At 41.8% G+C, this 461,373-nt stretch carries 391 protein-coding genes, 1 tRNA gene and 1 riboswitch (2 of these 393 running past the window's edge); of the genes, 190 read left to right on the plus strand and 202 right to left on the minus strand.

The annotated features are described in order from the left end of the window. Positions 1-866, plus strand: the 3' portion of a protein-coding gene (locus E0F88_RS09275) for an endonuclease/exonuclease/phosphatase family protein (protein ID WP_131957956.1). It extends 313 nt beyond the left edge of the window; 866 of the gene's 1,179 nt are visible here — the last part of the coding sequence; its start codon lies off the left edge, out of view; it ends in the stop codon at positions 864-866. A gap of 197 nt (positions 867-1,063) precedes the next feature. Here E0F88_RS09275 and E0F88_RS09280 read toward each other — a convergent pair whose 3' ends face one another. The 7 genes from E0F88_RS09280 to tsaE all read right to left on the minus strand — a co-directional run bounded on the left by E0F88_RS09280 (position 1,064) and on the right by tsaE (position 9,718). Then, entirely contained in the window at positions 1,064-4,036 is a 2,973-nt protein-coding gene (locus tag E0F88_RS09280; protein WP_131957957.1) for a glycosyltransferase family 117 protein, read from the minus strand. Positions 4,037-4,383: 347 nt separating this feature from the next. Beyond that, positions 4,384-5,715, minus strand: coding sequence for an ABC transporter permease (locus E0F88_RS09285; protein WP_131957958.1), 1,332 nt, complete (start codon positions 5,713-5,715; stop codon positions 4,384-4,386). A gap of 64 nt (positions 5,716-5,779) precedes the next feature. Continuing rightward, positions 5,780-6,694, minus strand: coding sequence for an ABC transporter ATP-binding protein (locus tag E0F88_RS09290; protein ID WP_131957959.1), 915 nt, complete (start codon positions 6,692-6,694; stop codon positions 5,780-5,782). A gap of 203 nt (positions 6,695-6,897) precedes the next feature. After that, positions 6,898-7,335, minus strand: coding sequence for a hypothetical protein (locus E0F88_RS09295; protein ID WP_131957960.1), 438 nt, complete (start codon positions 7,333-7,335; stop codon positions 6,898-6,900). Positions 7,336-7,440: 105 nt separating this feature from the next. Beyond that, complete coding sequence (locus E0F88_RS09300; RefSeq protein ID WP_131957961.1) at positions 7,441-7,845, minus strand: hypothetical protein; 405 nt, start codon at positions 7,843-7,845, stop codon at positions 7,441-7,443. A gap of 147 nt (positions 7,846-7,992) precedes the next feature. Continuing rightward, positions 7,993-9,219 (minus strand): alanine dehydrogenase, encoded by a 1,227-nt coding sequence (locus E0F88_RS09305; protein WP_229213715.1) that lies wholly within the window; start codon positions 9,217-9,219, stop codon positions 7,993-7,995. A gap of 52 nt (positions 9,220-9,271) precedes the next feature. Beyond that, positions 9,272-9,718 carry a tRNA (adenosine(37)-N6)-threonylcarbamoyltransferase complex ATPase subunit type 1 TsaE gene (gene tsaE, locus E0F88_RS09310; RefSeq protein ID WP_131957962.1) on the minus strand — a complete coding sequence of 149 codons (447 nt, stop codon included), beginning with the start codon at positions 9,716-9,718 and terminating at the stop codon, positions 9,272-9,274. A 202-nt stretch (positions 9,719-9,920) separates the two neighbouring features. On the opposite strand from tsaE, the gene E0F88_RS09315 reads away from it, so the two are divergent. The 5 genes from E0F88_RS09315 to E0F88_RS09335 all read left to right on the plus strand — a co-directional run bounded on the left by E0F88_RS09315 (position 9,921) and on the right by E0F88_RS09335 (position 16,605). Continuing rightward, complete coding sequence (locus tag E0F88_RS09315; RefSeq protein WP_131957963.1) at positions 9,921-10,277, plus strand: iron chaperone; 357 nt, start codon at positions 9,921-9,923, stop codon at positions 10,275-10,277. A gap of 77 nt (positions 10,278-10,354) precedes the next feature. Beyond that, complete coding sequence (locus E0F88_RS09320; RefSeq protein ID WP_131957964.1) at positions 10,355-12,292, plus strand: heparinase II/III domain-containing protein; 1,938 nt, start codon at positions 10,355-10,357, stop codon at positions 12,290-12,292. A 53-nt stretch (positions 12,293-12,345) separates the two neighbouring features. Then, positions 12,346-13,299, plus strand: coding sequence for a sugar phosphate isomerase/epimerase family protein (locus tag E0F88_RS09325; protein ID WP_131957965.1), 954 nt, complete (start codon positions 12,346-12,348; stop codon positions 13,297-13,299). A 10-nt stretch (positions 13,300-13,309) separates the two neighbouring features. After that, a complete protein-coding gene (locus E0F88_RS09330; protein ID WP_131957966.1) occupies positions 13,310-15,409 on the plus strand; it encodes an outer membrane protein assembly factor BamB family protein in 2,100 nt (699 codons plus the stop codon). A gap of 158 nt (positions 15,410-15,567) precedes the next feature. Further along, entirely contained in the window at positions 15,568-16,605 is a 1,038-nt protein-coding gene (locus tag E0F88_RS09335) for a Gfo/Idh/MocA family oxidoreductase (RefSeq protein ID WP_131957967.1), read from the plus strand. A gap of 130 nt (positions 16,606-16,735) precedes the next feature. Here E0F88_RS09335 and E0F88_RS09340 read toward each other — a convergent pair whose 3' ends face one another. Beyond that, positions 16,736-17,104: a T9SS type A sorting domain-containing protein gene (locus E0F88_RS09340; RefSeq protein ID WP_131957968.1), complete on the minus strand. Its 369-nt coding sequence runs from the start codon at positions 17,102-17,104 to the stop codon at positions 16,736-16,738. Positions 17,105-17,682: 578 nt separating this feature from the next. Between E0F88_RS09340 and E0F88_RS09345 the strand changes: the two genes are divergently transcribed. From E0F88_RS09345 to E0F88_RS09375, 7 genes are all read left to right on the plus strand, one after another. Further along, positions 17,683-18,231: an RNA polymerase sigma factor gene (locus tag E0F88_RS09345; protein ID WP_131957969.1), complete on the plus strand. Its 549-nt coding sequence runs from the start codon at positions 17,683-17,685 to the stop codon at positions 18,229-18,231. 10 nt (positions 18,232-18,241) lie between these two features. Next, positions 18,242-18,631 carry a hypothetical protein gene (locus E0F88_RS09350; protein ID WP_131957970.1) on the plus strand — a complete coding sequence of 130 codons (390 nt, stop codon included), beginning with the start codon at positions 18,242-18,244 and terminating at the stop codon, positions 18,629-18,631. Positions 18,632-18,822: 191 nt separating this feature from the next. Continuing rightward, complete coding sequence (locus E0F88_RS09355) at positions 18,823-19,446, plus strand: RNA polymerase sigma factor (RefSeq protein WP_131957971.1); 624 nt, start codon at positions 18,823-18,825, stop codon at positions 19,444-19,446. A gap of 65 nt (positions 19,447-19,511) precedes the next feature. Beyond that, a complete protein-coding gene (locus E0F88_RS09360) occupies positions 19,512-20,597 on the plus strand; it encodes a FecR family protein (RefSeq protein WP_131957972.1) in 1,086 nt (361 codons plus the stop codon). Between the two features lie 254 nt (positions 20,598-20,851). Further along, positions 20,852-24,382, plus strand: coding sequence for a TonB-dependent receptor (locus tag E0F88_RS09365; protein WP_229213716.1), 3,531 nt, complete (start codon positions 20,852-20,854; stop codon positions 24,380-24,382). Between the two features lie 25 nt (positions 24,383-24,407). Beyond that, positions 24,408-26,186, plus strand: coding sequence for a RagB/SusD family nutrient uptake outer membrane protein (locus tag E0F88_RS09370; RefSeq protein ID WP_131957974.1), 1,779 nt, complete (start codon positions 24,408-24,410; stop codon positions 26,184-26,186). Positions 26,187-26,253: 67 nt separating this feature from the next. After that, positions 26,254-27,762 (plus strand): FG-GAP repeat domain-containing protein, encoded by a 1,509-nt coding sequence (locus E0F88_RS09375; RefSeq protein ID WP_131957975.1) that lies wholly within the window; start codon positions 26,254-26,256, stop codon positions 27,760-27,762. 13 nt (positions 27,763-27,775) lie between these two features. Here the strand turns inward: E0F88_RS09375 and E0F88_RS09380 are convergent, their stop codons facing one another. Continuing rightward, positions 27,776-28,933, minus strand: coding sequence for a carboxypeptidase-like regulatory domain-containing protein (locus E0F88_RS09380; RefSeq protein ID WP_229213717.1), 1,158 nt, complete (start codon positions 28,931-28,933; stop codon positions 27,776-27,778). Between the two features lie 182 nt (positions 28,934-29,115). Between E0F88_RS09380 and E0F88_RS09385 the strand changes: the two genes are divergently transcribed. Together E0F88_RS09385 and E0F88_RS09390 are read left to right on the plus strand one after the other, a co-directional pair. Continuing rightward, a complete protein-coding gene (locus tag E0F88_RS09385) occupies positions 29,116-30,684 on the plus strand; it encodes a DUF1800 domain-containing protein (RefSeq protein ID WP_131957976.1) in 1,569 nt (522 codons plus the stop codon). A gap of 63 nt (positions 30,685-30,747) precedes the next feature. Continuing rightward, the gene (locus tag E0F88_RS09390) at positions 30,748-32,325 is read left to right on the plus strand and encodes a DUF1501 domain-containing protein (RefSeq protein ID WP_131957977.1); all 1,578 of its coding nucleotides are present in this window, start codon (positions 30,748-30,750) and stop codon (positions 32,323-32,325) included. Between the two features lie 31 nt (positions 32,326-32,356). Here E0F88_RS09390 and E0F88_RS09395 read toward each other — a convergent pair whose 3' ends face one another. From E0F88_RS09395 to E0F88_RS09405, 3 genes are read right to left on the minus strand one after another with little or no spacing between them, the layout of a single operon-like run. Then, positions 32,357-32,842, minus strand: a complete 486-nt coding sequence (locus E0F88_RS09395) for a hypothetical protein (RefSeq protein ID WP_131957978.1) — start codon at positions 32,840-32,842, stop codon at positions 32,357-32,359. Between the two features lie 34 nt (positions 32,843-32,876). Then, positions 32,877-34,316 carry a SusD/RagB family nutrient-binding outer membrane lipoprotein gene (locus tag E0F88_RS09400; protein ID WP_131957979.1) on the minus strand — a complete coding sequence of 480 codons (1,440 nt, stop codon included), beginning with the start codon at positions 34,314-34,316 and terminating at the stop codon, positions 32,877-32,879. 37 nt (positions 34,317-34,353) lie between these two features. Continuing rightward, positions 34,354-37,473: a SusC/RagA family TonB-linked outer membrane protein gene (locus tag E0F88_RS09405; protein ID WP_131957980.1), complete on the minus strand. Its 3,120-nt coding sequence runs from the start codon at positions 37,471-37,473 to the stop codon at positions 34,354-34,356. A 327-nt stretch (positions 37,474-37,800) separates the two neighbouring features. Here E0F88_RS09405 and E0F88_RS09410 point away from each other — a divergent pair, with 327 nt between their 5' ends. Together E0F88_RS09410 and E0F88_RS09415 are read left to right on the plus strand one after the other, a co-directional pair. After that, positions 37,801-38,169 carry a BlaI/MecI/CopY family transcriptional regulator gene (locus tag E0F88_RS09410; protein ID WP_131957981.1) on the plus strand — a complete coding sequence of 123 codons (369 nt, stop codon included), beginning with the start codon at positions 37,801-37,803 and terminating at the stop codon, positions 38,167-38,169. Between the two features lie 32 nt (positions 38,170-38,201). After that, entirely contained in the window at positions 38,202-39,947 is a 1,746-nt protein-coding gene (locus E0F88_RS09415) for a M56 family metallopeptidase (RefSeq protein ID WP_131957982.1), read from the plus strand. 51 nt (positions 39,948-39,998) lie between these two features. On the opposite strand, the gene E0F88_RS09420 is transcribed toward E0F88_RS09415, so the two are convergent. From E0F88_RS09420 to E0F88_RS09445, 6 genes are all read right to left on the minus strand, one after another. Then, positions 39,999-41,762, minus strand: coding sequence for a phospho-sugar mutase (locus E0F88_RS09420; RefSeq protein ID WP_131957983.1), 1,764 nt, complete (start codon positions 41,760-41,762; stop codon positions 39,999-40,001). A 153-nt stretch (positions 41,763-41,915) separates the two neighbouring features. Further along, positions 41,916-44,606 (minus strand): MGH1-like glycoside hydrolase domain-containing protein, encoded by a 2,691-nt coding sequence (locus E0F88_RS09425; protein ID WP_131957984.1) that lies wholly within the window; start codon positions 44,604-44,606, stop codon positions 41,916-41,918. A gap of 163 nt (positions 44,607-44,769) precedes the next feature. Next, positions 44,770-46,506: a D-alanine--D-alanine ligase family protein gene (locus E0F88_RS09430; RefSeq protein ID WP_131958421.1), complete on the minus strand. Its 1,737-nt coding sequence runs from the start codon at positions 46,504-46,506 to the stop codon at positions 44,770-44,772. A gap of 102 nt (positions 46,507-46,608) precedes the next feature. Beyond that, on the minus strand, positions 46,609-46,866 hold the full coding sequence (locus E0F88_RS09435) for a NifU family protein (protein WP_131957985.1): 258 nt from the start codon (positions 46,864-46,866) through the stop codon (positions 46,609-46,611). Positions 46,867-46,931: 65 nt separating this feature from the next. Continuing rightward, the gene (locus E0F88_RS09440) at positions 46,932-48,038 is read right to left on the minus strand and encodes an Mrp/NBP35 family ATP-binding protein (RefSeq protein ID WP_131958422.1); all 1,107 of its coding nucleotides are present in this window, start codon (positions 48,036-48,038) and stop codon (positions 46,932-46,934) included. A gap of 110 nt (positions 48,039-48,148) precedes the next feature. After that, positions 48,149-49,153, minus strand: a complete 1,005-nt coding sequence (locus E0F88_RS09445; RefSeq protein WP_131957986.1) for a GSCFA domain-containing protein — start codon at positions 49,151-49,153, stop codon at positions 48,149-48,151. A gap of 124 nt (positions 49,154-49,277) precedes the next feature. Here E0F88_RS09445 and E0F88_RS09450 point away from each other — a divergent pair, with 124 nt between their 5' ends. From E0F88_RS09450 to E0F88_RS09460, 4 genes are read left to right on the plus strand one after another with little or no spacing between them, the layout of a single operon-like run. Beyond that, complete coding sequence (locus E0F88_RS09450; RefSeq protein ID WP_131957987.1) at positions 49,278-49,715, plus strand: DUF6934 family protein; 438 nt, start codon at positions 49,278-49,280, stop codon at positions 49,713-49,715. Continuing rightward, complete coding sequence (locus tag E0F88_RS33645) at positions 49,712-49,855, plus strand: hypothetical protein (protein ID WP_165940025.1); 144 nt, start codon at positions 49,712-49,714, stop codon at positions 49,853-49,855. The genes E0F88_RS09450 and E0F88_RS33645 overlap by 4 nt, the downstream gene beginning before the upstream one ends. 1 nt (position 49,856) lies before the next feature. Next, on the plus strand, positions 49,857-50,705 hold the full coding sequence (locus tag E0F88_RS09455) for a glycoside hydrolase family 16 protein (protein ID WP_131957988.1): 849 nt from the start codon (positions 49,857-49,859) through the stop codon (positions 50,703-50,705). 36 nt (positions 50,706-50,741) lie between these two features. Further along, positions 50,742-52,499, plus strand: coding sequence for a DNA polymerase III subunit gamma/tau (locus tag E0F88_RS09460; RefSeq protein ID WP_131957989.1), 1,758 nt, complete (start codon positions 50,742-50,744; stop codon positions 52,497-52,499). On the opposite strand, the gene coaE is transcribed toward E0F88_RS09460, so the two are convergent. The 6 genes from coaE to nusB form a co-directional block, all read right to left on the minus strand. Beyond that, positions 52,496-53,119, minus strand: coding sequence for a dephospho-CoA kinase (gene coaE, locus E0F88_RS09465; protein ID WP_131957990.1), 624 nt, complete (start codon positions 53,117-53,119; stop codon positions 52,496-52,498). The two genes, E0F88_RS09460 and coaE, sit on opposite strands and share 4 nt — an antisense overlap. A gap of 4 nt (positions 53,120-53,123) precedes the next feature. After that, positions 53,124-53,816, minus strand: coding sequence for a YbbR-like domain-containing protein (locus E0F88_RS09470; protein ID WP_229213718.1), 693 nt, complete (start codon positions 53,814-53,816; stop codon positions 53,124-53,126). 80 nt (positions 53,817-53,896) lie between these two features. Beyond that, complete coding sequence (gene yajC / locus E0F88_RS09475; protein ID WP_131957991.1) at positions 53,897-54,199, minus strand: preprotein translocase subunit YajC; 303 nt, start codon at positions 54,197-54,199, stop codon at positions 53,897-53,899. 50 nt (positions 54,200-54,249) lie between these two features. Further along, positions 54,250-54,693: a DUF1573 domain-containing protein gene (locus E0F88_RS09480; protein ID WP_131957992.1), complete on the minus strand. Its 444-nt coding sequence runs from the start codon at positions 54,691-54,693 to the stop codon at positions 54,250-54,252. Positions 54,694-54,704: 11 nt separating this feature from the next. Beyond that, entirely contained in the window at positions 54,705-55,007 is a 303-nt protein-coding gene (locus E0F88_RS09485) for a YtxH domain-containing protein (protein ID WP_131957993.1), read from the minus strand. 165 nt (positions 55,008-55,172) lie between these two features. Further along, a complete protein-coding gene (gene nusB / locus E0F88_RS09490) occupies positions 55,173-56,339 on the minus strand; it encodes a transcription antitermination factor NusB (protein WP_131957994.1) in 1,167 nt (388 codons plus the stop codon). Positions 56,340-56,807: 468 nt separating this feature from the next. On the opposite strand from nusB, the gene E0F88_RS09495 reads away from it, so the two are divergent. After that, positions 56,808-58,589 (plus strand): ABC transporter ATP-binding protein, encoded by a 1,782-nt coding sequence (locus tag E0F88_RS09495; protein ID WP_131957995.1) that lies wholly within the window; start codon positions 56,808-56,810, stop codon positions 58,587-58,589. On the opposite strand, the gene E0F88_RS09500 is transcribed toward E0F88_RS09495, so the two are convergent. After that, entirely contained in the window at positions 58,590-59,351 is a 762-nt protein-coding gene (locus E0F88_RS09500; RefSeq protein WP_131957996.1) for a S24 family peptidase, read from the minus strand. A 134-nt stretch (positions 59,352-59,485) separates the two neighbouring features. Between E0F88_RS09500 and dinB the strand changes: the two genes are divergently transcribed. The 4 genes from dinB to E0F88_RS09520 all read left to right on the plus strand — a co-directional run bounded on the left by dinB (position 59,486) and on the right by E0F88_RS09520 (position 67,523). Beyond that, on the plus strand, positions 59,486-60,715 hold the full coding sequence (dinB, locus tag E0F88_RS09505) for a DNA polymerase IV (RefSeq protein WP_131957997.1): 1,230 nt from the start codon (positions 59,486-59,488) through the stop codon (positions 60,713-60,715). Positions 60,716-60,736: 21 nt separating this feature from the next. Continuing rightward, positions 60,737-63,700, plus strand: coding sequence for a DNA polymerase III subunit alpha (locus E0F88_RS09510; protein ID WP_131957998.1), 2,964 nt, complete (start codon positions 60,737-60,739; stop codon positions 63,698-63,700). A gap of 114 nt (positions 63,701-63,814) precedes the next feature. Beyond that, on the plus strand, positions 63,815-64,537 hold the full coding sequence (locus E0F88_RS09515) for a lipocalin family protein (RefSeq protein ID WP_131957999.1): 723 nt from the start codon (positions 63,815-63,817) through the stop codon (positions 64,535-64,537). Between the two features lie 184 nt (positions 64,538-64,721). Continuing rightward, positions 64,722-67,523 (plus strand): M16 family metallopeptidase, encoded by a 2,802-nt coding sequence (locus E0F88_RS09520; protein ID WP_131958000.1) that lies wholly within the window; start codon positions 64,722-64,724, stop codon positions 67,521-67,523. Between the two features lie 188 nt (positions 67,524-67,711). Here E0F88_RS09520 and tnpA read toward each other — a convergent pair whose 3' ends face one another. The 9 genes from tnpA to E0F88_RS09565 all read right to left on the minus strand — a co-directional run bounded on the left by tnpA (position 67,712) and on the right by E0F88_RS09565 (position 75,325). Continuing rightward, the gene (gene tnpA, locus E0F88_RS09525) at positions 67,712-68,149 is read right to left on the minus strand and encodes an IS200/IS605 family transposase (RefSeq protein WP_131958001.1); all 438 of its coding nucleotides are present in this window, start codon (positions 68,147-68,149) and stop codon (positions 67,712-67,714) included. Between the two features lie 440 nt (positions 68,150-68,589). Then, positions 68,590-68,832: a DUF3820 family protein gene (locus E0F88_RS09530; RefSeq protein WP_131958002.1), complete on the minus strand. Its 243-nt coding sequence runs from the start codon at positions 68,830-68,832 to the stop codon at positions 68,590-68,592. A 36-nt stretch (positions 68,833-68,868) separates the two neighbouring features. Beyond that, entirely contained in the window at positions 68,869-70,332 is a 1,464-nt protein-coding gene (locus tag E0F88_RS09535) for a nicotinate phosphoribosyltransferase (protein WP_131958003.1), read from the minus strand. A gap of 95 nt (positions 70,333-70,427) precedes the next feature. Then, positions 70,428-72,689: a peptidase domain-containing ABC transporter gene (locus E0F88_RS09540; RefSeq protein WP_131958004.1), complete on the minus strand. Its 2,262-nt coding sequence runs from the start codon at positions 72,687-72,689 to the stop codon at positions 70,428-70,430. Between the two features lie 5 nt (positions 72,690-72,694). Continuing rightward, on the minus strand, positions 72,695-73,906 hold the full coding sequence (locus E0F88_RS09545; protein ID WP_131958005.1) for an HlyD family secretion protein: 1,212 nt from the start codon (positions 73,904-73,906) through the stop codon (positions 72,695-72,697). Between the two features lie 228 nt (positions 73,907-74,134). Next, complete coding sequence (locus tag E0F88_RS09550; protein ID WP_131958006.1) at positions 74,135-74,350, minus strand: hypothetical protein; 216 nt, start codon at positions 74,348-74,350, stop codon at positions 74,135-74,137. 144 nt (positions 74,351-74,494) lie between these two features. Then, entirely contained in the window at positions 74,495-74,713 is a 219-nt protein-coding gene (locus E0F88_RS09555; protein WP_131958007.1) for a hypothetical protein, read from the minus strand. A gap of 87 nt (positions 74,714-74,800) precedes the next feature. Then, on the minus strand, positions 74,801-75,019 hold the full coding sequence (locus tag E0F88_RS09560) for a hypothetical protein (RefSeq protein ID WP_131958008.1): 219 nt from the start codon (positions 75,017-75,019) through the stop codon (positions 74,801-74,803). 87 nt (positions 75,020-75,106) lie between these two features. After that, entirely contained in the window at positions 75,107-75,325 is a 219-nt protein-coding gene (locus tag E0F88_RS09565) for a hypothetical protein (protein WP_131958009.1), read from the minus strand. 689 nt (positions 75,326-76,014) lie between these two features. On the opposite strand from E0F88_RS09565, the gene E0F88_RS09570 reads away from it, so the two are divergent. The 5 genes from E0F88_RS09570 (at position 76,015) to E0F88_RS09590 (ending at position 87,097) form a co-directional block, all read left to right on the plus strand. After that, a complete protein-coding gene (locus E0F88_RS09570) occupies positions 76,015-76,284 on the plus strand; it encodes a helix-turn-helix domain-containing protein (protein ID WP_131958010.1) in 270 nt (89 codons plus the stop codon). 272 nt (positions 76,285-76,556) lie between these two features. Further along, positions 76,557-80,645 (plus strand): hybrid sensor histidine kinase/response regulator transcription factor, encoded by a 4,089-nt coding sequence (locus E0F88_RS09575; protein ID WP_165940026.1) that lies wholly within the window; start codon positions 76,557-76,559, stop codon positions 80,643-80,645. Between the two features lie 219 nt (positions 80,646-80,864). Beyond that, complete coding sequence (locus E0F88_RS09580) at positions 80,865-84,053, plus strand: SusC/RagA family TonB-linked outer membrane protein (protein ID WP_131958012.1); 3,189 nt, start codon at positions 80,865-80,867, stop codon at positions 84,051-84,053. Positions 84,054-84,066: 13 nt separating this feature from the next. Next, positions 84,067-85,668 carry a SusD/RagB family nutrient-binding outer membrane lipoprotein gene (locus tag E0F88_RS09585; protein WP_131958013.1) on the plus strand — a complete coding sequence of 534 codons (1,602 nt, stop codon included), beginning with the start codon at positions 84,067-84,069 and terminating at the stop codon, positions 85,666-85,668. 76 nt (positions 85,669-85,744) lie between these two features. Then, the gene (locus E0F88_RS09590; RefSeq protein ID WP_131958014.1) at positions 85,745-87,097 is read left to right on the plus strand and encodes an aryl-sulfate sulfotransferase; all 1,353 of its coding nucleotides are present in this window, start codon (positions 85,745-85,747) and stop codon (positions 87,095-87,097) included. Positions 87,098-87,169: 72 nt separating this feature from the next. Here E0F88_RS09590 and E0F88_RS09595 read toward each other — a convergent pair whose 3' ends face one another. Beyond that, positions 87,170-88,669: a SusD/RagB family nutrient-binding outer membrane lipoprotein gene (locus E0F88_RS09595; protein WP_181956083.1), complete on the minus strand. Its 1,500-nt coding sequence runs from the start codon at positions 88,667-88,669 to the stop codon at positions 87,170-87,172. 27 nt (positions 88,670-88,696) lie between these two features. Beyond that, positions 88,697-91,915 (minus strand): SusC/RagA family TonB-linked outer membrane protein, encoded by a 3,219-nt coding sequence (locus E0F88_RS09600; RefSeq protein WP_229213719.1) that lies wholly within the window; start codon positions 91,913-91,915, stop codon positions 88,697-88,699. 378 nt (positions 91,916-92,293) lie between these two features. Between E0F88_RS09600 and E0F88_RS09605 the strand changes: the two genes are divergently transcribed. Then, complete coding sequence (locus tag E0F88_RS09605) at positions 92,294-94,741, plus strand: TonB-dependent receptor (RefSeq protein ID WP_131958017.1); 2,448 nt, start codon at positions 92,294-92,296, stop codon at positions 94,739-94,741. Positions 94,742-95,122: 381 nt separating this feature from the next. Next, positions 95,123-97,576, plus strand: a complete 2,454-nt coding sequence (locus E0F88_RS09610) for a TonB-dependent receptor (RefSeq protein ID WP_131958018.1) — start codon at positions 95,123-95,125, stop codon at positions 97,574-97,576. A 97-nt stretch (positions 97,577-97,673) separates the two neighbouring features. On the opposite strand, the gene E0F88_RS33650 is transcribed toward E0F88_RS09610, so the two are convergent. From E0F88_RS33650 to E0F88_RS09665, 12 genes are all read right to left on the minus strand, one after another. After that, a complete protein-coding gene (locus tag E0F88_RS33650; RefSeq protein ID WP_165940027.1) occupies positions 97,674-97,844 on the minus strand; it encodes a hypothetical protein in 171 nt (56 codons plus the stop codon). Between the two features lie 139 nt (positions 97,845-97,983). Next, complete coding sequence (locus E0F88_RS09615; protein WP_131958019.1) at positions 97,984-98,433, minus strand: hypothetical protein; 450 nt, start codon at positions 98,431-98,433, stop codon at positions 97,984-97,986. Positions 98,434-98,540: 107 nt separating this feature from the next. Continuing rightward, positions 98,541-99,953, minus strand: a complete 1,413-nt coding sequence (locus E0F88_RS09620) for an enolase C-terminal domain-like protein (protein ID WP_131958020.1) — start codon at positions 99,951-99,953, stop codon at positions 98,541-98,543. Between the two features lie 108 nt (positions 99,954-100,061). Further along, complete coding sequence (gene cobC, locus E0F88_RS09625; protein WP_131958021.1) at positions 100,062-100,583, minus strand: alpha-ribazole phosphatase; 522 nt, start codon at positions 100,581-100,583, stop codon at positions 100,062-100,064. Continuing rightward, on the minus strand, positions 100,568-101,359 hold the full coding sequence (locus E0F88_RS09630; protein WP_131958022.1) for an adenosylcobinamide-GDP ribazoletransferase: 792 nt from the start codon (positions 101,357-101,359) through the stop codon (positions 100,568-100,570). Before E0F88_RS09630 ends, cobC begins: the two co-directional genes overlap by 16 nt. After that, a complete protein-coding gene (cobT, locus tag E0F88_RS09635) occupies positions 101,356-102,378 on the minus strand; it encodes a nicotinate-nucleotide--dimethylbenzimidazole phosphoribosyltransferase (protein ID WP_131958023.1) in 1,023 nt (340 codons plus the stop codon). The genes E0F88_RS09630 and cobT overlap by 4 nt, the downstream gene beginning before the upstream one ends. 12 nt (positions 102,379-102,390) lie before the next feature. Next, positions 102,391-102,903 carry a bifunctional adenosylcobinamide kinase/adenosylcobinamide-phosphate guanylyltransferase gene (locus E0F88_RS09640; protein WP_131958024.1) on the minus strand — a complete coding sequence of 171 codons (513 nt, stop codon included), beginning with the start codon at positions 102,901-102,903 and terminating at the stop codon, positions 102,391-102,393. Next, positions 102,900-103,484 carry a cob(I)yrinic acid a,c-diamide adenosyltransferase gene (locus E0F88_RS09645; RefSeq protein ID WP_131958025.1) on the minus strand — a complete coding sequence of 195 codons (585 nt, stop codon included), beginning with the start codon at positions 103,482-103,484 and terminating at the stop codon, positions 102,900-102,902. Before E0F88_RS09645 ends, E0F88_RS09640 begins: the two co-directional genes overlap by 4 nt. A gap of 20 nt (positions 103,485-103,504) precedes the next feature. Then, entirely contained in the window at positions 103,505-104,737 is a 1,233-nt protein-coding gene (locus E0F88_RS09650; RefSeq protein WP_131958026.1) for an ABC transporter substrate-binding protein, read from the minus strand. Between the two features lie 28 nt (positions 104,738-104,765). Further along, a riboswitch (cobalamin riboswitch) is annotated at positions 104,766-104,947 on the minus strand. Positions 104,948-105,041: 94 nt separating this feature from the next. Continuing rightward, positions 105,042-106,361, minus strand: a complete 1,320-nt coding sequence (locus E0F88_RS09655; RefSeq protein WP_131958027.1) for an amidohydrolase — start codon at positions 106,359-106,361, stop codon at positions 105,042-105,044. Positions 106,362-106,542: 181 nt separating this feature from the next. Next, on the minus strand, positions 106,543-107,988 hold the full coding sequence (locus tag E0F88_RS09660; protein ID WP_131958028.1) for a RagB/SusD family nutrient uptake outer membrane protein: 1,446 nt from the start codon (positions 107,986-107,988) through the stop codon (positions 106,543-106,545). A 21-nt stretch (positions 107,989-108,009) separates the two neighbouring features. Next, complete coding sequence (locus E0F88_RS09665) at positions 108,010-111,159, minus strand: SusC/RagA family TonB-linked outer membrane protein (protein WP_131958029.1); 3,150 nt, start codon at positions 111,157-111,159, stop codon at positions 108,010-108,012. A 1,356-nt stretch (positions 111,160-112,515) separates the two neighbouring features. Here E0F88_RS09665 and E0F88_RS09670 point away from each other — a divergent pair. The 7 genes from E0F88_RS09670 (at position 112,516) to E0F88_RS09700 (ending at position 125,357) form a co-directional block, all read left to right on the plus strand. Beyond that, positions 112,516-115,647: a SusC/RagA family TonB-linked outer membrane protein gene (locus E0F88_RS09670; protein WP_131958030.1), complete on the plus strand. Its 3,132-nt coding sequence runs from the start codon at positions 112,516-112,518 to the stop codon at positions 115,645-115,647. An 8-nt stretch (positions 115,648-115,655) separates the two neighbouring features. After that, on the plus strand, positions 115,656-117,239 hold the full coding sequence (locus E0F88_RS09675; protein ID WP_131958031.1) for a SusD/RagB family nutrient-binding outer membrane lipoprotein: 1,584 nt from the start codon (positions 115,656-115,658) through the stop codon (positions 117,237-117,239). A gap of 12 nt (positions 117,240-117,251) precedes the next feature. Continuing rightward, positions 117,252-118,223 (plus strand): DUF1735 domain-containing protein, encoded by a 972-nt coding sequence (locus tag E0F88_RS09680; RefSeq protein ID WP_131958032.1) that lies wholly within the window; start codon positions 117,252-117,254, stop codon positions 118,221-118,223. 297 nt (positions 118,224-118,520) lie between these two features. Beyond that, the gene (locus E0F88_RS09685) at positions 118,521-121,613 is read left to right on the plus strand and encodes a SusC/RagA family TonB-linked outer membrane protein (RefSeq protein WP_131958033.1); all 3,093 of its coding nucleotides are present in this window, start codon (positions 118,521-118,523) and stop codon (positions 121,611-121,613) included. 11 nt (positions 121,614-121,624) lie between these two features. Further along, positions 121,625-123,061 carry a SusD/RagB family nutrient-binding outer membrane lipoprotein gene (locus tag E0F88_RS09690; RefSeq protein ID WP_131958034.1) on the plus strand — a complete coding sequence of 479 codons (1,437 nt, stop codon included), beginning with the start codon at positions 121,625-121,627 and terminating at the stop codon, positions 123,059-123,061. A gap of 130 nt (positions 123,062-123,191) precedes the next feature. Then, a complete protein-coding gene (locus E0F88_RS09695; protein WP_131958035.1) occupies positions 123,192-124,436 on the plus strand; it encodes a pyridoxal phosphate-dependent aminotransferase in 1,245 nt (414 codons plus the stop codon). A gap of 138 nt (positions 124,437-124,574) precedes the next feature. Then, complete coding sequence (locus E0F88_RS09700) at positions 124,575-125,357, plus strand: queuosine precursor transporter (RefSeq protein ID WP_131958036.1); 783 nt, start codon at positions 124,575-124,577, stop codon at positions 125,355-125,357. Positions 125,358-125,395: 38 nt separating this feature from the next. On the opposite strand, the gene E0F88_RS09705 is transcribed toward E0F88_RS09700, so the two are convergent. Further along, positions 125,396-126,166: an RNA methyltransferase gene (locus E0F88_RS09705; RefSeq protein ID WP_131958037.1), complete on the minus strand. Its 771-nt coding sequence runs from the start codon at positions 126,164-126,166 to the stop codon at positions 125,396-125,398. Here E0F88_RS09705 and tamL point away from each other — a divergent pair. The 7 genes from tamL to E0F88_RS09740 all read left to right on the plus strand — a co-directional run bounded on the left by tamL (position 126,166) and on the right by E0F88_RS09740 (position 134,121). After that, on the plus strand, positions 126,166-128,625 hold the full coding sequence (tamL, locus tag E0F88_RS09710; protein WP_445447116.1) for a translocation and assembly module lipoprotein TamL: 2,460 nt from the start codon (positions 126,166-126,168) through the stop codon (positions 128,623-128,625). The two genes, E0F88_RS09705 and tamL, sit on opposite strands and share 1 nt — an antisense overlap. 236 nt (positions 128,626-128,861) lie before the next feature. Beyond that, positions 128,862-130,355, plus strand: coding sequence for a tRNA (N6-isopentenyl adenosine(37)-C2)-methylthiotransferase MiaB (gene miaB / locus E0F88_RS09715; protein ID WP_131958039.1), 1,494 nt, complete (start codon positions 128,862-128,864; stop codon positions 130,353-130,355). Between the two features lie 71 nt (positions 130,356-130,426). Further along, a complete protein-coding gene (locus tag E0F88_RS09720; protein WP_131958040.1) occupies positions 130,427-131,719 on the plus strand; it encodes a sigma-54 interaction domain-containing protein in 1,293 nt (430 codons plus the stop codon). A gap of 20 nt (positions 131,720-131,739) precedes the next feature. Further along, positions 131,740-132,297 carry an LptE family protein gene (locus tag E0F88_RS09725; RefSeq protein ID WP_131958041.1) on the plus strand — a complete coding sequence of 186 codons (558 nt, stop codon included), beginning with the start codon at positions 131,740-131,742 and terminating at the stop codon, positions 132,295-132,297. Positions 132,298-132,353: 56 nt separating this feature from the next. Beyond that, positions 132,354-133,010 (plus strand): DUF8458 domain-containing protein, encoded by a 657-nt coding sequence (locus E0F88_RS09730; protein WP_131958042.1) that lies wholly within the window; start codon positions 132,354-132,356, stop codon positions 133,008-133,010. 59 nt (positions 133,011-133,069) lie between these two features. Further along, complete coding sequence (secG, locus tag E0F88_RS09735) at positions 133,070-133,447, plus strand: preprotein translocase subunit SecG (protein ID WP_131958043.1); 378 nt, start codon at positions 133,070-133,072, stop codon at positions 133,445-133,447. 92 nt (positions 133,448-133,539) lie between these two features. Further along, on the plus strand, positions 133,540-134,121 hold the full coding sequence (locus E0F88_RS09740; protein WP_131958044.1) for an LOG family protein: 582 nt from the start codon (positions 133,540-133,542) through the stop codon (positions 134,119-134,121). A 79-nt stretch (positions 134,122-134,200) separates the two neighbouring features. Here the strand turns inward: E0F88_RS09740 and E0F88_RS09745 are convergent, their stop codons facing one another. Further along, on the minus strand, positions 134,201-134,908 hold the full coding sequence (locus tag E0F88_RS09745) for a hypothetical protein (protein WP_131958045.1): 708 nt from the start codon (positions 134,906-134,908) through the stop codon (positions 134,201-134,203). A gap of 233 nt (positions 134,909-135,141) precedes the next feature. Here E0F88_RS09745 and E0F88_RS09750 point away from each other — a divergent pair, with 233 nt between their 5' ends. The 3 genes from E0F88_RS09750 to E0F88_RS09760 all read left to right on the plus strand — a co-directional run bounded on the left by E0F88_RS09750 (position 135,142) and on the right by E0F88_RS09760 (position 137,868). After that, complete coding sequence (locus E0F88_RS09750) at positions 135,142-135,438, plus strand: co-chaperone GroES (RefSeq protein WP_026628287.1); 297 nt, start codon at positions 135,142-135,144, stop codon at positions 135,436-135,438. A 57-nt stretch (positions 135,439-135,495) separates the two neighbouring features. Further along, complete coding sequence (gene groL / locus E0F88_RS09755) at positions 135,496-137,127, plus strand: chaperonin GroEL (protein WP_131958046.1); 1,632 nt, start codon at positions 135,496-135,498, stop codon at positions 137,125-137,127. Between the two features lie 252 nt (positions 137,128-137,379). After that, a complete protein-coding gene (locus tag E0F88_RS09760) occupies positions 137,380-137,868 on the plus strand; it encodes a hypothetical protein (protein ID WP_131958047.1) in 489 nt (162 codons plus the stop codon). Positions 137,869-138,027: 159 nt separating this feature from the next. On the opposite strand, the gene E0F88_RS09765 is transcribed toward E0F88_RS09760, so the two are convergent. Continuing rightward, the gene (locus E0F88_RS09765) at positions 138,028-138,690 is read right to left on the minus strand and encodes an ABC transporter ATP-binding protein (RefSeq protein WP_131958048.1); all 663 of its coding nucleotides are present in this window, start codon (positions 138,688-138,690) and stop codon (positions 138,028-138,030) included. A gap of 88 nt (positions 138,691-138,778) precedes the next feature. Here E0F88_RS09765 and sucC point away from each other — a divergent pair, with 88 nt between their 5' ends. After that, positions 138,779-140,002 (plus strand): ADP-forming succinate--CoA ligase subunit beta, encoded by a 1,224-nt coding sequence (gene sucC, locus E0F88_RS09770; protein WP_131958049.1) that lies wholly within the window; start codon positions 138,779-138,781, stop codon positions 140,000-140,002. 286 nt (positions 140,003-140,288) lie between these two features. Here sucC and E0F88_RS09775 read toward each other — a convergent pair whose 3' ends face one another. The 3 genes from E0F88_RS09775 to E0F88_RS09785 form a co-directional block, all read right to left on the minus strand. Further along, on the minus strand, positions 140,289-141,620 hold the full coding sequence (locus E0F88_RS09775) for a GntP family permease (RefSeq protein WP_131958050.1): 1,332 nt from the start codon (positions 141,618-141,620) through the stop codon (positions 140,289-140,291). A gap of 39 nt (positions 141,621-141,659) precedes the next feature. Beyond that, positions 141,660-142,808: an alpha/beta hydrolase family protein gene (locus tag E0F88_RS09780; RefSeq protein WP_131958051.1), complete on the minus strand. Its 1,149-nt coding sequence runs from the start codon at positions 142,806-142,808 to the stop codon at positions 141,660-141,662. Between the two features lie 91 nt (positions 142,809-142,899). Then, positions 142,900-143,775 carry a diacylglycerol/lipid kinase family protein gene (locus E0F88_RS09785; protein ID WP_131958052.1) on the minus strand — a complete coding sequence of 292 codons (876 nt, stop codon included), beginning with the start codon at positions 143,773-143,775 and terminating at the stop codon, positions 142,900-142,902. Positions 143,776-143,814: 39 nt separating this feature from the next. On the opposite strand from E0F88_RS09785, the gene E0F88_RS09790 reads away from it, so the two are divergent. From E0F88_RS09790 to E0F88_RS09820, 7 genes are all read left to right on the plus strand, one after another. Beyond that, a complete protein-coding gene (locus tag E0F88_RS09790) occupies positions 143,815-144,813 on the plus strand; it encodes an App1 family protein phosphatidate phosphatase (protein ID WP_131958053.1) in 999 nt (332 codons plus the stop codon). Between the two features lie 34 nt (positions 144,814-144,847). Continuing rightward, positions 144,848-146,008: a trans-sulfuration enzyme family protein gene (locus E0F88_RS09795; RefSeq protein WP_131958054.1), complete on the plus strand. Its 1,161-nt coding sequence runs from the start codon at positions 144,848-144,850 to the stop codon at positions 146,006-146,008. A 113-nt stretch (positions 146,009-146,121) separates the two neighbouring features. Next, positions 146,122-146,808: a response regulator transcription factor gene (locus E0F88_RS09800; protein WP_131958055.1), complete on the plus strand. Its 687-nt coding sequence runs from the start codon at positions 146,122-146,124 to the stop codon at positions 146,806-146,808. A gap of 71 nt (positions 146,809-146,879) precedes the next feature. Next, positions 146,880-148,247, plus strand: a complete 1,368-nt coding sequence (locus E0F88_RS09805) for a sensor histidine kinase (protein ID WP_131958056.1) — start codon at positions 146,880-146,882, stop codon at positions 148,245-148,247. A gap of 80 nt (positions 148,248-148,327) precedes the next feature. Continuing rightward, complete coding sequence (locus tag E0F88_RS09810) at positions 148,328-149,575, plus strand: TolC family protein (protein ID WP_131958057.1); 1,248 nt, start codon at positions 148,328-148,330, stop codon at positions 149,573-149,575. Positions 149,576-149,625: 50 nt separating this feature from the next. After that, positions 149,626-150,714, plus strand: a complete 1,089-nt coding sequence (locus E0F88_RS09815; protein ID WP_131958058.1) for an efflux RND transporter periplasmic adaptor subunit — start codon at positions 149,626-149,628, stop codon at positions 150,712-150,714. 80 nt (positions 150,715-150,794) lie between these two features. Beyond that, positions 150,795-153,896: an efflux RND transporter permease subunit gene (locus E0F88_RS09820; protein ID WP_131958059.1), complete on the plus strand. Its 3,102-nt coding sequence runs from the start codon at positions 150,795-150,797 to the stop codon at positions 153,894-153,896. A 52-nt stretch (positions 153,897-153,948) separates the two neighbouring features. Here the strand turns inward: E0F88_RS09820 and E0F88_RS09825 are convergent, their stop codons facing one another. From E0F88_RS09825 to rpoN, 6 genes are all read right to left on the minus strand, one after another. After that, positions 153,949-154,836: a hypothetical protein gene (locus tag E0F88_RS09825; RefSeq protein ID WP_131958060.1), complete on the minus strand. Its 888-nt coding sequence runs from the start codon at positions 154,834-154,836 to the stop codon at positions 153,949-153,951. Positions 154,837-154,910: 74 nt separating this feature from the next. Beyond that, entirely contained in the window at positions 154,911-155,720 is an 810-nt protein-coding gene (locus E0F88_RS09830) for a tetratricopeptide repeat protein (protein ID WP_131958061.1), read from the minus strand. After that, a complete protein-coding gene (locus E0F88_RS09835; protein WP_131958062.1) occupies positions 155,692-156,177 on the minus strand; it encodes a hypothetical protein in 486 nt (161 codons plus the stop codon). Before E0F88_RS09835 ends, E0F88_RS09830 begins: the two co-directional genes overlap by 29 nt. Positions 156,178-156,314: 137 nt before the next feature. Continuing rightward, entirely contained in the window at positions 156,315-157,742 is a 1,428-nt protein-coding gene (locus tag E0F88_RS09840) for a hybrid sensor histidine kinase/response regulator (protein WP_131958063.1), read from the minus strand. Between the two features lie 51 nt (positions 157,743-157,793). Next, complete coding sequence (locus E0F88_RS09845) at positions 157,794-159,254, minus strand: sigma-54-dependent transcriptional regulator (RefSeq protein WP_131958064.1); 1,461 nt, start codon at positions 159,252-159,254, stop codon at positions 157,794-157,796. 24 nt (positions 159,255-159,278) lie between these two features. Continuing rightward, positions 159,279-160,727, minus strand: a complete 1,449-nt coding sequence (gene rpoN / locus E0F88_RS09850; protein ID WP_131958065.1) for an RNA polymerase factor sigma-54 — start codon at positions 160,725-160,727, stop codon at positions 159,279-159,281. A 270-nt stretch (positions 160,728-160,997) separates the two neighbouring features. Here rpoN and E0F88_RS09855 point away from each other — a divergent pair, with 270 nt between their 5' ends. Both E0F88_RS09855 and E0F88_RS09860 read left to right on the plus strand, forming a co-directional pair. Continuing rightward, entirely contained in the window at positions 160,998-162,425 is a 1,428-nt protein-coding gene (locus tag E0F88_RS09855; RefSeq protein WP_131958066.1) for an ATP-binding protein, read from the plus strand. Next, entirely contained in the window at positions 162,422-162,883 is a 462-nt protein-coding gene (locus E0F88_RS09860; RefSeq protein ID WP_220466262.1) for a response regulator, read from the plus strand. The genes E0F88_RS09855 and E0F88_RS09860 overlap by 4 nt, the downstream gene beginning before the upstream one ends. A 2-nt stretch (positions 162,884-162,885) precedes the next feature. Here the strand turns inward: E0F88_RS09860 and E0F88_RS09865 are convergent, their stop codons facing one another. Together E0F88_RS09865 and E0F88_RS09870 are read right to left on the minus strand one after the other, a co-directional pair. Continuing rightward, positions 162,886-163,209, minus strand: a complete 324-nt coding sequence (locus tag E0F88_RS09865; RefSeq protein WP_131958067.1) for a hypothetical protein — start codon at positions 163,207-163,209, stop codon at positions 162,886-162,888. Between the two features lie 47 nt (positions 163,210-163,256). After that, positions 163,257-163,544 carry a YtxH domain-containing protein gene (locus E0F88_RS09870; RefSeq protein ID WP_131958068.1) on the minus strand — a complete coding sequence of 96 codons (288 nt, stop codon included), beginning with the start codon at positions 163,542-163,544 and terminating at the stop codon, positions 163,257-163,259. Positions 163,545-163,911: 367 nt separating this feature from the next. Here E0F88_RS09870 and E0F88_RS09875 point away from each other — a divergent pair, with 367 nt between their 5' ends. Continuing rightward, entirely contained in the window at positions 163,912-164,286 is a 375-nt protein-coding gene (locus E0F88_RS09875; RefSeq protein WP_131958069.1) for a response regulator, read from the plus strand. 88 nt (positions 164,287-164,374) lie between these two features. Here the strand turns inward: E0F88_RS09875 and E0F88_RS09880 are convergent, their stop codons facing one another. The 3 genes from E0F88_RS09880 to pgmB all read right to left on the minus strand — a co-directional run bounded on the left by E0F88_RS09880 (position 164,375) and on the right by pgmB (position 169,813). After that, the gene (locus tag E0F88_RS09880) at positions 164,375-166,612 is read right to left on the minus strand and encodes a tetratricopeptide repeat protein (RefSeq protein ID WP_229213720.1); all 2,238 of its coding nucleotides are present in this window, start codon (positions 166,610-166,612) and stop codon (positions 164,375-164,377) included. 151 nt (positions 166,613-166,763) lie between these two features. After that, positions 166,764-169,079 (minus strand): glycoside hydrolase family 65 protein, encoded by a 2,316-nt coding sequence (locus E0F88_RS09885; protein ID WP_131958071.1) that lies wholly within the window; start codon positions 169,077-169,079, stop codon positions 166,764-166,766. Positions 169,080-169,144: 65 nt separating this feature from the next. Further along, positions 169,145-169,813: a beta-phosphoglucomutase gene (gene pgmB, locus E0F88_RS09890; RefSeq protein ID WP_131958072.1), complete on the minus strand. Its 669-nt coding sequence runs from the start codon at positions 169,811-169,813 to the stop codon at positions 169,145-169,147. Positions 169,814-170,016: 203 nt separating this feature from the next. Here pgmB and E0F88_RS09895 point away from each other — a divergent pair, with 203 nt between their 5' ends. The 4 genes from E0F88_RS09895 (at position 170,017) to E0F88_RS09910 (ending at position 175,854) form a co-directional block, all read left to right on the plus strand. Further along, complete coding sequence (locus E0F88_RS09895) at positions 170,017-171,762, plus strand: alpha-amylase family protein (RefSeq protein ID WP_131958073.1); 1,746 nt, start codon at positions 170,017-170,019, stop codon at positions 171,760-171,762. A gap of 92 nt (positions 171,763-171,854) precedes the next feature. After that, positions 171,855-173,846: a transporter-like protein gene (locus E0F88_RS09900; protein WP_131958074.1), complete on the plus strand. Its 1,992-nt coding sequence runs from the start codon at positions 171,855-171,857 to the stop codon at positions 173,844-173,846. A 1-nt stretch (position 173,847) separates the two neighbouring features. Continuing rightward, positions 173,848-174,777, plus strand: a complete 930-nt coding sequence (locus tag E0F88_RS09905; RefSeq protein ID WP_229213721.1) for an N-acetylmuramoyl-L-alanine amidase-like domain-containing protein — start codon at positions 173,848-173,850, stop codon at positions 174,775-174,777. Between the two features lie 3 nt (positions 174,778-174,780). Continuing rightward, on the plus strand, positions 174,781-175,854 hold the full coding sequence (locus tag E0F88_RS09910; RefSeq protein ID WP_131958075.1) for a mechanosensitive ion channel family protein: 1,074 nt from the start codon (positions 174,781-174,783) through the stop codon (positions 175,852-175,854). Between the two features lie 225 nt (positions 175,855-176,079). Here E0F88_RS09910 and E0F88_RS09915 read toward each other — a convergent pair whose 3' ends face one another. From E0F88_RS09915 to E0F88_RS09930, 4 genes are all read right to left on the minus strand, one after another. Then, positions 176,080-177,696: a SulP family inorganic anion transporter gene (locus tag E0F88_RS09915; protein ID WP_131958076.1), complete on the minus strand. Its 1,617-nt coding sequence runs from the start codon at positions 177,694-177,696 to the stop codon at positions 176,080-176,082. A 161-nt stretch (positions 177,697-177,857) separates the two neighbouring features. Continuing rightward, a complete protein-coding gene (locus E0F88_RS09920; RefSeq protein ID WP_131958077.1) occupies positions 177,858-179,228 on the minus strand; it encodes a sensor histidine kinase in 1,371 nt (456 codons plus the stop codon). Next, the gene (locus E0F88_RS09925; RefSeq protein ID WP_131958078.1) at positions 179,225-179,902 is read right to left on the minus strand and encodes a response regulator; all 678 of its coding nucleotides are present in this window, start codon (positions 179,900-179,902) and stop codon (positions 179,225-179,227) included. Before E0F88_RS09925 ends, E0F88_RS09920 begins: the two co-directional genes overlap by 4 nt. Positions 179,903-180,070: 168 nt before the next feature. Then, the gene (locus E0F88_RS09930) at positions 180,071-180,628 is read right to left on the minus strand and encodes a DinB family protein (RefSeq protein ID WP_131958079.1); all 558 of its coding nucleotides are present in this window, start codon (positions 180,626-180,628) and stop codon (positions 180,071-180,073) included. Between the two features lie 373 nt (positions 180,629-181,001). On the opposite strand from E0F88_RS09930, the gene E0F88_RS09935 reads away from it, so the two are divergent. Next, positions 181,002-181,607, plus strand: a complete 606-nt coding sequence (locus E0F88_RS09935; RefSeq protein WP_131958080.1) for a DUF4136 domain-containing protein — start codon at positions 181,002-181,004, stop codon at positions 181,605-181,607. Between the two features lies 1 nt (position 181,608). Next, positions 181,609-182,268 carry a hypothetical protein gene (locus E0F88_RS09940; RefSeq protein WP_131958081.1) on the plus strand — a complete coding sequence of 220 codons (660 nt, stop codon included), beginning with the start codon at positions 181,609-181,611 and terminating at the stop codon, positions 182,266-182,268. A 103-nt stretch (positions 182,269-182,371) separates the two neighbouring features. On the opposite strand, the gene pheA is transcribed toward E0F88_RS09940, so the two are convergent. Both pheA and E0F88_RS09950 read right to left on the minus strand, forming a co-directional pair. Further along, positions 182,372-183,445, minus strand: a complete 1,074-nt coding sequence (pheA, locus tag E0F88_RS09945; protein WP_131958082.1) for a prephenate dehydratase — start codon at positions 183,443-183,445, stop codon at positions 182,372-182,374. A 44-nt stretch (positions 183,446-183,489) separates the two neighbouring features. Then, positions 183,490-185,364 carry a DNA topoisomerase IV subunit B gene (locus E0F88_RS09950; RefSeq protein WP_131958083.1) on the minus strand — a complete coding sequence of 625 codons (1,875 nt, stop codon included), beginning with the start codon at positions 185,362-185,364 and terminating at the stop codon, positions 183,490-183,492. A gap of 271 nt (positions 185,365-185,635) precedes the next feature. On the opposite strand from E0F88_RS09950, the gene E0F88_RS09955 reads away from it, so the two are divergent. From E0F88_RS09955 to nagA, 18 genes are all read left to right on the plus strand, one after another. Beyond that, complete coding sequence (locus E0F88_RS09955; protein ID WP_131958084.1) at positions 185,636-188,173, plus strand: SLBB domain-containing protein; 2,538 nt, start codon at positions 185,636-185,638, stop codon at positions 188,171-188,173. A 6-nt stretch (positions 188,174-188,179) separates the two neighbouring features. Next, entirely contained in the window at positions 188,180-189,247 is a 1,068-nt protein-coding gene (locus E0F88_RS09960) for a hypothetical protein (protein ID WP_131958085.1), read from the plus strand. Positions 189,248-189,250: 3 nt separating this feature from the next. Next, complete coding sequence (locus E0F88_RS09965) at positions 189,251-190,084, plus strand: ABC transporter permease (RefSeq protein ID WP_131958086.1); 834 nt, start codon at positions 189,251-189,253, stop codon at positions 190,082-190,084. Between the two features lie 17 nt (positions 190,085-190,101). Next, positions 190,102-191,361, plus strand: coding sequence for an ABC transporter ATP-binding protein (locus E0F88_RS09970; protein WP_131958087.1), 1,260 nt, complete (start codon positions 190,102-190,104; stop codon positions 191,359-191,361). After that, positions 191,354-192,436 (plus strand): DegT/DnrJ/EryC1/StrS family aminotransferase, encoded by a 1,083-nt coding sequence (locus E0F88_RS09975; RefSeq protein WP_131958088.1) that lies wholly within the window; start codon positions 191,354-191,356, stop codon positions 192,434-192,436. Before E0F88_RS09970 ends, E0F88_RS09975 begins: the two co-directional genes overlap by 8 nt. A 4-nt stretch (positions 192,437-192,440) precedes the next feature. Beyond that, the gene (locus E0F88_RS09980) at positions 192,441-194,489 is read left to right on the plus strand and encodes an ArnT family glycosyltransferase (protein WP_131958089.1); all 2,049 of its coding nucleotides are present in this window, start codon (positions 192,441-192,443) and stop codon (positions 194,487-194,489) included. An 82-nt stretch (positions 194,490-194,571) separates the two neighbouring features. Continuing rightward, positions 194,572-195,270, plus strand: coding sequence for a WbqC family protein (locus tag E0F88_RS09985; RefSeq protein ID WP_131958090.1), 699 nt, complete (start codon positions 194,572-194,574; stop codon positions 195,268-195,270). A gap of 2 nt (positions 195,271-195,272) precedes the next feature. Then, positions 195,273-195,932 (plus strand): acetyltransferase, encoded by a 660-nt coding sequence (locus E0F88_RS09990; RefSeq protein WP_131958091.1) that lies wholly within the window; start codon positions 195,273-195,275, stop codon positions 195,930-195,932. A gap of 58 nt (positions 195,933-195,990) precedes the next feature. Continuing rightward, on the plus strand, positions 195,991-197,214 hold the full coding sequence (locus E0F88_RS09995) for a glycosyltransferase family 4 protein (protein WP_131958092.1): 1,224 nt from the start codon (positions 195,991-195,993) through the stop codon (positions 197,212-197,214). Further along, on the plus strand, positions 197,211-198,194 hold the full coding sequence (locus E0F88_RS10000; RefSeq protein WP_131958093.1) for a glycosyl transferase: 984 nt from the start codon (positions 197,211-197,213) through the stop codon (positions 198,192-198,194). Before E0F88_RS09995 ends, E0F88_RS10000 begins: the two co-directional genes overlap by 4 nt. Then, positions 198,194-198,967 (plus strand): DUF5672 family protein, encoded by a 774-nt coding sequence (locus tag E0F88_RS10005; RefSeq protein ID WP_131958094.1) that lies wholly within the window; start codon positions 198,194-198,196, stop codon positions 198,965-198,967. The genes E0F88_RS10000 and E0F88_RS10005 overlap by 1 nt, the downstream gene beginning before the upstream one ends. Before the next feature lie 3 nt (positions 198,968-198,970). After that, positions 198,971-199,921 carry a hypothetical protein gene (locus tag E0F88_RS10010; protein ID WP_131958095.1) on the plus strand — a complete coding sequence of 317 codons (951 nt, stop codon included), beginning with the start codon at positions 198,971-198,973 and terminating at the stop codon, positions 199,919-199,921. 21 nt (positions 199,922-199,942) lie between these two features. Further along, a complete protein-coding gene (locus E0F88_RS10015) occupies positions 199,943-200,821 on the plus strand; it encodes a glycosyltransferase family 2 protein (RefSeq protein ID WP_131958096.1) in 879 nt (292 codons plus the stop codon). Beyond that, complete coding sequence (locus E0F88_RS10020; RefSeq protein WP_131958097.1) at positions 200,818-202,149, plus strand: hypothetical protein; 1,332 nt, start codon at positions 200,818-200,820, stop codon at positions 202,147-202,149. Before E0F88_RS10015 ends, E0F88_RS10020 begins: the two co-directional genes overlap by 4 nt. A 70-nt stretch (positions 202,150-202,219) precedes the next feature. After that, complete coding sequence (locus E0F88_RS10025; RefSeq protein ID WP_131958098.1) at positions 202,220-203,266, plus strand: acyltransferase family protein; 1,047 nt, start codon at positions 202,220-202,222, stop codon at positions 203,264-203,266. 117 nt (positions 203,267-203,383) lie between these two features. After that, positions 203,384-203,680 carry a thioredoxin gene (gene trxA, locus E0F88_RS10030; protein ID WP_131958099.1) on the plus strand — a complete coding sequence of 99 codons (297 nt, stop codon included), beginning with the start codon at positions 203,384-203,386 and terminating at the stop codon, positions 203,678-203,680. 24 nt (positions 203,681-203,704) lie between these two features. After that, positions 203,705-204,268, plus strand: a complete 564-nt coding sequence (locus tag E0F88_RS10035) for a pentapeptide repeat-containing protein (RefSeq protein ID WP_131958100.1) — start codon at positions 203,705-203,707, stop codon at positions 204,266-204,268. A 51-nt stretch (positions 204,269-204,319) separates the two neighbouring features. Next, entirely contained in the window at positions 204,320-205,426 is a 1,107-nt protein-coding gene (nagA, locus tag E0F88_RS10040) for an N-acetylglucosamine-6-phosphate deacetylase (protein ID WP_131958101.1), read from the plus strand. 65 nt (positions 205,427-205,491) lie between these two features. Here the strand turns inward: nagA and E0F88_RS10045 are convergent, their stop codons facing one another. Continuing rightward, positions 205,492-207,690: a B12-binding domain-containing radical SAM protein gene (locus E0F88_RS10045; RefSeq protein ID WP_131958102.1), complete on the minus strand. Its 2,199-nt coding sequence runs from the start codon at positions 207,688-207,690 to the stop codon at positions 205,492-205,494. A 186-nt stretch (positions 207,691-207,876) separates the two neighbouring features. Between E0F88_RS10045 and E0F88_RS10050 the strand changes: the two genes are divergently transcribed. Further along, a complete protein-coding gene (locus E0F88_RS10050) occupies positions 207,877-209,283 on the plus strand; it encodes a purple acid phosphatase family protein (RefSeq protein ID WP_131958103.1) in 1,407 nt (468 codons plus the stop codon). Positions 209,284-209,286: 3 nt separating this feature from the next. Here E0F88_RS10050 and E0F88_RS10055 read toward each other — a convergent pair whose 3' ends face one another. Both E0F88_RS10055 and E0F88_RS10060 read right to left on the minus strand, forming a co-directional pair. Beyond that, a complete protein-coding gene (locus E0F88_RS10055; protein ID WP_131958104.1) occupies positions 209,287-210,045 on the minus strand; it encodes a ThuA domain-containing protein in 759 nt (252 codons plus the stop codon). A 98-nt stretch (positions 210,046-210,143) separates the two neighbouring features. Continuing rightward, complete coding sequence (locus E0F88_RS10060) at positions 210,144-212,015, minus strand: CocE/NonD family hydrolase (protein ID WP_310589723.1); 1,872 nt, start codon at positions 212,013-212,015, stop codon at positions 210,144-210,146. Positions 212,016-212,166: 151 nt separating this feature from the next. Here E0F88_RS10060 and E0F88_RS34740 point away from each other — a divergent pair, with 151 nt between their 5' ends. Further along, positions 212,167-212,334: a type II toxin-antitoxin system HicA family toxin gene (locus E0F88_RS34740; RefSeq protein ID WP_131958105.1), complete on the plus strand. Its 168-nt coding sequence runs from the start codon at positions 212,167-212,169 to the stop codon at positions 212,332-212,334. 30 nt (positions 212,335-212,364) lie between these two features. Beyond that, positions 212,365-212,763, plus strand: coding sequence for a type II toxin-antitoxin system HicB family antitoxin (locus E0F88_RS10070; RefSeq protein WP_131958106.1), 399 nt, complete (start codon positions 212,365-212,367; stop codon positions 212,761-212,763). A gap of 394 nt (positions 212,764-213,157) precedes the next feature. Here E0F88_RS10070 and E0F88_RS10075 read toward each other — a convergent pair whose 3' ends face one another. From E0F88_RS10075 to E0F88_RS10080, 3 genes are all read right to left on the minus strand, one after another. Then, positions 213,158-213,430 (minus strand): hypothetical protein, encoded by a 273-nt coding sequence (locus E0F88_RS10075; protein ID WP_131958107.1) that lies wholly within the window; start codon positions 213,428-213,430, stop codon positions 213,158-213,160. Positions 213,431-213,445: 15 nt separating this feature from the next. Next, positions 213,446-213,601 (minus strand): hypothetical protein, encoded by a 156-nt coding sequence (locus E0F88_RS33655; protein WP_165940028.1) that lies wholly within the window; start codon positions 213,599-213,601, stop codon positions 213,446-213,448. Between the two features lie 342 nt (positions 213,602-213,943). Then, positions 213,944-214,018: transfer RNA gene (locus E0F88_RS10080), tRNA-Glu, on the minus strand. A 256-nt stretch (positions 214,019-214,274) separates the two neighbouring features. On the opposite strand from E0F88_RS10080, the gene E0F88_RS10085 reads away from it, so the two are divergent. Then, positions 214,275-216,764: a M14 family metallopeptidase gene (locus E0F88_RS10085; protein ID WP_131958108.1), complete on the plus strand. Its 2,490-nt coding sequence runs from the start codon at positions 214,275-214,277 to the stop codon at positions 216,762-216,764. A gap of 24 nt (positions 216,765-216,788) precedes the next feature. On the opposite strand, the gene aroQ is transcribed toward E0F88_RS10085, so the two are convergent. Then, positions 216,789-217,205: a type II 3-dehydroquinate dehydratase gene (gene aroQ / locus E0F88_RS10090; RefSeq protein ID WP_131958109.1), complete on the minus strand. Its 417-nt coding sequence runs from the start codon at positions 217,203-217,205 to the stop codon at positions 216,789-216,791. 140 nt (positions 217,206-217,345) lie between these two features. Here aroQ and xerD point away from each other — a divergent pair, with 140 nt between their 5' ends. After that, entirely contained in the window at positions 217,346-218,242 is an 897-nt protein-coding gene (xerD, locus tag E0F88_RS10095) for a site-specific tyrosine recombinase XerD (protein WP_131958110.1), read from the plus strand. Positions 218,243-218,245: 3 nt separating this feature from the next. Here xerD and E0F88_RS10100 read toward each other — a convergent pair whose 3' ends face one another. Continuing rightward, positions 218,246-218,449: a hypothetical protein gene (locus tag E0F88_RS10100; protein WP_131958111.1), complete on the minus strand. Its 204-nt coding sequence runs from the start codon at positions 218,447-218,449 to the stop codon at positions 218,246-218,248. A 4-nt stretch (positions 218,450-218,453) separates the two neighbouring features. After that, complete coding sequence (locus tag E0F88_RS10105; protein WP_131958112.1) at positions 218,454-218,960, minus strand: SixA phosphatase family protein; 507 nt, start codon at positions 218,958-218,960, stop codon at positions 218,454-218,456. 195 nt (positions 218,961-219,155) lie between these two features. Between E0F88_RS10105 and sppA the strand changes: the two genes are divergently transcribed. Continuing rightward, complete coding sequence (gene sppA / locus E0F88_RS10110) at positions 219,156-220,922, plus strand: signal peptide peptidase SppA (RefSeq protein WP_131958113.1); 1,767 nt, start codon at positions 219,156-219,158, stop codon at positions 220,920-220,922. A gap of 175 nt (positions 220,923-221,097) precedes the next feature. Here the strand turns inward: sppA and E0F88_RS10115 are convergent, their stop codons facing one another. Next, the gene (locus tag E0F88_RS10115) at positions 221,098-222,018 is read right to left on the minus strand and encodes a YihY/virulence factor BrkB family protein (protein WP_131958114.1); all 921 of its coding nucleotides are present in this window, start codon (positions 222,016-222,018) and stop codon (positions 221,098-221,100) included. A gap of 202 nt (positions 222,019-222,220) precedes the next feature. Next, positions 222,221-223,459 carry a NupC/NupG family nucleoside CNT transporter gene (locus E0F88_RS10120; protein WP_131958115.1) on the minus strand — a complete coding sequence of 413 codons (1,239 nt, stop codon included), beginning with the start codon at positions 223,457-223,459 and terminating at the stop codon, positions 222,221-222,223. A 204-nt stretch (positions 223,460-223,663) separates the two neighbouring features. Between E0F88_RS10120 and E0F88_RS33660 the strand changes: the two genes are divergently transcribed. Then, positions 223,664-223,816, plus strand: coding sequence for a hypothetical protein (locus E0F88_RS33660; protein ID WP_165940029.1), 153 nt, complete (start codon positions 223,664-223,666; stop codon positions 223,814-223,816). 128 nt (positions 223,817-223,944) lie between these two features. Here the strand turns inward: E0F88_RS33660 and E0F88_RS10125 are convergent, their stop codons facing one another. Together E0F88_RS10125 and metH are read right to left on the minus strand one after the other, a co-directional pair. Further along, complete coding sequence (locus tag E0F88_RS10125; RefSeq protein WP_131958116.1) at positions 223,945-224,484, minus strand: nuclear transport factor 2 family protein; 540 nt, start codon at positions 224,482-224,484, stop codon at positions 223,945-223,947. Positions 224,485-224,695: 211 nt separating this feature from the next. Beyond that, positions 224,696-228,520 carry a methionine synthase gene (metH, locus tag E0F88_RS10130; RefSeq protein ID WP_131958117.1) on the minus strand — a complete coding sequence of 1,275 codons (3,825 nt, stop codon included), beginning with the start codon at positions 228,518-228,520 and terminating at the stop codon, positions 224,696-224,698. 197 nt (positions 228,521-228,717) lie between these two features. Between metH and E0F88_RS10135 the strand changes: the two genes are divergently transcribed. Continuing rightward, positions 228,718-229,173, plus strand: a complete 456-nt coding sequence (locus E0F88_RS10135; protein ID WP_131958118.1) for an Lrp/AsnC family transcriptional regulator — start codon at positions 228,718-228,720, stop codon at positions 229,171-229,173. Positions 229,174-229,280: 107 nt separating this feature from the next. Here E0F88_RS10135 and E0F88_RS10140 read toward each other — a convergent pair whose 3' ends face one another. Beyond that, a complete protein-coding gene (locus E0F88_RS10140) occupies positions 229,281-229,898 on the minus strand; it encodes a PepSY-like domain-containing protein (RefSeq protein ID WP_131958119.1) in 618 nt (205 codons plus the stop codon). A 187-nt stretch (positions 229,899-230,085) separates the two neighbouring features. Here E0F88_RS10140 and E0F88_RS10145 point away from each other — a divergent pair, with 187 nt between their 5' ends. The 3 genes from E0F88_RS10145 to E0F88_RS10155 all read left to right on the plus strand — a co-directional run bounded on the left by E0F88_RS10145 (position 230,086) and on the right by E0F88_RS10155 (position 233,264). Then, entirely contained in the window at positions 230,086-230,700 is a 615-nt protein-coding gene (locus E0F88_RS10145; protein WP_131958120.1) for an RNA polymerase sigma factor, read from the plus strand. Next, positions 230,690-232,288: a hypothetical protein gene (locus E0F88_RS10150; RefSeq protein ID WP_131958121.1), complete on the plus strand. Its 1,599-nt coding sequence runs from the start codon at positions 230,690-230,692 to the stop codon at positions 232,286-232,288. The genes E0F88_RS10145 and E0F88_RS10150 overlap by 11 nt, the downstream gene beginning before the upstream one ends. A gap of 91 nt (positions 232,289-232,379) precedes the next feature. Next, positions 232,380-233,264, plus strand: a complete 885-nt coding sequence (locus E0F88_RS10155; RefSeq protein ID WP_131958122.1) for a Ppx/GppA phosphatase family protein — start codon at positions 232,380-232,382, stop codon at positions 233,262-233,264. Positions 233,265-233,294: 30 nt separating this feature from the next. On the opposite strand, the gene E0F88_RS10160 is transcribed toward E0F88_RS10155, so the two are convergent. The 7 genes from E0F88_RS10160 to E0F88_RS33670 all read right to left on the minus strand — a co-directional run bounded on the left by E0F88_RS10160 (position 233,295) and on the right by E0F88_RS33670 (position 239,118). Further along, a complete protein-coding gene (locus tag E0F88_RS10160) occupies positions 233,295-233,657 on the minus strand; it encodes an SxtJ family membrane protein (RefSeq protein ID WP_131958123.1) in 363 nt (120 codons plus the stop codon). An 84-nt stretch (positions 233,658-233,741) separates the two neighbouring features. Next, complete coding sequence (locus E0F88_RS33665; RefSeq protein WP_165940030.1) at positions 233,742-233,891, minus strand: DUF5989 family protein; 150 nt, start codon at positions 233,889-233,891, stop codon at positions 233,742-233,744. 60 nt (positions 233,892-233,951) lie between these two features. Further along, positions 233,952-235,064: an SGNH/GDSL hydrolase family protein gene (locus tag E0F88_RS10165; protein WP_131958124.1), complete on the minus strand. Its 1,113-nt coding sequence runs from the start codon at positions 235,062-235,064 to the stop codon at positions 233,952-233,954. 33 nt (positions 235,065-235,097) lie between these two features. Further along, entirely contained in the window at positions 235,098-236,960 is a 1,863-nt protein-coding gene (locus E0F88_RS10170; RefSeq protein ID WP_131958125.1) for a carbamoyltransferase family protein, read from the minus strand. 230 nt (positions 236,961-237,190) lie between these two features. After that, complete coding sequence (locus E0F88_RS10175; protein WP_131958126.1) at positions 237,191-237,586, minus strand: acyl-CoA thioesterase; 396 nt, start codon at positions 237,584-237,586, stop codon at positions 237,191-237,193. A gap of 320 nt (positions 237,587-237,906) precedes the next feature. After that, complete coding sequence (locus tag E0F88_RS10180; protein WP_131958127.1) at positions 237,907-238,761, minus strand: SDR family oxidoreductase; 855 nt, start codon at positions 238,759-238,761, stop codon at positions 237,907-237,909. Positions 238,762-238,947: 186 nt separating this feature from the next. Then, positions 238,948-239,118, minus strand: a complete 171-nt coding sequence (locus E0F88_RS33670) for a hypothetical protein (RefSeq protein ID WP_165940031.1) — start codon at positions 239,116-239,118, stop codon at positions 238,948-238,950. A gap of 168 nt (positions 239,119-239,286) precedes the next feature. Here E0F88_RS33670 and fumC point away from each other — a divergent pair, with 168 nt between their 5' ends. The 4 genes from fumC (at position 239,287) to E0F88_RS10200 (ending at position 244,606) form a co-directional block, all read left to right on the plus strand. Beyond that, complete coding sequence (gene fumC / locus E0F88_RS10185; RefSeq protein WP_131958128.1) at positions 239,287-240,687, plus strand: class II fumarate hydratase; 1,401 nt, start codon at positions 239,287-239,289, stop codon at positions 240,685-240,687. 87 nt (positions 240,688-240,774) lie between these two features. Further along, positions 240,775-243,141, plus strand: coding sequence for a glycoside hydrolase family 95 protein (locus tag E0F88_RS10190; RefSeq protein WP_131958129.1), 2,367 nt, complete (start codon positions 240,775-240,777; stop codon positions 243,139-243,141). 89 nt (positions 243,142-243,230) lie between these two features. Further along, positions 243,231-243,746, plus strand: a complete 516-nt coding sequence (locus E0F88_RS10195) for a HEAT-like fold family protein (protein ID WP_131958130.1) — start codon at positions 243,231-243,233, stop codon at positions 243,744-243,746. Positions 243,747-243,814: 68 nt separating this feature from the next. Next, a complete protein-coding gene (locus tag E0F88_RS10200) occupies positions 243,815-244,606 on the plus strand; it encodes an META domain-containing protein (protein ID WP_131958131.1) in 792 nt (263 codons plus the stop codon). A 138-nt stretch (positions 244,607-244,744) separates the two neighbouring features. Here E0F88_RS10200 and E0F88_RS10205 read toward each other — a convergent pair whose 3' ends face one another. Further along, positions 244,745-245,683 (minus strand): glycerophosphodiester phosphodiesterase family protein, encoded by a 939-nt coding sequence (locus E0F88_RS10205; RefSeq protein WP_220466264.1) that lies wholly within the window; start codon positions 245,681-245,683, stop codon positions 244,745-244,747. Between the two features lie 135 nt (positions 245,684-245,818). Between E0F88_RS10205 and E0F88_RS10210 the strand changes: the two genes are divergently transcribed. The 12 genes from E0F88_RS10210 (at position 245,819) to E0F88_RS10265 (ending at position 257,984) form a co-directional block, all read left to right on the plus strand. Further along, positions 245,819-247,195 carry a sensor histidine kinase gene (locus E0F88_RS10210; RefSeq protein ID WP_131958132.1) on the plus strand — a complete coding sequence of 459 codons (1,377 nt, stop codon included), beginning with the start codon at positions 245,819-245,821 and terminating at the stop codon, positions 247,193-247,195. Positions 247,196-247,264: 69 nt separating this feature from the next. Further along, entirely contained in the window at positions 247,265-248,206 is a 942-nt protein-coding gene (locus E0F88_RS10215; protein WP_131958133.1) for a D-2-hydroxyacid dehydrogenase, read from the plus strand. An 89-nt stretch (positions 248,207-248,295) separates the two neighbouring features. After that, positions 248,296-249,477, plus strand: coding sequence for a galactokinase (locus tag E0F88_RS10220; RefSeq protein ID WP_131958134.1), 1,182 nt, complete (start codon positions 248,296-248,298; stop codon positions 249,475-249,477). Between the two features lie 84 nt (positions 249,478-249,561). After that, positions 249,562-250,704 carry an aldose epimerase family protein gene (locus E0F88_RS10225; RefSeq protein ID WP_131958135.1) on the plus strand — a complete coding sequence of 381 codons (1,143 nt, stop codon included), beginning with the start codon at positions 249,562-249,564 and terminating at the stop codon, positions 250,702-250,704. Between the two features lie 114 nt (positions 250,705-250,818). After that, a complete protein-coding gene (locus E0F88_RS10230) occupies positions 250,819-251,442 on the plus strand; it encodes a hypothetical protein (protein WP_131958136.1) in 624 nt (207 codons plus the stop codon). 191 nt (positions 251,443-251,633) lie between these two features. Further along, positions 251,634-252,251: a PspC domain-containing protein gene (locus E0F88_RS10235; RefSeq protein WP_131958137.1), complete on the plus strand. Its 618-nt coding sequence runs from the start codon at positions 251,634-251,636 to the stop codon at positions 252,249-252,251. Positions 252,252-252,294: 43 nt separating this feature from the next. Next, positions 252,295-252,477 carry a LiaI-LiaF-like domain-containing protein gene (locus E0F88_RS10240; RefSeq protein WP_131958138.1) on the plus strand — a complete coding sequence of 61 codons (183 nt, stop codon included), beginning with the start codon at positions 252,295-252,297 and terminating at the stop codon, positions 252,475-252,477. A 3-nt stretch (positions 252,478-252,480) separates the two neighbouring features. Beyond that, complete coding sequence (locus E0F88_RS10245; RefSeq protein ID WP_131958139.1) at positions 252,481-253,515, plus strand: toast rack family protein; 1,035 nt, start codon at positions 252,481-252,483, stop codon at positions 253,513-253,515. A gap of 69 nt (positions 253,516-253,584) precedes the next feature. After that, positions 253,585-254,313, plus strand: coding sequence for a M15 family metallopeptidase (locus E0F88_RS10250; RefSeq protein ID WP_229213722.1), 729 nt, complete (start codon positions 253,585-253,587; stop codon positions 254,311-254,313). 182 nt (positions 254,314-254,495) lie between these two features. Further along, complete coding sequence (locus E0F88_RS10255; RefSeq protein WP_229213723.1) at positions 254,496-255,089, plus strand: RNA polymerase sigma-70 factor; 594 nt, start codon at positions 254,496-254,498, stop codon at positions 255,087-255,089. 2 nt (positions 255,090-255,091) lie between these two features. Continuing rightward, a complete protein-coding gene (locus E0F88_RS10260; RefSeq protein WP_131958140.1) occupies positions 255,092-256,111 on the plus strand; it encodes a FecR family protein in 1,020 nt (339 codons plus the stop codon). Positions 256,112-256,181: 70 nt separating this feature from the next. Further along, positions 256,182-257,984, plus strand: a complete 1,803-nt coding sequence (locus E0F88_RS10265) for an STN and carboxypeptidase regulatory-like domain-containing protein (RefSeq protein ID WP_229213724.1) — start codon at positions 256,182-256,184, stop codon at positions 257,982-257,984. A gap of 90 nt (positions 257,985-258,074) precedes the next feature. Here the strand turns inward: E0F88_RS10265 and nadE are convergent, their stop codons facing one another. Then, entirely contained in the window at positions 258,075-260,135 is a 2,061-nt protein-coding gene (gene nadE / locus E0F88_RS10270) for an NAD(+) synthase (protein ID WP_131958141.1), read from the minus strand. 249 nt (positions 260,136-260,384) lie between these two features. On the opposite strand from nadE, the gene E0F88_RS10275 reads away from it, so the two are divergent. Further along, the gene (locus E0F88_RS10275) at positions 260,385-261,620 is read left to right on the plus strand and encodes an ABC transporter permease (protein ID WP_131958142.1); all 1,236 of its coding nucleotides are present in this window, start codon (positions 260,385-260,387) and stop codon (positions 261,618-261,620) included. Here the strand turns inward: E0F88_RS10275 and E0F88_RS10280 are convergent, their stop codons facing one another. The 6 genes from E0F88_RS10280 to E0F88_RS10305 all read right to left on the minus strand — a co-directional run bounded on the left by E0F88_RS10280 (position 261,621) and on the right by E0F88_RS10305 (position 266,144). Continuing rightward, positions 261,621-262,088 carry an RES family NAD+ phosphorylase gene (locus tag E0F88_RS10280; protein ID WP_131958143.1) on the minus strand — a complete coding sequence of 156 codons (468 nt, stop codon included), beginning with the start codon at positions 262,086-262,088 and terminating at the stop codon, positions 261,621-261,623. It abuts the gene before it with no gap. After that, complete coding sequence (locus E0F88_RS10285) at positions 262,085-262,516, minus strand: Xre family toxin-antitoxin system antitoxin (RefSeq protein ID WP_131958144.1); 432 nt, start codon at positions 262,514-262,516, stop codon at positions 262,085-262,087. Before E0F88_RS10285 ends, E0F88_RS10280 begins: the two co-directional genes overlap by 4 nt. A gap of 53 nt (positions 262,517-262,569) precedes the next feature. After that, positions 262,570-263,733: a methionine aminotransferase gene (locus tag E0F88_RS10290; protein WP_131958145.1), complete on the minus strand. Its 1,164-nt coding sequence runs from the start codon at positions 263,731-263,733 to the stop codon at positions 262,570-262,572. A 115-nt stretch (positions 263,734-263,848) separates the two neighbouring features. Next, positions 263,849-264,466: a peroxiredoxin family protein gene (locus E0F88_RS10295; protein ID WP_131958146.1), complete on the minus strand. Its 618-nt coding sequence runs from the start codon at positions 264,464-264,466 to the stop codon at positions 263,849-263,851. 121 nt (positions 264,467-264,587) lie between these two features. After that, a complete protein-coding gene (locus E0F88_RS10300) occupies positions 264,588-265,079 on the minus strand; it encodes an NUDIX hydrolase (protein WP_131958147.1) in 492 nt (163 codons plus the stop codon). A gap of 30 nt (positions 265,080-265,109) precedes the next feature. Then, positions 265,110-266,144, minus strand: a complete 1,035-nt coding sequence (locus tag E0F88_RS10305) for a LacI family DNA-binding transcriptional regulator (protein WP_131958148.1) — start codon at positions 266,142-266,144, stop codon at positions 265,110-265,112. A 279-nt stretch (positions 266,145-266,423) separates the two neighbouring features. Between E0F88_RS10305 and kduD the strand changes: the two genes are divergently transcribed. The 9 genes from kduD (at position 266,424) to E0F88_RS10350 (ending at position 277,735) form a co-directional block, all read left to right on the plus strand. Next, positions 266,424-267,191 carry a 2-dehydro-3-deoxy-D-gluconate 5-dehydrogenase KduD gene (gene kduD / locus E0F88_RS10310; protein ID WP_131958149.1) on the plus strand — a complete coding sequence of 256 codons (768 nt, stop codon included), beginning with the start codon at positions 266,424-266,426 and terminating at the stop codon, positions 267,189-267,191. Positions 267,192-267,249: 58 nt separating this feature from the next. After that, positions 267,250-268,080: a 5-dehydro-4-deoxy-D-glucuronate isomerase gene (gene kduI / locus E0F88_RS10315; RefSeq protein ID WP_131958150.1), complete on the plus strand. Its 831-nt coding sequence runs from the start codon at positions 267,250-267,252 to the stop codon at positions 268,078-268,080. A gap of 333 nt (positions 268,081-268,413) precedes the next feature. Beyond that, positions 268,414-270,750, plus strand: coding sequence for a glycosyl hydrolase family 28 protein (locus E0F88_RS10320; protein ID WP_131958151.1), 2,337 nt, complete (start codon positions 268,414-268,416; stop codon positions 270,748-270,750). Between the two features lie 105 nt (positions 270,751-270,855). Continuing rightward, complete coding sequence (locus tag E0F88_RS10325) at positions 270,856-271,197, plus strand: cupin domain-containing protein (RefSeq protein ID WP_131958152.1); 342 nt, start codon at positions 270,856-270,858, stop codon at positions 271,195-271,197. A gap of 99 nt (positions 271,198-271,296) precedes the next feature. Continuing rightward, positions 271,297-273,234, plus strand: a complete 1,938-nt coding sequence (locus E0F88_RS10330) for a glycoside hydrolase family 88 protein (RefSeq protein ID WP_165940032.1) — start codon at positions 271,297-271,299, stop codon at positions 273,232-273,234. A 6-nt stretch (positions 273,235-273,240) separates the two neighbouring features. Then, a complete protein-coding gene (pelA, locus tag E0F88_RS10335; protein WP_131958153.1) occupies positions 273,241-274,308 on the plus strand; it encodes a pectate lyase in 1,068 nt (355 codons plus the stop codon). Between the two features lie 40 nt (positions 274,309-274,348). Then, positions 274,349-275,911, plus strand: a complete 1,563-nt coding sequence (locus tag E0F88_RS10340) for a tagaturonate reductase (protein ID WP_131958154.1) — start codon at positions 274,349-274,351, stop codon at positions 275,909-275,911. Between the two features lie 43 nt (positions 275,912-275,954). Continuing rightward, entirely contained in the window at positions 275,955-277,223 is a 1,269-nt protein-coding gene (locus tag E0F88_RS10345; protein WP_229213725.1) for an MFS transporter, read from the plus strand. A 77-nt stretch (positions 277,224-277,300) separates the two neighbouring features. Next, positions 277,301-277,735, plus strand: coding sequence for a nuclear transport factor 2 family protein (locus E0F88_RS10350; RefSeq protein ID WP_131958156.1), 435 nt, complete (start codon positions 277,301-277,303; stop codon positions 277,733-277,735). Positions 277,736-277,822: 87 nt separating this feature from the next. On the opposite strand, the gene E0F88_RS10355 is transcribed toward E0F88_RS10350, so the two are convergent. The 3 genes from E0F88_RS10355 to E0F88_RS10365 form a co-directional block, all read right to left on the minus strand. Then, complete coding sequence (locus E0F88_RS10355) at positions 277,823-278,371, minus strand: hypothetical protein (protein ID WP_131958157.1); 549 nt, start codon at positions 278,369-278,371, stop codon at positions 277,823-277,825. A 178-nt stretch (positions 278,372-278,549) separates the two neighbouring features. Then, a complete protein-coding gene (locus tag E0F88_RS10360) occupies positions 278,550-279,764 on the minus strand; it encodes an ATP-grasp domain-containing protein (protein ID WP_131958158.1) in 1,215 nt (404 codons plus the stop codon). A gap of 146 nt (positions 279,765-279,910) precedes the next feature. Beyond that, positions 279,911-281,314, minus strand: a complete 1,404-nt coding sequence (locus tag E0F88_RS10365; protein ID WP_131958159.1) for a leucyl aminopeptidase family protein — start codon at positions 281,312-281,314, stop codon at positions 279,911-279,913. 159 nt (positions 281,315-281,473) lie between these two features. Between E0F88_RS10365 and E0F88_RS10370 the strand changes: the two genes are divergently transcribed. Together E0F88_RS10370 and E0F88_RS10375 are read left to right on the plus strand one after the other, a co-directional pair. Next, complete coding sequence (locus E0F88_RS10370) at positions 281,474-282,859, plus strand: glycoside hydrolase family 88/105 protein (RefSeq protein WP_131958160.1); 1,386 nt, start codon at positions 281,474-281,476, stop codon at positions 282,857-282,859. Beyond that, positions 282,825-284,162 (plus strand): rhamnogalacturonan acetylesterase, encoded by a 1,338-nt coding sequence (locus E0F88_RS10375; RefSeq protein WP_131958161.1) that lies wholly within the window; start codon positions 282,825-282,827, stop codon positions 284,160-284,162. Before E0F88_RS10370 ends, E0F88_RS10375 begins: the two co-directional genes overlap by 35 nt. On the opposite strand, the gene E0F88_RS10380 is transcribed toward E0F88_RS10375, so the two are convergent. Together E0F88_RS10380 and E0F88_RS10385 are read right to left on the minus strand one after the other, a co-directional pair. Beyond that, positions 284,159-286,435 (minus strand): M1 family metallopeptidase, encoded by a 2,277-nt coding sequence (locus E0F88_RS10380; RefSeq protein ID WP_165940033.1) that lies wholly within the window; start codon positions 286,433-286,435, stop codon positions 284,159-284,161. The genes E0F88_RS10375 and E0F88_RS10380 overlap by 4 nt on opposite strands. A 123-nt stretch (positions 286,436-286,558) precedes the next feature. Then, complete coding sequence (locus E0F88_RS10385; protein ID WP_131958163.1) at positions 286,559-288,109, minus strand: M20/M25/M40 family metallo-hydrolase; 1,551 nt, start codon at positions 288,107-288,109, stop codon at positions 286,559-286,561. A 296-nt stretch (positions 288,110-288,405) separates the two neighbouring features. Between E0F88_RS10385 and E0F88_RS10390 the strand changes: the two genes are divergently transcribed. From E0F88_RS10390 to E0F88_RS10410, 5 genes are all read left to right on the plus strand, one after another. Next, positions 288,406-288,642, plus strand: a complete 237-nt coding sequence (locus tag E0F88_RS10390; RefSeq protein ID WP_131958164.1) for an acyl carrier protein — start codon at positions 288,406-288,408, stop codon at positions 288,640-288,642. A 25-nt stretch (positions 288,643-288,667) separates the two neighbouring features. Further along, the gene (locus E0F88_RS10395) at positions 288,668-288,928 is read left to right on the plus strand and encodes a DUF4258 domain-containing protein (protein WP_131958165.1); all 261 of its coding nucleotides are present in this window, start codon (positions 288,668-288,670) and stop codon (positions 288,926-288,928) included. Next, positions 288,925-289,119: a DUF2283 domain-containing protein gene (locus tag E0F88_RS10400; RefSeq protein ID WP_131958166.1), complete on the plus strand. Its 195-nt coding sequence runs from the start codon at positions 288,925-288,927 to the stop codon at positions 289,117-289,119. The genes E0F88_RS10395 and E0F88_RS10400 overlap by 4 nt, the downstream gene beginning before the upstream one ends. Positions 289,120-289,185: 66 nt before the next feature. Continuing rightward, on the plus strand, positions 289,186-290,097 hold the full coding sequence (locus E0F88_RS10405; RefSeq protein ID WP_131958167.1) for a UbiA family prenyltransferase: 912 nt from the start codon (positions 289,186-289,188) through the stop codon (positions 290,095-290,097). Between the two features lie 17 nt (positions 290,098-290,114). Further along, on the plus strand, positions 290,115-290,750 hold the full coding sequence (locus E0F88_RS10410; protein ID WP_131958168.1) for a class I SAM-dependent methyltransferase: 636 nt from the start codon (positions 290,115-290,117) through the stop codon (positions 290,748-290,750). Here E0F88_RS10410 and E0F88_RS10415 read toward each other — a convergent pair. Together E0F88_RS10415 and E0F88_RS10420 are read right to left on the minus strand one after the other, a co-directional pair. Continuing rightward, on the minus strand, positions 290,742-291,752 hold the full coding sequence (locus E0F88_RS10415; protein WP_131958169.1) for a bestrophin family protein: 1,011 nt from the start codon (positions 291,750-291,752) through the stop codon (positions 290,742-290,744). The genes E0F88_RS10410 and E0F88_RS10415 overlap by 9 nt on opposite strands. 61 nt (positions 291,753-291,813) lie before the next feature. After that, on the minus strand, positions 291,814-292,713 hold the full coding sequence (locus E0F88_RS10420) for an EamA family transporter (RefSeq protein ID WP_131958170.1): 900 nt from the start codon (positions 292,711-292,713) through the stop codon (positions 291,814-291,816). Between the two features lie 202 nt (positions 292,714-292,915). Between E0F88_RS10420 and E0F88_RS10425 the strand changes: the two genes are divergently transcribed. Continuing rightward, positions 292,916-293,731, plus strand: a complete 816-nt coding sequence (locus E0F88_RS10425) for an HAD family hydrolase (RefSeq protein WP_131958171.1) — start codon at positions 292,916-292,918, stop codon at positions 293,729-293,731. Between the two features lie 95 nt (positions 293,732-293,826). On the opposite strand, the gene fabF is transcribed toward E0F88_RS10425, so the two are convergent. The 7 genes from fabF to E0F88_RS10460 form a co-directional block, all read right to left on the minus strand. Further along, positions 293,827-295,080, minus strand: coding sequence for a beta-ketoacyl-ACP synthase II (gene fabF, locus E0F88_RS10430; RefSeq protein ID WP_131958172.1), 1,254 nt, complete (start codon positions 295,078-295,080; stop codon positions 293,827-293,829). 7 nt (positions 295,081-295,087) lie between these two features. Continuing rightward, positions 295,088-295,321 (minus strand): DUF2798 domain-containing protein, encoded by a 234-nt coding sequence (locus E0F88_RS10435; RefSeq protein WP_131958173.1) that lies wholly within the window; start codon positions 295,319-295,321, stop codon positions 295,088-295,090. A gap of 79 nt (positions 295,322-295,400) precedes the next feature. Beyond that, complete coding sequence (locus tag E0F88_RS10440; protein WP_131958174.1) at positions 295,401-296,000, minus strand: TetR/AcrR family transcriptional regulator; 600 nt, start codon at positions 295,998-296,000, stop codon at positions 295,401-295,403. Positions 296,001-296,278: 278 nt separating this feature from the next. Then, positions 296,279-297,553 carry a PQQ-dependent sugar dehydrogenase gene (locus E0F88_RS10445; protein ID WP_131958175.1) on the minus strand — a complete coding sequence of 425 codons (1,275 nt, stop codon included), beginning with the start codon at positions 297,551-297,553 and terminating at the stop codon, positions 296,279-296,281. Between the two features lie 116 nt (positions 297,554-297,669). Next, the gene (locus tag E0F88_RS10450; protein WP_131958176.1) at positions 297,670-298,227 is read right to left on the minus strand and encodes a DUF2911 domain-containing protein; all 558 of its coding nucleotides are present in this window, start codon (positions 298,225-298,227) and stop codon (positions 297,670-297,672) included. Between the two features lie 134 nt (positions 298,228-298,361). Next, positions 298,362-299,360, minus strand: coding sequence for an NADP-dependent oxidoreductase (locus E0F88_RS10455; RefSeq protein WP_131958177.1), 999 nt, complete (start codon positions 299,358-299,360; stop codon positions 298,362-298,364). A 101-nt stretch (positions 299,361-299,461) separates the two neighbouring features. Further along, entirely contained in the window at positions 299,462-301,054 is a 1,593-nt protein-coding gene (locus E0F88_RS10460) for a serine hydrolase domain-containing protein (RefSeq protein WP_131958178.1), read from the minus strand. A gap of 52 nt (positions 301,055-301,106) precedes the next feature. Here E0F88_RS10460 and E0F88_RS10465 point away from each other — a divergent pair, with 52 nt between their 5' ends. Next, positions 301,107-302,249, plus strand: a complete 1,143-nt coding sequence (locus E0F88_RS10465) for a DEAD/DEAH box helicase (protein ID WP_131958179.1) — start codon at positions 301,107-301,109, stop codon at positions 302,247-302,249. Between the two features lie 19 nt (positions 302,250-302,268). Here the strand turns inward: E0F88_RS10465 and E0F88_RS10470 are convergent, their stop codons facing one another. Beyond that, positions 302,269-303,156 (minus strand): hypothetical protein, encoded by an 888-nt coding sequence (locus E0F88_RS10470; protein WP_131958180.1) that lies wholly within the window; start codon positions 303,154-303,156, stop codon positions 302,269-302,271. A gap of 349 nt (positions 303,157-303,505) precedes the next feature. Between E0F88_RS10470 and E0F88_RS10475 the strand changes: the two genes are divergently transcribed. The 6 genes from E0F88_RS10475 (at position 303,506) to E0F88_RS10500 (ending at position 313,069) form a co-directional block, all read left to right on the plus strand. Then, positions 303,506-306,640, plus strand: coding sequence for a SusC/RagA family TonB-linked outer membrane protein (locus E0F88_RS10475; RefSeq protein ID WP_131958181.1), 3,135 nt, complete (start codon positions 303,506-303,508; stop codon positions 306,638-306,640). A 31-nt stretch (positions 306,641-306,671) separates the two neighbouring features. Then, positions 306,672-308,156: a RagB/SusD family nutrient uptake outer membrane protein gene (locus E0F88_RS10480; protein WP_165940035.1), complete on the plus strand. Its 1,485-nt coding sequence runs from the start codon at positions 306,672-306,674 to the stop codon at positions 308,154-308,156. Positions 308,157-308,404: 248 nt separating this feature from the next. Further along, a complete protein-coding gene (gene rhaM / locus E0F88_RS10485; protein ID WP_131958183.1) occupies positions 308,405-308,719 on the plus strand; it encodes an L-rhamnose mutarotase in 315 nt (104 codons plus the stop codon). A gap of 105 nt (positions 308,720-308,824) precedes the next feature. Continuing rightward, positions 308,825-310,684, plus strand: a complete 1,860-nt coding sequence (locus E0F88_RS10490; RefSeq protein WP_131958184.1) for a rhamnogalacturonan lyase — start codon at positions 308,825-308,827, stop codon at positions 310,682-310,684. A gap of 16 nt (positions 310,685-310,700) precedes the next feature. After that, entirely contained in the window at positions 310,701-311,492 is a 792-nt protein-coding gene (locus tag E0F88_RS10495) for a rhamnogalacturonan acetylesterase (protein WP_131958185.1), read from the plus strand. Between the two features lie 431 nt (positions 311,493-311,923). Continuing rightward, positions 311,924-313,069, plus strand: coding sequence for a glycoside hydrolase family 88/105 protein (locus tag E0F88_RS10500; RefSeq protein ID WP_131958186.1), 1,146 nt, complete (start codon positions 311,924-311,926; stop codon positions 313,067-313,069). On the opposite strand, the gene E0F88_RS10505 is transcribed toward E0F88_RS10500, so the two are convergent. From E0F88_RS10505 to E0F88_RS10520, 4 genes are all read right to left on the minus strand, one after another. Continuing rightward, positions 313,070-314,167 (minus strand): GntR family transcriptional regulator, encoded by a 1,098-nt coding sequence (locus E0F88_RS10505; RefSeq protein ID WP_131958187.1) that lies wholly within the window; start codon positions 314,165-314,167, stop codon positions 313,070-313,072. A 259-nt stretch (positions 314,168-314,426) separates the two neighbouring features. Beyond that, the gene (locus tag E0F88_RS10510) at positions 314,427-315,530 is read right to left on the minus strand and encodes a sialidase family protein (protein WP_131958188.1); all 1,104 of its coding nucleotides are present in this window, start codon (positions 315,528-315,530) and stop codon (positions 314,427-314,429) included. Positions 315,531-315,581: 51 nt separating this feature from the next. After that, a complete protein-coding gene (locus E0F88_RS10515; protein WP_131958189.1) occupies positions 315,582-316,589 on the minus strand; it encodes an NAD(P)H-dependent glycerol-3-phosphate dehydrogenase in 1,008 nt (335 codons plus the stop codon). A 60-nt stretch (positions 316,590-316,649) separates the two neighbouring features. After that, positions 316,650-317,246: a Crp/Fnr family transcriptional regulator gene (locus tag E0F88_RS10520; protein ID WP_131958190.1), complete on the minus strand. Its 597-nt coding sequence runs from the start codon at positions 317,244-317,246 to the stop codon at positions 316,650-316,652. 378 nt (positions 317,247-317,624) lie between these two features. On the opposite strand from E0F88_RS10520, the gene E0F88_RS10525 reads away from it, so the two are divergent. The 3 genes from E0F88_RS10525 to E0F88_RS10535 are packed head-to-tail and all read left to right on the plus strand — an operon-like array spanning position 317,625 to position 320,131. After that, a complete protein-coding gene (locus tag E0F88_RS10525) occupies positions 317,625-318,911 on the plus strand; it encodes an outer membrane protein assembly factor BamB family protein (protein WP_131958191.1) in 1,287 nt (428 codons plus the stop codon). A 26-nt stretch (positions 318,912-318,937) separates the two neighbouring features. After that, positions 318,938-319,513 carry a hypothetical protein gene (locus E0F88_RS10530; protein WP_131958192.1) on the plus strand — a complete coding sequence of 192 codons (576 nt, stop codon included), beginning with the start codon at positions 318,938-318,940 and terminating at the stop codon, positions 319,511-319,513. 39 nt (positions 319,514-319,552) lie between these two features. Next, positions 319,553-320,131 (plus strand): hypothetical protein, encoded by a 579-nt coding sequence (locus E0F88_RS10535; protein WP_131958193.1) that lies wholly within the window; start codon positions 319,553-319,555, stop codon positions 320,129-320,131. 96 nt (positions 320,132-320,227) lie between these two features. On the opposite strand, the gene E0F88_RS10540 is transcribed toward E0F88_RS10535, so the two are convergent. The 3 genes from E0F88_RS10540 to E0F88_RS10550 all read right to left on the minus strand — a co-directional run bounded on the left by E0F88_RS10540 (position 320,228) and on the right by E0F88_RS10550 (position 324,532). After that, positions 320,228-321,628 (minus strand): efflux RND transporter periplasmic adaptor subunit, encoded by a 1,401-nt coding sequence (locus E0F88_RS10540; protein WP_131958194.1) that lies wholly within the window; start codon positions 321,626-321,628, stop codon positions 320,228-320,230. A 66-nt stretch (positions 321,629-321,694) separates the two neighbouring features. Further along, positions 321,695-323,188: a TolC family protein gene (locus E0F88_RS10545; RefSeq protein ID WP_131958195.1), complete on the minus strand. Its 1,494-nt coding sequence runs from the start codon at positions 323,186-323,188 to the stop codon at positions 321,695-321,697. A 105-nt stretch (positions 323,189-323,293) separates the two neighbouring features. Then, positions 323,294-324,532 carry a spore maturation protein gene (locus E0F88_RS10550; RefSeq protein ID WP_131958196.1) on the minus strand — a complete coding sequence of 413 codons (1,239 nt, stop codon included), beginning with the start codon at positions 324,530-324,532 and terminating at the stop codon, positions 323,294-323,296. Between the two features lie 180 nt (positions 324,533-324,712). Here E0F88_RS10550 and E0F88_RS10555 point away from each other — a divergent pair, with 180 nt between their 5' ends. Beyond that, positions 324,713-325,183: a hypothetical protein gene (locus E0F88_RS10555; RefSeq protein WP_131958197.1), complete on the plus strand. Its 471-nt coding sequence runs from the start codon at positions 324,713-324,715 to the stop codon at positions 325,181-325,183. A 163-nt stretch (positions 325,184-325,346) separates the two neighbouring features. On the opposite strand, the gene E0F88_RS10560 is transcribed toward E0F88_RS10555, so the two are convergent. From E0F88_RS10560 to E0F88_RS10575, 4 genes are all read right to left on the minus strand, one after another. Then, positions 325,347-326,288 (minus strand): sugar phosphate isomerase/epimerase family protein, encoded by a 942-nt coding sequence (locus E0F88_RS10560; RefSeq protein ID WP_131958198.1) that lies wholly within the window; start codon positions 326,286-326,288, stop codon positions 325,347-325,349. Positions 326,289-326,292: 4 nt separating this feature from the next. Continuing rightward, entirely contained in the window at positions 326,293-327,552 is a 1,260-nt protein-coding gene (locus tag E0F88_RS10565; protein WP_131958432.1) for a Gfo/Idh/MocA family protein, read from the minus strand. Between the two features lie 316 nt (positions 327,553-327,868). Next, on the minus strand, positions 327,869-328,177 hold the full coding sequence (locus E0F88_RS10570) for a phosphoribosylpyrophosphate synthetase (protein ID WP_131958199.1): 309 nt from the start codon (positions 328,175-328,177) through the stop codon (positions 327,869-327,871). A gap of 43 nt (positions 328,178-328,220) precedes the next feature. After that, positions 328,221-329,747 (minus strand): S8 family serine peptidase, encoded by a 1,527-nt coding sequence (locus E0F88_RS10575; protein WP_131958200.1) that lies wholly within the window; start codon positions 329,745-329,747, stop codon positions 328,221-328,223. A gap of 170 nt (positions 329,748-329,917) precedes the next feature. On the opposite strand from E0F88_RS10575, the gene E0F88_RS10580 reads away from it, so the two are divergent. The 11 genes from E0F88_RS10580 to E0F88_RS10630 all read left to right on the plus strand — a co-directional run bounded on the left by E0F88_RS10580 (position 329,918) and on the right by E0F88_RS10630 (position 342,011). Beyond that, positions 329,918-331,207: an aminopeptidase P family protein gene (locus E0F88_RS10580; RefSeq protein ID WP_131958201.1), complete on the plus strand. Its 1,290-nt coding sequence runs from the start codon at positions 329,918-329,920 to the stop codon at positions 331,205-331,207. Positions 331,208-331,301: 94 nt separating this feature from the next. Next, a complete protein-coding gene (locus tag E0F88_RS10585; protein WP_131958202.1) occupies positions 331,302-331,679 on the plus strand; it encodes a DUF5618 family protein in 378 nt (125 codons plus the stop codon). Between the two features lie 82 nt (positions 331,680-331,761). After that, complete coding sequence (locus tag E0F88_RS10590) at positions 331,762-332,391, plus strand: MgtC/SapB family protein (protein WP_131958203.1); 630 nt, start codon at positions 331,762-331,764, stop codon at positions 332,389-332,391. 182 nt (positions 332,392-332,573) lie between these two features. Beyond that, positions 332,574-333,452, plus strand: a complete 879-nt coding sequence (locus E0F88_RS10595; RefSeq protein WP_131958204.1) for an EboA domain-containing protein — start codon at positions 332,574-332,576, stop codon at positions 333,450-333,452. Beyond that, positions 333,436-334,461 carry a TatD family hydrolase gene (locus tag E0F88_RS10600; RefSeq protein ID WP_131958205.1) on the plus strand — a complete coding sequence of 342 codons (1,026 nt, stop codon included), beginning with the start codon at positions 333,436-333,438 and terminating at the stop codon, positions 334,459-334,461. Before E0F88_RS10595 ends, E0F88_RS10600 begins: the two co-directional genes overlap by 17 nt. A 1-nt stretch (position 334,462) precedes the next feature. Then, on the plus strand, positions 334,463-335,332 hold the full coding sequence (gene eboC / locus E0F88_RS10605; RefSeq protein ID WP_165940036.1) for a UbiA-like protein EboC: 870 nt from the start codon (positions 334,463-334,465) through the stop codon (positions 335,330-335,332). A 167-nt stretch (positions 335,333-335,499) separates the two neighbouring features. Then, entirely contained in the window at positions 335,500-336,678 is a 1,179-nt protein-coding gene (locus E0F88_RS10610; RefSeq protein ID WP_131958206.1) for a 3-dehydroquinate synthase, read from the plus strand. Between the two features lie 30 nt (positions 336,679-336,708). Then, positions 336,709-337,944 carry a metabolite traffic protein EboE gene (gene eboE / locus E0F88_RS10615; RefSeq protein WP_131958207.1) on the plus strand — a complete coding sequence of 412 codons (1,236 nt, stop codon included), beginning with the start codon at positions 336,709-336,711 and terminating at the stop codon, positions 337,942-337,944. Then, complete coding sequence (locus E0F88_RS10620; RefSeq protein ID WP_131958208.1) at positions 337,941-339,305, plus strand: alkaline phosphatase family protein; 1,365 nt, start codon at positions 337,941-337,943, stop codon at positions 339,303-339,305. The genes eboE and E0F88_RS10620 overlap by 4 nt, the downstream gene beginning before the upstream one ends. A 57-nt stretch (positions 339,306-339,362) precedes the next feature. Next, positions 339,363-340,544 (plus strand): PQQ-dependent sugar dehydrogenase, encoded by a 1,182-nt coding sequence (locus E0F88_RS10625; protein WP_131958209.1) that lies wholly within the window; start codon positions 339,363-339,365, stop codon positions 340,542-340,544. A 249-nt stretch (positions 340,545-340,793) separates the two neighbouring features. Continuing rightward, positions 340,794-342,011 (plus strand): saccharopine dehydrogenase family protein, encoded by a 1,218-nt coding sequence (locus E0F88_RS10630; RefSeq protein WP_131958210.1) that lies wholly within the window; start codon positions 340,794-340,796, stop codon positions 342,009-342,011. Positions 342,012-342,067: 56 nt separating this feature from the next. Here the strand turns inward: E0F88_RS10630 and miaA are convergent, their stop codons facing one another. After that, positions 342,068-342,982 (minus strand): tRNA (adenosine(37)-N6)-dimethylallyltransferase MiaA, encoded by a 915-nt coding sequence (gene miaA, locus E0F88_RS10635; RefSeq protein ID WP_131958211.1) that lies wholly within the window; start codon positions 342,980-342,982, stop codon positions 342,068-342,070. Between the two features lie 45 nt (positions 342,983-343,027). Between miaA and E0F88_RS10640 the strand changes: the two genes are divergently transcribed. Further along, positions 343,028-343,696, plus strand: a complete 669-nt coding sequence (locus tag E0F88_RS10640) for a DUF4230 domain-containing protein (RefSeq protein ID WP_131958212.1) — start codon at positions 343,028-343,030, stop codon at positions 343,694-343,696. A gap of 114 nt (positions 343,697-343,810) precedes the next feature. Further along, positions 343,811-344,422 (plus strand): hypothetical protein, encoded by a 612-nt coding sequence (locus E0F88_RS10645; RefSeq protein WP_131958213.1) that lies wholly within the window; start codon positions 343,811-343,813, stop codon positions 344,420-344,422. 325 nt (positions 344,423-344,747) lie between these two features. On the opposite strand, the gene porN is transcribed toward E0F88_RS10645, so the two are convergent. The 8 genes from porN to sucD form a co-directional block, all read right to left on the minus strand. Then, positions 344,748-345,791, minus strand: coding sequence for a type IX secretion system ring subunit PorN/GldN (gene porN / locus E0F88_RS10650; protein ID WP_131958214.1), 1,044 nt, complete (start codon positions 345,789-345,791; stop codon positions 344,748-344,750). A 54-nt stretch (positions 345,792-345,845) separates the two neighbouring features. Beyond that, a complete protein-coding gene (gene porM, locus E0F88_RS10655) occupies positions 345,846-347,438 on the minus strand; it encodes a type IX secretion system motor protein PorM/GldM (protein ID WP_131958215.1) in 1,593 nt (530 codons plus the stop codon). An 87-nt stretch (positions 347,439-347,525) separates the two neighbouring features. Further along, entirely contained in the window at positions 347,526-348,341 is an 816-nt protein-coding gene (gene porL, locus E0F88_RS10660; protein WP_131958216.1) for a type IX secretion system motor protein PorL/GldL, read from the minus strand. Between the two features lie 114 nt (positions 348,342-348,455). Further along, a complete protein-coding gene (gene porK, locus E0F88_RS10665; protein WP_131958217.1) occupies positions 348,456-349,529 on the minus strand; it encodes a T9SS ring complex lipoprotein PorK/GldK in 1,074 nt (357 codons plus the stop codon). Between the two features lie 337 nt (positions 349,530-349,866). After that, a complete protein-coding gene (locus E0F88_RS10670) occupies positions 349,867-350,844 on the minus strand; it encodes a PorP/SprF family type IX secretion system membrane protein (RefSeq protein ID WP_165940037.1) in 978 nt (325 codons plus the stop codon). Between the two features lie 126 nt (positions 350,845-350,970). Continuing rightward, positions 350,971-351,753, minus strand: a complete 783-nt coding sequence (locus E0F88_RS10675) for a uroporphyrinogen-III synthase (RefSeq protein ID WP_131958218.1) — start codon at positions 351,751-351,753, stop codon at positions 350,971-350,973. 42 nt (positions 351,754-351,795) lie between these two features. Then, complete coding sequence (locus E0F88_RS10680; RefSeq protein WP_131958219.1) at positions 351,796-352,977, minus strand: DUF4271 domain-containing protein; 1,182 nt, start codon at positions 352,975-352,977, stop codon at positions 351,796-351,798. A 60-nt stretch (positions 352,978-353,037) separates the two neighbouring features. Then, on the minus strand, positions 353,038-353,916 hold the full coding sequence (gene sucD / locus E0F88_RS10685; protein WP_131958220.1) for a succinate--CoA ligase subunit alpha: 879 nt from the start codon (positions 353,914-353,916) through the stop codon (positions 353,038-353,040). A gap of 109 nt (positions 353,917-354,025) precedes the next feature. Here sucD and E0F88_RS10690 point away from each other — a divergent pair, with 109 nt between their 5' ends. Continuing rightward, positions 354,026-354,622 (plus strand): hypothetical protein, encoded by a 597-nt coding sequence (locus E0F88_RS10690; protein ID WP_131958221.1) that lies wholly within the window; start codon positions 354,026-354,028, stop codon positions 354,620-354,622. A gap of 104 nt (positions 354,623-354,726) precedes the next feature. Further along, positions 354,727-355,215, plus strand: coding sequence for an azurin (gene azu / locus E0F88_RS10695; RefSeq protein WP_131958222.1), 489 nt, complete (start codon positions 354,727-354,729; stop codon positions 355,213-355,215). Between the two features lie 79 nt (positions 355,216-355,294). Here the strand turns inward: azu and E0F88_RS10700 are convergent, their stop codons facing one another. Then, positions 355,295-355,843: a TlpA family protein disulfide reductase gene (locus E0F88_RS10700; protein WP_131958223.1), complete on the minus strand. Its 549-nt coding sequence runs from the start codon at positions 355,841-355,843 to the stop codon at positions 355,295-355,297. 185 nt (positions 355,844-356,028) lie between these two features. Between E0F88_RS10700 and E0F88_RS10705 the strand changes: the two genes are divergently transcribed. Continuing rightward, the gene (locus E0F88_RS10705; protein ID WP_229213726.1) at positions 356,029-357,390 is read left to right on the plus strand and encodes a tetratricopeptide repeat protein; all 1,362 of its coding nucleotides are present in this window, start codon (positions 356,029-356,031) and stop codon (positions 357,388-357,390) included. Positions 357,391-357,459: 69 nt separating this feature from the next. On the opposite strand, the gene E0F88_RS10710 is transcribed toward E0F88_RS10705, so the two are convergent. From E0F88_RS10710 to E0F88_RS10720, 3 genes are all read right to left on the minus strand, one after another. Beyond that, positions 357,460-358,173: a superoxide dismutase gene (locus tag E0F88_RS10710; RefSeq protein ID WP_131958224.1), complete on the minus strand. Its 714-nt coding sequence runs from the start codon at positions 358,171-358,173 to the stop codon at positions 357,460-357,462. A 27-nt stretch (positions 358,174-358,200) separates the two neighbouring features. Beyond that, on the minus strand, positions 358,201-358,815 hold the full coding sequence (recR, locus tag E0F88_RS10715; protein WP_131958225.1) for a recombination mediator RecR: 615 nt from the start codon (positions 358,813-358,815) through the stop codon (positions 358,201-358,203). A gap of 104 nt (positions 358,816-358,919) precedes the next feature. After that, a complete protein-coding gene (locus tag E0F88_RS10720; RefSeq protein WP_131958226.1) occupies positions 358,920-359,195 on the minus strand; it encodes an ATP-dependent Clp protease adaptor ClpS in 276 nt (91 codons plus the stop codon). A gap of 107 nt (positions 359,196-359,302) precedes the next feature. Between E0F88_RS10720 and E0F88_RS10725 the strand changes: the two genes are divergently transcribed. Both E0F88_RS10725 and E0F88_RS10730 read left to right on the plus strand, forming a co-directional pair. Continuing rightward, entirely contained in the window at positions 359,303-360,772 is a 1,470-nt protein-coding gene (locus E0F88_RS10725; protein WP_131958227.1) for a sodium:solute symporter, read from the plus strand. 226 nt (positions 360,773-360,998) lie between these two features. Further along, positions 360,999-361,394 (plus strand): hypothetical protein, encoded by a 396-nt coding sequence (locus tag E0F88_RS10730; protein WP_131958228.1) that lies wholly within the window; start codon positions 360,999-361,001, stop codon positions 361,392-361,394. A 61-nt stretch (positions 361,395-361,455) separates the two neighbouring features. Here the strand turns inward: E0F88_RS10730 and E0F88_RS10735 are convergent, their stop codons facing one another. The 7 genes from E0F88_RS10735 to galE form a co-directional block, all read right to left on the minus strand. Further along, positions 361,456-361,815, minus strand: a complete 360-nt coding sequence (locus E0F88_RS10735; protein WP_131958229.1) for an MGMT family protein — start codon at positions 361,813-361,815, stop codon at positions 361,456-361,458. After that, on the minus strand, positions 361,775-362,368 hold the full coding sequence (locus E0F88_RS10740) for a DUF3109 family protein (protein WP_131958230.1): 594 nt from the start codon (positions 362,366-362,368) through the stop codon (positions 361,775-361,777). Before E0F88_RS10740 ends, E0F88_RS10735 begins: the two co-directional genes overlap by 41 nt. A 12-nt stretch (positions 362,369-362,380) precedes the next feature. Then, entirely contained in the window at positions 362,381-364,825 is a 2,445-nt protein-coding gene (locus E0F88_RS10745; RefSeq protein WP_131958231.1) for a LysM peptidoglycan-binding domain-containing protein, read from the minus strand. 33 nt (positions 364,826-364,858) lie between these two features. Continuing rightward, positions 364,859-365,503, minus strand: coding sequence for an O-methyltransferase (locus E0F88_RS10750; protein ID WP_131958232.1), 645 nt, complete (start codon positions 365,501-365,503; stop codon positions 364,859-364,861). A 69-nt stretch (positions 365,504-365,572) separates the two neighbouring features. Beyond that, the gene (gene rfbA / locus E0F88_RS10755) at positions 365,573-366,439 is read right to left on the minus strand and encodes a glucose-1-phosphate thymidylyltransferase RfbA (RefSeq protein ID WP_131958233.1); all 867 of its coding nucleotides are present in this window, start codon (positions 366,437-366,439) and stop codon (positions 365,573-365,575) included. 78 nt (positions 366,440-366,517) lie between these two features. Then, positions 366,518-367,573, minus strand: a complete 1,056-nt coding sequence (gene rfbB, locus E0F88_RS10760) for a dTDP-glucose 4,6-dehydratase (protein ID WP_131958234.1) — start codon at positions 367,571-367,573, stop codon at positions 366,518-366,520. Then, positions 367,570-368,589, minus strand: coding sequence for a UDP-glucose 4-epimerase GalE (gene galE, locus E0F88_RS10765; protein WP_131958235.1), 1,020 nt, complete (start codon positions 368,587-368,589; stop codon positions 367,570-367,572). Before galE ends, rfbB begins: the two co-directional genes overlap by 4 nt. Positions 368,590-368,802: 213 nt before the next feature. Here galE and E0F88_RS10770 point away from each other — a divergent pair, with 213 nt between their 5' ends. Beyond that, positions 368,803-369,651, plus strand: a complete 849-nt coding sequence (locus E0F88_RS10770) for a transglutaminase-like domain-containing protein (protein ID WP_131958236.1) — start codon at positions 368,803-368,805, stop codon at positions 369,649-369,651. Here E0F88_RS10770 and E0F88_RS10775 read toward each other — a convergent pair whose 3' ends face one another. Next, positions 369,652-370,287, minus strand: coding sequence for a 4'-phosphopantetheinyl transferase family protein (locus tag E0F88_RS10775; protein WP_131958237.1), 636 nt, complete (start codon positions 370,285-370,287; stop codon positions 369,652-369,654). Between the two features lie 211 nt (positions 370,288-370,498). Between E0F88_RS10775 and E0F88_RS10780 the strand changes: the two genes are divergently transcribed. The 3 genes from E0F88_RS10780 (at position 370,499) to folB (ending at position 372,812) form a co-directional block, all read left to right on the plus strand. Further along, complete coding sequence (locus tag E0F88_RS10780) at positions 370,499-371,401, plus strand: WD40 repeat domain-containing protein (protein WP_131958238.1); 903 nt, start codon at positions 370,499-370,501, stop codon at positions 371,399-371,401. Between the two features lie 104 nt (positions 371,402-371,505). Further along, entirely contained in the window at positions 371,506-372,462 is a 957-nt protein-coding gene (locus E0F88_RS10785) for a DivIVA domain-containing protein (RefSeq protein WP_131958239.1), read from the plus strand. Continuing rightward, positions 372,462-372,812, plus strand: coding sequence for a dihydroneopterin aldolase (gene folB, locus E0F88_RS10790; protein ID WP_131958240.1), 351 nt, complete (start codon positions 372,462-372,464; stop codon positions 372,810-372,812). The genes E0F88_RS10785 and folB overlap by 1 nt, the downstream gene beginning before the upstream one ends. A gap of 59 nt (positions 372,813-372,871) precedes the next feature. Here the strand turns inward: folB and E0F88_RS10795 are convergent, their stop codons facing one another. The 4 genes from E0F88_RS10795 to E0F88_RS10810 all read right to left on the minus strand — a co-directional run bounded on the left by E0F88_RS10795 (position 372,872) and on the right by E0F88_RS10810 (position 376,509). Next, complete coding sequence (locus tag E0F88_RS10795) at positions 372,872-373,171, minus strand: rhodanese-like domain-containing protein (protein WP_131958241.1); 300 nt, start codon at positions 373,169-373,171, stop codon at positions 372,872-372,874. A gap of 21 nt (positions 373,172-373,192) precedes the next feature. Then, entirely contained in the window at positions 373,193-375,070 is a 1,878-nt protein-coding gene (locus E0F88_RS10800; protein WP_131958242.1) for a T9SS type A sorting domain-containing protein, read from the minus strand. Next, entirely contained in the window at positions 375,042-375,845 is an 804-nt protein-coding gene (locus E0F88_RS10805; RefSeq protein ID WP_131958243.1) for a PASTA domain-containing protein, read from the minus strand. The genes E0F88_RS10800 and E0F88_RS10805 overlap by 29 nt, the downstream gene beginning before the upstream one ends. A gap of 70 nt (positions 375,846-375,915) precedes the next feature. Continuing rightward, positions 375,916-376,509, minus strand: a complete 594-nt coding sequence (locus tag E0F88_RS10810) for a riboflavin synthase (protein ID WP_131958244.1) — start codon at positions 376,507-376,509, stop codon at positions 375,916-375,918. Positions 376,510-376,685: 176 nt separating this feature from the next. Between E0F88_RS10810 and hisB the strand changes: the two genes are divergently transcribed. The 3 genes from hisB (at position 376,686) to E0F88_RS10830 (ending at position 380,842) form a co-directional block, all read left to right on the plus strand. Next, the gene (gene hisB / locus E0F88_RS10815) at positions 376,686-377,810 is read left to right on the plus strand and encodes a bifunctional histidinol-phosphatase/imidazoleglycerol-phosphate dehydratase HisB (RefSeq protein ID WP_131958245.1); all 1,125 of its coding nucleotides are present in this window, start codon (positions 376,686-376,688) and stop codon (positions 377,808-377,810) included. A 764-nt stretch (positions 377,811-378,574) separates the two neighbouring features. Continuing rightward, on the plus strand, positions 378,575-379,228 hold the full coding sequence (can, locus tag E0F88_RS10825; RefSeq protein ID WP_131958247.1) for a carbonate dehydratase: 654 nt from the start codon (positions 378,575-378,577) through the stop codon (positions 379,226-379,228). Between the two features lie 36 nt (positions 379,229-379,264). After that, positions 379,265-380,842 (plus strand): SulP family inorganic anion transporter, encoded by a 1,578-nt coding sequence (locus E0F88_RS10830; RefSeq protein WP_131958248.1) that lies wholly within the window; start codon positions 379,265-379,267, stop codon positions 380,840-380,842. 160 nt (positions 380,843-381,002) lie between these two features. Here the strand turns inward: E0F88_RS10830 and E0F88_RS10835 are convergent, their stop codons facing one another. The 8 genes from E0F88_RS10835 to E0F88_RS10870 all read right to left on the minus strand — a co-directional run bounded on the left by E0F88_RS10835 (position 381,003) and on the right by E0F88_RS10870 (position 387,754). Continuing rightward, a complete protein-coding gene (locus E0F88_RS10835) occupies positions 381,003-381,458 on the minus strand; it encodes a hypothetical protein (protein WP_131958249.1) in 456 nt (151 codons plus the stop codon). Between the two features lie 18 nt (positions 381,459-381,476). Continuing rightward, complete coding sequence (locus E0F88_RS10840) at positions 381,477-381,917, minus strand: hypothetical protein (protein WP_131958250.1); 441 nt, start codon at positions 381,915-381,917, stop codon at positions 381,477-381,479. 53 nt (positions 381,918-381,970) lie between these two features. Continuing rightward, on the minus strand, positions 381,971-382,513 hold the full coding sequence (locus tag E0F88_RS10845; protein WP_131958251.1) for an RNA polymerase sigma factor: 543 nt from the start codon (positions 382,511-382,513) through the stop codon (positions 381,971-381,973). A gap of 218 nt (positions 382,514-382,731) precedes the next feature. Then, positions 382,732-383,691 carry a transketolase family protein gene (locus E0F88_RS10850; protein ID WP_131958252.1) on the minus strand — a complete coding sequence of 320 codons (960 nt, stop codon included), beginning with the start codon at positions 383,689-383,691 and terminating at the stop codon, positions 382,732-382,734. Positions 383,692-383,734: 43 nt separating this feature from the next. Continuing rightward, the gene (locus tag E0F88_RS10855) at positions 383,735-384,598 is read right to left on the minus strand and encodes a transketolase (RefSeq protein ID WP_131958253.1); all 864 of its coding nucleotides are present in this window, start codon (positions 384,596-384,598) and stop codon (positions 383,735-383,737) included. Positions 384,599-384,674: 76 nt separating this feature from the next. Continuing rightward, complete coding sequence (gene bcp, locus E0F88_RS10860) at positions 384,675-385,133, minus strand: thioredoxin-dependent thiol peroxidase (protein ID WP_131958254.1); 459 nt, start codon at positions 385,131-385,133, stop codon at positions 384,675-384,677. Positions 385,134-385,136: 3 nt separating this feature from the next. Beyond that, on the minus strand, positions 385,137-387,083 hold the full coding sequence (locus E0F88_RS10865; protein ID WP_131958255.1) for a M23 family metallopeptidase: 1,947 nt from the start codon (positions 387,081-387,083) through the stop codon (positions 385,137-385,139). A 59-nt stretch (positions 387,084-387,142) separates the two neighbouring features. After that, positions 387,143-387,754, minus strand: coding sequence for a fumarylacetoacetate hydrolase family protein (locus tag E0F88_RS10870; protein WP_131958256.1), 612 nt, complete (start codon positions 387,752-387,754; stop codon positions 387,143-387,145). Positions 387,755-387,991: 237 nt separating this feature from the next. Here E0F88_RS10870 and E0F88_RS10875 point away from each other — a divergent pair, with 237 nt between their 5' ends. The 3 genes from E0F88_RS10875 to E0F88_RS10885 all read left to right on the plus strand — a co-directional run bounded on the left by E0F88_RS10875 (position 387,992) and on the right by E0F88_RS10885 (position 391,678). After that, positions 387,992-388,651: a C40 family peptidase gene (locus tag E0F88_RS10875; protein WP_131958257.1), complete on the plus strand. Its 660-nt coding sequence runs from the start codon at positions 387,992-387,994 to the stop codon at positions 388,649-388,651. Between the two features lie 157 nt (positions 388,652-388,808). Further along, a complete protein-coding gene (locus E0F88_RS10880; protein WP_181956086.1) occupies positions 388,809-390,026 on the plus strand; it encodes a hypothetical protein in 1,218 nt (405 codons plus the stop codon). Beyond that, positions 390,023-391,678, plus strand: coding sequence for a DUF8832 domain-containing protein (locus tag E0F88_RS10885; protein ID WP_131958258.1), 1,656 nt, complete (start codon positions 390,023-390,025; stop codon positions 391,676-391,678). The genes E0F88_RS10880 and E0F88_RS10885 overlap by 4 nt, the downstream gene beginning before the upstream one ends. 51 nt (positions 391,679-391,729) lie before the next feature. Here E0F88_RS10885 and E0F88_RS10890 read toward each other — a convergent pair whose 3' ends face one another. Continuing rightward, the gene (locus E0F88_RS10890; protein ID WP_131958259.1) at positions 391,730-392,392 is read right to left on the minus strand and encodes an HAD family hydrolase; all 663 of its coding nucleotides are present in this window, start codon (positions 392,390-392,392) and stop codon (positions 391,730-391,732) included. 261 nt (positions 392,393-392,653) lie between these two features. Here E0F88_RS10890 and E0F88_RS10895 point away from each other — a divergent pair, with 261 nt between their 5' ends. Further along, a complete protein-coding gene (locus E0F88_RS10895) occupies positions 392,654-393,112 on the plus strand; it encodes a hypothetical protein (RefSeq protein ID WP_131958260.1) in 459 nt (152 codons plus the stop codon). A gap of 11 nt (positions 393,113-393,123) precedes the next feature. Further along, complete coding sequence (locus E0F88_RS10900) at positions 393,124-393,600, plus strand: hypothetical protein (protein ID WP_131958261.1); 477 nt, start codon at positions 393,124-393,126, stop codon at positions 393,598-393,600. Between the two features lie 60 nt (positions 393,601-393,660). Here E0F88_RS10900 and E0F88_RS10905 read toward each other — a convergent pair whose 3' ends face one another. The 4 genes from E0F88_RS10905 to E0F88_RS10920 form a co-directional block, all read right to left on the minus strand. Next, positions 393,661-394,800 carry an MBL fold metallo-hydrolase gene (locus E0F88_RS10905; protein ID WP_229213727.1) on the minus strand — a complete coding sequence of 380 codons (1,140 nt, stop codon included), beginning with the start codon at positions 394,798-394,800 and terminating at the stop codon, positions 393,661-393,663. 95 nt (positions 394,801-394,895) lie between these two features. After that, positions 394,896-395,366, minus strand: a complete 471-nt coding sequence (locus tag E0F88_RS10910) for a Dps family protein (RefSeq protein ID WP_131958262.1) — start codon at positions 395,364-395,366, stop codon at positions 394,896-394,898. Positions 395,367-395,601: 235 nt separating this feature from the next. Beyond that, the gene (locus E0F88_RS10915) at positions 395,602-397,557 is read right to left on the minus strand and encodes a M56 family metallopeptidase (protein ID WP_131958263.1); all 1,956 of its coding nucleotides are present in this window, start codon (positions 397,555-397,557) and stop codon (positions 395,602-395,604) included. Positions 397,558-397,569: 12 nt separating this feature from the next. Continuing rightward, positions 397,570-397,938 carry a BlaI/MecI/CopY family transcriptional regulator gene (locus E0F88_RS10920; RefSeq protein ID WP_131958264.1) on the minus strand — a complete coding sequence of 123 codons (369 nt, stop codon included), beginning with the start codon at positions 397,936-397,938 and terminating at the stop codon, positions 397,570-397,572. A gap of 202 nt (positions 397,939-398,140) precedes the next feature. Between E0F88_RS10920 and E0F88_RS10925 the strand changes: the two genes are divergently transcribed. From E0F88_RS10925 to E0F88_RS10935, 3 genes are all read left to right on the plus strand, one after another. Further along, positions 398,141-398,554: a hypothetical protein gene (locus E0F88_RS10925; protein WP_131958265.1), complete on the plus strand. Its 414-nt coding sequence runs from the start codon at positions 398,141-398,143 to the stop codon at positions 398,552-398,554. A gap of 109 nt (positions 398,555-398,663) precedes the next feature. Beyond that, entirely contained in the window at positions 398,664-399,164 is a 501-nt protein-coding gene (gene ispF / locus E0F88_RS10930) for a 2-C-methyl-D-erythritol 2,4-cyclodiphosphate synthase (protein ID WP_131958266.1), read from the plus strand. Positions 399,165-399,193: 29 nt separating this feature from the next. After that, positions 399,194-400,330 carry an amidohydrolase family protein gene (locus E0F88_RS10935; RefSeq protein ID WP_131958267.1) on the plus strand — a complete coding sequence of 379 codons (1,137 nt, stop codon included), beginning with the start codon at positions 399,194-399,196 and terminating at the stop codon, positions 400,328-400,330. Positions 400,331-400,382: 52 nt separating this feature from the next. On the opposite strand, the gene E0F88_RS10940 is transcribed toward E0F88_RS10935, so the two are convergent. Continuing rightward, positions 400,383-401,501, minus strand: coding sequence for a tetratricopeptide repeat protein (locus tag E0F88_RS10940; protein WP_229213728.1), 1,119 nt, complete (start codon positions 401,499-401,501; stop codon positions 400,383-400,385). Positions 401,502-401,645: 144 nt separating this feature from the next. Here E0F88_RS10940 and E0F88_RS10945 point away from each other — a divergent pair, with 144 nt between their 5' ends. Next, on the plus strand, positions 401,646-402,884 hold the full coding sequence (locus tag E0F88_RS10945; protein WP_131958268.1) for a M16 family metallopeptidase: 1,239 nt from the start codon (positions 401,646-401,648) through the stop codon (positions 402,882-402,884). Between the two features lie 72 nt (positions 402,885-402,956). On the opposite strand, the gene E0F88_RS10950 is transcribed toward E0F88_RS10945, so the two are convergent. Beyond that, positions 402,957-403,907 carry a glycoside hydrolase family protein gene (locus E0F88_RS10950; RefSeq protein ID WP_181956087.1) on the minus strand — a complete coding sequence of 317 codons (951 nt, stop codon included), beginning with the start codon at positions 403,905-403,907 and terminating at the stop codon, positions 402,957-402,959. Between the two features lie 130 nt (positions 403,908-404,037). Continuing rightward, positions 404,038-405,327 carry a M16 family metallopeptidase gene (locus E0F88_RS10955; protein ID WP_131958269.1) on the minus strand — a complete coding sequence of 430 codons (1,290 nt, stop codon included), beginning with the start codon at positions 405,325-405,327 and terminating at the stop codon, positions 404,038-404,040. A 90-nt stretch (positions 405,328-405,417) separates the two neighbouring features. Between E0F88_RS10955 and E0F88_RS10960 the strand changes: the two genes are divergently transcribed. Next, complete coding sequence (locus tag E0F88_RS10960) at positions 405,418-406,548, plus strand: glycosyltransferase family 4 protein (RefSeq protein ID WP_131958270.1); 1,131 nt, start codon at positions 405,418-405,420, stop codon at positions 406,546-406,548. On the opposite strand, the gene E0F88_RS10965 is transcribed toward E0F88_RS10960, so the two are convergent. From E0F88_RS10965 to E0F88_RS10980, 4 genes are all read right to left on the minus strand, one after another. After that, positions 406,549-407,952, minus strand: coding sequence for a tetratricopeptide repeat protein (locus E0F88_RS10965; RefSeq protein ID WP_181956088.1), 1,404 nt, complete (start codon positions 407,950-407,952; stop codon positions 406,549-406,551). Between the two features lie 112 nt (positions 407,953-408,064). After that, the gene (locus E0F88_RS10970) at positions 408,065-409,063 is read right to left on the minus strand and encodes an NAD-dependent epimerase/dehydratase family protein (protein WP_131958272.1); all 999 of its coding nucleotides are present in this window, start codon (positions 409,061-409,063) and stop codon (positions 408,065-408,067) included. A 115-nt stretch (positions 409,064-409,178) separates the two neighbouring features. After that, entirely contained in the window at positions 409,179-409,379 is a 201-nt protein-coding gene (locus tag E0F88_RS10975) for a helix-turn-helix transcriptional regulator (protein ID WP_131958273.1), read from the minus strand. Further along, positions 409,376-409,867, minus strand: a complete 492-nt coding sequence (locus tag E0F88_RS10980; protein ID WP_131958274.1) for a hypothetical protein — start codon at positions 409,865-409,867, stop codon at positions 409,376-409,378. The genes E0F88_RS10975 and E0F88_RS10980 overlap by 4 nt, the downstream gene beginning before the upstream one ends. Positions 409,868-410,134: 267 nt before the next feature. Here E0F88_RS10980 and metG point away from each other — a divergent pair, with 267 nt between their 5' ends. Beyond that, a complete protein-coding gene (gene metG / locus E0F88_RS10985; protein WP_131958275.1) occupies positions 410,135-412,207 on the plus strand; it encodes a methionine--tRNA ligase in 2,073 nt (690 codons plus the stop codon). Positions 412,208-412,272: 65 nt separating this feature from the next. Here the strand turns inward: metG and E0F88_RS10990 are convergent, their stop codons facing one another. The 3 genes from E0F88_RS10990 to E0F88_RS11000 all read right to left on the minus strand — a co-directional run bounded on the left by E0F88_RS10990 (position 412,273) and on the right by E0F88_RS11000 (position 413,813). Beyond that, positions 412,273-412,608 (minus strand): hypothetical protein, encoded by a 336-nt coding sequence (locus tag E0F88_RS10990; protein ID WP_229213729.1) that lies wholly within the window; start codon positions 412,606-412,608, stop codon positions 412,273-412,275. 241 nt (positions 412,609-412,849) lie between these two features. Beyond that, positions 412,850-413,272, minus strand: a complete 423-nt coding sequence (locus tag E0F88_RS10995; protein WP_131958276.1) for an Hsp20/alpha crystallin family protein — start codon at positions 413,270-413,272, stop codon at positions 412,850-412,852. A 253-nt stretch (positions 413,273-413,525) separates the two neighbouring features. Next, positions 413,526-413,813, minus strand: coding sequence for an Rdx family protein (locus tag E0F88_RS11000; protein ID WP_131958277.1), 288 nt, complete (start codon positions 413,811-413,813; stop codon positions 413,526-413,528). Between the two features lie 358 nt (positions 413,814-414,171). On the opposite strand from E0F88_RS11000, the gene E0F88_RS11005 reads away from it, so the two are divergent. From E0F88_RS11005 to E0F88_RS11025, 4 genes are all read left to right on the plus strand, one after another. After that, positions 414,172-414,615: a hypothetical protein gene (locus tag E0F88_RS11005; protein WP_131958278.1), complete on the plus strand. Its 444-nt coding sequence runs from the start codon at positions 414,172-414,174 to the stop codon at positions 414,613-414,615. A 730-nt stretch (positions 414,616-415,345) separates the two neighbouring features. After that, a complete protein-coding gene (locus tag E0F88_RS11015) occupies positions 415,346-416,206 on the plus strand; it encodes a sensor histidine kinase (RefSeq protein WP_131958280.1) in 861 nt (286 codons plus the stop codon). 4 nt (positions 416,207-416,210) lie between these two features. After that, complete coding sequence (locus tag E0F88_RS11020; RefSeq protein ID WP_131958281.1) at positions 416,211-416,867, plus strand: response regulator transcription factor; 657 nt, start codon at positions 416,211-416,213, stop codon at positions 416,865-416,867. A 133-nt stretch (positions 416,868-417,000) separates the two neighbouring features. Continuing rightward, on the plus strand, positions 417,001-417,681 hold the full coding sequence (locus tag E0F88_RS11025; RefSeq protein WP_131958438.1) for a type 1 glutamine amidotransferase domain-containing protein: 681 nt from the start codon (positions 417,001-417,003) through the stop codon (positions 417,679-417,681). A 106-nt stretch (positions 417,682-417,787) separates the two neighbouring features. Here E0F88_RS11025 and rfbC read toward each other — a convergent pair whose 3' ends face one another. Continuing rightward, positions 417,788-418,333: a dTDP-4-dehydrorhamnose 3,5-epimerase gene (gene rfbC / locus E0F88_RS11030; RefSeq protein ID WP_131958282.1), complete on the minus strand. Its 546-nt coding sequence runs from the start codon at positions 418,331-418,333 to the stop codon at positions 417,788-417,790. A 107-nt stretch (positions 418,334-418,440) separates the two neighbouring features. Here rfbC and pyrF point away from each other — a divergent pair, with 107 nt between their 5' ends. The 4 genes from pyrF (at position 418,441) to E0F88_RS11050 (ending at position 421,171) form a co-directional block, all read left to right on the plus strand. Beyond that, positions 418,441-419,286, plus strand: a complete 846-nt coding sequence (gene pyrF / locus E0F88_RS11035; RefSeq protein WP_131958283.1) for an orotidine-5'-phosphate decarboxylase — start codon at positions 418,441-418,443, stop codon at positions 419,284-419,286. Positions 419,287-419,316: 30 nt separating this feature from the next. Further along, positions 419,317-420,546, plus strand: coding sequence for a diaminopimelate decarboxylase (gene lysA, locus E0F88_RS11040; RefSeq protein ID WP_131958284.1), 1,230 nt, complete (start codon positions 419,317-419,319; stop codon positions 420,544-420,546). A gap of 84 nt (positions 420,547-420,630) precedes the next feature. After that, on the plus strand, positions 420,631-420,846 hold the full coding sequence (locus E0F88_RS11045; RefSeq protein WP_131958285.1) for a hypothetical protein: 216 nt from the start codon (positions 420,631-420,633) through the stop codon (positions 420,844-420,846). Continuing rightward, positions 420,836-421,171: a type II toxin-antitoxin system RelE/ParE family toxin gene (locus E0F88_RS11050; RefSeq protein WP_131958286.1), complete on the plus strand. Its 336-nt coding sequence runs from the start codon at positions 420,836-420,838 to the stop codon at positions 421,169-421,171. The genes E0F88_RS11045 and E0F88_RS11050 overlap by 11 nt, the downstream gene beginning before the upstream one ends. A gap of 64 nt (positions 421,172-421,235) precedes the next feature. On the opposite strand, the gene E0F88_RS11055 is transcribed toward E0F88_RS11050, so the two are convergent. The 14 genes from E0F88_RS11055 to E0F88_RS11120 form a co-directional block, all read right to left on the minus strand. Next, complete coding sequence (locus E0F88_RS11055) at positions 421,236-422,399, minus strand: cellulase family glycosylhydrolase (RefSeq protein ID WP_131958287.1); 1,164 nt, start codon at positions 422,397-422,399, stop codon at positions 421,236-421,238. A 47-nt stretch (positions 422,400-422,446) separates the two neighbouring features. After that, entirely contained in the window at positions 422,447-423,340 is an 894-nt protein-coding gene (locus E0F88_RS11060) for a sugar phosphate isomerase/epimerase family protein (RefSeq protein ID WP_229213730.1), read from the minus strand. A 38-nt stretch (positions 423,341-423,378) separates the two neighbouring features. Then, a complete protein-coding gene (locus E0F88_RS11065) occupies positions 423,379-424,497 on the minus strand; it encodes a Gfo/Idh/MocA family protein (RefSeq protein WP_131958288.1) in 1,119 nt (372 codons plus the stop codon). 138 nt (positions 424,498-424,635) lie between these two features. Next, the gene (locus tag E0F88_RS11070; RefSeq protein WP_131958289.1) at positions 424,636-425,367 is read right to left on the minus strand and encodes a ThuA domain-containing protein; all 732 of its coding nucleotides are present in this window, start codon (positions 425,365-425,367) and stop codon (positions 424,636-424,638) included. A 51-nt stretch (positions 425,368-425,418) separates the two neighbouring features. Beyond that, positions 425,419-428,970: a PVC-type heme-binding CxxCH protein gene (locus tag E0F88_RS11075; protein WP_131958290.1), complete on the minus strand. Its 3,552-nt coding sequence runs from the start codon at positions 428,968-428,970 to the stop codon at positions 425,419-425,421. Between the two features lie 223 nt (positions 428,971-429,193). Further along, positions 429,194-429,895 (minus strand): DUF3823 domain-containing protein, encoded by a 702-nt coding sequence (locus E0F88_RS11080; RefSeq protein WP_131958291.1) that lies wholly within the window; start codon positions 429,893-429,895, stop codon positions 429,194-429,196. Between the two features lie 27 nt (positions 429,896-429,922). Then, complete coding sequence (locus tag E0F88_RS11085; protein WP_131958292.1) at positions 429,923-431,812, minus strand: RagB/SusD family nutrient uptake outer membrane protein; 1,890 nt, start codon at positions 431,810-431,812, stop codon at positions 429,923-429,925. A 20-nt stretch (positions 431,813-431,832) separates the two neighbouring features. Then, the gene (locus E0F88_RS11090) at positions 431,833-435,309 is read right to left on the minus strand and encodes a TonB-dependent receptor (protein WP_229213731.1); all 3,477 of its coding nucleotides are present in this window, start codon (positions 435,307-435,309) and stop codon (positions 431,833-431,835) included. A 231-nt stretch (positions 435,310-435,540) separates the two neighbouring features. Then, a complete protein-coding gene (locus E0F88_RS11095; protein ID WP_131958293.1) occupies positions 435,541-436,665 on the minus strand; it encodes a FecR family protein in 1,125 nt (374 codons plus the stop codon). Between the two features lie 93 nt (positions 436,666-436,758). After that, the gene (locus E0F88_RS11100; protein WP_131958294.1) at positions 436,759-437,376 is read right to left on the minus strand and encodes an RNA polymerase sigma factor; all 618 of its coding nucleotides are present in this window, start codon (positions 437,374-437,376) and stop codon (positions 436,759-436,761) included. Positions 437,377-437,522: 146 nt separating this feature from the next. After that, positions 437,523-438,971, minus strand: coding sequence for a Gfo/Idh/MocA family protein (locus tag E0F88_RS11105; protein ID WP_131958295.1), 1,449 nt, complete (start codon positions 438,969-438,971; stop codon positions 437,523-437,525). 152 nt (positions 438,972-439,123) lie between these two features. Then, positions 439,124-440,197 carry an aminotransferase class V-fold PLP-dependent enzyme gene (locus tag E0F88_RS11110; protein WP_131958296.1) on the minus strand — a complete coding sequence of 358 codons (1,074 nt, stop codon included), beginning with the start codon at positions 440,195-440,197 and terminating at the stop codon, positions 439,124-439,126. 143 nt (positions 440,198-440,340) lie between these two features. Next, positions 440,341-442,245: a phosphoglycerate dehydrogenase gene (serA, locus tag E0F88_RS11115; RefSeq protein ID WP_131958297.1), complete on the minus strand. Its 1,905-nt coding sequence runs from the start codon at positions 442,243-442,245 to the stop codon at positions 440,341-440,343. A gap of 197 nt (positions 442,246-442,442) precedes the next feature. Next, a complete protein-coding gene (locus E0F88_RS11120; protein WP_131958298.1) occupies positions 442,443-443,420 on the minus strand; it encodes a YheT family hydrolase in 978 nt (325 codons plus the stop codon). 290 nt (positions 443,421-443,710) lie between these two features. On the opposite strand from E0F88_RS11120, the gene E0F88_RS11125 reads away from it, so the two are divergent. After that, entirely contained in the window at positions 443,711-443,902 is a 192-nt protein-coding gene (locus tag E0F88_RS11125) for a cold-shock protein (protein WP_131958299.1), read from the plus strand. A gap of 78 nt (positions 443,903-443,980) precedes the next feature. Here the strand turns inward: E0F88_RS11125 and E0F88_RS11130 are convergent, their stop codons facing one another. Further along, positions 443,981-445,396: a DUF4153 domain-containing protein gene (locus E0F88_RS11130; RefSeq protein ID WP_131958300.1), complete on the minus strand. Its 1,416-nt coding sequence runs from the start codon at positions 445,394-445,396 to the stop codon at positions 443,981-443,983. Between the two features lie 208 nt (positions 445,397-445,604). On the opposite strand from E0F88_RS11130, the gene E0F88_RS11135 reads away from it, so the two are divergent. After that, on the plus strand, positions 445,605-446,066 hold the full coding sequence (locus E0F88_RS11135) for an RDD family protein (protein WP_131958301.1): 462 nt from the start codon (positions 445,605-445,607) through the stop codon (positions 446,064-446,066). A gap of 7 nt (positions 446,067-446,073) precedes the next feature. Then, the gene (locus E0F88_RS11140) at positions 446,074-446,466 is read left to right on the plus strand and encodes a DUF2752 domain-containing protein (protein ID WP_220466266.1); all 393 of its coding nucleotides are present in this window, start codon (positions 446,074-446,076) and stop codon (positions 446,464-446,466) included. A 54-nt stretch (positions 446,467-446,520) separates the two neighbouring features. Here E0F88_RS11140 and E0F88_RS11145 read toward each other — a convergent pair whose 3' ends face one another. From E0F88_RS11145 to E0F88_RS11200, 12 genes are all read right to left on the minus strand, one after another. Beyond that, positions 446,521-447,843: a DEAD/DEAH box helicase gene (locus E0F88_RS11145; RefSeq protein ID WP_131958302.1), complete on the minus strand. Its 1,323-nt coding sequence runs from the start codon at positions 447,841-447,843 to the stop codon at positions 446,521-446,523. Positions 447,844-447,893: 50 nt separating this feature from the next. After that, positions 447,894-448,358 (minus strand): hypothetical protein, encoded by a 465-nt coding sequence (locus E0F88_RS11150; RefSeq protein WP_131958303.1) that lies wholly within the window; start codon positions 448,356-448,358, stop codon positions 447,894-447,896. 55 nt (positions 448,359-448,413) lie between these two features. Next, positions 448,414-449,442: an aldo/keto reductase gene (locus E0F88_RS11155; RefSeq protein WP_131958304.1), complete on the minus strand. Its 1,029-nt coding sequence runs from the start codon at positions 449,440-449,442 to the stop codon at positions 448,414-448,416. A gap of 64 nt (positions 449,443-449,506) precedes the next feature. Next, positions 449,507-449,887, minus strand: a complete 381-nt coding sequence (locus tag E0F88_RS11160; RefSeq protein ID WP_131958305.1) for a co-chaperone GroES — start codon at positions 449,885-449,887, stop codon at positions 449,507-449,509. Between the two features lie 113 nt (positions 449,888-450,000). Continuing rightward, positions 450,001-451,470, minus strand: coding sequence for an MBOAT family O-acyltransferase (locus E0F88_RS11165; RefSeq protein WP_131958306.1), 1,470 nt, complete (start codon positions 451,468-451,470; stop codon positions 450,001-450,003). Positions 451,471-451,474: 4 nt separating this feature from the next. Further along, entirely contained in the window at positions 451,475-452,419 is a 945-nt protein-coding gene (locus E0F88_RS11170) for a glycosyltransferase family 2 protein (protein WP_131958307.1), read from the minus strand. A 71-nt stretch (positions 452,420-452,490) separates the two neighbouring features. After that, positions 452,491-454,191 (minus strand): glycosyltransferase family protein, encoded by a 1,701-nt coding sequence (locus tag E0F88_RS11175; protein WP_131958308.1) that lies wholly within the window; start codon positions 454,189-454,191, stop codon positions 452,491-452,493. Then, positions 454,178-455,614, minus strand: coding sequence for a DUF6056 family protein (locus tag E0F88_RS11180; RefSeq protein ID WP_131958309.1), 1,437 nt, complete (start codon positions 455,612-455,614; stop codon positions 454,178-454,180). The genes E0F88_RS11175 and E0F88_RS11180 overlap by 14 nt, the downstream gene beginning before the upstream one ends. Continuing rightward, positions 455,607-456,557 (minus strand): glycosyltransferase family 2 protein, encoded by a 951-nt coding sequence (locus E0F88_RS11185; RefSeq protein ID WP_131958310.1) that lies wholly within the window; start codon positions 456,555-456,557, stop codon positions 455,607-455,609. The genes E0F88_RS11180 and E0F88_RS11185 overlap by 8 nt, the downstream gene beginning before the upstream one ends. 122 nt (positions 456,558-456,679) lie before the next feature. After that, positions 456,680-457,588 (minus strand): DMT family transporter, encoded by a 909-nt coding sequence (locus tag E0F88_RS11190; RefSeq protein ID WP_131958311.1) that lies wholly within the window; start codon positions 457,586-457,588, stop codon positions 456,680-456,682. A 3-nt stretch (positions 457,589-457,591) separates the two neighbouring features. Further along, positions 457,592-458,674, minus strand: coding sequence for an LptF/LptG family permease (locus E0F88_RS11195; RefSeq protein ID WP_131958312.1), 1,083 nt, complete (start codon positions 458,672-458,674; stop codon positions 457,592-457,594). A 13-nt stretch (positions 458,675-458,687) separates the two neighbouring features. Continuing rightward, positions 458,688-459,350, minus strand: coding sequence for a metal-dependent transcriptional regulator (locus E0F88_RS11200; RefSeq protein ID WP_131958313.1), 663 nt, complete (start codon positions 459,348-459,350; stop codon positions 458,688-458,690). A 237-nt stretch (positions 459,351-459,587) separates the two neighbouring features. Here E0F88_RS11200 and E0F88_RS11205 point away from each other — a divergent pair, with 237 nt between their 5' ends. Continuing rightward, positions 459,588-460,934, plus strand: a complete 1,347-nt coding sequence (locus E0F88_RS11205; RefSeq protein ID WP_131958314.1) for an Nramp family divalent metal transporter — start codon at positions 459,588-459,590, stop codon at positions 460,932-460,934. A gap of 93 nt (positions 460,935-461,027) precedes the next feature. Continuing rightward, a protein-coding gene (locus tag E0F88_RS11210; RefSeq protein ID WP_131958315.1) for a KUP/HAK/KT family potassium transporter crosses the window boundary here: on the plus strand, positions 461,028-461,373 show its 5' portion. 1,601 nt of this gene lie beyond the right edge of the window; 346 of the gene's 1,947 nt are visible here — the first part of the coding sequence; its start codon is at positions 461,028-461,030; the stop codon falls past the right edge of the window.

Below are 461,373 nucleotides of genomic sequence, written 5' to 3' on the forward strand. Positions count from 1 at the left end.
AAGATCAGTCCGGCACAAAGGCGATCAGTTACCCTTATTTCTATTATTCCACCGTAAACACAGGTCAGCCCTCACCTTTTGATCTGAATAATGATGGAAAATTTGACAAACTGGGTAACGATGCCTGGGGTTTTGGTAATTATCCGGGACAGTATGGAATGGTGCTGTTGTCAAGATATCCGATTGATACTAAAAACATCAGAACCTTTCAGAACTTCAAATGGAAAGATATGCCGGGTGCTCAGAAAACAACCAAAGCTGATGGAAGTGACTGGTATACGCCGGAAGCCTGGGCGCAGTTTCCTTTATCATCCAAATCCCACTGGGACGTACCCGTACAGGTTGGCAATAAAACCATTCATGTACTGGTAAGCCATCCTACCCCACCCACATTCGACGGAGCCGAAGACCGTAACGGAAAAAGGAATTTTGACGAAATCCGTTTCTGGCGTGACTATATTTCTGACCAGACCGCATTTTACATTTATGATGATAAAGGCAAAAAGGGAGGTTTGGCAAGCAATACGTCTTTCGTAATTATGGGAGATCAAAATGCTTCTCCGGACGAAGGAAATGCAATTACTGATGGCATACGATCCTTACTTGCACATCCAAAAATCAACAATGACACACCTCCTGCAAGCAAAGGCGGCGCTCAGCATAGTCCGGATAATGCTTTTGCAAAAAACCATACTGCTTTCTGGCGTATGCGTGCGGATTATGTACTTCCGTCAAAAACAGGATTTAAAGTTCTTGACAGCGGCGTTTTCTGGCCGGCAAAGGGCGAAGTTATGTCAGACCTCGTAGAAAAAAGAGAATCCAGCTCGGATCACCGTTTGGTTTGGGTGAAGGTCAGAATTGAGTGATGAGAAAGGAAGAACTGATATTAACTTAACCCCAGGTTGAGCCTGGGGCTATAAAGCAGTGATCGATATTGGTTTTGGCCAAAGTTGGTTGAGAATGTTCTTCAAGTCGCCCCGGCAATTTCTTATTTAAGAGCAGTAAAAAGCGGAGATCGCCTCACAGCAATCTCCGCTTTTTACTAATAGCTTATTCACAAAACCTATTGTCCGCTATACATGTTAAAAGCAGTCAGGTGTTTCTGGAAGATTACTTCATATTTTTTGGCAGCAGCTTCCTGCTTCGCTTCACGGCATTCCTGAACGATTGTTTGCAAAATGTAAAGATACAAATTGCTGTCACGACGCTTGGTTGTGCCGTTGTCCTTTGCCCAGGTCAAAACTTCATCAGCACGGGTGGCCATTGTTTCAGCTATATCCAGCGCCTTTTTGTTTTCCCCAAGATCAAAAAGAATACCTATGAAATTTGCAGAGAAGTTATCATAAGGAATACTCTTATCCGGCATGGTTGAAAGCGACTTTTCGATGGCTTTCTTCGCTTCTTCCTTGCGGCCATCTGCGATCAGCTGTCCGGCAAGACGAATGAACGCGATACGTGCTGTTGCTACCGGAGAACCGAGATACGTATTGTCATAATATGTTTTCGGATTATCAAGCTCGCGCCAGAACATCTTGGTCATCAGATTATTATACATCACATCCGAGTTCACATAACCGTCCTGAGCACCTGGCACACGTACCGGAAGCAGGCGATAAGCATAACCTTCCAGCTGCATGTATTCTTTCAAATTCAGGTAACTTGATCCGCCCAAAGTGGAAGAGAAATAAATAGGACGTTTCCAGTCATTGGTAGAAATAATATCCAGCATGATCAGATCCGATTTGTAAAGATCTCCTTTACCAATTGTCCAGCTGATCGAATCGCTCACAAAAGGAACCAGATCGCTTTTGATGATACCCATTTTCTTAACAGCCTCTGCATCCACCGGCAGGAACAAAACAGACGATGGCAGAATGGATGTCATGTCACCACTTGTCAGCGGCACCTGAATCGCTTTGTTTTCTGTTTTGACAAGACCCAGATATTCTTTCAGGTTAATACCGCCTTTAACACTTGGTATTTCATAAAACGGAACGATATCGTTTTTACCAAAAGCATAGTTGCTTTTTTCCAGCGAGATCGGGAGCGCTTCCGAAAGGTAAGTCTTGCGTTTCATCTGATCGATGTACCAGTCCGTTCCAAGCAAGCTCAGGTTACAAACACGAACATCCGTCCGAAAACCCTCCACTTCCTGCACATACCATAAGGGGAATGTATCGTTATCACCTCCGGTAAACAGGATCGCGTTCGGGGCACAGGAGTTTAATAGATTTTTTGCAAAATCAACTGAATGGTATCTGTTGTCACGGTTGTGATTGTTCCAGCCTTTTGCACCCATAATAACCGGTACAACCAGACAGATCGCCGTTGCCACACCGGCACGGGTAGATGCATTTTTCACAAATTTACTGATCCCGTCAGCCACGGCGATCACACCGAAACCTATCCAGATACAGAAAATATAGAACGATCCGACATAAATATAATCACGCTCCCGGGGTTCCGTTGGCGGAGAGTTCAGGTAAACAACGAGTGCCACACCGGTTAAAACAAATAATAAACCAAGAACCAGTAAATCTCTTTTTTGCCTGAAATAAGCGACAACAAGACCAAGCAAACCAAGTATAAACGGAAGCATGAAATAATTATCATGCGCTTTGTTATTCTCAATCGGAGACGGATATTTCTTTAACGCATCCCAGGGAAGCAAGTTGCCGGCCCCTTCCTCGTCACTTTCCCGGCCTACAAAATTCCATAGAAAATAGCGCCAGTACATATGTCCGATCTGGTAGGAGAACATAAAGGAAAGGTTGTTACCCATCGTTGGTTTTTGCCCTTCTGCCAATCCGGTCATCTGCTGATAAAGCTGCGGGTGCCCCGACTGCGTACTGTACATACGAGGCAGAAGCATGCTACTCCCCGGTTCATATTCGTATTCCGGACGATAGTCATATACCACATATTTCCCATCCTGTTTGCGGTACATCGGAGCGCCGCGTTTCTGGCTTACCGGGCGTGACACAAAAGAGGGCCCGTAAAGTAACGGACGACTTCCGTACTGTTCCCTTTTCAGGTAAGAAACAAAGCTTAATACATCATTCGGGTTGTTTTCATTGATCGGCGGATTGTATTCTGCACGAACCAAAACCATTAAATAACTTGCGTAACCAACCAATACAAATGCAAGCGACAGTAAACCTGTATTTAACAATACTTTGCCTTTTTGCTGCGAATAACGGATACCCCAGATCAGTGCACCAATAAACAATATGATAAAGAATATAACACCTGATTTAAAAGGAAGACCAAGTGAATTCACAAAGAAGATCTCAAACTTTCCGGCAACACTAGGAAGTCCGGGAATAATCGCTGAGTTTATAATTGCCAAAATTACTAACCCGCCAACAAAAGCAAGAATACCACCGAAAACGCTCGGTTTATCAAATTTCTTAAAATAGTAAACCAATGCAAGCGCCGGAATAGTTACCAGGTTAAGCAAATGGACACCGATGGAAATACCAACCAAATAGGCAATAAAGATAAGGTAACGGTTTTCGTCAGCAGGATTTTCAATTCGTTCCCATTTGAAAACAGCCCAGATAACGATGGCGGTAAAGAATGATGACATCCCGTAAACTTCCGCTTCCACAGCTGAAAACCAGAATGAATCAGACCAGGTATAAGCCATTGCACCAACAGCACCGGCTCCAACCAGCAAAATGATATCACCAGACGTTAAGTCTTCATCCCGTTTGCCGATCAGTTTTCTGGCAAGTAAAGTAATTGTCCAGAAAAGGAAAAGGATTGTAAAGGCACTGCTCAGAACAGAAACCATGTTCACCCAGTAGGCAACATTAGTTAGGTCACCAAAAGCAAGCAGTGAAAAGATACGCCCGATTAAAAGAAAAAACGGTGCACCCGGAGGGTGAGGTACCTGTAATTTAAATGCACAGGCAATAAATTCGCCGCAATCCCAAAAGCTAGCCGTCCTTTCGACTGTAAGCGTGTATGTGATGAGTGCAATGGCGAAGACAATCCAACCCGTAAGGTTGTTGGCTCGATTGAAACGGGTCATTAGTTAGTATATAAAATGTAAAATTTGAATTGCAAATGAACATGAACCAACACGTTCTAATGGCAGTGTTTTCAATGATCGGGTCAAAATTAGCAAAATAACCTCAACGGCAAGGGTTAGCAGGTCTTAAAAAGTGTTAACCGGGGAAAGAAGTTGGAATGAAGAGTAGTTTTGGAGCGGCTGTGAAGTTAAGAAATCAGGAGTTAAGGAGGAAATTGCTAAACCTGGAATTATTCACTGGTACGGAGAAAGGGAGAACGGCGGAGGCGATCAATTCAAAAGGGAGTTAAGAATCGCAACGCTGCCAATTCTTAACTCCCCGCTAACTCCGTAACTTCTATAACTTCTTACTTATAAAATATCCACTTAGCCAGTTCTTTGTAGCTCACTTTTTTCCCGTACATCAAAATTCCGACGCGATAGATACGGGCAGCCAGCCAGATCGTCCCCATAAAACCCAGTACCAGCAGCACCATCGACAACACAAGTTCCCAGACAGGCACGCCAAAGGGTATTCGCACCATCATAATAATAGGTGAGGTAAATGGAATAATGGACGTCCAGAAAGCCAGACTTCCATCCGGATCACGTAAAACGAATTGGGCAAATACAAATGAAAATATGATTGGTAATGTAATGGGAAGCATAAATTGCTGCGTATCCGCATCATTGTCAACCGCTGCTCCTACTGCCCCAAACAAAGCACTGTAAAGCAGATAACCTCCCAGATAATAGAATAAAAAACATCCCAGAATCAGCGGAATATTAAGACTATTTACTGCACCCAAAACTTCGGAAACCGGATTTTGAACATTACCACCTGGCATTCCGCTGTTCGCCATAGCGCCTCCCGGCATTTTTTTCTGAACATCATCTACCATCGCCTGCTGATTTTTAGGCATTTTGTCACTTAAAACCGTAGTCGCAAGAGAAGTAAGGGAAATGGTCAGGAAAATCCAGAGCACAAATTGTGTAAGACCTACCAGCGCTACACCAATGATTTTACCCATCATAAGCTGATAAGGTTTAACCGAGGAGATAATCACCTCAACAATCCGGTTGGTTTTTTCTTCTGTGATTCCACGCATGACCTGTGTTCCGTAAATGAAAACAGACATATAAATCAAAAAGGCGCAAATTCCGCCGATAACGGTAGCTGCTCCCGAACTGCTGGTTTTTTCTCCTTCTTCGCTCAGACTGATCGTTTCAGACTTTACATTGACTCTGGAATCTTCCAGAATTTTGTGTGTAATCCCCGCTTCTGAAAGTTTTATTTCTTCAATCTGCTTTTCAATTACATCTTCAATACCCGATTTTAATTCCATGCTGACGTTTTTCGCAGCATATATTTTCACACTTTTAGGTTGTTTGATCACGTCACTGGGAATATAAACCAGCGCATTTGCTCCGCTTTTTTCAAACTGTCTTTTAGCAGAATCAATCGGGGACGACAGGTAGGAAAATTTTAACGACTCAGTATCCTTAAATTCATTTTTAAACAAATTGCTTTCATCCACAACCTGAACCGTTTTCAGATCTACCGAACCTACGGCGATCCAGATCACAGCGGCATAAAAAGCAACAAAAAGAAGCGGCCCGAGAATAGTCATAATCAAAAACGACTTCTTTTTGACCCTGACCAGGTATTCCCTTTGAATTACAAGTAATATATTTCGCATTAGTTAGTTGTTTTAATTTTTTAGAACTAATTCCAATCCCACTGCCTTACCCCTCTGCCTATTTTCACGCCTCCGGCACTTCATTCACCGCACGCATAAAAATGTCGCTCATAGAAGGAATGTTTTCTCCGAAAGAACGTATTTCAACCTGGTTGATCATGTCACTTAAAAGCTGGTTCGGGCTCATGCCGGCCGGCAAATGTATGTTTGTCCTGCGGAAACCGTTTTCCAGTTCTTTCAACGGTTCCAGTTGGTAGCGACTTTCGTTAACAATCAGATTCCCTTTGTATTCGACAAAAAACGTATTGGTTTTAAACTGATCCTTTATAACCTGTTTCGGGCCGTCAAGTACTTTTTTTGCACGATGTATCAGCGCAATATTATCACAAAGTTCCTCTACCGTTTCCATGCGGTGCGTCGAAAAAATGATCGTGCTGCCTTTTTGTTTTAATTCAAGAATTTCGTCCCGGATCAGGTTTGCGTTAATAGGGTCAAAACCTGAAAAAGGTTCATCCAGAATGATCAGATCCGGTTCGTGAAGAACAGTTGATACAAACTGCACCTTTTGCTGCATCCCTTTCGAAAGATCTGAAACCGTTTTATCCCACCAGGTTTTGATATCAAATTTCACAAACCAGATTTTCAGCTTGTCCATTGCTTCACTTTTGGACAAACCCTTCAATTGGGCGAGATAAAGCAGCTGTTCGCCGACTTTCATTTTTTTATATAGCCCGCGTTCTTCCGGCAGGTAACCTATTCGGGAAATGTGGCTTTGGTTAAGTGGTTTACCATCAAACAAAATCTGACCTGCGTCAGGACCTGTAATCTGATTGATGATACGGATCAGAGAGGTTTTCCCTGCACCATTGGGCCCTAGTAAACCAAAAATACATCCTTTCGGAATGTCAATACTAACGTCGTCCAGCGCTCTGTGATTTGCGTAGTCTTTGGTAACATGCTGTACTTCAATAATATTCATATCAATAACTTAAAGAGAACTGATGATTGTGAATGAGCGTAATAGATAAAGCGGGGTAATAAGTCTTTGATTCTGAACTCAAATATGCAAAGTATCCAAATGATCGCAAAAAAAGAAGTATAAATGCGAAATGAGGCGGATCAGCGGTATAAAACAAAAAGCGAGCGGATATCCACTCGCTTTCCAAAATGATGTGTTTTTATTTACAGAATGTATTTGCTGCGGATTTGAAACAAAACCCAGAAACCAACGATACCTCCAATGATAACTCCTAATATATTCAACTGGATAAGATTTCCCAGCAGACTAATGAGCAGAGCATAATAGATCAAATTCCATCCGGCTCTTTTACGCGCTCTTAGGGGTGAAAACGCCATCAGATACAAAACCAGTGTGATGATTGAAATCGTGATGCCGATATAAAAGTTAAAGCCGCCTCCGTAAGCAGCAGCTCCGATTCCTATTGCAGCGCCGCCAAGACCAAAGGCTGTAAGCAGGCCTAAAAGTCCGATGATAGACAAAACAAGCAAAACGTACGGACCGTATTGGGCAATGACTTCTTTTACGTTTTCAGGAAATTCAGGAAATTTTTCTAAAAAAATAGGTTCGAGTTCTTTTTCAAGGATTAGCTTGGGTTCCATAAGCAAGTGAGGCAAGTGTTATTGTGAAAAAATATTTCTAAATATAAAGCAATTAAACAGCTTTGTCAGAAAACATTATGGAAACTTACCAACCGGCTCCTGTCTCTAATCTTCCGGATAAGGAACATAAATAAATCCTGAAAAATCGCCAATCAGTGCGAACAGACAGCAATACTCATCCGCGTTTTTGTAATTTTCCTGAAACGCCTCAACGGATTCTTCCCCGATCAGTTTACGATCTACAAATTCCTGCATGTAGGAAGCGCGGTAGCTGTACAGGTTTGCCATTTCTTTCACGTCGATCAGCAAAACGCCAAGATCCACTTCGGTGTAGGAAAGAATAAATATCGGATTATCAGAAAATCCTCTTTTGCGTATCTGATATGAAGCCTCTTTCAACTGATCCGAAACTTTTACAAAATCCTCAGACACTAGCCCCATAATCTTTCTGTTCAACTCAGGTGAGTTGGCATCATCCATCAGGGAATTTTCATTACTATTGTTAATCATTTTTCTAGCTGTTAGCTATTAGCGGTTAGCTTTTAGCTGTGTTTTAATTGGAGAACAAAATTATGAAACCAAATAATTTCGTCCTCAGTATCTTTTACCTCATTCGAGTCAAAGCTAATCGCTACAAGCTATTAGCTATAACCTAATTTACATTCTCGCAGCCAGCAACAGCGTCAGGTCCTTATAACGCATGTTAAAACTTCTTGCAATGTGTGAGTTGGTCAGTGTTCCTTTATGGCAATACACTCCCTTCATAAACCAACGATTGGCATAAATCATTTCTTCGATACCGCCAATTGTTCCTGTTTGTAATAAAAACGGAAGAAAAACATTACTCAAAGCCGTACTTGCGGTATGTGCAACTCGAGACGGAATATTGGGTACGCAGTAATGAATTACATCATTGTATTTAAACGTCGGATCCTTATGTGTCGTCATCCTGGATGTTTCAAAAGAACCGCCCTGGTCGATACTGACATCGATAATCACCGAGCCCGGTTTCATCTGAGAAACCATTTCCTTGGTTACCACCAACGGACTGATTCCGTTTTCAGCACGCATGGTCCCGATCACCACATCGGCCCTGCTGATCGCCTCGCCCAAAGTATCAGAATCAATAATGGAAGTGTAAAGGTTTTGCCCGATGGCATATTTAAGCCTTTGCAAACGATAAATATGTTTATCAAAAACCTTGATATCTGCTCCTACACTGATGGCTGCTCTGGTTGCATATTCCGCAACTGTTCCCGCTCCCAGAATAACGATTTTTGTCGGAGGCACACCGGTGATCCCACCCAGAATAATCCCCCGGCCCCCATTGGGTGTGGATAAATATTCAGCAGCAATAAGCAACACGGTACTTCCGGCAATTTCGCCCATGGCACGTATGATCGGCTTGCCTCCTACTTTATCTTCTATCAATTCGTAACCAATACCCGTTATTTTGGCCTGATTCAGTTTCTCAAAATATTCCTTTTTTAGTGCAGGCAAATTGAGAACGGATATAAGTGTAGTCCCCGGCCTGATGTAGCCAAACTCTTCATCAACAAGCGGTTCAACTTTCAAAATCAAATTCGCTTTATAAACCTCCTCAGGACTTTGTACAATCCGGGCACCGGCCTCGCTGTATTCATGATCCGAAAGATTTGCTCCTTTTCCCGCATTCTGTTCAACCCAGACTTCATGTCCGTTCCTGACAAGAATGCTCACAGCATCCGGCGTGAGGGCAATCCGGTTTTCCTGCAAAGAAACTTCACGGGGCAAACCGATCAGCAGGGAATTCTGGTCTTTGCGAACTGCTAAAAGTGATTCCTGCGGATAGAGTTCCGATTGCTTGGCTAGTTCTTTAAAACCGGGAATATGCGTTTGGGCCATTTTAGATGAATGTCAATGATGAATTGCTGTCAGGATCGTTTGAATCAAGTACTTATTTAGTTCCTCCGATTTCCTCAGCGCTTAAAATCCTCTCCCCGTTTTCTTCCAGGTTGAGATTCAATAACAAATAATGCAGCGGCCAAAGCGATTCGATTTTTCCCGGCCATTCCACAAAACAAAAACTTCCGGAATCGAAATACTCTTCCACGCCCATGTCCAATGCTTCCGTTTCGTCTTTAATTCTGTAAAAGTCAAAATGGTAAACAATACTTTTATCTGTACAAATGTATTCATTTACCAAAGCAAAAGTGGGACTGTGAACCGATGAAGTAACACCGAGAGTTTCACACAACGACTTGATTAAGGTCGTTTTCCCTGCACCCATGTGTCCTTCAAACAACCAGACCGGTATATTTTTTCCCAGTCTAAGCAATTCCCGGGATACATCGGCCAGATCTTTAATATCCTTAAAACGAAAGATTGTCGGAGCTGTGTTCATTGCGCAAAAATACCATATTTTGGAAACAGTAAACGCATGTTGGCTATTACAAATGTTTTATGTTTTGAAAAAGGTGAGGTTTCGGCATTTCCCTGTTCAGTTTAGGAGTGTTTTGTGCTTTTTATCAAATAGTTATATTTATAGTAAACTTTTATAACTGAGCTGAAAGAACAATTTTCATTTCTATCCCTGATTAATTTTTATGCAAAAGACCAAACCCAAAGATATAGACGAATACATCTCCGGTTTTCCAAAAAATATACAGGATCATTTGCAGGAAATTCGGAATACAGTAAAAAATGCAGCGCCGGATGCTACCGAAGCCATCAAATACGATATGCCAACTTTCATGCTGAGCGGAAATCTGGTTCATTTTGCTGCTTTCAAAAATCACATCGGCTTTTATCCTGTACCCCGAAATTCGGATGAGTTCAAGGAAGAACTTTCAGATTTTAAAGGAGAAAAAAGTACAGTTCAATTTTCGTTTGATAAACCCCTGCCGCTGGATTTGATTGACAGAATCGTCAGGTATCAGGTTAAGAAGAACCTAGGCAAATAAAATTTTAAATTTCAGCGCCAAGACCTCATTAAGTATTCCCCGCATGAATTCGGCTTTTATAAATAAACTCCGTTTTTATGTTTAGAATTTCCTTTTTACTTCTGCTCCTAACTCCTCTTCTTGTACGCGCACAGATAACACAGCGAAATATTCTTTCCAAAAAATATACTGCCGCTGATTTACAATCCGCACTGGTTCCGAAAGATCAGTGGAAACCTTATCCAAAAACATCCGAAGAGTGGAAAAAAGCACTTCCTGATAGTGTAGTCAAATCAGTCATTCAATCAGGCGAAGCGGCATTGGCAACCCCGATGCCTCAGTTATCGGCAACGATTTTAATGAATTTTGTGCGAAGCGGAGACCGTGAAGAGCATTCGGCAGTGTCTTTTACCAGGCGTAGCAATCTGACAGATCTGATTATCGCCGAATCCGTAGAAAACAAAAACAGGTTTACAGAAGCAATCATGAATTACGTCTGGGCTATCTGTGAAGAAACTTTCTGGGGAGTGCCGGCACATTTAAGTACGCAAAAAGCCGGGAACGGCCTGCCCGACATGCAAGATCCGATCGTAGATCTTTTCGCAGCTGAAACCGCAACAACACTCGCCCTGACTGATTATTTTATTGGCGAAAAACTGGATAAAATATCTCCGCTGATTCGAAAACGGATCTACGCCGAAACAAACCGCAGAATATTTGAACCTATCAAAAACACAGAGAGATATGGTTATTTGAGTAAAACAAAGGCGGTAAACAACTGGAACCCATGGATCGTTTCCAATTTGCTGGTGGCAGAGCTGCTGTTGGAAAATGATGAATCGAAACGGAAAGATTATGCTTACACGTATATGACGCACATGGACGCGTACCTGAACGGATTAGGTGAAGATGGCGGCTGTGATGAAGGGCCGAGTTATTGGTTTGCAGCGGGTGCCAGCGTTTTTGATGCGCTGGAAACATTACAAAGTGCAAGTAACGGTAAGGTAAATATTTATGATGAACCGCTGATTCAAAAAATGGCGTCCTATGTTTATAAAATGCACATTGCGAATGATTACTTTGTCAACTTCGCCGATGCAGATCCCAAGCTCCGTCCTGACGGCCTGATGCTTTACCGTTTTGGCCGGCAATTGAAAGATGACAATCTGACTCAATTTGGCCTCTGGGCATTTAATTCTTTCCCGGAAGCAGCTATTGCAAAGGGAAGATTTCAACGCCAGCGAAAGGTAGCCAACCTTTTGACTTTACAGACGTTACCTTCTACACCTTCAACTTACAAACCAGTCGCCCACGCGTGGTTCAACGACATTCAGGTGCTGACTGCCCGAACTAAAAACGGCCTTTTTCTCGCAACACATGGCGGACACAATGCCGAAAGTCACAACCATAATGATGTTGGCGATTTTATTGTTTATGTTGACGGAGAACCCGTTATCGTCGATGCCGGCCGCGGAAATTATACTGCCAAAACATTTTCTTCCAAACGATACGAGCTCTGGTTTACGCAATCACAATATCACAATCTGCCGGTTATCAATGGTATCGGAGAACCTGCGGGACGGCATTTTGAAGCGCAGAATGTGACCAGCAAGATTGACAAAAAGGAACTCTCACTTTCAATGGATATTGCAAAAGCTTACGCAAAAGATGCAGGTGTACAGTCCTGGAAAAGATTGGTAAAACTTGATCCAAAGAAAAACACCATTGAAGTGGCTGACGACTACCTACTTGATGCAGATCCAAAATCTTTGCAGCAAATTTTCATGACAGTTTGTGAGGTTAATACCAGCAACACCGGAAAAATAATCTTTAAAACACCGGGTAAAAAAACCGTTTCTCTAAGTTATGATCCCCAACTATGGACTGTATCTTCGGAATTTCCATCAACAGAAGGAATGGAATATCGCAGTTTTAAAACCAAATGGGACAATCACCCGGTGCAGCGCATTGTGCTTACTGCCAAAACATTAACCAAAAAGGGAAAACACGGTTTTGCTATTGCAAAATCAGAATGAGGGGTCCAACCTCTAAAAATATCGTCTTACCTAAAAACATAACAAAAGCCATTATGTCTGAATCGATTTCCCGGCGTAATTTCCTGCTTAACACCGCCGCTGCAGGAAGTATCTTGCCTTTAATCTCCGCTGAATCTTTTGCCCTGAAGCCTGCGGCAAATGCGGATATGCCAAATATTCACATTTTCTCAAAACATCTGCAATTCCTCAATTACCAGGATATGTCGGAAGTGGCGAAGGAACTTGGTTTTGACGGGATCGATCTTACCGTTCGCCCAAAAGGCCATGTGCTTCCTGAAAAGGTAGAAACGGACTTGCCGCTTGCCGTAGAAGCAATGAAAAAAGTCGGATTTTCTCCTTCTCTCTTTTGCACCGCTGTGGAAGACGCTGCAAATCCGGTTGACAAAAAACTGCTCGAAACTGCAGCCAAACTTGGTTTTCAGTATTACCGGATGAACTGGTACAAATATTCAGATCCGAAAAAGATAGCACAGTCTCTGGACGAATTTACAGTAAAGATGGCCGGACTCAGTCAGCTCAATAAAAAGCTCGGAATTACCGGCTGTTACCAAAATCACGCGGGAAGAATGGTTGGTGCTTCGATGTTTGAAATTTGGAAAATCCTTCAAAAAGCTGATTTAAAACACATGGGAGCACAATACGACATTCGTCACGCTACTGTGGAAGGCGGTTTATCCTGGCAGACAGGTTTAAACCTGATTCAGCCACATATCAAAACCATCGTATTAAAAGATACCACCTGGAACAATGTAAATGGCAAAACAAAATTACATAATGTGCCGCTGGGACAAGGAATGGTTGATTTTGACACGTATTTCAAATTTGTAAAGCAAAATAATATACAGGTACCATTCTGTCTGCATCTTGAATATCCGCTGGGCGGAGCCGATCAGGGAGCGGATAAGATTACTGTGGATAAAAAAGTCGTGTTTGATGCGATGAAGCGGGATTTGGCTAAGGCTAAGGAACTTTGGGAAAAGGCTTAACTCATTGCTCATGAAGTCATTTGCCTGTGTTGGTTTGCTTTTATTATTTTTTGTCACCGGATTTATTTTTAAAAATGATTCCGGTGATACGGATTGGACCGAATACAACGGCGACGGGGCACGAAGTCATTATTCTCCTCTTACGGAAATCAATAAAGACAATGTTAAGAACTTAAAGGTAGCCTGGACTTATGCCTCAGGTGGAGCTGACACGGCTGGTAACCGAACGCAAATCCAGTGTAATCCGATTATTATCAAAGGTATCTTATACGGAGTTTCTGCCAGTACGCAGGCCTTTGCTGTCGACGCTGCCACCGGAAAAGAAATCTGGAAAACCAATTTGTCCGAAACCGGGGGCAGTATCAGCAGAGGAGTAAGTTACTGGACAGACGGAAAACAGGAACGGATATTTTTGGGTGCAGGAAAATGGCTGTACTCGCTTGATGCAAAAAACGGAAACGCAGCAGTTAATTTTGGTCGAAAGGGAAGAATTTATCTAAAAGACGGACTTGAGAGGCCTGGCGCTGATGACTACGTGCTTTCCAATACACCCAACACGATTTTTAAAAACATCATCATTGTAGGCACTCGGGTAAACGAATCCGAAACGGCTTTGCTTGGTGACATCCGGGCTTATGACGTTTTGTCGGGCAAAAAATTATGGACCTTCAAAACCATTCCTGAAAAAGGTAAACCCGGCTCTGAAACATGGTTAAAACAGCCAGCCCGTGAGCTAACTGGAGGCGCTAATTCCTGGGCTGGAATGGCGATTGACCGAACCCGTGGCATCGTGTACATTCCGACAGGATCTGCCGCTTATGATTTTTATGGAGGTAACCGGCCCGGTGACAACCTCTATGCCAATTGCCTGATCGCCATTGATGCTGCCACCGGAAAACGCCTCTGGCATTACCAGCTTGTACACCATGATGTCTGGGACCGCGACGCTCCGTCGCCGCCGAATCTGGTGACATTGATTCATAAAGGTAAAAAAGTTGACGCCGTTGTTCAGATCACCAAACAAGGCTACATTTTCGTTTTTGACCGAGTGACAGGCAAGCCACTATTTCCTGTTACAGAAACGGCGTTCCCGATCAAGGGTGTTCCAGGCGAACAACTTAGCAAAACGCAACCCATCCCAACGCTACCGGTACCATTTACAAGGCAAAGTTTTACAGAAAAGGACCTCAATTCCTTCGCAGCGGACCGGGATTCTCTGGCTGGTATTGTCAGGAATGCGAGAACAGGAAGTGCATACATTCCGATCGGATTTGATATGACCATATTTTATCCAGGAACAGACGGCGGCGCACAATGGGGAGGTGCAGCAACGGATCAGGAAGGCATAATGTATATTCCCGCAAAAGAGGTTCCTGTTTACACTACATTACGAAACAAAAAATCAGTTGCCGACGCCAAAGGAACAAGCAGTGATAAATTGTATCAGCTTCACTGCTCAGCCTGCCATGGTGCCGACCGGGCGGGAAATCACGACGGTTCCTACCCGTCATTAATAAACATTGAAAAACGATTAAACGAAAAACAGGTTCAGCAACTACTGATGACTGGCCGCGGCATGATGCCCTCATTTTCACATATTCCGGTCGCTGAAAGACAGGCTGTTGTTGATTTTCTCTTTAATAAAAACACAGATAAACAAATTGTTTCAACACAAAAGACCCAGGTTCCTTACCAACACACAGGTTACAACAGGTGGTTTGACAGAAATGGCTATCCAGTCAGTGAGCCTCCGTGGGGAACGTTGACTGCGGTTGATCTCAATACAGGGAAATATCGCTGGCAGGTGCCGCTTGGCGAATATCCGGAGTTAATTGCCAGAGGCATTCCACCAACAGGCACCGATAATTATGGCGGGCCGTTGGTGACTGCAAGTGGTGTTATTTTTATTGCTGCAAGCAAAGACGAGCAATTCAGAGCTTTTGACAAAGTAACCGGTAAAACTTTATGGACCTTCAAGTTGCCTGCGGCTGGCTATGCCTCGCCAAGCACTTATTCAGTCAAGGGGAAACAGTATGTTGTGATCGCCTGCGGAGGTGGAAAACTGAATACAAAGTCGGGCGACCAGTTTGTGGCGTTTGCTTTGCCGTGAGTTCTATGATAAAAGGCAATTCACTATCCTGTATCTTAATTCAAAGATCCCTTTCAGATTTGTATTAAAGGTAAATGTTGCCTCTATTTGTTCAACGATTAACTTTGTTTTCAATAAAGACAAACTCTTAATTCTTCATTCATAACTTTTTAATATCCATGTCATCAAAAATTCTTAACGTTGGTTTGATAGGTTTTGGCCTTTCAGGACGCTATTTTCATTCACCATTCCTGACCACCAATCCAAATTTTAAACTTAAAACTGTTGTAGAAAGAAGCAAAAACGAAGCGCAGGAATTTGATCCGAACATCGAAAACGCGCGATCCGTTGACGAACTTTTGAGCGATCCGGAAATAGATCTTGTTTTTATATGTACCCCAAATGATACCCACTTTCCTTATGCAATGGATGCGCTGGAAAACGGAAAACATGTGGTGATCGAAAAACCATTTTCTGCTACGACAGAGGAAGCGAAACAGCTTATCGCAGTGGCAAAAGAAAAAGGCCTGATATTAACTGCATATCAAAACCGCCGCTGGGATTCGGACTTCCTGACTATAAAAAAACTCATTGAAGAAGACAAACTTGGGGATATCGTTGAATACGAATGCCGCTACGACCGTTTTCGCCCGGTGGTTCCGACTGAATCCTGGAAAGAAAAAAGCGTCCCCGTTGGAGGAAACCTCTACAATCTCGGGCCGCACTTAATCGATCAGGCACTGGTACTATTTGGCGAACCCGAGACGGTTACAGCGGAAATCCGCTCTGTGAGACCGAACAGTGAAATCGACGATTACTTCGATGTCAGACTTGGTTATGCCGACAAGCTTGTGATTGTTAAATCAAGCCTGATGGTTTATGAAAACTTTCTGCGTTACAATCTGCACGGAACAAAAGGTTCGTTTATCAAAGGAGGTTTGGATCCACAGGAAGAAACACTTCGTCAGAACATACTACCGACACAAAAGCCATGGGGACATGAGCCAGAAAACCGTTGGGGAACACTTTACAGCGAGGCATTCAGCGGTGTGGTTGAAAGTGAAGCCGGGGATTATGCTCCTTTTTACCAAAACGTTTATGATGCGATTGTAAACGGAGCCGAACTGGCTGTAAAACCGGAAGAAATTCTTCGTACCTGCCGTGTGATCGACCTCGCAAAAGAAAGCAGCGAAAGCAAGGCTGTTTTGAAATTTTAGTTTTAAATAGGCGTTCACGCTGAAACGCAGATCGCGATTTGTGTTAGCATATCGAGGAACATCAAAAAAGGAAGACCGCAGATTGCTGTCTTCCTTTTTAAGTAACTGATGAAGGTGTTTACCTAAATCCTTATTTTTCAACGGCTGTTACCAGACGTTTTGTTTCAGTAGCAATTGCGAATGGTTTTGAAGTTATCTCACCGCCGTTAGACACGATGAAGCTATAATTTCCATCCAAAAGATTCGACAGGTCAAAGATTTTGGTATATTTTTCTGACTGGGGAATTGATGTGCTGTAAACAACAGTTCCGTCGCCATCTTTAATAACAAGTGAAGATCTTTCTTTCACGTTGTCAAGAGTCAGTTTAAATTTCAAATCGCTTGAAGAAACAAGTTCAATTGCAGCCGCCGCTTTGTTTGAAACTTTGTCAGCAGCGAAAGAAAAACTTGCAGTAGATACTCCCACCAAAACTGCAACAGATAAGATTAATTTTTTCATGATATTTCTAATGTTTTGAATGTCTAAATTTTGGTTAAACTAATTGTACTTTTCAGATAATCTAAAATAACACTTTAAGTTTTTTTTCTCATTCCGGTTAAACTTTCATTTTTCCGTTTTGATGAATCAAAGGTAGACAAGAAACCTTATTAAAGTCAATAGCAGGCATTTAGTTTATGAAAAGTTCTTTTTGCAGTTATCTATATATATTGGAATAGTTATATGTTTGAAGCAAAAGTACAACAACTAGTTTAAAATTTGACAATGATTTAATCCATACCATACACTTCAATCATTGAACTTTTTCAAGAAATATCAGCAATACAAACATTCGGTTCGGAATTTGATTTTTTTTCGAAATAAGTCGTTGTTTCAAAAATACCATTCCTTCCGGGAAAGAAAACATTTTCAACCAACCCAAAATACGTAACATTCTGGTAACATGGAAGATAACAACAATTTTATCTGATATAAGTACAAGTCGAACGGAAACAGATCAAAAATATATTCGAAGCTTTAAAGTATTTTGGGGTTCAATCCGTCTAAGAATTATAGTTAATAAATTCATTGCTTAGATTTTGCCAGAGAAAAAGCCAAATATCATCCAGACCGTCAAAGCCTATGGCAGCCAGCTGCTTGGCTTTATCAGGCAGCGGGTCAACTCGGAAGAGGACGCGGAGGATATTCTTCAGGATGTCTGGTACCAGCTAAGCAGCGTGCCCGAGATTGAAGCAATTGAGCAGGTGGGAAGCTGGTTATACAGGGTGGCGAAAAACCGGATCATAGATAAATACCGTAAACAAAAGCCTGATTCATTATCAGATTATAGCTATGAAGATGAAGATGGAGAGTTAAATTTCAAAGACATCTTATTAGCCGATGACGGTACGCCGGAAACAGTTTTCATGCGTGAACTTTTCTGGGAACAGCTCACCAGCGCACTAGACGAGCTGCCCGAAAACCAACGCCAGGTTTTTGTCTGGAACGAACTCGAAGACCAGACTTTCCAGGAAATAGCCGACCGTACCGGAGAAAATATCAAAACATTAATTTCCCGAAAGCGGTATGCCGTGCAGCATCTGCGACAGCGGCTGGAAATCACCTATAAGGAATTTGTAAATTATTAACTTTGCTATTATGAACGAGCCAACTAAATACAGAGTACGTTTTGGAATGTTTCCCTTTTTTGCCCTGATCGCTGCCCTGGTTTTGGGCGCTGCGGTGATGGTTCTGTGGAACGCCATTCTTCCTGAGCTCACCGGAGTCAGGACGATCAGATACTGGCAGGCGGTTGGTTTACTAGCACTTTGCCGGATTTTACTGGGTAATTTTGGCGGAAGAATGGGAAGGGCAGAACGATGGAAAAACCACTGGAACAAAGAAATGGCAGATCCCAGCGAACAGAATGCCAACCGATATAAACAATGGGGAGGCAAATGGATGAATATGTCAGACGAAGAGCGTTTACATTTCAAAGATGAAATCCGGCGGCGATGCGGAAAACCGCCAAGAGATAAGAACTCGTAATTGAGGTCGGGCCATTGTGACGGACTTTTTGCTATCATCGAAATATACAAATTAATTTCTCTCCATATGTAACTCAAACAGACAGTACAGGATAGTTAATATCAAAATTGGATTGGTTTATGACAAATTTTAAAACATCGTCGGATAGAAATTGATCTATTCATAGAAAATTTAATACTTTTGTTGAAACAATGTTTGATACTTTGACATCAGCTTCTATCCCTAACGATGATAAGTTAAACTGGCAGGCATTCCGTCTGGGCGATGAGGCTGCTTTTACAGCGCTTTACCAGCGGCATGTAAGAATATTGTTCAGTTACGGAAGAAAAATTTTACATGATGATGCGGCAGTTGAAGATCTGATTCAGGACCTATTTATAGATCTCTGGCAGACAAGGTCAAGATTGTCAGACGTTGACTCTCCGAAATTTTATCTGTTTCGCTCTCTCCGAAGAAGAATTCATAAATCACTTTCACCAACGCGTCTGCAAAGCTGGGAATCAACCAGTGAAGAGATTTTACCGGTAACCCTTCCTTCGGAATTTTATATTATTGAAGAAGAAGGAAATCAAAAACAAAAGGACAATCTCAATTTTTGCCTCAAAAGTCTGCCACTGCGTCAGTACGAAGTTCTGGTACTCCGTTATTACCAGGATTTCAGCTATTCTGAAATTTCCGAGATACTTTTTATTAATGAACAATCCGTTCGAAATCTGATCCAGCGTGCTGTTTTAAAACTTCGCCAATTATCAATTCACAATCTGCTGATTATTTTTTTATTTAATTCTAATTTTTTTCCTCGCGAAGTGAGTTAAAATACCATTTGTTCTCCTCTTGCTGTTATAAGACATGTAATATTTTTACATAGAATAGTACCAGCATGAACTACCACGCCTATACGTTAACCGACTTTCTTGAAGACGCTCACTTTAAACAGTGGGTTTATGAGCCCACGTCGGAAACCGAGTCTTTCTGGAAGAAATTTCTGATGGAAAATCCGGAAATGTCAGATACCATTGCCAACGCGAAAGGGATTTTACAGCTGCTTTCAGCAGACATTGAAAAGGATTTTCCTGAACACGATCAGGTAACAAATATGTGGGGAAAAATTCAGCTGGGTTACGATCAGCCGGCAAGACCTGTTAAATCCATCTGGCCACGTCTGTTTCTACTCACCGGCGCTGCTGCAATGGTCATTCTCGTAGCGGGCTGGCTTTTCAAACCGGCCACAAAAGAAATACAGTTCGCATTTCATAATCTCATTTCCACTCCTGAAAACAGGTTCGTTGAAAGGAAAAATATTACCGACAAACCAATTGTCATCAATCTTCCGGATAAAAGCCAAATCACTCTCCAGCCAAAAAGCACAATCCGGTTTCCAAAGAATTTTGATTTAAAAACAGAACGGGAGGTTATTTTGTCAGGAGAGGCATTTTTTAAGATCCACAGAAATCCGGATCGTCCTTTTTATGTCTACGCCAATGAGCTGGTGACAAAGGTGCTTGGGACAAGTTTTACAATAAAGGCTTTTGATGATGATCAGGAAGTTGAAGTTGTTGTAAAAACGGGTAAAGTTTCGGTTTTCACATGCCAGGAACATAAGAATAACACTAATTCAGAAAACGCGACAATCATTACGCCAAACCAGAAGGTTTTATATTCAAGAAAAGAAGAAATCATTAAGAAATTTCTGGTTGATGCTCCGGAGATGATTGTATCAACAGCAGTTATTCCACCTATTGGCGATTTTCAGGATGTGCCGGTTTCTAAAATTTTCAAAAATCTGGAAGAATCTTATGGAATTGAAATCGTTTACGATGAAAAGGTATTTGGAGACTGCATGCTAACAGCCTCGTTCTCACAGGAATCACTTTACGATAAAATTGATTTGATATGTAAAGGTATTGAGGCTGAATTTGCCGTTGTTGATGCGAAAATACTCGTATCCGGAAAAGGATGTCATTAAGATATTAAAAACAATTATACAAACCTGACTGATTTATTTATCCATTTAAACAACCATTTATGCTTCCATAAAAATCTATAAAAAAGGTCGATGATGTTTGCACCATCACCAACCTTCCTATTTTTTCTCCTCAAAATAATACATCTGCTTGCGACGGATGGAGGAATCGTTTTGTCCCATTTTTTCCATGTTTAACAAAACTTTGTAAAGTTATGCAAAAATTGTATCCTAACTATGCTCATTGGCAAACCATTATGAGATTTAGTTGCACTCAACTCGTCATTGCTGCACTTTTGTCCAGCATCGCCCTGGCGCGTGTAAGCGAAGCACAGGAAGTTTTAAACAATCGTATCACGATTAATATGCAGAATCAAGATGTCCGTAAGGTTTTAGCGAACATCGAGGAGCAGGTTAAAGTTAAGTTTTTATACAGTTCAAGCCTTGTAAAGGCTGAAAGGAAGATCTCAGTGAATGTTCGCCAGGAACAGCTTGGTGCTGCATTAAAAACCATTTTAGGACCGCTCAATTTAAGTTACGAAGTTTCGGGAAAACAAATTATCCTTAAACGTATTAAACCACAAACCGGTAATTTAAGCCCTACTACATTTCAGGAAGGCAATTTTATAGATAGAAGTATATCGGGTACCGTTAGCGATAACAATGGTTCCGGCCTTCCCGGAGTTTCAGTAATTGTGAAGGGTTCACAACGGGGAACCAATACTGATGCAGACGGAGCTTACAAAATCGAGGTTCCGGATGGCGGGGTAACATTAACTTTCAGTTATGTAGGTTTTACACCAAAGGACGTTGACATTACGCCAAATCAATCCAGTTTGAACGTAATTTTAATGCAAGATGAAAAACTGCTGAGTGAAGTAGTAGTTGTGGGATACGGTACTGCTAAAAGAAAGGATTTGACAGGAGCTGTTTCGGTTGTCAAAGTTTCAGAACTGACTGAACAGCCAAATTCCAACCTGACCAACCAGCTTCAGGGACGTGCTTCGGGGGTAACTGTTTTGACATCCGGACAGCCTGGCAGTGCGCCACAGGTAAGGATCAGAGGTATCAATTCATTTGGAAATAACACGCCTTTGTATGTTGTGGATGGAGTACCAACCCAGGATATCAACAGTCTTAATCCAAATGATGTTGCCACGATGCAGGTTTTAAAAGATGCAGGTTCGGCTTCTATTTATGGTTCACGGGCGTCAAATGGTGTTGTAATTATTACCACCAAACGTGGCTCAGGAAAAGTTCGTATTAGTTATGATACCTACTATGGAACCCAGACCGTTAAAAAAGGAAACGTTTATGACCTGCTTTCTTCTCAGGGAACTGCTGATCTGAAATTTCTTGCTTTAAGAAACTCCGGTGTGGCAGTGAATGATCCTCAGTATGGTAACGGAGAAAAAGCTGTTTTACCTGACTACATCGTCCCTACCGGCGCATCTGCCAGCCAGATCGATCTCAGTAAATATTATGTGAATCCGAATTATACGGATAAAGCTGATATGGATTCCTTTTACAGAATTGTAAAATCAAACAAAGAGGGAACAGATTGGTTTCATGAAATATTTAAAGCCGCACCGATTCAGAGCCACAACCTTTCGGTGAGCGGTGGCGGACCTCAGGGAAATTATCTGTTTTCATTTAACCATTTCAATCAGCAGGGAAACCTGATGAACACTTATCTGAAACGTTATACTATTCGGGCTAACAGCCAGTATAATGTGGGTAAGCATATCAGGATTGGAGAGAACCTTGCAGTTTCGCTTGTAGACAATCCAAGAAGTTCATTTTTGGAAGAAGGCGGTGCCATTGGTATGGCGTTTCGTATGCAGCCAATTGTGCCGGTTTATGATGTAAACGGAAATTATGCAGGTTCTTTTGGAAGCGGTTTGGGAAATGCCAAAAACCCGGTTGCGATTCGTGATCGTGCCAGAAATAATAAAGGACTAGGCAACGGTATTATTGGAAATATGTATGCGGAAGTTGATTTCCTTAAAAACTTCACGGTCCGGTCGAGCTTCGGAGGTACGATGTATTCTTACAGATCTAATTCTTTTGGCTACCCTGAATGGGAGAATGCGGAAAATACAACAACCAACTCTTACTCCGAATCGGCCAATTCAGGATATAACTGGACCTGGACAAACACACTGACGTATGAAAAAAACTTCCGGGAATTGCATAATGTTAAAGTACTGGTTGGTACGGAAGCATATAGTGCTTCCGGAAATGAAGTTGGCGGATCCACCCAGGGATATTTCTCGTTTGACCCGAACTTCACCAACCTTTCAACAGGATCCGGAACGCCGACCAATTTCAGCGGTAGGTTTGAAGAGGCCTTGTTTTCATACATTGGACGTATCGATTACAGCTTCAAGGACAGATATTTGCTAAGTGCGACTGTGAGGCGTGACGGTTCTTCCAAATTCGTTTCTCAATATGGTGTCTTTCCTGCGGTCAGTGCAGGCTGGCGGGTAACAGAAGAAAGCTTTATGAAGGATGTACCCTGGCTGACAGATCTTAAAATCCGCGGAGGATACGGGATCATGGGAAACCAGTTTAATATTTCTAACGCTAACGCATTTACTACATACGGACAAAACAGAAGCCATTCTTTTTATGACATCAAGGGAACGGGCAATAGCACTGTACTAGGATTTCAGCGTACAAGGGTAGGAAATCCGTTAGCAAAATGGGAAAGAAACATCAATTCCAACATTGGTTTAGATGCGCAGCTGTTTAACGGAGCAATTGATTTTACTATTGATTATTACAAAAAGAATATCGAAGATCTGCTTTTCTCACCTGAAATTTCCGGTACAGCAGGGCAAGGCACACCGCCCGCTGTAAACATAGGCGCAATGAAAAACCATGGTATCGACATGTCTGTTTATGCAGAAAAAAATGTCACAAAAGACCTGAAATTAAGTGCTACCGCCACCCTGACGACCTACAACAATCAAATTGTAAAGATCACAGATGGTGCTACATATTTTGATCAGGAATCCCGCAGATTTAACGGTAGTTCGATTGTCAGAAATGCTGTGGGCCATTCTATCGGGCAGTTTTATGGATATCAGATAGACGGCTTCTGGAATAGTCAACAGGAAATTGACCAGGCTGATTCTCGGGCAAAGGAGATTTCAAAAAATTCTAATGCGGTGTATCAAAGCGAAGTAAAGGCAGGACGTTTCAGATATGCGGATACTAATGGAGATGGCATGATAACTTCTGACGATCGCGTTTTTCTGGGAAATCCAAGTCCTAAATTCAGCTACGGCTTGAATCTTGGCGCTGCATACAAAGGATTTGATTTTGGAATATTCTTCTACGGCGTGCAGGGCAACCAGATCTGGAACAACCTGAAATGGTGGCATGACTTCTACACTAACTTCCAAGGCGCAAAAAGCAATACCGCTTTGTATGATTCATGGAGACCGGATCACACCAATGCAACAGCGCCGATTCAGGAAAACACCGGCTCGTTCAGTACCACCAATGTACCTAATTCCTACTTCGTAGAAAACGGGTCTTATTTGCGCGCGAAAAATGCACAGCTTGGTTATACATTACCAAAAGGAGTAATATCAAGACTCCGTCTGGAAAGAGCACGTATTTACATTCAAAGTGCAAATCTCTTTACAATCACAAAATATTCAGGGCCAGATCCTGAGGTAGGACAAAGCCAGGTGGACGGATCAACCGCATTTGGTATTGACGAAGGGGTTTACCCGAACACCCGTCAGTTTCTTATTGGTTTAAATCTGACATTCTAATAACTGTATTAAATAACAGAAGAACATGAGAACATTACGATTTTCCAAAATAGCAGCTATTGCTGCACTCGGACTATTTTTCAATGCCTGCAGCGACGATTTTTTGAAAAAGCCCGCACTCGGATCACTAAGCGATGCGCAGTTGAGTACCAAACCAGGCGTGCAGAATTTACTCATTGGTGCTTATGCAGCACTTGACGGAAACGGAGTGGGTGCGGCAAGTGCGTGGGACGCAGCAGCTGACAATTGGATTTACGGGAGTATTGCAGGAGGCGATGCTAAAAAAGGAAGTGACGGAGCCGATCAGCCCGGTATCAATTCCATCATGATTTACAGTGCCGGACCGAGCAATGGTTTTTTTAATAGTAAATGGAAAGCCGTTTACGAGGGAATCAACCGGACTAACGGGGTTTTGAAATTTATCCCACTGGTAACTGCCAATATCACCGATGCTGAAAAGAAAGGCCTCGAAGCAGAAGCAAGATTTTTGCGAGGTCACTATTATTCTGAGTTGAAAAAGATGTTCAACATGGTTCCCTACATTGACGAAAAAACGGAAAATCCGTCTGCTGTGACAAATGATGTTGATATCTGGCCTAAAATTGAGGCAGATTTTAAATTTGCTATGGACAACCTTCCGGCAACTCAGGCGGAAGTTGGCCGTGCCAATAAGTGGGCAGCAGCAGCGTATCTTGCTAAAACCTACCTATACGAAAAGAAATACACGGAGGCCAAAACAACATTTGATATGGCAATCTCCCAAGGCGTAACGAGCAGCGGAACTAAATATGCATTGATGCCAAAATATCAGGACATTTTTGACGCCGCTAAGAAGAACATGGCTGAATCAGTATTTGCCGTTCAAATGGCCGCCAATGATGGTACTAACACGATCGACAATGCGAATACCGGGGGTATGCTTAATTTCCCTTACAACTCGCCATTCAGATGCTGCGGTTTTTTTCAGCCTAGCGTAGATTTGGCGAATTCATTCCAAACAGATGCAAACGGGCTTCCTTTAATAGACACATACAATACCAAAGCACTTAAAACGGATATGGGAATAAAGTCGGAAGCTGCCTTTACACCGGATGCCACAACCCCGCTTGATCCGCGTATCGACTGGACTGTTGGCCGTCGCGGCGTTCCTTTCCTTGACTGGGGTAACCATCCCGGACAGGCATGGATCCGCGACCAAACCTATGCGGGACCATATTCTCCAAAGAAAAACATGTACTGGCAGGCAACTCAGGACAAATATTCGGATCAGCATTCATGGGCACCTGGAACGGCTATTAACGTTCAGATTATTCGTTACGCCGATGTTCTGCTGATGGCAGCTGAAGCGGAAGCTCAGCTGGGGAATCTTGCAAAAGCACAGGAATACGTAAACCTGGTACGCGAACGTGCAGCGAGACCTGAAAGTTTTGTTTATACTTATAAGGACGCGACCAAACCGCTTAATGGTTTTACTACAACACCAGCGGCCAATTATAAAATTGCAGTTTATCCTGCCGGAGCTTTTGCAGCGAAAGGGAAAGATGGTGCACTTAAAGCAATTTATTTCGAAAGAAAGCTGGAATTTGCCATGGAAGGTCATCGGTTTTTTGACCTTGCACGGTGGGGAATTGCCGATCAGGCGCTGAACGCTTACATTACGAATGAAAGCAAAGTCACTCCCGATGTCAGCGGTGGTAAATTTATTAAAGGAGTGAATGAGTACTTTCCTATTCCTCAGAGTCAGATTGACCTGAGCACCAGAAATGGCAAGTCGTCACTAAAACAAAATCCGGGATACCAATAAAAGCTAACGCACCCCGAAAAAGAGGCAGCCTCAAAACTGCCTCTTTTTGTATTTACAAACAGTGATTATGCAAACTGCCGTTTTCTTCCGCTCTTACATTTCGTTACTTCTATCCGTAATTGTGGCAACGTCTTGTTTTAATAAAAACAATAAAGAAAAAAACCTGGCTAATCAATTGCCTGGAGGAAAACTAGCTGAAAAATATTGTGGATCATGTCATTTGGCACCAAGCCCCTCTTTACTCGACAAAGAAACCTGGCATAACCGGGTGTTACCGGCCATGGCAAAACAGCTGGGACTTGAAGTCTGGCAGAATGCCACCTATTACCAAAATGAAAAATCTGCAATTTCTTATTCCGACTGGATGCAGATTGTTGCCTATTATGATTCTCTCGCGCCTGCTCATCTAACTTCGCTAAAACCACCGGTTGATCTGGTTAATGATTGGTCCATATTTTCATTACTAAAACCCAAAGTAAATAATTCTAATATTGCAACTACAACGCTGGTGGCTATCGATTCAAATTCGATTTACACCAGCAATTCAGAAACAGGATTGTTAAATAGATGGGGTCAGAATTTAATATTACAATCAACTGTCCAACTGCCTTCACCTGCCGTTCAGCTGACATTTGAAAAAAATAAAAATACAATTATAACCTGTATCGGAGAAATGAAAGCGCTGGATGTGCCTTCGGGGAACCTGCTGTTTTTTAATGGGTCAAATAATCAGTTGACGACTATCGCAAATAATCTGTTCAGGCCTGTTCAAACTGTTTCAGCAGATTTCAATAAAGATGGATTGACAGATTATATTGTTTGCAGTTTCGGACATAATAAAGGCGGATTATACCTGATGGAACAACAGGCTGGTAAATCTTTCAAAACTATCCCTGTCAGAGAGATTCCGGGAGTAACGCAAAGTATTACCGGAGACTTTAATCAGGATGGCTGGATCGATTTTATGACTTTATTTGCCCATGGAGATGAAGGAATTTGGCTTTTTACAAATGATAAAAAAGGCGGGTTTCAAAGCAAAAACATACTTAGGTTTCCTCCCGTTTATGGTTCCAGCAGCTTTCAGCTGGCGGATATGAACAAAGATGGAAAGCCTGATATTGTTTACACCGCAGGCGATAACAGTGACTATTCCAGGATTTTAAAACCTTATCACGGAATTTACATTTTTACCAATACCGGAAACTTGCAGTTCAAACAGACATCATTTTATCCTGTAAACGGATGTACAAAGGTAATGATTGCAGATTTTGACCTGGATGGAGATACAGATATGACTTCTATTGCTTTCTTCGCTGATTTTAAGAACAATCCTGCTGAAAGCTTTATTTATTTTGAACAGAACAAGGAAAAATCAGACTTCCATTTTACGCCACATGCAATACCAATTCATAAGGAAGGCAGATGGATTTGTATGGATGTAAAAGATTTTGATGGTGATGGTGATCAGGATGTTGTATTAGGCAATTACTCCAAAGGATTTCTTAATGAAGATCATTTTGAACTCAATTGGAATGTGAACCTGCCTTTTGTTGTGTTGATCAACAATACGAAATAAACACGTTTCTCCTTTATTCATCCCGTTTCCAGTCCGCCGGCAGAAGCGAAGCAAACCGGTCTTTTCCAAGATCTCCCGCGATTTCAAAACCCATAGGCATTACAACCCAGCCCTGTGGTGTGATTACAATGTACCCATTTGGGAAAGTAAGCTGTGTATGTGGATAAGGCATATCAGCGTAAGGCGACCGTCCTTTTCTTTTGGTATAAAAAACTTCTAATACTGTTTGTGAAACCAAAAGCCGCTCCGTCTCTAACTCGCCCGGCTGAATCAGCTTAACACCACGAACAGGCACGATCCGGTTATTTAAATGATTGGAAAGCAGGTTGACACCATTCACGGGCCTAACCGTATTGAAAATCCGCATCGATTCTGGAATAGTCTGATAGACTTTAAATCCAGCCTCCGCAACACTGTCGGCTACCATACTGGCAAGCAAATGTTTGAGCGAACCCTTGTAGGCAGTCTCCTGATTGGTCCGCCAAAACTTCTTTTGAATATCATCTTTTGGTTTCAGAAGTTCAAAACGCGTACTTCCGCCATAATAAACCTTGCCTTCATAAAAATCAAAATCGTCAAGATCCTGAAAAATACGGTAACCGAGTGCATTGTTTTCGATAATCAGCGGCTTTGTCGTTTGCGCACTTAAATGGCCGTTATCGTCCTCTGATATTCGTAAAACTTCCGGATTTAAGATCTTACTGAGTTTGGCAAAAGAGTTGGTCCCAAGTAATTCTCTGGTTATGATTTTAAGATTTTTTTCTCTCCTCTTATTTTTCCGGGCATAAACCGTTACACCCTGTAATTCCATCCCCTCTTTCAGTTTGAACACAACTTTTTTTACACCAGGCTGTTCAAAACGCAGCGTCTGCCGGACGGTTTCATACCCCAAAAAAGAAACGCCTATTTCAAGAGTTCCGATTGGCAGGTTACCAAGGCGGTAATTACCATCTCCGTCGGCGCTGGTCCCGATGGTGGAATTATTGATAAATACATTTGCAAAAGGAAGAGGCTTCCCCGTTTTTTCGTCCGTAACGGTACCTGCCAGTGTAACAGTGTTCGTTTGCTGTGCCTGGCAAAGTACACTTACAAAAAGGATTGGTAAAAGAAAAAGAAATTTCCGGAGACCGGTAGGATAACAAAACATGGAAATAATATAAAACTGGCTCAAAGCTTTTTAACCCAAAGATAAAAAGGAGATTGCATTCTATCAGTCCTGTACAAACATTCTTATCGTAATGTTGCAAAAACCAGACAAATTTGAGTTAAAATGATATTAAATTAAGTATGTGATATTAAACCTCTTATAATAATTTGTATCTTAACAGACATTTTATTCCTCTGTTTACTGAAATGGCTTCAATCGACAAATTTGACAAACCTTTAACTTCCCGGCAGGCAGCTCACTTACTCAGGAGACTTAATTTTGGAGGAACAAAGGCAAACATAGCGAGGCTGACCGGAAAGTCGGCGGAAACAATTGTCGCTTCCTTTTTAACAGATACACCGGTTCCTCCTCTTCCTACTGATGCCGCTGGCAAAACATTTCAGGATATTTCCTGGGGCGCTCCGGGCGTGGACGATGCCGAGAGAAATAAAAACGATAGCGCCCGACGCGCCTTTGTCAAAAACTGGTGGATTGCCAGAATGATGACGCAAAAGGATAATATCATTGAAAAAATGACCCTTTTCTGGCAGAATCATTTTGTTTCAACCGCGACTGATATCTCCGATGCAAGGTTTATCTACTTACAATATCAGCTGCTGCGAAAACATGCACTAGGCAATTTCAGGACGTTTCTGATTGAAATCACCAAGGATCCGGCTATGTTGCTGTATCTGGACGGAAATTTAAATACTGTTGGAAAACCTAATGAAAATTATGGCAGGGAGTTGCAGGAACTCTTTACAATAGGACAGGGAAATTATGACGAAAATGATGTAAAAAACGCTGCAAAAGTTTTGACCGGCTGGCGACCAACGGGTTTTAGAAGTATAACTTCTTCCGCAATTACAGTCCAATTCCTGTCTGATCAGCATGATAAGACTGTCAAAACTTTTTCTTCGTTTTACCAAAATACGAGCATTCAGGGAAGAACCGGTTCAGGCATTCCGGCAGGTGAGGCAGAGTTAGCAGATTTAATCGACATGATTTTAAAACAGGAGAAAACGGCCTTATTCATGGTCAGGAAATTTTACCGCTGGTTTGTACAGTCCGAAATTTCTGCAACTGTCGAAAATGAAGTGATTAAACCTCTGGCTGCAACATTTCGAAAAGATTATGAAATAAAACCGGTCCTTGCCCAGCTTTTTTGTTCTCAACATTTTTATGAAGATGCGCTGATCGGTTCACAGATTAAATCCCCTCTGGAATTTATTATCGGTACGCTTTTGCACTTCGACCAAGTTGTGCCTGATGTTGTCTCCGACCGTACTACTTTTGACCTTTTCACACAATACTTGGCTGCAAGAGCAAAGGAACTGCAAATGGAAGTATTTGACCAGTCAACGGTTTTCGGATGGCGGCCATACTACGATACCGATTTTTATGAGCTCTGGATTAATTCTACCACACTGGCACTGCGCGGCTCGTTTACAGACGCGATCGTAGCCGGATCCACCAAGATGAAAATCAATATCAATTCATTGGAAACGGCCAAAAAAGTTTCGGTTCCTTCTGACCCGGTAATTCTTGTCAATGAATTAACCAGTACACTTTTTGCTTTTGAACTTCCTCAAAACCAGCGCGATTATATTATTGATGAAGTGCTTATTCCGGGACTTCCGCGATACGAATGGACGCTTGAATGGAACCTCTACGCAGCCGATCCAAACAACACTGCCAAAAAGAATGCAGTCGAAATGAAAATCGACGAACTATATCTGTATCTGCTCCGACTGGCAGAATATCAGATGGGTTAATGATAATGCAAATCTCAACGTTTCTTAAAATTTCCTGATTAAACAAATAATTTTCCCGATCTCATGAAACGTCGTGATTTTCTTCAGTATGCCTCTTCCTCATTTTTCCTGCCGCTTATGCTCGATGGTTACGGAGCCAAAGCAGAAACGAATCCAAACGCTCCTTTTATGAAGGCGATGCTGGAACTGGCAGAAATTAATGATAAAATTCTGGTGGTTATCCAGTTGAACGGCGGAAACGATGGCCTCAATATGGTGCTCCCTCTTGACCAGTACAGCACATATACAAATGCAAGTTTCAGAGGAAATATTGCGATTCCTGAAAACAAAGTTTTAAAACTGAACGGGCTGCCGCAAACCGGCCTTCATCCTTCCATGACTGGCCTGCAAACACTTTTCAATGAAGGAAAAGTATCGATTGTACATTCAACCGGTTATCCAAATCCGAATTTTTCCCATTTCCGTGCGAACGACATCTGGTACACAGCGACCGATGCGAACAAACTTGCGACAACGGGCTGGCTGGGACGATACCTTCAGGAAACCTATGAAGGCTTTCCGGTTGGTTATCCCAATTCAAAATTCACTGATCCGCTGGCTATTCAGATTTCATCCATTTCTTCGACTACCTTTAACACAAGCACGATTTCCGGAGCGCTTGCCATTCAAAATCCGGATACTTTTTCAAAAATTGTAGGAGATAAACCAACGGTAGTTCCCGGAGAACTTCCCAATACACCGGCAGGAAAGTACACCGCTTACATCAGACAACAGCAAACCTCCTCCGTTGCTTACGCAGGTCAGTTAAAAGCGGCGGCGGACAAAGGGAAAAATCTGGTCACGTATCCAACAGGCAATTCACTTTCTGACCAACTGAAAATCGTGGCACGCCTGATTGCAGGAGGATTACAAACCAAAATATATTACGTTACGCTTGGCGGCTTTGACACACATTCCTCACAGGTTGACTCAACGGATACGACCAAGGGCGTGCATGCAAATCTGTTAAAATACCTTTCCGACGGCATTAAGGTTTTTATGGCTGATCTGAAGGCAAATGGTAAAGATGACAAAGTAGCGGGAATGACGTTTTCTGAATTTGGCCGAAGAGCAATTTCCAATGGCAGTAAAGGAACAGATCACGGGTGGGCATCGCCGCTGTTTGTTTTTGGGAACGGGGTAAAAACACAGGTGATTGGTAAAAATCCTGACCTGAAAGATCTGGATGGAAATAACATAAAAATTCAGACGGATTTCAGGCAGGTTTATTCCAGCATTCTTACAGACTGGCTGGGCGCGCCGGAAGAAACAGTTAAGAGCATTATGTTTGACAAAGCCTTTACCAATCTACCTATTTTCAGAGATACAATAACGGCGACTGAACCTTTGGCAGCAAATATGGTCAACCTGTATCCTAACCCGGCTCAGGGAGAAGTCATCCTCGAATCAGAAATTATGATGCAGGGAAGAGACAAAGTGACCTTGTCTGACATAACCGGCCGGACCTCTCCCCTTCAAATGACCTACTTATCCGGTTCAAAGATCCTGATCAACACCTCCCATCTGCCGGCAGGAAAGTATTTTATAAGAATGGAAAATGACAAACATTCGGTTGTGAAACCGCTGGTGATTTTGAGGTAATTAGCGATTGACACCAATTACCTCAAAATTATTATTTGTTGGTTGTAAGCGTCGTGGATTTCTGTACCGACAGCAAACCATTCTCTGTGACTATCTGAGCGAAAAACAGCCTTGTAGTTCCTTTTGTCTCCTGTGCTTTTATTGGAACTGCCAGTACGTAACTTCTTATTGCGGCGTCATATTTTTGAGTACCGGCTGGCACATTGGCTACAAGTGTTTGCGCACCGGTTGCGGTTGCAGCATAGTAAACCCGGAACTCCTTCACCGGAATTTCGGAGGTATACTCAATGTTAAAATTGGTAGAAGCGCCCGCATCCACTGTGAGTGTCGGAATAATTGCCAGACTTGTCGGATTAACGTTCCTCGTCGTTCCAAGCCAGACAATTGAAATCTGCGCTACCTTTCCAACGCTTGTGCTGATATCGTTTATCAGGTCAGGCTCTTCATAACATCCACTCAAAAAAATGGATGAGAGAAAGGCAAAGGACATTAAAATTTTATTGATATTTCTTTTCATTTTGATTCGATTTTAAGCTTCAGATTTTCAACCATTAATTCGAAAACATCCACATCGTTACAGCCGGTCCTTTTACGTTTTTCTCTGCATTTGCTGTGTTACGCGTCAGCTCGGATGACGGATATCTCATTCGCTGAATGCGGGGTCCTCCTAATTCCGGATTCACGTTGGCCGGCATTGGAAGATCCCAATAACCATATTTTCGAACGTCAGTCCAGATATCGCCAATCAGAAACATAGCTTTGTACTTTTCTTTCAGAATTTGCAACAAGGTCAGTTGAGATGCCGTTACTGCCACTGCCGGAGCGGAAAGATAGGATGTTATGTTTGCTTCCGTAACTTCCAATTTTCGCATGTTAGCCTGTGCTATTTCCAGATAAGCTTTGTAAGCATCTTCGGTGCTTCCTTTTGAAGTAAAAGTCCCGCCATTTGATAAAAACCGGGCTTCGGCTTCGATCGCCTTTGTTTCTGCATAGGTCATGAAAACAACCGGTGAATTTATTCCGGAATGCCATGAGGCTGCACTAAAATCAACAGTTGTACCTGTCAAAGAGGCTGGTACCTGTCCGCTGTAAACGGTTTGGTTATTTTTTAAGGTAATAACTTTGGAAATACGTGGATCAGTTATCCCCTGAACTTTCCCATTCATTAAATCAACAAAAGTACTGCTGTAGGTAACTGAAAGATTACTCGTACTATTTGTCAGCGCGACACGGCTGTACCATGGTTGTAAATTTTTGGAATTATATTTAAGCTGAAAATCGTCAGCGTTACTTTTCATTCCGTTTTGCAAAGCAGTAAGTGCAGCCTGAGCCGTTTGCACCGTATTTTTATTGGATAAATGCAACAGATATCGTGCCTTTAAAGAATAAGCCAAACGTGTCCATTTAGCCACATCGCCTGCGTAAATTAGGTCATCAGTTCCTGGTTTTGTTCCTGAATTTTTAGTCAATTCTACAATGGCCTCATCAAGCAATCTCTGGATATCCGCATAAATTACCTGCTGAGTATCATAGACAGGCTGAAAATTTTTGGGCTCCTGATCTGCCTGAGAGAAAGGGATATTTTCCCAGGAAGTGGTAGCAATTCCGAGATTATAAGCCAACAAAGTCTTTGCAATGCCTGCATAAACAGGTACGTCTTCCGTTTTCGCTTTTGAAATAATGGCGTTTAATTGGGGAAGTATGTAAAGATAAAAATTTGACCAACCCGTGGCATTTTCCGCCTCTGCATAAGAATCGGTTCCGGTTGTAGACAAATTACTGCTAAGTTGCTGCGCATACTGGCAGGCAGTGTATGCTTGCTGCCAACTGGCATCACTTGTGTAAAACTGTGCGGTTGCAAGTAACTCCTGAACCGTTGCATCTGACTTTAAGGTTGGATCATTATTAACATCAAGGTAGTTATCACAGCCTGATGTTAATAGCGCCAGACAGGTGTATAATAGAAAATATATTTTTTTTGTTGAATTCATAATCTGAAAATTTAGACAGATGCTATACCAAATAAGATTAAAAATTGGCAGTTACGCCAAATTGATAGCTTTTAGTAGAAGGATTATTTCTTCCCACAAAACCAATTAGATTGGTACCGGATCCAAAAGTCAGTGCTTCCGGATCATATCCACGGAAAGGTGTGCTGAGAAACAAGTTGGTGCCTGTCAGGTTAAATCGCACCCCACCTTTGAAGACCGAATTTCCAATAAGGCTTTTTGGCAGGGAATACCCGATACTTACATTCCTGAGCCGAAACCAGGAACCATCCTGAATATTTAAATGCGACCAGCTGTTAAAACGTGTCGATGTGGAAGGGTTATAAAAGGCATCATCCAGATAAACCGCTTTTGTATTCGGAACATAGTTTTCACCATCCTTTACAACTCCCTTAAAAATCACCTGCTCATAACGCCTTTCTGTTAACTCAATAGAACCACTCCTTAAAGGATTCCTTTCTCCAAGGTCAATCACATCACCTCCGTGTCGCCATTCCAGCAGAAACGAAAGGGATATTCCTTTGTAATTGATCGTATTCGTTAAGCCTCCAATCCAGTCCGGCATCGCGTTTCCATACTGTTTAAGGGCTGTGGATCCCTGGCTGAACACACTGGTCTCAGGAAATCCTGTACTTGCATTGATTAATAACTGTCCATCCGGAGCACGGGCGTAATCGTAACCCCATAAATCGCCAATCTTGCTTCCTTTTTTGACTTTGAGAGAGCCAACCGTATTATCATAATAAGTGATCTCGGTAAGTTCGGCCGGCATTTCTATTACCTTACCCGCCATCTTAGACCAGTTCACAGAAGCGTCCCACGTGAAATCCTTTGCCTGAACCAGTTTTGCATTCAACAGCAATTCTACTCCTTTGTTTCTGATGAGTCCAAAATTGGTGTAGTAAGATGAATATCCGGAAACGTTCGATACCGGAGCACGTACAATCTGGTCCTTGCTATCCATTGTGAAATAGGTTGCATCCACCATCAGCCGGTTTTTAAGGAAACGGAGTTCAGTTCCCACTTCAATCGACGTCGTTCTCTCAGGTTTAAGATCCGGGTTGGCTGTAGTCAACCTGCGAAAATATCCGGGAACAGTATTGCCGAAAGGGAAATTATCAGCCTGATCATAATAAAATCCAGTCACATAAGGATCTGTTCCCTTACCTACCTGCGCCCATGATGCCCTCAGTTTACCATAGGATAAAATGTTGTTTTTCGGAAGGTGTTCAGTGAAAATATATCCCGCGTTAAAAGACGAATAAACAAATGAATTATTGGCGGTGGGCAATGTCGAAACGATATCATTTCTTACTGTCGCATTCATATATAATACATCCCTGTAACTTAGCTTGGCGTCTCCAAAAAAGCTTACGATCCTATATTGAAGGGGAGAGTAAAATCTTGTTTGCACATTTTGGTAACTCGACATTTCATGTGTGAAAGGCGCATTAAAATTTTCCCCTCTGGTATAATAACTATCCGGACGCTTGCTGTCGACAATCGAATTTCCTATCAGAACTGAGCCGTTCCAGTTTTCATTAAATTGCTTCTGTGCGGTTAAATAAAGATTTGAATTCAGCTCCCGAAATTTAAGATTCTCATTTATCAAAAAACCTTTTACCTGAATACCCACATCAAATGTGCTATCTACTTCTCTTGACCGCGTTTCACGGTAGGTATCGTAAGTTATTTGATACTTCGCTGCAAGCCAGTCTGTAATTTTGTAGTTTAAAGTAATATCCGAAATGTAACGATTGATTTTATCGACACGAGGACTTTTCTCAACCAGATATCTTGGATTATCAGTAAAGCCGGGCAGTATATTTTTCTGGGTTCCATCCGCATTCAGATAATCATTTACATCATAAGTATTCGGCCAGTATCCCAGTGCGCTGAAAATTGACTTATCACCTGCCGGCGGGCGTTTTCCGCCTGAATTGGTGTAATTAAAAGAAGCAGAAGCTGTTAATGCTTTTGTAATATTGTAGGCTCCCGCTACTTTAACCGAAGTACGGTAAAAATTTGTATTAGGAACAATACCTTTCTGCGTGTTTCTGCCAAGTGACACGTAAATATTTCCTTTGTCACTTCCTTTTGTTACAGTAATATTATTGTTGTTCCTAAATCCATCCCGGTAAAATCCACGAAAATTATCGTAAATTTTATCCGATGTGTTTAGCGGATCGAGTACCGGACCAAATGACTGGTAAGGTGTTCTTCCGGCAGTAGTAAGCGGAATAAACTCTCCGAGCCTTCCCTGCAAAAAGGTGTTTTGTATAGAAGGCGATTTACCCAAAACATCCACACCAACGGAGGAAGATACCGATACATTTAGTTTTCCGGATTTTCCCCTTTTTGTAGTAATGATAATAGCACCATTCGATGCTCTAAGACCGTACAACGCCGTCGCGGCAGGACCTTTCAACACAGAAAGACTTTCAATATCATCAGGATTTATGTCAGCAGCCCTGTTTGTGTTGGCAAATTGCTCGGATGCACCGGGAGAATTAGTTCCAGCACTCGGAAGCGGATTACCCGCGGATGTTGAATTGCTGATTATAATACCATCAATAACAAATAAAGGCTGGTTGTCTGCGCCTCCGCTCAAAGATGTTACTCCCCGAAGAATGATGTTAACACCTGCACCTGGTGCTCCACCTGAACCCGTGATTATCGCTCCTGCAATTTTACCCTGCAGTGCACCGACGATGTTTTGCTCACCGGAATTTTTGATGCTTTCCGAAGTAATCGTTTGTGTAGAATAACCCAAAGCCCGCTTTTCCTGAGTTTGCCCCAAAGCCGTTACAACCACTTCATTCAAAGCAGATGCTTCGGATTCCATTTTTACATTGATAACTCTCTGGCTCCCGATGCTGACCTCTTTTGTCTTAAATCCAATGAAGCTGAAAACCAGCGTTCCGCCGGCAGGTACCGCGATCGTATACTTGCCTGCCGCATCACTGGTTGTTCCCTGTGTGGTTCCTTTTATTGCGACGTTAGCTCCGGGAATGTCTGAACCGGACTCATCGGTGACCGTTCCGGTTATAGAAACGTTTTGTGCAAAATTGACATGAGCGTAAAACATGCCAACTAACAACACCAGCCAACAACGGGTGTGTAGTAGTTTTTTCATCATAATACCATTTGTTAGGACATTATTTAATATTCAATGACGAATATGCAATTATTTTCTATAAAAAGATAATGCTGTTTTGATTTTATGACGTATATAGTTTGGCATTTCATAATCAATTCGATAAATAATATTGATAATAATGCCATATTTAATTTATCGTACGGTAGCGCAAGTTTGATAGACTTATTTAAGGAAAGAGTGGTATATATCCTTCAAAATAAAGAAACGGACAATTTTCTTGTATTAAAAATACTGGTTGAAATAATTTGCGGCATACTACTATAAAAATAGTTTGTTAACTATAAAAATAGTTTATACCTTTATTTTATGGAATTAGAAAAGCTGACCAGTAAGGAAGAAGAAGTTATGCAAGTCCTATGGAATTTGCAAAATGCGTTTGTAAAAGACATGCTGCCGATGTTTACAGAGCCAAAGCTGCATTACAACACACTCTCGACAATTATCCGGAATCTGGAGGAAAAAGGGTATGTGACACACAGGCAGTTTGGCAATACTTACGAGTATTTTCCTGCAATTAGCAAAGAAGATTATCAGAATAAAGTTGTGCTGAATAAAGTTGTGGGAAATTATTTTAATGATTCCTATAAAGACCTGGTCGCATATTTTGCAAAGAATGAAAAGGTCAGTCCGGACGAACTGCGTGAAATCATCAGAATGATTGAAGAAGGAGAGTGAAAGTTTAATTTTTTACCAAACCTCACAGAAGTATGCTTTTCCCGTACCTCATTAAAGTCAGTTTTTTGTTGGGTGTTTTAACACTCTGCTACCGCTGGCTGATTCAGTTTGAAACATTTTCTAAAATGAACCGATTGCTGCTGATTTTTAACGTCGCCGCTGCATGGTCAATCCCGCTATTGCCGCTTCCTGACTGGGGACCTGTTGCGGTGCAAAAGGAGTTTCATCAGAGCGTTCCGGGTATCGTAAATGCTGTGCCGTTAATTTCGGACAAAGTAACGCCCGTTAATATTTCAAAATCGTTTCAGCAGGTTCAGCGTTCATCAGAGCTGATGGTGACAGATATTCTGATGCTGATTTATCTTTCAGTTGTGCTATACATGACACTGTTGCTGCTTTATCAGATTTTCGGTTTGTTCCTTGTACTTTTGAAGCAGCCTTCCAAAAAGCTTGATACAGATATCACCCTGATCTTTAACAGAAATACAGTTTCCCCATTTTCTTTTTTCAAATGGATCGTATTGAATCCCGATAAACATTGCTCCGCTGAGTTACAGCATATTCTTGCGCATGAAACAGAGCACGCCAGACAGCTGCATAGTCTTGATCTTTTGCTTGCGGAAATTCAGCGCATAGTGCTTTGGTTTAATCCTTTTGCCTGGTCTCATCGCAAATTGGTACAGGGAAACCTTGAATTCCTCGCCGATCGCGCAGTTCTAAAAAACGGTGTTGAAAAGAAACAATATCAATTCAGTCTCTTAAAAGTTGCCCTCCAAACCAAAGAACTCCCGTTAACTAATTCTTTTGCTCAATCACTTCTAAAAAAACGTATTAAAATGATGAACCGAAAACCGTCCGGAGTAAGCGTATTTGGGAAGTACGCACTATTGATTGTCCTGTTGTATGTCTCTTCTGCATTTGTAGCGCCGTATCAGGAACAGATTATCGAACTTTTACCAGAAGTAAAACCAGTCCTCGAAGCCGTTTTAATTGAAAGCAAATCGTTGCAGCAAGTTCCTGCGCCCGAAACAATAGAGAAAAGCCCGGCTGTTGTGAACGCTCAGCATGAAGTGGATGAGAAAAAAATGATTGTTGAGCCTGGTGTAAAAACCAAAAGCAAATGGGTTTTAGTTAAAGGTGATACTTTGTATTGGGCGATATCGCCTTTACTAAAATGGCAGGACATTAATTTAATAAAGGAGGATGTTCAAAATTTTGGAGGTCATCTTGATATAAATCGGATTACCTATGATCCTTTGCAGCTTTTCATCACTTCACTGGCGGTACACGTCACATCCAAGGGAGCATCAGGCGAAGGAAGTTCTGATGGAAAAGAAGGTTTTAATCCTTCAAAAGGATATTCAGGATTTGTGATGAGAGGCGGAGGGGGTTTGGGTATGGGGCAAACACCACCTGCACCGCTTAGCCTGTCTCTTGAAAATGATTATCAGAAAGCTTTGGATATAAAAAATAAAAATGAAGTAACCTATTTTGAGAAAAATCTTACAAAAAGTGCCGGGTCATCGTCTGGAAATGTGTTATTGAAAGATGCTTTTCTGGGAAAAAGAGCTTCCTTTATTTTAGAAAAACAAGGCATTGGCAAGTCAGATAAAAACACTCTGAAAGTTACAGAACTTCTGAAAAAGGCTGAATTCTATATCAACGCCAAACCCGCCAGTTTTGAAGAAATAAATAATTTAAATCTTGATGATTTTATTTCTGTAAACATTATAGAAATTGATAATAACAAGAAATATATTTCTGTTACTAAAAAATAAAAGCAGGCTGTCTAAGTTCGACAGCCTGCTTTCTTAAAAAATAAATCTTTTTTATTTCAATCCCAATTCTTCACCAATTCCTTTAACTTTCTCTTTCAGCTCCGCATAAACACTGTCGAAATCTTCATTTTTTTCCAGTGCAGCGCGGACACCTACGTAGAATTTGATTTTTGGTTCAGTTCCGGAAGGACGGCAGGTGAATTTTGTTCCGTCTTCGGTAAAGAACTGCAATACGTTTGAAGGTTCGATACCCATTTCGCCAGAAGGAATAGCAGTTGTGTTTTCTGAGTTAAAATCAGTCGAAGTCAGTGCTTTGTAATCATCCATTCTCGTAACAGGCGATCCTGCCAGCGTTTTTGGCGGATTTGCCCGGAAATCTGCCATCATCTGCTGAATTTCATCCGCACCGGATTTTCCCTTTTTGGTCAGAGAGATCAGGCCTTCATAATAGAAACCAAACTGCTTGTAGATTTCCATTAACATATCAAACAGACTCAGCCCTTTGTCTTTTGCATAGGCAGTAAGTTCAGCGATCATAGCGCAGGATGCAATGGCATCTTTATCACGAACAGCGTCACCGATCAGGTATCCATAACTTTCTTCTCCGCCACCGATAAACTCTTCGATACCTTCTTTCTCACGAATTACCTGCGCGATGTATTTGAAACCTGTCAGGGTATTATAACATTTCACATCAAAAGCGGCCGCCATTTTATCGATCAGATCCGTTGTAACAATAGTTTTACAAACGAACTGGGTTCCGGTCAGCTTACCTGCGTCTTTCCAGGCGTTCAGCAGATAGTAAATCAGTACACTTGCCGTCTGGTTACCATTCAGCAACTGAATTTCGCCATGATGGTTTTTTACAGCGATACCTACACGGTCGGCATCAGGATCGGTACCCATTACCAGGTCTGCATCAATTTCCTTTGCCTTTTCAACTGCTTTGGACATGGCTTCGCTTTCTTCCGGGTTTGGATAAACTACCGTTGGAAATTGACCGTTACCAGCTGGTTCAGCTTGTTCTTCAATCACTGTTACAGCCTCAAAACCCATTTTCGCAAGCAGCGAAGGAACCAGCGTTACACCTGTTCCATGTAAAGGTGTGTACACAATTTTCAAATCTTTCTGACGCGCAATAGCATCTTTGGAAATGGAAAGTGACAAAATGTGATTTAAATATTTTTCATCGATATCGGCACCGATTTTAGTAATTCGCGAAGTGTCTCCGTCAAATTTCACATCGTCTATCGATTGAATTGCGTTTACTTCTTCGATAATATTGGCATCATGCGGCGCAACAACCTGCGAACCATCATCCCAATAAGCTTTATAACCGTTATATTCCTTCGGATTATGTGAAGCAGTTACAACTACGCCACTTTTACAACCTAGTTCACGAATAGCAAAAGACAATTCCGGCGTCGGACGAAGTGCTTCGAAAAGATAAACATCAATGCCGTTTGCCGAGAAAATGTCTGCAATGATTTTCGCGAACTCATCCGATTTAATACGGCTGTCGTAAGCAATGGCTACACTTTTTGCTTCGTTTGGAAAAGCTTTATTCAAATAATTTGCAAGACCCTGCGTAGCCGTTCCCACGGTGTAGCGGTTCATACGGTTAGATCCGATCCCGATCAAACCTCTCAAACCACCCGTTCCGAACTCAAGGTCTTTGTAAAATGCATCTGTAAGCTCCGTATCGTTTGCTTCATCAATCAGCTGCTGGATGGATTGTTTCGTATCAATATCATAATCACCGTTTAGCCAGCTATTTACTTTGGCCATTACATTCGGTTCCAGTTTTGCAGTCATAATTAGTTTAAGTAGAAATGAATTTTAGGTAATAAAGTTAAAAGGAATCCCTTTTCGATACATAAAAACTGAATATCAGTCATTTATACCGGAAAGGGATCAAGAATTTTATGTTAATTTTTTACGCACTATAAATGTAGAAATATGTCGGTATTATTTATCTATCACCAACACTTCTTTTTCTACTTCCACAATTGTTTCCTTTGCCGTTTTATGAATAAGCTCAGCGATCAATCCCGTCCAGCCGGTCTGATGGCTTGCGCCACAGCCCCGTCCGTTGTCTCCGTGGAAATATTCGTAAAACAACACGTGATCATTGAAATTAGGATCTTTTTGCTGTTTCTGATCATCACCATAAACGGCTCTGTTTCCATCTGCATCCTTTTTAAAGATATTGATTAGCCTGCCGGCAATACCAACCGCGGCATCCTTGATAGTGACCAGATTTCCCGAATTCGTTGGGTATTCAACCATGAAATCTTCACCGTAATAGGCATGAAATTTCATAAGCGAATCAAAAATCAGGTAGTTCAGAGGAAACCAGATTGGCCCGCGCCAGTTGGAATTTCCACCCATAATATCTGTCAAAGCTTCTGCTGGCGTGTAGTCAACCTGCAAAACTTCTCCGTTGATATAAAATTTGTATGGATTTTCTTCATGGTATTTGGACAAAGCCCTCACACCAAAATCAGAAAGGAATTCGCTTTCATCCAGCATCCGCTTCATGATCATCTTCATCCTGTGACCACGCAAAATAGAAAGCAAGCGGTTTTCTCCTTTTCCGGATTCAAACCAGCGAGATATCAATCTGGCAAGATCAGGTCTGTTGGCAAGTACCCACTCCACACGCCTTTTGAAAACAGGCATTTTATCAAGATTCTGGGGATCAAGAATTTCGACAGCAAAAAGCGGAATCAACCCAACAATAGAGCGAACTTTGAGCAGAATACTTTGTCCGTTCGGGATATGAATGACATCGTAATAAAACTGGTCTTCCTCATCCCAGAGACTGATCGAGGAATTTTTGCCTCCAATCGATTCCATTGCTCCGGCAATGTGCAGGAAGTGTTCGAAGAATTTGGAAGCCATATCCTGATACACCGGATGAACCAGGGCCACTTCTACCGAAATCCGAAGCATGTTCAGCGTATACATCGCCATCCAGCCGGTTGCATCAGCCTGCTGTAATTTCCCTCCAAAAGGCATCGGCGTCGACCTGTCGAAAACACCGATATTATCCAGTCCAAGGAAACCACCACTAAAAATGTTGTTACCGGTATCGTCTTTCTGATTGACCCACCAGGTGAAGTTTAATAACAGTTTATGGAATATTTTTTCAAGAAATTCGATGTCCCCTACTCCGTTATTTTGCTCTCTGTCAATCTCATACACCTTCCATGTGGCCCAGCCATGTACCGGCGGATTAACATCAGAAAAATTCCATTCGTAAGCAGGAATTTGTCCGTTGGGATGCATGTAATACTCACGAAGCAAAATTTCCAGCTGTCTCTTTGCGAAATCAGCATCCACCCTTGCCAGCGGTACACAATGGAAAGCAAGATCCCACGCCGCAAACCAGGGATATTCCCATTTATCGGGCATTGAGATGATATTTGCCGCGTAAAGATGTTTCCATCCTGAATTACGCCCCCACTTTCGTCCCTGGTTAGGCCCGGGCTGAGCGGGATCTCCTTTCAGCCATTCATAAACGTTGTAATAGTAAAACTGCTTACTCCACAACATACCCGCATAAGACTGGCGCTGAATGGATTTCAGATCAGGATCGGCAACATCTTTTTGAAGATCATCATAAAATTCGTCTGCTTCGCGGATACGTTTGGCGATCAAATCCTCAAATCCACCAAAAGGCTCGGAGATACTGTGATTTACAAACCGCATCCGGAAAGAAACACTTTCACCGGCTTTGACCGTCTTGGAAAACCTGGCTGATGCCTTCGTACCAATGCTGTTTGGATTGACAGTATTGGTTTTGCGACCGCTGATGATATAATCATTTATGCCATCTTTTGGATAGGCAGTCGTATTTGCGGTATTGTAGAGCTTTTTGAAATTTGTTTCATTTTCACAAAACAAAAGTTCATCCGCGCCATCAAGATACAGGTTATATTTGCCATGTTTACGATGCGTTACCTCAATCAAACGGTTTGAAATTCCGTTCATCATAGGCTTGTAATTAAACGCTTCATAACCCCAGGACCAGGTATTTCTGAACATCAATGTTGGCAATAAGGTAATCGGAGCATCTTTGGGCCCGCGGTTAAAAACCGTTACCTTCATCAGAATATCCTCTTCATCTGCCTTGGCGTGTTCTATGAAAATATCGAAGTATTCGTCATTTTCGAAAATACCCGTATCCATAATTTCGTACTCGGGATCGGCTTTTCCCCGGCGGCCATTTTCCTGACGTAATTTTTCGTAGGGAAAAGGATTTTGGGGGTATTTATAAAGCATTTTGGTATAAGAGTGCGTAGGTGTGCTATCAAGATAATAGTACATTTCCTTCACATCTTCCCCGTGATTCGATTCCCGGTTGGTTAATCCGAAAATCCTTTCTTTTATAAGTTTATCCTGATGATTCCAAAATGCAAAGGACAGACAAATGTGCTGCTTGTTATCAGAAAAACCACCTATTCCATCCTCTCCCCAGCGGTAAGCTTTGGAATAGGCCATTTCATGCGTAATGTAATTCCAGGCATCTCCGTTCCCGCTGTAATCTTCCCTCACCGTGCCCCACTGACGTTCTGACAAGTATGGCCCCCATTTTTTCCAACCCTTGTTTTCCTTTTGAAGGCTTAATCTTACTTTCTCAGCGCCCTGTGCCATTAATATTTTGAATTTTCTGAATCAATCGATTTAGCTTTAATCATACACAATATAGAAAGTTGCTTATTAAAAAGCCTGAAAAGCGGCGTAGAAATTGCAAATTAATCTCAAAATGCCTTTAAAAGTTCAGCATTAAGCCTTTATAGTTACAATCCGGTCCAATTTACTTTTTTATGAAAATCCAGTCCGTAATCTCTTCAATCAATTCCGGACTTTCATATTTTCTAACCTGGTAATTTACTTCTCCAGCGTAAAAATCAGTCGTTTGTTTTGCTCTTTCAGCTGTTTCGGTAAGCAGCGGATGTCTTTTCTCAAGAAGCAGAGCTTCAACATCCGCAACATATTCTTTGAACATAAAAGCATTGGGAAGCTTATAATATTTCCCATCCGCAGCATGCAAAACCGGAACCGGTTTAGATTTTCCTTCTGCATTTATCTTACCGTAAAGCAAACGGGTTTGCACATAATCTTCATCGGATGCTTCAAAAACAATTGCCGTTGAAGGTTTAACAGTCCATGTTTCCTTTTTAATTTTTGTATCAAGCAGTTGAAGCAGCGAGCGCAGATTCCAGGTATTCTTACCCGTTCTGATTCTTTCCCGGATCGACTGGCGAATGAGATACGTTAGTGCCTGCGTTACATTCAGTCCGATTTCTGCCATCTGTTTAAAAATAAAAGAAGTCGGAGACATCCCGGGAATTGTGTTGGGGTCATGAAGCAGAATAGTCCCGTCCGGAGTTAAAAAGCCGTCAATGCGAACGCAGACGTTGATGCCGAGCTGTTCAAAGACCTGTGCAATGACCTGCTGGATTTCCTGATTTTTACTTAGAGTAGTATCAACAGGAATACGTTTGCGGCTCGCTCCCGGTTTATACTTTGCATTAAAATCAAAAACATCAACCATTTTGATCACTTCACTTGGAGGTAACGCCAAAGGTTTGCCATCATCAAATTGTATACAGCCGCATGAAAATTCCTGGCCGTTTACAAATTCCTCAACCAAAACCTGATCTTCCGCATTTGAACTGCTGAGAAACAGAGTTTCATGCTGGTCAGTAAAATATGTATCGAGTTGATTGATCAGCTGTTGCGGCAAATAGATACTTTCTCCTTTGAGAACAACCGGAAAACCAATGCCTTCATCAAGATTGGCCATTTTCTGTGCCCAGGTGCGTTTACCTTTTTCATCCAGCGATTTCCAGGTTTCAGCGGTAACTTCAATTTGAAAGAAGCACTGGTTAACGGCAGCGATAAAGTCTTCAAGGGAATCTTCTTTGACAATAGCTACTCCAATTGAAGAGCCCTGATGCGGCGCTTTGATTACCAGGGGCAGACCAAGATGTTTTTTTAAAACCTGAAAAAGAAGTGGATATTCCCTTTGCACCCATTGATCGTAACGAAGCGTCCAGCTTTTTTTCTGCTGGCCGTTGACGAGGGCAATCATTTCATTTTGAAGAATTTTGTCAATACCAACGGCGGAACCCATTAATCCGGGACCACTGTAAGGAATCTGGTACCATTCAAGCAGACCTTGCATCGCACCGTCTTCGCAGCCAGGACCGTGCATGGCCAGGAAAGCAAAATCAAAATGATCTTTGAATTCAGAAGGTGCAAGTTCTAATCCTATATTTTCAGGGACCGGCTCGCTGGCGAGATGCGGATAAGAATCGATGTAAGTTTTGAACCCATCAAGCTGGACATTTTCGGCGGGGTAAAAGTCCCTTATCTGGCTGGCATACATGTAAGAATGTTCCAGTTTGATAAACCGTCCGAAGCTATCAACAAATATCGGAATGGGCTCGAAGAGCGATTTGTCTAAATATTCAAAAGCGGTTTTCCCGCCTGCGAAAGAAATTTCCCTTTCACGGGAAGGACCTCCGAAAAACACTCCTATGCGCATAAACGTTACTGATTGGTTCATTCAAATCACGGCTGCAATATAAGGCAGTAATCGGGACGAATCAATTTCCAATGCGTATGCGCACGAAATATTTATATGTAGTTAAGCGAGTGCAGCTACATTTGATGCAACAACTTTATTCACATGCGGAACTGCCTTGCGAATTGATTCTTCAAGACCCGCACGGAAAGTCATTGCACTCATAGGACAGCTTTGACATGAACCCTGCAATTCAAGCACAACAGTCATGTCGTCAGTCAGTTCTACCAATTTCACATCGCCTCCATCTGCATGAAGATACGGACGTACTGTTTCGAGCGCCTGCTCAATAAGTTCTATTGTTTTTTCTTTTGAATCCATTATTTAAAAAATCTATCTGCTAATATGCAAAAAATTATCTTTAAAATCAAAAAGTTATCCTCGGCTTATACCTGTAATTCTACCGGCCGTGTCTTTTCTTTTGATGCATTTCTGATGGCAACCTGTTGTGCTAAAGATTCCGCAGCATCTCTGAAAGCATCATTTACAATCGGATTGTTATTCATAATCGCCGGCTTCCCATCATCACCAGCTTCGCGAATACTTTGAACCAGAGGGATTTGACCCAGCAACGGCACATCAAATTTATCCGCAAGAGCCTGCCCGCCACCTTTACCAAAAATATGATACTGATGATCCGGCAATTCATCCGGCGTAAACCAGGCCATATTTTCTATAACACCTAAAATAGGCACGTTAATCTGCGGCTGACGGAACATTGCCATTCCCTTTGTAGCATCCGCCAATGCAACTTTCTGAGGCGTTGTTACAATAACCGCACCGGTTACAGGTACAGTTTGTACCAAAGTAAGGTGAATATCACTTGTTCCGGGAGGAAGGTCTATCAAAAGATAATCAAGATCGCCCCAGTCTGTATCACCAAAAAACTGCTTCAATGCCTGGCTGGCCATAGGACCGCGCCATACAACAGCACTGTCGGGAGGCGTTAAAAAGCCGATTGATATAATTTTAATTCCGTACTGACGGATTGGATTGATATAATTCTTACCATCTCTTGGTGTAATAGTCGGCTGCATATTTTCAGCTCCGAACATCAGCGGCATCGAAGGACCGGAAATATCTGCATCGATAATACCCACTTTTGCACCTGAACGATGCAGCGCCATGGCAAGATTAGCCGTAACAGTTGATTTACCAACTCCTCCTTTTCCTGATGAAATGGCGATTACATTTTTCACACCCGGAATAAGCGGCCCAACCTGTCTTGTAGAGGTTACATTTGCCGTAAGATTAATAATAACCTCAACATCCGGACTCAGATGTTCATGAATCGCATCCTCACAACGTCTGCGTATCAGCTCTTTAAGCGGGCAGGCAGGCGTAGTTAAAACGACTGTAAACTTAACCTGATTTATACCAATTTCGATATCCTGAATCATGCCAAGCGTTACCAGATCCTTTTTTAAATCAGGTTCCTCAACAGTACTTAACGCCTGTAAAACTTTTTCTTTATTTATTGTAAACTCTCCCATTAGACGGATTTCGGACATTATCCCTGTTGGATAATCCCTTTTCAAATTTAACTCCTGGTGATGCTAATTGTTTCTTCAATACTAGCCAACAACAATAATGCTGAATGAGTTTATCTGTGAGCAGGAAATTCTTTAATTCTTCTTTCCGTTTCTGCCAATTCAGCAGAGACGTCTGTTACAGAAACCATTTGGCTTAGTTTTGCTTTCATCGCAGTAAGCAGTTTAAACTGACTTTCAGTTGGTCCGTGCTGCGGACGATGATTGAGCAAAAGGCGTACACTCTCCCATTCCTTCATAAAACCAAAAGCAGACTGGTCAATATACGCATCCGTAAAAATGCGAAAGATATAATCCTCTGCTAAGGCATTGGGATGGATAAGATCATCTTCGTAAAACCGGTAATCCCGCAGCTCGTCGACCATAATTTCGTAAGAGGGGAAATAATCAACCTGCCTGAATTTTTCTGATAAACGATGGCAAACCAACCTTAATGTCGACTTACTTACCTGATTTAAAGTTAAAGTATCACGGGTATGGCGAACAGGGCTGACAGTCAGAATAATCCGCAAATCGCGTCTGAAAGATTTTAGTTTATGAAATAATTGTTCAAAAGGGATAACGATCTGATCCGGATGAAGCAATTCTTTCACAAAACGATCGGACGGCACTTTATGGCAGTTTCCAACCAGCGTATTTGTTGCCTTGTGACGATAAGCATAAGCTGTACCTAAGGTGACAACCAACACTTCCGCCTCGGACAAAAACTTTTTAGTATTTTTTATTTTCCCCAGTAAAAGCCTTTCCAAATCACTTTTATCTGCCGCCCACTGAGACGAATGAAAATCATGATGAAGACAAATTTTATCCTGATTCTCTAAATACAAACCCGGATGCGGTGCTTTTTCATCCAGCACCGAATCAATAATTTTACAGATTGTGAGCGGATTAAATACAGTTCCAAAAGGATTGCTCATAACAGGAAATTTGTAGTTGTCGAGCTGCTGTCCGAGCACTTCTGCAAAGCAGGAGCCGATAGTCAGTATTTTCGAACGGTGAGTTACTTTCCAATCAGGAGGGTTGATGTTAACTTCTGTACTCAATTTAATCGGCTTCATGCAGTCTGCTTTTTGTGTGGGGTTTACAAAATTAGCAAGAATTGACTAGTCTTCGGCCAGCAGCCTACGTGTGTTTCTTTTAAAAAGATTATTTTTGAATTGAAAATCACACACTTTAAGTAACATGAATGAAGATAGCTACGAGTTTACGCTTTCGCGTACAGAATACCGATATGAGTTTGTCAGCGTTAGTGCTAAGAAGGAAGTTAGAAATATCGTTCTTTTTAGTCAAACTTCATCTGCCAACACCTATAATCTTGCACTACTAGATTTATTGAATACTGGTGAATTAAGCGATATGACTGAAACAAACAATGACGATTTTGTAATAGTCATGGCCACGGTATTTAAAATAGTTAATGACTTTTTTGACGAACTTCCTGGCAGTAACGTTGTATTCGGTGGGAGTGACGATAGACGCCAAAGGCTTTACAAGATTATTATAGGCAGGGAATTAGAGGAAATAACAAAAACTTTTGATGTTTTTGGGATACTTGGAAATACGATTGAAAAATTTGAATCAAATAAAATTTATGAGTTGTACTTAATTAAAAAAAGATGAAAACGAAAAAAAATCAAACAGTTTCAAAATTATCCGGCGAGCAAATAGTTCAGCAAAAGTTAAATCGTGTAAATGAAATACTAAAAAAAGTAGATCTTTCTAAACTGCCAGTAAAAACAGCATCCAAACAAGACAACTAACATGTCTGAATTCATTATAAAAGTATCAGTAATCCTTTTTGGTACACTTCTCGCGATGAGCGGCTGTGCGCAACAGGTAGACAAACCAAAGCCCGCCGTCAAATATGAATTTGGCACTTCACCGGTTTGGCAGGATGAATTTGACTATTCAGGAAAACCTGATCCGCAAAAATGGAATTATGCTACCGGTGATAACGGCTGGGGAAATAATGAGCTTCAAAACTATACCGACCGTATAGAAAATGCCCGTGTTGAAAACGGCAATCTGGTAATTACTTCCATTAAGGAAAAATCGGGTAGGCTCAATTACAGCTCAGCAAGACTTGTTTCCAAAGGCAAAGGTGATTTCCTGTATGGCAAATTTGAAATAAAAGCGAAACTGCCTCAGGGCCGTGGAACCTGGCCAGCGGTCTGGATGCTTGGAACGGAAAAAAGTTATGGTAATAAAGGCTGGCCGGATAATGGCGAAATTGACATCATGGAACATGTCGGTTTTGATCAAAACCGTGTTCATGGCAATATTCATACAAAGGCCTTCAACCATTCTATCAAAACTAACAAAGGCAATAACACATTGGTAAACAATGTATCATCTGAATTTCACATTTATGCCTGTCAGTGGACTCCGGAATATATTTCTATTCTGGTTGATGGAGTTGAATATTTTAAGTTCGCAAATGAATCCGGTTACAGCTGGGAGCAATGGCCGTTTGACAAACCTTTTCATTTTTTATTAAACATTGCTGTTGGAGGTAATTGGGGAGGACAGAAAGGCGTGGATGACAGCATTTTCCCTCAAAAAATGGAGGTGGATTATGTTCGGGTATACCCACTGATTGAAAAAAAGTAACTTTGAAATTCCGCGGCATGGAGGTAACTTGCGGCCATGGATCATTTTGTTGTTTCGGCCAGGAAGTATCGTCCAGTCACCTTCGATTCGGTGGTTGGTCAGTCGCATATTACTACTACACTTAAAAATGCGATTCGTACGAATCACCTTGCGCAGGCATTTCTTTTCTGCGGACCAAGAGGAGTTGGAAAAACAACCTGCGCCCGGATTTTAGCAAAAACCATTAACTGCCAGAATTTAAGCGATGATGTTGAAGCTTGCGGCGAATGTGAATCCTGCATCAGTTTTCAAAATAATGCGTCCTTTAATATCCATGAACTGGATGCAGCCTCGAACAACTCTGTTGAAGATATCCGTAACCTGATAGACCAGGTTCGGTACCCGCCTCAAACGGGGAAATACAAAATTTACATCATTGATGAGGTTCACATGCTTTCTCAGGCGGCTTTCAATGCTTTCCTGAAAACACTGGAAGAACCGCCTGGTTATGCCATTTTCATTTTGGCAACAACGGAAAAACATAAGATACTGCCAACGATATTATCGCGCTGCCAGATCTTTGACTTTAACCGTATTCAGCCAAAAGATATAGCTTACCATCTTGCGGATATTGCGCAAAAAGAGGGAATTGAAACCGAGAAAGAAGCGCTTGAACTGATTGGACAAAAAGCAGACGGAGGTCTTCGCGACGCACTGTCTATGTTCGATTTGAATGTAACTTTTTCCACCGACAACCGGCTTACCTACGAAGCAGTTCTGGAAAACCTGCACATTCTGGATTATGATTATTATTTCAAAATCACAGATGCGCTCACAAGCGGAAGCATCGCACGTTCCCTGGTTTTGTTTGACGAAATTTTAAGAAAAGGGTTTGACGGACACTTGTTTGTAGTCGGACTGCTTGAACATTTCAGGAATTTGCTGGTTTGTAAGGATCCGTTGACGGTAACACTTCTTCAGGTTTCAGAAGCAGCGGAAAGAAAGTACACTGAACAATCTGTAGGCGCTGATATGAGCTTTTTACTTTCTGCACTCAGTGTGGCAGGTCAGTGCGATATCAACTATAAATCGGCAAAAAACCAGCGGCTGCATGTGGAGCTTTGCCTCATGAAGCTGGCTAAACTTTCCGAAATTCTTCAACTTAATTCACTTGTAGCCGTTGATGAAACGGCAAAAAAAAAAGTTGAGCCAGAGCCACCTTCAGTAATCAGCGAGCCGGCAGCACCGATTTACGAAAAAACGAACGGACAATCGGCGTTACCTTCACAGCCGGCATCCGCTTCTTTACCCGTAGCCGCTACCGCAAAACCTTCTAAATTAAGAAGCACAACACAGCTTATACCTGCTTCGCCGGGCGCAAACCAGGTATCCCGTGAGATGGATACTGCGGCACCAGAAAACAGAATTCATGAGCATTCTTCAAAAGTAGAAGAACTTACTTTAGAAAATCTTCAAAGAGCCTGGTATGAATTTGCTGAAAAGAGAAAGCAGGTAAAAAACTCGACAACCGAAGAAATTTCGTTGCGCAAGGAATTTAAATTAACCGGCCATATTATCGAGATCATTCTGGACAATGACCATCAGATGGATGCCATCCTTGGAATGCGTTATGATCTGCTAGGATATCTTAAGAACCGCTTTAATGAACCCAAACTGGATATTAATCCGAGAGTAGCGCCTCAAGAGGTTAGCAGATTACCATACACCCCTGCTGAGAAATTCAACTTCATGGCAGAAAAAAATCCGCTGTTACTTGAATTAAAGCAGGCACTTGGACTGGATGTTGATTTTTAAATAATGATACTCTCACGGTCCTGAAAAAGCTTGTGAAGCTTTAAAACCTGAGGAATGAGCGCGGTTTCTTCATCGTTATGAATAATAAAATCCGCAATTTCGTTGCGTTCTGTATCTGAAACCTGTCTTTCAATAATAGCTCTGATCTCCTCTTCCGAACGGCTATCCCGTTCCAGAATTCTTTTTATCCGGAGTTCCACAGGAGACTGAACGACAATTACATAATCCAAAGAATTACTGTCTTTGGCTGCATTCATAATGGCTGCTTCTTTGATAATGTAGGACTCCTTTTGCCTGTCCAAAACCCACTTCTCAGTATCTCTCTGAACAACGGGATGTATAATGCTGTTCAGTCTTCTGAGCAATATTTCATTTTTGAATACAAGTGAAGCAACAAAAGCACGGTTGTAATTCCCATGCTCATCATAAGATTTGGATCCCAGCAGCTCAATGACTTTGGCACGAATTTCCGGATCGGCATTCGTCAGCCATTTTGCCCGGGAATCCGCATCATAAACAGAAATACCCAGGCAGGAAAATATTTTGCAGACAATACTTTTCCCAGAACCGATTCCCCCGGTAACTCCAATTTGCAGAGGACGGTTTTTCTGATCTGTCATAGCTCTATTGTGAAATCGCATTTAAGTACTGCGCAACTTCAAAACTTACATAAACAGAACGGTGGCTCACTTCAACCAAAGGCGTTACGGGCAAAGGTATCGGCAGGCTCTCGTCAAAATTGTTCTGAATTCTTGGGGTTGGGATTTTGATCCGGATTGTGTCGGGGTAAGACCTGATTAACGAAATAGGTCCGTCAACAGAAATCAGGGAAGGAGATACATTAATAATACTTGATACGACATAACCGTCTCTCATATCGATGCCGGCACTATCCACACGAATTGGAATGATCCTTCTTATTTTCCTTTCAAAACTGAGTTCGAACGTATCCGAAACGACATAGTTCACATGCAGATCAGGAAACAACTCGGTGATCTGATCCGTCAGCGTTGTCGAGTTGATGTAACTGGATTTAGTAGGATTATTAACCCTGTAAACCACAGGAAGTGCATTAAAATTTAGCCAGGACTTGCGCAAAAGATTCCAGCCATTACCTGAAACGTTTACAGAAACGCGCCGGGGTAATGGCTGAACCGGTACGAATGCCGCATTGTCATACTCAACTTCAAGCGGATAACTCAGTTTAATGGCGTAGTTATCCTTGTTGAGCACATTCATTAACCAGAAAAAAGAGGCCGCCAGCAGACAAACCAAAAAGGTTTTTACTTTATTTTTTCCTGAAGGAACTTCACTCACAGCTTATCTTTGGTTAGTTCAATATTGAAAAGCATGTTGCGAATTGTTTTCCAACAAACAACTATTTACTTCTGTTTGCCTCAATCCACAACGGTGCGGGAGATGGCCGATTTTTCAACCGTAAGCTTAACACCTTTGTCCAGTTCAAGTGTTACAGTAGCTTCCTCAACGGTGTAAATACGTGCATGTATCCCTCCGATTGTAACGACCATATCCCCTTTTTTAAGGTTGCCAAGAAGCGATTTTTGTTCTTTTGCCTTTTTTTGCTGCGGACGAATCATAAAAAAGTAAAAGACACCAATGATACCAACCCACATCACTACCTGATAAATCATGGCCTGGTCACCGCCTGCTGCTGCTTGTGCTAAAAGAGAGAATTTCATTACTTAAAGGATATTACCTGATTAAATGTAAATATTAAAACTAAACTTGTTTACTTCTCTTCTGCCGGTTTGGGAGCGGAGTTAACAATTCCTTTCAGCCGTAGCTCCGAGTAAGCAGGTTCCGTGTTGGCATAAACGGTTATTGTTTTCACCTGAGGCCCCGATTTATTTTTACTGTCAAACCGCACTTTGATACTTGAAGTGGCATTCGGACCTACTGGTTCCTTGGGCCATTCAGGAGTAGTACATCCGCACGAAGAAGTAATATTATTAAGAATAAGCGGATATTCTCCCTCATTTTTGAACCTGAAAGTATGTTCAACAACCGCTCCTTCCTGTATGGTACCAAAATCATAGGAAGCACTATCAAGCAACGCCATTACCGGCAGCTTTGAGCTGGTTTGATCTGCTTCATTTTTCTTTTCGGCACCTGAACAATTGAACAAAACAACTGAGACAAGTAAAGGGAAGGTAAACGCGAATATTTTTCTCATAACGTAACTGATCAGCTCGCCTGTCCTTTGATCTGTGCCATCAGACGGTCCACATCTTCAAGTAATTTTTCTGCCTTTTCGCGGGCATCATTTACAACTCTTTCACTTTCCGTACGGGCGTAACTGTCCGGCTGATCTTTTCTGTCAACCATTCCTTCAATCACTTCCTGAAGTTTTTCACGATACTTTGACAGCCTGTAAGTCAACTGTGTACGCAGAACCTCTCCTTTATCAGGTGCGTACAAAATGCCTAAAGCGGCTCCTGTTAAACAACCTGTTGCAAATGCTATTAATCCGTTACTCGTTTTGCTCATGGCTTCTTTTGTTTTTGCTTAGGCAATTGCTTTTAGCTTTATTGATGTGATATCTGAATAAATTTCAACAAAAATTGTTCCAATCGGTAATTCTTATGTGTCAGAAGTTAGGTTGAAATTGGCCGGAAATTCAATTCCAAAACAGCAATTCCTCGCACTTCTACCCTATTTGTTATCAATTAATCCGCGTCCACTTTTTCTGATTACACCTTCTTTGGCAAGTTTCACAGAAAGAACATCAAGAACTCCGTTCACAAACTTACCACTTTTAGGAGTACTATACCTTTTCGCGATTTCAATAAATTCGTTTATGGTCACTTTCACGGGAATTCCGGGAAAATGTATCAGCTCGGCAAGGGCTGTTTTGAGGATAATCATGTCAACAAGTGCAATACGGTCGAGCTCCCAGTTTTTAAGCTGGTCGTCAAGATAAACATCGTACTGATCGCTTTCTTCAAGAACAATCCGGTACAATTCCTCTACAAAAGCGCTGTCCTCTTCCCAGTCTTTGGTGAGCGGAGCAATCTGAAGCGTTTCGCTGCTGTCTGCTGATTTTAAAGTTTTGATAGCCAGTCCACGGATGAGTTCGCTATGGTCTGTCCAGTAAAGATCGCGCTGTTCAAGATAATCAAGTGGTACTTCATGTTTCAGAATAACCTGTCTTAAAACATACTGCACAAGCAGCTGATCTTCTTCCGGCGTATGAACTGCCTGGCTGCAGTATTTTTCATATTCTGCATCTTTACGTAATGCTTCCCGGTATATTTTCCGGATCAGGTTCATTTCGTTGGTCCAGCTGATTCCGTTACGTATAATTTCTTCTTCCAAAGTTTTATCCGCTTCCAAAACCTGTATGACGCGGTTTGAATTAAGCCCTGAGTCTTTTGGGAATGGCGCTTCCGGATCGTCATATCTTCTTTCCCGGTCAAGTTTTGCCTGATGTGACAATTCAATTAGCATCGACAGTACCCGTATAAAATCTACATGAATTGATTCTGTTTCATTCAAAACGCGGCGAACCATTTTCTGTCCGTCACTGGTCGTTTGCCTTTGGTAAGCGAGAAAAGCGCTGTTTGCAACCGTAGTTACTTTGGCAGGAATTTCCTCATTCTCTTTTTGCCCGCCTGTTTTAATTAGTTCGTCGAGCACAACGCCGGCTTGCTTTTTCATAGCCGTTAGTTTAACACGATCCTGAAACTCCATAGAGTTAAGGTCCGGGGCAAATGCCTCTTCAATTTGATCCAGTGCCAAAAGGCGATTGGCATCAGCAGTCAATTTTCGCGCATAAAGCGCCTGAACAGCTTTTGTTCTTAATAATCTTCTATTCAGCATATGCCGGAATACTAATGGATAAAAAGGTACAGTAAACCAAAGAACGTGTCTGCATTTTATTGCAAGGTTTTTATGTTACAATACCCCGCGTTTCTTTTTAATTTGAGTGCAAAATTAGACTATTTTGTTAAGAATAGGAAAAATCACAACCATGCTTTTATTTTTGAAATGTTTAAACTCCCGGGAATACCAATCGTGATCAACACAGGCAGCATCTTAGCCTTATTGCGCTTCGAGCAGGCCAGGACAATTTCAGGAAGTTAAACTTTGTTTTTCAATGGTAAAATGAACTGATCAATCGTTTTTTCAAAACTAAATATTGATACCGCTTTAAGCCGGCAGCAGCGGACAAATTATTTAACTTTGTTGAAAATTGCACATGACATTCCGGACATTGAACATTTTAGCTCCGATTTTCCTTATTAAACTACCTTGTCTCACAAGGCTTCGTTTCTAATTCTATATCAAGTGAAAGCATTAAAGTACCTCAACCAGTACTTGTGGAAATATAAATGGTACCTAATCCTGGGAACCATCTTTACGATCGTTTCTAACCTTTTCGGCATTCTTCCTGCACAGCTGGTACGTTATGCCCTCGATTTGGTGATTGAAACGCTCGATATTTATAACTTATTCGGCGGTTCAGCACTCCAAAGCAAAATGTACGACATTTTTGCGTTCAGCATTTTGCTTTATGGGCTACTGATTCTGGCAATGGCCCTGCTTAAGGGAATATTCCTTTTTCTGGTTCGGCAGACGATCATTGTCATGTCGCGGCACATCGAATTTGATCTTAAAAATGATGTCTACAAGCATTACCAGACACTGCCAACGAGCTTTTTCAGAAGCCACAACACAGGTGATCTGATGGCCCGAATTTCGGAAGATGTCAGTAACGTCAGGATTTACGTTGGTCCGGCGCTGATGTACGGAATCAACCTGATTGTGCTGTTTTTTCTGGTTATTTCTTACATGCTTTCGGTGAACATGAAGCTTACGTTTTATGTCCTTTTGCCGTTACCGCTTTTATCGATCAGCGTCTACGTGGTCAACAGCATGATCATGAAACGGTCGCAGGAAATACAAAAGCAATTATCCGGGTTATCCACTTTTGTGCAGGAAGCATTTTCCGGTATCAGGGTTATCAAGTCGTTTGTGCAGGAAGATCATTCTTTCTCAAATTTTCAAAAGGAAGCTGAAGACTTTAAAAATAAGTCGCTCGGATTGACCAAAGTTGATTCATTTTTTTACCCTATTATTCTGCTGTTAATCGGGCTAAGTAACATTCTGATTATTTATGTCGGAGGAAAAGAGATCATTAACGGTAACCTTACGCCGGGGAATATCACCGAATTTATTTTGTACGTGAACATGCTAACCTGGCCCGTAATGGCGCTCGGGTGGACAACCAGTCAGATTCAGCGGGCGGCTTCTTCGCAACAACGTATCAATGAATTTCTGAATGAAAAGACGACGCTTATTTCGGATAAAAATGTCATTCATGCTTTGGAAGGCAGCATTACTTTTAGAAATGTCGGTTTTAATTACCCGGACTCGGGCATTCAGGCATTAGAAAGTTTTGACCTGAATATTAAACAGGGAGAGACAGTTGCCATTCTGGGAACAACCGGCTCGGGAAAAAGTACGCTTGCACATTTGCTTTGCCGTTTGTATGATCCTACGGAAGGAGAGATTCTGATCGACAACATTCCGTTAAAAGATTACGATGTGCATGCATATCGCCGCCAAATCGGTTACGTTCCGCAGGATGTTTTCCTGTTTTCCGATTCGATCGAAAACAATGTGCGTTTCGGTTCAGAAAACATGCAGTTCAGCAGAATTGAACAAGCGGTGAAAGATGCCGATTTGTATAACAATATAAAAGACTTTCCGCTCGGCTACGAAACCATGCTTGGAGAACGTGGCATTACTTTGTCCGGCGGGCAAAAACAGCGACTTTCGATTTCAAGAGCCATTGCACGCGACCCGAAAATCCTGATTTTGGATGACTGCCTGTCTGCGGTTGATACCAATACTGAAAACATAATCCTAAACAACCTGAAAAGGATTATGGACCAGCGGACTTCGGTCATTATTTCTCACCGGGTTTCCTCTGCAAAACTGGCAGACCGTATTGTGGTTTTAGACGATGGTAAAATTGTTGAACAGGGAACGCATCCAGAGCTTATGGCTAAAAACGGAGCCTATAAAGAATTGTATGAGAAGCAGTTGGTATCCGAAGAGGTCTAATCATTTTACAATTCTCCTGACTTCTTCCTTCAATTCCTTCATTTCCTGCTGAAGGCTGTACAAACTTACATTTTGAAAATCAGCTTCCAGGTCAAAGCTAAGCTTGCTGTTTACCTGCCAAAGCTCCCTTATTTCACTGCGATCGATACGAATCGGGCTATATTCCGGATTAATAGAAATCAGACTGATGTAAGTGCTTCCGCTATCCTTATGTATTTTTTTAACGAGGATACTGTCGGCCGTAACAACCACGTACATTCGGCTGGCGCTTAAATTATCCCAGTCATCCACAGCCCTTCCCACAATCCACTCTCCGGAATGCAGCACAGGCAACATACTTTCACCATCCACCTGAAAACCGCGAAAACTTGCGTTCCGATATTCGGGGAGCGGAATACTGAATGCGGGCAGACTTTCAAACCATTGCGTATCACCGATGTTCAGCGGATAACCGGCTGCCGCTTTCGCATTCACCATCACAATATTTTCTTTGCCTTCGCTATTTACTGTGATCACTTTCGGGCTCATTGATACTTCTTCAGCCCTAAGATATTTCTGGCCGCTTTCTCCGAAAAGCCAGAGTGGGTTAATATGATATTTTTTCAAAAGCTCCTTCACTGCATAACCCGGAATACGTGTACGACCTCTTTCAATGTCTGCCGTAGTGGCACCTATCCCAAGTTCTTCCGCAAAGGTTGCCTGCGTCAGCTTCAATTCTTCGCGTATCTGTTTAAACCGCCTGAATTCTTCTTCGATTGTCATACTTTCTGATCGATGGACCTAACTCATTAATAATCTCAAAGATAAAAATAATTTGGAATATTTCCTTTCTCAAATCCGGATCATTTCCATATATTTGGAAATAATCCATAAATTTGTAAAAATTCCAAACCAATATGGACCGCACGATATTACACATGGACCTGGATACATTTTTTGTATCTGTTGAAAGGAAAAACGACGACCGTCTGAACAACAAACCTGTTCTGGTAGGCGGAATAGGCGACCGCGGCGTGGTGGCAGCATGCAGTTACGAAACACGCGCATTTGGGATACATTCGGGCATGCCCATGAAAATGGCCAGAAATCTTTGCCCGGAAGCCACGGTTATCCGCGGAGATGCCGGCACCTACTCGAACGAGTCAAAAATTGTAACGGAAATTATCAGACAAACTGTCCCTGTTTTCGAAAAGGCCAGCATCGACGAATTTTATGCGGATCTGTCGGGAATGGATCGATTTTTCAGCTGCCATCAAATGGCTTCTGAACTCAGGCAACGGATCAAACGTGAGAGCGGGCTACCCATTTCATTCGGGCTTTCTGCTAACAAACTGGTTTCAAAAGTGGCCACAGGCGTAGCAAAGCCGGATAATGAAAAGAGGATCAATCAGGGCGATGAAAAGGTTTTTTTAGCTCCGATGCGGATTCAGAAAATCCCGATGGTAGGCGACAAAACAAATCAGCTGCTTGAAAATCTGGGGATCAGATATGTAAAAACAATACAGGATATGCCCATGGAAATGATGGGCAAGGTTTTGGGCAAAAACGGTATAGCACTCTGGAACCGGGCAAACGGGCGTGACGACTCTCCAATCGTTCCGTTTCACGAACGCAAATCGATTTCCAATGAACGGACTTTCGGGAAAGACACCGGCGACGTAAAAAGAATGAGGGAAATGGTAAGGGCTATGGGCGAAAATCTGGCTTATCAGCTCAGGAATGGAAACAAATTAACATCCTGTGTTTCTGTCAAGATCCGGTATTCCGATTTTAATACCTTTTCAAAACAAATTAAAATCCCTTACACTTCCGCAGATCACATACTCATTCCGCAAATTGAAAGGCTTTTTGACCAGCTTCACAACCGCCGTATGATGGTGAGACTGGTTGGCGTAAATTTCAGTGATCTGGTGACTGGAAATTATCAAATCAATCTTTTTGATGATTCCGAAGAAAAACTGAATCTGTACATGGCAATGGATTATATCCGAAACCGGTATGGAACCGATCGTAACGGAAACTCAATCCTGAGCTGGGGAACCACAATAGGAATTCCAAATATTGCCAGCATGGGAAATCCGTTTAACGGCGAACCACCGGTTATTCCTGCACATCGGAATGCCTGATTAACTTCAAAATACAAAATCATGTTACTCAACTGTCACTCTTTTTTCAGCCTCCGTTACGGGATGATTCCGGAGGATCAGCTCTTGAAAATGGCGCTTGAAAACGGCTATGGCTGTATTGCGCTTACCGATATTAACAATACATCCGGCTGCCTGAACTTTATACGCGAATCACAGAAGTATAATATCAAACCCATCGTCGGCATTGATTTTCGTAACGGGAATCAGCAGCAGTTTGTAGGCATTGCAAAAAACAACACAGGATTTCAGGAATTAAATGGTTTTTTATCAAAACACTTACACACAAAAGAAGACTTTTCCGATCAGGCACCTTTGCTTGATAACGCTATTTTCATTTACCCGTTTGAACAATTGCTGAGAACTCAGAAAACTTCCTTTTTCCCAAATGAATATATTGGAATTGCAATGAAAGACCTGACCAGGATACAGTTTTCCCATTTGGCAAAACATGAAGATAAACTGGTCATTTTGCAGCCTTTGACTTTCCGAAACAAAAAAGACTTCAATGCACACCGACTGTTAAGATCCATTGACGGAAATACGCTGCTGAGCAAACTGATTCCCGCTGAAACGGCCGATGAAAACGAAATGTTATTACCGTTAAATATTTTGAAATATCATTTCAAAGACTTTGACCCTATCATTTCAAATACCGAAAAGCTGATGAATAGCTGCCATATTCATTTTAGTTTCGGAGATGATAAACAACACCAGAACCTGCGCATTTTTGGAGAAAGTAAAGAAGACGACTATCAGCGAATCAGGCAACTGAGCTATAAAGGTATTGGGTACCGCTACGGCGACTCAGTCAATGACGAAATATTTGACCGGATTTCCATGGAACTCGATCTTATTGAAAAACAGAACTTTATACCTTTTTTTCTGGTAAATCATGACATCGTAAGTTTTGCAAGACAGAAAGGTTATTATTACGTCGGAAGAGGAAGCGGAGCTAACAGCATTATTGCATATCTGCTCAATATTACCAATGTTGATCCTATTGAGCTGGACCTGTATTTTGAACGGTTCATGAACCTTCACCGGAAAAATGCTCCTGATTTCGACATCGATTTTTCTTGGCGCGACCGTGAAGATGTTACAAAACACATTTTTGATAAATATGGTAAAAACGGCCAGGCTGCATTGCTCGCAACATACAGTACATTTCAGCACAGTGCAGCTGTACGTGAGCTTGGGAAAGTATTTGGTCTGCCCACTTATGAAATTGACGCACTGAGTGATGGGAAGTATGACCCTAAAAAGCTGGATAAGCTTTCAGGTCTGGTACTTAACTATGCCAGATATTTTCAGGAAAACAATCAGCCCAATCACCTGAGTATCCATGCCGGCGGAATTCTTATTTCCGACAAACCTATCAATTATTTTTCGGCAACCGATTTGCCTCCAAAAGGATTTCCTACCACACAGTTCGACATGGTTATTGCTGAGGATGTTGGCCTTAATAAATACGATATTCTTGGACAACGCGGTTTGGCAAAAATTAAAGAGACCCTGGATGTCATTCGTTACAACCGTCCGGACGCTCCTGTATTTGATATCGATGACGTAAAAAAATTCAAAACCGACCCTAAAATCAATGATCTGATCAAACAGGCACAATGTATCGGGTGTTTTTATGTAGAGTCTCCAGCCATGAGAATGCTGCTGAAAAAGCTGGAAGTAGATAATTATCTGGGTCTGGTTGCGGCCAGTTCGATCATCCGGCCCGGTGTGGCAAAAAGCGGAATGATGCGGGAATACATTTTACGTCACCAAAATCCGGAAAGGGTAAAGGACGCCCATCCCATTTTGCTCGATCTGATGAAGGAAACTTACGGAATCATGGTCTACCAGGAAGACGTAATCAAAGTTGCCCACTACTTTGCCGGTTTATCGCTGGGCGAAGCAGATGTGATCCGCCGCGGGATGAGCGGAAAATTTCGCGGGCGTGACGAATTCGAAAGGGTTAAAAGAAAGTATTTTATCAACTGCAAAGCCAAAGGATACGAAGAGAAAACGATCCAGGACATTTGGGAGCAGATCGCCAGTTTTGCAGGTTACGCTTTTGCAAAAGGACATTCTGCATCTTATGCTGTGGAAAGTTATCAAACCCTGTTTTTGAAAGCATATTATCCGCTGGAATACATGGTTGCCGTTTTAAATAACGGCGGTGGCTTTTACGGACCTGAGTTATACGTCCATGAAGCCAGAATGCTGGGTGCCAATGTGCTTGCACCCTGCGTGAACAACAGCAAGGCCGAAACGGTTATCAAAGGAACTGACATTTACCTCGGCATGCAGTTTTTGAATGAAATCGAGGATAAAACAATCGGCAAAATACTTGAAGCCAGACAGCAGGACGGCATATTTACATCTCTGAAAAATTTCCTCGAACGCATAGCTATTTCTATTGAACAGCTTACCATCCTGATTCGTATTGGCGCATTTCAGTTTACAGGAACCGATAAAAAAACTCTGCTATGGAAAGCACACTTTTGGATTAATAAAACACCCAAAGTTCCACAGAAACAATTATTTCATTCTGAGGTAAAAGACTTCGAACTGCCGGTTTTTGACACTTCACCGATTGATGATGCTTATGATCAGATCGAGTTACTTGGTTTCCCGCTTTGCAGTCCGTTTGACCTGGTAAAATATGGCTTACCCAAGAGTGTTATGTCAAAAGACCTGCATCATTTCATCGATCAGGATGTGATACAGTATGGTTATCTGGTAGCTACAAAAACCACAAGAACTTCAAAAGGAGAAACCATGTATTTTGGTACTTTTCTGGATGAAGAAGGTCAATTTATTGATACCGTTCATTTTCCGCCAGTTGCAGCAAAATATCGTTTTTCAGGAAAAGGTGTCTATAAAATCGTGGGAACAGTAATGGAAGAATTCGGCTTTTTGACTGTGGAAGTAACGGAGATGATCAGGATGGATTCGGCTGAGCGATTTTAGTAAACTGAAAGCGATTCTTGTGCAGCACTATAATTCATAAAAAGATTTCGCGTTCTTCAAATATAATTTACGACCAAACCTCTTTTTGGTCTTTGAACGCAATTCTGTTTCTGCATGAAAATGAAGTCCTTTTTTTCCCTGGTACTAATCGGTTTATGTATTTCCTGCACCAAAGAATCCGGCTCAATAACAGGAAGCTGGGTTACCGACATGAACGGACAGCCTCAACATAAACATGGTTTTATTTTGAAAGATGAAGGCACCGCATCTGCGGTCAATATGGGTGATACCATTTTTCAGAAGTGGGAAAAACAAGGTAACAGACTTATTTTATTTGGAAAAAGCACACCGGATGAATCAGACAACAATTTCACCGATACCTTAAAAATTGTCGCTGTGAACGATAGTATTATGGTACTTCGAAAAACCGGCGGACAGGAAATAACATACAGCAAAACGACAAAGGCCGATAAACTTGTAAGTGATTATGAAACTTATGAATGTTATGCTTATCAGACAAAAAAGGATACCGCCTTTATGCGTCTTAACATCACAGATGGAATCGTTACGGGAACCCTTGAATATCTGCTTTTTGAAAAGGACAGCAACGACGGATATTTACGGGGGAAAGTTGCGGGAGATACGCTTTTGGCAAATTATACCTTTGTTTCGGAAGGGGTGGAATCTGTTCGGGAAATTGTAATGATTAAAACAAAAAACAATTGGCTGGAAGGTTTTGGAGAAACCGAAGAAAAAGCAGGATCTGTAACTTTTAAGGACCGCACCAAATTAAGATTCAGGAAAGGTTTTCTTTTTAAAAGAATTGAATGCCCGTGAGTAGGTTTAGGTTCTTCAAACGACAGTAATGAATTTAGCAAAAACACTTCAAATCATTATTCCTTCCCGAAAAGCCGACTTCTGGTAACCGGAATTCTATTAAACATTTTAGTCATCTTTTTGACAATCGCATTCTTTAACTATATCTTTCGTTTTTAATACATTTTATCAAAAACTAACAATAATGAGAAAGGTATTTTTATCATGGTGCGCCATTGGATTGGGCACTTTACTCTCCGCCTCTGCACAGGATTTATCTAAAAAAATTCCGCTTGACCCGGATGTTAAGATCGGAAAATTGAAAAATGGAATTAGCTATTATATCAGAAAAAATGTTGAGCCAAAAAACCGGGCTGAATTAAGGCTGGCGGTAAAGGCCGGGTCTTTACTGGAAACGGATGCTCAGCAGGGACTTGCTCACTTTATGGAGCACATGAATTTTAACGGCACCACCAATTTTCCTAAAAACGAACTTGTAAATTTTCTTCAGAAAACCGGTGTTCGTTTTGGTGCGGATTTAAATGCCTATACCAGTTTTGATGAAACAGTTTATATGCTGCCCATCCCAACCGATTCCGCAGGCCTGCTCGATAGAGGGCTTCAGGTATTGGAAGACTGGGCCCACGGAGCTTTGCTTGATCCATCCGAGATTGAAAAAGAAAGAGGTGTTGTTTTAGAAGAATCACGGATGGGACGCGGTGCACAGCAGCGTATGCGTGACAAATATTTCAAAATGATCCTGAACAACTCCCGTTATGCCGAACGTTTGCCGATTGGAAAGGATAGTATTTTAAAAGCCTTCAAACCGGAAACGATCAAGGCGTTTTACAAAGACTGGTACCGCCCGGATCTGATGGCGGTTATTGCTGTCGGAGATTTTGATCCTGCAAAAGTGGAAGCGACGATCATTCAAAAATTCAGTTCTATACCGGTTCCTGTAAAGCCTAAAAAACGCACAGAATATACGATTCCACTTGACGGAGCTACTAATGTGGCTATCGTAACGGATCCTGAATATCCCCAAAACCTGATTCAGGTAATTTACAAACAGCCTGAAACAAAAGAAAAAACCTTACTTGATGTCAGAAACAACATGGCACAAGACCTTTACAACGCCATGATGGGACAGCGTATGCAGGAACTTACGCAAAAAGCCAACCCTCCGTTTTTGTATGGCGGAAGTCAGTATGGCGACTTCCTGGGCAATCTGGATGCGTACACTTCTGTGGCGCTTGCTAAGGATGCAGCTTCCATGGAAACGGCTCTGACAGCAGTACTTGAAGAAAATGCAAGAGTGCAAAAATTCGGATTTACAGCACCGGAACTTGACCGTGCCAAAAAGGATTTTTTGAATTCGATTGAGCAGGATTATAAAGAAAAAAATAAAACAAAATCCGCCGAGTACGTTCAGGAATATTTAGGCCACTTTCTTCATGATGAAGCATTTATGGGTATTGAAGAGTACTACAGTCTGGTTAAAAAAAATCTGGATGGTGTTTCTCTGAATGAGGTTAATGCGCTTGCGAAAAAATACATCACGGATAAAAATATCTCGGTGGTTTTAATGGGTCCTGAAAAAAGTAAGGATGCTTTGCTAACCGAAGCGAAGATTCGTTCTCTTTTGGCAGGAACAGGAAAAAACGTAACTGCTTATGTGGATGATGTACTGGATTCTCCATTACTTTCTGCTGAGCCAAAAGCCGGCAAAGTGGTAAGTGAAAAAGCATTCCCAAAGCTGGATATGACTGAACTTGTTTTATCAAATGGGGTGAAAGTAATGCTTAAACCAACAGATTTTAAAAATGATGAGATCCTCCTGAAAGCAACCGGAAAAGGTGGATATTCACTTTTCCCGGGCGAGCGTGAAACGGGAATGTTTACCAGTTATATGATCCAGTCTGGCGGTGTCGGACCTTACAATCAGACTCAGCTGCAAAAATTCCTGGCAGGCAAAACAGTCAATGGAGGACCATTCGTTGGTGAACTTACTGAGGGTGTAGGTGGAAGTACCAATCCCAAAGATCTGGAAACAACCTTACAGTTAATATACGCTTATTTTACGGCACCAAGAAAAGATGCAGAAGTCGTTGCGGGAATGTTGGCTAACCAGAAGTCATATCTTGAAAATATGAAAAAGACGCTTACGCCTGAAAAAGTTTTTTCGGATACGCTGAGCGCGGTACTAAGCAACTACAATCCTGACCGCCGTCCGCTAACACCTGAAAGCATTGACAAAGTAAATCTTGATCGTGCGCTGACGATGTACAAAGACCGTTTCTCCGATGCTTCTGATTTCGTTTTTACTTTTGTTGGGGCATTTAAAATTGATGAAATAAAACCTTTGCTTGAAAAATACCTGGGTTCACTTCCATCAACAGATCGTGATGATACCTTCAAACATCCAAATATTTTCCCTCCAAAAGGCCGCATCGAAAAAACGGTTTACAAAGGACTTGAACCAAAAAGCCGGGTTTCATTAATTTCCAGTGGTGAATACACTTATAGCCCTGAAAACAATATTCAGATCGAGGCCTTGCAGGAAGTGTTGCAGATTAAACTGATCGAAGCACTTCGTGAAGAAGAAAGCGGTGTGTATGGCGTAAGTGTTTCCGAAAGTACCGAGAAGTTCCCAACCGGACATTATCGTTACAGTATCGGCTTTGGATGCGCTCCGGAAAATGTCGATAAACTGATTAAACGAACTCAGGAAGAAATTACAAAAATCAAACAGAAGGGCGCCGACTCAAAAGACATTGACAAGTTTGTTGCCGAAACGAACCGTAAAATGGAAACATCGCTCAAAACAAACGGTTTTTGGCTGAACTACCTGGATAATAATACCTATTTGGGTGATGATCTTGATGAAGTTTTCCAACAGGAAAAATTATTAAAATCAATCACAACTGAAAGTACCAAAGCAGCAGCAAACACCTATTTTAATGATGACAACTTCATTAAAGTTGTATTGATGCCTGAGAAGAAGTAGCGGCTTGCGCTAAAGCCCTGAGACCCCAGGCTAAGCCTGGGGTTATTAATTCCTCAACGCATAACCGGCCTTAGCCAAAGTAATTTAGAGCTAACTCAAATCCTTATCCAGCAAGAACTTTACCAGGCAAGTTACTAACCCCAGGCTCGAGCACGGGGTATAAACGTCGCCATAAACAGTAGATGGCTTTAGCTAAAGTCTCCTTCTATGTATCCAATTCCTTTAAGAAAAATCTGATACTCTTCCTGAAACGTTCTCCGTTGATGGTGTGTCTGCTGTCTGTCTATATAGTTTCTGACCAGATTTACTTTGTCATTACTAACAGATGCTGCGAAATATTGGGCACTCCACTCAAAAACACCATTTATTAGATTGTTCTTGTTTGCCCAATAAGCGCTTTCGCCTTTAAGAAGTTGTATTTGTTTGGCAATACTCAAATCTGCCTTTAATAACATCAATACATGAACGTGATCATCATGGCCATTGATTCTGTCGATATAAATCCCTTTATCCTTTGCATTACCTGCTATATGCGTACAGATGGTATTTAAGATTGGCGGTTTTAGGATTGGTTGTCTGTTTTTGGTTCCCCATACAGCATGTATCCAGATTTTCAGATAGGCCATTTACAAAGTGTTTTACATTAAATCGAAAGTCAATTTAATGTTAGACTTTGCGTTTTATTTCTCGTTTCTGTTTGTGTGTAAAAAACTTTGCTGGAATCACTTGGGCTAAAGCCCGGAAACTTCAAGAACTTCTGCTATTCCCCAGGCTCAAGCCTGGGGTTAGGTGTATTCTACCCAGGGACTTAGCTCTTTGTGCTGTCCAAATCTCAGGCTTGGAGGCACGAGATAACTTATAACTTCTTCCCAAAGCCAGAATCCGGCGAGACTGCTATACTGTCAATAACCCCAGGCTTCAGCCTGGGTCCCTAAAACCTCACAGCATAATCGGCTTTAGCCAAAGTAAGTTACAACTAACGCACGTCATCCAAATAACCCCAGGCTTGAGCCTGGGGTTATTAATACCTTAACGCGTAACCGGCTTTAGCCAAAGAAACTTACAGCTAACGCCCACCTCCATACAGCTTCTTCAACCCGTCAATCAAAAACATCAGGTCATTTAACCTGATCTCGTACATGGTGCTCAGCATCATTCCCAGTTTACCGGCAGGAAATCCCTCACGTTCAAACCATTCAAGATAGGATACCGGCAAATCGGTGATGAGCCAATCTTTGTATTTTCCAAAAGGCATCCGATACTTGACCAACTCCTTTAGAATTTCAACGTTCGGTTGAGGTACTTCCATTATTTGTATGATTTTGATACGATAACATCTTTCTACCTATTTCGCAGCCCTTAACTTTACGATCAGATCTGTCTTCATGTCAAACAATCCTTTTTCCAATCCCACCGGGTAAGTATGCGGATTTACGAAACGCTTTATACCGTTGTGAAAATGAGATAATTGTTCCTGAACACGCTTCCTGGTTTCATGAATAGAAGGCAAGGTATAAACCAAAGCACCTTTCGCAAAAACCGGTACAAGCAAATCTTCATACATTGTATTATCCGAAAATGACCGGTTTTTGGTAAAATCATACGGGTCAACCATGGTAGCCTTGCCGATGACCGGCGTTTCCATATTGAAAATCATGTCAGAAATAAAGCCCTTTGCATCTTTAAACCTCCTGACCTGCTGAATCCCGGGCGTTGATACCTTGATCGCCTGTTCCGATAGTTTTAGCTTATAATCCCACTCTCCTACTTCATTTTTTATAGCAGCCAATTTGAAAACTCCTCCCAACGCAGGCTGGTCATAAGCAGTTACCAGCTTGGTACCTATTCCCCAGATATTGATTTTTGCTCCCTGAATTTTAAGACTGTCCATAATGTACTCATCCAGATCATTACTGGCAACAATACTCGTTTTTTCAAATCCGGCTTCATTCAAAAGCTTTCTTGCTTCAATACTTAAATATGCCAGATCACCTGAATCGAGACGAATGGCGCCAAGGTCAAATCCGCGTTCACGAAGTTGTTGTCCAACTGTAATAGCATGCTGAACCCCTTTAAGCGAGTCGTACGTATCAACAAGTAATGTCACGTTATTGGGCATGTATTTCGCATAAGTTTTGAATGATTCCAGCTCGGTGTCGAACGACATGACCCAGCTATGCGCATGCGTTCCTTTTACCGGAATCCCGTAAAGTTTACCAGCCAGCACGTTGGAAGTTGCGTCAAACCCGCCAATGTAGGCAGCCCGACTGGCGGTCATTCCTCCATCGGGTCCTTGTGCCCTTCGTAAACCAAATTCAAGCAGGGAATCATCCTTGGCAACCAACCGCATTCTGGCTGCCTTTGTTGCTACCAAAGACTGAAAGTTTATCAGATTCAGTAATGGTGTTTCGAGTAACTGACATTGTAAAATCGGCCCTTGTACTCTTAGCAAAGGTTCATTTGGAAACACAACCGTTCCTTCGGGCACCGCATCCACGCTGCATTGCAGTTCCATGGTACGCAGGTAATCTAAAAATCCGGGCTCAAACAACTTTTCTCCATCGCTGCCCGTCAGCGAACCAACATATTCCAGATCCGCTTCATCAAAACGATATTCGTTGAGATAATCAATCACGCTGCTTAGTCCGCAGGCGATTGTAAATCCACCCTGAAACGGATGTTTTCTGAAATATAAATTAAAAACTGCCTCCTGTTCAGCTTTTCCTGACTTCCAGTAACCATAAGCCATCGTAAGCTGGTAAAGGTCGGTAAGCAATCCAAGGGAAGTATCGTATAACCGGTTGATCATTTCAAATTCGATTTGTAAAACAGAAAGCCTAATTACTAAAAAATTCCCGGTTATTTCAGCCGGGAATTCATTTTGAAATATCAAAACAGATAAAATCAGTTCACACTTTCGAGGATAGGAAACTGCTGTTTCCACATGTCGTAGTACTTGCCCTTTTTGGTCAACAGCTTTTTGTGGCTGCCTTCTTCGATTAATTTGCCTTGCTCCAAAACAATGATTTTGTCCGCGTTCATGACCGTACTTAGTCTGTGCGCAATAATAATAATCGTCTTATTTTTCTTCCGGAGCGACTGCACGGCCAGCTGAATATGCTGTTCCGATTTGGAATCCAGAGCAGAAGTAGCTTCATCAAGAATCAGAATTTCCGGATCCCGGTAAAGTGCTCTTGCAATAGCCAGGCGCTGTCGCTGCCCGCCTGATAAACTGGTACCATTTTCACCAATGTATGTATTAAATCCATTAGGCAAATTTTCGATGAACTTCATAATATCCAAATCCTGACAAATGGCGACGATCTTTTTCATATCCGGTTCAAATTCGCCGACCGCGATATTATTGATCACGTTTCCGGCAAAAAGATGAACATCCTGAGGAACGGCGCTCACCATCTGGCGAAGACTGTCATTGGTCAGGTATTTAATATCAAATCCACCAAGCTGTATGTTTCCTCCTTCAATCGGATAAATGTTTTGCAGTAGTGAAAGCAATGTCGTTTTTCCCGATCCGCTCTCACCAACCACAGCGGTAATTTTGCCTTTCGGTATCAGTAAGTCCAGACCTTCAAAAACTGTAACGCGTGTCCCATAACGGAAATGAACATTTCTAAACTGAATATCACCGATCATATCCGGTGTCAGCACAGCCTTATTTTCAAGTGATTCCCTTTCAATATCCATAATCTCAAACAAACGATCCGCGGCAATAGAAGCGTCCTGGATAGTTTTGTTCATACCGATCAAACTTGAAACCGGGCCTGTAAAGTAGCCGATGATTGCATAAAATGACAAAAGTTCACCAGGTGTTATAATTCCATTAAGCACGAAAAGCGAACCTGCCCAAAGAAGTATAATGGTAAAAACATTGGCCACAAACCCGCTAAAATCTCCAATCCAGAGTGCATTTGTATTCGACTCATAAACAGACTTTAGCATACCAACAAACCTTGTTTCAGTTCGCATGTTGGTAAAATCTTCCAACCCAAAACGTTTAATAGTACTTACAGAATTGATCGATTCTACCAGCTGCGCTTCCAGCTCGGCAGAACTTTCCATCAGTTTCCGCTGTGTCGTTTTGTTTACTTTGTTGGAAAAATAATAGATGATCGCATACAACGGAACCACGCACATCATGATCAGCGCCAGTTTCCAGTAGTACGTAAACATCATGATAAAGGAAAAAACCAGGATGAACATATTGACTGCAAAGCCGATCAAAACATCATTTATAAAAACCCTGATTTTTACAGCATCATTGATCCGCGAAATGATTTCTCCAACACGCATGTTATCAAAGAATTGCTGGGGAAGCCTTAGCAAATGTTTGTAATAACCCAAAATAAGCCTTGCGTCAATCTGTTGCCCTGTTTTAATGGTGAGTAAACTTTTAGCATGATTGATCACTACCCTGAAAAACAGAATACCGATCATAATCACACCCATCAGATTGAGCAGATTTTTGTTTCCTTCCGGCAGCACATTATCGACTATTTTTTGCAGGAAAATTGATGTGGAAAGACCGAGCAATGTATAAATTATTGCCCCCAAAAGAACCTGTAACAAGGTAGAACGATGTGGTTTCAGCAGATACCAGAAACGCTTGTTAACAGATATTTTTTCATTTCCCTCTATAAATGAATCCCCCGGCTGAACCAAAACAAGCACTCCCGTCCAGATGCTTTTAAACTGGTCATAAGTAAGGCTCATCATTTCGCCGCGCGCAGGATCCATTACCTCAACAATCGTATCGGTAACGTTATAGACCACTACATAATGATGCAGGATTTTGTTGATGATTACGTGGGCGATTACGGGAACCGGCACATGTGGCAGCTGTTCAAAATCAGCTTTGACACCTTTTGAATTAAAACCAAGTTTGGTCGCTGCTTCAATCAGACCCAGCACATTTGTACCCTTCTTATCGGTTGAAGCATACTGCCTGATGCGGGCCACCGGTATGGTAAGTTTGTAATAAGCAGATATGGAAGCAAGACAGGTCGCACCGCAATCCGTCAAATCGTGTTGCTTTATAATCACATTTCTAAGCCTGTTTTTTGTACTTAAAAACGGAATTTTCTCCGAAAAAGAATTGGTCAGGCCTTTAACCCTGGTCCATATACGACTAAGAGAGAGTTTGTCCATTACGTTTAATTTAAGGGCGGGGTTTCAGCTGTTGCAATTAAATTTGGATTCAGCCAGTCATCGGCTTTGTCGTACAATAGTTGAAATAAGGTGCGTTCAGTAACTAAAAACCTGGCTTGAAGAGTCATCCCTTTTTTCAGTTTGCCCTCATAGCCGTTGGGAAGTTTCAGAGAATTTTTGTCAAGCTGGCAGCGAACTTTAAAATAAGGAAGCGTTTTCCCATCTGTATATACATCATTGGATATTGAAATCACTTTGCCGGTTACCAATCCCCACTGATTGTAGTTATATGCATCAACCTGTAACCTGGTAATCGTTCCGGGCCGGATTAGTCCGATGTCTTTTGGCATTACATACATCTCAGCCACCATTGCTTCATCGGGAGAGATCTCCGCAAGAAATTCGTTAGAAGTTACGATACTGCCTGGTTGTAGACCTTTCAATTGCTGCACAGTACCGGAAATAGGCGCTTTAACGACGTAAAAGTCTTTTTCTCTTAGATACTGTTTATCCTGAGAATTCAACTCGCGTGTTTTCATCTGTAACTGGGTCAATTCGGCTTCCCATCTTGCCTCCTCTTCCTCCATGATGGTTTTAATCCTGTTATTTGCAGAACTGTGCTGAAGAACTGCCCTGTCGAATTCTGCTTCAGAGATCGCTTTTACATTATGCAGTGTTTTACTTCTGGCAAAATCCTTTTCAATGGTGAGAAGTGTTGTTTTAGCATCTGAAATTTTTTGCCAGAAAAGTGCGAAGTCTTGTTTGTACAAACCACTTACCAATCCCGGCTTTTTACTCCAGTTGTTTGTGCGGCTTAGGTGAAGCAAAGTATTTAAATCGTCGATCTGATTTTCGTAGTCTCCCTTTTGTGCTCTCACAAGCTGATTTTGTTCTTTAAGAATTTCCGCCTCTATCTTTAAAAGTGTTTGTCCCTTTACAACCCGCTGATTTTCTGAAACAAAAACAGAATCAAGCCGCCCGCTTACAAGTGCTTTAATCTCATTTCTGTCATCGGTTGAACGGATAATTCCGGTGCTGCGAACACTGACATCAACCGCAATCACGAACAGGGAAATGAAAGATATGATGGTGATAAGCATCAGCATCTGATACACCAGTTGCGAGCGGGTATTGTGCTGATGAAAGTGATAATCAGATGTGTATTCCAGAATCTCCGGAGGGAAAATTTTATTAGAATTAACGTCTTGGTTTTCCATATATCCTGACAAAAGAGTAAATACCTATACGTTAGCAATTATTATACCAACACACTGATTATCAAATATTTGAATTAAACAATTAGGGAATATATTACAACCTTAAGGAGTATTTAGATTGATCTAAAGCTGCTGATTGAGCGTACTCACGCGAGGATTAAATCCGTTTAAAACAACAAAGCGGAGATATCGAAACTGATATCTCCGCTTCTTATAGCCTACTCAATATTAATTAGATAGTGAGTTAAATATTCCTCCCAAATCCAGATTCAAACCGAAACTTGTTTTCTCAGATGATCCGTCGTCGTCTACTGATTCATGGCTAAAGTTTATACCAAGTCCGCCAAATAATCCTCCGGAGGATTGCGAATCATTGTTTCCCAGGCCCAAAAGACCACCATTGATCTCTCTCATTTCAGCAAGATTTAATTCCTGAAGTTTCATAATTTAAAATCGTTTTGTTTAACAATACCAGAATAATCTTCCGGTTCAAACATTATTGAAGTTTAACCAAAATGTCAACTATCAGAAGTCAGAAGGGTTTACACCAGGCAAGCCCTTCTGATTTCTTTTTTCAGTTTTCATTTATTAACTCTTTAAGGAGTTGAAGATTCCGCCCAGATCCAGATTGGTTCCGAGTGCTGTCGTTTCTGATGAACCATCGTCATCAACTGACTGGTTTGCGAAATTAATTCCCAGGCTTCCGAAAAGTCCGCCGGATGATTGTGAATCGTTACTATTTCCTAAGCCTAACAGACCACCGTTGATCTCTCTTGCTTCTTCCAGATTTAATTCCTGAAGTTTCATAATTGACAAATGTTTAGATATTAGTGTGCACTTACTCTTTTGCAGGTTTTCAGCTTTCCCCTGTTGATGAATCGTCATCGGTATTTATTAACTCTTTAAGGAGTTGAAGATTCCGCCCAGATCCAGATTGGTTCCGAATGTTGTCGTTTCTGATGAACCATCGTCATCAACTGACTGGTTTGCGAAATTAATTCCCAGGCTTCCGAAAAGTCCGCCGGATGATTGTGAATCGTTACTATTTCCTAAGCCTAACAGACCACCGTTGATCTCTCTTGCTTCTTCCAGATTTAATTCCTGAAATTTCATAATTGACAAATGTTTAGATATTAGTGTGCACTTACTCTTTTGCAGGTTTTCAGCTTTCCCCTGTTGATGAATCGTCATCCGTATTTATTAACTCTTCAATGAGTTGAAGATTCCGCCCAGATCCAGATTGGTTCCGAATGTTGTCGTTTCTGATGAACCATCCTCATCGACTGACTGATTTGCGAAATGAATTCCCAGGCTTCCGAAAAGTCCGCCGGATGATTGTGAATCGTTACTGTTACCAAGTCCTAACAAGCCACCATTAATTTCTCTGGCCTCTGTTGAGTTCAATTCCTGAAATTTCATAATTGACAAATATTAAATGAAACAATCGCCTACTCTTTCTCAGGTTTTCAGCGTCCCCTGTATTGCTTGTGTTTGATTGTTAATTTTAAACATCTATGCCATTGACCAATAAGTACCTGATAATGAAACAACTGCAAGGAATAACATACAACTTCCAAGAATATACGTGATTGATCTAAAGTAATCAGGCTGTCGTATCACGCGCGCTCTTCCTATATACATGTAACCATTAATCACATTAGCTATAAGATTGTTACAGTTATATTAATTAAGGGAAATATATAAAATATGCCATTTCGACTCCATGGGCAGAAATCCGGCCCGATCATACCCAAAAACCAAAATTCAACTTTGACCTATTTCTCCACAATCAGAGAAATGCACTCGCCACATACGTAAGTTAAACTTCAATTTTGCCAAACTAAGTCATTCTGTCAGGATTACAGCGACTGGTATTTGACCGTAGATCTCTTCAAATTTTTAACAAATGGATCAAGTGTTGACAGGCTATATGTAAAATACTATAAATCAATATTTTAATACAAGAAAAACCCTGTTTGTGAAGATTCATATGTAGGTAAAGCGGTTCTCTTCGACAAGCTTATTCGAACTAAGTAATCTTAAGACACAATCTGATCGTAGGTTTAGTACATTAACTGGAAATCGCCTGACACTATAATTCAATCGTTATGACTCAGACCGTAGAAGCTAAAATCAGATCTGTTGCCTCTAATATTCGGAAAATAAGAGAATTTAGAGACTACACACAGGAATACCTGGCGATGAAACTTGGCATTTCTCAAAATGCATACAGTAAAATAGAACTTGCATATACCCGAATAACCTTGGAGCGTCTGATACAAATAGCTCAGATACTGGAAGTAGATTCTGTTGATTTGATGACAAGCAGCAGTGAAGAACTGATCAGGCTGCATACATCACAATCGAAAAGTTTCTGATTTACGTTCTCCCTTCTTTATCAATGTTTCGTTTTCATGCTATTAAGAAACCCATTGCAATCTGCATTAGCGTGTTCACCTTTGGCAATCACCTTAACTATTTAACTCAATTTACGGTTTGATTCCTCTGCTTTTTTACAAATAAGTGTTACATTGGATTATCTGTAACCCTTAAAGATCGACTTTGGATGACGGTGAAGCAATTGTTTTTCACCCTGTTTTTGTTTTGTGGTTTTTCAATCACATCGGCTCAGCCCACTTTATACCGTTTTATGAAACTTGATAATCGTCAGGGATTATCGAATAATCAGGTGACCTGTTTTCTAAAAGACAGCCGTGGCCTGATGTGGTTTGGTACCATATCTGGTTTAAACCGCTACGATGGTTATAGCATAAAATCTTTCCGAAATGACATCCGGGATTCTGCCACGCTGCTAAACAATAATATCATAAACCTGTTTGAAGATCCGGCCGGAAAGATATGGGTTACAACGATTGAAGGCACCAATATCTACGACCCGCGTACGGAAAAATTCATCAGAAACACAGCTCCTTATGCAAGTTACTTCGGCTTGCCCGATGGATCGGTAACCAATATTATCAAGGATTCCCAGGGTTCCTTTTGGTTTATTCATGAAACAAAAGGCATCTACATTTATCGCGCATCTTCTGACAAAAAGATCATTCATCTAAGTTATCCGCCAGGAACAGATAAAGCTGGCGGATCAAATCAGATTGCTTCATTGGCAGAAGATAAAAGCGGGAACATGTGGATCATCCACAAAAATGGTGTGCTTGACAAAATGAATATAGGCTCGTACAAAATTCTTTTCAGAACTTCCTACCTAAAGAATTTGAACAAAGGTGAATCTCTGTTGTACAACATCACTATCGACACCGACGGAGATCCCTGGCTTTACGTTTTGAGAGCTAATCTTGGTGTTTTTTATTTCAATAACCATTCGAAGAATTTTTTAAACATTACAAAAAATTCATTCTCTGTCAAACTGACCTCAAACATTATTCAGGGGATCGTGCAGGACAACCAGGGATTGATCTGGATTGGAACAGATCATGGCGGTATCGACCTGATTAACAAAAAAACCTGGGAGACAACCTATCTGCTACATGATGAAGACAATGACAAAAGCCTGAGTCAAAATACCATAAACAGCTTATATAAAGATAGTTGCGGTATTATCTGGACGGGAACTTACAAAGACGGGATCAATTACTACCACGAAAATATTTTTCGTTTTGCACTATATCAGAACGACCGGTCCAAACCGCAAAGCCTGCCTTACAATGATTTTAACCGATTTGCTGAGGATGACCAGGGCAACCTCTGGCTGGGCGGGAATGGCGGCGGATTAATTTACTTTGAGCGCAAAAAAAATACATATACACGGTACCTGCACCAACCTGACAACCCTGCCAGCCTGGCGAGCAATGTGGTTGTAAGTCTGTTTATTGACAGCAGCAAACGACTTTGGATCGGAACCTACTATGGTGGATTAAGCTATTTTGATGGTAAAACTTTTACAACGTATCGCCACGATGCTTCGGACAAAAACAGCATTGCGGATGACAGCGTTTGGGAAATTTTCGAAGATTCGAGGAAAAATTTATGGATCGGCACACTTGATGGCGGACTTGACCAACTTGACAGGACCACCGGGAAATTTACTCATTTCCCCAGCGGAGGTGCCAATTCTATTCATGCGGGTTACGTAAGTGAGATAACCGAAGACAACGAAGGAAATATCTGGGTTGGGACTTCATACGGTTTGGAAAAATATAGTTACAAAACCAACAGTTTCATCCATTTTTTAAGCAATGCAGAAAAGCCAGGCTTTCTCAGCAACAACCTGATTCACACAATTTATGAGGACAAACGCGGAAATCTGTGGATTGGAACACATGAAGGGTTGAACTTGTACGACAAACAGAGTCAAACTTTCCGTTCCTTTGGGAAGGAAGACGGGATGTCGCATAACACGATATTATCCGTTACCGAAGACAAACAGGGTAATCTTTGGTTTGGCACTCCCGAGGGTATAACCCGTGCAGAGATCGAATGGCAAGGTAAAGATCTGATACCTCATTTTGTCAGGTATGATGAAACGGATGGATTGCAGGGTAAAGAGTTTAATGAAAACGCAGCCTTGCAAACCAAAGATGGCGAACTCATTTTCGGAGGTTCAAAAGGCTTTAATCTGTTTCGTCCGCAGGATATCCGAACCGACTCCTCGTTTCCAAAAATCTTTCTCTCGGATCTCTATCTTTTTAACAAAAGGGTGAACATCGGAAACTCTTCGGATAACAGGACAATCCTGCCGGTTACTTTGAATGAGGTAAAAGAAATAACACTGAAACATAGTGAAAATGTTATCACAATTGAATTTTCGGCACTTAATTTCCTGCATCCTGAGAAAAATCAATATTTGTATCAGCTGGAAGGATTTGACAAGGGATGGATATCCGGTTTTGATAACTCCCGTAAAGCAACCTATACCAACCTTGATCCCGGTGTTTATCTTTTCAAAGTAAAGTCAACAAACAGTGAGGGTGTCTGGGGTAAAGAAGGCGTCCGGCTAAAAATCACCATCCTGCCTCCGCTTTGGCTTACAAAAACGGCGATTGCTTTTTATCTTCTGTTAACGATTTTTATTTTATACCTGGCACGAAAAGCAATCCAGCGAAGAGAACAGAATAAATTTAAAATCCAGAAGGAACGTGAAGAAGCACAGCGTATGCATGAGCTGGATCAGATGAAAATCAACTTCTTCACGAACGTAAGTCACGAATTCCGAACGCCGCTAACATTGATTCTTGCTCCGTTGGAAAAAATCTTAAAGCCATCCTCAAAAGTGCCGCGACTGATTCAACAGGATAAAAATCATGAAGGTCAGCTACAATTGATTCATCGAAATGCCAAAAGGCTTTTAAATCTGGTAAACCAATTATTGGATTTGGGGAAGCTTGAGTTCCAGGAAATAAAATTTAATCCCGCCGAAGGAGATATTATCCGGTTCATCAGAGACACCACTTTTTCTTTCTCCGATCTTTCTGAAAAACAACACATTACTCTTTCTTTTGATTCCGATATCATTTCGCTCCGGACAGCGTTTGACGAAGATAAACTGGAAAAAATTCTTTTTAATTTACTTTCCAATGCTTTTAAATTTACTCCCGATGGTGGAAATGTGAATGTAACAGTGCAGCCAAAATCAACAGACGCGGATCAGTTTCTGGAAATTAAAGTGAAGGACTCCGGTATAGGAATTCCTCTGGAAAAACAGGAAAAGATCTTCGAACGATTCTATCAGCACGATGTTCCTGCAAGCATGATGAACCAGGGTAGCGGAATTGGTCTTTCCATAACCCGGGAGTTTGTAAAGATTCATGGCGGAACGATACAGGTAGTAAATGAATCGGAAACGGGAAGTTGTTTTTCAGTTGTAATACCGGTTCAGGAAATCGTTAATGAAACTGCGGATGATTCTGATAAAACCGAACTCTTATCTTTTTCTCTAAATAAAACTTCGGATGAACCTGAACAAATTTCTGAGAAACCGGAAGAGTCAGCGACTATCTTACTCGTTGAAGACAACTTTGAGTTTCGTCAGTATTTGAAAGAAATTCTTGCTGATCAGTACACCATTCTGGAAGCTGGCGATGGTAAAAATGGATTGGAAAAGGCAATCAACGAAATGCCCGACCTGATTGTGAGCGACGTGATGATGCCGGAAATGAACGGGATTGATATGTGCAAAAGATTAAAAGACAATGCGCAAACTTCCCATATTCCGGTGATCCTGCTTACTGCCAGAAATTCGGATGAGCAAAAATTGGAAGGCTATGAAACCGGTGCCCAGGATTACATCGAAAAGCCATTCAATTTCGAATTACTTCAGTCAAAGATCAAAAGTTTGCTCAAACAGCAAAGTGCAGCCCGGAAAGCTTACCGGCAGCAAATTACCATCAAAGGGAAAGATGTCGCAATTAGTTCGCTGGACGAAAAACTGGTTCAAAAGGCAATTGCCATTGTTGAAAAAAATATATCCAATCCGGACTTTTCAGTGGAAGCTTTCAGCAGTGAACTGGGCATGAGCCGGATACACTTATATCGTAAACTGCAAAGTCTTACAGGTAAATCGCCGATCGATTTTATCCGCTCGATCCGCCTGGAAAGATCCAGGCAACTGCTCGGACAAAGCCAGCTGACAGTGGCAGAAATTGCCTATCAGGTTGGATTCAACAACCCTAAATATTTCGCCAAACACTTCCGCGAAGAGTTCAGTGAGCTTCCTTCTTCGTATGCCATGCGGGCCAGAATCAATAAAGGTTCCGCCGCCTGAAAACCTTTCAAATAAGACGTATTTCAATAAAAATCTTAAATGTTACATACATCAGGTAACTTCTGATAGCCCAATATGTAACATTTGAATACCCCAACTGGTCGCTTATAAACTTAGTTTTGCATATCCACCAACAGAACATCTGACTAGTAATCAAATCATTTACGAATTACTGTTCTTGCAAATCTATTTAACACAAAACTTTATACCGACATCTGCATGAAAAACTTCTTCTTGCTAATCTTCTTCCTACTGCTTACCTGCCAATTGCACGCTCAGTCAGTAACGGTGAAGGGAACAATTACCGACTCCGAGAATAAGGACCCGCTCCCTGGCGTTTCTGTTTTGATCAAAGGAACCACGCAGGGAACTGCAACAACTACAAACGGAGGTTATTCTATTGACGTTCCAAAGGGAGCTGTGCTTACTTTTTCTTTCATTGGATATTCTGCCAAGGAAGTAACTGTTGGAAGCGAAACGATCATTGATGTTTCCCTAAGTCCCGACACACAAATTCTCTCAGAAGTGACCGTAACCGCATTGGGTATCAAACGCGAAAAACGTGCACTGGGTTATGCAGTTTCTGACGTGGGCAGTGAGAACATTGCCAATAATGGAGAAACCAATGCCATTGCATCCATCGCAGGTAAAGTTGCAGGTGTGAGTATTTCCTCTACCACGGCGGGTGCAACAGGCTCAAGCCGGGTTGTCATCCGCGGTATTCGTGAATTACAGGGAAGCAACCAGCCTTTATATGTAATTGATGGCGTTCCTGCCGTAAATGGTAACATCGGAAGTGCTTCTCAATGGGGAGGATTTGACCTTGGTGACGGACTGTCGGATATCAATCCAAATGATATCGAATCAATTTCAGTCTTAAAAGGATCGGCCGCTGCGGCACTTTACGGTAGCCGGGCATTAAACGGGGTTATTTTGATCACCACCAAAAGCGGGAAGGCAAACAAAGGAATCGGTATTGAGCTAAACAGCTCTTTTACCATCGACCAGATTTCCACGCGTATGGATGAAAGACAGAAAGTCTACGGACAGGGTAACGATGGTGTGTTCCCGACCGACCCGCTTCAATCCAGAAACATTACCAGCAACTGGGGACCAAAATTTACGGATTTTGAAACCATTACCCAGGCAGACGGAACGGTAAGGCCTTATAAATACATGGATGACAATATCCAGGATTTTTTCCGGGCCGGTAAAACCTCAATGAATACAATCGCGGTGTCAGGAGGAAAAGATGACAACACAGTCCGTCTGTCTTACTCTAACATAGCCAACAGTGATATCGTACCAAAAAGTGGTTATGATAAAAACATCTTTGCGATCAGGGCAACTTCAAAAATCACGAACAACCTGACTGTTGACACCAAGATCAACTACATGACCGAAAAAGTAAGAAACCGTCCGGCGCTGACCGATGAAGTGAACAACATTGGTAACGGTTTACTCGGCCTGGCGGCAAATTTTGATCAGGCCTGGTTACAGGATTACATGAATCCGGACGGCACATATAAAAACTACACAGGAAATATTTACCGCTCCAATCCTTACTGGACTTTAAATAAAACATTCAACAAAAGTACGAAAGAAAGAGCCGGTGGTTATATCAACCTAACCTACAAAATAAACAGCATGTTTAGTTTGAATTTGCAGGCGGGTACTGATTTCTTCTCATTCAATCACGAGAATTTCTATGACAAATATACACCTGCTTATGACGGTGGTGCTCTGAACCAGCTTTCGATGAACACCAATGAAACCAACTTCCAGGGTTTGCTTAATTTTAACAAAGACCTTGGAAAGGATTTTAAGATTTCGGCACTTGCAGGAGCGAACCTGATGAGATACCGGAGCAAAGGTGATAACATCAGCGCGACTCAGATCATCGAAAAAGGAACTGCTAATCTTGTCAACTTTACAGAGAAGCTGATTCAGCCTTTTGATAACCGTAAAGAAATTCAATCAGTATTCGCCAGTGCACAGCTAAGTTTCCGCGAATACCTGTTCCTGAATTTGCAGGGAAGGAACGACTGGGCCTCCACTTTACCGCCGCAAAACAACTCTTTCTTCTACCCGTCTGTAGATGCAAGTTTTGTAATTACCGATGCATTTAAAATTGAAACTCCGGCTTTATCTTTTGCCAAATTACGTGCGTCATATGGTCAGGTCGGAAGTGATTTTGACCCATATAAAACAACTTTTGCATACAGCCTGACAGGACGTTCACTTAGAGGATTTCCGATGGGCGAAATCCTTGGAACCTCTATTCCGAACGCCGATCTGAAACCACAGATCAAAACTTCATTTGAACTTGGAACAGATATTCGTCTTTTACATGACCGCATCGGACTTGATTTGACTTACTATGACGAAGTTACTAATGACGTACTGCTGGATATTACCGTTCCGGAAACAACAGGTTTTAACAGTGCTTCTTTAAATGCTGCCAAACTGAGAAACCGTGGCTTTGAGATTCTACTGAACACGGTGCCAGTAAAGCTCAATAACGGCTTCCAGTGGGATTTGTCTTTCAATTTTGCAAGAAACGTGAACGAAGTTGTTGAATTGAGCGACCTGCTGGAAACTTTCACGGTTGCAGAAGCACGCTGGGCAGGAGCAACGATTATTGCTGAAAAAGGAAAGCCGTTTGGTACCATTAAAGGAAACGGATTTTTGCGTGATGATAATGGCAACCGTGTTTTTAACAGCAGCAATGGCGAACCGCTTCCAACCACAACACCGATCACGCTTGGTAACACTTTGCCAGACTGGACCGGCGGTATGATCACCTCGGTTTCTTTTAAAGGATTACAACTGAAAGCCGCGCTGGATGTTCGGGTAGGCGGAGATATTTTCTCAATGACCAACATGACCATGCACATGAATGGCTCACATGCCAACACAGAAGAAGGTCGTGATTCATGGAATTCGTATCAGCAGGACAGACAAGCCGCACAACGTGCTGCCGCGGCGGCAGGAGCGGAAGCAAATCTGGACGATCCGACAAGTCCATATTACGTTAACCGTGCAAACAGAGGTTTTATCGGCGCAGGTGTAAATCAGGAAGGTGCGCCAAATACGATCCCGATCAGCCCGGCTGCTTACTGGCAGAGCATTGGAAATAATATCCCTGAACCTTTTATCTATGATGGCGGCTACATCAAACTCCGTGACCTTGGACTGAACTATACGTTTTCAAGTTCCTTGCTAAAAAAGACACCGTTTAAGACAGTCACTTTTGGAGTAATCGGCCGTAACCTTTGGATTATCAGCAAAAACACGCCGAACATCGATCCTGAATCAAACTACAATAATGGCAATGGCCAGGGGTTTGAATACGGTTCACTGCCCGGACGCAAGAGATATGGTTTTAACCTGGTTGTGAAATTTTAATCAAAGAACTTACATGAAAAAGATCATATATTCCATTGCAGCATCACTTCTGTTAATGCAGGGCTGCACAAGTCATTTTGAAGAACTTAATAAAAATCCTGCTGGTTTCTCGACTATTTCTCCCGGTGTTCAGCTAACCAAAGTTCAGGCCGATCTTTCCGGACAGCGTGAAGATGTTTGGCGTTACGACCTGGCGATCAGTTCGCCGCTGGTACAGCATCTTGCAGGTTCCTGGTGGACACAGCATGGCGGGCAATACCGTATTCTTGACAAAGGCCAGTGGTATACTTTGTGGGAAACGACTTATCCGAGAGATCTGAAAAATATCCAGGATCTCGTTGACAGGACTGCAGCTGATCCCGAACTTGTCAACATACATTCTGCTGCCCGAATTATGCGGGTTTATATCTTTTCAAGGTTGACAGATCTTTACGGAGATATTCCTTATTCTGAAGCAATTAAGGGATACACAGACAAAATCTTCCTGCCAAAATATGATACACAGGAAGAAATTTACAACAGCTTTTTCTCCGAACTGGACGCAGCCGTAAAAGCAATGGATCCCACCAAACCTATTGTTGGCGGCGATGTATTTTATGACGGAAATGTCGACAAGTGGAAAAAATTCGGGAGTTCGCTTCGTCTGAGGTTAGGTTTTCGTTTGACAAAAGTAAAACCGGATGTTGCAAGACAACAGGTAGAAGCCGCTATTGCAGCGGGCGTCATGACCGACAACAGTTTTTCATGTATCATGAAACATGAGGCCATCAATTATACTTTCGGAGAAAATCGTGGAAACGGGCGCGCACAAGTATTTCAGGCTGACATTTCTTCTTCCGGATTCAGACTTGCCAATACGCTAGTTGATTATTTGAAATTGAAAAAAGATCCGCGGTTGTTCATTTATGGCGGCACTTACCTTCCAATTAATGGAAGTGAGGCTATTGACAATAACAACAACATGGACATCACACCTTATCTGCAGGAAGGAATTCCTTACGGAGCGATGTCGTGGAATGCCTGGATGCCCGATCAAACGATTGTTACAGCTTCCGGTCAGAGTGTGGTAGTGCCAACAGCCTATCGCCGGATGCAGCCAAGTAAATACGTGGCGGCCATCAACGCACCATTTTTCCACCTGACTTATGCCGAAGTTGAATTCCTTCTTGCAGAAGCTGCTGCACGGGGCTGGGGCGGACAAACGGATGTGAAAGCACATTTTAACAAAGGAGTTCAGGCAGGCTGCGAGCAGATGGTTAACTATCCCGGAGCACCTGCGATTGCACAGCCGGCAATCGATACTTTAAAAGCAAATTATCTTCCGTTCCCGACGACCCTGGCCGGACAAATGAAGGTAATTCATGAACAAATGTGGGTTAACTTTTTCATGAACGGTACAGAAGCATATTCTAATTTCCGCAGAACCGGATATCCTGCACTTGTTCCTTTTACTGTCGTGGACTGGTATACCAGCGGGACAAATGGTGTGATTCCCCGCAGGTTCTTCTATCCGGAATCAGAAGCGGTGCAGAACCCGACCAACTATAAATCGGCCGTGAGCCGCATTGGCGGACAGGATGACTGGCTGAAACGTGTTTGGTGGGATAAAGAATAAATGGTAATAAGTAGCTGGTCAGGACTTTGGAAATTTCCGGAGTCCTGATTTTTTAATTTTAATCCTATGTTTTAACATGAATAAATTCCGGATTTACCTTACCATGCTGGCTGCAGCAGCCATCTTTTCATGCTCAGAAAGTGGAAAGTCCGTTACGCCTCAACTCCAAAGTTTCTCTGTTATTCTTAACAAAAATTCAGCATTGGTGGTTAAGGTAAAATTCAGCTTATCGGTTGACAGCAAGGCACATGTCAAGTATTGGCAGGCCTCGGAAAGTGAAAGCAGCGCGAAACTTTCCGCGCTCTCAGACTCAAAGATAAATCATACGGTTTCGCTTTACCAATTGCGGGAGAAAACAGCTTACAATTACAAAGTCGTTGTTTTGGACGCATCAGGGAATGAATCTGAAACTTCGCAGATACAAACATTTACCACAGAAGCCATGCCGGCCTGGCTTAATACTTATTACAAAACGGCCGAAAATACGATTCAGGAAACGCTGCCGGGTTATTACTTTGTCGTACCTTCTGCAAAACCAAACGGATTGCTGCTGATTAACAATTCGGGTAAAATTGCATGGTATTGGTCGCCACCTTCAAACTACATTGTAAAAACAGCCAGGATGACGGCAAAAAATTCAGTTTTGATGCTGCTGGATGAAAATGCAACGCCCTTTGGAGATGGCAATATTCTTCTGGAGACAAATCTGGCCGGCGATACCCTTTCCTATTTCCGAATGGGTGAAAAGGGTTTTGACAAATCGATTCATCACGATCTGCAAATGGACAGCAAAGGAAACATCGTTGCCATTACCAATACATTCAGCAACAATTTACCAGGCGATGGCATCATCGTTCTCGACAGCCAGGGTAAAAAAATCTGGGAATGGTCGACATTTTCTGAACTAACCAATATCGATCCGACCAATTATGCGCAGCCCTGGGGAAACTCACTGGTGATCGACAAAGACAACAACTACATTGTTTCCCTGCGGTCGCTGTCACAGGTTTGGAAGATCAATTCGTCAACCGGAAAAGTGATGTGGAAACTTGGTAAAAACGGAACCATAAAAATGCCTGAAACAAGCAACTTTCTCTTTCAGCATTTTGCCCACCGCAATGCAAATGACGAAATTATGCTTTTTGATAACGGCAGTGCGGCACGTCCGGAAACCAGGCTTCTTTCTTTCAACCTGAACGAAACCACGCTCGAAGCTACGCCTAAAATTAATATTTCACTTCCTCAAAATTTATACTCCATGATTATGGGGAGCACCAGTTTGTTACCCGATGGCAACCTGCTTACCGTGAGCGCAGTAAATGGAAAAATATTGAAAATGACTAAAACAGGACAAATCCTTTGGACCATATCAGCCTCGCAGCCTATTTACCGGGCAGAATATCTTGCTAATCCTTTCGAAACAGAGTAAATTTTTTAGACATAAAAAAAGCGGAAGCCACACCCTGCTCCCGCTTTTCGCATTACTAAACAATCACTTCATTTATCTTTTGTCCCACCACACTTTTGAAACGTAGGTATCTCCTTTCGTTAATCGGGATGAGGCCGTTTTGTAGTTATCTTCATTGAGCAGCGCTTCTCTTGATGAGTAAATCGTACGCCGTGGTATTGTTCCGTTGGTAGAACCGGCATTCGGACCCGGCGCAAGTGTTGGATATCCCATTCTTCTCCATTCGGTGAAGGCTTCGTACGAGCGGCCAAACAACTGTATCCATTTCTGGGTACCAATTTTATCCAGTTTCTGTTCTTTTGTTAAACCTGTAAATGATAGTTGGTCAGCAAAGTTGGCCGGCACTGTTGTGATATTGTAGGGATCCTGCGCTAATGCAGCTCTTACACCAGCCTGGTAAAAACCTTCGGCCTGTTCAGCCGTTGCTCCCCACCCTTCCAGCGCAGCTTCCGCTTTATAAAACGAAACGTCCGAAAACGACATCACAATACACGGAATCGCAGGGCTGTATGCTCTGTTGAAAAAAGTAGTTGTGGAAGCAGTCGAATAATCATCCTTTATAATGGTTTTTAGGATTGCATCTGTAAGCGCAACACCAATTCCCTTGTAAGCCGGTGTGCCCGCCTTTACAGAATTCACGCTTGGCTGTGCAATACGCGGCAAACGGGGGTCATTTGTTGAGACCAACTTCGTCACAAAAGCGTCCGCCAGATATTTAAGGTCCGGACTCCCTGCCAGGAAATGATTCAAAATCGGGTGCACATTTGCATTGGTTGCGTTATTAAAAGTCGGAACCGTAGCGTTGTCGGCATTGCTTTCAAGAAGCGGCTGTGCCATTGCAGCTGTTACCGTTTTTTGTGCCAAAGCAGGATCGGAATAACGAATACGCATTCCCAGTCTTAATTTCACCGAATTTGCATACTTTTTCCATTTAGCAACATCCCCTTTGTAATAAAAATCAGCCGAGCCATAACTTGCGTCAGCTGCGTTCATTTGAGAAATTGCAACGTCTATATCTGTGATCAGGGATTTATAAATGGATTCCTGTGTATCAAAAACCGGTTTGTTGTTTACATCGGCAGGTCCCAAAGCGGTTTGAGAATAAGGTACATCACCAAAAAGATCTGTTAATCTCTGCCAAACCGCAATCTCAACCACCCGTGCAATCGCCAGTTTGGTTCTTGCTGCCGGATCGTTTTCCTGTCCCTTTAAAAGCTCTGTACGGATCTGGCTGATGTTTCTGATCAGGTTGTAATGTGCTTCCCAGGTACTGTTGTCTGCCTGCTCCACATAACGTGAACTGGAAATCAAAACACCGCCTGCCCATTGCTGTATCCAGGAACCGTATTGGTTATTAGGATATTCCACTCCTTCCGCAAAGGCGCCATCCCGCTGAACCCTGGAAAGCAAAAGACCCGGATCGATGGTGGTTACAGAGTTTGGCGGCGTATTCAACTTTTCAAAGTCGCCGGTGCAGGATTGAAAAAGGCAAACAGCACCAGTCAGTAATATTGATTTAAATATATGTTTCATTTTTATAAATTATTCAGATTGATACGATTACAACTCCACATTCAAACTCACCCCAAAATAACGCAGCAAAGGCAATGCTGTTGATTCCATTCCCAAACCGGAGTTTCCTACGTTGAAAGAAGAAGCCTCAGGAGCGAAACCTTCTGTCTTGCGCTGCAGATAAAACAGGTTACGACCATAAATACCGGCACGAATTCCTTTGAAAGGTGTGCGGCTAACCAGTTTGGCAGGAATTGAATAGTTCAAAGTCAGCTCGCGGAACATTACATAACTCGCATCGTTCAGCATTTCTTCGGGAATAACATTGTCCTTATCCGGTGCAACCACGTTCCAGTAATCCTGTGCACGGATCTGCTTTGTATTTGCCTGTCCGCTGCTGGTGTATGTTCCGTCAGCGCCCTTTGTTGCAGAAACTCCCTCAGCAATATAAGTCCCGTCACGTCCGGGCAGCGTCTTTTTAATCGTACCGTAAACCAGTTCTTCACGCATACTTTGCGAATAAATCTTTCCACCCTGGCTGATATCGATCAAACCTGCAAGCGCAATGCCTTTGTAGCGGAAACTGTTATTAAACCCGCCGATCCATTTTGGCAGCGCATTTCCAAGTTCATAAAGAATTTTAGCATTTGATTTTACAGGTAATCCGGTCGCAGCATCAACCAGCCGGTTTCCCTGCGCATCACGCTGCCATTGAAAACCATTTCCGATAATCGTCCCGAAAGCTTTGCCCGGGGCAGCGATTACGTTCACCCCGCGGTCGGTTCCCAGGGTATACAAGTCAACGCCCTCTGCAAGGGAAACAACTGTGTTTCGGTTACGGGAAAAATTAAAAGTTGCATCCCACGTAAAACCACCGGCTGTTTTAAGCGGAGTTCCGTTTAATGTTAATTCCACACCGCGGTTACGGATTTCCCCGGCATTAATTCTTCGTGAAGCAAATGTACTTGAAGGTGGCAGAGGCACATCCAGGATTTGATTTCTGGTTGTTGCGTCATAATAGGCAAATGCAATTCCTGCCCTGTTTTTGAAAAATCTTGCTTCCAAACCTACTTCCGTAGAAGTGGTCAGTTCGTTTTTAAGATTCGGATCCGGAATCGTGGACGTGTAAGCCGCCAATGGAATTCCCCCATGTGAAACAGCATCAATCGAATAATTACCGGTTAACTGATACGGAGAGCCCGAACTACCCGCCTGTGCAACAGAAGCTCTCAGTTTCAGGAAGCTAAGTACATCACTCTGGATATTGAAGGCATCGGAAATAACAAAACTTGCACTGACTGCAGGGTAAAAGAAAGAATTATTTTCTGGCGAAAGTGTTGAAGACCAGTCATTTCGTGCGGAAAAATCAAGGAATAAAAATTCTTTATAACCAACCTGTCCTGATAAATACACCGAGTTAATGGACGATTCTGTTAATCCAAAAACAGAAGAATTTGTCAGCGTATTGGTGATCGTGTACAATCCCGGCGCGATAAATTCACTTCCTGTGTTTCCGGTTGTGCGGGAGAAAAACTTCTGGTGGTTGGCACCGAAGTTCAAACCAAGAGAAATATCTTTTGAAATCTGAGGTGTAAGCGACAAAAGAACATCACTGTTGTCTTCTCTCACACGTGTAATTTGCTCCGAAATATCTCCGTTTTTATTCGGACTTGCATAGGTTCCTTTTTCACGATACCGGAAACGCTGATCGGTATACAAATCGATACCGGTTTTGGCAGTCAAACGAATCCAGTCGTTAAACTGGTAGCTAAGCCTGATCAAACCAAGCAGACGCTGGCGGTCATCCGAATTGAAAGTATGGTCTCTTGTCCAGTACGGATTGGCTGTGGAAGAGTTGGTTGCATATGTTTTTTCCAAACCAACATAAGGCACAGTTCCGTAACCTAATTGTTTGCTGATGTCAGCTGCCGTCCAGGCTGAATTCTCATTTACATCAGCGCCCAAACTACGTGGCTGACTGATAAATATATAAGCCGGGTTATCTGCCGCATCGGACACTGTCGGACGATTTTCTCCTGCCTGGCCAATGTAGTTTGCCTTTACATCCAGCTCCATTTTTGAAGTAACTTTTGCCACCGTTCTCAAACTGACATTGTTACGTTTTAATGTATTGCCCGGTGTGTAACCATCGATATTGGTGTTCCCGTAAGAAAGACGATAGTTGATGTTGTCGTTTCCACCTTCAAGGCTCAGGTTATTCATTACCTGTCTTTCCGTTCTGAAATAATGCTGGAAAGTATTTGGCTGCGGTGTGAAGCTCAGCACATTTCCGAACTGGTCTTCATACTGCTGCCCTTCCATTTTAGCTCCCCAGCTTGCCCGGGTAAAACGGTCACGGCCACCGCTGGTTTTTGGCATTCCCTGAATATTGGCTGCCTGTGCTGCTGCCCAGGTATAAATTTTACCATCATTTCCTTTGAAGTTGGTAAAAGTACCATCCAGCCCCTGTCCGTATTCGTTTTGAAAATCAGGCAGAACAAGTGCATTTCCTGATGAATAATCGATACCATACTTAATGCCAACTCCTTTACGTGATTTTCCGGATTTGGTAGTGATCAAAATTACACCGTTACTTCCGCGCTGTCCGTAAAGTGCCGCTGCGTTAGGACCTTTCAAAACAGACATGGATTCAACATCTTCCGGATTGATATTGGAAATACCATCGCCATAATCGATACCTCCGCTGGCCCCCGGTGAATTTGGATTGCTGTTATCCATCGGAATTCCATCGATAACATACAGCGGCTGACTGTTACCAACCAAAGAATTCGTTCCGCGGATCACGACCCGGGAAGAACCACCTGCACCATTTGCTGAACGTGTTACCTGAACCCCGGCCATTTTACCTGCGAGCGATGTTGCCAAATTGGCTTCTTTGGCAGTAGAGATTGCCTCTCCCCCGATCTCCTGAACAGAATATCCAAGGGCTCTTTTATCTCGTTTGATACCAAGAGCTGTCACGACTACCTCAGACAAATTCTGGGTATCCTCAAGCAAAGTAATATTGACTTCTGATTTGTTTCCGACAAGAACTTCCTGACGAACATAACCTACAAATGAAAATACCAACAGCGCTTTGTCATCGTCCACAGCAATTTCGTACTTTCCGTCCACGTCAGTCGCTGATCCGCGCGTGGTTCCCTTTACTAAAACACTCACTCCGATCAGTGCCTCTCCTTTTGCATCTACAACACTACCTTTTACAGTTTGTTGCGCATAAGCCAGTCCGGTAAAACAGCACAACATTAGCATGCATGCACATTGCCGAAAAAAAATAGAATGGTAATTTTTCCTCATAATTGGTGTTGATAATTGATAATTGGTGTACAAAAATTGTCTTGGTAAAACAACATTTAGTATACAAATGCTGCTTTCCTAAATATACAAAACGTTCTTTGAATACGTTTCAAAAGCCAATTTAAAATACTTTTGTTTATATCCTTTCTAAAACCTGCGCAGGTATTATTTGTGATTTGTCCCACTTAAATAATAAAAGAACCACTTATGTAATCTAAGGTTCTATGTTATACAAAGTACCTCATCTTTGTATAACAGAAAAAATATCAAAACCAGCCGGCTAACCTTGAAAGCGTTTTGGTTTTGAAATAATTAAATCTACTAGCCATGAAAATCTTAATTTACTTCACAGTAGCTCTGCTACTTAGCGGCAGCTTTGTGTATGCCCAAACAACTTCAACCGGAAAGGTTTCCGGAACTGTACTTGATGAAAAGTCGGAAATTTTTCCATTTGTCAATGTACTTCTGTTGAATGCCAAAGACTCTACATTAGCAAAAGGTCTCGTTTCTGACGATAAAGGCAAGTTCATCTTTGAGCAGGTAGCGGCCGGGCGTTACCTTACCCTTGTTTCCATGGTTGGATATCAGAAGGAATACAGTAAAGTTTTTACTGTGGAAATTGGATTGATTAGCCTGCCGGAAACAAAACTCCGCCAAGAGGAAAAAGCATTGAATGAAATCACTGTAACCGCTAAAAAACCTTTTATAGAACAGCAAATTGACCGGACGGTAATCAATGTAGAAAACAGCATTGTATCTGCCGGGTCAACTGCGCTGGAAGTACTGGAGCGCTCGCCGGGTGTGACCGTCGATCAGCAAAATGATAAATTACAGTTAAGAGGAAAAGACGGGGTAATTGTTCAGATCGACGGAAAACAAACGTTTCTGTCACAAGCCGAACTTGTTAATCTGCTGCGGAACACGCCCAGCGATAACATTGAAAAAATTGAACTCATCACAAACCCTTCTTCCAAATACGATGCAGCCGGAAATTCGGGAATCATCAATATCAAATTCAAAAGAAATAAAAACTTTGGAACCAATGGAAATGTGACATTAGGCGGTGGCATTGCTTCTCGCGGGTATGGTCGTGGAAACGGCTCTGTTTCCATTAATCACCGCGAAGGAAAATTAAGTCTTTTTGCAACCGGAAGTGGTTTTAAAGGAGAAGGGTTTAATGAAAATAAAATTGTACGTAAAGTCGAGTACGAAGGTGTAACAACAAAGTTTGATCAGATTTCAAGCAGTGACTGGCACTCTTCCAATTACAGTTACCGGGCAGGGTTAGATTATTTTCTAACCAAAAAAACAACAATCGGTGCTCTTGTTTCTGGTTTCTACAATAAATGGAGTAATCCGCTTAGAAATACCGATACAAGAATTTTGAACGGAGATGAAAGTCTGCGCCAAACTTACCATACCGGTATGCAGGGAAGCAACCGAATGAACAACATCACCGCTAATATCAATCTGAAACACCAGTTCGATGACAAGGGAAAAGAACTGACAGTTGATGCCGATTATGTGCAGTACGACAGCAAGGGATTCAACGGATTGGACACGCGCTATTACAAAGCAGATGGCAGCGTTGACGGGAACCCTGAGATCATACGAAATAATATGCCTGCGCTGATCAACATTGGTGTTGCAAAAATGGATTATACCCAGCCAGTGGGAAAGGGGAAATTTGAGGCGGGACTGAAAGCCAGTTATGTTTTGTCCGACAACAACATGACATTTGAAACTTTTGCGGACGACTGGCAGATCGACCCTTCAAGAACCAACCGTTTTAAGTATACCGAGAATATCAACGCCGCGTATGCAAATTACAACGGACAATTTAATTCAAAGACAAAATTCCAGCTTGGACTTCGTGCAGAACATACCCATGCGATTGGAAATTCTGTAACGCTGAATGATAAACGCGACCGAAATTATATCAATGTTTTTCCAAGTGTTTTTCTTAGCCGCAATCTGGATTCAAGCAATGTGCTGAATTTGTCATACAGTTACCGAATAGACCGTCCGACCTACCAGTCATTAAATCCTTTTGAATATTATCTGGATCCTTACACCTTCGAAAAAGGAAATCCTTATTTGAAGCCCCAGTATACACATTCATTTCAATTGGTACATGTTTATAAAAATTTCCTGAATACGACCCTTGCATACAGCCGGACGAAGGACATGATCGTAAGCCAGATTCCACAGCTGATTGCCGAAAAGAACGTGACTTACCTAACGACCGATAATCTTGATTCGCAGAATTATTTAAGCCTGACAATCTCAGCTCCGATTGCGGTAACGAAGTGGTGGAATTTGCAGACTAACTTAATAGCTACACTAAATCAATACAAAACCTATTATCGTAATGCTTCCTACGATGTGGACCAGTTTAGTTACAATGTATCTGCAACCAATTCTTTCACTTTACCAAAAAACTGGACAGTAGAACTATCAGGCTGGTACAACAGCAAAGCAATTTACGGTCTGCTTGTCGTTCATCCTCAGGGCATGCTGAACCTGGGAATACAAAAATCACTCATGGCGAAAAAGGCCACGGTACGTTTGAATGTTCAGGATTTGTTTTGGACAAATAAATTCACAGGAACAACACAGTTTGAAGATATTGACCTGAGCGTAAAAAGCATGTGGCCAAGTCGCCAGGTTCGGATGACCTTTACCTACCGCTTTGGAAATCAGAATGTAAAAGGTGCGCGCCAGAGAAATACCGGTTCCGATGATATTCAAAAACGTGTAAACAGCGGGAATTGAAAGCGCAAAACATTTCGGCTAAAGCTGAACTTACCTCATTATCTGTAATCCCCCAGGCTTGCTCCTTGGGCTGATCACTTGGTTACCGGTATGACGGGGCTTCTGCCCAGGATCTCTTGCACACTCAGCCTGCTTTTTCAACCATTCAAACTTTTTTTCTGGTTTGGTGCAACTTTCCTTATTCAATTTGTATCTATGATTCGGGACTGCAAAGAGGTCACTCCGTTTAACACACAGAAAAACCATTCATAATAATAATGGTTCTATGTAATACCAAGTACTTATCTTTGCAATGTACTAGAAGTTAAAAAGGCGGTTACAACAGCTCAAACTGTTTAAATGCAGAATTGATTTTTAGTCGACCAAAAATATCTATTAGCCATGAAATTCTTTACAAACCTAACAGTAGCACTGCTGCTTGGCGCTAGCTTTGCACATGCTCAGACATCACTTAACCTCTCCCCCACAGGGAAGGTGTCCGGCGAGATACTGGATGAAAAGGCAAAGCCCTTTCCATTCGTAAACGTGCTTTTACTAAACGCAAAGGACTCTACACTTAACAAAGGTCTCGCAGCAGACGAAAACGGAAAATTTCTTTTTGAACAGGTAGCAGAAGGTCAATATCTGACTTTGGTTTCCATGGTTGGATACCGCAAAGAATATAGTAAACTTTTTAAAGTCGAAAACACATCGGTAACGCTCCCGGCTACAAACCTGCAAGCGGATATTCAGTCACTAAGTGAAGTTACCGTAGTTGCGAAAAAGCCATTCATCGAGCAACAGATTGACCGCACCGTTGTAAATGTTGAAAACAGCATTGTTTCAGCAGGAGCAACTGCCCTGGAGGTACTTGAACGAGCTCCCGGTGTGACGGTGGATCAACAAAACGATCAGCTTAAACTTCGAGGTAAAGAAGGTGTGATCGTTCAGATCGATGGGAAACAAACCTTCCTTTCGCAGCAGGAACTGATGACGTTGCTTCGCAATACGCCAAGTGATAATATTGAGAAGATAGAACTGATCACCAACCCATCAGCAAAATATGATGCTGCCGGGAATTCGGGAATCATCAACATCAAAATGAAGCGCAATAAAAGCTACGGAACAAATGGGAATGTAAACCTGGGCGGAGGATATGCAAAGTATGGAAGAGGAAATGCTACAGCAACAATCAATCATCGTGCAGGCAAGCTTAGCTCATTTATCAGTGCAGGTGCTTTTTTGAACAAAGGTTTTAACAACAATTCCATTTATCGTAAAATTCCTTTTGAAGATAAGGTCACTATTTTTGACCAGAGAACAGAAAGAATCAATAAATCGGAATATTACAACGTACGTGCCGGACTTGACTATTTTGTTACAAATAAAACAACAGTCGGCGTTCTGGTTTCAGGGTTCAGAAGCGAATTCAGCAATCCATTTGGACAAACCAATACCAGAATATTGAATGAAGATCTGAGTTTGCAGCGTACTTTCAGAACAAATGTGTCTAACGGCGGCAAGCAAAATAACATCAGCACCAACATCAATTTAAAACATCAGTTCGACGATAAAGGCAAAGAGCTGACCTTCGATGCGGATTATGTAAACTACAACGGAAATAACCGCAGCGAACTTGATACACGTTATGCAAAATCAAACGGCGAGCAGGACGGAAATCCTGAACAGGTCCGCAATAACATGCCTTCGAACATTAATATTGGCGTAGCAAAACTTGATTACACACAGCCACTGTGGAAAGGGAAGTTTGAGACCGGTTTAAAAGCAAGTTATGTTGCTTCGGATAACAATATGATTTTTGAAACCAAACTCGATGACTGGACCCTCGATCCTACCCGATCCAACCAGTTTAAATACACGGAAAATGTCAATGCAGCCTATCTTAATTATAGTGGAAGCATTTCAAAAAAGGTAAAATACCAGCTTGGGGTACGCGGTGAACACACGCATTCGATTGGTAATTCTGTGACGTTGAACCAAAAGCGCGACCGGAATTATGTGAACCTTTTCCCGAGTGTTTTCCTGTCCAACCAACTGGATACGAACAACGTGATCAACCTGTCGTACAGTCGCAGAATAGACCGGCCCAATTATCAGTCACTCAATCCCTTCGAATTTTATCTGGATCCTTACACTTTCCAAAGAGGAAACCCGAATTTAAAACCGCAGTATACCAATTCGTTTCAGCTGGTTCATTTTTACAAAAATTTCCTGAATACGACGCTGGCATACAGCCGTATAAAAGATATGATCGCCGGAGAATTGCCGCAGCAGATTGCATCTGAAAACAAAACGTTTGTCACATCAGATAACCTTGACAATCAGGATAATTTCAGTTTAACATTTTCTGTACCCATTCCAATCAGAAAATGGTGGACACTTCAAACGAATTTCACTGGAGTGTACAATCATTATAACTCAATTTACCTCGAAGAAAAACTTGAAATCAAACAAGCTTCCTGGAATATGTATGCCAACAATCAGTTCACGATGAAGAAGGGCTGGTCGGCGGAAATTTCAGGATGGTATAACAGTCGTGCATTTTACGGTCTTTACGCAGCCAGGCCAATGGGAATGCTGAATGCCGGTCTTCAAAAAAGTATCTGGAAGAAAAAGGGATCCCTCCGCCTGAATGTAAACGACATTTTCTGGACCAACCGTTTTCGCGGAAGAGCATTATATAAAGACATTGATTTCGATGTAAGGTCAGAATGGCCGAGCAGACAATTCAGACTTACGTTCACGTATTCCTTCGGGAATCAGAATGTAAAAGGCGCCCGCCAGCGCAATACCGGATCTGATGATCTTCAGAAACGGGCAAACGGCGGAAGTTAAGGAATTCGGCCCGTAAAGGCTTTATTCATAAATTAGTTAGGTTTGTTATGCAGAAAATCCATCACGTCTTACGTGATGGATTTCTTATTTAAAAACCTTACAAAATCACCATAATATCCGATTCCGGTTTACTTTTTTTCTCATCTTCATTATAAAACCGAACATAAAAAGCGTCCACAATTTTATCGTAATCTTCCGAAGCGCTTGCCTCCTGAAAAAGCTCTGATTGAAAGAAATCTTTGAGTTCTTCTCTTGATGGTTTAGTCATGATTGCTGATTTTAGTTGAAATAAAAATGGTCAAATTCTGTACCAATTCGGCCTGAAGATATTTAAAACGCCAAAACGGGTTGAATTAGCTTTAAAGCACTTCAACCCGTTTTGATATTTTTCAAAAACCTTATTATGATCAGGGATTACCCGGCATAGACGAAAGCTTACCTTCCTCGTCCGAAATTTTCTTTCTTAATGATTCGATGTTTTTAGTGAGTTTATCAAGATCATCCGAGGCTTTCCTTGCTCTTTTTGCATCCTTACGCGCTCCGCTGGCCGCTTTACTTGCCTTTCTGGATAAGCTTTTATCCTGTGCATCGTTTGCTAGTTTTTCGGCAGCCTTATTATTTTCATCAGCAGATTTTTGTGCCTGCTCCGCTGTTTTTTCCTTCTCGCGGGTTTTGCTTTCCAATTCATTTTCCAGCTTGGCCAGTTCCAACTTACTATCGTTCAGCTTTTTGCTAACTTCCAACGCATCCTTTTGTTGTTTCAAGTTATTGATAGAATCCTTCGAGACTACTTGTGCTGATACAGTCAGAGAAAACAGCATCATGCAAAGGGCGTTTATTAACAGGTACTTTTTCATATTCTTATACTTACGTTAAACATTTCAACCAGTATACGCAAAAACCATTCCCTGCCAAAATTAATTTTAAATCGCAATCGTGAGGAGTTTCCTATCCACTTTGTGATTTATTTTTCCTCAAACAGACCATCGTAATGCGCAGAAGAATCCATGATACCTCCACTCTGCTCAAAAAATGATTTGTCAGTTATGTATACACCTTTGTTGGTTTTCGTCCAGTTTGCTCCAGCTTTTGGATGATAACTCATCAGGCGATCCCAATTCTTATAGTACTGATGCCCATTGGTTTCCTGTAAACCAATCGAGACATTTGGAAAAGGTGCAAGCCGTGCAGCAACAGATTTATTCCAATCCACCAAAATCGGATTAACCGTCAAATCCGCACAAAAACAGGGTATTTTTTTCTCGTGAGCTAGCTGCGTTATTTTCATGGTCATGCTGAGCGTTTTGGCAATTGCTTTCACGATCATTACTGAGTAGCCCTGTTCTATTCTTTTTGCAGCGTCTTCTACGGTGTGAGCACTTTCATCCGCTCCTATACGGACGCCAACATCACCCACGAAGGAATCGTTGTCTTCTCCCAACGGCTCTTCAATAACCGCAATTTGGTCCAGTGCACCGAGTTTTTTAACGTGATCAATAAACCGTAAAAGCGTTTCCTTTTTCTCGTAACGGCCGTTTGGATCTATATAATAAGGTATTTTACCGTTTTTGGTGTAAGGTGTTTCATAATGCCCGATCGATTTATGCACAGCGGTCATAAAAGCCATGTCGTTTTCAAGCATTTCTGCCTGCGTTCCCGCCGAGCCCGTTTTCAGCTTCATGATAAAATAACCTTCATCGGCGGCTGATTTTATTTTGGCAAGATCGGTTCCTACAGGAAAGGATGGAATGCTGGCAACTTTATCATGACGAGACGAAAGGCTGGGTTTGTAGGCATCCGGAATCATTTCGTCAAAAGACTTCATTCCGTTCTCCTGAGCATACAGAAGCCAGGCAGCATTATCAACGCTCACCAGTGCATTTAAAGCAAAGGTTTTTCTTAAATCAGGAATACCGGTAATCTTTTTTCCGTATGCTAAAACTTCCGGCAACAAATCGTCGAGAAGAGAAACCGGATCGGCAAAAGTGTTTCCTTTCATGAGCTGAAGAGCATGTTCGCTCATGGCATACATCAGCGCATTGCCAGCACTTTGCGAATGTGCCGCGGCAACGCGAGAATCCGACCAAAGCACACCCTGGGTCGCCAAACCCACTTTTTTAATTCCTGAATCGGATTCAAGCATAGCCGCAGTCTGCCAGCTTTCTGTGATCTGGCTTCCCTTAAAACGATAGGGATTCAAAGCTTCACGATCGAAGTTTGAACTTACGTTTTTGATCCTGATTTTAGCCGTTGATTTCTTTTCCGGTAATTTTTCGGCCGAAGGAAATCCGCTTATTCCAAGCGCCATCAACGAAGCCGAATATTGTACAAACTCGCGGCGATTGATTGGGTTTTCTCCGCTTGTGAGGTTATTCATTATGCAAGAGTGAGTTTAAAAGCAGTCAGTTATAAAAGACAATATCAGGAGAAGAAGTCACTTTTTGCTAATAAATACTGGTCAACCCGCTTCGAATGCATGTGCCGTTCAGATCTCAACCTTTATTACTTCACCATAACCCACTTTTATTTCAAAAACCGAAGCCAGCGGAATTTGCTTCAGCAATGCTAACACAAGCCGGATAACACCTGCATGTGTCACAATTGCAATTTTCTGATCTGGGTTTGTTGGAAGCTCCTGCCAGAATTCTTTCACTCTTTCAAACATTTCCTGCATACTTTCCCCGCCGGGAACACAAACATTCACAAAATCGTCCATCCACAATTGCAGCTGAACCTGATCGACGGTATCCCAGGTTTTCCCCTCCCACTCTCCGAAGTTCAGTTCCGCTAACTGGTCGTCTGTTTGAAAATCTCTCGTGATCTGTTTTGCCAATTCAGTACATCTCAAAGCCGGACTCGAATAAACAAGGTCAAATCCTGCCGGCAAGTTTTGTTTTGCCACTTCCCATTCCTGAGCAAAGTTTTCCGTTAACAGCACTTCGCTCCTTCCGTAAATAAGTCCGGGCGTCAACAGCGGTGTGGTGTGGCGGATCAGATAAACTTCCATAGAACGGCTATGTAAAAATAAAATACAACCTCACAAACCTGCTGGACTGCACCCAGACAATCGCCGGTATAACCTCCAATCCACTTTTTAAAATATCTGCCAAGAAAAAATGTAACCAAAACAAGTAAACCGATAGAAAGTAAAATCAACGGTTGTTTTACATAACAAGACAAAGCGAGCATGGGCGGAATCCCAAAAGTACCAGCCATTACCAGGGTTTTAACATCGGCTGTTTCGGCAACCGGTTTTGCTTTGCTATCCTGTGTCTCTCTTGCGTACGGCTGATTAAAAATTACAAGTACGGGCATAAATCTGCTGACAGCATGCGCAGTGACCAGTATTAAAAAAAGTATTGTAAAGTCAGTATTTATAAGAACTGCAAGTTGTAAAAGCAGAGAAAATTTCAGCGCCAAAATCAGGATCAGGCCGACGGAACCGTAGGTTCCAACTCGGCTGTCCTTCATAATTTCAAGTATTTTCTCCTTGGTCCAGCCGCCGCCGAAACCATCGCAAACGTCTGCAAAACCGTCTTCGTGAAAAGCGCCAGTTGTCAAAACTGATGCAGTCATTCCAAATAAAAGGCCGGTTGAAGTATTTGTCAGATAAGTTAGCCCCAGCCAGGCTAATGCGGTTATAAAACCCACAATCCATCCGACTAACGGCAGATACCTTGTAGCCCGGCTAAGATTTTGGGGATGATATAACACCCATTTCGGAACCGGAAAACGTGTATAAAATTGTAAAGCCGTAAAAAAAAGCGTCAGTTGTTTTATCATAACTCCGCTTTTTGACTTACTCCTGCACTTTCAAAGCTCGCCATCTCAGTAAAAAAGAAAACGGCGCTTTGTAAAATCGGATAAGCAAGGGCGCAGCCGGTGCCCTCACCCAACCGCATGTCCATTTTCAAAACCGGATCTACGCCGAGTTTTTGCACTAATAGCTGATGTCCCTTTTCATTTGACTGGTGACAAAAAACCGCGTAATCCTGAACAGAAGAGTTCATTTTTAAAGCACATAGAAAGCTGACAGAAGCGATAAACCCATCAACCAAAACAATCATTTTAAGCTTTGCCGCTTCCAGCATAGCACCACACATCATCGCTATTTCATACCCGCCAAAAGTCTGTAAAACTTTTAGCGGATCGTCGTCTACGTCCGAATGTTTTTCAAGTGCTTTGTTAAGAACCGACATTTTATGAATTACCTGCGCGTCATTCAGTCCGCTGCCTTTTCCTACGCAGTCTTCAAGCGGAATATTCAGCAATTTACTCATAATCAGGGAAGCAGAAGAAGTATTCCCGATTCCCATTTCACCAAATCCGATGACATTACAGCCCGTATCCTGCACTTTACGAACGAGCTCGGCTCCCTTTAGCAGGCAGTTTTCACATTCCTCCTTTGTCATGGCGGCTTCTTTCAAAAAGTTTCTGGTACCGTGACTTATTTTGGCGTGAATCAGTCTTTCATTTTGGTCAAAATCATAATCTACGCCTGCATCTACCAGCCAGAGATTGATTCCGTGTTGTTTTGTAAATACATTGATGGCAGCCCCTCCGTTAATAAAATTTAACACCATCTGCGGGGTTACCTCCGAAGGGTACGCGCTTACCCCCGATGAAGCAATTCCGTGACTGGCAGCAAAAATGATGATATGCGGTTTTGTAAGTTCAGGAGTTAGCGTATTTTGTACAGATGCAACCTGAAAAGCCAGTTTTTCCAGTTTTCCCAAGGCACCAACCGGCTTGGTCTTATGATCAATTTTATGCTGTATTTCCTTGCTTAATGATGATTGCATTTTTAGTAATAATTATAAAGATTTTTTCAGAATCAAAGGCAAACCCGAAACCATAAATATTGCTTCATCGGCCTTGGCAGCGACATATTGATTAGCCCAGCCTTGTAAGTCAGTAAATTTTCTTCCCATGTCCGTTTCAGCATGCACGCCCATTCCGATTTCATTTGAAATGATAATAAACGTTCCTTCTTTTTGAGCAATTCCGTCAATCTCGGCTTTGAAGGCGGCCAGTGATTTTTCTATATCCTGATCATTAGACATGAAGAGATTGGTAAGCCAAAGCGTAACGCAATCAATGACAGCAACTTTTTCTTCAATTGGCAGCAAATGGATATTTTGCTCACTTTCAATTGAGGTCCACTCAGGTCCGCGTTCGTGTTTATGGCGGTCTACCCGTTTGCCAAAATCCTCATCCCAGATATGGGCCGTAGCTATATAAACCGGCCAAGACGACAAACGCAGGGCAATTTCCTGGGCATATCTGCTCTTGCCGCTTCGGGCCCCACCCGTAATATAAGTGATCATTTTTCTTCCGACGCTTTAAATCGTTTGTATAAAAAAAGCTGCCATTTCTCTTCCGCGACACCTGCTTTGTCCATTTCTGCACGGGCCAGTGTAAAGAACAAATCAGACAACCTGTTGATGTATGCGGGTATAGCTTCATGTACGTCGTCCTTCTTGATCAGTGAAACCAACCTCCGTTCACCTCTGCGCATTTGCGTACGCGCGACGTGGCAAAGCGCCGAAACCTCATTTCCTCCAGGTAAGAGAAAATAGTCGGAAGGAGAAGTCATGGCAGCTTCAAGAGAATCGATCCAATCCTCGCAAAATTGGGCTCCGTCAACCGGCATCGGATTTTTGTTTTCCTTTTTGGCATCAGAAGGTCTTGCCAGATGTGACATCATGTCCATCAGATCCTTTTGTATTTTATGTAAATTCGGCTGCCATTCGTGGTCGTTACCAAGTTTCACACGCAGCACACCAATCGTAGAATTTGCCTCATCCAGCGTTCCAATACATTCAATCCGGACATCATCTTTGTCCACTCTACTCCCACCGAACAATCCGGTTGTTCCTTTGTCTCCTTTTTTTGTATATATTTTCATTTTCTGATAAGCTGAAAGTGCTATTTGATTTTTTTGTAATAGATTAATTCATGTTCCGGCAATAGTTCCGGATGCAATATTTTGATTAAATCGGTCAGGACCAGATGCGGGTTAACGGCTCCCGATTCCCAATAATCGTTTGCTCCCTGGGCGTTAAACCTTTTGTTGTAGGTATAGATTTGCTTTGATTTAAAAGCCTTAAAATCGGCATAACGGGAGTCCTTCGCCAGGATTTCTTCGGTTGACTGGATATTCAAAATACTGACGTTGAGCCAATAATCGGCATTTAGCGCAATGGGATAAACGGTTTCAAAGCTGAGAGGTAAACTGCCGGTCGCTTTTGTACTTGCCCAATGATAAGAACCACCGGCGTCCTGTAAAAACTTGCAGACATAACTATTGCCATTAGGGACAAACCAGGAATCCCTGGAATTCATACCTGTGATCAGACTGGGCTTCGAAGTCGCTTTTTTAGCAAGATTGGTTAAACGAATATATTCTTTTTCAACCTCTTTAAATTTCTTATTGACGACCGCTTCCTTGTTCAAAAGGGCCGCTAAAACTTTAACCCATTCTGCTCTGCCCAGCGGTGTTGTCTCGACCCATTCGGAGTTAATGATAATAGGAACACCTGCCTCTGTAAGCGATTGGTAACGGTTTATTTTGGAAACTGGACTTCCCGTTGTCATCACAAGATCGGGGTGCATGGTTACCAGTAGTTCTTCATTTAGTCCCTGATCCTTGCCAACCCCGGCTATATTTCCGGATTTGATTCGCTCAATAACTTTCGGCGACGAAACATATTTAAGGTTTCCCATTCCTGTGAGAATATCCTCCGCTTCCAGAAAGCCAACAAGCCCGATGTGTAGTGAAGACATCACCACCAGACTTCGAACGGGAATTTCAATCACCTGACTTCCCGGATATCCTTTCGGTCTGGGCGTACCTCGTTGGAGAAGCAGATAACTCATGGTATCCGTGCTTTTTTCAAACGGGCTCAATATTTTGATTACTTTATAATGGTCGTGGTAATCAATTGTAAAACCCTTTGCATGCGATACCTTAACCTTATCATGAAAAAGGCTTTTACCCGAAAATTGGCTTTCGGTTTTTTCGTAAAGTGAGGAAGTCGTGCTGCATGAAACAAGCAGCAGAGCGAAAGAGACAGCAAAGAAATATTTGCAGAATACAGAAAAAGACAAGCAGAAAATACGCAGCTGCCCGCCATCAGAAATAGCACGGTTCAGAATCATTAGTCGTAAGCTTTTCTTCCGAAAGCCTTTTGGATTATGTTTAAAGGCAGGTCTTCTGACTTGTCCAATTCTGACGCCTTCCCGGGCTATTTTCCAGTGGCATGATGTCAAAACCTTTTTTGAACTTACAGCAGCGGAGACTGTTCCGGATTTACACCGGTATTCCCTTTTCATCACGCGGTGACGTGAACCTTTTGATGTGCAAAACTATGAAGATTTTGTTTAAAATTTTTAAAACCATTAAGGAGTTAAGCTTCATTAAGACTTAATGTTTTCTTAATTCCTTAATGGTAAAACAGATAACCTACTTTTTAGCCTTAGGAGCAGATGATTGTTCCATGTAATCAACCGTCAGCCTGCTTAGTGAGCGAACGCCGAGCACCATTCCGCTTTCGTCAATGAAAAAATCAGGGGTGTGGTGGGGAGCAGCTTCCAAAGGATTTTTGCCTTTTGGCATACCACCCAAAAAGAAGAAAAATCCTGGTACCTTTTGCTGAAAATAAGAAAAGTCTTCTGCTCCGGTTTTTGCCGTTGTCAAAATAACTTTGTCTTTTCCTGCCACATTTTCCAGTGTACCAATCATTTTTTCGGTCAAAGGAATATCGTTAAAAGTCACCGGATAAAGTACGTTAATTTTTACATCTGCTTTTGCGCCAGCACTTTCTGCGATGTTGGTTGCAATTTCAGTGATGCGTTTATGTACATGGCTATGCATTTCCTCATCGAATGTGCGGATGGTACCAATCATTTTTACTTCTTCAGGAATAATGTTCTGACGGATACCACCGTTAATTGCACCAACTGTTACGACAGCCGGAGCTTTTGTAATGTCGAGATTGCGGCTCACAATAGTCTGCAGTCCCATCACAATCTGCGAGGAAGTTACGATAGGATCCACTCCTGACCATGGGTAAGCACCGTGTGTTTGTTTTCCTTTTACATCAATACTAAAAAAATCCACAGCAGCCATGGTTGCGCCCGGCTTGTATGCAATTGTATTGACTTCCGTCTGCGAGTTAATATGTAACCCAAAAATGGCGTCTACTTTCGGGTTTTCCAGTACACCTTCCTTGATCATCAACTTTGCTCCGCCCTCCTCACCATCCGGTGCACCTTCTTCGGCAGGCTGGAAAATAAATTTCACAGTTCCCTTTAAGTCGCTTTTCATAGAAGCTAATACTTCTGCTACACCCATCAAAATGGCCACATGGGTATCGTGCCCGCATGCATGCATGACACCGGTGTTTTGCTTGTTGTATTCTGCTGTAACTTTTGATTTAAAAGGAATATCTACCCTTTCGGTCACCGGAAGCCCGTCCATATCTGCACGTAACGCTACAACCGGCCCCGGTTTACCACCTTTAAGTAAACCTACTACCCCGGTATGTGCAACGCCGGTTTTCACTTCGAAACCCAGCTGTTTCAAATGAGCAGCAATTTTTTCAGCCGTTTTAAATTCCCGGTTACCCAATTCAGGGTTTTCATGAAAATCTCTTCTCCAGGCTATGATCTTTGATTCCAGCGCCTGAGATTTCTGATCAATTTTAGCATTTAAAGTTTGGGCATTACCGTAAAATCCCGACAGTGCCATCAGGGAAAGTGGTAGAAGTTTTTTTAGATTCATAAATTTAAAATAATGATTATTTGAATAGTAATAAGAATTGTATACACCTGTTAATCAATTCTTAATGTATGAATTTTCGCCTGAAATTCAGCAGCAGACAAAGTAAAATTTTGTACTAAAAAAATAAGGGCTGACTTCAAATGATGAAGACAGCCCTTACAACTAATTAGTCTGAAAAAAATTACAGACCTGGATTCGTTTGTTGTTCAGTTGTTGGAATTCCGAAAACGTAATTAGCCGAAGTAGGCTGAATTAACGTACCTGCACCGAATGAGTTAAGTGGTTGCGCCCTTCTCAAAACATCATTTGCACGGAAACCTTCTGCTAACAATTCAATACGTCTTTCGGTAAGGATAGCGGCAATTAAACCCGCTTTATCCAAAGTACCAAATTGGTATGCTGCATCCGAACGTTTGCGAACTGCTTCCAGGATGGCACGTGCACGTGTAAGACTCCCTGCTTCCGCTTCTGCTTCTGCCACATTCAACAATGTTTCAGCATATCTGATACTTGGCACGTAGTCAACGAATGGAGATACGTTGCTAAATTTAGTAACCAGGTTGCCATAAGTAGCATTCAGTGTTGTCAGTTTTGTACGGCGATCATCTGTTGCCGACCATGTTTTATCTGCAAGAATTCCTGCTCCTGAATTGTTCAAAAAATATTCTGCATTACCAAAGTTGAAATAAAATCCAATCTGGTTCTGTGTTCCCGGAGCGTTGGTATCTGCCATAGGGAATGAGAATATCGATTCAACCGAAGTGTAAGGAGCTCTGAAAACAGATACTACATCAGCCTGCAATTCATGTGCAACTCTGTTTGGTGATTTAAACGGTGCTGCTGCAGAAACGATTTTGGCACCCTCAGTAATAACACCTGCAAAATCACGCTTAGCCAATAAAACACGGGTTTTTAATGCAATTGCTGTGTTTTTGTGCGCTCTTGTAGTACGTAAGAGTGGCGTGGCGTAAGTATCAGGCAATGCCGTTTCAGCTTCGTTAAGATCTTTAAGGATCTGATCGTAGATTTGAGCTACTGTGCTTCTTGCCAATACACTACCCGCTGCCGTAGTCTCCCCTTTAAGACGTAATGGCAACCCCGGAGATGCTCCGTTGTCCAATGCATATGGCTTGGCAAATATCTGAACCAGAGAAAAGTAAGTTAATGCACGGATAAATTTTGCTTCGCCACCGTAGTTTGTTGCTAACGTAGCATCGATTTTACCGGTATTTGCAGCTAGCCCTTCAAGAAACAGGTTAACGCGGTTAATTGAAAGATAACCTTGATTCCAAAACGCCGCCACATAGGTATCCGCAGGATCAGGATTACCCTGATAAACTGAAAATCCGGTAACTGAATTTGTCGTACGGTTAACGAACTCCTCACCTCTGATATCATTATAAATAGGATAACGTCCACCCAGGAAGTTACCATTTTTTACCGATCCGTATAATCCGTTTACTTGTGAAAGAACACGTGCCGGCGTCTCAAAAACACTGGCATCAGAAAGATCAAGCTCAGGAACTGCTTCCAGGAAGCTTTCACTACAGGATGATACACTCATAACAAGTGCCAACGCTACCGTTGAAATTTTGATCCTGCTCATTTGCTTAAATAATATACTCATAATATTTTGTATCGTTTTGAATTAGAAACTAAGGTTCAGACCAAATGTAAATGCTCTCGCCTGTGGTATAGAGTTACGCTCAATTCCTGAGGCAAGGTTAGAATCTCCGTTTGTCGAAATTTCAGGATCCACACCGGAATATTTTGTCCAGAGAAATGCATTGTTAACCTGAGCATACAACCTCAAACCTGTAATTCCTGTTTTACCAAATACTGATGTTGGAAAACGGTATCCCAGAGTGGCAGTTTGTAATCTAAGGAAATCACCTTTTTCAAGGTTTTCGCTGATCAGGAATGACGAACCGTTTGAAATGTTATCGCTGTATACTGCTCTTGGGATGTTCGTAACCTGTCCCGGAGTTTTCCATGCATTAAGAATTTCAACAGAGTTATTCCAGATACGCTGATCCAAAAGACCTGCACGGCTACCATTGTAGATGTAGTTACCACCCGAGAAAGTGAAGTTGATACCAAGATCAAAATTGCCATATTTCAAAGTGTTGTTAAATCCACCGTACCATGTCGGCAAAGTGTTACCCAGGATCTGCTGCTGGTTTGATGGAGAAGTTGTAGCTGTTCCATTCATGAAAGTCCAGGCATTCGCTCCGCCAAGGTGCTGATACTGAACCTGTGTTCCATCCGTTTTAACGAAAATACGACGGCCGTTTTCAGGATTTACACCTGCCGTTTTCACACCATATACCTGAGCAGCAGAATATCCTACTTTGGTAATGTTGGTAGCTTCAAGACCAGATGTATTTGTCAGAATCGGCGTGTTGTCATCTACAAGAGATGTCACCATGTTTTTGTTGGTAGAGAAGTTCAGGTTGGTAGTCCAGCTAAATGAACCCTTGTTAACAGGCACCGCAGTGATTGCCAATTCCATACCCTTATTATACATAGAACCAACGTTAGACAAAATTGAGTTACCGGGTATACCTTTTGAAGGAGCCTGTGGTACGTCAAGAATAAGGTTATTGATATCCTTATTGTAATAGTTCGCCTCCAAAGTGATACGGTCATTCAGGAAGCTTACATCTAACCCAATGTTAGTCTGGTCACTTGTTTCCCATTTAAGATCCCTGTTTCCAGCCTGATTAAATGCAAGCGTTGGAGCAGCACCATAAAGTGATGACGAGAAGGTAGAGTATGATCCGTAAGCACTGCTCAGGTTACCATTTCCTACACGTCCCCAGCTTGCTTTCAATCTCAATGATGTCATTACATTACTTAGTGAAGATCCTTTAAAGAAACCCTCCTCAGAAATAGTCCATCCCGCAGATACTCCGCCAAAGTTACCCCAGCGATTGTCAGCTGACAATGCAGAGTTACCATCACGACGATAGTTTGCGCTCAGGAAATACTTCCCGCTGTAATTGTAACTTACGCTTCCCAAATATGCTTCATAAGCAACCTGTGAAATTGAGTTACCTGCAGCAAGGTTCGTTCCGAAGTTACCCTGGAAGTCTGTGAAGAAAAAGTCAGCTAAACCCTGACGTTCCGCTCCCCAGTAAGTGTTTCTTCTTTTTTGAACGTCACTTCCCAAAACTACACCGATATTGTGTTTTTGAGCAATGGATTTGTTATAAGAAAGTGTATTGATCCAGTTCCAGTTATCGGCACGCTGATATCTGTTGTAAGCATCACCCTGAGTCGAAAACCCATCACCATTGATCGGGTTCCAGAACCTGATATCTTCAGTATTTCTTCTGTCCCATGAGTAAGTTGTTTTCGCCATAAGACCTTCCATCAATCTGATTTCTGCACCAAGATTAGAAATTAAACGGTTGTTTTCAGAAGAGTTTTTGTCAAGATCGATCAACACAGCAGGGTTAGAAAACTGCGCCGGCAACAAATTGCTCTTACGGCCAATCGCGTTTCCTTCTACGTTGTAGCTGCCGTCTGCGTTGTATGCTGGCAGGTTAGGAATCTGAGCCATTGCCAGACGTCCAAGACCGGAAGATCCGAACGCTCCGCCCGGGTTAGAACCGCTGGCAGGTGCTTTGTTCATGGAATTGTTGTAGTTGATATTGAATGTCAATCTCAACCAGCTAGTCGCTTTGTGATCCATGTTCAAACGTGCAGAACGACGCTGAAATGAGTTGGCACGTAAAAATCCGTCCTGATCTGTAAGACCTGCTGAAAAGTAGTAAGAAGTTTTTTCGCTTCCGCCCGTTAATGAAACATTATGGTTTTGAGAAAAAGCTGTTCTGAAAATAAAGTCAGCCCAGTCTGTATCAACCATTGATCCATCTGCATTGTAAGTTGGCAAAAAAGAACGGTTTTGATCATCTCTTGCAGTTGGCGCAATTGCATTAGGGTTTAATAGTAATGCATTTGCAATTGCACCATTTTTGTGGTCCATATATTGCTGAGCATTCAATACCTTCGGAACACGTACTGCATTGCTGATACCAGCCCAGCTGTCAATAGAAACTTTTGCATTCCCTGTTTTACCTCTTTTAGTAGTAATCAGCAAAACACCCGCAGCAGCTCTTGAACCATAAATAGCAGCAGAAGCAGCATCTTTAAGAATGTCGATAGACTCGATATCCGATGGGTTGATGTCTCCAAGCGGGTTGTTTGTCGTTGCATTTCCGGATATGTTATCGGTAGCGATTGGAATACCATCCACCACAACAAGCGGGAAAGAACTCAATGACAAAGAACTAAGACCACGAACACGAATAACCGGTGGGTTATTCAAAAGTCCGTTTGGCTGTGTAATGTTCACACCAGCTGCCTGACCTGTAAGTCCCTGCCCAAAACTCTGTACCGGACGCTCAGCAATTCCACGTCCTTTAATGGTAGAGGCCGAACCTGTAAATTCAGCTCTTTTCTGAGTCGAATATCCTGTTACTACAACTTCGCTAAGTTCAGTAAGATTGTTAACCAACGCCACATTGATAACCGACTGGCTGCCTACTGCAACTTCAATCGTGTTCATCCCAACAAAACTAAAAACCAGTGTAGACCCGCTGCCCGCAGCTGTAATGCTGTACGAACCGTCTACATTAGATGTAGTTCCAACAGAAGTCCCTTTTATAAGGACCGAAACGCCAGGAAGTACTGAGCCATCATCACTCGATGTAATTTTTCCTGTAATTACTTTGTCCTGCGCCAGAACAAGTCCTGAGCAAAACAAGCAAATCACTAATAAATAATTCCTCATACTTAGATAGTTAGTTAAATAAATAATACAAAAAAAAACACTGGGGACTGAAAATAGACAAAAAGACACGACCTGCCTGAATCAAAATAGCAGTAAGGGTCTAAAGATTTATAACCTTTTATTGTTGTTTAATGGAAGAGGACAACTGAATGCAAAAAACAGATTTTCTAGTTTGCATTTGATTTACTGCACTGACCGGCGTCAGTGTTTTAGAAGAACTTTTCAAGTTGGCTAGTAGAGGATTTTTCATTTATAACGAAGCGGTTTGTTAACAATAAACTTTCGCAAAAGTAAGTATTGTTTTGACCTTCGCAACATCTTTTCTAGATGGTTTACAAAATTAACTTTGGTCAATCTAACTATTGTGCCGAATTTTCTTTTTAAAAACCCATTTTTTGCCATTTTTGTTAATTCAGATTTATACCTTTTTATTACATTTTTTCTTACATTTTTGATAATAAAAATCTTTATTTAATATATCCTGTTTAATCAAAACGCAAATTCGTTAGCAAATTGCCAAATGATAATAACCGGAAAAATGGCAAGAATCCTGCTTTTTCGCGAAAATCAAAATTTTAAAAAAAATTAGTTCACTTTTAAAAAGCATCGGTTACACGACAAAAAAGAGGTAGATTTTTAGAAAATCAGGGTATGTAGAATTTCAAAAAAGCTGCGACTGTAGCATCACATGCCAGGCGAAAAAATGGATTTTGACAATTTTAAAAAATGGGTAGCGCGCGCCCTGATTCCTACTAAATTACAATATCCCTTATTGTATGTAACCGCTATGCAAAAATGTTAAATTATCTTAAATTCTTAGCGGCTCTGAAATTTTAGGATCATAATTCTCCATATTTTTCAAAATTTTTGAAAGAAAGTCAAAAAATAAGGTGTTTATCCATCACGACATCATTTTCGATAAACTCGAAAAAATAAAACATTTATCTATGATAAATCCAATTAAAAATTTAATGTCACTCGCATTTCTACTACAAAAAAATAAAACTTTTTGCGGTTCATCAATTTAGATGAATTATAAATAATCAATATTTGACCTATGTGGGCAGTATCAAAAGCTTTGCAAAAATTGACGTTAACTCGGGTGATAAAGTGTGAAAACATCAAAAAAACACAGAATCTGTTAACAAATAATTAATGCAACGATATTTTGGCCTCATTTCTATACAATTGATAAAATTGCAAAAGTCAGGATAATACATTGCTAAAATTTGCCTGAACCTAACAATCCGCCAAACTTTATTTCGAAGCTCGTTTGGGAATGATTGTAATGGTTAAAACAATATTTAATTTTGCAACAATATGTTGCCATAACAAACCTAACTATTTATTTAAAGTATGAGGAAGACTCTATTATCCCTGCTGGGGTGCTTGTTACTCTTATGTACACAAGTCTATGCCCAGGAACGTACCGTTTCCGGAACGGTCACTTCAAAAGACGACAGTTCACCACTCCCGGGTGTGACCGTCAGAGTTGCCGGAAGCAATGCAGGTACACTTACCAATGACAAGGGCGAGTACACGATCGATGTAAGAGCCGGTCAAAATCTAATTTTTTCCTTCGTGGGTTTTTTAAATCAGGAAGTAAAAGCTCCTGCAGCAGGAACATTAAACATTGTAATGACGCTGGACGAACTTTCTCTTAATGAGGTAGTAATTACAGCGGGCGGTTTGACTGCACAACGCAGAGAGCTTGGTAACCAGGCCACGACAATCCGGTCTCAGGAAATTACTCAGGGAAAGGCAACGAGTGTTGCAGCGAGTTTGTCAGGACGTGTACCTGGCCTTTTGGTTCAGTCTACATCAAGTGGTGTTAATCCTAGCTACCGTCTTGTATTAAGAGGTAACAGATCTTTGACAGGTAACAACCAGGCGCTGGTTATTATTGACAACATGATCTCAACCAGTGACATTCTTGGTAACATCAACCCAGAAGATATTGCGGATATCCAGGTTTTGAATGGTGCAGGTGCTGCGGCACTTTACGGTTCTGATGCTTCTAACGGAGCGCTTATCGTAACTACGAAAAAAGGTAAATTGGGAAAAACCGAATTCAGGATCGGACACACAGCGACAATTGAGAAAGTAAGTTTCCTTCCTCAGCTCCAGTCAGGATTCGGCTCAGGAACGACTCCGGATGACGTACCAACTTACACACCTTTTGAAAATCAGCAGTATGGACCGGCATTTGACGGCTCTATGGTTGAAATCGGAAAACCACTTGAAGATGGTTCAATTCAGACTGTTCCTTACTCTGCTCAAAATTCAAGAGAAGATTTCTGGAAAACAGGTATTGCGAATCAAACTGACTTCAGTATTTCGTCAGGTGACGAAAAAGGTACCTTTTATCTTTCAGCTCAGCATTTTGATCAAAAATCAACTGTACCCGGAGAAAAGTATAAAAGATACAGTGTACGGGCTAATGCAGTAAGACACATCAGTAAAACATTGACTGCCAGTTTTAATACCAACTTCATTGCCAACCGTTACGATCAAAGCAGCCAAAACGCAGCGGCATATCAAAACCTGCTAATGTCTCCATCACAGGTGGATATCACGAAATACAAAAATTGGGAAACTGATCCTTTTGCTAATCCAAACGGATTTTACAATGAGTATTTCCAAAATCCGTATTTTACGTTGGCAAATAACAGGACAAAAAGCAGAAACGATTATTTTCAGGGAAATTTAGAACTCAGATTCAATCCGATTAAGCCTTTGACATTTATTTATCGTACTGGTATAAGTGCCAGAAACCTTTCAGGAAAGACAACAACAGGAAAATTTACATATAGCGACTACACTAAAAGTATATCCGGAGGATCTAAAACAGACATCGCAGGTAACGTAGCTGATTATAGCGGATTTACAACACAGCTTGTTAATGATCTTATTGCAGAATTCAAAACGAACCTGACCCAGGATATTTCTTTTAATCTGGTTGCGGGAACAACATTTCGTGAAAACAGCAGAAAAGATGTATCTGTAAGCGCTAATGGTTTGGTAATTCCAGGCTTGTACAACATTGGTAACAGCCTTAATAACCCGGCGGCCGGAGAAGCGAACTATAAAACAAGACAAATTGGGCTTTATGGCGAGTTAAGATTGGGTTATAAAGAGTTCCTTTACGTTCATGCAACTGGTAGAAATGACTGGAGATCAGTTCTTGCGAAAGAAAACCGTTCGTTCTTCTATCCTTCGGTTGACGTTTCTTTCATTGCAACGGACGCTATACCTGCTCTTAAAGAAAACGCCGTTCTGGAAAGCTTAAAACTTCGCGGCGGTTATTCACAGGTTGGACAAGTTAACCTAGGAAACTCTACCAACCTTGGTGCTTACCAATTGCTGAGTACATTCTCTCAGGCTTATGGCTATCCTTATACAAGCGGTGCTGGTTTTACACAAAACAACACGCTGGTATCAAACAATCTGAAACCTGAAATTACAACAGGATTCGAAGGTGGATTGGACTTTGAATTTGCTCCAATGCTAATTTCGGGTGGAGTAACTTTTTATAAAACAAACACAGTAGATCAGACGATTTCAGTACAAACACCACTCTCAACCGGTTACAGCACTTTGCTTACCAACGTGGGTGAGGTTGAGAATAAAGGGATTGAGTCATATCTGAGATTTACTCCAATCAAAACTACTTTTGGACTCTCAGTAGAAGTGGGTGGTAACTACACATTCAACAAAAACAAAGTTATATCGTTGTCTGAAAGTGCAAGTGAACTTTCTATATCCGAATCCGGGACTAACTCTAGAATCATTGCAAAAGTGGGACAGCCTTTCCCGTTGCTTCAGGTAACGGAATATAACAGAGATCCACAGGGAAGAATTATTGTTGACCCTATCACGGGTTATCCTGCTACAAACGGTACATTTCATGATCTGGGCGTAACAAACCCGCCTCACATTTTGGGTCTTAATTCTACAATTAAGTATAAAGACCTTCGTTTTAGTATTCTTTTCGAATATCGTAATGGTCACTACATATACAACGCTGTTTCAACAGGATATGATTTCTCAGGAGCTGGTATCCGCACAGCCTGGTTTAACAGAGATCGTTTTGTGATTCCTAATTCTTCTTATTTGGGAGCAGATGGAAACTACATCGAAAATACCAACATTGCCGTGAGAAGTGGTGGTGCTGATTTCTGGACTGACGGAACGCGTAACACGACGATCGGTGAAAACTATGCAAACTCAGCAGGTTTCTGGAAATTACGTGAAGCAACCCTTGGATATGACTTACCAAAATCGATCTTGTCTAAAACCAGGTTTATTCAGTCAGCAACTATCAGTGTACAAGGACGTAATCTGTTTATCTGGGTTCCGAAATCAAACCTTTATACCGATCCTGAATACAGTTCAAACGGATCAGACAGTAATGCAGTTGGTTTTACCAACTTAGCACAAACTCCTCCTGCGAGGTATTTCGGAGGTTCTTTATCACTTACATTTTAATTAAAAAGATGATGAAAAAATATAGTATATACTTGATGCTGGTCCTGTTGATAGCGGCCACCACTTCATGTAAGGATTATCTGGATATCAATGACAATCCCAACAGCCCGACTTCAGCAACTCCTGAACTAGTGCTTCCGCAAGCCATTGTTGGTTCTGCCAGTATTGCCAGTCAGTACAATAACTACGGTCTGCATTTCGGTGGCTATCAGGCCAATGCCGGTGGATTTTCCGGATTTGGTCTATTGTTTAACTACCAGCTTGTTCCGGATACTTACAACGGAATCTGGGTTAATACGTATGACAATCTTCAGGATTATAAATATGTGATTGACCAGACGGAGGGCAATGCAAGTTTTGCTTATGCGAACTCTGCGGCTAAAATCATGACAGCACTTAATTATGCCCGCCTTGTAGATGCATTTAATAATGTTCCTTACACTGAGGCGCTTCAAAACAATGCGAATCTTACTCCCAAGTATGATGAAGGCCCTGTTATTTACCAGGATCTGATTACTAAATTGACTGCTGCAATTGCAGCAATTGATGCAGGAGCCAGCTCTACTCCACTTACTTCTTCATCAGATCCATTGTTTGGCGGAGACATGACCAAGTGGAAGAAATTTGCTAACACGATCAAGCTTAGAATGCTTATCCGTATTTCAGGTGTACCAGCACTTGCAGCCTTCACTACTGCTCAGTTTGCATCACTTGACAAAACACTTGGCTTTATTTCTGATGACGCGATTGTAAACCCTGGTTATGTTAAAGATAAGCCAAATCCAACCTGGAACACTTGGGGTTATACCACAGCAGGTGCTTTGGCAAACTCTTCACGCATCCCTACTAAATTCGCTTTCGGATTTTACAAAGGCCAAAAGTTGACAGATGTTGGCCGTGGATCGGTTATTTACAAAAACTTCTCTGCTGCAACTACAACGCCGGTTAATCAATTAGGTAATGAAGTTGATGCCCCTGCGGTGGTTACAAGTTACTCAACATGGTACACTGGAACTTTCAGCAGTGCTAGCAGCATTAGCAATGCGTTGGGTGTATTAAAGGGACCGTCTATGGGACAGCCACTTATACTTGCAGCTGAATCATATTTCCTTCAGTCTGAAGCTCAGCTGAAAGGATATATAACTGGTGATTACATAGCTTCTTTCAATTCAGGTATCACAGCTTCTTTTACATATTTGTATAAAGATGTAACAAATACAGTTTCTGCTACTAAAAATGTTGCTACTGATGTTGCTACTTACAAATCTGCAAATCCTGAAAGCTATCTGGTGAATATAGCCCTTGCTACAACAGCGGCTCAGAGACTTGAAGCGATTATTACCCAAAAGTATATTGCCGTTAACATGGTAAACTCTGACGAAGGTTATAATGAGTTCCGCAGAACAACTTATCCTGTGACAGCTCCAAATGGTGACGCGTATCATAACATCGCTTCATTACTATCTGCCTCTACAAGAGCCGACAAGTTACCATCACGAGTTTTGTATCCATCGTCAGAACAATCACTGAATGCGGGTAATTACAAAGTGGTAAATCAGTTTACCGACTTAATTTTTTGGGATCCTAATTAATTAGAAAAAAATATGAAAAATTCATTTAAAATAGCAGGACTTGCATTGCTTACTTTTGCTTTCACATCCTGTTTAAAGGACGATATAACATTGGATCCGGACAAGTCGACCAATGTCATAGAATTTAAAAATCCTGGTAGCTTTTTATCTCCATCAGGAAGCAAATATTCTATGTATACAAAAGCTTTTGATCTGGCTCCTGAAAATGACTATCCTATAACAGTTAGCTACTCAGGCGCTGACGTTGCTCCGGAAGACATTACAGTTACGCTTGGAATCGATACGCCTGCGATAGCTCAATACAACGAAGAGCAGGAAACAGAATACGAACTTATTCCAACGACACTGTATACTTTGCCAGCAACGGTGGTTATACCTAAAGGACAAAGAACGGCAGTTGTAGCATTGAAAATAAAAAGTGCAAACTTCGATTTCAGCAAAGCTTATGTACTGCCAATTCAGATTAAATCTGTATCAAGTGGTATTATCAGCGGAAATTTCGGAACAATCCTTTTGAATCTGAATGCTAAAAATAAGTATGATGGAGTTTACACTGTAACCGGAAAAATGACTGACTTTGTGAACCCGGCATTTGTAGGTTTGTATAGTACTGGTCGTGTGCTTGAATATACACTTGAAACAATTTCGGCTACCCAGTGCGTTGTTGTGGACTATGAATATTACGGAAGCCCTATTACTCCGTTTTGGACGGGAACAGGTGTAAGTGGATTCGGAAGTTTCGCTCCGGTAGTAGAGTTTGATCCTGCGACTGACAAAATCGTTGCTGTCACTAATTACTTTGGTCAGCCAGCACCGGCTAATACGCGTTCTGCCAAATTAAATCCTGCGGGAGTCAATTTGTATAACCCAACAGCCAAAACCATCAGTATCAGTTACTGGATGATTCAGCCAAGCGCTGTTGCGGCCCCTCCAAGTATCAGGACTGCCTGGGAAGAGGTTTGGAAGTTCGAACATTCAAGATAAAATTGTCTGATATTGAAGAAGAGCTGGCTTTCGGGCCGGCTCTTTGTGTTTTATAGAATTCCGGTTTTTGAAATAAACCTGTATTTAAAATAAATTCAACATTTAGTAAAATATTTTTTGTTTTTAAAAATTGCCAAAATGGCAATCAAACAGCTTATTTAGAATGTTTTCCATAAAATAAGGCATGAATTCCTATCATTTTTAATAAAATTTAAAATCTGCACATTTGCATAGGATTTTTCAAATTATACTTTTGTACAATTATGTTAACGACAAACTTAATAAATACAAAAAGCTATGAAGAAGATTCTATCGTTATTCTGCCTGTCTGTTTTACTGTTAAGTATGCAGGCCTACGGACAAGATCTCACAGTGACAGGGCAAGTTACTGGTGAAGACGGCTCCACTTTACCCGGTGTTAATATCAGCGTCAAAGGAACATCCCAAGGAACGACATCCAATGCCGAAGGAAAATTTTCAATCACAACCAGCTCTGGCAGCACTTTGGTTTTTAGCTTTATTGGCTTCCAGACTCAGGAAATAGCCGTTGGCTCACAGTCTGTAATCAATGTTAATCTGAAGAATGACGTCAGCCAGTTACAGGAAGTCGTAGTTACAGCCCAGGGAATTCAAAGAGAAAAACGCTCACTTGGTTATGCAGTGTCCGAGATTAAAGGGGATGTGGTAAACAAAGTGCCGGAACAAAACTTTGTCAACTCCATGAATGGAAAAGTTGCCGGTCTGCAGGTGATTGCCGGAAGCGGTGCTCCCGGACAGGCGGCACGTATTACAATACGCGGAGGTGCAAAATCCATTTCCGGCAATAACGAACCTTTGTTTGTAATCGATGGTGTACCCGTAAGTAACGATAATGACGGAAACGGTGCGGCCAACGAAGTATCCGGAGCGGCCACGCCCAACCGTGTTGCGGACATCAACCCAAATGATATCGAATCGGTTAGTGTACTTAAAGGAAGTGCTGCCTCTGTGTTATACGGGAACAGAGGATCCAACGGGGTTATCCTGATTACAACCAAATCCGGAAAAGGCACAAAAGGCAAGCCCGTTATCACGGTTAATACCAACGTAGGCATTGATAACGCATTACGTCTGCCAGAATATCAGACAAAATTTGCCCAGGGAAGCCGTGGGAATTATCAGGAAGGAACTTCACTTTCGTGGGGACCGGAAATTACCGGTCAGCAGGTAACCAGTGCAGCTGCCGGAGGAACAACAACGCTTAGCGTACACGACCCAAGAGCCGATTTTCTGAGAACCGGAGTAACGATCAACAACAACGTTTCTGTTGCGCAAACGCTGGAAAAGACTTCTTTTTACTTGTCGCTTGGCCAGAATAAACAAACAGCCATTGTACCAAACCAGGGCTACAACAAGGCCAACTTCCGCGCCAATGTGTCGACCAATTTAACAGACAAACTTACAGCCGGAATCAGTGTAGGTTATACCAAAAGCAATGGTGATGTGCCGTATACAGGTCAGGATGGAAACAACCCGTTTTTCTCCCTCTTTCACGCTCCGGTAAGCTGGGACCTGAACGGTTACGGATATGTAAACCCGACAACCGGCCGCCAGATCAACTTCCGCGGAGGTGCTTTTGACAATCCTTTCTGGACGGTGAACAAAACTTTTTTTAATACAAAAAATGACCACATTACCGGAAACATAAATTTCGGCTACACGGCAACATCCTGGCTTAATTTCACCTATCGTCTTGGTATTGACCAATATACGGATAATCGAAAAGCTTTTAGGGATATTTATACGGGAGGTAATCCAAACGGATATTTGTCTAACGACATCCGCAGCCGCCAGCAGATCAACTCTACATTTGTAGCTAATCTGAGCCACAATTTCTCTGAAGATATTTCGGCAACATTGTCTTTGGGACATGATTACAACCAGCGTAAATATGACCGCACCAACCAGACTGCCACTGCATTGGCCCTGCCAGGTGTGGCACATATGAACAACGCAACAGCCTTTGATCCTGACTACGAATACCACACAAAACGTAACCTGATAGGTACTTTTGGAGATTTAAGATTTGACTTCCGAAATTATCTTTTCCTGGGTGTTACTGTGCGTAACGAGTGGTCGTCTACTTTGCCGGAAGCAAACAGAAGCTTCTTTTATCCAGGTGTTAATGCCTCTTTTGTTTTTACAGATGCGTTCGACTTAAACAAAGACGTACTTAATTTCGGAAAGATACGGCTTGGATGGGCTAAAACCGGCCGTGATACTGATCCTTACCGTCTGCAAAATACCTACATTTTAGCAACAGCCGCTGATGGATTCACTGATGGTATTTCTTTTCCTTATTTAGGATTACCAGGTTATATGGTCAACTCAACAGTTAATAACCCGACGTTAAAACCGGAGTTTACCCGCGAAATCGAAGTAGGTGTAGAACTTAAGTTTCTTAAAAACCGCTTAGGACTAGACTTTACCTATTTCAATAATAAAAATACGGATGGCATTATCTCTCTGGATGTAGCACCAAGTACGGGTGCATCAAACCTGATTGTAAATTCAGGTAAAACCACCAACCAGGGAATTGAACTGGCGCTTGACCTGAATGTAATCAAAACGAAGGATTTTAACTGGAATATCGGTGTCGTATATAGCCGCATCAGAACCGTGGTAAATGAACTTTACCAGGATCTGGACAAGCTTTATTTAGGTGGATTTAGCGGAAACCCCGCTATTTATGCTGTTAAGGGCGAACGTTATGGAACCATTATTGGTGCAGGGTATTCAAGAGAAAAAGATGCTGAAAGTAAGCCTTTGCCAAATAGTAAAATTTACACAGATACTGATGGCTATCCTATATTGGAGGATGGTTTAGCACTTGGATATATTGAACCCAACTGGACGGGCGGAATCACAAATACTTTTAGTTATAAAGGATTACGGCTTTCGGCACTATTTGACACCCGCCAGGGGGGATATATTTTTAGCGGTACATCGCAGTTGATGGATACCTATGGTGTTACAACAAGAACACTTGATCGTGGTTCTGAAATTATTTTTGACGGAATTAAAGAAGACGGAAGCGCGAATGATATTGCCGCTGTTAAAGATCAGGATTGGTATGGATACATTGGAGGAGCAAACGCAGAAGCACATACCTACAAAAATAACTGGGTGAAATTACGTGAAGCGAACTTGTCATACACCTTTACCATTAAAAAAGGTATCCTTCAGGCAATCGATCTGGGCGTTTATGGCCGTAACCTCGCACTTTGGACCAAAGTTCCGGACATCGATCCCGAATCCAGCTCTTTCGGAACAAACAATGGCCAGGGTGCCAGCCGCATGGCTTATCCTTCTACGCGTTCTTTGGGTGTTAATCTTAAGCTCACTTTCTAAAAACGAAAACCATGAAATTTTTAAATAAAAAATATAAAACACAGCTTTTGGCGGCAGTAATACTGCTTACAGCAGCAACGTCCTGCCAGGATAGCCTGAATATCAATACCGATCCGAATTCCTTTACGGACGTTCCTTTACGTACTATCCTTCCTGCAGCACAAGTGAACCTTGCATATACCCTGGGTGGTGATGCATCGCGTTATACAGGTTCCATTATGCAGTACTATGGTGGGCACCGCGGTCAGCCTCTGGAATATGCTCAATTTACCTTCAATGCCTCTACCACGGATACGTACTGGAGCAATATGTACACTTCTGTACTAACCCAGATGAAAGCGGTAATTGGCAAGGCCGATGTTAGCGGAGACAAGATATATACAGGGATTGCGCAGATCACCATGGCACATACTTTTTCAATCCTTACCGATATGTATGGAGATATTCCTTATGCAGAAGCACTGCTTAGTACGGAGAATGTATCACCAGCTTATGACAGGCAGGATACCATTTATCCCGCGCTAATTGCCATGCTGGATCAGGGAATTGCAAATGTGAAATCTGGACAGGGAACCAAGCCCGGTACCGACGACCGCGTATACGCTGGCGATGTAACAAAGTGGGAGAAATTTGCAAACTCACTTAAGCTGCGTCTGTACAACCATCAAAGCAAAGTGCAGCCCAATGCAGCTGCCGATTTCCTTGCTACAAATCCGGCCCTGATCACAACAAGCGCAGACAATGCACAGGTTGTATTCGGTTCCAACGCCTCAAATTCCAACCCCATCTACCAGTTTGATGTTCTTTCAGGGAGAAAAGATCAGGCCGTTGCAAGCACTATTGTTAACAGGATGAAAGCACTTGCGGATCCCCGGATTCCGGTTTACTTTCAGGGAATAGTGAATGGAGCTAACAAAGGGCAGTATGTTGGTAACGGTCCGGGTGTCAATGATGACGATTCAGGTGAAACCAAATATTCACGTGTAGGTAGTTTTTATGCCTCTGCTACTTCACCGGTTGTGTTTTTAAGTGCGGCCGAAGTACAGTTTATCATTGCCGAAGCACAGTTTAGAAAGGGCAATCAGGCCGCCGCAGCTACCGCTTACGACGCAGCAGTCAAAAACGATTTTACTGCGCTTGGTGTAACAGGTGCCGAAGCGTACCTGACGACGGCGGGTGTAAAATACGATAACACGCTCAACCGCATTATGGAGCAAAAATGGATCACCATGTATCAGGCACCATACGAATCATGGGTAGACTGGCGCAGAACAGCCATTCCAATGCTAACTGTTCCCACTGTAAACTATTCAGGAGGAGTTATTCCACGCCGGTTACCTTATCCGCAGCTCGAATTAAACCTTAACCGAGCTTCACTGGAAGCGGGGCCGGGTTTTCTTAGTCCGGTCGAAACGATGAAGTCGAGAGTTTGGTGGGATAAGCAATAGTAACAAATCAAGATTACAAAAGCCGTCGCATACAACTTGCGGCGGCTTTTTGCTTTTTTACAATATTTTTCTTTGCTCTGTGACGATCCTGAAATTTCCTTAACTTTGAGAATCATTAGATGATCAGATCATGGAATTCCTCAAAAGCCAGCGCCTCAACAACCTGAAATATGAAATCAGAGGTGCTACGTATCAGAAAGCACTGGAACTCGAAAGTCAGGGCTTTAAAATTCATAACCTGAATATTGGCAACCCCGCCCCTTTTGGTTTTGATTCTCCTGATGAAATCGTGCACGATATCATTATGAATCTACGAAATGCACAAGGTTATTCTGATTCCCGTGGTTTGTTTGCCGCCCGTAAGGCTGTCATGCATTACACCCAAACAATTGGGATTCAGGATGTTGAAATTAATGATATTTTTATTGGAAATGGTGTGAGTGAGCTAATCCTGCTTTCTATGCAGGCTTTGCTGAATCCGGGAGATGAGATTCTTGTTCCAAGTCCTGATTATCCATTATGGACGGCTGCCGTGGCACTGAGCGGCGGGAAACCGGTGCACTACGTTTGCGACGAAGCGTCAGACTGGAACCCGGATCTGGAAGATATGGAAAGTAAGATTTCTTCCAGAACCAAAGGAATTGTACTGATCAACCCAAACAATCCGACGGGCGCCGTTTATGAAAAAGATGTTCTGCTGGGCATTGCAAAAATGGCTGAGGAACACGGGCTCATCATTTTTTCTGATGAAATTTATGATAAGATACTTTACGACGGAGCTGTTCATTATCCGATGGGATCGCTGGTGACAGATACTTTGTGTGTTTCCTATGGTGGTCTTTCTAAAAATTATCGTTCTGCAGGCTTTCGCGGCGGCTGGATGATCCTGAGCGGAGCGAAGCAAAAAGCAAAATCCTATACCGAAGGTCTGCTACTTCTTGCGAGCTTACGTCTTTGTGCAAATGTTCCGACCCAATATGCGATTCAGACTGCTCTCGGCGGATATCAAAGTATTAAGGAACTGGTGGCACCAACGGGAAGATTATACAAACAGATCAACCTGGTTTATGACCGGCTGACGTCCATTCCCGGTATTACCTGTGTCAAACCAAAGGGTTCTTTATATGTTTTCCCGAAAATTGATCTTAAAAAATTTGGCTTAAAAACAGATGAGCAATTCGTGTACGATTTGCTCAGTGAACAAAAAGTGCTAGTCGTTCCGGGAACAGGATTTAACTATGCCGGCGATGATCATTTCCGGATTGTTATCCTTCCAACCGTCGATGAATTAAATCAGGCAATGGACAAAATTGAGTTTTTCCTGGAAACCAAACGCGTGTTGTCAACGCGAACTGTTGAAGACGTAATTGCTTAATTTACCAAACTATCGGCAGTCGGCTATCAGATTTATGCTGTAAAGAAATTTGCAGTTTTAACTGAATGCCGACTGCCTATTATTTTTTATTCTCCGAAATATTTTCCAAACCTACTTTCAAAATCACTCCTCACTTCCATGGAACAACCAGCGGTATCAGAGCAAAAAAGACAGCGCCTTTTTCTTTTGCTTTGCGGAATTTTTCTCACCAACGCCTTGATTGCAGAGATCATTGGCGGAAAAATATTCTCGGTTGAATCACTGTTGGGAGTTGCTCCCGCTCAGTTACTTATTGGCGGACAAAGGCTAGATTTTAACATGACTGCCGGTGTGATAAACTGGCCTGTTGTTTTTATCACATCCGATATTATCAATGAATATTTTGGCAGAAAAGGTGTCAAACGTATTTCTTATCTCACAGCAATATTTATTATTTACACCTTTATTACCGTTTTGGTCGCTACAAAACTTCCGCCCGCACAGTTCTGGCTGGATTTGAACGGGACAGATAATCAGGGAAATGCTTTTAATATCAACGATGCTTTTTCCCGGATTTTTAATCAGGGACTTGGCATAATGGTTGGTTCTATCGTAGCCTTTTTACTAGGCCAGTTGCTGGATGTATCGGTTTTTTCCTGGCTAAGAAGAAAAACAGGAAGCAAATACATGTGGCTTCGGGCAACCGGTTCAACCATGTTTTCACAGCTGATAGACAGCTTCCTGGTTATTGCTATCGCATTTTATGTCTTTGGCAACTGGGACCTTAAACAGGTTTTCTCCGTTGGGAGCATCAACTATCTTTACAAAGGACTCGTCGCGATCATGCTTACACCAATTCTTTATATAGCCCATTATTTTATCGATAATTATTTAGGCAAAGAATACGCCGAGGAACTGTCTCACAAGGCCGCACATGAGTAAAGGGCATTGGGCTTAGGGCATGGGATTTTGGGTTACGCCTATGCTTTAAGCTCTGCACCCATTTGCCTCCGCATGTTATCTAAAATCACGGCCGTTGCAATCCCTACATTCAGAGATTCGGCTTCTCCAAATCTTGGTATCGTGATCCTGTGTGTTACAAATGCTTCCACCTCGGCACCAACCCCATTGGATTCATTTCCCATTACGATGTATCCGCCTTTTGAACTAAAACTAAAATCGTATAAAGATTCACCGCCAAGAAAAGCCCCCCCTACCATAGCGCTTTTTGCATTTTCAGCCAGATAAACCGGCAAACAAGTGTAAAAAAGGTCGACGCGTGTAAAAGAACCTTTGCTGGCCGCGATTACTTTCGGATTATACAAATCCGTCGTTGTCTCAGAGCAGATTATTTTTTTAATTCCATACCAATCTGCAATACGGATGATGGTTCCCAGGTTTCCGGGATCACTCACATCATCAAGTACAAGTACATATTCATTGTTTTCTGCACACAAAAAATCGTTTTGTTTCGTTTTCGCTACGGCCAGACAGGAGTCGTTGGTTTGGAAAGATCCAAGTCCCTGCAATTCCTGTAATGTGACGGTTTCGAAAAGAGTTTTGTGCTGGCTTGAAATAGTTGAGTATTTTTGCTGAAATTCCGTGGTGGCTAACACAAACTCAACTGTAAAATCTGAATCTAACAATTCAAGTACACTCTTGGTCCCTTCTACAATGAAAGCCTGACTAAGCTGACGGTACTTTTTGATTTTCAGTGAATTGATGTACTTAATACGATTTTTGGAAAGCATTGAATAGTAAGTATAAGTTTACGTATTGTTGGTATCTGATCCTTATTCTTTTAGGGCTGTCTTCCTGCGCCCAAAAGTCCGCTTTTCAATCCCAGGGTTATTACCTCGGGAATTCATACATGAAAGGCAACCAGGTAATCAGCGACTCTGAGCTTGATGCCCTCATTCCTCAAAAGCCCAATCGCCGCTTACTCGGTCTTCCATTATTCCCTTATGTCGGTCTTTACCGTTTTGGGCAGCTTTTTTACAACAAGGAAGAAAAACAGAGAAAAGTAATTGAGGTCACGCAAAATTATCAGAAAGAATCGCGATTACATGAAAATGATCCGGCAAAGCTGGAAAAAATACAGCGCAGGTATGCCAAGAAACTGGAAAGGGCACAAACCAGAGCAGAAAAAGGCAATTTCTGGATGCGCGTTTTAGGTGAAGAACCTGTTTATTTTATCAATGGAGAGGTTGCAAAAAATGCAGAAAAGATGCAGAAGTATCTTTATAATAACGGTTTTTTTCAATCTATAGTCACATTTAAACCGGATACGATTTTTAACCGTATCAAAGTCACTTATTTTATTGAAGAGAATCGACCGACGATTATTCGCCATATCGACTATCAGGTAAAAAATATTCTGGTCGACAGCCTAATTCGTGAGGATGTTAAAGACGCTCCGCTGGTTGCTGGCAAAAGATACGATGGAGACGCGTTTGAAGAAGAAAGGATTCGTATTGAAACATTGCTGAGAGATCAGGGTTATCTGGGATTTTCCCGCCAGAATATTAATTATCTGGTTAACGATACCATCACCAATATAAAAACCGATAGTCTTTTCAAGCTTGTAGACATCAATGTAATGGTCGATATGCCCGCAGATGACAAAGTTGCTTCACGCTACACCATTTCGTCGGTCAATTTTGAAGTGCTGCCTCCGTCAGGACTTCCTGACTCGTTATTCAGGAAAACAACTTCTACCCGAAGGAAAATTCAATATTCTTTTTTGGATAAAAAATTCTCAACTTCAATTCTGGACAGTAAAATACAGGTGCGACCAGGAGAATTTTACAGTCAGCAAAAGGAAAGGGATACACAGCGGCAGCTGTCACTTACCGATCAGTTCAGGTTTGTTAATTATACCTATAAACTGGATTCCACAGGAAAAGGGATTCAGGGAACATTTAAGGCAATACCTCTTGACAAGTATCAGTTTTCCACCGACGTAGGACTTAACGTCATCCAGTTGCAAGGAGCGCCCGGCCCTTTTGCAAACTTTTCCTATAAGATCCGGAATGTTTTTAATGGATTGGAAAACTTCGAGGCCAACCTCCGCGGAGGAATTGAACTGGTTCCGGGTTTCCTAAACAGCAAAATCTATCGAAGTGAAGAAATTGGATTAAATACCTCTATTCTTTTCCCAAAACTGCTTATTCCAGGGGATTTTTTCCGGAGAAGAGTTTCTACCTATAACCCCCGTACGCAGGTTGGTCTGGGTTATAATTATGTAAAACGACCAGAGTATTCACGGACCAATTTCAAAACATCTATGACGTACTCATGGCAGCCGGATAATACTACACTTTACAATTTGTCACTGGTTGACCTGAACGTATTGAACACTTCCCGCCTGGATGGCGATTTCAGTAAACTTCTCGATGACCTTCAATTGCAGGGTAATAATTTAAAAAACAGCTTTTTAAAGTCTTTTGTTTCGGATGTAAACTTCACCTATGTTCACAACACCAATTCAATTACAGGACCGCAAAAAAATGCGCGATACTTCCGGGTATCGCTGGAATCGGGCGGAACTTCCCTGAATATTTTACCCGGACAGAAAAAACTAATCACAAATATTTTTCGTGACAGTCTGCAATTTTACAAATACCTGCGCTGGAATGTTGATTTCCGAAAATATTGGCCTGTTGGCCGCCAGTCTGCTTTTGTGGCTCGGGTGAACAGCGGTGCAATTTACAGTTATGGAGAAAGCAGCGTACCCCCTTACGAAAAGTACTTTTTTGCCGGCGGATCGAATAGCTTACGTGCCTGGCTGCCACGACGGTTAGGCCCGGGTTCGTCACCACCAAAACGGACTGACAACAACTTTTCAATTGAAGCTCCCGGAGAATTTTTACTTGAAGGTAATCTTGAGTATCGTGGTCACCTCGCTCATTTTTTCGGAGATATCAATTACGCGCTGTTTATTGACGCAGGTAACGTTTGGAACTTTAACAGTACAGACAGTGAGCAAAATCTGAAAGCGGGCGATTTTTTAAAGGACATCGCAATTGGTTCCGGTTTTGGTATCCGTTACGATTTATCCTTTTTTATTCTCCGCTTCGATTTTGGGATAAAAGTTTACGATCCTTCCGTCCGAAGGTTCGTTCTGGATGAATTTGATCCTGGCAAACCTTTCAGACGAACCCAATCCAATTTCCTGAATATAAACCTGGGGGTTGGATATCCGTTTTAGTTGATGTTTGAGTGTTTCGGTCCGAACAATCTGTCGGAAATTTGAGGTTTGTTATAATACATTTTTTAACGATCAAACAGCCAAACAATAAAATTAGACTCACCCGGTTGCATTCGATTTTAACAAACAATAACACCAAAATCCTTGGGCCTCCGCTATGACAGTTTGTCAGTTGTTATTAATTTCTTTGTACCTTCGCATTTCAAATTCGCAGACTAATTGAATTCCCCTGTCAGATGGAGCACAGAATTGCACAGAGTTTAAAAATACTAACAGATACAGATAAAGAGGCATGTGAAACGGTTCGTATTTCTGAAAATGAGCCATCCGCAGGCAAGAAAACGCTATTTATTGAAAGCTATGGTTGCCAAATGAATTTTGCAGACAGCGAAATTGTGGCATCCGTTATGCGTAATGCAGGCTTTGCTACCACTTCGGATGCAGAAAACGCAGATTTGATATTCCTGAATACCTGTGCGATACGTGACAACGCAGAGCAGCGGGTAAGAACAAGACTAAAACAACTGAACGTCTATAAAAAGAAACGGCCGGGTATGCTCATTGGCGTGCTGGGGTGTATGGCCGAACGTCTGAAAGCCAAATTGCTCGAAGAAGAAAAGATGGTTGACATCGTAACCGGCCCTGATGCTTACCGTGACCTTCCCCGTCTTGTTGAAGAAGCAGAGACAGGTCAAAAAGGTGTTAATGTTTTTTTATCAAGAGAAGAAACTTATGCAGATATTTCTCCTGTACGCCTCAATTCTAATGGCGTAACTGCACTTATTTCCATCATGCGCGGCTGCGATAACATGTGTAGCTTCTGTGTTGTGCCCTATACAAGAGGAAGGGAAAGAAGCCGTGATCCTTATTCGATCGTTAAGGAAGCGCAGGATCTGTATGATCAGGGTTTTAAGGAAGTGACCCTGCTTGGGCAGAATGTGGATAGTTACAAATGGAGCGGTACTGAAAATAACGCAGCAAATTCATTCCCTGTCATTGGTTCTGCTGCCCTTCCTGTGCAGATAAACTTTGCAAAATTATTGGAAATGGTGGCGTCCATCAGTCCTGAACTGCGTGTACGTTTCAGCACCTCTCATCCAAAAGATATTACCGACGAAGTCCTTTATACCATTAAAAAGTTTGATAATATCTGCAAGTATATTCACTTGCCGGCCCAGCATGGCAACAGCCGGATGCTTGCTATCATGAACCGTACTTATGACCGCGATTGGTATTTGGAGAGAATTGACAGCATCCGCCGTATTTTAGGTGATGAATGTGGCATTTCTCATGATATGATTGCCGGATTCTGCACTGAAACGGAGGAAGAACACCTTGATTCTCTTTCACTTTTGGAATATGTAAGGTTTGATTTCGGGTATATGTTTTCTTATTCGGAACGTCCCGGGACACCTGCAGCCAAGAAGTATAAAGATGACATATCGCCTGAACTAAAACAGCGCCGTCTTGCAGAAATCATTGCTGTTCAGCAGCGTATTTCGGCAGAAAGAAACAAGAAACTGGTTGGAACTTTACAGCGTGTTTTGGCGGAAGGTTTTTCAAAACGTTCACAGGATGACCTGTCCGGGAGAAGCGACCAGAATAAAGTGGTTATTTTTCCAAAGGAAAATTTCAAAAAGGGCGATTACGTCAATGTGTTGATCACCGAAACTACATCAGCAACCCTGCGCGGAAAAGCACTGGCAGAGGAAGAAGTGATGTTATATTAATTTTTCATGTGTGGGAAAATCCCCGCAATAAAAGGCTGTGTGCTGAAGGCCAATAGCCAACCGCGATCTTAATGAATTCATCAGAAATACAAGCTGTAAAAAACAGGTTTGGAATTATTGGTACTTCTCCGGTGCTGAATCACGCCATCAATGTTGCGATTCAGGTAGCGGCGACGGACCTGACCGTACTGATCACCGGTGAAAGCGGTAGTGGTAAAGAATCCTTTTCAAAGATAATACACAGCATCAGCTCACGTAAACACGGACCGTTCATCGCGATCAACTGCGGCGCTATTCCGGAAGGAACGATTGATTCAGAACTTTTTGGTCATGAAAAAGGCGCTTTTACCGGCGCACTTGACTCTCGAAAAGGATATTTTGAAACAACAAACGGCGGTACGATTTTCCTTGATGAAGTTGGAGAAATGCCGCTGGGGACGCAATCACGTCTGCTTCGGGTTCTGGAGAACGGCGAATATATCCGTGTTGGTTCGTCAAAGGTATTAAAAACCAATGTCCGTGTTGTAGCCGCAACGAATGTAAACCTGCTTGAAGCTGTCAACAACGGAAAATTCCGGGAAGATCTTTATTACAGACTGAACACCGTGCCGATTTATGTTCCTCCCCTGCGCGACCGGGGTGAAGACGTTCTATTACTTTTCCGCAAATTCACCAATGATTTTTCCGAACGGTACAGAACGAAACCGGTGAGATTGGATGCGGAGGCGAGAGAAGTTTTAGGTCAGTATGCTTTTCCCGGTAACATACGTCAGCTGAAAAATATTGCCGAGCAAATTACCATCCTGGAAACAGATAAGGAGTTGCCAATAACCGCTGCTACTTTAAACCATTATCTGAATCCGGTGCAGCCGTCGAGTCGCAAGGCGCTGGTACCGATGCGCAATAACGACGAATCTTCTAATTCATTCTCAGAAAGAGAATTGCTTTATAAAGTACTTTTTGACATGCGGCGGGATGTGACAGAGCTAAAAAAACTGGTTCTGAATGTGTTGGAAAATGAAAAATATGGTGGTGAAATTCTAAAAGATCACCAGGAATTATTTAGCTCATTAAATAATCCCGAACCTGTTATCTCACAGCCAACAGTAGAACCTTCACGCCTGCTTACGCCCCATTCACGAAACGTAGATCTGGACAGATACTCCGACGAACGCAGTGAGATTGAAGATGTGGTCCATGTTGCCGCAGAAGAAGAATCACTTTCGCTGGAAGACAAGGAAAAAGAAATGATCATCAAAGCGCTTCGTAAGAATAACAATAAACGAAAATATGCCGCAAGTGCATTGGGAATCTCAGAACGAACGTTGTATCGGAAAATTAAACAGTACGATATAGAGGAGTAATGGCAATCGAACAGACAAAAATGAATTTTAATTTAAAGAATAATTTTGATAAAAAACACATCACTTCTTTTACAAAAAGAGTGACGGTGATACTCCTGATTCTTAATTCTGCATTTTTCATTTCAAGCTGCGGTATTTATTCATTCAGCGGAACGAACCTGTCACCGGATCTTAAAACTTTTACTGTTGTCAACTTCACGATGGGTACGGCAGGCGGACCTGCTAACCTGCCGCAAAGGCTTACCGAGCAGCTGAAAGAATATTTCCAGAAAAACACCAGCCTTACGAGCCTTCCCAGCGGCGGTGATCTCATTCTGGAAGGTTCAATTACCGGTTATGATGTAACTCCGGCAGCCCCTACCGCGAATGACCAGGCCGGACTTAACAGGTTAAACGTTACTGTGCAGGTTCGTTTTACAAATGGAAAAGACGAAACTAAAAATTTCGACCAGTCATTTACTTATTATGCGGATTTCCCACAGGATCAGACACTTGACCAGAACGAGGCAAGATTATTGCCAACAATTCAGGAAAACCTGATCCAGCAAATATTTAATAAATCAGCTGCTGACTGGTAAGAGCCATTCCTTTTCCGTAATTTCATTTTTTAATTTACTTAAAACCAGAGCGGTTCATGACAATCGTTGATAAGGATACGTTCAACAATTTGGTTAAATTTCCAAACGAACTGGACGCCGGTTCCATTCCACAACTTGAAGCAATAATCAAGGCGTTTCCTTATTGTCAGATCAATTATTCCCTGTTGGCAAAAGCTTCCAGCGTTTCAGGCACAGAAGAGCTCGAAAAAACAAAACCGCTTGCAGCAGCTTATGCACTTAGCAGAGTTGCACTACAGCATCTGGTTGAAAGTCATGAGAGATACGACACATCCGTTGATGTTGAGAAAGTTACAATTTCCAAGGACGCACTGGTACCTCAGGAAGCAGAAGATATTCTGATTGACCTGGCTGCTCAGGATATACCTGATTTACAAGCTCAAAGATCGGAGGAACAGAAAAGACAGCAGCAGATTATTCAGGGATTTATGAAGAAAAATCCCCGTATCAGCCGCCAGGAAAGCAATGTGGAGCCTATTGTTGTCAACGTTAGCGGAAGAGTTGCGGAGTCGGGAACGGGATTAATTGAAACAGAAGCATTTGCCAGAATTTTACTTCGTCAGGGGAAAATTGAGAAGGCAATTGATCTTTATCAGAAATTGATCTTGAAAAATCCGAAAAAAAGGAATTACTTTGCGAAAAAATTAAGTGAACTTTATCAGTCAGGAAAATAAAACCTGTTTATCCTTCATTGAAAATTCACGTATTCATTCATTCTATCTTGTTCTAAGGCATGTATTTGGGTTTGATTATTCTCGTTGCGATTATCGCAGTTTTATTAATTCTGGTTGTATTGGTTCAAAATTCTAAGGGCGGTGGTTTATCCAGCGAATTTAGCGGTGCCGGTACCACGCAAATGTTTGGTGTTAAAAAAACAACTGATTTGCTTGAACAGATCACCTGGGGACTTGCCAGCGCAGTAATATTGATCTCATTGGCTTCTTACATTGTTGCAAGCGGCAATAACGATGGCAGCGGAATCAGAAGTGTAAACATTGAAAAGGCACAAAATACAGTTGTTCCGGGTGGAAATATTGCTCCGGCTCCTGCACAAAGCGGAACAGCTCCGGCAGCAACCACACCTGCGGCTCCTGCTGATACTACAAAATAAGAAAAACGATAAGTTTTGTGTGCAGCTAACATGGACAGATTGTTTTGTCTTTGTTAGCTGCATTTTTTTGTTATGATTTAGCTTAAAATATCATGAAAAGGATCACCGTGTTTTGCGGTTCGAGTTTTGGCAGCGACGAAATTTACAGGGCCCAGGCAACCGAACTTGGACAAGCACTGGCAAAAAAGGGAATAGAGCTGGTTTATGGAGGTGCTAATGTGGGACTGATGGGCGCGGTTGCAGACGGGGTTTTAAGCGAAGGCGGAAAAGTTATCGGTGTTTTGCCACATTTTCTGCAATCGAAAGAAATCGCTCACCAGGGATTAACCGAACTGATTCTGGTGGAAAGTATGCATGAAAGGAAAACCAAAATGAATGAGCTCTGCGATGGCGTTATTGCACTTCCCGGAGGTTTTGGAACCCTTGAAGAATTTTTTGAAATGCTGACCTGGGCCCAGCTAGGACTGCATAAAAAACCAATAGCTGTTTTAAACATCGACGGTTTCTACGATTCACTCACTGTTCTCATTCAGGTTATGGTGGATAAAGGTTTTCTGAAACAGGTCAATCAGGAAATGCTGCTGGTAAGCGACGACATTGATGAACTTCTTACCAAAATGAGTGTATATACCGCACCGGAAGTTGGTAAATGGATTTCGAAAGAAACGGTTTAATAAAATTTCTCTAAACAATAGTTTGACTGTCGAAAACCAACGGCAGTCAAACTATTATATGAAACTTCACGTGAACATCTCATGCGACATTCATTTGCTCGACCATCAGCCGCTGAACAACCGGCAGCAATGTTTCTTGCAAAGGATAGTCGTATTTCGATTCAACGATGTAGGTGGCAGGATTTGGAAGTGATTTATTTTTTCTAGCCAGATCTATCTTAATCTGCGCCACTGAATTACCCAGCCCAAGCCGCACAGAATCTATAAAAACCGTTTTTAAATACCTTTCTTTTCTTTCGTTATAAAGCGCCAGCTGATACTGAAAAATCGTAATCATGCTTTTGAAAGTGTGAAAGAAGAAAAGATAACCTTCCTCAATACGTAAAGGAACAATACCAACCGGCGATATCCGGATATTCTCACCCACCTCCGAAAACCGGTCATTTCCCTCAGTCAGTTTCCTTGAAAAGCTGGGGATGGCAAAATCAAGAATATAATTCAGTTCCGACAGATACGAATCTTCCTGAATGGTATCTTCATAAACCAGACTCCAGGACTTCTGATCGATTCCTGTGACATTTTTAGGAAATGATGTTTTTAAAGCATTCTGACTATCCCGGAAACTGATACAGGAATCAAAATGCATTTTCAGTTCGGGCAAATGGGGATAAAGTCGGTTTGCCGTAAACTGACTGTCAATATGCTGCAAGTATGCCATCAAGACATACTTTTTATATTCATAATCAAAAATACCTTCTGTCAGCCAATTACTCTCGAGTTTTGTCATCGTACAGGATCAATTTGAGACTGGTAAAATTTAGACATTTGGTTTGACAAAGCAAAATTTTACGTCGATTGACAGACACAATACTCCCAAAGTGATATTTGAGCCGGATAACATACAAAATTGTCACACTGTGTCTGAAAAAATGTCAGCCCTTATCTGTTGGCATAGATTGTGCTAAGCAGAGATGAGTCAAAGCAAATACTGACAATCATAAAATAAAACGTTTAATATCTATGTCAACTTTAGCAGAAATACAAGTGAACGTACAACCTCTGGCTGACCGTGTTCTTGTAGAACCAGCACCAGCAGAAGAAAAAACAGCATTTGGTATCATTATCCCTGATACTGCAAAAGAAAAACCACAACGCGGAACTGTTGTTGCAGTAGGACCGGGCAAAAAAGATGAGCCTATGACTGTTAAAGTAGGTGACACCGTATTGTATGGCAAGTACTCAGGTACTGAATTGGCGTACGAAGGCAAAGATGTCCTTATTATGCGTGAGTCAGACATTTATGCCATTATTGGTTAATCGTCTGATTAAGAAGTTATTTAAAATTTAAAAAGTTAATTCAAATTATTAATTGGTATGTCTAAGAAAATATTTTTTGATACCGAAGCCCGCGATAAGATAAAAAAGGGTGTGGATACATTGGCTGACGCCGTTAAAGTTACATTGGGACCTCGTGGCCGTAACGTGGTAATCGATAAAAAATTCGGTTCTCCAAGCATCACTAAGGATGGTGTAACTGTTGCAAAAGAAATCGATCTGAAAGATCCTATTGAAAACATGGGAGCTCAGTTGGTTAAAGAAGTTGCTTCTAAAACTGCTGATTCAGCTGGTGATGGTACTACAACTGCAACTGTTTTGGCACAAGCGATTTATTCAATCGGTGTTAAAAACGTAGCTGCTGGTGCAAATCCAATGGATTTGAAACGCGGTATAGATAAAGCAGTTTCAGTGATCGTTAAAGATCTTGAAAAACAAAAGAAAAATATTTCTACTTCAAAAGAAATCGCTCAGGTTGCAACAATTTCTGCAAACCATGATGAAGAAATCGGTAAAATGATTGCTGAAGCGATGGAAAAAGTAGGGAAAGAAGGTGTTATAACTGTTGAAGAAGCGCGTGGTACTGAAACAGAAGTTAAAACTGTTGAAGGTATGCAGTTCGACCGTGGATACCTTTCTCCATACTTCGTAACAAATACTGAAAAAATGGAAGCTGATCTTGAGCGTCCATACATTTTGATCTCAGAGAAAAAAGTTTCTTCGATGAAAGAACTTCTTCCTGTTTTGGAAGCAGTTGCTCAAACTGGCCGTCCTTTGCTTATTTTGGCAGAAGATGTTGACGGAGAAGCGTTGGCTACATTGGTAGTTAACAAAATCCGTGGAGCCTTGAAAGTTGCTGCTGTTAAAGCTCCTGGTTTCGGTGACCGTCGTAAAGCAATGCTTGAAGACATCGCTGTGATCACTGGCGGACAGGTTATCAGCGAAGAACGCGGTTTCAAATTGGAAAACGTTACTTTGGATTACCTTGGTACTTGCGAAAAAGCAATTATCGACAAAGACAACACTACTTTGGTTAACGGAGCAGGAAATTCTGAAGATATTCAGGGCCGTGTAAACCAAATCAAAGCACAGATCGAAAACACAACTTCTGATTACGATCGTGAAAAACTTCAGGAACGTCTGGCTAAATTGTCAGGTGGTGTAGCTATCCTTTACATCGGTGCTGCAACAGAAGTTGAAATGAAAGAGAAAAAAGACCGTGTTGACGATGCATTGCACGCAACCCGTGCTGCTGTTGAAGAAGGTATCGTAGCTGGTGGTGGTGTTGCATATATTCGTGCAACTGCTGCTCTTGAAGGCTTTACCGGAAGCAACGAAGACGAAACAACAGGTATCAATATCATCCGTGTAGCTCTTGAAGCTCCTTTGAGAACAATCGTTTCCAACTCTGGCCAGGAGCCATCTGTTGTAGTTGCGAAAGTGAAAGAAGGAACCGGCGCTTACGGTTACAATGCGAAAGACAATGTTTATGTAGACTTGTTGGAAGCTGGTATTATTGACCCTAAGAAAGTTTCACGTCTTGCTTTGGAAAACGCAGCTTCAATCGCAGGTCTGTTGCTTACAACAGAATGTGTAATTGCTGACGAACCGGAAGAAGCAGCTGCAGGCGGTGGCCATAGCCACGGCGGCGGAATGGGTGGAATGATGTAATTCGTTCACTATCATAGATTTAAAGAGGCTACCTTAACAGGTAGCCTCTTTTTTATACAGGTTTAAATATAATCACACATAGTTACCAAAACATTTGACGCTGTACATAACCAGATTAACAAAATCCAGAGGATATGTGAGTGGTAAACAGCTACCAACAGATTCAACAAATCTTTCAAAACTAATAGTAATGGGTATTTTCAATAGGTATTATATCCAATATCTTTGCTGCCCAAACATTTAACTTACCCTATGCAAACTTTTTTTACAAATGCTATTAAATTAGCAGCACTTTCACTGACGATCCTGTTTATGAATTTTTCCTGCCAGGATCACGAAGTGCCTCAATTATTACCAGTTTTAGAAACAATACCGGTAACCCAAAGCAGGAAATCTCCCCCTCCTTATCTAACATTTTACATTAACCATTATCGGGTCAATATTAAAGAGAAGGGAAACGTCCCCGTTGCTGAATACGGTGTTCTATATTCAACTTACCATCCCAGTGAATTAGAGAACAATGCATCTTATGTAATTAAACAACCAACAGTTTTAAACAGTCCTCCTCACGTAATAACGCAGGAGTTTGAAATAGGCGAAAGGTTAATGAGTAATGATGGTGATAACTTTCCTTTGAGGACATACGTGTATCAGAGAGCCTATGCAAAACTTACAGATGGGCGTGTTGTTTATGGCGATGTGATTTTAACACAATCAGGAAGGAGTATTCCTTTGATGTAATTAGTTACCGACAAAAAATAGCCGCCCGGAAAATTCCAGGCGGCTATTCACTTTACTCAACGTTATGAAAAACTTCGCCATTATGACGGGGCTTTGAAACGTTGGTCACATATCGTTTGAAAATAATTAGTTATTTTTTCTATTTATTTTTTCCAATCATCATAAAAGCATCTTTCCATCCTGCATAACCAGGCGCCTGTCAGCCATTTCCGCCAGATCTTCATTATGGGTGACGATAATAAAAGTTTGTCCGAATTCATCTCTCAGTTTAAAAAATAATTGGTGGAGGTCCAAAGCATTGTGCGAATCAAGATTGCCGCTTGGTTCATCTGCCAGCACAATGGCAGGTTTGTTCAGCAATGCACGCGCCACGGCTACACGCTGCTGTTCTCCACCGGAAAGCTGCGAAGGCAAGTGATCCATCCGATCAGCAAGACCCAGTAAATCAAGCAATTCTTTTCCTCTCGAAATAATTTCCTTTTCTTTCATCACTCCACCGATGTATGCAGGCATGCAGGCATTTTCCAGGGCTGTAAATTCGGCAAGCAGATTATGGAACTGAAAAATAAAACCAATCTTTTCATTTCTGAACCTGGCCAGATCTTTATCTTTCTGAGTAAAGACATTTGTATTTTCGATAAAAACCTGCCCTTCCTCAGGTCTGTCGAGTGTGCCTAGAATATGTAAAAAAGTACTTTTTCCTGCGCCGGAAGGCCCAACGATCGCAACCACCTCTCCTTTTTCCACTTCAAGATCAATTCCTTTCAGAACCTGAAGCGAACCGTAAGTACGTTTTATTCCTTTTGCCTGAAGTAAATTCATTTTCCGAAAAGATAATTGGGCTAAAACCTACGCCCGTTTTGATTAATTCCTTAATTTGCCGTGAAAATACCAATTTACTTTTATACTCATGAATATTCACGAATATCAAGGCAAAAGCGTTCTGAAAAAATACGGCGTTCGTATTCAGGAAGGGCTTGTAGCCGACACGCCCGACAAGGCGGTAGAAGTTGCACGTGAGCTTAGCCAGCAGACAGGTACCAAATGGTATGTGGTTAAATCTCAGATCCACGCTGGTGGGCGTGGGAAAGGCAGAATAGTTGGTACTGAACAACGTGGTGTTGCTCTTGCCAAATCTGTTGAAGATGTGCGTACGATATCAAATAACATTCTTGGTAAAGTACTTGTTACACACCAAACCGGCCCTGACGGAAAGCGTGTAAATAAAGTACTTATTGCAGAAGACGTATATTATCCGGGCATAAGTGAGCCTAAAGAATATTATTTATCCATTTTATTGGATCGCGGCAGAAACTGTAATGTAATCATGGCCAGCACCGAAGGTGGAATGGACATTGAAGAAGTTGCCGAGCACACGCCGGAAAAGATCATGAAAGAATGGATTGATCCAAAAGTAGGTTTACAGCCGTTCCAGGCGCGTAAAGTTGCTTTTGCTCTTGGTCTTGAAGGTGATGCTTTCAAAGAAATGGTTAAGTTCATCGGTTCTCTTTACAAAGCTTACATCGAAAGTGATGCAGCTATGTTTGAGATCAACCCGGTTTTGAAAACATCTGATAATAAAATACTTGCTGTTGATGCAAAAGTAGATCTTGACGACAACGCATTGTTCCGTCATCCTGAACTTGCTGAAATGCGTGATACCAACGAAGAAGATCCTTTGGAAGTTGAAGCAGGAGCAAATAACCTGAACTATGTAAAACTTGACGGAAACGTGGGTTGCATGGTTAACGGTGCTGGTTTAGCTATGGCTACAATGGATCTTATTAAGCTTTCGGGCGGCGATCCGGCTAACTTCCTGGATGTTGGGGGTGGCGCGAACGCACGTACGGTAGAAGCAGGTTTCCGTATCATTTTGAAAGACCCGAATGTGAAGGCAATCCTGATCAACATCTTCGGTGGTATCGTTCGTTGTGACCGTGTTGCTGCTGGTGTTGTTGAAGCATACAAGGCAATTGGTGAGATCCCGGTTCCGATCATCGTTCGTCTGCAGGGTACAAATGCTGAAGAAGGCGCACGTATCATCAACGAATCTGGTTTGAAAGTTCAGTCTGCGATTGAATTCAAAGAAGCGGCAGCCAAAGTTTCAGAAGTTCTTGCTCAACTGGGCGTTTAATTCCTGGAAATATTAACATTGAAAAGGCGATCCGGAAGGGTCGTCTTTTTTTGTTTACCCGGAGAGAGATTTCGGTGCGCTGCACCTTTCCGGTAAATTATGTATTGTGTCTATCTACAAATATTGCGGTGCTCCGCACCTAAGAGAAGCAAAAAGGTACAGACAACCAAAAACATTATATTGTAAATAGACAAAGGTCAACTGAGGTGCAGGGCACCGTAATACTTGTCGAAGCAATAAATCAAAACAATGAATCCAAGGTGCAGAGCACCAAAATATCAAACCATCAGCAAAGAATCAAATACAGCACAAACGTAGTCACAAAACTGGCAACACCCTGTAATCCTGTGAGGATCGTATGAGTTCGGTATGTATCTTTTGCAGAGATCCCTGTAAACTGCGACACAACCCAAAACCAGGCATCGTTGGTATGTGAAACTACCATTGCACCACTGCCAACTGCCATCACAACCAGGGTAATTTGTAAAGGGGTTTCAAAACCCAGGGTGATCAGCAACGGAGCCAAAATGCTGGTTGTTAAAACCATCGCAGAGGTAGTCGAGCCCTGCGCTGTTTTGAAAAAGGCGGCAATAAAAAAAGCGATCAGAAGCAAGTATCCGCCAGACATTTCATTTCTGGTCAACCATTCACTCACCATTTCTTTCAATGGTGTTTCTTTTAAAATAGCACCAAAAGCCCCACCTGCCCCCACAAGCACCAGCGTTGTTCCGCAGTGTTCTATACCGCTTTTAAAACACACCATCATTTTCTCCGAAGCCTTTTCCGGAAAAAGGGAATAACTGAAAAAGATAGCCAACAGAAATGAAACCAACGGACTTCCAAAAAATCCCAGCCATTTAACCAGTTCGGCGGGAAAGTTTAAAATTTTTGCAAAAGACGCCAGTGTGATCAATAATATCGGTAACAAAATTGGCATAAAAGCTTTCCAGGCTGGCGGTAGTTTATGTGTTTCAGGCGTGGTATGATGCTCAGAGGTTTCATCAATAATTTGTACATCTTTTGCATATCTTGCTGCAAACCAGGTAGACAGAAACAGACTGGGAATAGAAACAATCAACCCGATCAGAATAACGAGGCCAATTGAGTCGGGAATACCCAGATTGCCCGCCGCAGAAAGTGGCCCGGGTGTTGGAGGAACAAGTGTGTGGGTTGCAAACAAACCACCGGAAAGTGATAGTGAGATAGTAGCAAGAGGAATTTTTGTCCGCTGTGCTACGATTTGATTTAGCTTATGTAAAATAATAAATCCCGAATCGCAGAATACCGGAATGCCGACAACTGCACCAATTACCGACATGGCAAGTGCCGGGCGCTTTCCTCCGAATAAATTTAAAATAACATCGGCAACTTTGATAGCTGCACCGGATTTATCCAGAATTGCGCCAATCACACAGCCAAGAATTACCATCAGGCCAATCTTCGACATCAGCTCGCCAAAACCTTTCCCAATAGTTTCAGCCAGTTTATCAATCGGAAGCCCTGCAAATATACCAACGCCCAGAGCAGCCAAAAGCAAACCAGCCAGCGGATGCATTTTGAGAACCGTTGAGCTGAGAACAATAAAAAGTATGGATATTAATACAACGATGATGATCATAAACCTTTCGAAAAATCCGATTGACAGTCCGATAAACTTCTATAAAAGTTCCATTACTTTTTCATCACCAACTACATAATTCGCAGGACGCGGATGTGCCGCATTGAAAACTTCCAGATCTTTCTGTTCAAGTACTTTGGCTGGATTTTCGTCAATCTGTCCGTTTGGATCCGTTACCGCTTTCAAATCAAGATTGAGATATTTAGCCATGAAACTGTACATCGCTTTACGCTTCGATGGACCGTAATCATGTTTTTCATCAGGTAAATGCACATTTTGAACCAGATCCTTTTTTCCATAACGTGAATAAACTTTTTGTATAAAAGGAAACTCGACTTCCGGCGTATTTTTCGTCCAGTCGGCACCATCGGAAATTAATAGCATCGGGCGTGGAGAAGCAAGTGCCGCAATCTCCACATTATTGGTTTGAAAGCTTCCGTTTTTATGAATCGGCAAACCACTCTCACATACACATCCTCCGAAAAAATGAGCTGATACCATCACACAGGGAACAGAAACTTTGATCCTGTCATCCAAAGCGGTTAAAAGGAAAGTCTGGGTTCCCCCACCCGATTCTCCGGTAACCGCAACCCTTTGCGGATCAACACCGGGAAGAGACGAAATAAAATCCAGCGCACGTATTGCATTGATTGTCTGCAATTTCAGCGCTTTCGGCATTTTATGCTCACATTGTTTTGAATCACCTTGCCCGACCATATCCCAGACGAAAACGATTGCGCCCATACGTGCCAGCGTTGCGCAGCGCTTTTGTGTTTGCTCACGGAATCGCCCATGCGGATTTTCGCCATGCCCGTGCGGAGCCAGTATAGCGGCATAAGAAGTTTGTTTTTTAAACGGACGATAAAGATTGCCAGTGACATACACACCCGGCAAACTTTCAAAGGCCACGTTTTCGATGGTGTAACCATCCATTATTTTTTTGCTGTGGATAATTGGCTGTGACCTGGGTTTGACAGGCAAAGTTTGCAGTCCCATTCCTAACCGTATCTGATTTTTTATCTGAGCCGCTCTGATTTCCCAGGCAGTTTTTGTAGTGACCGCATGTTTTTCAAGAAAAGCTTTTCCTTCCGCCTCAGTAAAATAGGCTCCCTGACACAGCTCTGCCGTTTGGGCAAAAAGACTTGAAACGGCTGTAAGTGCGATTACAAATATAAAAAGTGACTTCATTTTAGATTATGAAAAGTTAACTTCCAGAAAAGACAAGGCTGATGTAACACTACTGATAAAATCCGCGAAACTCAACCTACCTGAGCCACATTCAGGGAACAGCAACTTTGATATAACCTTTAAGAATCTTAGCCTCCAGCCTGCGTACTAACCCTTTGTACTCTCCGTCAATTTGAAAATAGACTTCTTTGTCAAGACATTCTATGACCGCTTTCTCTACGGAAATAATTTTCATTATTTCAGGATTCAGGTCCGTGCTACCTGCAATGATTTTAGCCGTTTCGAAAAAGTCGAGTTTTTTTGCAATTACCAGCTCAAAAAAACCATCAGACATATCTCCAACCGGATTTATATTAACACCAGTCCCATATTTCTGAGCATTTGCTATGATCACAATCAATGCCTCGGTTTCTATTACTTCCTGATCCGTTGTAATACGAACCTGAAAATTTTCATGTTCACTGAGTGTTTTAAACATTTCCTTCGCGTAACCCAACTTTCCTCTCGTGTCGCTGTTCTCATAGTTTTTTACCAAAAGTGCGTTAAGACCAATATCACTTAGATGCAAACTAATTTCACTATTAATACTTACCGCATCAACGTTTATCGAGTTATGCCCGAATGCAATATTGACTGAATCCACCAGATCAGCAGGAATTTCGAAATCAACAGATAATCCATTCGCTGAACCGGCCGGGATAATTCCGAGAATTACATCCTGGTCGTGAACGGCCTGAGCAACCAGAGAAATGGTGCCGTCACCGCCCGCAACAATTACCCTTTCCGGTTTTATATTCTCAACCATTTCCCGGATAATCGCCTGATCTTCTTTACCTGATGTAGAATAAATCCGAAGATCATAACCCTCGGCCTCTGCTTTTTCAATTACAGCTTCAAAAATTTCGTTTTTATCCAAATCACCCGATATCGGGTTTACAACCAACAAAACCTTTCGTTCTGAAAACATATTGTCTAAATTAGGGACTTTAAGGGTTAAATGTAGTGTATGGAACGGTGTGATATAAAATTGTATCGAGGTTACGCAAATAAAAAGGAATTGGTCGTTTTTGGCCACCTGGTTGAGAAATATCCATCCGGTGACCATAAATATACACGAAAAGGCTTCCGATATGCAAGAACCATATTACAGCTGTTTTCAATAAAAACCATTCCCAGCCTGAAAGTGACTTTACGGGTGGGATCGGTTGTTGCGGAAACAACCGCCGAAGGAGACGGCTACTTTCGTTTTCAAATTCCCTACACCGAAAAACCGGATGGCGGCTGGCACAAATACGAAGTGTCTGTTGATGAAGAAATTAATGGCAAAAAATACCAGGCTACCAGTGAGGAAGAGTTTTTTATTCCTTATACGAGTTCATACGGTATCATTTCCGACATAGACGATACGTTTCTGATATCGCACAGCCGCCGCTCGTTCAGGAAATTATTTGTGTTACTTTCCAAAAATGTGCAGGCAAGAAAGCCTTTTGATGATGTCGTAAAACATTACCAGCTTTTGTCTTTCGCAAGCAGGGTTCACCCGCAGATACAGAGCAATATTTTCTTTTATGTTTCCAGCAGTGAATGGAATCTGTATGATATGATTGTCCGGTTTGCAGAACTGAACGGCTTGCCGAAAGCTATTTTAAAACTAAAAAAAATAAAATCAGGACTGGACGATTTTGTCACAACGGGAGGCGGCTCCCACGGTCATAAGCTGAGAAAAATTCAGAATGTTATCGGATTTTACCCTGAATTGCAGTTTATTCTGCTTGGTGACGATTCACAGAAGGATCCGGAAATTTACGAGGAGATCTGCCGGGAATTCCCTAAAAGTATACGCGCCGTTTATATTCGTCAAACCAGAACACGAAGTAAACCGCTCAGCAGTATGCATATAAAAAACATAGAAAATCTGGGAATAGATACCTGCTATTTTGCCCACAGTAACAAAGCCATTATCCACTCACTTGAAAAAGGAATTGTTTTCCAAACTCCTGCCTGATATAAAAACTGACTAATCGAATTAAATATTAACCATGGAAATTTCGCATATTCTGAATGAGCTTGGCGAGGACCGCAGCCTTTACTTCAACGCTGTTTCGCCTCCAATCATGCAGACAAGCAACTTTGTCTTTGATACATTTGAAGATATCAGAAAAGCATTTGAAGATGAAGATTCAGCTTATTTATATTCCCGGGGAAAAAATCCGACCATTGAAATTCTCAGAAAAAAACTCGCTGCACTGGACGAAGCGGAAGATGCACTGGTATTTAACAGCGGGGCCTCTGCCATATTTTGTTCTGTGCTGGCGAATGTTAAAACGGGTGACCACATCATTTCTGTTGATAAACCATATAGCTGGGCCTGGCGGATGTTTGACAATATGCTGCCGAGATTTGGTGTGGAAACGACTTACATTGACGGGACTAAGATTGAGAATTTCGAGAACGCGTTACGACCGGAAACGAAGGTTATCTATCTTGAATCGCCTAATTCCAACACTTTTGAATTGCAGGATCTTGAAGCAATATCAAAACTGGCTAAAAGCCGTGGAATAGTAACAATCGTCGATAACAGCTATTCGTCGCCCATCCACCAAAAACCACTTGCTCTGGGCATCGACCTGAGTTTACAATCTGCCACCAAATACCTCGGCGGGCATAGCGATACTGTGGCAGGCGTGCTTACTGGCAGGAAAGACATGCTTCAGAAAATTTTCAATGAGCAACTTCTGAACAACGGTTCCGGTATTTCACCTTTTAATGCCTGGCTCATACTGCGCGGCCTGCGAACACTGCCTGTTCGTTTGGCGCACATTACCAAAACCACGGAAAAGGTGATTGCATTCCTGAAAACGCATCCAAAGATCGACAGGGTTATTTTCCCTTTTGACAATGATTTTCCCCAGCTCGATCTTGCAAAAAAACAAATGAGCGGTGCATGCGGGCTTTTTACAATTGTTTTAAAAACAGATTCTTATAATCGAATTGAAAAATTCACCTATGGTCTTAATCATTTTTTAGTCGCCGTTTCCTGGGGCGGCCATGAATCGTTGATTTTACCTCAGGCAGCAGCTATCGGTCCGGAAAACTTTGATCCGATCATTGAAAGACATCGTATGGCAAGGGTTTATGTAGGCCTTGAAGACGCGGATTATCTGATCGCGGATCTCAGACAGGCGCTTGAAATCCTTTAATAAAACAGACATTTATTTGGTTGCTTAGCCTCTAAATTGCGTCCGTCGTTAAAAACTTTGAGTCCGTTGCGGTTAAAAGCATTATTTCACACACCATCCTGACTTATAGCTAAATGAAAAAAATACTGATTGTCGAAGACGACAGACGCATTGCCCAGAACATTTACCGGGGACTGGTTTCTGAACATTTTGAAGCAGAAATTGCTGCTGATGGAATTACAGGCAAACAAATGGCTCTTGAAAAGAAATTTGACCTGATACTTTTGGACGTAAATCTGCCGGGAATGCGCGGTTATGAAGTTTGTCAGCAAATACGTCTTTACAAACCGGCCATCCCGATTATTATGCTGACAGCATACGGCGAAATTGAAGACAAGGTTGAAGGGCTGGGCCGCGGAGCTGACGATTATATCGTTAAACCTTTTGATTTCAGGGAGTTACTGGCAAGAATCAATGCCGCACTTCGTATTTCAGAAATCAGAAATCCTGAAAATGAAAACAAGGTGCTGCGTATTGCAGATTTGGAAATGAACCTGGGAACGAAGGAAGTGATCCGTGCGGGAAAATCAATAGAGTTAACAGCAAAAGAATTTGCGCTGCTTGAATATTTCCTGATCAATCGCGGGCGTGTTGTTTCAAAAATGGATCTGGCGGAGCACGTCTGGCACCTCAATTTTGATCCCGGCACCAACGTGGTTGAAGTGTATATCAATTATTTACGCAAAAAAGTAGATAAAGATTTTACGACAAAATTAATTCACACGCGCCCGGGACTTGGTTATATTTTGAAAGAGGATTAAACGACTCCACCGCAAATTCGTCCAACCAGCACGTTCTACCTCTTTTATTCAAATTTGTTTTATCTCTTCCTGTGAAAATTAAGGACCGGATTGCTTTGCAGTTTACAGTACTCGTAGCTGCACTACTTTTTCTGTTTTCTGTGGCTGTCTATACGATCTCTTCTACTTTCAGGCAGGAGGAATTCTTTGACAGGCTTAGAAGTAAAGCCCGCACCACCTGCCGGCTTCTGGTAAAGGTTAACGGCATCGATAAAGATCTTTTAAAGGTAATCGATGAAAATACGCTTACAGAAATGCTGGATGAAAAGGTACTGATCTTTAATTCAAAAAATGACCTGATCTATTCCAGTGTCGACGACAAGCTCCTAACCTATCATGTCAGGTTACTCGATGAAGTACGTCAGAAAAAAAGCATTGAGTTTGTTCAGGAAGATAGCGAGGTAATCGGTTTGCTTTATACCGAAGGCACCGAACCACTGGTTGTACTGGCTTCGGCTTATGATAAATTCGGGCGGAGTAAACAGAGTAATCTGATACGGACACTCGCCTGGGGATTGCTTGTCGGGATTGGCGTTACTGTTGTTTTAGGTATTTATTTTGCCGGCAATTCGCTGAAACCGATCAGCAGTATTAACGACCAGGTTTCACTTATTACGGCGCAAAATTTGTCGCAAAAACTCGATGAAGGTAACCGCAAGGATGAAATTGCACAACTGGCAATCAACTTTAATACCGTTTTATATCGTTTAAATCAGGCATTTGAACAACAGAAAAGTTTTGTTTCCCATGCTTCACATGAACTACGAACGCCCCTGGCAGCCCTAAAATCGGAGATTCAGCTTGGCCAGCGTTTTGTTCAAGACGATCCCGATTTGGAGGAAGTTTTCAGCAATCTGTTTTCGGATACCGAGCGGCTGATCAGCATCACGAATAATTTGCTGTTTCTTGCAAGATCGTACGAAAATATCGACCGCATGAAAATGTTTCCGGTTCGTATAGAAGATCTTGTTTTTCTTGCCAAAGAGGAATTGCTAACGTCTTTCCCGAATTATACCGTAACCATTGACTACACGACAATTCCCGATAACGAACGCGAAACGGTCATCGAGGGAAATGAGGAACTTCTTAAACGTGTTTTTCTTAACCTGATTGACAACGCCTGCAAGTACTCGAATGACCACAAAGCGCAGATATTGATTTCAACTGATGAAAAACATTGCGTCGTCAGTGTGAAGGATCAGGGTGTGGGTATCAGTCAGGAAGACTTGCCGCATATTTTTAATCCCTTTTTCAGATCATCTCAAACCAGCGAGCTTCCCGGTTTTGGAATCGGACTTTCGATCTGTCACCGGATTGTTGAATTACATCACGGAAGCCTGTCAGCAACCAGCGAATTGGGAGTTGGCAGCGAATTCCGCGTACAGCTTGACCATATCTAAGGTTCTAATTTTTTTCTAAGGTTATTTTAAGGCTCCTGTAATACCAGCTGCCGAATATCGCATGTTCAAAAAAAGACAACATGCGCCTTTACATAATCGGAATTTTAACGCTTATCTCCACCGGTCTTTTCGCCCAGGATACATTGCGGCTTAACATCAGACAGGCTGACAGCCTTTTCCTCAAAAATAACTTAGAGCTTCTAGCCGAAAAATATCAGATCGATATTGCAAAATCCCTGGAAATACAGGATAAACTTTGGGATAATCCAAACCTAAGTGTTGAACTAAGTGCTTACAATCCTTCTCGGGGATTATTTGACGTTGGTCGTCAGGGCCAAAAAGCGATCAGCATTCAGCAAATGATTACACGTGCCGGCAAACGCAATAAGCAGGTTGCCCTTGATGTGGAATCGACCCGGAAAAGTGAATACCAATTTTTCAATCTGGTCCGTACTTTAAAATTTGACCTTCGTCAGATCTTCTTTGAAACCTATTTTTTAGGAAAAACGATCCGTTTACTCGACAATCAAATTGCTACCCTGAACACAACGGTTGCGGCATTTGATAAGGAATATAACCGGAACAATATTTCGTTAAAGGAAGTCGTCCGTTTAAAAGCGCTGCTTTTTCAGCTCACCAATGACCGCGCCAACATTCTTTTCGAATTATCAGAGAACCAGCGCGATCTGAGAACTTATCTGAATACCGATCTGCCCATTCAGCCGGTGGTTGACAGTTCTGACATCAACCGGTATCAGATTAAAAATTATACAATGTCTTCCCTGAAAGAAAAGGCTATTCAAAGCAGAGCTGATTTAAAGGTTGTGCAATCATCAACAAAACAGGCAGAACTAAACTATACACTGCAAAAAGCACTGGCGGTACCAAACATCCAGTTAGGTGCTTTATATGACCAGGCCAGCAACTACCAAAACAATTATTTTGGAGTTTCTGCTTCGGTAGACCTGCCGTTTTTTAACCGCAACCAGGGAAACATTAAAGCTGCGAAGAGCAACATCAGTTACTATAAAACAGCCGAACAAGCAAAGGAAAATAGTATTTCCAATGAAGTCGACGCAGCGCTGCAAAAAGTAACCGTGGCAGAAAATGCCTATCAAAGCGTAGAAAGTCGGTTTACAAATCAGTTTGAGTTGCTGAACAAAGGGATTTACGACAACTTCCAAAAACGCAACATTACGCTGCTCGAATTCATCGATTTTATCGAAACCTACAACGAAAGTATCAGGGAATTTAACCGCCTCCAGGCCGACCGTATCAAAGTCTACGAAGAGCTCAATTTCGTAGTTGGCGAAGAGCTCTTCAACTAAGACAAACCTATTTCAACCATATCAAGGCATTTGCTAATCATATTATAAAAATGAAAAATTCCCCCTATATCCTTTTACTGGCCATGCTGGCCGTCTGGACCACATCCTGCAATAAAAAAAAGGAGGTGCAGGATGAGGTAAAAGCGTTTATGCTTTCCGATACGATGATGAGCCGTATCACGCTGGATACCGTTAAAACAGAAATGGTTCGCAATGAACTAACACTTGTCGGCAAGGTTGTACCGGATGAAAATCAGGTTATTAAAATATTCCCGCTGGTAGGTGGTAATGTAGAAGACGTGAACGTTGAGCTGGGTGACAATGTGAGAAAAGGACAGAAACTCGCCACGATCCGCTCAGGAGAAGTTGCTGATTTTGAGCGGCAAATGATACAGGCACAATCTGATTTGCTGATTGCGCAAAAAAATCTTTCCTCCACAGAAGATCTTTACGAAAGCAAACTCGTTCCGGAGCGCGATGCGATTACAGCCCGCCAGATGGTCGACAAAGCACAGGCAGAACTAAGCCGGGTTAAAGAGATTTTCTCAATTTACGGAATTGGAAAATCAACCAATTACACCATCAAATCGCCAATCAACGGTTTTATAATCGACAAAAACGTGAACCGCGGTATGCAGCTTCGTTCAGATAATTCTGAGAGCCTGTTTACTGTTGGCCAGATTGCAGATGTTTGGGTGATGGCCAATGTCAATGAAAGTGATATTCCAAGAGTCAAACTGGGCATGGCTGCAGATGTCCGCACCATCAGCTTCCCTGATCAGATCTTTAAAGGAAAGGTTGATAAAATCTACAATGTGCTTGATCCCGAAACAAAGGCAATGAAAATCAGGATACAGCTGCAAAACGTTGGTTTTAAGCTTAAACCGGAAATGCATGCAACGGTTTATCTGAATTTTGAAGAAGGAAATCAAATGCAGGCAATTCCTTCGCAATCCATCATTTTTGACAGAAGTAAAAACTGGGTGATGGTGTTTCACAGCCGTTCTAAAATTGAAACCCGTGCAGTGGAAATTTACCGTTCTCTGGCCAACCGGACCTACATCAGCAGCGGACTTAAAAACGGAGATGTGGTTATATCAAAAAATCAGCTTCTGGTTTACGATGCGCTGAATGATTGAGTGACGACCCGGCAAGCGTTATCATTCTACCATTCTCTCATCGCACCGGCGACCCGGTCAACATTCTATCATTATTATTTATGAATAAATTCATTCGGGGAATTGTTGGTTTTTCTCTTAAAAACCGATTTTTCATTTTCTTTATGACAGGCTTGCTGATCGTTGCAGGTGTTGTCAGCTATCAAAGCACCCCTCTGGAAGCATTTCCGGACGTTACCAATACGCAGATCATCATTGTAACCCAATGGAACGGCCGCAGCGCTGAAGAGATAGAACGATTCGTAACCGTACCAATTGAAGTGGCGATGAACTCTGTACAACAAAAAACCAATGTCCGGAGTACAACCATGTTTGGTTTAAGTATTATCAAGATCATTTTTGACGATAATGTCGAAGACTTTTTTGCCAGACAGCAGGTGAATAATCAGCTCCGGAATATCTCACTTCCAGAAGGCGTAGAACCTGACGTTCAGCCGCCATACGGACCTACGGGAGAAATTTTCAGATATACACTAAAAAGCAAAGATCGTGACAGCCGTGAACTACTGACGCTACAAAGCTGGGTAATTGACCGCCAGCTGCGCAGTATTCCCGGTGTGGCCGATGTGGTTGCCTTTGGTGGAAGAGAGAAAATCTATGAAGTTCAGGTTAATCCGACCAAACTGGTTAAATACAATATCACACCACTTGAAGTATACCAGGCAGTTACCAAAAGCAATGTCAATGTAGGTGGTGACGTGATCGAAAAAAATGGCCAGGCTTATGTTGTTAGGGGAATCGGTCTGCTTAATTCTATTCCTGACATTGAAAATATCATTGTAGAATATGTAAAAGATAATCCTGTTCTGGTGCGGGATGTGGCGGCAGTGAAGGAGTCGGACATGCCACGCGTGGGCCAGGTTGGGCTCGATGAAAACGACGACGTTGTTGAAGGAATTGTGGTACAGCGAAAAGGCGAAAACCCAAGTGAAGTGCTGGCTCGCATAAAGGATAAAGTTGAAGAACTGAATACCAAAATTCTTCCTCCGGATGTAAAAATGGTGACCTTTTACGACCGGGATAACCTGATCGAATTTTGTGCGCATACGGTAAAACACAACCTTGTTGAAGGAATTGTGCTGGTAACCGTTATCGTATTTCTTTTCATGGCCGACTGGCGTACGACGGTGATTGTATCGATCATTATCCCGCTTGCGCTGCTGTTTGCCTTTACGTGTTTGAAACTAAAAGGAATGTCGGCCAACTTACTATCGATGGGGGCGATTGACTTCGGGATCATCATTGACGGAGCCGTGGTAATGGTTGAGGGAATTTTTGTGGCGCTCGATCATCTTGCGCACCGAAACGGAATGGATCGTTTTAACAAGCTCTCGAAACTGGGTTTGATCAAAAAAACCGGTGGAGAACTAGGTAAAGCAATCTTTTTCTCAAAACTGATTATCATAACAGCTCTTATCCCGATTTTCAGTTTCCAAAAAGTGGAGGGGAAAATGTTTACCCCTCTCGCCTACACACTGGGTTTTGCCTTGCTGGGAGCGCTACTTTACACACTCACACTGGTGCCGGTTCTTTGTTCATTTTTGTTAAATAAAAATGTCCGTGAGAAGAGTAATCCCATAGTCAGATTTTTTGACAAGATTGTAATCAATGGTTTTGAGTGGTGTTACGGGCACAAAAAAATCAGCATACTTTTCGCTTCCGTTTTTCTTGGACTAAGTCTTTTTTCATCCACTTTACTGGGTACGGAATTCCTTCCAACTTTAAATGAAGGTGCACTTTGGGTTGAAGCTAAAATGCCGATGAGCAGTTCTTTGAACGAAACCATCAAAATGGTGACAGTACTTCGTACCAAGTTAAATGAGTTTCCGGAAGTTAATGGTGTTTTATCCCAAACGGGACGTTCCAATGACGGAACTGATCCATCCGGTTTTTACTATGTACAAATGCAGGTTAATTTAAAACCAAAAGATGAATGGAAAAGAAACATCACGCAGGATCAGCTGATTGAGGAAATGGATACCAAGCTGAAAGAGTTCCAGGGCATTAACTACAATTATTCCCAGCCAATTATCGATAACGTGGCAGAAGCGGTTGCCGGTATGAATGCAAGTAATGCCGTTAAAATTTACGGAGACGATCTGGAAACGCTTAATACCAAAGCCAATCAGGTTCTGGAAGCGATTAAAGGCGTCCCGGGAATCAAAGATGTTGGGATTCTAAGAAATATAGGCCAGCCCGAAGTAAGTGTGATTTTGCATGATCATAAAATGGCCCAGTACGGCGTGAGTACCGCCGACGTACAGGCAGTAATTGAAATGGCTATCGGGGGGAAAACAGCATCTATCCTTTACGAAGGCGAGCGCAAATTCGATATCCGTCTTCGCTATGAAGAACAATATCGCCGGAGCGTTGATGACATTCAGCAGCTGATGGTTCCGACGCTGACGGGCGGCAAAATACCTTTGAAAGAAATTTCTACCATCAGAACGGTAACCGGGCCTGCCTTTGTTTACCGCGATAATAACAAGCGTTTTATTGGTGTAAAATTTTCCGTTCGCGAACGTGACCTTGGAAGTACCATTGCCGATGCGCAGAACCGGGTAAAACCATTGCTGAAGTCTCTTCCAAAAGGATATTCGGTAAACTGGTCAGGAGAGTTCGAAAATCAGGTTCGTGCGACAGCCCGTCTTGGGCAGGTTGTTCCCATCAGTCTGATCGGTATTTTTATTCTGCTCTTTATTATGTTCAGCAATGCCAAAGATGCGGGATTGGTTTTAGTCAACGTACCTTTTGCGTTGATTGGCGGCATTCTTGCACTTCACGCCACAAACATGAACTTCGGAATTTCGGCTGGTGTCGGTTTTATTGCCTTGTTTGGCTTATGCGTTCAAAACGGGGTGATCCTGATATCTGTATTCAATAAAAACCTGGCCGCAAGAATGCCACTGGATGAAGCTATAAAAGAAGGAGTTAAGTCACGAATTCGTCCTGTAATCATGACGGCGCTGATGGCCGCAATTGGTTTGCTTCCAGCTGCGACATCTACAGGGATTGGATCAGAAACACAGAAGCCTCTTGCCATAGTGGTGATCGGCGGATTAATAACAGCGACAATTTTAACATTGATGATCTTCCCGATTATCTACGGATTCTTTAACAGGAAGAAAAAAGTTCTGACATAAATTAACACGACGTAAACAAACTGCCTTGCCCGGAAGGGCAGTTTGTTTACGTTTAAAGGCCGTCCGGATTTCTGTCTCTTCTTGAATTGACATTCAGTTTTGCATAATCATAGCCAATATGTATGTTGTAACGCAGTGAAATCCCTAAGTTCCACCCGCTGCCATCTCCCGTTATTTTAGCGGATTGTGTTTCCTGGTGATTGACGTAATACACCAGATTCGTTTCCAGAGAATTTCCCAAACCCCACTGTTTTCTTCCAAAAAAAGCCAGATCGATTCCTTTTGAGATTTTAACAATGTACTCGGCAGAGGCTTCCGCCAAACCGGTAAATTTTGTGTTTGTCCTGGTTTCACTCGTTATAAAAAGTGTATCAACGCCATTCCGTCTCCCGCGCCCACGAAAACCTTCAAATTCCCAATAATCTTTTTGTTTTCCGGAATTAGGCACCAGACCTATCCCTCCACTCAGCCAGAATGCCGAACGGCGCAGAGAGGGTTTTCCAAACAAAAGCCTGCGTTTACCGCGTAAGATCAAACTGTTCTTATCGTTGGCGAATTTATAAGACAACGAATTATCTCCGTTTAATATCAGTACATTATGAATGGGCGATCTGGCATACTCGGCTTCAACAGCCCATTGCTCGTGGCTTACCCAGCCCGCAGCAACACTCCAGCCATAAGCCTCAGGAGAATCAGTGGCAGCAAGACCTTCCAGTGAGTTTGTGATCCTGTTTTTGTCCGTCCGTATAAAACCGCTGGCGCCCGCATACCATCTGTTTATGATTTTTACATCACCCAGGGTTTTCAAAAGAGACCCGGCGTTGAATTGTTTAACACCGACAGGCCTGGGAAAAACCGGACGGTAATAGTCTGCATTTTCCTGTGAGTAGGCTGCACTAAAAAAGACAATAATTGCTAGAAATGTAAAGATTGACTTCATGACACAATGATAAGTTTCGATATTTATCATTACGCCTGGGCCATACACACCGTGGCAATGGTCCGGATGAAAATTTACCGCTGCTCTATTTCAAACATCGTGATCTGACGCGGATAGTTTACATACAATGAATTAGGCTCATTGAGCCTGTAACCTTCCAGCATATACTGTTTCGCTTTTTCGAAGTAAATATCTTTCTGATTGTTCCCCAACACCTTTAAGGTCATTGCCATGTAGTAATTGGCCATGGGTTGCTGCGGATACAAAACCAGACAATCACGCAGGTATTTTTGAGCCATGTCAAATTCATTCATCAGGTAATATAAAATGCCAAAGTAAAGCAGCGAATTGAAATGAATATCATTCTTGCCTTCTCCCCTCTTTTGCTGCGCGATATCTTTAAGAAAATAGGTCTCGGCTTTGTCGTATTGGCCCGATTCCATGTAACTTAAAGCTATATAAAATGAAAAAGAATGATCCAGAATGAAGGCGTTTGGTGTTAGTTTTTCCGCCGCTTCAAAATCGGTAATTGCCTTTTCGTAGTTTTTGGTATAAATGCAGTTTAAATATCCGCGGTAGGGAGTCCAGCGATGCGGATCAAGCTCAACTGCCTTATTATTGTACTCATAGGCCTTTTCATAATTCCCGTTTGCAACATGAGGGATACCCTTTTCCTGATAGGCTTCTGCAATATTGGGACATATAGCAAGTAAACTATCATAGGTCTGATCCCAGCCGGGATGAAGGAAACCGTAAGCACGTGCCTTTTTAGAATAGATTTCAAACAAACTATCCTGCACAGCTTTGGAAGAACAATCGACTGATTGTGCCTGAACTGATACAACCAGCGAGAGACTAATGAATAACGTTAACAACTTCGCCATTTTTGATCTTAAAGGACAGATAAGCTATATAATTGACGTTTTCCAATTGGTAGGCAGAAAGCCCTTTCTCCCAACGATCCAGTGTATGAATGTAGTCGTTAAGGTCGTTAACGAGTTTTTTATCAAAACGATAGCTCTGATAGTTATCATCGGTTTGTAATACTCTTATTTTGTGAATGATCCCTTCACAATCTACCAGAAACCGTAAAGTGATGTAACCAGTACCGGCATATTTACTCCCCCGCATTTGCATAAACGTTTTTACATCAGCAAGGAGCGTCATCGTGCTTACAGGGTATTTAGTTTTGACCTGATAATAAAAAACCGGATAAACCTGATGGCATTTAGGGTTGATTTGCATGGTGGTGTCCATATATTCTCCATATGGAAGAATATAATTTTGACACCAGCCTGAGACTGGCAGGGGGAGAAAAAATAGCAGTAAAACAAACTTCATGGAAAAAAGCTTAGTAACTCAAAATTGAACCAAAGCTTCCATTGTTGAGATGAGGTATTTATTTTGCTAAAATACAAAAGCCGGTCAGAAAAACATCCCAACAAAGTTAAATAATTGCCAACAACACTTCAACTGGCTCACTTACCCGGGAAGCTGATTGTAAATGAAGTTCCGACACCCAGTTCCGACTGGACGTCGATACGGGCGTGGTGGGCGTGTATAATGCTCATGGTTGTGGCAAGACCTATTCCCATCCCGTTATTTTTGCCTGTGAAATAGGGTTCAAAGATCTTATCCATGTTCTCTTCACTGATTCCTGAACCATTGTCGGCAAATATTACCTGGAAAGAATCGCCAAGGCTTCTTGTACTGATGCGAAGAATGCCTTTGTCCTCTTCCATTGCTTCTATCGCATTGGTAATCAGGTTAAGAAAAGCCATTTGCAATGAGACAGTATCCAACGGAAGGCTGAAATTCTCTTCGCTATACTGACTGACAATCTGTATTCTTTTTAGCTGAACACGGTCGTAGGCAGTGGCAATTGCTTCATCAAGGACTTTATTGATCGAGCTCTCGACCAACTCAATATCAGCTGAACTCGATGGCTGCAAAAGCTGTGTGATCAGATCGTTGATCCGGTTACAGTTCCGTTTTATAATTTGTGTGTAAAACTTCTGATCCTCATCCACCAGTTCCATTTCCAGCTGTTCGGCAGAAAGATTTACGTTCGTGAGCGGGTTTCTCACCTCATGAGCAAGCATCCGCACCAGACGACCGGTAACTGCCATTTTCTCTGAAAACAGACGTTCTCTTTCCGACTGTTTTCGGGCAGTCATGTCATGTATACGACCCTGAACATATAAATTTTGCTCATCTACCTCAACAGAAGCAGAAAAAAGGCAGTACTTTTTATCGCTGTCTTTGGTAACCAAACGCACCTCAAAATCGTGTATGGTACGGTCCCGTATACCGGACCACTGTGCTTCAAAATTGGGCTCTTCTATGAGGTCCGGTATTCTTTTTAACTTGATTTCATCAGGCGAATACCCCGTTAATTCACAGGCGGAAGTGTTGAAGTCTAAAATATTACCATCCAGATCGCTGATGAAAAGAAAGTCATTCGATTCTTCAAAAACCCTTCTGTATCTTCTCTCGCTATGTTTTAGTGCTTTTAAAACCGAGGTTCTTTCGAGGGCATAACGAATACTTCTTTCAAGCTTCTCAGAGTCCAGTTCGCTCTTGATAAGATAATCGGCCGCTCCCAATCGCAGGGCTTCAACCGCAATTTTGGTATCGCCCTTTCCGGTAAGTAATATAATGGGTTCCTCGCACTCAACGCCACAGGATTCTTCGATGAGGTCAATTCCGGTATTTTCTCCCAATAAGTAATCGAAAAGATATAAGTCGTACCTGTTATTTTTTATCTGGAACACCGCATCTCTGTAAGTAGAGCACCAGGTGATATTGAATTTCCAGTTCACAAGGTCCTGAAAATACTCACGGGTAAGAAAATAATCATCCTCGTCATCATCGACAAGAAGTACGCTTATAAGTTTACTGTTCATCAGAATATGCTACATGTATCACCAAAATTCAAACAAGGCAATTTAAAAATCCTAGATATCAAATTGCTTCATTTTGTTGTAAAGCGTTTTCCTGTCAATATTTAAAAGACGGGCTGCTTTACTTTTATTGAAATTAACATCACGAAGCACCTGCATGATCATATCGTATTCCGCTTCATTGGCAACGGTTTTAAGACTTGGTTTTGAATCGTCCCCATCCACAACTTCTACCGGGTTGACCACAGAAGATACCGGTGCAGCAACAGGTTCGTCATCCAGATCTTTTAATTTCCGGTAATTTACTATCTCAAAAGGAAGCGATTTTTCTTCAATCAAATCCCCGTCTGAAAGAAGGGTCGAGCGTTTGATGACATTTTTCAGCTCACGCAGGTTACCCGGCCATGAATAGTTAAGGAAATCATCCATAACTTCTTCCGAAAATCCTTTGACATTCTTGTTAAGCTCTGCATTCGTGGATTCAAGAAAAGTGTTGGCAAAAAGTACCAGGTCGTCTTTCCGGTTACGAAGGGCAGGAACTTCAATTGTGAACTCATTAAAACGGTAATACAAGTCTTCTCTGAACTTGCCGTTTTTAGCAGATTCCAGCAGCCTTTCGTTACTGGCAACGATAATCCTTACATCCAGATCAATTTCTTTGGAACCACCGATCCTTCTCATCTTACGTTCCTGGACCACTCGCAAAAGTGCAACCTGGATTTCGTAGGACAAATTGGATACCTCATCCAAAAACAAAGTTCCGCCGTTTGCCATCTCAAAATGACCGATTTTAGTTTGTAAAGCTCCTGTAAATGATCCTTTTTCATGACCAAACAATTCACTTCCCGCAAGTTCTTTCGAAATTGCACCGCAATCCATTGCCACAAACGGCATGTCTTTACGTTTAGACCGGTTATGAATTTCCTGAGCGATGGCTTCCTTACCGGAACCGCTTTCACCGTAAATGATTACACTGAAATTAGTAGGTGCAACCAGATCAACCTGTTTGAAAAGATTGTCAGAAACGTCACTTTGCCCCATGACATAACCCGCCTTGGATTTTGAGTAACCTCTCCGTGCAGGTTTTACCGGAGCGGCAGGATTATCACTTATTTCGGCTGTAACATATTCCGTCTGTTCATTTTTAGATGATTCCGCATCGGCAATGGCCTTTTTCACGGTCACTAAAATTTCATCAGGAAAGAGCGGCTTGGTGATATAATCATAAGCCCCCAATTTCATTACATTAACCGCAATTTTTATATCGGAATAACCTGTAATGATCAATACCGGTACATTAGGACGTTTTGATTTGATAGCAGTTAAAAGCTCAGTTCCTGTGATATCCCCCAACCGAAAATCGGTCATAACAAGATCAGGTGAAATTGCTTCTATCAACGCCAATCCGTCCTTACCGTTTTGTGCAGTCTCAACAATAAAATCATTTTTGGACAAAAATCTCTTCAACAAAAAGCAGATATCCGCTTCATCATCAACAACTACAATTTTTTTCATGCCAGGTTCCAGGGCTTTATTTACTTAAATAGTTACTCTTAATCTTGCAGTTGGGATATTTAACTGTTCCCGATATTTTGCAACGGTCCGACGGGCTACCGAATATCCTTTTCCTGACAGTAAATCAGTGATTTGCTGATCATTATATGGATGTCTTTTATCTTCAACCTCAACAATTTCACGGATTGCCTCCTGAATCTCCCGGTTCGACACTTCCGTTCCATCTTCGTTTGTAACTCCTTCTGTAAACAGATCTTTCAGCAAAACAATCCCAAAAGGAGTCTGTACATATTTGTTGGTCGTTACCCTCGAAACGGTAGAAATATCCATGAAGATAATTTCTGCTACGTCTTTCAGGATCATCGGGCGTAACTTCTTGATATCGCCGGTCTGGAAATAATCGTATTGAAGTTTTACAATTGCACGTAGCGTGTTGAGCATCGTGTTTTCTCTTTGCTTGATTGCATCGATAAACCACTTCGCCGAATTCATCTTATTTTTCAGAAACTGATTTGTGGCTTTGTCATTTTTCTTTTCAGCCATTTCCGTGAACAGTTTGTTAAGTTTCAGCGCGGGGCTGTTTCCCCAGGTAAGCTGCACCTCAATTTCACCATCCTCAGTATACCTCAGCATAAAGTCGGGCTTGATGCTTTCATTTACCAGTGTATCATTTCTTAAACCTGATGCAGGTTTTGGATTAAGTGTTGTGATAAGCTGTATCGCCGTTTTTAAACACTCTTCATCCATGCCAAGCACGCGCATTATTTTGTCATAATTACGTGAGCCCAGTTCATCAAATGTATCGTTAACGATCCGGCTGGCGCATTTCCACACTTCACCCTGATTTTCCATCCGGTTAAGCTGAATCTGCAGACATTCTCTCAAATCGCGGGCTGCTATACCAGGAGGATCAAGCTGCTGAATGACTTTTAGCATCTGCATCACCTCCTCGGTATCGATGAACATGCTGTTGGCAAATGAAATATCATCCGCAATTACTTCGCTTTCCCTTCTCAAAAATCCGTCTTCGTCCAATGAGTCAAGAATAAAGTCGGCGATCAGTTGCTGTCTTTCATCAAGACGAAGAAAATGAACCTGCTGTTTAAGGTCATCCCTGAAACCGATAGACTCCACCATCGGGCGGGTATACAACTCATTGTCAGCAGATTGATTATTAGCGTAGGTTTTATAGTCAGGAACATCATCATCTCTGAATTCGTCCCAGTCGTAATAGTCCTGAACATTTCCGGAATCGGTATCACCACCTGCGGTGTCCGCAGGATCACCGAATTCATCCGCGGATTCTTCGGTTGTATTTTCTTCCTTACCTTCTTCTAAAATAGGATTCTCCTCAAGCTCCTCTTTTATTCTTTGCTCTAATTCCATTGTAGTCAAATGCAAAAGATTGAGCATTTGAATTTGCAATGGAGAATATTTTAAAGTCTGTCTTTGCGTCTGCGTTTGTCTTTGCATCTTGCAATCAAGGGTAAAATTAAAATTCTCTTAATGATTCGATTGAAACTGAAAGCGTGTATATTTTTGTGTGTAACCTAAAAATCATCAAATATGGCCGTAATTTACATTTGACCGCTTATATCCTTAAATTTAATACTCTTTATCCTATCTATCTCAAGAGCTCAGTCTTTTTATCTAACATTGCGTAGTTAATTCCACAAACTGAGTATAATTTTCAGAATGTAGATCTTTATCTTTCAACAGCAAACTCACGAGCCGACACCGTTAATGCGTTTAATCAGATCAATCACCGAACAAAAACTATCGTGGTTTATACGATTTCTTTTGGGAACTTCGCTTTTGTTAATTATTGGTCTTTCATACAGTTACCATACGATTAACAAGGAACTTGTCTATTTTTCTGAGAAAGTTAACCGAACACAAAAGGTAATTACAGCTCTGAAAGAGACTTCTTCGGGACTTTATGAGGTAACTTTTTTGACAAATAGTTACCTGTTTTTAAAAGACACCACATATATAAACAAATCCCTTGCCGCGCTTGACAGGCTTCCTTCGATAGTCCGTAATCTCGATACCCTCGCCTCAGACAACGCTTCCCAAAAAAAGCGGATTGATACGTTAGAAGATGAGTTAAAAAAATTTTATAAACAATACGCCATTTTACTTAGACCAGGAAGTTATAAAACGGATCCTGCCGGCTTTAATACGGCTTATAAGACAACAACCAGGGATGTGGTCACGATCCGAAAACTGCTTTCTGAAATAACCGGCACGGAAAATAAACTTCTGACCAACCAGGAGCAAAGCCGTGACAATTACAGTCGCCAGATTTTTAGGTATAACTGGATTATCATGCTGGTGGCAATCATATTTTTATCCTCAGCATTTATTCTGCTGGACCGGGAACTGAGCCGCAATAAGTTGTATCGCGTTGAACTTGAAAACAAAATAGAAAACCTTAACCGTTCTAACAGCGAACTGGAACAGTTTGCCTACGTTGCTTCTCATGACATGCAGGAACCTCTGCGTAAGATACGTTCTTTTGCTGACCGTATAATCATCAAATACCGGAACGAGATTTCAGAAGATGTTTATCAGATGCTGACGAGAATTGATAGTTCATCACAGCGCATGCAGTCGCTGATTAACGATTTACTGGCCTTCTCACGTACAGTAAATGCAGGTTCAAAACCAAAAAAAGTGAATTTATCTAACTTACTGGCGGATGCGAAAGCAAATTTGTCAGAAATGATTCAGGAGTACAAAGCGGTTATTCACAGCGAAGTATTGCCTGTTGTGGAAGTATATCCAAGCCAAATTGTACAACTTTTCCAGAACCTGCTTTCCAACTCAATCAAATATCGAAAACAGGAACAGAGACCTGTAATACGACTTACGCATCGGGTGGTTGAGGGTGATATTATCCCAAATGTAACGCCGGCCCACCGGGATATTCAGTTTCATAAGATTAAAATTATGGATAACGGTATTGGGTTCAGAAAAGAATTTGCAGATAAAATATTTGTGATTTTTCAAAGACTACACGACCGGAACAAATTTGAGGGAACCGGTATTGGGCTTGCAATATGCAAAAGGGTAGTTTCTAATCACAACGGTTATATTTTTGCGGAAAGCACGGAAGGTGAAGGAGCCAGTTTTTCCATATATTTGCCAGCAGAATCGCTTCTTCAATGAACCGATTCGTTAATTCACCTCTAAAACTTCATAATAAACGCATGGTTAACCGGCAAATTCTGATGGCTGATGATGATGCCGATGATCGTTTTCTTGTACAGGCCGCCTTTGAGGATAATGGCATTCCAAATCCGGTAGTCTTTTTTGAAGATGGGGAGCAACTTGTGAATTACCTTACCGATACAGACAATGACATCAGTCCCCTTCTGATTCTTCTTGATCTAAACATGCCCAAAAGAGACGGAAGGGAAGTGCTGCAGATGTTAAGAGGCAATTTGGTCTGGAACGCAATACCTATTATCATTTTCAGCACTTCCAATGCACCGGATGATGTTAATGCTGCTTATCAGCTTGGGGCAAACTGTTATATAATAAAACCCTCCAGTTACGAAGGGTTAAAAGAAGCTGTGATGAATATTCAGAGGTTCTGGCTTCACACCGCCACACTCCCTGTTTAATGTCAGATGATTTGTACAGGCTGAACCGGCTTTTCATCTGTTACCTTTTTGATCCATTTTAATCCTTTTAATAGTACTTCCCTTCCACCATCTACCCCGTAAGTCAAAATCAGCTTTTCAGCAATCAGAGGCGCTACGAAATTAAGCGGCGGTGGAAGTCTTTTTAGGGCTGTTCTGGCCAAAACAGAGCTTACACTGTAGCTAAGCCCTTTTTCTGCCGCCGCGCCGGATTTTTTCGAAATCATATTTTTTATATAATCTGCCGTGCTGTTCAGGTTCGATCCTCTCTGAAAATCCGTCCCTGTTTTTTCTCTTACACTCTTCATGTTTTACCTTATAAAAGAGATTACTTATTTGCGCATCATCGCCTGACCTACCTGTATTTTTCTATTTCCTCATTGGCATCATCCACATACTGTTCAGCAGTGTCAATGGCTTCGTCCTTATATTGCTGGCCTTTCTCCTTAATAGTACCGGCGGCAGATGCAGCTTTCTCTTTGCTTTTTTCCAAAGCATCGATCAGATCACTTGCCAGGCTATTGGTTTTTTTCTTGATTTTTTTTCTTGTTTTGTTTCCTTCGTCCGGAGCAAAAAGTAAACCTATTACCGCTCCAACAGCCGCTGCTGTTACAATTCCCCAAAGTGCTTTATTAGTTGCCATAATTTGCGATGATTAATTGAATAAATATTTTATTGCGTTCCGTAAAAACCTGTACCAGTGACAGACCACCTATTCAAACCTGTAATAACATACAAATAGTCAACTGTTTAAGTAGCATAATTTCAAATACCCTCATGTCTTATAAAATAAATTCTGTAAACAATTTTTCGCTTTTAGAGAATTATTGGGAGATCATTCTACATCAGATTAGCAATTTTAATCTACACCAACTTGCATCAGGAAAAATATTATCATCCTTACTGTAATTTAGCAAAAAGATGGCAAGGTTATTTTATTTTAATTATATCTATTTTGGTGTCAAACCATACCCTTCGGATTAAATGAGTACATTATTTAAAATGCGACCATGACAATTGTAATTATTGAAGATGAGAGAGACTTGGGAATACTGATGCGCAATTTTCTGGCTAAGCAATTAAATTCCGATACACCAGCTACAATTAAAGTCGTCACTTCGCTGAATGAAGGAATCATTTGTGTAAAACAAATGATTCCTGACTGGGTATTTATCGACAATAATCTGCCTGATGGTAAAGGTATTAATGAAATAGAAGGCATAAAAAGCTTTGGCGAAAAAAATAATGGAATAAGAGTGGTGATGATGAGTGCAATGACGAATTTAAGAGAAGAAGCATTCAAACGCGGCGCAGATTTTTTTCTGGATAAGCCGATTAGCTTTGTGGAAGTTCAAAATATATTTACCGGTCAGGCGATATCTTAGGCGCAAGCAGACAAAACCCGTTTCCGCATATACGTAGAGGTTCTTACCCAGAAAAAGAGCTTCTGGTTGTAATTGTTCTCATTTGACTTCAAAACACGGGGCATTTGGTACCCGACATACTTTTCCCGCCGGGCATTTTTACTTTCTGACTTTTATACTTTGGCTTTTTTATTTTATTTGTTGACTTCTTCTTCTTTCCGTAAACAGCTAATTTGAAATCATATTCTGGGATAAAGTAATCTTCATTATACTCAGCCACCGGAAGCGGCATATAATGTCTTCCCGGGAAAGTTAATTTATCGTATTCATAATCATACAGATAAATGGTAACAAAGCCATCTCTGCTATATTTGATTCCAATATCTGAATAAGGCCCGGTATCTCCTGCCGACGCCACAAGGCGCATCATCTCTTTCTGTTTCCCTTTCGCCAGTATGGTCATGTTATACTGAAATACCCTATGCAGCGAATCGATCTGTATGGCAACTCCCAGGTAATATTTTGCATCCTTGATTTTATCCTGTCCTGCATACATCACTGCTGTGTTATTCAGTGCACTTTTATCCTGGTATGACTGATAACTTAGTTTAGCCTCATCATACTGCTGCCAGTAACGGTAAACATTTCCCTGATTCACATTGTAGAATTTTCTTGCAGGCGCTACATCCATCGCCTTTTTAAAATCTGCGAAAGAACCTTCGTAACGTGCATTTGCTTCATTAATCTGGCGCTTTTGCTCATGCCTGTTTCCGATATACGCCTGAATGATCCCGTGGTTATTATGCAAAAATGGCAACTCAGGTTTTTCCTTTACCAAACTGTCAAACAACGCCATGGAGCGATCGAGCTGATCATTTTCAAGCAACACGATTCCCCAGCCGTTTTGTGCGTTTATATTTTCCGGATTTAACGAAACCGCTTTTTTGAAAACCTGGTAACCTTTATTAAACATATCGAAATGAATGAGCAGGTTTCCGTAATTGCTCCACATTTTGTCGTATGTTTGCTCGTACTGCAGCGCCTTCGCCAGAAACTGACCCGCTTCCGAAAAACGTTTCTGGTCGATCATGATGCTGCTCATTCCTGCAAGTGCTTCATACCTCGCCGGATCCAGCCGGATGGCCCGGGCGAAATCTTCCTGAGCTTCCTTACTTTTATTTAAATAATATTCTGAAAATGCTTTGGTGACAAAGAGATCCGCATGAAACCTGTTATTTTCATCCAGCGCTTTTTCGGCCTTCTTAAAATCCTTTAGAGCAAGATCATATTTCCCCATGCCATAATGAGCCACTGCACGGCCCAGATAAGCTGGCAGATAAGAAGTGTCCTTTTTCAGAACACGATCAAAAAGATTAAAAGCAAACTGATATTCATGCTTGGAAAGATGGGTATTTCCAATTCCGGATTGCAGTGCAGGTATTTCCCGTTTTAAAGTAGACGCAAGCCGGTAATAGCGCTGCGCTTCCGGAATTTGTTTTAGTCCGTAACAGGCGTGCGCTATCCCCAGATATGCATCTCCCCGAAATGTCCTGTCATTACTTTCAAGGTAGTTTTCAAAGACTGCCCTTGCCTGGCTAAACTGGTTGATCGACAGCAAAGCATTCGCATAACGTATCTGCGCTTTCAGGTGCCTGCGGGCCTCCTTTTCAAAATCCTTTACCGCCTTTTTCTGATTTCCTGTCCGCATCAGGATATCGCCGCGCTGGAGCCGGTATGCCATCACGTCATCCTTTTGCTTGATGGCCGTAGTAATCTCGTTTACTGCTTCCTCGTATTCACCATTAAACTTGTGGATCATACCGATATTATAATTCCATTTCCCGCCAGAATTTTTTCCCGAGGAAGTAGCGGCAAAATCTTTCCCCTCCGCGTATTTTTTCTGCCTGGCGTAAGAAAACAACATGTTTAGATTGGCCTGAGAGCCGGAAGGTGCGTTTGAAAAATCATTTCGGGCAGCGGGATATAAGCCAGACAGGAGATTAAATAGTCCGCGATTATATTGCAGCTGAGGGTCACCGGAAAGTTCCAGCCCTTCCATAATATGAAGCGCCCTGCGGTAGTTTCCTGACAAGGCCAGCATCACAGCCTCATTATTCATCCTCTGCACAGAATCAGCAGGTGCAAATGCTTCTTTGTTGTATTTTACATAAGCGGCCTGAAGCTGGTGGAGTGTCCGCTGATAGGATTCTTCACGTATAAGTGCAGGATTATTTTCTTCAAATGAGCGATTAAAAACAGGCAAAAGTTCTTTAACCAGCTTTTGGCATTCGCTAAAATCCTGAGCTGACGCCGGCCGGATTACGCCCAGCGTCAATATAAATAACAAGATGATATTGAATGACCTGTAATTGTTCAAGACGGTATCTGTAGACGGCCTAATTACTAACTTACTACGAATCAAAAGGAAAGTCAATCCTTTTTTTGTTAACGGTTAAAATTTCACCCCGAAATATAACTTTTACCTGAAACATTAAAAGCTACTTTTGAACCGAAGCATTCGCTGCAACAAAATACCGTTCTCCATGCAGGAAAATCGTGACGTCGGTATCAGAAATATTTTCGATAACAACACCGTCCTTATTTACCTCAACTTTTAGCAATGCTCCCTGAAACCCGATCCTGAAAGAATACGAATCCCATTGTTCCGGTACATAAGGTGTCAGGTATAAAAATCCGTCTTTCACCCTTTGTCCGGCAAATCCTTTTACCACGCTCATCCACGTTCCTGCCATAGATGTGATATGTAAACCATCTTCCGTATCATTATTGTAATCATCAAGATCAAGTCGTGCCGTCCGTAAATACATTTCGTAAGCTTTATCCTTCAATCCGATTTTCGCAGCAAGAATAGAGTGGACACAGGGGGAAAGAGACGATTCATGTACCGTCATGGGTTCATAAAACTCAAAATTACGCTTGATATCATCTGTTTTAAACTCGTCTTCAAACAAATATAATCCCTGGAGAACGTCGGCTTGCTTAATAAAACATGATCTCAGTATCCGGTCCCAGGACCAGTTCTGATTAATCGGCCGCTGGTCTGCAATGTCATAAACCGTTAAAATTTCCTTATCCAGAAAACCCTGCTGCTGAAGATAAACCCGTCGGGCATCATCGTAGGGATAATACATATTTTCTACAATATGCTTCCAGTCACCCATTTCACCATTGAGGTCAAAATGTGTTTTGATAATAATCTCGTTAAGTCGGCTTGAATTTGAAACCCACAATTTACCGATGACATCGAGTGTGTATTTCAGCGTCCAGCACGCGAGGTAATTGGTGTACCAATTGTTGTTTACGTTGTTTTCATACTCATTAGGCCCGGTTACACCCAGCATTACATATTTCCCCTGCGCCGCCGACCAGTTAATCCGCTGTTTCCAAAACCTCGAAATACCAATCAGGACTTCCAAACCATATTCAGATAAGTAATTTTCATCGCCGGTATATCTGGTGTAGTCATAAATAGCAAATGCAATTGCTCCGTTCCTGTGAATTTCTTCAAAGGTGATTTCCCATTCGTTATGGCATTCCTCCCCATTCATCGTCACCATCGGATAAAGTGCAGCACCGTTGGAAAAACCCAGTTTCTCTGCATTTTCAATTGCTTTAGGCAGATGTTTGTAACGGTAAATCAGCAGATTACGGGCAACTTTCTGTTCTGCCGTAGCCAGATAAAATGGAATACAATAAGCCTCCGTGTCCCAGTAGGTACTTCCGCCATATTTTTCACCCGTGAAACCCTTCGGACCAATATTTAATCGTTCATCCTCCCCGGTGTAGGTTTGACCGAGGTGAAAAATATTAAATCTGATTCCCTGCTGCGCGGCGATATCCCCCTCAATCGTAATGTCATTTTTCTCCCACTTTTCCGCCCATGCCTGAATGTGCTCGGAAAGCAGCAAGTCGAAACCCTTTTGGTAAATTCCGCCCAGATATTTTTTTGATTCTTCCAGTAACGTATCGACAGGATAATTTGTCGAAGAAAGGTTAACCCCGTATTTGTAAACAACCAGTTCTTTTCCTTCCGGCACTTCCAGACTGACCGTGCCGGCCACATATTTTTCCTGTCTGACAGGTAATGACTGGTAGTCGGTTTTCAGATCGTTGATCCGCATGTCGAATGCCATTCCCGTAGCAACCTGAAATTGTTCCACACCATAAGGATTCTCTTTGGTTTCCAGAACAAGATAGCCCTCCGAAAAACTGGTTTCTTTGTGGATTTCATTCCAGAATGTTTCATCATAGTTCGAATCCCGGTTGCGGATGTTTCCGTCCAGAAAAGGCGTGATGACAAAAGTGTCTGTAAAATCAAGGGGCGTGAGGCTGTAACGGATTGCACCTGCCTGGTCATCCGACATACTGCAAAAACGTTTTGAATGAATTTTAAGACGTCTTCCGCCTGGCAGGGCCACCGTAGCAATTCTTTCCAAAACGCCTTCTTTCATGTTCAGCACACGACGAAAGTCTTCAACCAAACAAGTGTTCAGGTCCAAAACTTCATCTCCGATTTTAACATGGATTCCAACCCAGTTACAGGCATTGAGCACTTTGGCAAAATAATTCGGATAACCGTTTTTCCACCACCCTACTCTTGTTTTGTCCGGAAAATAAACGCCGGCAACATAATTACCAGGCAGCGTTTTTCCTGTATAAGTTTCTTCAAAGTTACCTCTCTGGCCCATGCGGCCATTTCCGACACTCATCAGACTTTCTGTAATTTCGTTATTAGCAGCGTGGAAACCATCTTCCACAATACACCATTCGTCGTGGGTAATGTAATTTTTCATTTCTTTTAGCTATCGTTCGTTAGCAGGAGATGACGATATTTTCTAATTCAAATATTTTGGAAAACTTATTGAACCGTACTTTCGGAAGCAGCTACAAGATCAGCGAGATGAAAGTCATTAAATCCGGGCACTACAAAATCTGCTTCTGCCAGAACCGACTTTTCTCCGATACCTACAGCGAACATTCCTGCCGATTTTGCTGACTGAATTCCCGCCACCGCATCTTCAAATACGACGCAGTTTTCCGGTAAAGTATCAAGATCATCTGCTCCCATCAGAAAAACCTGCGGATCCGGCTTACCTTTGGTGATTCTGTTGCCATCCACAATGGTTTGAAAGTAGGAAAGCATATCAATCCGTTCCAGGATAATCTTTGCATTTTTACTGGCTGAACCGAGCCCAATTCCCATAGATGCAACTTTTAGTTCATCCAAAAATGCTCTGACGCCCGGCAGTGTATCGTCTGGAGTCATTTGCTGGCAAAGTGCGAGATATCTGGTATTTTTTTCTGCTGCACGGGATAATTTCTCATCTTCACTGAGCTCCACTCCTCCTATCCCCAGAATTATTTCCAGCGATTCCATGCGGCTGATTCCCTTTAATTGTTCGTTTTCCTGTTCTGTTAAATCAAACCCGAGATCGTTTGCCAGCTGACGCCATGCTATGTAATGAAACCGCGCTGTATCTACTATAACTCCGTCCAGATCAAAAAGGCAAGCTTTTATTAAGGGCATATCATTTCAAATTTAATATCTTGCAAAATAGTAAAAATAATAGGAACGAAAGAAACAGGCTTCATGGTTATAGCCTCTTTGCTTTTAGAAATGAAGATCCAGCACAGTACCTGACAGTTAGTAAACTGGCGAACAACTGAATTTCGATTATAAAAACTGCTTTGACGATTAATAAATCATCAGAAATAACTTTAAAGACTAAAATGGCGGATACCCCGATTAATAAGGATAAATTCATTGTCTACCAGATTTTTACCCGACTGTTTGGCAATCAGAACACGACCAATAAATGTTACGGAACGATTGAAGAAAACGGCTGCGGAAAATTTAACGATATAACGGATACCGCACTGACAGCGCTTCGGGACTTTGGCATAACGCATGTCTGGTACACGGGAGTTTTGAAACACGCTACCCTTACTGACTACACCAACTACGGCATTCCAAATGACCATCCACTGATCGTAAAAGGCATTGCAGGTTCACCCTATGCAGTGAAAGATTATTATGATGTGGATCCTGATCTGGCTGTGGATGTTTCCGATCGTATGCAGGAATTCGAAGCACTCGTTGAAAGGACACACCAACAAAAACTCAAATTACTGATTGATTTTATACCCAATCATGTAGCCCGCCAATATCATTCGATCGTACGTTCATCAGGTGTAAAAGATTTTGGTGAAGATGATGATACCTCCGTCGCATTTAGTCCTGAAAATAACTTTTATTATATCCCGAATCACGATTTTATCGTTCCGGAAGGGCATAAGCCGCCGGTGCATGTGACCGGCCCGTATTATGAACGTCCGGCAAAAGCAACGGGAAATGACGTCTTTCAGCCGCAGCCAAGCCAGTACGACTGGTATGAAACCATTAAGCTGAATTATGGTGTGGATTACCTCAACGGGAAAACTACCTACTTTGATCCGATTCCCTCTACCTGGGTCAAAATGTTTGATATTCTTAGTTTTTGGGTAAAAAAAGGCGTTGACGGTTTTCGCTGCGACATGGCCGAAATGGTGCCTGCCGAATTCTGGGGATGGGTAATTCCTGAAATAAAAAAGATCAATCCTGATGTCATTTTTGTAGCGGAGATTTATAATCCATACGAATATCACAACTACATTTTTAAAGGAAAGTTTGATTATCTGTATGATAAAGTCGGACTTTACAATTCGCTGAGGGAGCTGATGGAAGGCCGTGGAACAACCGAGGATATCACACAATTATGGCAAAATGAATCAGGTGATATCAGTGACAAGATGCTTCGTTTCCTGGAAAATCATGATGAACAGCGCATTGCATCCAGATATTTTGCAGGTGATGCGTTGGTAGCAATTCCGGCTATGACTTTAAGCGCGACGCTTCAAACCGGACCTTTGATGTTGTACTTTGGCCAGGAAATCGGTGTAACCCCGACACAATCAGAAGGATTCCAGGGCGAGGATGGCCGAACGACCATTTTTGATTACTGGGGTGTTCCTGAATTTCAAAAGTGGGTTAACAATGGAAATTTCAATGAAGAAAAACTGAACGAGGATGAAAAATTCCTTCGTGCATATTACAAAAGCCTAAACCAGCTGGTTACTGAAAATGAGGCTATTTACGCCGGAAGTTTTTATGATCTGCAATACTTCAACGTTGATGGGCAGAGCCCTAATTACGAAAAAACCCGTTTGTACAGTTACGTGCGTCATACAGATAACCAGAAACTACTTTTTGTCTACAATTTTGACAAAGAAAGAAAATTTGAAACCCGTCTGAGAATTCCTCAGGAAGCCTGGACAAATACTTTCAAACTTGAAAGAACGAGTACTTATAAACTTAAACCGGTGTTTCCTTTGTTTAAAATGGCACAGGCTATTCCGGCAGCAGAAATTACCTCTGCCGGAATACCGCTTGACCTGCCTCCGCTATCGGTGGTGGTGTATGAGATCATTGAGAGATAGTAGCGCGTCGGGGCAGGGCGTCTTGGGCACAGGGAACGTTTCCCTCCCAAGCCGCCACGCCCCATGCCCAGTGCAACACTTAACGAAGATACATGAACAATGCATTACTGCCGGAACGGATTGATTATGTGGGGAAGCTGATTGAGATCATCCGAAACCGTTGGAAGGCAAAATCAAATAAAAGTTCGTTTGCTGATGTTTTAGACAGCATTCTGCTGGATCGCAGGGAAAAGGACCTGATTGCAGAACAAATTCTCTCTATTCTATTTTCGGCCAAATTCGTTTCACTGCTGACAGAGGCAGAAATAGGTTCAAACAAAGGTTTCTTTTCAGATGCTTCGGCTAAATTGAGTTTCAAATTTTTGCCGCCGGTTAACGAACCGTCTGAGTTAAGAACAAAATTTGATGATATATTTTCTGATAACCTGGATTATCAGTGGGTGAAGGCTATTCCTGACGAAAACTGGATCAGATTCCTGGACGGCATTTTCCCTGAAGTTGACCCCACCGTTGATGAATATATTAAAAAGGAAATTCTTAATTCCATTCTGATACTTGCCCAGCGGGCAGCAACTTTGGGTATTGAGCCTGAGGTTGTTTCAAAAATTCCTCGTGTTGATGATCTTGACTCTCCTTTTTTAGGTTTAAACAGGGAAGTGATTTTTTATGTGGAAAAAACCTTAAACTCGTCAGGATATACTTCGGTGAGTGAGAATGATTACCGGCATATTCTGGTGATGATCAGCCAATGCAACAGTCAGATCAGTTATATTTATAAACACAAGGATGTATTTGGGATAAGCCTGCAGCTCACCTCACTGGTGAGACAGCTTGAACAATATTTAAAACGTTTGTCGCAGCTGCTGGAATTGCTGGAAACAAATGACCGGGATAAAAAGTGGCTGATCATTACACAGCTGCTAAAAGAATTTGTTTATGCCGAAAATACAAAGTACAGCCTCCGAAAGCACTTTTCTACGAACCTTCAGTTACTGACTTTTAAGGTAATTGAAAATACCTCTAAAACCGGGGAACATTACATAGCCTCAGACAAATCGGCTTACTGGAATTTGTTTGCGAAAGCCATGGGCGGTGGTGTAATTGTTGCTTTTTTATGCGGGAACAAGACGAGATTGTATTTCCAGCATCTGCCCATTTTCTGGGAAGCTTTTTTTTACAGCCTGAATTACTCAATCGGTTTTATCATAATTCTGCTTCTGGGATTTACGCTGGCCACCAAGCAGCCCGCGATGACGGCGTCCACCATTGCAGCTAATCTGAGCAACAACGGAGAAAATCCAAACTGGCTGAATACAACAACCCAGTTATTGATCAGGCTTATCCGAAGTCAGTTTATTTCACTTGTTGGCAATGCGCTTGTTGCATTTCCGGTTGCCTACGGACTCGATCTTCTTTATTTCTATGCCTTCGGTTTTCATATCGCCGATCCTGCCAAAGCTTTCCGTTTGATCAGTGAGTTAAATGCATGGGAAAGTCTGGCTTTGCCGCATGCTGCTTTGGCCGGCGTGTACCTGATGGTTTCCGGATTGATATCAGGATACTATGAAAACAAGTGGATTTATAACAAATATTCCCTACGAATTGTAAGCCATCCGAAGCTGATCCGCTTTTTTGGTCCGGTAAAACTGGCAAGAATTGCAGGTTATTTTGAAAGAAATTTTGGCGGGCTGGCTGGTAATTTTTTTCTGGGAGTTTTTCTGGGATCTACGAGTGCGATAGGCTTTACGTTTGGACTGCCGTTAGACATCAGGCATATCACTTTTGCTTCCGGAAATTTCGGAATTGCTGTATCCAGTCTCGAAAATCACGTATCTACCGAACTCTGGATCAATACCATTATAGGTATAACCTGTATTGGTATCATGAACGTCCTTGTGAGTTTCGGGCTGTCGATTGCCTTTGCACTAAAATCCCGGAATGCAAAATTCAGTGAAGTAAAGAGTCTGATTGGAAATCTTTCATGGCAGTTTTTTCACCATGGCCTGGCGTTCTTTTTTCCCGTTAAAACAAAGGAAAATAGTGATGACATTACGCATGAAGCCATTATTAACCGGCAGGCATAACTTGAAAATAGCCAATTCCTCGTTATTTTTACGTTTTGAAGAGTTTACCGAAATGAATATCTCCAACGTTATGAAACACGGAGAAGCCTCCGTACCGAAAAACAATATGTCCATGGTCAGAATTTTGCTATTTAATATCCTCCTCCTGCTATCCAATGGCATCATGGCCCAGTCTGGTCTGCAGAAGGTTTTTGCGCAAAAAATGGATTTACCCGACAGCGGGGAAATGGGCACCCAGGTGCTCCGGATGAGTGAATCTTTCCTGGGGACACCTTATGTTGGCGGTACTCTGGAGGGAAACCCTTCGGAACGGCTTGTTTGCAAATTCGACGGACTGGATTGTACAACGCTGGTAGAAAGCTCTATCGCGCTGGCCGTTGCCAAAACGGACAATCCTACTTTTGAAGGTTATAAAAATGAACTGACCAAATTACGCTACCGGGACGGAGTAATCGATGGTTACGCGTCCAGGCTGCATTATGTTCTGGATTGGATGTATGAAAACGAGAAACGCGGCAGACTGGAAGATATAACTGCAAAGGTAGGTGGTATTCCTTTTCGCAAGGAGATCAATTTTATGACCAATCATGCTAATCTATATGCCTCGTTGGGAGAAAGCGAAGTTTGGGAAAAAGTGCGGGAGCAGGAAAAACTGATAAATTCAAGAGATCATAATTACATACCAAAATCCGGAATCCAGAAAGCCGAACCCATGTTGCATGACGGAGATATTGTTGCTTTTACTTCTTCAGTCGAAGGACTTGATTGCAACCACATGGGTATTATCACCAAAGTAGGAAGCCGGGCCTATCTGATTCATGCTTCTTTGTCAGGTAAAAAAGTTATTATCTCAAATGTACCTCTCGCAGAGTATGTTGCGTCCGTTCCCAAGCACACGGGAATGATCGTCGCACGCCTTACCGACCAATAATCAATGCAATATTTTCTTGATACACTGGATTACAAAAATACACCCTGGCTGATTATTTTACTTGCAGGTGCCGTAGGCTTTGTAATTAGTGCCATATTGATAAAACTCATCAGGATTACCGCCGTAAAAAAAGAATGGAGAGTGATCAGGGCAATCAGCGAAAACCTGACCAGTGTTCTTTACTTTTTTATTCCGCTGGTATTGACCACCACCGTTACGAAGGCTTTTACACTTTCTCACACAGGTTATGAGTGGACTCACGCGATCAGCAAAGTTTCTCTGATTGCCGTTACTACCTGGCTCATGACCCGCATCGTGGTCATTGTAGAAAAAGTACTGATCGAAAAGCTTGATTTTGATACGGAAGACAACAACTACGCCCGGCGTATGTTTACCAAGATCAAGTTTATCAAACGCATCATCATCATTCTGATCATCGTTATTGGTGTATCCATTTTACTTCTTAGCTTCGATAGCGTACGTCAATATGGTGTTGGAATTCTTACGTCTGCAGGTATTTTTAGTGTAATTATAGGTTTTGCAGCTCAGAAGTCACTGGGAAATCTTTTGGCAGGAATTCAGATCGCCTTTACACAACCTATCAAAATCGACGACGTTGTGATCGTAGAAGGAGAATGGGGACGAATAGAAGAGATTAACCTGACTTACGTCGTTGTCAATATCTGGGACTTACGTCGCCTTGTTTTGCCGATTACCTACTTCATTGAAAAACCATTTCAAAACTGGACCCGAAATGAAAGCAATCTGATTGGAACCGCTTTTTTTCACTTGAACTATGGCACGCCAGTTCAGAAATTAAGAGATAAATTACAGGAAGTTCTGCTCGAAACACCGCTTTGGGATGGCCGTTCGTGGGCTTTGCAGGTCACCGACACGCAGGAACAATTTATGGTTGTCAGGGCACTAATGTCCGCCAGAAGTTCATCCCAGGCATTCGACCTGCGCTGCATCGTACGGGAAAAAATGATTGAATATATCGTTGCAGAACTTCCGGATGCGCTTCCTGTTTTTCGGGTTGAAGAAGTTAAGAATGAGAAATTAGGAATGAAGAATTAAAAGTGAAGAGTTTATCTAATGAGTTAACAGATTTTAGTTAACAGTCCACTCCTTGTTAGTGACTCAAACTTGCTTACCTAATTCAGTAAATAACTGCTGTCTTTTTAATAAGATTTTTCTGACGGTTATCAATATTTATTAGACTGACCAGCACTTAAAACAAAAAAATTGGCCTCCGAAAACCGGAAGCCACTTTTCCTTACTACTCATCTAACTAAATCTAATTTAACTCAGTGCTGCCTCCTGCTTTTGGTTTTTTCTAGCCGCCAGTGGATGATCAGATAATGCTTTATGATGTTCCAAACCCAGGATTTGCATCTGTCCTCCGGAAGATTCATAATCATTTTTAAATCTTGTGATATTTTCCATTACCGTGTGATCAACATACGGTGAATCGCAAAAATCAAGATGTATTTTTTTGCCTTTTGGCAAACTTTCCAATATACCTTTCAGGTTCAGATAATTCGTAAAAACGGCTGCACGTGGCACATATACGTACCGCACATCGTTCTTCACCTTCACTTCTGTTTGTGGAGAGAAAATGTGCGGAATTTTCACACCATAGAATAACTGGATAATTACTTTGGTGATTATACCAACTGCAATACCAATTAGCAAGTCAGTACTCAGAGTTACGAGTATTGTTACCAGGAAGATAATCAACTGCTCTTTACCGATGTAATAAATGTCTTTAAATTCAGTTGGCGAAGCAAGCCGAAAACCTACGAAAATCAACATCGCTGCCAGAGCTGCTACCGGTACCATTTTAATCAATGGAGACAGGGCAGCCACAAATATCAGAAGACACACTCCGTGAAATAAATTGGCCCAGCGTGTTTTACCGCCATTGTTGATATTGGCAGAGCTACGGGCTACTTCCGAAATCATTGGTAACCCGCCCAGCATACCTGCTATCACATTCCCTGCACCAACAGCTGCCAGGTCACGGCTGAGGTCAGCTTTGCGTTTGAACGGATCCAAAAGGTCGATTGCTTTTACAGTCAGGAACGATTCAAGACTTCCAATTAAAGCAAACATGGTAACATATTTTAAAAAAACAGGAAGCAAATCTCCTTTCATTCCTCCAAAATCAACATTGTAGGCCAACGTAAACTCACCCGGGTTAATTAAAGGTTTTAAATCACGGTAAGCCGGATCAAACAAACGAAAAAACTGGCCAAGTATAACAGCAACGATTAAAACAACCAAAGCCGGCGGTGCTTTTTTCAGGTAAGAAAATGAAAGATATTTCCACCCGAACATAATCATTAAACTGACCAGCCCCACTATTGCAATATGGTACTCCATGTGCGCCAGGCTGCCAGGAACCATCTCAATTAGCTGCAGTGGCTCTTTACCTTTCAGTTCACCGGGGTCAATACCCACTGCAAAGTGAATCTGTTTTGCCATAATTGTGATCCCAACCGCTGCCAGCATACCATGCACCACAGACAAGGGAACAAAGTCAGCAAATTTCGGCAGCTTAAACAAACCCAGCAGAATCTGGACAACTCCTGCCAGGACGATAGCCCCAAGAGTAAGATGCCAACCTAACGCTGCATTTCCTTTTCCCAAATTATCTACCGCGCCTGCTACAATCACAACCAGCCCAGCAGCGGGCCCTTTAATTGTTAACTCAGAGTTTGTTAAAAACGCCGTAACTATACCTCCAACAATAGCCGTCAAAACACCCATGATGGGAGGAAAACTGCTTGCACCTGCAATACCAAGACTAAGCGGCAGAGCGATTAGTGAAACCAGAAATCCGGACAGTATATCACTCTTCCAGTTCTCCTTAAATCCTCTAAAACCTGTGGCAGGCCTCCATGGTATTGTTTTCATAGTGATAAATTACATATCGCCGGCCAAATCACAAGTAGAAGTAATCTTAGTAAAAAGGTAAACAGGAAACTTACAGCATATATAAATCAGATCGTTTGAGTTTATGCTACAAATGTGCCGGAGAGGTGTTAAAGTCACATTAACACCGAATTAAAAGAAAATTAAAAAGGAGGAAACTTAAGAATAAAGGTCGTTCCGGCGCCTACTTTGGACTCAACATTAATACTCGCGCCCTGCATAGTGATGATACGTTTGGTCAGAGCCAGGCCGATTCCGTAGCCTGCCTTGTTCATCGTTGTGGCACTGCGGTAAAAGGTGTCAAAAACATAAGGTAATTCATCCGAGGCAATACCGGAGCCAATGTCTTTGAAAGAAATCGTAATCAGATCTTTTTTTGTTTCGAGATAAACATTAACTGTCTTATTTTCAGAATATTTACAAGCGTTATCCATCAAATTCAGGAAAGCAGTGCGAAGTAAACTTTCGTCTCCATAACGTTTTAATTCCTCCTCATTATCAGGTATTCTGTCGTAATGAATGTGAACTTCATAACCGGGATTTTTTTGCTGAACAGATGCTTTCGCCTGCCACAATACCTCATCGATCCTTATCTTTGAAAAAGTTACCCGGAAAGCGTGTTCCTCAGTACGGGCAAGTTCTAACAGCCGGCTTACCAGTTCATTCATTTCTTTTACTTCCGACAGAATACCTTTCATGGCATCCTGATAATAATCTGCCTCTCTTTCCTTCATTAACGTTACTTCCACTTCGCTCATGATGAGTGCCAGCGGCGTTCGCAGTTCATGTGACGCGTGAGAAACAAAATTTTTCTGAGCTACAAAGGCAATTTCAAGTCTGTTCAGCATCAGGTTAAAGGTTTGGGCAAGCAACGCAAGCTCATCTTTTTCCCGGCCGACAGTCACTTTCTCATGCAGGTTTCCGGCTGAAATATTGTTTACCTGCGAGATGATATCGGAAACGGGTTTAATGGCATCGTTTGCAAACTGCCAGCCGGCTACGCCCACAAGTACAAGAGATAAAAGCCAGCCGATGAGCAAAATTTCCCGTAAACGTTTGAGCTGGTTCATGCCCGGCACATCACTGGCAACTGCTACGATAACCCAGGGTTTACGGTGATCCTGCAAAATATGCCGGATAATGATCACCTCCTTTTTTTGGAATTTGGTATGAATCTCCCGCCCGCTTCTTGCTTCTGTGAGCATCGATGCTGATAGAATATACTTCTCTTTCCCACTCGCAAAAATTACAGAATCCGCCCCATTGTAAATGGTTATTTCCTCATCAAGCAATACCGTATTATTCTCCTTCTCAATTTTAACAATATCATCCTTACTTATACTATTACTGGCTTCCACTAGCTGCGCAATCGTCTGACTCCTTTCGTTCAGGAAAGAATAGAATTGTTTTTCGCGGTATTGGTCGTAAAAATAATAGGTAGCTAAACAGAACAAGGCCATGATGGAACCTACCAGCATGGTAAAAAGTAATGTGAGGCGGGATTTAATGTTCATTCCTCTTTGAAAATATAACCCATTCCCACTACGGTATGGATTAGCTTGGGTGTGTAGTCTTTATCTACCTTTTTGCGTAAAAAATTGATATAAACGTCAATGACATTGGTCCCAGTGTCGAAACGAATATCCCAAACCTGCTCTGCAATGTCCACCCTGGATACTACCCTTCCTCTGTTGCGCATCAGATATTCAAGCAAAGCAAATTCCTTGGCTGTCAGGTCAATACGATTTCCTGCACGGCGTGCTACCTTTTCATCTAAATTCAATTCCAGATCCGCAAGACTGAGAATCTGACTGGATTGTTCCCTGGCGCTGTTTCTTTGCGAAAGCACTTTTATCCTGGCAATAAGCTCTCTGAATTCAAATGGTTTGACGAGGTAATCATCTCCACCCGCTTCGAAACCATCCAGTTTATCATCAATTGTACCTAGTGCGGTCAAAAATAAAATAGGCGTGGTTAACCCGTCTGCACGGAGCTGCTTCGCAAGATCGTAACCATTGAGAACAGGCAAATTGACATCCAGTATGATTACATCAAACCGGTAGTTCGAAGCCATTTTTTTACCGACCTGGCCATCATAAGCCAGTTCAACTTCCCATGATTGTTCTTCCAGACCACGTTTTAAAAAACCAGCCAGTTTAGGTTCGTCTTCGACAACAAGTATTTTCATAGGGTAAATGTGCGATATAAAGCTTTAAATGTTGCACCTATTTTAGACATTTCATAAAAAAGGCTATCCGAAATAACGAATAGCCACTTAACCGCCGCAAAGTTTTTACAGATATTCAACCGGTTCTTTATCCGAAAGCCGTCAAAACTTTGCTGCTAACCCGCAGGTTCAATAGTAATCAGTATCTTTATCAAATTCGGAACGGTCATCAAAACCACCAAAGTCTTCTTCTACCAAACGCATTCCCTTCACAGCCTTTTTAATTAATCCAATTTGACCGGCATGATATACGTCGTGCTGAATTATACCATGTATCATGGTGTAATAAGAGTAATCTCTTCCCGGTACAAATTCTTCAAGGAAGGCATCACTCTCAATTTTTTCCAGTTCAGAAATAAGTTCCTCCTGTGAAAGGCTTAGTTCCATCTGTATTGCTTCCCATTCAAATTCATCGACGATTGGAATGGTCTTCCAGTCCTTATCTTTGGTCTTAATATCAAATTCCGCGTCACCCTGAATTTTCCTCACCACGAAAATGCGCCAGGTAGTCATGTGATACACAATTTCCGCAATTGAATGCGTGTTAGCACTCAATCTAACTTCCGCCATCTTTGGCGTAACATCGCGCAGTGCTTCCACTACCGATGGTCCGTACCAGGCTTCTTCACTTTCGTAGGTGTCGTTGAGTACGTCAATTATTCTTAAAACTTCTTCTTTTGTTTCCATATTATTTATCCTGGTCGGGGAACTGATTATAATCTGTATGCGGCACAAGACCTAGTGCTATTATGCCTGATTTTTTACAATACTAATATCTCTTTTACAAATAGAGTTCACAGCTGCCAATTTTTTTTAAGGGATTTATCCAAATTCAAAGTAAAACCTTTCATTCCTCTTCATAAACATCTAGATATTTTGTAAAATAATTCTGACAAGCCCTTCACAATTTTAATAAACCTACGTTCCAACCAATTTACTCATCACGTAGTCACTAATTGTACGAACGGTAAAAGTAAAAAATGCGGTAAGAAATCGAAGTGTATAAAATCTTCAATTTCAAATTTCGTTTCATTAATATATTAAATACAAAATAAAGAAAATGTTAAAAATAACTTCACTAATCATTCTCACAGCCGTCCTTGGATTGTCGTCATGTACCAAGGACCCTATTAATGACCTCTCTACGGAGGAAACGCTGGTGTATGTAACAAACAGGGACAAAACAGTTGATTACAAGCAGTATAAAACTTTCAGCATCGTAGATTCTGTTCTGGTGGTTGAAAATAATCAAAGCGGCACGGCTCTTGACGAAATTGACAGAGCGCTGCTGAACAGGATTATCATCAATATGCAAAGCCTTGGTTATACCTACGTAGCACCTTCTGCCAAACCTGATGTGGGTATCAATGCGGCCTGGGTAACCAACACACAGCTTAATGTGACAACTCAGCCTTCTTACTATGGAGGATATTGGGGCGGATATGGTTATGGTTACGGCTATCCAAGCTACTATCAGTATTACGAAACAAGTGAAAGTTACTGGTTGATCTCCATGGTAGATTTTAAAAACGCCAACACGACCGACAAAACCTTTAATGTTGTTTGGGATGCGCAAATCCGCGGTTCAGGAATCGGAAGCACCCAGCTTGTTGATCAAATGGTAAATTCAGTTTTTACCCAATCCAACTATCTAAAAATCAAGTAAAATGAGAAAAATATTTTTAGTTGCTCTCTTTGCTATTGTTTTTTCGGCAGCCAAAGCACAGGAAGCACCGAAGCTTTATACGCTTCCCTCTCCTTTTGAACGTTACACCCATTACCTCGCAACTGTTCGATACAGCGGAGCAATGCCATTGGGTTCATTTTCTGATTCATACATTGACAAGTTCTCCGCCCGGAATTACTCTGTCTCTTTGGAATGGGTTCTTCGTAATTCTCCTCTGTCGATTGGCGGTGAAATAGGCTCTAATTATTTCCAGAAACGAATCCCGAGGGCTGTTTATCAAAGTGGAGATGAAACAATTTCTGCTGTACAAACCCGTACAATAACACAATACCCGATACAGGTTTTTGCGAACTATCATTTCCTGAACAAAACTTCCACTATTCAGCCTTATGCGCAAATAAGCGGCGGCGCTGCCATTACGGACTACACGGTTTATTACGGCAGCCTGGCTCAGCAAAAACAGAAAATTGCTCCTGCCTACGGCATCGGATTGGGTTCCAAGTTTTTGTTCAAAAGAGATGGTTCTTTTGGTGCGGATCTTCGTGTGAAGTATGAGGGAACATCTTTCAAATATGATTACATAGAAAAAGGCACCTCATCGGTTAATGCCTCTGTGGGTTTATTTTACCGGTGGTGGTAAAAAACAAAACCGATGGAATCTGACATAAAACGTCAAACTCCATCGGCCAAAATACTGGTTCGTACTGAGCGGGAAGATTTCCCAATCGGTGCGAACCATTTTTTTATGATACCTTCACATAACTTCCGAGCCATTTCAGGTGTGTGCCATATTTCTGCATAATTTCCTGAACCTGTGGATCTTCCACGTGGCCCAAAAATTCTACCAGAAACCAGGCACGGAAAGTTGCTTCACCCCGCTGCGGTCTGCTTTCGATTTTTGTCAGGTTTATTCCGCGGTCATTAAATTCCTTTAAGAACTCATAAAGTACGCCCGGACGATTTGTATTTGCAAGATTGGCAATGATTGTCGTTTTATCATCTTCGCTTTTGGCATTCACAAAGTCTTTGGAAAGAATCAAAAACCTGGTCCTGTTCTGATCGCTGTCTTCAATGTTTTCAAACAAAACAGGCACTCCGAACAACCTTGCAGAAATAGACGAACAGATCGCAGCAGCATCCGGCTCCGATGCAGCCATTTTTGCCGCCTTTGAGGTAGACTCTACCGGAACAAGCTCCACGCCCATCCCCTCCAGATATTCACTGATAAACTTCCCACACTGCCGGAAAGCAATATCTTTTGAATATATCCTTTTAATATCTTTCAGCGAATCGGACTGGGAAGCGAAAGTAAAATGTACCGGAAGCATTACTTCCGCAACAATTGTCAGGTTTTTATCACGTAAAAAATCGACGGTTTCAATAACAATACCTTCCTGATTATTTTCAATTGGCACCACGCCAAATTTAGCACGGCCTGTTTCCACACTTTCAAAAACAGAATGAATGGTAGGAAGTACAAGGTATTCGCTCATCGCTCCAAACCTGCTCTCAGCTGCCTGGTGTGTAAAACTTCCTTCAGGCCCCAAATAAGAAATTCTTTCGGGTAATTCAAGATTACGTGAAACAGCAAAAATCTCAAAAAATATGGCGTCTATAGCTTGTCTTGTCAGCAGCCCGGCGTTTCTTTTTTCAAGTCTGTCAAGTATTTGCTTTTCTCTTTCAGGTCGGTAAATAATTGATTTTGAAGAACGTTTCAGCTCCCCGACTTTCTGAACAAGCTCCATTCGCTCATTCAAAATGGCCAGTAACAGGTCGTCAAGTGTGTCAATTCTGTTTCTTAAATCTTGTAATTCCACAAGTATGCTGTAAAATGAAAAATAATTTTAGAGAGGATTTTAACTTAGACTGCAATAGCAAGTTCTTCAATATTCTTTTCTACTTTAAGATTGTCTATAATAAACCGCTGACGTTCAGGCGTATTCTTCCCCATAAAATAAGTCAGCAATTTCAAAATTGAAGTTTCCTTTTGCAGGATTACGGGTTCAAGATGCATATCCTCACCTATAAATTTACCGAATTCATCCGGCGAGATCTCTCCCAATCCTTTAAAACGGGTAATTTCCGGTTTGCTTCCAAGTTTATCAATCGCAGCCTGTTTTTCGTCTTGGGAATAACAGTAAATGGTCTCCTTTTTATTTCTAACCCTGAAAAGCGGAGTCTCCAAAACGTACAAATGCCCGTTGCGGACCAGATCCGGGAAGAACTGAAGAAAGAAAGTCATCAAAAGCAGGCGGATGTGCATTCCGTCGACATCTGCATCCGTTGCAATTACAATCCTGTTAAAACGAAGGTTCTCGATACCGTTTTCAATATCCAGGGCATGCTGCAAAAGATTAAATTCCTCGTTTTCGTAAACGATTTTTTTATTCAGGCCAAAACAATTCAGCGGCTTTCCTCTCAAGCTGAAAACAGCCTGCGTCTGTATGTTTCTTGATTTCGTGATAGACCCGCTTGCAGAATCACCTTCGGTAATAAACAAAGTAGTTTCATAACGGGATTCATTTTTTAAATCCGTCATGTGAAGCCGGCAGTCACGGAGCTTTTTATTGTGCAGGTTCGCCTTTTTTGCCCGGTCATTGGCCAGTTTTTTAATGCCGGCCAGTTCCTTTCTTTCCCGCTCCGATTGTTCAATACGCTTTTTCAGGGCATCTCTTGACTCCGGGTTCATGTGCAGATAATTATCAAGTCTTTCCTTGATAAAATCATTTACAAAAGTGCGGATCGTTGTACTGTTCGGGTCCGGGGTAATGGTGTTGGATCCAAGTTTTGTTTTTGTCTGAGACTCAAATACCGGCTCCTGCACGCGAATTGCAATGGCAGCTATAATCGAAGAACGAATATCTTCCGGTGCGTAATCCTTACCAAAATGCTCACGTACGGCTCTTACCACAGCTTCACGAAAGGCTGTTAAATGCGTTCCTCCCTGGGTTGTGTACTGGCCGTTTACAAACGAATAATATTCTTCACCATATTGGTTACCATGTGTCATGGCAAACTCAATGTCTTCTCCCTTTAAATGAACAATCGGGTAACGCAGCGTCTCCGCATCTGATTTACTTTGAAGCAAATCGAGCAAACCGTTTTGAGAAATATATTTCTGTCCGTTGAAATTGATTGTTAATCCTGCATTCAGATAACAGTAGTTCCAGATCATATTATTCAGATATTGAGGAATATATCTGAAATTTTTGAAGATCAGACCATCCGGCTCAAAAGCCATATGCGTTCCGTTTCGCTGGTTGGTCTGCTCCTCTTTCGACTCGTTGAGCAGCACGCCTTGCTGAAATTCAGCCATTTTAGACTTCCCTTCTCTGAACGACTGTACTTTAAAGTAGTTCGACAATGCATTCACAGCCTTTGTACCCACTCCGTTTAGTCCTACGGATTTCTGAAAGGCGCCTGAATCGTATTTTCCGCCTGTGTTTATTTTTGAAACGCAGTCAACTACCTTCCCAAGTGGAATTCCCCTACCGTAATCTCTAACCTCCACACGATGTTCTGAAATCTTTATTTCTATCGTTTTCCCATTCCCCATCATGTGTTCGTCAATAGAATTGTCCACTATCTCCTTCACGAGTACATAGATCCCATCATCGATTGAAGATCCGTCACCCAGCTTTCCGATGTACATCCCGGGGCGAAGGCGAATATGTTCTTTCCAATCCAGTGACTTTATACTGTCCTCATCGTATTGAACATTAGCCTTATTTTCCATAATTTGTTATAAACCCGATACCCGGGCAGCAGATTTAAATATTGTATTTTAATAATTTTAATCTTTTATCGTTAGGCTGTTGTAGCTTTGCGCTCTGATAGCCAAGCGAACCGCATACTAGAAATTCTTTAAAAATAGAAAAAATCTAATTTACTTTGCATTATATGAAAAATCAAATATTTCGTTTCTCATATTACAAAATTCAAAATTACTAAGTCTTTCTCACAGTTATATTGAATTTTAAGCATTTCATAGCACAATAATACTTCTTATGATCAGATTCAAGTTGGGTAAAACCTGTAAATACGTCCTCCCTTATTTACTAAGTTTTATCATTTCTCTACCAGCCATCTCGCAGATTACGGCACCAACAACTGCTCCTACCTCTACCAGTCCGACGCAGACAACGCAACCTGCAGGTAATCCGAGAACTACGGCTCCAACGAATTCCCGGACAAATAACACCGGTACGCAGCAAGGAAATCAAACGGGTAATCAGCCGGGTAAAACCACCCAGCAAAATACTACGCAGGGTAATGATAGCAAAACTGCTGCTGATAAAGGTAAAGCGACAACGGGAACTGATGCTGCCACCGGAGAAAATGGTGATGGCACCGACCAGAGTAAAATAAATAAAACGGCCACTGGTGCTTTAACACCTGAGCAGCAGGCGAAAGAAGAATTACGTAATAAGATATTCGGTTATTCTATTTTTGCGGACAAAAATCTGAATACTATCCCCGATTTTACGATCGCAACACCACGTAACTACGTAGTTGGTCCCGGAGATGTTTTGAAAATATTCTACTACAATTTTGCGGAGGCTTCTTATGAACTTGAAGTGAACCGGGATGGCTTTATTTCCATTCAGCCGAGAGTAGGAAATGTTTATGTAAACGGTCTTACCATAGACGAAATAAGAAAGGTTCTGATTGACAAGTTTACCAAAGTAGGTGTTCCTGGACTTATTGGTACTGCCGGTCAGCCTGCCAGAACAAAACTGATGGTGACGCTTGGTGAAGTAAGAACTGTAAAAGTGCTGGTTACAGGTGAAGTTATAAACCCCGGAACTTATGAGTTGTCTTCCCTTTCTTCTGCTTTTAACGCACTTTATTTAGCCGGTGGCCCAAATGAAATAGGATCTTTCCGCGATGTTCGCGTGGTTCGTAACGGAAAGGTTGTTACGCATATGGACCTTTATGACTTTCTAATGAACGGAAAAAAGGATGGAGATATACGTGTTCAGGACAATGATAACATTCAGGTTGGATATTATATTAAAAGAGTTGAAGTGACGGGTCTAGTAAAAAGACCTGGTATTTATGAGCTTTTACCAACCGAGAAGCTAAGTGACATGATTAATTATGCCGGCGGTTTCGATGATCAGGCTTATCGCGGCCGGATCAAAATTGAAAGAATCACTTCCATGGAAAGGAAAATGTATGACGTTCCGGAAGTTGAATTCAAAACTTTCGAAATGAATACTGGCGACCTTGTTAATGTAGGAACAGTCCTTGACCGCTTTGAAAATATCGTTACTATTGAAGGTGCTGTGATGAGACCCGATCAATATTCGCTCGATAACAGTCCAACTCTTAAACAACTGATCTCAAATGCGCAGGGTCTGCGTGAAGATGCTTTTACAGGACGTATAAGCGTACAAAGGACCAGAGCAGATCTTACGATTCAGAATATCTCTGTTAATTATACCGATATTTTAAATAATTCAACTCCTGATTTAATGCTTACCCGCCTGGATGTAGTGCAGATTCCATCAAAATTTGCCATGTCGGAAGCTGCTTTTATTTCAGTTCAGGGGGAGGTAAACAATCCCGGAATCACGGAAAACGAAGGTAAATTCCCTTATACTTCGGACATAACCCTTGAGGATGTGCTGGTTTTAGCCGGAGGTTTCAAAGAATCTGCTTATACCACAGAGGTTGAAGTTGTAAGAAGAAAAAGAAACGGTGTTGCCGGTGCCGCAAACGCCCAGATTGCAGAAATTCATAAGTTTAATGTAAATCGTGATCTTTCCTTAAACGCAAATCAAACGAATTTCCCTCTACTTCCGTTTGACCAGGTAATTGTCAGAAAATCACCAAATTACGTTGAGCAGCAATCTGTTTTTGTAGAGGGAGAAGTGCTCGTTCCCGGTGCTTACAGTATTATTAACAAAAATGACAAAATAAGTGATATTATAAAAAGATCAGGAGGTGTGACTGAACTGGCCAACCCTGAAGGAGCTACTCTTTTCAGAAGGTCACTCAGAACTAATGTTAGTGAACCTACCAATTTTGAAGAAGTAGATGCAGTAGAAAAAAGTATAAAATCAGGGACTATTACCGCTGATGTACCAAGTGTAAAAGAAGAGTCAGTTGGAATACAGCTGAGTAGTATCTTGAAAAATCCGGGATCTTTCGAAGATCTGATCATTCAGGAAGGCGATATTATCCGTGTACCTAAGCGCCTGGAAACGGTGCAGGTGATTGGTCAGGTATTGTATCCTACCACCGTGAAATATGGCAGAGGTATGGCATTTACAGACTATATCTCTCAGTCCGGTGGATTTACAACGCAGTCGCTTAGAAAAAGCTCCTACATCAAATATCCAAATGGAAGTGTAGACAGAACCCGCAGATTTTTATTCTTTAATGTTTATCCAAAAGTACAGCCTGGTTCGGAGATTTATGTTCCTCAAAGAGCTGCACCAGCACTTAATACACAACAGACCATTTCAACTGCGACAGGTTTGTTGGGCTCAATAATGACATTAGTTGTAACCATCCTCGCTTTCCGTTCAATCAGATAATTAACCATGTCTAATAAAATACAACAGACGCCTGAAGACGAATTAAGTCCCCAGGTTGTAATTGAGAAGGTTCTAGTGGTAAAAGATGCATTGCTAAAAAACTGGCTAATGCTGATTGTTTTACCTCTATTAGGCTTTGGTATCGGATACGGACTTGATTTCTATTTAAAAACACCAAATGAATATGAGGCATCGGTAGTATTTAATTTGGGCGGCAGCCAGTCTTCAAGTATGGGCGACGTTGCCGGATTATTAGGTTTGGGTAATGCTCCTGATGCAAATATTTTTACAGGTGAAAACTTCTTTTACTTTGTAAAGTCCAGGCCGGTAATTGAAAGAAATCTGATGAAGGAAGTGGACGTGAACGGGACGAAAATGATTTTTGCAAACTTTTTTATTGATTCAAGCGGAATCAAAGAGAAAGAATGGGAAGACCATCCGGAATATCATAATTTCCATTTTACTTCCTCAGACATAAAAAAGTTGGATATGAATTCGCGAATCGTTTTAAACCAACTGGTTGTTAAAGCTGCTGATGCAACTGAAATTGGTCCGCTTGAACGTAAATCATCATTTTCTCAGTTAGCTACCAGAATGGAAAATGAAAGGCTGTCAGGAATGTGGGTGACAACGCTTCTGAAAACAGTGGAAGAAATGTATACCGAAAATCAGACACAAAAAACCCGCAGACAGTTAAGACTCTTGGAAAATCGCCGTGATTCTTTGGGAAGAGTGTTGGGTATTGCAGAAAACCGCCTTGCAAGGGAAATGGATATAAGTGCTCAGGTTTTGGATCCCTATGTAAAGGTTACAGCAAACCGTTCGGAAAAAAAATCAGCGTTTCTTCAGCAGATGTACTATGAGGCAATGGGAAGTGCAGAACGGATGCGAATGTCTCTTGTGCGTGAAGCTCCTCTATTTACTGAAATTGAAGGGATAAAAGTTCCTTTGGATATGAAATCAAAAGACAAGACCAGATCAAAAATCGGCTTGCTGGCAGGATTATTTATTGCCTTGGTTTTCACTTATTTACGTACCGTATTCACTCCTGCTCGCAAAGAAATCAGGGCATAATTCATCATCATGCAGCATACTATAACCATAAAAGCCGGCAGGTCGGAAAAAGATTACTGGAAGGATCTTTGGCTGAATCGTCAACTATTGTGGATTCTTTCAAAAAGAGACATTTCCGTTCGCTATAAACAAACTCTTTTAGGTCTTGCCTGGAGTGTAATAAAACCCTTAATGACGATGGCCATTACGGTTTTTGTTTTCAGCTTTGTTGCAAAACTAGAGGGCGATCCGGGAATACCATACGCATTAATGGTTTTAAGCGGATTAACCATCTGGACGTTTTTCTCCAATACCTTTACGCAAATCAGCAACAGCATTCTTATTAATTCAAACCTGGTATCAAAAGTTTACTTTCCCAGGCTGCTCATGCCTTTAAGCTCTGTGGCAGTAGGCTTCGTCGACTTCTTAATTACCTTCGTGCTTTTTCTTATATTCGCAGTTGCATCAGGTTATGGATTAAGCTGGAACATTATTTTTTTACCAGCCTTTATTGTTTTGACCTTTATCATGTCACTTGGTTTTGGCCTGATATTTGCTGTATTAAACGTAAGATTCCGGGATATTGGCCAACTTATTCCCTTTGTGGTTCAGATTGGCCTTTACCTTTGTCCGGTTTCGTATACCAGCAGGCTGGTTTCAGATCAGTGGTTTTATAAATTTTATAAACTGAATCCGATGGTAGGTATAATCGATGGCTTTAAGTGGTGTTTATTAGGAGATAAAGCCTTCTTTGACCCAAAAAGTCTGGTTTCAACTACAATCATTGCATTGGTAATACTGACACTTTCTCTTATGTATTTCCGTAAAAAAGAGAATACATTCGTTGATCATATTTGAAATAGCTATTTTTGTACATGCCTGTAATTGTAGCTGAAAATATCAGCAAAAAATATATAATTGACCATCAAAGAAAAGGTGGTCCTCCAAGTCTTCGCGACATTGTCACCGATACGGTTGACAAAGTGTTTTCGCGTAAAAAAAAGGAGGAAAATTTTGAAGATAAAGAAGAATTTTGGGCTTTGAAAGATGTAAATTTTAGCATCGATCAGGGTGACAGGATTGGCATTGTTGGTCACAATGGTGCAGGAAAATCAACATTGTTAAAAATTCTCAGCCGTATCACGGAGCCGTCTACCGGACAGATTAAAATTGAAGGAAGAATAGCCAGCTTACTTGAGGTGGGTACAGGGTTTCACCCGGAATTGACAGGAAGGGAAAATATTTTCCTGAATGGTGCTATTCTGGGGATGGCAAAAAGTGAAATCAAACAGTCATTTGATGCCATCGTGGACTTTGCGGGAGTTGAAAAATTCCTTGATACGCCGGTAAAACGTTATTCCTCCGGGATGTATGTACGCCTGGGTTTTGCCATTGCTGCACATTTAAATCCTGAAATTCTTATAGTTGATGAGGTGTTGGCGGTGGGCGATACTGAATTTCAGAAAAAATGTCTCGGTAAGATGAGGGACGTATCAGAAAGTGGAAGAACGCTGCTTTTTGTAAGTCATAACCTTACGGCTATTCAGGCACTCTGCAACAAGGCTTTCTATTTTGAAAAAGGCCGTTTGATCGATCAGGGTGAAACCACGCATATCGTAACAAATTACCTGAGCAAGGTTTCACACAAGTCTCTTGAAAAACATTGGGATGACATTAATCATGCTCCTGGCAGCGACCAGGTAAGGATTAAAAGTTTCAGACTCTTCCCAGAATATCAGGAAGATCTAACTCACATTGACGTTCGCACACCTTTAAATTTTCAGTTCGAATTCTGGAATCTTGAAGACGGAGCAAACCTGAATTTGAGTATGCATCTTTATACTTTTACCGGTGAATGTATATTTAACGTAGGTACGCAGTCGGAAGCTTTTGCTAAGGGACTGGTTACAGGTACCTGCAACATACCCGGCAACTTCCTGAACGATGGCTCTTACGTCGTTTCCATGATGATTGTAAAAGACACCAGCACGGTGCTGTACAACATGGAAGAAGCACTTATTTTTGATATAGAGGATTTCCGTGAAAATGTGACCTGGTATGGTAAATGGCCTGGTTACATTCGCCCTCAACTTAATTTTTCCATTCGCCAAACTGAACACGTAGTGAATGATTAATGTCACTAAGACTTTTTTACCCGACCAGGAAAAATACCTTCAATATGTTCGCGAAATTTGGGAACGCGGGTATTTAACCAACAATGGTCCGCTTCTTCAACAACTTGAATCAGAGCTTAAAGACTATCTCAAAGTTGATCATCTGTATTTTTGCGGCAATGGGACAATTGTATTACAAATAGCCATAAAAGCATTGGAAATAACCGGAGAAGTTATCACTACTCCCTTTTCTTATTGCGCAACATCCAATGCAATTTTATGGGAAAAGTGTATTCCCGTTTTTGTCGATATCGATAAGGATACGTTTAATATAGATCCTGATCTTATTGAGGCATCGATAACGCCGGCCACCACAGCGATTCTTGCAACACATGTATACGGCAATCCGTGTGATGTTGAAAAGATTGAGCTAATTGCAAAAAAGCACAATCTCAAAGTTGTGTACGACGCGGCACATGCTTTCGGTGTAACCTATAAAAAAAGATCACTGCTATCTTACGGAGATATAAGTACCTGCAGTTTTCATGCAACAAAAGTTTTTCATACGATTGAAGGCGGAGCGCTCATTTCAAATCATCCTGAACTGGATGAAAAACTGAGTTTGCTGCGTGCCTTTGGCCATCAAGGTGACGAATCTTATCATTTTGCAGGTATTAATGGTAAAAATTCTGAATTTCATGCAGCGATGGGATTGTGTAATCTTCCGCATGTTCCGGAAATTATTGCTGCCAGAAAAGAAGTGTTCGACACTTATGACAATCAGCTGAACTGGGATGTTCTTGAAAGGCCGGTAAAAAATAAGGACATAGAATACAATTACGCCTATTACCCTGTTGTTTTTTCATCAGAGAAAGTTTTAAAAGACGTACTTGAGGCTTTGCGTGTTCAGGAAATTATTCCCCGCAGATACTTTTATCCATCTCTCAATACGCTTCCTTTTATGCCAGGACAGATTTCATGTCCGGTTTCTGAGAATATTTCGGAAAGAGTACTTTGCCTGCCCCTGTATGTCGGCCTCCCTTTAACGGATGTTGAACGTATTTCTGCGATAATTAATAGTGTTTTAGCACCATAGTATTATGGTTATAGTTTACCTTCTTGCATTTTTCCTGTTTCTCCTTGGTGTTGGTTATGTTGCAAAACAAGTAGCCGGGCCATCACTCACCGAGTGGTTGATCGTTTCGTTTCTCCTGTTTACAGGAAGTGTAATTCCATCCGGATTTTTACTTTCTGCACTGGATCTTACGGCGAGCACCTTTTCATGGATTGCAGCGACTTTTTCGGTGCTTGCATTACACTTGGGAATATGGAAGATGCTGGTTCCGGTACGCCAGGAATATGCAGTTTCAGTAATTCTTAACAACAGGTTAAGCACGTTCAGGCTATGGATTGCCGAATTATCACCCTATCTGAAGTTTATATTTGTCTTCATGTTTGGCACCATGTTCGTCATTGGTGTAACGAATCTGATCCTTGTTCTGTTTACTGCTCCTAATGAGTGGGACAGTATGACCGGCCATTTGAACCGCGCAATCCGGTATATTCAGCGTGGGACTATGGAACATTTTGGAGGCGCTAACTGGAACATGGATACCTACCCAAAAAGTGTAACCAGTATTCAGATCTATTCTTACCTTATTACGGGTGGTTTTGAAAATGCATTTAAACTGATTCATCATTTATCATACTACATAACCCTCGTTTCTGTCTTTGGTATAGCACAGCGGATCGGTCGTAATCTTTCGGCAAGCGTTTTCTGTGCGTTGGCATATGGTATGTTTCTTGATTTCCTGATGCAGGCCGTAACGACCGAAACGGATATTGTATTAACTGCTTACCTAAGCTGTCTACTCTATTTTCTTTTTACATTTTACAACACCAGGGAAAACCGCTACCTGTACCTGGCGGGACTTACCTTCGGGATTGCGTTTGGACACAAGGCAACATTTGCCCTTTTGCTGCCATCTGTTTTTGTATTGATGCTGTATACCGTTTTTCTGGCACCCGATCTGAAAGTCTTTTTCGACAGGTTTATAAAACTTGCAGCGGCGATTGTTGTATCTGTGATGATCTACATGCTCCCCACGGGTTATGTTAAAAACATACAGGTTTTCGGTCATCCCATCGGCCCTCCAACTGCACTCAGACATCAATCTATCGAAAGATTTGGCCCGCTTCCGAACCTGGTAAAACAGGGAACAAGAAACGTCTTGCGTTATTCATACGACTTTTTTAATCTAGACGGACTGCGTAATGCACAGTGGGGATATGATATTAACACTGTAATGCGTAAACCGTTAGTAGTGATAGAAGATAAACTGCGGCTGCGACTCGATGAAGAAAAAGTGTACGCGATTGTTCCCTTCTCTTTCCAGCGCAGATTTGAAAATTACAACGCAAATCCGTACTGGGGGGCTTTTGGTTTTGCATTGATTCTTCCGTTAATTTTGCTTGTTTTTGTCAGGGTTTTCTGGTCGCGGGTGCACTGGTTTCTCGCACTGGCATTTATTCTGCATTTTATTGCTGTTTCGTATTCAGCAGTTTATGATCCGTTTAAAGGGAGATACTTTATAGAAACTGGCCTTTTTGGAGTTCTCTTTCTTTTACTGTTATTTTCACATCACCGCCTTTCTATCATTAAACCCAGAAGAAAAATCTGGAAAGGTTACGTTGCTTTGGTTGTTGTGGTCGCCTGCGTTTCAGCGGTAATGTCTGTTTATCTCAACATTCGCTGTCTGCCTTTTCCCGCGTACGGCTATGAATCTGCATTAAAAGCAGACAGGATAAAATTTCAGACTTTTGCACGACCCGACATTACTCCTGCCTATGAGCGCTATGACTCCATTGTTCCACAGAACGCTACCGTTGCCCTGGCTACGACAAACAGCGACTTCGAATATCCGCTTTACGGAAAAAAACTTACCAGAAAATTAATCTCGATCAACCCTTTTGAAGAAGGGTTAAGACCAATTCCCAAAGAAGCGGATTATCTTTTTTATGCAAGAAGCGTTATTAACGATACCAGTAAAATCAAAGCCCTTCCTGGTGATCTCCGGCTTGGTTCAGATACTACCCTGACAAATCTGGATGAAAAAGGAGAAGATTATTACCTTCGGAAACTCAGGTAGAATAGTTTTCTTAATCATCCGAAAACTATTCTGCAAATTCAAATGCTAACACGGCACTATGATGCCAAAAACCATAAATTTCATGACCATTGCAATTATGCAGCCTTATATATTTCCGTATATAGGATATTTTCAACTGATAAATGCTGTGGATAAATTCATCATTTACGATGATGTAAATTTCATCAATAAAGGCTGGATTAACCGTAACAATCTTCTGGTATCCGGCAAGCCTCATCTTTTTACAATTCCTTTAAAAGATGCAAGTCAAAATAAACTGATTTACGAAGTTGAAATGCTGAAAGGCGATCCCTGGAAAAAGAAGTTTCTTAAAACCCTGCAGCAATCTTATCAGAAGGCACCTAATTATCAAAAGGTTTCTATTCTGATAGAAGAAATTGTACATTTAGAGCTAGAAACCATTAATGATCTCACAATTGCAGCCCTTCAAAAAGTTTGCAGTTACATGGGTATCACAACAGAAATTATACTTTCCTCAGGAATTTACAAAAACACGGAGCTTAAAGGGCAGGACCGTATTTTGGATATTTGTAAAAAAGAACAAGCTTCTCATTACATCAATCCGATTGGTGGCATGGAGTTGTATAACAAAGATAAATTTTCGACAGAAGGCATACAGCTGAACTTTTTAAAAAGTGTGGCAAAACCGTATCCCCAATTTCAAAATGGTTTCGTACCTTGGTTGTCGGTTATCGACGTACTAATGTTTAATGACCAGGAAAATTTAAACACACTCTTAAAAGAATACGAACTTATTTAACAATGGCTAAGGTTATCATTTTCGGCGTGCTGGATACAGCAGAACTGGCACATTATTATCTGCAGCATGATTCAGAACATGAAGTGGCAGCTTTCACCATTAACCGCGAATATATTCAGGATGAAGCCTTTCACGGCTTGCCCGTAGTTGCTTTTGAAGATGTTGAAACTATTTTTTCGCCCTCTGAATATTCATTTTTCGCACCCATGACGGGCCGCAATATGAACAGAAACCGTGAAAGCATTTACAATGAGGCAAAAGCAAAAGGATATAAATTTATCTCCTACATCAGTTCACATGCCACTATTTTTGACAAGGGGGTAGTTGGAGAAAACTGTTTTATACTGGAAGACAACACCATCCAACCCTACACGACTATTGGCAACAATGTAGTGATGTGGAGTGGTAACCATATCGGGCACCACGGCAGGATAAACGACCACGTTTTTTTCACTTCACATGTAGTGATGTCCGGCCATTGTCAAATTGATTCTTATTCATTTTTTGGTGTCAACAGTACGATCCGTGACTATATGCACATTGCTCAGGGTACACTGGTTGGAATGGCATCCGCAATTACAAAAGAAACCGAAGAGTGGGGTATTTATATTGGCAATCCGGCAAAAAAAGTTCCTGGAAAAAAAAGCTATGAAGCATATTGATAGGGCATTGAGAATCCTCAAAACTATGTGAAACTGATCATAGCAACTCACTTAACAAATGGAACATAAGAAAATATTATTTGTAAGTCATGATGCCAACCGGGCAGGAAGTCAGCTTCTGTTGCTGCAGTTGCTGAGACTCCTGCAGGAACGTGGCGTTCCGATGCACTTGCTGCTTTGTAACGGTGGTGAGCTGGAAAGTGAATTTGCTCAAATAATTACCATCACCAGGTTATATCAGCAGGATTCCATTTCGGAAAATTTCATAACGGGCAAGATTTTAAAAAAAATAAATCTTCATAGATTGTATGAAGAACATTCAGCACAAAAAGAAAATGACCGGATTATTCAGGAACTGGAGGCTCAAAATATAGGGCTGGTTTTTGTAAATTCAATTGCAAATGCCCGGGTTTATTATGAAACCCTTCGTTTTTTACACAATGTTCCGTTGGTGCTTTTTGTGCACGAGCTGGCTATGTCTGCAAGGATTTACACACATGAAAAGCATTTGAATTTCCTTTTAAAGAAAACAGATCATCTTATTGCGGTATCCAGGGCAGTTGCTAATTATTACGTTAAAAAATACGATTTCCCTGTACAGCATGTGAGCACATTTACCCTGATCGATCATGATCATGTGGATGAAATACTTAAAACTGTCCAGACAGACCTGTTAGAAAAAACATATCGCATTCCTTCCGACGCCATTGTTGTTGGGGGGTGCGGAAACGCAGAGTGGAGAAAAGGAAATGATATTTTCAACTGGATCGCAAAAAGTGTTATTAAAACTACCACCCCCCTGCCGGTTTACTTTGTTTGGGTTGGAGCAGGTCCGCAGCACGAAATATACGAGCTTATTGAAAGCGATATTCGCCAAATGGGGCTTTCCGACAGAATTATATTAATTCCCCCAACACCTCAGGCACTGGACTACATCAATCGCTTCGATATCCTTTTACTCAGTTCAAGAGAAGATCCTTATCCATTGGTTGTGCTTGAAGCGGCTTTACAGGAAATACCTGTCGTTTGCTTTGAAGATGCAGGCGGTGCACCCGAATTAATAGAGTCCGACGCAGGTTTTGTAGTTCCTTACCTTGACATTGCTGCAGCATCTGACGCTGTTATTCAGTTGGTTCTGGATCCGGGGCTTCGTCAGATTATGGGAGAAAAAGGACGTAAGAAAGTTCTGGAACGTCACAATACCGAGAAAAGCGTAGGAAACATCGAGACTATCATTCAGAAGTATTTACCTTTGACCGTTTCGGAAAAGCAAAATCAATGACCATCGTTTTTACAATTTGTTCAATAAACTATTTAGCCCAGGCAAGAACCCTTGGTGATTCCCTACAGGCAACAAATCCTGATATTAAATTCTTTATAGGACTCGTTGATATTTTGGAAGGCGTAAGTTTTGACGAAGCGTATCTGCCCAAATATCCGATGATTGAAATCGACAAAATTGGTATTGAAGGGTTTCAGGAAATGGCAGACCGTTATGACATCACTGAACTGAACACAGCCGTCAAACCTTTTTATTTTACTTACTTTTTTAAAAATTATCCAGAAGCTGAAAATGTAATTTATTTTGATCCGGATATAATCATTTTCAAACCGCTTACCGGATTGCTGCATTCGTTAAAAAGTCATCCGGCCGTTTTAACTCCGCATATCAATACTCCAATTAATGACCGCCTAAAACCCAACGAACTTGACCATTTAAACACCGGCATTTATAATCTGGGATTCGGAGCGTTTGCAAGAAGCGAAAAAGGCCTTGAATACATCAAGTGGTGGGAAGAAAAACTTCGTTACGAGTGTTATATAGACCTTTGTACCGGTTTGTTTACAGATCAAAACTGGATGAATTTTCTACCGGTTTTCGTTCCTGAAATGTTAATAGAGCGTAATCCGGGATATAATGCAGCATACTGGAACTTACATGAGCGTAGTTTTTCTTTCGTGGACGGTTCCTTTATCGTTAACGAAAAATATCCTTTGATCTTTTTTCATTATAGCGGATATGATCCTGCCAAACCGGATGTTCTTTCAAAATATCAGGACCGGTTTGAACTATCGCAGCGCGAAGATCTGACTGAACTATTCGAAATTTATAAAAATAACCTTTTAAAAAACGGGAATTCCTATTATCGTAAGTTTCCCTGTTACTATATCAAACCCGTTCATGTAAAGCGGTATCAGCGTGTAAGAAAATGGTTAAAAAAACCATTTCAGTATGCCATTGAACAGCTCGAAACTATCTAATGAAAGAGCTCGTATCCGTTATCATTCCCGTTCCTGACCCTAATCTCAGTCCAATACAAGAAAGAATATTACACCATTGTCTTGAGACGCTCGAGAAGTACCCTGTTATCTTTATCACTTTTGAAGGGGCTGATCTGAACATCATCAGGGAGCATAAAGAGGATATAGACGTGATTTATTTCCCGAAAGAATATTTTGCATCACGGCAAACGCTGGCAAAATTATTTTTGATGGAAGACTTCTACGACCGGTTTAGCTGGGCGGATTTTCTTCTTATTCATGAATTGAACAGCTGGGTAGTAAAAGATGAATTACACTATTGGTGCAAGCAGGGATATGACTATTTAAAAGCAGCTCCTGTTACGGAAAAAGGAAATACAAATCTAAAATTAAATCCATTATCCAGAATTTTGGGATTGAACAAAGTTGAAAAAGAATTGCTGGGAACTGCTTTTAATGAAAATGGAATTTACCTCTGTTTTATTGAACGGATGATTAAAACATTGCAGGCCAAAAAGAAAAATGCTTACGAATACCGCCATAATGATGAATTGATTAACCGGGACTCGGTTTTTTGGGAATTAGAAGCGAACCGGTTTAGCCAAAGCCTGCGTAAGCCGTCCGAGATCGTCAGAAATTATTTCTGCCAATCATTCACGGACTTTGAATCAAAAGCCCCGCTGCCCGCTAAAACCTTACCTTTTGCCATAACAAACGTCAACAATAACAATATTGATAGCCTGATCCGTATGATTGGTTCAGGGAAGAATTAACGTATGAATATTATTTTCACAGTTTGCAACCGCACAAGCCTGACCAACGCAATTGCTCTGGGGACTTCTGTCATGAAATATCCGGAACATATTTTTTATCTGTGCTGGGTTGATACAGTTGCTTTAACAAATCTTCCTGAAAATATACGGCTTATAGATGTTACCAAACTGGCACTGCCTGAATGGAAACAAATGGCTAACCAATATCATGATTTTGAGCTTGTTGCGGCTTGTCGTCCCTGGTTTGCCAAACATCTGATAAATCTGCATCCGGAACAAAACACCTTTGTGTTTCTAGCGCCGACAGTAGCTCTTTACCAATCACCTGAAGAAATTATCAGGCTGAGCGGCGATTTGCTGTTAACACCAAACATTACAAAGCCGATAAAAGAGAAAGCCTCTCTGGACGATAAACGAATACTCAATATTGGGATGTTTCATTCAGGCGCCTGGGTGCTCCGCCCTTCGGAAGAGAGCCTGAAATTTCTGGATTGGTGGTGTGAAAGAACAATCGACAGAGCTGAATTTAATCTATGCAATGGGATGTGCCTGGATCAGCTTTGGCTCAATTTTTGCCTGGTCCACGTACCAAAAACAGTTCAGATATCCTATTCCGGCTGGCACTATGGCCTTCATGCTGTTTTAAATAGAGAAATCACAGAAAAGCAAGGCAGTTACTTTGTCAATGGGGTACCGCTTATTTCAATAGATTTTGCGGGACTTGATTTTTTCGATCCGGTTTGGTCCGATTATGCGGATTTGATTAGCAAGAGCAATCTTTTCAAAAAGATGCATACCAATTACAAACATAGTATCAGGCAGTTTCGGTCTCTGCTTTCGGAAACAGCGACACCCGGATATGGCCGTTCCCCGCAAATAAAAAGCAACAGACTTTTCAGAAAGAAACTTGCAGTAAAAATTCAGTCAATAACACGGTTTATTGATCAATTTTAAAGACACTATTGACAGTTTGAAATGACACCCCTCAAAAGAACCACAGCCGATTTACGCGATTTTCTTTCATCATTAAAACTTAATGCTGAAAAATCTGACCGTTTTCCGAAACTTACCATCATTACGCCGTCATATAATCAGGCGGATTTTTTGGAGCGAACCATTTTAAGTGTTCTGAACCAGAATTATCCGAATCTTGAATATATCATTATCGATGGAGGATCAACAGATTTCAGCGTTGATGTCATAAAAAAATATGAAAAGTATCTGACCTACTGGGTTTCAGAAAAGGACCGGGGTCAGGTTCATGCGATTAACAAAGCCCTGGAAATGGCAACAGGTGAATATATCGGTTTCCAAAATTCGGATGATGTATATTTTCCGAACACTTTTAAGCGTTTTGGAGAGGAAGTTTTAAAACAAGCCGACGATATTATTTATGGTGACCTTTTTATGATTTCCACAGATGATGAAGTAACTGAACTTTTAAAAACCACATCTTTCAATTTCAGTTGCCAAGTACTCGAAGGAATGCAAATCCATAATCAGACTTTATTTTTTAAAAATGATCTTGTCAAAAAATATGGTTTGTTTGATGAATCTTATCATTTCGCATTTGACTATGAATTTATAACACGTTTTACCGCCTCAGGCACAACCACCGTCCGGAAAGTTGAAGGTTTAGGCGGAGCACTACGGGTTCATGCCGAGGCAAAATCGTCTAACATTGCATCAACTGTCGGAAAAACGGAACATGCCAAGGTGAAGGAATTGTACATTTCGGAGTTAGGTTTCCCGTCTCTGAACAAAATGCGGTATCTTTGGTGCAGATTTTCGAAGATTGCTTACTTCGTTTCTAAATTTGACCTTAAATATATCAGTTACAGATTTTCTAAATGAATTGGAGCCTTTTAAATATTGGAACAAATTTCACTAACCTCAGATATTCTGTGGGTATAGCGATGATGTTCAACGGCTTTCCGCTTATTTTCTTTATCAGGGACACGCTAAAAATTGGCCCCGCAAATAGTATCTTCACTGCGGCATTTCTGGCATTAGGGCTTATCCTGATGATCCCAAGGCATATTTTCAAACGCCTTTACAAACCCAATACCATTTTGTTTAACCTGGGCGTGGGGTTTCTGGTTATCATGTTTTACTACTTTATGTTTATAAACTTTGGTGGAAAAGCAATCGCAGAAATCGGAAATTTTGTCTTCATTTTTGGTTTTTTGATTTTACTCTTACATATTCCAAACGACGTATCCGAAACGCTCGTTACAGTGTTGTTTGTGCTCTCCCTATTTGCAAATGTTACGCTTGTTTACTCACTATTAACCGATCCAAACTGGACTCCGGGAATGCGTGCCGCAGTAAGTTTCTCAAACGACGGAGCTCAGCCCGGTGGTAATCCGCACATCACTGCCAGAAATGGCGTAGTGTGCCTGATCTCTGGCTTTGTCCTTCTGAGTAATACCAAAGGCGTTTTCACAAAAATATTCTTATTTTTCTCCATCCTGTTCAGCCTGGGTGTTGTTGTTATTTCACTGGCAAAATCCAGCTACATCGGTATCGGACTTATGCTGACGGCTTATTTTATCTTTCACTTTAAAGTATCCAGCATATTTACTGGCGCCGCAAGCCTATTCAAATTCCGAAATCTTCTGGTACTGGTGCTAATCGTGATTGGCATCAATGCTTTTCTAAATAAATATGGTGACATTCTGAATCTCGTCCTGGGATACTGGGATGTATTTCAGGATCGTATTATGGACGTTATTTTTACCTCATTCGGGGTAAAACTCACAGAAACTGCGGATGTTGATTACTCGGCCATGGGTAGGGTAAGTGGTTTCGGAACTTTCCTGGAAACTGCGTTTTCATGGGATGCATTCCTGGGACGGGGTTACAAAAGTGATTATCTGGATGTTCCTATTCTGGAATCGTTTGTGGCCTATGGAATAATTGGGTTCCTGTTTTTTGCATTATTTAATCTGTTTCTATTCCTTTTTGCAATCCGTGAGATTCGAAGAGGTACGAGCGAAATATCGACTTTTCTGGCATATTTTTTCGTTTCCCTGACCATACTTTTAATTACAGGAGGACGACCCACTGACATTGCATTCTGGTTTCCATATGCTGTAATGATCCGGTTTTTAGGTATCCGATATCTGAATAATACCGTTCCGGAAAGGCAGGAAGAAATTTCAAATCCGGTATCAGCTTGATTAACAAAAAAACTAAGCTGCCTCAACGGTTTCCGTCCATATTTGAGGTTGTCCAAATTTCAACTTTCGAATGAGAGACAGAGTAGAACAGCTTGACGGACTGAGAGGAATTTTTTCAGTCCTCGTCGTTGCACATCACCATAATGCTTTTAAGGATTCCATTCTTTACAACAACTTTTTTGTCATCAATTCTGATTTGTTTGTTGACTTCTTTTTTGTTCTGAGCGGTTTTGTGATCGCGCTGAATTACATCAACAGAATTAATACCAAAGAGGATTTTTTTCAGTTTATTAAAAAAAGATTTATCCGCCTTTACCCTCTCTTATTTTATACAGAGATTGTGTTCCTGATCTTCAATTTACTTGGTGATTTCAGTTCCTTCAAAAATTCGACAGACCTCGGCATGGATTATTACCTGAATACGGTAATGGATACACTGACTTTCATGGGCTCCACCCCTGTTTTTGGCAGCTGGATCGGACTAAATTATCCTGCCTGGTCAATATCTGCCGAAATGATATCTTACCTTGTTTTCGGGCTTGTCCTGCTATTTTTTCCAAAATACAAAACTTTCACTTTTCTGGCTCTGATCTGCCTTTCAATCTGCTTTATCGTTTCCAATGGAAATTACGTGCTGGCTTATGATTATGGCTTTATCCGGAGTCTACTGTGTTTTTGTTTTGGTATTTTTACTTACAAATTTATTAAAGACAGACATTACAATTTAACTATTTGGGAAATCCCCTTTCTTGTCGTACTGGTTGGCGCCATGTATGTGATGCATCACTACGGACTAAATCTTTGGAAACTGGTTTTCCCTTTACTCTTTTCTGTCGGCATTGTCATTTTTTGTAATTCAACAGGCATCGTTACAAAGCTCCTGAACACGGCTCCGGTTCAGTATCTTGGGAAAATATCTTATTCAATTTACCTCAATCATGCTATCGTCCTGATATTGGTCAATGTCGTCCTTTTCAGAATGCTGAAATCTCCTGAAACCGAATTAATGTTCGTTTTCTCTTTATTTACCTCTATATCAATCACCATTATTTATTCTCATTTTACTTATAAATGGATCGAAATGGGTGTCAGTAAATTCTTAAAAGCCAGACTGTGACGTCCGCATAACACCTCATTTTGCGTCAAAAGGCGGACTTTAATTCCATTCCTGCTAAACCTTTAAGTTCAAAAATTGGTTATCAAAAGGTAAGTTTGTCCATTAAAAAACAGCAAAATGTCAACATTCAAAGAACTTATTAACGGAAATAAACCCGTACTTGTGGATTTTTCAGCCGAATGGTGCGGACCGTGTAAAATGATGAAGCCGATTCTGGAAACCCTGAAAACGGATTTGGGCGATATAGCAACGATCATCAAAGTAGACGTAGATAAAAATCCGTCTGCTGCGCAGGCTTATAAAATTCAGGGCGTGCCGACGCTGATCGTTTTTAAACATGGAAAACCAATGTGGAGACAATCCGGTGTCGTACAGGCCGATCATTTAAAATCAGTAATTAAAAAATATTTGTAATCCCGGACGGGAAAGTAAGTTTATATGCTCAGTAAAAAAATAACAGAGTCGGTAAGGAATATCGATTTTACCGTAGAAGATCTGCCAACTCAGGAATTTGAACAATTTGAATTTATAAACTGTACTTTTTCAAATTTGCCGGGCGTTAATTTCAGCGATTGTATTTTCACGGACTGCAATCTGAGCAACGTTTCATTTACGCATTGCAAGCTGGACAACGTTGAATTTTATAATTGCAAGTTGACCGGTGCAAACATATCGGCGGCCAAAGATTTTGGTCTGATGGTAAAATTTGACAGCTGTATCCTGGATTATGCAATTTTTGAAAACAAGAAATTAAACAAAAGCCTATTCTCAAACTGCCGCATACAGGGTGCCGACTTCACTCAGGCAGACTTGTCTAAATGCAGATTCCATAACTGTGATTTTAGTGATTCTGTTTTTGCAGGAACCAATATTGGAGGTGTTGATTTTACGACAAGTAAGAATTTCACCATTGATCCAACCTCAAATAACATAAGGAAAGCCAAATTTTTATCTTCTGACCTGGCTGGTCTTCTAACAAAATTTGATATTATCGTTAAATAAAACGGGACGTATTATCATATCTGCTAAATTGCCGGCTAATTCGTCCGGAGTATGAAACAGCTATTTGCCCATAAAGTATATACAGGAAATGAGATCCTGAAAGATCAGTTACTTACCATCGAAAATGGAAAGTTAACCAACATCAGGCATTCGGTTCCACTTCCTGAAATTCAAATTGTTCAAAATCTCTGTGCCGGTTTGTTCGACAGCCACATTAACGGCGGCGAAAAATACTACTTTACCCAAAGAGCCGACGAGGAAACAATTGACGATATTTATCAGGCCAGCGTTGCCACAGGAACCGGTTATGTGCTTCCCACACTGATCACTTCTCCACAGGATAATATTCTTAAAGGTATTGAAGCTGTCCGCAGCTATCAGGAAAAATATCCTGGTTCCGGTGTATTGGGTATGCACCTGGAAGGGCCTTTTCTTAATCCCATTAAACGGGGCGCTCACCTGGTTGCCTATGTCAGAAAGCCTTCCAATGCTGACCTGGAGGAAATTATAAAGTTTGGTAAAGATGTGATTAAACTGATTACCATAGCGCCGGAAATGTTCACAGAAGATCAGCTTAAGATGCTTCTGGAATCGGGGATCACCGTTTCCGCCGGCCATTCCAACGCAACTTATACCGAAGCTTCAAAGGCTTTTACTCAGGGAATTCATCTGGTTACGCATCTTTACAACGCCATGTCGGCATTCGCCCATCGCGAACCAGGACTGGTAGGCGCAACTTTTGATAACAATTCGGTTTATGCACCGATTATCATTGACGGCGTTCACTGCGATTTTGCAGCAGCGAGAGTGGCTTATAAGATTAAAAAAGACAAATTATTCCTGATTTCCGACGCATTGTTCTTAGGTGAAAAAGTTACGGAGTTTAAATGGGGAGAATTTGATGCTAATCTTAAAAACGGCCGGTATACCAATTCTGACGGTAACCTCGCAGGAGCAACGATTTCCTTGGGAGATGCAGTAAGAAATGCTGTTCAAATTGTAGGAATCCCTTTGCAGGAAGCCATTGAAATGGCAACAATCCGTCCTGCAAAAGCTATCAATCTGGATAAACAAATTGGCTATGTAGGAATTGGTTATCCTGCAACCTTTACAACTTTTGATGACGATCTGGAGAAATTCCAAGTCTTAAAATTCTAACAACCGGGAATTAAAATTCATCCTCTAAAAAACTAAGGTGCTCTCCGGTGTCTAAGGTGGTAAAATTACACAACCAACAACCCACCCTTCCGTAAATCCTGCCAGGTTTTTGATGTGGTAAACGACTCAAAACTGCCTTGCCCGGCGGTTTCAAACTCATTACGAAACTGTTCAAAGGCATAGGGTTCTGCATTGTTGGTAAGCAATTTTGGCATTATTTCCACCAGCCATTCAGCTACCGCCACTTCGGCTTCTACCACCCATTCTTTCTTTTTATTAAAGAAAACTAGTTCAGCTATTTCATAGACTTTCTTGCCTCTTTTTTCCTCAAATACACCCAGTTCCGGAAGACTTCCCATCCAGACAATCATCGCGTTCGATCTTGCCGCGATGTCCGGTAATTCCCGGATACTTTTTGCAATATAATTGGGAGAAACCGATGTTGATGGCACCTTAAAATCAAACCAGCGTGACAAAGGAAAATCCAGGCAAACACCATGCATGTAATTAAAAAGCGATTTCCTCAATCCTTCTGCGTAAAGATCATGATCTGCCCCCAACGGATCCTGATGTTCGAGGTCATTATTGGCAAATTTCCCCAAACCAGGACCAATACGCATGACGTCAAATTCCTCCGGGTGTAACCCAACAGGACTATGTGCTGTCATGGCAAACCTGTGCCAAAATCCCGACTGGACAATCCCCTGCTCAAAAAGTTGGCGAACCATTTCCAGGGCATCGATCGTTTCCTGAGCTGTTTGTGTCGGAAAACCGTACATCAGATAGGCATGCACCATGATGCCGGCCCGCGTAAAAGCATCCGCCACACGCGCAACCTGTGCAACGGTTACACCTTTTTTCATCCGTTCAAGCAAACGGTCAGACGCAACTTCCAGACCTCCTGAGATAGCAATACAGCCCGAAGCCTTTAAAAGCAAACAAAGATCATGTGTAAAATTCTTTTCAAAACGGATATTGGTCCACCAGACAACTGTCAATTTTCTGCGGATGATTTCCAAAGCAAGATCGCGCAGCAAAGCAGGCGGAGCAGCTTCATCTACAAAATGAAAACCGTTTTGTCCCGTTTGATTAATAATCTCTTCTATTCGGTCGCACAGTAATGCGGCAGTCATAGGTTCGTATCTGCGGATGTAATCCAGCGAGATGTCACAAAACGAGCATTTACCCCAGTAACAGCCATGTGCCAGCGTAAGCTTATTCCAGCGGCCGTCACTCCAAAGCCTATGCATGGGATTTACGATCTCAATAACCGACAAGTAATCATGCAGAGGCAGATCGCTGTAATCCGGCGTGCCCGTATCACGCTGCGGAACATCCTTCTCTTTTGCTCCATTGTGATAAACCACAACGCCATCCATCAATGAATAAACTCTTTTCAGTTTTGAAATCTCTCTTTCTCCGTCAACATATTCCAAAAGAGATAACAGCGGAGCCTCGCCGTCATCCAGACAAACAAAATCAATATAATTAAAAACACGGGGCTCTTTTAATGAACGTAGTTCGGTGTTGGCAAAGCCACCGCCCATAACCACTTTAATATCAGGATAATGCTTTTTCAGATATTGCCCGCATTTGAAACCACCGTATAAATTCCCCGGAAAAGGAACGGTAATACAAACCATATCCGGACGATATTTCTGAATTTTCTCCTCGAGAATAGTTGTCAGTATTTGAGACAAAAGTGTGTCCGGCATTTCCAAAGCCTGCTCCATTTCATCAAAATGCGTGGCAGATCTGCCAAGACGTTCAGCATACCGGCTGAATCCAAAGTGAGGATCCACCGCTTCCTGTATCAAATCACCAAGATCTTCGAGATACAAAGTCGCCAGGTGGCGCGCTTTGTCATGTATTCCCATTGTACCAAAAGCCCAGTCCATGTCTTCCAATTGCTGAAACCGGCCTGCTTCGGGAAGATAACTTCTGTCGCAGATACTGTGTGCAAGCGTAGGATTGTGGTTTTTCAGGAAACGGATAACGGGATCAATCGTAGCGACGTAATCGTCTCTTAGAGAATAAATGCGGAAACTATTCTCTGTAAGCTCCGCATCGGACTCATCCAGCTGTGCAAATAAGCGATTGAGACCTTTTGAAGAAAACAGCGCCAGAATTACATCAATACCCAAATCAGCCTGGTACGATTCCCGGCCCAAAGTATTTAAAAATCCTTTGAGATAAGCAGTGGCAGGATATGGCGTATTAAGCTGGGTAAACGGCGGGGTAATGAAGAGTGTTTTCTTTTTCAACAGATACCTTGTTTTTGATGCTGCAAAGATAAGGGTTTTGAATTTAAAAAAACCGAACACATTTGCCGTAAAGCGTTTCCCTCAACGGTTGATTGCGAAGCATATTTAATAATAACTTCATGAACTTAAATAGTCTTTTCCGGTAGAAAACCGGTATTCTTACAAATTATCTACCATCTTTCTTTTATGAAATTTAAGTATCTCAGGTCAAGGCATATACTGGCATTACTATTCCTAAATCCATTATTTATAACAACCGGTACTTTTGCCCAGGGAAACAAAACCTACCCCGCCTCTAAATTCCCTGACCGGGTCATTCTTGGGTTTAAAGGAAATCCGTCTGTCTCACAAGCAGTTAACTGGCGGACTGATTCCACGGTAACGGAGGCAATAGCAGCCATTCACGAAGCAGATCCGTCTCCCGATTTTCAGTCAAAAGCAAAAGTTACAAAAGCTCTAAGTCAGCCAACCGTACTGGATGGCAAGACGGTGTTATACCACGAAGCTAATTTTACCGATCTGAAACCTGCAACCCAATACATGTACCGCGTTGGAAATGGTACGCAATGGAGCGAATGGTTTCATTTTACTACGGCGTCAGACAAACATGAACCGGTTTCGTTTCTCTATTTCGGGGATGCGCAAAATGATTTGCGTTCCTTATGGTCCAGAACGATCAGAGGTGCTTATTCTACTTTGCCAAAAGCAAATCTGATGATCCACGCTGGCGATCTGATCAACCGATCAAACAGTGATTACGAATGGGGCGAATGGTTTGAGGCTGGCGGCTGGGTGAATGGGATGATTCCAAGCCTTTCCACGCCAGGCAATCATGAATATTATTACGACAAAAACGACAAAGGTTATTTATCCATGCACTGGCGCCCACAGTTTGCATTACCTGAAAATGGTCCGGATGGGCTGGCAGAATCTGCCTACTACATCGATTATCAGGGCGTGCGGTTTATTGCCTTGAATTCACAGGCTGCTCTGCTCGATTCTTCGATTCTGGATAAACAGGCTGCCTGGTTTGAAAAAGTGGTCAGCGACAAGCCAAACCGCTGGACGGTTGTCATTCATCACCACCCGATTTATTCAACTAAAAATGGCCGTGATAATGATGAATGGAGGATAAAAATGGAGCCGCTGTACAAGAAACACAATGTGGATATTGTTTTACAGGGTCATGACCATACTTATGGACGCGGAATTAACATGCCATTGGGACAAAGTCGTAAGAAACCGGACGGACCAATTTATGTAGTTTCAGTTAGCGGGCCTAAAATGTATGACATCGGTTTGCAAAACTGGATGGATCGTGCCGCTTCCAACACACAGCTTTATCAGGTGGTTACGGTTGACGATAACAAACTGGCCTTTAAAGCTTACACCGTAAACGGCGATTTGTACGATTCCTTCGATTTGCTGAAAGATAAAAAAGGGCAGAATACGCTTGTAGAACTTTCCAATTCACTCAAAATGCAGGAAAGGCTCGAACTTCCGGAACGCTATCAAAAGAGTTTTAAAGAAGAGGAGTTAAAAGAATATAATCAGCGTTTTCAGGAATATAAAAAACGAAAAGGGCTAAAATAAATCTCAGTTCTTTGCCGCCCAGTGGATCGCATTTTTGAAAATGGTCTTATACTCTTCACTTTCAAAAAGTACAGGATCGTGTCCCATGAAAATGTATACGTTTCTGGCCTTGTAATGTTTATTAGACCAGATCACAGGATGATCGCCCATTTTGTTCTCTGAATCAGGAGAATAGGTTGATTCGTCTACGCTGGCGATGACGTGCACATTAGGACGCGGACTTTTATCATACGTATACCATTCTTCCTTTTTAACAAAAAATGAGACAGGAACACCCTTCATAATCGGGTGTTTCCTGTCTTCAATTTTTACCGTCGCCGAAGCAAATGTTGCAATATAATTTTTGTAACGAATGCCACCCATAAATTCGGAAAACCAAGGCCAGATTTTATAACCGTCAAAGTCGCCCAACAGCGTAGCATGATGAAATCCGATCCAGCCGCCTTTCCCTTCTTTTATATATTTTTCAAAAGCATTGACCGCTCCCGGCTTCCAGGCATAAGGCACAAAATCGAGCTGAATAAAAACCTGATAATTTGTCAGAAATCCATCATCAATCTGATCGGTATTCTCAATGTAGTCAATGCTAAACTGCTCCGTTCTGGCCAACTGATTGAGCCATATTTTAGCCGCTTTTGAATACGCTACATGATGCCCGCCACTCTCAGAAAGCGCCAATACTCTGAACTTCGGTTTTTTCTCCTGCGCCAGAACTTGCCCTGCCAGAATTACAATCAGAAAAATAGCGGACACCTTAATCATCCGACAGGTAGATTTGACTAGCATGAACAGATTTTTTATCAAAAAACTAGGATAACTCTTTGAAAATCAGTGCTCCTCTGTGTAACTTTCAGAACACCTTATTTTAGTACCGGCAACACAACGTTACTGCTGTTCTTCGCATCATGGTGAATCACAATTTTCGACTTTTGAAAATCCTGTTCGTTTGCTTCAAAAATATTGATAAATTTCTGAGGGTTACGGTCCACCAGCGGAAACCAGCTGCTTTGTACCTGAATCATCATTTTATGTCCTTTTTTGAAAGTATGCGCCACTTCATTTAACTTGAAAGAAACCTTTTCAATTTTGTCTTTGGTAAACGGCTCAGGCTTACTGAAACTGTTACGGAACTTGCCCCGGAAAACTTCTGCACGTACCATTTGCTGGTAACCGCCCATTTGCACCGGACGCTGTCCCTGTTCTGCAGCCGGCAATACGGCTCCCGCCGGCCAGACGTCGATCACCTTCACAATAAAATCCGCATCTGTACCCGACATGGAAACAAAAAGGTTCGCCGCGATTTCACCCGTCAGCGTTACGTCTGATGTTAAAGAATCTGTTTGAAAAACCAGTACATCCGGGCGCTGCGCTGCAAAACGCTGATCTTCGGCCATGTATTCATTGTTTCTGCGACCCAAAATGACGTTCGTGTAAGGCACAGGCTTGGCAGGATCGCTTACATATTCGCTGACACTTTTAACTGCATCCGGTTTTGTGGCAGACAGTTTTCCTTTGTCACCAAAATAGTAGGCCGTAGGAATGCTGTTTTTCGGAGGCCAGATATCGTAATTTTTCCATTGGTTTGAACCTGTTTCAAAAACCGTCACTTCCGCCTGATTAAAGCTTCCTTTGTCTTTCAGGTAAAAATCAAAAAATTTGGTTTCAATCTCATCCTGGTAATATTTATTCACATCTGCACCAAACTGATAGTTCGCAAACGACTTCCAGGAAGGAGACGCCCAGCCTCCGTGCGTCCACGGACCCATTACAAGCCTCGCGTTGTTTCCGGGCGACTGCTTTTCAATCGCTGAATAGGTTTTTAAAGCACCATACAAATCTTCCGCATCAAACCATCCGCCCACGACAAGCACGGCTGGTTTTACATTTTTCAAATGCTGTTTAATATTCCTCGACTGCCAGAATTCATCATAAACCGGATGCGCAACCACCTGTCTCCATACACTGTTTGGATCAGAGAAAAACGGACTTGCGTTGGCTTTTTTAAGCGGACCAAAATCCAGGAAATACTGGTACGCATCAGCTGAACCAGCCCGGAAGAAACGTTCATAATTTTCACCATTAGCACTTTTCGGACCGTCGAAACCGCTGTAAAAGCCAAAATTATCCATCAGGAAAAATGCACCGTTGTGGTAGCAGTCGTCACCGATAAACTCGTCCGACATCGGAGCCTGAGGCGAAACCGCTTTTAGAGCCGGATGCGCGTCGGGTAAAGCGGCCGAAGAATAGTAACCCGGAAAAGAAATACCGTAAATCCCAACGTTACCATTGGTTTTGGTGTTTTTTAAAAGCCACTCGATCGTGTCATAAGTATCGCTGGATTCATCGACATCTTTTGCAGATTTTTTGTTGGCGATAGCCGGAGTCATTTCCCGGAAATTGCCTTCGCTTTTGTAGCGCCCACGGGCATCCTGATAAACAAAAATGTATTTATCCCGCATCAGGGAAGTATTTGGTCCAAGCCGGCGACGGTAATTATTCTCCCCATACGGGCCGGCGGAATAAGGCGTGCGCTGCATCAGCACAGGATAAGCCTGCCCGTCTTTGGGCGTATAAATGACCGTATACAGTTTCACACCATCACGCATCGCAACCGCATGTTCCGTTTTGGTATAATTATTCCGCACCCAGCTGGTATCCACCGCCGGAGCGTTTTGCGCATTGGTAAAAAAAGGTAATAAAAACAGAAGTGCCAGTAATTGTTTCCGCATCATAGGTTTTTAAAGTTATAAGGGCAAAAATACGGAAAGATTGGTTGGGGATTGGGGTGGTTTGAAATTTTGAGGTTGAGGTTTGGGAAAAGCTCAAAATAGTAGTAAATTTGCTACCTTTAATACTTCATGAAATCAGAAACACACATGCTATATGAAGTCATCAGAATTCCACCGGCTGGTGAGAAAAAACGGTTGGTTGCATATCCGTACGGAAGGCAGCCACTACATCTACGAAAAACAAAGCAGACGTTATCCAGTGCCTTTCCATGGGGCCAAAGAAGTTCCGACGGGCCTGCAAAAGAAAATGAAGTTAAAGTGACACTCAACAAAAATCAACAAACTGGCAACGATGAAAAAGATAAAAATCATTATCGAAAAAGGCGCAGATCTGTATGCTGCTTACGCAGAAAACGTTGAAGGCATATATGGAGCCGGAGAAACGGTTAATGACGCAAAACAATCCGTTGTGGATGCCATTCAACTTCTGAAAAAGCACAATAACGAAGAACATGTTCCAAGTGTTTTGAAGGGAGAATTTGAATTGGTTTGGAAATTTGATACCGTAAGCCTTCTTAACTACTACAAAGGGGTTTTTACAAATTCAGCATTGGAACGTATTACCGGCATCAATCAAAAACAAATGCAGCACTATGCATCCGGCCTAAAAAAACCAAGAGCCTTACAAGCCAAAAAAATTGAAACTGCGCTGCACAAGCTGGGGAAGGAATTGTTGGCTGTGGAGTTGTAGGGTTTTGGGTTGAATGGGTCAAACTAGATTGCCTAAGCACAAAAAAGTTTTGTGAAGACACAGAACTCGGTTGAGCAATATTTGCCTGTGATTTTACAGTTACATCTCAAATGTCGTTAACGTTGTGGTCTTGCCATATTTGACTAGCAATTTGAGCAGATACTTGACTTTTTTGAAAAAATCCCATCAGAATCAATAAAATTATAAAGTTTCTTATCGTAAAAAGGAATCTTCTTTTTGACTGCATGGATATGATAATAATTTCTCCGACAAAATCTTATTTAATCGTATGTAAAATAGAAGCATTCAATTACTTATTGATTTAGCATATGGTCTGAGTCCATTCGGAAGCACAAAACCACACTACGCTTACCAATCGTCTCAAATCCCCTACTCATTGATAAGCCACAGCCTTAATAAGCCGGATGTTATTATATTCCTCAATGAGAATAATATTTTCCTTAGGAATAATCCCCCGTTTGATCCAGTTGGTGACTACCTGTGTGCTTTTTATATCAAAACGTTTGCAGTATTCCTTGATGGTGATCCAGTCGTTTAGTTTGTATTTTTCACCGTCTTTGGAAAGATAAGCTCCTGCTTCTGTCAATAATGCTCTGGATTCATTTAGTAATTCTTCCAGTTCAATTTGTTTTGTTTTGGTTTCCATAGCTGAACGGGTTAATCAGTTCTTTTTATTTTCCAAATCATTCAACACCTGTATTAACTTGGACATCACGTCCAGTACATCATCAATTTCTTTTTGAGACATGTTCGTTTGGTTGTCTCTCAAATACTGCCGTAATGCGGCAATGCGCATCCTGATATCAAAAGTGTTCATGATGAAGTGTGTTGTAACAGTAAGGTAAAAATTGTTTCGTTACGAAACAAATCTAAACCCCTGAACAACAAAAAAGCCCGCTAAGGGCGAGCTCATTGGCATTTATTTCATCAAAGTTAGTTAACACTAACTAACACGGTTTAGTGACCCGCAATGGAATTGCCATCGGGGCACCAGCTGCGCCCAGACAAGCGCGATATGAGACCTGTTTCAACCTATTTCTACCCCCCAAGAATCTGACTTGATCCCAAAATTCCCGGCAAAAACAGAAAGCAAGGGCAAAAAAAAATCGCTCTGAATCAGAGCGATTTAAAAAGTGTTGAACGATGCATACTAGCAACTTGGTGACCCATAGGGGAATCGAACCCCTGTTTCAACCGTGAAAGGGTCGTGTCCTAACCGCTAGACGAATGGGCCGACTGGTCTCCTACTTCGCTGCTTTTTTAGCACTTTCTTTCACTTTTTCGTTCCCGTTTCCGTTAACGTGGTGCAAATATGCAGGACTGATTTTTAATATCCAAATATCAATAGAAAATAAAATAAATATATTTTACAATAAACTCACTTCCAGAATATTAAAAACAAAAATTATTTTTCACTTATTGTCATGATGCTAAATTCGGTGATATTTCTAATTTTGGATATACTATTTTCAATTTCACTCCGGCTCTCTATGACCAAATATCTTTCCTGTCTGCTTTTTCTGTTTTTATTCCAATTTGCCCACGCACAAAGTCAATCTCCAGACCAGTTTCTGGGTTACCCGCTTGGCACCAAATTTACTTATCACCATCAGATTGTCGGCTATATCCGCGCGCTGGAAAAACAAAATCCTGACCGCGTTAAAATCATACAGTACGGCACCACCAACGAAGGCCGTCCGCTGATCACCGCTTTTATCTCTTCTGCTGAAAACATCAGCCGCCTCGAATCCATCCGTACCAATCACCTTAAGAGCATTAAGATGCTGGAAGGAAAACCCGACGGCACTGTCCCTCCTATCGTGTGGCTGAGCTACAACGTACACGGGAACGAGGCAGTTTCTGCAAACAGCAGCATGAAGGTTGCCTATGAGTTGCTAAACAAAGACAACGCACTTACACAGGGAATCCTGAAAAATACAGTGGTGATCATCGATCCATGCGAAAATCCGGATGGCTACGACCGCTATACGCAATGGTACAACCGCTACCAGAACGCAACGCCGGACGTGACAACCTATGCGCTCGAACACGACGAACCATGGCCGGGCGGCAGGTTCAACCATTATCTTTTCGATCTGAACCGCGACTGGGCTTGGCAAACCCAAAAAGAAACAAAGGCGAGAATTGCACTTTATAACCAGTGGATGCCGCATCTTCATGCAGATTTCCATGAAATGGGCGCCAACCGCAGTTATTATTTCCCTCCTGCGGCCAAACCTTTTCACAAGGACATCACAGCCTGGCAGCGCGAGTTCAATGAGCTGGTTGGCGAAAATTGCCGCCGGTATTTTGACAAAAACAACTGGGCATATTTCACACGTTACAACTACGATTTGTTTTACCCAAGTTACGGTGACACATGGCCAACATTTAACGGCGCCATCGGGATTACCTACGAACAGGCAGGCGGCGGACAGTCAGGCCTCGCGATTGACCGTAAAAGAGAAAAAGATACGCTCACGCTCGTAAGCCGTATTGACCACCACTACGCGACCAGTTTGGCTACTTTGGAATCTGTTGCATCGCGTCAGGAACGTATTATCAAGGAATTTATCAGGTTTCACGAAGATGCGGCGACAAATCCGGCCGGAACTTTTAAAACTTATGTCGTTAAAACAAAAGGCAACGAAGAACGCGTGCGGGCATTCACGGAATGGCTTTCCAATCAGGGATTTCAGTACGGGCAGGCGGGCAAAAGTTTGGCGACGAAAGGAACCGAACTCACCACGCTTTCGGATCAATCGGTTAAGATTGAAAGCAATGATTTATTGATCAGCGCTTATCAGCCAAAATCAAACCTGATTAAAGTATTGTTTGAAACCAAACCCGTTCTGGAAGATTCTGTTACTTATGACCTTACAAGCTGGGGAGTTTCTTATTTGTTTGGTTTGAAGGCTTATGGGCTTAAAGAAAAACTGACTTCTGTTGCTTATCAACCGACAGCAATTGAAAACAAAATTCCTGATGCAACGCCCTACGCTTATCTGGCCCGCTGGTCGGATGTGGAAGATGTGGTCTTTCTTTCTGAACTTTTGAAAAGAAATATGCTGGTAAGAAGTTCAAATGTTCCTTTTGAAATGGAAAAGATGAATTTCGACGCTGGTACGCTTGTGATCACAAAAAAGGGAAATAACGAAAAAGACTTTGATACAGTCGTCACTGCGCTGGCGACCAAACATCACGTGCAGCTGATTCCGGTAAAAACGGGTTTTGTAACCACCGGCCAGGATTTTGGTTCTGAGTTTGTTCCTGTGCTTAAATCTCCAAAAATCGTGACAGTTGGCGGACCAGGCGTATCGGCTACCTCATTTGGTTCGGTCTGGCATTATTTCGAACAGCAGATCAACTACCCGATGACGGTGGTGGATCCATCCAGACTAGCCAGTTTGCCCTGGGCAGAAATTGATGTTCTGATTCTGCCAGACGGAAGATATTCCGGTATTCTTTCCGACAAAGTTCTGGATCAGCTTCAGGCTTGGGTGCGTAACGGAGGAAAAATCATAGCAATGGAAAAGTCAACGGAATCCTTTGCCGGAAAATCTGGCTTTGGACTCACCAAAAAGAACACTGACAAAGGTAAAGAAGGTGATGTTTTCAAAAAATATGGTGACCAGGAACGCGTCGAAACCAGCGATTCTTCACCGGGAAGTATGTACAATGTGACGTTCGACAGAACGCATCCAATCTCCTTCGGACTTAAACCAGAATACTATATGCTCGTAAGAGATGCCTATGACACGGAATACCTCAAAGAAGGATGGAATGTTGGCTACCTTACCGAAAAGGCTTATATGGCAGGTTTTGTTGGTCAGAAAATGACCGGAAAATTAAAAAACACACTGATTATGGGCGTTCAGCCAATTGGCCGCGGTTCAGTGGTATACATGATGGACGATCCGTTATTCCGCGGAATGCTTTATGACGGGAAAATTTTATTCTCAAACGCAGTCTTTAGATAGTCAATTAATGGTGATCCGGTGTTTTCAGATAAAATACCGGATTGCCATTTCATAACCCTTCATTCCCAATCCACAGATCATTCCCTTGCAGCGATCGGTAAGATAACTGTGATGACGATATACTTCCCGTGCATGGATATTTGAAATGTGAACTTCCACGGCCGGTGTGGTTACCGCAGACAATGCGTCGGCCAGTGCAATGGATGTATGCGAGTAACCACCGGCGTTAATGATAATCCCATCAAAAGAAAAACCGGTTTCATGAATTTTATCAATCATCGCACCTTCATGGTTTGATTGGAAATAATGGAGCTCTGTATCCGGAAACAGGTTTTTAAGTTCTTCAAAATAATCTTCAAACGACTGGTTTCCATAAACCCCGGGCTCCCGTTTTCCCAAAAGATTCAAATTCGGACCGTTCAGTATTAATATTTTTTTCATGTTTGTTAGCGATTAGCAATTGGCTATGAGCCATAAGCTGCATTTTGTAAATCTACACGCTTTTTTGATGTCATTCTTTGACTTTTAGTCTCTAATATTGCATTCGGTCATTCACTCACTGAATCATTCCTAATTGATCCATGTGGCAAAGCTACATCAAACATTTTAAAAATTATCTCCGGCTGGAAAGGTCCTTTTCCGACAATTCCGTTCAAGCTTACGTGCGGGATGTTGAAAAACTGGCAGAATATCTGGAACTGGCCGGTTTTAGTGTAACCCCCAAAGATATTAAGGAAGATCATTTGCTGGGCTTTTTAAAATACATTGCTGAACTTGGACTTGCCGCACATTCTCAGGCACGCATGCTTTCGGGAATAAAAGCTTTTTACAAATATCTGATTCTCGAAAATGAAATTCAGGAAGATCCAACCGAGCTAATCGGCGCGCCACGTTTACCCAGAAAACTTCCTGATGTTTTGTCTTACGAAGATATTGAACAGATTATTGCCGCAATCGATCACTCAACGCCGGAGGGAACCAGAAACAGGGCGATCATTGAAGTTTTGTACAGCTCCGGTCTGCGGGTTTCCGAACTGATAAATCTACAGCTTACCAACTGTCATTTTGATATCGGTTTTTTAAGAGTTCTGGGAAAAGGAGACAAGGTCCGACTGGTACCAATTGGCCGGGAAGCAATTAAGTATACCGAATTATACCTTGAACATGTCAGAAAAGAAATGACTGTTCAGAAGGAAAGCGAGGACATTGTTTTTTTGAACCGGCGCGGCAAACAGCTCTCCCGTGTGATGATTTTTCTGATCATAAAAGATTGCACAGAAAAGGCCGGCATCCACAAAAATGTAAGTCCGCATACCTTCCGGCATTCTTTTGCAACACACCTGATCGAAGGCGGCGCAAGTCTCAGAGCCGTCCAGGAAATGCTTGGCCATGAGTCGATTACTACCACAGAAATTTACACCCACCTCGACCGCGATTACCTGAGGCAGGTCATCACAGAATTTCACCCAAGAGGCTGAAAACTATTTAGCTTCTTCCAGCAAAGAATCCAGTTTTAGAGAATCCGAATCCGGCAAAGCACCGGGCAGCGCACGATTCAATTGCTTTGGTCTATTCCATGGAGCTGTCGTCCGGCTCGACATGTCATAGGAAATGTAGGCGAAAAGTGCTACAAACAGGATGAATACAACGATGAAAATGTAACGGTTTTTATTGGGCTTGTCCATTTGTTTAACTGGCCTCTTTAACTTCTTTTGGCGTGATGTAGGAGATAAACGTAGCGGTTTTGGCAGAAATTTCTTCCCATTTCAAATCTTCAAATTCAAGAATAACCATACCCGCCTTTTTCATAGATCCGATATTTTTACCAGAAAGGTATTCTCCGAAATAAGAAATATCTGGATTGTGACCGAACAGGATCAGTTTCTCCGTGTTTTCCGCCGTTCTATTAACAGCGCTCAGATAAGCTTTGGGGCCTCCGTCATAAATATCACTTACAAGTTCAATTTCAGAAATATCCAGATGAAACTGGTCCGCAACGATTTCGGCAGTTTTATAAGCACGGGAAGCCGGGCTGGTGACAAAATGATCGGGTTTTATATTTTTTTCAACCAGCCACCTGCCCATAATCGCAGATTCCGAAAGTCCTTTACTTACAAGTTCTCTGTCAAAATCTTTTACCCGGAAACTATGGTCTTCGGCGGTTGCATGGCGAACCAGAATGAGCGTCTTTTTCATCTTAAATTATTTCCTGAAACTAAAAATCAGGATGGGTTAGGGATAAAAATCAAAACACAAATATACTTGAAAAGATATATGACCACTTAATACTCTGAAAATACCTTTTGACAATATTTATAGACCTAATTGGGACAATAAATACTTAATTTTGTTGACAGGTAATCACAGAACCAGCTAAGATTTACACAACTTATGTTACAATTTTTTAAATATGTTCTGGCCACACTCGTTGGCCTCTTCTTTTTCTTCATCATCACGATTTTCATTTTCGCGGGAATCGGAGCAGCATTTTCTTCCGAAGATGTTGTAGTCGTAGCAGACAAATCCGTCCTGAAACTGGATCTTAACAAACCCATTCAGGAAGTGGGTACAGAAAATCCGTTCTCCGGCTTAGGAGGTCCTTTTGCGGGAAATGAAAACACAGTTGGTCTTAAAGACATCACAGATGCTTTGAAAAACGCACAGTCCGATGACAAAATAAAAGGTATTTATCTTAAAACCGAAGGTCCGGAAACGGGTTGGGCGACGCTGGAAGAAATCAGAAACCAGCTTTTGGAATTTAAAAAGTCTAAAAAATTCGTTGTTGCCTACGGAGAATCTTTTACTGAAAAAGGATATTACATCGCCTCGGTTGCAGATAAAATTTATTTAAATCCGGCAGGCGGAATGGAATGGAACGGCCTTTCCGCGGAATATAGCTTCTTTAAAGGAACATTTGACAAACTGGGGGTAAAACCCGAAATATTCCGTGTAGGCGAGTTTAAAAGTGCTATTGAGACTTTCATACGTGAAGACATGAGTGAGGCCAGTAAAAAACAATCTTCTGAGCTGATCACGGCTATCAATGATCATTACCTTCAAAAAGTATCTGCTTCCAGAAACATCCCTCCTGCACAGTTAAAGGGACTTGCGGATTCATTGAAAGTAGAAAACCCGGAATCAGCATTAAAATACAAACTGGTTACCAATTTGGGTTACTGGGATGAATTTGAAAACAGTATCAAGAGCACTTTAAAAACAGAAGCGAAAAAAGATATTTCCTACATTGGTGTGGATAAATATCTGAAAAGCACCGGTCCGAACACGGATGGAGATTTCAACAACCGCATCGGTATACTTGTAGCGGAAGGAGAAATTAATAGCGGAGACGGTGGCGACGGAGCAATTGGTTCTGATAAGTTTATTAAAGAATTGAAAAAACTTCGCGATAACGACAAAATCAAAGCGATCGTTTTACGTATCAACTCTCCCGGCGGAAGTGCGCTGGCATCAGATGTGATGTGGAGAGAGATTCAGATTACGTCCAAGAAAAAACCGGTTATTGCTTCCATGTCCGATGTAGCGGCTTCGGGGGGATATTACATGGCTATGGGCTGCGACAAAATCGTTGCACAACCGAATACAATTACAGGTTCAATCGGAATCTTCGGGCTGATCTTTAATGTTAAAGATTTTATGAACAATAAATTAGGCGTAACCTTCGACGGCGTAGGTACAAGCCCGCACGCTGACTGGCCAACTGCTACCAGGGACATGACTGAGTTCGAAAAATCGATGATCCAAAAAGGTGTGAATGAAGGTTATGAGAAATTTACTTCCAAAGCAGCTGCCGGAAGAAAAATGCCTGTTGAAAAACTAAAAAGCCTTGCTCAGGGACGTGTTTGGTCTGGTGTTGAAGCGAAGGCAAACGGATTGGTTGACGCACTTGGAGGCGTGAATGAAGCTGTTAAACTTGCAGCAGCCGCTGCCAAGTTGAAAGAAGGTGATTACCGTCTGCGTTACTACCCTGAGAAGAAAAAACCGTTTGAAGAAATTCTTACAAAAATGATGGGTGATGAAGAAGAAAAGGTTATGACCAAAAACCTTGGCGAAATGGCAACCTATGTGAAGATGTACAAAAAACTAATGAACATGGGTGGCATGCAAACCAGAATGCCTTTTGAATTGAATATTCAGTAGTTCTTTTTGAGAAGTTAAATGGAGTTATAGAAGTTAAGAAGTTATAGAAAAGTCCCTCTTGTTTTATGCAGGAGGGACTTTTTTTATGCAGGAGTTATAAATTTCAGAAGTCAGAGATTCCTATAACTTTTTCTCTTCAACTATAACATTCAAACAATTAAACATTAAACAAACTTTACTCAACCGCTTTGCCCGTTTTCTCATCAAGCTCTTTTCTGACGATGAGTACCGCATGTTTATTTGGGGTAATTGCTACGCCATCAAGGCCGGCATATATTTTTGTAAATTCCGCTCCGAAGTAGAGAATTATCGACGAATAGTAAACCCAGGTTAACAAAATGACAATCGAAGCAGATGCTCCATAAGTAGCTCCCAGATCGGCTTGTCCAATGTAAAACGTGATAACAAACTTCCCGATCAAAAACAGAACTGCCGTGAAAGCTGCACCGACAATACATTCCCGCCACCTTACGTGTCCATCCGGCAAAACTTTAAATATCACGGTAAAGAGAGAAGTGATAATAGTCAGCAGCAACGCCATGTTGATGATATAAAAAACAACAACCGATGCCTCAGAAAAACGTGCTTCAAGTCGTGAGCTCAAAAGATCTACCAGGGCATTTATTCCAAGAGAAATCAGAAGTAAGAAGCCGAGTGTTAAAATAATTGAAAACGACAGCAGCCTGTTTTTAAGATATTGCAGCCAACCTTTTTTCGGTTTCGATTTTATGGACCAAATAAAATTGATTGAATCCTGTATTTCGGCAAAAACCCCGGTGGCCCCGATCAGTAAAGTACCAATCCCGATGGCAGCAGCAACACCTGATTTATTAGACATTTCTGCATTTTTAAGTATTTCCAGTAATTGCTGAGCCGCATTTGCCCCAACCAGCGCGGTTATTTGGCCGAACAACTCTCCCTGTATATCACTATTTTTATAAAAGAAATTCAGAATGGAAATGATCACCAGCAGCATCGGAGCAAGCGAAAATATGGTGTAATAGGACAGCGCAGCACTCAGTTTTAAGCCATTGTCATCCATAAAGGCACTAAAACTGTCTTTGAGCAAAGAGAAGGATAATTTTATTTTTTTCATAAATCAACTGTTAGATACATAAATCGTGTCCGATTTCATTCTGAAATATAATCATGCCATCAGGCTTGAATATGAAGCGTATTCATATAAATAAAATTACGTCAATTCATTATTTTGAGTAAAAAACGCAAAAAAATAGGGAAGCAGCCTGAGCCACTTCCCCAAAAATCTATGGGCTTAAACAGACTCTAATAATGCAAACTTACAACAGCAAACCAGCTAATGTAGCAGACATATACGACGCCAGGGTACCACAGATCAAAGCTTTAAAACCTAATCGGGCCAGATCTGCACGGCGCGACGGTGCCAGTTCCCCAATGCCCCCAACCTGAATGGCGATGGAGCTAAAATTGGCAAATCCGCAAAGAGCAAAACTTGTAATTACAATTGTTTTATGATCCAGCGTGTCTTTCAGTTTTACCATATCCAGGTAAGCGACAAACTCATTGATTACCATTTTTGTACCCATCAGCGAGCCCGCAGCTTCGATATCTTTTCCCGGAACACCCATCGCCCAGGCGAAAATGGAAAATACTTTACCAAGTAAAAAGTTAAAACTTAATTGAGGAAAAGAAAAAACACCGCCGATCAGACCAAGCAGATAGTCAAGCAGCGCAACCAAGGCTATAAAGCCAATTAACATAGCAATGACGTTAAAACCTACTTTAAGCCCTTCGCTCGCACCGGCTGCAATGGCATCCAGTAAATTGGCGTGTGTTTTGGTGACTTCTAGTTTCACTGCTCCTTTGGTATTGGACTGCTCGGTTTCAGGAAAAACGATTTTAGAAATAACGAGTGCTCCCGGAGCAGCCATTAAACTGGCCGCAATTAGATAAGGTGCAGGCACACCGAGCGAAATATAAACAGCCATAACACCACCTGCAATACAGGCAAAACTTCCCGTCATAGAGGCCATCAGCTCAGAATTAGTCATATTTTTAAGATATGGCTTGATCATGATCTGTGCTTCAACCTGCCCTACAAAAGTACTCGCCACATTAGAAACTGCTTCCGCACCGCTCACACCCATCAGCCAATAAACGCCGCGTGCAATGACGGAAACGATACGCTGCATGATGCCTAAATGGTAAAGTATATTCACCAAAACGGCGACAAAAATAATCGTTGGGATTACTTTAAAAAAGAAAACAAAGTCGTTACCAGGGCCAAAGGCGCGCTGCATCAATTCAGGACGAACCAATGTACCAAAAACAAAATCGGCACCCTGATCAGAGAAAGAAAGCAGCTTTTGAACTTTCGCACCCAGCCATTGAAAGATCGATTGACCAATATCGGTTCGAAGAATAAAAACAGCCAGGCCAAACTGAAGACCAAGACCGACACCAACAGTACGATAATTAATTGCTTTTCGGTTATTTGACATAGCAAATGCAATACCCAAAATCAATGCAATGCCAATCAGGCCGGTAAATCTTTCCATGTTAGTTAGTTGGTGCTTTTTTCCAGGTTGCAAAATAACAACAAATTAATTGTAAGTCGCACGAAGGGCCACACCTCTACGGAAATATCAGCGAAATCAATATATATTCATTCTTTTAGAATACATTTTTAATGAAAAATCTAACAAAGAAGGCTTAGTTGCATTTTTGCTGTCTTTTCTGTCCCACTCTTTATATTTTTGTTTATGGGCACAATAAAAAAATCGCAGCGCTTTGACGACATTCCTGCATACGACAAAGAATACTGGCGGTCAAAAACTCCTCAGGAACGGCTATACGCAGCTTTAAAGCTTATTCTCCACGCAAAAGAGCTGTACAAATCAAATCCGGCAAACTAACCATTAGATAATGGAAGCAGAATATTTAAGTCTGATACGCCTGTTGAACGAAGAAAGAACTGTGAAAACTTTGACCTTGGATGAATATACGAGGATTTTTAAAACAACATTTGCCTAAAATTTCAGCATTAATTTTTCACAATGCGGTTCCCACCCAAATCATCTGCCTGCCTGTGAATAATCTTCCAGACACCATTTTCTTTTCTAAAAAGAGTGGTAACCCTTAAATCGATGACGTTACTATTGATCTTATAATGCTCAGTTTGTACCAGATAACCCATGTCAGGTCCGGCTTTGCTTGCAATTTTTGCGAATGTGTAACTATTGTTATCTCCCTGCATTTGTTCGCTTACCAGATCCAGGCGCGGCTCAACCAGTTCCCATCCGGTCAATTGCTGATTTGAGGATCCATCAAAAATGGTAACGTCTTCACTATGGGACCATAATAATTTAAACAACTGCGGATTTCCCTGAGAAAACTGGCGATTGGCTTCCTGCATTTTATTTACAACTGCATCAAAATCTCCTGGCGAACTCAGTTCCGAAGCAGATACCTTCGTCACTTTTGATAATACAGGTGAAGCATCAGCTTCCACCGTTTTTGCTCTGTATTTAAATGAAGATGCAAGTAAAATCAGTAAAATAAAGACTGAAATTTTCCTATTCATAGCATGCAAATTAATATGTACTCCTTTCTTTAAATCCGGTCACAAATATCTAACGGAAAAACATATTAAAATAGCGTATAATTACCTGATTTTTAGTACAAGTAAGTCTCCGTGGCTAAATGTCTGCTTAAACGTGAAATCAAAATCAGTAACAGAGAAAAAGAAATGCCTGACTTTGTGAAGCCAGGCATTTCTTTTTTAAGCTTTAATATTAATACCCAAGAACCGGTGAAAGCCATTTTTCTATTTCTTCCAGAGGCATATCTTTTCTTCTTGCATAATCTTCGACCTGATCTTTGAAAATTTTACCTACCGGAAAATAACGGCTATCCGGATGAGAGAAGTACCAGCCGCTCACGCTGCTTGCCGGGTACATCGCGTAACTTTCTGTTAACGTAATACCAAGCTTTTCGGCTTGAAGAAGATCAAAAAGCATACGTTTCTCGGTATGGTCAGGACAGGCCGGATATCCCGGAGCCGGGCGAATACCTTTGTAAGCTTCTTTAATCAGCTCTTCGTTTGTAAAAGTTTCTTCCTTCGCATAACCCCAGATTTCCTTGCGAACACGTTCATGCATCAGTTCTGTCAGGGCTTCAACCAACCGATCGGCGAGGGCTTTCACCATGATACTGTTGTAGTCATCATGATCTCTCTCGTATTGCTCTAAAAGCGGTTCAATTCCGATTCCGGCTGTAACTGCAAAGGCACCGATATAATCCGTGTGGCCTGTTTCCAGCGGTGCGACAAAATCCGAAAGGCAATAGTTCGGAAGGTTTGAGGCCTTCTGACTTTGCTGACGTAGATGGTGCAGCACCACCGCAGTATCGTTTACCAGTTCACCTGCATTCAGATTATCCTGGCCAGGCCGACTGATTTTGTACTCTACATGCTGATGAGATCCATGTCCCTCATTGTCCGGATCAGCCTTTTGTTCTTCAAAATGATGCAACACGATGTCATCCTGTATCGAATTCGCCGGCCAGAAACCGATTACCGCCTTCGCTTTAAGACTTTTGTTGAGTATCATTTCTCCCAACAAAACAGCAGCATCTTCAAATAATTTAGCAGCCTCTTCGCCTACAACTTTATCTTCGAATATCTTGGGGTATTTCCCGTGTAACTGCCAGGTCTGGAAGAAAGGTGTCCAGTCTATATATTTTGCAATTTCGGCTAAATCATAGTCATCATAAACACGCGTTCCTAAAAACTGAGGTTTGGTTGCAGTGAAGTTAGTCCAGTCGATTTTCGCTTTATTATCCCTTGCTTTTGCAATTTCAACATGCGCCTTCTCTCCTCCGCGTTTGGCGTGATCTTCTCTTAATTTGGCGTATTCGATTTTAATATCCGCCAGCACTTTCGCCTGGCTCACATCACTCTGTATCAGTTTCCCGGCAACCGGAACCGAACGTGAAGCATCCAAAACATGAATAACTGCTCCGGAGTAATTAGGATCAATTTTCACGGCAGTGTGAATCCGCGACGTGGTAGCTCCGCCAATCAAAAGCGGCATTTTAAAATTACGTCTTTCCATTTCTTTGGCCACACCCACCATTTCATCAAGCGAAGGCGTAATCAGTCCTGAAAGACCGATGATATCCACATTGTGTTCAATAGCAGCCGCCAGAATTTTATCTGTCGGCACCATTACACCGAGATCAATAATCTCATAGTTGTTACATCCCAGTACAACACCCACAATGTTTTTACCAATATCATGTACATCGCCCTTTACAGTGGCAAGCAGGATTTTTCCTGCAAAGGAAGAACCTTCCTGTTTCTCTGCTTCGATAAAAGGCTGAAGATAAGCAACGGCCTTTTTCATCACCCGGGCAGATTTTACTACCTGAGGAAGGAACATTTTCCCGGCACCAAACAAATCCCCGACAATGCTCATGCCGTCCATCAGGGGCCCTTCGATTATTTCAAGAGGGCGCGAAAACATAGGCATACATTCGGCAACATCCTCTTCAATATAATCGGCATTGCCTTTTACCAAAGCATGACTAATACGCTCAGTAACCGTCAAAGTTCTCCAGGTAAGATCCGGGCCCGTTGCTACTTTACCTTTGTCTTTAACAGTTTCTGCAAAAGTAATCAGGCGATCCGTTGCGTCGGGTCTGCGGTTTAGGAGTACGTCTTCAACCAATTCCAAAATATCTTTTGGAATTTCATCGTAGATCCCAAGCTGCCCTGCATTCACAATTCCCATATCCATTCCTGCACGAATAGCGTGGTAAAGAAAGGCAGTATGAATTGCTTCACGAACAGGTTCATTTCCACGGAAACTAAAAGAAACATTGGAAACACCACCGGACACTTTTGCATGCGGAAGATTTTCTTTGATCCATCTTGTAGCATTGATGAAGTCTACCGCATAATTATTATGTTCTTCCATCCCGGTTGCGACAGTCAGGATGTTTGGATCGAAAATGATGTCCTGAGGCGGAAAACCAACTTCATCCACCAATATGCGATATGCCCTCGAACAGATTTCAATTCTTCTTTCAAGATTGTCGGCCTGGCCGGTTTCGTCAAATGCCATTACAACGGCAGCAGCTCCGTAACGCAGCACGTTTCTTGCCGATTCTTTAAACTTTTCTTCTCCTTCTTTAAGAGAAATAGAGTTGACAATCGCTTTTCCCTGAACACATTTTAAACCGGCTTCAATAACCTCCCATTTCGACGAGTCAATCATTAGCGGAACACGGGAAATGTCGGGTTCAGCGGCAATCAGATTCAGGAAAGTACGCATTGCTTCAACACCATCAATCATACCTTCGTCGACATTCACGTCAATGACCTGCGCTCCGTTTTCAACCTGATCGCGGGCAACCGAAAGTGCTGCATCGTAATCACCGGAACGGATGAGTCTTGCAAACATTTTAGAACCGGAAACATTACAGCGTTCACCAATATTTACGTAGTTGGTCAATGTAGTAATATCCATCGGTTCCAGGCCTGACAATTTCAGTATTGGCTCCGATTCAGGTATAATTCTTGGATTATACTTTCCGGCCAGATCCGCAATTACCCGGATATGGTCCGGTGTTGTTCCACAGCATCCCCCGATAATATTGATCAGATTGTCTCTCAAAAACCCATCGATTACCTCTCCCATTTGCTCGGGAGATTCATCGTATTCACCCATTTCGTTAGGCAAACCTGCATTCGGGTGAGCAGAAGTGTAAAAAGGCGAGTTGGTTGCCAGAATCTGAACATAAGGACGCATCAGATCTGCACCCAAAGCGCAATTCAAACCAACAGACAATAGTGGCAAATGAGAAATCGATGTCAGAAAAGCCTCAGTCGTTTGTCCCGATAAAGTACGTCCGGAAGCATCCGTGATCGTTCCTGAAACCATGATCGGTAATGCCTCACCTTCCGCAACTTTCCATGACGGAAGCCTTTCCACTTTACCTTCTTTGGCGTCTACAAAAAACTTATCAATTGCAAAAAGGGCAGCTTTGGCATTCAATGTATCAAAAACGGTTTCTACCAGAAGCAAATCGCAACCACCATCGGTTAATCCCTTAATTTGCTCATAATAAGCATCAACCAGCTGGTCAAAACTTACGGCGCGATAACCTGGATTATTCACATCCGGAGACAAAGAGGCCGTTCTGTTGGTAGGCCCCATAGATCCGGCAACAAACCGGGGTTTGTCGGGATTTCTTTCTGTAAAATCGTCCGCAACTTCACGGGCAAGACGCGCCGATTCAAAGTTCAGCTCGTAAACGAGTTCTTCCATTCCATAGTCAGCCATGGCAATAGTGGTTCCTGAAAAAGTATTGGTTTCGGCTATATCCGCTCCTGCTTCAAAATAAGCAGCATGTATTTCTTTGATTACATCCGGGCGCGTCAGCGAAAGCAAATCGTTATTGCCTTTTACATCATGCGGCCAGTCTTTAAAGCGTTCTCCACTGTAATCGTGATCTTCTAATTTGTAGCGTTGGATCATCGTTCCCATGGCACCATCCAGCACCAGAATCCGACTTTTCAAAATTTCACGAATATCATTTTGTTTTGTTGCTACCATATTTTGACTTCTGTTGGTTCATTGTGAATAATACCCCGATTCGGTATCTGCATTTCTTTAAAAATACAAATTTAGTTCAATAGATGTTTTGTTCAATAAAATCAAAAAAATCAGATTATTAATCTATACTATACTTTACTTTTGCATAATTTATCTGCAAAAGGGTAACTTAAAAAGTGAATTAAGATATTCTATCTATGTATAATCTGGACGATACGGATGCGAAAATACTGCATTATCTGCAGGAGGACGCAACCTTGAAAACGCGGGAATTATCTGAAAAGTTAAACCTCTCCTACACGCCTGTATATGAACGCGTAAGAAGACTTGAAAAAGAAGGTGTTATTAAAAAATATGTAGCGCTGGTAGACCGGGAGAAAATAGGTAAAAAGCTCATGGCCTTTTGCAACATTGCTTTAAAAGAGCATTCAAAAGTGATGGGCGAGAAATTTGTCAAGGCTGTAATCGCCATGCCTGAGGTGATTGAGTGCTTCAACATTTCAGGAGATTACGACTTTTTACTCAAAATTGTAGTGGAAGATATGTCCCAATACCAGCAGTTTCTGATGCAGAAGCTGGGTTCACTTGAAAATATCGGAAGTACGCACAGTTTGTTTGTTATGGGAGAAATTAAAAATTCTACGCTGCTGTAAAATTTTTGGATAGGATCACTTTATTAAATGATTTGGATTCAGCTGTAAAAAATAAATACGGTACCGGAAAATTCCAGCACCGTATTCCAACTCACCCCTAACAAAATTTATTTATGCTTTCCGTGTTGCTTAGCAGGCTTTTCGAGCTCCTTGCTAAATGAACCATCTGCATTGAATAGTAATATTTTGATTTTGCTGTCTATCAGTATTCCTACGAAATATTCACCATCGGCATTTTTCGCCACTTGTTTTACTTCTGAACCTGCATAGTTAGCAGTAATATATGTTGTGATAACTGCTGGCAGTGCACTTATTTCAACTTTTGTAAGCTTTGCCTTTTTTACATGCTGTTTTAATTCTTCCTGAAATGTTCCGTCCGCTTTAAACAACAAGCCTTTTAACGTTCCGTCTGAAAGTGCAATGGCAACTACCACCCGACCCGACTCATCTTTTGCTGCATACTTAATTTCAGAACCGGCATAGGTTGTACTTATATAAGTCGTAATTGAAACTGCCAGATCAGCAGCAGCTACTTCGGTTAGTTTTCCTTTACATTTTTTTACCGTAACAGAATCGACTGCCACCGCATAACGGGCCGCAGCAGAAGAAACAACACTTTCCACGTCAGACAACTCCTCCACGGGCGTAACACTTCCATTATCCTTTTGACAGGAAACAAACCACCCGGCAGACAATAACACCAGCACGAAAGCAAACTTTTTCATTTTTGTTACTAGTTTGAATGATTGAGATAAAAACCTTTTCAAACCATTACGTGACCTTCACAGAAGCTGTTGCAAGTCCGATGAAAATATTTTCAAAAATTTATTTTTAACAAAATTGCAACATAAGCAAAAACGGATGCGTAACTTAAATCAGAAATAATATCCCTGACAACTTGACGCCCTAACTTTGCTATTTGGAAGAAAAATATCCTTTGACGAAAACGACTTCGGGTCGGTCGTTTCTGCATGTATAGCCCGCAACAGTCAGGCGCAGCGGGTTTTGTACAAGCAATTTTTCGGTTATTCTAAAAGCATTTGCCTTCGGTATACTTCGTCTCCTGAAGAAGCAGAAGAGGTATTAAACGAAGGATTTCTGAAAGTATTTAATAATATTGAACGGTATGATTCCAGCCATCCTTTCAAAGCCTGGCTTCGGACAATTATGGTGAATACAGCCATTAGTTATTACAGGAAGCATAAAAAACACAACGAAGATATGGTCTCGCTCGAAGATGCGCCGTATCCGAGATTTGAAGAAGATATAGTGAGCCAGATAACGGCAGACGAAATTCTAAAACTGATTCAGGAAATAAAGCCTGTTTATAAAAATGTCTTTCTAATGTACGTTGTAGATGGATATAATCACAGAGAAATAGCCGAGTTACTTGAAATCAATGAAGCAACAGTCCGGTCACATTACGTACGTGCAAGGGCAAGACTGCAGCATTTGATAAAAAAATATTACCCACATCTCTTCCCAAGTGATTGGGCTGTAAAGTCATTCAAAGGAAATGAAAACTGATAAATTTGAAAAAACTATACGCCAGAAATTAGAGAGTATCACACCAGACTTTCAAGAGGACGACTGGGCCAAAATGCAAAATTACATGCATGCCCACACTCCGCCCGGATTCTGGCAGCAGTACGGCTCCTGGCTGGGTTATGCCGCAGCGGCGTCGGTGACGACGGTTATGGCATTTTTATACATGGGACAGGTTTCTCAAACCAAAGATCTGGCAAGCGATGTTAAAAAACTTCAGAACCAGATTGAAGTTATCAAAAATGCCCCTGTCCTGGCTCCAAAAACAGATACGATTTATATTGTCCAAAAAGAAGTTTCCAAAGATCAGTTTTTTAGTGATGAAAATTCTGATTTGCAAAGGGAACCGCAGGTCACGAAAGCTGATGACCGTTTGAATAATCTGAATGAACAGCGTTTTGAAACTCCAGAAGAAAACAATCAGAACGGAATAATAAATGAGGGATTGAGAAAACGAAACGGTTCCTCTATTGTTTCCGAAAATCCGGCTTATGCCGAAAGCAAGACTGAAATTGAGAAGGCTACCGGTGTAAATGAGAAAGTTATCAGTCAAAGAAGTAACGAAACAACCGAAAGAACATATCAACATAATCCCGAGCAAAAATCTGTCAGAGAATTTGCCGGAAATCAGTCAGGTAAAAAATCAGATGCCGCCAATAATTATTCCGGAGTTTCGGCAAAAACCCGGAGTGGACAGGATCAAAATTCGGAAACCAGCTTGGATCCGGCATCATCCATCATGGGCAAAACCTTAGGAGAAGATTTTGACCAGCTTTCTGAATTAGAATCATTGCAGTTGCCTGATAATTCCAGAAAACTGAATTATGCTCTGGCAAACCGGATGTCTGGTAAACAGGTTAAAAGGATCTTACTGGCAAATGCTCCTGCTGCTCAAAAAACTGTTGCTGAAGATAAAAAAGTAGAAAAAACAACCAAAGCAGAAAATACGATTCCAAGATTGAATTTGAAGGTGCCCTACCGTTTCGGTGGCGGAATTCAGTTTGAAGGAGGAAATCAGGTTAAAACTGTACTGGGCGAAGTGCTGGTGTCGAAAAAATTCTCAGTTTCGACCGGTGTGAGCTGGGTCAAAATTAAACCAATGGAATTTTTCACTGAAAAGATATTTAGGGAAAAAAACCGCCAGGATTTCAAACGGTCACATCCAAACGAAGTACCTGTTGCTTTCGAAGTACTCAATATCCAGGTGAATCCAAGTTTGGTTCAAATTCCATTAACCGTTGCTTTCAGAAATGAGCTGAAAAACGACTTTAGCTATTACGCCAGCGCAGGAACGAATATCACAGTTAAAGGGCGTGAGCAATATGCATTTGACTGTCGTCTGCCAATGCCCGGTCAGGAATTCAGGAATCAGTCTTTTGAAAAGAAAATGGATATTCCGGCTATGAACTCACTTAACCTTTCGGTTGGGATAGAGAAAACCTGGCATCCGATTGTGGTTCAGGTAGAAGGCTATCTTTACAACTACTTCAAACCCATTTCCCGTGAAAGTGCAAAGACCGGACCGGGTGTTAAATTGAAGCTTCTTTACCAGATCGGAAGAAAAATGTAGGCCAATTCTCAGCGATTCCGATTGGGATAGTTGAGAATTTCGCCTGAAAAGCTCTATTTTTGGCCTTTCTTTACTCCATTACTTATCGCTTTTGAAATTCGCTGCAATTGATATAGGATCAAACGGTGCCCGTATGCAAATATCTTCGGTATTGCAGGACGAGGGTGTAACACGTTTGAAAAAAGTTGAATACGTTAGATTTCCACTGCGACTGGGTCATGACGTTTTTACACAGGGCAGGATTTCTGCGATGAGTGAAGATCGTATGATGAAGCTGATGCTTGCTTACCAGCTTTTAATGGAACTGCATGAAGTAGACGATTATATGGCTTGCTCAACCTCCGCAATGCGCGAAGCTGATAATGGTCATCAGGTTCGGGAGCACATTGAGCAAAGAACCGGCATACATATCCAGATTATTGATGGCCAGCGGGAAGCCGAGCTTGTTAATAATGTGGTTGTCAAGTCACTGGGTGAGGGACAATATATTCACATCGATGTGGGTGGAGGAAGTACAGAACTTAACCTTTATAAGGATCGCAAGAAAATCATAGCCAAGTCTTTTAAATTAGGCTCTGTAAGGCTTTTGGAAGGTAAAGAATCCAAAAATATCTGGCCAAAAGTGAAGGAATGGATTACTGACAATGTAGACTATTCTGAACCAATTCAGGCAGTAGGAACAGGCGGTAATATCAACAAACTTTTTGATCTTTCTTCGAAACTAAGCGAAAGCTCCACCAGTCTGGAGGAGATTGAACGCATGAGAGATTATATTGCTCAGTTCTCTCTCGAAGAAAGAATCAACAAATTACAGTTAAATCCCGATCGCGCCGATGTGATTGTACCAGCCGGAGATATTTATACCTCTGCTATGAAATGGGCTGGCGCTAATATTATACATGTCCCGGATGTTGGTCTTAAGGATGGGATGCTGCAGCTATTGTATGAAAAGACATTACGCAAAAAGAAGGCCTGATGGGCCTTCTTTTTGGTTTTTAGGAGTTATTTACCAGACCTGTTCGAGATCCTTTCCCGTGTATTTGTGATTCCGCTCTACAAAAACGGTCTTTTTACTTTCTCTTTTTAACGAAAGAAGATTTTTCTTCCCAAGTCTTGATACGATTGCAACAGGAAACAGTATTACAAAAAATACGATCGACAGAAGTATTCTTCCGTTAATAGCACCTAAGATTTCTGCTATTTTGTACCATCCTTTCACAATCAAATCCCCCGCCGCCGGAATTGCAATACTTATAATCCCGACAAACGCAGCGGCAAAAAGGAGATATTTCGATTTGAAAATAAAATATAATACTACGAGGCCAGTAACAATAACAAGCTGAGCCTTAACCTTATCCGATTCACTCATTTTATAATTTATAATGAAGTAAAACAATATAAACTGTCTTACTTCGCGTATGACTCATTAAAACCCCGTCTCTAACCGGGTAAATTAAAACAGTGTATAAATAAAAGGAGCAACCGCAGAACCACCGCCAATCACAATCAGCACACCAATTAATAACAATACGAAAATTACCGGAGCGAGCCACCATTTTTTACGCTCTTTCATAAATGAGAATAAGTCTGTCAAAAATTCCATCTCTTCTTAAGTTTTAAATTAAAGTGATTTTTTTACTATCCTGAAACCTCTTATGTTCCGTTATTTTATAATATGCGTAAGCTTTTCAGCAATTATAGCATTAAGCTGAGGACTGCCATGTCCATCGTTTTTACCTACAACGCGGTCCTTTTCAGGAATATTTGCAATCTCCTTGTTTAAGGTGACAACTGTAACACCGTTTTTCTTAAGAAAATCTTCAACCGGGCGGGTGTAACCTGCACTTTTTTCTGCCTGAAACAAAAACGGAATAAATACAGCATACATTTTTGCACCAGTACTGTCGCGATATGCCAGTATTTCAGACATATCTCTCAAGTGTGCATTCAGTACAGTCGTGTCCGTATAAGCAGTTTGAACAAAATTTTCGAATGTACTGAAAGAAGCATGGGGAAGCTGCCAATAAATAAAATTAGGAAGATAAAAGCGTTTCACTAATGTAAGCGCCGGCCCTTTCAAATCAGCATACGGTTCAGTTCCGGAAAGAGATAACCCCTTCTCGCGACCTACCTTTTCCACGTCATTAGGAAAATATTGTAAAACGATCACATCTGGTTTAACCGGAAATTCTTTTAATCTCTTTGCTTCATCACGTGTATCAGCGCCGGAAACTCCCAGGTTGTAAACATTATATTCCTTACCCAACCTGCTTCCGACAATGTTTGAGAATCTTTCATCAACCGTTTTAAGACCATGTCCTGCGGCAAAAGAATCTCCAATAAAAAGCATATTCCTTTTCGTCGAAGATGAGTCTATTTCCTTATCATGATAACCGAGTGCATTTAAAGGATGCCAATATTTCTCCCACCATATCTGAGACGCTTTGGATAAGACGCCTTCATGACTTTGCGGGATATACATAAAGATTATCTCCAGAAATATTAAAGTCACTACCAACGGTATTGTTATCGTCACAACATTAGCGAGGAGCCCCTTTGCCTTACTTTTGACGACACCATAATAAAAGATCCGCAGTATCTCAATAATAAATAAGAGCCAGAAGGCTACTTTGGAAAGCCGTATAAACCAGTTATCACTTTGCGGAAAACCCGGATATTGAAATGTTACCTGAAATTTATCAGGATAAAAAAGAAATAAAAAAAGAATAAAAAGGAAGAACAGCCGAAACAGGCTACTCACAATTTTTGAAGTCATCGGTAACGAAAATTAACTTAACAAGATTGATAATTAATCAAGGACAAACTCCTCTTTCCAGTTATCTTTTTCCAGCCATTCAGGTTGTTTTTTCTTATCAAAAATAAAATTCCCGACCACCAGATAATCCATTTCAGTACGCATGAAACAACGGTACGCATCGTTTGGCGTACAAACGATCGGTTCACCACGCACATTAAAGCTCGTATTTACTACAACTGCATAACCTGTCAGTTCCTTAAACGAATTGATAAGCTCCCAATATCTCGGATTGGTTTCCTTATGAACTGTCTGGATCCGGGCCGAATAATCAATATGTGTAATCGAAGGTAAATCTGACCGTGAATAATAGAGCTTATCACGAAGATCCATTCCGTCGTAATTTTCAGGAAGCTCATTTCTCCTGTTTTCAGCAACGGGATGCACAAGCAACATGTATGGTGAGATACCATCATAGTCAAAGTATTCTGCGCAGTCATCAGCCAATACCGAAGGTGCAAATGGGCGGAACGACTCGCGGTACTTAATCTTTAGATTCAGCTTCTTTTGCATTTCCTCGTTTCTCGGATCACCAAGAATACTCCGCCCTCCCAGGGCACGAGGTCCAAATTCCATTCGTCCCTGAATCCAGCCAACTACATTTCCTTCGGAAAGTAACCTGGCCGCCTCAACAGAAAGGTCTTTAAAATTCTCAAAGTGGGTAAATATTGCCCTATATTTTTTGGCAGTAAGTTCTACATCCAGATCCGAAAAAGTAGGTCCTAAATAAGACCCGCGCATAGCATCGGCCTTCCAGGTTATTTTTCTTTCTTTTTCAAAATAAATATGGTAGGCCGCAAGAGCAGCACCCAGTGCTCCGCCTGCATCGCCGGCTGCCGGCTGTATAAATATATCTTTAAAGACTCCCGCCTTTTGAAGCTTACCATTTGATACACAGTTCAATGCAACTCCTCCTGCCATGCACAGATAGTCCGCACCGGTAAGCCTTTTTGCTTCTTTTGCCATCCGGACAACCGCTTCCTCAGTAATATTCTGAATAGCCAATCCCAGGTTACAGTGAATACTTTCCAGGGCATCCTCAGGTTTTCTCGTTTTAAAACCAAAAAGTTCTTCCCACTTATGTTCGTTGACCATTTTCAATCCGGTAGCATAATCAAAATAATCCTGATTAAGCCAGACTGAGCCATCTTCCTTTAACTCAACAAGTTCTTTGAGAATGATATCTTCGTAACGTTTGATATCCGGTGAAGAAGGATTTCCGTATGGAGCCAGCCCCATAAGTTTATACTCTCCGGAATTGACACGAAAGCCCAAAAAGTAGGTGAATGCGGAGTATAAAAGTCCCAGTGAATGCGGAAAACGTAATTCTTTTAAAATACTGATATCCTTTCCTTCTCCCAAACAAATCGACGCTGTTGCCCACTCCCCAACTCCGTCAATTGTAAGTATTGCCGATTTTTCATAAGGAGACGGATAGTATGCACTGGCAGCATGAGAAAGGTGATGCTCCGGAAACAGAATCTTAACCTTCTTTTTCTTGTCATATCCCAATTTCTCTAACTCCTCATTTATCAGTCTTTTAAGAAACATTTTTTCTTTAATCCAAACGGGCATTGCCGTCAGGAAAGATCTTATCCCTTTGGGAGCAAAGGCATAATAGGTTTCTAATAATCGTTCGAATTTGAGTAATGGTTTATCGTAAAAAACAATGGCGTCCAGGTCGTTCAGGGTAACACCACTGTATTCCAAACAAAATTTAATTGCTTCTGATGGAAATCCCGGATCGTGTTTTTTACGGGTAAAGCGCTCTTCCTGAGCCGCTGCAACAATCTCACCATTATCTATCAGAGCAGCTGCAGAATCATGGTAAAATGCTGATATTCCTAATATTGTCATTTACTTTTTTATAATAATATTACCCAAACTTTTAAAGGAATGCGGAAGGGTAAAGCGATGAAAGTGTGTATAAGTATCTTCTGATTATCAGATCATTAATAATGAGCAACACTCAAAACTTCATGACTTGAGACATCAAAGTTAGCAAAAGTAGTAACAACTTTAATACCAATGACTAACATTAATAAAAAGAATAGTTCAATTTATTATTTTGTGGTTATACGTTCTTCCTATAAAGAGTCAACAAGGATTTTGGTCGGTTTATGAGTTTCATCCAACGCTACAAAAGTAAAAATTCCTGTAACTGCCTTCTCACGACCTTCCAGATACATTTGTTCCACAAAAATATCCACCCGGACCTTCATACTTGTATTTCCTACATGCTCTACTCTACCGACCAATTCAATTATCGTTCCAGCAGGAATCGGATGGGTAAAATCAATACGATCGGAGGAGACTGTTACGCAGCGCAGCCTTGAAAATCTCGTCGCAGCTATAAACGCCACTTCATCCATCATCGACAAAGCGGTCCCACCAAAAAGGGTATCGTAGTGATTTGTGTTATTTGGAAAAACGGTTTTAAAAACACGTGTTTCAGACTGATTTATTTTTTCTTCTAAGGTCATCTTGATTATGGATTCTGTTGTAAGCCGTTGATAAAAGAAATCTCCCGGCGAGAAAACACCGGGAGATTATAAAAATTTGATATTAAATCCTGTTTATTGCTCCACTTCTACTTATTCGCGAAGCAAGTTAGCAGCAGAAATCATATTCCGCAATGGAGCCTATGTTTCCGCCCATTTTCTGGTTTTCAATCCACAACATTATCAAACTGATTATTTCCAATTGAATCACTCGTAATGTCTTTTTATTCCTGAAAAAAGATAACACAAAAAGGGCAGGTAAATTAATACCCGCCCTTTTCGATATTTCAATTTCAGGTCAATCAGGAAGCGAAGTCCCGGATTAACACATCTTTAAGAGAGGAGGGCTTTTTACCCGTGATTTGTTCTACAACACTGTTTAGGATGTCGGTATTGTTATTTGCCATCATGCCATAGGCGCGAAGCATATATTGAATCATATGATCCGGGATTCCTGCTGCAGTAAGTCCGGCTATAAATTGTTCGTCAGTAGGATTTGGATAAAAAATCGGCATTCCCGTAATCTCCGTCAGTATTTCTGCAGCGTCGTAGAAAGTATAGGCTTCCGGTCCGGTTAAAGCATACGTTTTTCCACTATGTCCATCATTTGTCAACACGATTGAGGCAACTTCAGCGACATCATCGGCATCAACAAAACCGACATGACCTTCTCCTGCGGTTACGAAAATGATGTTGTCCTTCATGATCATATCTCCTGCATAGGTTTTGAAATTCTGAGAAAAAACGGATGGTTTCAATACCGTATAGTCAAAATCATCATTATGTAGTTTTTCAGCAATGGCTATATGCCAGGGCAGATTTTTCATGATTAGCTCACCCAAAGCAGAAAGATATACCACTTTTTTGATGTTCTTTTCTTTTAGGAAATCTATAAAAGGAAAAAGAAGATTTACGATTTCCAGATTAAATGGCGGGCCAAGAAGAAATACACTATCGACGCCTTCGGTGGCTTTTTCAAAACTGGATGGATCCTCGAAATCGAAATAAACCAGGTGGTCGGACATTCCAAGCTGTACCTTTGCACGCTCAATATCCCTTACAGCTGCCTCAAAAGCTAAACCTTTTGACAACAGATTTTGAACAAGGGCCTTACCCATGGTTCCGGTAGCTCCGGTAACGAGGATTTTAGATGACATTTACTAAAGTATTTAAGAGTTGCTGGATAGAAAAGGCTCTCAAATGTATTAGTAAAACAAAATACTGTAATTGATTAATCCATTGAATCATCTAAAATCAGGCATGAAGCTGAAAATAAGTGCGATGGAATAATAGCGCTTGTCTAGCAAGGAAAAAATGAACCTGAAATGAAACAATCCGCTATATCAGTCTTCCGGGAAATTAGAAACATCCGGCCATCTTTTATTTTCTGTGCCGGAAGTTTCATCAGCGTCCTGCAAATCTTCATGCAAATCCAAAATTTGTCTCCATTCCTCTATCGGAATAATGACAGCTGTCTTTTCTCCTTTTTCATTTAAAATATACTTCAAGTCCATAACCATCCTGTTTAATCGTAAAACCCGTTGTAATTTAATAAATACGAGACAAACACTATATTCGGGAAAACATTTATCCATTAAAAAATACCAAAAACTCCGCCTGCAGCCCTAACTTTACCACATCAACTGAATTATACCTTTTTACCATATTTATTAAATTCGAAAATGGAATACCGTATAGAAAAAGACACTATGGGCGAAGTGCAGGTTCCTGCTCATGTTTACTGGGGCGCACAAACGCAGCGCTCTATCCAGAATTTCCCTATTGCTCAGGATATCAATAAAATGCCGAAGGAAATTATCAAGGCCTTCGCCTATCTGAAAAAAGCAGCTGCCATTACCAATTATGAAGCAGGCATTTTACCACAGGAAAAAAGTGATCTGATCGGCGAAGTTTGCGACGAAATCCTTACCGACCAGCTTGCCGACCAGTTTCCCCTTGTTGTGTGGCAAACGGGTTCGGGAACACAGTCGAATATGAACTGTAATGAAGTAATCGCCTATCGCGGGCATGTTTTGCAAGGCGGCGATTTGGCTGACAAAACAAAATTCCTTCATCCAAACGATGATGTAAACAAATCGCAGTCGTCGAACGATACCTTCCCAACGGCGATGCACATTGCAGCTTACAAGATATTGGTTGACGTTACGATTCCGGGAATCACCAAACTTCGCGATACGCTAAGAGCAAAGGCAGAAGCGTTCAGAAGCGTTGTCAAAATTGGCCGTACGCACTTTATGGATGCCACACCGCTTACATTAGGACAGGAATTTTCGGGATATGCTTCTCAGCTGGATCACGGTCTTCGTGCAATTTTTCATACCTTATCTCATCTTTCAGAGCTCGCTTTGGGTGGAACTGCGGTTGGAACAGGCATCAATACACCGGCAGGTTATTCTGAAAATGTAGCAAAACACATTGCACTTTTAACCGGCCTGCCTTTCATTACGGCTGAAAATAAATTTGAAGCCCTTGCTGCCCATGATGCAATTGTAGAAGCACACGGTGCACTTAAAACAGTTGCAGTAAGTCTGATGAAAATCGGAAATGATATCCGTATGCTTTCGTCCGGACCACGCTCGGGTATAGGCGAAATCCACATTCCCGACAACGAACCCGGAAGTTCTATCATGCCGGGAAAAGTAAACCCAACCCAATGTGAAGCAATGACGATGGTTGCTGCCCAGGTAATGGGAAATGACGTTGCGATCAGTATCGGAGGCTCAAACGGACATTTTGAACTGAATGTTTTCAAACCTTTGATGGCTTATAACTTCCTTCATTCGGCACGATTGATCGGTGATGTTTGCGTTTCGTTTAATGACAACTGCGCTGTTGGCATTGAACCTTTGCATGAAAATATCAAAAAACATGTGAACAACTCGCTGATGCTGGTTACTGCTTTAAATACCAAAATCGGTTATTACAAAGCGGCCGAAATAGCACAAACTGCTCACAAAAACGGATCGACCCTGAAAGAAACTGCTGTCGGACTGGGTTATGTTACTCCACAGGAATTCGATGAGTGGGTAAAACCGGAAGATATGGTGGGAGATAACAAATAAGTTTTCCTATTCGAATTAATATCTGGCCTCACGTTTCAGCGTGGGGCTTTTTGTTTTAATTTGCACCCGAAATCCTAAACCAATTTTATGAAATCGTTGCTGCCCAAAATTCTTCTTTTTACATTCCTGACGGTGACTTTTGCATTTGCGCAAAAGAAAGCAGAAATAACACCACTTAAACTTTGGTATGACGCCCCGGCAACGGACTGGATGACTCAGGCGCTTCCGCTTGGCAATGGTTATCTCGGTGTAATGTTTTTTGGCGACCCGGCAGAAGAACGTTTGCAGTTTTCGGAAGGCAGTTTGTGGGCAGGCGGGAAAAATGCCAACGCAGATTATAACTTCGGTCTTAGAAAAGATGCTTATAAAAATCTTCCGAGAGTAAGAGAACTCATGGCGCAGGGAAAAATGCAGGAAGCACATAAACTGGCCAATGCAACTTTAACAGGAGAAATTCATGAGAAAAAGGAAAACACGCCTTCCTCTGATTTTGGAGCCCAGCAAACCATGGGCGATTTGTACGTGAGCGTTTCTCACAAGGGAGCAATAACCAATTATCGCAGAGAACTTGATATTTCAAATGCGGTTGGAAAAGTAACCTACCTGGCAGGAAAGGATAAATTCGAGCGGACTTATTTTGGAAATTATCCTTCCAAAGTCATGGTTTACAAGTTCACTTCTTCTTCACCTGAAACGTATTCCGTTCGTTTCACTACGCCCCACAAAAAGAAATATGAAAAATTTGATAAAAACATCTATACTTTCGGAGGTAGCCTGAAAGACAACCACCAGGAGTTCCAAACGGATTACCGGGTTGACACGGACGGAAAAGTAAACTTCGAAAACGGGATTCTCACAGTTACCAATGCACACACTGTTACGTTGATCCACACAGCTTCAACAGATTATCTGATGTCGTTTCCAACGTATAAAGGAAATGATTACAGGAAAATCAACCAAACAGTTATGATGGGAATTTCCGGCAAAAATTTTGATAATCTGTTTAAAGAGCAGCAGCAGGATTACAAAAAATTATTTGACCGTGTTTCGTTAAAGCTTGGCAATACTTCCTTAGCCGATTCTCCGACAAACCTGCGTCAGAAACTTTACCATGAAGGAAATCCTGATTCCGGTTTTGAAGAATTGTATTTCCAATATGGCAGGTATCTGATGATCTCGGCTTCACGTCCGGGAACGATGCCTATGAGCCTTCAGGGAAAATGGAATGACAGTATGAATCCACCGTGGACCAATGATTATCATACGAACATCAATATCCAGATGATATACTGGCCGGCTGAGGTGACCAATCTTTCTGAATGTTTTCTGCCATTATCTGATTTCACCAAATCCCTTGTTGAACCTGGTAAGCTGGCTGCAAAAGAGTTTTTTGGAACCAAAGGCTGGACAGTGAACACGATGTTAAATGCGTATGGATACACTTCTCCGGGCTGGGACTTCCCCTGGGGATTCTTTCCGGGTGGCGCAGCCTGGCTTTCCCAGCACTTGTGGGAACATTATGCGTTTACAAAAGATCAGGTTTATCTTAAAAATACAGCTTATCCGGTAATGAAGGAAGCAGCTTTGTTCTGGATGGATTACCTTTCTGATGACGGCCAGGGGCACCTGGTTTCTTCGCCTTCTTATTCGCCGGAACAGGGTGGAATCTCAACCGGAGCAACCATGGATCATGAAATTGCGTGGGACATTTTAGCTAATACAATTGAGGCTGCCGGAATTTTGAAAACAGATAAAGAATTTGCAGCGCAGGCTCAAAAAATTAAGGATAAAATCCTGCCTCTAAAAATTGGGCGCTGGGGCCAGTTACAGGAATGGAGAGAAGACATTGATGATTCTACAAACAAACACCGGCACGTTTCCCACATGTTTGCTCTTCATCCCGGAAAACAAATTTCCATCATCACTACACCCGCCGAAACTAAGGCGGCAAAAGTGAGCCTGAACGCCCGTGGCGATGATGGAACCGGCTGGTCGCTTGCCTGGAAAGTCAACTTTTGGGCTCGCCTGCAGGATGGTAACCGGGCTTATAAACTGTTCAAAAGTGTGATGCGCCCTGTCGCCGAAAAAGGTACAAACATGGCCGATGGTGGCGGGTCCTATGCCAATTTGCTATGCGCACACCCTCCGTTTCAGCTCGATGGAAACATGGGATCTACGGCTGGTGTAGCGGAAATGTTGCTGCAATCACAAACCGGAACAATTGAACTTTTACCCGCTATACCCGACACCTGGACAACAGGACAGGTGAAAGGCCTGAAAGCGCGTGGAAACATAACGGTTGATGAAAACTGGGAAAACGGTAAGCTCGTTTCGGCTACATTGGTTTCAGCAATTGATCAGACAAAATCAGTTAAATATGGCTCTAAAACAATGAAAGTGAAATTTACCGCAAACAAATCACAGATTCTGACCATAGGAAGTTTTAAAGAATAAAACATTTAAAATCACCATAGATGTACCTGCATTTTTACAAAATGATCTATATTGGTGCTTAGAAAGGAATAAATCAGTTTTAACCCAAAATGAATATTCGGGAAGAACTTTTGAGAGATCAGATTCATTTTAAGGAGCAGGCACTGCGCATTTCTGAATTTGCAGTGTCAACAGAAAGCAATTTCAAAGAACTTATCAATTGTTTTCTGTCAGATGAAGTCAGGCTGGCGCAGAGAGCGGCGTGGAGTGTAAGCTGGGCAGCACGTAAAAAACCGGAGATGATACAACCTTACGTACATTCCCTCGTTAATCAATTGGGACGAAAGGATGTGCATGACGCGGTGATAAGAAACAGCCTGAGGATTTTAGAAGACATCGACATTCCGGAAGAATTCCATGGAAAGGTTATGAGTACCTGTTTTGATTATATTCAAACGCGGGAAACTCCGGTTGCAGTAAAAGCATTCTCACTTCACATACTTTACATTTTCTCGAAGATTTATCCCGAAATCAGAAATGAGTTGAAATTGATTATTCAGGAAAATATTGAATATGAAACAGCCGCTTTTAAATCCAGAGGAAAAAAAATACTGGCCAAAATTTAGTTATTTCATTTGCTGACCTTTTTGCCTAAGTTTATTATTAAGAATTTGTAATGCCAATCGATAACTGAATGAAAAATACATGGATAATCTTTTTGGTTTTGTTTGAGTTAATGGCCTGCAGCCAGCAGCAAAGGGTCAGTAACCATACGCCGCCAATGGATTATGGAGAAAAAGGACCAGCCAAATATTCCGACCAGTTAATGACCAAGCTTGAAAACGGAGTAGATTTTGTCGCTTCCGGAAATGAGCCGTTTTGGTATTTGGAAATTAACTTTGATAAGGAAATCCTGTTCAAAATTGCACAAAGTGATACCATTCGCACGAGTGTACCGGCGGGCATCCGTTTGCAGGACGTGGCAGCAACAAGTTACCGGGTTAAAACAGGATCAGAAATCCTGAATATTGTTATTTATGACCGCCCCTGCGATGACAGCATGACCGGCAAAGAACTTCCCAAAACGCTTGAAGTAAGTTATGGCGACAAAACTTATAAAGGCTGCGGCTCTTACCTTTCTGATTACAGGCTCAATGATATCTGGGTTTTAGAAAGTATCAACAACAATAAGATAGAGATTCCTGCTTTCCCGAAAGGTTTGCCAAGACTTGAACTTAATCTGACTTTAAGCCAGGTATTTGCTTTTGCCGGCTGTAACGAATTTAGCAGTTCCATGGAGATACAGGGTAAAAAACTACACTTCGGGAGATTTTCAGGAACACTAATGGCCTGTCCAAATATGAATTTCGAAAGTGTTTATCTTAGCCGTCTTGCCAACAAGACCATCCCTTTCCGCCTGGAACCGGGCAAACTGATTCTACAGGTAAGCAGTGATTCAACCTACAACTATAAAAAAGTAGATTAGTGCAAGTTGCTTAAAATACTGTCGACCGTCGGCTCTTAAACTGACCTTTTAGCGTTATTCTGGCAACACCGTGATTGCCGAAGTTTGATTGCCGTTAGCAAAAGTGGTTTTACACCGCAATTCGTGAGACATCAAAAGTCACTGTCTGCCGAAAAATTCCTTCTTTGGGCTACTTTGTTTTATGTCTTTCTGAATTGCAGCTGCGGCATCAATTGGGTAATCACTTTCCAGAATCGAAGCACCATCTTTTAGAATAGAAATGTAGGATGCTTTTCTTTCCTCTTCAATTTTAAGTTTATCATAGGAAGACGCCGCGGAAATCATACACATTGTTCCTTTTTTATTAAGCAGCTCATACAATTCCCTGTTTTCAGGTTTCACCTGCGGGCCAATGTAGGCGATCATTTGTGAGAAAGGAATTCCTGCTTTTTCGTAACCTTCAAAATCCTTTTTTGTTCTAATAAAAGCAGAAAACATGCGATCCTTGTTATCATCAAGATAAAACCTGGCTTCCGCCTGGCTGTGCACGGTAACCATCACAAAAGCATCTGCCCGATGTTTACGGATCAGATCTGCTGTCATTTTAAGCGGGACATCCTTATGATCCAGATTCAGGATGGTCTTACCACGCGCCCAGATTATAACTTCGGATAAAGTGGGAATTACAAATTCCGTAACATTCCCGAATCCGTCTTTTAATTTGAGCGCTTTCAGCTCCGAATAAGTGTAATCCGACAACTTTCCTTTACCCGTCGTGGTGCGATCAAGTGTGGCGTCGTGCATCAAAACAATTACACTATCCTTTGTCAGCCTGGGGTCAATCTCAAAAAAAGCGGGAGTGTGTTTTAAAATCTCTGCCAAAGCTGGAATTGAATTCTCAGGAAAACCTTTTAATACTCCGCCACGATGACCGGCAATCAGCATCACATCGTTTCCTGTAAATTGGAAAAATGAATGAAGATCACTTACCGTTTTTACTTTTAGCACATTTAATTTCTGGGCCCGCAGGTTTGTTCCCACTGAAATACTGACCAAAACGGCTATTGCAATAATTATTTTAGACTTTACCATTTTCATTCATAACGGGTTAGTTCTGTGCACTATATTTACAGTTCAATAAAAGCAAAGCATTTTTTGGCCCGGAATTAACCTTTTCCCAGGTTAAAGAAATGTTATCAATTTTGCGTAACCCCTAACACATCACTAATAAGCATGTTTCTTCAGACCATCCCTTACCCACAGCTGCGTCTCTTCTTCGATGGGATGCTGTGTATGATGGCCCTTTACGCCCTCTTTTCCTTCACACAACACAGGAGGGCAATTTACTGGCAGTATGCATTGTACATTTTATGCATGATCATAACTTTTTACTGGGACGATATCGATTATGGCAAAGCCAACTACCTTCCCGGAACCAACTTTAAAGTGGTCATTGTCGAGTCGTTGGCCTTTTTACTTTATATCCGTTTTGCGGTATTGCTGATCGAAATTCCTCGGCTCGACCCGTTTAGCAACCGGGTTTTAAGAATTATGACTATCATCATCGCTATCGAAATGGTCGCTGATCTGGTGCTTTATCTGACTGATGCTTCAAATTTGATAAAAAGTAATAACTACATCATTTTCAGATGTGTTATCGCTTTTGGTGCGTTAATTGTGGTACCAAGAATACTGAAACTGCGCCAGGCTGCGATTGGTTATTTCATCGCCGGCTCTTTGTTTTTTGTTCTAGGCTGTCTGACGGCACTCACGATCAATTTTATTCCTGCTGTATTTGATCGTAACCCCGGTAACGCGTTGACATTTCCGGTGACGTTTATGGAATTTGGGGTAATTCTTGAGGTGCTATGTTTCACATTAGGCATGTCGGTTAAGAACAGGAAAAACGAGCTTGAAAAAATCGATGCCCAGGATCAGCTGATCGAACAATTACTTGAAAATGAAAAGAAACAATCTGCGCTGATGCGTATACGGGACGACATATCCAGAGACCTGCATGATGAACTTGGTGCGGATCTAAGCAGCATCAGTGTGATGAGTTATGCAGCAATCCGTCAGATGAACGGGCAGGAATCGGGCGCGACAGATACGGTCAATATCATTGGGGAAACATCCAGAAAGGTCATTGCCCGAATGCGGGAGATTATCTGGAGTCTGCATTCCGCACACGACTCGGTCACCAATTTTTCTTTTCGTGCCAAAGAAACGGCCTATGCACTTTTTGAACACCAACCAATTGAGTTGCATCTGGATTTCCCGCCGGAGGAAGTCGATTCACGCATCCCGGCCGAATACAGGCGTAATTTGTTTTTAGTTTATAAAGAGATTTTACATAACATTGTACGTCATTCCCAGGCGCAAAACGTTTACATTAGCCTCTGCATTGAAAACGATTATCTCGACCTTACTATGAAAGATGATGGAACAGGATTTGTATACCGGGAAAACAAGAGCAGCGGAAATGGGTTGATGAACCTTAAACAACGTACTTCCGCTTTTTCAGGAAAATTTTCTTTGGAAAGCGAACCGGGTAAAGGAACGATTGTAAATGTCAAATGCCCGGTCACTCCCGGTTCTGATACAATTTAATTGCTCTGAATCTGTTCAAAATTATTGAAACAAAACGGAACTACTGATCTCTATTAATTACAAAAAAATATGATTATCTATTGCCATACAACTCTGGACGAAACACTTCGCAGCAAACTTATCGAGGTTTTGACACCACAGCATACATTGCATTTCAATTCGGAGATTGAAGATAAAAACGAAGCACAAAATATTTTTAACTCCGCTGATTATGTTCTTGGTAACCCACCTTTGGATTGGTTTGCCGATACACCTTCAAATTTAAAATTCTGGCAGCTTGATTCAGCAGGATTTGATCAGTATTCCTCTGTTAAATTAAACGACGGCGCCAAGGTTGCAAATATGGGTAACTGGTTTGCAAGACCCTGTGCGGAAACCATTGTTGCAGGCGTTGCCGCTTTGTACCGTGGACTGGATACATTGACTTTATTGAAACAGAAATCGGAATGGCTGGGTGCTAAACTCCGTTCAGATCTCCGGATTTTATACCAGCAAAACGTGGTGATACTCGGTGCAGGAACAATTGCTCAGGCTGCCGTTGAAATTTTAAAAGGTTTTGGAGCACACACACACATGCTGGCGAGAACTTCTCCTGCAGCGGATTTGCACAGCCGCGAGGAACTTTTTCATGAGCTGCCTTACGCAGATCTGGTAATTAATACACTGCCGGGCACAGCTACACATTTTGCAAATGCCGAACTATTTGCAGCGATGAAGGAACATAGCGTTTATGCCAGCGTGGGAAGAGGCAGCACGACGGATGAGAACGCACTGATTGAAGCGCTTAATTCCAAACATCTTGCGGGCGCAGTTCTGGATGTTACAGAAATTGAACCTCTGCCTGAAACAAGTCCGTTATGGAAAATGGAAAACGTTTTACTGACGCAGCATACCGGCGGCGGACGCAGAGATGAGCATCTTGGCAAAGTAGATTTGTTCCTGAATAACATTTTTGTACTGGAAAACGGAAGCGACATCATCGATGAAGTCAATTTAGGCAAAGGATATTAAATAGTCGGCGATTCCAATTCTTATAACTTCAAACAACCGAGCCTGTATACCAAGTATTTAAAAACGAAATTTCTATTCCACAGTCAGTAATGTTTACAGAAGAAACCAATATTGCAGATCAGATTAAAGATAAATATTTCAGAAAATTTGGCGAAGACGATTCTGTCCAGCCTCGTGTTTTTCGTTCCCCCGGCAGGATTAACCTGATCGGCGAGCATACCGATTACAACAATGGTTTTGTACTTCCTGCCAGCGTTGACAAAGCAGTATATTTTGTTATATCACCCAGAACGGACAGTCAGGTTATTCTTCATGCGGCTGATTTGGATGAAACCTATTCATTTTCACTTGATGATTTGTCAAAACCGGAACAGTCCTGGCCACATTACCAGATCGGGATTATTGAACAAATACAAAAAAGAGGACTAAAAATTGGCGGTTTTCAAACCAGCTTTGGCGGGGATGTACCGGTTGGTGCTGGTTTATCGTCGTCTGCTGCCCTGGAATGCTGTCTTTTGTTTGCGCTGAATGAGCTTTTTGAACTGAACCTGGATCGTTTTGAGATTGTAAAAATGTCTCAGAAAGCAGAAAACGAATATGTAGGCGTGCAATGCGGTATCATGGATCAGTTTGCTTCTGCATTTGGCAAGGAAGAATCGGTTATCAGGCTTGACTGCCGGTCGCTGGAATATGAATATTTCCCATTCCCAATGAAGGACTACCTTCTGGTGCTTTGTGATACAAGCGTCAAACATTCGCTGGCAAGCTCGGAGTATAACACCAGAAGACTGGAATGTGAAAAAGGTGTTTCAATCCTGCAAAAATACGATCCGGCAATCCTTAGTCTCAGAGACACAACGCCTGAATTTGTTAATTTGCACAAGGAAGAACTGGGCGATGTGGTTTTCCGCAGATGCAAATACATGACAGAAGAAATTCAACGGGTGCAGGATGCCTGCGACCTGCTGGTACAGGGAGACCTGGACAGTTTTGGTAAAAAAATGTATGCAACACATCAGGGATTACAGCATGAATATGAAGTAAGCTGTCCTGAACTTGATTTTCTGGTAGAGCAAACATTGGACAACAGTGATGTGCTCGGTGCGAGAATGATGGGAGGCGGCTTTGGGGGCTGCACGATTAATCTTGTAAAAATCGACGGAGTTGATGCGTTCGAAGAAAACATGAAAAGTGTTTATAAAGAAGAATATGGAATTGACCTGCCATGCTACCGGGTAAAAATTACAGATGGCACGGAGGAGTTAAAATAATCAAACAACGATAAGGGCTCGTTTGGTTATAAAAAGACCAGTACGAAACAAATTAAAAAAGCCGCAAACTCTAAATCCTTTCCAATGAAAAAAATTACCTTTTTATTCACTGCGCTGATGGCCCTGGCTATTTTCAGCTGCTCCAAAACAAGTAAAGAACAAACAATGATCAGTACCATTTCCAAAGAAATTTTCGGAGAACTTCCTGATGGCCAGACAGCCGAGTTGTACACATTGACAAATGCAAACGGTATGACTGTCAACATTACCAACTATGGCGGCATCATTACCAAACTTACCGCTCAGGACAAAAAAGGAGAATGGGCGGATGTCGTTCTGGGATTTGATACCTTACAGCCGTATCTGGCAGAGCATCCTTTTTTCGGAGCTCTCGTAGGAAGATACGGAAACCGTATCGCGAAAGGCAAATTTAAACTGAACGGAACAGAGTATAACCTGGCGATCAATAACGGACCAAATTCTCTTCACGGGGGTAAAAAAGGTTTTGATAAAGTTCTTTGGAAAGCAACAGAAGTAAAAAAAGACTCTACCGTTGGTTTGCAGCTGGAATACACCAGCAAGGACATGGAAGAGGGTTATCCGGGAAATCTTACAGTGAAAGTGGTTTACACTTTGGCAAACGATAATTCACTTACCATCGATTATACGGCTACAACAGACAAGGAAACGGTTCTTAACCTGACAAACCATTCTTATTTTAATTTATCTGGATTGAAAAATGATATTCTTGGACATGAAGTTTCAATTCTGTCCGACAGCATCGTTCCGGTTGGCGCGGATCTTATTCCAACAGGAAAATTACGTGCGGTGGAAGGAACACCCTTCGATTTTAGAAAACCAACTGTTGTAGGCGCAGGAATCAATAAAACAGAAGATGAACAAATCAAAAACGGTGGTGGATACGATCATTGCTGGGTAATTAAACGCTCAGAAAGCGGACTTATCCCATTCGCAACCGTCAAAGATCCTGAAAGCGGACGGTTTATGGAAGTGTTCACAACGGAGCCTGCGGTTCAGTTTTACACAGGAAATTTCCTGGACGGAAGTTTGAAAGGTAAAAATGCGACGTTTAGCAAAAGATTCGGACTTTGTCTTGAAACTGAACATTACCCTGACTCTCCAAATCAGCCTCAGTTTCCTTCAACGTCATTAAAACCAGGGGAAACTTACCATACCACGACGATGTATAAGTTTTCGGCGAAGTAAGGTTTTTGCCACGAATACACAAATAATCACGAATAGAATTGGTGACCATTTGTGTATTCGTGGCATTTTATATTTCTGATGTCTATCTTTGTATTTTCAAACATCAGCCGCCACATGCTTACCAGAACCGTAAAAATCAGCAATGTTACTAACCTATCCGATGCGCGTTACTGCGCGGGAATGGGTGTCGAAATGCTTGGTTTTTCAATTGACGAAGACTCCCCAAATTACATCTCTCCAAAAAAATTCGAGGATATCTGCTCCTGGCTGGCCGGCGTTACACTAATCGCTGAAACTTCACAGACCAACCCGGAAGATATCATTAAGGCATTAAGCCAATATCCTGTACATGCCGTGCAGGTAGAAGCGTCAGGTTTGCTTAGCTATCTTCATGGCGAGCTTAATCTCCCTCTGATTTTGCGTATCAGTGTGGATACCTATGAGGCCGGCGAAATCAATTCCATATTAAGCCGGTATGAAGGAGACGTTTCCCACTTCCTGCTGGAAAGTGATAATGAAGCAGAGTTATCCGACGAATGGATGCAGATCTTGGGAGACTTGTCCAAAGAATATCCGATACTCGTAGGCTTTGGCCTTGACAATGAATATTCTGTAAGCGCACTTACAGAGCTTTTCCCTTCCATCGGCATTGCCTTAAGGGGCAGCGAAGAAATCCGTCCTGGTTATAAGGATTTCGGAAGTATGATGGATATTCTGGAAGCACTGGAAGAGCAGTGAGTCGCTTTTTGCTTCGTTTACCATAATTTGTTAATTATCTATAAAGGAATTTCTTTCCGGTTATCACAGTTTTTGATCCTAAACCCTCCAAAATAACCATTTAACACGCCACATTGCCGATAATAAACTTCCGGCTTGCAGTATCTTGCATAACCCACTACCTTTGATTACAAATAAACGCTAAACTAATCATGGAAAAGAAATTGCACCGCATACCTGATCAGGCAGTATTTGGAGGAGTTGCTTCCGGTCTTGCCCAGTATTTTCAAATAGATGTTGTCATAATCCGCGTTCTGTTCGTTGTAATGCTGTTTCTTCCGGTACCACCGAGTTTTGGCTGGACAGGAATTATATATATTATTTTGTGGGCTGTACTCCCAACCGGATCTGCTGCCGACACTTTCACAGCCTTCGATTCAAGCAGTTCAAAGATTCCGGATCCGGCTTCGGACAAAAAAAGATCTGAGCAGACCATTATGATTTTAGGAGGCGCACTGATTTTCTTCGGAGCAGTTATGCTTCTGGATGACCTTCCACAATGGTATTATATCAAAAAAGTTTTCTGGCCTATCGCGTTAATTGGTCTTGGTGCTTTTCTGATCCTTCGCCAGCGGGACAAAGCACAGGAAAACGGGAATACGACCGTGTATCCGACTACACCTCCGCCAACGGAACCGGCAGAACCCGATCCGCAGCCATACAATCCTTTTACCCCTTCCTCATCGACTCCTGCTTCGCATTTTCCGGAAGATCCGGAAAGCAAAAAGCCAGATGATGACGATGATGACCGGATCATTAAAGTGAATTGATTATCGAGTTAAATTCATTAATCCACATTTAAATAACCTAGCCATGAACTTTCGAAATATTTTCTGGGGCGTAATTCTGATTATCTCCGGCTCACTCTTCCTTGTTGAAGAAATCACAAACTTTGATTTTGGCCGTTTCTTCTGGCCGATTATCATGATCGCTTCCGGAGGACTTTTATTACTTCGTCACTATATGAACTCATCGTCCAACCACTCTAATATTTAAATTATGAGAAATTCAAGAGGAATTGTTTGGGGAGGATTACTCGTTTTGCTGGGCACGTTCTGGCTGTTACGAAATATGGATCTCATTCATATCGATTGGAGCAGCGTGCTTCCCTACTGGCCTGCGTTGTTGATTTTAGCAGGAATCGTGTTGCTCGTAACACGCAGAGACGGTGGATTCTCCGGAGGATTTGTCGCTCTTTGTATCACACTGGCCGTTTTTGGCGGAATTGTCAACCGAACCGACCGCGCCTTTGACCGGGACAACTGGAATTTCAAATGGGATGATGATCACGATAGCTGGGACCGCAACGATGAAGATGACGAAGAGGAGGATAATGACGAAGAGGAAAATAACAGCGATAAAGACGAGCAGTATCTAAATGAACGTGGAGATGGCAAAAAAGCGATTAAAGGATCGTATCAGTATGAAATGGAAGATTTTATACAAAAAGCAAACTTCAATCTCGAAGGCGGGGCAGGATCTTTTACCGTCGATGGAAATACGACCAAGCTTTACGAAGCAAATACACAGAGTTCTTTAGTAGGTTTTTTGTCTAACACTTCCATCAATAAACTGGATAATTCGGCAACGGTAAATCTAAAAATGGAAGAAGGAAATGTTAAAATCAACAAGGGCAAAATTTCAAATGAGGCAAAAATTCATTTGAATGAAAAGCCAATCTGGAATATTGATCTTGGCATTGGTGCCGGAAAAGGAGACTTTGATTTTAGCAATTACCGTGTTGAAAAACTGAAAGTGAGCACCGGTGTGGCTGATATGGATATTCGGTTAGGAGATAAAATGGCTAATACAGATGTAAACATTGAAGCCGGAGTTGCATCAATAACATTGCAGGTACCAAAATCAGTGGGCTGCGAAATGCACATGGATGGCGCTTTGAATTCCAGGAATTTTGACGGTCTTGACAGAGTAAGCGACAATCTCTACCGTTCCCCTGGCTTTGCTTCGGCCGAGAAGAAGATCATAGTTCACTACCAAGGTGGCCTTACAAGTTTTAAAATCAGGAGATACTAAGTTCTTCGGTTCACTGAAACCTGAGCCTGTAATTCTCAAATATATCTCAAATGAATACCTTTGCTATCTATGGCAACAGGTATTCATTTTTTTATGCGTTTTTACCAAATACTTTTAATACCATTTTTTACTCAGACCGCTTTTGCACAATCCGGAACCAGCTCCAGAACTGAGAGAATTCCGGAAATTGAACAAAGGATGATTGACAGGGGATTGATTGATATTCAGAAAAGTGATCACTCTGTCCTGGTCGATTTAAAATACTCAACGAAAGATAATTTTATCGGAAAGGACGTTTACGGGGAACTGGCCGGAGCCTACTTACAACCTGAAATGGCAAAAAGATTGCTGCATGCGCATGAACTGCTCCAAAAGGCAAATCCTGGATACCGGTTTTTAATTTATGACGCTGCCCGGCCAAACTCTGCGCAATATGAACTATGGAACGCTTTGGATGCACTGAATATCCCGAAGCGAAGTAAAACGCAATATGTTGCTGATCCGAAAATAGGAAGTAATCACAACTTCGGATGTGCTATTGATTTAACAGTAGTTGATGAAAAAGGAATTCCTCTGGATATGGGAACAAAATTTGATTATTTCGGCCCGCTGGCTTATCCCCGCTTGGAACAGGAAATGTTAAGACTTGGAAAATTAACCGCGCGCCAGGTTGCTAACAGAAAGATCCTTCGCACCGCAATGACCCGGTCAGGTTTTAAACAAAATACTACGGAATGGTGGCATTTCGATGGTATGTCCAAAGCAGCTGCACGAGCCAGATATGGAATGATAAAGTAAAACAGCCTCTTACAGAAGCAAAATTTTATTTCTAATTCTCCCGTCATCACATAGGGGGAAAGGTCTGACGGATTGTCACATAGAAAAAGAAATCTATCGTGCCATCTATTGCACTTACTGATCGGAACCCACTTATCGAAAGAGATTTTATATTTTTGACCTCAAATCAAAAAAGTAAATCCGTGTACCCTTCCGACCCAGAGATAGTAAATGCAATCCGGCAGGGTGATGAAAAAGCATTTGAGCAGACGTTCCGGAAATATTACGAGAGACTCTGCAATTATGCGTGTTCGCTGCTGAAAGACGAAGAAGAATCGGAGGAGGTAGTGCAAACTGTTTTTTTGACGATATGGGAAAAGCGAAGTGATCTGGAAATAACGCTTTCTTTAAAATCATATCTGTACAGGTCCGTTCACAATCATTGTCTGAACCGCTTTAAGCATGCTTCCGTTCGCGAAGCGCACAAAGAATATGCCGAACGCTTTATTCCGCAGTCCCACGAATCGGTGACCGAAGCCATTCATGCAAATGAATTAGAAGAAAGGATCGAAAAGGCAGTTGGCAATCTGCCGGAGCAATGCCAGAAAGCTTTTCGGATGAGCCGTTTTGAAGAATTAAAACATCAGGAAATCGCAGACCGGCTTGGCATTTCGATCAAAACAGTTGAAAACCAGATTGGAAAAGCATTAAAAATACTACGAACTGCCCTGGCCGACTATCTTCCTTCTTTATTTTTATCAGTTTATTTTTTTGTTGAACAGCTAACCAAACCGTAACCATGAACACATCTCATGAAAATATACCGGAGGAGCTGCTGACCCGCTATCTTTCTAAAACGGCTACGGATGAAGAAATAATCCAGGTAGAGAACTGGATTGCCAAATCTCCGGAAAATAAACAGGAATTCACTGATTATCAATACATCTGGAATACTACCAAATCAATACATGACAAAATAAATGTCGATACAAATGCAGCCTGGAATAAGGTAAGATCCAAAATGGATGAGCGACAGATTCCAAAAAATCACTTTCCAAATACAGAGAAACAAAATTTACAGTACAGCCGAAAACTGCCCGTTGCATTGTGGATGGCCGCGGCAATCAGCCTGGTGATTATGGCGTCAGGATTGTTTTTGTTTTTGAGAAAAAACAGTGACTCCCAGTACTTGCAAGTTGCAACTACGACCCAAACAATAGAGAAAATTTTGCCCGACGGATCAAAAGTTTTTTTGAATTACAATTCTACATTAACCTATCCCGAAAATTTCGATGGTGATTTACGAAGCGTTTCTTTACAGGGAGAAGCTTTTTTCGATGTTAAACCTGACACCGCACACCCTTTTATAATTCATGCAAACGGAACCGAAGTTAAGGTTTTAGGAACTTCATTTAATGTGAAGGCTTATGATAAAAAACCTGTTCGTGTGGATGTAGCTACGGGTAAAGTGGAGGTAAAAAAAGCGGATAGTAAAATTCTTTTAACCAAAGGAGAAAGTGCAGAGGTACTGTCAGATACTGTAAAAAGCATCATCCCGGATTTAAACATTTTGGGATACAAGACAAAGATTTTTGACTTTCATGCTACCAATCTAAAAGATGTAGTATCCTCAATCCGTAGTGGTTATCATATTGATTTAAGGCTTTCAAACACCAGACTGGCACAGTGCCGCCTCACCATTAGATTTGAAAAAGAGCCCGTTGATGCCACACTTTCCGTCATTGCCGAAACGCTGGATCTGACAGTCCGGAAAGAAGGACAGACCTATTGGCTCGAAGGTTCCGGCTGCCAGCCATGACCTTTCCTGTCCGATCATTTGCCTGAACCAGGACTTACTCAATCATTTGATATAAATTCCCGAGCTTCCATTGAAAACGTTTTATTTCCCCTTTTGCATTTTCCTGGTTTTCTTTTTTTCTTTTATATCCGAAAGTGCTTCGGCTCAGGATTTATTGGAAAAGAAAATTTCAATCCGCGTCAATAACCTGCAAATCGATGAAACGTTGCGAAAACTCGGTGAGCTGGGTGGTTTTAGTTTTTCCTATAGTCCTGATGTAATTGATGTAAAAAGAAAAATCACTTTACAAGTTACGAATCGAAGTGTAAGAGAAATTTTAAACGAAATCTTCAGGGGCAAGGTCGGCTACAAAGAGCGTAGAAAATATATTATTTTACAGAATCTTCCGGAGACAAAGGAAAGTGAAACGCCCGCAAATTTTAATCTGAACGGTTATATTCTGGATAATGCTACCGGAGAGAAACTGGCCAACGCCAGTATTTACGAATCTGTGACATTGGCGTCAACGATAAGCAATCAATACGGATACTACAAAATCAGGCTGCCAGCTGCTGCAGCCTCGCTCAGGCTGGAAATAAGAAAAGAAGATTACACCGGAAGATCCATTTCGATACCAGGACGGAAGGATCGTTACCTGCCAATTGCCTTAAATCCTGATACGCTCAGGCCGCTTTCCACAATTTCGCCCAGAATACTTCCGCGCACCGATTCTCTCTACCAGCGGATTGAAATTCCTGATTACAATTACACTGTTTTTGATTCCACTATTTCAACCAATAGCAGTGAAGCGTTGGCCAGGCAGCAGTATCAGAAACTGAAAAAGACATATCAAACCGTCCAGACGGAACTGGGAAAAGCGTTTGCCTCAGCCAAACAGGCGGTTAACATCAGAAATATAACCGATACCTTGTATCGTCCATTCCAGGCGTCTATATTGCCATTTCTGGGAACAAATCACAATTTGAGCGGAAATATCGTCAATAAGGTGTCTCTTAACCTTTTCGCCGGTTATTCACTGGGAGTAAACGGACTGGAACTTGGAGCGATCCTGAATGTTGTCCGTGGAAATGTTTCCGGATTTCAGCTGGCAGGTATTGGTAATTTGGTTGGGAATGATGTAACAGGATTTCAATACGCCAATTTCCTGAATCTTACCTTAGGTAATTTTAAAGGGTTTCAGGGAAGTCCGCTGATAAACTATACCCGAAAAAATTTCCAGGGATTTCAGTTTGCCGGCGCGGGTAATGTTTTAGCCGGAACACTAAACGGATACCAGTTTTCGCCCACATTTAATTATGCCAAAAATGTACAAACCGGTCATCAGATCGGTCTTGCAAACTACGCCGATTACTCTGAAACAACGCCATTTGGCTTATTCAGTTACGTTCAACGAAACGGTTACCGCAGATATGAATTTGCAGCCAGTGAGTTCAATTACTTCAATTTTTCTTTCAAAACCGGAATGAAACGGTTTTACAACATCTTCTCAATAGGTTTTAACGGAACATTGGATAACAAACCGTTAGGCACATTGGGTTATGGCTTTGGTACTGCTCAAAATCTGGGAAAGGGATGGATGCTTAATCAGGATATAACAGCCAATGCAGTTTTTATAAAAAAACTGGATGAAGATGAGATTCCTGCCGGACATTTCAGATTTTCGTTGGGTGTTGAGAAGAAACTGGGGCAGCGCTTTGCCTTATTTCTTGGACCATCCGTAAACTGGTTAACGGGGGATGAAGAAGATTTGATTAATCCGGCAAACCTGGGAATCGTAAAACCACTCTGGATTGGCAAAAATCCTGATTCCAAATCAAAATCTTATGGCTGGATTGGTTTTCAGGTGGGAATAAGATTTTGTAACCCGATTTGATTGCTTTAGATGACAGGCAGCCAAATAGTAAAAAAGAGAACCACGGAAATACGTATAAAGCCATGGTTCTCTTTTGAGTATTTCACAAAATTAAAATCCGATTCTTTTTCGGGATCCCTGCGCGGGGTTACCTCTAACATATTCCTTTAACTCTTCCAGTTCCCTTTCAAAACCACCCGACAGTATCGGGAACCGGCACCAGGACCGTGGATCCAGATTGAGATCGTCCATATGGAAAGACGGTGCGTACCGCTCGCGCTTCCATTGATTGCGGCTCCATAATTTAAAAAAACGCTCAGTCCAGGCGTGAATTTGTTCTCCTGAGTAAAGCCCCTGATAACGCACAACCAAATTCCGGTATGACTCAACCGGTGATTTTTTATCCCGGATCGACAACTTTTCCAGCTCATTCAGGAAATCATATGGCATCAGGTCTACTTCATCCGTCTGGTTTTGTGCCTGCGGACGTAGTTCAGCGGTTGGCTGCAAACTGTTTACCTTTTTTAGTCCTGTAATTTTAATATGCTTTCCTTTAACCTCACAGCCGGCCGTTTCAAGCCAGCGCAGCCATTGTCTCAGATAATGCTTGTCAATACCCGCCAGCGGACTGATACTTCCCGCAGTGTCTCCGTCCATCGTCGCGTAACCAACGGCTGCTTCGGAACGGTTAGAAGTTGAAAGCAATAAATGATTTGACAAATTGGTCAACAGCCAGACACCCGGAGCCCGTACCCTCGCCTGAATGTTTTGCAGCGCAATGTCATCGTCATGCCAGGAAAGCTGCCTCCCAATCTGTTCTTCGATTAACCCTTTGTAGGTTTCAACCAGGCCGTTGATATTGATATTATAAAAAGTAGAACCGATCGAATGGGCCAGCGAACGAGCCGATTCCAACGTATCTTCGGAGCTGTTTTCCGTTCCCTGATAAATATTGTGGATAAGTGCCAGAGCAAGATCCTCCTCCGTTTTTGCCGACTGGATACCTTTGATATAGGATAATTTCTCCTTAAACCTTTTCATACCGATGCTTTCATCAGCAAGCCGGATCATGAGTCCGCATAACGCCGTACAGGCACAGGAATCAGCACCGCCGGAAAGTGAAATCGTAAAACCATTTGAACGGCTTTTTCTTAAATAATCAAAAAGAGCAAGACAAACTGCCCTCGCAAATTCTTCTTCTTTTAATGCACCGCCTTTTTCAAACGGCTCCATTTCCGCAACCTGCGGCAATACCGGATCCATTTCCGGAAAATCAAAACGGCCCACTACACGCCAGCTTTTATCTTTATTTAATGCCGCTATTTTACTTTGTATCTGACTCAACCGGGTATAATCGGTATCGATCACAGCCGCTGTGATCAGAAAATCTTCATAACTAAAACGCGGGCTCGTAACCAGAAGATCGCCATTAGAGGCAATCATCGCATCCCCGTCATAGATGGCACGTCCGGCTTCGTTTCCAAGCAAATTGGTATACACATAACTACATGAAAACGAGCGCGAAGCGTCCACAACAAGCCGCTCACGGGTCATGAATTTATTAAAAGCAAAATGACTTGCGCTTGGGTTTAAAATGATATCCACACCCCGCTCATAATGCCGGCGGGCAGGACGATTGGAAACCCAGCCATCTTCACAGATTTCAAAAGCAATTCGCACGCCATGTGAGCCTCCCTGCAAAGGGCTTCCCGACAAATCAAAAATAACGTCCCCAATCGGGTAGTTCATCTGGTTTACCTCAATGCTATCAATAACGCCGGGCTGCCAGGGACGAAACCAGCGCGCTTCGTAATGGATGCCGTTGTTTGCCAGGTTTTGTTTGCAGTAAAAACCCAAAATCTGTTTGTTAGCGATAAGACAGGCCGCATTGTACAAGCTATTATTATGCCTTACCGGCAAACCTACTGCTACCACTATGCCGGCAGTTTCATGAACAATTTCAATCAAACATTTTTGTGCCTGCTCTACCAGGTCAGGAGCGAAAAAATAATCCTCGCAGCCATATCCGGAAATACAAAGTTCAGGTAAACAAAGCAAGCTTACCTGCTGTTTCCGGGCTTCGTCTATTGCATGAATGATATTTTTAGTGTTGGTTTCCCAGGCCATCGGAGTTTGATTCACCACCCCGGAAGCTACTTTTATTTGTGGCATATTTAGTCTGCAATCAGTTTAAAAGATCATTTTTTTATTTCAAAACGAACCATACAGCAACTTAACAAAAAAATAAGGAGAAGAATTGGATTATTAGATTTAAAAATGAATCCCTGTCGATACGGATCTAAGCAGGTCATAATATTCATTCCATTACTAAAAAACATCGCGGTCAGCAATTCTTCGTTTCATCCCTCTTAGGTTTTTCCCTATTTTTGCCAAAATATAAATTTAACCGGCCTCACACTCTTGCAGTTTCCTTCATTCATTGCCAAACGCATACGCCACAACGAAGCCGGCTCATTTTCTGCAACCGTTTCACGTATCGGAATTGCAAGTATTGCGATTGGCGTAGCAGTTGGAATTATCGCTTTTGCTGTACTTCTGGGGTTTAAACAAACTATTCAGCAAAAAATATTTCTCTTTGGAGCGCAAATCAACATCAGTGCCTTTGCGATGGGAAATACGTATGAAGAAGGTCCGCTGCCAATAAAAAACCCTGTTTCAGAGCAACTTCCCAAAATGCCGGAGATAGCCCGATGGCAAACGGTTGCGATGAAATCCGGTATTCTAAAAACCAAAGATGAAATAAAAGGGATTGTGTTAAAGGGTGTAGGGAAAGACTATGACTGGAAAACTTTTAGCAAAAGCCTGGTAGAAGGCAGGCTGGTTGGTCATAAAGACTCTTCATCTTTGAAATACGGTTACTCGTCAGAGATCGTAATCAGCAGAAAAATTGCCTCACAACTTCGGCTAAAAGCCGGTGATGATGTGATTATGTATTCCCTCCAGAATCCGCCACGACCAAGAAAATTAGTTGTTTGCGGAATTTATGATACGCAAATGGAAGAATTTGATAATACCCTTATTATCGGAGACCTGGCACTTGTACAGCGTTTGAATGGCTGGGGACCAGATTCTGTTGGCACTTATGAAATTTATCTAAAGGATTTTGAGAAACTGGATGATATTTCAAACCAGTTAAGGAAATTGCTGCCACCAGCAGTTTATCTTCAGAAAGTAACAAGCAGCTTTCCGCAGATATTTGACTGGCTTATTTTACTTGATCGCAACACAGCTGTTTTTCTTTCCCTGATCCTCTTTGTTGCCTGTTTTAATATGATCTCAATCCTGCTGGTTATGATCATGGAAAGAACGCCGTTGATTGGCCTTTTGAAAACACTTGGAAGCCCAAACCGGCAAATACGAATGGTTTTCTTTCGGGTTGGTCTGCATATGGTCAGAAAAGGTCTTCTCATCGGAAACGCAGTCGGTTTACTATTTTGCTGGCTGCAGCATCAGTTCAAAATCATTCCGCTTGACCCGGTAAACTATTACATGGACACCGTTCCCATCGTATTCGACTGGGCAATTTTCGCGCTGATCAACGTCGTTACGATCATCGTTTCCGGATTGATCCTGCTCATTCCAACCTTGATCATTACCCGTATACAGCCAATCAAAGCACTTTTATTTAAAAAATAGCTAGGAAATAAGTTTGTTCAGCAGCCGGAAGTCAGTTGTAAAATCGGTTGGAAATAAAAATTTTACAAGGCTAAAATCTTTGGAAAGCGGGTTGATGATAACGTTTCTTTCAGAAGGGATGATCGCAGAAGGAACAGTAAAAGCCAGAATTGACAAATCATTTAATATTTGCCCGCCAAGCCATTGAGAATAGGAGACATCCTCTGTCCATGAGGTTTTGAACCTTGTTTCATTCGCATGAAAGATCAAACCTTCATTGTCTGGAATTTCAATTTTTAGCAGGGCAATGCGCTCCATATTTTCTTTGGATTGCGCATGAACGTATTTTTCAAGTAGAGCCAGAGAGATATGTGCACTGGTATAAATGCAGGACTGACCGGCCGGATTCCATCTTCCTCCGTATAACTTCGCCCCGATTCCTGATCTGTCGTCAATATATTTTTTGGCAGCCAGCCTGTACACAATCATATATACACACCATATTCAATACGGCCAAGCTCATTACAAATCAGCTTAACGCCCCAGAAAGATTCCAAAGTCGAAAAATCGATCGTGTTTTCAAGGATTTGTTTTGGCTTTCTGAGCCATTCTTCAAGAGCTTTGGGATCAGAAAATACTTCCAGACCTAATTCTGCCATGTTTTCGAGCTGATACAAATGCTCTGCAAATAAACCCTCAAATGGCTTTCCTTCTTTAAGATATCGTTGTAAAGTGCGATCGCTGATATGCAGAATAGCAGCCCATTCGAGTTGCGTGAATAACAGTTTTTGAGAAAGTGCCTGAAAACTTTCAACAGAAAACTCCCCTACCCTTTTTTTTGAAAAATACATTACCTCCGGCTCCCGCGCTACAAGCAGAGCGCTTTTAACCGGCATGTCATAGCCTATGGTTTTCATAAAATAAGCATTTTGTCATACAAGTATACGACTTTTTTCTGTAAATTTTATATCTACCAAATAATTTTATGAATAAGTTCAGCTCCTCTTAATAGTGTGTCGTCATTTTTGGCAAAGCAAAATCTTAAAACGTTATAATCAACCACTTTATCATAAAAAGAAGACACCGGAATGGATGCTACGCCAGCTTCAATGGTAAGCCTTTTAGCCAATGTAAAGTCATTTTCATTGGATAAATTTCCGTAAAACACGTTCTGAAAAAAACTTCCTTCCGAAGCTTTAATAACAAGCCCAACGTCTTTAATGGCATCAACAAACAAATTTCTTTTTGTTTCATAAAAGGCCGATAACTTAAGATAGTGCTCAGGTTCATTCAGATATTCGGCCAAAGCAAATTGAAAAGGAGTAACTACACTGAAAACCAGATATTGATGAATTTTCCTGAATTCAGCTGTCAGATCTTTCGGAGCCAGGCAATATCCCACTTTCCATCCTGTGGTATGAAACGTTTTGCCAAATGATCCGCAGACAAAGGTGCGTTCTGCCAAAGCAGGAAGTGAAGAAGCAGAAACATGTACCCGGCCGTCAAAAATGATGTGCTCATAAACCTCATCGCTAATCACGATCAGATCATGTCCAGCAGCAAGGGCAGTCAGATTTTGTAGATCCTCCAGCGTCCAGACCTTGCCCGTCGGGTTATGCGGCGTGTTAATCACGATTGCCCTGGTTTTTTCCGAAATACGGGAAGCAACAATCTCCCAATCGATCTTATCATACTGCGGATCCAGTGTGACAAAAACCGGAACGCCGCCGTTTAACGCAATGGCCGGAACGTAGCTGTCATAAGCAGGCTCAAAAACGATCACTTCATCTCCCGGATGCACGACCGTACTGATGGCCACATACAGCGCTTCTGTTGCACCGCTTGTTATTGTAATTTCTGTCTCAGGATGATATTCCGTAGCCGTCGCGTTAAATACCTTTTCTGAAATTGCTTCCCGTAGAGGCAGCACTCCCGCCATCGGTGCATACTGATTTTTGCCCAGCCGTGTATATTTGTCAACCAGTTTCTGTAAATCCGGAGAACAGTCAAACTCCGGAAAACCCTGTGCCAGGTTAATTGCCTTATGGTCTTCTGCCAGTCTGGACATGGTTGTGAAAATGGTAGTACCCACCTTCGGGAGTTTGGATTTAATTTCTGCTCTGACAGAGGACATAAAACTGCTGTTGTGATTGTATAACACTATAAAAATCCCCGCACCAGTTGCCGGAATGCTTCAAATATAATTGATAGCAGTCAGCAAGACGCGGGGACATTTCAATAAATACTTATTACTTTTTATCCTTCCATTCGTAAACTTCTTTGAGAAGTATTTTTACGTCTGGCGTATTATCAAAATTTTCATCTACAAAAGTGTAACCTACTCTTCTGTCCTTGCCGACCACAAAAAGTGACGGGGTGAATACTTCCTCTGATATTCCTGCGATGCGATCCCAAATCGGTGATGTTTCTGAAAAAACACCATAAGAACGCGCTACGTTATGGTTTCTATCATGGAAGATCGTCAGATCAGTATCCAGCTTTTTCAGCAAACGCTCAATATACTTTGGACTTTCATTGGTAAGAATTAATAGCTGTCCGCCTAAAGCCTCAATTTTGGGTGCTATTTCCTGTAAGAAGGCCAGATGTTTAGGCGCATAACTTCCCCAGCAGGTACAATAGAAACTAAGAACGAGTGGCTTGGAACGCAGAAGTTCAATCAAAGATCTTGAATCATTCGACTCAGACAAGCCTGTTAAAGACGTTACCGGTGAACCTTCATCCGATTTCAGATAAAACAAAGGCGCAAAGTCACCCACTTTTAAAGCTTCATCACGCTCGTCAGCAATTCTTTCTTTCAGCTGGATAGTAGAAATATTTCCTACCTCATCCTCGATTTCATAATACATATTTGCCAGGGTTGTATTGATTATAAAACAAATGTATTGTTAATCTATTTATCCTACAAATTTAATAGAGTATTATTTTTAAATAAATATTGACGAGATTAGTAAACAAAATACCCGGTTTTCAACCTAAGTTCAGATTGTCTGAATTTAGTACGACATGCTTTGGGGACGTATTATCGCTGATCAGTTCTGCGGTGATGAAATTGGGATGTATTTTAATAGCAGCAAGTTCCTCGAGCGGATGCCAGTGAAATAAAAGCTCTGAACCGTTTTCAACGACAACAAAATCATTTTGATCCCTAAGATCTGCAAATTGCATCCTGTAATAAAAACCGATCTCGTGATACCGGATTTGGTTATACTCAAAGAAATTCTCAACGATCCACATCAGCTGTTCAACTGAAACAGTCATGCCCGTTTCTTCCATCATTTCACGCAGCAGGGTCTCTTTTGTTGTTTCAAACATATCGGCCCGGCCGCCTGGTAGACTCCAGAACTTATCGGCAGACGTTTTATGCAAAAGCAACTTCCCATTCACAACGGCAACACCGGCAGCCCGGAAATTAAATAAACCGCCGGATAAAGGCACACTAATGGTTGCGGGACCATTCATAATCAGAAGAATAACTTAAAAAAAGTCAGATCAGGCATGAACTTTACCTGTTGACGATTCGCGGATCATGAGAGAAGTTCTGAAAGATTTTGTCTCGTATTCAATGGTTTTCTTGGGATGTTCAATCAGCTTTATCAAAAGTTCAACAGCCTGCTGCCCCATTTCCATAGCAGGTTGCACAACTGCGGTCAGCGGTGGATTTAATAGCTCCGCTACACCAATATTTGTAAAACCGACAATCGCCATATCGTCGGGAATTCTGATGTTATTTTTTTGTAAAACAGCCAGGCAACCCGTTGTAAGCCGGTCGCTGGCCGGGAAAATTGCATCCGGCGGCTCGGCCATATCCAGTAATTCCTGCATGGCGGCTTCGTTTTCACTGGCAAGTTTGCCTCCATGATGGCAGTATTTCACGTAAGATTCATCAAACGCAATTCCATAATCTTCCAGCGCTTTCTTGTAGCCAGCCAATCTTTCCGTCGTAATGGAAAGATAAATCGGACTGGTAATATGGGCTATCCTTTTTCTACCCGTTTTGATCAAATGTTCGGTTGCTTCATAACTTCCAAAAAAATTATCAGCAACTACTTTATGCGTTTCAATCTCATTGGGAACGCGGTCAAAGAAGACAATGGGTAGCCCTTTTTCCATAAGTTCTTCAAAATGATGAAGATTTGTGGTCAGACTGGAAAGTGATACCAACAAGCCGTCCACTTTACGGGACACAAGGTAATTTGTATTTGCTACCTCACGCTCGTACGATTCGTGACTTTGAAAAATCACAACGTGATAACCCAGATTGTAAGCAATCGATTCGATCCCGTTGATAAGCTGGGAAAAAAAATTGTTGGCAATTTCAGGGATGATTACACCGATCGATTTACTTTTACTATCTCTTAAACTCAGGGCAATCGGATTGGGCCGGTAGTTCATTTTCTCGGCATATTCCATCACCAGTTTTTTGGTCTCCGTATTGATCTCGTAGCTGTTTCGCAAAGCCCGAGATACCGTAGATGTTGACAGATTAAGAGCCCGTGCAATATCTTTTATTGTAATTGTTTCCAAAGAAAAACTTGGTTTACTCCAATATAATATTCAATTAAAAATACTTATCGCAACATTTAGTGAATGTACTAAATAACACACTAATTGCGAAATAGAAGGGAAGTTACTTGACTATTTTCCCCTCCCGGCAACGTTCCCGACAACGATTGCACAAAAAAAGACAATTCGTTATTTGATATTTCTAATAATTCGATCTAAACTCGTTGACGCAAAGGAGATACTCCTTTGACGCTCAAAAGAGGCTAATACCCCCATAATGCAAATATCCAATCTTAATTAATGACCAATCAATTATTTGACTTATCAGGAAAAACCGCACTTGTCACCGGATGTAACAGAGGAATTGGAAAAGCGATGGCGGAAGCCCTGGCAGAAGCCGGAGCAGACATAATCGGAATCTCTTCTTCGCTGACGACAGCTGAAAGTGAAATTCAAAAATCAGTAACGCGAACCGGCCGGAAGTTTTATCCGTATCAGGTTGATTTGGGAGATCGTGCAAAATTATATGCCTTTATCAATCAGGTAAAAACCGATCATCCAAAAATTGATATCCTTGTTAATAATGCAGGAATTATTCTCCGCCAGCCTGCCGCAGAGCATTCCGATGAATATTGGGATCAGGTTTTAAACATCAATCTGGATGCTCCATTTATTCTTTCGAGGGAATTGGGTAAAGAAATGGTGGCAAGAGGTTATGGTAAAATCATATTCACAGCTTCTTTATTAACTTTCCAGGGCGGAATTAATGTACCGGGTTACACGGCCGCAAAAAGTGCAATAGGTGGTTTGGTGAAAGCACTTGCCAATGAATGGGCAGGAAAAGGTGTCAATGTGAATGCCATCGCTCCCGGTTACATCAATACGGATAATACCGAAGCGTTACGAAACGACCCTGTTCGCAGCAAGGCCATTCTGGACCGGATACCTGCCGGAAGATGGGGCATGCCGGAAGATTTCAAAGGCCCGGTTTTGTTCCTTGCATCTGATGCATCCAACTATGTGAGTGGAATCACGCTAACCGTTGACGGCGGATGGATGGGAAGGTAAAATTCAGTTTTTAGTTTAAAGTAAACAGATTTAAGAAAGGCCAGAAGCCACAATCTCCATGCAAATAAGATTTGAAAGTAGTCGTAAAGAGGTTTCCCAGATGGACACCGCCACTTTGCGTGAGAATTTTTTAATTGAAAATATATTTGAGACCGACAAAATTTCATTTGTCTACTCACACTATGACAGGGTAATGATCGGTGGAGCCATTCCGGCAAATGGTCCGCTTACACTGGATACCTTTGACACGCTTAAAGCAAGTTATTTTCTTGAAAGAAGAGAAATCGGGATCATCAATATTGGGGGTGACGGTAAAGTGACAGCCGACGGCGAAGTGCTTGAAATCACCAAACTGGGTTGCATTTACATAGGAAAAGGAACAAAAGAAGTAACATTTACCAGCAATGATGCTGCTAATCCGGCTGCGTTTTATCTGCTTTCTTCTCCTGCACATCAAACCTACCCTACCCGTTTATTTACAAAAGAAGATGCCACACCGGTCACGATTGGAAGCATGGAAACATCCAATCACCGGACAATTTATAAATACATACATCTCGACGGCATCCAAAGCTGTCAGCTCGTGATGGGCTTAACCGTGTTACAAACAGGAAGCGTATGGAACACCATGCCATCGCACGTACACGACCGCCGTATGGAGGCTTACTGCTACTTCGATATACCTGTTAATCAACGTGTTTTACACCTGATGGGCGAACCTTCTGAAACCAGGCATTTACTCGTTGCCGACCGCCAGGCAATCATTTCGCCACCGTGGTCAATACATTCAGGATGTGGCACTTCCAATTACTCATTCATTTGGGGAATGGCTGGCGAAAACAAAGACTACACGGATATGGATGCTGTAGCGATCAGCGATCTGAGATAGTTATTTTAAAGTATTTTATGTAGAAGCCGGATGAGTTTTGCCTTGTTCGGCTTTTTTGTGGTTGCTATGCTACGCTGATCCCAACATAATACAAATTTCAGCTCAACATCTTCTTCCTTTCTATAACCACCAGCCCGGAGCCGCTTCGGGTAAATGGATTTTTTGGTACGTTTCTCACTGACATCCTATCTTCCGGCAACGTTCCCGACAACGATTGCGCAATTAAACACAATTTATTATTTGATAATTATAATTATATATCCTAAACTCGTCAACCAGCCTTTAAGCTGGTATCTCACCCCTGCATTATAAATATTGAAATAAGCCAATTGCATGAAAAAACTGTTCCTTTTTACTTTCATTCTACTCTCTGCTTTCAAACCTGCCTCTGATAAAATTCAGGTGTTTCTTATCGGCGATTCTACACTTGCCAACAAGGCACCGGGTGATGCGCCTGAAACCGGTTGGGGAATGATTTTACAGGATTACTTTGAAAGCGAAAAAGTAACGGTTCAGAATCACGCATTGAATGGACGAAGTACGAAAAGCTTTATCACGGAAGGTCGCTGGACAAAAGTTTTGAAAGAAATGAAATCCGGGGATTGGGTTTTTATCCAGTTCGGCCACAACGATTCGAAAGATAAAGACACCAGCCGTTACGCCGCCGCCAATACAGATTACAAAAAAAATCTGATCAAATTCATCAACGAAACCCGCGCCAAAGGAGGTAAACCGGTTTTGATCACACCTGTAATGCGAAGAAGGTTTGATGAAAAAGGTGTTTTTTTTGATACACATGGCGATTATCCTTCCGCAGTTAAAGCAGTTGCAAAAGAGCTCAAAGTTCCCATGATCGACCTGCATGCAACCAGCCGGGAAGCAATTACGTCCCTGGGACCCGAAGGTTCAAAGGCAATGTTTATGCATCTGGAAGGTGGGTTTTATACTAAATTTCCAAACGGAATTGTAGATGATACGCATTTTTCCCAATATGGAGCTTCAGTAATGGCCAGCCTGATTGCTGAGGATATAAAAAAACAGAATTTTGATCTTGCAAACTACCTGAAACATTTTGGTACAACAGATAAATACTTTTATGAATTACCGAAAGTACAGCAGCCTGTTTTCAAAAAAGATACTTTTTACATTACCCAATACGGAGCGAAAAATGACGGTGTTTTCCTGAATTCAGTTGCCATCAACAAAGCGATTGACGAATGCTCTTCAAAAGGCGGAGGAACAGTACTTATTCCGGACGGTTTTTGGCTTACCGGCCCGATCGTCCTAAAAAGCAATGTAAACCTGCATATTTCAAAAGGCGCTTTACTGCAATTCAGCGATAATTATGACGATTATCCTGTTGTAAAAACAAGCTGGGAAGGACTGGATGCCATTCGCTGCCAATCTCCTATCAGCGCTGCCGATGTCAGCAACATTGCCATTACCGGAGGCGGAATTGTGGATGGTGCAGGGCAGGTTTGGCGTTCGGTTAAAAAAGAAAAACTGACGGAAGGGCAATGGAAAAAACTGGTAGCTTCCGGTGGTGTTTTAGGAAAAGACCAGACGACCTGGTACCCCTCTGAAAAATCTTTGCTTGGTAACAACACAAAAGGAGCAGGCAATATTGCTGCCGGTTATAATCTCGACAACGTTGCCCCGTTCAAAGATTTTCTTCGCCCAAATATGGTGCGTTTTACAAACTGTAAAAAGATCCTGCTCGATGGCGTAACCTTTCAGAATTCTCCCGCCTGGAACCTTCATCCGATGCTCTGCGAGCACATCACGCTTACAAATCTGACCGTACGAAATCCCTGGTATGCACAAAACGGAGATGGTGTGGATCTGGAATCCTGCCGGTTTGGATTAATCGATAACTGCACGTTTGATGTCGGTGACGATGGGATCTGCATTAAATCAGGCAGGGACGAAGAAGGACGTAAACGCGGCGTCCCGACTGAAAACATTATCGTACAAAACTCCTCCGTTTTCCACGGTCATGGTGGGTTTGTGATTGGCAGTGAAATGTCCGGAGGCGTTAAAAACCTGTATATCACAAATTGCAACTTCCTTGGAACGGATGTTGGTCTGCGTTTTAAAACAGCCCGCGGAAGAGGTGGAGTTGTTGAAAATATTTTTGTTTCAGATATAAACATGACCAACATTCCGGGAGAGGCAATCCTGTTTGACATGTACTACATGGCCAAAGATCCTGTTCCTCAGCCGGGCGAAAAAAATGAATTACCAGTTATGAAATCAGAGCCGGTGAATGCAGGCACTCCGCAATTTCAGAATTTCCATATTCGTAATGTAGTAGCCAAAGGTGCAGAAACAGGGATTATGGTACGTGGTTTACCGGAAATGAACATCAAAAATATTACCATAGAAAATGCAGTTATGCAAGCCAACAAAGGTTTTATCTGCATCGAAGGAGAAAATATCAACCTCAAAAATGTATCGCTTTTCACCAAAGATAAAACAGTGATGCAGATTCAGAACAGCAGTAATGTAACCATGGATGGGATTACCTACTCTGATAACCGCGACCTGCTTTTAAACATCACCGGTGACCGCTCGAAGTCAATAAAGCTTTTAAATACCGATGATAAAAAAGCAAAGAAAAGTATTGAGTTCGGAGGAAATGCGTCATCAAAAGCTTTAAGCAGAAAGTAATACAATTGGCCGCAGGGCTGCCTGATACATGTAGAAAACATCATTAACCAGTAGTCGGAAAGGTGAGCGTACCAAAATGAAAAGCTACTGAAACCACAATTTATAATGGACCAAAAAGGAATACAATTTATAAATGATTCAGAAATAGCCTGGGAAGATCTGGGCGGCGGTTTAAAGCGAAAAATCATGTCTTATGACGATAACCTGATGATGGTCAAGGTTGCCTTCGAGACCGGCGGAATAGGAACATTGCACAGTCATTATCATACGCAAATGAGTTATGTTGAAAGCGGTGTTTTTGAAATGACAATCGGAGATAAAAGAGGTATTTTGAAAGCCGGAGACGGATATTACATCCCGCCGAATCTAACACACGGGGCACTTTGTCTGGAAGCCGGAACACTGATCGACATCTTTAATCCGCTGCGTGAAGATTTTGTGAAATAAAGAAATTTTCGACAAAGATTTTTCAGCCCTGCTAAGAATAAAATATCCGACGGCAGAGCCGGCTGTTGCCGAGCCTCTGTTTTAACAAATGATTAAATAATGAATAAGATCTCCGCTGTTATTAAAAGTTATGTTTTTCTTTTTTGCCTGATTCTGTTGTCAGCATCCTCATTTGCTCAGGATCTTCCCTGGTCGAGAAGGATGGCTGATTCATTTATTGCCAGAAACAAAGATTCTATTTTGGTTGGAAAAAACACTTTTGCACGCTGGGATTACGAACAGGGATTGATGCTGAAAGCGATTGAAAAAGTTTGGTACCGGACAGGAGAAGGCAAATATTTCGAATATATCCGTAAAGACCTGGATCAATATGTGAAGGAAGACGGCAGCATACGTACCTACAAATTTGATGATTTTAACATTGACAACATTCCCCCGGGAAGAGCTTTACTGACCATGTATCAGCAAACTCAGCCTGATAAAGAAAAATACAAAAAAGCAGCCGACCTGCTCTGGAAGCAACTTTCAGAACAACCCCGCACAAAAGAAGGTGGTTACTGGCACAAAAAACGTTATCCGAACCAGATGTGGCTTGACGGCCTGTTCATGGGAGAACCGTTTGCCGCAGAATACAGCATGCTTTTTAATCACCCCGAACATTTTGATGATATCGCAAAACAGTTTGAGCTGATCGAAAAATACGCAGTTGACGAAAAAACCGGGCTGGTTTATCACGCCTACGACGAAAGTAAAGAACAGCAATGGGCCGACAAAAAAACGGGCCGTTCACCACATTTTTGGGCGAGAGCCATTGGCTGGTATGCCGTTGCCATTGTTGAAGTACTCGATTACTTCCCGAAAGATCATCCTAAAAGAGCTGAACTGATCAGTTATATCAACCGGTTGGCTCCGGTGCTGGCGAAATATCAGGATAAACAGTCTGGCGTTTGGTATCAGATTGTGGACCAGGGAACGCGAAAAGGAAATTATCTGGAAGCCTCTGCATCCTGCATGTTTGTTTACGCTTTGGCCAAAGCCTCCCGGTTGGGCTACATTCCTGCAACTTATGCAGCTACTGCTAAAAAAGGTTATGACGGCATATTGAAAACTTTCATTGAAAAAGAAGCCGACGGGTTGATCAGTATCAATAAAACCGTGAGTGTAGGCGGACTTGGCGGAACACCTTACCGCGACGGAAGTTATGAATATTATCTCAGCGAGCCGATCAGAAAAAATGATTTAAAAGGTGTAGGGCCGTTTATCTATGCAAGTGTTGAAATGGAAATCGCAACTGAAAATGCAGTGGGCAAAGGAAAAAAGGTAGCACTGGATTATTACTTCAACCATGAGTTCAGAAAAAAAGCGAATGGTAAACAGGAACCGTTTCACTACACCTGGGAAGATCGTCAGCATTCGGGATTCTGGCTTTGGGGAAATACATTTCGCGAGCTGGGCGCAAAAACCGTTTCAATTCCGGCCGCCCCTACCGCCGAAAATCTGAAAGGCGTAAATGTTTACATTATTGTTGATCCCGACACCAAAAAGGAAACAGCGAACCCAAATTTTATTCAGCCAAAAGATATTGCAGAAATTGAAAAATGGGTAAAGGCAGGTGGGGTTCTGATGTTGATGGCAAACGACACTGCCAATTGTGAAATACCGCATTTCAATCAGCTTGCCAAGGTTTTTGGAATCCAGTTTACCAGCCGCAACCGTAACATGGTGCAGGGATTACAATTTGAACAGGGACGACTTGATATTCCTACCAGTGACAAAACAATATTTAAAAACGCTTCCAAGATTTATATCAAAGAACTTTCACCACTGGCATTAACTCCGCCGGCCAAATCTGCACTAACAGATCACGGTGACATCATTTTTGGCGTTTCTAAATACGGCAAGGGAACTGTGTTCGCGGTGGGCGATCCGTGGCTGTACAATGAGTATACCGACGGCCGTCGTATTGACACAACTTTTGAAAATTTTGAAGCAGGAAAAGACCTGGCAGAGTGGTTGCTAAAACAAACCGTAAAATAGCAGTTTATGAAACACCTTTTGTATCTGTCGGTTTGCCTTTTCTGTATAACAACAGTTTATCCTTCAACGGACTGTGTTGGCAAGAATCATTTTGCTAAAACATCTTCGGCTGCAATTGATACAACTGCTGAAAAAATGCTGCTTTCACAGCGAATTTCCGGAGGCTGGCCCAAACAGATTGATACAAAAGCCTACGATTACGACAATGCCTGGAGTACCGATTTCATTAAACGGGTTAAAGCAGGCTTCAACGCACCTGACGCAACCATTGACAACCACGCAACTTCCCGTGAGATAAGGTATCTGGTTAAATCTTTTGACAAAACACAAAATAAAAAATATCTGGATGCAGCAGAAACGGGTATTCGTTACCTGCTGAAAATGCAATATGCCAATGGCGGCTTTCCTCAGTTTTTCCCGGACACAAGTGGTTACCGAAAACACATTACCTATAACGATAACGCGATGCTCAATGCGCTGAGGGTTTTGCAGGATGTTTCTGAAAGTAAAAACGGATTTGATAAAACTGATCCTGAATTGAAAAAACAATCCGGTCTGGCAGTTGAAAAAGGTATTTCTTGTATTTTAAAAACACAAATCCGGATCAATGGAAAAATGACAGTCTGGTGTGCACAGCATGATCATTTGACTTACCTGCCTGCCAAAGCACGCGCTTACGAACTGCCTTCTTTCAGTGCTGCGGAAAGCGTTGATATCACCAGGTTTTTAATGGAAGTCAAAAATCCGTCAGATCAGGTAAAGGAAGCAGTAAAAGGTGCTGTTGCCTGGCTAAGTTCTGCAACGATCATAGATTTTAAAACCGAAAGAATTGACGCTCCATCTCTGCCAAAAGGAAAAGATGTTGTGCTGGTCGCTTCGCCAGGATCTAAAATCTGGGGACGATTTTATGATCTGGAAACGGGAAAAACCTTTTTCTGCGGTCGTGACGGAATCAAAAAAACAAGCCTGAGTGAAATTGAACATGAAAGAAGAATAGGTTACGCCTATTACGGAACCTGGCCTGAAAAGTTGCTGACAAGAGAATTTCCCGCCTGGCTGACTGTGAATAAGTAGGCGATAGAAAAATATATTAACCATGATAAGGAATTGAATTATGAATCATCTTTTCCGTGAAACTCTCCGACAATTACGCGGGCACTCCTCAGTGGTGGTGCCGGAAGATGATATTTTTAAGCTGCCTGAAAAGGTTCTCCAGTTTGGAACAGGCGCCTTTCTTCGCGGACTGGCCGATTATTATATTGACAAAGCAAACCGTAATGGCATCTTTAACGGCCGGATTGTTGTTGTAAAATCTACCGATGAAGGTGATTTAAAGGCATTTGACAGACAGGATAACCTTTACACCATTTGCAGCCGGGGAATTAAAAACGGAAAACCGGTAGAGGAGAATGTTATCTCTTCATCCATCAGTCGTGTTATTTCTGCAAGAACGCAGTGGTCCCTCATTTTAGACCTTGCCAAAAATCCTGCGATCAGTATTGTCATTTCAAACACGACCGAATTAGGAATACAGCTTGTTCAGGATGACATTTACCAATGGCCGCCCGTATCCTTTCCGGGCAAATTACTTGCATTTTTGTATGCACGTTATGTTGCTTTTGGTGGCAGTACAGAACACGGTCTGGTTATTATCCCAACAGAATTAATTGCAGAAAACGGTTCCAAACTCGAATCGATTGTACTGGAACTCGCCCACCGTAACGGCCTCGAAGGTGCATTTATCGACTGGCTTGAACAAAGCAATTCATTTTGCAACTCACTGGTAGACCGCATCGTACCGGGTAAACCGGATGATGCCACAAAAAATCAAATGGAAGAGAAGTTCGGGTATCAGGATGAGCTGATGATCACCGCCGAACACTATCATTTGTGGGCGATTGAGGGTGATGAAAAAGTAAGAGAAAAATTATCTTTCGCTGATATCGACGACGGAATTGTTGTTCAGCCGGATATCGAACTTTACAGGGAATTAAAACTGCGTTTACTGAACGGCGGACATACACTCGGCGGCGGACTTGCTCATTTGTGCGGTTTCACAACGGTTGTTGAAGCTATGGAAAATCCGCTTTTCAATAGTTATCTGGGCCATCTTTTAGAAAACGATATTGCATCAGCCATTCCTTATCCGATAGAACCCGAAGTGGCTTATAATTTCGGAAAAATGGTACTCGACCGGTTCAGAAATCCCAACATTGAGCATAAATGGCTAAGTATAACTTCCAACTACTCGGCTAAGATACTTTCCCGGGTTATGCCGGTTTTTCTGCAATACGAAAAACAATCTCTTTCTAATCCGGAGTACATTACCTTTGGTTTTGCTGCATACATCTATTTCATGAAACCGGCCAGAAAAGACGGGGATCATTATTACGGACTTGCAAATGGCACCTACTATCTTATTCAGGATGCACGTGCGGCTTATTTTCATCAAAAATGGCAAATGAATTCCCTGCCGGAAATGGTATACGCAATCATGAAAGATCCTTTTATCTGGGGAAAAGATCTGACAAAAACAGGGACAACTGTCGAGAGTGTCGTCCTTTATCTGGATGCCATCAAAACCAGGGGCGCACTGGAAGCACTTAAAACCTTTCTCGAACAAAACGAATACGCGTGGAAAGCACAATCTATCCAGCCGGTTCAATACGAATCTTAACATTTACCGCTTAACCCGAATACCTTTTTACATGGAAAACCAAATGACGAAGTACCGTTGGCGCGTTGTAGCATTGCTTTTCGCCGCAACAACCATCAATTATCTGGACAGGCAGGTGCTTGGCTTACTTAAACCAACTCTGGAAGCTGAATTTGGCTGGACAGAAACCGATTTTAGCCATATCGTCATGGCATTTCAAGCCGCTTATGCGGTTTCCCTTATCGGATTTGGGGCAATTATAGACAGGATTGGAACGAAGCTCGGGTACATTATTTCCGTGGTTGTCTGGAGTATTGCGGCTGTTCTACACGCAGCTGCAACCGGCACTTTTAGTTTCGGCTTCATGCGTGCCCTGCTGGGTCTTGGAGAAGCGGGTAACTTTCCTGTTGCGATTAAGGCAACAGCTGAATGGTTTCCCAAAAAGGAACGTGCACTGGCAACCGGGATCTTTAACTCGGGCGCAAATATCGGTGCGGTTGTTGCTCCCATTATGGTTCCCTGGATTTTGGGTGCCTACGGTTGGGAGGAAGCTTTTCTCATTACCGGAGCTGTCGGTTTTATCTGGCTGTTTTTCTGGTGGAGATATTACGAAGTTCCATCTAAACAGCCCCGTGCTAACGCAGCTGAGCTTGTTTACATCCACAGCGATAACGAGCCGGATACGAGCAAAGAAGCACCGGTTAAATGGCTTGATCTTTTCAAAGTTCGCCAGACCTGGGCTTTTGTTTTTGGTAAAATGCTTACGGACCCGATCTGGTGGTTTTTCCTTTACTGGCTGCCATCTTATTTTGCAGAAGCATTTAAACTTAACCTCTCCAAACCCAGTCTGGAACTTGTTATCGTGTACACGGCGACGACAATTGGCAGCATCGGCGGTGGTTATATGTCAGGTTATCTGATTAAAAAAGGCTGGCCGATTTTCCGCGCCAGAAAAACATCGATGTTCATTTTTGCCCTTTTGGTTATGCCAATTATGCTTGCTCAGTATACAACCAACATCTGGCAGGCAGTATTTCTGATCAGTCTTGCAGCAGCGGCGCATCAGGCATGGAGTGCGAATATTTTCACAACTGCATCGGATATGTTCCCTAAAAAGGCAGTAAGCTCAGTTGTAGGAATCGGCGGAATGGCGGGCTCAGTTGGCGGGATTCTGTTTCCGCTTATGGTGGGTATTATTTTAGATAATTATAAAGCGTTAGGTAATATCGGAGCTGGTTACAACATCATCTTCATCATCTGCGGCTGTGCGTATCTGGTAGCTTGGGGGGTGATGCATTTATTTGCACCTAAAATGGAACAGGTAAATATTTAGTAAACATTGCCAGCTTATTTTCACACCGATTTATGATTATCTTTCCGGTGTATTTCAAAACCTGTAAAACCTTAAAAATGAAAAAAACATTCTTATTTGCTGCTTTGATGTTGCTGGCGAGTGTTATGACTTTTGCACAAAGCAGCGACGAAAAAGCAGTTGCAGTTGCGGTAGAAAAATTACGTGCTGCGATCGTTAGCGCAGATGAAGCAGAATTAAATAAACTAACAGCTCCGAATCTTAGCTACGGACATTCTAATGCACTTTTGGAAGACAAAAAAGAGTTTATCCGCGCCATTGTTAGCGGCGAATCTCATTTTACCAAAATAGATCTTAGCGAGCAGAAAATCACAATCTCTGGCGACGTGGCCATGGTACGTCATAACCTGATGGGAGATACGCACAACAAGGGAAAAGAACCTGGTGTGGCAAAACTTGGCGTTTTTATGGTTTGGCAAAAAGTAAAAGGCAACTGGCTGCTTATCGGAAGACAGGCTTTTAAGCTTCCATAATTTTAGATAACAAAATAAGAAAAGACAAAGCCCGCTATCCAGGATCAGCGGGCTTTGTCTTTATGTTTTAAACTGAAATTAGACACCTCAACGTGCATCATAATACTTCAATGCCCCTTTGTAAAATCCTTTGATTGGTTTGCCCAAATAATCCACGCATTCGAAGGTAATCGTGTAAATATCCTTATTCTTTTCGACGATTACTTTGCCTGAAACTATTCTATATATTTCTCCTGTTCCGGTCTGGTAGTTAGCATTGAACAGTGTTTCGCCAAAGTCAAAAGTCGAAGCCACTGCGCTTTGTAATGCATCAAAATTGTAAGTTCCCGGTGCCAGACTATTTGGAACTGAGCTAAACATTTCAAAAAATATAAGCTGTCCTTTTCCTGACGTTGAATCCGGCATTCCAGCCTTTTCGTGGATTATAATTTCGGATGAAGCCAGATAGAGATCAATATTGTGACCTTGTCCGGTACCAAGCTGTCCGTAATCAAGCATAAATCCCTTTGCCAGATCATATGATTTTCCGTCGTAAGATACCGTATCGGCAGGATCAACTTCCTCCTTGTCTTTACAGCCTGACAAAACCAAACCGGCAAGCATAAATACGCAAAGTAATTTCGTAAAATTGAGCATAAAGATTTAAGTTAGAGATGGATTGGACAATAAAAAAAGCATCCGGATTGAAAATGCACTGACAACCCGGATGCTTAAAAGCTTATATTTTAAAACTTACTTAATTACGTATTTGACAAAGTATTAGATTAACGTTTAAATTTAATTAAAATAAAATTACACTAAAATAGACTGTAAATCAATGTGTTGGCTTGTCAGGTGCCGGAGCTGATGCGTGGTAATCCTTTTGAATAATTTCTGCATAACTATCTAAGAGCTCCATTACCTTTTCCCGGGTTTTTGCACGAACAACCAGGCCGATATGGTACGGTTCGCTCATTCTCCACACAATTTCAGGATCAGTAAATACGGATAGATCCGGCCATTCCTGACGGGTTAACGAAATAATAATTCCTGAATAATCCTTCCTGACCGGCGGCAATTTATAGTCTTCACCCTTTGCTTCCGCCGTTTCCATCTTGGCCCATTCTTTCCAAAGGTTAATGCCCGAGGACGCCTCCACCATTTCGGAAAGGTTTGCTCCGCCAACGCGGGAAGATGTTTCGAGAAAGTAATATTTGCCATCATCATAACAGCGAATTACCTCTGTGTGCGATGCACTGTGCCTTAGTCCGAACGCCTTTAACAAATCTACTGCCAGCGTTTCAAGTGCGTGTTCCTCAGCAGAATCAAAAGGTACGGTAACTGAACGAAAAATGCCGCCGCCATGCGCAACATCAAATGGCGGAGCCAGGTATTTACTATTCCATAAAAATATTACACGGCTGTTGTAGGAGATCGAATCGACGTGGTAGACGTCACCCGGCTTAAATTGCTCCACCAGATAAGCATGTCGTTTATCGCCCAGACTGTGTATTGTCTCCCAGAGCTCGTCCACATGATGCATTTTTTTGATGCCCGTAGCCGAAGCCTCCGAACGTGGTTTGATCATCCAAGGTCCCGGATATTTTTCAATAAAACGATTAATTTCATCATCATTAAAAAGTGCAGAAAATCCCGGAACAAGAATGCCGGATTCGGCGGCTTTGGTGCGCATAGCGAGTTTGTCCCGGAAATATCTGCCGGTGGTTTGTCCCATGCCCGGAATACGGAAATACTCCCTTAAATGTGATGCTTTCTCCACATCAAAATCATCCAGCGCCACAATTCTGTCGACAGGGCGTGTACGCATCACATAAGCCAGGCCTGTAATAATCTGGTCCATGCTGTAAGTTCCATCCTCCCCTTCTTCAACATAAAAAAACTCATCCACGGATTCCCGCACCCACGGTTTGCTTTCCAGTTTTTTGGCTGTCAGGAGAAATACCGTATTTCCTGCATTTTTGCAGGCTTTCAGGAAATCGTTTCCTTTAAAAAAAGTCGATATGCAAAGAAAGGTTAACGTCCGGCTCATAAAAAAGATGTCGATGGATAATGTGTAAATTCCATTCCCTGTTTTTGGAAAAACTTACTTTCTCAAATCTAACCAAAAGAACCAATTTGTCAAGAAAAGTAAAACTTAATTTCCTGACAAATCATTATTTATTAACTGTGTTGCTGTTAATTATCTTCCATAATCGAAGTCAGATACGCTCGCAACAACCTTACGCCATAAGCTGTTCCTGCACGGCCGGGCGCAAATTCATTGTCGCCAAATGCCATTCCGGCAATATCCAGATGCGCCCATGCAGTGTGAGAATCTGTAAAAACCTCTAAAAACTTAGCGGCCACAATGGCTCCCGCAAGCGGCTTTCCATGATAGTTTTTAAGATCGGCAATATCCGACGAAATCTCTTCTTTATATTCATCCCAAACCGGTAAACGCCAAAGTCTTTCACCGGTAACATCACCGGCAATACTTAATTCATTTGCCAGTTTATCATTTGGTGTGAACAGTCCCGCAGCTTCATATCCCAGCGTTTGAATGACGCTACCTGTTAAAGTTGCCAGATCAATCACAACATCCGGATTAAACTGTTTCACTGCATAACTTAGCCCATCAGCCAGAATCAACCTTCCTTCCGCATCCGTATCAATCACTTCAATGGTTTTCCCTGCATAAGAACCAATCACATCACCCGGTTTCATGGACGAGCCATCCACGCAATTTTCCGTTGAAGGAATTACGCCAATGATACGTACCGGCAGTTTCAGCTGAGCAGCCAGTTCTACCATTCCCAGTACAGCGCCGGCGCCCCCCATATCACTTTTCATGAGATGCATGTTTGCCGAAGTTTTTAGAGAAATCCCACCGGTATCAAAAGTGACGCCTTTGCCTATCAGTGCAACTGTCTTTTGATAAACTTCAGGTTGATAATCGGTCACGATCATAACAGGCGGTTCATCGCTGCCTTTACTTACTGCGAGCAGAGCATGCATGCCCATTTGTTCCAGATCAATTTTTTCTAGAATGGTAACTTTATAGTTATTTTTCTCTCCGGATTCAACAGCCCAGCTAGCCAGCCTTTTTGGTGTTTTATAGTTACCAGGCGCGTTCATCAGATCCATGATGCGCGTTTGTACTGCTGCCGTTTTTGCGGCAATGTTTATCGCAATGTTCACCTCATCAGATTCTGAATCAGTTAAAATCAGCAATTTGCCTGATTCTCCAAAAAAAGTACTGAGTGGTTTGGGATCCGTTTTGTAAAGCTGCAGGTCATATCCTCCGAGCATTATTCCATTGATCGCAACTTCAATCCATTCAGGCAAGAAATTTCTGGTATCGAGTGTAATCTGATCGGGCCAGCGGTCCTTTCTTTTGAAAAAAAGTGATCTGAATATTTTTATGAGTGAAGAGGCCTTTGGTTCCTTTCCCAAACCAAGCCATAATTCCTTTGATGAATACCACCAAATTTCTCCTTTTTCACCTTTGAACATCGTTTGATTTTCCGGTTCACTTCCCTGAACGAAGGCACGAAGCAGAAGTGTTTGCTCATCCGCTTCCTGTAATTGACTGATATGCATGGTGCTGTTTAGTTTCTGAGAAAAACCAAAGCTAGAAATTGTAAAGGCATTTTCTAAATATTTTTCAGGAAAGAAAAGCAGGCAGGTGAGTACGGGAGTGCAGGTGTTTTTTTAAACAACATATTTGCAGATATTACATGGATACTAATTAAACCCGACATGGCCGCAAAATTTTTCTCAAATCCTATCATCTCAACTTCGGTTCTTTCCGGATTACTGGCCTTAACCACGGCAGGTTTTGCGCAAAGAAATGAGACGAAAGCCAACGATTCCAATACGCCTCTTCATCTTTTGCAACCAGACTACCCTGTTCCTTACGGGATCGTCAAAAAAGAAAATATAATTAAAGACCTGGATCGGATACACGCTTATCTGAATAAGGTAACACCAACAGCTTTTGTAGATTCCAAAACAGGAAAACCGGTTACTGACCTTACTAAAATTGACCAGAATACGGCATTACAAAAAGGCGATTACCGGATTGTGAGCTATGAATGGGGCGTTACTTATTCGGCCATGTTGCTGGCAAGCAAAGCCACAGGTGACCCAAAGTTTAAGGAATATTCTGACACCAGATTAAAATTTATAGCTGAGTCGGTTCCGTTTTTCAAAAAAACGAGTCAGGAGCATGCCGACTGGGGAACTGCCGGACCCTTACGCGGGCTCGTTGACCCGCACGCGCTGGACGACTGCGGTGCAATGTGTGCGGCTATGATCAAGGCAACGCGGGCAGGCACACCAGGAGATTTCCGTCCATTGATCAACAGCCATATCGATTACATTCTTAATAAAGAACATAAACTGAAAGACGGAACCTTGGCCCGGAATCGTCCGCAGCCGAATACAATCTGGCTTGATGATTTGTTTATGGCCGTACCTGCTTTGGCTCAAATGGGTAAACTGACAGGCGAGAAAAAATACTATGATGAGGCGGTAAAACAGGTTTTGCAAATATCTGAACGTATGTTTAACAAAAGCAAAGGCGTTTACATGCATGGCTGGGTAGAAGGTATGACCGAGCATCCGCAGTTTCACTGGGCACGCGCCAACGGCTGGGGAATCCTTACAAAAGTGGAGTTGCTGGATGTACTTCCTGCCAATCACCCGGGTCGTCCGAAAATACTTGCTTTGCTTCAGGCACATATCAAAGGGCTGGCATCTTACCAATCAGGTTCCGGATTCTGGCACCAGCTGCTCGACCGCAATGATTCTTACCTGGAAACTTCCGCTACGGCAATTTATGCGTATTCTATTGCCAAGGCGATTAACAATGGCTGGGTAGATGGACTTGCTTATGCGCCAATGACACTGCTTGCCTGGAACGCAGTTTCCACCAAAATTAACAAAGAAGGACAGGTTGAAGGAACCTGTGTCGGAACCGGAATGGGCTTTGATCCGGCATTTTATTTCCATCGTCCCATCAGTCCTTTTGCAGCTCATGGTTACGGGCCGGTGATTATGGCTGGCGCAGAAGTGATAAACTTACTAAATAACAAGTCCTTCGAAATCAATGATAGTTCTGTTCAACTGCTGCAAAAAAAGTAGGCGTTTTTTACTGGCCTGCCTGATTACCGGTTCACACTTCGCTCTTGCGCAAAGTCATAAATTTGATTTTGGAACTGGAAAAGTCGAGAAGGGATATGTACAGGTAACGCCTGAAATGCTTTACAGCGCTGCCAAAGGTTTTGGTTTTTTACCAGGAACGGTCGTTAGAAGTGTAAATGGCAAAGGCAAAAATAATTTGCAGTCTGACTATGTTACGGCGGATTCTGCTTTTTTCTTTTCAGTCAAAATTCCAGAGGGAAATTATGATGTAAAACTGATTACCGGGGATGAAAACGGCACATCTGAAACAACCATGAAAGTTGAATGCAGAAGGTTGATGCTCGAAAATATCAATACAAAAACCGGTGAATTTGCTACCTCCGTTTTCACAGCAAATGTCAGAACACCGCAGATTAATGCAAGCGAAAAAATAACTTTGAAGCCGCGTGAGTTCGATTATTTACATTGGGACGACCAGCTTACATTCGAGTTCACCGGAAAACAGCCCAAAATATGTGCGCTGGAAATTACCAGAAACGAAACAGCAAAAACCATTTTCCTTGCAGGTAATTCAACCGTAGTTGACCAGGCCATTGAACCTTTTGCGTCGTGGGGACAAATGATTCCCAGATTTTTTCAATCTAAGTCGGTTGTTGTTGCTAATTACGCTGAATCAGGAGAATCCCTTCGCAGTTTTTTTGGTGCAAAGCGCTCATCCAAGATTCTTTCGCAAATGAAAAAGGGAGATTACCTTTTTATTGAATTTGCACATAACGACCAGAAACAAAAAGATCTGCTTCCTTTTGTGGGTTACAAAGCCCTGCTCGAAAAATTTATTAATGAAGCCAGAGCAAAAGGAGGCATTCCTGTTTTGGTAACATCGATGCATCGAAGAAGTTTTGATTCGACCGGCCACATCATCAATACACTTGGCGACTTTCCCGAAGCAATGCGGCAAACTGCCAAAGAGCAAAACGTAGGGCTGATCGACCTCAATGCTATGAGTAAAATACTTTGGGAAGCTATGGGAGAGGAAAACTCCAAGAAAGCTTTTGTTCATTTTGCTGCAAACAGTTTTCCCGGACAAAAAGAAGCCTTTAAGGACAACACGCACTTCACCAATTACGGTGCATACCAGCTGGCCAAATGTATTATTGAAGGAATTAAAAAAACAGGTTCTGACCTTGCTTCCTATCTGCTTCCAGGACTGCCAGCTTATTATCCCGCACATCCGGACAGTTATTCGGATTTTAATTTTCCGCTAAGTCCATTGGTAAAAACGGTTAAACCGGATGGGAATTAACGTTTTATAAATTTAACAGATTTAATGATTGGATTATCGCCCGATTCCAGTTGTAAGACATAAATCCCTGATGGTAAATGAGATACTTTCAACTGATTCTGGTTTGCAATTTTTCCATTTAATAGCAACTCACCGCTCAGATTAAAGATTTTGTAACGAAAAAAGGTAACCTGTTCTTTTGGAACCGTAAGACTTAAATAATCCTCAACAGGATTAGGAGAGATAAAGATTTCCTGTGACGTTTTATCAAAACAGCTACTTTGTAAAATTCTTGTAAGCTGCGTTTTTCCGTCCAGATCAAATTCCCGGATTCGGTAATAAGACCGTTCATTTTTGACATTTTGATCCAGGAAAGCATAGCTTTTAAGTTCCGTACTATTTCCCGCTGCTTTTACCATACCAATTGATTCCCAATTGATGGCGTCCGCACTTTTTTGTATTTCAAAGAATTCAGAATTGAGTTCATGTGAAGTTTGCCAGCTAACCTCCGGTCCTTCTATTTTGCAGTTGATTTTGGTATAAGTAAAAGTTACCGGAAGAGGACCTGAAATTTTAGTAATCGTATTATTGCGGGTAATGAGCCAATAGTCTGGGTCGATTGTAACGGACTCTGCCAGAAAACCAACATCCTCAATAAAGAATTGTCCGTTTTGTGTGTTGTTGGCAATAACCATTTTTTCCTGTCCTGCTGCGTTTTTAAACAATAAAGGAACCGGAAGCTGAAAAAAGGCAACGGAAGAATGTGAAGTTGTTTGATTTAACTTAAACTGAACCACATTGCCAGAAGCCGACCATTCCAATTGATAAGACGGATGACCTTGTCCAATATACCACTGATTGAAAAAATAGGTAAGATCTTTCCCGCTGGCTGATTCGAGATGTTGTTTCAGATTCTCTGTTTTGGCAAAATTATAAGCTAATGAAGGATCATTAAGATAATTTCTGACCGCAGTGTAAAATACAGCGTCACCTAAAATCCAGCGCAACATATACAACAAATGCGATCCTTTATTATAACTGAGCCTAAAATTAAAGATGCGGCTAATATTTGTGACATTATCTACCCTTACCGAACCATCCGGCGAATCGGTAATAAGTCTAATGTCGGTAGCCCGTGTTGACCGGACGGTGAGCGGATATTTATTTTCCATATAAATACTGGACAGGTAGGTTGCGAAACCTTCACTAAGCCAGATATCCTCCCAATTCCCACAAGTAACCTTGTCACCAAACCACTGATGCCCTAATTCATGAGCTATAAGAACTTCGCTAGAACTTACAATAAAGGAGTTTGTCTGATGCTCCATGCCTCCGCCCCAGCCAAATTGCACATGACCATACTTCTCTTCGGCAAAGGGATAAGTGCCAAAAATATTGCTATATAACTGCAGACCGTCCAAAGCGTACTGCTCCCCTTCCTGAAACGAATTAAGATTTTCAGGATAACAAAAAGTCTGCATGGGTAAATTAACCGAACCAAGGGAAACACTATTGTTTAAAACCGTATAATTTGTAACGGCAAAACAGACCAGATAACTTACTATTGGATAAGCATGTTTCCAGTGTGTACGGCTTTTATTTCCTTCAACCGCTTTTATACTTTTCAGTAAACCGTTCGCAGCTGCCTTGTAGATGTCGGGGTGGGTGATGTAAATATCAATCCCATCGTCGGCTTTATCTTCCAGACCGTTTTTACAAGGCCACCAGTCACGGCTTCCGAAAGGCTCACTTAACGTCCACATTCCCGGTATCGCCGGATTTCCGTGGGAAGAAATAATAAAAGAACCGTTTCCTGAACTTGGCGGAACGCCTTCATAAATAACGCTGACAGAATCCAGCGTACCTATGGATATAGATGAAGGAAAATTTATCTGTAAAGCATCGTTTGTATGAGATGTCGAAAGCGGAACCCCTCTTTGTAAAACCTGGGTAACAGAAAGGGAATTAACCAGATCAAAAGTGATACTGACAGCCGGACTCGTGATAACGAAATATGCAGTTACTTTACCTTTTATGTAATTAACGGCAGGGTCGACTTCCCATTCGGCACGGTAATATTTTATATCAAAATTCGTAGAAGCACTGGTCAATGCTGCCATGTTACGTGCATTGAAAAGTTTCTGATGACTCTCCCGTTCCATGGCTGAGATATCGGCCGTGGAGAAATTTGCTTTGGCTGGGGAATCAATAAAACCAGGTAGCAGGTGTGCGTCTTTCTGAGCAAAAACGCAGGTGACAACAAGAAGAAGAATCAGAAGAAGAATAGTGCGCATAAAATTTAAATTATGCATAAAGATATGATTTATAGCTAAATCCACACTACCAAAATTAAAAAGCCTGGCGTCGGAACCCATTTAAGATCCATGACGTCAGGCTTGTTAATAACGATGTCAATTTTAGTCAATTCCCCCTTTGCGGGTTGCTTTCCTTATTTCAGGCCAAACACCCGGCTCTCCCTTTGAATTAAGCGGCAGTACGCTTTTGTCACGGGAAGTTTTTACAGGATCTTCACTCGCCTGATAAGCCAGAATTGCAGCCAGGATCGCGTTGTTACGCACATCGTCAAACACAATTTTATCATACGTATCGCGGTTGGTGTGCCAGGTATAAGTTCCATAAGACCAGTTTAAAGAACTCAGTGAAAAAGCAGGAGCACCCGCTGCAACAAAAGAAGCAAAGTCAGATCCGCCCCCACCCGGAGCGCCCGGAAAACGTGTTTCGATTGGTGTTCTGATCGGCTCAGGAACTTTGGACAGCCAGCGTCCCAGATAGTCGTATGCGTTAAGAAAACCCTGACCGCTCATATTTACAACTCTTCCGGTACCATTATCCTGATTGAATAAGGCCTGAATATTTTTTACAATTTCAGGATGATCTTCGACAAATGCACGTGAGCCGTTCAATCCCTGCTCTTCGCTTCCCCAGTGACCAACTAAAATTGTTCTTTTTGGATTAGGATACATTTTTTTCAGAATACGCATTGCTTCCATCATCACGATGGTGCCAGTTCCGTTATCCGTAGCACCTGTTCCGCCGTCCCAGGAGTCAAAATGGGCAGATAAGATTACATATTCTTCCGGTCTCTCGGTTCCTTTTATTTCAGCAATTGTATTAAAAGTAGGAACAACGCCCATGTCCTTTGCGTCTGCACGCACGCTTATTTTTGGTGTGTGCCCCGACTCTGCAAGCCGGTACAAAAGGCCATAATCTTCGAGTGAAATATCAATGGTAGGAATTTTTTTAGTATTGGCACCGAAGATTTTATTGGCACCGAACCCTTTCGACCAATAAGACATTACAATCCCCGCAGCACCTGCTTTTTCCAGAGCTACCGGAAGTGTGCGGCCATTAAGTCCTGTTTTAGCAATCCGTTTTGTCCATGCTTCAGTCAATGCATCGCGATCTTTTTTCATTTTGTCAAAAGATTCCTTCGTTGCGAATTCCTGCCAGTTGTAGTCAGGACGGCCGGTTGGCTGGTTCATGCTGATCATGACAAACTTCCCTTTTGCCGTTGGCAGCCATTTTTGAAAAGCAACAGAATCCGCCAGATCCGGAACAATTACCACCTCTGCAACGACTGCTTTATTACCCGTTCCCGGGCTCCATGCCAGCTGCATACCTTCCAGTGACTTCACCCTTGGCGAAACCATGTCAATGTGTGAAGCACCTCGTTCCCATCCACGCCATTCACCCCATTTTTCATTTTTTGCTGAGATGTCCCAGCTTTTGTATTTGGCAACAGCCCAGTCATTCGCCTGCTGCATTTGTGGCGTACCCACCAGCCTCGGGCCGATCACGTCCATAAGTTCATGTGCCAGTTTTTCAAGCTGCGAATTTTCTGTCGCCTCTTTAACGATACCGTCCACAACCGGATCTTTTTTCTGTGCAATACTGGCATTACCGTAAAGCAAAATGACCAGCACAAAAAAGCAGGATAATTTTTTCATAGATTAAATGGTTTGAAAAGATTTGTTTTCTGCCCGAAATTATAAAATCCGTTTGGCCATTTTATATTATAACAAAATATTAAAACTCAATCCACCAAAAATACCAATGTTACCTAAAGAATACTCCGGTTAATAACTTCCTGCCACAAGAACAAAAGATTTGCGGTATAGTCATATAGATTGCGTCTGTTTTGCCGTTGGCAGTTAACACCAGATCTTAAATCATATCCGACTAAGTGCATGAATTAAACTTTACAGGAAAACTTTCCGGCAAAATTTATCTTAAACCATGTAAAATGAAAGAGCAACTTCGTACCTTATTATCTGCAACAACAGGCCTACCCGGCTCATCAATCACCGACGACGCCAGTCTGACGCACGATCTGGGGCTTGATAGTCTGGACACCGTTGACCTGGTACTTCAAATGGAAGATCAGTTCAAAATCAGTATTCCGGATGAAGATTACCCAAAACTGAAAACTGTAAGGTCGATTTATGAATATATGCAGCAAAAAGTGACGGTTGCGTCATAAAGCAGTCGAAGAACAAAGCGTTCTTATGGCAAACCGTTCTCATTTCAAATTTTCGACTCATGCTCTGGAGCAAATGTTTATTCGGGAGATTTCTGCTGAAGAAATAATGGAAGTTATTTATGATCCGGATGCAATTTACAAAGAAGAAAACGAGCATTTAATCTATCAAAAAGTCTTAACCAGGAATGGTGCGGATTTCTTATACCGGGTTTTTGTAAACCCAGACAAAATTCCTAACTTGATTAAAACAGCTTATCGAACATCTAAAATTAACAAGTATCTATGAAAGTGAAATATGATAAAGAAACTGACATTTTATCGATTCGGCTAAGTAATTTAATGGTAGCTGAGTCAGACGAAGATAAAAAAGGGGTCATCCTTGACTATAGCGCCGATGGGCTTTTGGTAGGTATTGAAATATTAAATGCATCTAAATCAGATATTCATCCTTCAAAAGTGGAGTATGAGTTTGCTTAACTTAATATGAAAAACCTGTTGGGTGGCTGACGTCCTTTTTTTGTAAATTGGCCTTTTCTACTTTGAATGGGTTCAAGAATTATTCAATTCGTTTTTTTTGCCAATTATTTTGTTGGCCTGCTGGCAGTAGCGCTGTCCGTTGAAACCGTATTTCAGTTAGAGTTTCCCCATAATTCTCCGGTATATTACGTGTTGTTGTTTTCAGCAACCGTAATGTACTATACTTATGCGTATTCCGGAGCGGCCGGTTCTGCCGTATCAGCCAATCCCCGAACAGAATGGTACCGTAATCATCGGGATTTTATTAAGCAAAGCCAAAAAATACTTTTCCTGATCTGCCTGATTTCAGTATCTGTTATCTTTTTCAGATATTATACAGAAATCTTTTCGATGCCCTTGGCCTACTGGCTGATGCTCTCCACCATTCCACTTGCCGCTGTTTTATATTATGGCTTACTTCCTTCGTCCTTCAACTTACGAAATACAGGCTGGTTTAAAGCTTTTGTAATCGGTTTTGTCTGGGCTGGCTGTGTGAACATCCTTCCGGTAACGATGCTCCGGATTGAACATGGAATTTACATAGCAGATCCGGGTTTTATGCTCTGGCTTTTTATAAAAAACTGGATGTTCTGTACCGTCAACGCCATCATGTTTGATATCAAAGATTACGAAGATGATGCCAATAAACAACTTAAAACTTTTGTCGTAAGGATTGGTTTGAGGAAAACAATATTTTATGTCATCATCCCGCTTTTACTGATTGGGGTCCTATCTCTTTTAATTTTCACACACTACAAAAACTTTAAACCCCTCACCATTGCCTTTAATCTCATCCCTTTTCTAAGTTTACTTTTTGTCGCCTACTCTTTACAACGACCTAAAAGGATCTTATACTATCTGATCGTAATTGACGGATTGTTGTTGGTAAAAGCGATTTGCGGTATTTCTGGAATGGTTTTGATGAGGTATATGGATTAGATCACACACACACTTTTATGAAAAATAATTATGATCACATTGCAGGCAACTATGATTGGCTTAGCAGGGTCATTTTCGGTCGCCAGCTTATATCATCGCAAACCTGTCTTTTACAGCATATTCCTGCGGGAAGCAAAATTCTCATAGCCGGTGGCGGAACCGGCTGGATTCTGGAGGAAATATCAAAAATTCATTCGTCAGGACTTTCGATCACTTATGTAGAAATATCACAAAAAATGATTCAGCTGGCTGAAAGACGAAATACCGGACAAAATCAGGTTAATTTTATTAATGCCGCGATTGAAGACTTCGTTACCACAAAGCAGTACGACATCATTTTCACAGCTTTTTTATTCGATAACTTTGAGGAAGAAAAAATCTCACTTGTCTTCGAAAATCTGTCCCGAATGCTTGACAGGCATGGAAAATGGCTGTTTGCCGATTTTTTTATTGATAAAAATCAAAGCAGCTGGTGGCAAAAACTCTTGCTAAAAGTGATGCTGATTTTTTTTAGGATTGTATCTGACATTGAAGCATCAGCACTCACACCCACAGACCCCTATTTCGAAACCGGCCATTTTCATAAAATGTTTGAATACAGCCATTTTAGCGGATTTATCCGTTCCTATGTTTATGTCCGGATCTTAAAATAAGGCGTTAAAAATAGGTGTAACCCTTCCCGGTAACTCATCTTCACCCAGCATATCCCGCATATCTATTTCGATATTTCTGACAATGCTTTGCACAGGTACGTCATTTAACAAACCTTCGAATGGATTTTCGCTGATGTCGCCGGTATATTCCATAAACATGAAAACCCAGGAAACGATCAGGTTAAATGGAATCAGAAGAAACATATATTTTTCTCCCAGTTCCAGAAATTCAGTCAGCAGACCAAAAGGTAGAAGCGTCATAAAAATAAATATAAACAACGTCGACGTAGTAGCATACTGGCGCGGGAAAGGGGTATTTTTTATCCGCTCGCTTTTTCCCTGCTCATCATAAAATGAGGCAATTAATTTTTGCAGTTCAACATGCTGATAAGCATCAATCAGTCCCTGCTGACGCAGTTTAAGAATGTGCTGCGACTGGCGATCGAGTATTTGGGCAGGCATATTTTTCTTTGTTTTTAGCCAGCTTACCTCCTCAGGAGACAAGTATCTGACGATCTCGTCATCAAAAGTTTCAAACGTTTTGTGTAAAGCGTCCCGCTGACGTTTACTGGCCTTATCGACATGCTCCCAGCTCGTCCGCTGCGCCATCGAATTTTTAAGGGCATAAAGCCATCCGATGTGCCTGTAAAAAATAACCCTGATCTCTGTATTTATATCCGACTGACTTTCGGGAAATGAAGACAGGTCATAACCCGTAAATGCGCGGATTGCGGCTCCGAACGAGCGGCTGTGATTGGTTATCGCTCCCCAGATTTTTCTTGCCTCCCAGGTACGGTCGTAGGATTGATTATTTTTGAAACCAACAAAAAAAGCAGTGGCTGTACCGACCAGAGATACCGGCAGCCAGGGAATCGCAACCCAATGCCATCCCAAATATTGATATACAAAAATTGCCACGATTCCGGTAAAAAGTGACAATAACACCATTCGCCAGGAATAGTAATATACGATAAGAGGAGACAGATAGCGTTTTACGTACATCCGTTAATGATTTTTTGAAAAATAAATCAGCCGACCTCAGCTTAGAGATTCGCAAATATAATCATCCTGCCACAACTCTTCTCTTCTTAAAAATAAGCCGCTCGTTGAACACGACAATGGAAATTAAGATCAGCGAATAAGCTACAATCTGGAAAGTATTGATCGGTTCGTGAAAGTAGAGCAAAGCAATACTGAAATTCATTAACGGATTGATATATAACAAGATGCCCATTGTAGAAGACGTTACTCCCTGCAGGGCATACAAATTCATGTAAAGCGGAATAATTGTAAAAAGTACGGCAATGAGCAGGATAAACCAATAAAAAGTAGCATCCTGCGGCAAAGCTGCACTGTAGACCGGATAAAATGGCAACAATATCAATGCGGAAAAAACGATCTGCACAGTAAGGATAAGAAATTTATCCACACCAAAATTCCGGCGCTGAGTAACCAGATATAAAGCATAGGATAAAGCTACGATCATACTGTATGCAACGTCAGCTATGTTATTGAACGACAGCAACAAACAACTGATTAGGCTCAACATAACAGCCGTCCACTGCCACTTGCTTAATTTTTCATCCAATACAAAAAAAGCTATAACCGTTGTTAGAATGGGGCACACTAGATAAGCGAAAGACGCCGCTTTAACGCTTATATGATTCATTACGTAGATAAAGAAAAACCAGTTGGCTGTCAGCAGGATACCACCACCGAGTGTTCGTGCGATAATACTTTTTTTGTCTGGTGCCGACATCGCTTTGAAAAACGCAATACTTTGTTTCAAAACACTTACACGTACAAAAAGCGTGATTACCAGCATGATTATTGCACACAAAAAGACACGGTAGAAAAGAATGTCGAGCGAGGGATATTCATGTAAAGGTTTTAAAGCGAGACTAAAAAAACCCCATATTACAAAAGAAAGAAAGGCAACGAGATAGTATTTTGAAAACTTCATAAAGGCAGAAAAACTTTTATTGCGGCAGAACTTTTATTCCAAACAGCAGGATGCGGGTCCGGGTTCATTTGAATGCTTCCGGTATTGGGAAAACGTAAGCAACGAACGTGAGGAAGGCAGCTTTATCTAACCTTTCCGAAATAATGGAACCATAAGCAGGCCTTTTGTTTTGTTTAAGAGTAAATATTAATAAATGCCATTTATGCCAGCTTCTGATATCCGCCTTATTGCTACCGACATGGACGGTACACTGCTAAACTCCAAACATGAACTAAGTGATTCCTTTTTGCCGGTATTCAGAAAGTTAAAAGAGCAGGGAATTATTTTTGTTGCAGCAAGTGGCCGTCAATATTATAATTTGTTAAAAACGCTTGACGCAGTTAAGGATGAAGTGATCTTTGCGGCCGAAAACGGAAGTTATGTAATGTTTCAGGATGAGGAAATTCATGTTCAGGCTATGGACCAGAACATTGTTCGCGACCTGATTATTACTTCCCGGAATATTCCAAAAACCTACGCAGTGATTTGTGGCAAGAAAAAGGCTTACGTCGAAAGTGCAGAACCAGAATTCATAGATCATCTTAAACTCTATTTTGAACGCTATGAAATCGTTGAAGATCTGCTGAAAGTAGAAGATGATCAGTTTTTAAAATTCACTCTATGTGATCTTGCCGGTTCGGAAGGAAACAGTTATCCTCATTATAAACATTTGCAGGAAACGTTAAAAGTAAAAGTCTCCGGGCCGATATGGCTGGATATTTCTCACTTGAATGCCAACAAAGGCGTAGCGATGGAAGTCCTTCAAAAGAAATTTAACGTTTCTTTCGACCAGACAATGGTTTTTGGGGATTATCTCAATGATCTCGAAATGCTTCAGAATGGTTATTATTCCTATGCCATGGCCAATGCGCATGAAGAAGTAAAAGAAGTAGCACGATTTCGTGCAAAAGGAAATGATGAGAACGGCGTGGTTGAGGTTTTGTCTGAAATGCTGGATTCCGCAGCAACTACCGTTTAGTTTCACTCAAAGTCTAAAAAGTAAAACGCAAAGGCCGCAAAACTTTGCGAACTCTGCGCTTTACTTTTTTTCGTTTAAGTAGATAAAGAGAGATCTTACTCCCCTGTGTATTTCTTAAATATAGAACTCGCCACGTGTCCTCCAAAACCAAAGGTGTTGTTTAACACGTAATTCACTGGCTGATAAACCGGTTTTCCTAAAATAATATTAAGACCCTCCGGAATATTTTCGTCCAGGTTCTGTGTATTAATCGTCCCCGGGATAACACCGTGTTTGATCGCAAGAATACTCACAATACTTTCTGCCGCACCGGCCGCTCCCAACAAATGCCCTGTCATCGATTTGGTCGCACCAACTGCTACCTGATGATCACCGAATAACCTTTTCATGCCCTGTAATTCGCTCATGTCTCCCAGTCCTGTTGAGGTAGCATGTGCATTTACGTAGTCAATCTTATCTGCGGAAATACCTGCATCAGACAGCGCTTTGGCCATGCCAAGATAAGCTCCCAAACCGTCAGGAGGTGTTCCTGTGAGGTGATAAGCATCGGCTGCCATCCCGCCGCCCACCATTTCGGCATAAATTGTGGCGCCACGTTTCAAAGCATGATCCAAGTCTTCAAGCACAAGCGCACCGGCTCCTTCTCCCATTACAAAACCATCACGGTCCTTGTCGAACGGGCGGGAAGCAGTTTCCGGGTCGTCGTTTCTTTTGGATAACGCCTGGGCAGAACCGAAACCTCCCAATGAAGAATGTGTGATAGGCGCTTCTGATCCACCGGCAATCATGATCGTTGCTTTCCCTAACCGTATCGTATCAAACGCCGCAATAATTGCATTGTTGGAAGAAGCGCAGGCAGAAACTGTGCAATAGTTTGGCCCGTGCAATTTATTCCGGATCGAAATAACTCCTGCCGCAATGTCCACAATCATTTTTGGGATAAAAAAAGGACTAAACCTTGGCGTTCCGTCTCCTCCGTGAAATTCACGAAGCTGCTCTTCAAATGTGCCGATACCGCCATTTCCACTTCCCCAGATCACACCCACTTCGTAACGGTCGATTTCGCTCATCTGCGTAAAATCCAGACCTGCGTCCTTAATCGCTTCGTCAGTTGCTACGATAGCGTACTGCGTAAAAGTATCGTACTTCTTGATTTCTTTTTTATCAATAAACTCTTCTGCATTGAATCCTTTTACCTCACAGGCAAAATGCGTTTTAAACTTAGAAGTGTCAAACTTGGTAATGGGGCCGGCACCGCTTTTTCCCGCAAGGATATTTTCCCAGAATTCATTCACTGTATTTCCCAGCGGCGTAAGCGCACCAAGACCTGTTACTACTACTCTTTTCATATTTTCACTATTCGATATTCAAAGGGGCTTTTTCCTTGAAAATGTTGTTTACCAAATTTTGCACGACTGGTCCGACAAGTAAAATGACTGGTATGACAATCACATACGCCATACTCCATGACTTGAACCAAATCCCCGCAAAATTAGGTGCAAATCCAATATTAATACTTATCAGGGTAAAAGAAATTATTCCAGTCGTAATTACACCCATGATCATGGCGAAGGCAAGTTTCTGTTTCATGATGGATTTTTAGGTTTTAGGATAATAAAAATTTCGTTTTATTGTTTTATACCAATCGGTATATTTTAGATTAAAAAATTTAAACCAAATCATTAATCATCTTTTCAACGGACTTCATGATTGCTCTCCGGTAGCTTAATTTTCCGGTTAGCTTTGTAATCATGATAGCGCCTTCAATCGTCGCAATGATCGTAAGCGAGACCTGCTCCGGATCGACGTCCTGCCTAAATTCGTTGCCTGCAATTCCTTTTTTAATTAATTTGGAGAGGCTGTCTTTCCATGAAACAATCGCATCAGAAGCCTTTTTCCTTAATTGCGGATGGGTGTCATCTGCCTCAACTGCCGTATTCATTACAGGACAGCCTCCTTCCGGAAAAGGGAATTCAAGAAAATTTTCATAAACTTTTGTATAAACCAGCAATTTCTCACGGTAAGAAACACAGCTCAGCATTTCCTGGCGGATAACCGTATTAACCTTTTGCAGATTAAAATCAAAAGCAGCGAGCGCAACATCGTCTTTGTTTACAAAATTGCCATAAATACTGCCTTTTGTAAGTCCGGTTGCATGAATCATATCACTCAGAGAAGTACCCGAATACCCTTTTTTATTAAAAATCGGCGCCGTTTTTTCTACGATGAACTGCTTCGTTTTATCTGCTTTACTCGTTTTGTTTTCCATAATAATGCAAAAATATACCGATTGGTATTATTTTACAAGTTAAAAGAAATTTTTTTTCCCAAAGTTTAAGATTGCGCAAAAAAAGTTAACAACTGGAATTCAATAGATGCATATTCAATCGGATGAGTGACACCTTATTTATTTTTTGGTCGTACTGCCTTACCAAAACCTCCGAAGGGAGATTAAATAGTTGCCCGTAAAAAAGTGGCCCGATTGATTGATCGGGCCACCTAAGACTTCTTACATTATATATTTGATTCCTTTGACGAACCAGCACCTCACTTAGCAGCAACCCGCCAAATCGTGCCACTTGAATCGTCATTGACAAGCAACGAACCATCATTCATCACAGTAACATCAACAGGACGGCCGAAAACTTTGCTTTCACTGTCAACAAAACCAGTCAGGAAATCTTCTGGTTTGCCGGATGGTTTTCCATTTTTAAAAGGGACAAACATCACCTTGTACCCGGCCAGCTTCGATTTATTCCATGATCCGTGCTGACCTACGAAGGCACCGTTGTGATATTTCGAAGGAAATTCAGTTTTGTTGTAAAAAGCCAATCCCAGGGAAGCAGTATGTGAACCTACCGGAACATCGGGAACAATTGCTTTTGCAACCAGGTCTGACCCTGCTCCTTTCATTCTTGGATCCTTATTCTGGCCAAAATAAGAATATGGCCATCCATAAAAACCACCTTGTTTTACGCTGGTAATATAGTCTGGTACAAGTTCGTCACCCAGCTCGTCACGTTCGTTTACAGCTGTCCACAATGTACTCGTTCCCGGAGCCCAGTCCATGCCAACGGGGTTTCTCAAGCCGCTTGCATAAATTTTCTCTCCACTACCGTCCGGATTAATTTCTAAAATATTTGCTCTTCTTACCTCATTTTCAATACCATGCTCGGCAACGTTACTTCCTGAACCAACAGATACATAAATTTTAGATCCGTCAGCATTTGCGAGTAAATTACGGGTCCAGTGATTGTTGTAACCACCGGCAGGTAAATCAAGAATTTTTTTCCCTTTGCCAGTGATTTTGGTATCTCCTTCTTTGTATGGATAACGATATAATCCATCCGTATTTCCCACATAGAAATAATTTTTGAGGATTAGCATCCCAAGCGGCTGTTTTAACTTTTCCAAAAAAATCTCCTTCATTTCCGGAACACCATCTTTGTTCACATCCCGTAAAAGCGTGATTCTATCCGCACTGTTTTTTGTTGCCGATTCAGCAACGAAGATGTCTCCATTTGGACCAATGTATGTCCAGCGCGGATTTTTTAGTTTGTCGGCAAACTTTGTAACTGTAAAACCCGCAGGAGCTTTTGGCATTTGGCCATCTGCCCAACCTTCTTCTTTCGGGCGGTTTTCTACTGATTCGGTTGCGTAAGGCGCAGGTAAAGTCAGGCTGTCCGTCAGGGTTTTTACGGAATCAGGTCCGCTGGCCAGTGCAGCTTCTTTCTCCTCCTTTGTATTTTTGTTTTTATCACCGCAGCTGGTGAGTATACTGCCTGCAAACAGGCAGACAACCAAAATGTGTATCTTCTTCATAACTTCTTATTGAATAAAAAAATAAACCGGGCATCAAACATGTGTCTGATACCCGGTTGCTATAAATAATAGTGCCAATAAGAAATATTTTGACCCGACTTTCCTGAGACAGGTTTTTAGAAAGTAATAGGAACCTCTACAATCGTAGTTTCCCAACCCAAGGCCATCACCGCTTTCTGAGGAGTGTCTCCTGTGAAAACGATTGAAAAATTTTCGATTGGTGCGGCAGGTTTTGGAGAAACCGGAACGGTAACGCGTGCTACGTCATTTGCTTCTTTGTACTTAAAAGCACCCCAGTAATCAACATCTGAACTCAGGATAACAGTCCATTCCTTTTCACCCGGAATCGCAAACAAAGAATAAGTGCCTGCTTTCACTTTTTTCCCACCAAAAGTAGCGTCTTTATAAAATTTAATTTCCGTAGATTCATCAGCACCCGCTCTCCATACTTTCCCATAAGGTTCTTTTTTACCAAACATCTCACGACCGTTCAGAAACGGACGGCTGTAAGAAACCTTTACCGATGCGCTTTCTCCATCCTTACGATTATGTGCAAAACCATCAGGATAATAGGCAATGTCACGCGGGCTTTTATCAAGTCCTTTGAATTTTTGAGCCTGGGTGCCCAATGCTGCGATTGTCAGCATCAAAGAAAGGAAAATTGTCTTTTTCATGTAATTTTTTTTATGGTTGATGACCAAAAATACATAAAAGCGCCGGTATTTAACTTAAAAACCAGCGCTTTTGATTCAAACCTTATTCCGTATTTCTCAGTTAACCAAATCCGGCTGTACGGAAAACATTTTACTCAGGCCTTCACAACCATTTTACCTGTGTTTCCGCCAGAAAAGAGAGATAACATTGCCTCGGGCAATTGATCAAAACCTTCGATAATGGTTTCTGTAAATTTAAGTTTTTCTTCCTTAACCCATTCTTCCAGTTGTGCCATTCCTTCCGGAAACTGATCGCTGTATTTGCTAACTATAAAACCCTGCATGAGCACACTATGCGTAACCATTGTTGGCTGTACGCGTGGCCCGGTTGGAATTTCGGTGTCATTATACAGTGAAATTTGACCGCATAATGGTATTCTTGCATGAAAATTAATATTACTTATCACTGCGTCCGAAACTTCTCCGCCAACATTATCAAAATAAATATCAACTCCATCCGGACAAGCCTTAGCAATTGCCTTTTTCATGTCAGGTGTAGTCTTATAATTAATTCCTCCGTCAAAGCCGAACTTTCCTTTTAGCATTTCAATCTTTTCATCAGAACCGGCGATGCCGATCACACGGCAACCATGGATTTTCGCAATTTGCCCGACCACAATTCCCACTGCTCCCGCAGCTCCTGAAACAACAACCGTTTCGCCGTCCTTTGGCTTTCCTATATGTATCAATCCAAAATAAGCCGTGAGGCCCGTCATACCCAAAATACTTAGATAGTAACTCGGTGGAGCAAAAGAGGCATCTATCTTTTTAAGCTTTTTTTCAGCAGAAACAATTTTTTTACTCCATGGCAGCATGCCTGTAACCAGATCTCCCTTTTCCAGGTCTGTGCCATTGGCGTCTTCCACTTCTGCAACTACGCCTCCAAAAATTGGTTTGTCTATTTCAAAAGGAGCAGAATAAGATTTTTTGTCATTCATCCGGCCCCGCATATATGGATCAACTGAATAGTAGAGCCCTTTTAACAAAACTTCACCTTGTTGTAAATCCGGTATTTCAATATCTTCAAATCGGAAAGTATCAGCATCAGGCATACCTTTTGGACGGGCAGCAAGTACAATTTGTTGGGTTTTCATTTGTTTTGGTAAGATTAAAATAACTTGAAGGAACGTTATGCTTTATCCCCTTCCATTCGTTTCGGTTTAAAAATCATTCCAAATCTGTTTGTCAGATTTTATCAAACCGCCACTTTACCTGTCAAAACCGGTCTGGAATCTTTGGTATTACCTAAAATAGCCAAACTCCTTCTGAAAGCAACTTTAATATTTTCTTCTTCAAACTCACAAGTAACTGTTTCGTAATGTGCTGTTTCAATAAAACGCCAGGTCATTTCGAAGGTTTTGTCGTTGATCCAGGTTCCGTTTGCTGCGATTTTGGTTTTTGTTTCTCCCGGCACAGGCGTCAGTACAAGTTTCAACGGGATCGTAGAAAGATCTGTGAACCCTTCTATCCACTTATTTAGTCCGGCAGTGATTTGATGCGTTCCTTTGTCATCTGTCAAACTGAAAACACATGAATCAGCTTTAAAAGAGAGTGAAACCTGACTGACTTTTAATGAATTTTCAGTTATTCCAAACTTCTTGCCGCTTACTTTTGAAATCTGTTCGGAAGAACTTTTACCGTTAGCAAGTGGTAAACCAAGCGAAGTCAATTTTTGTTTTAACTGCTGCTGTTCTGACACGTTTGCCGTTAGCTCATTACTTTTAACCGCTGGCAAAATATGATTCCATACTTCATTCAGAATCGCACCCATATTTCCCGTTTCACTGGTGATGGCAATGACCATGTGCTGTTTAGGCATAACGATACAATACTGCCCGTAAGCACCGTCACCCCGGTAAGCCCCGTGCCTGCAGCGCCAAAACTGGTAACCATAGCCCTGCTGCCAGTCGTTATCCTCTTTTTTCCCTGACCCGCCTTTCGACTGGATGTGTGAAGTTGTTGCTTCCTGAATCCATGCTTCGGACAAAATCCGTTTACCGTTCCACATTCCTTTCTGCAAATAAAGCTGTCCGAATTTGGCTATATCTTCTGTTTTCACCCGAAGCCCCCAACCGCCGGTATTGATTCCGTTCGGATCAACTTCCCAATCGGCGCCTTCAATGCCTAAGGGTTTAAATAATCTGGGTGTGAGGTATTCAAGTACTGTCTGCCCGATAACTTTCTGAATAATAGCTGACAGTATATAAGTTGCGCCGCTGTTGTAGACAAAAAACGTTCCCGGTTCATGAACAACCGGCTGTGCCAGAAAGGATTTCACCCAGTTACTCTTCCCGGATTCTCTAAGTGCCGGTGTTGAATCCTTATCATGACCGGTTGACATCGTCAATAAATCGCGAACGCGCATTTTAGCCAGATTTTCGCTGATCTCTGCAGGTATATCCTTCGGGAAAAAGGATATTATCTTATCATTGACAGTCAGTTTGCCAGCATCAACTGCAAATCCGATGGCACTGGAAGTAAAACTCTTACTAAGCGAATAAAGTGTATGTTTCAGGTTCGGCGCATATGGTGCCCACCATCCTTCAGCAAGTACTTTTCCATGCCGTAACACCATCAAACTATGCAGATTTAGCTTTTTGGCCTCAACTGAATTAACAAAATCCAGAATTCCGGATGAAGTTACACCCTGTAATTCGGGTAAACTTCTTGGCAGCTGGCTTGTCTTAAAGGCTTCCGCCAGCAGTGGTCCGGAGAAATAACCGGCCAGCCCAAGCTGCAAAGCGCCCAGTCCGGCTTTCTGTAAAAATTCTCTTCTGTTAACGGTCATGTTAATAGTGGTATCTTTGTAAAAAATATATCAGTCAGTATCCGTTTATCCTATGTCTTTTCAATCTATCGGCCTTTCCGAACCATTACTTAAAACCATTGCAGAACAGAATTATACTCAACCTTATCCGATTCAGCAGGAAGCAATTCCGGCGATTTTGAAAGGCAGTGATATTCTGGGTATTGCAAAAACCGGATCCGGAAAAACGGCAGGTTTTGTATTGCCGATTCTGGAATGGTTTCAGGACAAAGGAGCTCCTAAAAACCGCTCAATCAGAGTTTTGGTTTTAGTACCGACGAGAGAACTGGCGCTGCAGATTGCTGTGGTTTTTCAAACGTTCGGAGAAAAACTGCCCAGAAAAGTAAAGACAATGGCAGTTTACGGTGGTGTTTCCATAAACCCGCAAATGATCGGTTTGCAAAATGTGGAGATTCTGGTGGCAACTCCGGGAAGGCTGCTTGATCTTCTTTCACATAAAGCTTTAAGTATTTCTGATACTGAAATACTGGTTTTGGACGAAGCCGATAAAATGCTGAACATGGGTTTTGCAGATGAAATGAAAGATATCTTTTTCCTTCTTCCGAAAAAACGCCAGAGCATTCTTTTCTCGGCAACTTTGGGAGACGACGTAGAGGCAATCCATAAGAGTATTCTCCGAAATCCGCTTAAAATTGAAATAGCTGAGGAAGAACAAAATCTGGATTTGATCAAACAAACTGCTTATTTCGTCGATCCTGCCAGAAAAGGACCTTTGCTTCGATACATTATCAAAACAGAAGAAATGAAGCAGGTTCTGGTTTTTGTTTCGGCTACCAGAACCGCAGACAACCTGGTTGAAAAGCTTTCTAAAAACGGAATTCAGGCAGCAGCTATGCACAGTGGTAAAAGCCAGGGAGCCAGAACAGAAGCTTTAAACAAATTTAAATCAGGGAAATTGACTGTTTTGGTAGCCACGGATTTGGTTTCGAGAGGAATTGACATTCAGTTTTTACCTCATGTAATCAACTTTGAACTGCCCCGTTCACCGAAAGATTATATTCACCGCATTGGACGTACCGGACGTGCTGAAACATCAGGTGAAGCGATTTCGCTCATTTGTCCGGAAGATGAACATCATTTCAAAATTATTCAAAAGAAAATGGGTAAAAGAGTTGAAATGAAAGAGAGTGAGGATTTGGATCTGGCTGGATATTGAAACCCGACATTGCTTAAAGTCAGGATTTAAATTTAAAGGGGTTACCAAACCTTTGCCACCAGACCATTGCCAGTGCAATTGGAAAGCAAGAAGCAATCCAGAATGCCCGGCCATCAGGAAACGCAGAGATAATCATAAACAGCCACGGTAAAAATGCAGCCAGTGTACCCGTTATCAGTGGTAAATCCTGTTTCAAAAAATTTGTAACCTGCGATGTTTCCCGAAAAAGAAAAGTTAACCAGATTACTCCGGGAATTCCGAAACTCAAAATCGAACTTATATAAAAGTTAGGGCGCGAGAAGTTAAAATAAATTCTCCATGCCCTTGGTTTCCAAAAGAACGGGGTATTAACGTGCTCAGCAATATTAGACTTAACAACTGCAGTTATGGCGAAAAAAATCAAAATTGCTGCCGCGCTGAAAAAATACCATTTTTTATCATCACGACTGAAAGCATAGGCGGCTGCCACGGGAACCAGTATTACGATACCCTCTTTCGCCATTGTCCCCAATATCATTGCTAAGATAAAAAGCCAGTATTTATTTTTATAGATCGAAGAAGCGCCAAGAAAGATCATCGAAAGCGCGCCGGGATCGGTATATCCGATGGTGGAATAATAGAAAGTTGGAAACGAAAAAACAAAAAGATATAGCCCGCCCCATACATACTTTTCATCCAGACTTAAAGCTGTCAGCAACTGCCGGAGAAAATAAAGCGCCAACAGTAAAAAGAAAATATTTGCCAGGTTAATGGCCGTTAACGGTTCAAAAGGAAGAATCGCTGCCACTGCCGTAACAAGCAACCTCTCATTAAACGGCTCTTTGAACTGGTATGTAAGCGGTTCACCGCGAAGGAATTGAACATTTGCTATGTAAAATGTCGCATCATTTAAAGGACGCTTTATCAAAAGGTCATTTCGGTCAAACCTTATTGAAACGACAAGCAAAAAGCAAAAAATAAGGACAATTGTGTTCCTCCCGCCAGCCGCTAAAAATTGCATCGGATATTAAATAGTTACGTTATCGGACTGAATGACAGCGACGCTGATTAAATATTTTTTACCAAAAATAGTATAAATATATCTGTGTATCTCATGCCATTCTCTCGGGCCAGGGTTAGCAGACGCTGATAACACTGACAATAGCAATGTTATTATTGAAAAATTCTGATAAAATCTTGGCTTATACAGGAGTCTACATGAAGGTGGGGTTAATTGTTATCCTGACATTTGAATATAATTTTAATCGCATCAAATCATGCATATTTACTACTTATCTAAAAAAATCAGGGAAAGGTTTCATGTATTTATCATGACCTTCTTAATACTGCTCATTTCATCGGTAGTAACATTGGCCCAAATCACTGTTACCGGAAAGGTAACCGGCGGACCCACTAATGAATCTCTCCCAGGTGTGAACATTTTGGTTAAAGGAACCGCAACAGGTACTTCAACCAATGTGGAAGGAGAATTTTCGCTTAGTGCTCCGGCAACCGCTACACTTACCGTTTCCTTCATCGGGTACGAGCCACAGGAAATTCCTGTTAACGGACGTACAAAAATCAACATTACTTTGAAGGAAGATTCAAAATCTCTTTCAGAGGTAGTTGTTATCGGTTACGGTACTTCCAAAAGAGCTAATCTTACAGGAGCCGCAGCAAGTATATCTTCTAAGGACATTGAAGAACGTCCGGTTTCCCGCCTTGAGAACGTACTTGCCGGACAGCTTCCGGGAGTGGATGTGCAAACGACAACAGGTGAACCGGGTGCAGCCTTACAGATCCGTGTTCGCGGAACGGGTTCTCTGAATGCCTCAAATGATCCTTTGTACGTGGTTGATGGGGTCCCGGTAGAAACATTAAATGGTATCAACCCTTCCGATGTTCAGACAATTGACGTACTGAAAGATGCTTCCTCTGCGGCTATTTACGGTTCACGCGGCTCGAATGGGGTTGTAATCATTACCACTAAAAGAGGTGTAAAAGGAAAACCACGTATTCAGTTTAATATGACTCAGGGTGTTTCCAAAGTAGAAGGCCGTATCGACATGATGTCACCTGAACAGTGGATTGAGCAGCGCAAAGAGGGTGTGGATGCGGCCTGGGTTAGCCGGGGTGTTACACTGAAAAAGCCTTATACTGCTTCCGATCCAATGGCCTTCCGTGCATCTGAACTTGGCATTTCTTTGAACAATCCGAACACATCTTTAATGTACGACCCTAAATGGGCTTACGGAACGGATAGTCTTGATTATGTAGACTGGCAGGATGCGTTTTTTGGAAATACAGGAACAATTTCCAATTACCAGTTAAGTGTGAACGGTGGTTCTGACAATGTTACCTATAACATCAACGGAAGTTATATGGACCAAAAAGGAGTAATTATCAACACCAATTACAAACGTGCTACCGTTCGTGCAAACATTGATGCACAGGTTAATAAATTTATAAAAGTTGGTTTGACACTTTCACCTTCTATTGAGTGGATTAACGGCGGAGGCCAGGTTGACGGAAAGGATCGCCAGGGAATGAATGCGGTGCAGATGCCGCCGGTTGCTCCGCTCGGAACCGGGTATTATGTAGGTGCACAGCCTAACGGAACCTATCCATGGTCGGGTCGTTACATCAGTCCGATTGCCGTTTTGGAAAGAACGCAAATTGACCAGACAAGAAACCGCCTGAATACAAATATCTACCTGCATGCAACACTGGCACGTGGCTTACAACTACAATTGACCGGCGGTATGGACAACAACAATTCGATTTCGAATTCATTCACTCCAACCAATGCCATCCGCGACTGGGCAACTGTACCTTACGCAGGTTATGCATCTACTTCGGACAGGCAAAACACCAACGATTACCGCTACCTGTTCCAAAGTACACTAAACTACAACAGAACATTTGGCAAACACAGTGTAACCGCGTTATTGGGTTACTCTGTTGAAAGAACCAATGGCTACGGCAACCGTCAGAACAACACACGTTTACCAAATGACTGGACAAACCTTTTCAACCAGGGATCTTCAACAGTTGGTATCACCAGCATCAGCCAGGATAAAACTGCGTTGATATCTTACTTCGGACGTGTGCAGTATGACTACAAAGAAAAATATCTTTTCTCAGCAAGTTTGCGCCGTGACGGTTCGTCTAAATTCGGATCTGATAACCGTTGGGGAACATTTCCTGCCGTATCGGCCGCATGGCGTGTATCGAGCGAAAGTTTCATGCAGGGTATTCAAAATATATCAGACCTGAAACTACGTGCGAGTTTTGGTATCACTGGTAACAACCGTATACCAAACAATGCCCAGTTCTCGCTTCTTGCAAACAGTGATTATGCATTAAATGGCGCACAGCAAACCGGTTACGCACCGTCGGGCTTTGAAAATACCCAACTAGGATGGGAACAAACAAGCAGTTATAACTTTGGTGCAGATTTTGGTTTATTCAAAAACAGACTGGTCGTTGCCGCTGATTACTACGTTCGCAGAACTTCCGAACTTCTTTTGCAGGCTCCCGTTTCATCACTTACCGGATTTACACGCAGCTGGCAGAATATCGGTGATATCGAAAACAAAGGATTTGAGTTGTCACTTAATTCAAGAAATACAACCGGTGTTTTCAAATGGGGAACAAATTTGAATGTGTCTTACAACCAGAACAGGGTTATAAAACTGGGTTACGACAACACGCCTATTCCGGCAGGATTCTCTGGTCTGACATCGATGATTGAGGTTGGACAGCCAATTGGTTACTTTAAACTTTACGATGCAATCGGGGTTTATGAAAACCAGGCAGATGTTGATGGAAGTCCGATTATGTCCAAAACCATTGTGGGAGATTCAAAATATCGTGACGTAAATGGCGATAATAAAATCGACGAAAATGACCGGACCAAAGTGGGCCAGCCTTTACCTGCGTTTGTTTACGGTTTTACCAACAATTTCTCCTACCGCAATTTTGATCTGAATATTCTTTTGACCGCGCAAACAGGCGGAATGATTTACTCAATGATTGGCCGTTCGATCGACCGTCCGGGAATGGGGTATCTGTACAACAAACTGGCTAAATGGGAAAATCGCTGGAAATCTCCGGAAGATCCGGGCGATGGCATGACGCCGAGCATCAACGCCACTACAGGTTCTTACTATGATACCCGCTGGTTGTATAGCTCTGACTATATCCGTTTGAAAAATATCACTTTCGGATATAATGTACCAAAAATGAAGTGGTTCGAACGGGCAAGAATTTATGTTTCTGTTGAAAACCCTTACATCTGGCACAAATACGACGGTGGTTACACTCCGGAAGCTGCCAACAATGAAGGAGGCGATTACGGTGGTTATCCTCAATCGAGAACATATTCTATCGGTATCAACCTGAATCTTTAATTCACTGCTCCGGCATTAATTACATATGATAATGAAAATTAAAAACATACTTACCTGCCTTGCCGCGATTGGCTTTACAGGGATGATCAGTTCCTGCAGTGAGGAAATCCTGGACATCACGCCGCTTACGAACAATACTGCCAATGATTTTTACAAAAGTGAAGATCAGGTGAATCAGGGCGTTCTTGCTATATACAATTCATGGCTGCCCGTTCCGGTATCTTCAAACTGGTATTTATCAGAAGTCCGGTCAGACAATACACACGAGATCGAAGGCGGCGCACAGCGTGATTATAAAGAAGTAGGAACATTTACGGCATCTTCCCAAACCGCAGCTTTTCAAACGGCGTGGACGCAGCTTTACAGCGTAGTTTACCGCTCCAATGTGGTTTTATCAAAAATTGAAGGTTTTGAATTCGCCAGAGTTTCCCAGTTTAAGGCAGAAGCACGTTTCTTTCGTGCACTGGCCTATTTTGATTTGGTTCGTTACTGGGGAGATGTTCCGCTGGTGGATAAAGTTTTGAGTATTGTTGAAGCAAAAAATGCCTTGCGTGCTCCATCGGCGGATATTTACAAATTCATTGTTGACGACCTGATATTCGCTTCGGAAAATCTTCCGACAACCTATGCAGTTACCGACAAAGGAAGAGCAACAAAATATGCAGCCAAAGCATTACTTGGACGTGTATACCTCACCATGGCTGGTTATCCTTTAAAACAAACCGACAAACTGGCTCTTGCCAAAAAAGAACTTGCTGATGTAATGGCTGTGGGAACTACGCTTTTCCCGGCACCTGCACTTTACAAAGATCTGTTTACGATTGCAAATAAGAACAAGTACCACATTTTTGAAGTCCAGTATATTTCCGGCGGAAAGGGGCTTGGAAGCTCGTTACCATCAGAAATGGCCTTTCAGTTTCCCTCTCAGTGGAGTTCTTTCACAGGAGGTTTCGAAGGTGAAGTTGAGCCTGCACTTTTAGCATCTTACGCCCGTACGGATGCAAGAAAAGCAGCTACATTAGACTCAGGATATGTTGATACAAAAACAGGCGCTACATCAGGTCGCGTACAGTTTACAAAATTTCTTGAAAAAGGAGACGCTTCGGTTACTTCCCGCAGTGACTACGCCCGTAATTTCCCGATCATTCGTTATGCCGATGTTCTGCTGATGTATGCTGAAATCCTCAATGAAGAAGCGGCAACACCGCCGGTTCAGGCCGTTCAATTATTAAATCAGGTGCGCACCAATGCAAAAGTTGCTACCATTACGCCTGCCACAAAAGATGCTATGCGTCTGGCACTGGAAAATGAACGTCGCTGGGAATTTGCCGGTGAAGGCCTGAGATGGTTTGACCTTGTCCGTACCGAACGCGCTATTCCGGTTATGAATGAATTCATCAAATCTCATGACATTCCGCTGGCAAATGGCGTTACCAAACGCGATTTACTCTTCCCGGTACCATTAGGAGAAATGCTGATCAATCCGGGATTCTGGAAGCAAAACGAAGGATATTGATCGACAATATTAGTAGACTCAGGTAATGCAGAACGGAGCGGGAAAAGATCTTGCTCCGTTTTTTTGTTTTTCAAACATCCCAAACAGGAGACCACAGGTGAGGCATGAACGGTAAACCGGATACCTTTATCCATTGATATTTGACAAATATTGACAAAACATTAACCTTAAATTTAAAAGGATATTTCGCTGTCAGGTGCTTTTATCAGTTGACATACTTTTTAATAAACCTTAACCTGCAAGCCGCTATGCAAACTGTTGCTTTTAAAATGAAACTCAATCCCGGCCTGGCCGGGGAATATAAAAAACGCCACGACGAAATCTGGCCGGAGCTAAAAAAACTATTGAAAGATAACGGAATCAGCGATTATTCCATTTTTCTGGATGAAGAAACCAATATACTTTTTGCAGTACAAAAGCAGGACGGCAATGGCTCATCACAGGATTTGGGATCAACAGAAATCGTCAAAAAATGGTGGGCTTACATGGCTGAGGTAATGGAAACCAACCCGGATAATTCACCGGTAAGTATTCCTTTACAACAGGTTTTTTATATGGAATAAAAGAATTTTTCACGCAGAGCAGAAAGTATAAACGCAGGGGTTTCGAAGGTCTCTGCGCTCTTTGCGTTTTTTAATTTTAAATCTTTGCGTGAAACATAAATTGAAATGAAAAGAATAACCCTGATTGCCTTTATCTGCATTGCTTCTTTTGGAAAAATATCAGCCCAGAAGCAGCTTGAAAAATTAAACCGTGGCATAACCGCAGTTAAAACGGCCGACAATGCCGTTTACATTGGATGGAGATTGCTTGCGACGGATCCGGCCGATATCAGTTTTAATATTTACAGCGGTAAAAAGAAACTGAACAATACGCCGGTTACCTCATCGACTAACTTCGTCGATACCAATGTTTCCGGTGAAGAATATAGCATTAAAGCCGTAGTTAAAGGTAAAGAGCAAAAAAACGCAGAATCGGTTAAAGTGAATTCCAATCCTTACATTTCTATTCCTCTGTCTGTACCTGCAGGTGGAAAAACACCATCTGGACAGGATTATAGTTACAACGCAAATGACGCCAGTGTGGGTGATGTGGACGGAGATGGTGAATATGAAATTATCCTGAAATGGGACCCGTCCAATGCAAAGGACAACTCCCAAAAGGGCTACACAGGAAATGTTTACCTCGACGCTTACAAGCTGGACGGGAAAAAGCTTTGGCGGATTGACCTGGGAAGAAATATTCGCGCCGGAGCACATTATACGCAGTTTATGGTTTACGATTTTGACGGGGACGGCAAAGCAGAAATTATCTGCAAAACCGCAGACGGAACAACCGACGGAACCGGCAAAGTTATTGGCGACAGCAAGGCAGATTTCCGCAATGAAAGCGGTTACGTCCTTTCCGGCCCTGAGTTCCTGACCGTCTTTGAAGGATCTACCGGAAAAGCGCTGGATACACAGGATTTTTATCCAAAAAGAGATGTTCAGGCTGGCGACAATCCAACTCCGGAAGAAATGAAAGCCGGCTGGGGAGATGCATATGGAAACCGGATTGACCGCTATGTTTCTGCAGTAGCTTACCTGGCTGGAAAGCGACCAAGTTTTATTGCCGGTCGTGGTTATTATACCCGACTTGTACGTACCGCATGGGATTTCCGGAATGGCAAATTAGAAAGACGCTGGATATTTGACAGCAAAGACGAACCTAACGCAGCCTACGCTGGCATGGGAAATCACAGCATGACGGTGGGTGATGTGGATGTCGACGGGAAGGACGAAATCATCAATGGATCCAGCGTAATCGATGATGATGGAAATGGCCTTTATTCTACCGGACTTGGACACGGCGATGCATTACACATGAGCGACATGGACCCCACCAATTCGGGGCTGGAAATCTGGCAATCCTATGAAGAACCGAAAAAATATGTAAAGTATGGCTTGGGATTAAAAGATGCTAAAACCGGAAAAACGCTTTGGGGCGTGGATGGTGAAGGCAAAGATGTTGGCCGGGCCATGGCAGCGGACATTGATCCAACGCATCCCGGTTATGAATATTGGGGTGCCGTGGGCGGATTGTATAACAGTAAAGGCGAGAAAATTTCCGACAGCAGACCATCATCTATGAATTTTGCTGTTTGGTGGGACGCCGATCTGACACGGGAGCTTTTAGATAAAAACCGTATTGATAAATGGGACTATAAAACTGCAACAACCAAAAATCTCTTCACCGCCGAAGGTTTTACTTCAAACAATGGTACCAAAGGCACGCCGGCGTTAAGCGCAGATCTATTTGGAGACTGGCGTGAAGAAGTAATCCTGAGAAAAGAAGATAATAGTGAACTGCGGATTTACACAACCACAATTCCTTCGACAAACCGGTTCGTAACCCTTATGCAGGATTCGCAGTACCGCGTTGCGGTTGCCTGGCAAAATTCATCTTATAATCAGCCTCCGCATCCTTCGTTTTTTCTGGGAGAAGGCATGAAACCTGCACCATTTATTAAACCGACTTCAAAAAAATAATTAATTAAAACCAAGTATGAAGACTTCTTTCATTCGCCTTGCCGTATTCTCAGTTTTTTGCGTTTTTGTTCTGGCCGCCAGTATCAAGCCCAAGCCTGTCCAGCTTTTTTTAATTGGCGATTCCACCGTAAAAAATGGATCCGGTAAAGGTTCCGATGGACTTTGGGGCTGGGGAACTGTACTTCCGGAATTGTTTGACACCACCAAAATAAAAATTTTCAACCACGCCATCGGCGGACGCAGCAGCCGTACATTTCTGACCGAAGGACGCTGGGAAAAAGTACTGGCGCAATTACAGCCCGGCGACTATGTATTAATGCAGTTCGGACACAATGATGGCGGCGCGATAAACGACACCACACGCGCCCGGGGAAGTATAAAAGGGATTGGTAACGAGTCGGAAGAAATTGACAACCTGATGACCAAAAAACATGAGACCGTTTACACTTATGGATATTACATGCGCAAGTATATTGATGAAGCAAAAGCAAAAGGCGCCATCCCGATCGTTTGTTCACCTGTTCCAAGAAACATTTTTAAAGACGGAAAAATTGAAAGATCTGAGGGAAGTTACAGGTTATGGTCAAAGCAGGTAGCACAAACCAACGGTGCCGATTTCATTGACCTTTTTGAACTGGTTGCACAGCGCTATGATAAATTGGGCGCTGAAAAAGTACAGGCTGATCTATTCACAGCCAAAGATCATACGCATACAACCGAAGCAGGCGCACGCGTCAATGCCCAGACGGTTGTGGAGGGAATTAAAGGATTGAAAAAGAATAAATTGAAGAAGTATATCAACAATTAGGAAAGTGTATTACAGGTTGATTCAACACATTCGGGGTTGAGAAAAAAATGTTAATTTTTTCATCCCCCGGTTTTACCTGGGGCTATTCGGATTTAACCCCTTTCGGGGTTGCTAAGAAATTCCGGAATTACAAGCCCGAATGGGTTTAAATTAATTTATCCCGAATGTAGTCCTGGTACTGAAATCAATTACCATCACATACAGGTTGAATTCGAATAGCTCAGGATTGAATAACACACAAGCAAACTTTCAACCCCAAAGGGATTGATTTTGAAAAACCCCTGGATGTATTATACACAGACAACCAACAACCCCGAAGGGGTTAAATTCGAATAGCTCCGGGTGCAACCCGGGGGTGAAATAAATAAAATTATTCCCCAACCCTGGCAGGGTTGAATAGCATCAAGCAATATTTAACCAAAAAATAACCTATGAAAAGACGCGACGCCCTTGGGATTTTATTGGCAGGAAGCGCACTGCAAAGTACCTGGGCAATTGGAAAGCCCGTTAAAGCTGAAAAAATAGACAACAAAGAATTATTAAAAAATCTGCGTCTCACCAATGCATATTTTGTCAAAAAGTGGCCTGATACCGGCAAATCCATCATTACAAACCGGGAACGACCCAGCAACATCTGGACGCGCGGCGTGTATTATGAGGGGCTGATGGCACTTTATCAGGTGGACAAACAGAAATCTTATTACGACTACGCAGTTTCCTGGGGTGAAAATCATAAATGGGGTTTACGAAATGGTATACAGACGCGAAACGGAGATGACCAGTGCTGCGGACAAACTTATATTGATCTTTACCTGATCGACAAAAAAGAAGAACGTATTAAAGACATCAAAGCTTCGATGGACCTGATGCTGGCTTCGGACAAAAAGGACGACTGGTGGTGGATTGATGCGCTTCAAATGGCTATGCCTGTCCTTGCTCAGCTTGGCGTCATTTATAAGGATAACCGTTACTTTACAAAAATGTACGAGATGTACAATTACACCAAAACAGTACATGGCAGCAGCGGTTTGTTCAATGCGCAGGAAGGACTTTGGTGGAGAGATAAAGATTTTGTACCTCCTTACAAAACACCTGCCGGGAAAAATTGCTATTGGTCAAGAGGGAACGGCTGGGTGGTAGCTGCCTTGGTGCGTGTACTGGACATCATGCCTAAAAATGCACCGCATCGTGAAGAATATGAGAAAATGCTTTTAACCATGCTGACGGCACTGGTACCACTGCAAAGAAAGGATGGTTACTGGAATGTAAGCTTAACGGATGCTTCCGATTTTGGTGGAAAAGAAGTTACAGGAACATCGCTGTTTTTATACGGTATGGCCTGGGCAGTAAACACCGGTCTTGTAAAAAGGAAAGATTACGAACCGGTTATTACCAAGGCCTGGAATGCAATGACAGCGGAATGCGTTCACGAAAACGGATTTCTGGGATTTGTGCAGGGAACCGGAAAAGAACCGAAAGACGGACAACCAGTAACCTACAACAGCATGCCCGACTTTGAAGATTTCGGTTTGGGTTGTTTCCTTTTGGCAGGAAGCGAAATTTATAAAATGAAGTAATTACAAAGAACCTCTTCTGATCATATAAAAAGGATTTTTTACACGAACCTGCTGTTTGTTCATAATCAAAGTAGCGGCGGTTCGGCCCATTTTTTCGAAATCAGTAGTGATCACAGTAATTTCCAAAAGTTCTTTCAGGGTGGTTTCATTAAACGAGATCACCCCGATTTCTTCTCCCATTTGATAAGGAGATAAGCGGATTTTTTTTACAAGTTCGCCCAGATCACTTTCCTCGACCACGATGTAAGCAGTTTTAGGACATAAAGCTTCCTTTTCAACACAGCTTTTTATTTCAAAATCCTTTTTGTAATTGATGCAATAACTACGGAATCCACGGATGATTTCCTTTGGATAATTGCCATCGCTAGGGAAGATCAAAACCAGACGATTGTATTTGCTCATCAGATCATTGGCATCTTCCAATGAGCCAAAAATATCCTTATCAAAATTTTGATATACACTTATTGAAGGCTGATGTAAATCCGGAAGGTCACGATCAAGAAGTACTAATTCGGACGGTGGAATACGTTTTAATGCAGCCATATAATCCTCTTCGCTGTCACTGTCCGTATTGAAATGAGGCATTACCACATAACGATTGTACTTCCCCAGATTTTTTTCAATAATTTCCTGAAAACGCGTGACACTGCAGTGATGTATTTCAAGGTCCACCGTCGCGGCATCTCCCAATGCTTTGATAAAAGAATAATAAATAATCTTCTTGTAAGAACTCAACTTATTAAATATGAGCAGTATCTTCTCCTTTTTATCCGCTACCGACTGAACATAATATCCCTTACCCTGCACAGCGGAAATGTAACCCATATTCCGTAGTTCCCGATATGCCTTTTCTACGGTATCTCTTGCCAGCTGGTATTCCGCACTTAGTTCACTGATGGACGGCAACTGAATACCTTTGTCCAGAACACCCAGTTCAATATCCGTTTTAATGGAATGAACGATCTGTTTGTATTTGGGCATCTGGTTACGCGGGTCGAACTGCATGTGAAACAATCCGTCGCGTTCGGGAACATAAACATTTTTAAAAACAAAAGCCTTGTTATCTAAACCTGTCCTCGCTGCCGTATATCCACTCATGAGACTAATATTTATTGAATATTTCTATGAAACAGCGGTTTCACCGATTTAAGTAATGGAACAACCGCAATGAATATTAGCCAATTAAGAATTAAAAAAGTACAATAACGCTTACTATTTTAACGCACACGTTATCGGGAACGTTGCCAAAAAGCAACATGCCTTAGATAAATTAGCATAATTTCGTGGTAAGATGATATAAAGACAGAAGGCCAGTCCATAAATGGCTGGCCTTCGATTTAGACTTTACTAAGAATACCTATTTTTTCGCTCTGGCAAGTTTAAGCATGTCTGCCTTATTACCTTTCCAAAAAGCGATCTTCTGCCGGTTCCAGGTGTAGCTCACCGCTACGGAATCTCCCCAGCTTACAATGGCAGGATAAGAAAATTCATCACCCTTTTTGCCTTTGTCGAGATCAAATTGATCCGGCCAGGTTTTGCCGTTGTCCTGAGAAATTGCAATGGTTAGCGGCGTGCGGGACCCCCAGTTTTTAGCGTCCGGATTGTAGACAAGCACAAGTGTTCCATCTGCAAGCTTAGCAAGATCAATCCCGCTGTTTGGATTGGCAAGTGATGTTTTTGTAATCACAGACCAGGTTTTTCCATTGTCATACGAATCACTCCTGCCGATCATACCGCCCGTTGTGCGTATCAGCATGTGCACTGTTCCCGGCTTCGACTCCCACAATGTTGGCTGAATAGCACCTTTGCCTTTTATCTGAGTAGTGTCAATTTTAAAATAAGGAGATGCTTTCCAGGTTTTCCCTTTGTCCTCGCTTCTGTCAACAAAAACTTCCCATCTGTTTATTTCATTGGAAGCACCGGCAAGCCAGGTACCATCTGCCAATTCTATAAGTTTGTTTTTAACAGGACCTCTCCCACCTTTGTCTCCTTTTACAAGTTCATAAGCCTCCGACCAGGTTTTTCCATTGTCATCCGACGTTTTCACCCAGGTTTCCCAATAAGGAATTACCTTTCCAACTTTAAAATAGAGGTAGATTTTCCCATTTGCTGCTCGCTGCAAAACAGGATTCCAGTGCGCATCTTCTCTTATTTTTGCTATTTCCACCGGCGCACTCCACTTTCCCGGCTTACCTTTCGAAACCCAGATACCTACATCCGGATTCTTCTCCTCAGTGCCTCCAAACCAGGCTACCAGAAACTGTCCGTCCGGCAGCCTTACCAGGGTAGAAGCATGACATTGTGCAAAATCTCTTTTATCGCCGAATACAAAATCTTTGGCTACCTGAATGGTATCTGCTTTTCCCTTTTCCGACGAAGTATTTTTTTTAATATTACAGGAAATGAAGACAGCCAGAATAACAGACACTGCCAGGAAATACTTAGATTTTAGATTCAGCATAATGAGAGATAGATTTTAATCCAGATACCGTTTTTTTGAAGTAACGGACTATTATTTTAGTAATTTTTTCAGTTCTTCCATAACATGTGCCGGCGCCTGCTCCTCATAAAGAATGTTGTAAACCGCCGTTGTGATAGGGATATTTACGTTGAAAGACTTATTCATCTCCATGATACTCTTTGTCGCATAAAAGCCTTCGGCGATCATTTTCATTTCCAGCTGCGCAGCTTTTACGCTATATCCTCTGCCGATCATATTACCAAAAAGGCGGTTACGGCTAAATTGAGAATAGGCCGTAACGAGCAAATCTCCCAAATAAGCGGAAGAACTGATGTCACGCGTACGCGGGTCCAATGCGGTTACGAAACGGCCGATTTCCTGCATCGCATTAGAAACCATTACCGCCTGAAAATTATCGCCATATCCCAGGCCATGTGTTATTCCGCAGGCCAGCGCTATGATGTTTTTCATAACAGCAAAGTATTCAACTCCGTAAAGATCATCCAAAGCATGTGCTGTCACATAACGGCAGGTCATCAGTTTGGCAAAATCTTCGGCGGCGGGACATTCCGCTGAGCCAATTGTCAGGTACGATTGTTTTTCCAAAGCCACTTCCTCGGCATGGCACGGCCCGGCAATTACGCAGGTTTCATTAAGTCCTATGCCGTATTTTTCCGAAATCCAGTCCGTAATTAGAATATTCTGATCCGGAATCATACCCTTGATCGCCGAAACGATTCGTTTTCCTTTAAGATGTTTTTCAGTAAGATCCTGTAAAGATTCCTGAACGAACGCAGCAGGAACGGCAAGAATAATATAATCCGCGCCTTTGACAGCATCAGTTGTTTTTTCGAAAACCTTTATCTTTTTAGGTGAAAGATTTACATCACTGAGATAACTCGGATTGTGATGAAATTTGCGGATATGATTGATATCGTCCTGATTTCTAAGCCACCAGCGGATCTGTACATAAGGTTGCTCGCAAAGAATCTTGATCAATGCAGTAGCCCAACTTCCTCCGCCAATTACCGCAATTTTTGTGTTATTTAAAAAACTCATGATTGATGCCTTTCATTTACTTACCTATTCTCTCTTATAGAACACTGCAAAGTAAACTGCTTAATGTTGAATTTTATCCATATTCACCGTTTTTAAACATCTGCTGAAGGTTGCTGGGGTAGTTCCCAGGTACGTTGCAATGTAATGATCCGGAACACGACGGAATAGTGACCCCGGCTGACTAATGTAATATTCGACTCGTTGCTCAACAGATAAATACTTAAATAACCGTACGCGTTCACTGAAATTTACCAGGCGCTGTTCAAGAAGCTGGATAATTAATTGTGCAATGAGTATATTTTCCTGACATAATTGTCGGTATGCTTCATACGTAATGGAATAAACCATTGTGTCTTCCAGCGTCTCCATCACTTCTTCGGATTCCTGTTGCGTGAAAAAGCTTTCAGCAACGCAGGCAATCTCTCCTTCTGCCACAAGTCTGGAAGTGATGTCTTCAGATCCTTTGAGATAATAGGAACGTATCACACCGGTTTCAATCAGATAGATAGTGGAATTAACCTGTCCGATATCAACCAGCACCCTTCCCTTCCGGATCAGGTTAGGTTTCACCAACTGCATGAAATGCTTTTTCAGAGATTCAAATTTGGGTGTATTAATCGTCTCTAAGAGTTGATGAAGGGGCTTTTTGCTGTCCATAAGCGGATCTATTGTGAGGTGTGCGAAAGTAAAACAGAGTTTGATGGATGGCCGTTTAAGCCTAATATTCGTAAATCTTGTCCTTCGACAAGTTAAAACATTGTCGCACGACAAGCCGAAATGATGTCCTTTGACAAGTTATAAATATTCTAAGTATTATTTACTTTGATCTAAGAAAAATCAGTAATCAACTTAAACATAAAAGAGCAGGAAAGACCAGGCAGAAATCAGGGAGGAGCATGGCAGGGGTTTCCTTATCGAGCTGAATATATCAATCACGGCGAGTTTAAAAAAATGAACAGAATTGAATCGACAATGAACTGGGTATTTGATGGTGGGAATAATGCTTCTGTTTTTAGAATATCTTATTAAATAAAGATGAAAATCAAACTCTTAACACTTTATATTTTCTCCGGCTTGCTCGCCTGCAATCCGGAGAAAATCACCACACAAACCGATAAGGATGGGGTGGTGACTAAAAAGCCTTTCCTATGGAAATCCTCCATATCCGACGGAACACTGGCCTATGGTTTGTATCACGGCTATGTAATAGACGGCAAAGGTGTACTTTCCATAGCCATGCGAAAATCCCCAGATCCAAAGAAGTACGGTGAATTTTACCTTCAACTAAAAGATGTAAATACAGGAGAGAACATTTGGACCTGGGATGACTTTTATGACAAAATGCTGGTCAGAACCCTGAACGAAAGCATTGTTGTTTACGAAAACAAAATGATCCTGCATGATCTTTGGGCAGACTATTGTATTGATACCAAAACAGGAAAAACCATCTGGAAAAATCAACGGGGATTTGGATCAGCTTCCGAGTTAACCAACATCGAAGGTTTATACTTTATTACAGGACTTTCTCCTGCATCCAAAGCATTAGGGAAAGTAGATGATAGCATGTACATGGGAGAATTTGAAACAGGAAAAGTGGAAGAACTTATTAAACCTCCATATAGCGGAGAGTATAAGCTAGTAACTGAGGAACAAACCTACATAGGTAGCATTTATCGACACAAAGCGTTCACTTTGGGAACAGAACAAATGCTTCTCGTCCCTTATGACGAGTTGGGACCAAAGGCGAAATACAACAATACACGGAGCTTCTTTGGACTCTATAATATCTCTCAAAAAAAATGGATGTATAGCCGGGCTCCCCTGAGCATTGACGAGGACGGGGGTGCTCCAAGCCTGATGCCAATTCTTGACGGTGATAAAGCTTATATGACCTCATTCAATTCGGTGGGTTGTTTTGAGTTGATGACCGGAAATCGAATTTGGCAATATCGCTTAACAGATGCACAAATGATAGGATTAGATATTGTAAAGGTAGATAACAAGCTCTTAATTAAAGGAACAGATGGAACCCTGTACTGTATGAATTCATTAAATGGAGCTCAGCTTTGGGCACTTCAATCCGGCTCACTATCCAGTGATATCTATCATCAGGATGGTGTCATCTATGGCATTAGAGGAGATAACCTGAAAGCCTACGACCTGCAAACAGGAAAACTCTTATGGGATATGCCTCCGCTGGATGTAAAAGGTGGTTCCATTTACAACGGTTTTGTTACCGGAATACCTGCCCAAAATGGTAAAAAAGGACGCATTTTTGCCAGTACGGAGCTGAATGTATACTGCTTTGAGGCGATAAATTAATACATATCACCAAACAGAAAAGTGCCATGAAAAATTACATGTTAACATCTCTGCTTTTCCTTGGTTTCACTTGTCAAGCCCAACCTGACACAAATCGTGAATTTCAGATCGGTTACACTCCCTGGGCTCGGGAACGTTTTGTCAATGATGCTCTACGCTTATTGTTTTTCAGAACTTTGAATACCACTCCATCTGGAAAAATGGATTTTTCTGACTCCTTTTCGGTTTCTTACCGCTATCAATTGCGTTCCAAGTTATCAATTGGGCTTACCGCCGCAGTTACGGCTGGTAACTTATACAGACAATATCTCTTCGAATCGCCAGGCAATTACCAGCACAGGAGCTTCCTTTTAGCCTTTGAAACAAAGTTCATTTATATGAACAAATCCAGATTGTCAATGTATTCACTCGCAGGATTGGGGAGTATGCTGCGTTACGAAAAGGACTTAGAAAAACCTGAAATCAGGGCCAGAACCCTACTCGGACCAACAGGCCAGCTTACTCCCTTCGGCATCCGATACGGGAAAAACACAGGGACTTTTGCAGAAATTGGTTGGGGATACAAAGGCATTTTAAATCTTGGAGTCAGTGCTAAATTCTGACTCGTCAATGTATACTTTCACTCTTTAAGCAATCAAACCATGAGACTGAAACTTCCTGCAACATTGGTGGCTTTTCTTTTAATAACATTCAATTCAAAAGCTCAAATGGTAAACCGACATGAAATACAAATTGGGGCTGGTATCTACGCCAATGAAGCTGTTGTTTCGGATATACTGGAAAATTTTGTGAGATCGCTTTTTGGATCAGATCCTAAAAGTATTGAACCTAAAACGATGGCAAATCTTTCCTACTATTATCGAATCAAACCCAAAATTGCATTAGGGATGGGACTCGGGTACAATAGCGCTCAGCACAGAGATTTACATAAACAAAGCAACAAACCCGGCTTTCAAACTAAAACGGCTGTAATGGCTTTTGAGATACAATTCTATTATCAGGAAAAAGATAACATTTCAATATATTGTGAAGCCGGTTTCGGAAATTTTTATCGGCAGGATCAGATGATAAGTTATCCGGACGAGATCTATTCAGATGCTGCTATTACGTTCCAGGCTACTCCACTGGGTATTCGGGTAGGCAAAAAAGTAGGCGCATTTATTGAAATAGGTTATGGTTACAAGGGAATTGTAAACCTTGGATTGAGTGGCCGGTTCTGAAAATCATTAGGTTAAATAAAAAATCCTTGCAGCAAAGCCGCAAGGATTTCTCTTTTAACCTAAACTAAATCGAACTTATTACTTTTTTACAACGTACTAGTTCTGGTTTTCATTTGATTTTTTCTCAGCTTTTTTCGCTTCTTCTTTCTTTTTTTCCACAAGGTCGCCGGTATTCAGATTTTTCGATACCACAATATATGGTCCGGAAATAATTTGATCGCCTTCTTTCAACCCTGACAAAATTTCAATATTTTCAAAATCGCTGATGCCCGTTTTCACTTCTTTCATTTCCGCTTTTCCTTTTACATCCACGAAAACAACCTCTTTAATTACTTCTTCCTTTTTAGGTTTTGCTTTGTTGTCGGTCGCTGCATCACTTGGCGGCCCTTGTGTTGCGTCCACTACCGGTGTGTTACTGCGTGTCGTCACTGCAGCAATCGGAACAGAAACAACCCCGTTTTTACGCTCGGTGATGATTTCTACCGAAGCGGTCATCCCGGGTTTGAACGGATAGGATCTTTTCGTACGCGCCGTCATCAGATCATCGAAGGAATCGTTTAGTATCTTAACCTTTACTTCAAATTCGGTAACAGCGTCAGCCGAAACACTTGTTGCCGTTGCAGAACCGGCAGCCGTGTTAGCAATTTCTTTCACAATTCCTTTAAATTTCCTGCCGGACGAACTATACGCATCAACATCAATAACCGCTGTGTCACCGATGTTTACACGCACAATATCATTTTCATTTACATTCACCCGTACTTCCATATTTCTCAGGTTGGCAATACGCATCATTTCAGTACCGGCCATTTGAGAAGTACCCACCACACGTTCGCCGGCTTCTACATTCAACAGTGAAATGATACCGCTGACGGGAGCAAAAATGCTTGTTTTACGCAAGTTCTCCGCTGCGTCACGCATGCTTGCCTCAGAGCTTTTTATGTTAAACATGGCAGCAGAAACATTTGCCTTGGCCGAAGCGACATCCTGCTGGGCCACATTGTAATTGGATTCAAATGTCTCAAAATCAGAAGCGGATATCACCTTATCCGTATACAGTTTTTTGTTCCTGTCAAAATTTGCTTTTGCCTGAATCAACCGTGACTCTGCCTGGGAAACCATGGCCTTGGTCTGCTCGTAGTTGGCTTTGCTCGAATTAACGGCTGCCTGTGCACGCGCCATTAAAGACTCGTAATTATCAGGACGGATTTTCAACAGCAACTGACCTTTTACGACTGAATCTCCTTCGGCTACATTCAGGCTTATGATCTCACCCGATACATCCGGACTCAGTTTTACTTCTACTTCCGGCTGCACTTTCCCTGAGGCAGTCACACGTTCAATGATATCGTTGCGTTTTACAGTGGCGTATTCTACCTCCGTCATTTTCGGCTTCCCGATTAACCCGGCCTGTTTGGCACCGAATAAGCCGGCTACCAGCAGTAGCAAAATACCACCGGTTATCCACCATATTTTTTTTGAAGATTTACGCGCCATGTCTTTCTAGTTTACAGTTGTAAAGGGAATATTTAAATTATATGTATTTTGTTTCAGAAACCTGTTTTAAAAATCCGACAACGGACGGTTCATGTAGAAATCCAGAATTTTCGTACGGAACACGTAGTCGTATTTTGTTTGGATCAGATTGGCATTTGCACGGTCCAGGTTTGCTTTTGCAATACTGAATTCCACTGAATTGATAGCACCAACATCAAACCTGACCTGAGATACGCGGAACGTTTCTGCTAAAGCCTGAACCTGGTTGGCCGTTGCTGAATATCTTTTTGCAGAGTTATTCATATCTATATAAGCCTGTTCCACATTTTTACGGATCGTAAGCTGAACCTGCTGCGCCTGATATTCAAGGTTTTTCTGCTGGATCTTAGCATTAGCGACATTATACCTTACCTGGAACTGAGAGAAAATAGGTATGCGTAAGCTAAGCTGCACCGAGGAATTCCTGTTTCCATCCAGCTGATTCAGATAACCAAAATCCTGAATGGAGCCATTTGCGTTTGTGACCCTTTGAATTACAGGCACTGTCACTCCGCCGTATGTTACAAAACTTGTTGTGGATGGAATATCAATAACCGTGCTTCCTGTCCCATCAGGTACAAAACGTGTTTTTGGTGCAACACTGGAATAAGCAGTTCCTAAACCGCCGCTCAAAGTAAGAGAAGGCATTCCGGCTCCTTTTGCAATTTCAACCGATCTTCTGGCCCATTCAATTCGGAGCTCGGCGGCCTTCATCTGCGGAAGATTTCCCAATGCCACATCATATACCTGTTGGATCGTTGCGTCGTAGGGTTGTAATGCAGGATCGGCAACAGGAATTTTTACAACATTAATCTGCTCACTTCCCGGCATGTTCATAAACTGTTTCAGATTCAGTTTTGCCGTTTCCAGGTTATTCTGTGCATTGACAAGGCTAAGCTCATCATTTGCCAGCTGTGCTTTAAGATCAAGCAAACTACTTTCTGCCAGTGTTCCCGCAGCTACTAATTTTGCCGTACGATCCACCTGAAGAACCGAAGCTTCGGCCTGGCGCTGCGCAACTTCAATCAGCTCTTCATTTGTAATAACCTGAAGATAGGATAAAGCAACATTCAGCATCAAATCATTACGAACCGCTTCCAGATCCTTTTGTGTAGCTTTAAGATTGACCTCGTTTCTTTTTACAGCATTTTGTAACTGAAAGCCGTTAAAGAGAACGACTGACGAACCGAGCTGAAAGTTATTGGAGTTTACATTTCTCTGAACATAAACGTTGGTGTAAGGGTCAATGTTACGACCGGAACTAAAACCCTGGCCGGCGCTGAAACTCAGACTTGGCCACCGCTGCCAGCGTGATTGCTGATAGGCGTTTTCATTGGTTTTCACGTCCAGTTCAGAAATTTTAACCTGCGGGTTCGTTTCAAGTGCAATGCGTATACAATCTTCAAGAGAATAAGTATTTGGCGGCTGTTGCTTTTTTTCCTGTCCGAAGGCAGTCTGAAACGAGGCAAATCCGAAGATAATGAATGAGAATAAAACGGATTTTCGTAACGATTTAGTCATTGCTTACATGAGTTTGATGATCAATATTACATGGTTCAATAAAAAACAACCATCCATTTTGTACGGACGGTTGCATATGTAGGTAAAGGGTGATTTGTACGGTAGTTATGAATGGAAAAATAAATAACCAAGCCAGATACCGGCAAGAACACCAATAAGATCCGCCATAAGTCCGGCAACAATTGCATAACGCGTATTCTTAATTCCAACCGATCCGAAATACAATGCCACGATGTACAAAGTGGTGTCCGCTGAGCCGTTAAAGATGCACACAAGGCGTCCTACAAAGGAGTCAGGACCAAATTCTTTCATAGCATCTATCATCAAGGCACGGGCACCGCTTCCGCTTAACGGCTTCATTAAGGCGACCGGCAGGGCATCGGTAAAGTCCGTGTTAAAACCGGAGAAAGAAAATATCCATTTCAAGAAGTCGATCAGATAATCCATTGCACCGCAGTTACGGAAAGCGCTGATTGCAATCAGCAAACCAACCAGATATGGAATTACAGTTACAGTGGTAGCAAAACCGGCTTTGGCACCTTCTATAAATGTTTCAAAAACATTTACCTTTTTGATCAGTCCCCAAAAAAGAAATCCTGCAACAACACCCAGCAAAATAGAATTACCGGTTACAATGGAAATGGTCTCAATCTGCTCTTTTGGCAAACCCGACAAATACCAGAGCAGTAAACCCATAAATGCTGTAACCGATCCCAAACCAAGCATGATTGACCTGTTGAATATGTTCGTTCGCTGCCAGGCAGCTGTAATCAGCATGGCGGCTACGGTGGTTACATAAGTGCCGACAACACAGGGGATAAAAACATCCGACGGACTTGACGCGCCAAGAATTGCCCGCTGAGCGATAATAGACAAAGGAATGATCTGCAGGCCGGAGGTATGCAACACCAGAAACATGATTTGTGCATTGGAAGCTGTATCCTTACTTGGATTTAATTCTTGAAGGCTTTGCATGGCTTTAAGACCAAAGGGCGTGGCAGCGTTATCCAACCCAAGCATGTTGGCTGAAAAGTTCATGATCATCTGTCCATTTGCCGGATGATCTTTGGGAACTTCCGGAAAAAGTTTATTAAAAAAAGGACCGATGAAACGCGCCAGGGAATTGATAATTCCCGCTTTTTCGCCCACGTTTAATACACCCAGGAAAAAGGTCATGACGCCGGTTAGTGGAAGTGCTATATCCATCACGGCAACCTTTGCCATTTCCAGCATTCCCTCAGTAATCGCTTTGAAGGTCTGGACGTCGCCGGTTAGGATAAATTTTAGTGTGGCAATAAAGAAGGCAATAACAAAAAAGGCAACGAAAATGTAGTTTAACGCCATAAAAGGGTTCTTAGCAGGTTTCTATCTTAAAAATATCAGGGCAATTGATGCTGAAAAACGAAAATTCTAATTAAAGTGTAAAATAGCATAAAATGGTGAGAATATTCAGGCACATTTTTTAGGTAAATGAAGATAGCTTTCTATCTTTAACCCCAGGCCATTTAACTTTTTCCTTCACTTATGAAAAAATATTGCACTTTATTCATTCTGCTTTCTTTATTATCCTGCGACAAAAAAAATACAAATGAAACCAAAAAAGACGGAATGGTCATCGTAAATGACACCATTCCTGAAAAAAGAGCGGATGTAAAAAAGGGACCAACAGCCAGTTACAGCGAACCGGTGACAGACAAAGACAAACTTAACAACTGGGTATTTTCGGTTGATGCTTTTGAAACCTCGCAGACCTTTAAATATTTGTTGAAGATCAAATACAAAGAACTGGAAGTGGAAGACACACTGACCGTTCCGAATTTTGGCATACAACCAGCCGTTGAATTACAAAAAGGAACGGAAGATCTTTCCTGTATTGTCGGTTTTAAGGGAAAGGAAAATGAGTTTAAAGAATATAAAAAAGTATCCGTGGAGGATGGTGAATTAAAAATTAAAGCAATAAAAGGTTACCGCAGGGCTTTGCAGAAGAAGAGTTGAGTTCTTAATTTATAGTTTTTAGTAAACAGTTTACAGTTGCCAGGCTTCCGGTTAGTTTTTAGTAAACAGTTTACAGGGAACTTGGCGGCGGGTTTAGACTCAATCATATATTTATAAGAAAAGCCCGGCAGAACCGGGCTTTTCTTATTTCAATCCTAAAATTTTATGCTTTAAATATCTCATCCATTTTTTCACGGACTGTAAGCAAACGTTTTCTGTCACCACCTGCAACCTCTGCCGAAGCCCAACCGGAATAACCGATTTTCTGAAGTGCTTTGTTTACTTCCGGCCAGTTGCAATCTCCTTCAAAGAACTCCACATCAAATCCTTTCCAAAGACCGAGGTCATTTTGCTTTTTTAAGCTGTATTCCTTTAAATGCAGCTTTAAAATACGTTTGCCCAGGGTATCAATCCAAGAAGCCGGCCAACTGTAACGTAGCACATTACCAACATCAAAGTACCAGCCAACCATTGGATGTTTAAATTCATCCACATATCTCGCTGCTTCCAGAGGACTTAGTAAAAATTGGTTCCACACGTTCTCAACGGCTATTTTTACACCCGTTTTTTCAGCGATGGGAAGCAATTTTTTTATTTCGGCGTGTGAGCGCTCATAAGCCTCGGCATAACTGACAGATGAATTCACAACACCCGGCACCACCAAAACCGTGGACCCGCCATATTCTTTTGTATCCCACAAAGCCTTTTCAATTGACTTCGCGCATTCTTCCCTCTTCTTCGGATCAGGGTCTGATAATGGAAGCTTCCAGTGCATGGAATTTACCGTTCCGGGTATTAATAGGCCGGTTTTATCTCTGGCTGCCAGGACTTCTTTCATATCCAGTTTATCCGGAGAGTCAAGCTCTACACCATCATATCCAAGATCTTTCAGCAACTTAAACTTGTCCATAATCGACAAATCTTCCTTAATCATCCCCCACATCAGGCTTTTTTTGACCATTGGCCGGGGAGCAAGCGGATCGATAATATCAGTACTTACAACTGATTCTGCTCCGGAAGCAATCACCGAACTGAACGCACCTGTCCCAGCCACTGCGGCAGTGGTTACCAGGGCGCTGTTTTTTATAAAATCTCTTCTTTGCATATTTTTATGAAAAAGCAGTAATACCTGGTCTCGCAACTTCAACAACGGGCGGTTTCATATCAAAGCTGTATGTATCCGGGCCCAGTTTTTCAGTTGAATTCATTGCTTCTTCCCAGGTAACTCTTTTTCCTGTGTAGGCAGCCATTCTTCCCATGATCGCAAGCATGGTGCTTTGTGCCATAAACTCACCATCATTAATCAGTTTTCCGCTGCGGATCGATGCAAAAAGTTCATTATGCTCTGTCTGATACATATCGTTTTGTGCACCATCATATTTCCATGGATTCTGACCATATATTTCATGAACGTTTCTTGCACAGTTCACCATGGCACGGCCTTTTGTACCCAGGGTTTCAACCAGATAACTGTTTTCGCAATTGGCTTGCTGACGGGAATGGTGAAATCCCTTTGCTCCGTTTGCATATTCGTAAGTCACAGCAAAGTGATCAAATATGTTACCAAAAAGGGAATCGGTACGAACCTGGCGGCCTCCTGTACCTGTCGCTGAAATAGGCAGTTTGCCCCCCATTGCCCATGACATCATGTCAATACTGTGCACTGCCTGTTCTACGATGTGGTCACCTGCAAGCCAGGTGTAGTAAGTCCAGTTACGCAAAACGTATTCAGCATCGGACCAGCCCGCTACACGTGGGAAAGACCAAAGTGTACCTGTATCATACGTATTATAAATTGCAGATATATCACCGACAGCACCGTCAAGTATACGGTTAAAACTGGCACGTTTTGGCTCATGATATCTCCAGCAGAAACCAGACATCAGAGAAACATTTTTCTGTTTTGCCAGTTTTGCAGCGTCCAGTACTTTTCTTACACCCGGTGCATCAACGGCAACCGGCTTTTCGCAAAATACGTGTTTGCCTGCATTGATTGCAGCCGTAAGATGCTCAGGACGGAAATGAGGAGGTGTTGCAAGGATCACTACATCCACACCCGAATCAAGTACTTTTTGAAAAGCATCAAATCCGATAAATTTATGTCCTTCATCTACCTTTACTTTCGCACCGTGCACCTTTGTAAGGTTTTCCAAAGAAGAGTCCATCTTATCTTTGAAAATATCTCCCATTGCATGTAAAACCACGTTTGGATCTGCCTTTAGAGCCTGGTTGGCTGCACCGGAACCACGTCCTCCGCAACCGATCAAACCCACTTTTAGGGTTTCTGCGTTTACGCCTGCAAATGCACGGTTTGGATTTAAAATGGCAAATGTAGGAAGAGAACTGCCTGCCAGTGCTACTCCGGCCATTTTCAAAACATCTCTGCGAGAAGTATTCATTATAGTAAGAATTAGGTGATTGGATTAAGGAATTCAACTAAATTGCCGGAACAACTTACTTTTTACAAAATAGCGTTCAGCGCAATAAAGATAGATAAATCTATTGAAAATCTTCAAATTTAGAACGAAAAACTCTGCCGTGTGCTCGTTAACACAGCATATAACATCTTCAAAATGGGGAGAATTATAAATAGAATAGATTTTTTAAAAAATCTTGGTCCGGAAAAATTTCCTGAATTTTCAGCACAGGATCGTTTTTTCAAACTGTGTTATTTGAAATCAGAAGTCATTCATGACCAAACGCAAGCTTCCTTAACAATTCATCTTCCAGGGAATTACTGTAAATACCATAAGCATTAACCAGAACTCCTTTCACATTGTACTTTTTAGAAGAGATGGCGTAAAGAATGGATTCATCAGCCGGATCCGTTTCTCCTTCGAAGCGAAAGAATTTATCAATTTCAAACTCATGATGAAGGATTTGAAACTGGCCGGATTGCGATTCCAGATGATTGTCCTTTATATTAAAATCCTCAATATAACCTTCTGCGCGAAGCGCTTCCATGGTTTCAGATAGTGTATTATAAGATTCCATATCCCTTATTTTAGAAAGAAAGCCTTACTTAAAAATCAAGAAATTAATTCCACTCCACTTCAATCACCGAATCTTTGAGATCGATGGTTGTAAAATGCTCGCCGTTCTGACGTTTCAAAGAAACCTTCCCATTTTGAACTTTGGCTACCTGCTGTGACAAAACGTCCTTCTCATTTTTCTTTCTGTAAATCGCCACCAAAGAATCGAGACTTGTCACATCCACATCGATGTTGCGGCCTTTTGCCATCACTTTTTTTGAATTATTAGGAAGATAGGGAGCCTTGGCCAGCGCCAGTGCACGGGAAGCAAGCGGTACTCCGTAACCTACGAAATTGTTTCCGTAAGGATATAAATGCGCCGATTTTTCGATCAGGTCAATTAATTCTTTATTGGTAAGCTTTGGGTTAGCCTGTAAAAGACAAGCAGCAAATCCAGTGATTACCGGCGCGGAAAGTGAAGTTCCGTAAAGGGAAAAGCAGGAGACATTTGGTTTTACATAGGATAAAAACTCCGGACCTATACTGCTGTAACCAATCCGGTTCCAAAGTTTGGCATTGGTTGCACCGATGGATAAAACCCCTTTTGCATCCGCAGGTGCAGATACGATTCCCCAGCCTTTATCATCACCTTCATTACCCGCTGATACGATCAGCATAATCCCTTTTTTATCAGCTGCAATCTGTGCTGCACGGGTAATTGCGCTTGTTTTACCATCCATTTGAGAAGGCGTGTAATTCTCTTTCGGATCAGAAAAACCTTTGGCATAACCCAGAGAAGTATTGATCAAACGAACTCCGAGACTATCCATCCATTCCATTGCGGCAATCCAGTTGTCTTCCTCACCTCTATATTCGCGCATTGAATAATCGGTGCGGGCAAGATAAAATTTTGCATTGGTCGCCATTCCGTACTGCATCTGATCCTGAAAATCAATACCTCCGATTGCAGCAAGTACTTCGGTCCCGTGCATATCAGAAAATGACTCAGCGGTGCTAAAAAGCAAATTTCCCGGACGGCCCGGTTTTACATAATCCCGGATACCTAAAATTCTTTTGTTTGAAAAAACATGTGTCAGAGAAAGTGAAGAGTCTGCACCATAAAAACCGGCGTCAATTACTCCTATCGTAACATTATTCGCATTGATGCCTTCCTTCAAAAAAGCATTTGCCTGTACCTGTGACATCACCGGAGCCATTTGCGCTTTTTCAATGGGTTTTGTCTGGGCGATATAAAATCCCGGATCAATCATCACAACATCCTGAACGAAGTCAAGCTGACGGACCGTGTTTGCCTGCTCACTTGTCATCACCGCCGAAACCGCATTAAGCCACTTGGAACGGTTAATAATTTTTACAGATTTATCACGCAGCGCGTTTTCGTAACTTCTCTGTATCGGGAGATCCATTTCATCTGAAATAACAAGCCCAAGTTTCTGGCGGTTTTCCAGCGTAAGTGCAGAAACTGCCGGAGCTGAATTTTTGTCTTTTGCTTTAAGATATATCCAGTATTTTGGACTGGCAGATAAAAAAAGGGGAACGCATAAAAATGCCAGTAAAAATATTCTTCTCATGAAATGTTGTATAAGTTAGGAGCCTTCGCGGCGTTGAGTCAATATCAAAAACAGACCATACTTCCGTGAATCAAAGATTGCAGGGAACTGATTTGTCAGTTTTACATTATAATAAACAAGATAAACGTAATTTTACAAAATAAATTACCAGTTACAAAATTTAATAGTACATGCGTTACCAACCCGTAGATAAATCGCTGTTTATACAAAACCGCCTTCGTTTAGCCGAATTATTGAAGCCGCAGTCACTTGTAATATTAAACGCTAACGACTTCATGCCGACCAATGCGGACGGTACAATGGGCTTCAGGCAAAACAGTGATTTGTTTTATTTAACGGGGATAGACCAGGAGGAAACAATTTTGCTAATCAGCCCGAATCATCCTGATGAAAAGTTTAGAGAAGTACTTTTTCTGCGTGAAACCAACGAACTTATTGCGGTTTGGGAAGGAGAAAAACTGACCAAAGAACAGGCGCGGGAGGCTACGGGAATAAAAACCGTCTACTGGACGCATCAGTTTGAACGAGTTTTCAGGGATATCGTTTTTGTTGCTGAAACGGTTTATCTAAATACCAACGAACATACCCGAAACGACTCCCCCGTTCAGACACGCGAAGTTAGATTTGTCTCTGATTTTAAAGAGAAATATCCTCTGCACAATCTGGCAAGACTTGCGCCGCTAATGCATCAGCTGCGTGCGATCAAACAGCCCGCCGAAATTGAGCAGCTTCAAAAAGCCTGTGATATTACCAAAATCGGTTTTGAACGCGTTTTGAAATTTGTAAAACCCGGTGTTGAGGAATTTGAAATCGAAGCAGAACTTCTTCATGAATTTGTCAGAAACCGGTCCAGGGGTTTTGCATACCAGCCCATTATTGCTTCAGGTGCAAATGCCTGCGTGCTTCATTACATACAAAATAATAAACCTTGTAAAGACGGTGATGTTATTTTACTTGATGTCGCGGCAGAATATGCGAACTATGGCGCCGACCTTTCCCGAAGCATTCCAGCCAACGGCAGATTTACCAACCGTCAGCGGAAAGTTTACGATGCGGTTCTGAGGGTTTTTAAAGCTGCAAAAAGCATGCTCATAACCGGTAATATCTGGGATGAATATCATACGGAAGTAGGCAAAATCATGGAAAGCGAGCTGATCGGATTAGGGCTTTTAGATAAACATGCTATTGACAAACAGGATCCAGAATGGCCTGCATACAAAAAATATTTCCCACACGGAACTTCCCATTTTTTGGGTTTGGACGTGCATGATGTAGGAAATAAATATCGGCGTTTCGAACCGGGAATGATATTTACCTGTGAACCGGGAATTTACATCCGCGAAGAAGGACTGGGAATCCGACTGGAAAATAACATTCTGATCACTGAAAATGGCAATATGGATCTAATGGGACATATTCCTATCGAGGCCGATGAAATTGAGGAATTGATGAATAGTTAATCGGATTGAGGTTAAAAAATCCAGCGCCCGGTTATGTCAGCCTTATCCTGATTAGTAAATTTGAAAAATGATCTCAAACTAATCACACTACTTCATGAAAGGTATACTGGAAGCCAAACGCTACATGGAAAACGCGAAAGACATTTTGCGTGAAAAAGCCATAAAAGAGGACGGATATTATCGGGATTCAAAGTATGTAAAAATGGCGGGACACACGGCTTATGCTGGAATTCTTGTTGCTCTTGATGAATACATAGGTAAAAAAGGAAAGGGCCGAAAGGATGTAGACTGGTATAGATCACATCTTTCACAACTGGATAAAAAACTGCTTAATTCTTTTTTAACCGCATATCAGCTATTACATCTTGATATGGCTTATGATGGTGCTAATAGTGCGAAGCTTGCCGCAATAGCATTTGAAGAGGCTGAAAATATTATCAGATGGCTTGAGACGCGAACGGCAGCTGCCTGATATAATTTCTAAAAATTGAAGAACTTTGGAAGCCGGGAGATTTGTCATCGTCCCGGCTTTGATATTTTTATATTTGTTTCAAATGGAATTACTGACTGAAGATATTTACAAGCTGCTGTTATCATTTCTGCTCGGAGCTATTATTGGCACCGAACGGGAATATAGGAGTAAGTCTGCAGGGTTGCGAACCCTAATTCTGATTGCAGTTGGCTCAACCTTATTCACAATAATCTCGATTAAGATTGGACCGGATGCAGGAAGAATCGCAGCAAACATTGTAACCGGTATAGGTTTTCTTGGTGCCGGAATTATTTTCCGGGAAGACAACCGTGTGGTGGGTCTTACTACAGCGGCCATTGTGTGGGTAACAGCCGCGCTCGGAATGGGAATTGGCGCAGGCATGTATGCCATTTCCTTAGGCAGTTTTATCATTGCAGGGCTTTCCCTTGTAATTTTGACTCCCATTCAAAAGCTGATCAGGCGCAAAAGCCAGATCAGAAATTACAGACTGATGTGCATTTATCAGAAGAAAACGCTTAAAGATTATGAAGAGATTTTTAAAAACCATAACCTGAAAATCCTTCGCGGCGAACAAAACCGCTCGGGAAGTCACATCAGCGGCAGCTGGACTTTACAGGGCGCAGAAAAGGAACATGAAGAATTGACCGAACACCTGTTAAACGATCCCGATATCCTTGAATTTGACTTCTGATTAGAATTAGATTAAAAGAATAAAAATCCGGCCTGTTATGGGATTTGCAGGCTCAAAAATCGGTTATAAACACATCCGGGGAAACTTTATCTTATTATTATGGTTTTCAAAGAAGGATGATGTGAATCATAAAAAATTTACGCTGGCTGAAAGACCTTTGTAAATAGCATGAACAAAATATTATGTCAGATTACATACAAAATAAGCTTCGGAATATCATTGAAGCGAATACTTTGGAAGCCGAATGCAATTGGCTGATTCAGAAAGGCGCTACGGATGCGCTGGAACTGATGACCGCCTTTGTTGCTTGCCCAAGGTTTTTATCCAAAAAAATCATTGAGATTACTCCCGAACAATCCTGGGAACTGAACGTTGAAATCCCTGGCTTTTCCGTGGAAGGCTGGTCTCTGGTAAGGCTAAGTCGTGTCTGGCTGCTTACCCAGCTGGATTCTTCCGAAAAAGAAACCTATGTCAAAAACATCAGTACTCTTTTTGACACTGCCGAAATGAACGAACTCGTTGCGCTCTACTCTGCACTTCCGCTTTTATCTTATCCGGACGAGTGGCTTTTCAGGGCGACCGATGCGGTTCGATCCAACATGGGTTTTGTTTTTGATGCAATTGCACTGCATAACCCTTATCCCGGGAAATATTTTAGTGAGCAGGCATGGAATCAGTTGGTTTTAAAAACGATATTTAATGACAAGCCAATTCATTTTATAGAAAGCCTGGAAAGTCGTTTGAACGAGAATCTGGCCATGATCCTGTCAGACTTTGCGCATGAACGATGGGCGGCAGGACGCTCGGTTGCACCTCAGGTTTGGAGGCTTGTCAGTAAATTTATGAATGATATGCTTGTTTCTGACATGGAACATTTGATTAAATCCGGGCAACTGCCCAATCAACAGGCCGCTGCCATTACAAGTGTTGAATCGGGTTACGGACCTGCGCTAAATTTATTAGCGGATTATCCCGAACTGGAAAAAGCAGCAAAGTCCGGCCAATTAACCTGGACCATTCTTGAAACCACAGACCTAAACACCTATGTGCCTCAACCATAACGAAACCAGCCTGAATCCTTCCCACTTCGAAGACAGCGACGAAACCAATGTACCGGCTCATCGCGATATAGAATGGAATGAATATAGCGAACTAATAAAAGGAATGCGCTTTTTTGACCCGCATATCCACATGGTATCGCGTACCACCGACGACTACCAGGCTATGTATCAGGCTGGCATTGTTGCCCTGATAGAACCAGCATTCTGGGTGGGACAGCCCCGAACCGGGCTTTCAAGTTTTAAAGATTATTACAGCAGCCTGGTTGGCTGGGAGCGATTTCGTTCATCGCAGTTTGGAATCAAACATTACTGTACCATGGGGCTCAATTCCCGCGAGGCAAATAACGAACCGCTTGCTGAGCAGGTTATGGAAATCCTGCCTTTATATATCTATAAAGAAGGCGTTGTAGGTGTTGGGGAAATTGGTTTTGATGACCAGACACCGGCAGAAGAAAAATATTTCCGTCTCCAGCTGGAACTGGCAAAAAAAGCCAACCTTCCGGTGCAGATACACACACCTCACCGCGACAAAAAGAAAGGAACCGAACGGAGTATGGCCATTGCGCTGGAACATGGGCTGGATCCATCCTGGGTGATCGTGGACCACAATAATGAAGAAACCGTAAAAAGTGTCCTCGATCAGGGATTTTGGGCGGCTTTCACCATTTATCCTTTTACCAAAATGGGCAACGAACGAATGGTGAAAGTGGTTGAACAGTACGGACCGGAAAGGATCATGGTTAATTCCGCTGCCGACTGGGGGATTTCTGATCCGCTGGCGATTCCTAAAACTGCTGCTTTGATGAAAATGAGGGGTATTTCAACTGAAACAATTCAAAAGGTAACTTATCAGAATGCGATTGATGCGTTCGGGAAAAGCGGCCAAATTGACGTTTCTGATTTTGAACAAGGTTTAGAAAGTGATCATGCGGCCAAGTTTCATGGTAATTCGATTCTTCGCGGGGGTCAGCAGCCGATTGCCAATAAAAATTCATTATTAATTCAATAAAGTGAGCAGTCTCAAACCCTATTTACAGCTAACCCGTCCGGCTAACCTCGTAACAGCCGTTGCTGATATTCTGGCCGGGATGGCCATTGCACAATTTACCTTTTCCGATTTTTCTCCGATTCCATTGATCATCTCTACACTGGGATTGTATGGCGGCGGTGTGGTAATGAACGATGTTTTTGATGCAAAACTAGACAGTATCGAAAGACCGGAAAGACCCATTCCCAGCGGAAAGGTACCTTTGCGTTCGGCGGCAATGATGGGAATTTCCTTATTGTTTTTTGGAATCCTGGCAGCTGCAAGTTATAGTTTCATCAGCGGGTTAATCGCCATCACCGTGGCATTGCTAACTGTGATTTATAACCGTTTTGCAAAACACCATACTATTTTGGGCCCGGTTACAATGGGTATGTGCCGGGGCGGAAATTTGATTCTGGGTATGAGCGTTTTTCCGGAATCAATTGAAAAATGGGGATTTATTGCGTTGCTTCCCATTGCATACATTGGCGCTATCACCCTCATCAGTCAGGATGAAGTACACGGCGGCAAGCGTCGCACACTTTACATAGCTGCGATCCTTTATCTGATTGTTCTGATTGCACAACTGATCGTTTCACAAAAGCAGGGAAATCTGCTTTTGACCGTTCCATTCGTTCTGCTGCATGCATGGCTGATCGGCCGGCCATTGTGGAACGCGATTCAAAATCCAGTTGGACCGATGATTGGTAAGGCGGTTAAAGCAGGGGTTATTTCACTGATCGTGATGAACGCTTCATGGTGCATGGCTTTTGGCCTATGGCCTTTGGCTTTGGCGGTACTTATTTTGCTTCCAGTGTCGATGCTGCTTGCAAAAGCATTTGCGGTAACATAAAAGGAAAAATGGAGAAAGGGAGGATGGGACAAGGGACAGGCGCGAAGATTCCTCACCAAAGATTCATTAAAATGAGATTATAATAAAGATTAATTTTGTGTGGAAAAGGTTAAAACAACCTATTCTAACGTTAAACAATAGTACCTAATACCCACGACATTTTTAAAATGCAAACGATACAACAGCGTTTTCAGGTAGCTTACGAATATGCTATTTTTTTTACTGAAAACTTATTTGACCAAAATAACCCGATTCTGAAAGACTTTTTCGGAAACTATACCGAACAGGGATTTCAGCGTAAAGCGCTCGTTATAGCAGATGCAGGTTTTGCTGACTTTCATCCAACGCTGGCAAATGACATTCACGCTTACTTTTCGAATTCGGTTCAGCATATAAATCTAGCCCCGGAAGTAATTGTTGTCCCCGGTGGTGAAGCTTCTAAAAACGATGCTGCTCTTTTTGACAAATTGTGTGAAGCAGTTGATGTTCATGGTATTGACAGACATTCCTTCATCATTGGAATCGGTGGTGGTGCTGTGCTGGATCTGGTTGGTTATGCAGCCGCCGTTTCGCACAGGGGCATCAAGCTGATCAGAATACCAACGACTGTACTTTCCCAAAATGACTCGGGCGTCGGTGTTAAAAACAGCATCAACTTTCATGGGAAGAAAAACTTTCTGGGCACATTTGCACCGCCGGTGGCTGTGTTCAATGACCTGACTTTTCTTCGCACACTTGATGATCGTGACTGGCGCGCAGGTATTGCGGAAGCCATTAAAGTCGCCCTGATAAAAGACGTTTCATTCTTCAACTGGATTGAAGAAAACGCACTTGCCCTTGCAAACAGGGATGAAACAGTGATGGCTTATCTGATTCACCGATGTGCACAAATGCATACGGATCATATCGGCGGAGGCGACCCGTTTGAATTTGGCTCTTCCCGTCCGCTTGATTTTGGCCATTGGGCTGCTCACAAGCTCGAATATCTGACCAATTTTGAGGTAAGACACGGTGAAGCTGTTGCAATAGGAATTGCCCTGGACTGTGTGTATGCAGCAAAACTTAACATGCTTCCTGAATCAGATTTACAGCGGATTCTGGAAGTACTTTCCCAGCTTGGTTTTGATCTTTATCATCCTAAACTGGCAGAAAATGATAAAATCAACCTCCGGAATGGCTTACATGAATTCCGTGAACACCTGGGCGGAAGACTCACGATCATGCTTCTTGAAAAAATAGGAAAAGGGGTAGAAGTGCATGAACTGGACGCAGATATAATTGCCAGCGCAGTGGATTATCTCGAAACGAAGACCATCAATACATCGGTTCTGGAAGCAAAAATCTGAGCCAATGTTTCCTGAATAAACTTTTTTACCATGATTACCCCATACGGACACCTGACCTACTGCAGCAATATACATCCTGGCGAAAAATGGGATGATCATTTTAAAGAGCTGCGGGAAAATTTACCCTATATCAAAAAGCAGCTTTCGCCAGACCAGCCATTCGGTTTAGGATTAAGAGTTGCCAATGAAGCATCGATAGAATTAAGTCAGCCTGAAAAAATTGCTGAATTCAAAAACTGGCTCGATCAGGAAAATATTTATGTTTTTGTCATCAATGGTTTCCCTTACGGCGGTTTTCATAATACGGTGGTAAAAGGTGATGTTCATACACCCGACTGGACAACCGGGGATCGCCTGAATTATACAAAAAGACTTTTTCGTATTCTGATTCAACTGCTTCCTGATGGTATGGAAGGTGGCGTTTCCACGCCTCCGCTCTCCTATCGGCTTTGGTGGAAAAATGAGGCGAAAAAAATAAAAGGAACCGAAGAAGCTACTCAAAATATACTTGACCTGCTGGAAGAGCTGATCAGTTTGGAGAAAGATACAGGGCGGGTTTTACATCTTGATATTGAACCTGAGCCGGACGGAATTTTGGACAACACCGTCGATTTTGTAAACTGGTACCGCGATGTGCTTCTTCCGGCGGGAACTATTTATTTGCAAAAGAAGCATCAGTTTCCGGCTGAAAAATCAAAGGAGATTATCTTAAAACACATTCAGCTGTGTTACGATATTTGTCATGCTGCGGTGGCTTACGAAGAACCGGAAAACATCCTAAATTCCTTACAGGAAATAGGAATTAAGGTGGGACGTATTCAGATCAGTTCAGCGCTTAAAGTTGATTTTTCTACGAATAAAGAAATCAAGCGCAAAGCGATAGAAACTTTTAACGAACCTGTTTACCTCCACCAGGTTGTGACAAAAAACTCTGATCAGTCAAAAACACATTATCCAGACCTTCCGGAAGCATTGGCCGACTGGAATGAAAACCAGGAAGAGTGGCGGGTGCACTTTCATGTTCCGCTGTTTATTGCTTCGTATGGCGTTTTGGACTCAACTCAAAACGAAATCATTAAAACGCTGGCGATTCACAGAGAGAAACCGTTTTCTGCATTCCTGGAAGTGGAAACTTACACCTGGGGAGTTTTACCGGAAGATATGCAAAAACCCATCGGCCAGTCGATTGTCAGGGAAATGGATTGGGTAAAGAAAATACTCGAAAACCCATCCTGGCATGAATTACCTTCGCAAACATCGTTATGAACAAAACAGTTGTCATTGATATTGTCGGTCTGAGTGCCAACCTCATTGGGGAAAATACCCCTTTCCTTCAAAATTATATAAAGAAGAAACATTTAACATCAATCAAACCCATACTTCCCGCTGTAACAACCACGGCACAAAGTACTTATGTCACAGGTAAGTGGCCGGCGCAACACGGTATTGTGGCCAACGGCTGGTATGACCGGGACGATTCTGAGATCAAATTCTGGAAACAATCCAACAAACTCGTACAGGGAGATAAAATCTGGGATGCCGCTAAAAAGCTTGATCCGAATTTTACCTGTTCGAAAATGTTTTGGTGGTACAACATGTACTCCACTGCCGACTTTTCGGTAACGCCGCGCCCGCAATATCATGCTGACGGTGTAAAAGCTCCTGACTGCTATGCTTATCCTCCCGAGCTCAGAGACGAACTTCAGAAGGATTTAGGACAGTTTCCACTTTTTAGTTTTTGGGGACCAAATGCAAATATTAAGTCAACCAGGTGGATCGCCGATGCTTCCATGTGGGTGGACAATAAACACAATCCCACATTAACGCTGATTTATCTTCCGCATCTGGATTATTGTTTACAAAAATTCGGTCCGGATTTTTCAAAGATTAGTAAAGAGCTTGCAGAGATTGACAAAATCGTTGAGGAGCTTGTTATCTTTTACGAAGCAAAAAACGCAAAGATCATTTTGCTCTCCGAATACGGTATTAATCCGGTTAACCGACCTGTTCATATCAATCGTGTTTTAAGAGATGAAGGTCTTATTGCTGTTCGGAATGAACGCTGGTATGAATTGCTCGATGCAGGTGCTTCCAAAGCTTTTGCCGCATCCGATCATCAGATCGCGCATGTTTACCTGAACGATCCTTCTGTAAAAGACCAGGTAAAAAAAGTGCTGTTCCAAACACCAGGCATCGAAATGGTTTTGGACAAAGAAGAGCAAAAGGTTTATCATCTGGATCATGAACGTTCGGGCGACCTGGTTGCTGTTGCCAAACCGGATAGCTGGTTTACCTATTACTACTGGTACAATGACGCAAAAGCACCTGATTATGCACATCTGGTAGATATTCACCGTAAGCCTGGTTATGATCCTGTTGAGATGTTTATGGATCCAAAAAATCCGCTGATTAAACTTCGTGCAGGCTACAAACTGGCTCGTAAGCTAATGGGTTTCCGCTACCTGATGGACGTTATTCCGCTTGATGCTACTTTGGTTAAAGGATCACATGGTGGCATCAGCGCTTCAAACGAATTTTATCCGATCTGTATCACGGATCAGCCTTTGGAAAAGGTGGATATTGAAGGTGTGGATGTTTATGATATCATCTGGAAGCATCTGATTTAAAATATATTTGCAAAACAAATCAGGTTTCATGACGTTGTTCCTAAAAACTTCGACGTCATGAAACTAAAAATCACACCTATTTTACTCAAATTTGTCTGCCTGTTTCTCCTTGCAGGCTGCTCGTCAGATGACAAAGATTCACCTGAAGTCATTGAAGAAACTGGCATTACAACAGCAGAAGCATTTCCTGCACTTACTTTCACCTCACCGGTAGACATTCAAACAGCCCCTGATGGTTCAAACCGGCTTTTTGTGGTTGAACAGGCTGGAACAATTAAGGTATTTCAAAATACAGCCGGCGTGCAGACAAGCAGTACCTTTCTTGACATAAAAAGTAAAGTAACTTCCGGAGGAGAACGTGGTTTGCTAGGGATGACTTTTCATCCTGATTTCAAAACGAACGGATATTTTTACGTCAATTACACACAGGGCAGTCCGCTAAAAAGTGTAATCGCGCGGTATAAAGCAGATACACCTTCCTCAAGTACCGCACAGGCTGCTACGGAAACAGTGCTGCTAACGTTCAGCCAGCCTTTTGATAACCATAACGGAGGATCATTGCAATTTGGGAAGGATGGCTATTTGTACATCGCCACAGGTGATGGCGGAAGCGGCGGCGATCCAAACAACAACGCCCAAAACAAGAAAAGCTACCTTGGAAAAATCCTTCGGATAGACGTTAATACCACCGGGAAAGGTAATTATGGTATTCCCACAGATAATCCTTATGCAAAAAATACAGATGGAAATCTTGAAGAAATTTATGCTTATGGCCTGCGAAATCCATGGAAAATTAGTTTTGATCCCACTACTAACCAGCTATTCGTTGCAGATGTTGGTCAGGACAAAAGAGAAGAAATCAATCTGGTGACAAAAGACGGGAATTACGGATGGCGTGTGAAAGAAGGCATTAATTGTTACAATCCGTCTTCAAACTGCAACACTACAGGACTAACAGAACCCATTCATGACTATGCGCAGACAAATGGCGACAAATCGATAACAGGCGGATATGTTTACCGCGGAAATGCGATTAAGGCACTTGTCGGAAAATACATTTACGGTGATTATGTTAGCGGCCGGATATGGATTCTGGAGTTAGAAAACAGCAAGAAAAAAACCAATTCGCTGTTACTTGAAAACAACGGCTCCATTTCAACATTCGGGAGAGACGAAAGCGGCGAGGTGTATTTTGCCAATTACAGAACGGGCAAACTAATGAAATTTGCAGCGAAATAGCAAGGGCAATCAATTGGTCGGTTTTAGCTTTTTCTATACACAGGCAACTTGGGTATTGAGCATTGCATGTTAGTCAGATCTAAAATTCGCTACCTGCTTAACAATAAAATATCATTGCGTTTAAGTTAAATTCATTTGGAATTAACAAAAAAACCTGTGGCCATCCTATCTTTGTCAGAAGATGAAATGCCTCAAATATCAGAGTCGCAATTCATTCCTTTGTATCATTCAATTATTCAAATTTAAAAAATGTCAAAAGTTCTTATCATTGGTGCCGGTGGTGTGGGAAGCGTGGTTGCACACAAATGCGCACTAAACAGCAATGTCTTCACCGAAATTATGCTGGCTAGCCGTACCAAGGCAAAGTGTGATAAAATAGCTGCTGAAATTAAGGAAATGCATGGCGTGAGCATTGAAACAGCTCAGGTAGATGCTGATATCGTTGCTGAAACCGTTTTGCTGATTAAAAGGTTTCAGCCTAAAATGCTTATCAATGTTGCCCTACCCTACCAGGATCTTACATTGATGGAGGCATGTCTGGAAACCGGAATACATTATCTGGATACGGCGAATTACGAACCAAAAGATGTTGCCAAGTTTGAATACAGCTGGCAGTGGGCTTATCAGGAACGTTTTAAGGAAGCAGGACTGATGGCGCTTTTAGGCTGTGGCTTTGATCCGGGTGTAACGCAAGTGTATACCGCTTATGCCAATAAACATCATTTTGATGAAATGCATTATCTTGACATCATCGATTGTAATGCGGGAGATCATGGAAAAGCGTTTGCTACAAACTTCAATCCTGAAATCAATATTCGTGAAATTACCCAACCGGGACGTTATTGGGAAAATGGAGAATGGGTTGAAATTCCTGCCATGTCCATTCATAAGCCCATCGATTACCCGGGAATCGGACCAAAAGAAAGTTATGTTCTATATCATGAAGAGCTTGAATCGCTGGTTAAAAACTTCCCAACACTAAAACGCGCGCGGTTTTGGATGACTTTCGGACAAGCTTACATTACCCATTTGAATGTATTGGAAAACGTGGGCATGACAAGCATTCATCCGATCAAATTTCAGGGAATGGATGTGATCCCTCTTGAATTCCTGAAAGCAGTTTTACCAGCTCCCGACTCTTTGGGTGAAAATTATTCCGGCCAAACTTCCATCGGCTGCCAGATCAAAGGAATCCACAACGGAGAAGAAAAAACGTATTACGTCTGGAATAACTGCGATCACGCTGAGTGCTACCGCGAGGTACGGGCACAGGCTGTGAGTTATACAACCGGCGTTCCGGCGATGATCGGAGCTATGTTGATGCTTACCAACCAGGAATGGCTAAAACCAGGTGTTTACAATGTAGAAGAACTTAATCCTGATCCTTTTATGGATCTCTTGAACCGGCACGGACTTCCGTGGAATGAACGTGTTAACGTTGAACTTCCGCACGAATACCCTGCCTGATAAATTTTTAGTATTTCAAAAAGCCTGTCAGCCATCAGCTACTGACAGGCTTTTTTTTATTCAGCCGAACGTTTTATATAGTTTAGTATCAAGTCGAAGTCATTTGGATGAAACCACTTAAAGTCACCCTGGTGCCTGAACCAGGTAAGCTGCCTTTTGGCATATCTTCTTGAATTCTGTTTGAGTAATCGGGTCATTTCAGCTTCATCATAAAGTCCATCCAGGAAACCATAAACCTCTTTGTAACCAACAGTCTGTAATGCATGATGACTGCGGTAAGCGATCAGATCTTTGGCTTCTGTCACCAATCCCTCGTTTAACATAACATCCATTCGCTGATCAATTCGCTGATACAATTCTGCCCGCTCCCTGTCCAGCGCAATCAGTATTTGTTTGAAAGGCCTTTTATCCAGCTTTTTCTTTTGATAAGCAGAGATTGGATTTCCCGTTGTTTTAAATACTTCGAGTGCCCTTACCACACGCTGTGGATTTGAAAATTCACCACTGGAGGCAAAACCAGGATCAACTCTAGCTACCTCGTTTTGCAGCGCCTCCAGACCTTCATCCAGCAAACGCTGTGTCAATGCTTCCCTCAGACCTGGCAACGGTTGAGGAAGCTCATCCAACCCTTCGCTCAAGGCTTTTATATAGAAACCAGAACCGCCAGTCATAATAACCCGATCGTATTTTTCGAAAAGCGTGTCAAGCAATAAAAGGACATCTCTTTCAAAATCACCGGCACTGTAAACCTCGTTTATGGAATGGGAATTGATGAAATAATGCTTGACACTTTCCAGATCAGATGCATCCGGTTTCGCCGTTCCGATGTTCAGTTCCCGAAAAAATTGTCTTGAATCAGCAGAGATAATCACCGTGTTCAAAGCCTGGGCCAACCTGATGGAAAGATCCGTTTTCCCCACTGCCGTAGGCCCCGCCAGAACGATCAGGTATTTTTCATTCGTATTTGGCATTCTCCGCTTTTTATATGAATTTTAATTGATACAAAATTACAGATCATGGATTCCAACACACTATTATTTTTTATTTTATCTCTCTTTATCGGTGCGATTCTGGGAGCCGGTATGTATTTCTTTCTTTCACGCCGTAAATCCGGAAACGGAAACAGCAAAGTAGAAGCCACAGTCCTCGTCGAGCGAATTGAAAAAGTTTTTAAGGTCGTCATGGCCGAAGGCTATTTTACTGAAATCTATAATTATCAAAACGACAAAAGCATTTGGAACCTCATCAATGACAAAAAGAAAGCGCTCATCATCGCAAAGGCCAAGGTACTGGTAGGCTATGATTTTGGAAAAATGAGGTATCACATTTCCGAAATCGATAAAAAAGTAATCATTGATTTCTTTCCTGAACCGGAAGTGTTGTCAATGGACACAGATTATAAGTTTTATGATATAGAGCAGGGATGGCTAAACCGCTTTCAAAGTGATGATTACACTGCCATTTTAAATGAAGCAAAGCAGACCATGAATGAAAAGGCTTTACAGAGCGATCTGCCCCGAATCGCTACAAACCAGGTACAGCTCATGATGTTTCAGCTCGCTGCTACGATGAACTGGAAAATTGACATGCAGTTACCCGAGGCCAACAAAAAAGAACTGGAAGAATATACGACTTACAGACCAACGGACGCAGGAATCGATAATTTGGATTGGAAGAGGGATTGAAAAATATTTTACGTATTTTGTGACGTGATGGATACATTTTTCATCAATCTTCGGTTCATCTGCGTATACTAAAAAAAGCCATTACATTTTTCATTTACTAAACTTTTAACAATTATGTTCAAAAAATTATTAATTATTGCCTGGGTAGGTTTGGTTGGTCTTACAGTTGCCTGCAAAGGACCACAAGGAGACGTTGGGCCACAGGGTGAAAAAGGTGATACTGGCGCAACGGGAGCAACGGGAGCAACTGGCCCGGCTGGCGCAGATGGTGATGGAAGCGGAGTAAGCGCTATAACGTTGTCCAGCGGCGCAGATACAACCGATGCCGATGGTGGTTTTGTTGCAGGAGTGAGAATGGCCAGCGCAGCCGAAGCACTCGAACTACAAAACTCAGCCGTATTAGTCTACATTAAGGCAGGAGGAGCATATTGGTCACTACCAGGAGTAGTTAGCTTTGGAACAGGAAAAATTAGCCAATTTACTTCTGTTCATTACGCTAGCGGAACTGATTTCATTGTTGAAGTATTCCAGACAGACTGGTCGGAAAATCAGGATACTCCGCCGGTTCGTATAGTACAGGATCTTAAAGTGGTGATCGTACCGTCTGCCCTTTTAGGAGGAAGAGTTAGTTCGGAGGTAAATCTTAAAAGTTATGAAGAAACCGTTGCTGCTTTTGGATTGACTGATGCTAATAATGTAAAGGTTACGATAAGAAATAAGAGGTAAGCTTTCGAAATAGAGTTATATAGCCCTTGTGAATCCTTAGACAGATTTGCGAGGGTATTTTTATGTTGGAAGCGATAACTAAGCTCTAATCCTTAGAGCTTACTACTACGTTTTATTACATACCTGCAACCTAAACTTAACTACCGTAATCAGCCTTCCGCGAAATGCAAGGATGATTGTGAGTTTGCATTCCAGAACGACTCAGCTGGTTGTTGCCACAAGGATCTTTGTACTACTATCTTAAAATTTTAAGTTCAGATACCAAACAGAAAAGCCTGCCACCTTTGAAGGTAACAGGCTTTCAATATTGTTTAATCGAAACTTCTTAGTACTCCCAAAGACCGTGTTCCAATTCCATCAGTTCCTGTTCGTAATTCAAAGATTTTTGAAGTGCTTCCTTTTCACCTCCGTAAATATCCAGGAATGCTCTGTCGTTCGCATTTGAAAATTTTGTAATACGTCCCCAAAATAAACGAAGATCGAATGCATCGGCTAAGTTCTTATTCTGCGCCGTGTTTTCCGTATTATACCAAATATATTTTTTAGGATCACTGCGGAACAAACGCTCAACATCTTTGTATCTGAATGATGCCACTGGTAATTCTAAACCCGTTGCAGTTTGATCAGAAGGTAATACGATTGACAATGTTTGAATATCGTTATACAACCGCGATCTCTTTTTATCAAACGACCAATCCTCTTTGATTTCAAGTATAGAGAGTTGACTTGGAAAATACTCTTCCTCAGACGCCAGTGTTTGTTGAACCTGGAAAGAATCAACAGCCGGAGCTTCTACAACCGGAGCTTCTACCTTTGCTACTTCTTTCTTACTTTTTTTGGTGGTCTTCTTTTTAGGAGGTCCCCAGCCATCGTCAACTACAGCTTCTTCCTTCTTAATTTCCTTTTTAGGAGCTCCCCAACCATCATCGGCACTAGTTTGTTTAGCAGCCTCCGTTTTAGGTTTATCACCCCATCCGTCGCCTGCAGCAGAAGCAGGAGTTCCAAAACCAGCAGCTATTTCGTCAGCGGAAAGACCTGCAACCTGATTAGGAATCAATATCCTTTTATGAATATCAGCAGACGTGATTTTTACGGTACAAGAGTCATTTGTATAAGCATCAATCAATCCAGCCTTAGCTGCATCTAAAAGATAACGGGTAATTTCGTTATTCTTAGAAAACATTGATAAATTCTGCTTTTCCTTCAGATCAACCCTTCTCCACAAAGTTCTCTTCATCATGATGTCACCATCACTGATCGGTCGTGCGGAAAAAAGATTCTCAGTAGAATCAACCTTTTCCTGAGCAAAAGCGGCAGTGGAGCTTACCGACAAAGCGAGCAAAGACCACGCAATTGTTTTTCCGTTCATTCTTATCATAACTCTTGTGTTCTTATATGCTTAGCAACGAAAACTAACTTATTGTTAATATAGAGTGACCGGAATATATTTATTACCCATCTCCACCTCATTAACCGCGCCTTTAAAGTTTTGACGTTCTACTTTTAAAACTTCGATCACATAACGATCGCCCGGCTGTGCTTGTTGTGCAAGAGAAGAAAGTGAACCTCCACCACCTAAGCTAATTGGATTTCCTATTCTCCTGGATCCTCTGGCCAGGGAAACCTGTATTTGCGATACTCTGAATTTTGCATCCTGGGGAGAGAAGTTCCTAAAGCTTTCGTCAGCCACTGCAACCACCTGAATACTTCTGGCTCCAGTAGCAGGAACACCTTTGCGCTCATCCAATACCACTCCATTTACCCTAACTTCCAACGAAGGTTTGGGAACACGGTTAACTCTGAAAGGCTCGGAACCTAACACATTGCCGCCATTACTTACAGTGATATTTAGCTGCGCTTTATTAGGAACGATAGTAAACTTCCCTTTTTGTCCGCTGTTAATAATTTCACCTCCGTCAGTTGAAAAAGAAGGAGCCCACAATGCACCCAAAGCAGGACTTTGGATACTTAGTTTATTTGCACAACCTAAATACAATGGAGGCAATGTTCCGGTTTCAACCTGATAAGTAGGTTTTACCACAAAATACTCCTGCTTCATGTTGTAGGTTGTATCTCTTCCGGAAGGCGTTGGAATCGTAATTCTCCCAACCAATTCTCTACGTGCAATCCCTTCTGCATTATAGCCACCGCCTTGTGCAGTGAATTCAACCAGACCAACACCATTTTCTACTTTAACAGCAGCACCGTTCAAGCTCATACGTGGTGTAAGCCCGGATGCGGAAGCAGCGATAAACATTTGGCCTTTAAATTTCGTGCCCGCTACAACTGTTTTGGCATCCGCACTGATCATTGCTAAAATACGGTCGAATTTTATATCAGCTGCACCTACTTTGCTGGCAAGGTAGTTTAACAGTTCACCTTCCATACGACGGATATCCGTTTGCTTCTGACTTAACACGGCCAAAGCTGCGGCTACCGGAGTTTGTGCAAAATTCAGTTCGGCAAAATCCTTGTTACGCTGATCCTTATTTTCCTTTGCAACAGGATCTTCTTTTCCATCCAAAGCAAGCGGCATAAATTTGTTCTGCGCCACCGCATTTAATGAATTTGTATAGGTATTCAGATCACCTTTAAGCTTGTAAGCCTTACCGTTTTTCTGACCACCCACCATCAATTCAGCAACCTTGCCTTCTTCCTGTGGGTTTTTAATCGCACCTTCTTCATTCAATCCGCTACCCGCCTGGGTAATGATTTCCTGTTTAAGTGCATTCAGTTTATTAATGATATCGGTAGTACTCTGACGGACGTCGTCCGCTTGTTTCATCACAGCTACGTCGCTTGCCCTGTTACCCGACTTTTCAACAGCTGCTTTGATTTTAAGTACCGTTTCCTGGTTTATTTTATTGGCTGCTCCGGAAGAAAGTTCCAGAGAATTATTCAGAAGGATGAATTTCTCTATAATGGCTGAACTTACCTGTAATGCGAGCATTGCGGTAAGTACCAGATACATCATTCCAATCATCTTTTGACGGGGTGTTTCTTTTCCACCTGCCATATGGTTCAGTAATCAGTTATCAGTGATAAAATAATTTTGAAGTAACAAACATCCGGAGGATTTACCAGTTACCTGTTCTTTTGGGTATTAAGCGTTACCGCGCATTGCAGTAAGCATATTACCATAAATGCCATTCAGAGAAGAGATGTTGGTTGTAAGTTTATTCATCTCATTTTTGAATACCTGAGATTCCTTGGTAGCATCCGCCATATTTTCCATAGCTGCTGTAAGGTTTCCGTAAAAAGCGTTCATCGCTTTCAAATGCTTAGTAGTATCCTGCAATTCTAATTCATAGACCGCATTAAGCGCACCCATGTTTTTAGTGATTTGCTGAAATTGCTCACGATAAGATTGTGCATCTTTTGTAGCATCTGCCATAGATGTCATCGCATTGATCGCTACACCATAAGACTTGTTCATATCTCCTATCGCAACGGAAGCTGATTTTACATTTTTCGCATAATCATTTGTTGCAACGGTGGCATCTGTAAGATCGGTAATTTTACCTACTGTATCAGATAGTGTTCTGAAATTTTTACCCAAGCTATCAAAAACATCAGGAGAAATTTTTGCATTGTCAAGCATGTTGTCAAGCTTCGCAGTGATACCGCTTCCCGAAGCTGCACCAACGCGGTTAATTGCAGGTCCTGAATAATCATCAGCAAGTTCAGGATAAACACGTGTCCAATCCGGATCTCTGTCAGAAGACTGCGTTAAAGTCTGGATTGCATAAAGTAAAAAGATAATAACCTCAGTACCCAAACCAAGTGTAAGCATTTCGCTACCACCGTCCCAGTGCTGAATTTTAAATAAAGCTCCTAAAATAACGACGGCTGCACCGGCGCTGTATATTGTTGGTACTAGTTTATCCCATACAAAACTAGGTCCGCTATTCTTAGCCATACGAATGATAATCGGTTACGTGAAAAATTAGTTATTAAAAAGAATAAATGATACGAGAAGGCCGTAAAAAAGAAGCAGTGTTATTACGCTGCTTCTTTTTTCAATAATATAATCTTAACGACGACGGGCGCTTGCTCCGCCGCGATCGTTTACATTGTCCATTACGCAACGGAATCCGATGTAGGCACGTCTTTCCGTCTCGTACTCAAAGCTTCGTGTTCCTGTCTGAAGATAATACGCAATATCTTTCCATGAACCACCTTTAATTACTTTTCTTGGTTCATTAGGATCATCATTTCTTGGGTTCATATCCCAAACGATTGCAGTTGCATTGTCAGTGTAAGCATCCAGAGTCCATTCAGCAACGTTCCCTGCCATGTTATATAAGCCAAAATCATTTGGATTGTATGCATTAGCAGGACCGGTATAAGGATACCCATCTGCATCATAATTGCCTCTTTGTGGCTTAAAGTTAGCCAGGAAGCAACCTTTTGCATTCATTGTATACGGATTACCCCATGGATATTTTGCAACTGCGCGCCCACCTCTTGCAGCCCATTCCCACTCCGCTTCTGACGGAAGTCTGAAGCCTGTCGAATGAAATTGTCCTTCAGTATTTTGAAAATCATGAAGAAGGTTTGTTCTCCACTTTGCAAAATACTGAGCTCCCTGCCAGCTAACACCAACTACCGGATAAGTATCGAAACCAGGATGCTGGTAATAGTATTCTACCATCGGATCACCATTGGAGTATGCAAAATCTTTTTTCCAGACTGTTGTATCGGGATAATATTTAGACATGATCTCTTCTTCACCAAGTACAGATACCGAGTCAACAAGCAATGCATTTACAAACTGACGATACTCGTTATTTGTAATTTCAGTATCATCCATGTAAAATGAACTGATGGTAACCCTGCGGTTCATGTTACTCATGGACGCTGCGATATCTTCGTCAGCCTGCCCCATTATAAAAGATCCGGACGGAATTACTACCATTCCGGCTGGTGTAGTTTGTTTAAATCCTTTACGGGCAGTAGCTGTAATTTCTCCATTTGAAATGCCACTTTCCTCTTTTCCTCCCTTTCCAAACTTACTCTTGATAAATCCGCAGCTTTGCATGAGCATAAGAGCGGCTACCAAAAGCAGGCTTTTGACTCCATTCCGATAGAACACTTTCACATTCATAGTGGTTTTGTAAAAATTTGAGTAATAGTTGATAGCCTAAAAACGTAAGCTGTGGTTATATAGTATACTTGAAATAAAAACAAAAGTAACGTTTGGTTTACCTGTCTCCAAAAGGACAAACCGGAATCAATTCAATTAAGATTTATCGGATTATTCGACTTAACGCAGAAATCTGAACAATTGATATAACCATAAAAAATTTTACAAATATAAATTAAAGTTTTGCAAACTGAGCCCGGATAATAATACTCAAAAGCATAAATTATGTCACAATTAAACCCCAAAAACGACCAAATTGAACATTTTAAAGAACCCCTATAATTGTTACAGGAGTTAATTAAAAACGGAAGCGCGGTGTTCTGATGATGGTCTTCTTGCCAAATTTTGGTGATGGCAAATCATACGAAAGCATTACTTCGAAGGAAGATGGCGCTTTTGTCTTATTTCCTCCGATAACCAGATCATATGCTCCCGACAACCTTAATGACTGATCAGGTAACAGATAGATCCCTCCCATTATGATAAAAAATGTATCCTGCTGTCTGTAAGTACCTCCAACCCAATACCGTTTATTATAGGTAACTGTTGCACCGCCTTCAACAGAATAGGTCGAAATATCAGATTTAACCAGCAAAATCGGCTGAATGTCTAAAAGGTAACCTAATTCAAGATTCAGCCCTGCATTTAAATAAAGAGTTCTTGGCAACGGATTGGTCGCATGTTCCGCGCCAAGCTGATATTCCGGTTTCAAAACGTGATTTAAAGATAAACCCAAATGAAAGGTTTCATTTTCAAATCTTGCTCCCACCGAGATGTCCGGATTAATTTCACTTATGGTACCGGTTTGGATCAATTGGTCATCCGGATCTCTTGGCCTTAGCCTTCCATAATCCAAAGCTTGTCTGAATAATCCCGCACTTGCCCCAACCTGAAAATTTCCTCCTAATACTGGAAAGTGATAGGAGGCAGAAACTTTAAAATCCTGATGTGTCAGCGCTCCGCTTTTGTCATTCAGCGCATAAAAGCCAATTCCGAAGTTTTTCACAGGCATGCTGAAAGAAAACAGCTGGGTAGAAAGAGCTCCCCCTTCATCGGCCGGATTTGTACCCTGGTAACCCGCATACTGAGTACGGTGTGTTAGCTGAAACCGGGTTGCACCTCCTGCACCGGCCGCAGCAGGGTTTAAATAAAGCTGATTTAGGTTAAACAAGCTGAACTGGGCATCCTTTTGAGCAAAAGCACCAGATGATATAAATATCAGGAGTGCTAAAATCCGGTTACATCTTATATTCTGAGGGATAGACGTTAATGTCATGCCGGTTGATTAAGTTTAAGAATCACACGTTATTTCTTTTATCAATAACGCATATTGCTTAAAAAAATTGACAAAATCATAAAAAAGGCCGGGAAAATTTCCCGGCCTTTTTTAACAATATTGGTCTTAAATATTGTTGGCCTCTTTAATATATATTTCGAGTGCTCCGGTCATCGATGGTGCATTAGGCAAAGGCGCCTGAATATCAAGGATTAACCCGGCATTTTCGACTGCTTTCGCCGTTGTTGGTCCAAACGCAGCGATACGTGTCGCATTCTGTTTAAAATCAGGAAAATTGTCAAATAACGATTTAATTCCAGATGGACTAAAAAATGCAATGATATCGTAAAACACTTCTGTCAGATCCGAAAGATCAGCAGAACCGGTTTGGTACATTGTTGCTTCTGTAAAGCTAAATTCTTCGGTATCAGCAAATTCCGGAATTTCATTCTTACGAACATCAGAGCAAGGATATAAAAATTTCTCCTTTTTATGTTTGCGCATCAATTCAATAAGTTCGACAGCCGTCTTAGTTCCTGCAAAAATTTTGCGTTTGCGAATTACAATGTATTTCTGAAGATAATTAGCTGTCTGCTCTGAGATACAAAAGTATTTCATCGTAGCGGGCACTTCCACTCTTCCTTCGTTGCAGATTCTAAAGAAATGATCAATAGCATTTCTGCTTGTGAAAATCACTGCAGTATGATCCAGGATATTCACCTTTTGTTTACGAAATTCCTTATACGATACTCCGTCAATTTGGATGAAGGGCCGAAAATCCACTTTGATATTGTATCTCCGTGCTAATTCAAAATAAGGTGAATTTTCGTCTGCTGGTCTGGATTGGCTAACCAAAAGACTGGTAACTTTTGTCAATCGATCCTGATCAAATTTGATAGTCTCACTCATGTATAAGCCTTATTAGTTTATTCCCGCAAGTAAAATGATAATCTATAAGGCAAACTTTATGCCAATGATCAGCGGGATTATTTCAATGACGCAAAGGTACGAAAATAAATACAGATTTATAATTGACCCCGGCGGCGTTGTAACAACATAGAGTATCAAAAACCTACCGATATAGAACAGCAGGAATGGAAAAAGAATGTATGGTTTTACGAAATTCAAAAACAGCGGGCTGTTAAAACTTAGCATAAAAACAAGAAGGAAAACCGCTGCATGGAACAGGTAGGATGATTGTACTATTTTAATAAACAGTACATCAACAAGCTTGTCCAGGTTAAGCATACTCCCGACCAGCGCCATCAATACATACTTGCCGTAGAATAATATAAAAAAAATCAGTGAAAGAAGAAAAAAGTCGCCGGCTAACTGAAGTGTATTCGATTTCTCCGAAAGTATGCTGCTGACAGAAAATAAATTGATCTTATTGGCAGAAAAGTACAGCAGTATAAAACTCGTCAGCATCGAAACAATGACGACAAAAAAGATAATGCTGTTGCTATAAGGTTTGTTGAGCTTAGACAGCTGATCGCGCGGATCATTTTTGAACAACTCTACCGGATTAATCAGCCGTATGAAAGCAAGCGGATTAACATTAAAAATCCAGGCGTTCAGAATGAGAATCAGCAACAGCGAAAGCACGGCAAAGTTGCGGAACGGCGAAAACAGAATCGGCTTGATGTTTATGAAATTGGATGCGGCTGCTTCGATCACGCCGGCATCATTCCTTTTTCTTTCGTTACATAAAAGCAGGTTTTTTTCTCCTACACCCGGACTGCCATAAATGGTCAGAAGCAATTCATCTTTTTTATAAATCCGATAAAGACTATCCACATTCATATCAAGCCATTGTTCCTGAGATACTTCTCTTTGCAAAGCACCTTCCAGAAATAAATAGCTCTTTGTTTCAGACCTGAGTAAGAGATGATATTTCCTGTTTTTGATCAGGTCTATGTAAACACTGACGTAACGCGATGATTCATCAACCTCCTGGGAAAAAGGAACATAATTTTTATACTGGGCATTGTAAACAAGCCAGTCGTTCTGATAATTATAGATCGGGAAAAACTGTTCGGGGGGTGTTATTTTTTCAGCAGCATGTGACTGAAATCCCGCCAGAAAAAGTGCGGTGGTAAAAGCCCAAAAAAGAAACAAAAAAATGGACTTCATATTAATAAGAAGGGCGGGGTTTCCCCAGCCCTCCAGAAGTATTATTGATATAGATAACTACTATTTTCTACCTAAAGCAAGAAGCATTGTTTCGCCTATTAATGCAGGAGATTCCGCTACGAAAATACCAGACTCCTTCATAATACGGATTTTAGCTTCCGCAGTGTCATCTGCACCACCGATAATAGCACCAGCATGGCCCATACGACGTCCCTTGGGAGCAGTCTGACCAGCAATGAAACCTACAACCGGCTTTTTGTTACCTGTCGATTTAATATAATTAGCAGCATCTGCTTCCATGCTACCTCCAATTTCACCAATCATTACGATTGCTTCTGTTTCAGGGTCATTCATCAGCAATTCAACCGCTTCTTTTGTAGTTGTTCCAATGATCGGATCACCTCCAATACCGATTGCAGTAGTTTGCCCCAAACCAGCACGAGTTAGCTGATCTACCGCCTCGTAAGTAAGCGTACCGGATTTTGAAACCAGTCCGATTGTTCCTTTCTTGAAGATAAAACCAGGCATGATACCTACTTTACATTCTTCTGCTGTAATAATACCAGGACAGTTAGGACCAATCAAACGACAATTTTTGCCTTTGATATATTCCTTCGCCTGCATCATATCTTTGGTTGGAATTCCTTCGGTGATACAAACAATAACGCCAATACCAGCATCAGCAGCTTCCATAATAGCATCAGCAGCAAAAGCTGGCGGAACAAATATGATTGAAACATCTGCACCGGTTGCACGCACTGCCAGGTCTACAGTATTAAAGACAGGTCTCTCCAGGTGAGAAAGCCCTCCTTTTCCGGGAGTTACTCCGCCTACAAGGTTGGTACCGTATTCAATCATTTGCTGGGCATGAAAAGAACCCTCAGAACCCGTAAATCCCTGAACTATAATCTTAGAATTTTTATTAACTAAAACGCTCATGTTGGTAAATCAGTTTTTTTGGTAAAAGTAGGACGAAAAGCACGAAGTAGCAAAATGTAAAGGGAATTTGTAAATTGCTTTTTTGATATTCTAAGGCCTCATTTCGTATATGCCCATAAATCCGAATGTAATTTCCAGCCTGATACTTGCCGTAACCGGTATAATCGTCTTTTATAAATATTATAAGCTGCTTTCGTTTTACAATCGATTTTTGTGGGGTATTTTTTCTCTGAGTATTGCCCTGAACGCACTGACTGAGTTACTTGCACTTGTCGTACCCGATGCCCTGGATACATTCCCCGAGCTGACACTGGCATGTGAAAGAACTCTGGGCGCAGTTGCTGTTGTGTCTGCCTCCTGGTGCGTGGTTATGCGTTATGAAGCCGGGAAATTTCTTTTGTTTTGTACAATCGGGCTGGGCTTGCTTCTCTTTTACTGCATTGTTATGTACAAAGTGCAGTTTATGGGATTGATCATTCAGCCTTTTTGTATCATCGTTTCGCTTCTTATATCCTGTATTGGATTAGCGACTAAACAAAAGAGCTCTTTATGGATCATTTTTTCAATGATGTTACTTGCTCTTGCTTCAAAGTCCAGAGACATTCCGATACCTATGGACCCGATTGACATCAGCAGATACCTGATGCTCCTTTCGGTACTTTGCTTTGGATATGCTATCCGTGATCAGTACAAAATACTGTTTTGAAGTTTTGTTTTTCAAACAATTGTTAATGGATTATTTTTTTACTGCTTCATGCATTAAATTGCACCAGTTAATTTCAACAAAAACAAGTTTACTAATATTCGAATATGAAAAGGATCAAGTTTAGCGTATTGTTTCTTGCCTCAGTTATCGCTTTTGGCGCTGTAACAACCAGCTCTGTCAATGCAAAAACTACTTCAGAAATAAGTGATACAAAGCAGGAAAAAGTGATCGTTATCAAAGGAAGTGATGCGATGCAGTTCGACCTGAAAGAAATTAAGGTAAAGGCCGGGCAAAAAGTAAAGCTTACTTTGACACATTCAGGTAAACTGGCAAAAGCGGCAATGGGTCACAACTTCGTTTTGTTAAAACCGGGTACAGACGTAGCAGCTTTTGGATCGAAGGCAGCAGCAGCAAGAGAAACAGAATATATTCCTAAATCAGAAGAAGCCAGCATCATTGCACATACCAAACTGGTAGGTGGCGGAGAAAGTGACACAATCACTTTTACAGCTCCTAAAAAAGGAACTTATACATTCATTTGCAGCTTTCCTGGCCACTATGCTTTGATGAAAGGTAGTTTCATCGTTGAATAGTCGATAAGCATTATAAAAACAAAACGAGCGCCAGCAATATGCTGGCGCTCGTTTTGTTTACATCAGTTTTCTTTATCTTTTATATCTCCGCCAGATTCTTTTCTATTAATTCAGCAATTTCGGGCCGGTCCCATTGTGAAGCCCCGATTTCCTGAGCCAGAATTTTTCCTTTGTAAATGATATAGGTACGCGGAATTGCATTTCCGTCCAGCGCAGCAGGATAAGCTCCTGCATACTGGTAAAATGGAAGTTTATAACCTTTACGTTCGATAAAAGGATTAACAGTTGCCGGATCCTCATCTGAAACGATGTAAAAAGCAACTTTATCATTCGACTTATATTTATCATAAAGTTTTTGAATTCCCGGCATTTCCATATTACAAGGTCCGCACCAGGTAGCCCATACATTTAAGAAAACCAGTTTTTCCTGATCCATGGGTACATTTTGACCATCCAGAGTCGATAATGAAGTCAGGTAAACGCCGTCGTTAGCCTCACTGGCTACGTCGCTACTACTTTCTGTTAACGCAGGAGGAACTTCCGGCGATTTGAAAAAAGCAAAGTAGACAGCCAATGCGGCAACTATGATTAATGCGGGAACCAATATTTTTTTAGAAACAGAAGCCATTTTATTTTTTCAAGGTTTTAGTTAGTCAAAACTTATTTTCGTAAAAATAAGGATATTTATGTTGAAGTGCCTCTTTCTCATCCTGCCGAAGAAACCGTGTTTGTTTTTTTGATGCTCCGTCAGATTTTGAATACATTTATACCAAGATTTAAAAACATAAAGATTTGAGGAAACGGTTTACATTCATGAAAAGTTTATTTTTTGTTATTTTCTCCCTGGCTTCCCTGTTATTGCCTCATACCAACTTTGCCCAACGTTCAGCCGCTGAATATTTTGAAGACGGAAATACGAAAGCTGCTAAGGGAGATTTTCCCGGCGCCATGCAGTCCTACACCACTGTAATTTCTATGAGCCCACAGCACGCTCCGAGTTTTTTCAACCGCGGGCTGGCAAAAGCAAACCTGAAAGATCACCGTGGTGCGATTTTGGATTACGACCAGGCTATTGAATTAAGTCCGAAAACATCTGTATATTATCAAAGCCGCGGTGTAAGCAAAAGTCTTCAGGAAGATTTTCGGGCTGCAATCATGGATTATACCAAAGCGATTGAATTAAGCCCTGAAGATGCAAAAGCATTTTATAACCGGGGAGTTAGTTATGCCAAAATTCAAAATCACAGAAACGCACTCATGGATCTGGATCAGGCGCTTTCGCTGAATCCGGATGACCTCGCAGCTTTGTACGCCCGTGGTAACTGCAAACAGGACTTACAGGAATATGCAGGCAGCCTCGCCGATTTTTCAAGAGTTATAGAATTAAGTCCAAAAAGAACGGGCGCTTATGTAGGACGGGGTCTTGCAAAAATAGAACTTGGCGATTTTAACGGTGCAGCAGCAGACTTCACACGGGCGATAGAATTGAATCCTGCGGATGCAACATTTTACAACAAACGCGGTTTTGCAAAAAACAAAATAGAAGATTTCAAAGGGGCTATCATTGATTTTGACAAAACAATCCAACTCGATCCGGAAAATTTTGAAGCATATTACGGACGTGGTTTTTCCAAAGGAAAACTAAACGACCAGCGTGGGGCAATCACTGATCTTACAAAGGCAATTGAAGTTAAAAACAATTATGTGGGTGACCCAAAAAAGATTGGTTACACAGGAAAAATCACCAGAGAAATACTGGATGGCCTTCGCGATGTAATCAAAGAACGCATCAAAATTGAAAACCTGACCAACGAAAGAGCCGAAGCCTATTACATCAGAGGGATTAATAAGTCGGCAATCGGAGATAAAAAATCTGCTATCGATGATTTTACAACAGCCGTTGAATTAAATCCTACCTATTCAAATGCTTACTTTTCAAGAGCTTTAACCCGCTCCTCATCCGGAGATCAGATGGGAGCTGTGCTGGATTTCACAAGTTCAATTAAATTAAGATCCGATTTTTCAGAAGCTTATTATCTGAGAGGGATTTTAAAAAACAGCTTGGGACAGGTAAATGACGGATGCCTTGATTTAAGCAAAGCCGGAGAACTTGGTTATCTGCAGGCCTACAAGGTGATTAGCAGTTATTGTACACCAACACCGGTAAAGGAGTAAAGAAAAAGCATCAGACAAAGAAGAAAGCCGTCAGACCAAATTGATTTGACGGCTTTTTGAATTTATAAATTATGCCTTTTTCAAATTCTCAGCAACTTTATCCCAGTTCACTACATCCCAGAATGCTTTGATATAGTCAGGACGTTTGTTTTGGTAATGCAGATAATAAGCATGTTCCCAAACATCAAGTGCCAGGATTGGTGTTCCTTTAACATCCGTAACCGCGTCCATTAAAGGGTTGTCCTGATTAGGCGTCGACCCGATAGATAATTTTCCGCCTTTTGCAACAAGCCATGCCCAGCCTGAACCAAAACGGGTTGTTGCCGCTTTTGCAAATTCTTCCTTAAATTTCTCGAAAGACCCAAATTGTGCTTTAATTGCATCTGCAACGGCACCTTTTGGCTCGCCACCTTTTTTAGGCCCCATAATTTCCCAGAAAAAAGTATGGTTCCAGTGTCCGCCCCCATTATTGCGAATTGCAGCTGGTGCTTTGCTGATCGATTTTAAAATTTCATCCAGTGATTTTTTCTCAAATTCGGTACCTTTTACTGCATCATTCAGGTTTTTGACATAAGTCGCATGGTGTTTCGTATAATGGATCTCCATGGTCATTTTGTCGATGCTTGGTTCCAATGCAGCGAAATCGTAAGGAAGCGGTGCTTGCTTAAAAGGAGCTGTTTCGGCAAGTATATTACTTGAAGAACCTGCAAACACTTCGTTTCCCAGGGCGCTAACGGCAATAGTACTGCCGGCTATGGTGCGCAAAAAATCAATTCTATTCATAATACAGTCTTATTAAAATGTAATCAACTAATCGTATGCCACCCGGCTTACGATACTTCGTCCCAATGTAATTTCATCTGCATACTCAAGATCGCCGCCGATTGGAACGCCCCTGGCTATGGTACTTACTTTTACACCTGAACTTTTTAATTTCTTTTGTAAATAAAATGCGGTGGTATCACCTTCCATGGTAGGGCTCAACGCAAGTATTACTTCTTCTACCTGATCTGTTTCATCTTTTTGCTCGACTCTGCTTACCAGAGAGTCAATATTCAGATCTGACGGACCGATACCTTCCAAAGGTGAGATGATTCCGCCAAGCACATGATAAAGACCTTTAAACTGACTGGTAGCTTCGATAGCCAATACATCCCGGGTGTCTACCACCACGCAGATAATCGAAGCATCACGTTTGGGATTACTGCAAATATTGCATAGCTCGTGATCTGCAATGTTATGACATTTGATGCAATAGGTAGTTTTAGTCCTCATATTGACAATCGCCTCGGCAAGAGAGCGGGATTGCTGCTCCTCTCTCTTCAGCAAATGCAATGCCAGACGTAAAGCTGTTTTTTTCCCTATTCCCGGAAGACGGGAAATTTCACCAACGGCATCCTCAATAAGACGTGAGGGATAATTCATGTGACTTGATAAATAATTAGCAGTAATTAATAAACAGTAAGCCACGAGCCTATGTTGCAACCGGTCTAAAATAACCTTACCAGTTCCTGCAACTCACATGCGGCCTAATGAATTTCTGCTGAAATACCCCGGCTGCATATTTCTTTACGCATCGCGGCCAGTTCATCAAATTCACCTTCTTTGACAGAACACTTTCCTTTGTAGTGAATAATAAGCGTACATTGTTCCGCCTGTTCGCTGGTATGACGGCAAACATCTATCAGGGTGTCGATCACCCAGTCAAAAGTATTTACATCGTCATTGTATACAACCAGTCTTTTTATATCGGTTTCAATTGTTTTTTCCAGAATTTCAACCTCGGTATCTGTAAGCGCTTGCATAACAACCAAATTTCTGTTTGATTAGCAAAACTAATTAAAAACGTACATTAACAGAAGATTTTCCCTTCTTTTGTTATGCGTTCAATATCTTAATCCTAATCATTTTGATGAATCCCTACATATCCCTGGTTATACTGATCTTTTATTTTGGCATGTTGATCACCGTTTCGATTTACACATCAAAAGGAGCGGATACAAATACCTTCTTCACTGCCAACCGACAGTCGCCCTGGTACCTTGTAGCTTTTGGGATGATCGGGACTTCATTGTCCGGAGTAACTTTTGTTTCGGTTCCGGGAGCGGTTGCGAATATACAGTTCTCTTATTTTCAGGTTGTCATCGGATATATCGTCGGGTACTTTGTCATCGGAACAGTGCTCATGCCGCTCTACTACCGGCTTAATCTGATCTCGATCTATTCATATCTGGAACAGCGTTTTGGATTTTGGTCTTATAAAACCGGCTCAGGATTTTTTCTTTTGTCAAGAACAATTGGCTCGGCAGTAAGACTTTATGTTGCCGCACAGGTTCTTCAGCTGGCTTTATTTAAACCACTGGGTGTACCCTTTGAAGTAGCAGTTGCCATTACCATTTTCCTGATCTGGATATATACTTTTAAAGGAGGTGTAAAAACGATCATCGTTACAGATACATTACAAACGTTTTTCCTGATCACTGCTGTAATCCTGACCATTGTTCTGGTTTCCCAGGAATTGAACCTTGATGGTATTTCGGGAATCTGGAAAACGGTTCAGGAAAGCAAGTACTCGCAGATTTTTTACTGGGAGACCAATGATCCTAAAAATTTCTTCAAGCAGTTTTTCGCGGGTGCGTTTATCGCCATCGTAATGACCGGACTTGATCAGGATCTGATGCAGAAAAACCTTACCTGCAAAAATATTGGCGAAGCGCAGAAAAACATGTTCTGGTTCACAGTCGTACTTGTGATCGTTAATTTCCTCTTTTTGTCACTTGGCGCGCTGCTTTACGTTTATGCCGAAGCACAGGGAATCCCGGTTTCTGCTAAAACAGATGAATTTTACCCAATGCTTGCCTTAAATCATCTTGGCGTGGTGGTAGGAATTACCTTTCTACTTGGTATCACAGCTGCCACATATGCCAGTTCAGACTCTGCATTAACTGCTTTAACCACGGCATTCTGCATTGATTTTATGAATATTGAAAAACAACCGGAGGAGAAACGTTCTTCAATAAAGTTTTATGTCCACATTGGTTTTTCGGTAGTCTTCTATCTGGTAATCCTTATTTTCAACCGACTTAACAGCAAGGAAGTAATAACCGCAGTATTCGATCTGGCAGGATATACCTACGGGCCTCTGCTTGGGCTTTTCTCATTCGGGGCATTTCTAAAACGACCGGTGAAAGATCGCTGGGTTCCTCTGGTTTGTATAGCCGCTCCTATTTTAACTTACATCCTCAATGAAAATTCGGCTGAATGGTTTGACGGATACAAATTTGGTTTTGAGAGGTTGATTATTAATGGACTGATTACATTTATCGGACTGTTGATATTATCGGAAAGAAAATCGATTCGTGATCCTTACACATCCAGATAGTCCGAAACCGTTCGCTTCTATATTAAACTGTTCGGTTTTGAACATTCATTTGGCCGGCGATTTCCTCAGATCAAATTGTGGAAATTATTTTTAAAATATTGAATTACAAGTATTTAACATTATATTGATTTGAAAAATCGAAGGTAAAATTCTAAGCTGGCATATCCTTTTTTATAATGGTTATACATCCACTAACGGAATGTTTAATCTTAAAAAATAAATAGCCATGAAAATTACAATCATTTCCAAATTGCTTTTTGCATTCATTTTCACTTTATCTCTTTCTTCTTATGCTGCTGATAAAAAGGGAGCGAAGGACAAAAAAGAAACAAAATCTGCATCGCTTAATGCGTCGTTGTTTCAGATCATCAATTCTAACAAAGTAAAACTTGCCATTGACAAAGGTGCAGACTCACCGGTTAGAATTTTGCTTAGAGATGTTACGGGACATACCTATTACAGCGAAATGTCCGGCAAAGATCAGGCACAGTATCGCAAAACGTTTGACCTTGCAGAGATGACCGACGGTACCTACTATTTTGAATTGTTTTACAAAAATCAGAAGATTACCAAGGAGATTCAACTTCAGACCAACCAGGCACGCAGAATCTCAGTTCAATAATCATAAGATCATAAAAAGAGCTTCGCCGTCACCAGCGAAGCTCTTTTTATATATCTATGCCTTATAATTCCTGCATGGGATCCCAAAAGTATTTATCCCAATTCTGTATCTGGTCATCTTTTACTTCAACTCCCTCATCTTCGAGTTTTTCCTGCATCGCAGTAGGCGTCTCAAAAAGTAGTTTGGCACTAAGCACACCTTGTTTATTTACTACCCGATGTGCCGGAATATTCTCCTGAGTGTAACTATTACCCATTGCCCAGCCTACCATACGCGCTCCTCTTTTTGAACCAAGATAAGCCGCAATTGCTCCGTAAGATGTGGCTCTCCCCTTTGGTATTAACCGGACAACGTCATACACATCCTGAAAAAAATCGTTGTTACGCGCCTTTTTCTTCTCCTCTTGCTTCTCGGCGTTCATCAATTTCCTGTGTTAACTGACCATACCAATTTTCACCGTAGGCACGGATAAGCGGAGCCTTTAAAAACTTATAAACCGGAACACCCAACTCTTTTCCAAAGCTGCAGGCCGGGCTGCAGATATCCCACCGATCGTAATTCAATGCATGATACTGATCATACTTTGTGACCCGGATCGGATATAAATGACAGGAAATTGGTTTTTTGTAGGCAATTTTTCCGTCGTTGTAAGCTTCTTCTATTCCGCACTTTAAAATTCCCTTAGGATCATAAATCGCATAAGCGCACTCCCGGCCGTTGATTACCGGTGTTACATAGTCACCCTCGAAGTCCTTCGTATATGTTCCCTCTTTCGCAATTACTTCCTTGCCCGCTTCTGAAAGATATGGTTCAACCATTGGATAAATCTCGTCCAATACGGCAAGCTCGTCTTCATCTAATGGAGCCCCAGAATCACCTTCAACGCAGCAGGCACCTTTACATTTGTCCAAATTGCAGACAAATAACTGGTCTTCTATATCATCACTGATGCATGTGTTGTCGATAAGTATCATGGTATTTTAGCCTTACTGTTTTTGTGGTATTTTTAACTTTTGTCCAACTACAACGTTGTTGCCCGACATATTGTTCAACCTCTTGATTTCCTCAATACTTGCACCATAAGTTTGTGCAATTCTGAAAAGGGTTTCACCTGCCGATACGATGTGTATTTGAGCTCCTTGTCCCGAAACAGGCGAAACAGTATTTCTGCTGCCATTTTTGCTTACACGAAGCTGTTGACCCGCAACCAGTTTTCCAGGCGAGCTCATGTTGTTGAGAATCATCAGCTCATTAAGAGAAATCCCATACGTTCTTGCAATGCTGTAATAAGTCTGTCCGGCTTGTACTGTATGATACTCTGCACCCGATCTACTGGCTTCATTTCTGGTCGTCACAATCGTTTCCGCTTCCCTTTCTATCCGGGTTGGACCGGTTGGCGTGGCAACTGCAACAGGCGTTCTGTTAGAATTCTCTTCAAGAGAACCGGTTCCATCTATAACTTTTAATTTCTGACCTACCATTAGGCTTTTTCTTCCGCCGGCACTGTTCAGTTCTGTAAGTTCGGAAAGATCCATTCCATATTTCTTGGCAATACTGAAATATGTCTCACCCGACTTCACTGTATGATAACCCTTTGTACCTACATTACTTACTGCCGTTTCTGTTGTTACCGGTCTTTCCGCCGTTACAGTTTTTTCAGCGGCAGCTCTGTCCAGAGTGGCCCTTTCCGCAGCTTCTCTTTTTTTTCTTGCATATACCGAATTAGCGGCGGTAGGTGTTACAGCAGGTTTTGTATCAGCAATGGTGGTACTTCTGTCACTTTTCTTAACTGCAGGCGTATTACCTTCCCCAGACCTGAAATTGCTTTCCGTATTGTCCTGAGTAATAATTACAACCCTGTCATTCGTTTCCGAAGCGGCGGCACCAGGCTGAGTAGTTACGACAGGAATAGTCACCTGAGGTGTTACGGCGGGTTCAAACTGCTGATTTTCTTTTGCTATACTGCTTTCGCTTTTGTCAACAAGAACAGGTGTATATTTTTTTCTGCCGGATGGTTTGTCAGGGATTGCATCCGATACAGCCGGAGTTGAAGCAGACGCTACAACAGGACTTGTTTCTGTTGGAACAGCAGGCGTACCCGGTTTGATAATTTCGATCGGCTGTTTTTTAGGACGTTTCTTTGTTAGAAAAAGTACCTGACCGGTTTGGATCGGATAGTTTCTGCTCAGTGTTCGGTTATAGTTCAGTAGGCTGACAAGCCTTAAACCATATTGCTGCGAAACGCTATGCCATGTATCCCCCGGCCTTGCGGTGTGAAAAGGCGTTGCCGCTTTTTTATTTTTGCGCGAAAGATAATAAACGTTGCCAGGAATGAGCGGCATGTCCTTAACCATGTCGTTGTAACGCATAAACTTCGGCGTTCTCAATTTTCCTGCCTTCGCCAAAGTTATTGGTTTGTCACCCGGACGTGCTTCTATACCGGGAAGACCATTAATTTCATAAAACGACCTACCGTCTTTCGAATTAACATCCGATTTTTTCAGCATAGGAAACCCTGTATCCGCATAGGTGCCTGCAACAGTGCCGGTCTGCGCAGGAAGAGCAAGTTTTTCACGGACAGCTGCAATCTGGTCCGTTGGCACCGGAACCGTGATCAAATATTCACGATCCGTTGGGATACGGCCGTTGGTCACCCAGCGATTATAACTTTCGAGTTCCTTTGAATTAACACCCAGCGTTTTTGCTATCTCATCGAAGGTTTGGCCTTTACCATATTCTGATTCCAGCAAAACGATCTTATTAGTACTTCTTAATCTTTCTATACCGGCTTCAAGAGCAATTTTATGGGCAAAAAAGCGCAGCATATAGCGATCTGTTTTGCCTGTCAGTGTAATTTCCCGGGCATAGGCCCAGTTTGCCGGAACAATTTTCTTTACTCCACCAGCTCCCAGATAGTAAGAATACAGAGACGAAACCCAGTTGTTGAACTGCTGGTTGCTTTTTTTAAGATACCAGGCCGCAGCATGTGTGGAAGAACTTATATTTTTTCTCTCATCTACTTCATTGTCTACACGCAGATTTAATCCTCGTGCAGTTTCCGGCTTAAACTGCCAGTAACCTACCGCATTTGAACTTGATACTACATCCGGCTTGAAAGAACTTTCCTGAACCGCCAGATATTTAAAATCGATCGGAACCTCTTCATCCATCAAAATACTTTCTACGATTGGAAAATACAGAATGGCTCTTTCCATTTTTTCCTCCCAAAACTTCTTATTAGACATCAGATTCTTGATATCCTCTTCAATCAGGTTTTGCGCCGAACGGTCGAACTTTACTGAAATACCTCCAAAGGAAACACTTGCGGGAATTTCAGGCGTACCCTGAGAGTTGGCCTTATATCCAAAACTGAATAACAAAACCCACAGCAATGTGGCAACCTTATGTTTTTTGATGAAAATCCTGATCATAAAAATAATAACTAGTCCTACTGAATTGGTGACTTACAATTTTTGAAGAATCATTAACCCGTCCCGGATTGGTAACAGCAAATTGGATACACGACTATCTTCATGTACCATCCGGTTAAATTCTATTAACAATTGAGTATCCTTATCTGATTTTTTGAGCTCTGCCTGTGCCACCTTGCCACTCCACAACACATTATCTGCAATAATGAAACCACCTTTCCGAACCTTATCCAAACAAAGATTAAAGTACGAAATGTAATTTATTTTATCAGCATCAATAAATGCGATATCAAAGGTTTCTTCTAATAACGGAATTATCTGCAAAGCATTACCAATACGGTAATCTATATTAGCTGAGAAAGAAGATTGATCAAAATAACTTCTGGTTAACGTTTCCAGCTCTTCATTGATATCGATAGTTACCACTTTACCGTTTACGGCAAGACCTTCACACAAACAAAGTGCAGAATAACCGGTGTAAGTACCAATTTCCAAAATGCTTTCCGGCCGGATCATCCGTGACAGCATCGACAAAAATCTACCCTGAAGGTGACCTGAAAGCATGCGGGGATTGAGCACATTGGCATGCGTTTCCCTATTTAACTTTTGTAATAATATATTCTCCGGTTCAGTATGAGCCTCGGAATACTCCTCTATTCCATCTGCCAGAAATTTCATTAAGCGCTCGTGATGTGTATAATTTATTCTTTCATGCTGCGGCAAAATTATGCCGCAGCATCTATATCATCATAAGTGGGCAACCAGCTGAACTAGGTAAGTACCATAGCCACTTTTTACAAGCGGTTTTGCAATTTCGCGTAGCTGATCCACATCAATAAAGCCCATTCTGTAAGCGATCTCCTCTATGCAGCCAACCTTCAGCCCCTGACGTTCCTCGATAACTTGTACGAATTGCCCGGCCTGCATAAGTGACTGGAATGTACCGGTGTCGAGCCAGGCCGTACCCCTGTTTAAAACGCCAACCTTCAATTTCCCGCGTTCGAGATAAACCCGGTTCACGTCTGTGATTTCCAGTTCTCCGCGTGGTGATGGCGGGATCGTTTTTGCGATTTCTACAACATCATTGTCATAAAAATATAGTCCCGGAACAGCATAATTTGACTTCGGCTTTTCCGGTTTTTCTTCAATGGATATTACATTATTTGCTCCATCGAATTCTACCACGCCATAACGTTCCGGATCCTGAACCTGGTAAGCAAAAATAACGCCGCCTTCGGGATCATTGTTCGACTGCAAAAGTTTAGAAAGGCCTGAGCCGTAAAAAATGTTATCCCCAAGTATCAGGGCAACTTTTTCTTTACCAATGAATTTTTCACCGATGATAAAAGCCTGAGCAAGACCATCCGGACTTGGCTGAACTTCATAAGTGAAGGTGCAACCCAGACGGCTTCCGTCACCCAACAATTTTTCAAAATGCGGTAAATCGTGCGGCGTTGAAATGATCAGGATCTCTCTGATTCCAGCCAGCATTAATATCGAAAGCGGATAATAAATCATCGGCTTGTCATAAACAGGCATAAGCTGCTTACTCACGGCCAATGTAAGTGGATGTAAACGTGTGCCAGATCCGCCGGCTAAAATAATTCCTTTCATAGAATGGCAATCGGCTTTCAGCAGTCAGCTTGCGGCCTTTAAAATTTAGGTGAATATATTTTTAGTCCAAACAACCGGTTATCTGGCTGCGTACATATCACTGTAATACTTTTGGTAGTTACCCGAAGTGACATTTTCAAGCCATTCTCCATTTGCCAGGTACCAGTCAACCGTTCTTTCCAAACCTTCTTCAAACTGAAGAGAAGGTTTCCAGCCCAATTCTTCCGAAAGCTTTGTTGCATCAATTGCATAACGAAGATCATGCCCTGCTCGGTCGGTTACATAAGTGATCAGCTTTTCTGTTTCCCCATCGGCACGGCCAAGTTTTTTATCCATCAAACGGCAAAGCACAAGAACAAGGTCCAGATTTTTCCATTCGTTATGGCCGCCTATGTTGTAGGTTTCGCCATTTTTTCCGTCATGGAAAATCACATCGATCGCTATTGCATGGTCCTCAACAAACAACCAGTCGCGTACATTTTCGCCTTTTCCATAAACAGGAAGCGGTTTGCTTTGAATGATGTTATGAATCATCAACGGAATCAGTTTCTCAGGAAAGTGATTGGGTCCGTAGTTGTTGGAACAGTTTGAAATGACAACCGGAAGTTTGTAAGTGTTTTCATAAGCACGTACAAAATGGTCGGATGACGCTTTGGAAGCTGAATATGGCGAACGGGGATCATAACTTGTTTCCTCAGTAAAGAAAGTACCGGGATCATGCAGTTCTCCATAAACCTCGTCGGTCGAGACATGATAGAAACGGCGTCCTGCAAAATTATCTTTCCAGGTTTTTCTGGCAGCATTAAGTAAATTAACTGTTCCAACCACATTGGTCATCACAAATGACATCGGATCGGTAATAGATCTGTCTACATGACTTTCAGCAGCAAGGTGAATGATTCCGTGAAAATCGTTTTCAGAAATTAATTTGTCGATAAATTCAGCATCAACAATATCACCTTTAACGAAGGTATAATTAGGTGCGTTTTCAATATCACGCAGGTTTTCAAGATTCCCTGCATAGGTAAGCGCATCCAGGTTATAGATATGATATTCAGGATGATAAGTTACAAAACGCCTGACAACATGTGAGCCGATAAATCCCGCACCACCTGTAATTAAGATTTTTTTCATTGTTTCGGTGTAATTTTTAATTGCCAATTCCATGCATCACGAAGAGCATCAGCCATAGTTTTTTCAGCTGTCCATTTCATAACGTTATTCACTTTATCCGACTGGGCGTATATTTTTTCCACATCCCCTTCCCTTCTCGGTCCGATTGCATAGTTAACCTTAACGCCATTTACATCTTCAAAAGTATTGATCAGGTCCAGTACGGTGTAACCCTCTCCGGTTCCTACATTAAATACATCGTAGTGATTTTCTGTTTCAGTTTCCTGCAAAAGGGAGAGCGCTTTTACATGTGCCTTTGCAAGATCTACCACATGAATAAAATCGCGAATACAGGTTCCATCCGGTGTGTTATAATCACTTCCGAATACGGTCAATGATTTGCGTAAACCTGCGGCAGTTTGCGTGATAAATGGCACCAGGTTACTGGGAACACCATTTGGCAATTCACCGATCAATGAAGATTCATGTGCTCCTATCGGATTAAAATAGCGCAAAGCAAGTGCTTTCAGGCCCGGACCTGAATAAACGTGATCTCTGATAATATCTTCCGCAATAGCTTTGGTATTCCCATAAGGTGAATTTGCCGGCTTACGTGGGGTTAATTCGGTTACAGGCAATGCATCCGGCTGTCCGTAAACCGTGCAGGATGAAGAGAATACGAAGTTTTTTACATCGAATTCTTTCATTACCCTTAACAAAACAAGAAGTGAGATCAGATTGTTTTCGTAATAATTCAATGGTTTTTCTACCGACTCTCCTACCGCTTTATAAGCAGCAAAATGGATAACACCATCAAACTTTTCTTTCTCAAACAGACTTCTTACCTTCTCGACATCGTTACAATCTATATTGTAGAATGGAAAATCTTTTCCGGTAATACTTTTAATTCCTTTTAAAACATCCAGATTAGAATTGTAGAGATTATCAATAATAACCGGTTCAAATCCTGCCTCATCCAGCTCAACCACTGTGTGAGATCCTATAAAACCCACACCTCCTGTAACGAGTATTTTCATGTTATTTGACTATAATTTTCAGAATGTATTGGACAACGTTTTTGAGTAAAATGCTATTATCTAAATGCGAAAAAAGGATTTTTACCAATTATTGGTACTGTCAAACCTACAATTAAGTCACATTTTTTTCCGGGCAAAAGTAGAAAATTTGACGTCCATAAAAAAAAAATGTTTTTATTTATCCGTTGGTTGTAAAATGCAGATTCGAGGAAAATGAACCAGAGAGAAATTAAAGCACTGATATCCCTGCTTGATGACGATGATCATGAAGTAAGTCAGCACGTTGAGGGAAAGATATTATCCCTCGGCGGGCATGTGATCCCTTTTCTGGAAACTGAATGGGAAGAAAGCTTCAATCCGATTATTCAACGGAAGATCGAAGAGCTTATTCATGAGCTGCAGCTAAGCATTATGATTGAAAGGCTGCAGGCATGGAAAAATGGAGGAGGCCTGGATTTACTGGAAGGAATGTGGATTCTGGCTACCTATCTTTATCCGGATTTGTCAATGGAAAAGCTGAAAACTTCGATTGACCAGTTGTATTATGACATCTGGACCCATTTCAGGGAAGAAATGAACGGCGTTGATCAGGTTAAACTCATCAATAGTATTTTCTTCGGCCCAATGAACTTTGCGGCGAATACCAAAAATTTTCATTCACCTTCCAATTCGATGATCAACGTCGTGCTGGAAAGCAAGCGCGGTAATCCGATTACGCTTTGTGTAATTTATCTATTGGTTGCCAGAAAGCTGGATATGCCTGTTTATGGTGTGAACCTGCCAAACCTTTTTGTATTAACTTATAAAAGTGAAGCAACGCAGTTTTATATCAATGTTTTCAACAGGGGTATTATTTTCTCTAAAACAGATATCGACCACTACATTGCCCAGCTGAATATTAAATCAAAAGATATCTTTTATCAACCCTGTACGAACCTGGAAATTATTCAGCGTGTACTTCGTAACCTGATTCTATCTTACGAAAAAACCAGTGAGCAGGAAAAAAGCAAGGAAATTGAGAAAATTCTGAAATCTACGCTGGATGACAGCCTTGGAGATTAACTAAATGGCAATAGCCAGACAATGATCTCCAAACCAACGCAGATGCACAGGTGAATGAACAGTCACTTTTTCTTCGGGATCTGTCAGGACTGCTGAAATCTGAACATCATTTTCGGAAAAAGCTTCGATAAAAATAGAGTCTTTAAAACTGATTTTCTTTTTACCATACAGCTTGTAAATAGCTTCCTTCGCACACCAGTAAATACAAAGAGCTGTGAGATCCTGTCCGGCACGCAACTGTTCTTCCTCTGAAAGGAATTTTCGTGAGGTACGCTGTAACTTATCACTCATTTTTTCCATATCGATACCTACCGGAGATGAAAGATTGATGACTGCTGCAACGTAATCCGCTGTGTGTGTAAGGGAAATATGTGAGTCGTTGTTGACCAGGAAAGCTTTGCCATGTTCATCTTTATGTGTTCCTTCATAAAAACGCCCGGATTGTTCGGCCAAAGTTTTGATCAAAAGACGGCTGGCCAGCCACTCTCTTATTTTCTGGGGATGACTTATGGACTCAAGGTCACCAAAATTATAAGTAAAACCCAGGCTTTCCCGAAGCTCAGTTTCACTTTCCGTTAAGCTCCACAGCAGCAGTGTACTATTCTCTTCAATCTTTTCGGAATGAACGAGGGGCATATTTATTCTGTTTAAAAATTCTCTGACGATATTAAATTAGCAACAATATTAGCCATATGGCTTTTAGTATTAAGCTTTGAGACGAAACAAAATGATATTTGTAAAATATAAAAGTATCAAAATTCTTAGTTGTTAAATCTCAAAAGTGCCGGTTAGCCAAATTTGCTGCCAATAAGTTCTTGTTGGCACTAATGATATAAGCCCGTAAAAAATGAACATTCGTAAAATAGATACTTTTTCCGGTCATCGGGACAGCGTTTATACAATAATTTCTGATGGCACAGGGCATGGGTTCTATTCGTCCGGTGGTGACGGGTTTGTTATTCAATGGGATCAGAGAAAGCCTGATCTGGGAAAACTGGTGGCCCGGGCCGGTGTTTCTGTTTATGCGCTTGCCTTTGACAAAGAAAATCAGATGTTATGGATCGGGCAAAACTTTGAAGGAATTCAGCTTCTCCACCTTTCAGGCGGGACCATACAAAATACAGCCCGGATTACGACATCAGCCATTTTTGATATTCAATTATTTAATGGGAAAGCGCTGGTCGCCCTGGGTGATGGTGTAATTGCAATCATGGATATTGATTCTTTCGCACTTCAAAAACATATTAAAGTATCAGACAAAAGTATACGCTCAATTTCCGTCAACCCATCCACATCAGAATTTGCATCCGGGGACAGCAGTCATCGTGTGCACATTTTCGACGCGGAGGATTTTAAATTAAAAAAAACAATACAATCTCATACAAATTCCGTCTTTTCTGTACAATATTCGCCGGATGGTCGTTTGCTCTTTACCATGGGGCGGGACGCGAGTGTAAAAATTTGGGATGTAAACAACAATTATGAGCCTGTAAAGGATCTGGCTGCCCACATGTATGCTGTGAATAACCTGAGTTTTAGTCCGGATGGAAAATATTTTGCTACCTGTAGTATGGATAAATCGGTAAAACTTTGGGATGCGTCGACATTTCAGCTCAAAAAAATTATTGACCGGTCACGGCTTGCCGGCCATGGCACATCGGTGAACAAATTATTATGGACCAGTTATGAGAATCAGCTCATTTCATGCAGCGATGACCGCATGATTTCCGTTTGGGAAGTACTCGCCTGACATACTTTTAAAAAGGTAAAATTGGCAAATACTTTGAAATATGATTCATATATCTTTAACTTACGCAGTCATAATTCAATATATAAAAAAGCACATATCACATCATGAAAATTTCCGCAATAGACATACGTAAACATACGTTTGAAAAGATTTTCAGAGGTTATGACCCTGACGAGGTCGATGCTTTTCTCAATTCATTGTCCCAGGAATGGGAGCGTTTTTCTAGTGAAAACGGACTTTTGAAGATGCAGTTGGAATATGCTGAAAAAGAACTAGGTAAGCTTAAAGACATAGAATCCACGCTTTTTCGTACCTTAAAAAGTGCGGAAGACGTAAGCAGACAGATCGAAAAGGAAGCAAATGAAAATGCTGAAAAGCGGATTGAAGAATCTAAAATTGCAGCCAACGAACTGGTTGCCGAAGCTGAAAAGCGGACGGCGCAGGTGATCAGTGAAACAGAGGCAAAGCTCAAGCGTTTCAAAGAAGAATTTGCTGCTGAAATTAAGATACAGGAAAGGGATTTCAAGGCTATTGAAAACTTCCGTGACAATCTGGTGGTACAACTTGCTTCACTTGCCAACAGCACTATTGACACAGTCGACCGCTTCGAACAGAAATATGATAAGGAGTCGGTTTTGAATAAAATGGAGGAAATAAGACAGCATGTTTCTGAAATTGAAATACCACGTAAATATGTTGCACAACAGGAAATTACAGAGCAGGAAGAAGAGCCTGAAGAAGTAAATATCATTCTGAGCGATGAAAAACCCGAAGTTGTTTTTGAAGTAGCCCGTGAGGATGAAACTGTTGAGGCACCACAGCCGGAAGAAGAAATTATTGAACAGCCGGCTGCTGCAGAAGAAGTAGCACAACCTGCTGCGGAAGTAAAAGAACCTGTGAAGAGCGCGGCGGATGCTGCAAATGAGGCATTGGCAGAAATGCACAAAACAGCTGAAAAGGCCCGGGATGAAGCATCTGCACCGCCCGTAAACAGGCCTCGGGTATACGAGAGTAACCAGCCTTCAAAAGGAGGAGGCGGATCATTTTTTGACCAGATATAATGGGAACCATCTCGCTCGAAGGACTTGAGTTTTTTGCCTACCACGGCTTTTATCCTGAAGAACAAAGAATAGGAAATAAATATGCCCTGGACATAACCGTTCAGACGGACTTTACAGAAGCTGCGAAGCACGATAAGTTAAGTGAAACTGTCAATTACGGAACACTTTACCAGATTGCGGCACGGGTAATGAAAGAACCAGCTAAGCTGCTGGAACATATCGCCTTTAAAGTCATATCCAGTGTAAGAGAACATTACCCGGACGTTGCCAACGTTACAGTGAAGGTTTCAAAATTTAATCCGCCTGTCGGAGGAGTTTGTGCCAGATCGGTTATTACAATGGAGGGATAAAAGCGAAGAGGCTGCGGTATTTAAACCGCAGCCTCTTCGCTTTTGAAAACGCTATATTTTTAATCTTCCAGATCGCGGTAAGCAAGAATTCCGCCGGTTACATTTCTCGCATTGGTAAATCCCTGTGATTCCAAAAACTTCACTGCCTTACCACTCCTCGCGCCGGAACGGCAATGAATGATGATTTCTTCATCTTTCAGATCTTTTAGCTCATCAAGATGGTCCGGCAATTCTGCCAAAGGAATCAGGATCGCACCAAGATTATCTTCTTCATATTCATGCTCTTCTCTTACATCGTAGAAATGAAGATCTTCTCCTTTATCTAATCTTTCTTTTAATTCCTCAACTGTAATATCCATGATAACAGGTTTATTTATTTGTTATTTAACAATTAACACTTTCTGTACAAATGATCGTTTCCCATCTGACGCTTTAATTAAATAAATACCATCGCCCGGAATATTTAAAGAAGCCGACTGCGTTTCTCTACCCGGCAAAACAGTCTGAATCAGACGGCCTTGGGCGGAGTAAACATCAATTCGGTTTAATGAGTTTTTCCAGTTAATAATTCCCCTTCCGGGATTAGGGAAAAAGTAGTTGTTTTCATTAGCCGATGGTTCAGTTCCGGAGATAATATCCTGTCCTGTACCTCCCAGATATGGACGAATCATGATACTTCCGTTCAGGGTGGTTTCTGCTGCCCATGAACTTCCAAGGTTATAAAACATTTTCCCTGTACCTAAACCGGAATTTCTGTCAAAGCCAAAAGTGACCGGCTCTTCATTGATCTGCAGCCAACCTACATAAAAGGTATCCGTCAGCGCGATCGGACTGGCAAAGGCGTATTCAAGAAAACCATTTCGTTCAGTTGGAAATTTTGCTGAAATGGATCGCTGAGCCAGCAACTGGTCCGGCTTACCCGATTTGTTACTATAAAGCTGAACAGTGAAGCTTTGCCCCGAAATATCTTTGTTAAACGGAACAAGCGAAAGCCTTACGCCTGCAATGGTATCCGGTTTAGCAAGTATGTACCTTACGGCAGCCCTTGCGAGCTTCTGATTAATCTGCACACCATACTCTGCGCTTCCATCGTCAAAGGAATAATAATCGCTCAAAGTGGTTACCACACTGATGCTGTCATTTCTTCTCAGGTTCAGCGACGGCACATCAGGATTTTTATCGTCAGTAGTCAGCAGGTCAAATTTGTACCGAAGCCTAATCTGTTTTAGTGCAGGATCCTGGGCTATGGGTTTAATCGCTATACTTTTTCTCTGCACCTGACTGGCCTGAATATCTACGGAAGGTGATTGATAAGTTGAAAACAGTCGCCCGGTTGTTTCATCTTTAACGGTGAATGTAAAAGACGTTCTGTTAAAGTTATTGAAGTGATTTACGATATCTGTAATGACCGAATCTTTGGTAGCTCTGGCAGAATTAAACCAGTAATGTTTGAGCGGCATGGAAGTGTAACCGTTCAGATAAGAAGTAAGCGGTTTTCGAACTGCAATGTCCCTGATAAACCGATCTCTTGCAGATCTTTTTTCATTTAAATAAACATAATCCAGATGCCACATATCATAAGATCCTGAATTACGTCCGTAAGACCGGAAACGAAACTGAAAACCTTCATGAAAATAGGAAGCAGAGCTGACTTTGATAAATTCCTGCTTAAAAATTGTATCTAAAATATAACCCTGTTGCTTCCATACGGTTGTCCAGTTTCCAAGGTTATCAAAGAATTCCAAGCTGATATAATCGCTTGAATCCGGACGCTCACCCAAACCTTTACCAAGCCAGTAAAAGCTGATATAAACCGAGTCTTTCACTGCTTTACCTGCCAGATTAACCGGCTGTGACGTGAGTGTGTCGGTAAAATTCTGAAGAAGCGGATTGGCGAAGTTATACGGCGAACCCGCTGCATTTAATCCGTCGAAGGTGGCCACGTTTACCGAAGGATGATTGGTTGTCAGCGTATTATTTACATAAACCCCGCTGCCCTGCATCCAGAATTGTGAATCAGGATTTTTGGTAGCCGTTGTAGAAAAATCGTCGAAGAAAGGCAAACTTAAAGATGCCGTGGTTCTGGCACTGTTATTAGGTTCACCAGCTGAATTTTCAAATTCATGACTGCCAATCGGAACAAGTTCCAGTTGGGCATAAACTGATTGACACTGAAAAACAATCGGTGCCAAAAGCAGGAATATTTTTGTAAATGAAAAAGATGTTTTATTAAATCTGTTCAGGTTGTGTGTTTCCATTCTCAATAGGTTCAGCTGCCGGAGGAGTTACCCACAGATCAATTACATCTCCAATTCTAACGTTATTTCCTCCCTCAGGATTTTGTTTGACAACTGCACCAGGCGCCTGTCCTTCTTCCAAAGGTAATGTCATCACCTGTCCTATTTTCAGACCGGCACCGATAAGAACGATTTTAGCTTCTTCCAATGGCATGTCAATCACCGAAGGTGCTTCAAACTGCGCAGTACCCAAACCCTCTCCCAATTCCAGGTCTATTTTTGATCCTTTTGGAATTGGCTGTCCGGGCTGGATCACCTGCCCGTTATACATTTGACGTAAAACCGCGTTCTGAGCCATATCCGGTACGTAAGAGATATTACCCTCTTCAAGTCCAACACTTTTTAAGAGCATCTGTGCACTTCGGTGGGTCATATCCGTTAGTTTAGGCATCTTGATCAGCGGCGCAGTTCTGGACACCACTGTCACATAAATCTTTCGACCTTCCTTCACCTTAGCCCCCGGGAGCGGATATTGGGCCAGAATTGTCAGCGGAGGGATATTTGCCACATAGGTACAATCACTCACTTCGTAACGCAGATCCCTTGAATCAAGAAAGTCTTCCAGGCCTTCAACACTCTTCTTTTTGAGATCAGGAACAGTGATGGCTTCGCCGTGATTGGTTGTAAAGGGCAGATAGATAAAAAAGAAACCGAGGAAAAACACCAATATCAGGGAGCAGATGATTCCGATGTGTATAAAAAGATCACTCCGGGATTGCGTACTTATTTTTGCCATGGAGGTGCTTAAAACAATTTATTTATTTTGAAAAGTAAAAATAGAAGTAATATTTCAGGATGCCAATATTCTAGGCCTGATACCGCCCAAGAATACGTTTTATGTATTTACCTAATATGTCAAATTCCAGATTGGCCACATCACCTTCATTTAATGCGTGAAAATTGGTAAAAGAATAAGTATACGGAATAATCGCCACCCGGAAGGTATCGTTTTCTGAATTAAAAACGGTCAGACTCACTCCATTGATACAAATAGAACCTTTTTCTACCGTAATATTTCCAAGACCCGCGTCATACTGAAAATCAAAAAGCCAGCTTCCGTCGCGGTTTTCTTTTTTTATACAAACCGCTGTCTGATCAACGTGCCCCTGCACGATATGTCCGTCGAAGCGCCCGTTCGCCGGCATACAACGTTCCAGGTTTAGTTTATCTGATTGTTTGACGGCATTTAAATTTGTCTTCAGTAGCGTTTCTTCAATAGCCGTTACTTTGTAAACATCGCCAATAACTTCTGTTACCGTAAGGCAAACGCCGTTGTGACTGATACTCTGATCTATTTTAAAATCAGAAGCGATTGGAGATTTTAATGTGAAAGTTTTATTGGTACCTTCCTCTTTAATATCGATTACTTCTGCTAAGGATTCAACGATTCCTGTAAACATTACCTGCTGCGTTTTAAATTCGGCACAAAGTTACAATATCTTTAAAACCTAACGCGAATACACCGATGCCAGTTGTGAATTAGTTTTATATAGACTTTTCTAATCCATATACTTTACGAACTTTGTGCAAAATTTCTTCCAGCCTTTCGGGCAGACCAATTGTTATTCTTAAATCAATGAAAAAAGTACTTTTTATAGACCGCGACGGCACGATGATCGTTGAACCACCCACAGATTTCCAGGTAGATTCTCTTGAAAAACTGGAATTCATCCCAAAAACTATTTCAAATCTCAGGCGAATTTCAGAAGAAACGGATTATGAATTTGTGATGGTTACCAACCAGGACGGTCTGGGAACGGCTTCTTTTCCTGAGGATACTTTCTGGCCTGCACAGAATAAAATGGTTCAGACACTGGCGGGAGAAAATATTATTTTCAGCCAGACACACATTGACCGCAGTTTTCCGGAAGATAACCTCGATACCCGCAAACCAGGAACCGGGATGCTGGGAACTTACTTTTCAGCAGACTATGATCTGGAAAACAGCTATGTAATTGGGGACCGTCTTACTGATGTTCAACTGGCCGTAAATCTGGGAGCAAAAGCAATTTTGTTCGCTTCTTCACAACCAACTGAGGGCATTTCCGAAGAGATGAACAACGCTATCTCTTTTGTATCTAATGACTGGGATGCCATTTATGAACATTTGAAACTACCCTCACGAACTGCCTTTGTAGAAAGAAATACAAAAGAGACACAAATTAAGATTGAGCTGAATCTGGACGGAAGCGGCCGGTCGAGCATTCACACCGGACTTGGCTTTTATGACCATATGCTGGATCAGCTTGCCAGACATTCAGGAGCAGACATCACAATTCATGTAGATGGTGATTTGCATATTGACGAACATCATACTATTGAAGACACGGCGCTTGCACTTGGCGATGCATACAGACAGGCACTGGGAGATAAACGTGGAATTAGCCGCTATGGATTCCTGCTTCCGATGGATGAAGCGCTTGCCCAGGTAGCAATTGATTTTTCAGGAAGACCCTGGCTGGTTTGGGATGCAGAATTTAAGAGAGAAAAAATTGGTGAAATGCCAACAGAAATGTTCTATCACTTTTTTAAATCTTTCTCCGACACCTCATTGTGTAACCTGAATATTAAAGTAGAAGGTCAAAACGAGCATCACAAAATTGAGTCGATCTTTAAGGGTTTTGCAAAAGCAATCAAAATGGCTGTTCGACGTGATTTGAAAGCACTTGATTTTCTGCCATCTACAAAGGGTGTCCTATAATTTTTTAAACAGACGTTGGTCGTAGGACTTTTTTGTATATTTTTGCAAGTATAGAACCAGAGAAAATCCGATATTTTATGTTCATGACGATTATTATGATCGCTTTTTACATCGTTTTGCTGGGTTCAGCTTTTGTAGTTGGACGTTGGCTGGAAAACCATGAAAAAGGCTGGAGACCTTAACATAATATAAAGGGGTGTATTCGTACATCCCTTTTTTTATGTCAAATTTGCCAATAGAGAAGTAAGTTTTAATCAAAAATCCTTTTCTAAATTATATCGATTTTAAATTACCGAACGTTTAACGCTCGTATATTGTTACCAAAGCCGGAATAAAGTAAACTTATCAGTTGAAAAATCTTTGTCTCATATTGCTCACAATCTTCTTCTTCTGTAAGTCAACAGATGTTGCGAGCCTTCTGTCGATAAAAAGTAAAGTTACTGCTGCCTGTAAAACAGACAATTGTGACAATGAAAAAACTGAGGTTGAGAAAATTGCGGATGACCAGCAATTGGTAAATAATTCAATAACACTACAACATAATACGGCAACAGTTATTCTTAAAACTGTTTTCTCCTACGCCGTACAATGCGAAAATGAGATTTTCAAGAATCTCTTTTCTCCCCCACCCGAGTCAGTCTGATTTCACTTACGATTTGATACCCATTCATGCATTGGTTTGCCTGTTCGTCCTTCTAAGGCTGAACTTATTGGCATATATGCATTTTATTCAATTCATATAATAAGATCGAAATTCAGAAATCATGATTAAAACATATCAGAATCTATTCCAGAATAACAAAAGATGGGTTTCAAACACACTCAAAGAAGACCCGGAATTTTTTAATAATCTTGCCCAGGGACAAAGTCCTCAATTCCTGTGGATTGGATGTTCTGACAGCCGTGTTCCCGCCAATGAAATTACAGGTACAGTTCCAGGTGACATATTTGTACACAGAAATATTGCCAACATGGTTGTACATACGGATATGAGTATGTTGAGTGTACTCGATTATTCGATCAATGTTCTTGGCGTTAAACACGTGATGGTGGTTGGGCACTATGGCTGCGGAGGTGTGAAGGCTGCGATGGGCAATAAGCAGGTTGGCCTTATCGACAATTGGCTGCGTAATATTAAAGATGTTTACAGATTGCATGCACTGGAATTGAATGCAATCGAAGATCCCCATGCACGCTCTAATCGCCTCGTTGAGCTAAATGTGCAGGAACAGGTATTTAACCTGACTAAAACATCAATTGTACAAAATGCCTGGGCAAACGGAAAAGATCTGCTTGTTCATGGTATTGTATATGATGTGAACGACGGTATGCTCAGAGACATGGACATAACCGTGGGTGATGGCAGTAAAATGGACAGCGTATACAAATTCGAGTTGGAAAAAATCCTTCACGACTAGGCAATATTGGCAACCCTCTAAGTTTAATTAATTCAAATGTCAGCTAATAAAAATAATTTATTTACCAATCTTAAATACGATTTCCCTGCGGGTCTGGTCGTTTATCTGGTAGCGTTGCCACTCTGTCTTGGAGTGGCTCTGGCTTCAACCGGGCGGTCTGATCTGTTATTTTCAGGAATCATTGCAGGTGTGGTTGGCGGAATTGTAGTAGGTTTGATCAGTGGCTCCTCACTTGGAGTTTCCGGACCTGCTGCCGGTTTGGTTGTCATCGTACTTACGGCTCTGGAAACACTTGGCAGCTTTGAAATATTTCTTCTTGCCGTTGTAATAGCCGGAATACTGCAGGTTATCGCGGGTTTTCTTAAAGCAGGAGTTATTGGATATTACTTCCCTTCAGCAGTTATTAAAGGAATGCTTGCCGCCATTGGGATAACCCTAATCTTAAAAGAGATTCCTCACGCATTTGGATACGACGCCGACTTTATGGGAGATGAAGCGTTCGCCCAAAAAGACGGCCAAAATACATTTACCGAATTATTCAACGCAGTAAAGTATAGCAGCACCGGAGCGATAATCATCTCAGCTGTTTCTCTGGGTTTGCTCATTCTATTTGACACACCCTTCATGAAGAGAATTCAGTTGTTTAGATTTTTGCCCGGCGCTCTTTTCGTGGTGATGATCGGCGTAGTACTGAACCTGGTTTTCTCAACTGCTTTTCCCCAATGGGTTCTTTCCGGAGATCATTTGGTTCAGTTGCCTGTTGCGTCGAGCGCATCCGAGTTTTTTAGTTTTTTCAAAACTCCTGATTTTTCTGCTTTGCAAAAAGTAGAGGTTTATACCGTAGCCGTTACCATTGCAATTGTAGCAAGTCTTGAATCACTTCTTTCCGTTGAAGCGACAGACAAGCTGGACCCGTACAAAAGGGATACACCTACAAACCGTGAGCTAATCGCGCAAGGCATTGGAAACATCACGTCCGGGCTGATAGGCGGGCTTCCGATTACGCAGGTAATTGTAAGAAGTTCAGCTAATATAGCATCCGGAGGAAGATCAAAAATGGGTACGATTATACATGGGACAATACTGTTGCTGTCAGCAGTTTTTATTCCAAAATATATCAATTACGTCCCCCTTTCCTGTCTTGCAGCTATTCTTTTGGTGGTTGGTTACAAGCTTTCCAAATTTTCGCTTTATCAGGGAATGTACAAACTTGGAAGAGAACAATTTGTACCTTTCATCGTGACTGTAATTGCTATACTTAGCACCGACTTACTAAAAGGTATCGCGATTGGGATGGTTGTAGCGATTTACTTTATTCTGAGTAAGAATTATAAACATTCTTATCATTACAAAAAAGAAGAACACCGAGATGGCGACGTCATTACACTTTTACTTTCGGAAGAAGTTACGTTTTTAAATAAGGGAAGTATCGGGTTAACCCTGGACAACTTACCTGAAAACTCTACGGTAATTATCGACGGCAGTAAATCGATTCATATTGATTACGATGTTCTTGAAATCATTCAGGATTTTAAGGAACACACAGCTCCGCAGCGAAACATAACTGTTGAAACCAGAGGAATCAAAGGCGTATCTTCTGTCGGTGGGCATTAATAGGTTAAATGAGCTTTTGAAGAGACCAGATCTGTAAAGGTTTGGTCTCTTTTCGTATTAACAGAAGACTAACAGCAAAAAATCCCGCAAAAGATAAGTCTGTCGCGGGATTAAGATAAAAGGTAATAAGTCGATTTAATATCTAATTTTGCTTCTCTGCCTATTGTTGTTTAAGACGCTGAAGAAGCATATCATTAAATGCCTTTTCTGCCTTGTATAATTCGATAACCTGATTTGCCGAAATCACTTTTAAAAAACGGCTCTGATATTCTTTATCAAGATCAAGTTCCTTTTGTCTCAATTCCTGAACTTCTTTCAGATTTCCAAGTACCTGCTCATCCGTTTTGCCCTCAGCCTTTTTATCATTGATGATTCTGCGCTGAGCACGATGAATCTCTCTTCTTTTTTGAGAATATTCATTATAAACAGGCCAGAATCCGGCGGACTGTTCAGAAGTAAGGTTCAATCGGTTTGTAATAATGGCAACTTTGCTATCCTGTATTTTTTTCATCTCTTCTTCCGATCTGCGCTGTGCCTGGGCAGCATTTACTGAAAGGAAAAGCAGCAACGTAAACGACAATCCGTATTTTAGTTTTTTAATCAATTGTAAGTTCATCTTTTTAATTTGTTAGGGTCAAATGGTTTCTGATCCGGAGGCAGACTCGATAATTTGCTCACGAATAAAATCGCTGTCCATCCCATCCAGATAATTTAGTATCGTTGAGTCTGTTTCAAAGGCTTTCTGAACAACCTTGTGCTCGCTCAGGTCATAATAATTAATGTTCTGATCTTCCAGATATGCAACGATCGAAGCGTCGCTGACACCGCTAAGCGGTTCCTGACCCAGCGATCCCTGGCGTTCCGGGACGGTAACCCATACCAGCACAAATATCAAAGCCATTGCGGAAACAAGTGCCATCGAACGCTGCCACGACCATCCAACAAGAGGCTGGCGAACCGGCTCTGACGGAATTCTCGACTGGATAATTTGAGGAAGTTTATCAAAATAGCCCTCCGGCACAGTGAACGGCATATCCTTTTTTATATCATCCAGCCGTATACGATTTTTGTCCATGATTTTAGTATTTCTTGTCTTGCCAATGTTTGACCTTCTTTTGAAGAAAAAGTTTAATCCGTTTCGTTTAAAAAATCTTCAATTTTTTTCGTTGCCCAGTGGTAGGAGGCTTTTAAAGCGCCAACCGATGTGCCTGTTATCTGGGAAATTTCCTCATAGGGCAATTCCTCAAAATATTTTAAATTGAAAACAAGTCTTTGCTTGTCCGGTAACTTTAAAAGCGCCTGCTGTAATTTCAGCTGTATGTCGTCACCACTTACCAGTGGGTCTGCTTCGAGCTTTTCACTGAGCTCGTTTTCGATATCATATATAGGAATAAAAAACCGCTTTCTTTTTTTATTTAAAAAATTAATAGCTTCGTTACTGGCGATACGATACAGCCAGGTATAAAATTTGGCATCACCGCGAAAGTTTTCCAGGGCAGTCCAGGCTTTAATAAAAACATCCTGGGTGATATCGTTTGCATCGTCATGATCTACAACCATTTTACGCACCAGCCAATAGACTTTCTGCTGATACTTACGCACCAGTTGGTTGAAAGCGTTTCTACGCGTTTCAGGATTTTGATATAAGGCTAATAATTCTTCGTCAGACATTTATAAAACAAACCTGTTTGTTGATTACAGGTTAAAACCGGAAGGAACCATTCCTGTGGTAAGGTTGAACTGATTCAGGATTTTTTCAACGCATGCCAATACTACTTTATTTTTCCAATATGGGCAAATAAAATTAAAGTCTTACATAAAGCAAAACAATGATTTTGCTTTATGTAAGACTCCAAAATTTTCAATTATAATAACAGTCAGGCAACTGACTATGCATTTTTGCGTTCAATCGCACGTTTCGCAGCTGCAACGATATCTTTCGCTGTCAAACCGTATTTTTCCATCAGCTGAGCCGGTGTCCCGCTTTCTCCGAAGCTGTCGTTCACTGCTACATATTCCTGAGGAACAAGTTTATTTTTAACCAAAACCTGTGCAACGCTGTCTCCCAAACCACCTAAACGGTTGTGCTCTTCGGCAGTAACTGCACAGCCTGTTTTTGAAACGGATTTCAGAATTGCTTCTTCATCCAAAGGTTTGATGGTGTGAATGTTGATAATTTCAGCATTGATACCTTCTGCTTCCAGCTGCTCTCCAGCCTGAATCGCTTCCCAAACCATGTGGCCTGTTGCGAAAATACTTACATCCGTACCTTCGTTAACCATCCAGGCTTTCCCAATTTCAAAAACCTGATCAGCATCTGTAAACACAGGAATAACCGGGCGTCCAAAACGCAGATATACAGGTCCTTCATGATCTGCAATGGCGATTGTAGCTGCCTTAGTCTGGTTGTAATCACAAGGATTGATAACAGTCATTCCCGGAAGCATTTTCATCATACCCAAATCTTCAAGAATCTGGTGGGTTGCGCCGTCTTCTCCCAAAGTAAGTCCTGCATGAGAAGCGCAGATCTTTACGTTTTTATTGGAGTAGGCAACGCTTTGCCGAATCTGGTCATAAACACGTCCCGTCGCGAAGTTTGCAAAAGTAGTTGCAAAAGGAATTTTACCACCGATTGTCAGACCGGCAGAAACACCGATCATGTTCGCTTCCGAAATACCGCACTGTACAAAACGATCCGGATTTTCTTTGATGAAAGCCTCTAATTTCAATGATCCAACAAGGTCGGCGCAAAGTGCTACAACATTAGGATTCTGCTGTCCGAGAACATGCATCCCAGCCCCAAAACCCGAGCGGGTGTCTTTCTTTTCGGTGAAGGTGTATTTTTTCATTATTACTTAATGTCTATATCTGATAACCAATGAAGGCTGTATATTAATAATCTCCCAAAGTTTCTTCCAGCTGACCCAATGCTGCAGCTAACTGCTCATCATTTGGTGCAACCCCGTGCCATTTATGGCTTCCCATCATAAAGTCAACGCCAAAACCCATTCCGGTATGTACCAGGATCATAATCGGACGTCCGTGACCCAGGCGACTTTTTGCTTCGTAAAGTCCTTTAACTACCGCAGCCATGTCATTTCCTTCTTCGATGGTAATTACTTCCCATCCGAAAGCTTCATATTTTTTACCAAGATCACGGTTGTTCATTACCTTCAATGTAGGACCGTCGATCTGCTGTCCGTTCAGGTCAATCATTGCAATCAGGTTATCTACTTCATGATGTGGTGCGAACGATGCTGCTTCCCAAACCTGTCCTTCCTGCTGCTCACCATCACCCATCAAAACAAAAACGGTACGGGTGTCTTTATTCAGTTTTTTAGCAAGTGCCGCGCCAATTGCAGCAGACATGCCCTGTCCCAATGAACCGGATGCAATACGGATTCCTTCCAGGTGCTCATGCGTGGTCGGGTGACCCTGTAAACGTGAGTTCAGCTTCCTGAAGGTAGCCATTTCTTCTTTTGGGAAATATCCTTTATGTGCCAGAACACTATACCAAACCGGAGAAATGTGACCATTGGATAAGAAGAAAAGATCTTCTCCTTCTCCGTTCATATCAAAAACAGGTTTTCCGTTTTCTTCCTTGATCTTCATTTGCTCAAAGTAAAGAGCTACCAGGATTTCGGTGCAACCCAAAGAACCGCCAGGGTGACCCGACTGGCAACCATGTACCATACGAACGATGTCGCGACGAACCTGGGATGCTACTTTTTCTAATTGTTCAATTTCCATTTCTATTAATTTTTCTTGCGGAATGTATCCTTTTAAAAGATTGTAAATTTGGTACTAATCAAGCTTGGAATATGACTACTTATTATTCAGTTTTACCAATAATTTGATCTGTATGGTTTTTCGTATCCACCTTCAGAATGATTTCTTCAATTACTCCTTTTTCATCGATGACAAAAGTAGTGCGGGCTGTTCCCATATAAGTGCGCCCATACATACTTTTTTCAACCCAAACACCGTAAGCCTCCACGATTGCATGGTCTGTATCAGCGAGTAGCGGAAAAGGAAGGTCAAATTTTTTGATAAATTTCACATGCGACTTTTCGGTATCCACACTTACACCAAGTACGACATATCCTTTATTTAAAATCGCCTCGTAATTATCACGAAGGTTGCAGGCCTGAGCCGTGCAGCCCGGTGTATCATCTTTTGGGTAAAAATACAGAATTACTTTTTTACCCTCAAAATCAGAAAGTTTAACTTCATTCCCGTTCTGATCTTTTGCCGAAAAACCGGGCGCTGCGTCACCTTTCTGAAGAGCCATATCTTATTTTTTTCGTTTTTTTGGTTTGACAACCGGTTCAACCAATTGGGTTTGCAAGATAGTACTATTTCCTGCCCTATCCGTAACTTCAAGCATTAGTTCTCCTTCAAAAGGAAGACTTTCATCCAATTTTTCAGACCAGATATATCCTTTCTTGGAATCAAAATTCATCAGGACCCATTCTCCATTAACCATTGCCCTGTATCTGTCAACTCCGGAAAATGTATCCCAGATATAACCCCTGATTCGTGTTTTACTATGTTCCAGCAGCCTGATCTTTGGGGGAACAGTATCTGTCCTCACCAGAAAGGTGCCAAGTTCACGGGTCTGAAATTTTATCTCATCGCCATTCCATTCGCCTCCGACAAAACGGTAATCGCCATCCAGATACCTGAAAACTTTGCTTCGCTCCTTATTAACCGGAATCGTTTCCGGGGTAAAGGAAACAGAAACATAATCTTTAAGAGCGACTCCTTTATTATTGATTGTTAAGGCATTAAAGCTCCGCTGACCTGTTACGAACAAAGTATCAAACAAGCTGTTCTCATTAAATTCAACTGCCCATTTTTCTCCTTTATAACCAGCTACCTCAGAAGGTAACATTTGGTTTCGCAAATAGGTGCGGACAACCGAGTTTCCTATTTTAACGGAATCCGGCATATATTCTCTGAGATCAGTAAGAAAAACAGCAGACTCCTTATCATAAAGGTCGGGTGTCTTTTTTATCTCCTTGCCCTCTGCATAATAAGTTGCAAAAGGAATTGTACTGCGGTAATACCTGGCTCTGACCAGCAAAGTATTTCCCTGAATTTCCGTCTGTACCCATTCCGGATTCACTTCGGTTTCAAAAACAGGTAAGGCAGGATTTGCCACTTCACCTTTAATCTGAAACAACAGTTCCGAAAAATTCTCATAAGAATCGGAAATCCGGATTTTCACTTCATGCAAAAGCGTATCTGTAATGTTCAGTTTTCCTTTAAGCAGGTCGGTTTTATACAGATTAAATTTATTCCCGTCAGGAACATAACATCTCAGGTAGCGCTGGCCGGTTTCCTGTTCCGTTCCGTAGTCGATCAGGTTATTGTAATCTCTTGTGGAAGCATTCGGAAAAATTTCCATGTTGTAGGAAAACACTTCTCTTCCATCCATTTTAATCTCAACACACTGCAAACCATAACGAAAGCCTGTACCGGTCATCTGATCATGTGCAACGAGGTCAATGCCAATGATTCCTGTTGCTGATATCGGTGCGGCGATTCGGTAAGAGCCGTCTTTTAATTTGACCGGTGCAAAAACCCGCCTGTCGAACTGCCCGTTTACCCGGCCATTAATATCCAGCGGCCTGATAGCCAGGTTGACGAACTTAGGCGGTGTAACATCTTTAATCTCCTTAAAACCAAAGTAGAGCGGGTTCAGGTAGTTATCTTTTGAATCACGAATCTCAAAATGTAAATGCGGGCCCGCAGAACCACCTGTATTCCCGGAAAGCGCTATTACTTCTCCTTTCCGGAAAGCATATTTGCCAGGTTCGGGGAATAAGTCTATCTCAAAGCTTTGTTTTTTATACTGCTCAGTGCGAACATACCCGGCAAGCTGTTCGCTGAATTTCAATAGATGCCCATAAACGGATGTTTGTCCGTTGGGATGTCTCAGGTAAATTACGTTTCCATAACCGCTTCTTTGGACCGCTACTTTATAAACATAACCCTCGGCCGCAGCATAAACAGGCAGGCCTTCCCGCTGTTCCGTGCGAATGTCAAGACCGGCGTGAAAGTGATTGGTACGCAAATCACCCAGTCCTCCGGCCAGTGAATTGGGCAAACCGGGACGGATGGGAAACTGGTAGTAATCCTTCGGATAAGATTGTTTCTGAGCAGCAAGCGGCAAAACCAACCCTGCAAAGCCAAAAAATAACACAAAACGGACCAGTGCCCGAAAATTAGTACGCATGAAGAGAAGTGTATGATAAAGATCCGGTTAAGGATCATGCAAAAACGGATGATAAACAATTACCTAACGAACAATTCGAGCATCTTCTTGCCTTCAATGGACGCCGTTAACTTATCACCGATTTTTACCGCAGACACACCCTTTGGTGTTCCTGTAAAAATCAGGTCGCCTTTTTTGAGCATAAAATATTTTGACACAAAGGAGATCAGATAATCAATCCGGTAAAGCATCATGGAAGAATTACCATTTTGACGCGTTTCTCCGTTCACATCCAGACTGAAATTAATGTTCTGAACATCAGCAAAATTGCTTACAGGAACAAATTCCGAGACTGGCGCGGACCCGTTGAATGCTTTGGAAAGCTCCCAGGGCAACCCTTTGCTTTTCAACTCTGATTGCAGATCTCTTGCAGTAAAGTCGATCCCCAAACCGATTTCGTCATAATATTTGTGTGCAAAACGCTCTTCTATATTTTTACCAACCTTATTGATTTTAATAACCAGTTCTACTTCATGATGCACGTCTTTGGAAAAATCAGGATAGAAAAAAGGTTCTCCCAAACGGATCTGTGCAGTTTCCGGTTTTAGAAAAATAACCGGCGCATCGGGACGCTCATTGTTAAGTTCTGCTATATGATCAGCGTAATTGCGGCCCACACAAATAATTTTCATCTTAAGAATTGAGTTTTTTAAATACGGAATGGAAAATGAACTACGTCGTTCGGATCAATGACAAAACTAATTACAATGCAGTCAGAGACATAATATTTATATCAATTTTTAATCCAAACCCTTTACCGGCAACTAAAATAAGTTTATCAGACTTCTTTTTCACGGTCAGAATTGACAGTTTTTGTGATAAGTGTCGTTATTTGTAAGACACAAACATTGCCTGCAACAATTTTGCGCATGACCAAGCAACATTACACTTACCCGATTTTTTTGCTCGTTTTTTCTTTTTTCATTTGTTCGTGCGATACGCTGCGAAAGGGCCCGTCCGAGTCTTCTTCCCGTAATAACCCGCGTCCATCGCCTCCACCATCAGGCAATTCCCGCGTTACGGCATCAAGACCACCGGTTAACCGTACGCCCGCCAGAAAACCAGCTCCGTCAAACAGAACAAATCCGTCAACCCCCGCTAAACCAACCTATACCCGTCCATCCGGCACTTATGCAGGTGAAATTCCAAAGGTCGTCGAAGTGGCAAGAACCTATTCCGGAACGCCTTATCGTTCAGGCGGCAACGACAAAAGTGGTATTGACTGCTCTGGTTTGATCTGTTCCGTATATTCTGAAATTGGTGTTAAAGTACCGCGTATTTCCTGGCAGCAGTCGGAATTTGGTTCGGAGGTTGGAAGCATACAGGAAATAAAACCGGGTGACTGGCTGTTTTTTGTTCCCGAAGCAGGAAAAGAAGGATATGTTTCACATGCAGGAATTGTGACCGATGTAAGAAGCAGGGAAGAAATCATTTTTATTCATGCTTCCACCTCACGCGGCGTTCGGGAAGACAACCTTTTCTCTACCTATTTCAAAGGGAGATTTGTAAAAGCAATGCGTCCTTTTTGATACAAACTCAATAAAATCAGCAGCACTGAGTTACCGATAAAACTCTTTTCAAAAAATCTTCTTCCGCATAGGGGATTTTGATTTGGCAATTGTCTTTTTTAGGTTAATTCTTTAATATTGAGCAAAATACCCTATACCTCGATTTTCAACGTAATTTATGGAAACAACCTTTACCCCACCACCTGTTGAAACAGGGCGAGTAATTCCGCTCCGGGCAAATGCCGGAATTCCTGTCTATATCGTCGCAACCGTATTTTCTTCTTTTTGTGTCATCACAGGTCTCATCTGGGATATTTGCTGGCATCTTAGCATTGGCCGTGACGGGCTTTTGTCGCCTCCGCATTTGGTTATTTATCTTGGTGCTGTTGTAGCCGGTTTGTTTTCAGGATATGAAATTCTGAGAAAATCTTTCTGGGGAAGTAAGGTTGAAAAAGCGGAGAGTGTAAAAATCTGGGGTATTTTCTATAGTTCACTCGGAGCGCTGTTTTGCGTTTGGGGTGCTTTGGCTATGCTCACTTCCGCACCTTTTGACGACTGGTGGCATAACACCTATGGCCTGGACGTGACCATCCTCTCGCCTCCCCACACTGTTTTAATTTTGGGCATTATTGGCATTCAGTTTGGAGCGATGGTGAGTGTACTTGCCGTTAAAAATCAATTGAAATTTCAGACATTAAGCCAATCGGTTAAGAAAAATAAAGATCGTATCCTTTTCTGGCTTTTTGCACTTTCCGGAGGTTTTTTGCTGACGATCTGGTTTACACTTCTTTCAGAGGAACTGGGCAGAATGGAAAGTCACCGATCCAGCTATTATATTTTTGGAGCCGCCGCTTTTCCTATTTTATTAATGGCGATCGGTAAGGCGGTAATACACAAATGGGCAATAACTGCAGTGGCAGCTGTTTATACCGCTTTAATGCTTGGAACATTATGGATTATACCCCTATTTCCCGCGGAGCCAAAATTGGGACCTATCCTGAATCATATCGATCATTATCAGGCTTTTCAGTTTCCCTTGATGCTGATCATTCCGGCCATTGCACTTGACTTTTTGCGCAATCGTTTTGCTTATCTGAATGACTGGAAACTGACCGTTATTCTTGGCAGCGCTTTCCTTCTCGTTTTTTTTATTGTTCAGTGGTACGTGGGAGGATTTCTGATGGAATCGCCTTATGCCCGCAACTGGTTTTTTGGCAGCAACTCCTGGTATTTTGGCAGTAATCCTGACTGGGAATATCGGTTCAAATTCGCTCCTTTTATGCTGGAATCCACACCGGAACTAATAAAAGGCCTGGGAATTGCGTTGATCGCCAGTCTTATATCTACAAGAATTGGCCTGTCATGGGGAAACTGGATGTTTAAAATTCAACGATGAAAAAACTTATTTACTTTCTAATTTTACTCATTTGCAGCCATTTGTCACAGGCGCATGTGGGAAGTTCCGGCGTTCAGATGCAGGCACAAGCCGGGCCGTACAAGGTCTTGGTGAGCATCCAGCCTCCTGATGTTATTCCGGGGACTGCACGAATTTCTGTTTTTGTGGAAAGCGGCAATGCAAGTCATATTAAAGCACGGCCTATTTATTTGCGTTCAGGAGATAAGGGTGCACCTTCTCCGGATGAGTTATTAAAGGTTCCCGGACAATCAGGACAGTTTGCAGGAGATATCTGGTTAATGGAATCAGGCTCTTCCAGTGCGCAAATTGTGATCGATGGTGAACAGGGAAAAGGCGAATTAATTGTACCCGTAATGGCTATGTCGACCGCACAACGGGAAATGCCGCAAGGTCTTGGAATCGGTTTGAGCATTCTTGGGGTCATCCTTTTATTGCTGATGATTACTACAATCGGAGCAAGTGTAAGTGACGGGCTGTTACCATCAGGCCAGGTTCTTAGCTCAACTCAGAAACGTAAGAGGTATATCAACATGGGGATCGCAACTGTGTTGTGTTCGCTGATTTTGTATGGCGGAAGCAGCTGGTGGAATAGCTGGGCGGCCGATTACAAACAATACATCTATAAATCGGTTAAAGGCAGCTCAAAAATTATCACAGAAAACGATCAGCGTGTTTTTCAATTAACAATAGATACCACCGACTGGGAGTCTGAAAGACGTGGAAGTATGTTGAGTACACTTATTCCTGATCATGGAAAACTGATGCATGCATTTTTGATACGTACCCCCGGGCTTGACGCTTTTGCACATATACATCCTGAACGGAAAGACAGTACAACTTTTGAAGCTTATCTACCAAAATTGCCTGCAGGTAAATACCTGATGTATGCCGACATTGTCCGGTATTCAGGCTTTGCAGAATCCATTGTCGACACAGTGGATATTCCTGAACAGGATTCAAAAGTTACCGATTTAAAAACCACGGCAGAGGAAGATACCTATGTCGTAACCGATCCAATCTATGCACCAGGCAAGGTTGCGATGGCGGAAGATGTGGTAATATGCGGCAAACCCGGGACCAAAACTGTATTTAAAGACGGTTCATACGCCGTTTGGGAAGGAAAACCGAATCAGGCACTTGAAGCCGGCAAACCATATCAGCTAAACTTTGAGGTTTTTAATCCCGATGGCAGTCCTTGTATACCTGAGCCTTACCTTGGCATGACGGGACACGTTGCTGTGGTGCGTTCTGATGGTTCTGTTTATATTCATTTACATCCAACGGGCTCCTTTCCAATGGCTGCGGAAAAGATATTTAAAAACCGGCTTGCAGACACAACCAAACTGATGAAACGACCCACGCCGGGAATTTTTAAAGACAGCGTTGACAGATATTTGGCAGGATTAAAAGCCATGTCGGTATTGCAGCGGGAAGAATTTCTGATGACCGAAATGGGTATGTATGAGACCAGTGGCGCAGGAATGACCACTATGGAACATGGCAACAGGATCTCATTCCCATACGCATTCCCAAAGGACGGAACCTACCGGATTTTCTTACAGATAAAACGTAACGAAAAGGTTTTAACCGGCGTCTTTGATGTCAAAGTGAAAGATAGTACCACGTTGTAATCATGGGCTTGGGGCATGGGTTTCGCGAGTCTCTACCCTAAGCCCCCTGCCCTATGCCCCAAATAGGGCTTTTATCTTTTCAAAAGACAGATCATCGTAATTCTGAACGTACAAGTCACAAGGCGGAAGTTCTTCTTTCGTATGTGAGCTCAGTACGCCAACCACCCGCATGCCGGCATTCAGCCCTGCCGTTACGCCTGAAAAGGAATCTTCAAAAACGACGCATTGATCCGGAGAAACACCCAGATTAATCGACGATGTTAAATAAACCTCAGGATCGGGTTTGTGTTTTTTTACATTTTCACTGGCCAGAATGGAGCCCAGTTTTTGACGGATATCAACTTTGCTCAGGATCAGTTCCAGATTCGCTTTTGGTGCGGAAGTGGCTACACCGAGTTTTACACCATTCTTTTCAAGATCAGACATAAATGGCACAATACCGGAAATGGGTTCGATGTAAGGCTCGTAAATCTGCCGGAACAGACTTTCCTTTTCATCTTCCAATTGCAGCAGCTCGTCTCCCTCAATGGTCCGTTTCAGGAAATGAGATAAAATATAACTGTTGCTTTTGCCAAACATGTGCTGTACGAATTCCTCATCAGTAGGAGCAAGATCGCGTACTGAAAAAAATTGACGGAATGCCATCGAGTGGTACGGGTTGGTATGGCAGATCACGCCATCCATGTCAAAAATTACTGCTATTTCTTTATTCATCTTACAAAGGTAACAATTGGTCTAAATGTTGAAGCAAGAATGACTTACCTCATTTTATTCATCAACAATTTATATACACTTTACAAAAATTATTTCTATTTTAGCTGTGAACTTTCGAAAGAAGAGCAGAAAAATTTTAATTAATTCTATCAAAAAGCTGCTCATTTTGATGTTTGCCTCGTATTAAAACATCAATAGGTTTATCACTTCTGTTGTCTTATTATACCCTAACACAATATTTATTTTTATTAAGTTGGTTATATGAATGAATTAGAACGAACAAACAATGGTATTGATCTTCATCCCGTTGGCAAAAACAACCAGCTGACATCGCTCGAAGTCTATGATAAATACGGAGCGATGGCTTACGGAATTATTCTGCAAATTGTTCCACAGCCACATCTGGCCCAGGAAATTCTGGTCAGTGTTTTTTCTTCTCCGCAACTTCAGGCTTGTAACAGTTACCCGTTCACTTTCGCAGTATGCGTGATTAAGCTTGCCCGGGCAAAAGCTGTGGAGGCAAAGAGAAAATTAATGTCCCTAGCACAAGACGGTACCGGAAATACGTTTACTAAAGGTGACAGGTCACCACAGGTAATTTTCGACCTCGCTTTTCGTCAGGGTTTTACACCGGACGAAGTGGCCCAAAAACTAGATATATCGAAATCCGAAGTACTGAGAGCATTTCATGATTTCTTCAAAACTTATCGTAACTCTTAATATCAATCAAATTGGACACTACAGATTTTATTGAAAGCGGTATTCTTGAATCATATTTACTTGGCCTTTCCAACGAGGAAGAAAGGGAATATGTTAAACAGAGAATACTGACAGATCAGGAGGTTTCTGATTATTTGGTTGATCTGGAAACGGATATAAAGGGTTATTTCGATCAGCATTCTTTTCCACCTCCTCCGGAGGTCAGAGAGATCATTGCCTTGCGTACGTCAAAAGGTGATATTCAAAAGAAGAAACACGTATTCAACAAAAATTCAGCACAGGAAAACACAAGAAAAAAAGATGAATACCTGGAAATTGAAGTTAATGACACGTATATAAAAGTGCACAAATACTGGCGACCGGCATTCATAGCCGTTTTTATCTTGTCAAAGATTTTCCTGATCGCCGGGTTGTATTATTACTTCAAAACAGCAAGTCTGGAGCAAGAACTGGTGAAATTAAAAACAGAAGTACAGCAACTTAAATAAGGCTTAAAAATAATAATAGCAAAAAGCGACAGATGAATTTGAACCTCATCTGTCGCTTTTTTACTTTTTTGGAGGAATTTCATCCCACCATTTCCGATTCGGATAAATACTGTCTACCACGATTTGCTCTCCAATCATCGGGGTCGTTAATTTCAGGCCAAGTTCAGCTGCCCGTTTTTCAATTCTCTTTGGCGATTCGTTCCAGGGATGCAATGCCAGCGTAAACTTGCCCCAATGAACGGGCCACACAATTTTTGCGCCCAAATCAATCCCGGCCTGCACGGTTTGTTCCGGCATCATGTGAATGTACGGCCATAATTCGTTGTACTGTCCATTTTCCAAAACAGCAATATCAAACGGACCGAACTTTGATCCAATGGCAGCAAAATGTTTTTCGTAACCGGAATCCCCGCCAAGAAATATTTTATAATCCACCGATTGCAAAACATAAGAAGCCCAAAGCGATTTACCTCTTGAAAGGTTTCTACCCGAAAAATGGCGCGCAGGTGTTGCAGTCAATTGAATACCATCGATAACATTAGTACCCTCCCACCAGTCCAGCTCTGTAATATTTTCAGGAGATATGCCCCAATGTTCGAGGTGAGCACCTACGCCCAGCGGAACAATGAACTTAGTCGGTTTGCCGGCAAACTGTTTCAGTGTTTCATAATCCATGTGATCATAATGATCGTGTGAAAGCACGACAAAGTCGATAGCGGGTAAATCCTTGAAATCAAACACATGTGTTCCAGGATAATTTTTGTTTCCCGCCCACTGAACCGGTGATATTCTTTCACTCAAAACCGGATCCATCAGGATGTTCTTACCGCTCATCTGTAACATATAAGCCGAATGACCAAAATAGGTAAAAGTGGGTTTGCCAGAAGGCGACAATTTCAAATCCGTTTGCACTGAAGGAAGTGTAAAAGCCGGTTCCACACTTTTGTCTTTCATCAAAAATGCAACCGCCAGCTTGAAATAATTGGTGTTCGGAGCACTAACCGGGGTATCGGTCAGGTTCACAAAACTGCCGCCCTTGTAATTCGGTGATTTTTTGATACGTTCCAACCGGGCACCGCCAGGCTCTTTTCCAAATGAGGCCTGTTGTATAAACAGGTAGATAGCCACAGTCAGTACGACCACAACTGTAAGAAGTGTCAGCATTATTCTTTTAAATCTTCGTTTTAGTTTAGATGTCATGAATCTTGGTCCTTTTTACATATCGGTAATCATAAAAAAATTACCGGCATGTTTCATCGCCGGTAATAAAGATAAATGAATATCAGACATTTTTGCTATTTCAAAAAGGCGCGTAACATCCAGGCCATTTTTTCGTGTTCACGAAGTAAACCTGTCACATAATCGCTGGATCCAAGATCTTTGTAAGTATCAGCAAATTCTGTGATGAGTGTACGAAGGATACGAATAATTGTTTCATGGTCGTCCAGGAGATTTTTAAGCTGTATTTTTTCGTCGTTGGTATATTCCGGTTCTAAAAGATCCGTCAGTTTTAGAATATCTACCAGACGTGCTTCCGAATAGTGACCGATTGCACGGATGCGTTCTGCGATATCGTCCATGATCACCTGCAACTGCTCGTATTGTCCTTCAAATAATTTATGCAGTTCGAAGAAATTCATACCGCCGATATTCCAGTGATAGTTGCGGGTTTTGGTATAAAGTACAAATTCATTTGCCAGTAATTTGTTCAGCTGAAACGCTACGGCCTCAGTATTGCTGTCTGAAATTCCAATGTTTGCTTTCATGATATTTTTAAACGTGGTAGTATGTTAAAAATTTACTGTTTCGTTTGTAATCTAAACCGTTTATACTCAGGAAAAGATCATCAAAATCAACAATATTATACGTAAGGTGAAATAAACCTGACTGATTTCAAAAGCAAATGGATTAATTTAGAATTAAATTAACTCAAACAGCTCATTTTTAACATATTAAAACAAAAAAAACGCTCCCTGTTTCCATTAAAGAGCGTTGTCTGTTTTAGTTATTTGCCAGAGCAGGTCGTCCGTAAACCTCATCGACCGGCCTGGTTTCAATCCACCAAAGCCTGTCAAGTTTTTTGTCGTAATACCGTGCAAGTTTGCCTTTGAAGACAGCAATCCTTTTAATTTCTTCCTTTAAAGGTTTTATGTTACTTCCCACACCGAATACCTGACGGAAACCATCCAGAAAAAATGGCTCAGAATCCAACTTACTAATATCGAAGGACGCAACGTCAATCCACTCAACGTTATCCTTTTTCAGGTATGAAGCAGGAGGCGCTTCCTTGTTTGTGGGATAAGTGTAGTAGAACATTTTGGTAGCAAGCCTTCGATCATCGTGTTTAAAATCAGTATTCAATAAAGTTGGAGGTGATCCTTTACCAGGGGCATTAAGTTCATAATATGTTGCTGGCTTACCATCCAGATAAAATTGCAGGTTTCCTTCATAACCGACCAACTTTTGATCTTTAGTAAAAAAGCCATTTTCGAATTTGGTGATAACATGTCTGGGACGTTTATACTCTTTTTTAAAGTTGGCTATCAAATTTTGTTCTTTGACAGGCGCTTTACTTTCTTCCTGCAAAAATGACCTTAATTCGTTTTTCACATCCGATGACCTGTTTGATTTGAAAAATTCTTCCTGATAAATACCATATGGACGTCCGGCATATAGTAGTTTATCAACTTTTCTTAAAAACGATATAGTAAAATGTTCTCCTCCATCTATGTCACTTCCACGGTTCTTTATCAGACCATAGGGCCTGCCAACCGCTTTTCCATTAAAAAACAGTGTATTGTAACCAGCCAGTGCTACTTGTTCGGCACCATCGTTATACATTACCTGGTAATTAAAAACAGAATCAGAAGAATAATCACCGGCATCAAATTTCAAATAATAAAATCCGTCTGAATCAGTAGAAATTGGCTTCGTTGTCTTGCGATCTCCCAATTTTATTTCCAGTGGCAAATTACTGATCGGCTTTCCCGTCAAAACTTCCAAAACAAGCCCGGAGATATAAATGGTCTGATCATCTTTAACATACTCTTTTCCCTGAACATTTATCTGATTTTCTACATCCTGCCTGAAAGCTACCAGTAAAACAAACAATAACGGCAACACAAACAGAAACCTGATAAGCTGTATTCTCGCTGATTTCATTTTATTCATCATGATAATTCTTTGTTTGAGGGAAGAAAAATTAAACTGGTTTGCGATACGAAATGCGGGAACGCCGGTAACTTTCAGAAGCAGATACTGGTATTGTTTTACATCGACCCCGTTTTCCAGAACCTGCCGGTCAGCAATGAATTCCAGATTTTGCCTGATTGCATAACGGATCTGCCAGACAAAGGGATTATACCAATTGAGAATGCACAATATTTCTGCAAAAATGATATCTAGTGTGTGCCGCTGTTTTACATGAACAAATTCGTGGAGCATGATCTCCCGTAGCTCATCTTCATCATGTAAGTTCCTGTTAATGAAAATAGAATTACCAAACGAAAACGGAATGATGTCTTTTTGAACCTCATATATTTTCACACCATCTCCCGAAATCAGCTTCGCCTTTTTTCTGATTTTACGAAACGAAACAAAGAACAGCATGGATCTAACAAACATAAAAACGACGCCTGTTCCAAACATCAAAACCAAAACATCCCAACGGTTAACCTCGGTAGCTACGGCTTCGTTTACGGCAAAATTCACCGCTGGCCTTGTGTAATGCTGAACTGCAGGAACAAACTGAACAATTTGGTGATCGACCAGCTCAACCTGCTTCAACGTTTGATCCACATTGATAAAAGGAATAAAAAAAACAAGTGCAGAGTAAAGAAGCAAATACCACCTGTTCCAGTTATAAAAGGTGTATTTACGCAAGACAAACTGATAGAAACAGCTCACTACCGCGAACCCGATTGTGATTTTCAGGAGGTATTCAATGAATGGAGACATAGCCTGTTATGTTTAAAGCTTGTTATTCTTTCCTTCAATTAATCCGATAATCTCTTTCAGCTCATCTGCCGAAATCTTGTTTTTTTCAACAAAAAAGTTAACCAGTTCCTTATAGGAATTTTCAAAATAATCTTTCACCACATTCCCCATAAACTTTTGTTTATAAGCCTCTTCCGTAATTGCCGGCGAGTAAATATGTGTGTTTCCGATTAGCCGGCTTTGTAAATAGCCCTTTTTTTCCAGGTTTTTTACTGTTGAAGCCAAAGTCGTATAAGGCGGCAGCGGCTCTCCCAGATTTGCAAAAAAGGACTTAATGTTGCCTTCGCCTGTTTTCCAGATCGCCTGCATGGCCTCTTCTTCCTGTTGTGTTAATTTTTCCATATCTACGATGTTTTCGTAAAACTACGAAAATATCGTAGATACATACAAGACTTTATTGATTATTTTTTTATTTACTGAAAACCATAGTAATAAATGGCATAAACGGGCTGGTTGAAAAAGGTCATAATTCGATGTGACCTTGCCCGGTAAATGCTGTATGATTGTTGAAGATTATTTATATTTGTTTTAAAGCACACATGCGATGAAAGAAAAAGGAAGAATCAGCAATCTTGAAGAAGTGGTTACCGAAGTTTTAATTCGCCTGGACCGTCTGGAACATGGACAGAAAGAACTTATTTCTGGCCAGTCCGAACTCATGGAAGGCCAGGCCAGGCAGGAAAAACGGATGGACACCCTTGAGATACAAATGCTTGAACTTGCCAGGAATCAAATCCAGCTTAGTGACAGGCAAAGTGATTTGCAAAACAGCATGATTGACCTGATACAGATTGTCAAACAAAATTCACTTGATATAGAGGATATTAAATCTACTATGTCTACCAAAGAAGGTCTGAACAATTTATTTGAAGCCATGATGAACCGATTTGACAAGGCGGATATCAGAATGGACTCGATGCAGGAAGAGATTAATCAGTTAAAAAGCAGGCTCCATTAGACTATCTGGTTGCTTACGGACGCCATTAACTTCACATTTACCTCCGGACTTGCCATTTTAACATACAATCGCCAACTTGCGGATCAGGTTTTCATTTTAAAATTCAGACATGTTTCCCTTCCGCATCGGACAAGGCTACGACGTACATCAAATGGTAGAAGGCCGGCCTTTTTGGCTTGGCGGCATTTTAATTCCCCACACACACGGCGCAAAAGGGCACTCGGATGCCGATGTGGTTTGCCATGTACTTTGTGACGCGCTGCTCGGAGCTGCCAACATGCGTAACATCGGTTATCATTTTTCAGATAAAGATCCGCAGTGGAAAGGTGTCGACAGTAAACTACTTCTTACAAAAGTATTGGAAATGGTTCGTGAAAAAGGTTTTGAGGTGGGCAATGTGGATGTTACCATTGTTTTGCAAAACCCGAAACTAAACCCGCACATTCCGGAAATGAAAACCTGTCTTTCACAGGTCATGCATGTCTTAGAAGACGATATTTCGATTAAGGCTACAACCTCAGAGCACCTGGGTTTTGTTGGCCGGGAAGAAGGAATTGCTGCCCACTGCGTTGCACTTATTTACAAACCTGGCGCATCTTTCCAAAAATGACCCTGATTGTACACTCTTAACAACCATAGATGAAACGTTTACTTCTACCCGTATTTGCCCTGATACTTGGTGCAGCCGCTCATGTCTTTGCTCAGGATCCGTCCACAATAACACAGCCGCTTGGTTTCGAGGAGTATGACCCTATTTCAACTTTAAAGGTTGAGGAACATCCTTTAAGGAGAGCAAAGTTTCCATTTATAGATGTGCACAATCATCAGTATCAGATGCCAACGCAGGATTTGAAAGGTCTGGTTGCCATTATGGATAGCCTGAATATGGGAATTATGGTCAATCTGAGCGGACGTGGCGGAAGTCAGGAGTGGAGCGAGGGAACGGCTACTTTAAAAGGTTCATTGGAAAATGTTGCCAAAAACGAACCAAAACGAATTGCCATTTTCACAAACCTTCAGTTTAAAGGTTTTGGAGAAAAAGACTGGACGTCAAAAGCAGTAAAACAACTGGAAGATGATGTAAAAATGGGAGCCAAAGGACTTAAAATTTACAAAAGTCTTGGTTTCAGCGGGATTAAAGATGACAAAGGAAACCGCGTTGCCGTGAGTGATCCGCGGTTGCAGCCGATCTGGCAAAAGTGCGGACAGCTTGGCGTTCCCGTTTTGATACATACGGCCGATGTACCTTCTTTCTGGGACCCGATGGACCGTTACAACGAACGCTGGCTGGAACTAAAAACACATCCCGGCCGTCGCCGCAGCTTGAATGATCCGGTTTCTTTCGATTCTCTGATAGCAGAACAACATCATGTTTTCAGAATTAATCCAAAAACGACTTTTATCAATGCACACATGGGCTGGTATCCCAACAACCTGAAAAAGCTTGACAGCCTGATGACGGTTTTTCCAAATATGTATGTTGAAATCGGTGCTGTAATTGCAGAACTGGGCCGCCAGCCGAGAGCGGCTAAAAAGTTTTTTGACAAATATCAGGATCGTGTTTTGTTCGGTAAAGACAGCTGGGTTCCTGCCGAATATTCAACCTATTTCCGGGTGCTTGAAACAGAAGATGAATATTTCCCCTATCACAAAAAATACCACGCGTTCTGGCGAATGTACGGAATGGGGCTTTCCGATGAGGTTTTGAAAAAATTATATTACAAAAATGCGTTGAGAATTATTCCGGGATTGGACAAGAGTTTATTTCCGAAATGAGGTGATTTCAGCACGTTATCCTGTTCATATTCCATAAATGAACAGGATAAAATCACTTAAACCCCTTCGCCTCCCGAATTACCGATTTATACTCCGCTTTTTCCAAAACCTTTTTATAATATTCCTTGGCCTTCGCCTTATTACCGGCACGGTTTGCGATTCTTGCAAGCCCTGCATAGGCCATGGCGTAGTATTCTTTGGTATACTGATCATCGTGTGGTGTTTTCAGGGCGAGCAGATATTCCTTCTGAGCGGCTGCGTCATTCTTGGCATCCTTTTCAAAAACAATTCCCTGAAAAGTATGTAATGCAAGCGGGAAAAATCCGTTAGGAAAACGTTTCAATGTATTGATGTATTTAGCAGCTCCGTCATAATTCCCGGATAGAAGTAAAGCTTCCGTATTCCTCATCACATAAACCGGATTTTTAGGATAAAGGCCCGCTAGTTTTTCGGTGTAAACAGCTGCCTTTTCAGGTTTTGATTCGTATTTCAGATAAATATGGGCCAGATAATAACAGGATTCCGCTTTGGTAATGACTCCCAGCCTTGTGCCGGTATCAATTTGTTTTAGTCCCAAGGCCTTGTCACCGTCTTTGAAAAACAGCATCAGCGGTTTCACCATCGGATGCAATTCCGGGTACAGTTCCACGTAATAATTATACATGCCTGATGTAAAATAGAACTCAGGATTTTTATTCATTAAATTCATCCCTTCACTGAACGCATTGTAGGCTTTCTTACCTTCTCCGGCGGCATTCATCATTTCACCTCTGTAATTGTACATCATGGCCATATATCCCCGGGCTACCATGGTGTAAAACACTGCTTCCGGATCAGAACTGTTTTTGCCAAATTTTTTATTGATGGCTTCCAGACAAAGATTGAGTTTTTGGATGTATTCCTTCGACTTGGCCGGATGATCTTTTATCGGCAGATATTTCCAGTAAAGAATAAAGGAATCGAGAATGAGTGTAACAGGATGATTCGGATATTTTTTCTCAACCTGATTGATAATCAGATCGGCATCATCAAATTCATAATTATAAATATTATCCAGTGCACTCTGAACGGTTTTGATCGTTGCAGGATCATTCAGCACTTGTGCTTTTGTAAAAAATGGGAAAGAAAGAAGAAGAAGAACAGTAAAAAAAACGCTTTTAATATATTTCATGGCTTTGACTAAAAATCGAATTGGTTTGGTGGAATCCCACCGGAACAGTAGCTTTGTTTATAACCCTTAAATAGACAACGTGGTTTCGGCAACGCAGTATATTTATGGTTCCCGGAATTTTACAATAATTATTGATTCTACAATATGATTCGTTACGAGCAATTTACGCTGGATAATGGCCTGAAAGTTTTTGTGCATGAAGATTTTTCGACCCCGATGGCAGCGGTTAATATTTTATATAATGTAGGTTCCCGGGACGAAGATGAAGAACGTACCGGTTTTGCCCACCTTTTTGAACACCTTATGTTTGGTGGTTCAAAAAACATTCCAAGTTACGATATTCCCGTTCAGAACGTAGGTGGGGAAAATAATGCCTTTACTTCGCCCGACATCACCAATTATTATATCACATTACCTGCAGATAATGTGGAAACGGCCTTCTGGCTCGAATCAGACCGGATGCTTAGTCTTTCATTTGATCCGAATGTACTGGAAGTTCAGCGTAAGGTAGTGATTGAAGAATTTAAGCAGCGTTACCTCAACCAGCCTTATGGTGACATGTGGCTGAAATTACGGCCGCTTGCCTATCAGACGCATCCATACCGCTGGGCAACGATTGGTAAAGATATTGGTCACATCGAACGTGCAACTATGGATGACGTGCAGGATTTCTTCTTCCGTTTTTACCGCCCGAATAACGCGGTGATGGTGGTAGCAGGAGCCGTAAAATTTAATAAGGTTAAAGAACTGGTAAAAAAATGGTTTGATGCAATTCCTGCGGGAGCACCTTACGTACGGAATCTGCCAAAAGAACCGGTTCAGACGGAAGCCCGATATCTGGAAACTTCTGCTGCGGTGCCTCTGAATTCATTAATCAAAGTTTTTCACACACAGGGAAAATATGAAGACGGTTTTTATGCTACTGATTTGGTAAGTGACATTTTGGGAAGAGGTAAATCTTCCCGTTTGTACCAATCACTGCTGAAAGACCGGCCGATTTTTAACAGCATCAGTGCCAGCGTAACTTCGTCACTAGATCCGGGCCTACTTTTGATTAAAGGGAACTTAAATCCCGGAGTGACTTTGGAAGAAGCGGATAATGCGGTTAATGAACTTCTTTTGGAAATTACCCAAAATGGAGCAACAGAAGAGGAAGTGACAAAAGTTAAGAATCAAACCGAAGCAACTCTGGCATTTTCAGAAGTGGAATTGCTGAACCGCGCCATGAATCTCGCTTTCGCTGCCAACGCCGGCAATGCCGAATGGGCAAATGATGATGCCGAAATAATCAGGAATCTTACACGTGAAGAAATTAATGACGCTGCCAAAAATGTGCTGAGACCAGAGAATGCTTCGACGCTGTTTTACCGGGCGGAGGCGTAAATTTTGCTGGCTGGTGTAACTTATAAAAAGGGTTGCACCAGCCATATTTTGATCTGAAATTACACCTTTACTTTAATCAAATTTCAGTTCGAATTGAGAAGACAAATACACCCTAACCTCCGGATGCATGGTGTAAAGCCGAAATTGTTCACCGTCATTGACTACAATCCCACTTGATGTATTTTCTTTCCAAATCGGGTTGCCAGAATATTTTTTCCAGTGTATCAAATCTTTTGACACAGCAATGTTCGTTGTCCATTCCCGCCAGTCTTTAAATGCAGAAGCGTGATAATATGCATAATAAAAGCCTTTGTGTTTAATTACCTGGTTGAAGGCAACCGCAAACTGATCATATTTTTCCGGTCCGCAGTTGAGTACCGGTTCGTCCTGTACATGCTTCCACACTTTCAGATCTTTGGAAGTGGCAAGCCAAACAGCAGCATCATTTCGCTCATAGAATAAATTCCAGGTATCTCCTTCTTTCCAGACAGCCGGCGTTCCGTAAGGTCCGGCAGAAATCGGCTTTCCATTTGTCATTCTGATATCCAAAGCACCCTGATCTTTCCAGCTGATACGATCCGTCGACGTTAGCAAATGGGCAGAGTCTCCCCTGCTTTCGGCGAACATGTAATACGTTTTGTCTTCTTTAAGTACAAACACATCCTCAACCCAAATTGATTTATGAATTGGATTACCTGCATATCGGGTCCATTTGAATCCGTCGGGAGAAGTTGCCAGGCCAAGGTATTTTATTTGTTTGCCCGTTTTTTGAGTATAACCTGTATACCAGAGATAATAAGTGCTGTCCTCCCGAAGAATAAATCCCCGCTCTCTGATCTTTTCATCCCAAAGCGTTGAGTCTGGTGAACCTTTAAAAACCGGGTTTTTGTCGTAAGATTTAAAGTTTACCAGGTCCGCCGGAAAAGGCAGGCTATCCCACGCAGTTTTGGTGGATTTTTGCCCTGAAGACTTAGAGCCCGCTACAAAAGCAGCAAGTAAAAGCGGAAGAATATATTTGATCATAAAATTTTTGATACGATATATTTTATACTATCAGGATCTGTAAAACGGCTATTTAAGATTTTGATATAAACAAAAAAACCTGAGAACTCCGCCGTTACGGTATTCTCAGGTTTGATTTCAAAAACTTATTTTATTCGGGCAAAAATGTCAGATAACTGAAATTTTGAGGATTGAACATTTCCTGTGCAATGTCCTGCAATTGAACAGATGTAATATCATGAATTTCTGAAAATATTTCAGGAAGCGTGTCCACCTTTCCGGTATCAAGCAGGCTTTTGGCCATCATCAGCATAAAGCTCATGTTGCTTTCCTCAGACATCGCCAGCTGGCCCATAAGCTGAACCTTCGTCTGGTGAAGCTGAATGGTGGTAAGTGGCACTTCTCTTACCTTTTTTAACTCCTTGTTAATTAAAGCAATACTTTTGGTCAACTGGCGCGGTTCTGTACCAAAGAAGATCCCCATAAAACCCGTATCCAGGTAAGGCGTATAATTTCCTTCTATTGAATATACATATCCGTTTTTTTCACGCAGCGAGAGATTGAACCTGGAATTCATTCCCGGACCGCCCAATAAATTCATCAGCATAAAAAACGGCAGTCTTTTATCATCTGACAAGGCGTATGAAGGCTGCCCCATTGCGCACTGTGCCTGAGAAATTGAACGCTCCTTTTGCTGTATGATCGGTAAATACAAACCCGGAGCAGTCCGTTCGCGCGATGTTGTTTTTTGAGGTATATCTCCCAGATACTTCTCGGCAATTCTGATCACTTTGGCAAAAGGCAAACGGCTTACGGAAGAAACCACGATCCTTTCCGTATCAATATTGTCATTTATAAAGTTACGAAGGTGCTCCCTGTCAAAGGAGTTAACGGTTTGAGCCGTTCCCAGTATGTTACTTCCCAGCGAGTGATTTGCAAAAACCAGCTGATCAAAATCGTCCTGGATGGCATCTTCCGGAGAATCCACGTACATGGACATTTCTTCCAGAATCACATTTTTTTCTCTTTCAATCTGTTTATCGGGAAAGACTGAATGAAATGTAATGTCAGCCAGCAATTCAAGTGCTTTATCAAAATGATCATCCAGGACGGAGGCATGGAAACAGATTTTCTCCTTTGTGGTATATGCATTTAATTCCCCGCCGACATTTTCAAGACGGTTGATGATATGAAAAGAACTTCTTTTTTCAGTTCCTTTAAACGCCATGTGCTCCCAAAAATGCGCAAGTCCCTGCTGATGCGGCAGCTCATCACGGCTCCCGATATCCAGCATGATACCGCAATGGGCAATCTGAGTGTAAGGAACTTGTTTATGCGCAATACGAATTCCATTAGAAAGCGTACATAATTGATAATCTTCGGTGGGTGATAGTAAGCTTGCTTTTGAGTTTCCCTTTTTGCGAATATTATTTCTCTTCATTTCTTATTAACACAAAATACCCGCCAATAATTTTCGGCGATGTCCACAAAATTACAGACTTTTGCCTGAAACCTTTGTATCATATCACTTATGCGTATCGGATTTGATGCCAAAAGAGCTTTTGCTAACAAAACCGGACTCGGGAATTACAGTCGATTTGTGCTTGAATCGCTCATACAGCACGAAAAAGCCAACGATTATTTTGCTTACACATCAAAAAGAGATTTTAAACTTTTTCCCGAATTCCCGCAGACTTCAATCGTTTCGCCGCTGTCTTTTCTTGATCGCAAACTTTCCGCTTACTGGAGGTATTCAACCATTACAAATCAGTTAAAAAATGATGGAATCGACGTATTTCATGGTTTAAGCAATGAAATACCACAAGGTCTTTCCAAAGCGGGAATTGGGTCCGTTGTAACGATCCATGATCTTATTTTTGAAAAATTACCCAGCCATTTTAAAGCCATAGACCGTGCTATTTATCGCCACAAATTCAGATCTGCCTGCGAAAGGGCTGATGCTGTTGTCGCTGTAAGTGAACAGACAAAACGGGATTTAATTGAATTGTACAAGGTAGATAAACATAAAATAAAAGTCGTTTACCAGGACTGTAACCCGGTTTTTAACAAGCAGACCGATCCTGCTCAACGTGCAGAAATATGCAAACTATATGGCATAAACGGGCCATATGTGCTTTGTGTGGGAACACTGGAAGAACGCAAAAACCAACTACGATTAACAGAGGCTTTTGCAAAACTAAATAACAAGGAATTCAAACTTGTGCTGATTGGAAAACCAACTCATTACACGGAAAGTATCAGAGATTTTATCTCAAAAAACAAGCTTGAAAGCCAGGTTATTATTCTCCATAACGTCCCGACAGCACATTTGCCTGCTTTGTACCAGGAGGCGGAAGTATTTGCTTATTTATCAATTTATGAAGGTTTTGGAATTCCAATAGTGGAAGCACTGCACAGCGGTACTCCTGTCATTGCAGCCAAAGGTTCTTGTCTGGAAGAAGCGGGAGGCCCGGGCGGACTCTATGCCGATCCTTTAGATGTGGACGATATCAGAAACCAGCTGCAAATACTGATTTCTGATAAAGGGCTGAGACAGTCGCTTACCGATGCCGGTAAAATTCACGTCCAAAAATTTAGCGGGGAACATATTGCTGCCCGGCTTTCAGATATTTATAAAGAAGTAAAAAAGCAATACTCCTGATTACTTTTCGCGATATTGTTCGATAATCCGGTACAATGCTTTTTGTTTTTCAAGATCCGGAAAAAATTCAAAAAGCTGTATATGAGCATCGTAGTCGAGTGTCAGAGCCACTTCAAGATTAATTAAAGCTTCACGGTAATCTCCTGAATGAATCTGGTAAACGGCCATCCTATAATAAAGGTCGGCCTCTTCCGGCATTTCGTCTATCGCAGCCTGTAAAAGATCGCACGCCCTGGCATAATTTCCCTGCTCAAAAAGTACATGTGACCATTTCAACCAAATGTCCGGATTATTCGGTTCTATTTCCGCAGATTTTTCAAACGCTTCAAAAGCAGAGATAACATTACCAATCCTGAATTCTGTTTCGGCAAGGGCGAGCCAGTAATCAGGATTTAATTCTGTAATCTGAATCGCTTTACGCAGGAAACCGGCAGCCTCATACCATCGACCCAATTCACTGAAACAAATTCCCATTCCATACCAGCCGTCATCCCACTGGTTATCAAGCTTTACCGTTTGTCTATAATATTTAATCGCTGTTTCAAACTCTCCAAGTTTCTCGTAACAGGTTCCCAGACAGCAACAGGTTTCCGGCTGCTCACCTTCCAGTTCAATTGCTCTAAGATATTGCGTTTTTGCATCGTCATACTTTTCCAGATTCATGTAGGAATTACCAAGCTGAAAAAACGCTGAGGCAAAATCATCCTTCACTAACGTAGCATATTCATAGGCATTAACTGCATCCTCATACCTTTCAAGCTTGCTGAATGCAATTCCCAGGTTATACCAGGCATGATGAGAAAACGGATCTCTGTCAACAAGTTCGTTATAATAGTCGAGATGGCTTTCCAGCTTGCCTACCAGATCAAGACAATGAGCAAGTTCATATAAGGCACTTTCATTATTGAGATTATTCCTCAGCGAACGTTTGTAGTTATCAATAGCCTCTTCGTACTTACCCCAGTTCTGATACGTCTGCCCGATCTGGAAATAAATTTCATCCTTATCTTCAACCCGATTTAAAAGTCCTTCCAAAACGGCAAGCGCTTCCTCATACTCTCCCATCATGTTGGAAATACCAACCTGCATAAACGATATTTCAAGATCCCCCGGATGAAACAATGCAGCACGTTCCAGGATTTCCATCGCCAGATCATGTTCACCACGATTGGCATGCAGCTGTACTTTACTAAGCAAAAGATCCAATGAATACGGAAAATCAGCAAGGCCCAGATCGCACGCCTGCACCGCCTTATCCCAATCTCCTTTTTCTATATAATGAGCCGTGACCTTTTCGTATGTCTCCAAATCGAAAAACGTAGGCTCATTCATTTTAATCATTCTTTCAAACCTAAGCAGGGTTTCCTTCATGTAATCCTTTCTTTCCCCGAAATTTTTCTCCATCACACGAACAATTAAGTTAGAGGTTGGTAAATCCTGAACCAACTCAATGTAGGATTTAAATTAAAATCCTATCATTGATAATGAAAGAAAGTTAAAAATAATTCCTTGTTATTCAAATCTTGCGAAGCAAACTTTCGCTTACACGGGCGACTGTTTTCTCAATTGGCTGAAAGTTAAATCCTAACGCTTTTCGTATTTTCGAATTGTCGTACCTGATCCTCCTCGCACTCGACTGTGCTGTTTCTTTTGTGATCAAAGGTTTGGTGCCCATAAGCCAGGTTCGAACTGCTTCTATCCGCCAAATGACCGCCGCCAGGCCCGACCCAACTTTAAAAGCAGGACGCTTTTTATTCATTGAATCAGCAATTGTATTAAAAAGATCCCGATACATCATACTTCCGCCATTGAGCAGGAAACGATCAGCAGATATATCGGAGAAAAGCAACTGAAAAATAATTTCTGAAACGTCCTTTACATCTACATAATTAACGATTCCTTCGGTATAAAATGGTTTTTCCTGGAATACATAGCGAAAAAGCTGCGTGCTGCTTTTACTCCAGTCACCTTCACCGAGGATTACCGTTGGATTTACAATCACTGCATTCAGGCCTTCCGCAATTCCCCGCCAGACTTCCAGTTCAGAGAGATATTTGGTTTTTGCATATTCCGAGTTGTCCGGAGATTCCTCCCATCTCTGCGACTCGTCCAGGATCAAATCCTGCCCGGGAATGACTTTCCGTGCATCCGGCCTGCCAAGAGCCGCTATGCTGCTCACATGACATAGTTTTTTGATGTTTGCTTTGAGACAGACGTTCACTACGTTGGCCGTACCTTCCATGTTAACCTTGTACATCATTTTCCTATCACCCGGAATAAATGAAACCACCGCTGCCGTGTGAACCACAAAATCCATTCCGCTTATTGCCGTTTCCAGTGTGCTGATATCCAGTATATCTCCCTCGATCCAGTTTATCTGCGATTCAATATCCGCCAGCAAACTACGATCCGATCCGGAACGAAAGAGTGCATAAACGGTATGATCTTCGGAAAGAAAACGGCGCGCCACAGCACTTCCAACTAAACCTGTGGCACCTGTAATGAGGATCTTCATGTAAACGGCAAAATAATGAACGTCAAAGTTCGTGGTAAAAAGTGGTTTTTAAAGGAATTTGATGAATAAGGTTTTCAACCAGAATATTAGAAGCATACAGATATGCTTCTAATATTCAATCGCCCTCCTCCAGCTCAAAAACCTCATCCACGGTCTTCTCAAACTCCCTGGCGATTTTCATTCCCAGTGCCAGTGTTGGCGAATATTTACCTGCTTCAATGGCATTAATCGTTTGCCGGGTAACGGAAACCCGTTCGGCCAGATCGGCCTGGGTAATATTTAATATCGCGCGCTCAATCCTGATCCTGTTTTTCATACTAAACTCCTTTCTCTTTTGGCCTCCATGGCCGGACTAATGAACAAAAGCCAGTAAAATCTAAGTACAAAAATGATCAAGGGTGTAAACATGTTGTACGTAATGACCGTAATAAACGAAGGACCATGAACAAAAATCACGCTCAGAGCTAATAACAAGTAGTTGGCATAAATACCCCACTGTAAAGCTTCCAGACGGAGCAAAGCTATTCGTTCATCTTCAATCAGCTGCTTTGTAAAGCCAACAACAAAGAACCCGAATAGTGCGCCCAGCGCCAAAACTTCATCAACAATACTTAGATAAAGCAAACCATCCTTAATTGGTAGCATTTCATTGTTTCCTTCAAAAGGCCAAGGAATATTAATTACCAAATGAAACGGAAAAGAATTTTCGGCAGCAAGATACCATACCCCAAGAGGCGTGCAGATTAAAACCAGAATCCAGCCCAAAATTCTCAATCGGCTTGGCAAAAGGTATTTTGTTTTCATGACAAGAAGGTTTAAATATTTAGATTGACTCAAATGTATAGTTTACTTTAATTAATGTCAAGTATATTTTACCTTATATCTTATAAAAAATACTTTTAGTAAAAAATGTCATTCAATTTTAGTTTCTACCTTATCTTTTTCGGTTAAGGCTAAAAGCTTTTTATACACGCTTATCATTGCTGCCGTCAAACTTGAACGCCTCATCTTCGCATCTCTCACAGCGATTTTGCTAACTTTGCGGCATTATTAAATACAGAGTAAAATTCAATGGCAATCACCGACCCTAAAAGATATACTGTAACTGCTGCGCTGATATACGCCAACGGCCCTATTCACATCGGGCATTTGGCTGGCTGTTATGTTCCGGCAGATATTTACGTTCGTTACCTGCGATCGAATGGCAAAGATGTAGCCTTCATCAGCGGAACGGATGAGCACGGCGTACCAATAACCATACGTGCAAAAAAAGAAGGACTTACGCCACAGCAGGTTGTAGATAAATATTATACACAAATCGACGATTCGTTCCGGCAGCTTGGTATTTCGTTTGATGTTTATTCAAGAACCAGCAAGCAAATCCACCACGAAACTTCGCAGGAAATTTTTAAAGACCTGTACGATAAAGGTGTTTTTATTGAAGAAACCACAGAGCAATATTTTGATGAAACGGCACAGCAGTTTCTGGCAGACCGATACATTGTCGGGACCTGTCCGGTTTGTGCCAATCCCAACGCTTATGGAGACCAGTGCGAACGCTGCGGTTCTGCGCTTAGCCCGACTGAACTGATTGAGCCACATTCGATGCTTTCCGGTGCGAAACCTGTAATGAAACCGACTACCAACTGGTTTTTGCCTTTGGATAAATTACAGCCGCAGGTTGAAGAATTCGTAAACAGTCATCCGGAATGGAAAACCAACGTTTTGGGACAATGTCAGTCCTGGCTGAAGGAAGGCCTGAAACCAAGGGCGATGACGCGCGACCTGGACTGGGGCATTCCGGTTCCGGTTCCCAACACAGAAGGAAAAGTACTTTACGTTTGGTTTGAGGCGCCAATAGGCTACATCTCAGCAACCAAAGACTGGCTGGTACAGAAAAACGGAACGGATGAAGGATGGAAAAAATGGTGGCAAAAAAGTGAAGATGCAAACGAACAAACCAAGCTTGTCCATTTTATCGGGAAAGACAATATTGTTTTCCACTGTATTATTTTCCCGGCAACCATTATCGCGGAAGGTAACCTGATTTTGCCCGACAATGTGCCTGCCAACGAGTTTATGAATCTGGAAGGTGATAAGATTTCAACTTCAAGAAACTGGGCAGTCTGGCTGCATGAATATCTGGAAGAACTACCAAACAAACAGGATGTGCTTCGTTATGTATTAACTGCCAGCGCACCTGAAACAAAAGACAGTGAGTTCACCTGGAAAGATTTCCAGACAAGAAATAACAGTGAACTGGTCGGTATTTTTGGAAATTTCATTAATCGAGCAATTGTACTGACCCAGAAATTCTGTGATAATAAAGTACCTGCACAAGGTAACTTAGAAGAAATTGACCAGATTGTTCTGACCGAACTTGCCGCTTTCCCGGCAAAAATCGGAGAAGCAATGGAGAATTATCGTTTCCGCGAAGCACTGACATTTATTATGGATCTGGCCAGGTTAGGAAATAAATATCTTGCCGACACCCAGCCATGGCATGTGATCAAAACAGATCCTGAACGTGTCAATACGATCATGAATATTGCTTTGCAGATTTCCGCTTCATTATCTATAGTTTCGGAGCCGGTACTGCCCTTTACTGCCGAAAAAATTCGTACTCAACTGGGTGTAAAAAGCAGTAAATGGCAGGATGCAGGCAAACTTGATTTACTCGAAGCCGGACAAGTCATTGGTGAGGCAGCTTTGCTTTTCGAAAAGATTGAAGACCATGTGATTGAAAAACAGGTGCAGAAATTACACGATGCCAAACGTATGAATGAATTGGAAGGAAAAGTGGTAAGCCCGGTGAAAACCGAGATTCAATATGATGATTTTGCCAAAATGGATATTCGTGTTGCGACGATTGTTGAAGCCGAAAGCGTTCCAAAAAGTAAAAAATTATTAAAGCTTAAAGTCGATATAGGAAGCGAGCAGCGTACTGTTTTGAGCGGAATTTCGGAGCATTTCAAACCTGAGGAAATTATTGGCAAAACGGTACTTTACCTTGCCAACCTGGCTCCCCGCAAAATGATGGGAATGGAAAGCCACGGAATGATTCTGATGGCCGAAGACCGCGACGGAAGTCTTGCGTTTGTGCAACCGGGAAAGGAAGTTTGGAACGGAGGAACGGTAAACTGATTTATAATCCTTTCAAACAAAAGACCTGTTTCCAAATCGAAGCAGGTCTTTTTTTATTTTGACTGTTATTGAAATTCCTTTTGTAGTTTTTCAAACAAACCAAAAACCTGATCTGCGAGTTTTTGGCATTCTTTCTGGTTAAAACTTTCGATGGTATTAGAAATAGCGTTGGAAATAACTTTTCCTTCGTCATCTACCTTTGCGCCCTTTTGTTTTGTTATTGCAAGTATTCCTTCCCATTCGGAAATGAGGGAATCAGAAAAATAACGGGGTTCAAGAATATTAAAATAGGCGGCCTGGGCTTTTAACTTTTCTTTGAGTTTGTCAGATGCAGCCGACTGACGAAGCTCTTCAACCATTTTGGAGAGTTCGATGTAGGCAAAAATATTTGACTTTTTCATAACTGTTGAGATGGAGAGGTATGGGGACTGTAATGCGACCACTAAAATACAAAGTTGAATGGCCATTTTCAGATGAAAAATGAAGGTTTACGATTTTTTAATATAATCTATTGGATGAAGATAATTTCCAATGAAGCAAAACCGCAAATCTTCCCTAAATATGTCCTTTTGTAACCCATGGGGCATAAAAAAACCCGCAAGTTTAATTGCAGGCCTTAATACTTGAATTTTCGAAAATTAACTACCAACGGCTGATATCGACTTTTCTTCGATAGTCGCCTTTTTCATTTCCATATGGAAGATGTAGTACCAAATGACGTAACGTATCGTCGTATCTGGCTGAAATATTTTCTACATCCACCCCCTCCGGTATGACGAAGGTGTTAATGAAACGTATGGTTTTCCATTGCTCTTCTTCCGGCATTGATTCCTGAGAGAAAATGGGCAACAGGTGATATAGCTTAAGATTGGTTGAATTCTTTTTTCCACTGACAACTTCCAACTGAAGATCCTCTACTTCGATGCCAGGAACTTTAACAACAACCTCAAAACCATCCGATCCTCTTTCGAGTTGAATGGCTGGCTCACTCATTCCACCGTTTACTGTGTTGATGAAATCGATATTCATCAACATTTCCTGTGGTATTTTTAGTTTGCTTTCCATGGCAATCGTATGTTTAGGTTAACAATTTTATAAACAAACGACAAACTACGTGCCATAGATTCATTTTGTTTAAAACTTGTTTAACCAAAGCAGGACAAAATAAAATTTAAAGACCTAAAAATCAGATATTTATATTCATAATGAGACTATACGGCTAATTTTTACGCAAATTATAAATATACCTACATGCCATTATTTCAGTCCTGAATTTACCCCGCGTGACATAATGTCTACAAACCTGGTAGATTTTGCCTTACACCGCCGTCTTTCCATCATTATGTCCAAGGTTTCTTTCCGGGTCAATGACGTCCCTCACCTTTTGTTTTAATTCCTTCGGCTCAGGAAAATGCCCTTCGCGTTTGCGGTCCCAAAGAAGCGTTTCTCCAATATGAACTGTGTATCGCCCGGCAACTTCCGACGGTACAAGCGTAACTCCCTGAAGATCATCCGTAAAAGTGGTAAGCAACTCCTGAGCCATCCAGGCAGCGCGTAAAAGCCATCCACATTTTGGACAGTATTCTATTTTGATTGTTGGTTTCATTCTATAAAATCTATCATTATAAGGCTGAAATCTAATGAAATTCCCTGAATCTGAAAAAGACACACCATTTGACCTCATGCTTTTATTCAGTGCCCACATGAGATCAGATTTAGGCATGAAAATTTATGGTTTATCAATACAAACAACAAATAAAAATGTCTGGTAGAAATCCTCGTTATAGTAAGTAATTCTACGTGTTTTTTTTGACCAAAAAAGATTAAACCGTTGATAATAAGATATTTAACAAAATACCGTTTAATCAATACTTCTTTATCAGCTTGGGTTTAAGTTTTTCACCGTATACTTTTACTTTTAACTAAAACCAGTTTTACAACCTTTCTACAATACTTAAGAAATCATGGCAAAACCAAGCGAAAAAAAAGTAATGTTTGACGGCAGCGAAGGTGAAATTATTTTTTCATCTGCCGCAAATACCCTCAAATCGGTACATCAGAAGAAAAAAAGTGAGATTACAAAAGGCAATTCTGAAAACTACGTAGAGGCCGAGTTTTTTGGTCTGAACACTTTTAATAAACTGATGGAAAGTTATAAGGGTCAGGCTGTTGGATTTCGTGTCTATTACGGAAGCCGCTGGGAGGAACATCAGAAGGACGAAGTGATAGTACGTGAAGAAGGAAAAGGTAAAAAGACTTCAAGGCTGATCATCGTGCCTGTTGACGCTTACGGTCGGGATCTTGCTTCACCCATTGGAATTAAGGATAATGAAGGATCTCCATCTGCCTTGGCAAACGGACCGCTTTGCCCGCACAAGTGTGCTCCGCCAGAAGAAGATACTGTATAATACGGCAAACGAAAGATCAATAAACGGCGAATTACGGAGAGATAAATGTTACAAAAATACCTGTTCTATTTCCAATACGACCTCCTTTCGAGTATATCAGTAATAATCACACTGGTACCAATAACTCTCATATATCAAAGAAAAGCATATGCAGATCCTTCGTTCCGGCTATTATTACTTTTTTTACTCGTTAAACTGATTATTGATCTTTTGATGTTTCATTGTGCAGCGACACGAGTTAATAATTTGGTATTATTCAATGTGACAATCATTTTCCGATATATTTTAATGAGCGGAATGTTTTATTATAAATTTGAGAACAAGCAGGTTACGAAATTTATAATGCCATTATCCGTAGGCTTTTCTTTTTTCACATTATGGGATATATGGTATTGCAATCCTGATATTTTGAATTTGCATTTACATCAGATTGTCAAGTACTCACTTACGGTGGAGTCGCTACTAATGATTTTTTGGATTTTACTTTATTTTAAAGAACTAATCGGATCATTGAAGGTACCTAATCTGCTTACTTTTCCATTTTTTTGGATTTGTTCCGGTTTACTGCTTTATTATTCCAGTTTGATATTTATAGCCCCTACTTTGCACTATGCAACTCAGTGGGACGTTCGACTTGACATCGGTTTATTGGACCGGATTCCATATATATTTGATATCATTAGTATAACGTTAATAAGTTTAGGAATCTCGCTTTTTTCAGCCCGCTATTATGCAAGACACTGAACAAATGAAATGGGCCTTGCTCATTGGTACGCTGGCAATGCTGATGATGGCATTTTTTGTGATCTCATTTGTCATATATTATCAAAAAAAGAAATTTGAGGAGGAGAAAAAGCTGAATGAAATAGAAAAGAATTATAGCAAATTATTGCTGGATACTGCGCTCAATTCGGAGGAAACAGAACGCCGGCGCATCGCTCAGGATCTGCACGATGACATTGGCACTATGCTCTCCCTCACCAAATTAAGCCTCAATCAGCTCAGCAAAAGAATTACTGAAAACGGAGAAAAAGAAGACCAGATTATGCGAAAGGCGCAGTCACTGGTTGAAGAAACGATTTTGCACGTGAGGCGTATTACCCGTGAACTTGTACCAACTACACTGGAAAGATTCGGACTTGCGGAAGCCATTGACGAATTCATCCATAAACTTGAAGAAGGGAACAATTTGACGATTTGTTTTCAGCCCGGCGAGGAAGAATTGCCCAGGCAGGGTCAAAAAATTGAACTTACGCTGTACCGGATTATGCAGGAACTGGTTAACAATGCCATAAAACATGGGCAGTGTTCCAAAATTGAAATTAGCTTGGAAATGAGCAAAGATTTCATCGGACTTCGTGTTGCAGACAACGGGATTGGATTTGATCCGGACATGATTAAAGAAGGAAAACTTGCGGGCCTTGGTTTACTAGGCATCGAAAGCAGGCTTGCCATCGTGAACGGCACGGTCCAGTACAGCAAAAACGCAACAGGCGGATCAACAGCGCTGACACAAATTCCTATGCAGGCTGTATCAAACAGTAAACCAGAGCCTTTACATCCTTTTCGTCGTGAACGCGTGACCCTTTGATATTATGAGCACACTAAAATTAGGCATCGCCGACGACCACGAACTTTTCCGCAAAGGTTTTATTTCCATGCTGAGCGGCATTCCTGATTTCGAGTTTATTCTGGAAGCTGCAAACGGACAGGAATTATTGGATAAACTTCCTTTTAACACACCGGACATCGTTTTCATGGATCTTCAAATGCCGGTAATGGATGGAATCCAGGCAACCGAAGCTGCCTTTGAAAAATTCCCGAATATTAAGGTTATTGTCGTGTCGATGTACAACGAAGATCGTTTTGTGATTCACATGCTTGAAAAAGGTGTTCAGGGATATTTGTTAAAAGACACCAGTCCGGATGAAGTTGAAAAAGCGATCAGACGGGTTGCCGATGAAGGTTTTTACTACAACGATTTTGTTTCAAAAGCGATGCATCGTAAAATGGTGAACCGCCAGCCTAACAAACATCCCTTTTTCCCAAATGCATGTAATGTTGCCCTCTCTGCCAGGGAACAGGAGGTTTTACAGCTGATATGCGACGGACTTTCTACCGCAGAAATTGGTGAAAAGCTGTTTATCAGCATCCGTACCGTTGAAGGACACCGGCTCAGGGTTCTTGAAAAAACGGGAACCAAAACCACTGCCGCCGCAGTTGCTTTTGCCTATAAAAATCAGTTGCTGTGAAAAAAATCTGTAACGCAATTCCTGCTGACTTCTACATTTAATTACCAAATACGATTAAACGTTTGTATTGCATCGCCTGGAAATTACTCCGATTTTATGGTATCTTTCCAAAAGTAATCTGCACAATGATGCTATGAGAGTTCTGATCGTTTGTACCAATCATGATAGCTATCCTACCAAATCCGGGAAAACCGGATTATGGCTTAGTGAACTGACCCACTTTTACGATTTAATGGTAAAAAGAAGAGTGCTGGTTGACATTGTCAGTCCCAAGGGAGGGAAAATTCCGATTGACGAAAGAAGTCTGGACTTAAAGGATGAGGTTAACCTGAAATATTCGGAAGATACAGTTTTTCAGTCCAAAATAAACAGCTCCCTTTCTCCTTCACAAATTCACGCCGGAGAATATCGCCTGATCTACTTTGCCGGGGGAAACGGAGCCATGTGGGATTTCGCAGATAATACCGAATTACAGGAAATCACCAGAATCATTTATGAAAACAACGGAACGGTAACCGCTGTTTGCCACGGTGTGTCCGGTTTGGTTAATGTAAAATTATCGGATGGAACTTTGCTGATTAAGGATAAATATCTGACCGGCTTTTCCAATATGGAAGAAACCCTGATGAGCTTTGTGAGTGAAGTTCCGTTTAATCTGGAAGACAAACTTAAAGAGCAGGGCGCGCATTATACCAAATCAATGATTCCTTTTATTGAATTTATTGAGCTGGACGAACGGCTTATCACAGGTCAAAATCCCAATTCAGCAAGAAAAGTAGCCTCAAAGGCGTTGGAAGAGTTATTCGAAAAGTAAGTCTTTGGATTGTTTCACGCAGAGGACGCAAAGTAAAACGCAGAGGCCGCGAAGAAAAAAAATCTTGGCGCGCTCTGCGTTAAAATCTTTTACTCTGCGTGAAATTTTACTTCCTGATTTCTCCAAACAATTCCCTAAACGTCGGCAGAATAATATCTTTTTCGGAGACAATCGGATTTTCGATTCCCCAGTCGATACCAAGCTCGGGATCATTCCAGAGAATTCCGGACTCTGATTCTTTATTATAAATATTGGTGCACTTGTAGCTAAAAATTGAATCTTCCAGCGCAACAAAACCGTGAGCAAAACCTTCAGGCACAAAAGCCATGTTATTGGTATCACTTCTTAATTCAAAAACTTCATGTTTACCGAAAGTCGGTGATTCCGGACGAATGTCTACCGCAACATCCAGCACTCTACCAGAAATAACACGAACCAGCTTGCCTTGCGCAAAGGGAGCTTTCTGAAAATGTAAACCTCTCACTACGCCTTTTATGGAAAAAGACTGATTATCCTGTACGAAATTGGTGGGAAGTCCCAGCTTTTTAAACCATCCTTCACTGTAAGATTCGAAAAACAGACCACGGTCGTCTTCAAAAACGCGTGGAATTATTTCAACTAAACCTTCGATGGATGTTTCCCTGATCTGCATAGGCCCTTGTTAATTTGTTGGTGGTTGGTACGTAATTGCTTTATCTGCGGACAAATTTATGAATCTATTGTCATAGGTTGTAATTTCGGCGCAATATTTCGAAAATCATGACGCATAAAACACTTTTTGAACAAATTTCCCTGAAGAAATCTTACCTCTGCGTAGGACTCGATACCGACATCCGCAAGATACCTGCACATTTGTTAAAAGAAGCAGATCCTGTATTTGCCTTTAACAAGCAGATTATCGATGCAACACTGGATTTCTGTGTTTCTTATAAACCAAACATTGCCTTTTACGAGGCCATGGGAGCGAAGGGTTGGGAAAGTCTTCAAAAAACAATTGAATACATCCCGAAGAGCCATTTTACGATCGCTGATGCGAAACGCGGCGACATCGGAAATACATCCGGACTTTATGCCCGTACTTTTTTTGATCCAACATCATCAGGACTTAGTTTTGATTCGGTTACCGTTGCACCGTACATGGGAAGCGATTCGGTACTTCCTTTTCTGGAATTTGAAAATAAGTGGGTAATCCTTCTGGCTTTAACAAGTAATTCGGGAAGTGCTGATTTTCAGCGTATCACAGCTGACGACAAACCGCTTTTTGAACATGTTCTGATAAAATCGCAGGAATGGGCCGGCGCTGACCGCATGATGTACGTTGTGGGTGCTACACAGGCAAAAGATCTTAAATACATCCGTGGTATTGTACCTGATCATTTTCTACTTGTTCCCGGTGTCGGCGCGCAGGGTGGAAGCTTGGAAGAAGTTTCTAAATATGGTATGAACAAAAGCTGTGGTTTACTGATCAACGCTTCAAGAAGTATAATTTATGCAGGTAACGGAACCGACTTTGCTATAAAAGCAGGAGAAGAAGCCCAACGCATGCAACAGGAAATGGCTGTTTATCTTGATAAATATTGCAACCAGATCGAGCGGCCATTCTAATTTTTTTATTCAAAATCCATTATTTTTTCGATGCAACTTTCCGAACAAAATACATATACAATCCAGGGAATTGACCCAATTCGATTGACAGAAACCTACGGCAGCCCTCTTTACGTTTACGACGGAGCTACGATCAGACGTAAAGTTGCCGAGCTTCAGCATGCCTTTTCAGGTGTGAATATGAAAATAAAATTTGCCTGTAAAGCCAATACAAATCTTTCCATTCTACGTTTGATGCGGGAAATTGGTGTGGAGCTTGACGTTGTTTCGCCGGGCGAATTTGAAATGGGCAAACTTGCAGGATATGAAGGCAATCAAATCACCTTTACGCCAAGCGGAGTACCTTTTTCGGAGGTAAAAACAGCAGTTGAAGCTGGTGCGATTGTCAATGTAGACAGCCTTCCGCTGCTCGAATGGTTTGGACAGACTTATGGAAACACAAAACCATGCCTGATACGAATCAAACCAAACGTAGCTGCCGGCGGTAACATTAAAATCATGACGGCGCATGCAGATTCTAAATTCGGAATTTCCGTTCTTTTGTTAGATCAGATTCTGGAAATCGTAAAAAAATACGATATCAAAATTATTGGTCTTCATCAGCATACGGGTTCTGACATTAAAGACGCCGAGCCATTTTTACAGGTTGCAGATATTCTTTTTGAAACTGCCAAACATTTTCCTGATCTTGAAATTATTGATCTCGGCGGTGGTTTCAAGGTTTCTTATTTGCCAGGCGATGCCGTTACAGATATGGAATTACTTGGAAATAAAATATCGGAGCGCTTCAAAAACTTCTGCTCCGAATATGGCCGCGAGTTACAGCTTTGGTTTGAGCCGGGAAAATTCCTGGTGAGCGAATCCGGATACCTGCTGGTTACTACCACGGTTGTGAAAGAAGATCCTGCACGTAATTTCGTTCATGTAGATTCGGGATTGAATCATCTGATACGTCCGATGATGTACGGTTCTTACCATCACATCCTCAACGTTTCTAACCCAAGCGGCGAAGAAAAACCATATAATGTTGTCGGTTACATTTGTGAAACAGACACATTTGCAACGGACAGAAATCTACCGGAAGTACGTCAGGGTGATACGCTCGCATTTTTGAATGCAGGCGCTTACGGCTTTTCAATGAGTTCAAATTACAACGCCCGTTTTCGCCCTGCGGAAGTACTGGTGGATAACGGCCAGGAAAAACTTATTCGCAGAAGGGAGAATTTGGAGGATCTTTTGACTTCGCAGGAGGGTTTGTAAATTCTAAAGAGAACGGGTTTCCTCGTAAAAATCTGGTTACCAAAATGTTCGTTTGATTTTTTATATTTGTAAAAAGAATCGATTATGGAATTAACAGTCAACATTCCGGATAAAGACCTTACTTTCTTTAGAGAACTTCTGAAAAAATTTCAATATCAGGAGGTTCAGGTTAACCAAAGCCTGAATTCTGAGGATGAGGAGTTTATTCAGGATTTAAAGGAAGGAATGAAAGATGTTGAGTTACATCTGGCCGGCAAAAAACAACTAAAAACTGCCAACGAGCTTTGGAATGAGCTTTGAGATAATTGTCGTTGAATCATTTGAAAAGCAAATAAAGAGACTTGCTAAGAAGTATAAGTCTCTCAAAGAAGACATAAAGCCACTTTTTGGGTCGCTCGAAAACAATCCCATACAAGGAGACTATTTAGGTAATGATTGCTATAAAATAAGGTTAGGTATTTCGTCCAAAGGAAAAGGAAAACGAGGAGGCAGCAGAGTTATATTTTGTGTGAAAGTCGTTAATCAAAAAGTTTATCTCCTTTCTATTTATGACAAATCCGAAAAAGAAAATCTGGAAGATTCGGAGTTACTGATACTCTTGAAACTGGCAGGAATTTTGAATTAATTCAAACAACAAATTCGTCTGCTAATAGATATAACAGACGACTTTGTTGTTAAAGATCAGCTTATTACTTAGAAGCAGTCAATTTCCTTATCAAATCCGTCTCCTCTTTTTTGTAAGGCGTTCCGTCTTTTCTAAAAATGTCGTGAAACCATAAATCAGGTTCTTTGGTATACGTTTTTCTCCAGCTATCCCAGGGATAGATGGTTTGCGATTTCCCGTCAACCAGTCCCCAGTTAATTGCACCTACATTATACTTTTTAGCAATTGGTAGTGACCCTTCAAAAAAGCTGCCGTTTCCTCTTGACATATATTCTGTACAAATCATCGGACGATCGTACTGCTGTAATTGTTTGATACGTTTTTCGAATTCCTGAGCACTGTCGTAGTTATGGAACGAAATAACATCAGATTGGTCGATACTTACTTTTTCAATTGGCTTCAAAGTTTCGTGAGAAGTCCAATCACCCGCCCAGACACCAACTGTCAACGGCTGCGAAGGATTTTCAGATCTTGCCCATGCAAAAGCCTCTGTCATTAACGGCAAAACGTAATCCGTTTTGTTTTTCAATTCAATCTTGCCATAAGAACTGTCATTGCCATTATCCGGCTCGTTCCAGATATCCCAGGCTAATACGCGATCATCGTTAGCAAAGGCTGCGATAGTGCCTTTCACATATCTTTCCAGACGAGGATACTGTGTACTGTCTTTCAGCGCATCATGACCCGGGCTTTGTACCCAACCCGAATTGTGCACACCCGGCTTTGGAGCACGCTGCGTTCCTAATTTTGGAAAAGGATCCCAGCATGAATCAAAAAGTACAAAAACAGGTTTAATTTTATGTTTTTCCGTAATATCAAGAAACACATCCAGCCTTTTAAAAAAGCCTACAGAATCCTGCTGATACAATAAATCGTGCAGATAAACACGCATCGTATTCATGCCAATACCTTCTGCCCAACCTAATTCGCGATTGATGGTTGCCGTATCAAAAGAAGCTTCCTGAAACATTTCCAGCTGATTGATCGCTGTGCTTGGCAAAAAGTCTGCACCAACAAGCCAGCCTTGTTTTGCATACCATTCCTTGGCCTGTTCCTTAGTCCAGATTTCCCTTCCCGCAGACTGTTCAGTCGCTGCTGCTTCTTCCTCTTTCTCGTCGGTTTTCTTATTGCAATTCTGAAGAGAAAGTCCGATCAGAAGAGTTAGAAAAGATATTTTGATAAACTTCATTATTTGTCTTTTTATAAATACAACAATAAATACGCTCCCTTTTCAAACTAGGAAAACAGCTTTTTGTAAAAAGCCAGTCCTTCGCTTGCCAGCTCATCCGCACTGTTTGCAAGGGGCCGCCAGATACACGCAGCCCTTGCAAGTTCTTTGGATGGCTGTCCAAATGTTTCTATCACCACGGCTCCGTCGTAACCAACTTCAACAAGTGCATCTCTGATACCTTCCCATTCCAAATGTCCCGTTCCAGGCGTTCCCCTGTCGCTTTCATTTCCCTGAATGTGGCAAAGCAAATCTTTTCCAATCTTACGAATGGATGCTGGAATGTCCTTTTCTTCAATATTGGAATGAAAAGTATCCAAAACAATTTTAAGATTGCTGCTTCCAACTTGGTTGACGATAGAAAGTGCCTGATCCACCGTATTAACCATATCCGTTTCGAAACGATTCAGTGGTTCAAGACCCACAACTACGCCGTGATCAGCCGCAATTTTCCCAATTTCTGCCAGTGTTTCAACACACCAGGCACGCTCCTGTTTTTTTTGTTCATCAGAAACCAGGCGCGTTTTACCAACTGCGGAATAAACCGGTCCACCGAAAATAGGACTGCCTACATCAGCTGCAATTTTAATACAATCGACGATGTATTGTTTTCCCAATTCCCTGAAAGCAGGTTCCGTACTTGAAATATCACGTTCCATGCCAAAGGCACCGCTGATCGTAATTTTCAGATCAAGATCTTTCGCAGCATCCTTAATTAATCTCCAGTCGATAATGCTGGTGTCTTCTACGGCTATTTCTATAATGTCATAGCCCATATTTTTTACTTTGAGTAACAAATCAATGTTTTCTGTTGAAAACGGTGACACCCAAATGAACGTACTGGCTCCGAATAACATGGTTTTTGTTTTAACAATCAGGCCAAACGAGACGAGATTTTCCAAGTTTTGAAAACTTGGAAAGTCTTTACCTCTGGCAAATATTACTCTTCAAAACTTGGAACATTCACACGTACACCACCTTTCATAGCCGATTCGTGGGCGCAAATACCTGCGCAGGTGTAGTTTGCCGCTAAAGCTGCATCAACCGCAGAATCTCTTCCTTCGATAATGGCTGCAACAAACTCCTGCACCAAATGCGGGTGAGACCCTCCGTGACCTGCACCCTGTAAAAAGGATACGTGGTTCGGATCGTCAATTTTTTCTCTTTTGGTAAAATGTTTGATCGGTTCAATCAGCAGTTCATCTGTATCCGGAACATCAACGCGTTTTGCATTTTCGCCGCCATCAAAAATAATGTGGCTTTCATCCTGCAACTGTTCCCATTCGAATGACATTTTTGTACCATACACATCATAACTTTCGCGGTACTGGCGCACAACATCAAACAACGAGCGTGTTGCTTCTGCAACAACATCTGTGTTTTTAAGCGTAAATGTTGCCGTTTCTACTGCAAAAGGCGAACCGTAACGGCTTGTCAGGTCGTCGGACAATCTTCCTGATCCGTGGCAAACCACCGTTTCCGCAATTGTGTTATTAATTTTCAAAAGCGGAGAAATCGCATGTGTTCCGTTGAGCATTGGCGGGTAACCTTTCCAGTATTCGCCCCAGCCTTCCATGCTCATATCCTGAATATGAGAACCACGTACAAACTGGATTCTCCCCAGCTCTCCGCTTTCTGCCAGCTTCAAACCATACAAAAATTCTCGGGTATACAATGCAGTTTCCATCATCATATACACCTTTTTAGACCTGCGTTTTGCTTCAACAATGGCTGTACAATCTTCAACCGTCATAGCCATTGGGATTGTGCAGGCTGTATGTTTTCCTGCATTAAGAGCGGCCAGCGTCATTTTGGCGTGTTCAGGAACGGGTGTTACGACGTGAATAGCATCTACATCTTCCCGAAGCGGAACATCCTCAAAATTTTCAAATACCAGATTGGGGTCCAGATTAAATTTGGCAGTCAGTTCATCACGGGTTTCTTTGCTGCGGGTACAGATCCCTACTGCTTTAATATTCGGGTGACTTTGATAGATAGGGATAAATTCTTTTCCGAAGCCCATACCTACGATTACGACTGTGATTTGTTTCTGACTCATGTTTTATATTGTTATTGATTTAAAGATTCCAGGGCGATGCCCTGGGTTGAGAGATGGACCCCTTTCAGGGCTAGGGCGTCGCACCTACCTCCCAGGGCGGTGCCCTGGGTTGAGAGATGAAGCCCTTTCAGGGCTAGGTTATCTGTTGGCGGCCCATTTTACAGCGTTGCGTAAGATGGTCTTGTAGGGTTCAATTGTATGAGAGGCTGCATCGTGACCTAGTGCGATTCCTACAATTCTGCCTTTTGGATATTTTACAATTACCAGACTTGGAAACACCTTATCTGAGTCTTTGGCTTTTGCGGTTGCAAGTACTTCCATTGGTGTTCCGGCAGGATCCGCAATAAAATAATACAGCTCGTCATTCAGGTTGAAAGTTGCCGGAACTCCTTTGGTAACCGGATGTTTGGTATTGGTAATCGTTACATCAAACGGTCCATACTTGTTATGACCCCGGGAACCACCACCAACCAACTTTTGATTATATTCAGGCCAGTCTTTCCAGTTATACCAAAGGGCAGGGTGAGCAAGTACCAGACCTTTTCCCGCATCCGCAAATGCAAAGATCGCTTTGCGCGTAGCTTCATCCTTTATTGGCTGGTTATTGGCAAGATACAAAACGTCAATGTTCGGAAGTTTGGCCAAAATCGTTGTCGGATCACTGGTGTATTCCACGCTTGCAAGACCATCTTTCTGTAAGGTTGCAACGTCTTCCTGTTTGTACCATTTGTCAAAATCATGAGATTCTCCCCCGCCAACAAGTAATACACGAATCGCCTTTTTTTTCGGAAATGCGGATGCAGTATCAGAAGTCCCAAAAACAGCAAGGAGCAGCAGAATCAGTGAAGCTTTAAAAATTGAATTGATCATTATTTAAAAAGAAGTTAAGAATTATTGTAGTTAAGAAGTTTGATAAACGACTTATTTTGATACCCTCAAAATTCCATTCATACCTCTCCAGTGACCGGGGAAGGTACACACAAAAGGATAATCACCAGGTACGTTTGGAACCGTAAATTCCAAGGTCACGGTTTCTCCCGAGTTGACCAGCCGGGTTGAGAAAAGCACTTCCGGAATTTTGGGAACATACTGTTTTTCAGATGCTTTTGGATCTGCCAGCATGTCGTCTGCAGCTTTACCAACTTTTTGCAAAGACCCGGGTTTAATCACCAAAAAGTTATGCTGCATTCCGTCCGGGTTTTCCAGGTTAACAACCACTTTCTGTCCGGCTTTTACCTGAATCAGCTTTTTATCAAACTGAAGCATTTCCGGTACCACTTTAAGTTCAATTACTGTTGCATTGCTTGCAGTAGCAGAAGCTTGTTTTGGTTTTCTCTCTTCCCCAGCCACTGTTTTACTTTCGTCGGGATGATTTAATTCCAGCGTCGCTTTTTGAAAATTACCCACAAAACCAAATCTGCCGGGGTAAGTACCTATTTTATCATCACCTTCCACATCTTCACCTGTACGTACCGAGGTTGTTAACGGTGCAGCAAACAGCATATGCGCCTTTGCCTCGGCGACTTGTTTACCATCTACTTCTATTGAAATTTTACCGGATTTTGTAAGGCTCGCAACGGCATCAAATTTTTCAGGAAGAGGTTGGGTTGTGGAAGCTTTTGATACCATTCCATGCTGTTTTACATCCATAACCAATTTCCCATCCTGAATATAAAGCGCATATCCGCCATCTTTTCCACCCTGACCGGCAATAAATCCCTGCAAATCTTTGTCTTTTGCTTTGGTAACACTTGCCCGGATCGTTATTTCTTTACCTGTCACATCCGGGGAAAACTGCATGGTATTTCGTCTTCCCAACTGATAAACCTCTTTATTCAACGCAGCGGTAACCTGTTCGCTGAAAGTAGATTTTAAAGATTGTTTTTGGGCAGCAGCCAAAAATCCCTTCTGATGCGTAACTGCGGCAGCTAAAATCGCTTTGGACAACCATTTATCTTTTACGTTTTGTTCATCCAGTGAAGCCTTATACAAAGCTTCTCCTATTTGCTCCGAAGCAGGAAGCTCTATTAAAGCTACAAATCCAGACAAACGCGTATTCAGATTTGGATCTTTCAACACAGGCTGAATTGCTCCGAAACTTTGTGCATTTTTTGGTAAAACACTCGTAGCTGCTTTTCTAACTCCGGCAGCAGGATGTGTTATCGCCTTGTTTACAACCTGAATTGCTTCTGCATTTGTGCCGTCCAGCACACCAAGTCCGTGCAGCGTCCACAAAGCGTGAACAGCCGGACTATTCAGCCCAATTTCATCTACCTTCGGGTTATTAATGATTTTATACAAATCAGGAACGACGGAGAGTTTTTTTGATTCAACCAGAAGTCGCTGTGCAGTCATCCGCCAGAACATATTGTCATTTTCGAGCGCGGCTATCAGCCCCGGCAGGTCGTCCTTTGACAGTTTTAGTGCAGGTGTTGTTTTTGCGTTTTTGTAAATAACCCTGTAAACCCGGCCATGATTTAAATCACGCATCGGACTGCTGAATGCATTTCCCTGTCCGTGTGGCTGTTCTTTAAAAGGAATGATAAATTCAGCAGGCGACTGGGCCGGAACAAAAACATTATGCTGAATGATGAAGTTGTACCAGTCTGCAATCCACATTGCGCCGTCGGGGCCCACTTCTGCCTGAACAGGCCCAAACCATTCATCTGAACTTGCCATAAAATTCCAGCCATCCTTTTCGGTAAAGCCGGCTCCGTCGGGCTCAATAATGGCTTTATGTACCAAACGAATTGTAGGTTCATTTACAAAGGCGATGCGGTTCCAGTATTCTTTCGGGAAGTTTCTTGCTGTATAAAAATGATGTCCCGCCGCCGAAGTAAATCCACCGACAACATCCACCTGACGCAAATTTGGTGTCATCGAGTGCGCATCATAATGACCATCTATTTTTTGTACCGCCTGAATCGGCGACTCCTCTCCCGCTAGCGAACGCTGCAGATATTTGGCAGGCATAGAATAAAACGCGCTGTGGGTGTTATTGGCAGTAGACAGGAAAATGTTGTTATCTTCGGTTATGCCCAGCCCCCAGGTGTTATTGCTGCTATTTCCAAGAAAGGCAAATTCTTTCCCGTCCGGCTTAAAATTATAAACGCCCTGGGGAAAGTTAAAAGGTTTGCCATCAATCGTTCCTTTAAACCCTGAATAACCATTCACACCCCAGATTTTATTGTCAAAGCCATACAACAGGTTGGACGGACCGGCATGCGTATCATTTTTACCCCAGCCCGTCATGATTACTTCGCGAACATCAGCAACATCGTCTCCGTTTGTGTCTTTCATAAAAACAAAATCGGGTGCCATGGAAACGATGATTCCACCATTTGAAAACACCATACTGGTCGGGATGTTGAGTTTATCTGCAAAAACAGTAAACTTATCTGCCCTGCCATCGCCGTCTGTATCCTCACAGATTTTAATGCGGTCGTTGGCGGCTCCATCGGTTTCTTTAAAAGTATTTGGATAATCGACAGACTCCACAACCCAGAGCCGTCCCCGTTCATCCCACGCCATGGCAATTGGATTGGTAATATCCGGTTCAGCAGCAAAAAGCTTAATTTCAAAATCCGCAGGAATCTGGGTTAATTTATTCGATTCGGCAGGTGACAGTGCATCCTGCATCTTCGGAACAACGTGACGTTTGGTGTATTTAGAAATCGTGTCCGAATCATAAATGTCAGGATTAGGAATATTTAGTGCCTCTATCTGGCTTTTTACTTTGTCACCAACTGCCCATAATACGCCGTTTCTTACAAGATCAAGAAATCCTTTGTTTGTCCAGGTACTGTCTTCGTGACCATAAGCCGTGTAAAAAACGCGCCCTTTTCCTTCATTTCTCACCCAGGTATAGGGTTCATGCTGGTCGCCTTCGATCCTTTCTCCCAATACCGTTTTATCAGGATTTAAATTTTGATGCACATAAGTTTCATCCCATGTCTCAAAATCAGTGATGCCTTTCATTACCGGATGATCTGCTTTTAAAATTGTGTTTTTAAATCGTCCGGTCTTGTGCGATGCGAACTGTCCGCCAATCGTTTTGATATACCACTTCGAATTTCTGAAACAACCCGAAGCAGAATGTAACGGGATTAGTCCTTTACCGCCTTCTACAAATGCCTTCATCGCATTTTCCTGGGCAGGAGGCAGCGAATCATGATTGGCATAAATAATAAGACCGTCGTATTTATTGAGATTTTCGGTATTCAGGTCGTTGATATCAGTCGTATAACTCATGTTGATACCACTGCGAAATAGTTTTATTCCCAGCCAGGGAGCATATTTTCCCGAATCGTGATGTTTGCTGGTATGACCCAGAAAAAGAATTTCTGCTCTTCTTCCTTCAACTTTTGCTGTACCGGATTTAGTTCCGGAAGAGTTCATTTTATTATGCGCACAACCTATGGCAAACAAGCCAATAAATATTGCGGCGATATACTTTCTTGTTACTCCATTCATTTAATTCAACATTTTTGCATGAAAATTCCTCTACGCCGGCAAACTCTGTTACGGGTTTGATGTAATTCTGAAAGTCATTAAATAACGGGATGAGCGGTGTAATACACTGAGTGTGCAACTAATGAAAGTATGACGATTCCAAAGATTACTTGCCACGAATCCGGAAAGTGATAAATTAAACGGGTGAATGCATCAAATCATGCATTCACCCGGACAGGTTTTCTTAAAGCTGCACCTTCTGGACAGGCGAAAAAACCATATCTTCCACATCCTTAATTTTGACGCCTACCCTTGCGAAAACATATTTCTGGGTTGGTGTTATTGCCGGAACAGTTGCAGTAAGATTAATACTGTTCAAATCCTTTACATCGGCACCTGCTACGTCGGTTACGACAATGTTGGTTGCACGGGCAACGAATTCCGTTTTGTTTACATAAAGTGAAACACGTTCAATTGCTTTGGCATTTACATCGGTAATGATTTTCTCTAATTTCAGAGCCACATTTACTTTACTTTCGCCACCGCTAAACTGCGCATTTCTGATCATGTAGTATGGTAAAACTTCAACATCCAGCTGCTGATTCCCGGCCAGTTTAACATAAAGGGTGTCTTTTGCTGAAGCATCTTTCTGAATTGTCATAAACGGCCCTCTTCCCTTTGGAAACACCATTTTATAATTGCCGTCAAAAAGAACGGCTGAGTAGGATCCGGTTTGGGAAACGGGAGCATCAATCGCAGCCAGCTTGCCAAATCCCGGCTGCCACAGCTGTAAACGTACCTGATCGTACTCCACTCCAATTGGTTCACCTTTGTAAACAACATTTCCTGAAAGAACAGATTTTGGTGCTGTGAAGTTATCTTTTTCACAGGAAGTAAAGACCACCGACAGAGCCAGGAGACTGAATAATTGAAACCTGATTTTCATAATATCTTTTCGTTTGAACATGATCAGTTATTGATTAGGGTTTCTTACGATTTTAGGATTGTTATTGATCACCTCGTCAGCAATGGAGGTATAATAGTTACCAAACTGGAAACGGTCCGCACCTGTAACCCGGCTTAACCTGATGACCTTATAAATCCATTTTCCGTTGTTTTGGGAAGCCGGATCGTAAATTTTGTAAGACCAAAGTCCCCATGGCTGCGTATTTCTTTTGGTGGCTTTGCCCAAATCTTTGGAAAGGTCAGCTGCATTAATCGCGTTGCCATCCATAATCAAATGGGCAATTCTCCATCTTTTCATGTCATAAAGGTAATGTCCTTCAAAAGCAAGCTCAACCCTGCGTTCATGTACGATCCTGTCGAAAGTGACGTCCGATGCTTTCAAGGGTGTAACCAAACCTGCACGGGCACGTACCTGGTTCATATAACCGGCAGCATCCGCAGTTTGCCCAAGTTCGAAAGCGGCTTCGGCAGCGTTTAACAATACTTCAGCATACCGGTAACGAACAAACCAAACTTCACTTTGTACCCCACGCTGACCAGAACCTACTACCGGATCAAGATATTTTCTAAGGTAAAAACCGCTTTGCGCAGTAAACTCAAAACCATCAATCGGGCCGTCAAAGCCAACTACCTGTTCAGGAACCGTTTTTCCTGGCAGCGTTTTTTGTGCTCCGCGGTCGTCTCCACTTAATATAGTTCCGTTTGCCAATTGAAATCCGGCCCAGATATCTACCGCTCTTCCTTTGAATGAAGTGCCCGGAAGCATCACAGTTCCAGCCAAACGGGCATCACGACCGGCGAAAATATCAACCTGATTGGTATAGTAAAGTGGTGTTCCGGCAGCATTGGTCGTTGGAATCGGAGCAAAGGTATTGTCGAGTTTTTCAAATGCTTCCACGAAATTAAGCGAAGGGTTAATCCGGCCGCCTTCTTCTTCCTCCGCACCGTAACGAGGCTGATTTGAAATCGTAAAACCATGTACTTTTCCACTTTTCAATTTGAAATCATCAACAAAAATGACTTCTGAATTATTCGCCTTGTCATAAAAAATGCTTGCAAAGTTTTCAGACAGATCAGGCTTTTTGGTATACAATGCATACGCGCCCGCTTTTCCGCTGATAATTTCTTTTGCAGCAGCTAATGCTTTGGTATAATAACCGGTTGCCATCGTTGCCGGAATTCCAACTTCACCGCTTGTCAATGTTACTTGCGGCGTGTTCACTCCGTATTTAGCAATCGATGCAGCGTAAATTGCAGCTCTTGCTTCCATTGCCAATGCCGCCGCCATCGTCACACGGGATTTTTCAGTTGCATTGGCCGGTAATTTACTTTTGATCGCCTCAGCTTCACTGATTATAAAATCATAAATCTCGGATTCCTTTGCCCTTGGCTGTTGTAAATAAGAAGGATCACCGCCGAAATCGTAAGTCAGCGGTTCGAGAATCAAAGGAACTCCGCCCATTCTTTTCACCAGCTCAAAATAGTACGAGGCTCTCAAAAATCTTGCTTCGGCAAGAAACCGGTCTTTGGATGCAGCACTCAGCTTGTCTGCCGCAGTGCATTTTTGGATAAACAAATTGATTTCCCGGATGTAGGTATAATCCCAGGTTCTCCACGAATCCAGGTTCCAGCCGCTGTTCTGAAAATCGCCATAACTTCCTGCATTCGAAAAGAAAGCTTCATTAAACCCACCCAGAGACGGCCAGTCTTTAACCGTTCCGATGTCATAATAACGGTTGTATAAATTTCCGAGAAGGGATAAAACCTGGCTGTCATCCAACCAGATCTGTTCCTCGGACAATATGCTTGTTGGAGGACGATCCAAAAATGCGTCGTCATTACAACTCCAGCTTAGCAAAAGCATCAAAAAAACAGGTATATAAAATATCTTTTTCATCTTGAAATCTTTAAAATGATTTAGATTGACAGGCTTATGCCAACATTAACAAACTTGTTCTGAGGGTATTGCAGTCCATTATCGTCTGCAATTTCAGGATCCACACCAAACTTTTTCAGGTTGTCGATCGAGAATAGGTTGTAGCCGTTGATATAAACCCTTGCACGCTGTATTTTCAATTTCTCCAATACCGATTTTGGCAGAGAATAACCCAGTTCTATCGTTCTTGCCCGGATGTATTTTACGTTATGGAGCCAGAAAGTAGAGTTTTTGTTATAGTTGCTATGGCCGCCATCGTTGTAACGTAAAGCAGGATATTTACCAGGAATCCATTCGCTGTTCAGGTCAAAGGGATCTGCACGATGCCATCTGTCCAGAAAAATACTGTTCAAAGCACCATCATTTTGGTATGCCCACCTTTGCTCCCAACTCTGGTTCCACGAATACATGGCACCACCGGAGAAGTCCGCATTGAAGGAAATTCCTTTCCAGCTAACTGCAAAGTTCAAACCAAAATTAATATTCGGCTGGCCGGATGTGGTGTAACCAATCGGTCTTTGATCCAGGTCGTCAATTTTCGCGTCGCCGTTTATGTCCTTGTAAATCAAGTCTCCCGGAAGTAAAGTTCTGTTTCCCTGTCCGTCCACATTAACCAGATATTCATTAATCTGCTGCTGCGACTGAAATTGCCCGATACACTCATATCCCCAGAAAACACTGCTGTACCGTCCTTCTGAGGAATTACGATACTGGTCCCAGGAGTTGTTAAAGATGGGTTTATAAGAAGAAATAAATTTACTTCTCGAAAACGAAACGTTGCCGCCTACCGAATAACTGATGTCTCCTGCTTTCCCATTGTAGGTCAATGCACCCTCCCAGCCTCTTTGTGAATCGCTGTTCACGTTTTCATCGGGTAAACTGTAACCCAATTCACTCGGAACCAGAATATCATATTTACGGCCGCGGAGACCTGTTCTCAGTCTGTAAAAGTAGTCAACCGTACCTGTAAGCTTTGTTCCCAGCAAAGAAAAATCTGCCCCAACATCCGTGATCTTGCTTTTGAACCAGGAAATATTATTGATGATCTGACCTTTATCGCGTGATGTTACCACCGCATTTCCACTCAAAATCGCATTACCCTGGTTATAGTTGTAACCCGGCAAATAATCATAAGGCCCGATACCAATATCATCATCTCCCAAAACACCATAAGATCCGCGGATTTTCAAATCATCCAGAATACTGTGGTCACCGATAATATTTTTAATAAACTGTTCCTCCGTTACACGCCAGCCAGCAGATGCAGAAGGGAAATATCCAACCCGGCGATCCGGAGCAAACTTCCAGGAAGCATCGCGACGGGCAGATAATTCGACGTAATACTTGTTATCATAATTGTAATTAACCCTACCGATGTAGCCTATACGCGCAAGCTGATTATCCTTGTCATCGTAGGTATCCATTGTAGCAAAATACATCAGCGGAAGTACGTTGGTAGAAGGCACCGAATGTGCCCATTGTTCCTGATCACGTTCTTCCTGTCGTTCCGCTACAAATGTTGCTCCGAAAGTATTTTTACCAAAAGTGTTATTGTAGTTCAGCTGACCCTGATATACATTCCGGATAATCTTACGCGTTCTGCGCTCACGCCAGGGGTTTGTGCTTCCGCCTGTAACTTTATAAGTATCATCCGAAGGATTATAAGTATATGCCTGATAGGTATACTCATGTCCATTCAAAACCTGATCGGCGATGTAGTATGAATACATTCCTTTTGCTACCAAACCTTTGATACCCGGAATTTTATATTCTGCGTTCATATTACTTTGCAAAACCCTCCAGATGTCTGTCTGATAACCGCCCAGTTTTTTATTGTTGTATGCCCAGTTGGTCTCATTGTGTTTGATATCATTCAAATACAGCGGATTATCATTTGCATAAGGTCTTTCAAAAGGACGGTTACGTAAAATAGCAAATCTGGGCAGCCAGTAATCATCCCCTCCGGGAATACCAGGCTGATCACGGATTTCGATACGGCCATTGATCTGTACACCAATTTTGAGGTTATCCGTAATCTTCGCATCGACGTTACTCTGAATGTTACTCCTTTCAAAGGTAAATTCCCTTCCCAGAACCGAGTTTTGGCTCAGACGCGTTGCAGAAATGTAATAACTGATTTTATCCGATCCGCCTGTCATGTTCAGGTTGATGGAAGACAACGGAGAATTTCTTTTTACGATAAAATCCTTCCAGTTAAAAGTCTGGTAACCAGGCTCTGTTCCGGTCCTATACTTTTCCAGTTCGGCCTGGGTAATGGAAGTTTTACCATATTGGTTCATTTCCGCTTCCGCTTTTCCAGCCATCCACTGATAAGAATCATTGACAACATTAGGGAACCGCGACCAGTTTTGAACACCATAGTAAGCATCCAGATTCACCGTATTCTTGGTGCCGTTCTTTCCTCTTTTGGTTGTAACCACAACAACCCCGTTAGCCGCACGAACCCCATAAATAGCAGCCGAAGCATCTTTTAAAACGGTGATACTTTCAACGTCGTTGGGAGAAAGGTTGTTAAACTGACCCGCATCCTGCTGAATACCGTCAATTACGAAAAGCGGGTTTCCCATGTTACGGATCTGAACAGTTGCGCTGGCTCCCGGGCGCCCGTCGGGCATACGGAAAGTAACCCCGGGGATTTTACCGGCAAGTCCGGAGCTCACCGTTGAGCCGCCATGAACGCGATCCAGATCTTTACTGGTGACCGTTGCAATCGCTCCTGTCAGCGATTCCTTTCTTTGTGTACCATATCCGACAACTACAACTTCTTCAAGCGCTTTATTATCTACTTTAAGTGTTACATCAACCTGGCTTTGGCTGTTTGGAACGATCACCTCAATTGATAAAAAACCAACGAAAGAAAAAACCAGCGTAGCTTCACCGTTTGGTGCAGTTAATGAAAATTTACCATCCGTGTCAGAAGAAGCACCAACTTGCGATCCTTTTAAAACGACACTTACACCTGGAAGTGCAGTCCCGTTTTCTTCTTTCACAGTTCCTGAAATAGTTCTGTCAATAAGCTCTTTAACTGTTTCATCCGGTTTATTTTCAATCACTTCCGAAACTTTATCCGTTGTGCGATCAGGTTTAATAACGATTAAATTATCTGTTGCCTTATAGTTAAGCTGCAGCGGTTTTAACAATTGATCCAGGACAGTAGAAAGCTGACTGCTCTGAACCTTAATCGTCGCCTTCCGTTCTGATTGTATCAGTTTAGAACTAAAGACAAACGTTACGTTGGTCTGTTTTTCCAGCTGACGCAGTATTTTCTTAATATCCTGGTTTTCGGCATTCAGTGATACCTTTTGACTTAGTGCAGACTGGCCTCTTCCATCATGTGCCAACGACATGCCCATAAAAAGGCAGGCCAGGAAGCATTGAATGACTGTTATACGCATGAGTGTAAATAGTAAGTCATCAATTCGTCGAACATTTTTCATATTTTTGATTGGATTTGTTGGTTAAGGAGATTATTCAACGAAATCTTTCCCTGCAACCGTTGAAAAACGGATGTGAAGTAATGTCACCTACTTTGGGAAATTCCTGGGATCGGTCATGCTGGAACATGACTGATCCTTTTTTGTGTATGTTTGTATACTTTTTATGTCATAGATTAACGTGTGTTTAGTTAAGAATTAAATTGATTATTGCGGCACAAAATATTTCGGGTCCTACCTGCACCCGTTTCCGGTTATAGTCACCTGATTATCCTTTATTTCAAACTGCGCATCCAGTGCGGCACAGATCACCGTGAGTTTCTCCGTAAAAGGCTGACCGATCAGCGTTGCATTGAGCGGACAATTGCTGATTAACGACTCGTTGTAAATGATCTTTATATTGTAAGCACTTTCCAAAGCCTTAAAAACTTCTGACATTGGCGTCTCGTCAAATACGAAAAGCTGTGTTGAAATATCAGCCACATTTGCAATTTCCAGACTGGTTTCCGGCAGTTTCACGGGCTTTCCGCTTACACGGGAGAAAGCGATTTTCTGATCGCGGCTTAAAATAATTCCTTTTAATTCCGGTTTTTCAGCTTCTTCCCGTTCACTCAGTGAAGCATTTTTATTTAAAGCAAATACCGATACTTTTCCGGTTTTCACCTCAACATTAATTTCAGAACCGTTTTCCGGAGCATCAACCAAAAAGCTGGTTCCCAACACCTTCGTTGCTATTCCATCCGTGTAGACTAAAAAGGGTCTTTGCGGATCTTTTACAATTTCAAAAAATGCTTTCCCGGTCAGGTTAACTTCTCGTTTTTTAGTGTTTATTTTTGAAGAAAAACTAAGTTTGCCATTTGGCTGCAGCACAACTGAACTTCCGTCCGCCAGCAGAACAGTCATTGGCTTGCCGGTATCATTAAATTTTTCAATCAGCCCGTTCTCAGTTACAGCAACCTGCGGCCCTATTACCGAAGCTATTTCGGTTTGTCTGTTTAAATACCAGTAGCTCACCGAAGTAATGCCAAGCACCAGTGCAATGGAGGCAGCAATCCGCAGCCATTTCCAGGCGGAAATAATTTTTGGCTGCTGCACATCCTCCACATTTTCTTCATGAAGGTGGCTTTCTACAACCCGCCACATTTTATTGGTCTGCTCTATGGTAGGTTTACTTTTGCCAGTATCTTCTGCCAGCAGGTTGACATAACCTCTCGCATCCTCAACAACCTTCGTCTTTTCCGGATATTCCAATAAAAACTGCTGCCAGCGGGCTTCACTTTCGGCATCAGGATGTCTCACCCAGGAGATGAAATCATCGTTCCGGATCAGTTCGGTTAAAGTGTAAGGGGCAAATTTCATTTCTTCGGCAATCGGTTATCAGGCTTTCAAATAGAAAGAGCGAAGAATTGTTAAAATGACCTCTTTAAAATGTGATTTTTTTGTAAAAAACTTTTACGAAAACCATAATATGCAGAAAATCAACGCAGGAGAAATGATATATTCTCTGTTATGGCGCAGAGAAGTGAGCGCTTTGTAAATAAAATTCCGGACCGACTTATCGTTTACGCCCATGATCTGGGCAATTTCCTCAATGTTAAAATCGTCGAAGTAACGTAGGGTAAGTGCCTCTACTTGTCTTTCAGGGAGCCGGGCGATCAATCCCCGGATGCGTTTTTCCATGATTGATTTTGATTCACCCTCGATAAAAACCGTTTCAGAATTTGTATCGTTTCCTGTAATTTCCAGATCGTCGAGCATGGAGATTTCTTCTGTAACAGGAAAACGTTCGTGACCAATGTTGATACGCCGGCGAAGTGCCCGGTATAAATAAAACTTTATTGAAGATACGTCCGAAGTAAGGTTTTTCCGCAGCCGCCAGATGTCGATAAAAACATCCTGAACGGCATCCTCCACCGTCGCAGAACTTGGGGAAAGTTTGCAGCCATAGTTATAAAGTGTACTGTGGTAACGGTCAAAGGCAATCGTAAAGGCACGTTCATCACCGTTACGGATGCCGTCCCACAATTCCTGATCTGACTTTTCCCTGTTTAACGTTTCAAAAGTGGTCACCACCTGATGTGTTTTCTCCCAAAGTTTAAAGCCAAATATATATACTAAAAATGATATTTCATGTTAACAATTTATTTTGCCCTTAAACAAAAAATTCCGGAACGTCATTTTTGATACATTCCGGATTCTGTAAGCATTTAAAAAAACTACAACTTCAATTCCCAGCCATCACGGTATTCGCGTTTTACATATTGATTGGCAGGCTCGTAGTTCGTCACTTTCATATTTGCAGCATCCCATTCCAATTTTTTTCGGCCGTTGTAACGATCCACAGGGCGTTTTGCCGTTGGGTTGTCGCGTAACATCCAGCTTCGTAAAGCAAGATTTCCGATCAGGATACTTTCCGTAAACGGACCGGCGTATTCAAACGGAGAACTGGTTTGTCCTTTGCCGTATCCAGCAATACATGCGTCTACCCAATTCAGATAATGATCTTCATTTGGTACTCTTTTAATCGCTTCAGGAATATTAAGTGTTTCGTTTTTCTTTAAAGGAAGCAGGCGCGGATTAGCTCCGTAACAATCGGCCATTAATTTACCCTTATCACCAATAAACATCACGCCACCGTCTGAGTTTCCAAATGCTTCTCCGGGTAAAAGTTCTTCCGGCAGCTCAGGCAATATCCCGCCATCGTACCAGCTCACTTTAATATTTCCTTTACCGTCGTTTCTTGGATAATCGAGGTGAATGGAAGATGAAAAAGGTGTCCAATCCGGATTGTTATCTTTTTCTCTTAAAGTAAATGTCCAGGTACCTGCCACACTGCATTCAACTGAAACGGGGTAAAGGATTGGCAAAATCCGATAAACAGGATCCATGATGTGACAGGCCATGTCACCAAGTGCGCCTGTACCATAAGGCCACCAGCCACGCCAGTTCCACGGCAGATACGCTTTATTGTAACCTACTTTTGGTGCAGGTCCGAGCCACAGGTCAAAGTCCAGTTCAGAGGGTATCGGATCAATATTGTCGGTAGGCACTGCCTGCGGCCATACCGGACGGTTGGTCCAGCAAAGCACTTTATGAACCTCTCCGATTATGCCCGAATCATAAATTTCTTTCATGCGTCTCACTCCGTTTCCTGAACCGCCCTGGTTTCCCATCTGCGTGATCACTTTGTATTTTTTTGCCGCCTGTCCCAGGATACGCGCTTCATAAATATCATGTGTCAGAGGTTTTTGTGTATAAACGTGTTTTCCCAATTGCATGGCCGCAAGCGTTGCGACTGCATGTGTGTTATCCGGTGTTGATACGGAAACAGCGTCTATGTTCTTATTTTCTTTTTTCAGCATTTCCCGAAAATCCTTATAATAAGTGGCTTTTGGAAAACTGGTGCGGGAAGTCACCGCCTGGCGGTCATCCACGTCACAAAGTGCTACAATGTTGACATTCGGACTTTTCGCAAAACTGGCCAGGTCACTTTTTCCTTTACCGCCTACCCCGATTCCTGCTATGTTTAGCTTGTCGCTGGGGGCAATAAAACCTTTGCCCAAGACATGGCGCGGCACGATAAAAAAAGACGATGCTGCTATAGCAGATGTCTTGATAAAATCGCGGCGCGAAGGACTTTCATTCGTGTTCGGTTGTTCGTTCATCAGAAAAAAGTTTAGGACAGAAGAAATACTTTACCGGGTATTACGCCCGATGCGCCGATTGTGGCTATTGCGGAATGTTAACTTTTTATTAAAAACAAAAAAAGCGCAGAACCCTGAGATTCTGCGCTTCCGTTATATTATATCGCGTAATCTTACAATGTTTCCAAAGCTGCGATAAGTTCTTCTACCTGAGCAACCGAAGTTGCCGGGAAATTTGCTATCCTAATTTGAGAAGACTTGAACTGTCCGTAACCGCTCCCAACGACCATTCCTTTCTCTTTTATTACTTTAATAATATCGGCCGAAGGCAACTTTGTGTTTGTCACAACCACCGTCTGCGAACGCTGCGATTTTTCTTTAACAAACAAAGAGAAACCGTCGTGTTTGTCTATAAAGTTATAAAGAAGGTTTGCCTTTAACTCCGTTTCTTTTCTGATATTCTTAACACCAGTTTTGTTAAAATCCTCCGCTATTTTTCCCAGCAAATAAATACCCATCACGTTTGGTGTAGCAGGCGTTTCATTGTTCAGGCTGTTTTTCCAGAGCGTTGGCAGGTCATTATGCGCGCCAATGGAATATTGTTTCCGAATTGACTCCGCCTTTTTCAGACACTTTTCATTCACAATCCACACACCCAAACCAGCCGGTAGCCCGAAAGCCTTTTGCACAGAAAAGAACGCTGTATCAATCAGTTTAAAATCAAGATCAGCATGAGGCGCAGAAGAAACCATATCCACGGCAATAAACTTACCCGGATTTTTTTGTTTCAGTTTATGAATTTCCGAAACGGACATCTGCACGCCCGAACTGGTTTCGTTATGCGTTGTACAGATCAGTTCGGCATATTCCGGAACGACTACCTCGGCCGCCGTGAATCCTTCTCCCATAGGTTTTTCCTGCTTATGGGCATATTTATTCAGTGCATTGGAGTAATCGTAAAATTTCTTTGAGAAAGATCCATTTACCAAATGAAAACTTTCCAGCTCCACACAGCTGAACAAAATGCGCTCCCATATTTCGGATGCAGACCCAAGAAAAAGAATGGCGTGGGTAGCCGGAACATTCAGCAGCGTACGAAGCTGATCAACCGTGAATTTATGTAAATCCCTGTACTGCTGACTTCTATGTGAAATCGACCCCAGTTGATCCGTTACAAAAGTTTGTAAATGTTTTTCAAACGTCGGATAAAGCTGAGCCGGGCCGGGGGTAAAAAAGGTTAGTGGCATTTTTTGCTTGTAGCTAAATATTGGTAATGAAATGCGTTATGGTTGTCAATTGTGGTCAGGTATTGTCATGCTAACCGGAAACTCACAATTCCTGACAATAAATGACTACCACCTCACCCAATAACATACGTGGCATCTTCTCCTTAATACAGCATCCTAAACCGGATTGTACCTTCTACTTCCTTCACTTCCTGAATAAATTCTTCGGTATAACCTTTTGCAATGTCCACGATTACGTAACCGATGAACTCGTTTGTTTTCAGGTACTGCCCGGTGATGTTGATATTGTTTTTAGCGAAAATATGGTTCAGTTTTGCAAGTACACCCGGTACGTTTGCGTGAATGTGCAGCAAACGATGTGAATCTTTCAGTTTCGGTAATTGAACTTCCGGGAAGTTGACGCTTCCGTAAGAACTTCCGTTGTTCATAAATTCCAGCAATTTGGCAGGAACAAAATGACCGATATTTTCCTGCGCCTCCTCTGTACTTCCTCCGATATGCGGTGTCAGGATCACATTGTGCAATCCTCTCAATTCACTTTCAAAAGATTCAGCGTTGGTTTTGGGTTCATAAGGAAACACGTCAACACTCGCTCCTGCAACCTTTCCACTTTTAACAGCATCGGCAAGTGCAGCAATGTCCACAACATGTCCGCGGGACAGGTTCATGAAAATAACGCCTTTTTTCATCAGGTCAAATTCACGTTTTCCGATCAGGTTTTTATTTTCCTTACGGCCATCAACATGCATACTGATTACATCGGCGATAGACAACAGCTCATCAAGAGAATTCAGTTTGCGGGCGTTTCCAAGGGAAAGCTTTTCAACTTCATCATAAAAATAAACCTCCATACCAAGCGCCTCGGCAACCACAGAAAGCTGGGTACCGATACTTCCATAACCTACCATTCCCAGTTTCTTACCACGAACTTCGAAACTTCCATTGGCCGATTTGTCCCAAACCCCGGCATGCATCTGATTGCTTTTGGTAACGATATTTCTGATCAGCATGATCATCTCACCAACTGCCAGTTCCACCACAGAACGCGTGTTGCTGTATGGTGCATTAAAAACAGCGATACCTCTTTGCGCAGCTTCATCGAGATCAATCTGGTTGGTACCGATACAGAAGGCGCCGATTGCCATCAAACGATTGGCATTTTCAAGAACACGTTTTGTAATATTTGTTTTGGAACGGATACCGATAATGGAAACGTCCTTAATCCGTTCGCACAGTTCGTCTTCATCCAAAGCGCCTTTTACGAATTCAACATTAAAACCCTGCTCTTCGAAAGCGCGCAGAGCAACCGGATGCACGTTTTCCAGCAAAAGAACTTTAATCCGGCTTTTCGGGTAAGACTGACTTCTGCTTAATTTATTATCGTATAAAAAATCGTCAAACGAAGTAGCAATATGGTCTGCAACCGCAGTAACACGCGGACGATCCACGTTCTCAGTGAAAGCATAAAAACGACTGGCTAAACCTGACTCTTTTAGTTGGTAGTCGGTATAACCGTCGCCGATTGCAAATACATCACCTTCCAGTTTAAGACTGGAAAGTAATTTAATTTTGCCGCCATCCGTGGAAAGAACGTTATTTTCATCAATTCCAATGATGTTATCATCTTCATCAAAACGGAATTCATTAGCATAAACGTGGTCGGCACGGAGACCCAGTTCCGTGACAATCGGAACAATAAATTCCTTAAAGCCACTGGAAATTATGAAAATATTATCGGTATTTTCTGTCAGGAAAAGTTGGTTACGTTTAAATGAATCCGAAACCTTTGTCCTCAATAACGTTATCAGTTCATCAATATGCGAACGCTTTGCTTTCAAAAGGCCGATGCGCTGACGAAGGCCTTCCGCGAAGGACATCTCACCATTCATTCCCTTGTTTGTAAGGTCTACAATCTCCTGAACAATCTTTTCACGCTCAGGATGCCCCGTCAGGGCAATAGCGGCTAATTCATCCAGACCTTCCACTTTGGTGAAAGTACTGTCGAAATCAATAATGATGTACGGGCTGTTAAGTGTTAATGTGGGCATGAAACGGCAGATAACTTATTAATTATCAATTTAAAAGTAAACAAATCAAAACGACTAATTCCGGTGGTTTGCTAATTGAGGCACAAAATTACAAATCTGTTTCCTATGTCGCTAACAAAATATGTAACAGATGCGTTTTATTATTATGTTTCTTGTAACCAATCCGCTGTTCTGTTGATGAAATTTCGGCTGACGCGCTATAAATTCTCAGATTGAAGAAAGTTCAGCGCCCTTTTTTCAGACCAATAAACAGCATTAAAAACGCGGGAAGGCCGAAAACCACAATGTCCTCCATAACGGCTTAATTCAAGCTGTACATTTGAAAGAGAAATAACCAGATCCAGAGGTAAACTTCTTACAGGCACGATCGGATCATTCATCGCATTTACAATAAGCGTAGGAATACTAATATTTTGAACAAAAAACATAGAACTGCACGATTCATAATAATGGTCGGCACTATCGAAACCGTGTAAAGGCGCCGTGTAGATATCATCAAAATCATAAAGTGTTTTCACGAGACTGCCCTTTTCCATATTAATGTGATCAGGGAAAAGTTTTGCCTTTTGACTCACTTTGGGCAAAAGCGTGTTCATAAACCTTTGCATGTAAACCCTGTTTTCGCGTTTGATAATCGCCAGACTGCATGCTTTCAGATCCATTGGTACGCTGAAAACAATACCTTTTTTAATAAGGGGATTTAAATGTCGCTCCGTTTCTCCCAGATATTTGAGCGTAAGATTTCCACCGAGACTAAAACCGATCAAATTTATTTCCTGATAACCTCTGCCTGCCGCGTAACTAACCACATGATCAAGATCATCGGTAGCACCGCTATGATAAAAACGTGATGTCTGGTTCATCTCTCCTCCACAGCTCCGGAAATTCCAGGCCAGACAGTCATATCCATTTTTATTCAGCAGCCTGACCATTCCAAGTACATATTGTCTGTTGCTGTCTCCTTCCAGTCCATGAGAAAGAATGACCAGCTTACCGGATTTAGTTTTTGAAAATGACCAATCCAGATCCAAAAAATCATCATCAGGTGTCAGAATTCGCTCGCGGATGTAATTTACATCAGTAATTTTTCGAAGTAGTGCGGGATAAATTGTTTGCAAATGCCCGCCCGGAAGCCAGAATGGTGGTACTAAATCAGTTTTTTTTAAAACAGTCATTTTTTTTCTTGTACCGTGAAAAGAGAGGTAAAGCTAATCAATTCCTGCCTCGCCTGAAATATAAATTTCATTTAAGAAAACAAGACTTAAAGGCTGATGACAACTTTTTAATTGTAAAATACCAAGAAAAAGGAACTGATAATTTTATATAAAATTGGCATAAAATTCTTAAAAGTCTGGTTTTGAACCGCTAACTAAATAGACCAATTCTAAACCTTTTTTAGTTTTTAGCTTGTTTATCTGCTTTTTCTATATACATTTGAGCTCTAAAAATTATAAGATCAATACTAATGGCAGAAGGCACAGTTAAGTTTTTCAATGATTCCAAAGGATTTGGATTCATTCAACCATCAAATGGTGAAAAAGACATTTTCGTTCACGTTTCAGGTCTTCAAGACGATATCCGTGAAAATGATAAAGTGTCTTACGACGTAGAAAATGGAAAAAAAGGTCTAAATGCAGTTAACGTAAGAGTTATCTAAGTTTAAGTCATAATAAGACATTTCGAAAGCATCCCGCATTAGCAGGATGCTTTTTTATTATTACGCTATCCGAATTTCCTATTTGGCCAGCTCCTCAACCAGCCACCAGCGGTCTATAGTTGCTGACCGCCAACTTCCTGCACCATAGTTTACACTTAACGTCATAGTCTGTATTTTATCTTTGTAAGCTTCCACCCTGGGATCATTTTTCTTTACAAGTTCATTCAGATACGGCGTTTTGGATCTTCCCAAACTAATGATGTAATTCATATCCAGCTCCTGAGCAAAGTTGGGATTATACCAGGTAATCAGCCGGTCCCAGTCCACCACCACATAGGAAGTCAGAACAAAATAAAGCACCCAGCTATTCTGGCGGATCAGGTACAGATTCGTTTTGAGGTATTTGATTTTTTTGAGTGTTAATACCAATCCGATTCCGGTAAGAAGCATCCCTATAAAAACCCAGATCCTTTTATAAGTCAATCCAAAATCTTCGACATATAAAATATTTTTGTAACAGGTAAATAACGCAAGCAGGCCGTTCAAAAAGATCCAGACCGTTGCAAGCTGAACCAACCGGGTTCTTTTGTCATAAAAATTCTGATTTCCCCGAAAATAAAACATGATCAGTAAAATGGCGATGATGATACTCATAACCAACGTCTCAAAACCCTGATGCACCTGTTCGGAGTGATTCCTGTTGGCTGTACTGAGAGAAGGGATAAAAATCTGCAAAATATTAAAGCTTAAAAACAGCAGGATCAGCGTATTGAGCATGGCAAACATGATCACTCCCTGCTTGTTCTCGTTTTTCAATCCCAGCTTGTCAGAATTTAATGGTTTTGAACGTATTCTTTTCAGCTCGTTGGGCAGAGATGTTTCCCAGGCCGTGAATGTGGTTAAGCCCCAGGGAAAAAACAAAGGGCATAAAAGGACGAAACCAACAAAGGTGTAAAGTAACCAGCCTAAGTTAAGCTCAAAATCGGGAAGGGCTATGTTGAGCCAGAAGTCCGGGTTTGCGGCACTGTAAAAAAGATAGAAAAGCAGCGTGACTGTTATTGGTGCCACATACAAATAAGCTTTTTTGAAAGCAGATTTTGGCAGAAAAACCGAATTTGAATAATCCTCCTTTATAAAATTGGCAAGCTTGGCGATAAAGCCGCCTCCTAAGCTTGCAATCAGCCCGTTCAGAAATGTTACCGGTAAACCACTGGGGATGGAGAAGACAAATCCTGCAAGCAGGAAAAAAGAAAAATGATACATCGCAGTCGCTTCGTCTGAACCATGCCAAAAAACGGCAAAAGCAATCACCAAATGAGCTCCCGCGCCTAAGAGCCAGTTTTTTTCCTTGTGTAGCTTATGAAACCAGGTTATCAGCCCGATTGTCACACTAGAAAAAATAAATCCGTTCAAACCAAGATCATACTCAAAAAACAGCCAGGTGTGAAGTATAACCAGAAAAAACCACAATATGCAGGTGCGATAAGTAGACATGATAAAATATTTAAAAGTACTTTGTATTGCAAAGTAAAATATAAAAACCTTACCGATTGCAATTTTTTTGTAGAAATTGTTTTCATACAGAATAACCCGAGTCCCGAAGCAAAAAAATAAATGGGGATTGCAGCCATTAGCTTTGCCAATTTCATTTCTTTATGCTTAATTGAAAGAAAATCACACCTTTACCACAAACGACATTGTTATGCTAAATTCTACTCTTGCCGGATTCGGCAACCGCTTCGTTGCGCAGATAATTGACAGTTTGATTGTCGGATTCCTGATGTCAGTTACTATTATCCCCATTTTTGGAATCAGCATCTTTACAGGTGGTGGTTTTTCCGGGCTGGAACCTGACGAAGCAACAGGCTTAATAGTGGCAGCAACACTTGTTCCTGTGTTTATCATTGGATTTGTAGGGCCAATCATTTACGAAATCGTGATGCTTAATTCTTCTAAGCAGGCAACATTGGGAAAGATTATCATGAAAATTAGGGTAGAAGATGAAACCGGCCAGAAGCTTACGCTTGGTGCTGTCATCGGACGGACGTTAATTAAATACCTGTCTTTCCAGTTTTGTTTTCTGCTTTGGCTATGGCCTTTGTTCAATGACAAAGAACAAGCACTTCATGACATCGTAGTTAAGGATTTTGTTGTAAGAGGTTAAGCCGGATATGAATAATTTGTTACTTACCCAGGCAACTTCCTATGTAGCATTAAAAAAAGCGCTGATCGCTCTGACCGCGATCAGCGTTGTGCTCTTTTATTATTTTTCCGATCCTGCTGATAGCGGGATCGGAATGACTTGTTGGATTAATAGCATCACCGGATGGCAGTGCTGGGGATGTGGCGGACAACGGGCATTTCACCAATTGCTGCATGGAAACTTCCGGGAAGCATTACAATTTAATGCGCTGGTTTTTCCGGTTTTGATTATTTTAAGTTATACGCTGATGGCAGAATTATTCCATCCGCGTCCATCCTATATTTTTCTTCGTAAACGAAACATACAGATCATTACTTTAATCTTGGTAATTTCCTTTACGCTACTGAGAAATCTTATTTGAATTCAACCACCCCGTAGTCCATCCTACCTTGCCTCCATCCTCCCCTAATTCCTTTTATCTTGCCACCTCAATTTTAAACTTTTTACCCTTCATTTTTTCCTCGGCAATCAAAGCAAGCATGGATTTCACTTTGCTTTTATTGACGGCTGCAAAAGAGATGGTATCCTTTACTTCAATCAATCCCAAATCCTGTTTTTCAAGTTTCCCTTTCTGCAAAAGAAAACCTACAATATCCATTTTATTGAGTTTGTTCTTTTTACCACCGCTGATGTAGATTGTCGCCCAGTTGGAAACAGCAGGCAGTTTTAACCTTGTAGGCAATTCCAGAATCTGCGGTTTGGGAGTAATATATTCGGGAAGACGCTCTTCGGTATTCATCAATACATAAGCAGTTCCTTCGGTCAGCATACGTGCTGTACGCCCGTTTCGGTGTGTGAACTCATCGCCCTTCAGAGGCAGCTCAAAATGGATCACATGCTTCATATCCGGAATATCAAGTCCGCGCGCAGCAAGGTCGGTAGCCGCCAGATACAATACCGAACCATTCCTGAAACGGATTAAAGTTCGTTCCCGGTCTTCCTGTTCCAGTTTTCCATGAAAAAAGGCACAGTCAATTCCGGCATCTTTTAGTATAGCACTGATACGTTCGACCGAATCCCGGAGATTACAAAAAATCATTGTGGATTCTGCACCCAGATAACTCAAAAGCTGGATCAGCGTATCCATTTTATCCCGTTTTTCAGATAAAATCTGTACAACCGTCAGACCGCTTTTGGTATTTTTATTGGTAATAAAATCAACTTCAACCGGCGAATGAAAACTTACAAAACCCGGTATTTTCGGACCTTCGGTAGCCGACACCAGGATTTTCTTTTTGACATTCCGCAGGTTTCTGACGATCTCAGTCATCTCTTCCTGAAAACCCAGTTCAAGTGATTTGTCAAATTCATCCAACACGAGCGTCACTATACCCCGATATGAAAAAGATTGTCTGTGCATGTGATCCAGCAGTCTTCCCGGTGTTCCGATCAGCAATGCCGGCGGCTCGGTCAGGCTTCTGATTTCTGTCTGCATATCATGTCCGCCATAACAGCAGGTCACTTTAAAACCGGTTGACATTTTCCGCCAAACCTGTTCAATCTGCAAAGCAAGCTCTCTTGTTGGAACAATCACCAGGCACTGAACCTGATCAACGTCTTTTTCTAAAAGCGAAAGTATGGGTAAAAGAAAGGCGAGCGTTTTCCCTGAACCTGTCGGCGAGAGTAAGAGTACTTCGTTGTTTTCCTGTATTGCACTGAGGGTCGCTTCCTGCATTTCGTTTAATGCTGAAATCCCAAGCCCGGAAAGCGTGGCTGTTAAATTTTCCTGATCTGACATGCCACAAAGGTACTGGTTCCCAAACCTAAATCAGCGTCGGAGCAATTATTTCATTTTACTCCCTTCAGCTCAACGTCTTCGGTGTATAACGTAAGTCCCATAAATTTCCATTCATGCATACCCACGGCATAATAATGAAGGTGACCTTTTTTAAAATTAACCTGGGAAAAAGCCGGTTTCCATTCATGGCCGATGACAACGCCGTATTTTACTGTTGTACTTTTTATTTCTTTGCCCATAGTATCGGGCAGAATATACATCAGGTCAATATGATACAGCAGACCACTTTTAATTTGAAACGTTTCCACTTTTTCATTCTTAACAACTCTCCCAAAAGGCAAATCCGGCTTCCTGTTCTTTACAGAATTACTTATAAGCGACAAACTGCCAATGACAAAAATTACGACCGCGCCGAGTCCCATATCCTGACGGATCAGTTTTAAAACACCAAAACAAATAAAGAGGAACCATATCAGTGCGGCCAGGTTCAGAACAGACCATAAAAGATAAATCATTACAGAAGGTTTAGTACAAAAAAAGAGCAGCCCGATAAGCTGCTCAAATATAGAATTATTTATCTGTCGGAACTCTGTCCCTGGCTTGTCTTTCGAGCATCCAGGCCGGATACTCTGCTTCCAAAGCACTTATTTCATTTAATTTAGCCAGATCATCCTCTGAAAGTGTTACCGAAGTAGCGGCAATATTGTCCTGCAGCTGTTCCGGTCTTTTAGCGCCGATTATCACGCTTGTGACCGCTTTCTGGTGCAGAAGCCAGGACAAGGCAATTTGTGCAACCGAAACCGAGTGAGCCACAGCAATGGGCTGTATAACATCGATGATATCGTATGCTTTATCTTTATTAATCGGAGGAAAATCAAATGAATCCCGGCGGTTGTCTCCGGAGCTTTCATTATTCCTTGTATATTTTCCCGAGAGAAAACCTCCTGCCAGCGGGCTCCACGGCATCAGCGCCAGATTTTGATCTTCCATCATCGGAGCCAATTCCCTTTCAAGGTCTCTTCCTGCAATGGTGTAATAATGCTGACAGGCCACAAAACGTGTCCAGCCATTTTTATCCGCAATTCCATTCGCCTTCATGATCTGCCAGGCAGCATGATTACTGACACCCAGGTACCGCACTTTGCCGGAACGTACGATATCTTCAAGTCCGCGCATGGTTTCTTCCAGCGAGGTTTCTTTATCAACCCCATGAATATAAAAAAGATCAATATGATCGGTGTCAAGTCTTTGCAGACTTTCATTTACAGAATCCATGATGTGCAAACGCGACAAGCCGATCTGGTTTGCACCCGCGGCCATTCGTCCTCTTGCCTTGGTAGCAATCACAACCTCACTTCTTTTTATACCAAGATCTTTGATTGCCTGTCCAAGAATCTCCTCTGATTTTCCATAGGAATAAACATTTGCGGTATCAAAGAAATTGATCCCGCTTTCCCAGGCAGTTTTCACCAAACCGGTTCCTTCTTCCTGCTGTAATTTACCAATGGCTTCCCAATAGCCGTCTCCGCCGAATGTCATCGTTCCAAAACACAGTTCGGAAACAAGGACACCGGTGCTTCCAAGAAATTTGTATTTCATTTAGCTGTAAGGTATTCGCTTTTAGCTGTAAGCTCCCTGGCCATGCTTGAAGCTTTTAGTGAAATTAATTATAAAGATCTTCCGAACGCTCAAGCATTAGAATAGATGCCTGTGGAACGATTACATATTTTTCGCCGTCGTATTCCAGGTCAATCGCGTTGCGCTGAAGATAAATGGCAACATCACCTTCCATTGATTGCAGCGGCATATATTTCACCTTTTCTTCGGTTTCTTTCCAGAGTTCATCCTCGGAAGAAGAAGGGATGGGATAACCGGGACCAACCTTAATCACATATCCGCTTTGAACCTGCTCTTTTTCAGTAATTGTAGGCGGCAGATAAAGCCCGCTGTTGGTTCGGTCCGAAGGACTTTTTGGCTTAATCAAAACCCGGTCTCCTACAATTATTAATTTTCTCAATCGGTTGTCGGCTGTTACTTCGTACATATTTCTGATACTAATGGGTAATTAATAAAGCTGTAAATACATTGATTTGACAGCTTTGCTAAGTTTCAACAAAATTTTAATCGCAAATGTTTACCCGCGACTGACAGTTTTTACTAAAACTGAAAATAGATAAACTGGTTCTCCGTCACAACCCCAAAAAAATACGTTAGAAAGGCGATGGAGCTAAAAAGAACATAAAACGCGGTTGTATTTTTTGTTGAAATAGTCTGATAAAAATGTTCTTTAACCAAAAGAAAAACAATCAGAAAAACACAGAAACACATTTCCACAGCATTGAACGGTGTATGTAATGTTTCCTGCCAGGATAGAGTGAAGATCTTTTGCAAAATAGTGAACGAACGCTCCACAGGTGCTTTATCATTCCTGAAAAATACCCAGGCAATGGTGACGAGAATAAAGGTGAAAATGATACTCAGGATTTTCAGAAATCCGTTTTGGGGTATTGCCATTCCGGATTTCTTCAGCCATTTGTCGCGCAAAGCGGCTGTTACCTGATAAGTACCATGTAATCCTCCCCAGATTACGTAGTTCCAGCTTGTACCATGCCACAATCCGCTGACAAGAAATACAATAAACTGGTTCCGATATTTGGTGTACTCACCCTTCCGGTTTCCGCCTAACGGTATGTATAAATAATCTTTAAACCAGGTTGAAAGTGAAATATGCCACCGCCCCCAGAATTCAGCAATCGATGCGGATTCGTAAGGTGAGCGAAAGTTGTCCATTAAAGTGAAACCCATCACCCGCCCTGCACCAATGGCAATATCAGAATAACCCGAAAAATCACAGTAAATCTGAAACGCAAAAAAAACGGTTGCTATCAAAAGAGAAATACCATTCTGCTCGGCCGGATTATCGTACACATGATTCACCACTTCGGCGAGTCGGTCAGCAATTACGATTTTTTTGAACATCCCGAATGCCATTTGCATCAGCCCGGCTTTTACCTGTTCAAAATCATATTTAAAATAAGAATGAAACTGGTGAAGCATGTTCTGCGGGCGCTCAATTGGTCCCGCAACAAGCTGTGGGTAAAACATGACATAAAGCGCATAAATACCAAAATGATGCTCCGGCTTCTGATTGCCCCGGTAGACCTCAATGGTGTAACTCATCGCCTGGAAGGTATGAAAAGACAACCCTATTGGCAAAAGTACCTCTCCTGCTCCATTCACCATCCATTGTGAAACACTGGCAGGCAACAAACGCGTAAGAGGCGGAACGATTGATCTCAGATCAAAGAAGTTGAGCAGATCATTTACCGATCCTCTTCCAAAATCATAATATTTAAAAAAAGCGAGTATTCCGATATTGGAAATCAGGCTTATTACAAGCAGAAGCTGCCTTCGTTTCTTATCCTCCGTTTTAGCAATCCATATCCCTGCATAATAATCTATGACAATCGTCCCGAAAAGAATCAGGATAAATGCCGGTTTGAAAACCATGTAGAAGTAGCAGCTGGTTGCTAAAAGCAGAATCCAGCGGCCACGCCACGACAGGCTGAAATAAGCCAGTGTAACGACAATAAAAAACAGTATAAAATGAATGGAATTAAATAGCATCGGATCAGATGTACTCGCGATTGATAATCTCTTCTTTTACAATGTACAAAGGACGACCTTTTGACTGAAAAAATATCCTCAGTACATATTCTCCAATGATCCCCAATGCAAGAAGCTGCACACCGCTAAAAAGAATGATCACAAAAAGCAATGCGGTAAAACCTTCAACCACCTGTACGAAAAAGAGTTTTTTTATAACAACCGTAATAAAATAGATCAATGATATCAGAATGGCCAACACCCCTGTTCTGCTCATAAACTTGATCGGGAATTCACTGAAATTAAATATGCCGTTGTAAGCAAGTCCCAATAATTGTTTTAACGAGTATTTGGACTCACCCGCAGCACGGGCGTCACGCTCATATTCAAATCCGGTCTGTTTAAATCCAACCCACGACCGCATGCCGCGCAGGTAACGGCTTTCTTCCGGCATTTTATTTAAAACATCTACAACACGTCTGCTGATCAGGGCAAAGTCTCCGCTGTCCAAAGGAATTTCTACATAAGAAACAGAACGAAGTAAACGGTAAAAGAGATAATATCCGGTTCGTTTTAACCAACCTTCTTTTCTTTTTCTTCTAACCGCATACACTACATCATTTCCTTCCTTCAAGAGCTTATAAAACTCCGGCAACAACTCAGGCGGATCCTGCAAATCTCCGTCGATGACAAACAAGGCCTCGGTTCCTTTTGCACAGGCAATTCCAGCTGTTAATGCCAGCTGATGTCCATGATTCCGGGATAGCAAAACTCCGTGATATCTTTCGTCGGTAAGAGCCAGCTGGCGGATGCGCATAGCCGTATCGTCTTTACTTCCGTCATCAATAAGCACAACTTCAATTGCCAGCGGACTGGAATCCATCAATGCATTGATACGTTCAACAAGCATCGGAAAGGTCTCAGATTCGTTATACAGAGGGGCAACGATGGATATTTGCGGAATTTTCAAAATGCTTTGTTTAAATTAAATCAACGGCGGCAAAAATACACCTTTCACAGAATTTCGGAAAATTCATTTATTCAAGGGATCGTAATATCTCTTAAAATCCTGCCCTGAGATGTATCATCGTTAAAATTGATCACACCGAGCTTATATGTTCCCGACTGAAGCGCTGCAAACGGAACTTCAACCGAAGATCCTTTATCATATTGCCTGAATATATTACGGCCTGAGTAGCGGTTTTGCGTTAATTTGAAGATATAAAGCTTCGACTCGTTGCGTACAAAAGCGTATTGTCCGGCATTTCTCGCAAAACTTACAGGCGACTCAGAACACTCAATTAAAACACCGTTCTGCTGATCAACTGTATTAACTTTAAATTCCTGATTATTTGCTGCCGTAATTTTAGCTATTGTATTAGCCAGTTTGTCTTTTTCGCTTGGAAAACTATAAATCCCTTTTTCCACCATCTCTTTCATCAGTTCATCCACATAGGCTGCGCTCAGCGAGAACGGCACATGACCTAATCCAAACCCATTGTGTTCCTGGTTATAGGCGTTTGCCAGAAGATATTTCCGACGTTCAATGATCGAAGGCAAATAGGTGTAAACCGAAATAAGCCAGATGAGGATACTAACATACGTGACGAGCTGAAAACCTCTTTTTTGCAAACCAACTCTGACACCAGATGACACAAAAGAAAGATAAGCGACGACCAAAAACAGCGCCGGATACAATTTATAGTTACTTACAATCATCACAAAAAATCCAAAACGCGGTCGCAGTAAAGCAATAACCAAGGCATTAACTAGCAGGAAAACCATGATGCCAAATAAAAATTCCTGAAAAGAATTCTTACCGGTATCAGACGGCTGTTTTGCAAAAGCAGACATCTTTAATTGCCAGTTAAATGTTTTGTTTAACCAGGATGAAAGGATTGCATACAACCAGATTCCTACCCAGATCATGACAGCTAACCCCATAATCACAGGCAATACCGATCGGATAAAAATAGCTTTCTCAGGGAAAAGATCAAACAAACCACCCAAAAAGGCAAAAAAGCCAAAAACAGACAGATGGGGATTTTTTACAAAAAAGTCAAAACTGGATTCATTTCCCTGAGCTGACATTCCAAAAAAGTAGAAACTCACGGCCAGAGCACCTGCAATACACCAGAAAGTAAGCTGGCGGTAATTTGCTCTGAGCAAGAGTATGGCAGCTCCGGCAACCCAGACAAAAATCCCGTTACTCATGGCGAATGTAGCACAGATTGCTGCAAGCACAGCCCAGCTAAACCGGTTTTTGACCAGCAGATACATCGCAAGACTAACAAAAAATATAACAGGCTGATGCTGTAAGCTGCATATTGCCCACAGAAAAACGAGGTGATATTGAAATTGAAACAGCAAGAAAGGAACCGGTAAAAAATACCAGAGATTCAGATTGCTTTTTTTGAACGCCGACCAAAACAAAGATAAGGTTCCCAATGTAAAACATGCTCCTGCTATGTGCAGAAACGTAATATTAAGATTGCCCGTAACCTTGTAGTATAGCAGCGTTACCAGCTTTCCGACCACCATCCGGTGCTCGTTGTTGGGTTGAAAAAGTAGTTTTACCTGTCCAGCAATCGTTTCGGTATAAATCCATTGACGAAGAAAATCCGGAAAAGGATCAAAATCGTCAAACCAGGGAACATTTACTGAGAAGCTTAAAATAATAAACACCCAGATCACAACGGGCAGTCCTGCCACCCCAAGCAAAAGCTTTTTATTCCTTTCCAATTGATTCTTCTTTCAAGTAAATAGCCTCTTTTCCGAAATAACCGGCCAAACACCAATTCCACGTATTTGATTGACTTTTTATTTTAATATCATCGTCGTAGAAAATAGAAAATGGTTTGGCCTTAATTGGCGGTAGATAAATTATGGCTTCTTTCGAATTTTTTATTACCGCATAGCGACTATTCATCTCCTTGTCAAAAGCTGCCGCCTTTCCTCTTAATAAATCCGTATAAATGAGCCTAACATTGGGGCTTCGGTAAAAGGAAAGTCCGGTTACAACCAGCAGTGCAACATAAACGATACCATATCTGAGCATTGAAAAACTGAATCCGGATACACTTCCTTTTTTGAAATAATGGAATATTACGCCTATTACGTAAAACCAGCCAATCAGAAAAAAGAAATAAACGCAGTTAATAACCCGGGGCGTAGGTTCAATACCAACACCGTAATACGACGGGAAAAGCTGTGCAGCAAGTACACCCACGTACAGTAAAACCGCATACCATACCGGAATGGAAAAATAATTTCTTGCGCCTGAAGAAAGCCTAGAAAGAACGACAACCCAGGCAAACGAAAATAAGATAAGCGGTGTCCTGAAAATCCAGTCAAAACTTAGAATAGCCAGCTTCTTAAAAGAAGCAACAAATGAGAACACCACATTTCCTCCCAAAGGATTGCCACCGATACGTGCCTGATTTCCGGGTGAACTAAAATAAAAATAACACGATACAGCGGTAACCGCAATTGTGGCAATCATCAAAATATCAACCTTCCGATGGAAAAGCAAGCGATAAACCCACCATGCTCCTACCAGCAAAACTATGATTAGCAGGTTTGTCTCACTACTTCCGATAACCGCGAAAAGTAGAAAGGCAGAAACAACACCTACCAAAATCTTACCTGATTGCGTATCCTGGCGATACCAGCGAAGTACAAGCACAATCCATAATAAAGTAAAAATGTTAGGAACAGTGTAGGTTACAAAAGCGGCCATCCAGTAAAAGGCTTCTGAGATACTCGCCATTTTCAGGATGTACAAATAAAAGACAACGCTTGCAAAACCAAGATGTGCAATACGCGACAAAGTTGGTGTCAGATGACGGAACAAGCTGTATAAAGCAAATATTAAGGCAATTAACAAAACGACCGGTAGTATTTTAAACCCTTTAACAGAATGAAACAAAAGAGGATTTGAGTGATTCAGAAGAATTCCAAAATACCGACCAGTCCATTCCGTGTAGTATTGATTCATCGCTGCCGGCCAGCCCTTTGAAAAAACGTTAAAAATATAACAATAGTCATCTGCGACAGATGGATGATTGTAATAGGACAGCGCTAATAATGGCAGCAAAACACTTACCATCATTAAAATATTTACCCAATTTCCTAGGATTCTGTACTTTCTATAAAATTTATTCATTGACAATTTTTTCAATAATGTAACGCGGCCGGCCTTTTACTTCTTCGTAAATCTTGCCGATGTATTCACCTATAAGGCCCAATGCCATCATATTGGAGCCGCTAAAAAATGTTAGCGGAAGCATCGTTGAAGTCCAGCCCGGAACGGTGAATCCAACCAGATAAGATGCCAAAATATAAACAACAATCGCCATCGCAATAACGAAGTTAAACACGCCGAAATAAAGCACCAGCCGCATTGGAAATGTAGAAAACGAGGTGATCCCGTTCCATGCAAACAAAAGCATTTTACTGAGAGGATATTTGGTTTCCCCGGCCTGGCGTTCCAGACGATTGTATACTACTTTATCATTTCTAAAACCGATCAGCGGAACAATGCCCCTGAGAAACAGGTTGATTTCTTTGAAATTTCCAAGTTCCTGCAAAACGCGGCGATCCATCAACCTGAAATCTGCGTGATTGAACACAACCGGAACACCCATTTTTTGCATTAAAACATAAAAACCTTCAGCTGTAGATCGTTTAAACCAGCTGTCGGAGCTCCTGTCCCCTCTAACTCCGTAAACCACCATTGCGCCTTCCCGGTGTTTTTCGATCATGCCCGTTATGGCATTGATGTCGTCCTGCAAGTCTGCATCGATGGTAATAAAACAATCAAAGTCATTGATATTATTTTCCAGGCCAGCCATAATCGCGCTTTGATGTCCAAAGTTTCTGGACAGCTTCACGCCCATTACATCTTTATCCTTTTCAGACAGCTCTTCGATAATGTCCCAGGTACGGTCCCGGCTGCCGTCGTTAACAAAGCACAATTTACTATCCGCCGCAATTAGCCCTTTTGTTTTTATTTCGTCGTAATAAACTTTTAATGCTGAATACGTTAAATGCAAAATTGCTTCCTCATTGTAACATGGTATTACTAAGAGCAGGCGTGCAGGCTTCATTTAATCGCTGTTTGGTTAACGGGACAAAAATAGTGGTTATTATTTGATTTCGAGTTTTACACCTGATCTTCGAACTCCTGATTTGCGAAAGGCAGGACTTCATCAGGATGAAGAAGAGATTTTTACGCCTGCTTTTCCTGAGATTTAAAAATATTACTGCTTAAAAACGGATACAAAAGTACCGCCATGAGAATTAGCAGCGTACCCCAGTAAAATCCCGGTGTCATTCGCTCCTTTTCCCTGAAAAAGAAAAAGGCCAGAGCAATACCATATACAGGTTCGAGATTGATGGTCAGATTGACCAGATATGCTGAAAATTGTTTCATCAGATGCGTAGCCATCGTGCTTGCATAAACTGTGCAAATCAACGCGAGAAACAATATCCAGAGCCAATCCTGTCCATTTGGCCGAACCGGCTCACTGCCTGCCCACCCTACCCATCTGAATATTCCCGTCATCAAAAAGGAAAAGAATGTAGCACCCACCATTTCATAAAAAGTAATGGTATAAGCATCAATTTTTTGTACAAAACGGCTGTTGGCAACAGTAAAAATTGCGGCGAGTAACGCAGCTGCCAATGCCAGACCAAGCCCCAGTGCGTGATTAAATTCAAATTTGAAGACAACATAAAGTCCAGCAAAAGCAAGCAAACCAAGTCCTACTTCGAGCAGTTTCACCGGACGGCTGTTTACCAGGGGCTCGATAAGACTTGTCCACAGGGAAGTAGTGGCCATACCTGCCAGGCAAACGGAAGCCGTAGAAACACGGGCCGAAGCAAAAAACAACATCCAGTGGGCAGAAAGGCAAAAGCCAACCACGAACATTCTAAGTACATCTTTCCGGTTAGCGGTGAATTTCTTTTTTTGAACTAGGATAATTATGCCCAGACCGATGGCTGCAAACAGCGTCCGGTAAAACACCAGCGTAACCGGTGATATGGTCACCATCAGTCCGACAATTGCCGTAAATCCCCAGATAAGAACGAGAAAATGAAGATGCAGGTAAGATTTAAAACCGGTAGAATTTGACATGAATTACCTTGGCAGTGTTTTGTAGAGGATCAATCCTATAAATGAGAACACAATATTAGGAAGCCAAACGGCAAACAATGTGTTAATGGTACCTGCTTCTGCCACACCTTTTGATAAAAGGAAAAACAATATGTAAATAAAGGCAAGCATGAATCCGAGGGCAATTTGCCAGCCTACACCTTTTCTGCTTTTTCGTGCAGAAACGATCACACCAATGGCGGTAAGAATAAGTATGGCAAACGGCTGGGTAAACCGGATGTATTTTTCAATCAGATAAACTTCCAGCCCGTCGGCTCCGCGGCTTTTAAGAAGATCGATATAATTGTTTAACTCGGGAAGGGTAAAAGTTTCAAAAAGGTTATAATCACTTTCAAAATCCCGGGGGGATAGGTTAATTGTGGTGTCAATTTCTGTGCCTGTTTTAATTTTTTCACCCAAACTGTCCAGTGTCCTGATCTGGTAATTCTGTAACGTCCATTTACCTTTTTTGGGTTGCCAAACTATTTTATCGGCTGAAAACTTTTGTGTGAGGGCATTGCCCTTTATTGTTTCCATGGTAAATTTATTACCCGTCTTACTGGCTGTGTTGTAGCTTTCAAGATAGGCATAAACATCCGGCGCAATGGTGATGTGGACGTTTCTGCCGCTGAAATAAAATTCATTTTTTACATACGTTTTTTCAAAGTTGTTACGCACCTTGTTGGCCAGCGGCAAAATCCAGCCAACCTGTATAAAAGTAACAACCCCCAGAATCGACGCACCTACCATGTATGGCAGCAGCATTCTTCCAAAACTGATTCCGCTGCTCAGCATGGCAATAATTTCAGTCCGGGCTGCAATGCGGGAGGTGAAGAATACCGTTGCAATAAATACCATCAAAGGGCTGATGTAATTGATCCAGTATGGAATAAGATTGAGGTAGTAGTCAATAATAATTGCCCGGAGTGGTGCTTTTTTATCCAAAAAGTCATCTACCTTTTCTGTGTAGTCGATCATGCAGATGATCAGTACGATCACAAAAGCAACGAAGACGTAGGTAATCAGGAAATTTTTGATCAGATAACGATCGAGTATTTTTAATCTCATGGCTGGTTTAGTCTCATCGGCGCTGTACTAATAAATTTTTAGAAACCTCAAGACTAATGAACAACGAATGACTGCCATTGATCCGTACAGAAGCCGACTTGTCATATTCGTTAATTTCTGTTATTTCGATCACACAACCCAGCGTAATCCCGGAGCGATCCAAATGTTGTAAAAATGAAGGAGCATGGTCGAGAACGCCCATCATCAGGACTTTTTCACCAAGACTCACATCTGTTAATATCAAGTAATCAGGTTCCGTCAGGTTGCCTTTGGCATCCGGAATCGGATCTCCGTGCGGATCAAAACGCGGATGCCCCAAAAATGCATCCAGTCTTTCAACGAGTTCGTCAGATGGAATATGCTCCATTTCCTCGGCAATATCATGCACTTCATCCCAGCCAAAACCAAGCTTTTCCACCAGGAAAACTTCCCACAGACGATGCTTCCGAATCACATTGATAGCAACTTTTTCCCCTGTTTCGGTAAGCCTTACACCCTGATATTTTTTATAGTGGATTAATCCTTTATCTGCCAGCTTACGTAACATATCCGTCACAGAAGCTGCACGCGTGCTTGTACTTTCAGCTAAAGCATTGGTACTCACTTCCTGGCCTTCACGGCCTGAAAGTGCATGGATAATTTTTAAATAATTTTCTTCTGTGAAGGAATTTTGCATAAATATTAGCTATTGGCGGTACGCTTTTAGCTGTAAACTTTAAATAAGGAAAGGAATATGGCTTTCGTGTTTGCCTGAAACAAACATTTTAAACTATCGTCCTTAAATTGAACACTCCGCAAAAGTACAATTTTCAAATCGGATTTAAAAAAATTTAGATTAACCTAAAAATATATTTAAATTATTATTTATATTTGTTTTCAGCAAACCAAACCGCTTTGTTAAGATAGTCTTAAAATGTTTGAAAATTTTAAAGTAAAAGCTTCTCAGGAAAATATTCCCGGACAACCGGAACTGTTAGCGTCGTTGTCGGAAGTGCACTCATCGATTGAAGTACCGGAAGGTGCAGGTTTCTGGAAAAAGCTGCTGGCGTTTACTGGTCCCGGTTTAATGGTAGCCGTGGGTTACATCGACCCGGGAAACTGGGCAACTGATATAGAAGGAGGTTCCCGTTTTGGTTACACATTGCTTTCGGTTATTTTAATATCCAATTTGTTTGCAATGCTTCTTCAGCATTTGTCATTGAAGTTAGGAATAGCATCCGGAAGAGATCTTGCACAGGCCTGCCGTGATAATTTTTCAAAACCAGTTTCTTTTGTTCTCTGGGTTCTTTCGGAAATCGCAATTGCGGCCACCGATCTTGCCGAAGTAATTGGTTCGGCCATTGCTTTAAACCTGCTGTTCGGGCTGCCGCTACCTGTTGGTGTGCTTTTCACGGCCTTTGATGTCCTGATTGTTTTATATTTTCAGCAAAAAGGTTTCCGGATCATCGAAAGTATTGTTGCAGGCTTGATGGGGATCATTTTGTTAAGCTTTGTATATGAAATGATTGTGTCACAACCTTCTGTTTCAGGTATGCTTGGCGGCTTACTTCCTAAAACAGAGATTATTACAAATCCCGGAATGCTGTACATCGCAATCGGAATTTTGGGCGCAACGGTGATGCCACATAACCTTTACCTGCATTCCAGTATTGTACAGACACGTGCTTTCAAAAGGGATGACGAAGGAAAAAAATCAGCAATCAAATTCGCTACGATCGATTCAACTGTTTCACTGGGTCTCGCGTTTTTTATCAACGGGTCAATACTTGTGCTTGCGGCAACGGCATTTCATAAAAACGGACATTTTGAGGTTGCCGACATTACCGACGCCTACCATCTGCTTGATCCGATTTTAGGTGTAAGTCTGGCAGGAATATTCTTTGCACTGGCATTGCTTGCTTCCGGACAAAGTTCAACGCTTACGGGTACACTCGCGGGACAGATTGTCATGGAAGGATTCTTAAATATCCGTTTACAACCCTGGCTACGCAGACTGATCACCAGGGGAATAGCAATTGTTCCTGCCTTGGTTGTTGCAACTCTTTATGGCGAAAGAGGTACGGCTGAACTATTGGTACTAAGTCAGGTCATCCTTTCTTTACAGCTTAGTTTTGCGGTAGTTCCGTTGGTTTTTTTTACATCGAGCCACAAAATCATGGGACGTTTTGCCAATTCCGGGATGCTAACTATCATCAGCTGGATTATTACGCTGGTGATCATAGCGTTAAACGTTATCCTGCTTTACCGGACACTTTTTTAAGCTTTAACAAGTGCCTGCGTATTAATTTTCAGTATTGCTGTTTCTTCTTTGCCTGGGGTTTCCTACCTTTCGCCGTTTTTTTAAAATAAATAAATGGAACCCAAGCATAAATTAGATAAGGTTTCCGCTGCCGGGATACTTATCGCCTTTGGAATTATATACGGAGATATCGGAACATCGCCTCTGTATGTAATGCAGGCAATTATCCTTCGCGAAAGAATTACAGAAGAAATTATTTACGGCTCTATCTCCTGCATATTCTGGACACTTACTTTACAGACAACTGTTAAATATGTTATTCTGATTCTACGGGCAGACAACCGTGGTGAGGGCGGGATTTTTGCTCTTTATGCATTGGTCAGAAAACATGCCAAATGGCTTACTGTTCCCGCTGTGATCGGAGGAAGTACACTGCTTGCCGATGGGATTATTACTCCGC

This window comes from Dyadobacter psychrotolerans, from assembly GCF_004349265.1.
In the GTDB taxonomy this organism is placed as follows: domain Bacteria; phylum Bacteroidota; class Bacteroidia; order Cytophagales; family Spirosomataceae; genus Dyadobacter; species Dyadobacter psychrotolerans.

Bases quoted from the DNA above. Each gene is read 5' to 3' on its own strand.
- E0F88_RS09590 (WP_131958014.1), top strand. From the start codon at position 85,745: ATGAATAAATTCCGGATTTACCTTACCATGCTGGCTGCAGCAGCCATC.
- E0F88_RS09435 (WP_131957985.1), bottom strand. From the start codon at position 46,866: ATGGATTCAAAAGAAAAAACAATAGAACTTATTGAGCAGGCGCTCGAA.
- E0F88_RS11110 (WP_131958296.1), bottom strand. From the start codon at position 440,197: ATGCCACTAACCTTTTTTACCCCCGGCCCGGCTCAGCTTTATCCGACG.
- E0F88_RS10015 (WP_131958096.1), top strand. From the start codon at position 199,943: ATGACACCCCTCAAAAGAACCACAGCCGATTTACGCGATTTTCTTTCA.
- E0F88_RS10630 (WP_131958210.1), top strand. From the start codon at position 340,794: ATGTCAAAAGTTCTTATCATTGGTGCCGGTGGTGTGGGAAGCGTGGTT.
- E0F88_RS11190 (WP_131958311.1), bottom strand. From the start codon at position 457,588: ATGTCAAATTCTACCGGTTTTAAATCTTACCTGCATCTTCATTTTCTC.
- pyrF (WP_131958283.1), top strand. From the start codon at position 418,441: ATGACGCATAAAACACTTTTTGAACAAATTTCCCTGAAGAAATCTTAC.
- E0F88_RS09840 (WP_131958063.1), bottom strand. From the start codon at position 157,742: ATGAACAGTAAACTTATAAGCGTACTTCTTGTCGATGATGACGAGGAT.
- E0F88_RS10055 (WP_131958104.1), bottom strand. From the start codon at position 210,045: ATGATTAAGGTGTCCGCTATTTTTCTGATTGTAATTCTGGCAGGGCAA.
- E0F88_RS10675 (WP_131958218.1), bottom strand. From the start codon at position 351,753: ATGAGTGAGACTATCAAATTTGATCAGGATCGATTGACAAAAGTTACC.
- E0F88_RS10160 (WP_131958123.1), bottom strand. From the start codon at position 233,657: ATGAGTGAATCGGATAAGGTTAAGGCTCAGCTTGTTATTGTTACTGGC.
- E0F88_RS10710 (WP_131958224.1), bottom strand. From the start codon at position 358,173: ATGAATAGAATTGATTTTTTGCGCACCATAGCCGGCAGTACTATTGCC.
- E0F88_RS09665 (WP_131958029.1), bottom strand. From the start codon at position 111,159: ATGAGGAATTATTTATTAGTGATTTGCTTGTTTTGCTCAGGACTTGTT.
- E0F88_RS09865 (WP_131958067.1), bottom strand. From the start codon at position 163,209: ATGAAGAGTGTAAGAGAAAAAACAGGGACGGATTTTCAGAGAGGATCG.
- E0F88_RS10840 (WP_131958250.1), bottom strand. From the start codon at position 381,917: ATGGACAAAAATCGTATACGGCTGGATGATATAAAAAAGGATATGCCG.
- E0F88_RS11070 (WP_131958289.1), bottom strand. From the start codon at position 425,367: ATGATCAATTCAATTTTTAAAGCTTCACTGATTCTGCTGCTCCTTGCT.
- E0F88_RS09950 (WP_131958083.1), bottom strand. From the start codon at position 185,364: ATGGAAAATAAGGCTAATGTTCAATACGATGAGGACAGTATAAAGTCA.
- E0F88_RS10965 (WP_181956088.1), bottom strand. From the start codon at position 407,952: ATGGAGAAAAATTTCGGGGAAAGAAAGGATTACATGAAGGAAACCCTG.
- E0F88_RS10140 (WP_131958119.1), bottom strand. From the start codon at position 229,898: ATGAAAAAGTTTGCTTTCGTGCTGGTGTTATTGTCTGCCGGGTGGTTT.
- E0F88_RS09430 (WP_131958421.1), bottom strand. From the start codon at position 46,506: ATGCGCATAGGAGTGTTTTTCGGAGGTCCTTCCCGTGAAAGGGAAATT.
- E0F88_RS09640 (WP_131958024.1), bottom strand. From the start codon at position 102,903: ATGATCACTTATATTACGGGTGGGGCCCGAAGCGGCAAGAGCAGATAT.
- tsaE (WP_131957962.1), bottom strand. From the start codon at position 9,718: ATGAACACAGCTCCGACAATCTTTCGTTTTAAGGATATTAAAGATCTG.
- E0F88_RS09415 (WP_131957982.1), top strand. From the start codon at position 38,202: ATGCTTTTCCCGTACCTCATTAAAGTCAGTTTTTTGTTGGGTGTTTTA.
- metH (WP_131958117.1), bottom strand. From the start codon at position 228,520: ATGGTAGCAACAAAACAAAATGATATTCGTGAAATTTTGAAAAGTCGG.
- coaE (WP_131957990.1), bottom strand. From the start codon at position 53,119: ATGACAGATCAGAAAAACCGTCCTCTGCAAATTGGAGTTACCGGGGGA.
- E0F88_RS10420 (WP_131958170.1), bottom strand. From the start codon at position 292,713: ATGAAGTTTTCAAAATACTATCTCGTTGCCTTTCTTTCTTTTGTAATA.
- E0F88_RS09895 (WP_131958073.1), top strand. From the start codon at position 170,017: ATGGCGGATACCCCGATTAATAAGGATAAATTCATTGTCTACCAGATT.
- E0F88_RS09980 (WP_131958089.1), top strand. From the start codon at position 192,441: ATGGTTATAGTTTACCTTCTTGCATTTTTCCTGTTTCTCCTTGGTGTT.
- E0F88_RS10465 (WP_131958179.1), top strand. From the start codon at position 301,107: ATGTCTTTTCAATCTATCGGCCTTTCCGAACCATTACTTAAAACCATT.
- E0F88_RS09285 (WP_131957958.1), bottom strand. From the start codon at position 5,715: ATGCGAAATATATTACTTGTAATTCAAAGGGAATACCTGGTCAGGGTC.
- E0F88_RS10035 (WP_131958100.1), top strand. From the start codon at position 203,705: ATGCTCAGTAAAAAAATAACAGAGTCGGTAAGGAATATCGATTTTACC.
- E0F88_RS09835 (WP_131958062.1), bottom strand. From the start codon at position 156,177: ATGAAGTTTGTTTTACTGCTATTTTTTCTCCCCCTGCCAGTCTCAGGC.
- E0F88_RS10075 (WP_131958107.1), bottom strand. From the start codon at position 213,430: ATGGAAACCAAAACAAAACAAATTGAACTGGAAGAATTACTAAATGAA.
- E0F88_RS10705 (WP_229213726.1), top strand. From the start codon at position 356,029: ATGAAAAGTTTATTTTTTGTTATTTTCTCCCTGGCTTCCCTGTTATTG.
- E0F88_RS10560 (WP_131958198.1), bottom strand. From the start codon at position 326,288: ATGCAAAGAAGAGATTTTATAAAAAACAGCGCCCTGGTAACCACTGCC.
- E0F88_RS09820 (WP_131958059.1), top strand. From the start codon at position 150,795: ATGAATAAATTCATTCGGGGAATTGTTGGTTTTTCTCTTAAAAACCGA.
- E0F88_RS10970 (WP_131958272.1), bottom strand. From the start codon at position 409,063: ATGAAGATCCTCATTACAGGTGCCACAGGTTTAGTTGGAAGTGCTGTG.
- E0F88_RS10325 (WP_131958152.1), top strand. From the start codon at position 270,856: ATGGACCAAAAAGGAATACAATTTATAAATGATTCAGAAATAGCCTGG.
- E0F88_RS09760 (WP_131958047.1), top strand. From the start codon at position 137,380: ATGCAAACTTTTTTTACAAATGCTATTAAATTAGCAGCACTTTCACTG.
- E0F88_RS09930 (WP_131958079.1), bottom strand. From the start codon at position 180,628: ATGGAAACAAAAGAAGAAGTTTTAAGAATAATTGACGTACTCAACGAC.
- E0F88_RS10370 (WP_131958160.1), top strand. From the start codon at position 281,474: ATGGCCGCAAAATTTTTCTCAAATCCTATCATCTCAACTTCGGTTCTT.
- E0F88_RS10785 (WP_131958239.1), top strand. From the start codon at position 371,506: ATGAAAATTTCCGCAATAGACATACGTAAACATACGTTTGAAAAGATT.
- E0F88_RS10725 (WP_131958227.1), top strand. From the start codon at position 359,303: ATGAATCCCTACATATCCCTGGTTATACTGATCTTTTATTTTGGCATG.
- E0F88_RS09695 (WP_131958035.1), top strand. From the start codon at position 123,192: ATGGAATTCCTCAAAAGCCAGCGCCTCAACAACCTGAAATATGAAATC.
- E0F88_RS11075 (WP_131958290.1), bottom strand. From the start codon at position 428,970: ATGAATGGAGTAACAAGAAAGTATATCGCCGCAATATTTATTGGCTTG.
- tnpA (WP_131958001.1), bottom strand. From the start codon at position 68,149: ATGGCCTATCTGAAAATCTGGATACATGCTGTATGGGGAACCAAAAAC.
- E0F88_RS09975 (WP_131958088.1), top strand. From the start codon at position 191,354: ATGATTAATGTCACTAAGACTTTTTTACCCGACCAGGAAAAATACCTT.
- nagA (WP_131958101.1), top strand. From the start codon at position 204,320: ATGAAACAGCTATTTGCCCATAAAGTATATACAGGAAATGAGATCCTG.
- E0F88_RS10795 (WP_131958241.1), bottom strand. From the start codon at position 373,171: ATGGATATTACAGTTGAGGAATTAAAAGAAAGATTAGATAAAGGAGAA.
- E0F88_RS10385 (WP_131958163.1), bottom strand. From the start codon at position 288,109: ATGAAAAAATTATCCTGCTTTTTTGTGCTGGTCATTTTGCTTTACGGT.
- E0F88_RS10220 (WP_131958134.1), top strand. From the start codon at position 248,296: ATGTTTACAGAAGAAACCAATATTGCAGATCAGATTAAAGATAAATAT.
- nusB (WP_131957994.1), bottom strand. From the start codon at position 56,339: ATGCTGAATAGAAGATTATTAAGAACAAAAGCTGTTCAGGCGCTTTAT.
- serA (WP_131958297.1), bottom strand. From the start codon at position 442,245: ATGCCCACATTAACACTTAACAGCCCGTACATCATTATTGATTTCGAC.
- E0F88_RS09375 (WP_131957975.1), top strand. From the start codon at position 26,254: ATGCAAACTGCCGTTTTCTTCCGCTCTTACATTTCGTTACTTCTATCC.
- E0F88_RS09545 (WP_131958005.1), bottom strand. From the start codon at position 73,906: ATGGAAAACCAAGACGTTAATTCTAATAAAATTTTCCCTCCGGAGATT.
- E0F88_RS10850 (WP_131958252.1), bottom strand. From the start codon at position 383,691: ATGAAAAAATACACCTTCACCGAAAAGAAAGACACCCGCTCGGGTTTT.
- E0F88_RS10320 (WP_131958151.1), top strand. From the start codon at position 268,414: ATGAAAAAACTGTTCCTTTTTACTTTCATTCTACTCTCTGCTTTCAAA.
- E0F88_RS09870 (WP_131958068.1), bottom strand. From the start codon at position 163,544: ATGGCAACTAATAAAGCACTTTGGGGAATTGTAACAGCAGCGGCTGTT.
- E0F88_RS10910 (WP_131958262.1), bottom strand. From the start codon at position 395,366: ATGAAAGCAAACATTGGAATTTCAGACAGCAATACTGAGGCCGTAGCG.
- kduD (WP_131958149.1), top strand. From the start codon at position 266,424: ATGACCAATCAATTATTTGACTTATCAGGAAAAACCGCACTTGTCACC.
- sppA (WP_131958113.1), top strand. From the start codon at position 219,156: ATGTTACAATTTTTTAAATATGTTCTGGCCACACTCGTTGGCCTCTTC.
- E0F88_RS10885 (WP_131958258.1), top strand. From the start codon at position 390,023: ATGAAAAAACTTATTTACTTTCTAATTTTACTCATTTGCAGCCATTTG.
- miaA (WP_131958211.1), bottom strand. From the start codon at position 342,982: ATGCCAAATACGAATGAAAAATACCTGATCGTTCTGGCGGGGCCTACG.
- E0F88_RS11160 (WP_131958305.1), bottom strand. From the start codon at position 449,887: ATGTACGAAGTAACAGCCGACAACCGATTGAGAAAATTAATAATTGTA.
- E0F88_RS09985 (WP_131958090.1), top strand. From the start codon at position 194,572: ATGACCATTGCAATTATGCAGCCTTATATATTTCCGTATATAGGATAT.
- E0F88_RS09530 (WP_131958002.1), bottom strand. From the start codon at position 68,832: ATGGAAGTACCTCAACCGAACGTTGAAATTCTAAAGGAGTTGGTCAAG.
- E0F88_RS09605 (WP_131958017.1), top strand. From the start codon at position 92,294: ATGAAAATCTTAATTTACTTCACAGTAGCTCTGCTACTTAGCGGCAGC.
- E0F88_RS09800 (WP_131958055.1), top strand. From the start codon at position 146,122: ATGAAAAAAATACTGATTGTCGAAGACGACAGACGCATTGCCCAGAAC.
- E0F88_RS10000 (WP_131958093.1), top strand. From the start codon at position 197,211: ATGACCATCGTTTTTACAATTTGTTCAATAAACTATTTAGCCCAGGCA.
- E0F88_RS09740 (WP_131958044.1), top strand. From the start codon at position 133,540: ATGAAAAGGATCACCGTGTTTTGCGGTTCGAGTTTTGGCAGCGACGAA.
- E0F88_RS10010 (WP_131958095.1), top strand. From the start codon at position 198,971: ATGAATATTATTTTCACAGTTTGCAACCGCACAAGCCTGACCAACGCA.
- E0F88_RS11000 (WP_131958277.1), bottom strand. From the start codon at position 413,813: ATGAAACCAACAATCAAAATAGAATACTGTCCAAAATGTGGATGGCTT.
- E0F88_RS09405 (WP_131957980.1), bottom strand. From the start codon at position 37,473: ATGATGAAAAAACTACTACACACCCGTTGTTGGCTGGTGTTGTTAGTT.
- E0F88_RS10405 (WP_131958167.1), top strand. From the start codon at position 289,186: ATGGGTTCAAGAATTATTCAATTCGTTTTTTTTGCCAATTATTTTGTT.
- E0F88_RS10395 (WP_131958165.1), top strand. From the start codon at position 288,668: ATGGCAAACCGTTCTCATTTCAAATTTTCGACTCATGCTCTGGAGCAA.
- E0F88_RS09560 (WP_131958008.1), bottom strand. From the start codon at position 75,019: ATGAAATTTCAGGAATTAAATCTGGAAGAAGCAAGAGAGATCAACGGT.
- E0F88_RS10620 (WP_131958208.1), top strand. From the start codon at position 337,941: ATGAACAAAACAGTTGTCATTGATATTGTCGGTCTGAGTGCCAACCTC.
- E0F88_RS10455 (WP_131958177.1), bottom strand. From the start codon at position 299,360: ATGAAAACCCAACAAATTGTACTTGCTGCCCGTCCAAAAGGTATGCCT.
- E0F88_RS11155 (WP_131958304.1), bottom strand. From the start codon at position 449,442: ATGAAATACAAATTTCTTGGAAGCACCGGTGTCCTTGTTTCCGAACTG.
- E0F88_RS09460 (WP_131957989.1), top strand. From the start codon at position 50,742: ATGGATCATTTTGTTGTTTCGGCCAGGAAGTATCGTCCAGTCACCTTC.
- E0F88_RS09330 (WP_131957966.1), top strand. From the start codon at position 13,310: ATGAAGTCATTTGCCTGTGTTGGTTTGCTTTTATTATTTTTTGTCACC.
- E0F88_RS09855 (WP_131958066.1), top strand. From the start codon at position 160,998: ATGCGTTTAATCAGATCAATCACCGAACAAAAACTATCGTGGTTTATA.
- E0F88_RS10330 (WP_165940032.1), top strand. From the start codon at position 271,297: ATGAATAAGATCTCCGCTGTTATTAAAAGTTATGTTTTTCTTTTTTGC.
- E0F88_RS11045 (WP_131958285.1), top strand. From the start codon at position 420,631: ATGGAATTAACAGTCAACATTCCGGATAAAGACCTTACTTTCTTTAGA.
- E0F88_RS10285 (WP_131958144.1), bottom strand. From the start codon at position 262,516: ATGAAAACCATAGGCTATGACATGCCGGTTAAAAGCGCTCTGCTTGTA.
- E0F88_RS11025 (WP_131958438.1), top strand. From the start codon at position 417,001: ATGAGAGTTCTGATCGTTTGTACCAATCATGATAGCTATCCTACCAAA.
- E0F88_RS10520 (WP_131958190.1), bottom strand. From the start codon at position 317,246: ATGGACAGCAAAAAGCCCCTTCATCAACTCTTAGAGACGATTAATACA.
- E0F88_RS09960 (WP_131958085.1), top strand. From the start codon at position 188,180: ATGTCTAATAAAATACAACAGACGCCTGAAGACGAATTAAGTCCCCAG.
- E0F88_RS09685 (WP_131958033.1), top strand. From the start codon at position 118,521: ATGAAGAAGATTCTATCGTTATTCTGCCTGTCTGTTTTACTGTTAAGT.
- E0F88_RS11095 (WP_131958293.1), bottom strand. From the start codon at position 436,665: ATGAAATTTGCCCCTTACACTTTAACCGAACTGATCCGGAACGATGAT.
- sucD (WP_131958220.1), bottom strand. From the start codon at position 353,916: ATGAGCGTTTTAGTTAATAAAAATTCTAAGATTATAGTTCAGGGATTT.
- E0F88_RS10105 (WP_131958112.1), bottom strand. From the start codon at position 218,960: ATGAAAAAGACGCTCATTCTGGTTCGCCATGCAACCGCCGAAGACCAT.
- E0F88_RS10745 (WP_131958231.1), bottom strand. From the start codon at position 364,825: ATGATCAGGATTTTCATCAAAAAACATAAGGTTGCCACATTGCTGTGG.
- E0F88_RS10830 (WP_131958248.1), top strand. From the start codon at position 379,265: ATGTCAGCTAATAAAAATAATTTATTTACCAATCTTAAATACGATTTC.
- E0F88_RS10805 (WP_131958243.1), bottom strand. From the start codon at position 375,845: ATGGCAAAAATAAGTACGCAATCCCGGAGTGATCTTTTTATACACATC.
- E0F88_RS10895 (WP_131958260.1), top strand. From the start codon at position 392,654: ATGAATGAATTAGAACGAACAAACAATGGTATTGATCTTCATCCCGTT.
- E0F88_RS10645 (WP_131958213.1), top strand. From the start codon at position 343,811: ATGTTCAAAAAATTATTAATTATTGCCTGGGTAGGTTTGGTTGGTCTT.
- E0F88_RS10730 (WP_131958228.1), top strand. From the start codon at position 360,999: ATGAAAATTACAATCATTTCCAAATTGCTTTTTGCATTCATTTTCACT.
- E0F88_RS11145 (WP_131958302.1), bottom strand. From the start codon at position 447,843: ATGTCAGATCAGGAAAATTTAACAGCCACGCTTTCCGGGCTTGGGATT.
- E0F88_RS10205 (WP_220466264.1), bottom strand. From the start codon at position 245,683: ATGAAAATGGTAAAGTCTAAAATAATTATTGCAATAGCCGTTTTGGTC.
- E0F88_RS11205 (WP_131958314.1), top strand. From the start codon at position 459,588: ATGTTTGAAAATTTTAAAGTAAAAGCTTCTCAGGAAAATATTCCCGGA.
- E0F88_RS11185 (WP_131958310.1), bottom strand. From the start codon at position 456,557: ATGAAGCCTGCACGCCTGCTCTTAGTAATACCATGTTACAATGAGGAA.
- E0F88_RS09670 (WP_131958030.1), top strand. From the start codon at position 112,516: ATGAGGAAGACTCTATTATCCCTGCTGGGGTGCTTGTTACTCTTATGT.
- E0F88_RS09875 (WP_131958069.1), top strand. From the start codon at position 163,912: ATGACAATTGTAATTATTGAAGATGAGAGAGACTTGGGAATACTGATG.
- E0F88_RS10195 (WP_131958130.1), top strand. From the start codon at position 243,231: ATGAATATTCGGGAAGAACTTTTGAGAGATCAGATTCATTTTAAGGAG.
- E0F88_RS10995 (WP_131958276.1), bottom strand. From the start codon at position 413,272: ATGGAAAGCAAACTAAAAATACCACAGGAAATGTTGATGAATATCGAT.
- E0F88_RS09825 (WP_131958060.1), bottom strand. From the start codon at position 154,836: ATGAAGTCAATCTTTACATTTCTAGCAATTATTGTCTTTTTTAGTGCA.
- E0F88_RS10590 (WP_131958203.1), top strand. From the start codon at position 331,762: ATGGAATTACTGACTGAAGATATTTACAAGCTGCTGTTATCATTTCTG.
- E0F88_RS09315 (WP_131957963.1), top strand. From the start codon at position 9,921: ATGCAAAAGACCAAACCCAAAGATATAGACGAATACATCTCCGGTTTT.
- E0F88_RS10295 (WP_131958146.1), bottom strand. From the start codon at position 264,466: ATGTATTATGAAATCGAGGATGAGGTAGGAAATATTTCTACTATCCAG.
- E0F88_RS10580 (WP_131958201.1), top strand. From the start codon at position 329,918: ATGCGTTACCAACCCGTAGATAAATCGCTGTTTATACAAAACCGCCTT.
- E0F88_RS10360 (WP_131958158.1), bottom strand. From the start codon at position 279,764: ATGAGCCGGACGTTAACCTTTCTTTGCATATCGACTTTTTTTAAAGGA.
- E0F88_RS10890 (WP_131958259.1), bottom strand. From the start codon at position 392,392: ATGAATAAAGAAATAGCAGTAATTTTTGACATGGATGGCGTGATCTGC.
- E0F88_RS10005 (WP_131958094.1), top strand. From the start codon at position 198,194: ATGAAAGAGCTCGTATCCGTTATCATTCCCGTTCCTGACCCTAATCTC.
- E0F88_RS09655 (WP_131958027.1), bottom strand. From the start codon at position 106,361: ATGAATCTAAAAAAACTTCTACCACTTTCCCTGATGGCACTGTCGGGA.
- E0F88_RS11125 (WP_131958299.1), top strand. From the start codon at position 443,711: ATGGCAGAAGGCACAGTTAAGTTTTTCAATGATTCCAAAGGATTTGGA.
- rfbB (WP_131958234.1), bottom strand. From the start codon at position 367,573: ATGAAAAAAATCTTAATTACAGGTGGTGCGGGATTTATCGGCTCACAT.
- E0F88_RS10845 (WP_131958251.1), bottom strand. From the start codon at position 382,513: ATGTCTGACGAAGAATTATTAGCCTTATATCAAAATCCTGAAACGCGT.
- E0F88_RS10460 (WP_131958178.1), bottom strand. From the start codon at position 301,054: ATGACCGTTAACAGAAGAGAATTTTTACAGAAAGCCGGACTGGGCGCT.
- E0F88_RS10260 (WP_131958140.1), top strand. From the start codon at position 255,092: ATGAACACATCTCATGAAAATATACCGGAGGAGCTGCTGACCCGCTAT.
- E0F88_RS11080 (WP_131958291.1), bottom strand. From the start codon at position 429,895: ATGAAAATCAGGTTTCAATTATTCAGTCTCCTGGCTCTGTCGGTGGTC.
- E0F88_RS10800 (WP_131958242.1), bottom strand. From the start codon at position 375,070: ATGGAAACACACAACCTGAACAGATTTAATAAAACATCTTTTTCATTT.
- E0F88_RS09595 (WP_181956083.1), bottom strand. From the start codon at position 88,669: ATGAAACATATATTTAAATCAATATTACTGACTGGTGCTGTTTGCCTT.
- E0F88_RS10135 (WP_131958118.1), top strand. From the start codon at position 228,718: ATGTATAATCTGGACGATACGGATGCGAAAATACTGCATTATCTGCAG.
- E0F88_RS10585 (WP_131958202.1), top strand. From the start codon at position 331,302: ATGAAAGGTATACTGGAAGCCAAACGCTACATGGAAAACGCGAAAGAC.
- E0F88_RS10565 (WP_131958432.1), bottom strand. From the start codon at position 327,552: ATGGCCGGAGTAGCACTGGCAGGCAGTTCTCTTCCTACATTTGCCATT.
- E0F88_RS09720 (WP_131958040.1), top strand. From the start codon at position 130,427: ATGAATTCATCAGAAATACAAGCTGTAAAAAACAGGTTTGGAATTATT.
- E0F88_RS09295 (WP_131957960.1), bottom strand. From the start codon at position 7,335: ATGGAACCCAAGCTAATCCTTGAAAAAGAACTCGAACCTATTTTTTTA.
- E0F88_RS10950 (WP_181956087.1), bottom strand. From the start codon at position 403,907: ATGATCAAATATATTCTTCCGCTTTTACTTGCTGCTTTTGTAGCGGGC.
- E0F88_RS09730 (WP_131958042.1), top strand. From the start codon at position 132,354: ATGACAATCGTTGATAAGGATACGTTCAACAATTTGGTTAAATTTCCA.
- E0F88_RS09970 (WP_131958087.1), top strand. From the start codon at position 190,102: ATGCCTGTAATTGTAGCTGAAAATATCAGCAAAAAATATATAATTGAC.
- E0F88_RS10350 (WP_131958156.1), top strand. From the start codon at position 277,301: ATGAAAAAAACATTCTTATTTGCTGCTTTGATGTTGCTGGCGAGTGTT.
- E0F88_RS09535 (WP_131958003.1), bottom strand. From the start codon at position 70,332: ATGATCAACCGGTTATACGATACTTCCCTTGGATTGCTTACCGACCTT.
- E0F88_RS09990 (WP_131958091.1), top strand. From the start codon at position 195,273: ATGGCTAAGGTTATCATTTTCGGCGTGCTGGATACAGCAGAACTGGCA.
- metG (WP_131958275.1), top strand. From the start codon at position 410,135: ATGGCAATCACCGACCCTAAAAGATATACTGTAACTGCTGCGCTGATA.
- E0F88_RS11050 (WP_131958286.1), top strand. From the start codon at position 420,836: ATGAGCTTTGAGATAATTGTCGTTGAATCATTTGAAAAGCAAATAAAG.
- E0F88_RS10740 (WP_131958230.1), bottom strand. From the start codon at position 362,368: ATGATACTTATCGACAACACATGCATCAGTGATGATATAGAAGACCAG.
- E0F88_RS09300 (WP_131957961.1), bottom strand. From the start codon at position 7,845: ATGATTAACAATAGTAATGAAAATTCCCTGATGGATGATGCCAACTCA.
- E0F88_RS09860 (WP_220466262.1), top strand. From the start codon at position 162,422: ATGAACCGATTCGTTAATTCACCTCTAAAACTTCATAATAAACGCATG.
- E0F88_RS10905 (WP_229213727.1), bottom strand. From the start codon at position 394,800: ATGACATCTAAACTAAAACGAAGATTTAAAAGAATAATGCTGACACTT.
- E0F88_RS10445 (WP_131958175.1), bottom strand. From the start codon at position 297,553: ATGAAGAAGATACACATTTTGGTTGTCTGCCTGTTTGCAGGCAGTATA.
- E0F88_RS10810 (WP_131958244.1), bottom strand. From the start codon at position 376,509: ATGTTTACAGGAATCGTTGAATCCTTAGCAGAAGTAATCGATATTAAA.
- yajC (WP_131957991.1), bottom strand. From the start codon at position 54,199: ATGAAATTCTCTCTTTTAGCACAAGCAGCAGCAGGCGGTGACCAGGCC.
- E0F88_RS10865 (WP_131958255.1), bottom strand. From the start codon at position 387,083: ATGCGTACTAATTTTCGGGCACTGGTCCGTTTTGTGTTATTTTTTGGC.
- E0F88_RS09610 (WP_131958018.1), top strand. From the start codon at position 95,123: ATGAAATTCTTTACAAACCTAACAGTAGCACTGCTGCTTGGCGCTAGC.
- E0F88_RS09745 (WP_131958045.1), bottom strand. From the start codon at position 134,908: ATGACAAAACTCGAGAGTAATTGGCTGACAGAAGGTATTTTTGATTAT.
- E0F88_RS09785 (WP_131958052.1), bottom strand. From the start codon at position 143,775: ATGTTTTCAGAACGAAAGGTTTTGTTGGTTGTAAACCCGATATCGGGT.
- folB (WP_131958240.1), top strand. From the start codon at position 372,462: ATGGGAACCATCTCGCTCGAAGGACTTGAGTTTTTTGCCTACCACGGC.
- E0F88_RS10215 (WP_131958133.1), top strand. From the start codon at position 247,265: ATGATTATCTATTGCCATACAACTCTGGACGAAACACTTCGCAGCAAA.
- E0F88_RS10345 (WP_229213725.1), top strand. From the start codon at position 275,955: ATGACGAAGTACCGTTGGCGCGTTGTAGCATTGCTTTTCGCCGCAACA.
- E0F88_RS10300 (WP_131958147.1), bottom strand. From the start codon at position 265,079: ATGAATGGTCCCGCAACCATTAGTGTGCCTTTATCCGGCGGTTTATTT.
- E0F88_RS10960 (WP_131958270.1), top strand. From the start codon at position 405,418: ATGCGTATCGGATTTGATGCCAAAAGAGCTTTTGCTAACAAAACCGGA.
- E0F88_RS10100 (WP_131958111.1), bottom strand. From the start codon at position 218,449: ATGGACAAGCCCAATAAAAACCGTTACATTTTCATCGTTGTATTCATC.
- E0F88_RS09280 (WP_131957957.1), bottom strand. From the start codon at position 4,036: ATGACCCGTTTCAATCGAGCCAACAACCTTACGGGTTGGATTGTCTTC.
- E0F88_RS10500 (WP_131958186.1), top strand. From the start codon at position 311,924: ATGAAAAGACGCGACGCCCTTGGGATTTTATTGGCAGGAAGCGCACTG.
- E0F88_RS10225 (WP_131958135.1), top strand. From the start codon at position 249,562: ATGAAAAAAATTACCTTTTTATTCACTGCGCTGATGGCCCTGGCTATT.
- can (WP_131958247.1), top strand. From the start codon at position 378,575: ATGATTAAAACATATCAGAATCTATTCCAGAATAACAAAAGATGGGTT.
- E0F88_RS10440 (WP_131958174.1), bottom strand. From the start codon at position 296,000: ATGGAAAACAAAACGAGTAAAGCAGATAAAACGAAGCAGTTCATCGTA.
- E0F88_RS10180 (WP_131958127.1), bottom strand. From the start codon at position 238,761: ATGTCATCTAAAATCCTCGTTACCGGAGCTACCGGAACCATGGGTAAG.
- E0F88_RS33670 (WP_165940031.1), bottom strand. From the start codon at position 239,118: ATGGACTTGAAGTATATTTTAAATGAAAAAGGAGAAAAGACAGCTGTC.
- E0F88_RS09725 (WP_131958041.1), top strand. From the start codon at position 131,740: ATGAATTTTAATTTAAAGAATAATTTTGATAAAAAACACATCACTTCT.
- xerD (WP_131958110.1), top strand. From the start codon at position 217,346: ATGTGGCAAAGCTACATCAAACATTTTAAAAATTATCTCCGGCTGGAA.
- E0F88_RS10700 (WP_131958223.1), bottom strand. From the start codon at position 355,843: ATGGCTTCTGTTTCTAAAAAAATATTGGTTCCCGCATTAATCATAGTT.
- E0F88_RS10355 (WP_131958157.1), bottom strand. From the start codon at position 278,371: ATGCTCAATTTTACGAAATTACTTTGCGTATTTATGCTTGCCGGTTTG.
- E0F88_RS09355 (WP_131957971.1), top strand. From the start codon at position 18,823: ATGTTTGATACTTTGACATCAGCTTCTATCCCTAACGATGATAAGTTA.
- porK (WP_131958217.1), bottom strand. From the start codon at position 349,529: ATGAATGTGAAAGTGTTCTATCGGAATGGAGTCAAAAGCCTGCTTTTG.
- lysA (WP_131958284.1), top strand. From the start codon at position 419,317: ATGCAACTTTCCGAACAAAATACATATACAATCCAGGGAATTGACCCA.
- ispF (WP_131958266.1), top strand. From the start codon at position 398,664: ATGTTTCCCTTCCGCATCGGACAAGGCTACGACGTACATCAAATGGTA.
- E0F88_RS10915 (WP_131958263.1), bottom strand. From the start codon at position 397,557: ATGTCTCCATTCATTGAATACCTCCTGAAAATCACAATCGGGTTCGCG.
- nadE (WP_131958141.1), bottom strand. From the start codon at position 260,135: ATGCCACAAATAAAAGTAGCTTCCGGGGTGGTGAATCAAACTCCGATG.
- E0F88_RS09320 (WP_131957964.1), top strand. From the start codon at position 10,355: ATGTTTAGAATTTCCTTTTTACTTCTGCTCCTAACTCCTCTTCTTGTA.
- E0F88_RS10490 (WP_131958184.1), top strand. From the start codon at position 308,825: ATGAAAAGAATAACCCTGATTGCCTTTATCTGCATTGCTTCTTTTGGA.
- E0F88_RS09790 (WP_131958053.1), top strand. From the start codon at position 143,815: ATGGAACGGTGTGATATAAAATTGTATCGAGGTTACGCAAATAAAAAG.
- sucC (WP_131958049.1), top strand. From the start codon at position 138,779: ATGAATATTCACGAATATCAAGGCAAAAGCGTTCTGAAAAAATACGGC.
- E0F88_RS10525 (WP_131958191.1), top strand. From the start codon at position 317,625: ATGAAAATCAAACTCTTAACACTTTATATTTTCTCCGGCTTGCTCGCC.
- rfbA (WP_131958233.1), bottom strand. From the start codon at position 366,439: ATGAAAGGAATTATTTTAGCCGGCGGATCTGGCACACGTTTACATCCA.
- E0F88_RS09450 (WP_131957987.1), top strand. From the start codon at position 49,278: ATGAATGAAGATAGCTACGAGTTTACGCTTTCGCGTACAGAATACCGA.
- E0F88_RS11065 (WP_131958288.1), bottom strand. From the start codon at position 424,497: ATGAGTCAGAAACAAATCACAGTCGTAATCGTAGGTATGGGCTTCGGA.
- E0F88_RS10775 (WP_131958237.1), bottom strand. From the start codon at position 370,287: ATGCCCCTCGTTCATTCCGAAAAGATTGAAGAGAATAGTACACTGCTG.
- E0F88_RS09775 (WP_131958050.1), bottom strand. From the start codon at position 141,620: ATGATCATCATCGTTGTATTAATATCCATACTTTTTATTGTTCTCAGC.
- E0F88_RS10475 (WP_131958181.1), top strand. From the start codon at position 303,506: ATGCATATTTACTACTTATCTAAAAAAATCAGGGAAAGGTTTCATGTA.
- E0F88_RS11055 (WP_131958287.1), bottom strand. From the start codon at position 422,399: ATGAAGTTTATCAAAATATCTTTTCTAACTCTTCTGATCGGACTTTCT.
- E0F88_RS10120 (WP_131958115.1), bottom strand. From the start codon at position 223,459: ATGGAAAGATTTACCGGCCTGATTGGCATTGCATTGATTTTGGGTATT.
- E0F88_RS09615 (WP_131958019.1), bottom strand. From the start codon at position 98,433: ATGAAAAAGTACCTGTTAATAAACGCCCTTTGCATGATGCTGTTTTCT.
- E0F88_RS09420 (WP_131957983.1), bottom strand. From the start codon at position 41,762: ATGACTGCAAAACTGGAACCGAATGTAATGGCCAAAGTAAATAGCTGG.
- E0F88_RS11105 (WP_131958295.1), bottom strand. From the start codon at position 438,971: ATGAACGAACAACCGAACACGAATGAAAGTCCTTCGCGCCGCGATTTT.
- E0F88_RS11150 (WP_131958303.1), bottom strand. From the start codon at position 448,358: ATGATTTATCTTTTATGGTCTGTTCTGAACCTGGCCGCACTGATATGG.
- E0F88_RS09795 (WP_131958054.1), top strand. From the start codon at position 144,848: ATGGAAATTTCGCATATTCTGAATGAGCTTGGCGAGGACCGCAGCCTT.
- E0F88_RS11140 (WP_220466266.1), top strand. From the start codon at position 446,074: ATGAATAATTTGTTACTTACCCAGGCAACTTCCTATGTAGCATTAAAA.
- aroQ (WP_131958109.1), bottom strand. From the start codon at position 217,205: ATGAAAAAAATATTAATACTGAACGGTCCGAATTTGAATCTTTTGGGA.
- E0F88_RS09340 (WP_131957968.1), bottom strand. From the start codon at position 17,104: ATGAAAAAATTAATCTTATCTGTTGCAGTTTTGGTGGGAGTATCTACT.
- E0F88_RS11165 (WP_131958306.1), bottom strand. From the start codon at position 451,470: ATGCTATTTAATTCCATTCATTTTATACTGTTTTTTATTGTCGTTACA.
- E0F88_RS09510 (WP_131957998.1), top strand. From the start codon at position 60,737: ATGTTACTCAACTGTCACTCTTTTTTCAGCCTCCGTTACGGGATGATT.
- E0F88_RS09935 (WP_131958080.1), top strand. From the start codon at position 181,002: ATGTTAAAAATAACTTCACTAATCATTCTCACAGCCGTCCTTGGATTG.
- E0F88_RS10680 (WP_131958219.1), bottom strand. From the start codon at position 352,977: ATGAAGTCCATTTTTTTGTTTCTTTTTTGGGCTTTTACCACCGCACTT.
- E0F88_RS10400 (WP_131958166.1), top strand. From the start codon at position 288,925: ATGAAAGTGAAATATGATAAAGAAACTGACATTTTATCGATTCGGCTA.
- E0F88_RS09780 (WP_131958051.1), bottom strand. From the start codon at position 142,808: ATGAAGTCACTTTTTATATTTGTAATCGCACTTACAGCCGTTTCAAGT.
- E0F88_RS34740 (WP_131958105.1), top strand. From the start codon at position 212,167: ATGAAGTCATCAGAATTCCACCGGCTGGTGAGAAAAAACGGTTGGTTG.
- E0F88_RS09750 (WP_026628287.1), top strand. From the start codon at position 135,142: ATGTCAACTTTAGCAGAAATACAAGTGAACGTACAACCTCTGGCTGAC.
- E0F88_RS11130 (WP_131958300.1), bottom strand. From the start codon at position 445,396: ATGTCTACTTATCGCACCTGCATATTGTGGTTTTTTCTGGTTATACTT.
- E0F88_RS09290 (WP_131957959.1), bottom strand. From the start codon at position 6,694: ATGAATATTATTGAAGTACAGCATGTTACCAAAGACTACGCAAATCAC.
- E0F88_RS10690 (WP_131958221.1), top strand. From the start codon at position 354,026: ATGCCCATAAATCCGAATGTAATTTCCAGCCTGATACTTGCCGTAACC.
- kduI (WP_131958150.1), top strand. From the start codon at position 267,250: ATGCAAATAAGATTTGAAAGTAGTCGTAAAGAGGTTTCCCAGATGGAC.
- E0F88_RS11200 (WP_131958313.1), bottom strand. From the start codon at position 459,350: ATGCAAAATTCCTTCACAGAAGAAAATTATTTAAAAATTATCCATGCA.
- hisB (WP_131958245.1), top strand. From the start codon at position 376,686: ATGAAAAAAGTACTTTTTATAGACCGCGACGGCACGATGATCGTTGAA.
- E0F88_RS10735 (WP_131958229.1), bottom strand. From the start codon at position 361,815: ATGAACGCCGAGAAGCAAGAGGAGAAGAAAAAGGCGCGTAACAACGAT.
- fabF (WP_131958172.1), bottom strand. From the start codon at position 295,080: ATGAAAAGAGTAGTAGTAACAGGTCTTGGTGCGCTTACGCCGCTGGGA.
- E0F88_RS10600 (WP_131958205.1), top strand. From the start codon at position 333,436: ATGTGCCTCAACCATAACGAAACCAGCCTGAATCCTTCCCACTTCGAA.
- E0F88_RS11180 (WP_131958309.1), bottom strand. From the start codon at position 455,614: ATGAATAAATTTTATAGAAAGTACAGAATCCTAGGAAATTGGGTAAAT.
- E0F88_RS10770 (WP_131958236.1), top strand. From the start codon at position 368,803: ATGAACCAGAGAGAAATTAAAGCACTGATATCCCTGCTTGATGACGAT.
- E0F88_RS10870 (WP_131958256.1), bottom strand. From the start codon at position 387,754: ATGAAAATTATTTGTGTGGGCCGCAATTACGCTGATCATATAGCAGAA.
- secG (WP_131958043.1), top strand. From the start codon at position 133,070: ATGTATTTGGGTTTGATTATTCTCGTTGCGATTATCGCAGTTTTATTA.
- E0F88_RS09900 (WP_131958074.1), top strand. From the start codon at position 171,855: ATGAACAATGCATTACTGCCGGAACGGATTGATTATGTGGGGAAGCTG.
- E0F88_RS09360 (WP_131957972.1), top strand. From the start codon at position 19,512: ATGAACTACCACGCCTATACGTTAACCGACTTTCTTGAAGACGCTCAC.
- E0F88_RS09485 (WP_131957993.1), bottom strand. From the start codon at position 55,007: ATGAGCAAAACGAGTAACGGATTAATAGCATTTGCAACAGGTTGTTTA.
- eboE (WP_131958207.1), top strand. From the start codon at position 336,709: ATGATTACCCCATACGGACACCTGACCTACTGCAGCAATATACATCCT.
- E0F88_RS11090 (WP_229213731.1), bottom strand. From the start codon at position 435,309: ATGAAAAATGTTCGACGAATTGATGACTTACTATTTACACTCATGCGT.
- E0F88_RS10415 (WP_131958169.1), bottom strand. From the start codon at position 291,752: ATGTACGTAAAACGCTATCTGTCTCCTCTTATCGTATATTACTATTCC.
- E0F88_RS09575 (WP_165940026.1), top strand. From the start codon at position 76,557: ATGAAACTTGATAATCGTCAGGGATTATCGAATAATCAGGTGACCTGT.
- E0F88_RS09500 (WP_131957996.1), bottom strand. From the start codon at position 59,351: ATGACAATCGAAGAAGAATTCAGGCGGTTTAAACAGATACGCGAAGAA.
- E0F88_RS10050 (WP_131958103.1), top strand. From the start codon at position 207,877: ATGAAATTTAAGTATCTCAGGTCAAGGCATATACTGGCATTACTATTC.
- E0F88_RS09480 (WP_131957992.1), bottom strand. From the start codon at position 54,693: ATGAGAAAAATATTCGCGTTTACCTTCCCTTTACTTGTCTCAGTTGTT.
- E0F88_RS10230 (WP_131958136.1), top strand. From the start codon at position 250,819: ATGCTTACCAGAACCGTAAAAATCAGCAATGTTACTAACCTATCCGAT.
- pgmB (WP_131958072.1), bottom strand. From the start codon at position 169,813: ATGCCCTTAATAAAAGCTTGCCTTTTTGATCTGGACGGAGTTATAGTA.
- E0F88_RS09565 (WP_131958009.1), bottom strand. From the start codon at position 75,325: ATGAAATTTCAGGAATTGAACTCAACAGAGGCCAGAGAAATTAATGGT.
- E0F88_RS09815 (WP_131958058.1), top strand. From the start codon at position 149,626: ATGAAAAATTCCCCCTATATCCTTTTACTGGCCATGCTGGCCGTCTGG.
- bcp (WP_131958254.1), bottom strand. From the start codon at position 385,133: ATGGCTCTTCAGAAAGGTGACGCAGCGCCCGGTTTTTCGGCAAAAGAT.
- E0F88_RS09580 (WP_131958012.1), top strand. From the start codon at position 80,865: ATGAAAAACTTCTTCTTGCTAATCTTCTTCCTACTGCTTACCTGCCAA.
- E0F88_RS09705 (WP_131958037.1), bottom strand. From the start codon at position 126,166: ATGCTTTCCAAAAATCGTATTAAGTACATCAATTCACTGAAAATCAAA.
- E0F88_RS09585 (WP_131958013.1), top strand. From the start codon at position 84,067: ATGAAAAAGATCATATATTCCATTGCAGCATCACTTCTGTTAATGCAG.
- E0F88_RS09690 (WP_131958034.1), top strand. From the start codon at position 121,625: ATGAAATTTTTAAATAAAAAATATAAAACACAGCTTTTGGCGGCAGTA.
- E0F88_RS10380 (WP_165940033.1), bottom strand. From the start codon at position 286,435: ATGCGCACTATTCTTCTTCTGATTCTTCTTCTTGTTGTCACCTGCGTT.
- E0F88_RS10980 (WP_131958274.1), bottom strand. From the start codon at position 409,867: ATGAAAACAAAATACCTTTTGCCAAGCCGATTGAGAATTTTGGGCTGG.
- E0F88_RS10575 (WP_131958200.1), bottom strand. From the start codon at position 329,747: ATGAGAAGAATATTTTTACTGGCATTTTTATGCGTTCCCCTTTTTTTA.
- E0F88_RS10125 (WP_131958116.1), bottom strand. From the start codon at position 224,484: ATGAATAGGAAAATTTCAGTCTTTATTTTACTGATTTTACTTGCATCT.
- E0F88_RS33660 (WP_165940029.1), top strand. From the start codon at position 223,664: ATGGGCACAATAAAAAAATCGCAGCGCTTTGACGACATTCCTGCATAC.
- E0F88_RS10510 (WP_131958188.1), bottom strand. From the start codon at position 315,530: ATGCTGAATCTAAAATCTAAGTATTTCCTGGCAGTGTCTGTTATTCTG.
- E0F88_RS10975 (WP_131958273.1), bottom strand. From the start codon at position 409,379: ATGAAAAACAGGATCAGGATTGAGCGCGCGATATTAAATATTACCCAG.
- trxA (WP_131958099.1), top strand. From the start codon at position 203,384: ATGTCAACATTCAAAGAACTTATTAACGGAAATAAACCCGTACTTGTG.
- E0F88_RS10940 (WP_229213728.1), bottom strand. From the start codon at position 401,501: ATGAAATATATTAAAAGCGTTTTTTTTACTGTTCTTCTTCTTCTTTCT.
- E0F88_RS09645 (WP_131958025.1), bottom strand. From the start codon at position 103,484: ATGAAAATATATACAAAAAAAGGAGACAAAGGAACAACCGGATTGTTC.
- E0F88_RS09390 (WP_131957977.1), top strand. From the start codon at position 30,748: ATGAAACGTCGTGATTTTCTTCAGTATGCCTCTTCCTCATTTTTCCTG.
- porL (WP_131958216.1), bottom strand. From the start codon at position 348,341: ATGGCTAAGAATAGCGGACCTAGTTTTGTATGGGATAAACTAGTACCA.
- E0F88_RS09305 (WP_229213715.1), bottom strand. From the start codon at position 9,219: ATGGCCCAAACGCATATTCCCGGTTTTAAAGAACTAGCCAAGCAATCG.
- E0F88_RS09445 (WP_131957986.1), bottom strand. From the start codon at position 49,153: ATGAAGCCGATTAAATTGAGTACAGAAGTTAACATCAACCCTCCTGAT.
- E0F88_RS09765 (WP_131958048.1), bottom strand. From the start codon at position 138,690: ATGAATTTACTTCAGGCAAAAGGAATAAAACGTACTTACGGTTCGCTT.
- E0F88_RS10210 (WP_131958132.1), top strand. From the start codon at position 245,819: ATGTTTCTTCAGACCATCCCTTACCCACAGCTGCGTCTCTTCTTCGAT.
- E0F88_RS11005 (WP_131958278.1), top strand. From the start codon at position 414,172: ATGGCAAAACCAAGCGAAAAAAAAGTAATGTTTGACGGCAGCGAAGGT.
- porN (WP_131958214.1), bottom strand. From the start codon at position 345,791: ATGAACGGAAAAACAATTGCGTGGTCTTTGCTCGCTTTGTCGGTAAGC.
- E0F88_RS10165 (WP_131958124.1), bottom strand. From the start codon at position 235,064: ATGACTTCAAAAATTGTGAGTAGCCTGTTTCGGCTGTTCTTCCTTTTT.
- E0F88_RS10835 (WP_131958249.1), bottom strand. From the start codon at position 381,458: ATGAACTTACAATTGATTAAAAAACTAAAATACGGATTGTCGTTTACG.
- E0F88_RS09830 (WP_131958061.1), bottom strand. From the start codon at position 155,720: ATGGCGAAGTTGTTAACGTTATTCATTAGTCTCTCGCTGGTTGTATCA.
- E0F88_RS09555 (WP_131958007.1), bottom strand. From the start codon at position 74,713: ATGAAACTTCAGGAATTAAATCTGGAAGAAGCAAGAGAGATCAACGGT.
- E0F88_RS10880 (WP_181956086.1), top strand. From the start codon at position 388,809: ATGGAAACAACCTTTACCCCACCACCTGTTGAAACAGGGCGAGTAATT.
- E0F88_RS33655 (WP_165940028.1), bottom strand. From the start codon at position 213,601: ATGAACACTTTTGATATCAGGATGCGCATTGCCGCATTACGGCAGTAT.
- E0F88_RS09550 (WP_131958006.1), bottom strand. From the start codon at position 74,350: ATGAAACTTCAGGAATTAAATCTTGCTGAAATGAGAGAGATCAATGGT.
- E0F88_RS10240 (WP_131958138.1), top strand. From the start codon at position 252,295: ATGAACTTTCGAAATATTTTCTGGGGCGTAATTCTGATTATCTCCGGC.
- E0F88_RS09940 (WP_131958081.1), top strand. From the start codon at position 181,609: ATGAGAAAAATATTTTTAGTTGCTCTCTTTGCTATTGTTTTTTCGGCA.
- E0F88_RS09650 (WP_131958026.1), bottom strand. From the start codon at position 104,737: ATGATTCTGAACCGTGCTATTTCTGATGGCGGGCAGCTGCGTATTTTC.
- E0F88_RS33650 (WP_165940027.1), bottom strand. From the start codon at position 97,844: ATGACTAAACCATCAAGAGAAGAACTCAAAGATTTCTTTCAATCAGAG.
- E0F88_RS09370 (WP_131957974.1), top strand. From the start codon at position 24,408: ATGAGAACATTACGATTTTCCAAAATAGCAGCTATTGCTGCACTCGGA.
- E0F88_RS09540 (WP_131958004.1), bottom strand. From the start codon at position 72,689: ATGGACAAACTCTCTCTTAGTCGTATATGGACCAGGGTTAAAGGCCTG.
- E0F88_RS33645 (WP_165940025.1), top strand. From the start codon at position 49,712: ATGAAAACGAAAAAAAATCAAACAGTTTCAAAATTATCCGGCGAGCAA.
- galE (WP_131958235.1), bottom strand. From the start codon at position 368,589: ATGAAAATACTCGTTACAGGAGGTGTGGGTTTTATAGGATCTCACACA.
- E0F88_RS10175 (WP_131958126.1), bottom strand. From the start codon at position 237,586: ATGACCTTAGAAGAAAAAATAAATCAGTCTGAAACACGTGTTTTTAAA.
- E0F88_RS10610 (WP_131958206.1), top strand. From the start codon at position 335,500: ATGCAAACGATACAACAGCGTTTTCAGGTAGCTTACGAATATGCTATT.
- E0F88_RS10390 (WP_131958164.1), top strand. From the start codon at position 288,406: ATGAAAGAGCAACTTCGTACCTTATTATCTGCAACAACAGGCCTACCC.
- cobC (WP_131958021.1), bottom strand. From the start codon at position 100,583: ATGGAAGTTTATCTGATCCGCCACACCACACCGCTGTTGACGCCCGGA.
- miaB (WP_131958039.1), top strand. From the start codon at position 128,862: ATGGAGCACAGAATTGCACAGAGTTTAAAAATACTAACAGATACAGAT.
- E0F88_RS10515 (WP_131958189.1), bottom strand. From the start codon at position 316,589: ATGAGTTTTTTAAATAACACAAAAATTGCGGTAATTGGCGGAGGAAGT.
- rpoN (WP_131958065.1), bottom strand. From the start codon at position 160,727: ATGCAAAGACAAACGCAGACGCAAAGACAGACTTTAAAATATTCTCCA.
- E0F88_RS09570 (WP_131958010.1), top strand. From the start codon at position 76,015: ATGACTCAGACCGTAGAAGCTAAAATCAGATCTGTTGCCTCTAATATT.
- E0F88_RS09410 (WP_131957981.1), top strand. From the start codon at position 37,801: ATGGAATTAGAAAAGCTGACCAGTAAGGAAGAAGAAGTTATGCAAGTC.
- recR (WP_131958225.1), bottom strand. From the start codon at position 358,815: ATGAATTATCCCTCACGTCTTATTGAGGATGCCGTTGGTGAAATTTCC.
- E0F88_RS11135 (WP_131958301.1), top strand. From the start codon at position 445,605: ATGCTAAATTCTACTCTTGCCGGATTCGGCAACCGCTTCGTTGCGCAG.
- E0F88_RS09425 (WP_131957984.1), bottom strand. From the start codon at position 44,606: ATGGCACAGGGCGCTGAGAAAGTAAGATTAAGCCTTCAAAAGGAAAAC.
- E0F88_RS10170 (WP_131958125.1), bottom strand. From the start codon at position 236,960: ATGACAATATTAGGAATATCAGCATTTTACCATGATTCTGCAGCTGCT.
- dinB (WP_131957997.1), top strand. From the start codon at position 59,486: ATGGACCGCACGATATTACACATGGACCTGGATACATTTTTTGTATCT.
- E0F88_RS10340 (WP_131958154.1), top strand. From the start codon at position 274,349: ATGAATCATCTTTTCCGTGAAACTCTCCGACAATTACGCGGGCACTCC.
- E0F88_RS11195 (WP_131958312.1), bottom strand. From the start codon at position 458,674: ATGAGATTAAAAATACTCGATCGTTATCTGATCAAAAATTTCCTGATT.
- E0F88_RS10875 (WP_131958257.1), top strand. From the start codon at position 387,992: ATGACCAAGCAACATTACACTTACCCGATTTTTTTGCTCGTTTTTTCT.
- E0F88_RS09925 (WP_131958078.1), bottom strand. From the start codon at position 179,902: ATGAAAATACTTGTTGTCGAAGACGAACCTAAACTGGCTGGTTTTTTA.
- E0F88_RS09335 (WP_131957967.1), top strand. From the start codon at position 15,568: ATGTCATCAAAAATTCTTAACGTTGGTTTGATAGGTTTTGGCCTTTCA.
- E0F88_RS10375 (WP_131958161.1), top strand. From the start codon at position 282,825: ATGATAGTTCTGTTCAACTGCTGCAAAAAAAGTAGGCGTTTTTTACTG.
- E0F88_RS10945 (WP_131958268.1), top strand. From the start codon at position 401,646: ATGATTCGTTACGAGCAATTTACGCTGGATAATGGCCTGAAAGTTTTT.
- E0F88_RS10530 (WP_131958192.1), top strand. From the start codon at position 318,938: ATGAAAAATTACATGTTAACATCTCTGCTTTTCCTTGGTTTCACTTGT.
- E0F88_RS10070 (WP_131958106.1), top strand. From the start codon at position 212,365: ATGAAAAAGATAAAAATCATTATCGAAAAAGGCGCAGATCTGTATGCT.
- E0F88_RS10435 (WP_131958173.1), bottom strand. From the start codon at position 295,321: ATGAAACAGAAACTTGCCTTCGCCATGATCATGGGTGTAATTACGACT.
- E0F88_RS09885 (WP_131958071.1), bottom strand. From the start codon at position 169,079: ATGAAAAATTACATTACCCACGACGAATGGTGTATTGTGGAAGATGGT.
- E0F88_RS10060 (WP_310589723.1), bottom strand. From the start codon at position 212,015: ATGATGCGGAAACAATTACTGGCACTTCTGTTTTTATTACCTTTTTTT.
- E0F88_RS10990 (WP_229213729.1), bottom strand. From the start codon at position 412,608: ATGAAAAAGTCAAATATTTTTGCCTACATCGAACTCTCCAAAATGGTT.
- groL (WP_131958046.1), top strand. From the start codon at position 135,496: ATGTCTAAGAAAATATTTTTTGATACCGAAGCCCGCGATAAGATAAAA.
- E0F88_RS33665 (WP_165940030.1), bottom strand. From the start codon at position 233,891: ATGGAATTTTTGACAGACTTATTCTCATTTATGAAAGAGCGTAAAAAA.
- E0F88_RS10535 (WP_131958193.1), top strand. From the start codon at position 319,553: ATGAGACTGAAACTTCCTGCAACATTGGTGGCTTTTCTTTTAATAACA.
- E0F88_RS09455 (WP_131957988.1), top strand. From the start codon at position 49,857: ATGTCTGAATTCATTATAAAAGTATCAGTAATCCTTTTTGGTACACTT.
- E0F88_RS10280 (WP_131958143.1), bottom strand. From the start codon at position 262,088: ATGATTGTGTACAGGCTGGCTGCCAAAAAATATATTGACGACAGATCA.
- E0F88_RS10935 (WP_131958267.1), top strand. From the start codon at position 399,194: ATGAAACGTTTACTTCTACCCGTATTTGCCCTGATACTTGGTGCAGCC.
- E0F88_RS11120 (WP_131958298.1), bottom strand. From the start codon at position 443,420: ATGACTGTTTTAAAAAAAACTGATTTAGTACCACCATTCTGGCTTCCG.
- E0F88_RS11085 (WP_131958292.1), bottom strand. From the start codon at position 431,812: ATGAAAAAGATATTTTATATACCTGTTTTTTTGATGCTTTTGCTAAGC.
- E0F88_RS10545 (WP_131958195.1), bottom strand. From the start codon at position 323,188: ATGACTAAATCGTTACGAAAATCCGTTTTATTCTCATTCATTATCTTC.
- E0F88_RS09680 (WP_131958032.1), top strand. From the start codon at position 117,252: ATGAAAAATTCATTTAAAATAGCAGGACTTGCATTGCTTACTTTTGCT.
- E0F88_RS09810 (WP_131958057.1), top strand. From the start codon at position 148,328: ATGCGCCTTTACATAATCGGAATTTTAACGCTTATCTCCACCGGTCTT.
- E0F88_RS09515 (WP_131957999.1), top strand. From the start codon at position 63,815: ATGAAAATGAAGTCCTTTTTTTCCCTGGTACTAATCGGTTTATGTATT.
- E0F88_RS09325 (WP_131957965.1), top strand. From the start codon at position 12,346: ATGTCTGAATCGATTTCCCGGCGTAATTTCCTGCTTAACACCGCCGCT.
- E0F88_RS10085 (WP_131958108.1), top strand. From the start codon at position 214,275: ATGACCAAATATCTTTCCTGTCTGCTTTTTCTGTTTTTATTCCAATTT.
- E0F88_RS10920 (WP_131958264.1), bottom strand. From the start codon at position 397,938: ATGGAAAAATTAACACAACAGGAAGAAGAGGCCATGCAGGCGATCTGG.
- E0F88_RS10570 (WP_131958199.1), bottom strand. From the start codon at position 328,177: ATGGAATCTTATAATACACTATCTGAAACCATGGAAGCGCTTCGCGCA.
- E0F88_RS10640 (WP_131958212.1), top strand. From the start codon at position 343,028: ATGGATTCCAACACACTATTATTTTTTATTTTATCTCTCTTTATCGGT.
- E0F88_RS10780 (WP_131958238.1), top strand. From the start codon at position 370,499: ATGAACATTCGTAAAATAGATACTTTTTCCGGTCATCGGGACAGCGTT.
- E0F88_RS10425 (WP_131958171.1), top strand. From the start codon at position 292,916: ATGCCAGCTTCTGATATCCGCCTTATTGCTACCGACATGGACGGTACA.
- E0F88_RS09630 (WP_131958022.1), bottom strand. From the start codon at position 101,359: ATGATAAAACAACTGACGCTTTTTTTTACGGCTTTACAATTTTATACA.
- E0F88_RS09675 (WP_131958031.1), top strand. From the start codon at position 115,656: ATGATGAAAAAATATAGTATATACTTGATGCTGGTCCTGTTGATAGCG.
- E0F88_RS10540 (WP_131958194.1), bottom strand. From the start codon at position 321,628: ATGGCGCGTAAATCTTCAAAAAAAATATGGTGGATAACCGGTGGTATT.
- porM (WP_131958215.1), bottom strand. From the start codon at position 347,438: ATGGCAGGTGGAAAAGAAACACCCCGTCAAAAGATGATTGGAATGATG.
- E0F88_RS09395 (WP_131957978.1), bottom strand. From the start codon at position 32,842: ATGAAAAGAAATATCAATAAAATTTTAATGTCCTTTGCCTTTCTCTCA.
- E0F88_RS10925 (WP_131958265.1), top strand. From the start codon at position 398,141: ATGAAAGAAAAAGGAAGAATCAGCAATCTTGAAGAAGTGGTTACCGAA.
- E0F88_RS09620 (WP_131958020.1), bottom strand. From the start codon at position 99,953: ATGAATAACCTCACAAGCGGAGAAAACCCAATCAATCGCCGCGAGTTT.
- E0F88_RS09845 (WP_131958064.1), bottom strand. From the start codon at position 159,254: ATGAAAAAAATTGTAGTTGTTGATGATGAAGCGGATATCTGCTTTTTG.
- E0F88_RS10115 (WP_131958114.1), bottom strand. From the start codon at position 222,018: ATGAAAAAAATAAAATTATCCTTCTCTTTGCTCAAAGACAGTTTTAGT.
- E0F88_RS09350 (WP_131957970.1), top strand. From the start codon at position 18,242: ATGAACGAGCCAACTAAATACAGAGTACGTTTTGGAATGTTTCCCTTT.
- E0F88_RS09910 (WP_131958075.1), top strand. From the start codon at position 174,781: ATGCAATATTTTCTTGATACACTGGATTACAAAAATACACCCTGGCTG.
- E0F88_RS10410 (WP_131958168.1), top strand. From the start codon at position 290,115: ATGAAAAATAATTATGATCACATTGCAGGCAACTATGATTGGCTTAGC.
- E0F88_RS09700 (WP_131958036.1), top strand. From the start codon at position 124,575: ATGGAACAACCAGCGGTATCAGAGCAAAAAAGACAGCGCCTTTTTCTT.
- E0F88_RS11020 (WP_131958281.1), top strand. From the start codon at position 416,211: ATGAGCACACTAAAATTAGGCATCGCCGACGACCACGAACTTTTCCGC.
- E0F88_RS10290 (WP_131958145.1), bottom strand. From the start codon at position 263,733: ATGTCCTCTGTCAGAGCAGAAATTAAATCCAAACTCCCGAAGGTGGGT.
- rfbC (WP_131958282.1), bottom strand. From the start codon at position 418,333: ATGCAGATCAGGGAAACATCCATCGAAGGTTTAGTTGAAATAATTCCA.
- E0F88_RS10025 (WP_131958098.1), top strand. From the start codon at position 202,220: ATGAGAGACAGAGTAGAACAGCTTGACGGACTGAGAGGAATTTTTTCA.
- E0F88_RS09385 (WP_131957976.1), top strand. From the start codon at position 29,116: ATGGCTTCAATCGACAAATTTGACAAACCTTTAACTTCCCGGCAGGCA.
- E0F88_RS09915 (WP_131958076.1), bottom strand. From the start codon at position 177,696: ATGAAAACAATACCATGGAGGCCTGCCACAGGTTTTAGAGGATTTAAG.
- E0F88_RS10190 (WP_131958129.1), top strand. From the start codon at position 240,775: ATGAAATCGTTGCTGCCCAAAATTCTTCTTTTTACATTCCTGACGGTG.
- E0F88_RS10200 (WP_131958131.1), top strand. From the start codon at position 243,815: ATGAAAAATACATGGATAATCTTTTTGGTTTTGTTTGAGTTAATGGCC.
- E0F88_RS10150 (WP_131958121.1), top strand. From the start codon at position 230,690: ATGAAAACTGATAAATTTGAAAAAACTATACGCCAGAAATTAGAGAGT.
- E0F88_RS10250 (WP_229213722.1), top strand. From the start codon at position 253,585: ATGGCAACAGGTATTCATTTTTTTATGCGTTTTTACCAAATACTTTTA.
- E0F88_RS10495 (WP_131958185.1), top strand. From the start codon at position 310,701: ATGAAGACTTCTTTCATTCGCCTTGCCGTATTCTCAGTTTTTTGCGTT.
- E0F88_RS10955 (WP_131958269.1), bottom strand. From the start codon at position 405,327: ATGAAGAGAAATAATATTCGCAAAAAGGGAAACTCAAAAGCAAGCTTA.
- E0F88_RS10555 (WP_131958197.1), top strand. From the start codon at position 324,713: ATGAAAAAATATTGCACTTTATTCATTCTGCTTTCTTTATTATCCTGC.
- E0F88_RS11015 (WP_131958280.1), top strand. From the start codon at position 415,346: ATGCAAGACACTGAACAAATGAAATGGGCCTTGCTCATTGGTACGCTG.
- E0F88_RS09600 (WP_229213719.1), bottom strand. From the start codon at position 91,915: ATGTTGTGCTGTTTTACCGGACTGGCTTATGCGCAACAAACTGTAAAA.
- E0F88_RS10625 (WP_131958209.1), top strand. From the start codon at position 339,363: ATGAAACTAAAAATCACACCTATTTTACTCAAATTTGTCTGCCTGTTT.
- E0F88_RS09365 (WP_229213716.1), top strand. From the start codon at position 20,852: ATGAGATTTAGTTGCACTCAACTCGTCATTGCTGCACTTTTGTCCAGC.
- E0F88_RS10595 (WP_131958204.1), top strand. From the start codon at position 332,574: ATGTCAGATTACATACAAAATAAGCTTCGGAATATCATTGAAGCGAAT.
- pelA (WP_131958153.1), top strand. From the start codon at position 273,241: ATGAAACACCTTTTGTATCTGTCGGTTTGCCTTTTCTGTATAACAACA.
- E0F88_RS10480 (WP_165940035.1), top strand. From the start codon at position 306,672: ATGAAAATTAAAAACATACTTACCTGCCTTGCCGCGATTGGCTTTACA.
- E0F88_RS10365 (WP_131958159.1), bottom strand. From the start codon at position 281,314: ATGCATATCAGTCAATTACAGGAAGCGGATGAGCAAACACTTCTGCTT.
- E0F88_RS09440 (WP_131958422.1), bottom strand. From the start codon at position 48,038: ATGGGAGAGTTTACAATAAATAAAGAAAAAGTTTTACAGGCGTTAAGT.
- E0F88_RS09920 (WP_131958077.1), bottom strand. From the start codon at position 179,228: ATGAACATTAAATCCCGCCTCACATTACTTTTTACCATGCTGGTAGGT.
- E0F88_RS10720 (WP_131958226.1), bottom strand. From the start codon at position 359,195: ATGCAAGCGCTTACAGATACCGAGGTTGAAATTCTGGAAAAAACAATT.
- E0F88_RS10245 (WP_131958139.1), top strand. From the start codon at position 252,481: ATGAGAAATTCAAGAGGAATTGTTTGGGGAGGATTACTCGTTTTGCTG.
- E0F88_RS10670 (WP_165940037.1), bottom strand. From the start codon at position 350,844: ATGACATTAACGTCTATCCCTCAGAATATAAGATGTAACCGGATTTTA.
- E0F88_RS10750 (WP_131958232.1), bottom strand. From the start codon at position 365,503: ATGAAATTTCTGGCAGATGGAATAGAGGAGTATTCCGAGGCTCATACT.
- cobT (WP_131958023.1), bottom strand. From the start codon at position 102,378: ATGCAATCATCATTAAGCAAGGAAATACAGCATAAAATTGATCATAAG.
- fumC (WP_131958128.1), top strand. From the start codon at position 239,287: ATGGAATACCGTATAGAAAAAGACACTATGGGCGAAGTGCAGGTTCCT.
- E0F88_RS10505 (WP_131958187.1), bottom strand. From the start codon at position 314,167: ATGAGTGGATATACGGCAGCGAGGACAGGTTTAGATAACAAGGCTTTT.
- E0F88_RS09995 (WP_131958092.1), top strand. From the start codon at position 195,991: ATGGAACATAAGAAAATATTATTTGTAAGTCATGATGCCAACCGGGCA.
- E0F88_RS09520 (WP_131958000.1), top strand. From the start codon at position 64,722: ATGAGAAAGGTATTTTTATCATGGTGCGCCATTGGATTGGGCACTTTA.
- E0F88_RS09660 (WP_131958028.1), bottom strand. From the start codon at position 107,988: ATGAGTATATTATTTAAGCAAATGAGCAGGATCAAAATTTCAACGGTA.
- E0F88_RS09955 (WP_131958084.1), top strand. From the start codon at position 185,636: ATGATCAGATTCAAGTTGGGTAAAACCTGTAAATACGTCCTCCCTTAT.
- E0F88_RS10450 (WP_131958176.1), bottom strand. From the start codon at position 298,227: ATGAAAAAGACAATTTTCCTTTCTTTGATGCTGACAATCGCAGCATTG.
- rhaM (WP_131958183.1), top strand. From the start codon at position 308,405: ATGCAAACTGTTGCTTTTAAAATGAAACTCAATCCCGGCCTGGCCGGG.
- E0F88_RS10550 (WP_131958196.1), bottom strand. From the start codon at position 324,532: ATGGCGTTAAACTACATTTTCGTTGCCTTTTTTGTTATTGCCTTCTTT.
- azu (WP_131958222.1), top strand. From the start codon at position 354,727: ATGAAAAGGATCAAGTTTAGCGTATTGTTTCTTGCCTCAGTTATCGCT.
- E0F88_RS10235 (WP_131958137.1), top strand. From the start codon at position 251,634: ATGGAAAAGAAATTGCACCGCATACCTGATCAGGCAGTATTTGGAGGA.
- E0F88_RS10020 (WP_131958097.1), top strand. From the start codon at position 200,818: ATGAATTGGAGCCTTTTAAATATTGGAACAAATTTCACTAACCTCAGA.
- E0F88_RS09400 (WP_131957979.1), bottom strand. From the start codon at position 34,316: ATGAATTCAACAAAAAAAATATATTTTCTATTATACACCTGTCTGGCG.